The sequence below is a fragment of the Rhizobium sp. LjRoot98 genome, assembly GCF_964252935.1.
GTDB lineage: Bacteria > Pseudomonadota > Alphaproteobacteria > Rhizobiales > Rhizobiaceae > Pararhizobium.
Window position 1 is genome coordinate 1,405,523 of sequence record NZ_CAXUPW020000001.1, and the last position, 357,939, is coordinate 1,763,461.

Sequence of the window (357,939 nt, forward strand, 5' to 3'; positions counted from 1 at the left end):
TCGACCATATCGGCGGCGATCGTCTCATAGGTCGCACCGGACACGATGTTGGCGCCGGTCGACAGGCTCGCCTGTTTGACGCCCGGAATACGCAGCGGCAGATCGACGACGACAGGCAAATCCAGAAACGGCGTCGCGCCCTTTTCAAAACCCAGCGGCGAAGCATCCATGTCGCGATAGGCAACCGAGGTGGCCTGATAGACTTCCGCCTGTTCCAGCTGGGCTGAACCGGCCGAGCCGAGCGAGACGACGAGATCGGGCAGGCTGTCGCGGTGCGCCAGCTCGGCAAGCGTCCGTGTCAGCGCCACGGCGGCCTCGACCGGGCCGACGCCGGTCATCAGCGGCGAGATGCGCTCGCGCAGATGCACGCCATATTCGGCATCGACGGCCATGACATAGAGCAGCGTCTTGCCCGCCACATGCTTCAGTTCGAACGTCATCCTTCAATTCCCTCGCGTCCACGGATCACCATCATCGTGCCGGTCATCGATGCAATCAACTTGGCCGGGCCATCCTGTGAAATCGCATAGCCCCGGCCATCGGAAACGATGATCGTTGTACCGGGCTTGGTGACTTCGCCGCGAAACAGGAAGCGTTCGCCCCGGCCCGGCGACATCAAATTGACCTTGAACTCGATGGTGAGGATCGAGGCTTCGGGATCGATCACCGAATAGGCGGCATAGGTGCCGGCCGCATCGAGCGCCGCCGAAATGATGCCGGCATGCAGGAAACCATGCTGCTGCGTCAGCTTCTCGTCGAAGGGAAGCTCGATCTCGACGGACCCCTGTTCCACACGCGTCAACTCCGCCCCGATAGTCGCCATCGCGGCCTGCCGATCGAAACTCTTGCGGATGCGCTCGCGAAATTCCACCGTGTGCTCTCTTGCCCTAAGTTGTCCGTTGCGCAGACAGTCGCATGGCGGAAAAACCAGGACAAGCCTCAATTCATGAGGAAAATCGATGTGTTGAGCAGCGTGGCGAAGGCGACCCAGGCGAGATAGGGCGTAAACAGCAGCGCGGAGAGACCATCCTGTTTCCGACTCACCATGATGAAGCCGATGATCGAGATCAACAGCGCAATAATGACGATCAGGGCCATGGCAATCTCCTGAAACCCGAAGAACAGCGGCGACCAGGCAAAATTGAAAATCATCTGCGCCACCCAGAATCGCATGGCGGCGGTGCGACTATGATTGAGGAAGGTACGGGCGCCGACAAAGCCGATGATGACATAGAGGATCGACCAGACCGGCGCGAAAATCCAATTGGGCGGATTGAAGGACGGCTTGACCAGCGCCTGATACCATTCGCCGGGGATATTGTTGATCCCGATCAAAAGGCCGCAGCCGAGAACGAGGGCAATGAAGAGGATGTAGATCAAAGTACGGTTCATACCGCAGACATAGGGCATGCCGCGGCGAACGCCAGCCGGGATGGGGCTTTTAATTTGGCAACAGCGATCCCAATATCCTTTCATGGATGACGACACATCTATCGTGATCAGACCGGGTACAGGAGACGATCTGTTCATGATCGCCGGGGTGCTGGTCGATACATGGCGGTCGACCTTTCGCGGTTTGTTGGCGGACGACTTTCTCGACGGCATGTCCCGCGAGGAACAGGCCGTGCGCCATGCCCGCAGGATGGGCGCTCCCGGGGTCTACTATCTCGTGGCAGCCGATCCTTCCGCCGGTGAGATCGTCGGCTTCGTCAATTTCGGGCCAGGACGTGGCAAGGTTCCCGATGATATCCACGAGATTTATGCGCTGTATGTCCGGGCCGAGTATCAGGGTTCGGGGATCGGCACCGCGCTTGTGCGGGCGGCGGCACAGCATAGTGCCGGGCGATGCGCCAGATCGCTATTTGCCTGGGTCCTGGCCGGCAATCCCAACCGGCGGTTCTATGAAAAACTGGGCGCGAGCGCGGTGGAAATGGCGGGGATCGGGTTGGGCAACAGAACCTACGATCAGGTCGCCTATCTCTGGGAGGATATCACGCTTCTGTTGCAGCCGTGATCACCAACGCTCAGAGCTTGCCGATCCGGATGATATGCTGGTCCCAGGCGACCCGGCTTTTGGTTTCGCCGAACGATCCTGAATAGGACGATGCTACGAAGCCATGGGGTGACGCGGCAATGCCTGCCGCATCGGCCAGGCTTTCCTGGCCGATGACCCGGCCGGTCTTTGCCTCGACCGTCACCGCCGTTCCGCCCTTCGGCGAGGTCAGCCCCACCAGTCCGTCCCGCCGGTTGACCGCGATGGCGCCGACATAGTTGGCGAGCGCCAGCGTCGTTTCTTCCGGCAACTCCAGAAACCGGATGTCTTCGCCGCGCGCAAAGGAGCCGGCCAGCGGCGGCAGATCGTTGCGGGCACCTTCGTACTGGCAGGCAAACCAGACTTTTCCATCCGCGTCGATATCGACATGGCGGGTCGAGAGTTGACGCAGATTATCTGGCATCGCGTGGCGCTCGATCAGGGCGCCGGTGGCCGTGTCGATCAGCGCCAGCGACGGTTCCATATGATCGAGATTGAGCTTGGTACGACCGAAATCCGGATGGGTCTCGATACCGCCATTGGCAACCACGAGCATCCGGCCGTCCGCCGACAGGGTCATATCGTGCGGGCCGATGCCATAGGAGGGAAATTCGCCGATGCGGGCAAACCTGTTGGTGCCGTCATAGACCCCGATCATACCGCGATTGCCGGCGAAATCATTCTCCGTGGCATAGAGCAAACGCCCGTCCGCGGAAAAGCAGCCGTGACCATAAAAATGCCGGCCCTCGACGGAGGTGATGACGATCGGCTCGATGCCCGGCGCAAAGATCATCGCATAGGTGCCGGGGCGGCGGGCAAAGACAACGGCGCGGTTGGTCACCGGCGACCAGGTCATGCCATGCGCCCGGGCAGGCAGCGGTACCCGCTCAATGATCGCCCCCTCCTCCGTCAGCGTCGCAACGCCATAGGACCCGTCCGGCGCCATGAAAGCCGAGGCATAGACTGCATCGGCGCGTGACAGCGCGAAGGCGGCTTGCGGCGAAAGCGTTGCAGCCCAAGCGGCACCGGCCATTGTCAGGAACGTGCGGCGGTCCGTGAGGGTTTGGCGGGAGATGTTTCGGTATGTCATACAAACAAATCCAAATTGGCCGGTGCGCTTTTTTTAGCTTCCGTCATTCTTGCCCCCAGGCTTGACCCGAGGGGTGTCACAGGAATCCAGCCATGCGACGTCGGTCGCATGGAAGAGCCTCTTGCGGCGCAGAAGCCCCGCAACAGGATCCCCCGCCACAAGGGCGAGGATGACGGAGAACCTGGGAAATCGCCAGACACACCGGGTTTAATAACGCGATTAAAGCCAGCCTCGCCGCTTGAAATACAGGAACGGCACCACCGCCGACAGCACCATCGCGAACAGCGCCAGTGGATAACCGAACGAGAATTTCAGCTCCGGCATGGCATCGAAGTTCATCCCGTAGATCGACGCGACCAGCGTCGGCGGCAGGAAGACGACCGAGGCCACCGAGAAAATCTTGATGATCTGGTTCTGCTCCAGATTGATCAGGCCCAACGTCGCATCGAGCAGGAAGTTGATCTTGTTCGACAGGAACAGGGCGTGGTCACCGAGAGACGTGGCATCGCGCTGGATCAGCTTGATCCGCTGGCGGCTTTCCTTGATCGCCTTGCGCGTGCCGGTGCCATCCAGCGCCGTGTGATACGCGACGAGACGTCCGACACTGACGAGGCTTTCGCGGATGACGCTCAAGAAATCGCCCTTCTGGCCGATCTGCTCGATCAGCGACTGCAGGTCGCGGGTCTTCTTGGTGACGCTCGAATGGCTTTTGCGAAACACTTCCCGTGAAATGCCCTCGATCTCGTTGCCGATCCGCTCCAGCGCATCGGCCGTACGGTCGATCATCGCTTCCAGCAGCCCGAGCATCACCAGCTCTCCGCTTTCGCAGGAGGCGCCGTTCAGGCGCTGCATGCGGGCAGCGTAGAGGTGAAACGGCTTCGGATTGGCATGACGGACCGTGACCAGCGTCGCGCCTTTGAGGATGAATGTCACCGGCACCTTCACCGGGTTGTCGCCATCGAGTTCCGTCGCGGCCGTCATCGTCATGAATTCGGCGCCGTCCTCCTGATAGAGGCGGTCGGAAAGCTCGATCTCCTGCATTTCATCGCGCGTCGGGATTTCGATACCGAGATGCTGCTCGACGCTACGGGTTTCATCCTGCACGGGATTGAACAGGTCGAACCATACGATCGGCGTGGTTTCACCCAGTTCCGGGATGGCATCGATAGGGGCAAGGTGATTGTTCTGGCAGGAATAGATGCGCAGCATGTCGGGTTCCAATCTGGCAAGTCATCGACCGCCAGCGGGCATCCCTTGTGATCAGGGCCGGACGGTCGAAAAAATCGAAGCTCTACTTCGACTGTCGGGGTTCATGATCCGTTGATCCTTGTTTGGCCGTGCTCACAGGTGAACACGGCTGATCCATTGCGCCAATGTGCTTTTGTTGTCAACCGCTTGCCGGTTAGGGGAATGCAGTCTTTTTTGCTCAGTCGCCATCGGCAAAGGAGAAGCCCGAGCTGAGCCCGATCGCAGCGCCAAAATCGAGGTTCAACCGCTGCAGAACGTTGTTGGTGTTCTGCAGAATACGGTTCAGCCTGCCGCGCTGTTCGTCACTGGCAATCGCCTGCTCGACCGGCAGATCGATTTCGTCGAGGTCATCGACATTGGCCTGCAGCAGGTAATTGATCGCGCTGACCATGTCGCGGTTTCCGTCGGGCAGCAATGCATCCATGCCGGCCGTATTGAACAGGGCCTGCAGTGCCGAAAAATTCGCAGACAGTGCCGGCATGGTGTTACCGGACCGCCAGTAGATGGCCATTTTCGGATGGCCCTTGTCCGGTTCGCCCTTGACGATACCGGCATAGAAAGGCCGCAGACGCTGGTCTCTGATGCTTTCGACGCCATGGACGAGAATGCCCAGCAACTCGGTCGCCGCTTCCTTGCCATCACGATAGACCGGATTGTCCGGCCCCGGATTCTTCCAGGCGGACTGGATGCCATCCGGCTTTTCCCATTCGGCGTGTAGTTCACCAGCCACGGCTTTCAGGTTGTCGGCAATGGCAGCACCATAGCGGCAACGAAACTCGTTTTTCTCGGTTGGCAGAACTTCAGCCCCGGTACCGTAAAGCACATATTCCAGCGCTCCCAGCCCCTGCGCCGCAACGCTCTTGCCTTTCAGGCTCTCTGCGGCGGTAGCCGTTTCGTCATTGGTTGCCAGAATACGCTGAACCTGCTTCAGCCCAGTGCTCTTGCGATCCGGGAAGAACAGGAAGCGTTCGAACCGATTGCCCTCGATAACCGGCCCGACACGGACGATCTCGATTGTCGACCATTGCTGGACGACTTCGTCAAAACTCATCTGCACGTCGCCGAGCGTCTCATCGGACGGCTTTTCGCAGAGCGTATGGGCGGCCTCGGCCAGCGTTTCTGTACCCTCCAGCAGATCGCGGTAGCCAGGCCGGATGAAGTCGTCGACCGCCTTCTGCATGACACCCGGCACGGCATCCACGCGCAGCCCTGCGCGCGGCGCGGCCGCTTCCTCATCTTCTGCCATGGCGGACAGCGGCAGGAAGAAAAGGCTCAAACCGAGAAGCAGGATATGCCGGGGGCGCATCAGAGAGACTCCAGAAATGTGATCAGGGCTTGTCTATCGGCTTTTTCCAGCGCGGCAAACCGGTCGCGGGCTTTTGCCGCCTCGCCGCCATGCCAGAGGATGGCTTCCGTCAGGTTACGAGCGCGGCCGTCATGCAGGAAGAACGTATGGCCGCTGACTGTCTTGGTCAGGCCGATACCCCAGAGCGGCGGCGTGCGCCATTCGCTGCCGGACGCGACACCCACCGGCTGGCCGTCGGCCAGGCCTTCGCCCATGTCATGCAGCAGGAAATCGGAATAGGGCCAGATCAACTGGAACGCATGCGCCTTGTTGGCGGCATCGCGGCGGGTGACGAATTTCGGCACATGGCAGGAAGCGCAACCGGTGTCGTAAAACACCTTCTTGCCCGCCAGCGTCTCGGCAAAGCTCGCCTTTCGCCGTGCCGGAACGGCCAGGTTTTCCGAGTAGAATGTGATGAGGCCGAGAACGGGATCGGGCGCTTCCGTATCGCCAAGACGAGCCTGCACGCCATCCGCCATTGCCAGACATGCCGTCTGCGCTGGTGTGCAATCTCCGTGATTGCGCCGGGCATCCGGCGACGAGATGCCGATATCGCCAGCCAGCGCGTCGGCTGCCTGCTGACGCACCGTAGGGCTCTGCGCCTTCCAGCCGAAACGGCCGAGCGCCAGTTTGCCGGATTGCGGGTCGCGCACCACCGGCAGCTTGCCGCGGATCCCATCGCCATCCGCATCGTCCGGATCGGCATTGGCGATGATATCGGCGGGATGGATGGCCTCGATCAAACCGAGCCCCGACATCACCTGCGTGACACGCGGTGACAGCGTGGTCGTCGGATCGAGCGGCCCGTAACCGGGTTTGTCGATGGAATATTGCGGCTTGCGCAGGGAAACGATTTCCCCGCCCGCCAGCGTCACCGGCATTTCCGTATAGCTGATCCGCATATGGCCTTCTGCTGGCAGGCCGGGAACGGCGCTATCCTGCAATTGCTGGCCATAGACGGGATCGGGGAAATTCAGCACCTCATGCGCGGCGATCGCCGCCCGCTCGGCGTCGGTCTTTGGCGCACGGGCAAGGCGCAGGAACATCGATGTCGCATCATCCGAGCCCTCCGGCGGATGACCCCGGCCGTCTTTCAGATGACAGGTCTGGCAGGCGCGGGCATTGTAGAGCGGCCCCAGACCGTCCGATGCCTGCGTCGAGGAGGGCGAGGAGACCCAGAGCTTGCGGAAAAGCGCATTGCCGAGCTTGAAATTCTCTTCTTCGGCAAAAGTAATGTTGGCGGAGAATTGCGATAGAATGTCCTGGTTGACGGACGCGATCGATGTGCCTGCCCCGCCGGACATGGCTTCAAACTTTTCGGCCTTGGAAAAATCCGTGGCTGGGCGGGTGACGGCCTTAACCCGTGCCCGGTCCGCATCGGTCAGATCATCACGGGTGGACGGGAGCGGCAGCTGCTCCGCGCGGCCTTCCGTTTTGGCCTCGGGCTCCCCCGCCAGGATAGCGGCGCCAAAAACGGAAAAACCGCCCGCCGCTGTCAAAAACAGAACGGCAGACGGCACTATCAGGCGTCGGGCAGGCCAAGCACGCATTCAGAAAAAACCGGGCCGCTCGCGAGAAGCGGCGGCCCGCCTTTGCTTTCTCATTGGAAGACAGCGTTAGGATTATCCAGGCTGTCGGAACCTTCAAGCTCGATCGTACCAAGCTCCAGCGACGCAATGACGCGCTCGACCGTCTTTGCCTGCGCAACCAGGCCATCGATGGCAGCCTGAATGACGGCATTGCCCTCGGTGTTGCCTTCACCGATCATCTGGTCGTACTTTTCAACCGTCTCGCCGCGCTTGGCCATGGCCTGCATCGCGGTGATGGTGGCCGCCAGCTTTTCCTTCATTTCCTTGTCGAGCGCCGGATCCTTGGCGGCAACGAGTTCGGACAGTGACGGGCCGGTCACCTTGGTGCCATCGACCTTGGTATATTCGCCGGTATAGGCCGACTGGATACCGATCGCGTCATGAAGATGCGAGTTGTAGGTGTTATCGGAGAAGCAATCATGCTCTTCCTCCGGATCGTGCAGAAGCAGACCGAGCTTCATGCGTTCGCCGGCCAGTTCACCATAGGAGAGCGAGCCCATGCCGGTCAGGATAGCACCGAGGCCAGCCTTGGGATCGGCTTCGACATTCTTGGTGGCAGCGCCATCCGGCGTCCAGTTGGCGACCATCTCCTTCAGGTCCGACACGAGCAGATCGCTGGCGGCCTTCAGATAGGCGGCGCGGCGGTCGCAATTGCCGTTGGTGCAGGCCTTGGCGTCATAGTCGGTATACGGACGGTTGCCGGCGCCCGGGCCGGTGCCGTTCAGGTCCTGGCCCCAGAGCAGGAATTCGATAGCGTGGTAGCCAGTTGCCACGTTCGCCTCGATACCGCCGGCTTCCTGCAGCGTGCCTGCCAGGAATCCCGGGGTGATGTTCGTCGCGTCCACATCCTTGCCGTCGATCTTGATCGTCTTGTTGGCAATGACATTGGCAGTAAACAGCGAATTCTCGTCGCTTTCCGTGCCATAGCTCGGATCGACGTAGTCGATCAGGCCTTCGTCCAGCGGCCAGGCGTTGACCTTGCCTTCCCATTCGTCGACGATCGGGTTGCCGAAACGGTAGACTTCGGTTTCCTGATAAGGATTGCGCGCCTTAAGCCAGGCTTCGCGGGCGGCCTTCAGCGTCGCTTCGCTCGGTGTAGCGATCAGGGCATCGACGGCCTTGTCGAGCGCTTCAGCGGTCGAGAGTGCATCCGAGAATTTCGCGTGGGCGACATCGGCATAATGCTTGACGACGGCGGCTGCGTCGGTGGCAGCCTGCGCCGGTTGCAGCGCCAGCATCGACGTTGCGGTGGCAAGCGCCAGCGCGGCGCTGCGAAGGAATGATTTGGTCATGACCTCTCCTGGTATTGTCCGAATGAATTCGGCGTTCCCCACCGCCCGGCTCCGCCGGTCGCGCAAGCCGCGCGGCCCGATGGATGGACGTGGCTATTCAGCCCGGTTTTCATGGACCAAAATCAAACTTGTGTCAAAGTGTATAGTTTAGAATGTTTTCAATGTGGATGCGGCAGTAAAACCCGCCGCAAGACCTATTGTGACCCCGGCTAAAGCGTCTTCAGGGCGCTCAGCTTTTGCGGCCCATCAGGCAGAAGAAGAAGCCGTCGGTATCCGTCGATGCCGGCGTCAGCGTCACGGTCTTCATGTCCGCGGACCAGGGTTGCCGCTTGTCGGTGCCGAACAGATCGGCCCAGGCGTCGGCGGCCGACAGGATTTCAAACTCGGGATTGTCCTCGCAGAACGCGTAGACCTGCGCCTCGTTTTCCTCTGGCAGAACCGAACAGGTGACGTAGATCAGATGACCACCGGGGCGCACGAAGGATGAAGCACCGGCCAGCGCTTCCTGTTGCTGGCCCAGCCGCTCCTCAAGGTTCTTCTGCGTCAGCCGCCACTTTGTGTCCGGGCGGCGGCGCCAGGTTCCGGTGCCGGTGCAGGGTGCATCGACCAGCACACGATCGAACTTGCCGGTAAACGGCTTCAGCCCCTCCAGCCGGTCATGGACCTGCACATTGCGGGTGCCCGCGCGCTTCAGCCGCTCGATGATCGGGGCCAGGCGCTTGCGGTCCGTGTCATAAGCGTGGATCTGGCCCTTGTTGTGCATGGCTGCGGACATGGCCAGCGTCTTACCGCCGCCACCGGCGCAATAATCGAGAATCTGCTCGTTTTCCTTCGGCATGACAAGATCGGAAACGATCTGCGAGCCTTCGTCCTGGACCTCGAACCAGCCCTTTTCGAAGGAGATTTCGGCAGTCACGTTGGGAAGGCGCGAGGCGCCCTCGCCCGCTTTGACGCGAATGCCGTTGCGAGCAATCGCTGCCGGTTCGACGCCGCTGCGATCCAGTGCCTTCAAGACCTTGTCGCGGGTCGCCTTCAGCGTGTTGACGCGCAGGTCGAGCGCCGGACGGCCAGCCAGAGCCTGTGCCTCCTCCAGCCAGTCTTCATCGAAATTTTCTTCAAAGGACGGCTGCACCCATTCCGGGATATCGCCCTGAACATGCAGCGGCGCATCGTCGAGCGTGCGGCTGGCAAAGGCAGCAACCATTTCGGCGGTCAGGGGCTCGGGCGCAAACCTGTCGCCATCCAGTTCCGCGGCCAGTTGTTCGGGCGAAACGCCCCACTGGCGGAACATCACGGCATGGCCGAGCGCGGTCGCGCTGTCGCTGTCCATCAGATAGGCGTGGGAAAGTTTCATGCGCAGCGCGTCATAGACGATATTGCCGATCGCGGCGCGGTCGCCGGACCCGGCAAACCGATGGGCCAGCCCCCAATCCTTGAGGGCATCGGCCACGGGACGCTTGCGCGTTTCGATATCGGCAAGAACCTCAATGGCTCCGGCGAGCCTGCCACCCAGTCGCATCTTTCAAACTCCATTTTCCGCCGTGGTAGCGGTGATGGCCGTCAAGAGCAAGCCGGGAGGTGCTTGCGTGTGACGAATGCTGACCAGATGGGAGGCTATGGTCATTACCGGAAGGCGAAATCCTTGCCCGGATGACCCGTATCAAATCCATCCGGAACAATTCCCGGACAGGCGTGTTGTTCTGCCGTCAGCCGACGACGCGATAACAGATGCTGGCGGTGCCGGAGTTGATCATGCCGATATGGGAAGCGGCGGCCTTGGAGAGATCGAGCACACGGCCGCGAATGAAGGGGCCACGGTCATTGATGCGAACGACGACGGTCTTGCCATTGCGCTTGTTGGTGACGGCAACCTTGGTGCCGAACTTGAGATTGCGGTGCGCGGCGGTGAGGTAAGATGCATTCATCCGTTCGCCGGACGCGGTGCGCGACGTCAGGGCGTACCAGGATGCCCCACCGCAATTACCAGCCTTGGCCGGAGTAGCCTTTGCCTGACCAGGTGCAGCCTGGCTTGGTGTCACTGCAGTAAAAGTTGCCCCCAAGGCAAAAGCTGCAGCAAGAGCAGCAGACGTGATCTTCATCTTGATCAAACAGATGACCCCTTCGCTTGAAATTTAGTTAAGTCTTACGAAGGCTTGGGTTTTCAGGGGGAAAAATGGCGAAAACGTGCTTCAACCTTTAACGTTGCATTAGGAAATATTACCAATCTCCGAAAAATTAAAATTACGAAATTTTGAAATTCTGTCACAAAGCTGCAGAAGTGCTTTGGATTCAGGCGTTAGTCTGCCAAAGGCCGTTCACATCGGCGTGAACATCTATCGGTTCAAGAAAAAGGATTCAATTTTTTGAAATTTGCCAAATCCGGCTGATTTTGAAGCTAGAGAATCCAGTATTCCCGTTATAGGTGTACAAAAATGGCAGCACTACGGAGATATTCTTGTCATTTTCCTAGACCAAACGGTCATGGATACAACGATATTTGGCCACAATTTATCTGGTCTATCAGAGACAGATCATAGACTATCCGAACCGCCTTTTACTTGAAATATCAGCCGCGCCAGTGGCCGTTACTCCACAATTCCGCTAGCGAAATCCGATAGTCTGGGAAGCGGAAGACGAATCCGAGATCACGCAGCCGTGTATTGGAAACACGCTTGTTCTCTCCATAGAAAGACCGCGCCATTGGTGAAAGCTCGGCGGTTTCAAAGGGCATCTCCGGCGGCGGCTCAACGCCCATCAGGCGGGCGGCTTCGGCGACAATATCCTGCGGCGGCGCCGGCTCGTGATCCGTGACATTATAGATGCCGCCAATCGAACGGCCGGAGAGAAAGACGGCAGAGCCGGCAATATCCTCGACACGGATGCGGTTGAAGACCTGATTGGCCTTGATCAGGCGGCGCGCGGTTCCAGCGGCAAGATTGCAGAAAGCATTACGGCCGGGCCCATAGATACCGGAGAGCCGCAACACCGCGACGGGTATATTGGCGGCCTCACCGAAGGCCAGCCACGCCTGTTCAGCAGCAACCCGCTCGACGGACCGGGCGGAGACCGGTTCCAGCGATGCCTCCTCCGTCACCCATGCGCCGCCATGATCGCCATAGACGCCAACCGTCGAGAGGTAGCCAGCCCATTGCAAATTCGGCATCAAGCCGGCAAGCGGCGATGCGCCGGGACGCATCACCGGATCGCCGTCCCGGCCGGGCGCGATCGACTGGATGAGATGCGTCGTCTGCTTCATGGCAGCGGCAAGTTCGGGCGAGATCGTCACACCGTCATACACCAGTGCATCGAGGCCCAGATCACGCAGACCAGCGAGCTTGTCTTCAGAGCGCGTTGTCCCGGTCACTGATTGCGCCAGCGGCAAAAAAGCCTTGGCGATTGCCGATCCGGAAAAACCGGCGCCCAGAACCAGAACATGCATCAGTCAACTCCTGCCAGTTTCCATTCGGCGAGCACCTCGGAATCGGTCTCGTCCTGCCGTCTTGCCGCAAATTCGGAGAAATCACCAGCCGTCATCAAGCGCGACAAGGCCCAGATCGCCATCCCCCGCACGGCCGCCGACGGATCACCCGCCAGACCAAGACAGAGCTCGGCCAAGCCCGCCTCGCCGGAATTTCCAGCTGCAATCAGACAGTTGCGGACAAACCGGTCACGGCCGATACGCTTGACCGGTGAGCCGGAAAAGAACGTGCGAAAAGTGGGATCATCGAGCGTCAGCAGAAACGACAGCGGCGGCTCCTTCAGGTCCTCGCGCGCCTTCAGCTTCATCTGGGAGGCAGCGGCGGCAAACTTGTTCCACGGACAGGCCGACAGGCAATCGTCGCAGCCATAAATCCGGTTGCCGATCCTTGGGCGAATGGCGGGATCGATCGGGCCTTTATGCTCGATCGTCAGATAGGAAATGCAGCGGCGCGCATCGATCCGGTAGGGTGCCGGAAATGCATCCGTCGGGCAGGCATCGAGGCAAGCGCGGCAGGAACCGCAGTGATCCCGTTCCGGCGTATCAATCGAAAGGTCAGCGGTGGTGAACAGGCTGCCGAGAAACAGCCAGGAGCCGAACTCACGGCTGACGAGATTGGTATGCTTGCCCTGCCAGCCAAGGCCGGCCTGCTCAGCCAGAGGCTTCTCCATCACGGGGGCCGTATCGACGAAGACCTTGACGTCCTCGCCTGCCCGCGCAGCAAACCGGGTTGCCACTTCTTTCAGCTTGCCCTTGATCACATCATGGTAATCGCGATTGCGGGCATAAACGGAAATGGCGCCGCGTTCCGGCTTATCAAGGATGGAGCGCGGGTCTTCGTCCGGCCCGTAGTTCATGCCGAATAAGACGACGGAGCGCACGTCGCTCCAGAGCACGCGAGGATCGCCCCGGCGGTCGGCCGTGTCAGCCATCCAGTCCATCGTGCCGTGATAGCCTTCGGCGAGGAAATCGGCGAGACGTTCCGGCGCCTGCGGAATGGAAGCGGGCAGCGTCACCCGGCAGACATCGAAACCCTTGTCGCGGGCTTCGTCCTTCAGGAAGCTGGTCAGCGTCCGGCGCCGCTTGTCATGCTTCTCCTCCAGGAGCGCATTGCCGGGCACCGAACCGCTCCTTAAAAATCGAGATCGGCGTAATGGGAAACCGGCGTGACGCCACGCACACGCTCGGCCAGCAGCGGGCGGAACGACGGACGCGACTTCAGACGCTGATACCAATCCTTCACAGCCGGCGCTTCCGACCAGTCGATTTCACCGAGATAGTCCAGAACCGAAATGGCAGCCGCTGCAGCAAGATCGGCATAGGACAACCGGTCGCCGGCCAGATAGGTCCGCGAACCGGCAAGCCAGCCGAGATATTTCAGGTGCTGGCGGATATTCGAGCGCGATGTGCGCAGTATTTTCGAATCCGGGGCGCCGCCACCCTGATCGGGCGTCATCTGCAGCTTGAAGATACGCTCCCGCACCAGGGGCCGCGTCACGTCGGCTTCCATCTTCTGCAGGAACCATTCGACCAGACGGCGGATTTCCGCGCGCTGGAACGGGTCTTCCGCCAGAAGACGGCGATCGCGCTTCAGCACGCCATGGGTTTCGTCGACATATTCGGAAATCACCATCGCGCCACAGAGTGCCCGCATGCTGTCATCGACATAGACCGGCAAGGTGCCTGCTGGATTGAGCGTCAGGAAATCCCGCCGCTTTTCCCAAGGCTGCTCCTCCGCCAACTCCGTCTGATAGCCGTATTCCGACAGGATCAGACGGACGAACCGGGAGGATGTGGACATCGGGTGGTGATAAAGTGTCGGCATAAGCTATCGGATTTCGTCAGTTCGGTTGGGAGGGGGGTGGCTGTCTCGTGGCGGTTTCGTCTGGCCACGCTGCGTTAGAAAAAGCTATAGGAACTTGCTGCCGCAAACACAAGCGAATCAGCCAATGCCCTTCGTTGGCCCCAGAGCCTAACCTCCAATGCTTCAGGGAAGCTTAATTCATGGCCGATCAATCGATCATCAGTGCGCTTATCCTTGGCCTTATCGAAGGCCTGACCGAATTTATTCCGGTATCGTCCACCGCCCATGTCCTGCTCGCCGGGCATTTTCTTGGCTTCAAGTCCCCCGGCAATACCTTCGCCGTCCTCATCCAGCTCGGCGCGATCCTCGCCATCTTGCTGGTTTATTTCCAGCGCCTGCTGTCAATCGCGATGGCTCTGCCATCCAGCGCAAAGGCGCGGCGGTTTGTTCTCTCGGTCCTGCTCGCCTTCCTGCCGGCTGCCGTGATCGGCGCCATTGCGCATGACTTCATCAAGACCGTGCTGTTCGAAACGCCGATGCTGATCTGTGTCGTCCTGATCATCGGCGGCATCATTCTCTATGCAATCGATCGTATGCCGTTGAAGCCGATATACCGCGACGTCATGGATTATCCACCCTCGCTGGCCCTCAAAATCGGCCTGTTCCAGTGCCTGGCGATGATCCCCGGCACTTCGCGCTCCGGCGCTACGATTGCAGGCGCGCTTCTGATGGGAACCGACAAGCGTTCTGCCGCAGAGTTTTCGTTCTTCCTGGCGATGCCGACAATGCTCGGCGCCTTCACGCTTGATCTCTACAAAAACCGGGCCGCGCTCGACTTCAACGATGCAACGCTGATCGCCGTCGGCTTCATCGCCGCCTTCGTCTCCGCGCTGCTGGTGGTGCGCTCGCTTCTGAACTTCGTCTCCAGCCGCGGCTTCGCGCCATTTGCGATCTGGCGCATCCTCGTCGGAACGGCCGGCCTCATCGGCCTGTGGCTGTTCGGTTAAGCCCAATAAAAAACCGCATGCACCTCAATGAAGAGAGTACATGCGGCTCCTGGCCCCCGCCATAGTCTGTGCCGCCTTCGCGAGAAGGCGGAAACTCTTATTCTGCAGCAAGCGTGCCGATCGACGCCGTCGTGCAGGGATCGACGCCATAGGCCGGCGCGCAACCGCTGTGATTGCTGGCGACCGTCTTCGGCGCAGCGAAGGATCCAGCCAGGATAATAAGTGCCGCGCACGCAAAGAAAATCGCGATCGACTTGCCCATAAAAAATGTGCCTCTCAAGGTGATATGATGGAGCCGGTTGTTCCTTGTGTGAACGATGCGGCGCGGCTGCTGTGTATGTGCTGGAACTGTCGTTATCAATATCGATACATGTTGAATCGACGGTAAAGACCAATCGCTTTTTTAAGTGAGGCAGAACTGCAACGTTTTATTCTGTGACGGGCAAAAAGAAGCTGCCGGGGAGTACCGGCGGCTCAATCAAACTGTAGATTTCAAGCGGTATGCGGCGCGATCAGGCGGCGCTGCCGGACCGGGAATACTGGCCCTGCGGACGGTAGCGCACCACATAGGATGGCAGCACGGCCTCGACCGACGTCGGCGCGATGCCGAACGCCTGCAGCGTGCGCCCTTCGGCCTGCGCATTCGAGGACACGACATTGTCGCTCTTCAGCAGCGTGACCTGATCGACAGTGAGCGGCGGCGCGATGAACGGGACCATCGAGGCGACAGAGCCGATCAGGGAAGCGATGCCAAACGGGATCGGCAGCAGGGTGCGCTTGCGATCGATCGTCTTCATGAGGATTTCGAGACAGTTCTTGAAGGTCAGCACTTCCGGGCCGCCGATCTCGTAAATCCGGCCCTTGGCAACCTTGCCTTCGACAGACTTGGCGACCGCTTCGGCAACGTCGGTGACATAGACCGGCTGGAACGCGGTTTCGCCACCGCCGACGAGCGGCAGCACCGGCGAGAAGCGCGACATTTCGGCGAACTTGTTGAAGAAACCATCTTCCGGTCCGAAGACGATCGACGGCCGCAGGATGACGGCGTCTGGAACGGTCTCCAGGATCGCCTTTTCGGCACGGCCCTTGCTGCGGGCATAGAGCGATTCAGCGCTGGCATCGGCCCCGATGGCGGACACATGCGTCAGTGTCGCACCAGCACCCCGTGCGGCTTCCGCCACGGCGCGGGCACCAAAATCCTGGACCGAATCGAATGTGTTGCGTCCACTCTCGAACAGGATGCCGACGCAGTTGACGACATGATCGGAACCCTGAGCCGCCGCATCGACCGACTTGCGGTAGCGCAGGTTGGCCTGAACGAAGGAAATCTGCCCGACATTGCCCAAAGGCTGCAGGAAACCGGCGAGATCCGGGCGGCGAACGGCAACCCGAATGCGAAAGCCGCGCTTGGCCAGAGCCCGCACGACATGCCGGCCGACAAACCCGGAACCGCCGAAAACGGTGACGAGCGGCGGGAGATTGGACAAAGTCATGGCACAGGCACTCCTGATCTGCAGTATGGCGTATATGAGCTACATAGCCCAATCGTCGGGCGACGGGAAGGCTTATCGCAAAGGCTTTTCTGCCGCTTTACGCCGCAGTTGCTGCAGTGCATCAGATACCTTCGACGACCACCATTTCCGCATCGGCACATTGCTGGCGAATGCCGGCAGCGACCTGATATTCCGCAGAGTGATAACAGTCGACGGCAGCCTGCAGAGATGGGAATTCAATCACCACGTTGCGGCCGCGCACATCGCCCTCCAATCGCTGGAAAGCGCCACCGCGTGCCAGAAAATTGGCGCCGTACTTCTCAAACGCCGGCTTTGCCGCAGAAACATAATCCTTGTAACGCTCGGCATCGCGGACATCGACCCGCGCAATCCAGTAGCCCTTGGCCATGGCAATCTCCCTAAATTCGTTGCAAGCCAGAATTATCGTTTCGGCTTCTTCCGTCAAATCATTTGACCGGTCAAGATATGGAAACGTCTCAGAAAAATGCGACAGCTTCACAACCGGCGCTTGAGCCGCACAAATCACGGAAGACCGAGCATGTTTGCCTACAGAAGAATTGCAGCGCTGTCCGGCGGACTATTTGCATTGTTCCTGTATCCCGGGGCACCCCAGGCCAAGCCCACGCAATGCAGTGCCAGCGTCTATGCGGCGGTAAAGGCTCCAGCGGCAAAACAGGATGCAACTGTCGAACTGCGCTGCAATCTGACCCTGTCGCCCGGCGATATCATCACCAAACGCCTGATCTTCTCTGGCGCCAATGCGTCGGGGATGACGCTGGACTGCAAGGGCGCCACGCTTGACGGATCGCGCGGCTCGGTCAACTTCAGCCGGCCGAGCATTCTCATACGCTCCACCAAAGGCAAAAACGGTGACTGGAGCGCACCATCGGATGTCACCGTGCGCAACTGCGTGATCAAAGGGGCGCTTCGCCTTCAAGGTCTGGGCACCAACGGCCAGGCGAAAGCCGTCCAATCGTCATCTCTGACTGCCGGCCATACGGCCTTTGCGCAGGCATCGGCGCCGACGCGAATCTCGCTTTCCGCCCTGACATTCATCGCTGATACCAGGGTGCCTCTCTATATCGGGCCAGGCGTCACAAAGGTCCGTGTCGAAAATTCCACCTTTACGGGACAGAGCGATGGGCCGGCCCTCTATCTCGATGCGGAGTCGGCGGAAAACACGATCTCGGGCAATCGGTTTGCAGTAAACAGCCGGCGCGAGCAGCTTGCCATCGATGGGGCGGCGAGAAACATGATCCGTGGAAATGTCTTCGACAATCCGGTCAATGGTGGCATTTTTGTCTATCGCAACTGCGGCGAAGGCGGCACGATCCGCCATCAGAAACCACAGAACAACACGATTTCCGGCAACACCTTCAAATACCAGATGGCATTCATGGCGAAGCCCGCCGTCTGGCTGAACTCACGCAACGGCGCGCAACGCTATTGCTTCCGCGACCCCGCACATCCCTTCGGCAGCAGCATCAGCTCGCTGGACTTCGCGCAGTTCAACACCGTGACAGGCAACCGCCTGATCGGCGGCAGCACTTCCCTCATTCGCAATACCGACCCGAGCAACCGGGTCGAGGACAACGGCAATTGATCAGAGCACGCCGCTCATTTCACCGAGAATAGCGCGGGCCGCGGCCTGCGGATCGGCGGCCTTGACGATCGGGCGGGCGACGACGAGATGACTGGAACCGGCGCGCAACGCATCGGCCGGCGTCATCACGCGCTTCTGGTCGCCCTTGTCGCTGCCGGCCGGGCGGATGCCCGGGGTGACGATCGCCATCTGCGGGCCAACGACCTTGCGGACTGCGGCGGACTCTTCAGCCGAGCAAACGATGCCCCCCATGCCAGCGGCGCGGGCCTGTTCGGCACGCCGCAGCACCAGCGTATGCGGATCGTATTCATAACCGGCGTCGATGACGTCCTGCTCGTCCATCGATGTCAGCACGGTAACACCAAGCAGGCAGAGATCAGAGCCTTTTGCCGCTTCAACGGCCGCCCGCATTGCCTTCGGATAGGCGTGCAGCGTCAGCATCGACATGCCCATCTTGGCGATATTCTCGACGCCCTTGGCAACCGTGTTGTCGATATCGAGCAGCTTCATATCGAGGAAGATCTTCTTGCCATCGGCGGCCAGATCACGGGCGAACTCAAGACCACCGGCAAAGGCCAGCTGGTAGCCGATCTTGTAGAACAGCACGTCATCGCCAAGCGCTTTGACGATAGCTTCCGCCTCGCCGATGGTTGGGATATCAAGCCCGACGATCAGCCGGTCACGTGCGGTCACAGTCATTTTTGCCATCCTTGCCAATGCTCCATGGCGGTCCAGTCGCATGCAAGGGAGCGGTCTGCAAGGGAAAATGCGTAGAGGCAGCCGCCACCCGCCAGTTGATCATGACTGCGTGAAATGGGCAGCCCCGCCAGGTGACATTTCAGCAGCGTGCCGACACCACCATGCCCGACGAAGGCAATCGGCTTTGCCGGATCATGCCGGTCCAATACCGAAGTGACCGCCGTCACAATCCGTTTCTGGGCATCGGCCGCCCGCTCCCAACCATGGAAACTCTGTTCTGGATTGGCGAAGAACCAGTTGGCCGCCTTCTCGAATTCCTCGGGCACCAAAAAACCTGTGGCCGAGCGGTCGTTTTCGCCGGAATGTTCCAGGACCTCCACCTCGACGCCGCCCGAACGCGCGAGGATTGCGGCCGTTTCCAGCGCCTTGGTCTCGTCGCTGGAAAGGATGCGGGAAAGCTGGCTGACCCAACTCTGCTGCGCCGTCCTTTCGGCGCGTCCGGCGCCGATCTCGGACAGCCCCCAGCGGGGAACCGGCACATCCGGTTCAAGCCGGATTTGCGGATGGGTAATGTAAACGCCGAACATCGACCGTCCTCAATGCGTCTTGCGGTAAACCCACAGCTGTGCGGGCGGAATGTTGCGGACGACGAAATCATAATGGGAAATCTGGTAACGATCGGGCATCGCAACAACGGGCGACATCGGACCGTAGGAAATCTGGATGACCGGACGGCCAACGGGGATGCGCGACAGGAGATCATCGATCAGCGAGACCCGCATGTGCATCGGAAAGTTCAAAAGCGGTACGGCGGAAATGACGCTGTCGAATTGCTGGTCACGGCGTGGGCCAAGCGTCTTGTCGAGATCGAAGGCGTCTCCGTTGATGAAATCGACATCCGGATAGGTCTTGACTAGGTGCTGGTAGAAATCGGTGGAAAATTCGATCGACACCAGGTTTTCCGGCTGAACGCCCTTCTGCAGGATTGCCTTGGTGATGACGCCGGTGCCGGGGCCAAGCTCAAGAACGGGCAGGCCTGAATGCGGATTGACGACGCTCGCCATTCGCCGGGCAGTGATTCCGGATGTCGGCACGATCGAGCCGACAGCCTTCATATTGCTTCGCCAGCCCTTGAAGAAACGTATTTCCTCGTCGAATTTCTTGCCAAAACGCTCTTTCAGACGAAAATTCATGCGTATCTCCAGCAAAACTCGCCTGCTTCTCCAACCAGGCTTCATGCCTGCCGGCGCAAACGCAGCGTCTCCAACTCCGAAATGATTATGCGTTGCCACGAGCGACAAAAACAAGTCATTTCGCGTCATTAAATCAGTCTGCCAACAACCAGTTAATCCTGCTTTCGCCATCGGATAACTGCATACGAAAACGGCCGGATCAGGTCCGGCCGTTTTCCATCTCAAATTCCTGTCAGGCCTAAACCCGCATCGGCATCAGAACATAGAGAGCGTCATCGCCCGCCATGTCGCGCACCAGCGTCGGCGAGCCCGCATCAGCCAGCATGAAAACGGCATCGGTGCCGGAAAGCTGCGCGGTGATATCGAGCAGGTATTTGGCGTTGAAGCCGATTTCCAGCGGATCGCTGTCATAGCCGACAGGAAGTTCTTCCGTGGCGCTGCCCGAATCCGGGTTGTTGACCGTCAGCGTCAATTGTCCGTCCGACAGCGCCAGCTTGACGGCGCGGCCGCGCTCGGACGAAATCGTCGAGACGCGGTCGACAGCCTGGGCGAAGGACTGGCAATCGATCTTCAGTTCCTTGTCGTTATTGGCCGGGATGACGCGCTGGTAATCCGGGAACGTGCCGTCGATCAGCTTCGAGGTCATGATGATCGAACCGATGGTCAGGCGGATCTTCGCATCCGATACTTCGACGGTAACGACCACATCCGGGTTGTCGACCAGCTTCTGCAATTCGCTGACGGTCTTGCGCGGGATGATGATGCCCGGCATGCCTTCCGAACCCGACGGCGCTTCGAGGTCGGCGCGGGCAAGACGATGGCCGTCGGTGGCGACGGCGCGCAGCTTCAGCTGGCCCTTGCTCTCGATCGTGTGGATATAGATGCCGTTCAGGTAATAGCGGGTCTCTTCCGTCGAGATCGCAAACTGGGTGCGATCGATCAGCATCTTCAGGTCCGTCGCCTTGATGCGGAAGGTGTGGGTGAACGCGCCGGCGGTCAGATCCGGGAAATCGGACTGCGGCAGGCATTGCAGCGAGAATTTCGAGCGACCGGACTGGACGGTCATTGCCGTGCCTTCGGCATTGGTGGCGAGCGCCACTTCCGAACCATCCGGCAGCTTGCGAACGATATCGTAAAGCAGATGCGCCGGCACCGTCGTCGCGCCGGGCGTCTCAACCTGTGCCGGTGTCGCTTCGGTAATTTCGAGGTCGAGGTCGGTTGCCTTCATTTCGAGGCTGGCGCCGTCGGAGCGCAAAAGCACGTTCGAGAGGATCGGAATGGTATTGCGACGCTCGACCACACGGTGAACGTGGTTCAGCGACTTCAGGAGATTGGACCGCTCGAGAGTAATGCGCATGAGATGCTACCGCTTTCAACCATCGCCGGGCGGGCCGCGCCTCCCGGCTTGAACTTTTGAAGTGTCCCCTTTCGGACGGGGAAGATGTGGACGGGCAAAATGGCAGAAACAAGCCGTCAAAAGCAAGAGGTAACGGTGGTTGAGCCCCAGTAATGTTTGCATTGCCGCAAATCCGCGGCTCTTGCCGAAGTGCCGCCGCTCACCCATAAAGACCGGGCGCCGGATGAACGGCAGGCAAAGGCATGAGGGCATACCGTTTTGGAAAAGCAGGCATCGGGCGAAACGCAGACGAACGAGCGGCAGAAGGGCTACCGTCTGCACAATGTCGCGGTGCCCGCACGGCCGCTGGAACCGGCGCTCTACCTGGTCGCCACCCCAATCGGCAATCTCTCCGACATTACCCTGCGCGCGCTGGAAACACTGGCCGGGGCCGATGTGCTGGCCTGCGAGGACACCCGCGTCACCCGCGTGCTGCTCGACCGCTACGGCATCGTCAACCGGCCCTATGCCTATCACGAATACAATGCCAACGAGGTCGGTCCGAAGCTTCTGGCAGCGCTGGACGAGGGCAAGTCCGTCGCCCTTGTTTCTGACGCCGGAACGCCCTTGGTCTCGGATCCCGGCTACCGGCTCGGCCAGATCGCCATCGAGGCCGGGCACCGGGTGGTGCCCATCCCGGGGGCGTCTGCGCCTCTGGCAGCCCTAGTCGGGTCCGGGCTTCCCAATGACGCTTTCCTGTTTGCGGGCTTCCTGCCGTCAAAGGACAAGGCTCGCCGCGACCGGTTTGCCGAACTCGCCAACGTTCCCGCAACCCTGATGTTCTTTGAATCGCCGCACCGGATCGCAGCTGCCGTCGTCGCGGCCCATGATGTACTGGGGGGCGAACGGCGCGCTTCGGTCTGCCGCGAACTCACCAAGACCTTCGAGGAATTCCGCCGCGGCACGCTCGCCGAGCTCAAGGCATTTTATGATGAAGGCGGAACCGTCAAGGGCGAGATCGTGCTCGTCATCGGCCCGCCGGATGCACCGGCGGCACCGGAAGCCGATGACGTCGATGCTATCCTCAGAAAACTCGTCAAGGATATGTCGACCGGCAAGGCGGCAACGGAAGCTGCCAAGCAGACGGGCCTCAACCGCAAGGACCTCTATGATCGGCTCCTGGAGCTCAAAGACCGGGATGAAACCTGAGCGGCCGGATCAGAAGAGGAAAAAAGCGCTCCGGCGCGGGTCGCTGGCCGAGTATCGCGCCGCGCTTTACCTTCTCTTTAAAGGTTACCGCATCGTCGCCTTCCGCTACCGGACGAAACTCGGGGAAATCGACATTATTGCACGCAAGGGCAATCTGATCGCCTGCGTCGAGGTCAAGGCCCGCCGGTCGCTGGAAGATTCTGTGTTTGCCGTTTCCGGTCTTGCACAACGCCGCATCCGCGCTGCAAGCGACCTCTGGCTCGCGAGACAAAGGGATTCTGCGGCGCTTTCAATCCGCTATGACATCATCTCCGTCACACCGTGGCGCTGGCCGTTGCATCTTCCCGATGCTTTTTGAACAGCTGTGCACAGTTGTAATCGTTCCGACACAAAAGCGTTATGCGGACGTCATGAAAGGGCTTTAGCCGGTTCCTCACCCTAAACCTGGTGAAAGGAACGACAATGATCAGGAAATTCACGATGACCGGCCTCGCGCTGGTTTTCTCCGCCACCTCCTCGTTTGCCGCGACCAATATCAGCTGGTGGCACGGCATGGCCGGCCGCAATGGCGAAGTCATCAACGAGATCGCCACCAAGTTCAACGCATCGCAGACGGCTTGCGCGCTCACCCCGGTTTCCAAGGGCACCTATGAGGAAGCGCTGGCTTCCGGCATCGCCGCTTTCCGTTCGGGCGAACAGCCGAACATCCTGCAGGTCTTCGATGCTGGTGCAGCAACGATCATCAACGCCAAGGGCGCCGTTATCCCGGCTGAAGACCTGATCAACAACGCCGGCTACACGTTCGACCGCGAAGCCTTCATCGATGGCGTGCGCTACTTCTACGCCGATAGCGACGGCAAGTTCGTCGGCATGCCGTTCAACTCGTCGGCTCCGATCATGTACATCAACGACGAAGCCCTGAAGAAGGCCGGCGTCGAAGCCCCGAAGACCTGGGAAGAATTCGAAGCTGCCGCTCCCAAGCTCAAGGCAGCCGGTTTCATCCCGCTCGTCCAGTCGCAGCTGACCTGGCAGTTCACCGAGAACTTCTTCTCGCGCAACAACATCCAGTTCGCCACCAACAACAACGGTTACGACAGCGTCACCGACACGCAGCTGAAGGTCACCGACCCGAACCTCATCATGATGTTCGACAAGCTGAAGGCCTGGGCCGATGAAGGCTACTTCGCCTATTACGGCGCCGGCTGGAACGATAACCAGAAGATGTTCGAAGAAAACAAGGCCGCCCTCTGGATCGGTTCGTCGGGCTCGTTCGGCGGCCTGACCAAGACGGCCCAGATGCCTTTCTCGGCAACCTTCCTGCCGTACTGGGGTTCGATCAAGGGTGCAGGCACATCGTCCTTCATCGGCGGCGCAGCGCTGTTTGCAATGGCCGGCAAGCCGGAAGCCGAAAACAAGTGCGTTGCCGACTTCTTCCAGTTCCTGACCTCGCCGGAAATCCAGAAGTTCTACCATCAGGCAACCGGCTACGTCGCCATTACCAAGGCTGCCTACGAGCTGGCCAAGGCTGAAGGCTACTACAAGGAAAAGCCTGCTGCCGAAGTCGGCATCCAGCAGCTGATGCTGCCGGCTGGTGAATGGTCGAAGGGTTACCGCCTCGGCTTCTACCCGCAGATCCGCGAAATCATGGAACGCGAATACGGCCGCATCTTCGCTGGCGAAGTCTCCGTCAAGGACGCCTTCGATACGATCGAGAAGGAAGGCAACGAACTGCTCGCCCGTTTCGCAAAGACGGCTGGTTGATTTGGTTCCCTTCTCCCCGTCGGGGAGAAGGTGGCCGAAGGCCGGATGAGGGGGTGTTTCGGCGCGTTCAGAGTATGCCGCACCGCCCCCTCATCTCCTCGCTTCACTCGGCACTTCTCCCCGCTGGGGAGAAGAGGGAAGTCCCTCGCACGATCATTTTGAAAGCCCGTTCATGACGAACACGACCACCTCCCAGGCACTGTCCGGAACAATGGCAGCCCCCGGACCCGGCGGGTTTTGGCGCATCCTCGGCCTGAACAAATCCGCCAGCAAGCCGCCGGAAGAGACGGACGCAAAGCGCGTGCAGTTCAGCTCGCGGCTCCTGCCCTATCTGTTTCTGGCGCCGCAGATGGCGATCATCTTCATCTTCTTCTACTGGCCCTCGGTACAGGCAATCCAATCATCCTTCTATCTCGAGGACCCCTTCGGTTTCGGCTCGACCTTCGTCGGTACGGCCAACTATACCGACGTGTTGAAATCCGGCGAATATCTCGGCATCGCCCGTTTCACTGCCGTGTTCACAGCCCTCGTCACGTTCTTTTCGCTTTCGATCGGCCTGCTGCTCGCCGTCAAGGCTGACGGCGTCATCCGCGGCAATGCCACCTACAAGACGCTGCTGATCTGGGTCTATGCCATCGCCCCGCCTGTCGCCGGCCTGATGGGCATGATGATGTTCGACCAGCATATCGGCCCGCTGGTGAAGGTTGCCGCCTTCTTCGGCTGGGACATGAAGGTCGGGCTGAACTACAACGACACGGCCTTCGCGATGATCGTCGTCTCGGTGTGGAAACAGATTCCCTACAATTTCATCTTCTTCCTCTCCGGCCTGCAGGGCATTCCGGTCTCCGTGCGAGAGGCAGCACTGATGGATTGCCGTTCGGGCTTGCGCCGCTTCTGGACCGTCATCCTGCCGCTGCTCGCCCCGACCGCCTTCTTCCTGTTGATCATCAACACCACCTACGCGCTGTTCGACACGTTCGGCGTCATCGACGTGATGGTGAAGGACAAGGCCGCCAACAACCCGATCACGCTGGTCTACAAGGTCTACATGGATGGCTTCCGCGGCAACGATCTCGGCGGCTCCTCGGCCCAGTCGGTCATCCTGATGATCATCGTCTTCGTGCTCACCATCTTCCAGTTCCGCTTCATCGAGCGGCGCGTCCACTACAATTGAGCGGAGGCGAAACCATGCATCGCACCAAGCTTTTCGATCACGTCATCCTGATGATGGGCGTCTTCTTCATGGTCGGGCCATTGCTCGTCGCCCTGATGACCTCCAGCCACGAGGCCGCCGAGATCCACCGCAATGGGCTGAGCATCCTGCCCGGCGGCCATTTCGTCGAGACCTACACCAAGGTGCTGACCAAGGAGGGCGGCTTCACCGGCAAGATCACCGGCGTCCGGATGATGATGAACTCGCTGATCCTCGGCATCGGCTTTGCCGCGGGCAAGATCATTCTCTCGATGCTGGCGGCCTATGCTCTGGTCTATTTCCGCTTCCGCTTTGCCACCATCACCTTCTGGATGATCTTCACGACGCTGCTTCTGCCGCTCGAAGTGCGCATCCTGCCGTCCTACGAAGTGATGAACACGCTGAAGCTGACCAACACCTATACCGGCCTGATCGTGCCGCTGCTGGCGTCGGCCACCGGCACCTTCTATTTCCGCCAGTTCTTCAAATCGATCCCCGACGAACTCCTGGAAGCCGCCCGCATCGATGGCGCCGGACCGTTCAAGTTCTTCATCGACGTGATCGTGCCTTTGTCGAAGACGATGATCGCGGCGATCTTCATCATCATGTTCGTCTATGGCTGGAACCAGTATCTCTGGCCGACGCTGATGACCACCGACGAGAGCTTCTTCACGCTGGTGCGCGGCATCAAGCAGATCCTGCTCGTCTGGGTCGGCTCCAACATTCCCGATTACAACGAAGCCTTTGCGCTGGCGATCCTCGCCATGGTGCCACCTGTGATGATCGTGATGATCTTCCAGCGCTGGTTCATCAAAGGCCTCACCGAAAGCGACAAGTAAAGGAACACCACCATGGCAGCGATCAACATCACCAATGTTTCGAAGATCTACGCAGGCGGTGTCGAGGCGGTGAAATCCGTCTCGATCGACATCGCGGACGGCGAGTTCATCGTGCTGGTCGGCCCGTCCGGCTGCGGCAAGTCCACGCTGCTGCGCATGGTCGCGGGGCTCGAGGCGATCTCCAGGGGCACCGTCGAGATCGGCGACCGGGTGATCAATGACGTCGAACCGGCCGAACGCGATATCGCCATGGTGTTCCAGAACTATGCGCTCTATCCGCATATGACCGTCTACAACAACCTCGCCTATGGGCTGAAGAACCGCGGCACGCCGAAGGCCGAGATCGACGCACGCGTGGCCGAAGCCGCCCGCATGCTGGAGATCGAGCAGTATCTTACCCGCAAGCCACGGGCGCTTTCCGGCGGCCAGCGCCAGCGTGTCGCCATGGGCCGCGCCATCGTGCGCAAACCGGCTGCCTTCCTGTTCGATGAGCCCTTGTCCAACCTCGATGCCAAGCTGCGCGTTTCCATGCGTGGCGAGATCAAGCAGTTGCAGAAGCGCCTCGGCACCACTTCGCTCTACGTCACCCATGACCAGCTGGAAGCCATGACGCTGGCAGACCGCCTCGTCGTCCTCAACGGCGGCCAGATCGAGCAGATCGGCCGGCCGCTCGATGTCTATCACACGCCCGCCTCGACCTTCGTCGCCAGCTTCATCGGTTCTCCTGCGATGAACCTCCTGCGCGGCACCCGTGAGGGCACGCAGCTGCATTTTGGCAGCCAGGTGCTCGACCTAGGCCGCGCCCCGGCATTTCCCGGCCCGGTCACCGTCGGCATCCGCGCCGAAGACCTGCGGATCGCGTCAACCGGCGAACCGTCGCTGACGCTGAAGGTCGAATATATCGAGGAACTCGGCGCCCAGCGCCTCGTTCACGGCACCGTCGACGGCAAGAAGCTGACGGCCTCGCTGTCGCCCGAGATCGGGATCAGCGAAACCCTATCTCTCTCCATCGCCCCGGAACGCCTGCATTTCTTCGATGCCGACACCGGCAAGCGCCTGGCGCAACCGTTCGACGCTTCCGCCACCAAACGCGAAACCGCGCAGACGCTGGAGATGGCTGCCGGGTGAGCAGCGGCCACCTTATCTCCCGTCCAAAAATCGCTTGACGAACCCATAACTCTTTGGCTATTTATCCAAACCAATAGCCAGAGAGTTATGTATTTTCATGCCAGATCAAGCCACGCTTTTTAAAGCCCTTGCCGACCCGACGCGGCGCGCCATCTTCGAGGGCCTGTGCCGTGATGGCGACCAGACCGTTGCGGCACTGACGGCCCGGGCGGGCATTTCGCAGCCGGGCGTGTCGAAGCATCTGGCCATTCTCAAAGGGGCCGGACTGGTCAGCGACCGTCACGAAGGCCGCCAAACCCAATACAGCGCCCAACTTGGCGCCCTTGCGCCTTTGACCGAGTGGACGGACCAGATGACAGGCTTCTGGCAGGGCCGGTTCAACAAGCTCGAAGATTTGCTGAACAGGATGGATCAATGAGCGCTGCACCGGCTTCCACACGCACCATCATTGTCGAGCGGGAGATCGCCCATCCGCCGGAAAAGCTGTGGCGGGCGCTTACCCAGCCGCATCTGATCTCCGAATGGCTGATGAACAACGACTTCAGTCCTGCCGTCGGTCACCGGTTCAATCTTCGCGGCGAATGGGGTGGCGTTCTCGATTGCGAGGTGCTCGTCGTCGAGCCGCAAAAAACGCTGTCCTATACCTGGATTTTCAAGCACGACGATCCGGCCTTTGATCTCAACAGTGTCGTGACGTTTACGCTCACTCCCATCGCCGCAGGAACCCGCCTGCGCATGGAACAGTCGGGATTCCGGCCGGATCAGAAGCAGGCCTATGGCGGTGCCAAAGCAGGCTGGCGCACATTTCTCGCAAAGCTGGAACAGGTTGTCGCGCAGACGGCCTGAAGGTCTCCAACGGTTCTCATCACGGATAACGACGGGAGTTTTCAATGAATTCGAACATGTGGATTCGCCAGGCGCACCGATGGCTATCGATCCTGTTTACTCTCACCGTCATTGCCAATTTTGGGGCGATGGCGCTGGGTGAACCTCCGCCGTGGGTGGTTTACGCGCCGCTGCCGCCACTCTTCCTGCTGCTGTTCACCGGCCTTTACATGTTCGTCTTGCCCTATGCGGTAAGGTGGCGTGGGTCAAAGGCTTGAGCCGGACGCGCCGCTTGTTGTCCTTCCCCTGATGCAATCAATCGAGAGACGCCATGGCCCCTATGATGATCACGGACATTGAAGACTACTTCACAAAGGGATGCGGCCGCTGCGAGCGTTTTGCGGGACCGGACTGTTCCACCCGGCAATGGTCGCAGGGCCTGGACGATCTGCGCCGGATTTGCACCGACGCGGGGCTGGTCGAAATGGTTAAATGGGGCCACCCCTGTTACATGCACCAGGGACGCAACATCGTCATCTTCGGCGCCTTTCGCGGTGATTTCCGCCTGACCTTTTTCAACGCCGCACTGATGAAAGACCCTGAAGGCGTTCTCGAAAAGCAGGGCGCGAACACGCAACATGCCGACATGATCCGCTTCGTTGACAGCGCGGATGTCACACGGATGGAAGACGTTATCCGGTCCTACCTGACGGAGGCGATGGGATACGCCGAGGCCGGCATCAAGCCGCCAAGAGACACGAGCGAACTGGAGTTGCAGGATGAACTGGTTGATGCGCTGGATTCCGATCCCGAACTTGCAGAAGCCTTCTGGGGCCTGACGCCGGGGCGACAGAAAAGCTACGTCATCCATCTCAGCTCGACCAAAAACCCCGAAACGCGCATGGCGCGCATCGAAAAGTTCCGGTCGAAGATCATCGCCGGAAAAGGCGCCATGGAGCGGTAATCGCCGTTCCGGGCGAGGTCGGCCGGATCACCATCGGCTTCCACGCCAATGACCTGCGGATCGCGGCATCCGAAAACAAGCACGTTGAGAGGCTGGCAATGTAAGCGGGCAGGACCGTAATCGGCGCGAAGGAGAGCTGACCAATCAGACATTTGCCGCCGCCCTGTAAACCAAGTGCAGCGTGACGAGATCGTTTCAAAGCCTACGCGCTTCAAGCCGTCGCTTGTCGCGCTCGGCATGTTCCGAGCCCAGCTCTGTCAGACGGAACTGGCGTTTCTGAAATTCCCCTCGGATAAGGATGAAGCCTTGTTCTTCGGCTTCGCTTAAAGTCTTCAGGCTTGTGCCTTTGGGAGGAGACTGCCAATCAACGCCAACGGCGCTGTGCAGCAAAACCATTATCTTGATAATCTCGTTTCTCCATTGCCGTGCATACAGCCGAACACATAGCTTCGCACGTGCGCCACCGCAACGTCTGCGTCTAGCGGGAAGCTGCCGTAGCGTCTGGCCGGATATGCCCGGCACTCGCAGGCCTCCCCAATGCCACCTCTTCGAAGGCGGCCCCGAAGTCCAATCCATCGTCACCCGTTGACTTCGGCATTGTTCACCGCGATAGGGTCGAGCCAAGAATTCTGGCAAGCGCCAGCCAAACAACAGCAGGAGTACAATCATGAGCGAACTGACCGTAGCGGATGCAACAAACCGCATTTATGAATCGCTCCAGGCGGATAATGCCGATATCGACATGCATATCGCCAATCTCAAGGCGGCGCTGACGCGGGCAGGTTTGAAAGAAGCCGTCTTCGACCCGGCCAAGTTGGTGCAGAACAACCGTTCGGGCAGAAAACTGATGCAGGCCTATTTTCGCCAGCGCGGCGTGACGGTGACCTATTCGGCGTCGTGACGCCTTCCCATGACGTCAGCCCGATCGCAGCGGCCGGCTGACACCCTTGAAGTGGGGCGAACGTTCACCCTCACCACATATGGAACAAAAACCCAGTTCTCCGAGTTGTAAGCTATTCGATCACCGCCGCGAGATTGATCTGGAGGCCTTGGCGATGTCCGCGCTGGTCGAAACTTCAGGACTAAGCAAGATTCGAAACCAACGATAGGAGGAAGAAATGTCTTGTTATTCCACTATGGTCGTCGTCGCTGCATCATGCTTTGCGTTGGCCGGATGCCAAACGGCGAACATGAATTCCGCCGCTGGCCCGGCGTCACCCGGCTGCGTGGCTGGGACGGTTGGAGGGGCAGTTGTGGGCGGCGTGGCAGGGTCGGCGATCGGGTCCGGCACAGGCCAACTCTGGGCCGTTGGCGCCGGGGCGACATTGGGCGGTGCTGCCGGTTCTGCAATCGCTTGCGGCCGCTAATTGTTTACGACAAGGCAGGTGGCGAAAGATATGCGTCACTTGCCTGAAAAATAATCTGATTTGTTCATTTGCCGTCATGACCTTAAAGACCCTCGACGTGCAGAGCACGCCGGGGGCTTTTCTGCGCCAAATGGCAGGTCCATTTCCTCAAACAATGCCGCGTTCGCCTCAGAGCGTGTCGATCAGCCCACCGTCCACGCGCATGGAAGCCCCGGTCGTCGCGGATGCCAAGGGCGAGGCGAGATAGGTCACGAGATTGGCAACCTCTTCGACGCTGGTCGCGCGCTGAATGATCGAGCTGGCGCGATGCGTCTTGACGAAGTCCGCCGCAAGCTCCTCGATCGGCTTGCCGGTCTTTGCACGCTCTTCGGCAAGCATCGCCTCGACGCCTTCCGAGAGTGTTGGGCCTGGGAGGACCGAGTTCACGGTCACGCCAGTGCCCGCCATGCGCTTGGCCAACCCGCGGGCTACCGCGATATCTGCGGTCTTGCTCACGCCGTAATGGATCATTTCCACCGGAATATTGAAGCCGGATTCCGACGCGATGAAGATCACCCGGCCCCAGTCGCGGGTCTGCATGCCCGGAAGGTAGGCGCGCGACAGCCGGACGGCCGACATGACGTTGACCTGCCAATGGCGATCCCACACCGCGTCGCTCGCCTCGAAAAAGTCGAGCGGCTGAAAAATACCCGCGTTGTTGATGAGAATGTCCACATGAGGAACCTCTGCGACGAGCGCGTCACAGCCTTCAGCGGTTGCGACATCGGCTGCAAAGGCGGCGACTGTGCCCCTCGCCCCTTCGCCTCTCAAGCGTTCGGCGGCCTTGGCGGTCTTTTCGTCAGACCTTCCATTGATCACCACGTCCGCGCCTGCCCTCGCAAGCTGGCGGGCGATCGCGTAGCCGATGCCTTCGGTAGATCCAGTAATCAGAGCGGTCTTGCCTGCGAGGTCGATCTGCATCTGCTGCTCCTTGTGAGGTTGAGCCCACAAGGTATGAACTTGCGGCCGGTCCCGCAACAGCCCGCGCAGGCCTCGTTTGCGGCAAGAACGCTTGCCTACCAGACCGCTTGCGATTTGCAGACAGTTGCGATAGCGTTGCACCACTTGCAAATTACAAGCAGTCCGATCTGTGAACCCACTGTGAGAAGGGACAGGTCATGGGCAAACTTATTTTGGCAATGAACGTCTCCATCGATGGCTATGTCGATGATCTCGGCGGAAATTTGGTCATGGCCGCCCCAAGCCAAAAGCACTTCGATTACTGGATCGAGACGATCCGCAACCATGTCGGCGCTGTGTATGGCCGGCGGATGTACGAGGTCATGCGCTACTGGGACGATGATCATCCGGAATGGGATGCTTCGCTGCGCGAGTTCGCGGCAGTCTGGCGCAAAATGCCCAAATGGGTCGTTTCACGCACGCTTTCGGAGGCCGGCCCGAACGCCATGCTTATCTCCGGCGATATCGAAACGCAGGTTCGCGACATCGTGGCCCGCACGGACGGTACGCTCAGCGTTTCCGGCCCGGAACTGGCCGGGCTTATGACAAGGCTGGGCCTGATCGAGGAATATCACCTGCACGTGCGGCCGTTCGTGCTCGGCGGGGGCAAACCTTTTTTCCACGCGGCACGGCCTCCGCTGCATCTGGTGTCGAGCACATTGATCGATGATGATACGGTTCATCTGATCTATGTGCCGCGGGACTGAGCGGTAAGGCGAACCGGCGCGGACGTCTGCACATCGCGCACCACCGACGCCATCCGCCGCTCCCCCCAAAAAAATTCATCCCCGCAAATCCCCGCTCTCAAAACCCGTGCCATACTTCTTCCCGTCCCATCACGGATACACCGGTTTGCGTTGCCGGCGAGGTGGGGCCGGTGCCCGGACGGTTTGGCGAAACGCGCGCGAAATTCCCGGGGCTGCGTGAAAGGTGGTTCTCCTCCGGTTCGTGAAAATGAACCGGGCGTGCCGGGTGGTCACACCGTTCTTGGACGGTCCAGGGCCAGACCCCGCCGGATTGAAAGGCTTGGCGGATAAGCGGCCGGGCTGGGGCATTGGAGGCTTTCCTGTCAGAGAGGAAAGCGCAGAAGAACCTGAGAAGCGCGGCAAAAGACACTGAAACGGGGCACATCGCGTGTCACCTACTTCTACTTACCTGAGGCACCCGATGTGCCCCGGCCGATCCTGCCGACCCCAAAGCCGGCAGACATTGCAGATGCTTCAAGCCACGGGCGGAAAAGCCGCCGCGTGATCGGGAAGGCATGTCCAAATATGGCCCCCGGCAGAAATCTGTATGGTTCACCGGATACGATTTGATATAGACAAGCCTCATTCAATGACGCCCCCGATCAACAGGAAATGTCCCATGGCGAAAATCGTAAATGTCGCGGTCCAGATGGATCATGTCTCTGGCATCACTATCGCCGGTGACAGTACCTTTGCCATGAGCCTTGAGGCGCAGGCGCGCGGCTATAAGCTGTTCCATTACACACCGAACCAGCTGTCGCTGCGCGACGGCAAGGTGATCGCCACTGTTCAACCGATGAGCCTGCGCGACGTCAAGGGCGACCACTACACGCTGGGAGATGCCGAGCGCATAGACCTCTCCACCATGGACGTGGTGCTGCTTCGCCAGGATCCGCCCTTCGACATGGCCTATATCACCTCGACGCACCTGCTCGAGCGCGTCCATCCGAAGACGCTTGTGGTCAACGATCCGGCCTGGGTGCGCAACTCGCCGGAAAAAATCTTCGTCACCGAATTTCCCGACCTGATGCCGAAGACGCTGATCACCCGCGATCCCGCCGAGATTGCCAGTTTCCGCGCAGAGATGGGCGATATCATCCTGAAGCCGCTCTATGGCAATGGCGGCGCCGGCGTCTTCCATTCGACCCGCGATGACCGCAACATGTCGTCGCTCCTGGAAATGTTCGGACAAATGTTCCGCGAACCCTTCATCGCCCAGGAATACCTGCCGGCCGTGCGCAAGGGCGACAAGCGCATCCTGCTCGTCGATGGCGAGCCGGTCGGCGCGATCAACCGGGTGCCTGCCGAACACGATGCCCGCTCCAACATGCATGCGGGCGGCACGCCGATGCCGACGGACCTGACGGCGCGGGAAAAGGAAATCTGCGCCCGCATCGGACCGGCGCTGCGTGAACGCGGCTTCCTGCTCGTCGGCATCGATGTGATTGGTGACGTGATGACCGAGATCAATGTCACCTCTCCTACCGGTCTTCGCGAAGTGAAGAAATTCGGCGGCGCCGATATCGCCGCGCTGCTCTGGGACGCGATCGAGCGCAAGCGCGCCTGATGAATGATTGAGCGGCCGGGGCGGCTATCCGTCCCGGCGCCCGATTTCATCCCCCGGATGTTCACGGTTGTTCCGCTCCGTTCCTGAGGTACAACCGAGCCACAACCAGGCCGATTGGAACAGTCGAATCTGTTCGATAATTGTTCTTGTTTTATTCCGTTATTCGTGCAAGATTTCACACCACAACCGGAAAAGGTTGTGGTGGCGGGTTGCTGACCTGCCTCGCGGCAAGAGGGGCAATCATGGTCGCGCGTGTCAGTACGGTTGCATTTCAAGGCATAGAAGGCCTGCCTGTCGATGTTCAGGTGATGGTCGCGCCGGGCAAGGTCGGCATGCAGATCGTCGGCCTTCCCGATAAGGCGGTCGCCGAAAGCCGCGAGCGGGTGCAGGCAGCACTCCACGCCTCCGGCCTGTCGCTACCCGCCAAGAAGGTCACCGTCAATCTTGCGCCTGCTGATCTTCCCAAGGAAGGCTCGCATTTCGACCTGCCGATCGCGCTTGGCCTGATGGCGGCACTCGGCGCCATTCCCGGCGATGCGCTGGATGGATATGTGGTGATCGGCGAACTCAATCTCGATGGCACCATCGCCGCTGTCTCCGGAGCCCTGCCCGCCGCCATCGGCGCCAACGGCCTTGGCAAAGGCCTGATCTGCCCGTCCGACAGCGGCGCTGAGGCCGCCTGGGCGGGATCCGAGATCGACATTCTGGCGCCGCGCAGCCTGATTGCGCTCGCCAATCATTTCCGTGGCACGCAGGTGCTGTCGCGTCCCGAACCGGCCGTGCGTGCCAGCCCCGCCAACATGCCGGATCTCGCTGATATCAAGGGCCAGGAAAGCGCCAAGCGGGCGCTGGAAGTGGCAGCGGCCGGAAACCATAACCTCTTGATGGTCGGTCCGCCCGGTTCCGGCAAGTCGATGCTGGCCGCCCGCCTGCCCTCGATCCTGCCGCCTCTCTCACCGCCGGAACTGCTCGAAGTGTCGATGATCCACTCGATCGCCGGGCAACTGGCCGGCGGTAAGCTGTCGGACCGGCGCCCCTTCCGCACGCCACACCACTCCGCCACCATGGCGGCGATGATCGGCGGCGGCCTGCGCGCCAAGCCGGGCGAAGCGTCGCTGGCCCATAACGGCGTATTGTTTCTCGATGAATTTCCGGAATTCACGCCGCAGGTGCTCGATGCGCTGCGCCAGCCGCTCGAAACCGCCGAATGCATCATTGCCCGCGCCAATCACCGCGTCACCTATCCGGCCGCCATCCAGCTGGTTGCCGCGATGAACCCCTGCCGCTGCGGCATGGCGGGAGAGCCCGGCCATAGCTGCGCCCGTGGCCCGCGCTGCGTCTCCGATTATCAGGGCCGCATCTCAGGTCCGCTGATGGACCGGATCGATATCCGCATCGACGTCCCCTCGGTCACCGCCGCCGACCTGATCCGTCCGGCACCGGCCGAACCGAGCGCCGTCGTCGCCCGGCGGGTGGCGCGCGCCCGCGAAATCCAGATGGACCGCTTCATCGCACTTGGCATGCCGCACATCCTTTCCAATGCCCGCTGCTCAACAGCGATGATTGAAAAGATGACCGAGCCCGACGCTGGCGGACTGCAATTGCTGCGGGATGCGGCGGAGAAAATGAAGTTTTCGGCACGCGGTTATCACCGGGTGCTGAAGGTGGCCCGCACGCTTGCCGATCTCGATGAGAAGGCGACGGTCGGGCGCATTCATCTCGCCGAAGCGATTTCCTACCGGATCGCCGGCGAGCGGTTGACGGCAGCGGCGTAACATTTTCCCCGGCAACGCGAGGCAGGTTATCATCGCGAAGGAAGCGCCTCAGGAGGGTGCTGCCAGTTCTTTGAAAAGAGCATAGTGAAGACGGGGCTGTTCGGTCGCCCTCAGTGCTTTTCGGCAAGTTCCTTCGGCACCAGGAGCAACCGGGTCCCTGCGTGATCAATCGAAAAGGCAGCAAGCTGAGATACGGGATTGCGGTGGCGCCGCCAGATTGCGGCGCCACCGCGCATAAAATCCCTAACCGCCCAGACCTTCGAACAGCGCCGTCGACAGATAGCGCTCTGCAAAGGACGGGATGATCACGACGATGGTCTTGCCTTCGTTTTCCGGGCGCTGGCCGATCGTGATCGCCGCCTTCAGCGCGGCACCGGATGAAATACCCACCGGCACGCCTTCCAGGCGCGCCACGTGACGGGCGGTCTCGATGGCTTCCGGGCTCGAAACGGTGACGATCTCGTCATAGATTTTCGTGTCGAGGATGGCAGGCGCAAAACCGGCGCCGATACCCTGGATCTTGTGCGGACCGGGGGCGCCGCCGGAGAGAACCGGAGATTCGACGGGTTCAACGGCAATGACCTTGACCGACGGCTTCTTCGCCTTCAGCACCTGGCCAGCACCGGTGATCGTGCCTCCCGTGCCGATGCCGGACACGAGAATATCGACGCCACCATCGGTGTCGTTCCAGATTTCCTCGGCCGTCGTCTTGCGGTGGATTTCCGGGTTGGCTGGGTTTTCGAACTGCTGCGGAATGATCGCGTCCGGCAGCGTCGCGGCCAGTTCCTCGGCCTTGGCAATGGCGCCCTTCATACCCTTCGGGCCTTCCGTCAGCACCAGTTCCGCACCGAGCAGAGCCAGCATCTTGCGGCGCTCGATCGACATGGTCTCCGGCATGGTGAGGATGAGCTTGTAGCCCTTTGCAGCGGCAGCAAAGGCGAGCGCGATGCCGGTATTGCCGGAGGTCGGTTCGATCAGCGTCGTCTTGCCGGGGGTGATCTTGCCCTGCGCTTCCAGCGTTTCGATCATCGCGACGCCGATACGGTCCTTGACGGAGGCGATCGGATTGAAGAATTCGAGCTTGGCGAGAAGGTTGGCCTTGACGCCGTTTTCCTTGGCCAGCTTGTCGAGGCGAACGATCGGCGTATCGCCAATGGTCTCGGTGATCGAGGAATAGACGCGGCCGCGGCCGGGTTTGCGCTGTTCTGACATGGTGCTCTCCCTTTTCTCATCAGTTGGCGCAGAGAATAGGGGCAAAGCCTCCGGCATGCCAGAGTACGATTTTCCGCGGGCTTATTCCCGTTGGAAAAAACCGTTGCGTAACCGCCTGTTACGGAACGAATTTTTCAGGCGGCGCGCGTGGCGATATAGGCCGCGGTTGTGCCGATGATACCGGCGGCAATCCGGTTCAGCGATGTCAGGGCGCGGGGCTTTTTGAGGAGCAGCCGGGCACGCGAGGCCAGCAGGATGTATGGGATGACCACGGCCATCAAGACGGTGAAGGATGCACAGACAAGGATGACATATTCCTTGACGCCGATCACATGCAGGTCGATCAGGGTCGGCACCAGGGCGACATAGAAAAGCATCGTCTTCGGGTTGCCCAGCGTCACCAGCAAACCCGAGAGGAACGACAGGCCCATGCTGGCGCTCTTCTTTGCCTCGATCTCCTGCGGCAACAGCCCGGCAGTCCAGAGCTTGTAGGCGATGTACATCAGATAGAGCGCGCCTAAAACCTTGATCACCATGAAGGTCGTGGTGAATGTCTGCGCGACGAAAGCAAGCCCGAGGATAACGCCCGTCAGATAGACGATGTCACCAAGCGCCAGGCCCAGTCCCATGAAAAACGTCTCGCGGAAACCGGAGCCGAGTGCGCGGGCCACAAGCGCCGTCATGCCAGGTCCGGGGATCGCGGCGGCGATGAACAGCGCGGTGCAATAGGCAAAAAGCGTGGCAAGGCTCATCGTCAGGCTCCTGAAGGCAAGGCTGATGTCTAGCGGGTTTTCTCAAGGCTGGCAATTTGTACGCGATTGATCGAAAAGGAAGTTACCGCTAATGCAGTGGCGCAGCACATATCGAAACATCCGCCTTGCACATCCCGATGGGAAACACCGTTCATGCCTGAAACAGCAAGCCTTGCCGCCTTTGCCCTCGTCGCGCTCGGCATGGTGCTGACGCCTGGGCCGAATATGATCTACCTGATTTCCCGCTCACTCTGTCAGGGGCGGATGGCGGGATTGATCTCGCTCGGCGGTGTGGCGCTCGGGTTCCTCGTCTACATGCTGTCAGCTGCATTCGGCATCACTGCGCTGCTGTTTGCCGTGCCTTATGCTTATGACGTGCTGCGGATTGGTGGCGCGCTGTATCTTCTTTACCTTGCCTGGCAAGCGGTGCGTCCCGGCGGGCGATCGGCCTTCGAAGTCCGCAACCTGCCACAGGATACACCGCGGCGGCTGTTCCTGATGGGCTTTGCGACCAGCGTGCTCAATCCGAAGATCGCCGTACTCTATCTTTCATTGCTGCCACAGTTCATCGATCCGGCGCTGGGTCATGTTTTTCTGCAGTCGCTCACGTTCGGGACAATCCAGATCATCACCAGCCTATCCGTCAACGCGCTCATCGTTTTGACGGCCGGCTCCATCGCCACCTTCCTTGCGGGCCGTCCGGCCTGGCTTTCCATGCAACGCTGGCTGATGGGCGGCGTGCTTGGCGCGCTTGCCTTGCGGATGGCTATGGACAGCCGGCGCTGAGGCCGCTTCCTCTTCCATAACCAGACCAGAGAATACCATGACAACTGCACTCCTCATCATCGACGTCCAGAACGCCATCCTTGACGGCGAAGGCACGCCCGAGCGCCAGCCGGCCATCGATGCCGCCTTGACCGAAACCATCGGCCGTCTGCAATCGATCCAGGCCCGCGCCCGCGCCGCCCATATTCCGGTCATTCTCGTGCAATACGACGGCGGTCCCGGCGACCCGCTGGCGCGGTCGTCACATGGCTGGGGCTTGCGTCATGAGATTGCGCCGGTTTTGGGCGAAACGGTCATTCACAAGACGAGCTGCGACAGCTTTTTCCAGACCGGCCTCGAAGAAGAGCTTGGCAAACTGTCTGTCACCCATCTCGTCATCGGCGGCTGTCAGACGCAATTCTGCGTCGATACCACGGCGCGCCGGGCCGTCACGCTCGGCTACGATGTTACCCTTCTTTCAGACGGCCACACGACCGGCGATATGGGCGATCTGGCCTTTGCGCAGATCATTGCCCACCACAACCGCGTGCTCGGTGGCTTCAATGCCGGTGGTCACGCGATTGAATTGCGCCGGTCGGATGAAATCACCTTCTGATTATCATTCGAAGACCGGCCGCATAAAGCTGCGCTCATAGCTCAGGATGCAGCGGGTCTTTTCGGCAAGGGCAAAGGCGGCGAGGCATTCGGCATCCTTTGCCATCTTGCCGCGATACTCTTCATAGGCCGCAAGGCTGGGAAAACTGAAGAGGGCGAGCGCAATATTGTTCGCTCCTTCATGTGGCATGAAATAGCCGTGATGCGTGCCACCCAGCCGATTGACCAGCGGGATCCACAGCCTGGCATATTCCTCGAATTCGGCCAGCTTGTAAGGATCGATGGTGTAGCGCAGATAGCACGTGATCATTCCAGTCTCCATGTGTGATTTCGGGATGCGTGGTTTCAGTTTGCCTGATGCCGCACGGCTCGGGGCCATGTCCAGCCGAATGTCATGCCGGCAGCTGCAATCAGGATCGCCACCGAACCGAGCAGCTGCGCCGGTTGCAGCTGATGACCGAACGCGATGCGATCAACGGCCAGTGCGGCAACGGGATAGATAAACGAGAGCGCGCCGGTGAGATGCGTCGGCAGTTTCTGGATCGCGCCATAGAGCAGAACATACATCAGCCCGGTATGCACGGCGCCCATCGCCACCAGCAATCCCCACTGATAAGTCTCGCCCGGCAGCCCGGAGGAACCGGCGAACGGCGCCAGCATCAAAAGACCGGTTACCACCTGGATCAGCGCGATCAGATGCGGTGGCGTGCCCTTCAACCGTTTCGCCACCAAGGCTGCCAGAGTGTAAAAGAACGCGGCGGCCAGAGCCATGGCAATTCCGGTGAGATAATCGCCGCCGGTGAAGCCGCCGGATGGTTTTGCCTGCACGATCGCCGCCATGCCGGCAAAGGCGACGGCGAGCCAGCCGAGCTTGGTGACGGTGATCTTTTCCCGGAAAACCAGCCCGCCGATAGCCAAAAGCATGAACGGCTGGGTATTGTAGACCATGGTGGCGATGGAGATGGACGAGCGCGAATAGGCACCAAACAACAGCAGCCAGTTGACGACGATGGCGACGCCGCCCAAGACAGCGAGCCCGAACAGCCGCCATGTCAGGATACCGGCCCGGAAATGGCCGAGCGTCGCGCAGATCGCCAGAAGCGTCGGCGCCCCGAACAGGCAACGCCAGAACACGACATCAATCACAGGCTGGCCGGACATCAGCACGAACCAGCCGATCGTACCCGAAATCAGCATGGCCGCCGTCATTTCGAGACTGCCGGTCCTGATATCCTTTTCCATCACACCACTCCCTTGATCAAAGCAACAAATTATGATGTGGCGACGGCGGAATATATGGATATGTGAAGGCTATCTTGTAAAATAGCCTAATCATAAAAGGGAATTTATCGCTTTACCCTTACGGAGCTTTCTTATGCTTGACGATCTCGACCGGCGACTACTCGACATCCTGTCCGCTAATGCACGCATTTCCTTGAAGGACCTGGCGCAGGAGGCAGGGCTCTCCTCCCCCAGCTCCGCCGACCGGCTGCGCCGGCTGGAGGATCGCGGCGTCATCACCGGCTTCACCATATCGATCAACCCTGCAGCGCTTGGTTATGCGCTACAGGCGGTCGTGCGGGTTCGGCCCATGCCCGGCATGCTGCATATCGTCGAAAAGATGATCCAGGAGACGCCGGAATTCGTCGAATGCGACAAGGTGACGGGCGACGATTGCTTTATCGCCAAGCTCCTGGTGCGCGACATGGAACAACTGGATACGATCCTCGACAAGATCGCAGAGCGGTCCCAGACCAATACATCGATCGTCAAATCGTCGCCCGTTAAACGCCGGTTGCCGCCGCTCAATGGCGGAAGATAACCCTCAGAATTCCGCCATCGGAGACAGCATCACCGGCGCGGACAGGCGCTCCGCGCTATTGCCCCGAACCATCAGGCTGATATCGGACACAAACGGTTCAGCCGTTCCTTGCCAGCCCAGCTTGTCGGGCGAAAAGCAGACCTCGACACTATCGGGGTTTTGAGCGAGCGCTGAAAGAATGGCGGAGAGCGGGGGCATCGCTTTTCCGGCGGCATCGAGAAGATGAAAGGATGTACCTTCGGCCTTCCACGCGACAATAGCCTCATGCTCTTCCAGATAGCTGAGGCAGACATCGGTATCGAAGACGCTGTTGAGCAGAAACATTTCCACTTGAGCGGCAACGGCGAAGACAGATGAAACAGGCATTCTCTCGTGCAGCATCTGGCGGATCAGAGCAGCATCATCGGCGCTTTCGATCGAGAGGGCACGCGACCTGCCTGCAGATTTCGCTTCCGCAGGTGGCACGCCAATGAAGCGGTGCTGCGGCAGAACTTTGAAACCGTAGGGTTCATACATCGACGGCTTGTCCGTCAGGAGAAGACCAAGCTCGAAACCCTGCGCGTCGCACCAGCCGAATGCCCGATTCATCAGATCCCGGTAGAGCCCGCGGCCGCGCCATTGCGGCCGCACCGCGCCCGACTGGAAACCAGCGGCCTTCACCAGACGGCCATCGATCATCACCGGCATGGAAAAGGCGCTGAAATTGGCGACGCAAACACCGTTTTCATCGAAATAAGCGAAGGGCATGCTGGTTGGATCAGGCCCGCCAAAGCAATCCTGGATGCCGACATCGATGCCGAATGTATCCTCAAGCAGCGCCACCAGCCCGACCCAGGCTGCCGGGTCGGCAAAATAGTCCTGACGGAACGTCAACCCGGTGTTGAGTTCAGAAGCGGCCATCAAACGCCGGTGGAGCCGAAGCCGCCGGCGCCGCGTGCGGTTTCGCTGGCGCCGGACGTTTCGCGGACGGACACCTGCGTCACCGGCGCAATCACCATCTGGGCGATCCGCATGCCGCGCTCGATCAAGAAATCCTCGTCGCCGAGATTGATCAGCAAAACCTTCACTTCGCCACGATAATCGCTGTCGATCGTGCCGGGCGTGTTGAGGCAGGTGATGCCGTGCTTGAAAGCCAGACCGGAGCGCGGGCGGATTTGCGCTTCATAGCCTGCCGGGACTTCGAAGACGAAACCGGTCGGCACCAGCGCCCGCTTGCCCGGACCAAGGAACAACGGCCGGTCCGCCTCGACGGCGGCGCGAAGATCCATGCCGGCGGCGCCGGCGGTCTCGTATGCGGGAAGCTCGATGCCCTCGCCGTTTTGCAGGCGGACGAGGCTGAGAGTTGGGGCAGTCTGCGATGGATGGGTCATATCTCTCCTTAGCAATTCAGGCCGCGGCGCAGTCAATGCGAATTGCAAGTTATCCACGGCTCCGCTACATACGCGGCAATTCACAGGATTCACATCATGGCCGAAAGTATCGCCGAGGCGGTTTCCCGCCGTCGCACCTTTGCTATTATCGCACACCCGGATGCGGGTAAAACCACGCTGACTGAAAAACTGCTGCTGTTCGGTGGCGCCATTCAGCTTGCCGGTGAAGTCAAGGCGAAGAAGGACCGTATTCAGACGCGCTCCGACTGGATGAAGATCGAGCGCGAGCGCGGCATCTCCGTCGTCACCTCGGTGATGACCTTCGAATATCACGGCAATGTTTTCAACATTCTCGATACGCCCGGCCACGAAGACTTCGCCGACGATACCTATCGCACGCTGACGGCCGTGGACGCGGCGGTCATGGTCATCGATGCCGCCAAGGGTATCGAGCCGCGGACACTCAAACTGTTCGAAGTCTGCCGCATGCGCGACATCCCGATCATCACCTTCATCAACAAGATGGACCGTGAAAGCCGCGACCCGTTTGAAATTCTCGACGAGGTGGAAGAGAAACTGGCACTGGATTGCGCGCCGGTGACCTGGCCGATCGGCCGTTCGAAGACCTTCTGTGGCTCCTATCACCTGGCCGACAATACGGTGCGTGGCGCCGACACGCAGGAAATTCTGACGAAGGTCAACGGCCCGGAAATGGCGGCCCACCGGCTGCCGGAAAACGAGCGCGAGGCTTTCATCGACGAAACGTCCTTGGCTATCGAGGCCTGCAAGCCTTTCGACAGGAAGGCCTTCCTCGAAGGCCATCTGACCCCGGTCTTCTTCGGCTCGGCACTGCGGAACTTCGGTGTGCGCGACCTGATCAACGCGCTCGGCGACATTGCACCGCCGCCGCGCGACCAGGTGGCGGATATCCGCACCGTGCACGCGACCGACGAAAAAATGACGGCCTTCGTCTTCAAGATCCAGGCCAACATGGACCCGAACCACCGCGACCGCATTGCCTTTGCCCGCGTTTGCTCCGGCAAGCTGGAACGCGGCATGAAGGCGCGGCTGGCGCGCACCGGCAAGCAGCTGGGCCTGACGGCACCGCAATTCTTCTTCGCTTCGCAGCGGCAGCTGGCGGATACGGCCTATGCCGGCGACGTGGTCGGTATTCCCAACCACGGCACCCTCAGGATCGGCGACACGCTGACTGAAGGCGAACAGCTGGTCTTCCAGGGTGTTCCGAACTTTTCGCCGGAAATCCTGCGCCGCGTGCGGCTTGAGGATGCGATGAAGGCGAAGAAGCTGAAGGAAGCGCTGCAGCAGATGGCCGAAGAAGGCGTCGTGCAGCTGTTTTCGCCCGAAGACGGCTCACCCGCCATCGTCGGCGTCGTCGGCGCGCTGCAGCTCGACGTTCTGAAGGAACGGCTGCAATCGGAATACGGCCTGCCGGTTTCCTTTGACGTTGCCCGTTTCTCGGTCTGCCGCTGGATTTCCGCAGAACAGCCGGCGGAACTGGAAAAGTTCATCACCGCCCGGCGCGGCGATATCGCTCGCGATCTCGACGGCGATCCGGTGTTCCTGGCGCAGGATTCGTTCTCGCTGCGCTACGAGGCAGAACGTTACCCGGCTATCAAGATGATCGCCATCAAGGAATATCACGTCGCCAAGGCGGCGTGATCGGACCCTAATAAACGGGGTTTTCGGCTTGGTTCGTCTTCTCCCCAGCGGGGAGAAGGTGGCCCGCAGGGCCGGATGAGGGGGCGAAGCCATTAGCATTTGCCGAACCGCCCCCTCATCGCCTCGCTCCGCTCGGCACTTCTCCCCGCGGGGGGAGAAGAGGGAGATCGTGGCCGCTCCCGCAATCCATTCACTCTACCTGATCCGCACGCCTTGCCGTTCAAGCTCTTTCTGGGCGGCCAGCACATCTATCGCGTCAAGCGATCTTCCGGTTTTCACCGAAATCGCCGCAGCGACACCGGCACCCTGCCCCGCGACCGCGCAGCAGGCCATGTTGCGCGTCGCCGCATGGGCGATGCGGTCGCCGCCGATGGCGCGGCCAGCGACCAGGAGGTTTTCGACACCCTTCGGCAGCATCGACCGGTAGGGGACGTGCATGTAGCGCCCGGTCGTCGGCAGGATCAGGACGCCGTAGCCATCGATGAATTCCGGATAGATGCCGATCGTATCCTCGAAACGGCCTTCGTTGCGCACGTCGCTCTCGGTGATGTTGTAGACCGCATCGATCTTGCGGGTATCGCGAATGCCGATGCTCATGCCGAAATTGCGCAGGCGCGCACCCTCGCAGCCCGGCGTGTAGCGGCGCAAGGCGTCAATCGCCAGCATGGACTGGCGCCGCCCCTCGATCTCGAAACGGGTCATGCTGTCGGGGTCGGTGCCATCACAGCCGGCGAGATGGATGAGGTTCATATAGGTCAGTTCGCCCGTGTCATGCAGCGCGCCCCAGGTACCTGAAATCGTGTTCAGATGCGCCGGAATGATGCCGTCGCGGATTGCCTGGGCAAACGGCTTGCCAAGGAAGGGCGAGAACATCTGATCTTCCTTGCCCGATGTCTCGATCTGCCATTCGCCGGTCGACCAATCACCATAGGTCTGCGGATCGGAGCGGACACCGGCCATGAAGGCCTTTTTGTCGACACCGGCCAGATGAAACATCACCGACGCCGCCTGCATCTGCTCCACCGGCGTCTTGAACACTGGCGCTCCGGCGCGATGGGCGACATCGGCGTCACCGGTCGCATCGATCACGCGGGCGGCGAGAATGGCTTCGCGTCCGGCCTTGGATTCGACGACGATGCCCTTGATGACGTTGCCATCCATGACCGGAGCCACGAACTGACGGTGCAGCATGGCATAGATGCCGGCCTCTTCCACCAGCCTGTCGGCGACGAGCTTGAAGCCCTCCGAATCCAGCTCATAACTGAGCGACTGGCTCTCGGGAACGGCGGCGCCCATGGCCTTTGCCCGCTCCTCGAACTCCCAGCCGACACCGCCTGCCTCGACCGTTGCCTCGTGCCGGTACCATGCAAAGCCCTCGACACCAACGACCGTGATATTGCCGCCGAAGCAGCCGAACCGCTCGACCAAGGTGACGGACACACCGGCCCGCGCAGCAGCCAGCGCCGCCGCAAGGCCACCCGGACCCGAACCCACCACCAGCACATCGGTTTCGTGGATGACATCGATCTGGCGTGCCGGTTCGGTGATGGATTGGGTTTTCTGGGACATCGAGCGTTCCGGGTGACAAGAGAGGGGGTGGCCGGAGCTTAGCGGCCACTTTCCACCCTGTCGACGCTTGGAAGCGACCTGTTCGTGCGCATTCGCCTTCCGATCGACATGGGCTTCCGATCACTTTTCGCCAGTGGGCGGATTTCGCTGCTGGCCCCATGCTTTACCCATTGCTACTAATGATATCCATCACGGAAACACCCGGAGGAATGGCATGGACGAGACTGAAACAAGCAAGCCGGGCCGGTTCCGCAACATCTGTGTTTTCGGCGCCGGCGCCATCGGCGGCGCGCTGGCTGCCCGGCTTGCCTCCTCTCCCTTGCTTGAAGGCGCGACGATCACGGCCATCGCGCGCGGCGCTCATCTGCAGGCGATCCGGGATGATGGCCTGCACCTGCACGAACCTGGCAAGAGCGAGCCGCTGGTCGCGAAATTTGCCGCGACCGACACGGCCAGCGACCTTGGACCGCAGGATTTGGTGATCGTCACGCTCAAAGGGCATCAACTGACCTCGGCCAGCGAAGATATTGCCCGCTTGCTGAAACCCGATGGCCGCGTGGTGATGATCCAGAACGGCATTCCGTGGTGGTATTTCCACGGTGACAGGACGAGCGGCCTCGAAGGCCGGCAGGTGGAGTCGCTCGATCCGGGTGGTCTGGTCTGGCAACGGATCGGCCCGGAACGCGTCATCGGCGGCGTGATCTATCAGGGCGCACAGATGCTGGAGCCCGGCCATATCCGGCTGACCAGCGGCGGCCTGCTGCACCTCGGCGAGCCTTCAGGCACGATGTCGGCGGAACTGGCAGCAATCGCCGGTCTGCTGCAGGCCAGCGGCTGGACGATCAAGACGACGGACCGTATCCGCGACGAAATCTGGCTGAAATTTCTCGGCAACGCGGCGTTCAATCCGATCAGCGCGCTGACGAGGGGGCGTATCACGGAAATCATGGATGGTCCCGCCGTCGATCTGGTGAAGCAGGTCATGACGGAGGTGCATGCTGTGGCGGCACGGCTTGGCTGCCGGGTGAGCGAGACGGTGGAGGAGAAGATGGAGCATGGCCGTGGTCTCGGCAATGCCAAGACCTCGATGTTGCAGGATCTCGAGCAGGGGCGGCCGATGGAAATTACGCCGCTCACCCGCGCCATTACTCTCCTGGGACGTATGGCCGATGTGCCGACGCCGGCGAATGACATTCTGCTGTCACTGATTTCGCAACTCGATGAGTCCATTGCCAAGGCCCGCACGGCGGGGGGCTGAACCATGGCCGTTCTTCGCATCGTCGCCAATATCGAGGCAGCCGACCCGCAGGCCGGGCGTGCGTTTTATGGAGAACTGCTGGGCCTCGATCTCGTGATGGATCATGGCTGGATCACAACGTTTGCTTCCGCGAAGCAGGCCGCGGTGCAGGTTTCCATCGCAAGCCAGGGCGGCTCCGGTACGCCGGTGCCGCAGCTATCGATCGAGGTGGACGATGTTGATACCGTGTATTCCAAGGCCCAACAGCTGGGCCTGGAAATCGTTTATGACATCACCAACGAACCGTGGGGCGTGCGGCGCTTCTACGTCCGCGACCCCTTCGGCACGATCGTCAACATTCTCGCGCACGGAGACCGTTGACGATGGCTGATCAGCGGCGATCCGTCAGCGTCAGATCGCCGTTTTCATCGACCGAGACCTCGATGCCGATATAGCCCGGGATCGTCTGGTGCGCGGTTTCGAAAGGATGCGTGTGCGTGGCGGTAATCACCATGACATCGGAGCCGGCCGATTCACCGGCGATGACGCCAGCCGCCACATCTTCGAACACGAGGCAATCCTTGGCATCGAAACCAACGCGCTTGGCGCCGAGCAGGTAGCATTCCGGGCTTGGCTTGCCGCGCGACACATCCTCGGCAATGACGATGAACTTCGGCTCCGGCAGACCGGCGGCGGCGATGCGCACCTTGGCGAGTTCACGCGGCGACGAGGTAACGATTGCCCAGCGCTCCGGCGGCAGGCTTTTCAGAAACTCGATTGCGCCCGGCAAAGGCTTCACGCCCTCGATATCCTCGATCTCGCCCTGGCAGATGATGGCCGATTCTGCTTCCGGATCCACACCCGGCAGGCCGAGCTGGCGGATCGTATCGACGCCGCGCTTGCCGTGCATGGTCGGCAGGAAGGTCGCGACATCGAGGCCGTGGCTTTCAGCCCACTTTCCCCACACCCGTTCGGCAGCTTCGATGGAGCTTAGAAGCGTTCCATCCATGTCGAAGAGGAAGGCGGAGTATTTCTTGCCGAATACCGGCGAGGACGCTGAAGACACGAGGCAGGCTCCTTTGAATGTCTGGCGAGCCGCAACTCTTTGACCGTGCGGCGACCCCGTTCAAATAAAGGGATTTTCCCGTTAGATCAAACGGATATCGCCTCTGGAGCGTTTTCTTCATCAGCCTTACCGCGCCGACAGGGCCAGCTTCAACCCCATCAACCCGAAGGCGCCGGCAAAACCACGGCGCAGCCAGATGGTGACGTCTGGCCGGGAGATGACATAGCGTCGCGCTGCGGCGGCAAAGACACCGTAGAATACGAAGACGACGAAGGTCAGCACCATGAAAACGGTGGCGAGCCACAGCATGAACAGGGTGGGTGACGCGGTGCCATCCGGCACGAATTGCGGCAGGAAGGCCAGAAAGAACAGCGACAGTTTCGGATTGAGGCTGTTGAGCAGGATCGCCGTTCCGATGATCTTGCCGGGCCGGGTGGGCTGGGCTTCCTCCGTCACCTGCAGGCTGTCGGCATCGCGCAGCACGGTCCAGGCCATGTAGAGCAGATAGGCGGCACCGAGATATTTGATCACTTCAAACGCCAGGGCGCTGGTGTGCAGCAGGGCCGCCAGCCCGGCGATACTGGCAACGATATGCGGCAGGATGCCGAGCGTGCAGCCGAAGGCGGCGAGAATGCTGGCGCGCGCGCCGGAATTGAGCCCGGTTGCCAGCGTGTAGAGAACGCCCGTGCCGGGCAACAGGATGATGATAATGGATGTCAGCAGATATTCGAGGGTCACGGCAGGCTCCGTTCAAGGAAAGCCGAAGATAAGCGGATCGGCGGCCCTTCAGTCTTGAACGAAATTGCAGAACGTCAGCTATGCGCCAGCGCGTAGGCTCCCGGCGTGATGCCAAAGGCGCGGACGAAGGCCCGCGTCATATGGCTCTGATCCGCGAACCCGCCGGCAAAGGCGGCGTCGGCGAGCGGCGTGCCCCTGGCGATCATCCGCCGCACGGTTTTGATGCGGCACTGGACCAGATAGGCATGCGGCGTCATGCCGGTTGCCTGCGAGAAGGCGCGCACCACCTGAAAACGGCTAAGTCCGCTTGCGGCGGCAAGGTCGGCCAGCGTTGTGGCAGCCGTTGGATCGTCATCCAGCAAGGCCTTTGCCCGGCGGATGGACGGCGGCACGAAACGGGAGGCACGCTGGCGATCCATCAGCGATGCCACCAGCAGGAGAAGGCCCGTTTCCGGCGCCAGTGTTTCGCGGGCCTGCGTCATTGCCGTATAGACAGGCAGGAGGTGTTGGGCGGCATGATTGCCGTTTATCACCGGCTGTGTGAACTCAAATTCCTCTGGCCGGCCTTCGCCGATATCCAGGACGGCTTGGGCAATCAAGGCCGGATCAAAATAGAGCATCCGCCATGAACGCCCTTCCCCGCCAATCGGATGGCCGTCGTGCACTTCGCCGGGATTGACCGTGATCATATCCCCGGCGCCAGCCTCGACCGGGCCGCGGCCGCTGGCTGACTTCTGGGCGCCGTGGAGTATGACGCCGATGCCGTACTGGTCATGCGTATGGCGGCCGAAGCTGTGCGCCGTTTCGGCTTCAACGGCCTCGACACCTTCGATCGCACATTTCCGCATCCGGAATTGGCCAGGTTTCATCTCGTCGGTCCTCCGCGCCTAGCCGCGCTCCTGACCTGGTAGCGCATCGCGCTCGCCAAACCAGTTAATCGCCGAAGAACACCAGATCTGATGCCTTGGCGCAAGCGCGCGGCGCTGAGTGATATTGCCCCAGCGAACGCCGATCTCGTCAGCGTCCTCATCGGTTCCCGTCGTATAGACCGGCGAGCCGCAATTGCCACAGAACATCTGGAAACGCGTCCGGCCGTTGTCGCCGGTCTTTGTGTAGGTTTTCGGCTCACCCGCCGTAATGCGGAAATTACGCCGAGGCACCGAAACAGTGACCCGATAGGCCGACCCCGTGAGATGCTGGCAATCGGTACAATGGCAGATCCCAACCGCGCCGGGATCAATCTCCGCCTCGTAGCGGATCGCGCCGCAATGACAGTGTCCGTCGATATGCATCTCAGTTCCTCCCTGCTGAGGAAGGAAACTAGCGCATCAGGCGCCGGTTAACAGCCAGGCATGTTCCTTGGCATTGTTGAATTTCCAGATGCGCGACGGACCAGCCATGACGTTGAGGTAGTAGAGATCATAACCATGGATCGTGGCGCAGGGGTGGTAGCCCTTCGGCACCAGCGTGACATCGCCATTTTCGACCGCCATGGCTTCGTCCAGCGAACGGTCGTCCGTGTAGACGCGCTGGAACGCAAAGCCCTGCGGCGGGTTCAGCCGGTGGTAATAGGTTTCCTCCAGGAAGCTCTCGTCCGGCAGGTTATCCTGGTCGTGTTTGTGCGACGGATAGGAGGACGTATTGCCGTTCGGCGTGATCACCTCGACCACCAGCAGCGAATGGGCGGAATTGTCGTCTTCCGGCATGATGTTGGTGACATGGCGCGTGTTCGATCCCTTGCCGCGATGAAGCAGCGGGTGGGTGCCGGGAGGAATGAGCTTGGTCTTGAAATCACCGCCGCCCGGTGCGGAACAAACTGCAAGTTCGAGATCGGTGACGGCCTTCATCTGCCATGCCGAGCCGGGTGCAACGTAGAGCGCATGCGGCGCACCCTCAAAAGGGCTCATACGTTCGCCCACCACGCCGAAATCCTGGCCATCGACACTGGTCTCGCTCTTGCCGCTGATCCAGACGAGGCACGACTCGCGGTCACTGGCCGGTGCGCTGACCGTCTCGCCGGCCTTCACCCTGTGCACATCGAAGCCGACATAGGTCCAGCCTGCACTCTCCGGCGTCACATGGGTTACGCGGCCTTGATCGCCCTTGGGTTTTACGAGCAGGTTCGGCATGATGCTGTTCTCCTATTGCTTTCATCTGGCTTGGATCAACCCTCACCAATTTCGGCCAAGGGCTCATCCGGCCTTCGTATCCTCTCCCGCAACGGGAGAGGAGGGTTCGTTCCCGGCAAGCGGGCTGGTGGACTGCACACATCTGGCGAGGGGTTCAGCCCTTCCCAAGGAGTATTATCCCTTGGGGAAACCTTCGGTTTCCACCGTGTAGCCTGCAGCGGTCATGACGCGCATCAATTCGGCATAGCCAATCTCCGCCATCTTCTGCGGCGGCGACTTGCGCGGATCCTGCTCGGCCTCGACCACGAACCAGCCTTCATAGCCATAATCGGCGAAACGCTTGACGATAGCGCCGAAATCCAGTGAGCCGTCGCCCGGAACGGTAAAGGCGCCGAGAGCAACTGCATCGAGGAAGGATTGCTTGCTGCGGTCAAGACCGTCCACGACGGACTGACGGATATCCTTCACATGCACGTGGTTGATGCGGGCATGGTGGTTATCGATGGCGCGCAGCACGTCGCCACCGGCGAAAGCCAGATGGCCGGCGTCCAAGAGCAGTGGAATGCCTTCGCCCGAGTTTTTCATGAATGCGTCGAGTTCCGGCTCGGTTTCCACGACGGCGGCCATGTGGTGATGGTAGGACAGCGGCATGCCCTGATCGGCGCACCATTCGCCAAACTCAGTGACGCGGCGCGCATAGGCCTTCATCTCGTCATCGCCAAGGCGCGGCTTTGTGGCGAGCGGCTTTGAGCGATCGCCCTGGATCGAGCGGCCGACTTCGCCATAGACGATGCACGGCGCATTGACGGCCTTGAACAGCTCGATCATCGGCGCGATGCGATCCTTGTTGGCCGCGAGTTCTTCGTCGACCAGCGTGCCGGAGAACCAGCCGCCGCACAGGGTCACGTCAGCGGCGCGCAGGATCGGTAGCATGTCTTTCGGGTTGTTGGGAAAACGGCGGCCCTGCTCCATGCCGGTGAAGCCCGCACCGCGCGACTGGCGCAGGCATTCTTCGAGCGACACGTCGTCGCTGAGTTCAGGAAGGTCGTCATTCCACCAAGCGATGGGCGACATGCCGAGTTTGGCTTTCATGCAAATTCTCCTTGAGACGGCGTTCGGGAAGCCCATGGCGGGCTTCCCGAAATGATCTGGCAAATGTGTGAGGCTTAACCGATGCGCTGGGCGGCGAGCGCTTTTTCATACCCCTTGCGGGCCTCTTTGACCTTCGAGCGCTCGGATACTTCCGGCACCGCCACATCCCACCAGTGACCGCCCTCATCCGTGGTGATCAGCGGATCGGTATCGATGACGATGACGGTGGTGCGGTTCTCGCCGGCGGTTTCCTTCAGCGCGATTTCCAGCTCGCTGATCGAGGCGACCTTGCGGGTGAGCGCGCCCATGGCCGCCGCATGCCCCGCAAAATCGATCGCCGGCAGCGTCACGTGATGGGTGTCGCGCAGGAGGTTGTTGAAGTTGGCACCGCCGGTTGCCATCTGCAGCCGGTTGATGCAGCCATAACCGGCATTGTCGAGCAGCACGATGGTGATCTTGGCGCCGAGCATGATCGACGAGGCGATCTCGGCATTCAGCATCATGTAGCTGCCGTCGCCGACCATGACGATGACATCGCTGTCGGGCTTGGCAAGCTTGACGCCGAGACCACCGGCCACTTCGTAGCCCATGGTCGAGAAGCCGTATTCCATGTGGTAGCTGCCGGGCGCTTCCGCCTGCCAGAGCTTGTGCAGTTCGCCGGGCAGACCGCCGGCGGCGCAGACGAGCGTGGTGTTCTCCTTACGGGCACGTTGGACGGCACCGATGACCTGGGCATCGGATGGCAATGCTGCATTGGTCGTGGCGGTCGCCTTAACGGCGGCCTTCAGCCATTCGGCCTTGCCGTCCATCGCCTTTTTCGTCCAGCCGACATCGACCTTGTGCGAGCCAAGGCCGGCGCTGAGGGCATCGAGGCCGACGCGGGCGTCGGACACCAGCGGCAAGGCTTCATGCTTTGCAGCATCGAAGGCCTGCGTGTTGAGGCCGATGATCTTCAAGTTGTCGTTCTTGAACAGCGACCAGGAGCCGGTGGTAAAGTCCTGCAGACGCGAACCGACGGCGAGAACGACGTCCGCATCCTCGGCCATCTGGTTGGAAGCCGATGTGCCGGTGACGCCGACCGAACCCATGTTGAGCGGGTGGCTGTGCGGCAACGACGACTTTCCGGCCTGGGTTTCAACAACGGGAATGCCGTGTCTTTCAGCGAAGGCGGCAAGCGTCTTGCTGGCTTCGGAATAAAGCACGCCGCCACCGGAAATGATCACCGGCTTTTTGGCGGCCTTCAGCGCCGTAATCGCATGCGCCAGTTCGTCGGCATCCGGATGCAGGCGGCGGGTGGTCCAGACTTTTTCGTCGAAGAAGCTTTCCGGATAATCATAGGCTTCCGCCTGCACATCCTGGCACAGCGACAAGGTGACAGGTCCGCAATCGGCGGGATCGGTCAACACCTGCATGGCACGGCGCAGCGCCGGAATGATCTGTTCCGGCCTCGTGATGCGGTCGAAATAGCGTGAGACGGGGCGGAAGCAATCGTTGACGGTCATCGTACCATCGCCAAAATCCTCGATCTGCTGCAGGACCGGGTCGGGGCGGCGATTGGCAAAGACATCACCGGGCAGAAGCAGAACCGGCAGACGGTTTACATGTGCGAGTGCCGCCGATGTCACCATGTTGAGCGCACCGGGGCCAATCGAGGTGGTGCAGGCCATGAAGCGGCGGCGGAAGCTTGCCTTGGCAAACGCAATCGCGGCATTGGCCATGCCCTGCTCGTTCTGGGCGCGGTAGGTCGGCAGTGTATCCTTGATGCCATGCAGCGCCTCGCCGATCCCGGCGACGTTGCCATGACCAAAAATGGCAAAGACACCGCCGAAGATCGGCGTCTTCTCACCATCGATCACGGTCATCTGCTTGGTGAGAAACCGCGCGACGGCTTGCGCCATGGTCAGGCGAACGGTTTTCTGGCTCATCGTTTCCTCCTCGAACGAGGACATTGCCTCGCATTAAATCCTGTCTATGAGGAAAGTTTTACCCCCCTCTGTCCCTTTGGGACATCTCCCCCACGAGGGGGGAGATTATTCTTTTCCCTTAGTTCCGTAAGGGGCGGAAAGAGCCTGTGGCTAATCTCGCCCCTTGTGGGGGAGATGTCGGCATCGCCGACAGAGGGGGTGCAGCCGCATGCCGCACCAACCAGTCAAGCGGCCTTTGTTTCCGCCAAACCCAGCCAGAGATTGACCAGAGCCTCGAACCTGCCCGCCATGTCGGCGATTGCCTGTTCATCATCGATCTCGCCAGCCAGCCAAGCCTTGCTCGCCTCGGCGAAGATCGTCCGGCCGACAGCAAAGCCTTTGACTGTCTTTGACGTGCGAGCAGCGGCAAAGCCTTCCTTCAGCGCTTCATATGGGGCCTCCAGCCCAAGCAGGACAACACCCCGGCAGAGCGGATCGCGCTTTTCGATGACGGCATCGATCGCTGCCCAAGCGGCGCGGCTTGCCTGCGGTTCAAGCTTCCACCAATCCGGCTTCAGACCAGCATCGTAGAGCTCGCTCAGCGCCCGCGGGATCGTGCTGTCGTTGAGCGTGCCATGCTTGCCCGCGATGATCTCGATCAGGATTTCACGGCCGACCTTGCGGGCAGCCTCAAAGGCAGAGCGCAGCTTAGCGATCTGGGTGGCTTTCATCTCCGCCGGATCGTCCGGATGGAAGAAGCTCAGAACCTTGATGCAGTGGTCAACCGGCCAATCGATAAGCCGGCTACCGAGATCCTGGCTGAACTCAAACTGCAGCGGCCGCGAGCCCGGAAGTTCGATCGGCTTGCCGATCCAGAAGTTCTTGTTGACGGTATAGAGTGCGTCGCGGCCGTACTTGTCATCGATCAGCATGCCGAAGCCGGGTCGGCCATTGGCGATGCGCTCGGCAGCCTTGACGGCCAGAACCTTGAAGGCCGGAATACGGGCCAGAAGCCCGGCGTCGCCACCGGCCAGATCTTCCAGCTGACTGCGGTGATCGATGGCGAGCGCCATCAGCTGCGGGATTTCGCGGCGGCGGGTGGTTGCCCAGTGAACGTGGTTGATCGCCTCGTCCTTGCGCAGCGCCTTTTCCTTGCTGCCGTTTTCCAGGAAGAACTGCAGCTCGGTCCAGGTGGGGATTTCCGGTGCGCAGAGAAGGCGCGACACGGCAAACGCACCGCAGGCATTGGCCCAGGTCGCGGAGGTGGCATGCGGCTCGCCCTTCAGCCAACCACGCAGGAAGCCGGACATGAAAGCATCACCGGCACCGAGCACGTTATAAACTTCGATCGGGAAGCCCTTGCCGACGATACCGTCTTCGAGATTGTCCGAGATCGGGCCGTCATAGACGATGCAGCCCATCGGGCCGCGCTTCAGGACGATCGTCGCCCTGGAATTGGCGCGGATGGTCTTCAGCGCTGCCAGAAGGTCACTGTCGCCGGACGCGATCAGAACTTCTTCTTCGGTGCCGACGATCAGGTCGCAATCGGCCAATACGGTCTTCAGATGCGCGGAGACCTTTTCGGAGGCGATATAGCGATTATCGCCGGCGTCATGGCCAGCGAGGCCCCAGAGGTTGGGCCGGTAGTCGATATCGAAAACGACCTTTGCACCGCTTGCCTTGGCAATGCGGATCGCCTTACGCTGGGCGGCATCCGTGTGCGGCTTGGCAAAATGGGTGCCCGTGACGAGGATGGCGCGGGCGGAGCGGATGAAATCTTCGGAAACATCGTCCTCGCACAGCGCGCTGTCCGCGCAGTTGTCACGATAGAACAGCAGCGGGAAGGAATGTTCATTTTCGACAGCAAGGATAGCCAGCGCCGTCAACCGCTCGGGGTCAGTCACGATACCCTTGGTCTCGACGCCCTCGCGCTCCAGCTGCTCGCGGATGAAACGGCCCATCTGCTCCTTGCCGACGCGGGTCAAAAGCGCGGATTTCAAGCCAAGACGCGCTGTACCGACGGAGATATTGGTAGGGCAGCCGCCGACGGATTTGGCGAAGCTAGCGACGTCTTCAAGCCGTGTCCCGATCTGCTGGCCATAAAGATCAACCGAGGCACGGCCGATGGTGATAAGGTCGAGCGGCTTATCCGCCTGCGTAGCGTTGATCTGGCTCACTGCTTCCTCCCGGCGGGCGCTTGCGTCGCGCCGACATTTTTTTGGCTGGTGGGGTGTCGCCTTTATGAAACATAAATTCCGCCATTTAGTCAACGTGGAATTTTCATTCTATTAAATGATCTTCGCTGACCCGCCGCCGTTTTTCGGCAATCGCTACTGTCAAGGCCATGGCAAAAGCCATGCTGGCCGAAAGCGAACGAAACCCGGCATGATCAGCTTCGACGAGTTCGAACCAGACTTTCGAGGATTCTGCGAGGGGGGAGAATGCTGAATCGGTCAGGGACACGACCGGGACTTTGCGATTGGCAAGCAGCTTGGCCTGATTGACGCTTTCGGACGCATAGGGCGAAAAGCTGACGGCAAACGCTGCATCCTGCGGTCCTGCCATCGCCAGAATATCGTCATCGATCCCGGCTGCCGTGCCGACCATCTGATATTTGACCTTCAGCTTGCCGAAGGCATAGGCCATGTAACCGGAGATTGGATAGGAGCGCCGCTTGGCGACCAGATAGATCGTCTCGGCACCGGCCAGGATATTGACGGCACGCTCGAATGCCTCGGGCTCGACGGAGCTGGCGATATTGTCCAGCGAGCGATGGGCCGCAGCCACGAACCCGTTGAAGATCGAGCCGCTTTCCAGCTTGCTGTGGTCGTTGCCACTCAGCGCCTTCAAGCGTTCGTCATAGCCGGGCGTGCGCTCGCGCAAGCGTGCGCGAAAGATCTGCTGCAGGCTGGAGAAGCCTTCGAAACCGAAATGCTGGGCAAAGCGTACCAGTGTCGAAGGCTGAACATCGGCCGATGTGGCGATGCTGGCTGCCGTACCGAAGGCGATCTCATCGGGATTGTCGAGGGCATAAGCTGCAACCTGACGCAGGCGCTTCGGCAGTTGGGCCTTGCGCTCGAGGATGATGGTCTTGAGACTGTCGAAATCCTGCGGAATGGCAATGTTGTTTTCTGTTTCGGCCATAGATTCCGGTCTCTTCCTGCTTTGCGCTGTCGTCAGGACCTTATGCAAACTTTCCTCGCAAGAATAGAACATACATTCCAGATTTGTATTTTTCTTACTGTTTTCGCGCCGCCCATGGCCACCCAGCATGTTTCGCGGCGCTGGAATGGTTCCCGGCCAGCGTTCCCGAAGAAACAGCCGCAACGCCCAAAAATGGTAGATTGACCGGCAAGATGCGGAAACGAGCCTGTTCGTTAACGTATTTTTACCATGTTTGACCGGATGATCGCCAATCATCATGGTTAACGAACCATCAAGGCGGGCCATCCCCGCGATCCGGAGTATTCTGCATGTGCCGCTGGGCAGCCTATCGCGGAGAACCGCTCTATCTGGAAGAACTGGTGTCGTCGCCGGCCCACTCGCTCATCGAGCAATCCCATTGCGCCACCCGCGCCAAGACGGCGACCAATGGTGATGGCTTCGGCATTGCCTGGTACGGAGACCATCCGGAACCCGGACGTTATCGCGATATCCTGCCCGCCTGGTCGGATTGCAATCTGAAGAGCATTGCCCGGCAGATCCGCTCGCCGCTGTTTCTCGCCCATGTGCGGGCTGCGACCGGTGGCGGAACACGGCGCGACAATTGCCATCCCTTCGTGCATGGCCGCTGGTCCTTCATGCATAACGGCCAGATCGGCGACTTCGAAGCCCTGCGCCGGCCGATGGAAGCGATGCTCGACAATGATCTCTATACGGCCCGAACCGGCTCGACCGATAGCGAACTTTTATTCCTGCTGGCGCTGCAATTCGGCCTTGAGCAGGATCCGCTTGGTGCCATCGCCGAAACCTTGGCCTTCGTCGAACGCCTGGCCGGGCATCTGGAACGCAAGGTGCTGGTGCGCTTTACGGCGGCTCTTTCCGACGGCCACAATCTCTATGCCGTGCGTTATGCGTCCGACTGGAAAGCGCCGACGCTTTATGCGGCGCCGATGGGACCGAGCGGTGGCTATTGCCTCGTGTCCGAACCACTGAACGACGATGACAATGCCTGGGTAGAAATCCCCGATGGCACCGCCGTCATCGTCGGCGAAAATGGCGTCGATGTGCGCCTGTTCGGAACGGCAGGTGTCGCCTCGGATACGTCCCGGATAGAACGGATGGCGTCAGGAAAAGTATGAGGCAATCAATTTTCCGAGCCGTACGGCAACGGACTGCTTGTCCATCTCCGGCCAATCCTCATCGCCCGTCTTGCCGATCACCTTCACCGTGTTGCGGTCACCGCCCATGATGCCGGTATGGGGTGAAACGTCATTGGCTAGGATATAGTCCGCGCCCTTGCGTTCCAGCTTCGAGCGGCCATTCTCGGCGACATTCTGCGTCTCCGCAGCAAACCCGACCACCAGCTTAGGCCGCTTGGCGTGATGGCCGATGGTTTTCAGGATATCCGGATTTTCAGTCAGCAGCAGCGGTGGCGGCGCTTCGCCGGGCTGCTTCTTGATCTTGTTGCCGGAGGCGCTTGCCACCCGCCAGTCGGCGACGGCCGCGACCATCACCGCAATATCGGATGGCAATGCCTCTATCACCGCGTCGCGCATTTCTTCGGCCCGCTCGACATGGATGACCTTTACGCCCTTCGGATCCGGGATCGTCACTGGCCCCGAGACCAGCGTTACATCGGCACCGAGCCGGGCGAGTTCAGCCGCGATGGCATGGCCCTGCTTGCCGGACGAGCGATTGGCGATATAGCGCACCGGATCGATCGGTTCATGCGTCGGTCCGGATGTAACAATGGCTTTCTTACCAGCCAAGGGCTTCGGGCCTGTGTCCAGCAGCGCCTCGGCGGCAGCGGCAATTTCCAGCGGCTCGGCCATCCGGCCTTCGCCCTTTTCGCCGCTTTCCGCCATTTCGCCAGCGGCCGGGCCGATGAAGCGGATGCCATCGGCAACAAGCGTCGCGTGGTTGCGGCGGGTGGCGGCATGCGACCACATTTTCGGGTTCATCGCGGGGGCGACAAGCACCGGCTTGTCCGTCGCCAAAAGAATGGTCGAGGCGAGATCGTCAACCAGGCCGTTCGCCATCTTCGCCATCAGATCGGCTGTTGCAGGCGCGATGATGATCAGGTCGCAATCACGGGCCAGCCGGATATGGCCGACATCCTGCTCGTCCTCGCGGGAAAACAGCTCCGTGAACACCTTGTCTGCCGCCAGCGCACCGACGGCAAGCGGGGTCACGAAAGCCTGCGCTCCCGCCGTCATCACCGGACGAACGGACGCGCCGCGCTCCCGCAACCGACGGATCAGATCGAGGCTCTTATAGGCCGCGATACCGCCGGAAATGATGAGAAGAATACGTTTTCCCTGAAGCGTCATGACCAATTCCGATTTCGGCAGGCGGTTATGCCCAGCCTTTCCGGCTGGACCCTATCCGACCGCCCGTCGAGAGGCAATCAGATCACCGGTACCGGCATGGATCATCGGCTGTTGCTGCTCTTCAATAGTGCTGCAATCGTCGCAATAAGCGACGTACTGTCATACGGCTTGCGAACGACCGGCACCCACGAAAAATCGAGCGGGATCATCTCGCTGTTTCCATAACCCGTGGCAAACAGGAAAGGAATATGACGCTCCGCCAGTTCGCGGGCCACGGCAAGAGAAGTCCCCTCCCCCAGATTGACATCGAGAATCGCAACATCCGGCGTGTAATCCACCAGCCTGCTCAGTGCATCGGCAGCCGAAGAAGAGGTCATCACATCGAACACACCGTGATCGCCGAGCATGCCTTCGACGTCGAGTGCAATCAGCATCTGGTCCTCGACCAGCATGACCTTCAAATCTGCGGCCAGCGCCCCTTTCGCCGGTTCATTGTCAACGGCCTGACCCGCTGCTGTATAGGACGGCTGTTCAGCAAGCGAAATATGCTTTGCCGGGAGCAGGAAGCGGGCCACAACACCTTCACGTGCGTAGGTTACTTCACTGCGGCCATCGAGGTCGTAGGGCACGCTGCGATCGATCAGCGCCGAACCGAAACCGGTGCGAGAGGGCGGGGAGACGAGAGGACCGGCGGTTTCACGCCAGACGATATCGCAGTCGCCATGCAGCGTCAGGGACCAGGAGACATCCAGCCGGCCGCCAGGCCGCGACAAGGCACCATATTTGGCGGCATTGGTAGACAGTTCATGCAGAACAAGCGCCATCACCGAGAAAGCGCGGGAATTGAGCAAGACCGGTGGCCCGCCGACGGTGATCGATACGGCCGGCTGCCGGTAGGGCGTCAGTTCCGCGTTCAGAAGGTCCATCAGAGGCCCGCCGCCATCGCCGCGCACCACCTGATCGTGAGCGAAGGAGAGCGCCTGAATGCGGCCTTTCAGCGATGCAACGTAATCGCTCAGCGTCCGGCCTTCCTGTAGCGGCTGACCGACCAGCGACTTGATGAGGGCGAGAATGTTTTTCACCCGATGGTTCAGCTCTTCATTGAGCATGCGCTGGCGTACATCGGCGCGGCTGCGCTCTTCCGCCATCAGTTCGCTGTGCCGCAGTCCGATTTCGACCAGGGCGGCGCGTGTGACTTCGGCAATTTCCCGGTCAGCCTCCGTCCATGGCTGAGCCTGCCGATGAACCGTCTGCTTCCAGATGGCGAAACTCTGGCGCGGCGTCAGCCGGTCACCCAAAGGTCCAGTCGCATAGGTCTTTTCCGGATTGCCGGCCCAATTCAGGGTCTGAACCAGTTCCTTGCGGAAAAAGAACAGATAGTCTCGCTTTGTCTGCGCCAGAGGGATCGCAAGCACGCCAGCCGCCTGCGCACAAAAATCCTCCGCTTCCGGCATGCTCTGCGACAAGGCATGCGTCGCCCAGACGCGGCCTTCGGCGAGCGTGCCGACGTGGCGAGACAGTGCAGCAATGGCAGTCGCCGGAGGTGCCGAACCCTGTGAGTTCCAAGTATCGTTCATCCAGAGCCCGATCCCGTCACATGGCATCAACGTACTGAAATCCAGCAGGCTTTCCGTCAGCAACTGGCCGATATCGGCGTGATGAGAGGCCAGGCGCAGGAAACGATCGAGCGAGCCGCGGGCGCGCGTGGCGGCGGCAAGCCTGGATTTCTGCCTCAGAGAGGTCAGATGCAGTGAGAAAAATTCGCCGAACATTTCGGCCGCCACCCGTTCCGCCATCGACAGGATGCGCGGCTGGTAGTGATGGCAGGCGATCAACCCCCAAAGTGCGCCATCGACGATGATGGAAATCGACATGGAAGCCGCGACCCCCATGTTGCGCAGATATTCGCAGTGGATCGGCGACACACTGCGCAGATGCGCCAGCGACAGATCCAGCGCTTCGCCCGATGCATCGAAGACCGGCACAATCCCAACCCGTTCGCCGCTGGCATCACCGATGATGCGAATGGTGTTTTTCAGATAAAGGGTGCGGGCCTGCTGGGGAATATCGCTTGCCGGGAAGTACTGACCGAGAAAACTCTCCAGATCGCCACGCTTGGCTTCCGCCATAACCTTGCCCGATCCATCCTGCTCGAAGCGATAGATCATCACGCGATCATATTCCAGCATTCCACGGATCAGCCGGGCCGACTGGCGCACCAGGGTGTCGATGTCGGCAATGTCGCTGATACGGCCGATGAGGCCACGCGCCAGCTGCAAAGGTTGACCCGCCGAGGCCGATTCGAACTCGATGATGACGGTCGAGCGGAAAATGTGGATAGACACATCGAAGACGCCGCCCGGCACACTCATCCCGGGCAACAGCGCCGGACGCACGCCCTCGCCCAACGTTGCCAGAGCGTTGCGCAATGTGTGCGTCGCCTGGGCGCCGATCAGCGTTTCGAGTGGCAGGCCATTGATCTCTCCGGGAACGCCCAGCATGGCGCCGGCATTGCTGGAATGCCGGAGAATCGTTGCCGCACGCGCATCGCACGCGATCAGGCAACCATGCCGCTGAATGCTGCCGGGAGTATGGATCGGCTCACGATCGCAATTGGTCAGGTTGACCGGTTCAGCCACTTTGATGTCATGCGGGTTCATGGGGATGCCTGACGAAATGCCTGTTCGGCAGTCGCAAACGTTGCCCGCGAGGCATTGGCGACCTGCTCCATGTCGATTGCATCCGCATTTTCGAGCATAGCGAGAAAGGCGGGCCAGCGATCGCTGCGACGGGATTGGACGGCCAGATGCCGCGCGCCGAAATCTGCATCAAAACCAAGGCTCTGAGCACGCTTGTAAAGGACACGCGCGCCCAGTGCCGACCCTTCCAGCACGTAAAGCATGCCGAGAAGCGACTCGCGGCTCAACTCCATATCCGGAGCATTGACCGGTGGCTGAGGCGCCACATTCAGGTCTCTCAGATCCTCGGCAATCAAGCCCGAAAACATCTCAACATCCCAATTGTCACCGTGCCCCGGCCAGACTGCCGATGCTAGTTTATCCTCGACCGCCTCCCGGAAAGCCGAAATCCCCCGCAGGTAATGTCTGTAGGTATCGGGACTATCAAAGGAGCCGACCATATTGTCGAGAGAGGCATGGGCTTGCGACGTCGTTTCGCGCAATTGTGTTCGGCGGGACCGATCTGGCATTTATGTTTTCCGGATATGTAACAATGGAATGGATATAGCTATCGATAGCGCTCAAAACGCATGAATAGTCGAAAGGTTCCGGGGCGCCTGCAAATATCTTTCAAAGCCGCATCAGTGGCCGTGATGGGTGCATTGGGCGTGATCAGCGAGCACCTCGATCACCCGGCATTGATCGACACGGCCGTGGCCGCATCCCTCGACCATCATTTCCAGCTCAGCCTTCAGCGCCATCAGGCTGCGAATGCGTTGCTCGACTTCGATCAACCGGGCCTTGGCGATCGCATCAGCGGACGCGCAGGATTGCAGCGGATTATCCTGCAGACTGAGCAGCGCGCGGATCGCCTCCACTTCGAAACCCAGCTCACGAGCATGGCGGATGAAGGTCAGGCGATTGAGATCGGATTGTTCATAGGAGCGCTGATTTCCGTCGCTGCGGCTTGGCTCCCGCAACAGGCCAATGCCCTCGTAATAACGGATGGTGGGAACCTTGACGCCACTTTTTCGCGCAGCCTCGCCAATCGTGATCTTTTTCATGATTTTCCCTCTTGCACCTCTAGTCACTAGAGGATGTAGGAAAGATGCCAGAGTTTGACAAGAACGTTCACAGGAAGCGGACAATGGCAGAGGCAACACAGACACGATACCGGGTGGAGGGCATGGATTGCGCCTCCTGCGCGGCCAAGATCGACACCGCAGTCCGGCGCATGCCGGGCGTTTCGGATGTCTCGGTTTCGGTGACGGCAGGCACCATGACCGTGAAGCATGACGCGGTCAGCGACCTCACAGCCATTGCCAAGAAGGTCTCAGGTCTGGGCTACTCGGTCTCGCAGATCGCCGGCAAAACCACGCCGGTTGCCGAGGCAAAGCAAGCCTGCTGCGGCCACGATCATGGCGATCACAGCCATGCCGGTCACGATCATTCCAAGCATGGCGACCACGACGGCCATGATCATGCGGAACACGATCACAGCGGACACGACCATGCCAGCCATGCGGGGCACGACCATTCGAAGCCCGCAGCCAAGGACACGATGGAAGGCCTGCACGGGCATGACCATGGCCCGTCAACCGGCCCCTGGTGGGCCAGCAAGAAAGGCAAGCTGACGATCTTTTCAGGCGCCGCTTTGGTGAGCGCCTATGCTGTCGGCCATCTGGTGCCGTCGATCGCATCCTATGCTTTTATCGTTGCCATGCTGATCGGCCTCATCCCGATTGCCCGGCGCGCCATCATGGCCGCGATGGCCGGAACGCCATTTTCGATCGAAATGCTGATGACGATTGCGGCGATCGGTGCCGTCATCATCGATGCCGGCGAGGAGGCTGCAGCCGTGGTCTTCCTGTTCCTCGTCGGTGAGCTTCTCGAAGGCGTTGCCGCCGGGAAAGCGCGTCAAAGCATCCAGTCGCTGGCGGCATTGGTGCCGAAGGAGGCATTGCTCGAGGAAAACGGCCAGACACGGTCTGTTCCGGCCGAAAGCCTTGCCGTCGGCGCCACCATTCTGGTGCGCCCCGGCGACCGCATCTCTGCGGATGGTGTGATCCTGTCCGGCGAAAGCGCGATCGACGAGGCACCGGTGACTGGCGAAAGCACGCCGGTGCGCAAGGGCGTCGATGAAAAGGTGTTTGCCGGGACGATCAACGGCGATGCGGCATTGCGCGTTCGTGTCACGGCGACGGCTGCCGACAATACCATCGCCCGCGTCGTCAAGCTGGTCGAAGAGGCGCAGGAATCCAAGGCGCCGACTGAACGCTTCATCGACCGGTTCTCGCGTTACTACACGCCCGGTGTGGTGGTCGTTGCAGCGCTCGTTGCGGTCATCCCGCCGCTGTTCATGGGCGGCGCATGGGGTGAATGGGTCTACAAGGGTCTTGCCATCCTGCTGATCGGTTGCCCTTGCGCCCTGGTGATCTCGACGCCCGCCGCCATCGCCGCCTCGCTTTCCGCCGGTGCCCGCCGCGGCCTGCTGCTCAAGGGCGGCGCCGTGTTGGAGACCCTGGGGACGATCAATGCCGTGGCGCTGGACAAGACCGGCACGCTCACGGAAGGCAAACCGAAGGTCACGGACATCCTCGCCTTCGGCCATTCGGAACCGGACGTGCTGACCTTTGCCGCGGCTCTTGAGACCGGCTCCAGCCATCCTCTGGCCAAGGCAATCCTCGACCGGGCCGCGGCCGACAAGGTTGCCATTCCGGCGGTGTCCGATGCCAAGGCACTGGGCGGCAAGGGGGTGACGGCAACGGTCAACGGCAAGGCCGTCTTCCTCGGCTCGCCACAGGCAGCCGGCGACCGCATTGCGCTGTCGGCTGAGCAGACGGCACAGATCACTGCACTCAACGACGAGGGCAAGACCGTCTCGGTGCTGATCATCGGCGAGACGCTGGCCGGTGCGATCGCCATGCGCGACGAGCCACGCGCAGACGCCAAATCCGGGCTCAAGGCTCTGACGGATGCGGGCGTAAAAATCGTCATGCTAACCGGTGACAACAAGCGCACGGCCACCGCAATCGGCAAGCAGCTCGGCATCGAGGTGCGCGCTGAACTGATGCCGGAAGACAAGCAGCGGATCGTTGGCGAACTCAAGCAGCAGGGGTTTGTCGTCGCGAAGGTCGGGGACGGGATCAACGATGCACCGGCGCTGGCGGCGGCAGATATCGGCATCGCCATGGGCGGCGGCACCGACGTGGCGCTCGAAACCGCCGATGCCGCGGTGCTGCACGGCAGAGTCGGGGACGTTGCGCAGATGATCGACCTGTCGAAACGCACGATGGGCAATATCCGCCAGAACATCACCATTGCGCTTGGCCTGAAAGCCGTGTTCCTGGTGACCACCATCGCCGGTATTACCGGGCTCTGGCCGGCGATCCTGGCCGATACCGGCGCCACCGTGCTGGTGACAATCAACGCGCTCAGGCTGCTCGCGCCGGTACGCAGCGCTTGATAGTCAAAGACCGGCGGCAGCGATGCCGCCGGTTTCTCAATCCCGCTTCGAAACCATCTCCTTCAGCCGCTCGATATCACCAGACGCCAGCCCTTGAGGATCGGTGACAGCCACCCAGGCATCGATGTAGTGCTCCGGAGCATAGACATGCCCGTAGCCCATCGGCGATGTGGTCGCCATCGCCATATCGAGCGCCAGTTGCAGCATGGTGACGATCGGATACCAGGCAAGATAGGGCGAGACATCGGGGCCACGCGGCTGCTTCATCCAGTCCGGTTCCCGGTAGAAGGAATGCGGATCGAAGAAAGTCACCGGATCGCTCGCATATTGCAGATAGACGATCCGCATCGGCCCCCATTTGGCGCCCGGAATATCCAGCGCATTCTTCTGGGCCGTGAAGCGGATGACGGAACTGTCGCGGAAGCGTGGCAGCCAAGCCGGAGACCCCGGCTCGCGGCCTGCGGTCACCGATTTCCAGCCGGCGGTTTCGAAGGGTGGACCGCTCCACAGCGCGCCCTGAAAGGGATCGCCGATCACATCGAAGAGATCGGCCGAACGCTCGGAATTCATGGCACCGAGGCTGAGGCCATGCAGATAGAGTTTGGGTCGCTTGTCCTTCGGAAGTGTCGTCCAGTAGCCATAGACCGCCTTGAACAGCGCCTCGCCTGCCTCGGCGCCATAGCTTGGCTCGACCAGCAGTGACAGCCAGCTGGTCAGGTAGGAATATTGCAGAGCGACACTCGCCACATCGCCGCGCTGCAGATATTCGACCGTATCCATGGCTGCCGGATCGACCCAGCCGGTGCCGGTCGGCACGACGACGATCAGCGTCGCGCGCTCGAAGGCGCCGGTCCGCTTGAGCTCGGCAAGCGCCAGCGCCGCCCTTTCCTTGGCGGTTTTCGCTGCATTCAGGCCGACATAGACACGGATCGGCTCCAATGCCGGTTGGTGCAGGAAGGCGCTGATCTTATCAGCCGTCGGACCGGAGGCGACGAATTCGCGGCCACGAAAACCCAGATCATGCCACGGAACGAGCGACGCGGCACTGCCGGTTTTCAAGGGATTCGCTGGCGGCGCCAGATCACTGTCGATCAGGGCATCCAGTTCGCGAAACGAGGAGTCGGCAAGCCGCAAACCGGCTTTAAGCAGCAAGCCATCGGCGATCGACCAGAACAGGGCGGCGGCCAGAAGGATGCCGAACAGCCGGGCGATGGGCTTGGGGGTCACATGCTCGAACCTACGCGAGAGAAAGGCGAACGTCATCCGGAACAGGCGAGCGAGTGCAATCAGGACGATGAAAACGAAAAGGGCGATCAGCGCGAGTTTGACCGGTTCGGCAGTCTCCACTGGATCGAGCCCCATCAGGCTGCGCACGGAGTTTTGCCAGCGGGCAGCCTGCCAGAGAAATGCGATCGCTATTCCGGCGCACCCGGCAATTGCCAAAACCTTGGCAACACGATCGATCTTTGGCGGCAAGGCAGGAAGCTCCAGATAGAGCCAGAGCCAACGTCCAAACACGCCGAGGCCATATCCGGCCGCCAGCGAACAACCGGACAGCACGCCCTGCAGCACATACGGCCGAGGAATGAGGCTCGGCGTCAGCGACACCGCAAAGAAGAGGATGCCAATCAGCAAACCCGGTAGCGACAGTGATGCCCATACACGCAACAGATAGTTTTGCATCTCACCCCTCTGGCTGGATCAGCCGCAGTCAACGCGTGCGGGCTTATCCCTGCTGCATTTCCCGCCAGAAATCATAGATATCGGCCTCTCCCTCAGGCCGCACCGGAAGATAGGAAAACGTCATCTGCTGATCCGCAAACGGTTTGCGCAGATCGGCATAGAGCGGTGCCGAAGTCAGGCCGTAGGGTGCACCGTCTTCATTCGAATAGGCGTAGAAAATGTCGGTGATGCCGGCCAGCCGCATGGCGGCAAGGCACATCGGGCATGGATGGCCGCTGGCATAGACGGAAGCCCCCTTGAGAGTGGCCGAGCCGCGCTTCATGGCCGCCGCACGCACCGCCACCAGCTCGGCATGGGCCGTCGGATCGTGCGTTTCCATCACGCCGTTGACACCGGTCGCCAACACCTCTCCATCGAGGACCAGCACGGCACCAAACGGCCGTCCACCCTTGCGAACATTATCGCGGGCAAGCGCGATGGCCTGGGTCATGAAGCGATCTGCGTCCGGCATGGTTTCCTCCTTCAGCCTTTGCACCAATGGAAACGATCAGGCGCACGGCGTCAACCGCTGGCAGATGGAACGCTGATCAGGTGGAGGCCAGTGCTACGGCAGGCTGCAGGCGCGAGGCGTTGTAGGCCGGCAGGTAGCCGAAGATCAGCCCAGTGAGGAAGGCGCTGCCGAAGGCGAGAATGACCGGGCCGGGAGCGAAGCTGACGGCAATGCCGAAAGCCTGAGCCACAGCACCGATGCTCAGCCCCAACCCAACGCCAATCAGACCACCGAGCGCCGAAACCACCAGCGCTTCGACAATGAACTGGGTGAGGATGTCGCGGCCCCTCGCCCCCGTCGCCATGCGGATGCCGATTTCGCGGGTACGCTCTGTGACGGAGACCAGCATGATGTTCATGACGCCGATGCCGCCGACGAGCAGTGAGATGGCAGCGATGGAGCCGAGGAAAACCTTGAGAATGTTAGACGTTTCTGTGAACGTCTCGCGGATTGCGGCCATGTTGATGATCTGCGTGTCCTGGCGCTTGTGGCGTTCGTCCAGCAGCGCCTGGATCTGGTCCTGCGTGACATTGATGGCGCTGCCGTCCTTCACCTGCACGGTGATGGAGCGGACATTCCTTGCCCCGAACAGGCGCAGGTTGCCGGTCGATAGCGGCACCAGAACCGTATCGTCCTGGTCGTTGCCACCAGCACTGGCCCCCTTCTTCGACATCACGCCAATCACCTGGAAGGGGATGTTCTTGATGAGAATGTACTGCCCGATCGGATCGGCGCCATCGGGAAACAACGCATCGGCGACAGTCCGGCCCAACACCGCGACGGTGGCATAGGCGTCCATGTCCGTCTTTTCGAGGAATGCTCCATCCTCGACGGTCCAGGATTTGGCCTTTGGGAATTGCGGCACCGTGCCGTTGACCGTCGTCTGGGTATCGAGATTGCCGGCCCTGACCGTCAAGGTGCTCGACATTTCCGGCACCGCGAAGCTGATATTGGGCAGTTCCAGAATGGCATCGGCATCCGACGGGATCAGCGAGACGATGCTGCCCCCTTCCCCGCCACGGAAATTCGACATGTTGGGCCGCACGACCAGGAGATCAGACCCCATGGCGGCGATGCGGCTCAGAACCGAGTCCTGCGCGCCCGTGCCGATCGCCAGCATCGCGACAACGGAACTGACGCCGATGACGATACCCAGCAGAGTGAGGATGGTGCGAAACAGATTGGCCCTGAGCGCCCTAAACGACATGCGCACGGCTTCTGCCACATCAGTGACGATGGCGGCTTTTCCGGCCTTTCGGGCCGTAAGCTGTGGCTTGGCGCGACCGATGCGGCGGACATTGCCGGGAATACGGTCTGCGACGATCAGGCCGTCGCTGATCTCGATGACGCGATCGGCGGATTCGGCGAGTTCGGGCGCGTGCGTAATGATGATGACGGTGTGACCGTCCTCGTTCATCTGCCGCAGCGTCGCCATCACTTCCTTGCCACTCTGGCTGTCGAGCGCGCCAGTCGGCTCGTCTGCGAGAATGATCTGTCCGCCGTTCATCAGCGCACGGGCAATCGACACCCGCTGCTGCTGGCCGCCGGACAGCTGATTGGGCAGATGATCGAGCCGGTCTCCGAGACGCAGCGAACGTAGCAGCATGCTGGCCCGTTCCTCCCGCTCCCGCGACGGCATGCCGGCATAGATGGCGGGGATTTCGACATTTTCCTGCGCGGTTGCGGTCGGCACCAGATTATAGCTCTGGAAGACGAAACCGAACAGCTGGCGACGCCTCGCCGCCAGCTCGTCGGCGTTCAAATCCGAAACATCCTCGCCTTCGAGCAGATATTCGCCACCGGTCGGCGTATCGAGACAGCCGAGAATGTTCATCAGCGTCGACTTGCCCGAACCGGACGCGCCGACGATAGCGACGAATTCGCCCGGCTGGATATCGAGTGAGACGCCGCGCAGCACCTCGACGGCCACGTCGCCATTGACGAAGGTCTTGCGGATGTCCTTGAGCGAAATAAGCGGAGCCATCGGGTGTGCTCTTAGAACATTGGCGGCATGCCACGCCGCGAATTGCCACGGCCCGACGATGCAGACCTGTCACCGGAACCCGCGCCGACGACGATCATATCGCCTTCACCAAGGCCCTGCTTGATTTCAACGCGCACGCGATTGCGGATTCCGGTCTCCACCTTGCGGGTTTCATGGGCGCCGGAAGCCGTGACGACAGTGACTTCCCCGGACGTGCGGTCCTTGCCGAAATGGACGGCGGCGGCCGGTACAGTCAGCACATCCTTCGCCGATGACTCGACGAAAAAGACCTGTGCCGTCATGTTCATCATCAGCGTGCCATCCGGATTGGGCACGTCGAACAGGGCGTAATAGAGCACGACATTGTTTTCGGTGGCAGGCGTTGGCTTGATCTGGCGCAGAGTGCCCGGATAACGCTGGCCGGGCTGTCCAAGCAGGGTGAAATAGGCGTTCATCCCCACTTTGAGCTTGCCGACATCGGCTTCGGACACCTCAGCTTCGACCGTCATGGTCGAGAGATCACCAATGGTGACGATGGTCGGCGCGGTCTGGTTGGAATTGAGCGTCTGACCTTCCTTGGCCGACGTATTGATGATCGTTCCGGTCAAAGGCGCATAGATTTTGGTATAGCCCAGGCTGATGCGGGCATCCTTGAGCGTTGCCTGCTGCTTGCGGACCTGGGCTTTCAGCGCATCGACATTGGCCTCGGCTGTCGCCAGGGCCGCGACCGCCTCATCGAGCGCCGACTGGGCGGCGCTGTTGCCTGCAACGAGGGCGCGCTGGCGCGTCAGCGTGGCGCTGGCCAGCACCACCTGTGCCGATTTGTCGATCATCTGGGCCTCAAGATTGGCAAGCTCGGCCTCCGCAATCTCGATCTGCGTTTCGATGGAGGCGCTATCGATCTCGGCGATCAACTGGCCTTCCTTGACACTGTCGCCAATCTCGACCTTGAGGCTCTTCAGCTGACCGGAAACCTGGGCACCGACATCAACATCCTTGATGGGACTCAAGAGACCGGATGCGGTGACGCTGTTTTCGATATCGCCGCGCACAGGCACTTCGGTCACGACGGCGTCTGCCGCTTCCTGCTTGCCGTAGACCGACCAGCCATACCAGCCTGCAGCGCCGAGAAGGAGGACGGGAAGGACCAGCCAGCGTTTGCGTGTGCGCCGGCGCTTGCTGCGGGCCGGCATCGGCTGGGCAGCGGCGGCCTCCTGTTCTTCAAGCGCAGGGGCAATTTTCCGGGTGGCATCCGCCATTCACATCTCTTTCGAATTCAATCGGGCGTTGGGTCGTCACTTTTCGCGACTGCTAGATTGAAACTACGCCATAATGAAGTCCAACGACATGAAATCTCTGTAATCTTTCCCGTTTTTCGTTTCGCAATGTTTCCGCAGCACCGGCAGCGCGACGGAATTTTCGCACGAAAAACCGGCGGGGTGAACCGCCGGTTTTGTCAAAGACGATATATCTGCAGGACGGCCGGCTCAGTCGCAGACCCGGATGCGCTTGACGATCAGGTTGCCGTAATAATCGTACTTGCGGACCTTCTTGATCCAGCAATTGGGTTCATAATAGGTCTTCTTGTAGGAGTGGCGTCTCTGGGGCTGGCTGTAACCGTCACCATAATAACCATCATTGTAGCTGCCCCCATAGTAACCGCCCGCCTGCGATGGTGCCGCGAAGGACACGGCTGAGACCGTGGCAACGATGGAAGCGATGATCAGGTTACGCATGGTGGTCTTTCCTCCGGGCTGGATGAGCCAGCCTCATCCTTGAGAGAGACAATCCCACAATGAAAACAACGCGACAGTTCCCGATGGAACAGGGTTGGCGCGCCAATGGGTTAGCCCCCGCGCTCACGAACGCATAAACTTTGTAGAGCTGCAAATAGACCCTTGGCGGCGCTAGAAAAGCTTCCAGGCGATCGCAATGAGCGCGGCCGCAATCACCCAGAGCGCCACGCGGCCTGACCGGCTGTGGCGCGCCTCGGAACGACCGATGGCTTCGGCGGTCTCTGCGTCGAAACGCAGCCCGTTTTCGGCCATGGATGTCAGATCGCGCGAAAACTTTTCCGTCTTGGCGGCGATCTCAGGCGCTGCTTCGGCAAGGCGTAAAGCCGCGTGCAACCCCTCCTTGACGTCTCCTAGAATACGCTTGGGGCCGAGATTGTCGCGGATCCAGGCGCCGACCACCGGCTCGGACGCTTTCCACATATTGAAGCGCGGATTGAGCGTACGGGCGACACCCTCAACGACAACCATGGTCTTTTGCAGCATCACCAGCTCGGGCCGCGTCTCCATGTCGAACAGATGGGTGACTTCGAACAACAGTGTCAGCAGCTTGGCCATGGAAATGGTTTCGGCCGGCTGGCCGTGGATCGGCTCGCCGATAGCGCGGATCGCCTGCGCAAAACTGGCGACATCGTGGTGAGACGGCACGTAACCCGCCTCGAAATGCACGTCGGCGACGCGGCGGTAATCGCGAGTGATGAAGCCATAGAGAATTTCGGCGAGGAAGCGGCGCTCCTTCTTGCCGAGTCGGCCGACAATACCAAAATCGACAGCGACGATCATGCCCTGCGGATCGACGAACAGGTTGCCCTGGTGCATGTCGGCATGGAAGAAGCCATCGCGCAGCGTGTGGCGCAGGAAGGACTGGATCAGCGTATCGGCGAGCGCATCAAGATCGTGGCCGGCTTGGCGCAGCCCTTCGACATCAGACATCTTGGTGCCGTCGATCCACTCCATCGTCACGACGTCGCGGCCGGTGCGTTCCCAATCGACCTTCGGTACCCGGAAGCCCGGATCATCGGCGGCGTTTTCACCGAGTTCCGACAGAGCCGCTGCTTCAAGCCGCAAATCCATCTCGATCTTGGTGGTCTGCTCCAGCGTCTTCGTCACCTCGACTGGCCGCAGCCGGCGGGTATGCGGCAGGAAGCGCTCCTGCAGGCCGGCAACGAGAAACATCGCTTCTAGGTCATGGGCAAACCGTTGGCGCACGCCAGGGCGGATGACCTTGACCGCGACCTTCCGTTCGACGCCATCCTTCAGCACTGTGGCCGGATGAACCTGCGCAATCGAGGCGGCGGCGATCGGATCGCCAAATTGGGTATAGAGTTCGGCAACCGGGCGGCCGAGTGAGGCCTCAATGGCGGCACGCGCTTCCTCCACCGGAAACGTCGCCATGCGATCCTGCAGGAAGGACAGGTCTTCAGCAAATTCGGCACCGACGACATCAGGACGGGTGGCAAGGAACTGGCCGATCTTCACATAGGATGGACCAAGGCGTTCGATCGCCCGGGCCAGCCGGTCGCTGCGATCCTCCTGTCTGGCGCGACGCCGTGCGAAGAGGCCTGCGAAGGACTGTGCGGCCTTTGGCAAGGCCGGCATGTCTTCCGACGGAAGCGCCGACACGACGCCTTCGCGCACCAGAACCCAGCCGATCCGGACAAGGCGAAGATAAGCTCCAGGCGCGCTCATAACGGCTTGCCGCCGCGCCGGGGCAGCCCCTCAGAGCGCTTCACGAGAATGGATATCATGCGTCAGATCTTCCAGCCGGAATGCAGCGCGGCAATGCCGGCGGTGTAATTGGTGTAGGTGACACGCGAAAAGCCGGCCTTGGTGATCATGGCGGCGAAATCACTCTGGTTGGGAAACTTGCGGATCGATTCCACCAGATACTGATAGGGCTCGGCCTCGCCGGTGATCATCTGACCGAATTTCGGGATGGCGTTAAACGACCAGGCGTCATAGACCTTGTCGAGCAACGGCATTTCCACTTCGGAAAACTCCAGAACCAGCAGGCGGCCGCCACGCTTCAGGACACGGTGGGCTTCGGTCAGCGCCACATCGATGCGCGGCACGTTGCGGATGCCGAAGGCGATCGTATACGCGTCGAAGGAATTGGCTTCGAACGGCAGTTCCTCGGCATTGGCCTCGACGAAGGTGAGATTGGGCGACAGGCCCTTCTTTTCAGCACGTTCAGCACCAACGGCCAGCATCGAGCCATTGATATCGAGGACAGTCGCATGCGCCTTGCGGTCCGAGGCTTCCACGATCCGGAAGGCGATGTCGCCGGTGCCACCGGCAACGTCGAGAACCTTGTAATTTTCGGAGCGGCTGGGATTGAGCGAAGCGATCATCGCGTCCTTCCAGGCCCTGTGCAGGCCCATGGACATGACGTCGTTCATGATATCATAGCGCTTGGCAACCTTGTGGAAGACGTCGTTGACGAGCGCCTGTTTCTCGCCCTGGCCAACCTGGCGAAACCCGTAGGAGGTTTCCATGCCGCCATCGGCAGAGGTGCGCTCACCAGTCATCAAGGTTTACTCCATTCAATCGCTGTTGTGCCGACCATAGCGAATTCGCTTCATCCACGCTATCTCTGCGGCAGATTGCGGCCTGCGGCATTCGCGCCCGTGGAGCCTGCTATAGGATATGTGCGCTGCGAATGGAATTGCCAAATGATCCCGGTCTATTGGCAGATGATGAGGAAACGTGAATGCCGGAACTTCCCGAGGTGGAAACAGTCAGGCGGGGCCTGACGCCCGCAATGGAAGGTGCGCTTCTGGTCAGGGCCGAACTGCGCCGGCCGGATCTGCGCTTTCCTTTCCCTGCCGATTTTGCAACGCTCGTCTCAGGAAGGCGCATCCTGTCGCTCGGACGGCGGGCGAAATACCTTCTGATTGATCTTGAAGACGGCAACGTGATCATCGCCCATCTCGGCATGTCCGGCTCCTTCAGGGTGGAAGACGGTGCAGCGCCTGAGACACCCGGCGATTTCCATCATCCGCGCGGCAAAAGCGAAAAACACGATCATGTCGTATTTCATCTGGAAGGCACCAACGGCCCTGCCCGCGTCATCTATAACGACCCGCGCCGCTTCGGCTTCATGGACCTGGCCCGGCGCGACGTTTTAAGCAGCCACGCGTTCTTCCGCGAACTTGGCGAAGAGCCGACCGGCAACGTGCTCGATGCCGCCTATCTGGCCGCCCGCTTTGCCGGCAAGGCTCAGCCGCTGAAATCGGCGCTGCTCGACCAGAAGAACATTGCCGGCCTTGGCAATATCTACGTCTGCGAGGCCTTGTGGCGCTCGGGCCTATCACCGCTACGGGCCGCCGGCACGCTGGTGGACGCCAAGGGCAAGCCAAAGGCAACGCTTGTGTTGCTGACCGAGGCGATCCGGGCGGTCATTGCCGATGCCATTGCCGCTGGCGGGTCGTCACTGCGCGACCATATCCAGACGGATGGGACGCTCGGCTATTTCCAGCATTCGTTCTCGGTCTACGATCGCGAAGGCGCGCCTTGCCGGACGCCAGGATGCGGCGGGACGGTCGCGCGCGTCGTTCAGGCGGGACGGTCGACCTTCTATTGCCCGAAATGCCAGAAATAGTGCGGCTGGCGAAGGCCACGCCTCCGCGGCGTTTTCGAAAATATCGCGTTGACGGGAGGCCTGTTTAAGGCTATATGCCGCCCACAGTTTGGAAAGCCGCTCCAAGGTTTTCCGATATTGCTCCCTACTTGCTTGGACGACAGGTCGCAGTGACCCGGCACGGCGGTAGAGAGTTTTTGTCAGATTTCGAAGAGAGACACCAAATGGCCAATACAACTTCGGCGAAAAAAGCGACCCGCAAGATCGCCCGCCGCACGGAAGTCAACAAGTCCCGCCGTTCGCGCGTTCGCGGCTTCATCCGCAAGGTCGAAGAAGCCATCGCTTCCGGCGACCAGGTTCTCGCTCAGGCTGCCCTGAAGGCAGCCCAGCCGGAACTGATGCGCGCCGCCACCAAGGGCGTGCTGCATGCCAACACGGCATCGCGCAAAGTTTCGCGTCTTGCGAACCGCGTAAAGTCGCTTTCGGCTTAAGCCGGCTTATTAAAATATCGTCAATGCATTAGCCCGGTCCATGACCGGGCTTTTCAGATTCAAACTTCCGGCACACTGATGGTTAATCCTTGTGCAACTTATTATGTCACCGCAATGACAGAAATTTTTAAATAAAATCAGATGCTTGCGGGAGGACATTCAGACTCACCCGCCTCTCGCGGGGGCATCTCGGGGCTCTAAACGAGTCAAGAAATTTTTTATTTTTTTTGTTTTTCGCCAGCTAAGTTCCAGTCCGAAATTCAAAGCCCTTGATTCAAAAGCGATTCTCTTCCGCCGGGCTATCGTCCATGCAGGACACGCTATGAGAGTCAACGCCCGGTCCTTCCCAAGTGTTAAAAATCGCGATTGATCTTGTCACACGATCCTGCCTAAATGCCTCCACAGAAGGCGCAGGACATACCTGTGGACAAGATGAGAAGGCAGCCTTTCAACAGGCGGCGCAATTTCACTTAAGCCTTTTGTAACGGGGTGGTTCCACAACGTTCCATCAATCAGCATAGAGCGTTTTCAGCTGGGCATCTGCTTGCTCAGAACGACATTCTGCGACTTCCGGTTGCAGGCGGTTGAGAGTACCCGATACGCCGTACGATACGCATCGCAGCTTTTGCTGCGCGGTGAGGAGACGGCGGCCGATATGCGGATGAGGACGCATTATCAGCAAACTGGCCTGTCCTTCTTTTAACGAGGGTCGGGAAGGCTGGTCAGACATTGGCGGACCCGGAAAGGACACGAGGCCTGACCGGACGCTTGGAATACACTGTGCAAGCGGGACATCCGTTTGGTTCTGCCAAATGGATTTTGCACGAAACCGGACCACGAGAGGAGGATGAGGATTCCTCTCATGGTACGGGGAGCGTTTGAATTGGGCGGCATGCCTTTGAAAAAGGGCCGCACGAGACAGACATAAAGGCTGACGCCGGCAGCAATGGCGGCGTCGCGGAATGATATTGGAAGGCGGCAATATGCTTGGTAATTCGGTAACGGCGGCGATCGTATTTGAGAACGGGGAGAATTCACGCCAGATTTCGGTAAAACAATCCGACGGAACGACGGGGGAAAAGGGCGACATGATGCAGAGCGCACTTTTCGAACGGGTGAGTGCGCGTTTGAAGGCCCAGGTCGGCCCTGATGTTTTTGCCAGCTGGTTCGGCCGGTTGAAGTTGCAATCCGTTTCCAAGAGTGTCGTGCGGCTGTCCGTTCCAACGACCTTCCTGAAGTCCTGGATCAACAACCGTTATCTTGACCTGATCACCACCATTTTTCAGCAGGAAGACGCTGAAATCCTGAAGGTAGAGATCGTGGTGCGCAGCGCAACACGCAGCACCCGGCCCGGCCTCCACGAGGATGCCCCCCAGGCAAGCCAGAGCGATGCGGTAGCACCCGCCTCTTCGCGCCGTTCTGCACCGCAGACGCTCGGCCAGCATGCGGCCGCTACGGTCGGCAATCTGCAGAAGCCGCAGCCCGTCGCAGGTCCCCTGTTCGGCTCGCCGCTGGACTCACGCTACACATTCGAAAGCTTCGTCGAGGGTTCCTCGAACCGCGTCGCTCTTGCCGCCGCCAAGACGATCGCCGAAGCCGGCGCCGGTGCCGTGCGCTTCAACCCGCTGTTCATTCATTCGACGGTCGGCCTCGGCAAGACCCATCTTCTGCAGGCAATCGCCACCGCTGCGATCCAGAGCGCCCGCGCTCCGCGCGTCGTCTACTTGACAGCCGAATATTTCATGTGGCGTTTCGCAACAGCCATTCGCGACAATGATGCGCTGTCGCTCAAGGAAACCCTGCGCAACATCGATCTCCTGGTCATCGACGACATGCAGTTCCTGCAGGGCAAGTCGATCCAGCATGAATTCTGCCATCTTCTCAACATGCTGCTCGATAGCGCCAAGCAGGTCGTCGTTGCTGCCGACCGTGCGCCGTGGGAGCTGGAATCGCTCGATCCGCGCGTCCGCTCGCGCCTACAGGGCGGTGTTGCGATCGAGATGGAAGGCCCGGACTATGAGATGCGTCTCGAAATCCTCAAGCGCCGCCTCGAAGTCGCCCGCCTGGACGACCCGTCGCTCGACATTCCTGCCAATATTCTCGGCCATGTCGCCCGCAATATCACCGCCAGCGGCCGTGAACTGGAAGGCGCGTTCAACCAACTGCTCTTCCGGCTTTCTTTTGAGCCACATCTGTCGATCGAACGTGTCGATGAATTGCTCGGCCATCTCGTCAATGCCGGCGAGCCGCGCCGCGTGCGCATCGAGGACATCCAGCGCGTTGTTGCCAAGCACTACAACGTGTCGCGCCAGGAACTGGTGTCCAACCGCCGCACCCGCGTCATCGTCAAGCCGCGCCAGATCGCCATGTATCTGGCAAAGACGCTGACCCCCCGCTCCTTTCCGGAAATCGGCCGCCGTTTTGGCGGGCGCGATCACACCACGGTCTTGCATGCAGTCCGTAAGATCGAGGACCTGATCACCGGCGATACCAAGCTGTCGCATGAGATCGAGCTGTTGAAGCGGCTGATCAACGAATAGGACCGAGATCCTTCGGCTTTGTTGGAGGCATGCCCCTGTTCGCATGGACAGGGGCATGTTTTTTCAAGAGGACCGGCTATTTCTTCCCATTGGCGATCAGATGATACAGCGCCCGGATGGCTTGTGCCTCGCCACCCAGCGGCGAATGCGGACGCTCGGCCGGTGTCCAGCCGAAGATGTCGAAATGCGCCCAGCTCTTGGCATTGGTCACAAAGCGCTTGAGAAAAAGAGCCGCGGTAATCGAACCGGCCATACCACCCGATGGGGCGTTGGTAAGGTCGGCGATACGAGCCGAGATATCCTTCTCATAGCCCTTGTAGAGCGGCATGCGCCACATGGGATCATCAACCGTCAGACTCGATTCCGTCAGGTCGTGGGCCAGATCCTCGTCGTCGGTGTAGAACGGCGGCAGATCGGGACCAAGCGCGACGCGGGCAGCACCCGTCAGCGTCGCCATGTCGATCAGCAGGTCGGTGTCTTCTTCGTCTGCGTAGGCCAGCGCATCCGCAAGGATCAACCGGCCCTCTGCATCGGTGTTGTCGATCTGCACCGTCAGGCCCTTGCGGCTGCGGTAGATATCGCCCGGGCGGAACGCATTGGCGGAGATCGAATTCTCGACCACGGGCACAAGCACGCGCAGATCGACCTTCAGCTTGGCATCCATGATCATCAGGGCAAGGCCCATGACATTGGCAGCGCCGCCCATGTCCTTCTTCATCAAAAGCATGGAAGCCGCCGGCTTGATATCGAGACCGCCGGTATCGAAGCAAACGCCCTTGCCGACCAGCGTCACCTTGCGGTGACCTTTCTTACCCCAGCGCATTTCAAGCAGCCGCGGCGCCTCGGCGCTGGCGCGGCCAACCGTGTGGATCAGCGGAAAATTCTGCTTCAGCAGATCGTCGCCTGAAACGACGGAGACCTGGGCCTTGTAGGATTCTCCCAGCGCCCGGAACGCTTCTTCCAGCGCATTTGGCCCCATGTCGTTGGTCGGCATGTTGATCAGATCACGGGCAAGGAAGACGCCTGCGAGCTGCCGCTTGATATCGGCGGCATCGGCATCGGCCGGAATCATCAGGGTCGGTGCTTCCTTACTCGCAGCCTTGTACCGGTCGAAGCTGTACGAGCCTAAACCGTAGCCCAGCGCTAACCGGTTTGCCGTCAATGGCGCGGTCTCGATATGCCATTTTCCAGCCGGTAATGTCCGCGCCAGCTTACCGGTCAGAAACGGCGCTTCCGAAGGATTAGCGCCCAAGCCGAACAATGCACCCCCAAGATGGCCGTCTTCGGAAGGGATCAAGAGCACAGCGCCGGACTCTGCCTTGAAACCAGCCTTGCGGGCCCAGTCGAGCGCGATGGGATCGATGGCGCCGATATCGATATGGGCCGGTGTTACCGCGAAGATCGGCAGGGTTTTGCCGCCGCTGGTATTGAACGGCGACGGACGGTCGATGAATTGATAGGGGGCCATGGAAATCCTTCGGAAGAAGCGGTGCAGAATCACTCGATTAACGCTCTGTTAGGGTTAACAGATTATTGCTGGAGTGAAGATTGCGCCGATATGTTGGGTTTTTTGTCCGGTGCTTGAGAAAATGCTGAGGGGCATTGGCAATGAATTCACACGGACGGACGTCTTTTTCGAGCAGCCGCTTCCTGCGAGGAACTGCGATGGTGATCCTTTCCGTGACGCTGGCCAGTTGCGGCACACAGAAGAAGGAGCTGACGACAGGCTCCATCCCCTCCGCCAATTTCTCCAAACCTGTCCAGTCGATGAACGCCACCGAGCTTTCAGCGGCAGCCGAAAGCATCGGCAAGGCCTATGAGCGGAATCCCAAAGATCGCGCCGCCGGCCTGAACTATGCCAACATGCTGCGCATGACCGGCCGCAACGACCAGGCGCTGGCCGTAATGCAGCAAGTGGCGATCAACTTCCCCACCGACCGCGAGGTCCTTGCCGCCTATGGAAAGTCGCAGGCCGCCGCGGGTCAGCTTGAGCAGGCTCTGAACACGGTTACACGCGCCCAAACCCCCGACCGGCCGGATTGGAAGCTGAAATCAGCCGAAGGCGCGATCCTCGACCAGCTTGGCCGCGCCGGCGAAGCGCGCCAGCGTTACCGGGAGGCGCTCGACATTCAACCGAACGAGCCGACGGTTCTGTCCAATCTCGGCATGTCCTATCTGCTGAACAAGGATTTGAAGACCGCCGAGACCTATCTGAAGTCAGCCGTCAGCCAGCCCGGCGCAGACAGCAGCGTGCGCCAGAATCTGGCGCTCGCCATCGGTCTACAGGGACGCTTCCCAGAAGCCGAACAGATCGCCCGTCAGGAGCTTTCGCCGGACCAGGCCGAGGCCAATGTCAAATATCTGCGTTCGATCATGTCGCAGCAAAACGCCTGGCAGAAACTGGCCAAGGACGACAAGGGCACGAACTGAGCCCTTGCTGTTTTCGAGCAGCCCCCCGGGCGCGCCGTCATAAACAAGCAATAGAATATAGCCCTCAGGCGGCGATACGTTCCCCGCGCCGAAGGTTGATGGGCTGCGGGCCAGCCGCGCCCTCCGCTCCCATTCGACAGGACAGAGAACGGCCGCACGTAAAATGCGGATTGCGCACTTCCATCTTTTGCCGTGCTTTGATGCTTGCCAAAGAGCCGGATCAGAACTTGTCGGAAACCTGGATACCAGCAGGGCCGAGAATGACGGCGATCAGCACGGGCAGAAAGAACAGGATCATCGGCACGGTGAGTTTCGGCGGTAGGGCCGCAGCCTTCTTTTCCGCCTCGTTCATGCGCTGGTCACGGCTTTCCTGGGCAAGCACACGCAGGGCCTGGGCGATCGGAGTACCGTAACGGTCAGCCTGTATCAGGGCCTGCACGACTGATTTCACGTCGTCGATCCCTGTCCGGAGACCGAGATTTTCCAGCGCGACACGCCGTTCCGGCAAGAACGAAAGCTCCGCAGTGGTCAGGACCAGTTCTTCTGCCAAAGGCGCTGACTGGTCGGCAATTTCATCGGCCACGCGCCGCATGGCGAGTTCCAGCGAAACACCCGATTCCACACAAATCAACGTCAGGTCCAGCGCATTCGGCCATGCCCTGCGGATCGAGTGCTGGCGCTTGTTTACGGCATTGGAAATGAAGATGTTCGGCGCATAAAAACCGAGATACCCACTGCAGATGACTGCCAGAAGCCGAATGGTGAATGGCTTTTCGGCAAGGTAGCCCAAAAAGAAAATATAGAAGGCACCCACGGCAAGGAACAGGAAGGGAAGGCAAAAGCGAGCCACGAGAAACATGTTCAGCGCGTTCTGCGACCGGTATCCGGCCGACTTCAACCGATTGACCGTATTCTCATCGACAAGCGCCTTGCGCAGATTGAGCTTCTCGACGAGTTGGCGGACTGACGTGTTGTTCTGTGATCGCAGCAATGCCTTGCCGGCGCCAATCTCTGCATTCAAGCGCACGCGCTCTCGTGCCCGGATCGCATCCCGCTCGGTCGCGACAGACTTCATCCGCTTTTCCAGATTCCCTCGATCCAGAAATGGAACTGCGAGCGAATAGAACGTCGCCAGTACCGCCACCGCCACCAGGAAGGCGACAATAATGTTCGGATTTGTCAGGGTACTGATCATGTCCTCGCTCATGCCGGACCCTTTCCTAGATGTCGAAACTGATCATGTTGCGCATGACCCAGATGCCAATGGACATCCACACCCCTGAACAGGCCATGATGAGATGCCCGCGCGGATCCGTGAACAGAATCATCATGTAATCCGGTGATGTGAGGTAAACCAGCAGCATAACAATGAACGGCAGCGCTCCGATAATACAGGCCGAAGCCTTGGCTTCCATCGACAGTGCCTGAACCTTGGCCCTCATCTTCTTGCGTTCACGCAACACCTTCGAAAGATTGCCGAGCGCCTCGGAAAGATTGCCGCCGGCCTGTGCCTGAATGGCGATGACAATGGCGAAGAAATTGACCTCCGGCAGCGGAATGGTGTTGATCATCCGTGCACAGGCTTCCGGAACACTCAGGCCGACCTGTTGTGCCTCGATGATGCGCTTGAACTCGGTCTTGACCGGCTCCCTGCCATCGTTGGCGATCAGGCGGATGGCATCGTTCAACGGCAGGCCCGATTTGATCGAGCGGACCATGATGTCGAGGGCATTCGGAAACTCAGTCAGGAATGCCTTGGCGCGCCGCTTGACCATGAAATTGATAAACCAGCGAGGAAAACCGGCGCTTGCGACGAGAAAAATCCCGGTGATGACCAGCAGCTTCATCCCGGCAATCAGCGCCAGGAAACTGGCCATGACGCCAAAAACAACACTGGCGATGTAGAACTGCGAGATGGAGATCTTGAAGCCGGCCTGAATAAGCCTCACCTTCATGCTCGGCTTTGCCTTGGCCGATTTTTCCTGCTGCTTTTTCTCAAGGTCCTTCAGAGAATCCTGAACGGATTTCCGCCGTTTGGACATTTCATTCACGCGGTCGCGTGCGGCCTTGATCTGAACCCTGTCGGTTTCGGCGGATGTGACCTTGCGGACGCGGCTTTCGGCTTTCTTTTCAGTCTCTATGCGCGTGAACAGAATTCCATAGGCTAGTCCGGCCGTCGAAAGCGCGACGAGACCAACGATCGCCAGAATGGTGATGTCTATTCCGAACATGAAGACCCTCAGTCCTTTTCCATCGCGTCGAGCGTCGCGGCCAGCCGTTTGTCCTCGTTAAAATAGCGGGCTCTATCCCAAAAATGCGGGCGGCCAATCCCTGTCGACTTGTGCCGGCCAATGATCTTGCCATTGGCGTCTTCGCCTTCCAGTTCGTATCGCATCAGGTCCTGCGTGATGATCACGTCACCTTCCATGCCGATCACTTCGGTAATGTGGGTGATGCGGCGGGAGCCATCACGCAGACGTGTGGCCTGAATAATGACATCGATGGAGCCGGCGATGATTTCACGTACGGTCTTTGCCGGAAGCGTGAAGCCGCCCATGGCGATCATCGATTCCATACGGCTCAGGCATTCGCGCGGCGTGTTGGCGTGGATGGTACCCATCGATCCGTCGTGACCGGTATTCATCGCCTGCAACAGGTCGAAGACTTCCGGTCCGCGGACTTCGCCGACGATGATGCGTTCGGGCCGCATACGCAGGCAGTTCTTGATCAGATCGCGCATGGTGATCTCGCCCTCGCCTTCGATGTTCGGCGGGCGGGTTTCAAGACGAACCACGTGCGGCTGCTGCAGCTGCAGTTCGGCCGTATCCTCGCAGGTGATAACGCGTTCTTCGAGATCGATATACCCGGTCAGGCAATTCAGAAGCGTTGTCTTGCCGGAGCCGGTACCCCCGGAGATAACGATGTTGCAACGAACGCGGCCGATGATCTGGAGAAGAACGGCACCTTCCGGCGTGATGGCACCGAACTTGACCAACTGGTCGAGCTTCAGCTTGTCCTTCTTGAACTTGCGAATGGTGAGCGCCGTGCCGTCGATCGCAAGCGGCGGGGCGATGACGTTGACACGGGAACCGTCGGGCAAACGGGCATCGCAGATCGGCGAGGATTCATCGACGCGACGGCCAACCTGGGAGACGATACGCTGGCAGATCGACAAGAGCTGGGCATTATCGCGAAACCGCACCTCGGATTCGATCGTCTTGCCGTTCACTTCGATAAAGGTCTGGCCTGCGCCGTTGACCATGATATCGGCGATATCGTCGCGTGCCAGAAGCGGCTCCAGTGGACCGTAGCCGAGAACGTCATTGCAGATATCCTCAAGCAGTTCCTCCTGCTCTGAGATCGACATCGCGAAGTTCTTGATCGTGATGATATCGTTGACGATATCGCGAATTTCTTCACGTGCGCTCTCGTTGTCGAGCTTGGCGAGCTGCGAGAGGTCAATCGTATCGATCAGCGCCGAGAATACCTGGGACTTGGTATCGTAGTAATCCTCTGTGCGGGCGGCTTTCTTGCGGGCCGGCGGAGGAGCCGGCACCGCCCGACTGACAGGGATCGTTTCGCGAACGGGTTCGGCAAGCACCGGCGCGCTCGGACGCTCGGCAACCGCCACGGACGTGGCCGGTTGCATGGTGGAGCCTATGGATCCACCCTTTCCGAAGCCGTCGTTTCCTCGTTTACCAAACATGTGCTCAATCCGGTTTCCGTTTGACTGTCAGTTACTTGCGCCCAAGCATCCCGAGAACTTTGCCAAGGCCACCCTTCTTGGCTTTCTTGGCTGTTGCCCTACCCGTCAGGAGATGGGCAAGCTGCGAGAAGGTCTCGGCCGTCGGTGCTTTCTTGTCGATCTCGGCAATCATCCGGCCGCTATTGGCGGCATTACCAAACAGGACGACGTCGAACGGAATGATCGCAACCGGCTCGACTTCAAGGGAATCGCAGAAATCGTTCGGCGATATTTCGGGTCGCTTCGGCAGTCCGACCTGATTGAGCACCAGATGCGGCATCTTGTCGTTCGGCCGGATCTTCTTCAGCGAATCGAACAGGTTCTTGGCATTGCGCAGGTTGGCGAGATCAGGCACTGCGGTGATTACCACCTCGTCCGCCTCCGCCAGCACCGTGCGGGTCCAATCAGACCATTGATGCGGTACATCGAGCACGGAGACCGGAGCATTGCGCAACAGGATTTCCATCAACGGCTGGAAGGCCGTCGCGTCGAAATCATAGGGCCGATCAAGCATTGACGGCGCTGCAAGCAGCGATAGCCGCTCGGAGCATTTCGTCAAAAGCCGGTCGAGAAACATTTCGTCGAGCCGTTCCGGAGAAAAGACTGCTTCGGAGATACCTTGCGGCGGATCCTGATCGAAATTGATATTGGCGGTGCCGTACGGCAGGTCGAGATCGGCCAGAACCACCTCGGTGGAAAACAGGTTGGAGATACCCCAGGCGCAATTATGCGCCAGCGTCGAGGACCCCACGCCGCCCTTGGCGCCGATAAAGGCAATGCTGCGGCCCAACGGTTCGGCTTCCGGATCGACGAAGATTCCCGCGATGGCACCAAGCACGTCGGACATGACCACCGGTGAAACGATATATTCGGAGATGCCGTTGCGGATCAGGTCGCGGTAAAGCGGGATATCGTTGTAAAGGCCGATGATGATGACTTTGGTGCTGGGGTCGCAGACCGCGGCAAGCGGTGCCAGCTCCTGCATCAGCGAGCGCGGTTCGGCTGACGTTTCAATGATAATCAGGTTGGGTGTCGGTGTCGCGGAGAACATGTTGGCAGCAGCGGCGATCGAACCGCTGTTGACCCTGAAGGTGACCTTGCTCATCCGCCGGTCCTGGCCGCACCGTTCCATCATCCGCTGCAAAGCCTCGGTCTCGCAGAAAGCATGGACAGATATCCGCGGGAGCGGCCGCAGGTGATCGACATCACTCGGGCGAACGGCATCGGAAAAGCCATCCGGTTCACCCGAGGCTGTTTCAATCTTGTAGTCAATCGTGCTCATCGTTCTATCCCGTCAAACCGGCCGGACGCGTCAGTTGAAGTTGATCGTAGTGCCGCCATCGTCACCACTGTCGATGCCGCGATAGTCCTTGATCACCTGACCGCGCTGTACCGCATCGATCGGCGACATGGCGCGCGGACCGAGGAGATCCAGCGGATTGGAAATCTGTGCCGCGAGGTTAGCCTGGCTGGCGCAACCGAAGTTCTCGTAATTCTTGTTCTCGATCGTGTTGACGACCAGATCCTTCGGCCAGTTGCCACAGGGCGCGGTCTTTGCGGTAATCGCCGTATAGCTCAGCCGCACCGGTGCCGCATCGCCATAGGGCTCGGCCTGATAAGTGACCTCGACCAACCGGTTGGCAGGCACTCCAGCCCCGACCAGAGCGCCTCGGATATCCTTGCGCAGCGATGATGCAGCCTCGGCGTTTGCGGACCCACGCGGCACCAGGATCTGAACCGTGCCCGTAGAGGAATTGGTATAACTCTGCGCGAAGCCGCGGATGACGTCGCGTGCACCGGCTGTCAGGCGCCTGTCGCTGGACCCCACCGGCACATCGATTGCATGCTCGGCTTCGGCGATCACGATCGGGTGGCGTGTCCGGTAATCGTCAGGCAGGGCACCCGTGGACATGTTGTCACGGTTGGCGCAGCCGGCAAGGCTGGTTCCGGCAACCAGCAGGGCGCCAATGGTTATCAGGCGTGCGAGGCGGGCCGGGCGTGCAAAAATGTTTGGCCGCATGATCGTGTGCCTTTTCATATCGCGGTTCAGGATGATCTTCGTTGTCATGTCCGCTCCCACCTACTTGTAAATGAAGCCGACATTGCCGTGATACCGCCCGGTGGGGGCTGCCTGGCGGGTGCCGTAGATACGATTGACTTCGCCGAGAAACGCGCTCGACAGATCGTCGGTCGGATTGAAATTGTCATCCGGGCGCGACAGGTCGCCGCGCGCGACCGGTTGGACCAGATAAGGCGTCGCGATGATGACGAGTTCCGTTTCGTTGCGGACGAAATCCTTCGAGCGGAACAGCGTGCCGAAAATCGGAATCTTCGAAACGCCTGGCAGGCCCGACATCGCCTGACGAATATCGTCCTGGACAAGACCACCGATAACGATGGAGCCGCCGGAAGGAAGCTCGACGCTGGTGGATGCCTTGCGGCGGCGGATCGACATATAGGTCTGGCCGGGGACATTGACCGCGTTGCCGTTGACGACCGATCCCTCGAATGTCGGCTCCGAAACCTCGGTTGCAATTTCCAGACTGATGCGGCCCGGCCCCAGAACGACCGGCGTGAAATCCAGGCCAATGCCATACTCGACGGTTTCGACGGTTCGGCTAAGGGTACCCTCATCATCGATTTCCTGCTCGGACGGCAGACGATATTCGCCACCGACGGAGAAACTGGCCTTCTTGCCGGAAATCGCCGTGAGGCTTGGCTCTGCCAGCGTTCGCATTACGCCAGCCTGCTCCATCGCATTGAAATAACTGGTAAAGCCCATAGATCCGGAACCGATGGAACCGCTGATCTGCGAGGCGAAAGCGTTGACCGCGTTGCCGAGATTCGCCGGATTGCGGAAAGTGATGCCGTTGCCGCTGGTCGAACTCTTGATCGAGCCGCTAAAGCCAAGCTGCTTGAGCACCTGGCGGGAAACTTCCGCCACCGTAACCTTGAGCATCACCTGGTCTTCACCATCGATCCGGAGAAGATTGACGATCTGCGAAATCTGACGGCGCTCGGCAAAGATGTCGGCGTCGCCATTGTTGCCCTGTGCGGTGATATTGCGCGTCGTTGCCTCACCGCCTTTGATGAAGGCCTGCGCAAGCTCCTCGACGCGCGTGGAATCCAATGGCGTACGAACCGTGCCCGTCAGAACGATGTTGTCGGAGATGATTTCGACCTTGATGTCGGAATCCGGCAGGAAGCGGCGGAGGTTGGCTTCAAGGCCGGAAATATCACGCTCGACTTCCAGGTCGAGGCTGACAATTTCCTCGCCACCCGGACCGAATACGAAAATATTGGTCTGGCCGACCATCTTTCCGAACAGATAGATGCGGCGCGAGCTTCGTGTCACGGCATCCGCCAGCGCCGGATCGGCGACAAGGATGTCGTGCGCGTCGGTCGGCAGATCGACGACAACAGCCTTGTTCAGCCCCAGCTTGATGGTTTTCTTGACCCCTGGTCCACTATCGACGATGCGTACAAGCGACTGCGACGCTGCTTCCGCAACGAAGGTTCCAGCTGGCATGCCTGAAAAAGCAAGGCAAAAGGCCAACCCACCTGCGACAGAGCTCCGAAATTTGTTTCCGATCCGCTTCACGTTCCGCTCCCGCTCACACATCATTTCGCTTGAACCATGGATGAGCTGTCATCGCTCTTGACGATAGAGCCCGACTTGATGACCTGAATTGAGGGCCGTCCGTCACCGCTCAGCAGATAATCAGCCCCGATCGTATCCGGCTCCTGTGCATCGGCGACGCTGCGCAACACCAGCGACAGGCGTTCTGCCATCTGCTGGGCGACCGTCATGACCTTCGACTGATCCGGTGTCAGTTCCAGCGTCGCGGTCGTCCCGACGACTGACTTGGAGCCATCTTCCTTTTCCTCGACCTGCTGATCGATGGCGAGAACGCGGACGTTGCTGAGAACGGTTTCGGTTAGGAAATTGTCGTCATTCTTGCGCACCATGATGACGTCGACGCGGTCGTTCGGCAGAATGAACCCGCCGGCGCCGGTCGCTACGGTAATTTCGGTTGCAACAGCGCGCTTGCCGGCCGGCAGCAGCGACGACATGATCCGGCTCGACGAATCCGCGATCTTTTCCTGCCGCACCGGCTCACCGTTAAAAATCGGCAAGCGGACAACGACGCCCTGGAGATCAGTGACAGCGTTCGGACGAAGCTCTTCGGTGATCAGGCCTTCGACGACACCGTTTTTGGGCCAGGAAATCCAGCGCACGGCATCCGGATCGAGCCTCGATCCCACGGGCAGGCTCTTGCTGGCCACCAGAACGTTGACGGTCGGCTCGCGCTCGATCACCGGCGCGGCTCGGCTGACCACGGTCTTGCCGCTGGTCAGCTTGAGTGCCAGGAACCCGGCCAGTCCTGCCGATGCGACAGCCACTGCCAGAATAATAACGCGCACCGGTTTCATGATCTTTCCCTGCAGCCCGAGAATATGCCCGCCGCAGATTGATCAGGAATTGGTGTAATTATGGTTAACGGACCACTTACATTCGTGGTTAACAAATGGTTCGCCTCAAAAAGGCGCAAAAATCATTTCAGATGTACCGCGAAGCGGACACCACCGGTTCAGAATGAAACGAAGAGATTAATGCAACCGGGCAAGCGCGGCCATCATCAGCGGCGATGACGGATAGGCAAGGAAGCCCCCCAACCCGATGGCTATGCCATAGGGAATCTTCTTGGCTGTGAACAGCAAATGCGGAACCGGAAGCCCGGACGCCAGGATCGTATTTTCGCGGCCGCGCAACATCAGGATCAGGATTGTCAAAACACCGCCGAAGAACGACACATAAACGAGAAACTCAATCAGCGAAAAATTGAGGCCGAACCAGACAGCGCTTGCCGTCAAGAGCTTGGCATCGCCACCACCCATGGTGTTCATAGCAAACAGGGCGAAGCACACGGCGAAAACGATCAGGCCGGCTGCCAGATGCATGCCGATCACCGGCAGGCTAAGCCCCGCAAGAGGCGCGACAAGCACAAATGCACCCAACAGGATTGCCGGCACCCGGTTCGGGATCGTCATAGTCAGCAGATCGCAGATGGCTGCGATAGCCAGGCAAAGCGGCACGATTACAAAAATAATAGCCTGTGCCATCCCGCTCTCCAAATTGCTGATTTCAATCTACGCTACTGCACTTAAAAAAGTTGAAACAACGCTGCGAAAGAACATTCATGCAGCCGCAATAAAAAAGCCGCTTCCACCGGGAGCGGCTTTCTCAAAATCAAACTATTTAAAGCGTTACGACGGCTGATTGTTTTCCAGTGTGGTTTTCAAGCCTTCGAAGGTCGTGTTCAACTGCGAGCCAAGCGCCCCTGCGCCGGCGATCAGGGCAACAGAGATGAGGGCAGCGATCAGGCCGTATTCGATCGCGGTCGCGCCGGACTCATCCTTCATGAAACGTGCGAAAGTCTTGGTCATGGTATCTCTCCTACTTCACTTGTTTGTTCAGCACTTCCGCCAACTGTTTCCGTTGATCGGATGAGCAGAACCTACAGAGCGTGAATTTCAATTCGCTTAAAGAAAAGAGTTACCGTCGCGTTAACAGTTGACACCCGGTTTCATGGTGAAAAATCCAATAACCCAAAGTATAAAATGCCAGCTCTCTCCAGCTTCCCTCGTTGCTTGAGCATGATGTGCACTTTTGAGTGTCACCGACAACATCGATTTAACGCTTCATTCACCAAACCATAGGATGCTTGGGAAATCACATCGTCAGGAAAAAGCCATGAAATTGCAAAACACAGCCATCAGCGTGCGGTTGCTGACTGCGGCCCTCGCAATTCCGGCTTTTATCGGTTCATTTTTGGCGCCTCCGGCGACCGCAGCCGACGAGATGCTGAATGTCTTCATGAATCAGGCGCGTGTACTTAAGCTCGACCGGCCAGTCAGCAAGGTCATCATCGGCAATTCCGATGTCGCCGATGCCACTGTAGCGGATGCGAAAACCATCGTTCTGACAGGGCGCTCTTTCGGAACGACGAACCTTGTCATTCTCGATACGGATGGAAATGCGATCGTCGACGAGCGCATTCTGGTTTCAATCGACGAAGGCAATACGGTGCGTGTCTATCGCCAGACGGTCCGCTCGGTACTTTCCTGCACACCCAATTGCGAAGAGCACGCAACGCAAAAGACAACGGTTGCAAACTGAAGGCCAGTATCTGCAAGTGGCGCATACAACGATGAGCGCCAGGGGCAACGGCATGAACGCCGTAACCGGGGGTAAGATCTGGCCGCCAATCCTTATCATCCGGTAAGGGTTTCCATTCAAATTATTCTCACCATTGCATACGAAATATCAACAGTCGCTTCCTAATATGCCTCATCGTATGGCGCATTGCGGAATGGCGAAATGTTCAACAACCATGGTGAAGAGACTGCGGCTGGTCAGATTGACGGCTCTAGGCGCACCCGCGGCCCGCTGCGGCGTTTATTCAAAGATAAGTCCGGCACATCGGCGATTGAATTCGCCCTTCTCGCCTTGCCATTCATGATGGTCATCTTCGCCTCGCTTGAGACATTTACGGCGTTCACGGCCGAACAACTCCTCGCCAATGCGACCGAAAACATGGCCCGCAAGGTGCGAACCGGCCAGATTACCGCCACCAACACCACCAAAGAAGATTTCCGCAAAGCCTTCTGCGCCGAGATTTCGGTGATCATGACCTGCTCGGCGACCGAGGCTAAGACGCCGTCAAAACTGTTCATTGATGTGCGAAGCTTTGCGGATTTCTCCAAAATTCCGAACGCTCTCCCGCGAAAGAACGGCGATCTCGACACATCCGGCTTCCAGTTTACACCGGGTGGGCCGACGACAATCACTATCGTCCGTGCCTATTATCGCTGGGAAGTCATCACCGATCTCGTCCGCCCCTACATCACCAATTTACGCCCCGCCGGAACCAGTATGCCGAACGACTACCTGATGGTGGCAACATCGGCCTTCCGCACCGAAAGCTACTGAGGAGCAGGCCATGCGTTACCATAAGGCATTGTTCTGCTGGAAACTGGAGGCCTTCAGGGCGCTTTGGCGAGACCGGAAGGGAACCGGTGCAATCGAATTCGCGATCATCGCGCCGTTGTTGATCATGGCCTATATCGGTTGCTTCGAAATCTCGGTCGGCTTTAATGTCTCCCGGAAAGTGGCGCGCGCCTCAAGCACCGTGGCCGACGTGCTGACTCAAATGCCAAGCGTCGACAAAACCACTCTCGAGGGCATGAAAGCCGTCGCGAATAGCGTCATGTCTCCTTTTGGAATGGCCAATTACAAACTGAAAATGACTGGTATCAAGATGACCGGCCCCGGCGTCGGCAAAGTGGCCTGGTCTTATGATCAGGCGGGCACTGCCCCTTACAAGAAGGACTCTGTCGTCACCATGCCGAGCGATATCTCTGCCGTAGATACCTTTATCGTGCGATCGGAACTGGTCGTTCCACATGAGATCCTGCTCTTTGCACCGGGGCTCTCCGCAAGCGCGGTCAATAGCATCGATATTTCCAGCACCGCCTATTTCCGCCAGCGCGTCGGTGCCGAGATAACATGCGGCGATTGCCCGGTCTTCAAGTAAAAACACGCCGCTCCAATCTTAACCGAAATCCGCCAGCGATCTGGCCAATTGCAATATGTGCCGCGCCGGAGTATTTCTGCGCGGTTTCAGTCCCGCTGTGATCGCGTGGAATGAAACCATATATTTGTTCTGTCTCTCCGGCAGCATATTGGGTGGTTTATGGCGCGTGCCTTTCTGTTCGTACTAGATTCCTTCGGCATTGGCGGGGCGCCGGACGCGGTCGAATTTGGTGACGATGGCGCCGATACGCTCGGCCATATCGCCGAGTTCTGCGCGGCTGGCGCCGGTGACCGCGAGGGCCTGCGCGAAGGGCCACTGACGCTCCCCAACATGTCGGCGCTCGGCCTGCTGCATGCGGCAAAGCTCGCCAACAAACGCCTGCCTGCCGGCATGCCGTTGCCGGAGCGCGTGTTCGGACTTTACGGTGCTGCAAGCGAAGTCTCGCGCGGCAAGGATACGCCCTCCGGCCACTGGGAAATTGCCGGGACACCGGTGAGATTCGACTGGGGGTATTTCCCCGCCGAAGGTGACGCCTTCCCGGTCGAACTGGTCGAAGCGATCTGCCGCGAAGGCGGTGTCCCCAGTATTCTCGGCAATTGCCATGCCTCCGGCACCGACATCATCGAGCGATATGGCGAAGAGCATATGCGGACCGGCAAGCCGATCTGCTACACTTCGTCGGATTCCGTCTTCCAGATCGCCGCGCACGAACACTCCTTCGGCCTCGAACGGCTCCTGGAATTCTGCCAGGTCGTGCGCCGGCTGCTCGACGATTACAATATCGGCCGCGTCATAGCCCGGCCCTTCGTCGGCAGCACGCCAAAGGATTTCGTCCGCACCGGCAACCGCCGCGACTACTCCGTGCTGCCGCCCGAGCCGACCCTCCTCGATCGCCTGAAGGAAGCCGGGCGTACCGTGCACGCTGTCGGCAAGATCGCCGATATCTTCGCCCATCAGGGCATTGGCCGCACGATCAAGGCCAATGGCAATATGGAGCTGTTCGAGGCGACACTGAAAGCCATGGATGAAGCTGAGGACGGCGATCTGGTTTTCACCAATTTCGTCGATTTCGACATGCTCTACGGCCATCGCCGCGATGTGCCGGGTTATGCCGCCGCCCTTGAAGCCTTCGACCAGCGGCTGCCGGATCTGGACCGCAAGCTGAAACCCGGCGACATCGTCATCCTGACCGCCGACCATGGTTGTGATCCGACCTGGCGCGGCACCGATCATACGCGTGAACGCGTGCCGATCCTCGTCTTCGGCCCCGGCATCCGCACCCGCTCGATCGGCGTTCTGCCGAGCTTTGCCGGGATTGGAGAGACGATCGCCAAACATCTGGGCCTTGCCCCGGGTCTGCATGGGAGAAGTTTTCTGTGACCGCATATCTGAAGAAGGCCGAACTGCATTGCCATATCGAAGGCGCCGCGCAGCCGGCACTCGCTTTGATCATGGCGAAAAAATACAATGTCGACATCAGCGGCATCATCAAGGACGGGGCCTATGTCTGGGCCAATTTCAGCGAATTCCTGAAATGCTATGACGCCGTTGCCGAACTTTTCCGCACGGAAGAGGATTATGCGCTTCTGGCCGAGACCTATCTGACCGAGCTTGCACAGGCGGGCACGATCTACAGCGAGATCATCGTTTCGCCCGATCACGGCAACACGATCGGCATCGGCAGCGATGCCTATATCCGCGGGCTTGCCGCCGGTATTGCCGCAGCCAAGGAAAAGACAGGCATCGAAGGCCGGATGATCATCACCATCATCCGCCACATGGGGCCGGAGGCCGCCGAGCGGACAGCGCTCTATGCGGCCAAGCGCGAACATCCGCTAGTCACCGGCTTCAACCTCGCCGGCGACGAGCGCATGCACACGGTCGCCGATTTCTCTCGCGCCTTCGATATTGCCCGGGATTGCGGTCTCGGCCTGACCATTCATGCCGGCGAAATGGCGGGCGCCTTCAGCGTGCGCGATGCGCTCGATCATGTCCGCCCATCGCGCATCAGCCACGGCGTCCGCGCCATCGAGGATGCAGATTTGGTCAGGCGGATCGCAGACGAAGGCGTGGTGCTGGAGACCTGCCCGGGCTCCAACGTGTCGCTGCAGGTCTTCCCGGATTTTGCCGCGCATCCGTTGCGCGCACTTCATGAGGCCGGATGCCGGGTGACGCTCAACTCCGACGACCCGCCGTTTTTCCATACATCGCTGAAGCAGGAATACGAGATCGCCTCGCAGGTGATGAGCTTTAGCGACGAGCAGATCAATGGCATGACCCGCACGGCGATCGAGGCGGCTTTTGTCGATGAGCCGACACGCGCGCGTCTCCTGGCTTCTCTTTAAAGCCCCGCGCCGCTCTTTGGACCGCTCGGGCTGGGGATGACGCCGTAAAGCGCCGTTCTGGCCTTGCGGCGTCTCGCCTTTCCGTGAAAAAAGGATTTAAAATCCAGATCCCGCAGGAGGGCTTGGCCATGGACGGCGTTACAGTCATCAATCACCCGCTTGTGCAGCACAAGCTGACCATCATGCGCAAGAAGGAAACCTCGACAGCGGGGTTCCGCCGCTTGCTGCGCGAAATATCCACGTTGCTCTGCTACGAGGTTACCCGCGACCTCGAGCTGACGATGGAAACCATCGAAACGCCGATGCAGACCATCCAGGCGCCGGTTCTCGAAGGTAAGAAGCTGGTTTTTGCGTCCATCCTGCGCGCCGGAAACGGCCTGCTCGAAGGCATGCTGGAACTGGTCCCCTCCGCCCGCGTCTCGCATGTCGGCGTCTACCGCGATCATGAAACGCTGGAAGCGGTCGAATATTACTTCAAGGCGCCGGAAGCGATGTCCGAACGTCTGGTGATCGTCGTCGATCCGATGCTGGCGACAGGCAACTCGTCGATTGCAGCCATCGACAAGCTGAAGGAGCGCGGCGCGAAAAACCTGCGGTTCCTCTGCCTGCTGGCGGCCCCTGAAGGCATCAAGAATTTCCAGACCGCGCACCCGGATGTGCCGATCTTCACCGCGTCGATCGACAGCCACCTCAACGAGCAGGGCTATATCGTGCCGGGTCTCGGTGATGCCGGTGACCGGATGTACGGCACGAAGTAAGCCAAACGGCCGGTCTGACACAAACTCGGCAGACGGCAGGGCTGACCGGGCATTGCGGATTCCTTAACCAGATTCAAAACTCGACAGGCGGCCGCCGGAAAACCCGGCGGCTTTTTGCATCCTGTTAGCGAGCTTCGTGCTTAGCTGTGGAGAGGTTTCACTTACGGGGGTCGATCGATGCTGGTTCGTATGGCTGTCTTTGCAGGAGGCATCGCTGCCGCCGCCATGATAGTGCCGAACCTTGCCACGTCCTATCTCGATCGACCGCAAACCGGCACCGCCGTTAAACCGGCCCAGGTAAGCCCGGCGAAGTATGCCGGTGGCAAAGGTGTGATCCTGCAGCCGGGTCCCGGCGGGCATTTTTCAGGAACATTCACCATCAATGGCCGCAAGGCGGACGGACTGGTCGATACGGGCGCCAGCGTCGTTGCCATCAATGTATCGACGGCACGGAGGCTGGGCGTCTCCACAGCTTCATTGTCCTTTGACGCCAGGGTTAATACCGCCAATGGCATCGTCAAGGCTGCCGTCGTCATGCTGGATCGTGTCGAGATCGGCACGATTGCGGTCAAGGACGTCCAGGCGATGGTCCTGCCCGACAAATCGCTGTCAGGCATGCTGGTGGGCATGAGTTTTCTTACCAAGCTCTCGTCCTACAAGGTCGAGGACGGTGCGCTGCACCTTACCCGCTGATCTTGGAAACAATCACCGGCCGTTCCGGCAACGCGTCGCTGCCGATCCTGTAGATCTCCTGTAGCCGGGCACGCGCCTTCAATGCCTGATCTTCGCTGGCCGCATGAACAAAGGCGAAAGGTTCACGCTTCTCAACCCTTGTCCCAAGCGGTTTCAAGCCGCTGAAACCGACACGATGATCGACCGCCTCGTCCGGCCGTGTCCGGCCTCCCCCGAGTGCAATGACCTCCATCCCGACATCGCGGGCATTGCAGGATTGAAGATACCCCTCAATTGGCGCTTCGACGGGCAGAATGACCGGCGCTTTCACCAGGTAAGCATGCGGCCGGCCGATGAAATCAGCCGGACCGCCGAGCAAGTGAACCATTTGGCCAAACCGCTCCAGCGCTGCACCGGTGCCCAGCGCCTGGCGAGCAAGATCAGTGCCCTCTGCGGGACTGGCCGCGAAACCGGATGTCATCAGCATCTCCGCCGCGAAGGCCATCACCACCGCCTCAAGGCGGGTCCCGGCTTTTTCGCCGCGCAGGAAGGCGACGCAATTTTCGATTTCCACCGCGTTTCCAGCGGCATCGGCCAGGGGTTCGTTCATATCGGTGATCAGCGCCGTCGTCTTGACGCCAGCGCCATTGGCGACACCCACCAGCGAGCGGGCCAGCGTCTCCGCCTCCTCCTGCCCGACCATGAAGGCGCCATTGCCGATCTTGACGTCCAGCACCAGCGACTGCAGTCCCGCTGCCAGCTTCTTTGACAGTATGGAGGCGGTGATCAGCGGCACGGAATCAACCGTCGCCGTTACATCGCGGATGGCGTAGAGCCGCCGGTCGGCCGGTGCCAGATCGGCCGTCTGGCCGATGATGGCGCAACCGGCCTGCTGAACGGTCCGGCGGAAAAGTGCTTCCGAGGGCTTGATATCGTAGCCCGAAATCGATTCCAGCTTGTCGAGCGTGCCGCCGGTATGGCCAAGGCCGCGCCCGGAAATCATCGGCACGGCCAGTCCGCAGGCGGCGACGATCGGTGCCAGCATCAGCGATACGTTATCGCCAACACCACCTGTCGAGTGTTTGTCGGCAACCGGCCGGCCGATATCGACCCAGGACAGCACGTCGCCGCTGTCGCGCATGGCAAGGGTCAGCGCCACCGTTTCCTCAAGGTTCATGCCGGAGAACCAGGTGGCCATGGCAAAGGCCGCTACCTGTCCTTCGGAGATCGATCCGTTCGTGAGGCCACGGATAAAACCGGCGATATCGGCTTTGTCGAGCGTCTCGCCGTTCCGCTTTCGCCGTATGACCTCCTGCGGGATCATGATCAATAGGCCGTCGCGCCGGCCACCGGCTCGCGACCGTCCAGTACCGAGAGGATATCACCGAGCAGGCCGGAGGCACCGAAGCGGAACGTCGAGGGCATCGGCCAGTCCGGGCTGTGAATCGTCGCAGCAAGATTGAGGTAGAGGCGGGCATCGCCAACGGTGCGAACCCCACCGGCCGGCTTGAAGCCAACCTTGCGGCCGCTTTCGCGGATGCAGGTGAGCATGATATCCGCCGCCTCGAGCGTTGCGTTGACAGCAACCTTGCCGGTCGATGTCTTGATGAAATCAGCGCCCTCCTGGATGGCGATATGGGATGCGTTGCGGATCAGACCGCGATCCTTCAACTCGCCGGTTTCAAGGATAGTCTTGAGCACGACAGGCGCCGGGCAAGCTTTCCGCACGGCGGATATCATCGTGCGGACGGCCTGTTCGTCGCCCGCCATGAAGGCGCGGTAGGGGATGACCAGATCGATCTCGTCGGCGCCATCGGCAATCGCCTGCTGCGTTTCGGCGACAACGGTTTCGACAGGCAATTCACCCGAAGGGAAATTGACGACCGTTGCGATCTTAACAGCGCTGCTGGACCCAAGAATTTCTCGCGCCTGGGCAACAAAGCGCGGCCAGATGCAGATTGCTGCCGTATGTCCATGCGGCGTACGGGCAGAGGCGCAGAGCTTTTCAATCGCCTCGGGTGTGCAGTCGTCCGTCAGGTCGGTGAGATCCAACAGGGACAGCGCTAGTGCGGCTATCTGGCGATTGGAAGCTTCAAGCATCATGGTGTCCGTCCATTTCTAGATCGCGATCAATCGTGAGCGGAGCTGCGACCGGTCACGAATGGTTGTTCTATACGCTTGAGACGGCCGCGCAAACCCGTCTTGCGCGCCACTGCAACTGTGAAAGCCTGGTCAGGCTAAGCGGAGATCATTTCCGCAAGGATTGAAGCCAGCCGTTTGCCGCCGATGGGGGCCATGTCCTTGGTCTCGTGATGGCTGAGTTCGCCGCCCGTCATGCCCGCTCCGAAATTGGTGATAACCGAGGCGGCTGCAACCTTCAGACCGAAAAACCGGGCAAGAATGACTTCCGGTACGGTCGACATGCCGACGGCATCCGCACCAAGAATACGGGCCATGCGGATTTCGGCCGGCGTTTCGAAATTGGGGCCGGAAAACCACATATAAACCCCTGAGCCCAACGGAATATCCAGTTTGATCGCCGCAGCGCGCATGCGCTCGACAAGGCCCGGATCGTAAGCCGACGTGAGGCCGACGAAGCGATCATCGCTGTCGATACCAATCAGCGGGCTGGTGCCGGAGAAATTGATATGGTCGGTGATCTGCATCACCGAGCCCGGCGGCAAGTCTTCCCGCAGAGATCCGGCCGAATTGGTGAGGATCAACGTTTCGACGCCGAGCGCCTTCAATGTCTCGATCGGCGTGCGCATCGCATTGGCATCGCCACGCTCGTAGAAATGCACCCGGCCTGAGAGGACGATAACCGGAACGCCGCCGATCCTGCCAGCAACCAGCTCGCCGGCATGGCCCGATACGGCGCTGATCGGAAAGCCCGGTATATCGGCATAGGATATCCGCACGGGATCCGTGACCGCATCAACCAGCGATCCAAGGCCCGAGCCGAGCACGATGCCGTAGCGTGGCGACAGGCCGGCAAGCCTGGCCTTCAGCATATCTGCAGCGGCCGTCATCCAAAAACCTCGGTCTCGAAGGAGTGCGGCAGAAGATCCGACATCGACAAGGTCTTCTTCACACCCGTTTCATCGCAAAGGAAAATAAGGGTGCTGGCCCCGGAAAACTCCGCAAGCCGCTGGCGGCAGCCGCCGCAGGGGGGGCAAAGTGCCAGCTTCTCGGCGATGACAGCGACTTCGACGATCTTGCGCTGTCCGGCCATCACCATGTGGCTGATCGCAGTCGTCTCGGCGCACCAGCCCTCCGGAAAGGACAGGTTCTCGATATTGGCGCCGGTATAGATCCGGCCATCCTCGGCGCGGATGGCAGCGCCGACGGGGAACTTCGAATAGGGCGCATGGGCTTTTTCCATCGCCTCGCGGGCTGCCTCGAAAAGTTCGTTCTCCATGGTCAGCGCTCCTTCACATAGGGTACACCACCTGCCTTGGGCGGGATGGCCTTGCCGATGAAACCGGCAAGCAGGATGACCGTGAGGATATAGGGCAGCGCCTGCATCAATTGTACCGGTACCTGACCGATCAACGGCAGCGGATTTCCCTGCAGGCGAATCGACAGCGCATCGAGGAAACCGAACAGCAGGCAGGCAAGCATGATGTTGACCGGCCGCCACTTGGCAAAGATCAGCGCCGCAAGCGCGATATAGCCCTTGCCCGCCGTCATACCCTTGACGAAGCCCGCACTCATCGCCAGCGACAGATAGGCCCCTGCGAAGCCGCAGAGAATGCCGCAGCAGATGACGGCGCGGTAGCGCAGCCAGATCACGGAAATACCGGCAGTATCGACGGCACTCGGGTTTTCGCCGACGGCACGCAGGCGAAGGCCGAAGCGGGTGCGATAGAGCACCCACCAGCTGAACGGAACCAGGGCGAAGGCGACATAGGTCAGGATGAAATGGCCGGACAACAGTTCGGAATAGATCGGCCCAAGAAACGGCACGTCCCTGACCGCATCGGCAAACGGCAGTGTTATCGTCTGGAAGCGGGCATCGCCTGACAGTGCGGGTGTGCGGCCGCCCTGCCGGAACCAGGCTTCGCCGAGAATGACCGTGGACCCGGCAACGATGAAGTTGATGGCGACGCCGGAAACGATCTGGCTGCCGCGCTGGGTGATCGAGGCATACCCATGCACCAATGACAACAGGACAGAGATGAGGACGGCGGCCATCAGGCCCATCATCACATTGCCGGTGACCGCAGCAACCGCACCGGCGGCAAAAGCGGCACCGAGCATCTTGCCTTCAAGGCCGATGTCGAACACCCCTGCCCGCTCGGTGAACAAGCCGGCCAGCGCCGCAAAGATCAAGGGTACGGAAACACGGATGGTCGATTCAAGGATCGCGATGATCGTGTGGAAAAAATCCATGGCTCAGGCTCCCCTTGTCTGGGCTGCAACTGCGGAGCGGCGGCCGATACCGGCAAATGCTCGGCCGATGGCCGGGCGGAACATGTTTTCGAGCGCGCCGGCAAAGAGAATGACCAGGCCCTGGATGATGACGATCATGTCCCGCGAAATGGACGGCATTTCGAAGGCGATTTCGGCTCCGCCCTGATAAAGCATGCCGAACAGGACGGCTGCCGGAATGATCCCGGCCGGATGCGACCGGCCCATCAGCGCCACTGCGATGCCGACGAAGCCGGCGCCCTGCACGAAATCCAGCTGCATGCGATACTGCTCGCCCATGATCGGGTTCAGCGCCATCATACCGGCCAGACCACCCGAGATCATCATGACGATGACGGTGATGCGCGCCTCGCCAATGCCGGCATAGCGCGCCGCCGAGGGGCTATGGCCCATGGTGCGCATCTCGTAGCCGAGCTTGGTGCGCCAGATCAGCACCCAGACCCCGAACGCGGCCAGAAGCGCCAAAAGGAAGGAGACGTTGAACGGCGAATTGCCGAGATTGAGCCCGAAGATCGACATAAGCCAGTCCAGCTTCGGCAGCTGCCCGCCCGCCTCAAAAGTACGGGTCTGTGGCGCCATCTGGCCGAGAGGCTTCAGAACGCGGGTCAGCAGATAGACCATCAGGCTGGCGGCGATGAAATTGAACATGATGGTGGTAATAACCACGTGGCTGCCGCGCTTGGCCTGCAGCCAGCCGGGCAGGAAGGCCCACATGGCGCCAAAAGCGGCCGAACCGATGATCGCCAACGGAAAGACCACGAACCAGGGCATGGTCTTGTCGAGCCAGAGGCAGGCAAGCGCCACGCCGATGCCGCCGATATAGGCCTGGCCTTCACTGCCGATATTGAACAGCCCGGCATGGAAGGCGACTGCGACCGAGAGGCCGGTGAAGATGAAGGTCGTGGCATAATACAGCGTGAAGCCGATATATTCGCCGCGGCCGAAGGCGCCGTTGATCATATGGTAGGCGGCATTCAGCGGGTTTTCGCCGACCAGAAGCACGACGAGACCGGCCACCAGAAAGGCGACGACAAGGTTGATCAGCGGGATCAGGCCATATTCGGCCCAGGCCGGCAGTTTTGCGTATGGATTGCTCATTCGGCGGCCTCCTTGCGGCCTTCGACACCGGCCATCAACAGGCCGAGCTCCCCTTCGGTCGCATCCGGATCGCGCTCGCCAACCACACCGCCGGCGAACATGACGATGATACGGTCGGACAGGGCACGGATTTCATCGAGTTCGACAGAGACGAGCAAAACAGCCATGCCCTGGTCGCGCATCTCGATGATCCGCTTGTGGATGAATTCGATGGCGCCGACATCGACACCGCGTGTCGGCTGGCCGATGATCAGCACATCCGGGCCGCGCTCCATTTCGCGCGCCAGCACGATCTTCTGCTGGTTCCCGCCAGAAAAATTGGCGGTCTTCAGCCGTGGATTGGGCGGCCGGATGTCGTATTTCTTGATCTTCTCCTCAGCATCCGCCTGGATCGCCTTGGTGTTGAGAAACACCCCGTTCAGGAAGCGCTTTTCATGGTGATAGCCGAGAATGCCGTTTTCGGCCTCCTCGAACTTCAACACCAGCCCGACATGATGGCGATCTTCCGGAACATGGCCGAGGCCGCGGTCGCGCAGTTCGCGCGGGTCGACATGGCCGGTCACGTCGATCGGTTTGCCGTTCAGCAGCACCTTGCCGCTGACCGCCCTGCGGATGCCCGAGATTGCTTCCAGAAGTTCCGACTGGCCATTGCCGGCAACACCGGCAATGCCGACGATTTCACCGGCGCGCAAATTGAAGGAAACGTTGTCGACCATGGTGACGCCGCGACCGTCACGCACCGTCAGGTTTTCCACCGCGAGTTTCACCTCACCCGGATTGGCCGCGCCCTTTTCGACGCGAAGCAGCACGCGGCGGCCAACCATCAGTTCGGCCAGTTCCTCGACCGAGGTTTCCTTGGTCTTGCGCGTCGCCACCATCTCGCCGCGGCGCATGACGGAGACTTCGTCAGTGATCGCCATGATCTCGCGCAGCTTGTGGGTGATGAAGATGATCGTCTTGCCCTGGTCCTTCAGCTGGCCAAGGATGCGGAACAGATGGTCGGCTTCCGGCGGCGTCAAAACGCCCGTCGGCTCATCGAGAATGAGGATATCGGCCTTGCGATAGAGGGCCTTGAGGATTTCGACGCGCTGCTGCAGGCCGACCGGCAACTGCTCGATCAGCGCATCCGGATTGACCTCCAGCGCATATTCCTTTTCCAGCCGCTTCAGCTCGACGCGGGCCTTGGAAATACTGGTGTTGAGGATCTGGCTTTCTTCGGCGCCGAGCATGACATTCTCGAGCACGGTGAAATTTTCGACCAGCATGAAATGCTGGTGCACCATGCCGATACCGCTGGCAATCGCCGCGTTCGGATCCTTGATCGTCACGGTCTTGCCATCAATGATGATATCGCCCTTGTCGGCCTGGTAGAAGCCGTAAAGGATCGACATCAGCGTCGATTTACCGGCGCCGTTTTCACCGATAATGCCGTGAATGGTGCCCTTGCGGACGGTCAGGTTGATATTCTTGTTGGCATGGACAAGGCCGAAGCTCTTGTCGATACCACGCAACTCAATGGCAATATCGCTCATATTGACCCATGTTCCCCAAGTCGGCCCGGTTTCCTCCGCCTTGAGAGCGGTAGTCCGGGCATCGATTTTTTTACCAATTGGTATAAGTTTAGCATCGAATTCCCGACGCGTAAGTCAAAAAATCGAAAGCCCATCTACTCTTCCCAGTTCATTCGGGAGAGTCCAGCGCGATTTACGCACTTCCGGACGAAACGCAATATAGCCGGACCGCAGACTGTATCGATCATGTGGATATGATAGGGAATGCATCGAACACGAGGCTGCCTTAAGGAAAAACCATGAGCAACGACAGCGAACGTATCACCCGCCTTGAGGAGACGATCGCACACCAAGCGAAGACGATCGAAGAACTGTCCGATCAATTGACGCAGCAATGGACTGTGGTCGAGCAAATCCGGGCCAAACTCGACCGGCTGACCGAGCGCTTTCTCAGCCTTGAAGAGCAGAGCCTGGAAGCGCCGGCGAATACCCGGCCGCCGCATTACTGAGCCGGCTACTTACCTTCCTCATGACACGAAAAAGCCGCCAGCCCAAAGGACCGGCGGCTTCTTTCATTCAATCACACGAGATCAATAAGGGCAGGCTTCATCCGACATGTAGTCGTGAACCTGAACCGTGCCGGCAATGATATCAGCCTTGACCTTGTCGACCGCAGTCAGCATGTCCGGGGTGATCAACGCCTTGTTGTTGTCATCGAGCGCAAAGCCGACGCCATCTTCCTTGAGGCCGAGGTTCGACGTGCCGAACTCGAACTTGTCATCCTTGGCAGCCTTGAAGGCTTCATAGACGGCAACATCGACGCGCTTCAGCATCGAGGTCAGGACCTTGCCCGGCTGAAGGCCATTCTGGTTCGAATCGACGCCGATGCCGAGCTTGCCAGCATCTGCGGCCGCCTGCAGCACGCCAACGCCGGTACCGCCGGCAGCGTGATAGACAACATCAGAACCCTGATCCATCTGCGACTTGGCGATTTCGCCACCCTTGACCGGGTCGTTCCAGGCATCCGGCGTGGTGCCCGTATAGGCTTCGAGCACCTTGACATCAGCGCCGGTGGACTTGGCGCCACCGATGTAGCCGCAGGCGAACTTGTGGATCAACGGAACATCCATGCCGCCGACGAAGCTGACGGTCTTCGACTTGGAAGCGAGACCGGCGAGAACGCCGACGAGATACGAGCCTTCCTGCTCCTTGAAGACGATCGACTTGACGTTCGGCTTCTCAACGACGGTGTCGATGATGGCGAATTTGGTGTCCGGATATTCAGCCGACAGCTTTTCCAGCGGCGGCGCCCAGTTGAAGCCGACAACCACGATCGGGTTGTTGCCGTCGCCGGCGAAGCGGCGCAACGCCTGTTCGCGCTGGGCGTCGTTGCTGATTTCGAACTCGCGGTATTCAATGCCGGTTTCGGTCTTGAACTTTTCCGCGCCGTTGAAGGCTGCTTCGTTGAAGGATTTGTCGAACTTGCCGCCGAGATCGAAAATGAGCGCCGGCTTAACGTCGGCAGCAAGAGCCGTGGCCGACATCATCGAAAAGGCAAAGAGACCGAGGAGGGTTTTTTTCATTGTGCAGCCCTGTTGTTGCTATTGATCTTGTTGGGTCCTCCCGCAAGCTCCTCTTTCGGGAGCATGTCTGCGGAACCACCACTCCCTTTTTAGGGGATGTTTGGCTGGGGCGCATCCTTGCATGCCTCAAATCAAAATTCACCCGAAATTTTTCAATTGGTAAAAAAAGGTAAATGGCTCAAAAAACCGGCAAAATCATCAAATTGGCTGGTGGGCAATCTCCGTCCGTAGGCCGTCCACGCCTGCCGTAAACGAAAAAGCCGCGGCACCCAGGCGCCGCGACTTTCAATATTTTCTCTCTGGCCTGCGCTACCAGGACTTGCTGAGCTTCAGCGTCACTGTCCGCTGGTCGCCGTAGCCGCAGGTGAACAGGCCCTGGCAACCCTTGACGTATTCCTTGTCGAACAGGTTGGTGACGTTGAGGGCTGCACCCCAGCCGTTCTTTTCGTAGCGGATCGCAGCGTCCGCGACGACCGCGTCCGGAACCTTGGCGGTGTTTGCCATATCGGCGAAAGACTCGCCCTGATAGCGTAGGCCACCGCCGATGCTGACACCTTCCATCGCGCCATCGGTTACCAGATATTCGACCCAAAGAGCCGCCTGGTGTTCCGGGATCAGATACGGCCGGTTGCCGATCAGCGCCGGATTGAGATCTTCGGTGACCTCCAGATCGTTATAGGTATAGGAGCCGATCAGCCTCCAGTTCTGATTGAGATTGACCTTGCCTTCCAGTTCCAGACCGGTGGAGGTCACTTCGCCAAGCTGTTCCTGCAGGAAATCGGGACGGGTCAGCGCCACGTTCTTCTTGACGATATGATAGACGGAGGCCGTGAACAGGCCATCGATAAAGGTCGGCTCGTACTTGATGCCGCCTTCGATCTGGTGGCCATCTTCCGGCTCAAGCGCCCCGCCGGTGAATGCCGTTCCGACCAGAGGATTGAAGAAGGTAGCCGCCGAAACATACGGCGTCAGGCCGTTGTCGAACTCATAGGCAAGGCCGGCACGGCCGCTCACCGCGCTATCCGTGGTGCTGTAGGAACCTGTCGCAAGCCGGGAAGCATTGTCGATATCGACATAGTCGTAGCGGCCATTCAGCGTGACCAGCCAACCATCGCCAAACCGGATCTGATCCTGCGCATAGACGCCAGTCTGCTTCATCCGCGTGACACCGTCGAGATAGGTGAAGTACGCAGGCAGAGTGCCACCGTAGACCGGGTCGGTCGGGTCGAGGTCCGGGCCAGGAAATGCTGAAGCCTGGGTCTGGTCGATTTTGAAATTCTTGTAATCCAGGCCGAGTAGCAGCGAGTGATTGAGCGGTCCGGTCGAGAATTCCTTCTCAGCGCGGTTGTCAACACTGAAGCTATCGACTGACGTATCATGCTTGAAGCCAAGCCGGGCCAGATCATAGGTCGGGGTATAGGCGTAGGGATAGACCAGCTCCTCAGCCTTATCGAGATGGCTGTAGCGCAGGTTCTGCGAGACCTTCCATCCATTGTCGAACTCGTGGGAGAATTCGTAGCCGAACATCTGCTGGTCGTAACGGCCAAAATCGTGATCCGGCTCGCCGGTAAACAGGTCGCGGTCGATCTTGCCGAACGGCGCATTGGTCACCGTGCCCTCGTAGGGCAGAAAACCGTTGCCGACATGGGTCTGATCGAAGGCGGAGGCGATCGCATACACCGTCAGCGATGTCGCATCGTCCGGCGCATAGGTGATCTGCGGCATGATGAAGCCGCGCAAATCCTCGGAGAAATCCGAATAATTATCGCCACCAGCAATCTTGCCGGTAATGCGGTAAGTGATCGTTCCGTCGGCATTCACCTTGTCATTGGCATCGAAGCCGAAGAAGGCGTTGCCGAAATTGTTGATGCCGATCTCGGTGGAATAGGCAGGCTCCGCCTGCGGGCGCTTGCGCACGAGATCAACGATACCGCCGGGGTTCGAGCCGCCATAGAGAACGGAGGCCGGGCCTTTCAGGATCTCGACACGTTCCATCATGTAGGCATCCGTCTGGAAACCGCCGAAGCCGTAGGAATAGAGGTTCAGACCATCAAGAAAGACGCCGGTCTGGGTCGCATCGAAGCCGCGGATATAGAACCAGTCGGTGTCGGGGTCGCTGCCGAAGGGCTCGGTCGAAACGCCAGCGGTGTAGCGCAGCGCCTCGTCGATCTTGGTGACGACGCCGCGATCGTCCAGTTCCTTGCGTCCGATAATCGACACTGATTGCGGAATTTCCGAAACCGGCGTTGCGGTCTTCGATCCCGTACCCGTTGCCTTCGGCACGTAGCCATCAACGGGGCCGGTTGCCTCGCCCTCGCTGGGCTTGCCGCCCTTGCCGCCTTCAACGGTCAGTCGCTCCAACGCCGTGGCACTGCCCGTTGCCGCGTCCTGTGCATGTGCCGGCTGTACTCCGGTGATCGCCGCAACAGCCGCGCTCGCCATCAACACCCGATAGAGACCAGTCCCCTTGATCTGCATGAATTCGTCACCCCAGCTTGAAACCGGGCGTCTTCGCCCCCGTCGGCGGCACGTGATCCGGCATGTCCATGAATATAAGCGGAGTCTTTAGCTCAACTATGATGAGTTCGGATTGTCTCTGGCTGCGGTTCTTGAACGTTTCTGGTCCATATTCCGCATTATGCCCAGGCAAAGCGCAAATGCTCAAAACCGTTGGCTTTTTGCCCACATGGCGGGCGTCGCACCGACCGATTTGCGGAACACACGGGTAAAGTGCGCCTGATCGGCAAAGCCCGTTTCCGCAGCAACCCCGCTCATCGGCAATTCGCCTTTCAGCATCAACTGCTTGGCCCGCTCGATACGCGCCTTCATCTGCCATTGATACGGTGGCAGGCCGGTCGAAGCCTTGAAGGCATGGCTGAAATAGGACTGGGACAGGCCCGTGAGGGTTGCCAGTTCCTCCATCCGGATACCGCGCAGGCAATTTTCCTCGATATACTCGATGGAACGGCGCAACTGCCAGGATGCCAGTTCGCTGCGCTTGCGCGTTCGCACCGGGCCAAGCTTCATCACGTCGACGAACAGCGCAACGGACAGGCCATCGCCATAGAGATCGTGCAACGGTTGCGGGTTCGCGCATTCGGCAGCGATCAGCTCGGCCAGAACCAGGAAACGCGGTTCGGAAAACATCAAGCGCGGCGTATCCAGCTTGCGCGTATCGACGTCCTCCATCAGCCTGCGGCTGAGGACCTCCGCGTTAAAATGCAGATCGAGATGGCGGACGTAGTTCACATCGACCATCTCGGCCCACAACTCCATGCCGGCCGGAATATAGGAAATCATCTGCCGGCGGCTGTCTTCCGCGACAGCCTGATGCGCCTGACGCAGCCGGATATTACGCCGCCCGCCGCCCTTGGCATCAAGCACGATGAACAGCCGCGGATCATCTGCCACATAAAATCCGCCGGCGGCCGGCGCGCATTCGACGTCCCAGAGATCCGCAACAATACCGTTCCACTCGCGCCGGTTCAGGCCGCCAATGACGGAAAACCCGGAAATCCTGTTGTTCATGCGCGGTTGAAAGGTCATGAGGTCTCGGTAGAATCGGCTGTCGCTACAGGTCGGAGTAAAACCTACTTTTTATATTCAAGTTTTACTATTCGAAATCCAGCATCTTTGCAATTGCTGAAAAGCCCGCAACCCCATCGTTTGTCGGGCGTTGTGTCCTTTTCACCATGCCGGGCGGGGGATTAGAGGTGACAGACCGGCAGACGCACGCTCGGCGCGTAGAAAACAACGCTAGCGGAAAGAGAACTGACTTTTTTGCCGGTTCACACTCGGCTTTGCTTACTCAAGCCGAGAACCGGCCGGCAACGGACCGCCGCTTGTAGGCTATTACCCAAAGGATCAGCGCGATCAGCAGGAAGAAGGCAAAAGCCGGTTGCTGCAGAGACCAACGGATCAGCGGATCGAGAAACGCACCATTCGCATGCGGCCGCTCCAGGCTCTGCACCAGCGACTGCGTCGAGGACCCGCCTGCCGCAAGCGCCGCCGCCAATGGCGTCAACACCGGTTGCGATGCCGAGACCGACTGGATGGCATCGACAGATGCAACGAGAACCCCCATGACAAGCGCCAGAAAACTCGCAAACCGCAGCAAAAACCGCATTCCGCCTCCACTCTACCGCCGTATTGGCCGGGCTCAGCAAGCAATAAGCACAGGCTGGAGCAAGCGCAATCCCACCTTTTCGCAGGCGCGGATCGCAAGAAGTCAAAAAACTGTCAGAAATCAGTTGATCCCACCGAGTTCCTCGGTATATATCGCGCCGGTCCGCAGGTTTTCGCCCGCGGCTCACCCGGTTTGGCCCAGCCGAACGGGGTTCTCAGGAGAAAGCAAGCGCTTGTCTCTAATCCACCGGCCCCAACCGCCGGTGCGATTGACAAAACGGACAGGTGGCCGAGTGGTTGAAGGCGCACGCCTGGAAAGTGTGTATACGTGAGAGCGTATCGCGGGTTCGAATCCCGCTCTGTCCGCCATTCATCCCTTTGACGTGACGTGACGTGACGTGATCGCCACCAGATTGGACACTGACTGATCCATCGTGGGATAGTTTCTCCGTAATCTTATGCACAGCCGGCGTGCGAGCCGTTTACAGCCGCTCCTTGCCGGAGCGCCCTCGACTGCATCCCGGCCACTCGCTCAAATGATGTTCCAGTACCGCTATTTCGGAAACAGGAATGTCACCGCGAGCCGGACACCCAAGCCTTCCGGTCCATTTTCAGGAGCTTCCGCCCAGTAGCGAAGTCCAGCGGTGAAGCTGATTGGCTGCTTGTCGATGGTGACAAGCTTGGAGACGGTGAAATTTATCGGAACCGACCACTGTTCAGCCTTCCAGTCATACGTTGACTCCGTATTCAGGGCGAACGTCCAGGCGTCGGATGTCGTGTAGGAAAGGAAGGGCTGCAGGAAGGTGCTGCTGACATCGCTGCGATCACTGTTGCCCGCGAACGACCAGATGTGGTTGGCAAGGATGCCGTAAGTCCATGGCCCATCTTGCCTGAGCGCTACGATTGTCGGGCCGGCTCCCCATTTTTCGCCGCCAAGCAGATCGTCTGTCGCTGTCGGAATCAGGAACACGGGACCGGCCCCCCATATGATGCCGCTTTCGGCCGGTTTCGCGGGAGACAGAAAGAAGCTCTGGACGATGTCACCGAGGCCGAACTGGGTTCCCGAAGGCCCCGCGATGTCGTCCTGCCACGTCACCGGGAGGATGGTTCGGGATATGAGGTTCCAATCCTCGTTCAGTGAGATCGGTATGACGGGCTGGATGTTGAGCGTCGCCTTGTCGCCATCGAGCGGGCCATAACCATGATCATAGTTGAACTGGAATGGAACGCTGATGAGCGACGCAATCGGGTTGGAGAGTTTCTTGGCGAGGTCGGCTCCCGAATCCTGTGCCGTCGCCGGGGTGACAAACGGCGCCATGGCAGCCAGTGCGAGGAAAATCTTCAATGTCATTGGGAGACTCCTGGAAAGGCTACTCGACAGCGCTCTTGGCTTCAGTGGTGTGCTTGTCGCCCATGTGCGCATGTTCGGCCAGCATGTCGTAGGCGATGTAGTACTTGTAGATATTGCTGACATATTGAACGGTTTCCCGTCCAACGATGGCGGCGGCACCGTTTTCGACATTGCCGAACCAGCGGTTCGGATCGAGGCCCATCTCGGCTGCCTTGGCGCGGAATTTACGCAGGTTGCCCGGCCCGGCATTGTAGGCCGCAAACGCGAAGAGCAATTGTTCGCGCGGCGGCAGGGCTGGATCGGCGATATAGGTATCGATCAGGTGGCGAAGGTACTTGTTGCCGGCCTCGACGTTTCGGTCAGCGCTTGAAATATCCTTGATGCCGACCGCCTTGTCGGCGGCAGTCGTCGGGAGCAGTTGCATGATGCCGACAGCGCCACGCGGGCTGCGCCGCGACTGGTCCAGCTGCGATTCCTGATAGCCCTGGGCGATCACCATCAGATAGTCGAAGGAATATTCGCCGGCATGCTTGCGAAAGATATCGACGAGCTTGGTGAATTTCTCCATCTCCGCGGGCGAATAGGCACGGCGCACCATCTTGTCGCTCTTGTAAAAGCGGTTCTTCAGGATATTGCCGAAGGTGGTGCCGATCTTGTGATCGTTGGCGAAAGCATCGAGCTTGGCCTTCAGAAGCGGGCTATTCTTGCGGATCGCCCAGGCAATCTCGCCATCGGTATTGACGGCGATATCCGGATGCACGGTGAGATTGGGAAACACGTTCTTCCAGATCGTCGCCTTGTAGTCATCGACCACCGTCCAGGGCAGAAGTCCCGCGTCGACCATTTCGAGCAGGTCTTCGTCTTCCAGATTTTCGTCCATCGCAACCAGCGTGATTTCCGGCTTTCCCTCCGCCTTCCGCTTTTCATTGATCGCCGCCAGATGCTCGTAATAGCTGCTGGAAGGACGAAGGCGGATTTCCTTGCCGGCGAGATCATCCAGGCTTTTGACGCCCGTTGCGCCGGGACCTGTCACCAGAACCTCCGAAGCCTTGGCGTAAAGCGGTGCAGAGAAATCGACCTCCACCTGTCTTGCAGGCGTGATTGTCAGATTGGCCATGACGATATCGCCACGCCCCTCGTTCAAGGCGGTGATCAGCTCGTCGCGCGCTACCGGAACGAAGGCGACGCGCATCTTGTCGATCTCCTTCTTCGTCTTGGCGTTGAGGACCTTCTGGAACTCGGTGCCGAAATCGACCGCGGTGCCGTATTGAGCGCCCTTGTCGATGAAGTAGATGGTCTTGCTGAAAGGCACGATGATGCGCACCAGCCGACGCTTTTCCATCGCGTCGAAATCATCCGTGAATTTGCCCAGCAGCGAGGCGTGGTCCTGGCTCAAGGCAGGCCCGGAACCAAATACAATGCCGGCCGATCCGCACAGCACGAGAAACATCACGAGAAGCCGGTTTGCCATAAGGAGCGCCTCTTAAACGGCGGTCGCCGTCCGGGTTGAGTGTCTCGATTCGGATGCAACGCTACTGTACTTCAACTTCTTCACGCCAGGCAGCACCCAGAACGCGCCGAAAACGCTTTGGCTAGCCCATGATACCGGAAGGAGCCATTCTGAAAATGGAGCATTCCGATCCGGGTGTCGAGAGTGTCCAGCGATCAAAAATACCACTTAGAATTTTGTCATCTTCACTGGATCGACATCTTCCCGGCTTTCAGGTTTTCATCCCTACCCGGCAGTGAACGACACTATGGCTCGCAGCAAGTTCAGCTTTGCGCACGCACGCGCCTGCGCTACACCATGACGGCAATCGACAGTCTGCTTTCAACGCAAATTTCCAGTACGGCCTCGACGCCACCGCCAAGGAGAAATGAGCATGACTTATATCGCATCCCCCAAACGCCCGATTGGCCATCCGGAACGCGCGCTCGACTGTGAAGAAGCGCTGCAGGTGGCACTCGAACACTTGTCGAAAGAGGAAGCGCTGACGGAAGCGGATGTGGAGGCACAGCTGATCGAGGGCGGCCTGGCGGCAGGATGGGAAGAGGCCGAACTGAGGACCGCGATCACGGACCTGCGCCAGAATGCGGCACTGGGGTTACAGGGTCTATCCGGATAAGCGGTGGACTGCCGGGTCAAATTGGCCCGGCAACGCCGATGTCACCCGGCTGTGTCAAAAATACAATACGAACCTGTGTCATGGATCAGCTGGACCGCCCAAGTTGTCCTGTTCAGTCTTGACGGCGAGAGCCGACTGTGGACTGAGTTGAAGTCACAATTCCAGGCTGCCTTGTCAAATCTTGTGTTCTTGTCGGAAGCGTATCCATGACCTCTGTACTAATCGGCATGCCTGTTACGTCTTCATCCCGGGGTTTCCTCGGGCGCGTGACCATCACCCTGTCTCTGGTTGCAACGCTTACCGCCTGCGGTGGCCACGCTAAAGGCGTTATGCAGCCGCTCAATCTGGCTGCCGAGCCCAAGGGCAACGCTGTCGTGGATATGCTGGTGGCAACCAGCCGGCTTCCATCTGACGATCCGGCAACGCTATTTACCGGGGAACGCAGCCCGCACCCAACGATCACGGACGTTGCCGTTTCCATTCCATCCGACAAGGTTCGCGCCTCCGGAACAGTGCAATGGCCGAAGAAGCTACCGCCGAATCCGGAGACTGACTTTGCCGTCGTGCGCGTCAAGCCACTGGAAACTATTGAGGATGGACATGAATGGGTGCGCAAGCACTCCAACGGCGGCCATGCGATGGTCTTCATCCATGGCTTCAACAATACCTATGAGGATTCGGTCTTCCGTTTTGCTCAGATCGTCCATGATTCCGGCGCGAACGTGACGCCTGTCCTTTTCACATGGCCGTCCCGTGCCAAGGTGTTCGACTACAATTACGACAAGGAAAGCACAAACTACTCACGCACCTCGCTGGAAAACACGCTGAAGGCACTGGTCGCGGACAAAAACATCAAGGACATCACCATCCTTGCCCACTCGATGGGAACCTGGCTGGCGATGGAATCAATCCGCCAAATGGCGATCCGCGACGGTGGTCTTCCGAAGAAGATTGAAAACATCGTTCTCGCCTCTCCGGATATCGATGTCGACGTCTTCTCAAGGCAATGGACCGAGCTCGGCGCAAACAAACCCAATTTCACCATCTTCGTCTCGCAGGATGATCGGGCTCTGGCGCTGTCGCGCTATATTTCCGGCGATGTGCAGCGGCTCGGACAGATCAATCCGGCGGAAGAACCCTACAAGACCAAACTTGAAGAGGCCGGCATCACGGTGGTCGATCTGACGAAGGTGAAATCCACCGATCGCCTCAATCACGGGAAATTTGCCGAGAGTCCCGAGATCGTTCAGCTCATCGGCCAGCGGCTGGTGACCGGTCAGACCCTGACGGATTCCGATGTCGGCATTGGGGACGGCATCACGGCAATCGTAGCCGGTACGGTAAACACCGTGGGCAAGGTCGCCGCAACGACCGTTGCTACACCGGTCGATCTTATTTCCGGAAACCTGACGACACCTCCGAAGAAAAAGAAAAAGGCGGATGTCGGTGGGAATTTGCAGAGTGAAAAAGCTCCCTTGAACTAGGAACAGCGGCCCTCTCGGCCGGACATATTTGCACTCCTTCGCGAAACAGTTTGATGTCCGACTTCCGGAGCAAACTCTTTTTGGAACCATCCACCGCCGGGCATCGTTTTACTCCGACAAAGGAGAATGATCATGCCGACAACAATCCTCGTGCCAGAAGACGACGGCCCGCGCGGACCGCAATCCAGCCCCGGACTTCCTGATCGTTCCCAGGAGAAACCTGTAGCGCCGCCAGTGATCGATAAGGGCGACACGAAAAATCCCAACGACCCCGTGTTGAATCCCGCCCTTTTGCCGGCCGGCGACCCCGCTGGCATGGCGTGAGGACGCTTTGATGTCCACCGACGATAGCAACGTAACACCGGAGCAGAAGAAGCCCCGCGATGTTCACCGGCCGCCGGGCAAGCCTTCGCATGCCGACGAAAAATCAAAAGCGCCGCCGATGATCCAACCGGCGGGTAGCAAGGACGAAAGCGAAAGACCGGTAGTCAACCCGGTAACCGGTGGCGCGCTCTGAGCACAATTTCATCTAACCGTCAGCGAAAACGAGACACCGGCTGCCGATCGCGAGCCGGCTTTTATGCGCCTAAGGAATTCCCGGAACATGCCAGGTTTCCTCGGCAAAGCCGGTCACCGGCGCTGAAAACACCCGCTCAACGTTGCATCACCTCGACCGTATTCTCGACGAGGTGCACGCCGATTACGGACGCGGCCGCCTGCTCGATGCAGCCGACTTCGGCTGCACAGGACACGTAGCCACTGAGAATAACCGTGCGACCCACAGCCATTACAGACAGGCCCGACGTATCAATCAGCACCGAGTACTGAATATAGCGCATGACCTTGCTGGCCAGTTCGTCATCGGTAAGGTCCGAATGATCATCCTGGTGAATGTAGATCTGCTTGTGCATGGCAATTGTCCTTCCGGGGGGACAACGCGAGCTTTTCCCGAATGTTCCGCTTTTTGAAGAACTCTCGAAAGGGTCTTCAGGCGCCCGGCTGCACATGAATGAAGGCCTCGACGGCCGCAGCGATGAAGTCCTGACGGGCATAGTCCACCGGCTGCTCGCCGCGTAAAACATAGCGGCACGTCTGGACCGCCGCCTTATAGGCCGTACCGTCATGAACCGGCCACTTGTCGAGAAGGCATTGCGCTGCTTCGCGCGTGTTACGAATGACGCGGTAACGTCCTATCCCGTCGAGTTCGAGAATGACCGGGTCCTGCCACCATTTTTCAATCATCTGGCAACCTCCTTCTGCACTCTGGCACATGAGGCTTGCGTGAAGTATGCGCCTCATCCGATAGTTGCACCGTGCCGGGTTGCGACAGCCGGGTGAATGGGTCTATGGCGAACATTCACTTTGCCAAGAGGCTACGCCTGATGTCCGATGTCTTCCTGAATGTCGTGCCGATTTTCGTCCTGATCCTGCTCGGCTGGCTGATCGTCCGGATGAATTACCTGAAGGCATCCGTGGGAGACGCGCTCGGCGATTTCGTGTTCCGGGTCGCGGTGCCAGTTCTGTTGTTCCGCACCATTGCCGAAGCCGATTTCAAGGATGGCTCGCCTTGGCCGCTCTGGGTTGCTTACTTCTCCGGTGTCGCCGTGACATGGACGCTGGGGCATTTTGCAGCGACGCTGTTTTTCAAGAAGGATGCGCGCATTGGCGTGCTGGCCGGAGTTTCCTCCGCCTTTGCCAATACAGTTTTCATCGGCCTGCCGCTGGTCTCGCGCAGCGTCGGTGAGGAAGGAGTCGTCGCCTTGTCCATTCTGCTGTCGGTGCATCTGCCTGTCATGATGATCGCCGGAACGGTCCTGATGGAGCGAGCCGAACGCAAGACCAGCGGCAAGCCGGGGCAGAGCCCGCTCAAGCTCCTCAAAGGCATATTGCGTAATCTTGCGCGCAATCCCCTGGTCATCGGGCTGGCGCTTGGGGCGCTGTTTCACCTCACCGGCATGCCGCTCGACGGCCCGGTCAAGGTCGTTGTCGATCAATTGGCAGGCGTGGCCGCCCCGGCGGCTCTGATCTCGATCGGCATGGCGGTCGACAAATACGGCCTCGCCGGCAATACCGGCCTTGCCTCGGTCACCAGCACGCTGAAGCTGATCGTCCTGCCAGCAGCGGTCTACGGCGCCTGCCAGCTGCTCGGGCTCAACAGCAACTGGACGGCAGCACTGGTGCTGACCTCATCGGTACCCACCGGTGTCAATGCCTGGCTGATTGCCAATCATTTCAACGTCGGTCACGGCCTTGCATCATCGACGATCACCATCACCACCGCACTCGGCGTCATCTCTGTTTCTGCCTGGGCCTATATCCTGCTTTAGCGGCAGCGGCCCTACCGGGCCGAGAAACCTCTGACATGAAAAAGCCCGGCGCATCGGCCGGGCTTTGTTCAATCTACTGCTGCCCTGGACATGCCCTTATGGCGCAGGCGCGGTCTCGGTAGCAGGCTTCGTTGCCTCACCTTCAGTTGCCGGCTTTGCAGCTTCGGCTTCCGTTGCAGGCTTGGCGGCCTCGGCTTCGGCAGCCGGCTTTGCAGCTTCGCCTTCAGCGGCAGGCGCTGCTGCAGCGGTTGCGGACGGCAGCGCCACCGGCGTATCGGCATGCTCACGCAGCCAGGCAATCAGGTTGGCGCGCTCATCCGGCTTCTTGACGCCGGCAAAGCCCATCGCGGTGCCGGGAACGTGCTTCTTCGGCGCTTCGATGAAGAAGCTCAGGTGATCGTAGGTCCAGGTCTTGTTGGATTCGGCAAATGTCTTCATGCCCGCCGAATAGGCAAAGCCTTCATGCGAAGCGATCGGACGTTCGACAAGACCCCACAGGTTAGGACCAACCTTGTTGGCCCCTCCCTTATCTACGGTGTGACAGCTTGCGCATTTCTTGAAGACGGTCTCGCCGGCCGATGCATCGGCCGTTGCCAGCAGCGGCTTGATATCCACTTCGACCTCTGCCGTGGCGCCAGCGCCAGCTTCCGAACCGCCCTCTTCGGCGATGATGGCGAAACCTTCCTTCTCGGGAACTTCCGAATGGAAGATGCCTTCCGATGCAATCGACACGGACATCAAAACAAAGACCGTACCGAGCAAGGCACCCACGCCCATGTTTACATATGAGTTCATCCGCAAATGCTCCCCTTGCAACCGGCGCGAACAAAACGCCAGCCTCTCTTGAAATCGCGCGGAACCTATGTCTTTTGGCTTTGCGTTGCAACAGACATTATAAGCCCCGGTCTTGAGTCCTTTTGACACTTTTCCGGCACGTTTTGAAGGCCTAAGCATGAACAGCGACAATTTGGACAAAACCCTGATTCTGATCCCTGCGCGCATGGCCTCGACGCGGCTGCCGGGCAAGCCACTGGCCGACATCTGCGGCCTGCCGATGATCGTCCAGGTCGCCATGCGAGCGAAGGACGCGCAAGCCGGCCGGATCGTTGTCGCCGTCGATCATCAGGACGTGTTCGATGCTGTGACCGCTGCAGGTTTCGAGGCAGTCATGACCCGCATCGACCATCAGTCCGGCTCAGACCGCATCCACGAGGCGCTGTTGAAAAGCGACCCGGAGCGCAAGGCCGAGATCGTCATCAATGTGCAAGGCGATCTGCCGACCATCGAACCGGAAACCATTCGCGCTGCGCTCCGGCCGCTGGAAAACCCGGATGTCGATATCGCCACGCTGACTGTCGAGATCGAAGACGAGGACGAAAAGACCAATCCCAACGTCGTGAAGGTTGTCGGATCGCCGCTGTCGCAGACGCGGCTGAAGGCGCTCTATTTCACCCGCGCTACCGCGCCGCATGGCAACGGCCCGCTCTACCATCACATCGGTCTCTACGCCTACAGGCGTGTCGCGCTCGAAAAATTCGTCTCGCTGCCGCCTTCAACGCTGGAAAAGCGCGAATCGTTGGAGCAGTTGCGGGCGCTTGAGGCCGGCATGCGCATCGATGCAGAGATCGTCAAATCGATACCGCTTGGGGTCGACACCCCCGCCGACCTGGAAAAGGCCCGGCGTTTTCTTTCTGTCAAAGCCTGATTGGACATTGCGATGATCACCAAGACGAACAGGATTTCCTTTCAGGGCGACTACGGCGCCAATTCCGACATGGCCTGCCGCGACATGTTCCCGGACATGGAACCGTTGCCCTGCCAGACCTTCGAGGATGCTTTTCTGGCAGTCGAGAACGGTGAAGCCGACCTCGCGATGATCCCGATCGAGAACACGATCGCGGGCCGCGTCGCCGACATCCATCATCTCCTGCCCGAATCCCGGCTGCATATCATCGGCGAGTATTTCATGCCGATCCGCTTCCAGCTGATGGTGCTTCCGGGTGTCTCGCGCGACGAGATCCGCACCGTGCATAGCCATATCCATGCGCTTGGCCAGTGCCGCAAGATCGTGCGGGCCAATGGCTGGAAGCCGGTGGTCGCGGGCGATACCGCCGGCGCGGCCAAGCTTGTGTCCGAAATGGGCGACCGGTCGATGGCTGCGCTTGCCCCAAGGCTTGCCGCCGATCTCTACAAGCTGGACATTGTCGCCGAGAATGTCGAGGACACGGAAAACAACGTAACGCGCTTCGTGATCCTTTCGCGTGACCCGAAGCACATCAAGCGGCAGGCGGACAGCGAAGTTATCGTGACCACATTCGTCTTCAATGTCCGTAACATCCCGGCCGCTCTCTACAAGGCGCTCGGCGGCTTTGCCACCAACAGCATCAACATGACCAAGCTGGAAAGCTATCAGCTCGGCGGCAAATTCATTGCCACCCAGTTTTATGCCGATATCGAGGGGCATCCGGACGACGCGAATGTCCGCCAAGCGTTGGACGAGTTGCGGTATTTCTCCGAAAAGGTTCGGATACTGGGTTCCTATGCAGCCCATCCAATGCGCTTGGTTCTGTAAATACCCCCCGAGAATTAGCGGCTGGAAATGAAAGCGAAAACGTGATTGTTTTGTGGCGAACTTGTTCGTCGCATGGCGCGCTGTCTGATTCGAAGCCCGCCATGCCTTCCCGGTAACGACAGGCGCCCCAAGCAAAGGCGCGGCAAAGGTCGATAATGGCAATCAGAACTCTTCTTCTCTGCTCTTCCGCCGCTTTGATGATCTCCACCGGGGCGCAGGCCGCCGATGCCATCGTCGCCGCCGAACCAGAACCCATGGAATATGTTCGCGTTTGCGAGGCTTTCGGGAAAGGCTATTTCTATATTCCCGGAACCGAAACCTGCCTGAAGATCGGCGGCTACGTCCGCTTCGATTCCAACTATGGTGAAAGCCCCTATTCGGGCGAGAGCAACGGCTGGGATGCCTTCACCCGCGGCACGCTGACGTTTGATGCGAAGTCCGACACAGAATACGGAACTCTGGAAAGTTTCATCGAACTGCGCAGCGACGCAAACAACATCAACGATGTCGATACCTATCTCAATGCCGCGTTCATCCAGATTGCTGGCTTTCGTGCCGGCTACGGCGACTCGCGCTACGATATCTGGCTGAACTCCGCGGGCAATATCATCAACGACGATGTGATCGACTATACGGGCGACCGGACGAACCAGATCAGCTATGTCTATGGCGGCGATATCGGCTTTTCCGCCCTGATCGGCCTGGAAGAAGGGGCCGGCAGCTACGATACCGGCTTTGCTCCCGAACCCACGGGCTTGTATCACGGCCATGACTTTCCGCACATCATCGGCGGTCTGCGTTATTTCCAGAATGAAGGCACAGGCATCGCCTTCATCGGCGGTTACGATACCAACGCCGAGGCTTTCGGCGGCAAGATTCGCATCGATGTCGCTTTCAACGATGTGTTTTCCGCCTGGGTGATGGGCGGCTACCAGTCAGATTGGGACAATGACAAGGGTCCCGGCGGCACACGACGGCTGAATTATTACGGCCCGTGGCTCGGTGACTGGGCCGTATGGGGTGGCTTTGCTGCCAACTTGACGGACAAGGCTTCGCTGAACGTCCAGGGTGCCTACGAGGATGACGGTACATTCGCGGCCGCTCTGAACATCGATTACGCGGTTGTGGAGGGCCTGAAATTCCAGCCTGAAATCAACTACACCGAGTTCGACGGCGAGCGCGGCCATGGCAGCGCCATTGGCGGCACGATCCGTCTGCAACGCAACTTCTGATTCGAGTTATGAAATTGAGACCGCCGGCGTCCGCGATCAGCGGGCGCCGACTGCGTTTCAGCGCGGCCAGTCCAGCCAGTCGCGCATCAGCTGGTGAGCGATAGCGCCCTTCGGCGGCGGCCCCAACTCCCCTGCCGCCAGCGTCACGCCGGTATTGCGTGCCAGCATCGCGGCCGTTTCGTCGCGCGTGAACCAGCGGCAGTCTTCCAGTTCCTGATCATCGGCATGAATATCGCGGGATTTGGCCTCCGCATAACAACCGATCATCAGCGTATGCGGCATCGGCCAGGGCTGCGAGGCGTGATAGCGCACGCGGCCAACGCGAATGCCGGACTCCTCCAGCGTCTCGCGCCGGACAGCGTTTTCGATGGTCTCGCCCGGCTCGACGAAGCCCGCGAGACAGGAATACATGCCTTCGGGAAAATGCGGGCTGCGGCCCAGCAGGCAGAGGTCACGCTCCAGATCGATCGTCAGCATGATGACGACAGGATCGGTGCGCGGGAAGACCATGTGCTTGCAGGCGCTGCAGACGCGCCGGTAGCCACCGGCCTTGCCTTCCATCACCGAGCCGCATTTGCCACAAAAGCGATTGGTGGCGTTCCAGGTGAGCAGGCTTGAGGCCTGCGCAAACTGGCCAAGCAGCTCGTCCGTCAGCATCTGCTGGCGATAGAGTGTGCGGCCATCGGCGAGTTTGAAGGGTTCCGGCAGCGTCTCTTCGGTGAGGCTGATGGGAACCGCCAGACGCGGCTCACCGTTGGGCAGGAAACCGAGCAGGATGGCATCGTCGAGAACCGGTTCCAGACCGGCCAGTTCATAGGGGGCAAACAGCGGGTCGATGATTTTTTCGTCATGCTTGACGACCAGTTTGCCGCTGGAGAAAGCAAAGACATGAGCGCCGTCCTTGCGGAAAGCCACTTCGACGCAATCGTCGGGACGATGTTCCGATTGTCTGTCCAGGTGATTTTCGGAAAAGGCGACGAGCGTGCTCGGCTCGGGATGCGGGCTGTGCAGATCGAAGATCGATTTCGTCATGGTCAGAGATTTTCCACTATCCGTGCTGCGAATGCCTTGCGCGCCTCGCCGTCCCAGGGTTCAGCCGAACCAAAGCCCCAGACCGGCCCCGGCCAATTGGCATCACCCTCGTTGCGGGCAATGACATGAACATGAAGCTGACGGACGATATTGCCAAGAGCGCCGACATTGATCTTCGCTGCCCCTGTCGCTTTTTTCAATGCGGCTGCCACCATGTTGGTTTCGAAAGTCAGCATCGCCTGATCGAGCGGCGTCAGATCGAAGATTTCCGACACGCCATCACGCTGCGGAATGAGCACAAGCCACGGCCAGCGGCAGTCATTGTTGATCCGCAACTGGCAAAGGCCGAGCGTCGTGATCAGCAATCCATCGCGCTGAAGGCGTTCATCAATCTCGAAGGCAGGCAAGTGGGTCTCCCGGGAACAGTGATTTTTCTTTTGTTTCAACAACGATAGCAGTTTTTTGAAGGCGTGGCTTGCATTTGGTTTCGATATTGCCGATATGAGAACCGGGAGGTTGGTGGTGGACGAGCCACTCGCCAACCGGGTCAGGTCCGGAAGGAAGCAGCCCCAACGAGCCAGGCACGGGTCATCGTGCCAGCCTCCCACCCTTTTCTTTCTGTCCTTCCTGGACACGATTTGCAGCCAAGCGGCCCCGTCTTGGGGAAAAAAGGGCGATGAGCGAAGATAGTCTGATCCCGGCATCCGAAAAACCCGCCGCCTACCGCGTGCTTGCGCGCAAATACCGGCCCAAGGATTTCTCCGACCTGATGGTCGGCCAGGAACCGATGGTGCGCACGCTCACCAATGCGTTCGAGACAGGCCGGATCGCGCAGGCCTATATGCTGACCGGCGTTCGTGGGGTCGGCAAGACCACCACCGCCCGCATCCTTGCCCGTGCGCTGAACTACAAGACGCCCGAGATCGACAAGCCGACGATCGACCTGCGCATTCCCGGCGAGCACTGCCAGGCGATCATGGAAGGCCGCCATGTCGACGTGATCGAGATGGACGCCGCCTCGCATACCGGTATCGACGATATCCGCGAGATCATCGAGCAGGTGCGCTACCGTCCGGTTTCGGCACGCTACAAAGTCTATATCATCGACGAAGTGCACATGCTCTCGACCCAGGCCTTCAACGGCCTGTTGAAGACGCTCGAAGAGCCGCCGGAGCATGTGAAGTTCATCTTCGCCACCACCGAAATCCGAAAAGTTCCGATCACGGTCCTGTCGCGCTGCCAGCGCTTTGACCTGCGCCGCATCGGCGCGTCCGATCTCGTCGGCCTGTTCACCACCATTCTCGGCAAGGAAGGCATTTCGGCCGATCCGGATGCCATGGCGATGATTGCCCGCGCTGCCGAAGGCTCGGCGCGCGACGGCCTGTCGCTGCTCGACCAGGCCATCGCCCATGGTGGCGGCGTGGTCGAGGTCGAAGCCGTGCGCTCGATGCTCGGCCTTGCCGACCGCGCCCGCATCGTCGATCTCTTCCAGCACATCGTCAAAGGCGACGTGGCTGCCGCCCTCAATGAATTTGCCGGGCAATACGAGGCGGGCGCCAGCCCTTCCGTGGTGCTGACCGACCTCGCCGACTTCACCCATCTTGTCACCCGGCTGAAATATGTTCCCGATGCAGTCGACGATCAGTCGCTGAGCGAAATCGAGCGCACCCGGGGCGCGGAATTTTCGTCCGGCATCGCCGTGACCACGCTGTCGCGCATCTGGCAGATGCTGTTGAAGGGCATTCCGGAAACGGAAAGCTCGTCGCGCCCGGCCGGTGCCGCCGAGATGGTGCTGATCCGGCTTGCTCATGCCGCCCACCTTCCCTCCCCGGAAGATGCAGCCCGGCGTTTGCTCGAACTTTCCAGCGGCGATGCTCCGCGTCAGCCATCTGCCCCGAACGGCGGCAATGGCGGCGGCGCGCAGGCCTTTGGCGGAAACTCCATCCAGGCGCGTGGCAATGACATGCCGCCGGCGCAGCGGGCAACCGGCAATGGCGCAACCATGCTGCGCGCCGTGCCGGACGTCGCACCACCACAGGCCATGCCTGTCGGACAGATCGAGCAACGGCCCATCGAAGCGCCGGTTGCCAAAGCCGAACCCAAGGTCGCCCTGCGTTCGGTCAGTGACATCGCCGAACTCTGCGGCACAAACCGCGATATCAAGCTGAAAACGCTGGTGCGCGGTTTCGTGCGGCTGGTCAATCTGGAGCCCGGACGGCTGGAAATCAACCTGCCGGAAGACGCGCCGAAGACGCTGGTTGCCGAGCTGCAGAAGAAGCTTGAGGACTGGACCGGCATCCGCTGGATGGTCATCCTCAGCCGCGAGCCCGGCGAGCCGACTCTCCTTGAGGCCGAAACGCGAGCGCAGGAAAAGCGCGTCAGCGACGCACGCCAGGATCCGGACGTTGCCGCCATTCTCGCCAAATTCCCCGGCGCCAAGATCACCGACGTGCGGATCAAGGGACCGGAACCGGAAGAGGAAAACGAGCCGGTGGCCATGGCCGCTGCCGAATCCGCAGATGGCGACATCCTTCCCGGCGACGATATCGAGCACTAGTTTTAGATTTATCGAGACATTCAGAAGAGGACATGACGATGCGCGACATCATGGGCATGATGGGCAAGGTCAAGGAAATGCAGGCCAAGATGGAGAAGATGCAGGAAGAGATTTCTGCGCTTGAAGTCGATGGTTCTTCCGGCGGCGGTCTCGTCACCGTGCGCATGGACGGCAAGGGCAACCTCAAGGGCCTGAAGATCGACCCGTCGCTGTTCAAGGAAGACGATGTCGAAATCCTCGAAGACCTGATCGTTGCCGCTCACAAGGACGGCAAGGACAAGGCGGAAGCCATCACAGCCGAAAAGACCAAGGCGCTGACCGCCGGCCTGCCGATCCCGCCCGGCATGAAGCTGCCTTTCTAGGCGTTTAGCATCGCCTCATTCTTCAGGTAGAAAAGCCGCGCCGACGATGCGGATTTTGCGCGGCGGCGCGGGCACGAAGGTTGTTGTGCCACGAAGGCTGGTATCGCCGAGCAGCGCCACATCCATGACGGCATCTTCTGCCGATTGCGCCGCCTCGACGATCCCGGTGCCTGAAACAGCGGCGCCGGTAACCGGTGTCTTTGCCAGCACTGTCTTGTAGAACCGGTTCATGTCGCAGGTCTTGAGCGGCGATGCCGTCCGGTAGGCTCCGGCATGCGGCAGTTCGGCATACCGTGCACCCGTCGTTACCGAGATCATCTCATCGGTATTCCCAGCACTCGTTATCCTGTAAACATCCATCGCCGGATCATCGCAGATGAATTTGCACTGTGCCGCGATCGCCTCCATATCGCCGGCGGTGTTGTAACCGGAATTGGGTGTCGGAAAAGAATAGCCGTCCGAGAGCCGGACACATCGTGTTTCGATCTTGGCGCTGATCCTTGGCAGAGCGTAGCCTGCCATTACGCCACGGGCCGCAGCCGGAACCGGCCGACGAAGCGGAGCGCGCTCGGCGACGGCCTGCTTCGCGCAAACCTGCTGAGAAACGCCAGACAGAGCGGCCAGGCGGGCGCTCGTTTCCGCGATGCGGCCAGCAATCTCGCGGCAGGCAAAGGTTTTGCTGGCAGCACAGCTATATTTCACCTGGAACGCCCGGTTGGCCGCGATCTGCCGTTGCAGCCGCGAAAATTCGGGACCGCCCGAGGTTCTTGACGCGGAACACTGTCCGGCCTCTGCGCCGCTCACATCGGCCGCCAGCATCAGGAAGGCGGCCGCAACGATCGCGGTCGTTCGTCCCAAGCAATCTGCAGTTCCTGTGAACCCGCTCATGTGGAAAACCCTTGCCACGTTCCAGCCATAGACGCAGCTGTCCCGGCGCCCCTGTCATTGCCAAGTTCGCTGTGTTCTCGCTGTGTCTGTACAGGCATCGACCTCTCGCATCAGGAAAAATGCCCTGCGCGACAAGGGTTCTCATAGGTTGAGGCCGGGTTGAAAGGAAGCGGAACTTCAGCGAATGGTTAAGGTCGCAGGCAGTAGCACGAACGCGGCTCAACCGCTAATCATGGCTCTCAGCTTGTAATGGATCGGCGCCGCGATGTAGCGGGCGCGGTCTTCATCGGAGAGGTTCTTGCCGTATGTGTGCAGCAACTCCGGCATCAGCACCGGCATACCGGAATAGGCGTGATAGGTGACGGCGTCCCCTGCCTGAACGACGCCATCCTTGAGAACGCGGCAATAGAACCCTGGCCGTCCTGCCCTGGCAAAGCGCTTGGCAAAGCCGGGATCGTCCATGCGACCAGCCAATGTGGCGCAGGGGATGCGGGCTGACGTGACCTCAAGCTCGACCGTCTCGATGACAAACCGGTCGCCGACAGAAATCTTGCGGCTATCGGCACCGTCGATCACCAGATTTTCGCCGAAAATTCCCGGTTCCAGAGCGCGGCCAAGTTCCTTCGACCACCAGTCAAGATCGATGGAGCCCAGCGCATAGACGGCCTGATCGACGCCGCCATGGTGTTTGCGATTGCAGATCTTGTCGCCGATCAATCCCTCACGGTCGATCATGATGCCTGCCTCTACCGGATGCTTGAAGATGCCGGTCCGGTAGGATTTACCGGGCAGGATTTCGGCATTGCCGGTGCAGACGGCGACGATTTTCATGGGCGGCACTTTCTTTTCAGCGATTCCGTTCCCGGGAGATATGGAGTAGAACCGCCGCATGGCAAAGCGAGTCACCGGTCCCGAAATTGAAAAACTCATCCAGCTCCTGGCAAAGGTGCCCGGGCTCGGGCCGCGTTCGGCCCGGCGCGCCGCCCTTCATCTGGTCAAGAAGAAGGATCAGCTGTTGGGTCCCTTGGCCGACGCCATGGGCGAAGCCCACCGCAAGGTGCGCATCTGCTCGTGCTGCGGCAATGTCGACACGATCGATCCCTGCAGCGTCTGTTCCGACGACCGGCGCGACAATTCGGTCATCATCGTCGTCGAGGACGTCTCCGACCTCTGGGCGTTGGAGCGCGCCAGCGCGATGAACACGGCCTATCATGTGCTTGGCGGTACGCTGTCGCCGCTCGATGGCGTCGGGCCCGACGACCTGAACATCAAGGGTCTGGTCGAGCGGGTGAGCAAGGGCGGCGTGCGTGAACTGATCATCGCCGTCAACGCCACCGTCGAAGGCCAGACGACAGCCCACTACATTACCGACCAGCTCGACGGCCTCGGCGTCAAGATCACCCGGCTTGCCCACGGCGTGCCGGTGGGCGGCGAACTGGATTATCTGGATGAAGGCACGCTGACAGCGGCCTTGAGGGCGAGGACGGCGATTTGAGGACGCTTTTGAATGTGCCGAGCCCTACCCCTCTCTGTCACAGAGCCGGTCCTCGGGCTTGCCGCAGGCAAGACCCGGAGGTGACATCTCCCCCACAAGGGGGGAGATCATTCTTTTCCCTCGCATCCTCGGTGGTAAGGCGGGCAATAAGTCCGAGGCCAATCTCCCCCCTTGAGGGCGAGATGTCGGCGCCGACAGAGGGGGGTAAGGCGCAGCGAACACTGACGATGATAGTTGCGGCAATCCTCGCACTCTCCCCGATCCCCGTCCTCGCGGCCTCCAAAGCCGAAACCGAATCTCAATTCCGCCAATGGCTGCAGACCGATCTGTGGCCGCAGGCGCAGAAATCGGGCATCTCCGCCGCCGCCTTCAAGGCTGCCTTCACCGATGTGAAGCTCAACTGGGACCTGCCGGACCTTGTGCCTCCAGGCAGCAAGCCACCCGGCGAACAGAAGCAGAGCCAGGCGGAGTTCTCTTCGCCCGGTGCTTATTTTTCCGAACAGCGGCTACAGGGCCTGGCGGCGACCGGCCGCGCCCTTGCCAAGGAAAATGCTGCGACGCTCCGGCGGATCGAGAAGACCTATGGGATTCCAGGTCCGATCGTCGTTGCTATCTGGGGCCGCGAATCCGGCTTCGGCCGGGCGAAAATCCCGCATCCGATTATGGATGTGCTTGCCACTAAGGCCTTCATGTCGACCCGCGGCGATCTGTTCAAGCGCGAGCTGATCGCGGCGCTGCACATTCTCGACAGCGGCGACGTGAAGGAGGCCGACATGCGCGGCTCCTGGGCCGGCGCCATGGGCCAACCACAGTTCCTGCCGACCAGTTTCCTCAAATATGCCGTCGATTTCGATGGCGACGGCCGCCGTGACATCTGGAAATCGACGCCCGATACGCTGGCCTCGATCGCCAATTACCTGTCGAAAAAAGGCTGGCAGCGTGGCCGCGACTGGGGTTTCGAGGTCTATATTCCTGCGAACGTCACTTGCGCGCAGGAAGGCCCAGACCTGGCCAAGCCGATCTCGCAATGGGCATCCGATGGCATCGAACGCGCCTCCGGGAAGGCGTTTCCGGCCAGCGAAGCCAAGGCCGATGGCATGATGCTGGTCCCGGCCGGCCGCCATGGCCCGGAATTCATCGTCACGCCCAACTTCTACGTCATCAAGGAATACAACAACTCCGACCTCTATGCGCTGTTCATCGGCAACCTGGCCGACCGGATCGCCTCGGGTGGCGGCGCTTTCAGGCGTGAGTTCGGCGATGTCGGCAAGATGCTCCGCTCAGACGTCCTGAAGATGCAGAAATCGCTGGAAAAACAGGGCTATGATATAGGCAAGGCCGATGGTCTGGCCGGTTACAAGACCCGGCGCTCGATCGGCGCCTGGCAGGCAAAGAACGGCATCGAGCCGACATGTTTCCCGCAAAAAAGCCTGTTGGGAAAACTATAGCGGGCGAAACCGTGTTCAATTTCGTCCGGCATAATTGTCAGGCGGCGGAGAGGCTGGTTTCGAGCAGATTCAGGATCGCCGTCCAGCCCTGTTCGTGGCCTCGCCGCGCTTCCTCGGATTTGAATTTCACCTGTTTCAGGGTGATTTCCGTCGTGCCGGTATCGACTTCAGCGAGATCGATGGTGACGACGCTGTCGTCGAGCGAGTACGGCGACTCCCAGGTGAAGGCAAGGCGTGAGAACGGGTCTATCTCAAGATAGATTCCCGCATGTGGGATGTCTTTCTCGGCCGTCACCATGACGATCGAGAAACGGCCGCCCTTCACCGGATCGTTCGTGACTTTGGACTGCGCGGCTCCCCCCGAAGGCACCGCCATGAATTTTGCCAGCATCACCGGTGAAAGCCAGGCGTTGAACACTTTTTCGCGCGGTGCCGCGATTGTGCGGCTGACCGTCAGCTCAAGCTCCTTCATTGTCTTCATCCTTTGAAACGAGTAGGTTTTCGAGCGCCGTCAGGCGCAATTCCCAGATGGACTTCAATTGCGCGAACCAGTTTTCTGTCAGCTTCAGCGGATCGAGTTCGGCTGCGATGAAATGCTCGCGGCCCAAGGTCCGGCGGGTGACAAGTCCGGCCTCCTCCAGCACCTTGATGTGTTTGGAGACGGAATTCAGCGACATGTCGAAATGGGCGGCGAGCGCCGTCACTCTCAATGCACCTTCCTGAACAAGCAGCGTCAGGATGCGTCGCCGGGTCGTATCGCCGGCGGCCTTGAGAACCCGTGACAGATCATCTTCGTCCATTCATTCACCCTAACAGTTGAATATACAAAACAAGGGCTATAGTCAACCATACGGGTGAATATTATCAGCTTTCCCGGTTTTTGGACCTGATGGAGCAAGTGAAGAAAGGCCGGTATGCGGGTTGCAAACCGGCCTTTCGAGCAATAACGGACACTGCAGAGCGCTCAGTGCATGTCCATCTGCTGCTTGTAGCGCTCATATTCGTAAGGAAGAATCGTCTGGCGCTCGATCATTCTGTGCACGCGGGGGGCGGTATCACCGCGATGCAGGGCGAGCAGGCGGTCGCCAATCTCAGCATCCGCCTGTGTCCGGCGCTGGTTGTGGCGGACATATTCCACCCAGGTCGGTACGTGATAGGTTTCGGTCCATGTGGTCGGGTTTTCCAGATCCCGCATCAATCCCCATTGGCCGGCGCCGTCGCGGATGCGGATACGCCGGCGCTCGGCCATGGCGGTGAGGAATTCCGGCACGTCGCCGTCGGCGATCTCGTAATCGATCATCACCACGATTGGGCCGCTGCGCGGCTTGAGGTCGAGCTTCAAAAGCGGCTCGGAAAACCGGTTGAGAGGATCGAGATTGAGCGACTGGAACTCCGGCAGCGGCAGGCGCAGCCCGATGGCAGCGCCGACGATCATCAGACAGGCCGAGACGATCAAGGCATTTGCCGGGCCGTGGCTTTCGGCCAGTTGCCCCCACATCCAGCTGCCTGAAGCGATGCCGCCGAAGGTGGTGGTCTGGTAGAGCGACAGCGCGCGGCCAACCACCCAGCGCGGCGTCGAGAGCTGCACGGTGGTATTGAACAGCGACAGCGCCAGTACCCAGCCGGCGCCCGACAGAAGAAGCGCAAGGCTGGTGAGCCAGCCATAGGGGCTGAGCGCCGTCACCACGCTGCTGACGGCAAAACCGGCAAAGGCGATGCGCACGATCCATTCGCTCGACAGGTGCTCCCGCAGCCGGGCGCTGAGCAGAGCCCCGCCGATGGCGCCAAGGCCGAAGGCACCCAGCATGATGCCGTAGGTCAACGGTCCGCCGGCGACCAGATCGCGGGCAACCAGCGGCAGAAGAGCGAGAATGGCGCTGGCGGACAGACCGAAGACGAAACCACGCACCAGCACCTTGCCGATATTCGGCGACATGGCGACGTAACGCAGACCGGCGGAGATCGCCCGGCCCATCGATTCGCGCGGCAGCGCCGACAGCGTTTCTTCGCGGCGCCAGCGCAACAGTGCGTAGATGATGGCAAAATAGCTGAGCGTATTGGCAGCAAAAGCCGCGGCGGCCCCGGCTGCCGCGACGATCACGCCGCCGATCGCCGGGCCGACCGAGCGGGTGATGTTGAACCCCATGCTGTTCAGCGCGACCGCAGCCGGCAGTACGTCGCGCGGCACCATATCGCCGACCGAAGCCTGCCAGGAAGGGTTGTTGAGCGCCGTGCCGCAGCCGATCAGGAAAGTGAATAACAGCAGCAGCCAGGGCGTAATAATGCCAAAATAGGCACAGAGCGTCAGAAGTGCCGAGATGCAGAGCATGAAACACTGGCCAACCAGCATGATGCGGCGCCGATCGAAATTATCGGCAAGCGCGCCGGAAATCAGCGAAAACAGCATGATGGGCAGCGAGGTCGAGGCCTGCACCAGCGCCACCATGTTCACGGAATCCGTAATCGAGGTCATCATCCAGGCGGCGCCGACGGCCTGGATCAGTCCGCCAAAATTGGAGGCAAGACTTGCCACCCAGATAACCCGGAACGTATCGTGCTTGAACGGCGCCAATGGCGATAGTCTGTGCGGCAACGCGCTTTCCCACCCTAGTCTGTGATTTGAATCGTCTTTGTGACGCCCAATCTAAGCCAGATGACAGGCCGGGCAAGTAAAAGCGCTGCCATCGGCAGGATTTCACCACTTCACGGTCTGAATCCGCGTTTTGCAGGCCTGACAGCGGGATACCTTGCATTTGCCGACAATCGAGCGTATATGACCCTCAAATTCTTGATCGGTTGATGAAGAGTGGGCCCGTCAGGACCCGCTCTTTTTTATTACCGATGTTTTGGGAGAGCATCGTTTGTCCGATACGACAACGGCAGAAAACACACAGGAACCACGCCTGGTCACCGAGACCGGGATCGATCGGCGCATCGCCGACATCGTCGAGCCCGTGCTCATTCCGATGGGCTATCAACTGGTGCGCGTGCGCCTGTCCTCGCAGAATGGCGCAACGCTGCAGATCATGGCCGAGCGGCTTGACGGCACTATGACCGTGGACGATTGCGAAGCGATCTCGACGGCGATCTCGCCGGTTCTGGACGTGGAAGATCCGGTCGATCGGGAGTATCATTTAGAAGTATCGTCGCCGGGAATCGACCGGCCGATGGTGCGCAAGTCCGATTTCACTCGCTGGTCCGGCCACCTGATCAAGTTCGAAACGTCGGTCCTGGTTGACAGCCGCAAGCGTTTCCGCGGTAAAATCGTGTCGGCCGACGACGAAAGTTTTACGATCGAGCGCGATCAACCGGCCCCCGGCGAAGAGCCGCGCGTGGTCATTCCCTTCACGGCGCTGGCCGAAGGCAGGCTGATCCTCACGGATGACCTGATCCGCGATGCGCTGACAGCAGACAAGAAGGCAAAGGCAGCCCAGGCTGCCAACGAAAACTTCGAAGACGAAGATTCGCCGATCAATTGAGTTCATGGGCGTGGGACGCTTCCAAGTGAGGCCCCGGCAATCAGACGGAGACTTTAATATGGCAGTGAGTGCTAACAGGCTCGAACTTCTGCAGATCGCGGATGCCGTCGCGCGCGAAAAAGTGATCGACCGCGAAATCGTTCTGGCCGCCATGGCCGACGCGATCCAGAAGGCCGCCCGCTCGCGCTACGGTTCGGAGAGCAACATCCGCGCCGACATCAATTCCAAGACCGGCGAAATCCGGCTTCAGCGCCTGCTCGAAGTCGTCGAACACGCCGAAGACTACTCGACCCAGATTCCGCTGGAACTGGCCCGCGACCGCAATCCGGACGCCATTCTCGGCGACTTCATCGCCGACCCGCTGCCGCCGATGGATTTCGGCCGTATCGCCGCCCAATCGGCCAAGCAGGTCATCGTCCAGAAGGTGCGTGAAGCCGAGCGGGACCGCCAGTTCGACGAATTCAAGGATCGCATCGGCGAAATCGTCAACGGCACGGTCAAGCGCGTCGAATATGGCAATGTCATTGTCGATCTCGGCCGTGGTGAAGGCATCATCCGCCGCGACGAAATGATCCCGCGCGAAAACATGCGCTACGGCGACCGCGTCCGCTCGTATGTCTACGACGTGCGCCGCGAACAGCGCGGCCCGCAAATTTTCCTGTCGCGTACCCATCCGCAGTTCATGGTGAAGCTGTTCACCATGGAAGTTCCGGAAATCTACGACGGCATCATCCAGATCCGTTCGGTTGCCCGTGACCCGGGTTCGCGCGCCAAGATCGCCGTCATCTCGAACGACTCGTCGATCGATCCGGTCGGTGCCTGCGTCGGTATGCGCGGTTCGCGCGTTCAGGCCGTTGTCGGCGAATTGCAGGGCGAAAAGATCGATATCATTCCGTGGTCCCAGGATCCGGCATCGTTCATCGTCAACGCGCTGCAGCCGGCTGAAGTCTCCAAGGTCGTTCTCGATGAGGATGCAGAGCGCATCGAAGTCGTGGTTCCGGATGAACAGCTCTCGCTGGCCATCGGCCGCCGCGGCCAGAACGTCCGCCTCGCATCGCAGCTGACCGGCTGGGATATCGACATCATGACGGAAGCCGAAGAATCGGAACGCCGCCAGAAGGAATTCAACGAACGCACCGCGCTGTTCATGGAAGCCCTCGACGTCGACGAGATGGTTGGCCAGGTTCTGGCTTCGGAAGGCTTTGCCGCCGTCGAAGAGCTTGCCTATGTCGAACTCGACGAAATTGCCTCGATCGAAGGCTTCGACGAGGACACAGCCAACGAACTGCAGACCCGCGCCCGCGAATATCTCGAGCGCCTGGAAGCCGAAATGGATGCCAAGCGCGTCGCCCTCGGCGTTTCCGACGACCTGCGCTCGATCAACGGCATGACCGGCCAGATGCTGGTTGCGCTGGGTGAAGACGGCATCAAGACTATGGAAGACTTTGCAGGCTGCGCCGCTGACGATCTCGTCGGCTGGTCGGAACGCAAGGACGGCGAGACGAAGAAGTTTGAAGGCCTGTTCTCCAAGCTCGAAATCTCCCGCATCGATGCCGAACGCATGGTCCTGCAGGCGCGTCTTGCCGCCGGCTGGATCACCGAAGAAGACCTGGCACGCGAAGAAGAAGCGCTCGAAGTCGTGGAAGGCGCGGAACAGGACGCCTGAAGGCGTTCTGACCGTGAATCAAGCTGATGCTGCTTGAAGATCGCCATGTTGATTGAAGACAAGGACCCTGCCGGGGACATCGATGGTGAAGCAGTGAATGGCCGCATGTGCATCGTGACACGGCAGAGCGGAACACCGGAAACGCTGATCCGCTTTGTTGCCGGGCCTGATGGCCGGGTGGTGCCGGATTTGAAGAAGCAGCTGCCGGGTCGCGGCTGCTGGGTAACGGCGGAGCGGGCGGTGCTGGAAAAGGCAATCGCCAGGAAGCTGTTTGCCCGCGGGCTCAAGAAGGCGGATGTGACCGCCGGACCGGAGCTTGCCGATGAGGTGGACCGGCTGCTGTCGATGCAGCTTGGCGGCATGATGAACCTGGCGCGCAAGGCGGCACAGTTCATCACCGGCGCCTCGAAGGTCGAGCAAGCCGTGCGTGGACTGGCGGCGCTCGCCACATTCCATGCGGTGGATGCCGCAGCCGATGGGGTGCGAAAGATAGACCAGGCGCGCAAAGCGATGAGCTTTGTCGTCGATGATGGACAGGAAATACCCTCCTTTCGCTTCTTTACCGAGGCTGAAATGGAAGGGCTTTTAGGCCAGAATGCTTTTATCCATGCCGCAGCGCTTGCAGGGCAGGCGGGTGAGGGTGTAGTGAAGCGCGCAAACATGCTCGAACGATATCGGGGAACCGTCCCTGCTCGAGCCGTTGGCGCCGAATCTGGCTTGCCGACACAATGACGGGGGTCACCGGCGAAGGCCGGCACAACCGCGATTGCAAAACAGAAATTGAACGGCGGGGTCTGGTGATACGCATCCGGCCCTGATCTTAGGAACGGAACGGAATGACCGACAACAACGACGACAAGACATTCGGCGGAGCCAAGAAGACGCTTACCCTGAAGCCTTCCGGGGTGAGTCAGGGAACTGTTCGCCAGGACATGGGTCGCGGCCGCACGAAGGCTGTCGTGGTCGAAACGCGCAAGCGGCGGCCTATGCGGCCGGAAGACGAGAAGCCGGTCGTTCCGATCGCAACACCTGCTGCCCCTGTGGCACGCGTGGTCGAACCGCAGCGCCCGGCATCTGTGCCGCAGCAGCAACAGCCTGCGCGCCCGGCCCAGCCACAGCAGCAGCCGCGTCAGCAGGACAATCGCCAGGATAACAGCAACCGTCCGCGGGTCGGTGTAGTTCTCAACCAGCTTTCTGCTGGTGAGATCGACGCCCGCCGCCGTGCGCTGGCCGAAGCCCAGATCCGCGATGCCGAAGACGCCAAGCGCCGCGCTGCCGAAGAGGCACGCCGTGCCGCTGAAGAAGCCGAGCGTCTGAAGGCCGAACAGGCTGAAGCAGCCCGTCTCGCCGCCGAAGAGGCAGCCCGAACCCCTGCAGAACGCGAAGCCGAAAAGGCCGCAGCTGAAGCGGCAAAGGCCGCCGAAGTGGAAGCCGCCGCCGTTGCTGCGCGCAAGGCGGAAGATCAGGCCCGCGCCCAGGCAACAAAGCCTGCAACTACAACAACAGCAGCCACCCCGGCCGCTGGTGCCCGCCGCAAGACGGAAGGCGAGGATGACGAAGCTCGTCCGAACCGTGGCGCCACCACACCGGTGCGCGGCAAGGTCGTCCGTCCGGAGCCTGCCAAAGCTCCTGCCCGTCCGAAGACGGAAGAAGAACGCCGCAAGGGCAAACTGACACTGACTGCCGCTCTCGATGACGACGGCAATCCGCGCGGCCGCTCGATGGCTGCGACGCGCCGCCGGCAGGAAAAGTTCCGCCGCAGCCAGATGCAGGAAACCCGCGAAAAGGTCATGCGCGAGGTTATCCTGCCGGAAACCATCACCATTCAGGAACTGTCGCAGCGTATGGCTGAACGGGCCGTCGACGTGATCAAGTACCTGATGAAGGAAGGCCAGATGATGAAGCCGGGCGACGTCATCGACGCCGACCTTGCAGAACTCATCGCCGGCGAATTTGGCCATACTGTCAAGCGCGTTTCGGAATCCGACGTCGAAGAAGGCCTGTTCAGCGCCAAGGACGATGGCGATATGCAGCCGCGCCCGCCGATCGTGACCATCATGGGTCACGTCGACCACGGCAAGACCTCGCTGCTCGATGCCATCCGCAAGACCCATGTCGTATCGGGCGAAGCCGGTGGCATCACCCAGCATATCGGCGCCTATCAGGTCGAGCAGAACGGCAACAAGATCACCTTCATCGACACCCCCGGCCACGCCGCCTTTACCGCGATGCGTGCCCGTGGCGCCCAGGCGACCGACATCGCGATCCTCGTGGTGGCGGCCGACGACAGCGTGATGCCGCAGACGATCGAATCCATCAGCCACGCAAAGGCTGCCGGCGTTCCGATCATCGTGGCGATCAACAAGGTCGACAAGCACGAAGCCGATCCGCAGAAGGTGCGCAACCAGCTGCTGCAGCACGAAGTGTTCGTGGAAACCATGGGCGGCGAAGTGCTCGACGTCGAAGTCTCGGCCAAGACCGGCCTCGGCATCGATAAGCTGCTCGAAGCCATCCTGCTGCAGGCCGAAATCCTCGACCTGCGCGCCGATGCAGACCGCACGGCAGAAGGTACCGTCGTTGAAGCCCAGCTCGATCGCGGCCGTGGTGCAGTTGCCACCGTTCTCGTTCAGAAGGGTACCTTGAAGCCTGGCCAGATTATCGTTGCCGGCGATCAGTGGGGCCGTGTGCGCGCGCTGGTCAACGACAAGGGCGAACACGTCAAGGAGGCGCCTCCGTCGATGCCGGTCGAGATCCTCGGTCTTTCCGGTACGCCGCTGGCGGGTGACAAGTTCGCTGTCGTTGAGAACGAAAGCCGTGCTCGCGAAATCTCCGAATATCGCCAGCGCCTGACCCGCGACAAGGCCGTTGCCCGCGCAACCGGTCAGCGCGGCTCGCTCGAGCAGATGATGATGACGCTGCAGAATACCGGCCTCAAGGAATTCCCGCTGGTCATCAAGGGCGACGTGCAGGGCTCGATCGAAGCCATTGCCGGCGCACTCGACAAGCTGGGAACCGACGAGGTTCGTGCCCGCATCGTGCATTCGGGTGCCGGTGGTATCACCGAATCCGACATCTCGCTGGCGGAAGCATCGAACGCGGCCATCATCGGCTTCAACGTTCGTGCCAACGCCCAGGCCCGCACGGCCGCAGAACGCGCCGGTATCGAGATCCGCTACTACAACATCATCTACGATCTGGTGGATGACGTGAAGGCAGCGATGTCGGGCCTGCTGTCGCCAGAACGCCGCGAAACCTTCCTCGGCAATGCCGAAATCCTGGAAGTGTTCAACATCACCAAGACCGGCAAGGTCGCGGGTTGCCGGGTCATCGAAGGCAAGGTCGAACGCGGTGCAGGTGTGCGTCTGGTTCGCGACAACGTCGTTATCCACGAAGGCAAGCTCAAGACCCTCAAGCGCTTCAAGGACGAAGTTTCCGAAGTGCCGATGGGCCAGGAATGCGGTATGGCCTTCGAGAACTACGAAGATATCCGCGCCGGAGACACGATCGAGTGCTTCCGCGTCGAGCATATTACCCGCACGCTGTAAGCGCTTCCGGGTTAAACATATCGTTTCAAAATGGCGGCTTCGGCCGCCATTTTTCTGTCTGGCTTGCCGCCAATCAGAAGAATTCAGGCAAAAAAGCGCCACGAATGTTTCCACCCGCGGCGCGCCAATCGTTCAAGTCTTAGATCTGCTTACCGATCTTCGCATCAACCGACTGGGTGTTGGAACCACGGATTGCGAAGAAGAAGAAAATCGCGGCCCAGAGGATGGATTTCTCGGCGCCACCCAGGCCCTCAGCCTTCACGACGCCGTGGAAATATACGGTCACCAGCAGCACAATCATCGCGGCAAAGGATGCCGGGCGGGTGAAAAGCCCAATCGCGATCAGGATGCCACCGAAAAATTCCGTCGCGGCCAGCAGCGGTGACCAGAAGACGCCGGGGTAGAAGCCCAGGCTTTCGACCATGCCGACGGCACCCATTGGATTGATGATCTTGCCATAGCCGTGGGTGACGAGCAGAACGCCGGCAACCACGCGCAGCAATGTTTCGGCCGTCGTATCGAGCGGCAGATAGAACCGCTGCAGGGCGGGCAGCATGGCTGGCGGCCGGGTCGATGTAAGGTCAGTCATGTTGGCTCCTCTTGATTTTTGCAACGCCGCATTCTGTTGCCGCGAAAATTGCACCAATCAAGGGAGGCTCCCGCCAAAACATGATAAATTTAGTTAACAATGTTGTGAGGCATTCTTGATCACGTGCTGTTGCGGCCTCCTCCGCCGATGGATAACGTCCGCCAGCCTGATATCGCTACGGAAACCGCCATGACAGAAAAGCCACGTATCGCCATTCTCTACTGCACCCAGTGCAACTGGCTGCTGCGTGCTGCCTGGATGGCGCAGGAGCTGCTCTCCACCTTTGGTGACAGCCTGGGCGAAGTCGCCCTCATTCCCGGCACCGGCGGCAATTTTGAAATCCATGTCGGCGAGACGCTGATCTGGGAACGCAAGCGCGACGGCGGCTTTCCGGGGCCGAAGGAATTGAAGCAGCGCGTTCGCGACGTGATCGAACCAGGACGCGATCTCGGCCACACCGACCGGACCTGACACCTTGACCGCAAGTCTGCTTTTCGGCGTTTTCAGCGCCGCCTTTCTCTCCGCCACGTTGTTGGTCGGCGTCTCCGAAGCCGCATTGATCCTTGCCGCCCGGCAACCGGATGCGCAGATCATCGCTCTCTTTCTGGCCGCGACGGCGGGTAATGTGCTGGGCGCGGTTGTCAATTTCGTTCTCGGCCGCTTTCTGCTGCGTTTCGAGCATCGCCGCTGGTTTCCGGTCAGCCCGCTCAACCGGAAGCGGGCAGAGGCGCTGTTTGGCCGTTATGGCCGGCCTATCCTGCTATTCTCGTGGCTGCCCGTGGTCGGCGACCCGCTGACGCTGGTGGCGGGGCTTCTGCGTACCCCTTTCCCTGTCTTCATTGTCTATGTGACGATTGGCAAGGCGGCGCGCTATGCGGTGTTGTTATGGGCGTGGGACACGTTGACCACCTGACCGCCGCTCAAGTCAAAAGCGAAGAATGTTCCGCCGCGTTGTCCAACATGCGCCGTTTAGAAAGATTAGTCCTTCTGCAGACGCCGCTATGAGAAAGCATCCGCTCAGCACTTAGCCAAGAACGAAATTTCGAAATCCCGCTATCTGGTTCCGCATTTCACCGGAAGGGGTTTACTTGGTCGGTACTCCTGCTTCACATAACGGCCAGTATTTTTGTTTATTGGTGCTTTCGTGGCCATCCGGCTGCAAATTTGATGTCATTCGGCGTCCCAGCTGTTCAAGTGGCAGGATGCTCCCTTATTTCCTTTGATCACTCATGTGATTACTAAATCCTGGCAACGAAGCGGAGAATGGATTGAGTTTGAAATTCGGCACCAGCGGCCTGCGCGGCCTATCCATCGACCTCAACGGCCCTCCCGCCGCCCTCTACGCGACCGCGTTTGCCCGCTATCTCCTCTCGTCCGGCCAAGCGAAAATCGGCGATCCGATCCTGCTGGGCCGGGATTTTCGCGCCTCCAGCCCGGAAATTTCAGCGATCTGCGCTGGCGCATTGACCCGCTGCGGGTTGACCGTTCTCGATTGCGGGACCGTACCGACGCCGGCTCTCGCCCTTTATGGATTGGAGAGCGGTGCAGCAGCATTGATGATCACCGGCTCGCATATCCCCGCCGACCGCAACGGCATCAAGTTCTACCGCCCGGACGGGGAAATCTCCAAGATCGACGAGGACGCAATCGGCGCGGAAGCAGCAGCGCTCATGGCCCGCTCGGTCCCGATCGATGCGACGCCCGGCCCGGCCGCCGACCATGCCCGGCAGGCCGAGGCACTTTTCCTGGCCCGCAACGCCGCAGTCCTTCCCGCAGGCGCTCTGACCGGCCTGAAAGTCGGCGTGTATCAGCACAGCACCGTGGCACGCGACCTGTTCGTCGAGGTTCTGAGGGATTACGGCGCCGATGTCGTTGCACTTGGCCGCTCCGCCGATTTCATTCCAGTCGATACCGAAGCCGTTTCGCCCGCAACCATCGACTTGCTCAAGACATGGGCGGCCGAGCATCAACTCGACGCGATCGTCTCGGCCGATGGCGACGGCGACCGCCCGCTTGTCAGCGATGAAACCGGCCTACCGTTGCGCGGTGATCTTTTGGGCCTGATCGCAGCACAATTTACTGGCGCGACTGTTGCCGTGACGCCTGTCACCTCCAATTCGGGCCTTGAGGGCCAGCCAGGCCTCTCCATCCTGCGCACGCGCGTCGGTTCGCCATTTGTCATCGAGGGCATGCTGGAGGCGGTCCGCAACGGGAAAACCGGCGTCGTCGGCTTCGAGGCCAATGGCGGCACCCTGACCGCCACGGATTTCACCCTCAACGGCACCAAGCTTAGAGCCTTGCCAACGCGCGACAGCTTCCTGCCGGCGCTTGCCGTGCTTTCACTTGCCGCACGCAGCCAGCAGCCTCTCTCATCGCTTGCAGCAGGCTTTGCCCTGCGGGTGGCGCTGAGCGACCGGATCGAAAATTTTCCATTGGAGACGAGTGCTGCGCTGATGAGCCATCTCCGCTCAGGCCCGGACAATCTGGCAAGTTTTCTCGCCCCCATCGGAAAGCCGGAAACGCTCAGCGACGTCGACGGGTTGCGCGTGACACTGACCGATCGCAGCGTCGTTCACTTCCGCCCCTCGGGAAATGCACCGGAAATGCGCTGCTATGCGGAGGCGGAAACAGCCGATCAGGCAAAGCAGGTCCTCGAACAGGGGCTCGCTTGCATTCGCGCCTTTGGCGAGCGGCAGCCGGCAGCGTGATTGCAGCAAAGCTCGGCGAAATTGTTTGGGGAAAAATCATTCCCCTTCAACGGTTTGCTCAACTTTCCTACTCATTTTCAATGAAAAACTCAAAAACCCTGTTGACACAAAAGCGCGAGCCCCGTACACCCCCGCTCGTCGCCCAGATGGCGGAATTGGTAGACGCGCCAGCTTCAGGTGCTGGTACTCGAAAGGGTGTGGAGGTTCGAGTCCTCTTCTGGGCACCAATTTCATATTCGCAACTGCCCAGGCAGTTTCGAAGATCAAAAAAAGCCCGGTTCGCCGGGCTTTTTTTATATCTGAAATCGGACATTACCGGGAAGTTCCAAGCAACCTATCAGCCTTTGCGCGTCAGCATGACGTGGCGCGGGATTGTGCCGAACTGGCGGCGGAATGCGGTGGAAAAATTGGAAGCGGCCGAATAGCCGGCAATGGCACTTGCCTCCTGTACTGTCACTTCGCCGCCGTTCAAGGCCGCAAAAGCCCGCTCCAGCCGAAGCGTGCGGAGATATTCGAAGACGCTCTGGTTTTCAGAAATCCGAAACAGCCGCTGCAGGCCGCTGGCGCTGACACCGGCCGCGCGGGCGATCATTCCGACATTCAGTGGAGCGTCCCAGTGCACTGCGATGTAATCCTTGGCCCGATCCAGGCAGACCGCATCCTGGCGCGTGAGCAGCGCACCTCCCGGCGCACGCCGGCCGGCATGGAGCACCGCCGCCATGGTTTCGGCAACAAGCTCCACAGCGCGGCTTTCAAGGTAGAGATCGCGCATCGCCGGCAGGAGCGGCAATGGCGCAAATATCTGCCGGACGAGTTCAATCATCCGCGGTGTCAGCGTCCAGCGATGCTCGGCCAGATGCTCACGCATCAACCGTTCACCGCCCTTGGTGTCCGCGATCTCCTCCATGGCATCAAGATGCAGCCATTCCGGCGTTGCAGAAACGACGACATGCCGCAAATGCTGGCGCCCATGGGAGGCCCGCTTGAAGCTCTCCGGGTTGGCATTCATGATCGCGACGCCGCTTGCCACCCCCTTCTGCGCCTGAAACGTAAAATGCCTGTCGCCAATGGCAAGGTCGACATTGCCGTCGAGAAAGAAGATGCAGGACAACTCTTCGCCAAGCCGTGATGTCGCGGTGAAGGGCCGTTCCTCGATCGCATCGCTGACATGCAGCACCAACCCGCGGCGAAGTTCCCGATGCAGGAACTCGCCCTCCATCAACGTATCGTCGGGCGAGAGCTGGTCATCCGGGCTCTCCAGCACAACGCCGTCCTGACGCAGGAAATCGCGCACGCGCAACCGCTTGCCCGTACTGCGCAGTTCATAGCCAGCTTCCATGTCCGGTTGGATCGTGGAGGAGGTCATCGCCAACCCTTCGAAACGCATCATGCTCCCGGTTTGCACCGGGAATCTTACCAGCCGCCTTGCGCCCGTCGCCACGATGAAAACTTTGGCTACGAACAAAGATATCTGCGCGTTGCGCAAAGGTCTCTTCGTTGCCGATCATGGGACAAGTGCCCTAAAGCAATATCTTAACTTGATTTACTTGGTCAAGTTTACCAGAGATGCGAATGTGTGGGGACAAAGACATGAGCGGCGGCCAGAAAGCGGAATTTACCGTGGAATACCAGATGGGGCGGTTCAATCGAACCATCAGGCTCAACCGGAAGGACATTCTGCTGGCCTCGACGATAGCATTCGGCCTTACCATCCCTTGCCCCCATGCGTTCGCCCAGGAATCCGGCTCTGCCACGCCGCTCGAAAAGATCACGGTCGACCCGGGCAAGGACAATCCGAAAGGACCAGACCAGGGCATTGTCGCCAAGCGAACCTTGAGCGGCTCCAAGACCGACACGCCGCTTCTCGAAACACCGCAAGCCATCAGCGTCGTCACGCGCGACCAGATGGATGCACAGGGCGTCAATACCGTGGCGGAGGCCTTGCGTTACACGCCGGGCGTCTTATCGGATCCGAACGGCTATGACATTCGCTATGACTGGCTCTACATCCGCGGTTTCAACACCTATGGCACGGTATGGCTCGACGGACTGGTCCTGCCCGGTGATCCCAGCAACTATGCGACGCCCAGCATCAACCCTTATGCGCTGGAACGCATCGACGTGATCAAAGGACCGGCATCGGTACTTTATGGCCGCTCGATCCCCGGCGGCCTCGTCAACGAAGTCAGCAAGCGGCCACACACCGAAAGCCGCAACGAACTCGGTATCGAGACCTCCTCCCATGGCGGTATCCAGGGCACGTTCGACTTCACCGGCCCGGTCAGCGAGGGTAGCGACTGGTCCTACCGGCTGACCGGCCTTGGCAAAAACATGGGCACGCAGATTGACCGGGAGCGGGAACGCCAGTTGATGCTGGCGCCGAGCCTGACCTGGGCACCGACCGACCAGACGGAACTGACGCTTCATGGCTATTACCAGAAGGATCGGCCGAAGGATTTCAACCCTCGCTTTTATCCGGCCATCGGTACCCTGATCGAAAACCCGTTGGGGCAAATCCCGCTCGACCTGTTTCTCGGAGATCCCGATGCCAGCGTCTTCGAGCGCGATTTCTACACGCTGGGCTATGAATTCTCCCACGAGTTCAACGAGACCTGGACCGTGCGCCAGAACCTGCGTTACGGCCGCTCCAGCCAGAACATGTTCCTGGTGCTCGTCAATCCAGCCTTCGCCTATCAGCCCGACGGCCATACGCTGAACCGTGCCTCGGCCATTTCCGACGACTGGGTTTCGAGCTTCAACGTCGATACCCAGCTTGAAGCCCGCTTCGATACCGGCGCCTTCGATCACACCGCGCTCTTCGGGATCGACTATCTGAGAGCCGATTCCTCGACGACGTTCGGCAATGGGTTTGCTGGCGTGCCGCCGCTCGACTATCTCGACCCGGTTTATGGCGCCGGCTCCATCCCTAAACCCGCAATCCAGCGCTCGGGGCTTCAGGAACAGCGCCAGATCGGTTTCTATCTCCAAGATCAAATCCGCTATGACAACTGGATCGGCACCTTCGGCCTGCGCTACGATCTTTCCGACATCGATACGCAAAACCGGATGCTGGCCGGATCGCCGGCCGTCTCCAATGATGATCGTGAATTGACCTGGCGTGCGGGCCTCACCTATCTGTTCGACAGCGGCATCGCCCCGTATGTCAGCTACTCCACCACCTTCCTGCCTGCGCTTGGCTCCAGCCAGGCAGGTACGCCGTTCGAGGCGCAGAAGGCCGAGCAGTACGAAATCGGCGTGAAATACGAGCCGCCCGGCGGCAATGGCATGATCACCGCTTCGCTGTTCGATCTCACCCTGGAAAACGGCCTGACGCCGGATCCCACCAGCACCCTCTACAACGTCCAAACCGGAAAGCAGCGTGTTCGCGGCCTTGAGCTTGAAGCCAAATACGAGGTGACGCCTGAACTCGACTTGCTCGCGGCCTACGCCTATTCTCACTCCGAGGTGCTCGAAAGCACGAGCGCCATCGCCAAGGGCCGCGAGATGTTGCGCCTGCCGGAGCATCAGGCCAGCGCCTGGGTAAACTATCGCCCTTCCGTTATCGAAGGCCTATCGCTCAGCGCTGGCGTGCGCATGACATCCTCCTACCAGACCGACGCCAAATATCTCGAAGAACTGCGCATTCCTGGCCGGGCGCTTGTCGATATCGGGGCCCAGTATGATTTCGGCGCCATGGATACGGCATTTTCGGGAACAACGCTTCGCGTCAACGTGAGCAACCTTTTCGACAAGGAATATGTTTCCCATTGCCTCAACATTACCGGCGGAAGCTGCAACTACGGCGCAGGCCGGGCGGTCACCGCGAGCCTGAAATACGTATGGTAATCGTGCAATCATCGTCAGCCGCGAAAAGGGCTGCCAATTGGTTGGCGGCCCTCTCCCTGCTTGCCGCGTGTGGCCTCGTCTCGCTCCTCCTTGCAGCGCCTGCCCATGCCGAAATCCGGTTCACGGATGCGGCCGGACGGGAAGTACGCCTTGCCAAACCGGCTGAGCGCATCGCCACCAATGAGAGCTTGCTCATCCTGTCGCTCGCCTTGATCGAGCCCGACCCGATTTCCCGGTTGGCCGGCTGGGCGGCACCGCAGCGGATCGATCGAGGTTTCTACAACGACCTGAGGCAGCGATTTCCGGCGATCGACGGCATTCCCGTGGCCGGCGGAGTGGTGGCGTCGAAGACGTCGCCGGAAGCGATCCTTGCCGTCAGGCCGGATGTCTATCTCGTTTCCATCTGGGACAATGGCTGGATGGATATCGCCGCAACGCTAGAATCCGCCGGTGTGCCCGTCGTCTTTCTCGATGGACCGCACAACAACGGCAGTGGACCGGCCGACACGGCCATCTTTTCGCTCGAGCTTCTCGGCAAGGTCATTGGCCGTGAAGTCGAGGCTAGAAACTTCGGCGAGTTCCTCCGGCCGCACTATCAGCGCATCACCGATCGTACCAAGGGGGTTGCCCGCAAGTCGGTTCTTGTCGATGCCCATGCCGGGGCCATCTGTTGCTCGACGCCTGGGCGCGAAAACCGGATGACGGACTATCTACGGCTGGCCGGTGGCGAAAGCATTGCCGCCGATATGCCCGGCTATGATGGAAAACTCAGCGCCGAGTTCGTGCTGGAGAGGGACCCGGACATCTATATCGCCACCGGCGGCCCGCATCTTGCCGCTCAAGGAGGCCTCGTGCTCGGCGGTGACGTCAGTGCCGAGGCGGCAGCCCAATCCTTCACCCGTGTCATCTCCAACGACGTGCGCACCCACTTCACGGCGGTACGTGAGGGCCGGGCTCATGCCGCGTCTCATCAGCTTTCGATTTCCGTTCTCAATATTCTGGTCTTCCAATGCTACGCGAAATGGATTCATCCGGACCTCTTCGAAGATATCGCCCCTTCTGAAACCCTCGCCGAGATCAACAGGCGCTTTTTGAGCGTACCGCTCAACGGCACCTTCTGGCTCGACTTCGACGCTTCGCGGTTGCCGCAATAAAAGGACAATTTAATGGACGGCAAAATCTACACGGCGCAGGCAGTCATCGACCTCGTCGATCCGCAGACAGTGATCCAAGAACTGTGCAAGCACATGCGCGAACACAATGCCGAAATCAGCGAGGAATCCGGCGATGTCTTACTGCGTCTTTCCGGCTGCAGTGCCCGCTTCTCGGCCGATGGCGCAATGACGCGCATCAACATCGAAGCGCCGGACTTCGAGCACCTCTATTTCGCGCGCATGACTGTTGCTTCCCACATTCTCGAATTCGCAGGGGAGACCGTCCCAGAAATCTGTTGGAATGGCGATCATGGCGATGCCGAGCGGCCGCCGAATTTTCAGACCCTGACGGTTACCGATACCCGGGACGTGACACCGCATATGCGCCGCATAACTTTCCGCTGCGAAAACGCGGCACGCTTTGCCAACCTCGACGCGCTGCACCTGAACCTGCTGATCCAGCAGCCCGGCCTTGCCGAACCGCAATGGCCCTTTGTCGGGGCAAGTGGCCTCATCGAATGGGAGCGGCCGGACCTGAAACCGTCCATGCGAAAATACACCGTGCGCTCGATAGACCTTGCGACCAGCCAACTCGATATCGACTTCGTGCTGCACGCCGATGCCGGACCGGGATCGAGCTTTGCCGAGGCCGTCACCATCGGGATGGAAGTCGGCGTACTCGGTCCTGGCGGTGGCGGGCTTATGGATGCAGATTGGTATTTGTTTGCGGGCGACGAGACCGCCATTCCAGCCATTGCCCGCATGCTGGAAAACCTGCCCGCCGATTCATCCGGCGCCGCCTATCTTGAAGTTTCGGATGCCGCCGAAATCCAGAACCTGCAGACGCCTGTTGCCATCGGCATTCACTGGCTGATCCGCAACGCAGAAAAGCCCGGCAGCCTCCTTGTCGAAGCCCTCCGGCAAACGCACCGCCCCCAGGGCGACGAAAGCATATATCTTTGGGCCGCCTGCGAATTTTCAGCCTTCAAAACCATCCGGCAACTCGCGCGCCAGGACTGGAAACTGAAAAACGACCAACATCTCGTCGTCGCCTATTGGCGGGAAGGCACAAAATCTTAAAAGATGATTTATTTTATCATATTTTCCTTGCCAATAACTTGACAATTATAATCATCTTAAATAGCCGAGGTATCGTAGGTATATTCAACTGTTGGGGGCAATGAATGACGATCAATATTTCCGTCACGGACGTCAACAAGGACGGCACCGGCGTCAACGTACTCGCTTATCTCGCAAAATTTGATAGCAGCTTCTCGCCGGCCGGCCGGGGCTCGTTCAGTGGATCCAGCGGCCTGTCGGGCAAGCAATATGCAGCACTCGATGCAAAGGGCACCGGCGTGGTCTTTGATGCCGGTAAAACCGACTGGGCCTATGACATGGCGACCCATCAGGTTGGTGGCTCGCTGGATGGGTTGCGCTTCGGCACCTCGACCAAGCTCGACACGGGAAAGCAGGTCTTCACCCAGTCCACCGACCTGAAGATTTCCGGTCTTAGCCTGGAAACGAGTGCGGATGCCAATGCTCTGCGCTCCAGCCTGACGTCCTCCGATACCAAGGGCCTGTTGGCCCTGCTCAAGAAGGACAGCATCTCATTCTCCGGCAGCACCGGTAACGACGTGTTCAAAGGCTTCGGCAAGGGCGACACTCTGAGTGGCGGCAAAGGCAACGACACGCTGTATGGCGAAGGCGGCAACGACACGATCAAGGGCGACGCTGGCAACGACATACTTAACGGTGGCGCCGGCAATGACATTCTGACTGGCGGCAGCGGCAACGACAGGCTGACCGGCGGAACAGGCAATGATACCCTGGCGGGCGGCGCCGGCAAGGATACCTTTATCTTCAAGGCTGGTTCGGGCAAGGACACCATCTACGATTTCCAGGCTGGCAAAAGCACGGCAGGTGACGTCTTGAGCCTGGACAAGAGCGTCCTGGCATCGTTCACCGCCGTCAAGGCAGCGGCAGTCGACACGGCCGATGGCGTTCTGATCAAATTCGGTACGGGCTCGATCCTCCTGGAAGGAGTCGACAAGGCAGACCTTCACGCCAATGACTTTTTCTTCGTCTGATTGATCACCGGACCTTGATTCGATCGGCCTGAAACCTGAGCATTCGTTCACGGTTTCAGGCCGATTTTTTTGTCCGGCCGCGATACCTGAAGGCTGGCTGGCGTTTTGCGAAAAGCCATGAGAGGCACGGGTTCCCCTGCACCCAAATACAAAATTTCGCTGAGGCGGCCTCAATATGAGGAGCCCTATTGAAATCGCATTTTCCAAATCCTATCTGGGCAGCATGTCCGGTCCGTTAAGAAATCGGGACCGCGTTCTCTCGAGCGATTGGCGAGCCAATCCAGCGGGTGCAGTTGTAGTCAAGATGAAGCCTCTGGCGGTAAACCGCTGGAGAGTTTTACTATGCGTGCACTAACCATCTGGTTTTTTCAAAAGCCTGCATTAGTATGTGCTCCCATGATGGACACGCGCTTCTCTTCGGCTCTGCAAATCATTATTACAGTTGCCGTCAACGAAAGAAATAATATCCGCTCAACGAGCGATACGCTGGCAGCGAAGCTCGATGCCAAGCCCAGTCTCGTGCGCAAGCTGGCCGCACCGTTGATGCAGAAGAATATTCTTGTGTCGTCTGAAGGATATCAGGGAGGTTACCGGCTTGGCCGGTCCGCCAGCGCGATTTATCTGAGTGAAATCTATCTTGCAGTCACGCCAGACAAGAAAATATGGGGTACGCGTGAGGATATTCCAGCCGAATGCTTTGTCTCAAGCAATATGAACGAATGGTCGGCAAAGCTGAGCAAGAAAGCCGAGCAGGCCCTGCTGGGTCTTCTTGAGGAAAAATCTGTGGAGGATGCCATCTCGGAACTGGCGACCATCGATGGCGGCAAGTGTCCAGTCGGAAGGGCGATCGCGCCCTGAGGCAGAATCACATGCGGCCGTGCGGGACGGCCGGAGGGAACCGGACCGTCCCCGTCACTGATCGGAGGTCAGTCAAATCCGTGACGAACCGGTGGCTAGCCGCGCCTTCACGCGACCAGCCGGATCTTGAAGCGTAACTTAGAAGTCGCGCTGCAGACGCACGAAGCCGAACACTTCGTCATCGCCATCGTCTTCGTCGTGGTACTGGAGGCTCACCTTGGTCTTCAGGCCGTCGGTGATCTTGTAGTCGACGGTCACGCCGCCGGTCCAGGCATCACCACCACCGAAGTCGTTGCCGTTCAGGTCGATGTTGCTGAAGTACTGAACACCAGGCGTGATCGAGAACTTTTCGTTGACCTTCAGTTCGTACTGAGCGCCAACAGTCCATTCGGACTCTTCGTAGTAGTAGTTGGCGCCGGTAGCATACGCACCGTAGATGCCGAGCTGGCCTGGGCCGAGATCAGCATAGATGATCGCGCGGATAGCACCTTCTTCGCTATCGGTGTCATAACCGCCAAGCAGGTAGGCGGTGACAACGCCAACCGTACCGGAAACCTGGCCGGTGATACCGACATTGTTCGGACGCGCGGTGTCTTCCAGCTCTTCCACAGCGATACCGGCCTTGAAGGCGTCGGTTTCGTACTGGTAGCGGATGGCGTTGTGACGGGTTTCGTTGCTGGCGATCAGGTCGGTTTCGCCGCTCAAGTCGTCATCCCACCAGCTGTACTGCATACCAACGCGCAGGCCGGCGATTTCGATGTAACCCTGGTCGAGGAAGGTATTGTTGTTCGAAGAACCGGAAGAGTTGCGAGCGTTTGTACGAAGCGCAACGAGGCTGGACAGCGTGCCGAATTCGGTGTCGTTCTTTGCTTCGAACTCAAGCTGTGCGCGCGTAAAGGTATTCCAGTCAGACGAACCGGACTGATCACGGCCGAAGTCGGTCTGGAAGCGGATATAACCGCCGATCTTCAGGCAGGTTTCCGTTCCCGGAATGTAGAAGTAGCCGGTGCCGAACGCGTCGCAGACGCGGACGTATTCCGCCGGCTCAGGTTCAGCAGCAACGATAGCGTCGGCTGCAAATGCACCGTTTGCTGTGGTCAACGCCGCAGCAGAGGCAAAAAGAATAGCCTTCATAGTCATTTCGGATCCAATCAAGTTTCGATCGGGCACAGGCTTTCGTGGCTGAAAAATCAGCGTCCCCCACCCCAAATATCGATTCAAGCCCCAATGGCAGCGGCCGAAACCGCACGCCGAGATTACATAGGCCAAGAACTGTAACAATAAAAATTACAGTCATATTCTCGTCACATTGATGGTTGGGATTTTGAGTGTTGCCGAAACGCAACGCCCTGATGCACAGGATCGTGAGTACCCTCACTACCTTAGATGCACGCACGACCACTCCACAAACCCTGGTGGGTGTGACCGGTAACATTTAGAGCTTTCAGGTAGTGACCATTCGGCGAAACCGCAAGTAGGACGCCCTGACGTTTTCGTGAAGGCCGTCAAAACACCGCAATGCGCACGAATCTTGCGGGCCAACGGAGTGGCACGCAGCATTATGATACTGCAGGCTCAACACCGTCCCATAAGGCCGCCTCAGAACGAATCACTTCGCCATTTCCATTCGAGGCCCCCGGCTCCAACGAATCGCGCTTGACACAGATACGGTGCCCGTATTTTAATCTTGCCAACGGATTAAGCACTTCCTTGACATGACCTCATGGTCGACGGGCAGTTTGGCCCCACGATGCTCCCATCACAGATGGGTTCTGCGTCGTGGGGTTTTTGGTTTTTGGCGGATCAATGAACAACGCGGTAAAAATAGGCATCCTTTATTCCACGACCGGCCCCTATGCCGAGATCGGACGCGACGCACGTGACGGTGCCGACTTTGCCATCGAAGAGGTCCGCGCGCTCCATGGCAACGCCATCAAGCCGGTTGTCATCGATCCCCATGCCGATATCACCGCTTACCTCGAAGGTGCGCGCGCAATGCTGCGCGATCACGGTTGCCGCCACATCATCGGAACCATCACCTCGCTCGCCCGCAAGGAGGTCATTCCTCTTGTCGAAAAACATGACGGTCTGCTCTGGTACATGTGCCCTTACGAGGGCTTCGAAGCCAATGACAATGTCATCTATACCGGCGGCTGTCCCAACCAGCACCTCTTGCCGCTGTTCGATTACCTGATCCCGCGCTTCGGCCGCCGTCCCTATCTCGTTGGCGCCAATTACGTCTGGGGCTGGGAAATGAACCGGCTGGCCCGCGAGCTGATCGAGGATGCTGGCGGCGAGGTGCTTGGCGAACGGTACCTGCCGCTGGAGGAGACTGCCGTCGAGCGCATCGTGCTGGATATCGAGCAGCGCCGGCCAAGCTTCATCCTGAATAATTTCATCGGACCGTCGAGCTACGCCTTTCTCGCCGCCATCCGCGCGCTTGGCGCCCGCAACCCGGCCTTCCTCCCGGAAAATTGCCCGGTCGTCAGCTGTGACCTGCAGGAAAGCGAAATTCCCCATATCGGTCTCGGTGTTGCCACCGGCCAGCTTTGCGCGGCCGCCTATTTCGATACGGTCGCAACGCCTGAAAATGCCGGCTTCAAGGCCCAGGTGGCAGCCAAACTTGGCAGCCAGCGGCGTATTTCGAGCGTTTTCGCCAGCGCCTATGCCTCAGTCAAGCTTTGCGCAGAGGCGATCCTTGCTGCCGGCACGGATGACCCAACCGCCGTCGCACGTCAATTGTCGGCCGCACCTCTGCCAACCGTTCTCGGGCCGATCCTGATCAATCCCGATACCCGTCATGCGGCACTGCCCTTCCATCTCGGCCGGATCAATGATGAAGGCGGCTTCGATATCATCGCCTCACAGCCGGCCATCGCCGCTGATCCTTATCTGACGAACCGCCGCAGCCGGATGCCGTCGCCTTTGAGGATCGTGTCATGAGGGAAACACCGAATTTCACCGGCTGGCGTGCCACCATCCTGCACCGGGAAGACAACACGACCGAACGGCTGACACGCCAACTGAAGCTCATCGGCTTTCAGGTGACGGTCCAGTGGCAGCCACTCGACGCCACCGACCTGCCGGATGTCGTGCTTGTCGATGCCGACCAGGGCTGGGACGGCCTGTTGCCGTGGAACGGCGGCAGTGCACCCTGCCCGTTGGTGGCACTGCTCGGCTCGGAAGCACCCGGCCGCATCGCCTGGGCGATGGAGCAGGGTGTCGGTGCCATCATTGCAAAACCACTGGCTTCCTCCGCCGTCTACCCTGCCCTGGTCATGGCACTCGGCATTCACCGCGAGCGCAAGGCGGTCATCGACAGGATGAACCATCTGGAAGAGCGCGTCCGTCTGCGGCCGCTGGTTCATGCCGCCGTCGAGCGCATCATTGCGGTGCGCAAGGTCAATGAGGAGCTCGCCTATACCATCCTGCGCAATTGCGCGATGCAGCGGCGGATGCCGATGGAGCAGGTTGCGGCCTCCATCCTCGGTGGCGCCGAGCCCCTGCCGGAGGCCGGTTGATGCGCATTCTGAAAAGCATGATCCGCCAGCCGTCAGCGCTGTTCGGCCTGGCCGTCGTTGCCCTCGTCGTCTTCATGGCGGTCGCAGCGCCGCTGATTGCGCCTTACAATCCCGATGAGCAGATGTTTGACGGCCTGACGCTGGAAGGCGCTCCGCTGCCGCCCAGCGCCCAGTTCCTGCTCGGCACCGACACGCTCGGCCGTGACCTGTTCTCACGCCTTCTTTATGGTGCCCGCACATCGCTGATCATCGGCCTCGTTGCCAACGGAATCGCGGTTGCGATAGGCCTCCTGATCGGCATCCTCTCCGGTTACATGCGCGGCCTTTTTGGCAATGCGCTGATGCGCTTCACCGATCTGATGATGGCGTTCCCGGCGCTGCTTCTGGCGATCGTGCTTGCAGCCCTTCTGCGCCCCAGCCTCTGGATCGTCGCCATGGTGATCGCACTGGTCAACTGGGTGCAGGTGGCGCGCATCGTCTATACCGAAACCCGCGGCCTGGTGGAGCGTGACTTCATCCTGGCAGAGCGCTCGCTCGGCGCTGGTCATGCCCGCATCCTGTTTCATCATATCCTGCCGCATCTGATGCCGACGGCAATCGTCTGGGGCACGCTCGGCATCGCCACGACCGTGCTTCTCGAAGCGACGCTCTCCTTCCTTGGCATCGGCGTGCAGCCGCCCACGCCCTCCTGGGGCAATATCATCTTCGAAAGCCAGAGCTATTTCCAGGCCGCCCCCTGGCTGGTGTTCATTCCCGGCGCCGTCATCCTGTTGACTGCACTGTCCTTCAACCTGGTGGGCGATGCGCTGCGCGATATCCTCGACCCCACCCAGCGCGGGAGGGGCTGAGATGATTTTCCTGATCCTGCGACGGCTCGTCCAGACGGCACTGATCCTGTTCGGTGTCGCGGCCATCACCTTCCTGCTGCTCTACGCCCTGCCTGCCGATCCTGCCCGGATGATCGCCGGCCGCAGTGCCACGGCGCAGACGGTTGCCAACATCCGCCACGAACTCGGCCTCGATCAGCCGTTGCTTGCGCAATTCTGGAATTATCTGGTGGCCCTCACCGAGGGCAATCTCGGGCGTTCCTATGCACAGAAGACCGATGTCGGCGCGCTGATCGCGGCCCGGCTTCCGGCCACCCTGATCCTGATGGCGGCGGGTATCTTCGTCGAAGTTGCGCTTGGGCTCATTCTCGGCGTGATCGCTGCGGTCCGCCGCGGCGGCCCGGTCGATCGGCTGGTGATGATGGCCTCCTTCGTCGGCGTGTCGGCACCGCAATTCGTCGCCGCCCTTCTGCTTCTCTATGTCTTTGCGGTCACGCTCGCCTGGTTCCCGATGAGCGGCTTCGGCACGTTTGCCCATGTCGTGTTGCCCGCCACCACGCTCGGCATTCTCGGCGCCGGCTGGTACGCCCGCATGGTGCGCTCGGCCATGATCGACGTGCTTAATCAGGATTACGTTCGCACCGCCCGCGCCAAGGGGCTGTCGTCCGTCCGGATCGTCTTTCGCCATGCGCTGCCCAATGCGCTTCTCCCTGTGATCGCGATGATCGGCATCGATATCGGCCAGTTCATGAGCGGCGTGGTCGTGGTCGAGGCCGTCTACGGCTGGCCGGGCATCGGCCAGCTCGCCTGGCAGGCGATCCAGCAGGTCGATATCCCGATCATCATGGGCGTGACGCTGGTTTCGGCGCTTGCCATCGTCATCGGCAATCTCGTCGCCGACCTGATCGCGCCACTCATCGATCCGCGCATTCGTGCGCGCTAACCATCAGCAACCAAAAAGGGGAACTCAAAAATGTTCAAACGCTGGCTTAGACACTCGACAATCGCAATGGCGCTTGCCTTCACGCCGCTGCCTGCCTTCGCGCAGGATGCCATCAAGCAGGGTGGCGATGTCGTCATCACCTACAAGGACGATATCGCCACGCTCGATCCGGCCGTCGGTTATGACTGGGTCAACTGGTCGATGATCAAGAGCCTCTATTCGCGCCTGATGGATTATACGCCCGGCACGCCGGACCTGATCCCGTCGCTCGCCGAGAGCTTTACCGTTTCGCCCGACGGGCTCACCTATACATTCAAGCTGCGCAAGGGCGTGAAATTCACCAACGGCCGCGAACTGGTGGCCTCCGACGTCAAATATTCGATCGAGCGTGCGATCGATCCGAAGACGCAAGGCCCCGGCGCCGGCTTCTTCGGCGCCATCAAGGGCTTTGATGCCGTGAGCGGCGGCACGTCGGCGACGCTCGAAGGGATCGCAACGCCGGATGATTCGACCGTGATCTTCACGCTGTCGCGCCCGGATGCCACCTTCCTGCATGTTCTCGCCATCAACTTCGCCTCCGTCGTGCCGAAGGAAGCCGTCGAAGCAGCAGCTGGCGATTTCGGCAAGAAGCCGGTCGGTTCGGGCACCTTCGTCTTGAAGGAATGGACCGTCGGCCAACGCCTCGTGTTCGAGCGCAACCCGGATTATTTCGTGAAAGACATGCCACATATCGACAAGTTCACCGTCGAAGTCGGCCAGGAGCCGCTGGTCGCACTTCTGCGCCTGCAGAAGGGTGAGGTCGATATCGCCGGCGACGGCGTTCCGCCAGCCAAGTTCCTCGAAATCAAGAACTCGCCGGAAGGTGCCGAGACCATCGTCGATGGTGCGCAGCTGCACACCGGCTATATCACGCTGAACACCAAGGTGGCGCCGTTCGACAATGTGAAGGTCCGCCAGGCCCTGAACATGGCCATCAACAAGGAGCGCATCACCCGCATCCTCAACGGCCGCGCCACCGCCGCCAACCAGCCGCTGCCGCCGCTGATGCCGGGTTATGACAAGACCTTCACCGGCTATGCCTTCGACGTCGAGAAGGCCAAGGCGCTGCTTGCCGAGGCTGGCTTCCCGGATGGTTTTGAGACCGTGCTCTACTCGACCAACACCGATCCGCAGCCGCGCATCGCCCAGGCAATCCAGCAGGACCTCGCCGCTATCGGCGTCAAGGCCGAGGTTCGCGCCCTGGCGCAGGCCAACGTGATCGCCGCTGGCGGCACCGAGGGCGAAGCACCGATGATCTGGTCGGGCGGCATGGCCTGGATCGCCGACTTCCCGGATCCGTCCAACTTCTACGGCCCGATTCTCGGTTGCTCCGGCGCGGTTCAGGGCGGCTGGAACTGGTCCTGGTATTGCAACAAGGATCTCGATGCCCGCGCGATTGCCGCCGATTCGATGTCGGACCCGGCCAAGGCCGCCGAGCGTCAGGCCGAATGGGGCAAGATCTTCACCGATATCATGGCGGATGCGCCGTGGGTCCCAGTCACCAACGAACGCCGCGTCGTCGCCAAGTCGCCCCGCATGGGCGGTGACGGCGACATCTATGTCGACCCGACCCGCGTCATCAACTACGACGCGATCTTCGTGAAGGACGAGTAAGACAGCGATTACGGCTCCGGTGAATTGCCCGGAGCCGTAATCGTCAGGGGCGCACAAGGATGCAGCCTCTTCTCCCCAACGGGGAGAAGTGCCGAGCGAAGGCGAGGCGATGAGGGGGCGGCGCGGCACATCACGAGTGCTTGGCCCCCTCATCCGGCCCTTTGGGCCACCTTCTCCCCAATGGGCAGAAGAGGGAGCGCGCCGCTCCTGCCAGCCAAGAATAACGATATGCGAGCACGTCAGTGATCCGATGGGCCGCGCTTCTAAGGGAGAACAACCAATGTGCGTCGCCTGCACCCATACCATTCACCGCGCCCAGCACAATTTCGGCTGGAACAAGGATTTCAAGCCGGCTGTCGTCGCCAAGCCGGGTGAGACCATCCATTTTGAATGCCTGGATTCCTCCGGCGGCCAGCTGGGTGCCGGATCGACGCTCGAAACCCTGGCGGCGCTCGATTTCAACAAGATCAACCCTGTCACCGGCCCGGTCTATGTCGAAGGCGCCAAGCCCGGCGATGCGCTCAAGGTAACGATCCGCCGCTTCATTCCGTCCGGTGTCGGCTGGACCGCCAATATTCCGGGCTTCGGCCTGCTCGCGGACCAGTTCAAGGAGCCGGCCCTGCATATGTGGTCCTACGATCCGCACAGCATGGCGCCCTCGCTTTACGGCCCCGGTGGCAAGGTGCCGCTGAAGCCCTTTGCCGGAACGATCGGCGTCGCCCCGGCCGAGCCCGGCCTTCATTCCGTCGTGCCGCCGCGCCGCGTCGGCGGCAATCTCGATATCCGCGACCTGACCTCGGGCGTGACGCTCTATCTGCCGGTCGAAGTCGACGGCGCGCTGTTTTCGATCGGTGATACCCACGCCGCCCAGGGCGACGGCGAAGTCTGCGGCACCGCCATCGAAAGCCAGATGGAGGTCGAGGCGACGATCGAGCTGGTCAAGGATGCACGCCTGCAAAGCCCGCGCTTCACCACCACCGAGCCGGTCACCCGCCATCTCGATGGCATGGGCTATGAGGTTACCACCGGCATCGGCCCGGACCTGATGACCGGCGCCCGCGAAGCGCTGATGCGGATGATCGACCTGCTCGGTTCCGAGCATGGCATGAATCCCGTCGATGCCTATATGCTCTGCTCGGTCTGCGGTGATCTCCGGATCAGCGAAATCGTCGATATGCCGAACTGGGTCGTCTCCTTCTATTTCCCGAGGATCGTGTTCGCGTGACATCTGCTGCCCCCGTTTCCCCATCCGTCCTCACCATCGACAAGCTCTGCGTCGATGCCCGCACGCCGGAAGGCCGCAGGCGGGTTCTCGATGATGTCAGTTTCGATCTGAAGCTTGGGGAAACGCTCTGCATCGCCGGCGAAAGCGGTTCTGGCAAATCGGTGACGTCGCTGGCCATCATGGGGCTTCTTCCCAAGGCATCGTTGCAGATCGCCTCCGGCAGCATCGCGCTTCAAGGCCGGGAGCTGTCGCGCCTGTCCAACAGCGCTATGCGCAGCGTCCGCGGCGGCGATGTCGCCATGGTGTTTCAGGAGCCGATGACCTCGCTCAATCCGGTGATGACGATCGGGGCACAATTGACCGAGGCCATTCGCGAACATCAGGGAGCGGAAGGCGGCAGCGCCGATGCGGTGGCGCTGCGCATGCTCGATGCTGTCCACATGACCGATCCGGCTAGGCGGTTGAAGCAATATCCGCACGAACTATCAGGCGGCATGCGCCAGCGGGTGATGATCGCCATGGCGCTCTCCTGCCGTCCAAAGGTGCTGATCGCGGATGAGCCGACGACGGCACTCGACGTGACGGTCCAGGCGCAAATCCTCAAGCTGATGGATGAGCTGAAGCGCGAATTCGGTGCCTCGATCATTCTCATCACCCACGACATGGGCGTCGTCGCCCAGATGGCCGACCGCGTCGTCATCATGCAGCAAGGCCGGATCATCGAACAGGGTGGCGCGTTGCCGATCTTCAATGCACCAACGCAGCCCTACACCCGCGACCTGCTTGCCGCCGTCCCCCGGCTCGGCGCCCATGCCGGCACAGACGGGCCGCCGCGTATCAGTCCGGCAGCGGCGGCAACGCCTGCGCTGGATCGCACGCCGGTGCTCACCGTGCGCGGGCTGGGCGTGACCTATGGCAAGTCGACCGGCTGGCTTTCAGGCAAGAAGCCGGCCGCATCCGCCGTCAGCGCGGTCTCCTTCGATATCCTGCCCGGCCAGACGCTCGGCCTCGTCGGCGAAAGCGGCTCGGGAAAATCCACCACCGGCAAGGCGGTGCTCGGCCTGATCCCGTTTACCGGTGATGTCGTCATCGACGGCCAGAATATCGGCGACCTCAGCCAGCGCCAGATGCGGCCGGTGCGGCGCAGCGCCCAGATGATCTTTCAGGATCCCTATGCCTCGCTTGATCCACGCATGGCGGTTGGCGCCGCAATTGCCGAACCGCTGATCATCCATGGACTTGCCAACAAGGGCGAACGCGACGACCGCGTCGCCGAGCTTTTACGCCGGGTCGGCCTGCAGCCGGATGCCGCCAGCCGTTATCCGCATGAGTTCTCCGGCGGCCAGCGCCAGCGCATCTGCATCGCCCGAGCGCTGACGCTCGGCCCGAAACTCATCGTCGCCGACGAGAGCGTCGCCGCCCTCGACGTTTCCGTGCGTGCCCGCGTGCTCGACCTGATGCTGGAACTGCAGGAAACGATGGGGCTTGCCTATCTCCTGATCTCGCACGACATGGCGGTGATCGAGCGCATGTCGCACAATGTCGCGGTCATGCGCGCAGGCCGCATCGTCGAAATGGGATCGCGCCGGTCGGTGTTCGAAAACCCGGCTGACGCCTATACCCGCGCGCTCATGGCTGCCGTGCCGATTCCCGATCCGGCATTGCGGCAGGTCGCGTGACGGACTGTCAATGATTATTCTGTAGCCGGGTAATGAATTCGCGTTACTGCGAAATGACGGCAAGCGAGTCGCGTTCGATCAGGTTGCAATCCATCTTGGTCAGCGGATAGCTGTCCTTGCCTGATGTCCGGCGCTTGCCAAGCTCGGAGATCGCCCAGGCGCCCATCGCCCGGTGCGGCAGGATCAGAGTGGAGAGCTGCGGCCGCAGATGGCGGCAGAGTTCGTCATCATCGTAGCCGATGACGGAAACATCCTGCGGGATCCTGAGGCCTGCGTCCCGCAGCGCATTGTAGCAGCCGGATGCCATCTTGTCGTTCTGGCAGAAGAAGGCGGTCGGCCGGTCTTTTAGCGCGAGAAACCGCTGCGTCGCCTCGAAACCCGAGGTCGGCGACCAGTTGCCCTCGCCGACCAGATCCGCATCATAGGCGATACCGGCCTTGGCCAGCGCTTTCCTGTAGCCCTTCAGCCGGTCTTGCGCCGCTTGCATGAACGGTTCCCCGACAATGGTGGCAATGCGGCGATGGCCGAGCCGGATCAGCGTCTCGGTCGCAGCAAAGCCACCGGCTGCTTCATCAGGAATAACGCTGGGGAAACGGCTTTCCGGCGCGTAGCAATTCAAAAGCACGACAGGGATTTGAAGGTTCTCGAGAAAAGAAGGCGGCGCCACCTGCCGGGTAAAGATCGTCATGTAGATCAGCCCTTCGATGCCACTGCGCAGCATCGCCTCCACTGCCTTTTCCTCGCGCTCCGGATTGCCCATCGTCTGGGCCACGAGAATGGTCGCCCCCTCGTCCCAGCAGGCCTGCCGCGCGCCTTCGATCGCATTGACCGATTCCGGCGTCGTCGCCAGCTGATCGCAGAGGAACCCGATGGTGCCACTCCCCAGATTGCCCAGCACCGGCCGATGGATCAGCGACGATGCGCCATAGCCCAGCGTCCGGGCCGCCTCGATGACCTTGCCGCGTGTCTCCGCCGAGATCGTCACGCCGGTCGCATTGTTGAGAACGAACGACACCGTCGCCTGCGAGCATCCCGCCAGCCGTGCAACATCGGTCATCGTCACGCGGCGCGGCGGCTTCTCATGTTTGGTTTTCTTCAAGACTGCATTCCCCGGCTGTGAGGGAAACCTATCTTATTTATTCTCATAAGCATATTGACTAATAATTATTAGTTACATTAGGCTTGAGCATCGGAGGAGAACGATCATGAACGCACCGGCACGATTTGACCTGCAGGACAATCTCAACGCCCTCAAGGAGGACGGCATCACCGGATTGAAGGGCGCCTTTACGCCTGAATGGGCCGATGCGATGCGCAACGACATGATGAGCGCATTCTGGTCGGCCATTCAGCGGCCCGGCGGCGCAGTCGGCCGCGGTCCGCGGCGCTGGTACGTGGAAATTCATCCGCAGGACTTTGGCGGTTTCGTCGATCTGATCATGCATCCCTGGGTCATCGCCATGTGCGAGGCAGCGCTCGGTCCGGACTACCAGATCGTCGAGATCGGGCTGGACGTGCCGTTCGAAGGCGCAAAATACCAGCCATGGCACCGCGACTTTCCCTCGCCGGAAGAGACCTATGTGGACCGCCGCATTACCTCGCTCGCCTTCAACCTGACCGGGGTGGATGTCACGCCCGACATGGGGCCGTTCGAGGTAGCGCCCGGCACGCAGTATGACGACGGCCGCGGCTGGAAGCACGAGATGTTTCCCGACAAGGCGCTCTGGGGCCGCTTTCAGGACCGCGCCACCCGCAAGTTCCCGCAGCGCGGCGACATTTCCTGCCGCTCGGCCCTGACGGTTCACCGCGGCACCGAACACCTGTCGCCGATTGCCCGGCCGGTCATGGTGCTTGGGGTCGATGCACCCGGTGCCGGTCATGCCGAACTGCACGACATGATGGTGACGCAGGATTATTTCGATGCACTGCCGGAAAAGGCAAAAAAGCACCTCGTCTGCCGCGTCGTCGACGAACTGGTGCCGATCAGCCAGAAGCATGACATCGAAGGCCTGGTAATGGGTGCCGATCCCGCCTGACGCAGACCTTCAGCGCACCCCGCCTCCGGCTCGTCCTTTTGGCCAAGCAAGCCCCGCCTGCACGATCGGAGATTTCCTTCGATCGTGTTTCCGGCTAAGCAGGAGACGAGCAAGACGGGAGGAAGCATGCGCACTATCATCGAAAGCGTGGAAGCGCGCCGCGCCGAGGCGCGTCTTGGCGGCGGACAGAAGCGCATCGATGCCCAGCATGCCAAGGGCAAGCTGACGGCGCGCGAGCGCATCGAAGTGCTGCTCGACGAGGGCTCGTTTGAAGAATACGACATGTATGTCACCCACCGCGCCGTCGATTTCGGCATGGCCGAGCAGAAGGTGGCGGGCGATGGCGTCGTCACCGGCTGGGGCACGATCAACGGCCGCCAAACTTACGTCTTTTCCCAGGATTTCACCGTGCTTGGCGGCTCGTTGTCCGAGACCCACGCCCAGAAGATTTGCAAGATCATGGACATGGCGGTGCGCAACGGCGCGCCGGTCATCGGCCTCAACGATTCCGGCGGCGCCCGCATCCAGGAAGGCGTCGCCTCGCTTGCCGGTTATGCCGAAGTGTTCCGCCGCAATGCCGAAGCGTCCGGCGTCATCCCGCAGATTTCCGTCATCATGGGTCCCTGCGCCGGTGGTGCCGTCTATTCGCCGGCCATGACCGACTTCATCTTCATGGTGCGCGACTCATCCTACATGTTCGTCACCGGCCGGGATGTGGTGAAAACCGTCACCAACGAGATCGTCACCGCTGAAGAACTTGGTGGCGCCGGCACCCACACGAAGAAATCCTCGGTCGCCGATGCGGCCTATGAAAACGATATCGAAACACTGGAACAGGTCCGGCTGCTGTTTGATTTCCTGCCGCTGAACAACCGCGAAAAGCCGCCGGTCCGCCCCTTCCATGACGATCCAGCCCGCCTCGAAAACCGGCTGGACACGCTGATCCCCGACAGTTCGGCCAAACCCTACGACATGAAGGAGCTCATTCATGCGATCGCCGATGAAGGCGATTTCTTCGAGCTGCAGGAGGCCTTTGCCAGGAACATCATCACCGGCTTCATCCGGCTGGAAGGTGAGAGCGTCGGCGTCGTCGCCAACCAGCCGATGGTGCTGGCCGGCTGCCTGGATATCGACAGTTCCCGCAAGGCAGCCCGTTTCGTCCGCTTCTGCGATGCCTTCTCGATCCCGATCCTGACGCTGGTCGACGTTCCCGGCTTCCTGCCCGGCGTGGCGCAGGAATATGGCGGCGTCATCAAGCATGGCGCCAAGCTTCTGTTCGCCTACAGCCAGGCAACCGTGCCGATGGTGACCTTGATCACGCGAAAAGCCTATGGCGGCGCCTATGACGTGATGGCATCGAAACATATCGGCGCCGACATCAACTATGCCTGGCCGACCGCCGAAATCGCCGTGATGGGCGCAAAAGGGGCCACTGAAATCCTCTACCGCTCCGAGCTTGGCGACGCCGACAAGATCGCCGCCCGGACGAAGGAATACGAGGAACGCTTCGCCAACCCCTTCGTCGCCGCCGAACGCGGCTTCATCGACGAGGTCATCATGCCCCACTCGTCGCGCCGCCGCATCGCAAGGGCGTTTGCTTCACTCAGGGGCAAACGCAAAGAGCAGCTGTGGCGCAAGCACGATACGATCCCGTTGTGAGAAACTAATTATGGCAATTTTCCTTCGAGATCCTCAAGTTGCTGGCGCCACCAGTAAGTGGCCTCTCTGGTCAATTGAATGCCGTCAGCATCTAGTCGTTCGAAATAAAGCCCCTCTTCGTCTAGCGATACGCCGAACTCGAAGGTTTTGAGTATACTGTTCCGCTCAAGCTCAATGAACTCCCAAAATATCCAGTTGTCACGGCGATTGTCCTTCCACCCATTCCATTTTCGGAGAACTTCCTCGTGATGCCTTTGCGAGACTTTCGCGTCCACTTTATCCAGCACATGACCAACAATTCGAAGACAGGAAACTAAATACACCCAATGCATTCGCCATTCCGGATACTCATCGCCAATGTCTGAATTTTGAAGTGTGAAGTTCATGCTGATGCATTCAGAGAACGGCTCCCAAGCTCGTAGAGTACGCTTCTGACAGGCTTTGACGAACAGGTCGCTTTGAGCAGGAATGTATGTGCTTCTCATGCTTTCTCCGGCATGGGTTACAAAACCCAGAGTTTAAAGGCAATAACTGCGTGCAATACTGGATTTACGAAAATTACCCTAAAAAATACGCATGCCTACACGAATACCGATGCGGCATGTGCAACAGTGGAGCCGGGCTCAATGGAAGTAACGCCCCTGAGAATGGTCATTGGCATGGCCCCTATTCCGATAGATCCGCAGCTGCGACCATCGCAAAAGCCATACCAATGATAGCCTATCGCGAATGCAAATTATGCGCCCCTTGAACTCGGAGGAATCATAGTGCGCTCGCACTTCTCACGTGTTTGAAGTGCTCTTCTCTCCGCACATGCCGCTCACTTACTAAGGACCACGCCCATGACCGAAAAATCCCCCGCCAACAATCTTCCAGCAGGCTACGAAGTCCCGAAAGTCTGGACCTGGGACAAGGCCAATGGCGGCGCGTTTGCCAGCATCAACCGGCCGATCGCCGGGCCGACGCATGACAAGGTGCTGCCGGTCGGAAAACATCCGCTGCAGCTCTATTCGCTCGGCACGCCGAATGGCGTCAAGGTGACGATCATGCTCGAGGAACTGCTGGCGGCAGGGCACAAGGGTGCGGAATATGATGCCTGGCTGATCAAGATCGGCGATGGCGACCAGTTCGGTTCTGGCTTCGTCGGCGTCAATCCGAATTCGAAGATCCCGGCATTGATGGACCATGCGCCAAAGGACGGCGGCGCTCCGGTGCGCACCTTCGAATCCGCCTCGATCATGGTTTATCTCGCCGAAAAATTCGGCGCATTCCTGCCCACTGATCTGCGCACCCGCACCGAGACATTCAACTGGCTGTTCTGGCAGATGGGCTCCGCCCCGTTCCTCGGTGGCGGTTTTGGCCATTTCTATGCCTATGCGCCGATGCACATCCAGTATGCGATCGATCGCTATGCCATGGAGGTGAAGCGCCAGCTCGACGTGCTCGACCGGCATCTGGCCGACAACCAATTCATGGCAGGCTCCGAGTACACGATTGCCGACATGGCCATCTGGCCGTGGTACGGTAATCTGGCACTCGGCCAGGCCTATGGCGATGCCGGCACCTTCCTCGATGTGCAGAGCTACAAGAACGTCCAGCGCTGGACGGCCGAAATTGCGGCCCGCCCGGCGGTCAAGCGCGGCCGCATGGTCAACCGCACGAGCGGCGATCCATCCGAACAATTGCATGAACGCCACGATGCCTCCGACTTCGATACGAAGACGCAGGACAAGATTGTAAAGGCGTAAGGAGAGACTAGCATGGCTAAACGGCCCGAGATGACAAAACACAGGGGCTTTCCCTCCGGCATGCCGGGCCATGGTCATCACTTCACCATCCGGCGGGCAAACGAGAAGGGGGTAACTCCGCTCAAGGCGCTGCAGCGCCTCGCTCGCCCCAATTCGATCGAGCAGAAGGTCGATGCCGCCTTCCTGCACGCGCTCTGGCACCATTTTGGCACCGAACCGTTCGAGCGCGGCAATCTGGACGCCGGACGGTTGAACCTCTTGTTCGGCCGCGAAGTGGTTCCCGCCGAAGACCCGTTCGACGCGGCGTCCTACGAAGCCTTGTTACGGATCGACGAGCGTGTCGGCCGCAAGAATTTCCCGGAAGCTTTCGAAGACGTGTTCGAGGTATGATGCAATGGCCAAGACCCCTGAAATGCCCAAGCATCGCGGCTTTCCAGCCGGAATGCTCGGCACCCAGTGGCAGTTCACCCTGCGCCGGGCGAATTCCAAGGTTACGCCCCTGAGCGCCTGGCCGCGGCACCGGACCATGGATCAGACGGTTGGACTTGCCGATATCGAATTCGTCCAAGCCCTCTTTCAATATTTCGGCACGGCGCCGTTCCAGCGTGGCAATCTCGATGGCGAACGGCTGTGCCGCCTGTTCGGCAGGGAATTGCTGCCGGCGGAACGCGGTTTTGACCCGGCCTCGTATGAGGCACTGCTGAAGTTGAACGTGCCTCTCGCCCGCAAGAATTTCCCGCAGGCTTTCGAGGAAGAAAAAAAGGATGCGGGCGCGGCGCGCGTCAACGGGAAATCGCGAGGCGATTAGCGTCAGAAAGCCGTTGAAGGTGGGGCCGCGGGATAAAGAAACGGCTGATGCGGCCGCAACGCTCGAAGAGTTGATGTTTTTATGGCGCGCTGTTCTCGACCTCTTGGAAGAGAGGTTGTGAAATGTGGGGCAACACCTACCCCCAATAAGTCATCGCTGAAAAATTCTGCTTTCGATTTCAAGGAAATGACGCATTCTGTCTTCGTGCTCAGCTGATTCGCCTCATGTGCCTGCGTCCAGGCCGAATTGAGAGCCGAACGACAACGCTAAATGATTTAGCCGGGGGGCAGGCGCAATGCAGAAGCGCGACGACGTCGAAAACTGGGCAGTTTACAGGGCACAACAAATTCTGATGCGCGAGGGCATGGACCTCGCCCTCTCGGCACGCGATTTCGATAGCGGCACGGTGAGGGCCAAAGGCAAGCTGCTTGCCATGGCGATCGCCGCCTCTCTGGTGGAAGCGTCCGCCGCCCGGGCGGATTGAGCCCAACACGCAACCCTTCGGAAACCATATTATTACCCGGCTTCACTGCGGGGTTTCCACCCCCTAAATCTGGGAATTGTCAGCGCCCGCGCCGGCTCTAGACTGTTGCTTCAAACTAGGTGTGTTTCGAGCGATGGGGGTGAAGCGATGTCGTTTCTGTCGGACATGGCCTTGAATCAAACTGATATCGAAGTGGTCTGCGGCGCGCTGGAAGAATGGTGCGAGGAGACCCACACGGTGCTCGACAGCGACAATGGCCGCGATGCTGCCACGGTGATGCTTGGCCTCTACAAGACCGGTCATGAAACCAAGGGGTCGATCCTCGAAGCGATGCGCCGGGTCAACGGCGCGTAACGCCGGGCGACTTGCCGGCTGCAATCACCACGTTCAGTTGACGCTGACGGGCTTGGAGCGCATGCGCGAGACCGTCTCGCGCTCCGCCCGCTTGCAGCGCATCGGCGGCAGGTTGCGATCCATCAGGTCCATGTCCTCCAGCACCATGTCGCCCATCTTCTTGAAGGCGCTGTCGAGCGCGCCTGCCCGGTGGGCGGAGCGCAGGAAGCCTTTGAGGCTGCGGACGGGATGGTCAAGCGGCAAAGGCTCGTCGGGATAGACATCGCTCGCCGCCACGATATGGCCGCTTGCAACCGCCGCCATCAGCGCGTCGAAGTCGACAACATTGGCGCGGCTCAGCAGGATGAAGGCAGCACCCGGCCGCATGCTCGCAAAAGCCTTAGCGCCGAGGAAATGCTGGTTCTCGCTGGTGACCGCCGCAACGACGAAAATGAAATCGCTCTTTGTCAGCACATCCTCAAGGCTCGACGGCATGACGCCGTTGTCGATGAGGATCGAGGCGGGCATCCAGGGATCGTAGACGCGGGTATTGGTGCGGAACCCGGAGAGCACGCGGTTCAACGCCTTGCCAAGATCGCCGAAGCCGATAATGCCGACATCGGCGCCAGACAAGAGCCGCGCCTTTGCATTGCCTTCGCCACCCCAGAGTTCACGGCCTTCGCGGAAATCCACGTCGGCATCGACAATGCCGCGGGCAATATTCAGCGCCATGGCAAGCCCCATCTCGGCGACCGGCTCGGCAAACACCTGCCCCGTCGTCACCACATGGATGCCGCGGGCAAACAGCAGCTCATAGGGCATGTTGTTGATCAGGTTGCTCTCGACATTGAGAATGCAACGAAGATTTGGCATGCGCTCCAGCGTTTCGGCGCTGAGCGGCGGCTGACCGATAATATAGCGGGCTTCGCCGAGAACATCGTCACCCAGTCCGGCGATATCTTCGGGATCAGCTTCGATGATGCGGTACTTGGCTTTCAGCTGCTCCAGCGCTGCAGGCGTAAAGATCAGATCAAGCGTGCGCGGTTCCGGCGCGCAGATGGCCAGGGGCCGTTGCGTTTCAGGCATGATAGCATCTCCCTCGCCAGGCATGGGAAAGGCCCGGCATTCCTCTTGGCCGAAGTTGTATTGATCAACGGTCAATTTGCAAGGCGGCTGGACAGGAGGCCTGCCTAATAATCAAGGCCGCGCAGCTGGCGTTCGATCGAGCGGGGCGTGCCGGGAGACTGGAACACCGGACCGTCGCCCTGGCGGCAATTGTTGACGGTCCTGTAGCGTGGCGCGAAAGTGGGGTAGCCATCGCGCTTGATGACGGTCTGCTCACAGTAGATCCGCTTGGCATCGAAAGCCTCCTCCGGCGTCTTCACACCGGGCAGATCGGTATAGACCTGAGCAAGCTGCACCGGCGCTGTGGACAGTGGCGCAGCGATAGCCGGGATGCCGGACAGAAGCAGCGAGGCGGAGAGAAAAACAGTCTGCAGGGTCAACATCACCATTCCAACCGATGCCCGATGAGCGCCATAGGTCTCCTGCGGGCGTGAGGAGACGGTATCGTTTCCAGAGAAGTTACGCTATAGCCAACGACCTGAACCAAAGTGCTGCACCTTGTCCGGCTGATGTGGGGTTTTCCATGGCAAATACAATACGGCTTCACGAAGGCGACATTTCAGTTGAAGACGCCGCCCGCTACAAGGGCGCGATCGCCATCGATACAGAAACGCTCGGCCTCATCCCGCGTCGCGACCGGCTCTGCGTCGTGCAGCTTTCGCCTGGCGACGGTTCCGCCGACGTCATCCGGATCGCCAAGGGCCAGACGCAGGCACCGAATCTTGTGGCCATGCTGGAAGACCCGTCCCGCCAGAAGATCTTCCACTTCGGCCGCTTCGATATCGCCGTGTTGTTCCATACGTTCGGCGTCACCACGACGCCGGTGTTCTGCACCAAGATCGCCTCGCGGCTGACCCGGACCTACACCGACCGGCACGGCCTGAAGGACAATCTGAAGGAACTGCTTGAGGTTGACATTTCCAAGCAGCAGCAGTCGTCCGACTGGGCCGCCGAAAAACTTTCGCAGGCACAGCTGGAATATGCCGCATCCGACGTGCTGCATCTGCATGCCCTGCGCGACAAGCTGACGGCACGCCTGATCCGCGATGGCCGCGCCGAACATGCAGACGCCTGCTTCGCCTTCCTGCCGACACGCTCCAAGCTCGATTTGATGGGCTGGGAGGAAACCGACATTTTCGCGCACAGCTGATCCTGCTATCCGGCAGCCTCAACCCACGACCGCAGCCGCGTGGGGCGTCCCGGCGCCGGCGTCGAAGGTTGACACCATCCTAATATAACGACCACGAAAATAGGTTAATCAGACATTAATGGTTGCCGGTTACTGTTCAACGATATCCCACGTTGCAGACCGCGCGGAGCAGCCATGATTACGCCTCTTCAATCCAGTGCCGGAACAGTTAGCACCACTTTGATGCAGTCGATGATCGACCAGGCGGAAGAGAGGCGCGTCGAGGACGAAAAGAAGGCGCGCAAGGAAACCAAAGAGGACGATATCCTCAAGGCGCGCATTTCGGCGAGCAAGAGCCATGCGGCGCTCAACGACAAGGTCAACGCCCATTTCTTCGGCGCCTTGAAGAGCGACGACAATCCGATGGCGGAATTGATTTCGCGCTTTCTCAACGTCTTGGGTGTGAGCCGGGACGAAGGCGAAACCGACACGGATTTCGGTACACGCGTTGGCGATACGCTGGCGCTGGTTTCGATGATCGGCAAAAGAGAAGCGAACGGAGGTATTCCCGGTCAACCGCGCGAGGTCACGCTGGCCCGGTTTCGGGTCTCGGTCGATGATATCGATGCCGTGCTGAACGGCACCGCAGAACAGCCGACCGAAATGACGAAGATGGCGGCCCGCTTCGTGACCCGCTATGGGCTCACGCAAAACGAGGGCGAAGACGACAAGGCCTACAGCAAGCGCATCGGCGAGGCGATGGCCGACGTGCGCAAGCCGATGCCAGCCAGCATCGAGGAACTCGAAAAGAAGACAGGTCTTCGGGATCTGGGCTTGACCGCCGCTCAGATGGTGGAAGCCATCAAGAACCCTCACGGGACTCAGGCGAAAGCCATCCAGGAAATTCTGGACGATACCGCACGCACCGACGGCACGTCGACCGAGGATACGCAGGTCGCGATCCAACGGTTGGAAGATATAGCCGATCCGAAATCCATCGAAGAACTGAAGCTGGAACGGACCCACCAGCCGGACCCGACCCGGGTCGAGAACGCCGAAACGCGCAAGGAGCGCGAAGAGGATATTCGCAAACTGGAAGCAGGTGAGAAGCTCGAGGACGTCCAGGATGTTCAGGACACGATCGAAAAGGTCAATGACGCCGTTCTCAATGCCCCCGGCTCAACCGGTGCGCCGACCGGAGAAGGCCAGCCTGCTGCAGAGGCTGTCACAGCGGGCGATCTGCTTTTGACTTTGGCAGCGGGCGCCGAAATCGCGCAGATAGAAGAACAGGCGGAAACCACTGCAGCCAGCAACAGCACGGCTGGGCGGATCGATACAATCGATACGGAAGCGGGAACGACGGACACGTCCGAGGAAGCCAAGGAAGAGGCTGACGCGGCCGTTCTGCTCGCCCGGGCCGGTCCCGGAGACGCAGCAGCACCGGTCGGAGAGGATGCGGAAGCGAACGGCATTCTACCCGTCAGCCTGGACGAAAACGGGATTTATGAAATCCTCAAGCGCCAGGCCGAAGGGGCGAAGGCCGCCTGATTACGGCTTGCGTCTGACAATACCGAGGCGCGCCATCACTTCCTTCGGGATGCCATATCGCTGAACGGCATCGCGGTTTGAGCGCAGGCCACAGATTTCGCGCTGGATGAAGAACGCCCAGACGACATCGGCGGCATCGTTCAGCAACTGTTCCCGCTGCTCCGGCGCCGTTTGAGGATCGCTGAGTACGCTCAAGGCGGCGATCGCCTTTTCCACTTTCAACCCATGCCGGCCGAGCGCATCGGCCCGCTCCGACATCAGCTCGTATTCGAGCAGATTGAGGCCGGTATCCTTGCTGAAGGATGGCGACAGGGATTGCGGCGGACGAACCGTCATCGTCAGGACTCCACAGGTAGACCTAACCCAAGATGGAGCGCCGCTGGCTACCAGGCAATGGGTTATTTTGCCCGGGCGCGTATCTCGTCAAAACTCCAGTCGCGGAGCAGGTCGCCATTTTTCCAGACTGTCTCCAGATGATTGCGGCGATCCCTGAGCTCGTCGAGACGCGCTGCTTCGAGGCCGCCAGGGCCGCTGACGACCGCCTGACGGCCCGCCTTCGACGCCTTGACGTTCATGGTCGCAGGCCGTTTGAAGACATCGTGCCATTTGCCGGCTTCATCCAGCCGGGCATTGGTTTTCATCGCGAAAGAATAGGTGTCGCGATTGACCTTCTGCAACAGGCTGCCGCCCATGCCGAAGGCGATGTTTTCCGCAGAGAACCCGAATGCCTCCAGACGGCCCAGAATCTGGTTGATGTCGGCATTGGATATGCCGTCGCCCTGGATGACCCGGACGCATTTTTCAAGCACCTTGTAGCCCTTGCCGTTCAACACTGAGCCGAAATGATAGTCGAGCTGCTTGATCACATGCACCGGCGTCTCTATCGGGTCGCCGCTGTCGGGACGGATGACCACTGTGCCGCCGCTGGCCCTGACCTTTTCGCGCAATTGCTCGCCCCAGATTTCCGAGACGGCGTAGTTGATGTCGTAACTGTCGGACACGACAGCGAACATGCCGCGACCGGCAAAGCGGTCGATCATGTTGGAATAGGCTTCCGTTTCCCGCTCGACACCCCAGGCGGTCATCGTCGAATGTTCGGAAGCGGGGATCGAGAACCCGGCCATTTCGGCGCCATAGTACCGCCGGGCATAGAGCACGCCGGCCACCGTGTCCGTGCCCATGAAATTGACGAGATGCGCCGCGCCGCCGATACCGGCCTGTTCCTGCGCGCCAACCCCGCGCGCTCCAAAATCGTGCAGCCGGAAAGGCAGGACGGCGTCGGGGTCGTCGCAGGTTTTCTCCAGGATTGGCCGGATGATCTGCCTGATCTTGCGGGCATTGCTGGCGACCGACGATGGATACCAGACGGCACGCAAAAGCGCGGTCTCGATGTAGGACGTCAGCCAGAAGCTGTCGGGATCGGTATTGACCACCTGCACCATCGGCACACCACGGCGCAGCAGAGTACCTTCGGGCAACGCCTGGATCTCAAGCGGCAGATAGCCGCCGAAATGATCGACGATGCGCATCCAGCCGGCGCGATGGAACGGCAGGCCGTGAGCGAGGACGATCGCTTCGGCCTCATCGACATCGGCGCGTGTAACCGGCTTGCCGAGATACTCTTTAAGGAACATCTGCAGCCCGAAGAACAGCACATCGGCCTGTTCGGGATTGCCGCGGGTTTCAATATACGCGGAAATGCCGCTGGTGCCGGGCGGGTATTGCAGGAAATGGCTGAATTTGTAGCTATCGGTGTTGAGGATCAGGTTGGTCAGGTTCATCGCATTCCCCCCGAAAGCAATTCCATACGCGCAGCATAACCGGCGGCGGTAGCACGAGATGTACGCGAGCGGGGAAAGGGCGGCAAGAGCAAAGCAGGCGCCTGCCATCTCGGGGTAGCCGCTCTCGGTATGGTTAATATTCTGTCAATCATTCCGCGCTAATATGGAGCCATACAATGCTCGGCCAACTTGGTTCCGCAGCAGCCGCCGCAGTCTGGTCTGGCCGTGAATGAGCCGTCGGGCATGCGCATGAAGCGCCATCATCCCCCTGACGTATGCCTTACGGCATCCGACGCTTTCGTTGGCATGCCGAACAGATTTGGCCTCAACCCGAACGTGACGGAGATTGCGATGCTGATGCCCCTTCTCTCGGTCAAGACACCCGGCGCAGCAGCACAGGCGGCTGTCGCCATCGAAACGGTCGCGCCGCGAGAGCGGGCGCTACCGGTCGCGATGCCTGGCCGGATTTCGGGACATCAGTCGGAAGCGGTTTTGAAAATTCTGGAGACGCTGAACCGGCATCTGCTGGGAAGCGAGCCTCTGCCAAAGGACGCGCTGATCCGTTTGCTCGACACATTGTCGAAAATCCTGAAATTTCCGCCGCTGCCGCAGGAAACGCTTCGCGATTTCAGCAAGCGGCTAGCCGTCTTTATCGAAACGCTGCCACCGGCGGCGCGGGCGGCCCTTGAAAAGCAACTAGGCCAGCGCAATCTAGCGATCGTCATCAAGATGCTCGCCGAGGTGTTGAAGATGCCCTCGATTATCGAGATGCCGCGCTTGCTGGACAGACCCTTCCTGCCGCCCACCGCACCGCGCGCTGGCGGCACACAGCCGGACGGCAAGCCGACGCAAAATACCGCCATACAGCAGGGACAGACGACAGCTCCGGCCCGTCAGGCATCCGTGCCCAATCCGCAGACGATCGTCGCCGGCCCGGCAATCATTGCCGACCCCGGGCTGTTGCAGGCCGCCTTGAAAAAGGCCTTTGGCGGTGACGATACCACCCCAGCCATCATTGCCTTCGAAGAAAGCATCGATGCGGACACGGCGGCGGCGGCACCGCGTGCTGAGCAATCTGCAAAGGCCCAGACGGCGCGCGACGCCGCCCCCACCGGCGGGCAGCCGCAACACACCAGCAAGGCGAATTCGGAGACGATCCCGCTCCTGCGCGCCGCTGCTGCCTTTCTCGCCGCCGATCCGGAGGCCCTGTCTCTGGTCGCCACGATCGCATCCGGCATGGATGACCAGCTGAAAGCAGAGCTGGTGAAAGAACTGGAACTCGAGCTCTCCGGGCCGCAGGAAACATCCAAGCATAAGGAAGCATCGACCGGCTCTGACAGGCCTGAAGCCCATGGCGATGATTACCGCACGTCGGACGCTGAGCCAGACATTCCGGCCAATGCGGCGACGTCAACCGCCAAAATGACCGTTGCACGCAATCCCGACGAGGTCGATGGCTTCACGGATCACGATCTTGGCGAGTGGGAATTGGAGATCGAGGCGCAGGATCAATCCCTCACCGGCGCCGATGACATCCCCTCGCCTTCGGCCGAGATGGAGATAGACCGCCCGGAAAAGAGCCTTGCGCAGGCGCTGAAAGCGCTGGTCGAGGCCAGCCTGCCGTTGCCCGGTGCCGAGACATCCGACCCACTGTTTGCAACGCTTGCAGGCGACACGGCTGACATCAGCGCCGAAATCCTGTTTGCGCAGCTGGAAGCCTCCGAGAGTGCAGAAATGCTGCCGGACGCATCGTTGCTCACCGGCGATATCGGCGATCCGAGGGAGCTGGCCGGGCTTGAACCCGATACCTGGAACCCGATGCTGGATGGACCGGAGGAAAAGGCGGCGAGCCGCCAGATGCTGCCGCATTCGGCGACGGCGGAAGAGAATGCGCGTGAAGCCCTGACGCCGCGACTGCCCGACGCGGGCGTTATCCGCGATGCAATCCCCTTCGCGATGATCCCTTATCTGCCGGCAAAGACACAGGAGTTACGGACTCTCGAAGCGGAAGACGAAGAAAAACCATCCTTTACCGGCGAAGAGGATCAAGACCAGCAGGGCGAAGACGGCGACAAGCCGGAGAGCGAAGGCGAAGATACGGCTCCTGTGCAGCAGGCTGATCTGGACGAACGCGAGAGCGACGCCGCCTATGATCTCTACCGCCGTATGGGCGGCTACGGATGAAGCCATCCGGCACGGAAAGCAGGACATGAAAAAGCCCGCGGAAATCGCTTTCCGCGGGCTTCTCTATTCAGACTGCTAAGGCTTATTCGCCCGAGCGGTTCTTCAGGGCTGCGCCCAGGATGTCGCCGAGCGAAGCGCCCGAGTCGGACGAACCGAACTGTGCGACGGCTTCCTTCTCTTCAGCGATTTCCAGAGCCTTGATCGACAGCATGACCTTGCGGTCCTTCTTGGAGAAGTTGGTGACGCGAGCGTCGACAACCTGACCAACGGAGAAACGCTCCGGACGCTGTTCGTCGCGGTCACGCGACAGATCGGCACGGCGGATGAACGAGGTGAGGTCTTCGTGGTTGACAAGCTTCACTTCGATGCCACCGTCGTTGACGGCCAGAACTTCGCACGAAACAACGGCGTTCTTGCGCAGGTCGCCGGAAGCAGCAGCGTCGCCGACTGCGTCCTTGCCGAGCTGCTTGATGCCGAGCGAGATGCGTTCCTTTTCGACGTCCACATCAAGAACGACGGCCTTGACCATGTCGCCCTTGTTGTATTCCTCGATGACCTGCTCGCCCGGACGGTTCCAGTCGAGATCCGACAGGTGCACCATGCCGTCGACGTCGCCGTCGAGACCGATGAACAGGCCGAATTCGGTCTTGTTCTTGACTTCGCCTTCAACTTCCGTGCCAGCCGGATGGCTGTGCGCGAATGCCTGCCACGGGTTCTCGAGCGTCTGCTTGAGGCCGAGCGAGATGCGGCGCTTGGTCGGATCGACTTCGAGAACGACAACGTCGACTTCCTGCGTCGTGGACAGGATCTTGCCGGGATGTACGTTCTTCTTGGTCCAGGACATTTCGGAGATGTGGATCAGGCCTTCGATGCCGGGCTCCAGCTCTACGAATGCACCGTAGTCGGTGATGTTGGTGACGGTACCGGAGATCTTCTTGCCAACCGGGTACTTGGCACCGATGCCATCCCAAGGATCCGACTCGAGCTGCTTCATGCCGAGCGAGATGCGGTGGGTTTCCTGGTTGATGCGGATGATCTGAACCTTGACCTGCTGGCCGATGTTCAGGATTTCCGAAGGATGGTTGACGCGGCGCCATGCCATGTCTGTGACGTGCAGCAGGCCGTCGATGCCGCCGAGGTCAACGAACGCACCGTAATCGGTGATGTTCTTGACGACGCCGTCAACAACCTGGCCTTCTTCGAGGTTCTGGACGATTTCCGAACGCTGTTCAGCGCGCGACTCTTCGAGAACCGTACGGCGCGAAACAACGATGTTGCCACGGCGCTTGTCCATCTTGAGGATTTCGAAGGGCTGCGGGTTGTGCATCAGCGGGGTAACGTCGCGGATCGGACGGATGTCGACCTGGCTGCGCGGAAGGAAGGCAACGGCACCATCCAGATCGACGGTGAAACCACCCTTGACCTGGTTGAAGATGACGCCTTCGACGCGTTCGCCGGCTTCGAACTTGACTTCGAGGCGGACCCAGCTCTCTTCGCGGCGAGCCTTTTCGCGCGACAGAACAGCTTCGCCCATCGCATTTTCGATGCGCTCGACGTACACTTCGACTTCATCGCCGACCTTCAGCGTGCCGTCCTTGGCCTTCGCGCCGAATTCCTTCAGAGCGATGCGGCCTTCGACCTTGAGGCCGACGTCAACGATTGCGACGTCCTTCTCGATAGCCGTTACAATACCCTTGGTGACGTAGCCTTCGGCAAGATCCTGCGTAGCAAAGGATTCCTGCAGCAACGCAGCAAAATCGTCGCGGGTGGGGTTAGCTTGAGACATGAATACTCCTGATGTGCCTTCATGGGGCACAGGCGCCGGGGGTTAGCGTTGACAAGTCCAAAAACCATCCGCTCCAATCATGAAGGAGCAAATCCGGCGCGGGGATGGTGGTTCGGACGATTACTTCAATGCGGCGTCGACAAACGTCTTCGCCGTTAAGAATGCGGCCTCTATACTCATTTCAGAGGTATCTAGCAAGTGCGCATCGGCAGCCGGGCGCAGCGGGCTGTCGGCCCGCCCCATGTCGCGCTCGTCACGCTTGACGATGTCAGCCAGAATCTCCAGAAAATCGGCCGGAATGCCGTTGCCGACGATCTCGTCGAACCGGCGCCGGGCGCGCACTTCGGCCGAGGCCGTGACATAGAGTTTCACCGGAGCATCCGGGCAGACGACGGTGCCGATATCGCGGCCATCGAGAACCGTACCGGGCATACGCTCCGAAAAAGCACGCTGCGTCTCGACAAGCGCCTGGCGCACCAACGGCATGACGGCGATCTTGGAGGCGGCCTCGCCGATCGAGTGGGCAGACAGGACATTGCGGTCGAGCCCGGCAAGTTCGACGTCGCGGGCCATCTGCTCGGCAACCCTCTCGTCGTCCAAGGGTAGTCCGGCATCCAGCAGCGCCTTGGCGGTGGCACGGTAGGTCAGCCCGGTATCGAGATGATGGAAACCGTACTCCTCGGCGATGCGGCGGGACAATGTTCCCTTGCCCGCTGCCGCAGGTCCGTCGATGGCGATGATGAAAGTCATTGTTCTACCTGAAAATGGATATGATCGTCGTGGCGAGCCGCCCGGCAACCCTGGAATCTCACAGTATCGTTCTCGACGGCAAGCGTTTTTGCGAGATGCGGCTCAATGAATATCTTCTCGACGCCCTGTTTTCGCCCCTCAGACGATAACCATCGAACTGCTGTTGCCGTTCGCGCTTCATACAGAGACCAATCGACAAAAAGAGGCTGAAGAAACTGCAAATCCCAGCGGAAGGTCAAAAGATCATTGCGGCCGGCACAGGGTAGAGGTGCGTTGCCATCCGGTTGTTCAAAAGCGAAATAGCCGATCGGCGAACGCGTCTGCCCGTTCAACACTTCGCCGGCTTCCCCCCGGTAATAGAAGGCGACATCCAGCTTTCGCCCATCGCTATGTGAGAGATGCGGGAGAAGGGGGAATCCATTGATGAAGGGAAAGTTCGCATCCAGCGCCAGCGTCACGGTACCTGGAAATTCCGAAGCCATATGCTGAGCCAGAGCCTCCGCCGCCTGCTGCATACCGGCACTCACATAGTTCCGGTTGAGAACACAGTACAAAGGCGATTGGAGCTGAAGTGGCGCGGCATCGCTGAAACACGGCAGCGCAACCCGCCCGAACGCCGGTGCCACGGCATGTGCAGCAACCGTTGCCAAAACATAGAGAAATAGGAAAACAATCGCTTTGAGCAGGCGGCCGCTGATTTGCAGAACGCGGGACGCCGCAATCGAGGCCAGAAAAACTACCCCGCCAATCTGGGTCAGAAGCGTCAGGACGACAAAGATAAAAACGCTACAAATCAATGCCATTATAACTTCACTATCCGGTTTCACCGCCGCTTCTCGCCCAAAAACCAGTTGGTCCGCTCGTTTCAGCCGCTGTGACGTCACAGCCAATCTCCACATCGGAGAAAAGTCTGACACTGCGCAGAGCGCGTTATCCGCGACTTTGCGCGCTGCGTAACAGCAAGTTGCAGAATGGTCATCCTCTCTTCCAAAGAAAAGCGCAGCGGACGCCTGAACAAGTTAATCTTTGACAGATGAAGCCAAGACGACTATGGGGACCGGCTAATTCATTTCACCTTCAACGCCGGTATACCGGCAGATGCCGGTAATTCCGGCCATTCAAGAGGCTTTGACCGTGGCAAAAGCGGAACTTGGAACCAAACGCGTCGATCCGGAAACGGGCCGTAAATTCTACGACCTGAACAAGGATCCGATCGTTTCTCCCTATACCGGAAAATCCTACCCGCTCTCCTTCTTCGAGGAAACATCCGTTGCCAAGGTAATGGAAAAGGCGGCCGAAGAAGACGAGGTTCAGGAAGTCGATACCGAGAACCCAGAAGTCGAACTGGTCTCGCTCGAGGATGCCGACAGCGAAGCAGCCGGCGGCGACGACCTTCCGGATCTGGGCGATGACGACGTCGAAATCGAAGGCGATGACGACGATACGTTCCTCGAAGCCGACGAAGACGACGAGGACGGCCTGTCCGACCTGATCGGCGTATCGGACGACGACGACGAGGTCTAATTTCAAGACCTGATTAACCGGATATCTCAGACTCTCGGCGACGGGAGTTTGAGACGGCCGGCGTTAGACTGAATAACGAATAATGAGCGAAGCGCCTTTGCGCTCCTCCTTCGGGCATCATCAGCCCCATCGCTTATAGGCCGATACCGTCTCCCCAACGGCAAAGCGGATACTCCCCCTTCTGACCTGAAATACAAAGCATCCTTGACGCGGTTCCGCCGTATCAAGAGCGGGCGGCATGTCGCCACATGGCAAGTGCGGGACTAATATCCCATCATTTTTTACAGCACAGGCGCAATCCGGGCGACCTCCGGTTGGCCGGTTACAACGGCTGCCTCCCCCTCAAGCATCACCCCACCCGCAGCGCTGCGCAATGACCGCGTCCGGCACGAAACACCGGCCGGTTGAGCGGCAAATATCGCATCGCACGCGATCATCAACCGCTTGTTAGGACTTTGTTGACCATAATTCATGCCGGAGGCGGCGTTGAGCGCGGCCATTCCGAAGTGTTTGAGTAGTCAACTTCAGGCGAGGTTTGTTGTGTCAGCGTATGTACGGGACAAGAGTTCAGTCGGATATGTCATCAATCAGGCTGTAGCGCTGGTCTCCGGCATCGTAAACCATGCCACGCGGCTGGCCATGACGGCGCTCTTTACGCTGGCCGCCATCCTCGGATCCGCAGTCACTGCGATGGCGGAGGATCGGGCGCTAAAACTGTATTTCACCCACACGGGCGAAAAAGCCACGATCACCTACAAGCGCAGCGGACGGTTTGATCCGAAGGGAATGGACAAGATCAACCGGTTCCTGCGGGATTGGCGGCGCAACGAACCCGCCCGTATGGATCCCCGTCTGCTTGATCTGGTATGGGAGGTTTACGATCGCAGCGGCGCAAGCGGCTATATCCACATCGTCTCGGCCTATCGATCCCCGGCAACCAATAGCATGCTGCGGTCCCGCTCGCGCAGCACAGGCGTCGCCAAGAACAGCCAGCATACGCTCGGCAAGGCCATGGATTTCTTCATTCCCGGCGTCAAGCTTTCGACAGTGCGCGCTCTGGCGATGCAGATGCAGGTCGGCGGCGTTGGCTATTACCCTACCTCGGGATCTCCGTTCGTCCACCTCGACGTCGGCAATGTCCGTGCCTGGCCGCGCATGTCCCGCAAGGAGCTGGCACGGATATTCCCGACCGGGCGCACGATGCACCTCGCAGCCGATGGCAGTTCACTGCCTGGCTACACGCAAGCGGTGGCGGACTACAAAAAGCGCGTCAGCTCCACCTCGATCAAGATCGCCAGCACGGCGCGGCAGGACAAGAACGCCAAATCACCTGCGGAAGCGTCGCGTACGGATGGCGAACAGCGTGGCCTGCTGACAGCACTCCAGTCTTCCCCGCGAAGCAAGGCCCTCGACGCCCTTGCCATGCAAACAGCTCCCGGCGGCAACGCTGAAAAACAACCGTTCACCGATCTCTCCTCCTATGCCGTTCCCATCCCGTCGATACGGCCAGCCGTTCTGACCGTGAGCGCTCCGTCGCCGGATACCATCGAGACAGCTTCGATCGGGCCGATCTCCGCACTTCCAGCGATTGAAACACCCATAACATTGCACGGCTCTGGCGGATTTGAACCACTCGCGACCGCGCACGCGACCTTGAAGGCACGGATGGAGATCATCGGGTCCCTGCCAATGACAGGATCCTGGAAACGGGGTGGAGACTTCGCAGCGATCTCCGGCAAGTCGCTGATAACATGGGCGCTGCATTCGCCCGGCGACGTTATCGGCATGAGAGCCCCACGCGTTTCAAGGCAAACGCTACAGGTGACAGCCGGTGAAATCATCCCGCCCACCGAAGCAAGAGCCTTCAACACCGACCGCTTTGGGAGCGCACCCGAAGGTTGATCGTCCTTGCGCTTCAAGACCAGGCGCAAGGTGCGGCGCATGTCCCTCAGCAGGGATACGTCCCCCCGGGAACATCAGGACAATTCTGAGCAACCTTTTATGCGATAGAGATTGCGGCCTGGCGGCTCGCTGAAAGCCTGCCTCTAAACCTCACAAAATTCAAACAATTGGCATCCGCACCGGGTTTTCAACGACGTGCGGACGTTGGGCTCCCCGCTCACACAATAAAAACGTCGCCCTTTGTCTTTTTCGGCTTGCCATCTGCAAAAAGCAGAAGTAATAAGCCGCCACCGCCGAGCGAAACCGCTTCGGACGGTTCCCGGAAACCGGCTTCGCCGGACCCGTTATGGGGCTATAGCTCAGCTGGGAGAGCGCTTGCATGGCATGCAAGAGGTCAGCGGTTCGATCCCGCTTAGCTCCACCAAATTCTTCCTCGTACATTATTGAGTATGCCAAACCTGTTTGGCTTGAACTCATGCGCCGTGTCCGCCATCTCCCCTCGCCTCATCTTTCCCATTGACTGAACGCCGCTCCCGCGCTCCAACCGTTTCCACATCACAGTGGTAGCAGGAGCACATCATGGACCTCGGCATCAACAGCAAGCGGGCACTCGTTCTCGGCGGCAGCAAGGGGCTGGGGCGCGGGATTGCCGAGGCGCTGGCCGCTGAGGGAGCCATTGTCGCTTTAACAGGCCGCGACCTGGCGAAGGCGCAACAGAGTGCAGCGCAGATCGGTGATTCGGTCCGCGGGCTTGCGCTTGATCTGGCCAACCCTGATGCCATCGATCCGTTTCTCGACCGGCTCGTGGCCGATTTTGGAAAAATCGATATCCTGGTGCTCAACGGTGGCGGGCCGCCGCCAGGCTTGGCGGCCGAGATCGATCCGGCGTTCTGGCGCGCCCAGTTCGACACGATGGTTCTGGCCGGTATGCGCATCACCAACCGCTTGCTGCCCTCCATGCGGCAAAACGGCTGGGGGCGGATCATGGCCGTGGCTTCCACCAGCATCCGCGAGCCGATCCCGGGCCTGACCGCCTCCAATGCGCTGCGCAGCGCCGTTGCCGGCTGGCTGAAGACGCTGGCGGGGGAAGTGGCGGCTGAGGGCGTTACCGTCAACATGCTTCTGCCCGGACGGCTGGCGACGGACCGGACGCTGAGCTTCGACCGGATCGATGCGGAAAGCGAAGGATTAAGCATCGAGACCGTGGCCGCCCGCAGCCAGTCGGATATTCCGATCGGCCGCTACGGTACTCCGGCCGAGTTCGGAGCGGCGGCGGCTTTTCTCGCCAGCCAGCAGGCAGGCTACATCACCGGTGTGGCGCTGCCGATTGACGGCGGCCTTAGCCGGGCGATGATATAGCCCCTTGCGCGCGCCGCCGGCGGATGGCGGCGCGGCCAGAGGCAAAACATATAGCTAATTGCCTGGCTCGTCATCGAACCACGCATTGCTGAAGGTCAGATTGGCCACAGAAACGACCCGGCCTTTGTCATCGCGCACGACGACGGATACCGCGCCATTAGACTGCTCGCCAATCTCCTCCTGAACGACATCCAGCAGAATGCGGGTAACTTCTCGTGTCACGCTGGCGCGCGTTGAAAGTTCCAGCCCGTCTTTGTCGCGGGTTACGCCGTCACCATTGTGCAGATCGAAAAAGTAACGGCTCATTATCGTCGCATCCCCTTGAACGATCAGGAATTCGCCGGAATGAAAATAGTTCCTGAAATCAACAGGATTCGTCGTTCATGTGTCAATGTTAAATGAGCCCCGGCCGTTTGTGGGATAGGTGGAGAGCCCATCCCTCACACGGCATGCCGCAAATTGATTGAATCCCTGCTTCTCAACCTTCAAAGCCATGATGTGGTGTCGCCGCACGAGGTGACATTGCTCAGGAACCTGATCTGGCGTGACCGGCGCTTCAAGGTCGATGAGGAAATCGTGGTCGAGGGATCGCGGCCGGGCTATAGCACGCTTTTGATCGACGGCTTTGCAGCGCGCTACAAGTTCCTGGCCGATGGCACGCGCCAGATCACCGCTTTGCACATTGCCGGCGATTTCGTCGATCTACACGCGTTTCTTCTGAAGACCATGGACCATGGCATCGTCGCCATGTCGCAATGCCACGTGGCCTTCGTCGAACATGGCGACCTCAAGGCCATCACTGAATCTCAACCGCATCTGAGCCGCCTCTTGTGGCTGGACACGCTGGTGGATGGCGCCATTCATCGCGAATGGATCGTGGCGATGGGGCGGCGGTCCAAAAAGGCGCATCTTGCCCACCTGGTCTGCGAGCTGTTCATGCGGCTACAGGTGGTTGGGCGGACCACAGGCTACAGCTTCCATTTTCCGCTGACTCAGGTGGAACTTGCCGATGTGCTTGGCATCTCGCTGGTTCACCTCAACAAGACCCTGCAGATCCTGCGCAAGTCCGAGCTTCTGACCTGGATCGGCCAGATGATCACCATTCTCGACTGGACGCGCCTGCAGGAACTGGCGCAGTTCGACCCGACCTATCTCAGCCAGACCGTTGAACCGCGTTAGCGAATTTATACCGTGATCAGCGATGCGCCGCCCAGGGCACGAACCAGCGTTCCAGCAGGCGCGCCAGAATCTCGAACAGAAACGCGATCGCGGCAATGACGATGATGCCGGCAATCACGATGTCGGTGACGAGGAACTGCGCGGCCGACTGGATCATGAAGCCGAGGCCGCGGCTTGCGGCCACCAGCTCGGCTGCCACCAACGTCGACCAGCCGGCACCGAGGGCGATGCGGGTGCCGGTCAGGATCGACGGGATGGCGCTGGGCAGAATGACCTGCGCGAGGATCTGTAGACGAGTCGCGCCGAACGACCTGGCGGCGTTGATGAAATCGGCCGGTGCGGATTTGACCCCGGCGGCCGTCGACAGGATGATCGGCGGCAGCATGGCAAGCGCGATGACAGTGATCTTCGATGCCTCGCCGATGCCGATCCAGATGATGATCAATGGCAGATAGGCCAGGGGCGGCAGCGGCCGCAGGAATTCGACGATGGGATCGAGAATGCTCTTGCCGATACGGCTGGTGCCGATGGCAAGACCGGCGGGAATGCCGATGACGAGTGCGGCGGCAAGGGCTGCGAAAATACGCAGCAGGCTGGCAAGCGTGTGCTGCGCTAGCGTCGAATCGACGAAGCCGTTGACCGCGACGGAATAGATCGCCTTCAAAACGATCAGAGGCGATGGCAAAAAGAGCGGTGACACCAGGCCATAGGCCGAGGCAAGGCTCCAGGCAGCGATGATGACGGCGATGGTTGCCAGCGAGAGCGGCAAGGTTCCGGGGCTGCGTTTTGGCCTTTGCGCTTCGGTCACGGCAGGCGCAGCCGGGGCGACGGGCGCAATGGTGCCGATATTGATGGTCATGCCGCTTCCTCCTCGCTATCCGCATGGATGAGCCCGGTCAGGCCATCGTGAAGACGGCGGTATTCCGGTGATATCTTGATATCCTGCAGCGATTTTCCGTTGAGCAACTGCTTGCCGAAGCTTGCCGGGATATCGGCGATAATACGGCCGGGATTGGGCGCCAGCACAACGACGCGGGTGGCAAGCAGCATGGCTTCCTCGATACTGTGGGTGATCAAAAGCGCCCCGGTCTTGCTCTCCGACCAGACCTTGAGCAGGAATTGCTGCAGGCGGGTGCGGGTCAGCGCATCGAGCGCGCCGAGCGGCTCGTCGAGCAGCAGGAAACGCGGCTCGGACGCCAACGCTCGGGCGATGCCGACGCGCTGGCGCATGCCGCCCGACAATTCCCAGATGTTCTTTGTTCCCGCACTCTCCAGACCGACCTTTGCCAGCAACTCGTCGGCCCGGAACCGCCGCTCCCCTTTGGCGACGCCGCGCAGCTTGAGCGGAAAGGCAACATTGTCACGGGCATTCAGCCAGGGATAGAGCGCATCGTCCTGGAAGACGACAGCACGATCTACAGCAGGACCGGTAATGTCGGCGCCATCCACCGAAACCCGGCCGGATGTGGGCTTGAGAAACCCTGCCGCAAGATTGAGCAGGCTGGTCTTGCCGGAACCGGAGCGGCCGATGACCGCGATGAATTCGTCCGACGCCAGATGCAGCGTCACGCTATCGAGCACGAGCCGCGTCTGGCCACTGGTGCGATCGGCCGGAAAAGCGAGGGAAACAGATTGCAGCGACAGGACGCTCATGATCACACCGATGGTTTGCGGTGCTGGAACCCCTGTTGGATTCCAGCACCTGTTTCTTAAAGACCGGCCTTGGCGGCGTCGACGACCCAGCGTGACGAAACGTAGGGCGCGTAGTCGGGGAGGACTGCGGGGATCTTTCCCTGCTCCAGCAGGAAGGCCGAGGTTTCCGCGACGGCCTTAACCGTACCGCCGCCCAGCAGATCGGCACCGGCCTGCTCTTCGAGCGTCGGGAAATGATAACCCTTCAGGAGAGCCGGAACTTCCTCGACCTTGGCGCCAGTCAGCTTGGCGATCTTTGCGGCTTCCGGCGATGCTGCGTTCCAGCTGTCCGGATTGGCACGGTAGGATTCGTATGCCTTGCCGGTCACCTGAACGAAGCCGGTGACGATTTCCGGATGCTCTTCGGCGAATTTCTTGCTGACGATCCAAGCATCGAATGTCGGGCCGCCCCATGAAGCGACATCCGCTGAGGTGGCCAACACGCTGCCGGTTTTCTTCAGTTCGGACAGGACAGGATCCCAGACATAAGCGCCGTCGATATCGCCGCGTTCCCAGGCGGCGGCGATTTCCGGCGGCCGCAGGTTGAGGATTTCGACCGACTTCGGATCGACCTTCCAGTGCTTCAGCGCGGTCAGCAGGCTGTAATGGGCGGTGGAGACGAAGGGCGTCGCGATCTTCTTGCCGGCAAGCCCTTCAGGCTTGTCGATGCCCTTGACGGCCAGCGCCTCCGCTTCCGAGATCAGGCCGACAACGAAGATCGTCTCGATCGGGATTTCGCGGCTGGCGGCGGCCGCCAGCGGCGAGGAGCCGACATAACCGATATCAAGCGAGCCGGAAGCGATGGCGGCAATGACATCGGCACCGCCATCGAATTTCTGCCAGTTGATCTTGGCGCCGGTCACCTTTTCATAGGTACCATCGGCCTGCGGTACGCGCGACGGCTCGACGATCGGCTGGTAGCCGATATTGACGTTGACGTCGGCGGCGTAGGAAAAATTGCTCTGCGTCATGAAAGCGAGAACGGCCAAGCTGGCAGTTCCCAAAAGGCGGCGTCGATTGATTGTCATGTCCCTCTCCCGGCAATGGTTCAATGGCATTCCGCGCCGAAGGCTCCGGTGGAATGAGGTTTAATCATTGTAAAATTCATAGAATTTATAGAGATAAAAAATTCCCGGATTTGCGGTACTTTCGTAATGCGAATCTAAAATAGCGGACGACCTAGGTGTTTTCGCCGGAATGGCGCGAAGCCGTGAAAAGCGCTATCGAGAGGCAGGGGACGGCAACATGAAGACAATGCAGATTTACGCCTTCGACATGAACTGTGCCGGACACATCAATCATGGCCTGTGGACCCATCCGCGCGACCAGTCGATGCGCTACACCGATCTCGACTATTGGACGGACCTGGCGATCACTGCCGAGCGCGGCAAGCTCGATGGGCTGTTCCTGGCGGATATTGTCGGGGTCTATGACGTCTACAAGGGTAGCCCTGCCCCGGTCATCGAGACCGGCGCGCAAATTCCGGTCAACGATCCGCTCATCCCGATTTCCGCGATGGCGCATGTCACCAAACATCTGGGTTTCGGCGTCACTGTCAATACGACGTACGAGCCGCCTTTTCTGCTGGCGCGGCGCATGTCGACGCTGGACCACCTGACCAAGGGCCGGATCGGCTGGAACATCGTCACCGGCTACCTCGACAGCGCCGCCCGCGCCATGGGCATGCAGCGTCAGCCGGAGCATGATGCCCGCTACGATGCGGCGGAAGAGTATCTCGAAATCCTCTATAAGCTCTGGGAAGGCAGCTGGGACGACGACGCGGTGCTGCGCGACAAGACGGGCCAGGTGTTTGCCGATCCCTCCAAGGTGCGGGCGGTCAGCCATGAAGGTAGCTACCACAGGATGGAGGGTATCCATCTCAGCGAGCCCTCGCCGCAACGCACGCCATTGCTGTTTCAGGCCGGCGCCTCGGCGCGAGGCCAGGATTTTGCCGGCAAACATGCGGAATGCGTCTTCATTGCCAGCGCCACCCCGCAGGCTGCCAGGCCGATCGTCGAAGGCTTGCGCCGGAAAGCCGAAGAATTCGGCCGGGGCCGTGATGCCCTGCGCATCCTCAATCTGTTGACCGTCGTTGTCGGGCGGACGGAAAAGGAAGCGCAGGAGAAGCTGGAAGACTATCGCCACTATTCCAGCGTCGAGGCCTCGCTGGCGCATTATTCCAGCTCCATCGGTATTGATCTCTCAAAATACGGGCTGGACGAACCCATCGAACAATTGACCACCAACGCCAACCAGTCGGCGCTCGCCGCCATTACCAAACAGGCGGCAAAACCGGTGACAGTCCGGCAGATCACCGGACAGATGGTGCTGGGCAGCCGGATGAAGCCGGTTGTCGGTTCACCGGAGCAGATTGCCGATCATTTACAGATGTGGATCGAGGAAGCCGGCATCGACGGCTTCAACCTTGCCCGAACCGTAGCGCCGGAAAGCCTTGCGGATTTCGTCGATCTGGTCGTGCCGGTGCTGCAGGAGCGGGGCCTGTTCAAGGCGGATTATGCTGAGGGACCACTGCGGCAGAAAGTCTTCGGCGGCGAAAACGGGAGGTTGACCGCCTCCCATCCCGCCGCCGCTTTCAGACACAACAGAACTTAGCCGGCTATTTGTGATCGAGTCTGGCGACAAGGCGGTCGCCGAGCCACTGGATGCCGCAGACGAGAACGATCAGAACGATCACCACGGCGATCATCACCGTCGTCTCGAAACGCTGGTAGCCATAGCGGATGGCAAGGTCGCCGAGACCACCAGCCCCGATAGCCCCGGCCATCGCGGAAGCGCCAACCAGTGTGACCAGCGTGACGGTGAAGCCCGCCACGATGCCCGGCATGGCTTCCGGCACCAGCACCTCGCGAATGATCGTCCAGCGATTGCCGCCCATGGCGCGCACCGCATCAATCAGGCCGCGATCGACCTCCCGCAATGACACCTCGGCGATGCGCGCATAATAGGGGGTCGCGGCAATCGCCAGCGGCACGATCGCCGCCCAGGTGCCGAGCGCCGTTCCGACGATCAGGCGCGTCACCGGGATCAGCGCAACGAGCAGGATGATGAAGGGAACCGAACGGAAGCCGTTGACGATGGCACCGAGCACGCTGTTCAGCCATGGATTTTCGGCAATGCCACCACGGGCGGTGGCGACGAGCGCCAGCCCCAGCGGCAGGCCGGCAACCAGCGAGATGATGCCGGAGGCACCGGTCATCAGGATGGTTTCCCAGAGCGAACGGACAAGCAGTTCAAGCATGATTGGCGTCATAACCAAGCACCTCCACCCGCGCACCGCGGGCTTTTAGAAATGTCTGTACCTTTTCCGGCAGCGAAGTGTCGCGCGCGGGAACGGCAATGAAGAAGCGGGCCACCGGCTGGTCCTGGATATGATCGATCCCGCCATGCACGAGCCGGAACGACTGCGGCAGCGCTTGCGACAGATCGGCAAACAACGCTCCCTGCGCGGCGGGACCTGCCATGTCGATGCTGAGAATCTGTTCGGCTCCGGCGACTTGTGACAGACGCGCGGCAATGTGTTCCGGCAGCTGCGGGCGGATGCCGCTCAGCAGGCGCTGGGTGATCGGCGCCTGCGGATCGGCAAACACCGACCAGACCTGACCTTCCTCGACGATGCGGCCAGCATCGATGACAGCGACGCGATCAGCGACGCTACGCACCACTTCCATCTCGTGGGTGATGAGCAGGATGGTCAGGCCGAGCTTCTGATTGATGTCCTTCAGCAGCGCCAGGATCGAACGGGTCGTTTCAGGATCAAGTGCCGAAGTGGCTTCGTCGGACAAGAGCAATGCCGGACGGGCGGCGAGAGCACGGGCAATGCCGACACGCTGCTTCTGACCGCCAGACAGGGACGACGGATAGGCCTTGGCCTTGTCGGACAGCCCGACGAGGTCAAGCAGTTCGGCGGCGCGCTTCAGACGCTCGGTTTTGCCGAGGCCTTCGATCTTCAATGGTAGCGCGACGTTTTCCTCGACGGTCTTTGCTGACAGGAGATTGAAGTGCTGGAAAATCATGCCGATGCGGCGGCGCAGCGGCTGCAGGTCCTTTTCGGTAAGGCCGGTGATATTGCGGCCTTCGATATGGATTTCGCCGCTGTCGGCCTGTTCCAACCCGTTCAGGCAGCGGATCAGCGTCGATTTGCCGGCACCACTGCGGCCGATAATGCCGAGGATTTCGCCCTTGCGCACCGTTAGCGAAACGCCGTCCAATGCCGGCGTCGCACCGAAGCGCCGCTTGACGTCCGTCAGCCGGACGACCTCTTCGGCCTGCGGCATCGCCACGCTTGCAGGCGCGGAAACAACAGAATTCATGCCTTGTCCTTTGTTCGGTTTTCGGGCGTCTCTATAACGCCCAAGGCGGCCCTGGCAAACAAATGCCAGAGCCGCCCGGTTTTTGAGTACACTCGATTGAGCGCCGGTATCGATCAATAGGCGCTGACGCCCGTGCCCTTGTAGACCTTGTCAAACTCGGCCTTGACGGCGTCGTTCTGATAGGACGAGACCAGCGTCTTCACCCAGGCTTCGTTCTCTGTGCCAGCCTTGACGGCAATGAAGTTGCGGTAAGGATTGTCGTTGACCGGTTCCTGGGCGATGCGGTCTTCCGCAGACAGGCCACTCTTCAGCGCCCAGTCGGTGTTGACGACAGCCGCATCGAGATCTTCAATCGCACGGCCGACAACGCCCGCATCCAGTTCCTTGATTTCAACCTTCTTCGGATTTTCAACGATATCGGCGATCGTCGCCAGAATGCCGGTGCCATCCTTCAGCTTGATGATGCCTTCGTTCTGCAGCACGCGTAGCGCACGGCCTTCGTTCGACGGATCGTTCGGAACGCCAATCACGGCGCCTTCCGGCAGTTCGGCAACGGTCTTGAACTTCTTGGTGTAGAGACCGATCGGCCAGACGGCGGTAAAACCGGCATTGACGATGTGATAGCCGTGCTGCTGGATCTGGTTGTCGAGGTAAGGCTGATGCTGGAAGGCGTTGGCGTCGACTTCACCGCGCTCAAGCGCTTCGTTCGGCTGGGTATAATCGTTGAACACGACGGTTTCGATCGTCAGGCCCTTCTTGGCGGCTTCGGTGGTGACAACGCGCCAGACGTCTTCGTCCTCGCCGCTGATGATACCGACCTTGATCGACTTGTCTTCAGCAAAGCTTGCGGACGGCGTAGCAAAGCCAGCGATTGCAGCGGCGGAAACGGCAAGTGCGGCCAGGGCCGCACGGCGCGAAAGGGTGTTGAAAAGAGTCTTTTTGGTCATTGTCTGTCCCGTCCTGTCAAATGAGGCGACCGCCCCGGTGTGAAACGGTTATCGCAAAATCGGCGGCGGCCAGCCAAGCAAGATTGCCTCTTATCCGGTGACAGCCGGGAAAACTCTTGCGGATGTCGCGCCATTTGCGGACACAAATTTCCATAAAATCCGTAGACTACTTAATCCAGCAGGTTTTATGGGCGGCAGAAGCCAAAATTGCTTCCAACACAGGAAAAATTGCATATCAAATGGGCCAGATGTGTTTTTAGGAGAGAAAAGTGGCGGAATTGACGACAAAAACGAGGCCGACAGGCGCAACCGCTGTTCTCGCCCGGCACGGGTTCCCACAGGTGACATCCGCGACCGGCGGCGAAATCCAGATCGTCACCGGTCCGTCGCAGCCCGGCTTCAACCCGATCGACCTTTTGTATGCATCGCTCTCCGCCTGCCTGACGATGAGCGCCCGGATCGCTGCAAGCCAGATGGGCCTACTCGACCGGCTGACCGAAATCCGCGCCGACGTCAGCGGCGAGAAGGCGACCGAGGGCCTGTCGCGTGTTGCGAAATTCAATGTGGTTCTGACGATTGAGGGGGATATTCACGATGAAGCACGGCATGCGATCGCGCAGGCCGCTGAAGAGGAAATCTGCACGGTCAGCAATACGCTTCGTGGCGGCTCGGAGTTTTCAATGACCGTTCGCGGCTGAAGAGCTGTGGGCCCAATCGTGATCTGCCTCATGCGGCGCGCGATCTGGTCGAACCGGAATTGAATGCGCACGGCGGCATCATGGCGCGTCAGCCGCACGGAAAGCGGAGCGGACGGTGAAATCTCCAGAGATCGGGGCGAGATAGGCATGACCGCTATCGCGGTGGAAGCCGTAGAAAGTTTCCTGCCGGAAATCGGTTTCCGCGTCCGTTTTCAGAGACAGCCTGGCGGCATCCCCTTGCCAGACAGCGAGCTCGTTGTGCCAGCGAAATGCCCCGGCCATGCTGCTTTCCTTGTCGCCAGTTGCTCTTGTCATGGCGGCAATCTAGCCATCGGGGATGGGCTGGCAAGGTGGGCTATGCGCTGGCACTTCACATCCGGCATTGGCAAGGCGCATCTGTTTGACTAAGGATGCCGCTATGGGTGCATCCTGGCTGTTGACCGATGCCGCCTGCGCTATGAGACATTCTGGGAGTGTGCCATGAAAATCACGATGATCGGTGCCGGTTATGTCGGACTTGTCTCCGGCGTTTGTTTTGCTGATTTCGGCCATGACGTTATCTGTATCGATAAGGACGCGCGCAAGATCGAAGCGCTGCTGGCCGGACGCATCCCGATTTTCGAACCCGGCCTCGAGCAGCTGGTCGCCGACAATGTCAAGGATGGGCGCCTGAGCTTTACGACCGATCTTGCCACCAGCGTGTCCGAAAGCGACGTGATCTTCATCGCTGTCGGAACACCGTCACGCCGCGGCGATGGCCATGCCGACCTGTCCTATGTCTATGACGCCGCCCGCGAGATTGCTGCGCATGTGACCGGCTTTACCGTCATCGTCACCAAGTCGACCGTGCCGGTCGGCACCGGCGACGAGGTCGAGCGGATCATGCGCGAGACCAATCCGGATGCCGATATCGCCGTGGTCTCCAACCCGGAATTCCTGCGCGAAGGTGCCGCCATCGATGACTTCAAGCGGCCCGATCGTATCGTCATCGGGCTGAACGACGAACGCGCCCGCAGCGTGATGACCGAAGTCTACCGGCCACTCTATCTCAACCAGTCGCCGCTGCTCTTCACCACGCGCCGCACCTCCGAACTGATCAAATATGCCGGCAATGCTTTCCTTGCCATGAAGATCACCTTCATCAACGAGATGGCGGACCTGTGCGAAAAGGTCGGCGCCAACGTGCAGGAAGTCGCGCGCGGCATCGGTCTCGATGGCCGTATCGGCGGCAAATTCCTGCATGCCGGTCCGGGCTATGGCGGCTCCTGCTTCCCGAAGGACACACTGGCGCTGGTCAAGACCGCCCAGGATCATGACAGCCCGGTCCGCCTGATCGAGACCGTTGTCTCTGTCAACGACAACCGCAAGCGCGCCATGGGCCGCAAGGTGATCGCGGCTGCCGGCGGCGACGTGCGCGGCAAGAAGGTCGCTGTGCTCGGCCTCACTTTCAAGCCGAATACCGACGACATGCGCGACAGCCCGGCCATTGCGGTCATCCAGGCACTCACCGATGCCGGCGCCATCGTGACCGGTTATGATCCCGAGGGTATGGAAAACGCCAGGAAGGTGATCGACGGCATTGCCTATGCCGATAACCCCTATGAGGCAGCGGAGGGCGCGGACGCGCTGGTGATCGTCACCGAATGGAACGAGTTCCGGGCACTTAATCTCGCCCGCCTGAAGACCTTGATGAACACCGCGCTGCTCGTCGATCTCAGAAACATCTATCAGTCCGGCGAAGTGACGAAACACGGCTTCATTTATACCAGCATCGGCCGGCCGCAATAGGGCCACCACGGGCCTGCGACGATACAAGACAAGCAAGGAGCCGGTATGCGCTATCTGATCACGGGAACGGCAGGGTTCATCGGGTTTCACCTGGCCAAGCGGCTGCTGGACGACGGTCACTTCGTTACCGGCTTCGACGGAATGACGCCCTATTATGACGTCCGCCTCAAGGAACGGCGCCATGCGATCCTCGCCCGGTCGAACGGCTTCCGGCCCGTGATCGGCATGCTTGAGGACAAGGCGGCGCTGGATCAGGCGGCCGAGATCGGGGAACCCGACGTCATCGTCCATCTCGCTGCGCAGGCCGGCGTGCGCTACAGTCTTGAAAACCCCAAGGCCTATGTCGATTCCAACCTGATCGGCTCCTGGAACATGCTGGAATTGGCCAAGGCCGTGCAGCCCAAGCATCTGTTGCTCGCCTCCACTTCCTCGATCTACGGCTCCAACGAGAAGATCCCGTTTGCGGAAACCGACCGGGCCGACGAACCGATGACGCTCTACGCCGCCACCAAGAAGTCCGGCGAGTTGATGGCTCACAGCTATGCCCATCTCTACAAGGTGCCAACGACCGCTTTCCGCTTCTTCACGGTTTACGGCCCCTGGGGCCGCCCGGATATGGCACTGTTCAAGTTCGTCGATAGCATCCTCAACGGCCGGCCGATCGAGATTTATGGCGAAGGCCGGATGAGCCGCGACTTCACCTATATCGACGATCTCGTCGAAGGCATCGTCCGGCTGATGGGCGTTGTTCCGTCAGAGGAGAACCGCGTCGAAGAAATCGACACCCTGTCGCGCCACGCACCCTTCCGGGTCGTCAATGTCGGCGGCGGGCAACCGGTCGAGCTGATGCGGTTCGTCGAGACGGTTGAAGCCGCCGTCGGCCGCCCGGCCATCCGCTCGATGCTGCCGATGCAGCAGGGCGATGTTCCCCGAACCTTTGCAGCGCCTGATCTTCTCAACAGCCTTACCGGGTTTACACCCTCCATTTCGGTGGAAGAGGGCGTTCGCCGCTTCGTCGAATGGTATCGCGCCGAGATGGCGGCAGCAGGAACGGTTGATGATCCGCGGCATCCGTAATTTCCTGCGCGGTGGCGCTCATGCGCCATCGCCGAAACAAAGAAGGAAGCTCCTTTTCGACCAGGCTCCGGACCATATCTATGCGGTCGGCGACGTGCACGGATACGATGACACTCTGGGCAGACTGGAAGACTTGATCGTTGCGGACAGCCGCAAGCGCGATGGCATCAAATGGCTGGTCATGCTCGGTGACTACGTCGATCGCGGACCAAAATCATCCACCGTGCTCACCCGGCTGACGACCCGGCCGCTCGTGGGCATCCGCCGCATCTGCCTTGCCGGCAATCACGAGGCGGTCATGCTCGATTTTCTCGGCAATCCCTCTCCAGATCACCACTGGCTGCGATTGGGCGGCCTGGAAACGCTGTATTCCTACGGGTTGAACAGGCTTCCAGCCGACCGCGAGGAGAGAAAAAAACTGCTGCGGTCTCTCATTCCCGTCCAGCATGTCGCCTTCCTCGAATCCCTCCCCTCGATGTTGCAGGTCCCAGGCTACTGCTTTGTCCATGCAGGTCTGAAAACGGGTGTCGCACCCGCCGACCAGAAAGACGCAGACCTCCTGTGGCTGCGCCCGCTGGCCTTGACGGACGATGCCCCGGCCGAAGGCTTCGTCACCGTTCACGGCCACACGCCGGTGGCGGGGGTCGAGATTGACACAGGGCGTATCAATGTCGATACCGGCATCTACATGAGCGGCATTCTCTCGGCCGTTCGCCTTTCGCGCAACGAGCCACCGGACATCATCCAGAGCCGGTAAACACGCTCACCGCGGAAAACACATCAGAGCAATCCACGCGCTGCCAGATTGCGCATCAGGGCGGAAGGCCCGAACGTCCAGGGCGGGCATTCGGTCGAGAGCCGCACCGTATTGGTCAGCGATCCCAGTTCGGCATTCGAGATCGTGACGACATCGCCGATCTTGTGAGTAAACCCTTGGCCAGGCGCATCGCGGTCCTCGACCGGCGCAAACAACGTGCCCATGAACAGCATGAAGCCATCGGGATACTGATGATGACGGCCGATGGTCTGGGAAACCAGGTCGAGCGGATCGCGGCTGATTTCCCGCATCGTACTTGCGCCCTTGAGGACGAACCCGTCGGGGCCGCTGATGGTCAGCGACAGGTCCGCCCGGCGGACATCGTCGATCGTATAGGTGTCGTCGAACAGACGGATGAACGGGCCGATGGCGGACGAGGCATTGTTGTCCTTGGCCTTGCCAAGCAGCAGGGCGGAACGGCCCTCGACATCGCGCAGGTTGACGTCGTTGCCGAGCGTCGCCCCCTTGACCCGTCCCTGACTATCGACGGCCAGCACGATTTCCGGCTCGGGATTGTTCCACTTGGAGATCGGGTGCAGCCCGACCGACGCCCCCCAGCCGACCGAGGCCAGGACCTGCGCCTTGGAAAAAACCTCTGCATCCGGTCCGATACCGACTTCCAGATATTGCGACCAGACGCCGACCTCGATCAACGCCGCTTTCACCTTCGCCGCCTCCGGCGATCCCGCTTTCAGGTCGCGCAAGCTATCGCCGATAATGGCGGTGACGCGCTGACGCATGGTTTCGGCCAAAGCCGGATTTCCCGCAGCTTTTTCCTCAATGACACGCTCGATCATCGACCGGGCAAAGGTGACACCACAGGCCTTGACCGCCTGCAGATCGCACGGAGCAAGCAGATGGATGGCCGAGAGATCGCCGGCGGCTTCCACCGAGGCGGTCATGATGGCTTCGAGGGTGGACAGGCGCTCACCCTGACAGCCCGAGATGAACCCGACGGGATCGTCCAGTTCCAGAAGGTCGCGCATCGTCGGCACGTCTTTCGACGTTATGTCGATGAGATCGCCACCGCGCAGGACCACCAGCGCCGGACCCGCAACATCCGGCCGCCAGACGCGCCCGACGAACGTTCCCGTTCCAAACACTTCGTTGACCGATGTCATGCCGCCCCTCCCGAACAAAACTCACGGCCGCAAGATACAAGCCGTTGGATCATGGGCAAGGGATGAAATGGAAAAACGGCTCTGCTTGCGGGAAAGGAATGCCCCGAAATCTTTGCGAAGCGCCCAAAGAGTGTTCACCGCGACGGGGGATCGTTCCATCTAATTTTACTGATTTACTGATAGCACCTGTGTCATCGAATAAGTGTGTCGAACCAACCGTTAGACGGATGGGCACCAGCAGAGGGACAAGGGGCATGAGCTTTACGGAAACGACAAAGACGTCGTGGTTTTCACGGCTGAAAAGCGGCCTTGCCGGGCTGTTGATCGGCCCTATCCTCGTCATCGGGATGATCTGGCTTCTGTCCTGGAACGAAGGCCGCTCGGTCCAGACCTATCGTGCGCTGGTGGAAGGTGCCGGTATCGTCGCTTCTGTCGAGAACGGCACCGTGGATCCGGCCAATGAAGGCAAGCTCGTGCATGTTTCCGGCCCCGTAAAACCGGACGGCACGCCCGAGGATCCGATGCTGGGCGTCTCGGCAGAGGGGGCTGCCGGCCTCAACCGCCAGGTAGAGATGTATCAGTGGATCGAAGACAGCAAGAGCGAGACCCAAAAGACGCTCGGCGGTGGCGAAGAGACCGTCACCACCTACAGCTACAAGAAGGAATGGCGCCCGCGCCCGGTCGATTCGTCCGATTTCAAACAGAGCGACCAGCACCAGAACCCTGACATGCCGATCGAGGGGGACCGGTTCACCGTGGCGACCGCAACGCTCGGCGCCTTCACGGTCGATGGCAAGGCGGTCGCCAATCTCGGGACAGAGACGCCGGTCAAGTTATCTCCCGGTGTCATCGCGCAGGTCACGGCAGCGCTCGGTTCCGACAAGCCGGTCAATGCCAATGGCACCACCCTCTACGTTTCGCAGAACCGCCAGAACCCGGCCATCGGCGACCTGCGCATCAGCTTCAGCCGCGAGGACATCGCTGAAGCCAGCTTCGTCGGCGCCCAGACGGGGACGAATCTCACCGGCTACAAGGCCTCCAATGGCCGCGAACTGTTTCTGAGTGCTGCCGGAAAGGTCGATGCGCCGCAGATGTTCGACGCCGCCCAGAGCGAGAACACGCTGATCACCTGGCTCATTCGCGGCGGTGGAATGCTCGGCATGTTCATCGGTTTTGCCATGATGCTGTCAATTCTCGGTATCATTGCCGACGTCATTCCGTTCGTCGGGTCGATCGTCGGCTTCGGCACCTCGGTGATCGCTATTATCCTGACGCTGATCCTCGGGCCTCTGGTCATCGCCATCGCCTGGATTGCCTACCGGCCGGTGCTGGCCATTGCCATCATCGCCGGCGGCATCCTGCTTGCCGCCGGACTGATCTATCTGAAGCGCAACAAGACGGCGGCCGTGCAGGCGCCAATAACGCTCGGCCGGGCCTGAAAGCCCGGACCGTCTTCAACCCGAAAGGCCCGTGGCAAATGAACCGTCACGGGCCTCTTAACTCTCCAAATTGACTCCATTGGCCAATACCGCCCGGGCTGCTAGGTTCGCCCTCCCCGCCCCCATGCCCCAGGAAGAGACGGTAGCAGGCCCCATGTTTCTCGCATCAAAACTGTTCTGGCTGCTTGCGCAGCCGCTGTCGCTGGTCTTCATTCTCCTGGTCCTGGGTTTCCTCCTCGCTGCCGTTGGCCGGCGGTGGCTCTGCCGGTTCCTGTCTGGACTTGCGGTGACCTTGCTTTTCCTCACCCTGTTCACCAGCACCGGCGCCGTCATGCTGCAGGTTCTGGAAAACCGCATCCCAAGGCCCGCAAGCCTGCCGGACAATCTTTCCTGCATCATCATCCTCGGCGGCGCCTTCGAAAACGAAGTGATTGCCAAGCGGGGCGGCATCGAGCTCAACCAGGCAGCCGACCGGTTCGTCGAAGGATTGAAACTGGCTCAGGCCCATCCGGCGGCACGTATTCTCGTTTCGGGTGGCGACGGCTCGTTCAGCGGCCAATATGATGGTGACGCGCAGACATCCGAAACCTTCTTCTCGACCTTCGGCATCGCGCCGGAACGCCTGATCCGCGAAGACCAGTCGCGCACCACCTTCGAGAATGCGGCCAATACGAAGCAATTGCTGGAAGCGAATGGATTGTCGAACTGCGCCCTGATCACGTCCGCCTTCCATATGCCGCGGTCCGTTGGTTTGTTCCGCAAACTCGGCATCGACGTAACACCGTGGCCGGTGGACTATCGAACCAGCGGCGAACTGACCCTCGGCTTTGATTTCAGCCAACCTTCCTTGAACGCGCAGCTAACGACAACGGCGATGCGTGAATGGACTGGCCTGCTCGCCTACTTCATCAGTAGCCGCACGCACGTCCTCTTTCCGCAGTAATCAGCGATACCTGCTTTGAGGCCTGCCGTTGACGTGACCGTCTCGTTGTGGTCCTTCTCGAATGTCTGGCGGGCCTGATTTCTGGTGGAGGAAAAATGCCGATCCTGGAAATTCTCGACTATGCCGGCGTGGCGGTTTTCGCGGCGACCGGCGCCTTGGCCGCTTCGCGCAAGCAGCTGGATGTTATTGGCTATATCTTTCTCGCCTCGGTTACCGGCATCGGCGGCGGCACGTTGCGCGATGTCATCCTTGGCGCGACACCGGTCTTCTGGATCACCAATCCGATCTACCTGCTCGTCTGTGGCTGCATGGGTCTTCTGGTGTTCTTCTCGGCGCATATGATGGAATCCCGCTACAGGTTCCTCGTCTGGCTGGATGCCATCGGGCTTGCGGCCTACAGTGTCATGGGGGCTGCCAAGGGGCTGGCGGCGACTGGGTCCCCCCTCGTTGCGCTTGTCACCGGCATGCTGACGGCGACATTCGGCGGCATCCTGCGCGATCTTCTTGCTGGCGAGCCCTCCGTCCTGCTGCGTCCGGAAATCTATGTGACGGCGGCACTGACGGGAGCGGGCGTGTTCACAGCCGCGACGTGGCTTGGTGGATCCGTGCTGGTCGCATCGAGCCTCGGCGTCGCGACCGCCTTTGCGGTGCGCGGCGGCGCGCTGAAATATGGCTGGACGCTGCCGACCGGAGATCCCCGGCCGGGCCGTCATCCCGACGACGTGATGTAATCCGCCGTCGGCGACGTGATGTAGGAAAAGTGTTTAGCCGCGCTTGCGGCGCAGGCGGATCACCACGTCGACATGGGCAATTTCCATGCCTTCGGGCGGCTCCGGCAGGTTGCCGATCGAAATATTGTTCACCGGAATGTCGAGCACCTCGTTATGGCCCTCGACGAAGAAGTGGTGATGATCGGACACGTTGGTATCGAAATAGGTCTTGGCACTTTCCACGGCCAGAACACGGATCATGCCGGCTTCGGTGAACTGGTGCAGCGTGTTGTAGACTGTCGCCAACGACACCGGAACACCAGCGGTCACCGCTTCTTCGTGCAATTCCTCGACCGTCAGATGGCGGTCACCCTTGGCAAAGATCAGGTCGGCAAGCGCCATGCGCTGGCGCGTCGGCCTGAGGCCGGAGCGGCGCAGGCGTTCTTCCGAACAGATCTCGATGGCAGTCGTCATACGGACGGATCCAGATTTCCAAGCTATTGCAGAACACACTTCCAGAGCCGATATAACTTTTGCCGAGAATGCTTTCAATAGTGAGCAAGCACCCTCAAGGCATCAAGATGGTAAAAACCGCCTGATTCTTGGGGCAAAAGGCAATTATCTCTGGCTGTTGCAGCAGCCATCATGTATGCGACGGCGGAAATAGGCCTTGTGCTTGGCCAGACAGGAATACGCGAAACGACGCGCTTTGGTCATGCCAGAGCTTCAATTCGCACCCATCTTGCTCTAAACCAAGTCAACCAAAAACGGATCTAGCGGGGAAACCACAGTTCATGACGACCAGACAATCCAGCTTCAATTATGAAGAGATCCTGAAATGCGGTCGCGGCGAACTGTTTGGCCCGGGCAATGCCCAGCTGCCCCTGCCTCCGATGCTGATGGTTCACCGCATCACCGACATCTCCGAAACCGGCGGCGCCTTCGACAAGGGTTATATCCGGGCCGAATATGACGTGCGTCCAGATGACTGGTATTTCCCCTGCCATTTCCAGGGCAATCCGATCATGCCGGGTTGCCTTGGCCTTGATGGTATGTGGCAGCTGACCGGCTTCTTCCTCGGCTGGCTCGGCGAGCCCGGCCGCGGCATGGCGCTGTCCACCGGCGAAGTGAAGTTCAAGGGCATGATCCGCCCGGACACAAAGCTTCTCGAGTACGGCATCGACTTCAAGCGCGTCATGCGTGGCCGCCTGGTGCTCGGCACAGCCGACGGCTGGCTGAAGGCCGATGGTGAAACCATCTATCAGGCAACTGACCTGCGCGTCGGTCTGTCGAAAGAAAAAGCTGCCTGAACCGCGGTATAGCCGCACTCAGCTAGATTAAAGAAGAGGTCATCCACATGAGACGGGTTGTTGTTACGGGGCTGGGCATTGTTTCCTCGATCGGAAACGATGCGCAGGAAGTCACCACGTCGCTGCGTGAAGCAAAATCCGGCATTTCGTTTTCGAACGATTTTGCCGAACACGGCTTCAAGTGCCAGGTCTGGGGTGCACCCAATCTCGACACGACCGAGCTTGTCGATCGCCGCGCCGCCCGTTTCCTGTCGCAGGGCGGCACGTGGAACCATGTTGCGATGAAGCAGGCGATCGCCGACAGCGGTCTTGAAGACAAGGATGTCGGCGGCAACGAGCGCACCGGCATCATCATGGGCTCGGGCGGTCCGTCCACCCGCACGCTGATCGAGGCTGCTGAAATCACGCTGAAGAACAATTCGCCCAAGCGCATCGGCCCGTTTGCCGTGCCGAAGGCAATGTCCTCGACAGCATCGGCGACACTTGCCACCTGGTTCAAAATCCACGGCGTCAACTATTCGATCTCGTCGGCGTGCTCGACCTCGGCGCACTGCATCGGCAACGCCATGGAAATGATCCAGTGGGGCAAGCAGGACGTGATGTTCGCCGGCGGTCACGAAGACCTCGACTGGACCATGTCGAACCTGTTCGACGCCATGGGTGCCATGTCCTCCAAGTACAACGACACGCCGTCGACCGCATCGCGCGCCTACGACGTTTCGCGTGACGGCTTCGTCATCGCCGGTGGCGCAGGCGTTCTGGTTCTGGAAGAACTGGAACATGCCAAGGCGCGCGGCGCCAAGATTTACGCCGAAATCACCGGCTACGGCGCGACGTCCGACGGCTACGACATGGTCGCCCCGTCAGGCGAAGGTGCCATCCGCTGCATGCGCCAGGCGTTGGCAACGGTGAAAGGCGAAGTCGACTACATCAACACGCATGGCACTTCGACACCGGTTGGCGATTCGAAAGAAATCGGCGCCATCCGCGAAGTGTTCGGCAACAAGATCCCGCATATCCAGTCGACAAAGTCGCTGACCGGCCACTCGCTCGGCGCCGCCGGCGTGCAGGAATCGATCTACGGCCTTCTCATGATGCAGGCTGGCTTCATTGGCGAAAGCGCCCATATCACCGAACTCGACCCGGAATTCGACGGCGTGCCGATCGTGCGCAAGCGCATCGACAATGCCAAGATCGACACCGTCTTGTCGAACTCCTTCGGCTTCGGCGGCACCAATGCCACGCTCGTCTTCCAGCGCCACAACGGATAAGTCGATGACCGGTATCATGAACGGAAAGCGCGGCCTCATCATGGGGGTCGCCAACAGCCACTCCATCGCATGGGGCATCGCACAGAAGCTGGCCGGTCAAGGTGCTGAACTAGCCTTCACCTACCAGGGCGAAGCGCTCGGCAAGCGCGTAAAGCCGCTCGCCGCCGAACTTAACTCCGACTTCGTCATCCCCTGCGATGTCGAGGACATCGCTTCAGTCGATGCGACCATCGATGCGATCAAGGAAAAGTGGGGCAAGCTCGATTTCGTCGTTCACGCCATCGGCTTTTCCGACAAGAGCGAACTGAAGGGCCTTTACGCCGATACGTCGCGTGACAATTTCAGCCGTACCATGGTCATCTCGTGCTTCTCCTTCACGGAAATCGCCAAGCGCGCCGCAGACTTGATGAACGACGGCGGCTCGATGCTGACGCTGACCTATGGCGGCTCCACCCGCATCATGCCGAACTACAACGTCATGGGCGTCGCGAAAGCCGCCCTGGAAGCGTCCGTGCGCTATCTTGCCGGCGACTACGGCCCACGCGGCATTCGCGTCAACGCCATCTCCGCCGGCCCGATCCGCACGCTCGCCGGCGCCGGTATTTCGGATGCCCGCGCCATGCTCTCCTGGCAACAGAAGAACGCGCCGCTCCGCCGCACCGTCACCATCGAGGATGTCGGCAACTCGGCGCTCTACCTTCTTTCTGACCTTTCGAGCGGCGTTACCGGCGAAATCCACTATGTGGACTCCGGCTACAACATCACATCGATGCCAGCACTCGATACGTTGGCAAAGGCGGACGCGGAGTAACATCCGGGCCGCCGTCCCTTTCCGTGCCTCTTGAATTTTGCACCTGCACTTGCCAGTTCAGAGCGCGCAAACCATCCAGATACACGTTGAGGACAGACACGCATGAGCAATGCCGCTGAAAAACCCGTCGAAAATCACGTTTTCGAAGCCGATGTCGCGCGCCTGCTGCACCTCATGGTGCACTCGGTCTATTCCGACAAGGACGTATTCCTCCGCGAGCTGATTTCCAATGCGGCCGACGCCTGCGAGAAGCTGCGCTACGAGGCCATCAGCGCGCCTGAGCTGCTCTCCGATGATCCCACACCGCGCATCACCCTGACGCTCGACGCCGATGGCAACACGCTCATCGTCGAGGACAACGGCATCGGCATGAGCCGTGACGACATGGTCGAGGCGCTCGGTACCATCGCCCGCTCCGGCACCCGCGCCTTCATGGAGCGCGTCGAGGCGGCAAAGGCGGGCGAAGGCGCCCAGCTGATCGGTCAGTTCGGCGTCGGTTTCTATTCCGCCTTCATGGTCGCCGGCAAGGTCGATGTCGTCTCCCGTCATGCCGGTAGCGCCCACGCCTGGCTCTGGTCGTCCGACGGCCAGGGCAGCTATACCGTCTCCGAAGCCGAACTGTCCGAGGCTCCGGCACGCGGCACCCGCATCACGCTGCATCTTCTGGACGATGCCAAGAGCTATACGTCCAAATGGAGCGTCGAGAAGATAGTCAAGGACCAGTCCGGCCACGTTCCCGTCCCGATCGACCTGATCGAGAAGCCCGGCGCGGACGCCGAGCGCATCGGCGACGGCACGGCGCTCTGGACGAAATCACGCAGCGAGATCACCAAGGAAGAATACGCCGATTTCTATCGTGGCGTTTCAGGCCAGTATGACGAACCGGCTTTGACGGTGCATTTCAGGGCTGAAGGCCGGCATGAATATACCGGTCTTGCCTTCGTGCCGGAATCCAAGCCGATGGACATGTTCGATCCTTCGGCCAAGGGCCGCATGAAGCTTTACGTCAAGCGCGTCTTCATCACCGACGATGCCGAGCTTCTGCCGCGGTACCTGCGCTTCGTGCGCGGCCTTGTCGATACGTCCGACCTGCCGCTCAATGTGTCGCGCGAGATGATCCAGGAAAGCCCGATCCTTGCCGCCATCCGCAAGGGCCTGACCAACCGCGTGCTGACCGCCATCGAAAAGCTGGCCGACAGCGACGCTGACGCCTTTGCCAAGCTCTGGGATGCCTTTGGTGCAGTCCTCAAGGAAGGCATCTACGACGATTTCGAGCGCCGGGCGCAGCTCATTGCGCTGTCGCGCTTCCGCACCACGGCGTCGGACGAGGCGACGCGGTCGCTGGCCGATTATGTCAAGGACATGAAGGACGCGCAGGCGGCGATCTACTACCTGACGGGCGACAATCTGGACCGGCTGAAAGCCTCGCCGCAGCTCGAAGGTTTTCGCGCCCGCGGGATCGAGGTTTTGTTGCTGACCGATTCGGTCGACAGCTTCTGGGTGACGGCTGCGCCGGATTTCGAAGGCAAGCCGCTCAAGTCGATCACGCAAGGGGCGGCCGATCTCACACAGGTTCCGACAACCGATGGCGAAACACCGGCCGCACCGGAAACCTCCGAAGCTGTCACCGGTTTCATCGCCTTTGCCAAGACGGCTCTCGGCGATGCCGTATCGGACGTTCGGGCTTCCGACCGCCTGACCGAAAGCGCCGTCTGCCTGGTGGCACCGGAACAGGGTTACGACCGTCAGCTGGAAAAGCTACTGCAGGGTTCCGGTCGGCTCGACATGATCGCCAAGCCCATCCTCGAAATCAATCCGGGCCACGGCCTGATCTCGGCACTGGCCGCCAGTGGTAGCAATGAATTCCGCACCGATGCCGTCCAGCTGCTGCTCGACCAGGCCCGCGTCCTCGACGGCGACAAGCCGCAAGACCCGCGCGCCTTTGCCGAGCGGATGTCACGGCTGTTTGAGCGGGCTTTGAAGGGCTAATTCGTCAGATTGGGTGGGCCGTCACGCGGCCCACCAGACCACGAGCAGAACGGCCAGAACCGCAACGGCAAAAACACCGAACAGCATCATCTGCTTGCGGGTGTTGCCGAGAACCGTGGGATCAACGGGCGCGCGGCTGGTCTGGAAGGCCAGAGGCACCTCCGAAGCACCGCTTTTGCCTTCTCCGCTCTTGATATCCTTGACGATGACTTCTGCAACGCCCTCACTGACGGGCGGGCGGTGTCCATAGTTAGAAACCATTGGCACACTCCATCGATGCCTGCGCGATATCACGCAGGCGCGGGAGTCAAAGGTGTACCTGTTTCGTCAAGAAAGCAATTGCAAAAGCAGGCGCTGATCAGCGCTTGCCCCAAAGCACCTTGAAGCGCGCGTTGCGGCAGGTTTCGCCCCATTCCTTGAAGGTCTCGGTCATGACCGTTTCATAAGGCAGGCCGCGATTGGCAACCAGCATCAGCCGCCCGCCGATCTTCAGCGCCTTGGCAGCCGCCTTGATCATTGCAGCGCCCAGCGCCGGGTCAGCTGCCTGTGTCTCATGGAAGGGCGGGTTCATGACGATCAGGTCGTATTTGTCGCGGGTTTCTTCAGACGTCAGGTCCTGCCAGAAAAAGCGGGTCGGCACGTTCGGGCAATTGGCCTTCAGGTTTGCGCGCGCGGCTTCCAGCGAATGATAATCGGCCTCGAACAGGTCGATGCCCTTCAGGTTCGGCGCCTTCTCGGCCAGCATCACCGACAGATAACCCCAGCCAGCACCGAAATCGGCGGCATGGCCCTTGAAATCGTCAGGCAGGCGCGAGGCCAGAAGCTCGGAGCCAGCATCGATGCGCTCGTGCGAGAACATGCCCGGTGCCGCGTCAAAACGGCCTTCGACACGAACCGGCTTCTTGGAAAACTTGGCGATGACGTCGCTTGCGTCTTCCGGACGGCCAAACCAGAAGGCGATGCCATGATACTTCGGCAGGCTGTCGCCACCCCAGCCGAGCTGGTTGACGCGCTTGCGCAGGGATTGGATGCCATCATCCTTGCCACCGGCGACAACGATCAGGCCGCCGACCTTGACGCGCTTCAGCGCCTCGGCGATCCGGTCTTCGTTCTCACCCTTGTGCTTGCCGCACAGGATGAGAGCCGCATCATAGTCCTCGCCCTCGATGACCGGCGTCACGGATGCCCTGACGGCCTCCAGAGCCTTGTACAGCGGCTTTGACGCCTGTACGGCGGCAATCGAGCCTGCGAACTCCGCCGGCAACCGGTAGCCTGCCTCGGCTCCCAGGAACAGCACACGCTCGCCTTCGCCGGGTGCGGGAACAACACCGGTCTCGAAAGGATGGAAAAGGGTCTTCAGCGTGTCGCGGCTCATGGTCGAGATCCTTGGGCTTGTCGGGAAAAATTGGAAAGCGGCTTCCAAAAGGGACAAACGGTAACAAAGGGAATGAGGGGTGCCCGGTTCGAGCCACTCTCACACAAAATAAGAAAAGGCGCGGAACGATCCGCTCCGCGCCCGTAGTCTGTCAAACGGCCGAGCGCTTATTCAGCAGCTTCGCCTTCGCCCTTGGCAACTTCCTTGCCGGTTGCCTGGTCGACAACCTTCATGGAGAGGCGAACCTTGCCGCGCTCATCGAAGCCCATCAGCTTGACCCAAACCTTGTCGCCTTCCTTGACGACGTCGGAGGTCTTGGCAACACGGTCGGAAGCGAGCTGCGAGATGTGCACGAGGCCATCACGCGGGCCGAAGAAGTTGACAAAAGCGCCGAAGTCGGCAGTCTTGACGACAGTGCCTTCGTAGATCTGGCCAACTTCCGGCTCTGCAACGATCGAGTGGATCCACTTGCGGGCCGCTTCGATTTCCTTGCCGGAGGACGAAGCGATCTTGATCGTGCCATCGTCTTCGATGTTGATCTTGGCGCCGGTCTTTTCGACGATTTCGCGGATGACCTTGCCGCCCGAACCGATGACTTCACGGATCTTGTCGACCGGGATGTTCATGACTTCGATGCGCGGTGCGAATTCGCCGAGCTGGCTGCGGCCTTCGGTGATGGCGTTGGCCATTTCGCCGAGGATGTGCTTGCGGCCGCCCTGTGCCTGCTCAAGCGCGACCTTCATGATCTCTTCGGTGATACCGGCGATCTTGATGTCCATCTGCAGCGAGGTGATGCCGTCGGCAGTGCCGGCAACCTTGAAGTCCATGTCGCCGAGGTGATCTTCGTCGCCGAGAATGTCGGAGAGAACGGCGAAACGTTCACCTTCGAGGATCAGGCCCATGGCGATACCGGCAACCGGCTTGGCCAAGGGAACGCCGGCATCCATCAGTGCGAGCGAGGTGCCGCAGACGGTTGCCATCGAGGACGAGCCGTTCGACTCGGTGATTTCGGAGACGACGCGCAGCGTGTAGGGGAACTGCTCGGCAGCCGGCAGCATCGGGCGGATAGCGCGCCAGGCGAGCTTGCCGTGACCGATTTCGCGGCGGCCCGGGGAACCCATGCGGCCTGTTTCACCGACCGAGTAGGGCGGGAAGTTGTAATGCAGCAGGAAGCGTTCCTTGTACATGCCGGTGAGCGAGTCGACATACTGTTCGTCTTCGCCGGTACCGAGCGTGGCAACAACGATCGCCTGTGTCTCACCGCGGGTAAACAGCGCCGAACCGTGCGTGCGCGGCAGGATGCCGACTTCCGAAACGATAGCGCGAACGGTCGACAGATCACGGCCGTCGATGCGGCTCTTGGTGTCGAGGATGTTCCAGCGAACGATCTTGGCCTGCAGGTGCTTGAAGACGGCGCCGATGACTTCGGCAGTGTACTTCGGCTCAACGCCTTCCGGGAAGAAGTGAGCCTTGACCTTTGCCTTGACGGCATCAACCGCAGCGTAACGATCAGCCTTCTGGGTGATCTTGTAGGCAGCGCGCAGTTCGGTTTCGGCGATCGAAAGCATTTCGGCTTCGAGTTCCGAATGATCTTCCGGGGTGAAGTCGCGCGGTTCCTTGGCAGCCACTTCAGCGAGCTTGATGATCGCATCGATGACCGGCTGGAAGCCCTTGTGGCCGAACATGACGGCGCCGAGCATGACTTCTTCGTTGAGTTCCTTGGCTTCCGATTCAACCATCAGGACGGCGTCCTGGGTACCGGCAACGACGAGGTCGAGAACCGACTCGTCCATCTCGTCGAGATGCGGGTTCAAGACGTACTGGCCATTGATGTAGCCGACGCGTGCGCCACCGACCGGGCCCATGAAAGGAACGCCGGAGATCGTCAGCGCTGCCGAAGCGGCAACCATCGACAGGATGTCCGGATCATTTTCCAGATCGTGCTGGACGACGGTGACAACGACCTGCGTGTCGTTCTTGTAGCCTTCCGGGAACAGCGGGCGGATCGGGCGGTCGATCAGGCGGGAAACCAGTGTTTCCTTTTCAGACGGACGGCCTTCGCGCTTGAAATAGCCACCGGGGATCTTGCCGGCGGCATAGGTCTTTTCCTGGTAGTTGACGGTCAGCGGGAAGAAATCCTGGCCCGGCTTCGGAGCCTTGGCCGAAACGACGGTCGCGAGAACGATGGTCTCGCCGTAGGTTGCAAGAACGGCGCCGTCAGCCTGACGGGCGATCTTGCCGGTTTCGAGCTTGAGCGGGCGGCCTGCCCATTCAATTTCGACTGTGTGGGTATCGAACATGTTTTGTCCTTCGTGTGCGCCAATGCCGCGCCGCAGCCAGTGTGGCGCGGGCGGCAGTGTTTTCGCTGATATGACACATCACGGGCAAGACAACGGGAGGCTTCCAAAATCGGCTGGCGCTCGTTCCGTTCCCTCAAAGCCGGACGCTTCGGGTGCGTGGAAAACGCGCAAGCGCCGAAGCATCCTGCAATCCTGCCCCATGACAGGTCATCGGTTGTTTCCGCAGAGCCGGCCCATCCGGTCTGCTGGGGTGTCTGCTTCCAACAGCGCCCTTTCGGCTTTGGCTGGAAGCGCAAACGCGGGGTGTATGCCCCGCAAAAAACAAACCGGCGGGCCCCTGTTGAAGGGTCCCGCCGGTGTAAGGCTTAGCGGCGAATGCCGAGAGCAGTGATCAGCTTGGTGTACCGTGCCTCTTCCTTGCCCTTGACATAGTCAAGAAGCGAACGGCGGGTGGAAACCATTGCCAGAAGGCCACGACGCGAGTGGTTGTCCTTCTTGTGACCCTTGAAGTGTTCGGTCAGGTTGTTGATCCGCTCGGTGAGGATCGCAACCTGGACTTCCGGGGAACCGGTGTCGCCTTCGACGATTGCGTATTCCTTGATAAGCGCAGCCTTGCGCTCTGCAGTGATCGACATCGTGTCATCCTTTCAATGTTTAGGATTTCGGGTCGCCAGCAGCCGGGATGCCGTCTAGCTGCGGCCATGAAGGCAAAAGTCCGCAAAGGGCGGGGTCTGATGCTGGCGCTGCCTATAAACCATCCGGCATTAAAAAGAAAGAGGGCGGATAAAGACGCCGCAGCGGCTCAACTCACCGTCATTGCGGCGGGGTTCGCGGCTTCATCGGCGCGGATTTCCGGGCGTCATCGATAGCGGCACAATCGAGATAGGCGGCGAAGACCCAGCCAAGAACCGCGCCATTTGCGGCGACCTTTGCCCATCGTTTGCCGCCAAGGGTGCGCTCGTCGAGGGTCTCGACGGCCATACCATTGCCGAGAGCCGACAGAACGCGGCCTTCAGGCTTGACGCGAACGTTGAGCGGCGTTCCGGTGGGGTCTGCCACCACACAATCCGCACCAATCACTGTGTCTGCGGTACCGGCGAAAGTGGCTGCGACGAGAAAGGCGGCCACCCCACGGCGTCTTCGCGACATCGATATTCCCTCCAAACAGAATAAACCGCAATAAGCAGGCAACGCCTAAGCTTGACCCGAGAGATTGGCACTCAGCTTTTCATCCGGAATCTTGACGCGCCATTCGATCCCGTCATCGTGCATGATCCGCTCCAGCTTGGCGTCCAGCGCCATGCCGAGCATGCGCTCCAGAACCATGGTTCCAAAGCCCTTGCGCACGGCCCCATCCTCGGCCGGGGTGATGTCGGCGCCCTTTTCTCTCCAGACAAACAGGAACGTGCCCCCGGAGACCGACCATTGCAGGTCGATCACACCGCTCGCATTGGCAAGCGCTCCATACTTCGTCGCATTGGTGGCCAGTTCGTGCAACGCCATGCCGAGCGTCTGCGACACTTGGGCATCCAGCCGCACCGGCGGCCCCGACAGATGAACCCTGTCCGGATCGTCGGGCGTGAACGGCTGCAGCTGGTTCTGCACCAGCTCGCGGAAATCGACGCCCTGCGCCGCATTGGCAATCATCAGATCGGTCGAGCGGGCTAAGCCGGCGATGCGCTTGCGGAAAGTTTCGGCGAAATCCACCCGGCTTTCGGCGGCATTGAGCGACTGGTTGAGCATCGACTGGATCACCGTGAGCTGGTTTTTCGAGCGGTGCGCCACCTCGCGCATCAGGAAACGGATCTCGTTTTCCGCCTTCCGGCGTGCCTGCGCCGCCTCGGCCAAAGCCGACGATACGGTTTCGATTTCGGCGATCATATGCTTGCGTGCCGCAATCGGCCGGCCAGCCCCCAAGAGATGCGCGTCACGGGCCAGGACCTTGACGCCCTGTGTCAGGAGACCCGCGATGGTGGCCGATCCGGCTACGGCTATTCCGGCAAAGAGAAGCCCGCCCAGCGACAACCAGAGATAGGACCAAAGCGCCGGAGCATCGACATCCGCACTCTTTGCCCAGGCGACGATCTTCCAGCCGGTCAGCACCGAAAACTCGGTGACTGTCCGGTACTCCACGCCATCGTGAACCGCCTCCCCGACACCAACACGCAATGCCGGAACGATTTCCATGAAGAACGGCTTGCCGACGGCAAGCCCCGGATCCGACGAGGCAATCACGTTGCCTGCAGCATCCAGCAAGGCCGCGTTCCAGCCGGGCGACACCACATCCCGATTGACCGCCTTCGACATGCTTTCGGCATTGCGCGTCAGGGTCAGGAGGTAGTCGCTGTTGCCGAGCGGCGTGGTTATGGGGAGATAAACATTGAACACCCATCGCTGTGCCGTCTTGCCGAAGAAGACATTCGAGATGTAAGGCCCGCCAACGCGGAACGCCTCATCGACCGAGACCGGATCGGATGCTTTGCCGAGCGGGCTGCCATAAGGCACCCGCGTATTAAAAAGCTGATTGTGACCGCGATCGATCACCAACAGATTGGAGTCCGTGTCCGCCAGCGACGAGCGCGCGCGATCATAAAATTCAGCAAGATTGCTGCCGTCGTTTGGACCAGCTGCGGCAAGCACCTTGAGGGTGGCCAACATGCTGTCGACCTCGCGCTCGACCAGGCGCGTCACCGACCCTGTCGATGCCTTCAGCAACGCCGTCACGACGCGCTCTTGCTCGTCGGTGCTGCGTTTCAAAATAATCATCGAAAACAGGAAGGATGGAATAATGGCGACGAGCAGCAGCACCGTCAGATAAAATGATAACGGGCGTCTCAATCGCGAACGCAGAATGACCCTGAAGGGAGCATGCTGCGCACGTGTTCTATCCAGTCCGTCGCTCAACCGTTCATCACCCAAAGTCCCATAGCCGAAGATCGGCAGTGGCCCGATTTCGGGCCGCGATACCGGCGGGCTAACCCGCAAGTCCGCGCGAATCCCAAACACAGACCGGAACATGCGCCAGCGATGTTAGGAACGCAACCGATGCCATGCGGCGAAATTTGGGAAGCGATCCGGGTTTCAGGCTGTCACGAAGACGCGCTTCGGGCGGAATTCGCCTTCGCCGATCTCGCCAATGGCAACCAGCTTGCCGCGCGAGGTCGCATAGGCTTCCGGCTCTGCGGTCGGGGCATCACGGCCGCGCAGGATGATCGGATTGCCCATTTTCAGGCGGTGGGCCTGATCTTCGGTAATGGCGATATGCGGCAGGTTGGACAGGGCTTCGCCGGTATCGATCAGGAAGGCGTCGAGCGCTTCCAGCCGTTCCTCGTCGCTTTCGATCTTCTCCAGCGCCACCAGTTCAGCCAGCGTCACCATGGCTTCTTCCGCAAACGGCGCCACGAAGCTGCGGCGCAGCGAGGCGATATGGCCGAAGCAACCGAGGTCACGGCCGAAATCGCGCGCCAGCGAGCGCACATAGGTGCCCTTGCCGCATTCGATCTCGAAATGCGCCAGATTCGGTGTGCAGCCGAGCAGCGACAGGCGGAACACTTCGACTTCGCGAGCGGGAATATCGACGGTCTCGCCTTCACGGGCCAGATCGTAGGCACGGTTGCCATCGATCTTGATCGCCGAGAACTGCGGCGGCACCTGGCTGATGACGCCGGTATATTTCGGCAGAAGGGCGCGGATATCTTCTTCCGACGGACGCGTGCTGGACGACTGCGTCACCTCACCTTCGAGATCGTCGGTCGAGCGTTCGTCACCCCAGGCGACCGCGAATTCATAGATCTTGCGGCCGTCCATGACGTAGGGAACGGTTTTCGTCGCATCACCAAGCGCGATCGGCAACATGCCCGATGCCAAAGGATCGAGTGTGCCGGCATGTCCGGCTTTCTGCGCCTTGAACAGCCACTTGATCTTCGACACGGCCTCGGTCGAGCCGAAATCCAGCGGCTTGTCGAGGATCAGCCAGCCGGAAATCGGGCGGCCCTTGGGCTTGCGGGGTTTTGACATGGTTCAGGCTCTTTTTTTGCGGAACGTCGCTGCAGTCTTGGCAACGCTGCCATCCGGCATTTTCTGGCTGTTGCCCTTCTCAAATCCCAAAGCGTAAAGCCGCTTGGCGATCAGGTATCCGGCAGCAATGGTGGCACCGTTGTCGATGCGGTAATCTTCGCCGAGACCTTCGACCAGCAAGGGCTCGATGGCGCCGAGCGGTGGCTGTCCGGATGCGGCGGCTTCAAGCAACAGCTTCTCATTATAGGGCGAACCGACAATGGCTTCGAGCGCCTTCATCTCGCGGTCGCCATGGGCGATGTCCTTGCCGTGACGAAACGGCAGGCCGGAGGCGGCTATCATTTCGACGAGACGGACGGAATCGGCATTATCGAACCGCGCAAGACCGTTGCGATAGAATGTCCGGCGCTGGTCGAACGTCCAGGCGTTGAGTTCGTCCAGTGTGATATGCTTGGCCATCACTGCTCGCCGTCTTCATCCTTCAGGTCGCGCAGGACTTCGGGAGACCGGAGAAGCTCATCGATCTTCTTGTAGTTGTCGAAGCTGGTATCGTCCTTGAAGCGCACTTCCGGCATGTATTTCAGCTGACGGATATGCGGGGTCAGGCGGCCGCGGATATATTTGGCATGGCGGTTCAGCGCTTCGATGACATTGGAATGATCGGCAACGCCGAGCGGTGTCACGAAGGCCGTGGCAACGCGCAGGTCCGTCGACATGCGAACTTCGGAGATCGAGATCACCGTCGTTTCAAGCAGGGGGTCGCGCACTTCTCCGCGCTGCAAGACCTGTGTCAGGCCTGCACGTACCTGTTCGCCGACCCTCAGCATGCGCTGCGAGGGGGCAGAGGATGTCACTTTACTCATGGCTTTTCCGCTGTCTGGCGTTTCAAGGAACGCGACCAAGGCGGTCCAATGCTACTTTCAGGCCCAAAGGTCAAGGCTTTCCGGTGATTCGGTCCTTAGGAAAGACTGCCAAATCGGTTCGAAGCCCCCTTGAAAGCGCCGCCTCCGCGTGATCAACCTGACCGGAAAGAAGAAGCAGACGGAGAGATGATGCGGGTTCTGGCAGTGGAAAACATGAACCATTCCAGCCTGGGGCAAGTTGGGGCGGCGCTGCAGGAAGCAGGGATTGAGATCGACTTGCGACGGCCGTTTACTGGCGAGGCGCTCCCCGGCGATAGTCGCGAACATGACGCAATGGTGGTCTTCGGCGGCGAGCAGAGTGCGGTCGATGATCACATTCACCCCTACCTGTCCGGCCTTGCCCGGCTGATGAAAACCTTCACCAATGACGGCAAGTCCGTACTCGGTATCTGCCTCGGCAGCCAGCTGCTCGCCCGCGCCCATGGCGGCGACAACCTTCTCGGCAAGACCAGAGAGTTCGGCTGGCATGGCGTCGAGTTGACCAGCGACGGCAAACAGGACCCGGTGCTCAGCGCAGCCGGGGACGCCTTTACCAGTTTCGAATGGCACTCCGACAGTTTTACCCTGCCGCAAGGCGCCGTGCATCTGGCCACCAACCCGGCTGTTGCCAATCAGGCCTTCCGCATCGGCCGCGCCGCCTATGGCATGCAGTTTCATTTCGAGGCGGGAACGCCCGTCGTCGAAGGCTGGAACCGGACGTTTGAGACGGTGATCAACGGGATCGATCCGGATTGGTTGCGCCGCTATCCGGAGCATGCCGCCAGACACGCGCAACAAGCCGATGCCGCCGGATTGGCACTGGCCCGCGCCTGGGTGGCGACGATACAGCCTGCAGCGGCCGGCGGCGATCGCACACGGGAAATGGCAAGCGTGGGTGCCTGATACATAAACGTGTTCCACCGTTTGCCGCGAGGACCTGCGGTTCCTATCTACAACATGGAACACACTGTTATAAGCGCAAGAAGTTTGCCCGGCTGAGGCAGACGGAGGAGCGAGAAGCGCATGACGATATTTTCCACCAGGCACATCCCGGCGTTCGCCGCCGCCCTGCTTCCGGCTATCGGGCTGGCAACGTTTCTTGCCGCCCCTTCACCGGCAACCGCCGCCTATTGCAGCAGCACGCCGGAACCCGGGCTCGACTGGAGCGAATGCACCAAGAAGAACCTGATGCTGCCCTCCAGTGAACTCGAAGGCGCCAATCTCTCCGGTACCGATTTTTCGCTAACCGATCTCAGTGGCTCCAACCTGGCATCGGCCAATTTTGAGAAAGCCAATCTGGTGCGTGCGTGGCTGGCCGGCGCCAGGGCTGAAAAGGCCAATTTCTCCCGCGTCGAGGCCTATCGCTCGAGCTTTGCCAATATTGCCGCCAACGGCGCGTCATTTGCCGGCGCCGAACTGCAGCGCGCCGATTTCAGCGGCGCCGACCTGACCGGAGCCAATTTTGAAAAGGCGGAGGCCGGCCGGGTGATGTTCAAGGGTGCGGTGCTCACGGGTGCACGCTTTGCGCTGGCCAACCTGTCGCGCGCCAATCTCAGTGGTGCGACCTTCGAAGGTCCGCTGGATTTCGATCAGGCCTTCATGTTCCTCACCCATATCGAGGGGCTTGATCTCTCTGCCGCCAAGGGGCTTGAGCAGGCTCAGGTCGATCTGACCTGCGGCGACAAGGAAACGAAGCTGCCGGCGGGACTGACCACGCCCACCGGTTGGCCTTGCGCATCAGACTAAGCCGGCTAACGAACTACACATCCCGTTCTCTGGCCGGCGTCTCTTCGACCATCGGCCGCACTGGACAAGAAAGGCTTCTCCGCTAGATTACTGCCTGAATGCGGAGGAGTGAAACATGAGCAGATTGACGATCCCCCAGGAAGGCGGCTGCCGTTGCGGCCAGGTGCGGCTGAAGATCAGTGCGCCCCCGATCCTGACCATGGCCTGCCACTGCACCGGCTGCCAGAAAATGTCCTCGAGCGCCTATTCGCTCAGCGCCGCCATTCCGGCCGAGGGTTTTGAAGTCATCGCCGGTGAGCCGGTGATTGGCGGCCTGCACGGCGCGTCCCGCCATTATTTCTGCCCGCACTGCATGACCTGGATGTTCACCCGCCCGGAAGGCATGGACTGGTTCGTCAACCTGCGCCCGACCATGCTGGACGATACAAGCGGCCTTGCGCCCTTCATCGAGACCTTCACCGGCGAAAAACTGCCCTTCGCAGCCACTGGGGCTGTGCATTCCTACGAGACCTTCCCCCCAATGGAAGCCTATGAGGGGCTTGTGCAGGAGTTTGCTGAGCGATCAGCTGTCTAAAATCCCTGGAACAGAAAATCCGTGGCGGCGGTAATGGCGCCCGCGTGACTGGTAAGGTCGGCCACGGTCTCTCCGATTTCGCCGACGGCAACGACACCCATGAACTGGGTTGCCATCACGTAAGGGCGGCCGCCAATTTCAAATTTTGGATTGAGCCGCGCGATCAGGCGAGAAATCTCTCCCGGGAGAAGCAGCGGCGCCACGTTTCGTGTTTGAAGATCGGACAAAATATCGGCTTGGAGATCGAGTACCAGCGCGCCACCCTGTCTGAGGCGATAGGCATGAAATCTCGCCATCAGAATTGGCGGTATTTTGCCAATGGCAGGCCATGTTCCTCGACATATTTATTGGACGCTGCGATCGCCTCGGCGTTTTCCAACCGCCAGAGACGTTCCTGCTCGGCCTTGACCGCACGCCCGATGCCGTCTTCAGCTGCCCGCGAGAGATTGATCTTGAGATCACGCGCCTGCGAAACGAGGTCGCTATCGAGGGACAGGTTTGCAGATTTGCGGGACGGTTGAGACATGATCTTCTCCATCGGGTATGCGCCTAACGTATGCGCATACCCGATGGAAGAAAAGTCTTACTCGTCGCCCATCTTCAGCGCTGCAATGAACGCTTCCTGCGGGATTTCGACCTTACCGAACTGGCGCATGCGCTTCTTGCCGGCCTTCTGCTTGTCGAGCAGCTTGCGTTTACGAGAAGCGTCGCCGCCGTAGCACTTGGCGGTCACGTCCTTGCGCAATGCAGAGATGGTTTCGCGGGCGATCACGTTGCCGCCGATGGCAGCCTGGATCGGGATCTTGAACATGTGCTTGGGGATCAGCTCCTTGAGCTTCTCGCACATGTCGCGGCCGCGCTTTTCCGCCGCCATGCGGTGGACCATCATCGAAAGCGCATCGACCGGCTCGCCATTGACGAGGATTGACATCTTCACCAGATGGCCTTCCTGATGGCTGGTGATGGCATAGTCGAAAGAGGCATAACCCTTGGAAATCGACTTCAGCCGGTCATAGAAATCGAACACGACTTCGTTGAGCGGCAGATCATAGGTCAACATCGCGCGGGTGCCGACATAGGTCAATTCCACCTGGATGCCACGCCGGTCCTGGCAAAGCTTCAGGATGCCGCCGAGATAATCGTCCGGCGTCAGGATGGTGGCGCGAATCCATGGCTCATGGATTTCAGCGATCTTGACGACATCGGGCATATCAGCCGGATTGTGCAGTTCGCGTTCGGTGCCATCGGTCATGAACAGTTTGTAGACGACGGACGGGGCGGTCGCGATCAGGTCGAGATCGAACTCGCGCTCGAGGCGCTCCTGGACGATTTCAAGATGCAAGAGGCCGAGGAAACCGCAGCGGAAACCGAAACCGAGAGCGGCGGACGATTCCATTTCGAACGAGAACGACGCATCGTTGAGGCGCAGCTTGCCCATGGCAGCGCGCAGATCCTCGAAATCGGCGGCATCGACCGGGAACAGGCCGCAGAACACCACCGGCTGCGCCGGCTTGAAGCCCGGCAGCATGTTGGCAGTCGGGCGCTTGTCCTCGGTGATGGTATCGCCGACGCGGGTATCGGCCACTTCCTTGATCGAGGCGGTGATGAAACCGATTTCACCCGGGCCGAGCGCATCGACATTGACCATCTTCGGGGTGATGACGCCGACGCGTTCCACCTGATACTTGGCATCGGTGCCCATCATGCGGATGGTTTGGCCCTTTTTCAGGACGCCATCGAGAATGCGGACGAGAACGATGACGCCGAGATAGGTGTCATACCAGCTGTCGACCAGCAGCGCCTTCAGCGGCGCGGTCTCACCGCCTTCGCTCTTCGGCGCTGGCAGCTGATGCACGATCGCTTCGAGCACATCCGGAATACCGAGGCCGGTCTTGGCCGAGATCAGCACGGCCTGCGAGGCGTCAATGCCGATGACTTCCTCGATCTGCGCGCGGATCCGGTCAGGTTCTGCCGCCGGCAGGTCGATCTTGTTGAGAACAGTGACAAGTTCGTGGTTGTTGTCGATCGCCTGGTAGACGTTGGCGAGCGTCTGGGCTTCGACGCCCTGCGACGCGTCCACAACCAGCAGCGAGCCTTCGCAGGCCGACAGCGAGCGCGAGACTTCGTAGGCGAAGTCGACGTGGCCGGGGGTGTCGATCAGATTGAGGACATAGGTCTCGCCGTTATTGGCGACGTAATGCAAACGCACGGTCTGCGCCTTGATGGTGATGCCGCGTTCCTTCTCGATATCCATGTTATCGAGAACCTGTTCCGACATTTCGCGTGCGGCCAGGCCGCCGGTCGACTGGATCAACCGGTCGGCCAGCGTCGACTTGCCGTGGTCGATGTGGGCCACGATCGAGAAATTGCGGATATGTGACAGGGGCGTCTTTGAAGGTGTTGTGCTCATGGGCCGCATATAGCAGCGGTATCAACCGCCGCAAAGCGGGAAATGCAGGCTTTGTTCACTATAATTGCCGGATATCGCCTGCAGCCGCATCGCCCTCGACCATCGCGCCCGCATTCGGCATCTGTGCGCTCTTCATCTCGAAATTCTCCCGCAGATGCGGCGGTACCGTTTCGCGGAATTTCAGCCGCACGGCGACGAAGGCAGCGTAGGCGAGTGCGGTGCCCAAGGCAGCATAGATGAAGGTCTTCGGCCCAAAGACCGGGGTCAGCAGCGTGATCGACAAGGGAATGATCGTGGCGGCGATCGACCAGCACATCAAAAGCGTCGAGGCGAGCGGCACGAAGTCGGCGGGCGCGGTGCGATCGTTGGCATGGGCATTGGCGATCGAATAGACGGTTTCGACCGCTCCCGCGAAAACGGCAAAGACCAGCATCAAGAGAATGAGGTTGGCGAACGAAACGGCGAGCGAGACGACGGCGGCAACCGAGATCAGCGCGCAGACCAGAATCATGACGATACGCCGATCGATCCGGTCCGACAGCACGCCCATCGGATACTGGATGAAGATCAGGCCGAACTGCATGACCAGCATCAACAGCGCGACGTCGCCCTGACTGACCGAATTGGCGGCGGCATAGATCGGCGTAAAGCCCTGTACCGCCATCGAAAGGCCGCCGGAGGCAAGCACCCCGACGAAGGCAACCGGTGAATTGCGCCAGACCATCGGCACATCGACGCTGACCTTGGCCGGCGGCGGCGGATTGGGCAGGCGCGTCAGGCCGATCGGCAGGATCGCCATGGTGGTGAAGAAGATCGTCAGCAGCGGCGCCAGATTGCCATCCGCCGGGATCTGGCCGAACAGCCAGGCACCGAGACCGATGGCGATGACATAGACCATGTAGAACACCGACATCGCCTTGCCGCGCCAGCTGTTAGCGCTGGCATGATTGAGCCAGCTCAGCGAGATGATGAAATTGATATTGCCCGCCGCGCCATAAACGCCGCGCGCAAACACCCAGAGCAGCGGGTGAAAGCCAAGCGCGATCAGGAAGGCAGACAGCAGCACCAGCGCCATCGAGCAGGAAAACGCCCGCGCATGGCCGACCCTGCGGATCATCGGGCCTGCGACGACGCAACCGGCAAGACCGCCAAAGGCAAGCGCCGTCACCGCCGCACCGGCAACCCAGGGCGGACTATCGCCACGCGCCAACAGGAACGGCACATAGGCAAACATCATGCCGTTGCCGATACCGACGCAGGCCATGGAGGCAACGATGCTGGCAATCGAGAGCACGGATGCCCGTGACTGCTCCGGCCGGATTTCTTCTATCGCCGCCATTCACCCTCTCAAGCTTCACTGCAGCCAGCCCCCTCGCCGCCTGCTCAAGCATTCCCTAAGATATTGATCGCAAGACGCTTTCCTCAACGGGCCTGCACGATATCACTCTATCCGGTCGCGCCCTCCTTGCCTGTCGCTAAAACGGCATCGCCCGACTTTATTTCGAGGCAACAACATTTTCCGTTGACTCCATTATAAGAACGAATAATTCTCCTATAATGGAAAATTCAACAGGTTTTGAAACGGATATCGCCGAACGGATGAAGGCATTGCGGCTGGCCCAGTCGCTGACGCTGGATGATCTCGCCAGCCGCGCCGGCGTCAGCCGGGCAATGATCTCGCGGATCGAGCGCGGTGAGGCAAGCCCCACGGCGCAGCTTCTTGCCCGGCTATGCAGCGCATTGGGGACGACATTGTCACGGTTTTTCGCCGACAGCGAAACCGCCAGCGATCCACTCTCGCGCCGGAACGACCAGCGCGTCTGGCGCGATCCCGAGACCGGTTATCTGCGCCGTTCCGTATCACCGGATGGCACCGGCTCGCCGGTCGATATCGTCGAGGTCGAGTTCCCGCCGGGGGCGCGTGTCGTTTTCGAACGGCAGCAGTTCGATGCCGGACTGACCCAGCATCTCTGGCTGTTCGAAGGCAGGCTGACCATGTCCGCCGGTGGCCAGACGCACGTGCTGGAGGCAGGCGACTGCCTGTTCATGCAGCTTGCCGAGGCCCACATCTTTCACAATCCGCATGGCACGCCTGCCCGCTACGCCATCATTCTCAACCGCAGCAAAGTCTGATCCCGATGTCCAAGGTCACCGTCCGCACGCTTACTCCTTCCGAAACCGCTGCTGCCCTGCCGGCACTTGCCGAAATCCTGTCCGACTGCGTCGAAGGCGGCGCTTCTGTCGGGTTCATGTCGCCCTATACGCCGCAGGAGGCAATTCCCTATTGGGAAGGGGTGGCCAGGGCGGTCGCTGAGGGCAGTACAGTGCTGATCGTGGCGGAGACGGATGGGGAAATCCTCGGCACGGTTCAGCTTGGCGTCGGCATGATGCCGAACCAGCCGCATCGCGCCGATCTGAAGAAACTGCTCGTCCACCGCAAGGCCCGTGGTCTGGGGCTTTCACGCCTGTTGATGGACGCCGCAGAAGAGGAGGCCCGCAAGTATGGGCGGCATGTTCTGGTACTCGACACAGCAACCGGAAGCCCGGCGGAAAGCATCTACGAGAAATTCGGCTGGCAGCGCGTCGGCGTCATTCCGCAATATGCTCTGATGCCGGACGGCAGCTATTGCGGTTCGACATTCTTCTACAAATCGCTGGCCGCAGATTGACGTGCGCCGCACTGGCGAACGCCACCTATCCTTGTCACCAAAAATGGCTATACCACGCCGGAAAAACCCGCTTTTTCCGGCCAATGGCCCCATTCCTCGCCCCCTGTCTTCGTGCTAGCTGACTTTCAGCCGCAAGGCCATAATTCTTAAGGGGAACCCATGAAAACCATTCTTCAGCGGGCGGCCATCGCCGCGCTTTCCATCGCCATGCTTGCAGGCGGCATCTCCGTTGCTTCGGCAGCCGATGTCACCTTCGAAATGAAAAACAGCCATCCGAATGCCGTTGAGGTCGAGCTCTACAGCCAGGACCGCGATCATGTCTGGCCGGGCAACAATCAGGTTTACCTGCTGGACGACGGCGAGACCAAGCAGATCCCGCTGTCCTGCGACCAGGGCGAAAAGATCTGCTACGGCGCCTGGATTTCCGGCGACAAATCGACCTATTGGGGCACAGGCCCGGATAATGCCGAGACCTGCTCGGATTGCTGCTACACCTGCACGGGCGGCAGCACGGAAGAAATCGACCTCACCGAATAGCCGGACCGACCGGGAGAGCCAGGCGTCCGCGCACGCGCCGCCCTGGCCCTTCCAACACAGCGCGAGACCGATGGACGCGCATGGAAACAGAAAGTTCATTAACCAAAAGGCCCGCTCTTCATCTTCCTGCCGCAATCGGTAGTATGAAGCAGAGTAGATCTATTGGGGACCTGTGATTCCATGATGAAGAAAATCGCCGTATTGGCCATCGCCGCAGTTTATCTTTCCGGCTGCACCACGACCGACCCCTATACGGGCGAACAGAAGATGTCGAACACCGCCGGTGGCGCGCTGATCGGCGCGGGCCTCGGTGCCGCAACCGGCCTTCTGGTCGGTGGCAGCTCTGCCGGACGGCGCGATGCCGCGCTTGTCGGCGCGGGCATCGGCGCGCTCGGTGGTGGCCTGATCGGCAACTACATGGACAGCCAGGAATCCGAACTGCGCGCACAGCTGCAGAACACCGGCGTTTCGGTCACTCGCGTCGGCGACCGTATCGTTCTCAACATGCCTGAGAACATCACCTTCGCCACCGACCAGGACCAGATGAGTCCACGGGCCTATCCGACGCTGAACTCGGTCGCGATCGTACTGCGCAAGTTCAACAAGACGCTTGTCGATGTCGATGGCCATACGGATTCGACCGGCAGCGCCAGCTACAACCAGGGCCTCTCGGAGCGCCGCGCCATCTCGGTGGCCAACTATCTCGGTTCGCAGGGCGTCGATCAGCGCCGCATGTCGGCCGTCGGCTACGGCCCGGACCGGCCGATCGCATCGAACGGCAGCCCAGCCGGACGCGCGCAGAACCGCCGCGTCGAAATTTCGATCGCGCCGATCAAACAGGGCTAATCCGCCTCAAAGCTTCAAAAGCCGGCCGCTTTTTCTGCAGCGGCCGGCTTTTTTGTGCCTGGAATCCCGTCCGGGTTTGGCATAGGGCCGAAATTGGACCAATGAACAGAATCATCCCGGCCTGGACACCATTGACGCGAGGTGCCCCGAAAACCTAAAATCCTCGCTCGCGAATGTGAGAATATTCGAATGCGTGTCAACGCAGAACGCCTCTCTGAAGCCCTGGATCAGGTCCAGGCTGCGGTTTTTGAACCCTCGCTGTGGCTGCCGACAATGGAAGCGGTCAGCCGGGCGAGCGGTGCTTTGGGCATCAATATAATGGAGCCGTCCGGCCGCGGTACTTTCGGCGCGGTGCTCAGCACAGAAAATCTTGAAACGCTTCTGGACGGCTATATGCGTGACGACTGGGGATCGCGGGATTTTCGCGCGAACTTGCTACAGCCACTCCACCGTGCTGGCGTCGTGCTTGAAGCCGAAATTATCTCAAAAGAGCAGTTCGACCACCACGAATACTATCAATTCATGAAAAAGCACGGCGTTGGCGATTGTGTGCTGATGGACATCTCCTCAGGCAAGGATGCGCTGTATTTCGTCCTGCAGAGTAGCTTGACCGACGATTCCCCGCGGGCAACGGACTTACCGCATTTTCATACCATCCGGACACGGCTGCTGACCGCCGTGCACCTCGCCCAGCATGTCGACGCCAGCAGGGTCATGGGCATGGCAGCGGCCTTCCAGACCTCGAATATTGGCTGCATCTTCTTTGACCGGAAAGGCCTCGTCACACTGACGAACCTCAAGGCCGAAACGCTGTTTTCGGACGATTTGCGCATTTCCAGAGGCGAAGTGCGCGCCGGCTCCGCACATGAGACGGCGCGCTTTCACCGGGAACTCAAGATCGCGTTGCAGGCTGCCGGCCCCGGCGCCGAGCCATTGTCCGCCGTTCGCCTGTCACGCACGGGCAAACGGCCGCTCATCGTCCGGTTCGAACGGTTTGGTCCGCAGCTTGCCGATTTATTCTCGCATTCCTGCGCCTTGGCCCTGATCGAGGATCCGGACGACGAGATGCGGCAGAACCCGGAAACACTGATGGCGCTATTCGACCTGACCCCGGCAGAAACCCGGATATCGATGCTTGTCGCCAGCGGCATGAGCGCCGTTGACATCGCCAGCCAGCACGGCATCAGCTATGAAACGGTCAGAAGCCATATTCGCTCGATATTCCAGAAAACCGGCACCGGCCGGCAATCGGAACTCAGCGCCCTGTTCGGTAAAATCCGGCTTTAAAGAGGCTGCTTGCCGGCCGATCCCGGCGAATAGGCGTGTTGCCCGCCATTGAAATCAGACACCGTGTAGCAGCCATCGCCGTTATCCTCGATGGTCGATGCGCTGATCACCGTTTTGCCGTGACCGCCGGGGATGTCGAGGATGTAGGCGGGCTGGCAGAGGCCGGAGACACGGCCGCGCAACGAGGCGACCAGCGCCTGCCCCTCCTCGATCGTCAGGCGGAAATGGCTGGTGCCTGGCGCAAGATCGGGGTGATGCAGGTAATAGGGCTTGATTCGGTTTTCGACGAAGGCGCGCATAAGCGCCGCCAGCGTGTCGGGATCGTCGTTGACGCCCTTGAGCAGCACCGACTGGCTGATCATGACGATGCCGCTATCGACCAGCCGGGCACAGGCGGCGCGCGCGTCTGCCGTCAGTTCGCGCGGATGGTTGGCATGCAGCGCCAGATAGGTGGTCTTGCCGCTGGCCTTGAGCGCTGCAATCAATGCTTCGTCGACACGTTCAGGTTCGACAACCGGCACGCGGGTGTGAAACCGGACGATCTTCACGTGTTCGATACCGGCCAGCCGCTCCATGATCGACGCCAGCCGGCGCGGCGACAGAACCAGCGGATCGCCGCCGGTGAGGATCACTTCCCAGATTTCCGGATGATCGGCAATATAGGCGAAGGCATTATCCATCGCCTGCGATGCAAGCGTCCCAAGCCCCTGCGGCCCGACCATCTCGCGGCGGAAGCAGAACCGGCAATAGACCGGGCAGACATGCACGGCCTTCAGCAGCACGCGATCGGGATAGCGATGGACGATGCCTTCGACCGGACTATGGGCGCCGTCACCGATCGGGTCTTCGCGCTCTTCCGGCAGACGAACGAGTTCCGCCATATCAGGAATGAACTGCCGGGCGATCGGATCGTTGGGATCATTCGGGTCGATCAGGGCTGAGACAGCCGGCGTGACGGCCACCGCATAACGCGCGGCAACCTCCTCCAGCCCGGCGCGCCGGCCGGCAGGAACAAGGCCGGCGTCCTGCAGATCACCGATCGACTTGAGGGAGCGAAGCACTGTCACCGGCGGTCCTCACTCAGCGGCTCGGTCTGCGCCACCGGCGCCCAGATCACCTGGTCGATCCGCGATGCACCGGTTGCCAGCATCACCAGCCGGTCGAAGCCAAGCGCGCTGCCGCTCGCCTGTGGCATGATTTCAAGCGCCTTCAGGAAATCTTCGTCCAGCGGGTACGTTTCGCCGTAAACGCGCTGTTTTTCGGCCATTTCCATGCCAAAGCGGCGGCGCTGTTCGGCGGCATCCGTCAGTTCGCCGAAGGCATTGGCGAGTTCCACACCACAGGCATAAAGCTCAAACCGCTCGGCGACGCGCGGATCATGCGGCGTGGGCCGCGCCAGCGCGGCCTCGGCGACGGGATATTCATAGAGGATCGTCGCCCGGCCGAAGCCAAGATTGGGCTCTACCTTCTCGACGATGACCCGGCTGAACATATCCGCCCAGGTATCATCGTCCGCAACTCTGAGGCCGGCGACCCGAAGGGTTCCGGCAAGGCGTTCGCGGTCGGTTTCGCCGCTCCGGCCGATGGAGGAAAGAAGATCGACGCCGGCGAACCGCGCAAAGGCTTCGGCAACGGTGATGCGCTCAGGCTCGGCAAACGGATCGGCCTGCGCGCCGCGATAGCTCAGCTGCTTTGCCCCCAACGTTTCCGCCGCAAGCCCGAGTATCCCAGCACAGTCGCGCATCAGCGCATCGTAGGTTTCTCCGGCGCGGTACCATTCCAGCATGGTGAATTCTGGATGGTGCAACGGCCCGCGTTCGCGGTTACGATAGACATGGGCGAAGCAGGCGATGCGCGGTTCCCCGGCAGACAGCAGTTTCTTGCAGGCAAATTCCGGGGACGTGTGGAGATAGAGCGGGGCAGTGCTACCATCGTGATGGATAGCCTGCGTTGCGAAGGCATGCAGATGTGCCTCGTTGCCCGGTGACACCTGCAGTGTCGCGGTATCGATCTCGACAAAATCGCGATCGGCGAAGAAACCACGCAACGCCGCCTGAATCCGGTTGCGGCCGATCAGGAAACCACGGCGGTCGGCATGGACATCAGGAGTCCACCAGGGAGAGGCAGCAGGCATGAACGTGTGGTTCCGTTTCTCGGGCAGTCTATATTTCGCGGCAGTTGTACGGGTTTCTTCGAGCCTGATCCGCCGTCACACTGGCAATTTGCCCAAATATAGGATAGGTGCGGCCCGAAAACGCATTCTGGCGTCTGTGACGCGCATATTTCGTGCGCTCCTCTACGACGCATCAAGCTCAGTTACAAGGAAGACTTATGGTCAAGGTAATCGCCTCCTCGGTCCGCAAGGGCAACGTTCTCGAAGTCGACGGCAAGCTTTACGCCGTTCTCACCGCGCAGAACTTTCACCCTGGCAAGGGTACGCCCGTCACGCAGGTGGATATGCGCCGCATTTCCGACGGCGTGAAGGTCTCCGAGCGCTGGCGCACCACCGAGCAGGTCGAGCGCGCCTTCGTTGAAGATAGCGACCACACCTTCCTGTATGAAGATGGCGAAGGCTTCCACTTCATGAACCCCCAGACCTACGATCAGGTTGCCGTTTCGCCCGACGTTATCGGCGACGACAAGGCTTATCTCCAGGAAGGTATGGCTGTTCAGCTGAAGATGTACGAAGGCCAGGCGCTGGCCATAGAACTTCCCACCCGCATGACGCTCGAGATTGCCGAGACGGAACCGGTCGTCAAGGGCCAGACGGCATCGTCCTCCTACAAGCCGGCGATCCTGTCGAATGGCGTGCGCACCATGGTGCCGCCGCATATCGGCGTTGGCACCCGCGTCGTCATCCTGACCGAAGACGCATCCTACGTGGAACGCGCCAAGGATTGATCCTTGATATCTGGATTGTGAAAACGGGCGCGGCTTCAAACCCCGCCCGTTTTCGTTTCTGCGGCAGAGTTGCCGCTAATGCTTCAATTCCGGATAGGCGTCCGACACCTCATCAACGCCTCTCAGCGTGCCGTCATACCCCTCAAGCGTGACACAAACGCTGGAATGAACATCCAGCACACCGTCGCGCCGTACCGCCATGCGTGATCCATTACTGCGTACCAGAACCGCATCACCCTTGAAGCCCTGCTTCAACAACCAATCGCGCGAAGCATTCAGGCGAATGCGCACTTGGCTGGCATCATCTTGCTCGCGCGCCACGATAAGCTCATAGGAAACCGGCTCGGAATGACCGTTGATTTCCAGCTTGCCCTGGCTACTGCCTTCGGCTGCGAATGTTAGCATTGTCGTTCTCCTTTGAACCCGGCCACTATCGTCGAACGGCGCGGCCGACCGCAATCAACAGGCAAGCACCGACGAAGCCGATGACCAGATAGGCAAGCCATCCGGTGAAGCCCATGCCGGCAAAAGCGAGGATGGCATTCAGCACGACGGCACCGACGATGCCGAGAATGATGTTCATGAAGACGCCCATGTCGGATTTCATGAACTGTTCAGCCAGCCAGCCGGCAAAGCCGCCGATGATGATTGCCGCAATCCAGCCTACGCCATTGACGTCCATGTGTTTGCCCTCGCTTGAAACAGGTTTCTGCTGCAACCGATAACGGTCGAGCGGGTCATATGTTCCGCCCTGCTCAATAAGCAGTATCAAAGTGCCTTATATTAACCCCCACAAATATGAATTTGCCGGCAGGGTCCGCATTCGCTAGAGCCGTACTGGGCGTGATCGGCACGGCCTGCGGGAGAATGACATCTTGGATCAGCGCACAGCAGCATCAGCCGATGGCAACGAAGGCCTCATTCCACCCGCAGCAACATTGCCTGACACCGGCACCGCAGCTGCGCTCACCGGCGGACTGATGTGCCTTCTGTCAATGTCGAGCGTCCAGTTCGGCTCGGCGCTGTCGGCACCGTCAATCGCTGCCTATGGCCCATTCGGCACCACCTGGCTGCGCCTGGCCTGGGCCGCTATGCTGCTGGCCATCGTCGTGCGTCCACCGATCCTTCGCTATTCGCGGGCGCAGTGGCAGACGGCCGGTCTGCTCGGCGCCTGCATGGCGGGCATGACGCTGTGTTTCTTCGCGGCCATCGAGCGCATCCCGCTCGGTCTCGCCGTCGCCATCGATTTTCTCGGGCCGCTCGCGGTTGCCACTTTCGCTTTCGGCCTCGGCTGGCGGCTGGTCTGGCCGTTGATCGCTGGTGCCGGCGTGCTTTTGCTCGCCCATGACGGCAACGGCTGGATCGGCGATTCCACCGGCATTCTCTTCGCCTTCGGGGCCGCCACAGGCTGGGGGCTTTACATTATCCTGATGAAGAAGGCCGGAAACGCCTTCGAAGGCCTGCAGGGTCTCTCCATGTCGCTGATCGTGGCAGCAATCGTCGCCACGCCTTTCGGGCTTCTCGACCTGCCGCGCATAACGATGGAAGGCGTGGTGACGATCGCGGGTCTAGCGCTGCTTGTACCGCTCATCCCTTACGCGCTGGAAATGATCGCGCTGCGCCGCATGAGCACATCCTCCTTCGGCATCCTGATGAGCCTGGAGCCGGCGCTTGGGGCACTTGCGGGTTTTCTGGTCCTCAGCCAGCCGATGACTGCCCTGCAGATCATGGGGACTGTTCTGGTCGTCGCAGCCAGTGCCGGAGCCACCGCCACAGGCCGTTGAAACGCCCGAGAATTATTGCCGCGCTTTTTGCAAACCCGGTGATAGAGTGCTGCTTCGCAAGCGTCGCTTTTTCCATCGAGGTGTGCATGTTTCCACTATCGCATATGATGAAAGCTTTCATTCGCAAGGGTCAGCTGACCGTCATCGACGCCGATGGCAAACCACATGTTTTCAAGGGTGAGCCCGGTCCGGAAGTGACCATGCGGCTGACCGACCGCAAGCTCTACCGCACCCTCGTCTTCAATTCCGAACTGGCCGCCGGCGAAGCCTATATGGACGGCACGCTGCGCTTCGAAGACGGTTCGAACTTACGTGATTTCCTGACGCTGTTTTCCATCAACCGGCTGTCGCTCGGCTCCTATCCGATCCAGAAGGCGCTGCGCGCCATCAAGATGCGCTTCCGCAAGCGCCAGCAGTCCAACGTCAAGGGCGAGGCCCAGCGCAACGTCGCCCATCATTACGACCTCGGCAACGACTTTTACAAACTCTTCCTCGACGAGCACATGCTCTATTCCTGCGCCTATTTCCGCGAACCGGACGAGACGCTGGAACAGGCGCAACGCAACAAGTTGAGACTGCTTGCTTCCAAGCTTTGCCTCCGGCCCGGCATGAAAGTGCTCGACATCGGTTGTGGCTGGGGAGATCTGGCGCTCTATCTTGCCCAGCTTGAGGATGTCGAAGTGCTGGGGGTGACGCTGTCCAAGGAACAGCAGGCACTGGCGACACAGCGCGCCAAGGATGCCGGACTGGAAGGCCGCGTGCGCTTCGAACTGCGCGATTACCGCGAGGTCAACGAGACCTTCGATCGCATCGTCTCGGTCGGCATGTTCGAGCATGTCGGCGTCAGCCACTATGATGAGTTCTTCAAGAAGGTGAACACTCTGATGCCCGACGACGGCATTGCGGTGCTTCATTCGATCGGCCATATGAGCCCGCCCGGCATGGCCAGCGCCTGGCTGCGCAAATACATTTTCCCCGGCGCCTATTCACCCGCCCTTTCCGAGGTTTTCGAGGTGGTGGAGCGCAACAGCCTGTGGGTCAGCGATCTCGAATTTCTGCGCGTCCACTATGCGACGACGCTCAAGCATTGGGTCGAGCGCTTCGATAAGAACCGCGACAAGGTCGTCGAGATGTATGACGAACGCTTTGCCCGCATGTGGGAATTCTATCTGGTCAGCTGCGAGATGATGTTCCGCACCGGCAGCCAGCTGGTGTTCCACATGCAGCTGTCGCGCTCGCGCGATGCCGCACCGATCGTGCGCGACTACATCACCGACCGGCAGAAGGCCTACATCATCCGCGAACAGACGCTCAATATCACCCTATGAGCGCCTGATCGCTGTCACCCTGCCATTGCAGCCGCTTGTAATCGAAGCCGTATTCGAGCGTCGGCTTGACGATGGCAAAATAGGGCGAAAGATCGAAATCGCGCGGCGTGTAAAGCGAATGATGGCGAATATGCAGGATTTCGGCGCGTGAATAGGTCGAAGTCGCCGACGCCCTGCCCGGCGCCCGGGTAATCTCCGGCAGGATCGGATAGCGGATCTGCTCAAAGGCCTGGGCGATCAGCGTCGAGCAGATTGCCCGTGTCGGGTCGCCGGACCCGAAAGCCAGCATGCGGCGGCGAAACCGCACCGGCACCGGCGGTGTCGGCATGAAGTAGCGTAGCATATCGAGGATGTTCTTCATGTCGTATTTCAGGCCGAGCCGCGAAATCATGAAGGACAGAACGGCGTTGCGATCGTCCGGCGTCAGCCCGACAGGCCGGCAGATGCGGGTGTTGTAAGTGCAGTATTTTCTGAGCGGCACCGCAACGCAGCCTTCGCCGAGATTGACCTCGATCAGCTGCGGACGGTCGATCACCGGCAGCGTTGCCTGATCGAGCGTCAGCGGGATTTCGTCACCGGCAAAGAACGCGGCATGCGACCAGGTCGATTGAGTGAGATACTTGATCGTGTTCGAAACCTTGTGATTGCCCTCGATCAGCAGGATATCACCCGGCCGCAGCGTTCGCGCCAGCGTTTCGGGGTCGGACGGCGTATAGGGTTCGTATCCCGATGTCCGTGCCGTCAGCCTTCCTGCCATCGCCATGCCGATGCGATCGAGAAGCGTATCCTTGCTGGTCAGAAGCGGGTTCATGCGCAAGCAGCCTTCGTTCGGCGTTCATCCTCCTGTTTATGTAGGAATTTATCCTGCCGCCTGTCGAGTCACACGACCGGTTCGGGGGTTGACCTTCGCGTGATGCGGTCTTAATTTAGAATTATTCTAAACTAGGTTGATCGCATCATGTTTTCCCGTCTGTTTTCGCGCCCCAAGCGTTCGCTCTCCTCGCTGTCCGAACAGGAAGTCCTGGCACTTGCCATCTCATCCGAGGAAGACGACAGCCGCATCTATTTTGCCTATGCCGACGCGCTGAAGGACAAGTATCCGGACTCTGCGAAAGTCTTCGAGGACATGGGAGAGGTGGAAAACACCCACAAGACCATGCTGATCGACATGCACCGCCGCCGGTTCGGCGAACGTATTCCCCTGATCCGCCGCGAACATGTCAGCGGATTCCCTGCCCGCAAGCCTGACTGGCTGCGCCACAACCAGTCGCTCGACGCCATGCGGCGCGAGGCGGAAGAGATGGAAACGCAGGCCTACAATTTCTATGTCGAGGCGGGCAAAAACACATCCGACGCAGCAACCCGGCAATTGCTTGGCGATCTGGCATTGGCCGAGCAGGGTCATGAGGACATTGCCCGCATGCTGACGGACAAGCACGTGCCGGAAAGCGCGCGCAAAAAGGAAGATGAGGCGGCACACCGCCAGTTCCTGCTGACATACGTGCAGCCGGGCCTTGCCGGACTGATGGATGGCTCGGTCTCGACCCTGGCCCCGATTTTCGCCGCCGCCTTTGCCACCCAGGACACATGGCAGACCTTTCTCGTCGGCCTGTCGGCGTCGGTCGGTGCCGGCATATCCATGGGCTTCACCGAAGCCGCCCATGACGACGGCAAGCTCTCCGGCCGTGGCTCGCCGCTGAAGCGTGGTCTTGCCTGCGGCATCATGACGACGCTCGGCGGCCTTGGCCACGCCCTGCCCTATCTCATCCCGCATTTTTGGACGGCCACGATCATCGCCGCCGTCATCGTCTTCTTCGAACTCTGGATCATCGCTTTTATCCAGAACAAGTATATGGAAACGCCATTTTTGCGCGCGGCCTTCCAGGTGGTGCTGGGCGGCGGACTGGTGCTGGCGGCGGGCGTGTTGATCGGTAACGCATGATTAAAACGTTTTGCCGCCCGGGGTTTTCCCTGTTACAGACACGGGGGCGTGAGCACTGTCTCATCGATTGAAAAAAGGAGTACGGGTTTCACGCGGCACCGCCCGTCTGGCGCCCCGAATTCTCCCAAATCTGAGGTGAAGCGATGGATGACATCGCCGATCACGGTATTCGCTTCGGGCGAATTGCCGCCATGCTCCCGGTCAAGGATATGGGCAAGGCCCACGACTTCTACGTCAATGTCCTCGGCTTCCGCAAAACCTTCGAAAACGGCAATCCGGTCGGCTTCATGATCCTCAAGCAGGATCAGGCCGAACTGCATCTGACCCTGCAACCCGGCCACAAGGCCGCTGCCTTCAATGTGGCGCATATGATGGTGGCGGATGTCGATGCCTTGCATGCGATTTGCCAGAGCCACGGACTGCGCATCATCAAGGGCCTGCAGGACAAGGACTATGGCCTGCGCGCCTTCGTCTTTGAAGATCCAGATGGCAACCGGATCGATGTCGGTCAGGTTCTTCCCGCAAAGCCCCGCTGATCAGAAACAGGAAGGGCGCGACCTACGCAGGTCGCGCCCTTTTTCAAAACCTTGAACTGGCGGCAATCAGTTCCCGACCGAACCCACCAGCACTTCCGCGCCGTTCTCGATCGTGACCCAGCGGCCGGTGTTGAACGATGCCTGGCGCTTGAGGAAGCGATAGGGTGTCTTGCTCCAGAGCTTCACGTCATTTTCGAGATTGTCGAGGATGAAGTCACCCTGTGCCGTGCGCACGGTCAGGACTGCATGGCCTTCGCCATCCGGCTTGCGAACAACGGTGATCAGCAGGTCAGACGGAGAGAACCCTTTTTCCATCAGGCGCTTGCGCTTCAGAAGAACGAAATCCTCACAATCGCCCGCACCTTCGGGATAGGCCCAGACCTCGTCCTTGCCGAACAGGTCCATGTCGGTCATCGGGGTAATCTCGCTGTTGACGGCGAGATTGACCTGGCGGATCACCGACCAGCCGAAATCGGTGACGCGCGGCGCTACCGTCGATTTGGTCTTGATTTCGCATTCCGGACGATGGGTCTGGCAGAATTCGTAGTGGCCGATCGGCTGCGAGGTGATGGCGCCCGTCTGCATCGACAGCGCGCTTGCCGATGGCGCCGGAATAGCAACGCCTGCCGAAGCGAAAACAGCCGCAAGTACCACGACCACTTTCCTGATGCCCATCAACTGCGCCATGCGTGTCCCCTGTGGCGCGGTTTCTTCTGAAACCTCAGAAAGAACCCCCGCGAAAGCCTGAAATCCGTGGTCAGCTTTCGCGGTGAAACCCCGCCGCGCGCCGCTCTAATCATTAACAAAGAGTTAACAGCGCGGCCGAAACGAAGTCAATCACATGAATCGGGGATCGCCGGATATGGTTAAAATGCCCGGCAACGCCTTTGGTCGTAGGGGTTTACGGCTTTCAGCCAGCCAGCATCGCATCCACGGCAACCAGAATCCGCTCGATATCCTCCGGCCGCGACAGGCGGTGATCGCCATCGCGGATCAGCGTCATCACCACATCGTCCGAGGGCAGATGCTCCATCAGCTTCAGGGCATGGCTATAAGGAACATCGGGATCCTGCATGCCCTGCAGGATATGCACCGGGCAGCCGGTCTCGATAATGCCGGTCAATACGCGGTTCTGCCGCCCGTCCTCGATCAGCCGGGCGGTAAAAATATTCGGATCCGGCCCGTACGGAGTCGGCTCTTCGAAATAGCCACGTTCGGCCAGCGAAGCGCGTTCCGCATCCGAAAGATTCGGCTCAATCAGCTCGCTGGTGAAATCCGGCGCAGGGGCGATCAGCACGAGGCCGGCAATCCTTGTTCCTTCGCCGCGAGCGCGCAGTTCGGCAACCAGCCTGAGCGCCACCCAGCAGCCCATCGATGAGCCGACGAGAACCATGCGCTCCGGGTTCAGATGATCGATGACCGCGAGGCTCTCCTCCAGCCATCTTGAAATCGTCCCGTCGGTAAAGGCACCACCGGAGGCGCCATGGCCGGAATAGTCGAAGCGGATGCAGGCAGCACCGGAAGCGGCCGCGTGCCGCTCCAGCTCGACGGCTTTTGTGCCGGTCATGTCCGACCGGTAGCCACCCAGCCAGACCAGGGCGGGCAGGCGATTGCCGCTCTTTGCCTTCAGGACGCGCATGGCGATGAGCCGCGATTCGCTGCCGGTACCGACTTCAAGAGTGTCCGGTGCGGTGTTCGAAACTGGCAATGACATGCTATTTTCCTTATTTTAAAGCGCTTACCGCTGATTTTCTTTCTAAAACAGATTCTTCGAATGCCTGACAGGTGGTGATTTTCGTGAAGAGCTGTGTTATTGACTTTTCCGCAGCAATTTACACATGAAGACCAAGCGGCAGTGGAACGGCATTTTAGCCGGGACAAAGCGCTATCATCCGAACATTGCATTCGTAACAGCTCGAGGAGAGTACGACCATTCGCAGACCGTTCAAAACGGACGCCCCAGTCAAAGACGGGCCCCGCTCTAACAAGGAAATCCGGTCCCCCCGGGTGCAGCTCATCGACGCCGAAGGTGTAAACCACGGCAGCGTTCCCACCGATCAGGCGCTCCGCATGGCGGAAGAACTGGGTCTTGACCTCGTCGAGATCTCGCCGAACGCGGAACCGCCGGTGTGCAAGATCCTTGATCTGGGCAAGCTGAAATACGCGACGCAGAAGAAGGCCGCCGAGGCGCGCAAGAAGCAGAAGATCATCGAGATCAAGGAGATCAAGATGCGTCCGAACATCGACACGCACGACTATGACGTCAAGATGCGCGCGATGAACCGCTTCTTCGAAGAAGGTGACAAGGTCAAGGTGACCCTGAAGTTCCGCGGCCGCGAAATGGCCCACCAGGAACTGGGCATGAAGCTGCTCCTCCAGGTGAAGGAAGACACTACGGCAATCGCCAAGGTGGAAGCCGAGCCGAAGCTGGAAGGCCGCCAGATGATGATGGTTCTGGCTCCGCGGTAATCCCCGCCCAGAACCACCGCTGATGAAGCCGCCGGATTGGCGGCTTTTTCATTGCAATGACTGGCAATCGGGAAATGTCGGGCTGTTTCCGGAATCCCATTGCACTTTTCGGGCGCTTCGGTTACAAGCCCCCGTCCGAACGGTCCGGCAGGGCATGCCGTGGCCGTTCTTTACGCTGGAGACGACCTCGTCAGTCGATCTCAAAACCAAGAAGAATGGAGTAGCAAAATGCCCAAGATGAAGACGAAATCCTCGGCCAAGAAGCGGTTCAAGATCACCGCGACCGGCAAGGTAATGGCAGCTGCCGCAGGCAAGCGCCATGGCATGATCAAGCGGTCCAACAAGTTCATTCGCGATGCACGTGGCACCATGGTGCTGGCAGAGCCAGATGGCAAGAAGGTCATCAAGAACTACCTGCCCAACGGTCTCTAAGACGTCTGGCACTTTTGGATTTATAAGGAGATCATAACATGGCACGTGTAAAACGCGGCGTAGCAGCTCACGCCAAGCACAAGAAGACACTCAAGGCAGCCAAGGGCTTCTACGGCCGCCGCAAGAACACCATCCGCGCAGCCAAGGCTGCTGTGGATCGCTCGAAGGCATTTGCCTATCGCGACCGCAAGGTCAACAAGCGCAACTTCCGCGCCCTCTGGATCCAGCGCATCAACGCTGCCGTTCGCGAACATGGCCTGACGTATGGCCGTTTCATCGACGGTCTGGCGAAGGCTGGCATCGAAGTCGACCGCAAGGTTCTCTCCGACATGGCTATCCATGAGCCGGCAGCATTCGGCGCGCTTGTCGCTGCCGCCAAGAAGGCGCTTGAATACCTCAAGGACGCAGGCACCACCAACGAGTTTGAAAGCGCGGTTCGTTAAGACCAGCGCTTCCCAAGCCTTTTGGAATACGAATTGGGAAACCCGCGCTGGCACGGCTGGCGCGGGTTTTTCTTTGACCGATCACGGCAATGAACCGGGAAATGAACGATGTCCGATCTGGAAACCCTGAAAGACAATCTGCTGGCCGAAGTAACCGCTGCCGGTGACGAAGCCGCGATCGAAGCCGTGCGCGTCAACGCACTCGGCAAGAAAGGCTCGATCTCCGAGCTTTTGAAGACGCTCGGCACGATGACGCCGGAAGAGCGCCAGACCCGCGGCGCCGCCATCAACGCGCTGAAGACCGACGTCTTCGAAGCGATCGCCACCCGCAAATCGGCCCTCAAGGACGCAGCGATCGCCGAACGGCTGGCGCGCGAAACCGTCGATATCTCGCTGCCGGTCCGCTCCTCGCCCGCCGAGCGCGGCCGCATCCATCCGATCAGCCAGATCATCGACGAGATCACCGCGATCTTCGCCGATATGGGTTTCTCGATTGCCGAAGGTCCGGACATCGAGACCGACTATTACAATTTCACCGCGCTGAACTTCCCCGAAGGCCATCCGGCCCGCGAAATGCACGATACGTTCTTCTTCAATCCGGACGAGAAGGGCGAGCGCAAGGTTCTGCGCACGCATACCTCGCCGGTGCAGATCCGCACGATGGAAGCGCAGAAGCCGCCAATCCGCATCATCATTCCGGGCAAGACCTACCGGCAGGATTCGGACGCCACCCATTCGCCGATGTTCCATCAGGTCGAAGGCCTTGTGGTCGATACCAAGTCGAACGTCGCCAACATGCGCTGGATTCTCGAAGAGTTCTGCAAGACCTTCTTCGAGGTCGATGACGTGACGATGCGCTTCCGCCCGTCGTTCTTCCCGTTCACGGAACCGTCCTTCGAGGTCGATATTCAGTGCGACCGTTCCTCCGGTCCGATCGTCAAGTTCGGCGAGGGCACCGACTGGATGGAAATCCTCGGTTGCGGCATGGTGCATCCGAACGTCCTGCGCGCCGGCGGGCTTGATCCCGACGTCTACCAGGGCTTTGCCTGGGGCATGGGCCTCGACCGCATCGCCATGCTGAAATACGGCATGCCGGACCTCAGAAACTTCTTCGATGCCGACGTTCGCTGGATGAGCCATTACGGCTTCCGCCCGCTCGACATGCCGACCTTGTTTGGCGGTTTGAGCGCTTAAGATCGTCGATTGAACAATTTCCGCCAGCACTTCCGAAACGAGGAAGCACCGGCAAGACATTAGGACACGAGTGAAATCATGAAATTCACACTCTCCTGGCTGAAAGACCATCTGGAAACGGATGCCACCCTTGAACAGATTTGCGAGCGCCTGACCTCGATCGGGCTCGAGGTCGAGGAGGTCGATGACAAGGCCGCGTTCAAGCCCTTCGTCATCGCCAAGGTCGTCTCGGCCGAAAAGCATCCGCAGGCCGACAAGCTGCGCGTCCTGATGGTCGATACCGGCACCGGTGCCCCGGTCCAGGTCGTCTGCGGCGCGCCGAATGCGCGCGCGGGCCTTATTGGCGCTTTCGCCGCCCCCGGCGTTTACGTCCCCGGCATCGATGTCACACTCGCCGTCGGCACCATCCGCGGCGTCGAAAGCCATGGCATGATGTGCTCGGAAAAAGAGCTGCAGATGTCGGACAGCCATGACGGCATCATCGACCTGCCGGAAGATGCGCCGGTCGGCACCAGCTTTGCCGCCTATGCCGGGCTCGACGATCCGATCATCGAAATCAACCTGACGCCGAACCGTCCCGACTGCACGTCGATCTACGGCATTGCCCGCGATCTCGCGGCCTCCGGCCTCGGCACGCTGAAGGCAGCGCCGCAGCCGGCCTTCAAGACCGAAGGTGAGACCACCACCAAGGTCAAGCTCGATCTTGGCACAGACAGCCATCTCTGCCCAGGCTTTGCGCTTCGTCTCGTGCGTGGCGTCAAGAACGGCCCGAGCCCGAAATGGATGCAGCAGCGCCTGCTCGCCATCGGCCTTCGCCCAATCAATGCGCTGGTCGACGTCACCAATTACATGACCTTCGACCAGGGCCGCCCGCTGCACGTCTTTGACGCCGCCAAGGTCAAGGGCAACCTCACCGTCCGGCGCGCCACTGAGGGCGAAAAGGTTCTGGCGCTCGATACGCGCGAATACACTCTTTCGCCGGCTAACGTTGTCATCGCCGATGACAAGGGCATCGAGTCGATCGGCGGCATCATGGGCGGCGAGCATTCCGGCTGCGATGAAAACACCGTCGACGTGCTGATCGAATCCGCACTTTGGGACCCGATGAACATCGCCAAGAGCGGCCGTTCGCTCGGGATCATCACCGATGCGCGCTACCGCTTCGAGCGCGGCGTGGACCCGGAATACATGGTTCCAGGTCTTGAGCGCGCCACCCAGCTGGTTCTCGACATCTGCGGCGGCACGGCCGCCAAGACCGATGTCGTCGGTTATGCCGGCTACACGGCGAAGATCGTCGATTTCCCGGTGTCCGAGGTAAAGCGCCTGACCGGTCTTGAGGTCAGCGCGCAAGAGAGTATCTCGATCCTCACGGGCCTCGGCTTCGGCGTTGAAGGCTCTGGCGAGCGCGTTTCGGTTTCCGTCCCCTCCTGGCGTCCGGATGTCGATGGCAAGGCCGATCTCGTGGAAGAGGTCATGCGCATCCATGGCGTCGACAATATCAAGCCGCAGCCGATCGAAAGCATCGGCGCCGTCAACGGCAAGATCCTGACGACCCTGCAGATCCGCACCCGGCTTGCCAAGCGGGCGCTGGCATCCCGCGGCATGCTGGAAGCCGTCACCTGGTCCTTCATCTCGAAGGCACAGGCCACCCTGTTCGGCGGCGGCGCGGAAAGCCTGTCGCTCGCAAACCCGATCGCTGCCGATATGTCCGACATGCGGCCGTCGCTGCTCCCCGGCCTGTTGACCGCGGCCCAGCGCAATGCCGACAAGGGCTTTGGCGACGTGGCGATCTTCGAAGTCTCCGGCACCTATGAAAACGATACCCCGGCCGGGCAGCGCCGTGTTGCCGGCGGTATCCGCCGCGGCACCGCATCGCTTGCCGGTGCCGGCCGTTCCTGGTCGAATGCCGCCAAGGGCGGCGGCAAGCCGGTTGATGTCTTCGACGCCAAGGCCGATGCCATTGCTGTCCTCGAAGCCTGCGGCGTGCCGATGGGCAATGTCCAGTTCGAAGCAGGCGGCCCGTCCTGGTATCACCCCGGCCGTTCCGGCACGATCAAGCTCGGCCCGAAGATCGTTCTCGGCCATTTCGGCGAGTTCCATCCGAAGGTTCTCGAAGCGCTCGACGTTTCCGGCGCGCTTGCCGGTTTCGAAGTCTATGTCGATGCCATGCCCGAGCCGAAGAAGAAGGCCACCCGCACCAAGGCCGCACTGGAGCTTTCCCCCTTCCAGGCCGTCAAGCGCGACTTCGCCTTCGTCGTCGACAAATCCGTCGAAGCCGGTGCGATCCTCAAGGCCGCATCGAGCGCCGACCGCAAGCTGGTCACCGGCGTCAACGTCTTCGACATCTTTGAAGGCGCATCGGTTGGCGAAGGCAAGAAGTCCGTCGCCATCGAAGTCGTCATCCAGCCGGCTGAGCGCACGCTGACCGACGAAGATTTCGAAGTTTTGACGGGGAAGATCATCGCCAATGTGACGAAGAACACCGGTGGGGTTTTGCGGGCGTAAAAAGCGTGAGCACCGGGAGGGGCGATTTGCCTCTTTCGGTGGTTCAACGCAGGCTGACGCGGTGTTTGGGCGATGGACGCCGCGACTGGACCGCTTTGCGCCATTTGCAGACATCAGATAATGGCTGTCGTGATGAACGAATTTCGCAATATTTTTAGAGGACCACAGTTTTGAACGATGTTTCCCTGCCGGTGCAAAAACAGCTTGAGGCTTATAATGCACGTGACATTGATGCGTTCATGCCTTGGTGGGCGGACGATTGCCAGTATTATTCTTTCCCAAACACTCTGCTGGCGGGAAGTGCTGCGGAAATCAAGGCGCGCCACGTCGAGCGGTTCAAAGAGCCTGATTTGTACGGCAATTTGCTCACACGCATCGTTGTCGGAAACGTAGTTATTGATCACGAAACTGTCACGCGAACCTTTTCTCAAGGAAAGGGAGAGATCGACGTCGTCTGCATCTATGAAATTGAAGACAGCAAGATCGCGAAAGCGTGGTTCAAGACGAGCGAGCCCCGAATGTATCTTCCTATCGCCTGAGTTCTGCAGGCAATAGGGGGCCGCTGGGCCAGAAGGCGACAATCCGGCATTTCACGGCCTGCCCGCATTCTGTATTTTTCGGTCGCTGTTTCTATGGTGGCTGACTTGGTCAGCTGAGAGGACTTGCCCCTTCGCACCCGCCGATGTAAATAACATCCGTCGCGAAAAGCGGCCGCTTCCCTTGATCCGCTCGGTAGCGGAGTAAACAGGTGGACGAATTGTCGTCCAGGTGGTCAAGCACACGCCATCCCTGCGCATTTTTGGCATGGATCGGCCAGCGTTTCCCTTAAACCACACGCCTGATCTCCGTCAGGCCCTATCGCACGCATCGGCGCGGATCGCGTCCGCATGCCTGCGTCGATCGGATTGCGCCATGAACAGGCCTCTGCTTGTCATTTTTACCGCCATTGTCCTCGATGCCATCGGCATCGGTCTCATCTTTCCCATTCTGCCCTCCCTGCTGCAGGAGGTGACCCACACCCAGAACGTCGCGCCTTACATCGGTACGATGACCGCTCTTTATGCGGTGATGCAGTTTATCTTTGCCCCGGTGCTCGGCGCTCTCAGCGATCGTATCGGCCGCCGGCCCGTGCTGTTGATTTCGCTTGGCGGTGCGGCCATCAACTATCTCTTCCTGGCTTTCGCATCCAATCTCTGGATGCTCTTCATCGGCCGCGCCATCGCCGGCCTCACCAGCGCCAATATTGCCGTCGCAATGGCCTATATCACCGACATCTCTGCCGAGGACAAACGCGCCAAGCGCTTTGGCCTGTTCAATGCCATGTTCGGCATCGGCTTCATCATCGGCCCCGTCCTCGGCGGCGTCCTTGGCGATCATTGGCTGCGGCTGCCGTTCATCGCGGCGGCGCTGCTCAACGGCTGCAATCTGCTTCTGGCCTACTTCATCCTGCCGGAGTCCCGCACACCGACACGCGAGGCACTGGATCTCGGCGCACTCAATCCGCTGCGCCCCTTGCGATGGGTGTTTTCGCTGAAAAGCGTTTTGCCGCTGGTCTTCATCTTCTTCATCTTCAGCGCCACCGGCGAAGCCTATGGCACCTGCTGGGCGCTGTGGGGTAACGATGCCTTTCATTGGAACGGTCTGTGGATCGGTCTTTCGCTCGGTGCTTTCGGCATCTGCCAGACGCTTGCCCAGGCATTCCTTCCCGGCCCGGCCGTGAAGCTTCTCGGTGAGCGGACGGCTATTCTGGCCGGGGTCACCGGCACCTGCATTGCCCTCGTCGTCATGGCGTTCGCCACGCAAAGCTGGATGATCTTCGCGATCATGCCGGTCTTTGCGCTGGGTGGCATTGGCGTTCCGGCACTGCAATCTCTTGCCACCCGGCAGGTTGACGAGCGCAGCCAGGGCCAGTTCCAGGGTGTGCTGGCGTCCGTTGTCAGCCTCGCCACGATCATCGCACCGTTGGCCTTCTCAAGTGTCTACTTCGCCTTCCGCCAACACTGGCCCGGCGCGATCTGGCTATCGGTCGTTGCCGTCTACGCGATCGGCATGCTTTTGGTGCTTGGCCTGCGATTGAAGCCGCCGGTGGCAAGTGCGCCGTAAGGCCAGCGCCCTCCGCAACAGGTTGGAAGCAGATCCTGACGGGGATATGCGGCAGCCCATCAAGACGGACTGCGCACTGGAAAACGGGTATGGTGGACGTTCATATTGCTGAAATACTTCATGTTTCCAGCTCGACAGCATCTGCGGCCGAAGTCACGCCACCGAACCGCGCGCATTTTTCATTCCCGTAAATCCCCGCGATCAAAACCTGTGCCATCATCATTGCGTCCTGTCATCGGCGAGACCGCTAGGCGTAGCGGTGAGACAGGGCCGGTGCCGGGTGAAGGACAGACGTAAGCCTTTGTCCGGTGGATGGTCAGAAAGTGGTTTCCCTCCCGTCTGCAAAATGGCGGGGCGTGCCTGTGAGGCACACATGAGGACCGGCGAGCGGTATTGCGACAGCAGTATCTTTCCTGGCGCGGCGGCAACGTCAGCGTCAGCCCGTATCAAAAGGGCGCCGCCACCCCCGCAGAGAAACCGGAGTTGCCCATCGTCGAACACTGAACGGGGCGCTGGAAGGCGTCATATACTTACTTTGTCCCGGCACTTTCCAGCGCCCCGGCCAAGTAAACAACAGAGAAAACCACGGCGGATTTTCCGGGCGTGGTTATAGACCGTTGAGGAAGGCGACGATCTCCCTCTTCTCCCCATCGGGGAGAAGGTGGCCCGCAGGGCCGGATGAGGGGGGCGAAGCCACCCTTGAAGAAGAGAGCTTGAGCAAACGGAATCTGGAGCCCACTGCAATGAAAGACTCGCACATTCATGCCGGACCGCCCCCTCATCCGCCCTTCGGGCACCTTCTCCCCGCTGGGGAGAAGAGAAAGCGCCGCCGCCCTCTCAGCGGGAGAGCTAAACAGCAGTCCCTTGGCCAAGTCCTACCGGTGCAGATGAAACAGCTTGTTGACGATCACCCAGCGGCCATCGATCTTCAGGAGCGACAGGTAATCGCTGAACCGCATGCCGGCGAATTCATCGGCAACTTTGACGAAGGCGGCTTCGCCCTCGATGTCGGTGATCTCGATATCCATCAGCGGCTGCGTTCCGGGAGGGGCCGGCGGTTCGGCGAGGGTGGCAGCAATGAAATCGTCGCGGGACATCCATTCGACGGCACCCTGATAATGGCCGATGATCTTGGCATCCGGATGGAAAGCCTTGCGCAGCGCCGCTTCGTTGCAGAACGCCATACCATCGACATAGAGGTGAACGACCGCGCCTATTGCCTGCTCGTCGGACATGCTTCTCTCCCTAGCTGACCGCCGATCTTAACACGATGACGCGGTCGAATGAAGGCGAGAGGGTGGATTGCTCCGGTCTCGGCGCACGGAAAACGGGTGGCACGCCAGCTGTCTGCGGCATAGTCTTCATCAAAACCGGGGAGCATCCGATGAAAAAGCCAGGATCGATGAAAGCGCTGGAAGATATGGGCCGGGCGCGGCTGTCGGAGAGTTTTTTCCTGCGCGACTTCCTGCATTCGGAGATCGCCGATTTCTATGGCATGCCGAACATTCCCGACGATCCGGACCTGACGATCGCGGCGGGCACAAAACTCTGCGAAGAGCTTCTGGAGCCGCTGCAGCGGACCTTCGGGCGGCTGCATATCCGCTCGGGCTACCGGTCACGTTCCGTCAACGAGTTCGGCAACCGCAACAAGCTCAATTGCTCGACCAATGCAGCAACGGCCGCCGATCATATCTGGGACATGCGCGACGCCGACGGCTGCATGGGCGCAACCGCCTGCATCGTCATCCCCTGGGTCTGGGACCGCCGCGCCACCCTTGGCGGCTGGCAATCGCTCGCCTGGTGGATCCATGATCACCTGCCCTATGCGTCGCTCTGCTTCTTCCCAAAACTCTGGGCCGTCAACATCCAGTGGCACGAGCGCCCCGTCCGGCGCATCCGCAGTTATGTCGCGCCCGCAGGTCTGCTGACAAAAGCGGGCATGGCCAATCATTCCGGCAGCCATGCAGACGCCTACGTTGGATTTCCCGAACTGGTGAACGTGCCGAACGTGATCTTGTAGCGCACATGGTCGTCAGTGCCGGAATAGCGATCGTAAAGCCGCCTTGCCGGTGCGTTACCGGCTTCGGTGTACCAGTAGAGCCGGTCCCAATTGTTTGCCTCGCACAGCGCGATCAGATCGTCGATCATCGCCTTGGCAACGCCGCTCCCCCGTGCTGCCGGATCGACGAACAGATCTTCCAGGTAGCAGACCGGTTCGCGAAAGAAGGTGGCGAACTGCTTCTGGCAGATGGCAAAACCCACGACGGCGTTGTCCAGTATCGCCAGCCGCGCAAACAACGGCGTGGCGTCATCCATCAGCCGCGCCCAGGTCCGGTCGATGATGTCGGCCGCCAGCGTGGTGCCGGAAAAGGCGGCATAGCCGGCCCAAAGTCTGCGCCAGTCGTGCTCATCTTGCGGCCCCGCCGCGCGTATTTCGATCGCCATGTCGGTCCCTCCCGCAATCTCCGGCTTCGTGTAGCAGCCGAAGCGCCTTTTGGGAAAGACGATGCACAGTCCGCCGCCAATATCTTGCCGGGTTGCAGACAGGACACCGGGGCGCTGAACCTGCGCTTACTGGCTTGCCTCGTTGAGCAGCCGGCAGGCGTCATCCGAAAGCGTGATCGAAGCCGATTTCGTCAGGCTTTCCAGTTGCTTCAGATTGGTGGCGCTGGCGATCGGGGCGGTCACGCCCTTGCGCGCCATGATCCAGGCAAGCGCAATTTCCGCCTGCGTATTGCCGGTATCGGCCGCCACTTCGTCAAGCGCGCCGAGAATGCGCATGCCGCGCCCATCGAGATATTTGCCGACACCGCTGCCGCGCGCCGAGCCTTCGAGATCCTTGTGCGAGCGGTACTTGCCCGACAGGAAGCCGCGCGCCAGGCCGAAATAACTGATCACGCCGATATTCTCGGCGATGCAGAGATTGCGCAGCGGCCCGTCGAACGAGGGCCGGTCGTAAAGATTATATTCCGGCTGCAGCACATCGTAGCGCGGCAGGCTTTTTGCCGCGGAAACATCGAGGGCTGCCCGCAGCTGCTCCGCATTCAGATTGGAGGCGCCCGCATGGCGAATCTTGCCCTGCTGCAGAAGCTTGTCATAGGCACCAAGCGTTTCCTCATACGGCGTTTCCTCATCCGGCCAATGGGAGAGATAGACATCGATATGATCAGTCTGAAGCCGGCGAAGCGAATCCTCCACCGCCTGCACGATCCAGCTGGCCGACAGGCCCTTTTTGCCCGGCCCCATCTCGGAGCCGACCTTGGTGATGATCACGGCTTCGTCGCGGGCGCGACCCTTCAGCCATTTACCGATGATCGTCTCGGACTCGCCGCCCGCGTTGCCCGGAACCCAGGAGGAATAGACATCGGCGGTATCGATGGCATTGAAGCCGGCGTCGAAAAAAGCATCGAGCAACTGGAAGGAGGTCTTTTCGTCGGCGGTCCAGCCGAAGACATTGCCGCCGAAAACCAGCGGCGCGATAGGCAGGCCCGTGCGGCCAAGGGTTCGCTTTTGCATGAGGTCGCTCCAGATTGTTTGGGATCATCGCTTGGGAGGCGTGAAGTCTGCACCAAGGACATAGCCCGGGTACAGCGCTTTTACAGGACGGACGGCAATTTTATTCCGGCCGGGGCAGCTTGATAGGCACGTACCTCGGGGATACTGTGCCGCCAAACGGAGAGGACAAAATCATGTTGCGTTTCGGGATTCTATCGACGGCCAAGATCGGCCGTGAACTCGTTGTTCCAGCCATTCAGGACGCTGAAAACTGCGTCGTGACGGCGATCGCCAGCCGCGACCTTTCCAAGGCGCGTGAGATGGCAGACCGCTTTTCGGTGCCGCATGCCTTCGGTTCCTACGAGGACATGCTTGCCTCCGATCTGATCGACGCCGTCTACATTCCGCTGCCGACCTCGCAGCATGTCGAATGGACGATCAAGGCTGCCAATGCCGGAAAGCATGTGCTGTGCGAAAAGCCGATCGCCCTGAAAGCCTCTGAGATCGATGCCCTGATCGAGGCGCGCGACCGCAACAAGGTGCTGGTCTCGGAAGCCTATATGGTCACCTACAGCCCGGTTTGGCGCAAGGTTCGCTCGCTGCTTTCCGAAGGCGCTATCGGCAAGCTGCGGCATGTCCAGGGTGCCTTCACCTACTACAACCGTGATGCCGGCAACATGCGCAACAAGCCGGAACTGGGCGGCGGCGGACTGCCGGATATCGGCGTCTACCCGACGATCTCGACCCGCTTCGTCACGGGCAAGGAGCCGCTTCGTGTCCAGGCGAACACCGACCGCGATCCGGAGTTCGGCACCGACATCTATTCGAGCGTGCGCGCCGATTTCGGCGATTTCGAACTGAGCTTCTACATCTCCACCCAGCTCGCCGCCCGCCAGATCATGGTCTTCCACGGCGACAAGGGGTTCATCGAGGTCAAGTCACCGTTCAACGCCGACCGTTACGGCGCTGAGGAACTGGAACTGACCAACCAGAACCATTCACAGTCGCAGCTTTTCCGCTTCCAGGATGCGCGTCAGTACAAGCTGGAGGCCGAGGCCTTTTCGCGTGCGGCAAAGGGGGAGAAGGAAGAGGTGGTGACGCTGGAAAGCTCGGTCAACAACCAGAAGCTCATCGACGCCATCTACCGCGCCAGTGAGAAGGATGGCTGGGAGCCTGTCTGAGCCACTTCCCGACAAGCGTAAACCCGCCGGTGGCAACGCGGCGGGTTTTCATCCGCCGTGTCCTGACCGCGCGGTCTATGCCTCGGTGCGAAGTTCCACAACCAGCGCCATCAGCAACGTCGCCACGACACCTGCATTGTACGACAGGATCGCCAGAACCAGTGCGAGCAGCGACACGTTCCCCAACGAACAGACCGCCGCCAGAGCAAAGGCTGCGATGATCAGCCAGGGTGTCATCACATAACAGATCAGCGAGCGCGTGGCCGCTGCCAACAATCCGATTGCAAATGCGGTCAAGATGATCATCCGACCCTCCGCCTATAACTCAATGCGGCGACACTGGGGCGGAGGCGCTAAAATTGCCTTAAAATTCAACGTTCCGGTGCCGATGAGGCCAGCCTGGAACCTGAGAAAAGACAGGTATGGTGAAAGCTTTGTTGAGATCGGTGTCAGAGACTGGCCATCCGCTGCCCGGCGCGGCAAAATAGAACAATGAGCTCCTTCTTCGAATCCGATTCGCCCTCCAATCTCGCCGAGTATTCGGTCTCCGAACTATCCGGATCGATCAAGCGCACGGTCGAGCAGGCTTTCGACCAAGTGCGGGTACGTGGCGAAATTTCCGGTTATCGCGGACCGCATTCCTCCGGCCATGCCTATTTCGCCTTGAAGGACGACAAGGCGCGGATCGATGCCGTCATCTGGAAGGGCACGATGAGCCGGCTGAAGTTCCGGCCGGAAGAGGGCATGGAAGTGATTGCCACCGGCAAGGTGACAACGTTCCCCGGCTCGTCGAAATACCAGATCGTCATCGAAACGCTGGAGCCCGCAGGCGCCGGTGCGCTGATGGCGCTGATCGAGGAGCGCAAGCGCAAACTCGGCGCCGAGGGATTGTTCGATCCGGCGCGCAAGCGGCCGCTGCCCTACATGCCGAAAGTCATCGGCGTCATCACCTCGCCCACCGGCGCTGTCATCCGCGATATCCTTCACCGCATCTCCGACCGGTTTCATGTGCATGTCATCGTCTGGCCGGTGCGGGTGCAGGGCGAAGGCTCCGGCAATGAGGTGGCTGCGGCGATCGAAGGCTTCAATGCCTTTACGCCGGGTGGGCCGATCGCCCGGCCCGATCTGCTCATCGTTGCGCGTGGCGGCGGCAGCCTCGAGGATCTCTGGAGTTTTAACGACGAGGCCGTGGTGCGGGCGGCGGCAAATTCGCAGATCCCGTTAATCTCCGCCGTCGGCCACGAGACCGACTGGACCTTGATCGACTATGCCAGCGACCAGCGGGCGCCGACACCGACCGGGGCGGCGGAAATGGCCGTACCGGTGAAGGCCGATCTGGAAGCTGCTGTTTCGGCACTGTCTGCCCGCCTCAAATCTGCTGTCGGGCGGCAGATGGACAATCGCCGCCAGAGCGTGCGGGCGCTCACCCGTGCGCTGCCCTCGCTCGATCAATTGCTGGCTCTGCCGCGCCGCCGGTTCGATGAAGCCTCGGCGGGACTCGGCCGCGGCTTGCAGATGAACACCGCCAACAAGCGGCGGAGTTTCGAGCGCATTGCCGCGCATCTGCGGCCCGACGTTCTTTCAACCCGGATCAATGAACGGCGGCAGAAGCTCACTGAGCGGATGATCCGCGCCGAACGGATCGTCGAGCGTTTGCTACAGAGATCCGCCTCGCGGGTCTCTTCCGCCGATGCGGCCCTGCGCACCCTGCCCGCCCGTTTGTTGGGCCAGATTCACCGCTCGCAGGATCGCCTCACAAGCCTTTCCGGCAGAGCCGACAGCGCGCTTCTGGCCGACCTGCGGCGTCGCCGCAGTATCCTATTGGCACATGGCCGCATGTTGCAATCAATGTCGTACGGAAGTGTTTTGAAGCGCGGCTATGCGCTTATCCGCGACGAAACTGGGGCACTTATCGGAGCCGCCTCTGCGCTCTCTTTGAACCAAGCTATTAAAATTCAATTCGCAGACGACACTATCAATGCATTGACGACCGAAGGGAGCGCTACGCCGCCGCCTCAGCCGGCAAAGAAACGCGCCGAAAAGCCGGTGGCTGCGGCACCGCCGAAACAGGGTAGCCTGTTCTAGCATGCGCATTCTCCTCGTTCTCGCCCATCCGCTGATCGACAGTTTTGCCGCAAGCGTTGCTACAACGGCGAAAGCTGCACTGGAGAAGTCCGGCCACAGTGTCGATCTGCTCGATCTTTACCGGGAGGGTTTCGATCCACGGCTGACAGAACAGGAACGGCGCGGTTACTTCGACATGCCCTATGACACCTCTGCCGTCGATGCCATCGTTGCGCGGCTGAGGGCGGCCGACGGGCTGATCCTCGTCTTTCCGCAATGGTGGTTCAATTTTCCGGCCATTCTCAAGGGCTTCTTCGACCGGGTCTTTGCGCCCGGTGTCGCCTTCGATCACGATCAGGCTGGCGGACGGATCATACCGCGCCTCACCAATATCAAGCAGTTCTGGGCGTTGACGACGACCGGTTCGCCCTGGTGGGTGGTCAAGCTCTATATGGGCAACCCGGTGCGCCGCCTGCTGAAGCGCGGCATTGCCGCCTTCTGCGCGAAGGATGTCCAGTTCCGGATGCTCTCTCTGCACGACATGGACCGGGTAACACCGGCGCAACGCGCGGCGCATCTGGCAAGGATCGAAAAGGCGCTCACGCGGATTTGAGTGCCACGAAAAGAAACGGTTCCGTAACGGTCTGGGGCTAAAATTCTCGCCGATTGAACCGAGGGCGTCCGATGCCGGTGGAATTATCAGCCTCGCAGGCGTTGAACCTCTGGCACAGCGTCTCGCTGGAACAGGTGCGGATCGACAATCGCGACCTGACGCTCCGGCAGATTTCCATTCTCCTGCACATCTATCTCGTTCCGCCGCCGCACACGGTGCGCGGCCTTGCCGGAATTCTGGGTGTGACCAAGCCGGTCATCACCCGGGCGCTCGACACGATGGGCGATCTCGGGCTCGTGACCCGGAGCCGCGACGAGCGCGACAAACGCAATGTGATCATCAAGCGCACGGTCGAAGGTGCGCTTTATCTTGAAAAACTTGGCGATCTGATCATTGATCAGGGACGCAAACTGTCTATCTGAGAACCCATGCTTGATCTTCCAGACCGCCGCCTGAACGCCTACCGTACCGACCTTGCCGAGGAAGGCCTGCGTGGCACCGTCGAAGCCGCCAGCTATGTCAGCGGCTCTCCGGGGCTGATTTGTGTGCCCGTTGTGCAGATGCGGGCAAGGCCGGAGCTCGAATGCGGCACCGATACCGAACTGCTGCTGGGCGAGACCGTGCGGGTGCTCGACACGGATGCGGGCTGGGCCTGGGTGAAGGCGGATTTCGACGGTTATGTCGGCTACATCCCGGACTATGCGGTCTCGCCGGTGGTACGCAGCCTGACACATATTATCACCGCCCCGCGCACCTTCATCTATTCCGGGCCGGACCTGAAATTCCCGACCGTGCAGGCCTTGTCGATGGGCAACCGGATCGCCGTCATCGATGAGCGCGAAACCCGCGGCACGCGCTATTTCCTGCTCGAAGGCGGACAGGCGGTGATTGCCAACCATTGCGCCGAAGTGGGCCAGCCGCTGTCGGGCGATTACGTCGCCATTGCCGAACGGTTTCTTGAAACTCCCTATCTCTGGGGCGGCCGCTCCGGCTTCGGCATCGATTGCTCGGGCCTGGTGCAGCTATCAATGATGATGGCGGGCAAGACCGCGCCGCGCGACACCGACATGCAGGCCAAGGGCCTTGGCACCGAAATCGACCGTAGCGAGCTTACCCGCGGCGACCTGGTGTTCTGGAAAGGCCACGTGGCGATCATGGAGGACGACAAGACGCTGCTGCATGCCAACGGCCATACGATGACCGTTTCGCATGAGGGTCTTGAAGAATCGATCCAGCGGATCGGCTGGCTCTACAACAAGCCGACGGGTTTCCGCCGGCCCTGATCGATAGAGATCAATAGCCGGCTTTGCGATCGACCAGATGCTCCAGCGGCAGGCCGCTTTCAAAGCGGTCCATCTGCTGCTCGGCATGGACAAACAGCGCCTTCACATCCGAGGATGCCGCCACGTGCGGCGTGACATAGACGTTTTCCATCTCCCAGAACGGGCTGTCGCGATCCAACGGCTCCTGCTCGAACACATCGAGCGAGGCGCCGCCCAATACGCCGGATTGCAGGGCAGCGATGATGTCGGTACCGACCTGGCTGCCGCCACGGCCGCCGTTGATCACGACCGGTGCGCCCAAAGGCCCCTTGCGGCTGAGCTTGGCAAACAGCGATGCATTCAGGATGCCCCTGGTCTCGGCCGTCAGCGGTAACAGGCTGACGAGGAAATCGGTTCTGGCCAGGAAGGCATCCAGCGCGTAGCCATCAAAGGTTTCAACGCCATCGATCGTCTTCTTCGAGCGTGACCAGCCGATCGTCCTGAAGCCCATGACACCGAGTTTGCGGATGGCATCTTGCCCCAAAACACCAAGACCCATGACACCGACGGTCACATCAGCGGCTTCCGGCTGGCTGAGATCCTCCCAGACATGCGCCTTGGCACGCGCCTCGTAGGCCCGGTGCTGGCGCAGATGCATCAGGCAGTTCATCACGACCCATTCGCTCATCCGCGTCGTCAGGCTGCGGTCAACGAAGCGGACGAGTGGCACATCGGGCAGGCCCGGCAGTGTCAGCACGTGATCGACGCCGGCACCGCCCGAGAACACCACCTTGAGATCCGGTGCGCGGGAAAACAGATCCGGATCGGATTTCCAGACGACCGCGTAATCGATGCCGGAGAGATCGCGGCCCTTATGCTGGGGATCGGCGAGGTTCAGAACCTCGCGTCCCGGGAACGCACCCTTCAGGCCGTCCTCGACTTCACGCGGAATGAACTTCAGATCGACGATGACGGGGCTTTTTGCGGACATGACAACGGTCTCTATTGGCGGACGGCGGGCACATCGACCGCCTCCATGTTGAAGGCGGCAGCCATCAGCGCTTTGGTGTAATCTTCCTGCGGCGCGGTGAAGATACGCTCGGAAGGGCCCTGCTCGACCACTTTGCCAAGCCGCATGACGATCATGTCATTGGCAAGGGCGCGGACGACTTTGAGGTCATGGCTGATGAAGAGATAAGCGAGCGAATGCTTGGCCTGCAGATCGCGCAAGAGATCAACCACCTGCGCCTGCACGCTCATGTCCAGAGCGGAGGTCGGCTCATCGAGCATGACGAATTGCGGTTTCAGCACCATGGCGCGGGCAATGGCGATGCGCTGGCGCTGGCCGCCGGAGAACTCATGCGGATAACGCCAGCGGGTTGCCGCGTCGAGACCCACCTCTTCGAGCGACGCAGCCACGCGCGCATCGCGTTCTTTTTCGGAAAGCGACGGCTCATGCACCTTCAGACCCTCGGCGATGATATCGCTGACGGCCATGCGGGGGCTGAGCGAACCGAAGGGATCCTGGAAAACGATCTGCATCCGATTGCGCAACGGGCGCATCTGCTTGAACGAATAGCCGGCGATGTCATTGCCGATAAAGCTCACACGGCCCTTGGACGAGATCAGGCGTGTCAATGCGAGACCGAGCGTCGTTTTGCCCGAACCGGATTCGCCGACGACGCCAAGGGTCTGGCCGGCGCGCAGCGTCAGGTCGATACCATCGACGGCCTTGACATGATCGACGACCTTGCGCAGGAAGCCGGCCTTGATCGGGAACCAAACCTTCATATCCTCAGCCTGCATCACCACCGGCTTCGACGTATCGGAGACCGGCGGCACGCCCTTCGGCTCGGAGGCGAGCAGATGGCGGGTATAGGCATGCTGCGGATTGGCGAAAATCTCCGCCGTCGGGCCGGTTTCGACGATCTTGCCCTTGGTCATGACGCAGACACGGTCGGCGATCTTGCGGACGATGCCAAGATCATGGGTGATGAACAGCATCGACATGCCGTGCTCATCCTTGAGCGTCTTCAACAGCGCCAGGATCTGCGCCTGCACCGTCACGTCGAGCGCGGTGGTCGGCTCGTCGGCGATCAAAAGCTCCGGACGGTTGGCGAGCGCCATGGCGATCATCACACGCTGGCGCTGGCCGCCCGACAGCTCATGCGGATAGGCGGCAAGGCGCTTTTCCGGCTCGCGAATGCCGACCTGATTGAGCAATTCCAACACCCGGGCGCGTGCTGCCGCTCCCGTGATGCCCTGGTGCAAATCAAGAATTTCGGCGATCTGCCGCTCGATCGAATGCAACGGATTGAGCGACGTCATCGGCTCCTGAAAGATCATCGTGATGTCGTTGCCGCGCACCTGGCGCAGGTCCGCATCGGACGCCGTCATCAGGTCCTTGCCATTAAACAGGATTTCACCGCTCGGATGGCTGGCCGACGGATAAGGCAGAAGCTTGAGGATGGAATTGGCCGAGACCGATTTTCCCGAGCCGGATTCGCCGACCAGCGCGACCACTTCGCCACGCTTGATGTCGAAGGAAACGCCATCAACGGCCGTCGTCGTCTTGCCGCCCTGATGGAAGGCGACAGAGAGGTTGCGCACGGAAAGGAGTGTGTCTGTCATCGTCGCGCTCACCGGAAAGTCTTCCTTGGATCGAAGGCATCGCGGGCGGCTTCGCCGATGAAGATCAGCAGCGACAGCATCACCGACATCACCACGAAGGCGGTCAACCCGAGCCACGGCGCCTGCAGATTGGACTTGCCCTGGCTGATCAACTCGCCCAACGAGGCAGAACCCGGCGGCATGCCAAAGCCGAGGAAATCCAGCGACGTCAGCGTCGTGATCGAGCCGGAGAGAATGAACGGCAAGAAAGTCAGTGTTGCCACCATGGCATTGGGCAGAAGATGACGGAACATGATCGTCCGGTTGTTGACGCCGAGCGCGCGGGCGGCGCGCACATATTCGAAGTTTCGCGCCCGCAGAAACTCGGCCCGGACAATACCGACAAAGCCAACCCACGAGAACAGGAGCATGATCCCGAGCAGGATGAAGAAGCCCGGCGGCAGGATCGCGGCGATAATCAAGAGGATGTAGAGCACTGGCATAGACGACCAAATTTCGATGAAGCGCTGCAAGAGAAGATCCGTCCAGCCGCCGAAATACCCCTGCACGGCGCCAGCAGTAACGCCGACGATGGCGGACGCGATCGTGAGGCACAGGCCGAAGAGCACGGAGATGCGGAAGCCGTAGATCATCCGCGCTGCCACGTCGCGCGCCTGATCGTCGGTGCCCAGCCAATTGAGATTGCCGAGCGTGCAGCCGGGATCGTTTTCGCCTTGTGGATAGCCGGAGCAGCGCTCGGCCTTGTCCATCAGCCAGAACGGCTTGGTAGGCGCCGAGTGAGGAATGTTGGAATTGGCCGTCTGGTAGGAATAGCGGATCGGTGGCCAAATCATCCAGCCGTTGGCCTTGATCTCATCTGAGATTTCCGCCGAGCCGTAATCGGTGATCGCCAGGAACCCCATGTCGCCGAGGAATTTCTCTTCCGGATATTGCACCAGCGCCGGGACCAGCAGTTCGCCCTTGTAGGACACCAGGATGGGCTTGTCGTTGGCGATGAACTCGGCGCACAGGCTGAGGCCGAACAAAACAAGGAAGATCCAGAACGACCAGAAGCCGCGACGGTTGGCCTTGAAATTATCCCAGCGGCGGCGGTTGACCGGCGACAGACGGCCGGTGCGGCCGGTCGCAAGAATTGGATCGGTGGAGACGATGTCAGCAGCCATCAGACGTCCCTCCTATCGAAATCGATGCGAGGATCGACCCAGGTATAGACGAGGTCAGACAGCAGGCTGACGAACAGGCCCATCAGCGAGAAGATGTAGAGCGTTGCAAAGACGATTGGATAATCGCGCTTGACGACGGCGTCATAGCCGAGGCGGCCGAGGCCATCGAGCGAGAAGATATATTCCGTCAAAAGCGAGCCGGTGAAGAAGGCGGTGATGAACGCTCCGGGGAAACCGGCGATGATGATCAGCATGGCATTGCGGAAGACGTGACCGTAGAGAACCTGGCGCTCATTAAGCCCCTTCGCCCGCGCAGTCGTGACATACTGCTTCTTGATCTCATCAATGAAGGAATTCTTGGTGAGCAACGTCGTCGTCGCGAATGCCGACATCAACAGCGTGATCAGCGGCAGGGTCATGTGCCAGAAATAGTCGAGAATCTTCTGCCACCAGTTCAACTGGGCGAAATTATCCGAGACGATGCCGCGCAAGGGGAACCAGTCAAGGAACGAACCGCCGGCAAACAGCACGATCAGCAGGATACCGAACAGGAAGCCGGGCACCGCATAGCCGACGATGATGATGCCTGACGTCCAGACATCGAAGGTCGAACCATCGGAAATGGCCTTCTTGATCCCCAGCGGAATGGAAATCGCGTAGGAAAACAACAGGATCCACAGGCCGAGCGAGATCGAGACAGGCATCTTGTCGAGGATCAGATCGACCACAGACGTGTTGCGGAAGAAGCTTTCGCCGAAATCGAAGCGGATATAATTCCACATCATCTCGCCGAAGCGCTCGAGCGGTGGCTTGTCGAAGCCGAACTGCTTTTCCAGCTTCTTGATGAATTCCGGGTCAAGGCCCTGCGCGCCGCGATACCGACCCGAGGAATCATCGGAGAACGACTGCCCGAAATCACCACTGCTCCCGGACAACCGGTCGCCGCCCTGCTGGCCCGTCAGATCGGAAATCACCTGCTCGACGGGCCCGCCAGGCGCGAACTGGATGACGGCGAAGGAAATGGCCATGATGCCGACGATCGTCGGGATCATCAGGAGAAGGCGTCGCAGGATATAGGCACCCATCAGCGGCTACCCGCCAGGATTTGCTGCCGGTCTTTTTGTGCCGGTGCAATCGCGAACGCAAAACCGTTGCGCCCTTTTGCTGGAAGTGCTTTCGCACGCCGCGTGGATTTCAAGTCGGTCAAGCCCAACCCTTCCCGTTTTGCCGCCGCGCATAGCTTGCGGACCGGCAGGCCCCGCCGGCAAGCGGCGGGGGTGATTCGTCATCGCTATATGGAACCCAGCCAGCCTTCCGGCGCAACCCCCAGCTTATTTTGCGGCATTTTTCGACCACCAGACATCCGGGAATCCCATGCTGTAGTAGGGTAAATCCGGCAGATGAGTCAGGTGGTTCCAATAGGCGACCTGCACCGATTTGGAATAAAACATCGGTACCAGATAATGATGGGCGAGCAGCACACGGTCGAGTGCGTGGGTGGTTGCCACCAGCTCTTCCCGGTTTGGCGCGAAGATGATCCTGCGGATGAGTTCGTCAATTGCCGGATCGGCGATGCCCGCATAGTTTCTTGAGCCCTGCTGATCGACAGAGGCGGAGCCCCAGTAGTCGCTCTGCTCGTTGCCCGGCACCAGCGTCTGCGCCCAGATGCCGTAGATCATGTCATAGTCGAAGCTTCTGACGCGATTGGTATATTGTGAGGCGTCGACCGTGCGGATACGGGCATCGATGCCGATATCATTCAAGCTCTTGATGTAGGGCAGGACGGTGCGCTCCTGGGACGCATTGGACAGGAGGATCTCGATACCGAAAGGTTCCCCGGTCTTTGTGTTCACCAGCTTCCTGTTCTTCAGCTCGTAGCCCGCCTCCTTGAAGAGCATCATGGCCTTGCGCAGGTTCTCGCGCGCCTTCTGCGGATCGCCGGCCACCGGATTCGTATAGGGCGTGGTGAAAACAGCGGCAGGAACCTTGTCCTTCAACTCCTCCAGGATTTCCTTCTCGCGGCCCTCCGGCAAGCCTGAGGAGGCAAGCTCGGTGCCCCAGAAATAGCTGTCGATGCGATTGAGCCTGTTATAGGCGAGAGTGCGGTTGAGACCCTCAAAATCATAGGCGTAGTTCAACGCCTCGCGCACCCGCTGATCCTTGAATTTTTCGCGGCGCATGTTCGGTACGAAGGCCTGCATGATGCCGGTGGCGCGCAGGGGATTTGCGATTTCCTCGCGAATGATGCGGCCATCCTTCACGGCGGGAAAATCATAGGCCGTCATCCAGTGGCTGGAGCTGTTGTCCCGGTAGAAATCGACATTGCCGGCGCGGACAGCTTCGAACTCGATGGTCCTGTCGCCGAAGAAGGTGTAGGTGATCGCGGCAAAATTGTTCTGGCCAACGTTCACGTTCAGGTTCTTGCCCCAATAGTCGTCACGCAATTCGAAGCGGATCGAATTGCCCGCGTCGAACGACGCGATCTTGTAAGGTCCGGAGCCCATGACCGGTTCCAGCGTCGTACGGCTGATATCGCGCTTGTTGCCCTTCGCGTCCTCGCCCTCCCACCAATGTTTCGGCACGATCGAAAACTGGCCGAGAATGTTTGGCAGTTCGCGATTGTTCTTCTCGTCGAAGCGGAAGGTAACGTCGCGCTCGCCGGTCTTTTCAGCCGAGATCACATGACGGTAATAGTTGGAAAGAAGGGGGTTATGTTCCTTCGACATCTCGAAGGAGAAAATGACGTCTTCCGGCGTCACCGGCTTGCCGTCCGCCCATTTGGCTTCAGCACGCAACCGGAACGTGGCGGAGGAAAAGTCGTCCGGATACGCGACGCCCTCGGCGAGCAGTCCGTAGGAAGCGGTGATCTCGTCCTCAGCGGATTTTAAAAGCGTGTCGAAGACCAGCGACGCGACACCGGACGCCGCCTCGCCCTTGGACAGGATCGGGTTGAACGTGTCGTAAGTCCCGGTTTCGGAAAGTTTCAGCTCGCCCCCCTTGGGCGCATCTGGATTGACATAATCGAAGCGGGCAAAACCGTCCTTGTGCTTCAGCTCACCGATCGTGGAAATGCCGCCATGCCAGACTGGCTCTTGAGCCACCACCGGTCCCGTTGCCAGAAGGATGGTTGCTGCCAAAGCCAATGCGCGTCTGAGAATCATGCCAATTCGCCTCTTCCGTTTTTCATTTTTTCGCTGCTTGAACGACAGAATAGGCAAAATGCAGGCAATTGACAGAAGCTGCCTCAAATCGGACCGTTTTTTTGGGTCACGGTTGCGTGTCCCGCAAGGCTGACACAAAGACAGTGTGTCAGGGTTGGCACGCAAATCGCAGCTGGCGCCGCTTCTGCGCGGACGGCCACGCGCTATCAGGAAACGGACGGCATATGACATCGACAAAGGCAGGTTTTCTTCGGCATCTCGGATCGGCGGCGCTGGCAGGGATGATCGGGCTGAGCCTTGTTGCAGGCGATACAGCGGCGGCTGACGATACGCCGGCCAAGCAGATTTTCGGCAAGGTTCAGCTCCCAAGCGAAGCAGCGCCAAACCCGATCGGATTTTACGCCAAGGGCTGCATGGCCGGGGCCGTGGCGATCCCGACCGATGGGCCGACCTGGCAGGCGATGCGCCTGTCGCGAAACCGCCGCTGGGGCAATCCGGCAATGATCCAGCTCTTGGAGAAATTTTCGCAAGACGCCGTCCAGCTCGGCTGGGGCTCCGGTATCCTGATCGGCGACATTTCGCAGCCGCGCGGTGGGCCGATGATTACCGGACACGCCTCGCACCAGATCGGGCTCGACGCGGATATCTGGTTTCAGCCCAAGCCCTCACAGCCGCTTTCCGCGCAGACACGCGAGGACATGCCGTTCATCTCGATGCTCGACAAGAAGAAATTCTTGACCGTCAATCCCGACCGCTGGACGCCGACCCATGCCAGACTGGTGATGCAGGCGGCAAGCTATCCGCAGGTGGAGCGCGTGTTCGTCAACCCGGCGATCAAGAAGAAGCTCTGTGATACATGGACCGGCGATCGCGACCTGCTCGGCAAAGTGCGCCCCGTTTATGGCCATGACGAGCATTTCCATATTCGTATGTTCTGCCCGCCGGGCACGCCGAGCTGCAAAGCGCAGGCGCCTGTTGCAAGCGGTGACGGATGCGACAAATCACTTGCCTGGTGGTTTACCAAGGAGCCGTGGGCAGCACCTAAAAAAGACCCGAATGCAAAGCCGGTGAAGCCGCGCTTCACAACCCTGTCGGACCTGCCGAAAGCCTGCACGGCCCTGCTCGCAGCGCCCGCGGCCTCGGAACAGGCGGCCACCTTCGGCTCGGCCTATGTGGCACCGCAGCCAACGGCCGGCGACGCGGCGATCCAGCAGGCCATTCATGCTGCCAACAACGACCTGCCGGACAACGACATTCCAGTTCCCATGGCCCGTCCTGCCCTGCAATAGGCTTAGGGCACTGTACAGTTCGGTGCTTTTCAACTGCCGAGCAGTGCTATAGAGAAAATCAAATCGATTTAATTCGAGACTTTTCTTGATCTGGATGACGCCGGGAGTTCTGTGATGACCAGCCAGAAATGCGTGGCGCTGATTGCGCACGATCAGAAGAAAGACGACATGGCCGCGTTTGCGCAGGCCAATGAAGCCGTCTTTGCCGGCTGGAGAATCGTTGCTACCGGCACGACCGGCGGCCGGGTACAGGAGGCCTGTCCAAGCCTTGACGTGACTCGGCTGAAAAGCGGCCCGCTCGGCGGCGACCAGCAGATCGGGGCGATGATCGCCACCGGCGACGTGCAGATGCTGATCTTCTTCACCGATCCCCTGACCGCGATGCCGCATGATGTCGACGTCAAGGCGCTGATGCGGCTTGCCACCGTCTACGACATCCCGATGGCGCTGAACCGGGCGACGGCAGAACGGTTGATCGACTTCAACCAACCCTGATACAGCTCTTTTCCAGCCTTCAGTCCGCACGATCATAACGGAACCTTCCATGTCCACGCTCCCAGATACCGACAGCGGCCTCACCTTTCCGATCCTGATCGGCGACATTGGTGGCACCAATGCCCGTTTCGCGCTGTTGATCGACGCCTTTGCCGAACCGAAGCTGTTTCCGATCATTCCAACGACCAGCTACGCCAGCATCGAGGAAGCGCTGCAGACCAGCATTCTGGACAAGACCTCCGTCCAGCCGCGCTCGGCGATCATCGCGGTGGCAGGCCCGGTCAAAGGCGACGAGATCCCGCTTACCAATGCCGGATGGGTGATCAAGCCGAAGGACATGCTGACGGCGCTATCATTGGAAGACGTGATCATCATCAACGATTTCGAGGCGCAGGCGCTTGCCATCGCTTCGATCGGCGACGAGGGCCGGGAACAGATCGGCCCCGGCTCTATTCTCGAATCCGCCTCCTGCGCCGTGCTTGGGCCAGGGACCGGTCTTGGCGTCGCAGGCCTTGTCCACGCCCAGCACACTTGGTTTCCGGTTCCCGGCGAAGGCGGCCACGTGGATGTCGGCCCGCGTACGGAACGCGACTACCAGATCTGGCCTTTCCTCGAGCCGATCGAGGGACGCATTTCCGCCGAACAACTGCTCTGCGGCCGTGGCATCATGAACATTTACCGCGCCGTCTGCGAATCAAAGGCGTGGGATCCAAAACTTGCCGATCCGGCCGCTGTGACCACCAATGCACTGGCCGGCACCGATGCGGCAGCGGAAGAGACCATCTCGCTGTTTTCGACCTATCTCGGCCGCGTCGCCGGTGACATGGCGATGATTTTCATGGCGCGCGGCGGCGTCTTCCTTGCCGGCGGCATTTCGCAAAAGATCCTGCCGGCATTGAAGAAACCGGAGTTCCGCCAGGCCTTCGAAGACAAGGCACCCCATTCGGCGTTGCTCAAGACCATCCCAACCTTCGTGGTCACCCATCCGACCGCAGCCCTTTCCGGTCTTGCCGCCTATTCGCGCACGCCGTCACGCTTCGGTGTGGCAACGGAGGGACGGCGCTGGAGAACTTGATGCCGCCACAGCGGCCCAGACTCGCCAAACGGGGATCAAGGTACTATAGAGCCCGGTGAAATAAGGCGCCTCAGAGGCGCGCCGGGTTTTAAGGAAACCAGCTTGAAGCAAGCCAAGACAAAGCTCCCAGCAGTCGATCGTGAGACCATTACCAGCGTCCTCAAGCGCGTGATCGCTGAAAACGGGCGCGCTCATCTGCGTGGCTATATCTTCGCCATCATCTGCCTCGCCGTCGTCGCCGGCACGACCGCCTTTACCGCCTGGATCATGGAATCGGTCGTCAACGAAGCCTTCGCCAACAAGCGCGCAGACATCGTCGTTTATATTTGCGGTGCGATCTTTCTTGCCTTCGTGCTGCGCGGCTTTGCCACATACGGTCAGGCCGTTGCGCTATCGAAGATCGGCAACAATATCGTCGCCAGCTACCAGCGGCGGCTTTACTCGCACCTGATGGCACTGAGTGTCGGTTACTTCAGCGATACGCGCTCGGCCCGCATCTCCGCCCAGATCAGCCAGAACGTTTCCGGCATTCGCGACGTGCTCAACATGACGGTCACGTCGCTCGCACGCGACTTTCTGACATTGGTGGCCCTGATCGGCGTGATGATCAGCAAGGACTGGCTGCTGACGCTGATCGTTTTCGTCGTGGCGCCGCCTTTGCTGATCGGTCTTCGCTACATTTCGCGCCGGCTGCGGCAGGCGACCCGCGAATCGGTCGAGATCAATAGCCACGTGCTCGGCGCCATGCAGGAAACCATTCAGGGCATCACCATCGTCAAGGCGTTTACGATGGAAGATCAACTGAGAACCAAGGTCGAGACGATCATCGACCGGGCCGAAAACCGGGCCAACCGCATTGCCCGCCTCAGCGAACGCACCGCGCCGATGACCGAGACCTTTGCCGGCTTTGCGATTGCCAGCGTGCTGGCCTACGCCGCCTTCCGGTCGATCTATGACGACGTGCAGCCCGGAGCATTCTTCTCCTTCGTGACGGCGCTGCTGATGGCCTATGACCCGGCCCGGCGCCTGGCACGGCTACAGGTTTCGCTGGAGCGCGCCGTTGTCAATGCGCGGATGATCTACGAAATCCTCGATATGGTCCCGCATCAGCGAGACCTTCCGGATGCTCGCCCTCTGCAGCTCGCAGCGGCGGCTATCGAATTCAAGAACGTCCGCTTCTCCTACAACAACGGTGACGAAATCCTCAAGGGTGTCAGCTTCGTCGCAGAAGGCGGCAAGACGACAGCGCTTGTCGGGCCATCCGGCGCCGGCAAATCGACCGTCATCAGTCTCATTCCACGTTTCTACGATCCTTCCGGCGGCGAGATCCTGATCGACGGGCAGGACATCGCCCATGTCACCAAGCAATCGCTGCGCAACGGGCTCGCCTATGTTTCGCAGCAGCCTTACCTGTTTGAAGGCTCGATCCGCGACAACATCCGCTATGGCCGCCCCACAGCCACGGATGCGGAAGTCGAGGAAGCCGCGAAACTGGCCTATGCGCATGACTTCATCCGCATGCAGCCGCAGGGGTACGACACCGCAGTCGGTGAAAACGGGGTGACTCTCTCCGGCGGCCAGCGGCAGCGGCTTTCGATCGCCCGCGCATTGGTGCGAAACGCCCCTATCCTGCTTCTTGATGAAGCAACTTCCGCGCTCGATACCGAATCGGAAGCAGCGGTGCAGAAGGCGCTCGATCACGCCATGAGCGGCCGTACCGTCGTGGTCATCGCCCACCGCCTGTCGACCGTCGTCAATGCCGACAAGATCATCGTCATGAAGGACGGGATCGTCGCCGAGGAAGGCACGCATGAGGCGCTTGCGCGGCGCAGTGACGGCCTCTACGCTCGCCTGCATAATCTGCAAGGCAGCGCAGGGCCACAACCGGTTGCGGACGCCGAAACACTGATTTGAGGAAATGAGACTGGCATGAGCGGGACAGACATGAAACTTGTTGTGGTTGGAGCCGCCGGCCGGATGGGCCAGACGCTGATCCGCACCATCAATGCCATGCCGGGCGCGGCCGTTTTTGCCGCCGTCGAGCGACCGGGCTCGCCTTTCATTGGCCGTGACGCCGGCGAGATTGCCGGGCTTGGACCAACCGGCGTCGTGATTACCGACAAGCCGCTCGAAGCCTTTGTCGAAGCGGAAGGCGTACTCGACTTCACCGCGCCTGCGTCCTCCGTGGATTTTGCCGGTCTCGCAGCCCAGGCCCGCATCGTTCATGTCATCGGCACCACCGGCTGCTCGGTGGAGGATGAAGAAAAGTTCAAGGCTGCCGCCCGCCATGCCCGCATCGTCAAATCCGGCAATATGAGCCTCGGGGTCAACCTTCTCGGCGTGCTGACGCAACAGGCCGCCCGCGCGCTCGGGCCGGAAAGCTGGGATATCGAAATCCTTGAGATGCACCACAGGCACAAGGTGGACGCGCCCTCTGGGACGGCGCTGCTGCTTGGTGAAGCGGCCGCCAGGGGCCGCGAGATCGGCCTCGCAGACCATTCGGTCAGGGTGCGCGACGGCCATACCGGCGCCCGCGTCGCCGGGACCATCGGCTTTGCCACGCTACGCGGCGGTTCCGTCATCGGCGAACATTCCGTCATCCTTGCCGGCGAAGGCGAGCAGGTGACGCTGTCCCATTCTGCGACCGACCGGGCGATCTTTGCCCGTGGCGCCATTACAGCCGCGCTCTGGGCACGCAGCCAGAAACCCGGCTTCTATTCCATGCTCGACGTGCTCGGGCTGTCCTGATCCCTTAAAACTCCCCGGAGGAATTTCTATGAGCGGCACCCTCGTCCTTGTGCGTCACGGCCAGAGCGACTGGAACCTGAAGAACCTGTTTACCGGCTGGAAGGATCCTGACCTGACGCCGCTTGGCATCGAAGAAGCCAATGCCGGTGGCAAGGCGCTCGCCGATTATGGCATCAAGTTTGACGTCGCCTTCACATCGGTGCTCACCCGCGCCCAACACACGCTGAAACTCATCCTCGACAATCTCGGCCAGCCCGATCTGGAAACCATCAAGAACCAGGCGCTCAACGAGCGCGACTATGGCGATCTCTCCGGCCTCAACAAGGACGATGCCCGCGCCAAGTGGGGCGAAGAGCAGGTGCATATCTGGCGCCGTTCCTATGACGTCCCGCCGCCAGGCGGCGAAAGCCTGAAGGATACCGGCGCCCGCGTCTGGCCCTATTACATGACCGACATCCTGCCGCGCGTGCTGGCCGGCGAGAAGGTGCTGGTTGCCGCACACGGCAACTCGCTGCGCTCGCTGCTGATGGTTCTCGACCGGCTGGACCGCGAACAGATCCTCTCGGTCAATCTCGCGACCGGCGTGCCGATGGTCTACAAGCTGAAGGCGGATTCCACTGTCGCTTCCAAGGAAGTGCTCGGCGACATGTCCGGCGCCCATTGAGCGTTGCGATTGGATGAATTCACTGAAAAGGGCCGCTCGAAAGGCTGGCCCTTAACTTGAATGTGAACGTCACTTCGTCGCAAAAACCGGGTTTTGGCGCCTGACTTTTTGCGACGGAAATGCGCTGACTTGGTATCGTTCGCGTTCCGCCGCGGGTTCCGCAATTTTACGGACGCGAATGACACGCTCCTGTTTGTCCTTAAGTCAGTCAGTCTCAGGAAAATGCTGATAGTGCGCGCCGGTAATGCCGGCTGCATCAAAGGCTGCTTTCAGTGCCTCGCTGATTCCCGGGTTCGGCATAACGATGAACTTATCAATCCAGACATGGTGGCCGCCAATCTGCGACCGGTTGAAGACCAGTTCTTTCTTGCTGCCGTCCAGGAACCAGAGATTGCGAAACTCGAATGTCGTCTTGGCGCGATCAACCGTATCCAGGCGGTTGCAGGGAACAAACCAGAAGCGGTGCGCCGCATGACTGCCATCCTCCCATACAAACTCGATGGGAAAGAACTGATGGACGTTTGGTTCAAAGTTCTCGATGACGTCCTTGATCTTCACACTCACGGCCAATCCAAAGGCATCGTAGATATCCAGAATCGGCCGCTTCGGCCCTGAGAGTTCGATCTTCGTTGGAACATGTGCCACCTCGATCGGCCGGCCGTAATACGAGTAGTTGGGCCGAATGCGAACGCCAACATCCCGCGTGACATCGATGGGCCGAATCTTGTCAACATCACCATCCAGGGCTCGGTAAATGTAACTGTAAACCTCTTCGCTCTTGTGGCTGAGAAAATAGACCATGCCGCTCCTGCTCTACCTGGCGCAAAACTGGAGTGTTTTGACTAGGTTTCTTGCTCGATAGTTGCACCATCAGCACCGAACGATTTACAACCATCAGGAGAATGCCTCATGGATTATGTCCAATAAGTTAACGCACCGGCAACGCCCCTGCCTCCGGCGGATCGCGCTTGATGCGTTTATGTTCTCCTGATTTGGCTGAAGGCCGCGCAAGCGGCCCTTTTCATGTCAGACCTTGCCGGCCTCCCAGCCGAGCATCGCCCGCTTGCGGGTAAGACCCCAGTGATAGCCGGTCAAGGCGCCGCTTTTGCCGAGCGCCCGGTGGCAAGGAACGACGAACGAGATCGGGTTGCGGCCGACGGCAGCACCGACAGCGCGCGAGGCGGTGGGCTGGCCGATATCGCAGGCGATGTCGGAATAGGTGACGGCCTTGCCCATCGGGATCTTCAACAGCGATTCCCAGACGCGGATCTGGAAGTCGGAGCCGATCAACACGACACGCAGCGGTTCCTCAGCACTCCATTCCCTGGCATCGAAAATCCGGGCCGCGTAACCCGCGGTCGCCGCACTGTCTTCTATGAACTGCGCATTCGGCCAGCGGCTGGCCATGTCCTCGAAGCTGGCCTTCTCATCGCCGGCATCGTTGAAGGCCAGACCGGCCAAGCCGCGATCGGTGACCATCACCAGCGCCACGCCGAACGGGCACGGATGGAACCCGTAACGGATGGTTAGACCGCCGCCGCGTAGTTTCCACTCGCCGGGCGACATCGCCTCATGCGTGACGAACAGGTCATGCAGGCGTGACGGGCCTGACAGGCCGAGTTCGAAACTGGTTTCCAGAAGCGGCAGTTCCTCCTGACGCAACAGGCGCTTGGCGTGATCGAGCGTCACAGCCTGAAGGAAGGCCTTGGGCGACAAGCCCGCCCAACGCGTAAAGGTTTTCTGCAGCTGCGTCGGCGACTGGCCGAGATCACTGGCAATGGCATCGAGGGATGGTTGATCGCGGTAATTTTCGGTCAGCAACTCGACCACACGGCTGACCGTCTCGTAATCGCTGCCGTGCGGCGTGATATCGGTAGGCTTCGATGTCTTGATGTCCATGGTCGTATCTCCTTGATGCCAGAGATAATCATTCCAACCAGGGTATCGCCACCCGATTCTTGATCTACCGGCGTTTCACCGTCGCCAGCGCACCGGAAAAGGCCGTGGCAAATGTCTCGCGATCGTCGCGGTTGAGGAAGGAGCCGATATCGGTGGTTCGCTGCCGGTCGCTGAGCTGCATCGAGACGATGCCGATCTCCTGATGGCGCGAAATGTTAAACCGCGTCCAGAAGGGATTGAACCGATGCTCGGTCATCCGGCCTGCCGGGTTGAACTTGCGTACGCAGACATCGGTGCGGGACACGCGGATTTCCTCGCGGGCGCAGGCGGAGCGGTAGTTCAGCCAGAAGGCGCCGAACAGAAGCAGGAAATCCAGCCCGAAGAAAAAGACGATCGGCCAGGCGCCGATGACGACGAAAACGAAGATATGGACGAGACACATCAGGGCGGCGATGAACAGGAAGACCTTGAAGCCCCTGATCCCGAGCGAGCGGTATGGCGTCAGCTCGGCTGCGAAAACCGGCTGTTCTTCCCTGACACTCTCGGCGTTGCCATCGTTCATGACGAATGACTATAGATGCAGGATGAAAAACGTGAAGCCAAAATCAGCAATCAAGCCGGCGAAAGCAAAATCTGCGACAACCGGCCGCTCCAGAACGAAGCCGAAAACGATATACAGCAAGGCGGAAATCGAGGAGATCTTCCGGCGTTTCTCGATCCAGCGGCCCGAGCCGAAGGGTGAACTAGAGCACGTCAATCCGTTTACGCTGGTCGTTGCGGTGGCGCTATCGGCGCAGGCGACCGACGCAGGGGTCAACAAGGCGACGCGGGCGCTTTTTGCCATCGCCGACACACCGCAAAAGATGGTTGATCTGGGAGAGGAGCGCGTTCGCGACTACATCAAGACCATCGGGCTTTATCGCAACAAGGCCAAGAACGTCATTGCGCTCAGTGAAAAACTGATCGCGGATTTTGGCGGCGAAGTGCCGCGCACCCGCGAGGAACTGATCACGTTACCTGGGGTTGGCCGCAAGACTGCCAATGTGGTTCTCTCCATGGCCTTCGGGCAGGCGACCATGGCTGTCGATACCCATATTTTCCGCATCGCCAACCGGCTCTGTCTAGCGCCGGGGAAAACCCCGGACGAGATTGAGCACCAGTTGATGCAGATCATCCCCGATCACTATCTCTACCATGCGCATCATTGGCTGATCCTGCATGGGCGCTATTGCTGCAAGGCGCGCAAGCCGGAATGCCAGCGTTGCGTGATTGCCGATATCTGCAAGGCGGCGGAGAAGACCAGCGAGATGCCCGCACCGCTGGTCGAGCTGCCAGCTCAGATCATCTGATGGAAATGCCGTCAATCAGGGCGGCGATCGCCGCCTCATAGTGGTCGCGCCTGCCGCCTGCTTCGATGGCCAGCGCCGCCCGGTCGAAGGATGCGGACAATAGCTGGGCGAAGGCGTCAAGCAGTGCGACGTCCTTGCCGTTGGCCGAAAACAGATCTGCCAGGCCAGCCTTCAGGCTTGCCTCGACATGCTCCGCATCGATAACCTGCAGGTTGGGCAGGCCGAGAATGGCAGGCCCATCGAGCAGGAGAAGCCGTGTGCGGCCAGGCACGGCCATTGCATCGAAATAACCGCGTGCACCCGTGAGGAGAGCGTCCCGCGCATTGCTCAAGCCAGCGGCCGAGGCCTCGATCTCTGCCCCCACCTGACGCGCCTCGTCTGCGACGATGGCTGCAAACAGCGCCTTCTTGTCCTCGAAATGATGATAGAGCGCGCCGCGTGTGACACCGGCTGCGCTGGCGATGTCAGGCGTCGCCGTCTCGGCATAGCCTTTCTCGACAAAAAGCTGCCGCGCTGCCGCCATCAGGGCAAGACGCATGCTTTCGGTTCGTTCCTTGTTGGTCCGTCGCATTTCCCACCTTTACATACAATCTGAATGTATGTTATTTGCATAAACATACAGACTGTATGATAATTTCACACGGAGGAAAAGAGATGAAAATCACCAGCTACTATCCTGTCATCATGACCCGCGACGTTCTGGGCACCACCAAGTTCTACGTCCGGCATTTCGGCTTCACAGCGCAGTTTACGACCGACTGGTATGTTCACCTGCAATCCACAGAGAACGAGCATGTGACACTCGCCATTCTTGACGGCAGCCACCAGACGATCCCTGAAAAATCACGCGGCACCGCTGCCGGGCTTCTCCTCAATTTCGAAGTCGAGAATCCGGATGCGCTCTATATGGAGTTTCAGGCGGCGGGGCTGCCAATCCTCCTCACACTGCGCAATGAGGATTTCGGCCAGCGGCATTTCATCACTGCTGATCCGAACGGCGTGCTGATCGATGTGATCAAGCCGATCCCGCCAACCGCGGAATTTGCGGTACACTATGAAACATCCATTCTACCAGCTTGATCCGGATCAAGCCGTCTTGCGCTCGCTTAGCGAATAAGCGAGCGCCGAGACCGGCAGTGCAAGTCCAAGCATCGAGGTGGCCCACCAACCTCCCTGTGCATAAAGCCAACCACCAAGCGCCGAACCGGCGGCGCCACCGGCAAAGAACGCGGCCATATAGAGCCCGTTCAGACGGCTGCGATATTCGGCGCCCAGCACGAAAATGGCGCGTTGGCCAAGAACCAGATTGGTAACGACGCCAAAATCAAGCAGGATGGCGGCGAAGGTGAGAAGGCCGAGCGCCCACACCGACCCCACCGGAGCGACATGCGTGACCAGGAAGGCGGCCGCGACGGAGACCATCGACAAGCGCGTTGCCGCATAGCTCCAGCCCTTGTCGGCGAGGCGGCCGCTGATCGGAGCGGCGATGGCGCCGGCGGCGCCTGCCAGCGCGAACAGCGCGATCTGCCCTTGCGACAGGCCAAACTCCGGCCCCGACAGCAAAAGCGGCGTTGTCGTCCAGAACAGGCTGAAGGCCGCGAACATGAAAGCGTGATAAAGTGAGCGGCGGCGCAGGATCGGCGTGTTGGCGACCAGCCGGCCCATCGAGGCGAGCAGGGCGCCATAGCTCAAACCCGCCTCCGGAATGCGCGGCGGCAGGGCGCGGGCGAGAACAAGGGCGAGCACCACCAGCGCCGCTGCCGAAATGAAGAAAACCATATGCCAGGGCAGGAATTCAGCAATGAAGCTCGAGGCTGGCCGTGCCAGCATGATGCCGACCATCAGGCCGCTCATGACATTGCCGACAGCCTGGCCGCGATGCGCCTCCGGCGCCATATGCGCCGCATAGGGCACGATGATCTGGATGGCGACCGAGCCTAACCCGATGAAGAACGCCGAGGCGAGAAACGGCAGCGGCGTCGAGGCGAGGCCCGCCCCGACCACGGCGAGCGTTCCAAGCGCCATGACCGTCAGGATCAGCTTGCGATTTTCAAAGAGATCACCCAACGGCACGATCAACAGGAGACCGAGACCATAACCGATCTGCGTCAGTGTGACGATCAGCCCTGCCGCACCTGGAGACAGGCCCAGCGAGGCGCTGATCGGGCCGATCAGCGGCTGTGCATAATAGAGATTGGCGGCAATCAGGCCGCAGGCGGCGGCCAGAAGGAACATCATTCCCGATGACATCGCCTGCGGTTCCACGGCCTTGAATTCAGAGGGCCTCAATTTAAGGGCTTGGGGTTCTGGGGTCTTGGCAGCAAAATCTGCCGGTCTTGCGATACAGGTCATGATCGTCTCAATTCCATGTCTTAAACTGGTTAGCTGAGCAGTTTCATCGCCACATCGGCGACAGCCATCATTTCTGCGCGGCTGCGGCCGGTTTTCCCGACAATACGCGCGCCCTGCACCAGGCAAAGCAGCGCACGTGCGGTATCGGCGGCATCAATGCCTGCGGGCACCGATCCATCCGCCTGGCCATGCAGAATGCAATCCTTCATCACCGCTTCATTGGCCGCGTGTGCGACATCGACGCGCTCTGCGGCAACCGGATCGGATGCGGCCAGTTCTGCTGCCGTTGCGATAACGAGACAGCCGCGCTGGCCGAGCTCGCCGCAGGCGGCCGCGGCGTAAAATTGCAGCGCTGCCCTGATCTTGTCGCTGCCAAGCGCATGCGGCGCGATCGCCGCCTTCAGCTTCGTGCTGCGCAGGACCCGGTACCGGTCGAACGCCGCAAGCAGGATGCCACGCTTGTCCTTGAAGGCCTTGTAGAGGCTGCCAGGGGTCAATTGCATCGCATCGGCAAGATCGTTGATGGACGTTCCGTGATAGCCGCGCATCGAGAAAATATCGATGGCCCGCTCAAGCGCGCTATCGGCATCAAACTCGCGGGGACGGCCCCGCTGGCGTTGGTCGTGCTGAGTTCTAGCTCTTGTTTCCATGCAGGCTATATAGGAAACGATCATTTCCTATATCAAGTAAAATTTGCGTGTGGCGGCTGTTTTTCGCTTTCCACTTCCAAACTGCCGGAAATCCGCTATTACCGGACACCGACTGACACAAACAATCCAGGCGGTTTCCGGATGACAAAATTCGACGTGCTCACGATCGGCAATGCGATTGTGGATATCATTGCGCGCTGCGACGACGCATTCCTTGTCCACAACGGCATTATCAAAAGCGCGATGAACCTGATCGACGCCGATCGGGCCGAGCTGCTCTACTCGCGCATGGGACCGGCACTCGAAGCCTCCGGCGGCAGCGCCGGCAATACGGCGGCGGGCATTGCCAACCTGGGCGGCCGGGCCGCTTATTTCGGCAAGGTCGCCAACGACCAGCTGGGCGAAATCTTCACCCATGACATTCGCGCCCAGGGCGTGCATTTTGAGACGAAGCCGCTCGATGATCTTCCGCCGACAGCCCGTTCGATGATCTTCGTCACCGAGGACGGCGAGCGTTCGATGAACACCTATCTTGGCGCCTGCGTCGAACTCGGCCCCAAGGATGTCGAGCCGTCCGTGGTTGCGGAAGCGGCCGTCACGTATTTCGAGGGTTATCTGTGGGATCCGCCGCTCGCCAAGGACGCCATCCGCGAATGCGCCCGCATCGCTCATGAGAACGGCCGCGAAGTGGCGATGACGCTGTCCGACAGTTTCTGTGTCCATCGTTACCGGGCGGAATTCCTCGAGTTGATGCGCTCCGGCACCGTCGATATCGTCTTTGCCAACCGGGCTGAAGCACTGGCACTCTACGAGACGGAAGACTTCGAGCACGCTCTGTCGATGATCTCAAAGGATTGCAAGCTGGCTGCTGTCACGTTGAGCGAAGAAGGTTCGATCGTCGTCAAGGGCGACGAGCGCGTCAAGGTCGAGGCGACGACGGTTAGCCGCGTTGTCGATACGACAGGTGCAGGCGACCTCTATGCGGCCGGCTTCCTGCACGGCTACACGACGGGACGGACATTGGCCGATTGCGGCAAGCTCGGCAGCCTGGCGGCGGGTATCGTCATCGAGCAGGTCGGTCCGCGCCCGATGATCTCGCTGTCCGCCGCAGTAAAGGAAGCCGGTCTGCTCTGACCGGCTTGCCGGAGCAAAAATCCTACTTGAAAGCTTCGCCCGGATAAGCGCCCCAGATTTCACCCTGTGAAATCCAGCCTTCCGCGCCTTGCGCCTCGGCGCGGCACCATTCGCCGTTGCACTCGCCGACATGAACGACAACGCCCGGCTCGATGCGGGCGACGATGGCGCCGCCTGCCTGCGGATCGCGCCGCATGTTGACAAAAACGCCCTCGCCCTTGCCGCGCATCCAAGGGGCTGCAACCGCCGTCCGGTCACCCGAAAGCAGCGCCTGATTGACCCAGCCTTCCGTGCCGTCGGCATCGCGGATTTTGCGCCAGTTGTCATATTCCTGTGTCACTTCAACCGGCACGCCAGACTTGAGATAGCGCCAGGCAACCGCATAATCGACACTCGGTCCTACGCGCAGGTTGACGCTCTTGGATTTCAGGCTGACGAAGCGCGGCAATGGCAGGCCGCTGGCCCCCTTGGCTGCCTGGGCAAAGGCCGGTGCCGCCTCGATTGCAACGAGGGACAGGGTGACTGCGGCGACGAAAGCGAGCCTGGAAAGGAACTGACGCATGACAAAATCCATTTTCCAAAAAGATTCAGAAGCTTGCAGTTAAATCTCTGACCGGCCCAATCGAAGACAAGCAAATCGTCCGGGAACATCTCGAGTTTTGTTTGTCTTCCCCACCGGGTCTGGTAGAAAATGGAACTGCAGGGAGAACGATCACTCATCTTGGTTAAAAACCCGTCAACAAGGCGAAGCAGGCAGCAATGACCGCGAAGAAAAAACCGAAGGTCTACATCACCCGCAAACTGCCGGATGTCGTCGAGACGCGCATGCGCGAACTGTTTGACGCAGAACTGAACATTGATGACACACCACGCACGCAGCCTGAACTCGTAGCTGCGGTGAAGCGGGCCGACGTGCTGGTTCCGACCCTCACGGACCGGATCGATGCAGCGCTGATCGAGCAGGCCGGGCCGCAATTGAAACTGATCGCCAGCTTTTCCAACGGCGTCGACCATATCGATGTCGATGCAGCCGCCCGCCGCGGTATCACCGTGACAAACACGCCGAACGTCCTGACCGAAGATACGGCCGACATGACGCTGGCGCTCATTCTTGCCGTGCCGCGCCGCCTGGCCGAAGGTTCGCGGATCCTCACCGACAAGAAAGAGGAATGGGCCGGATGGTCGCCGACCTGGATGCTCGGGCGCCGCATTTCCGGCAAACGCATCGGCATTGTCGGCATGGGCCGGATCGGCACCGCCGTTGCCCGCCGCGCCAAGGCCTTCGGACTGTCGATCCACTATCACAACCGTCATCGCGTCAGCACCGAGACCGAGGAAAAGCTGGAGGCGACCTATTGGGACAGCCTCGACCAGATGCTTGCCCGCGTCGATATCGTCTCGGTCAATTGTCCGTCGACACCCGCAACCTACCACCTGCTTTCGGCACGGCGGCTGGCGCTGATGCAGCCGACTAGCTACATCGTCAACACGGCGCGCGGCGGCATCATCGATGAGACGGCGCTGATCAAATCGCTGCGGGAAGGCAAGATCGCCGGCGCCGGGCTCGACGTGTTCGAGAACGAACCGGCCGTCAACCCGAAGCTCGTCAAGCTGGCCAGCGAAGGCAAGGTCGTGCTGTTGCCGCATATGAGTTCGGCGACGCTCGAGGGACGTGTCGACATGGGCGACAAGGTGGTGATCAACATCCGCACGTTCTTCGACGGGCACCGCCCGCCAGACCGCGTCCTGCCCGGCCGGGATTGATCCCTCAGAGCGTCTTGCGCATCTCGACAAAGGTTGGACGGGCAAAGCCGGGATGGCAGCCTTCCAAGGTTTGGACGAAGCCCCATTTTCCAAAGGCACGGTGGTTTTCCGTCAGCTCGATCCGCGTTTCCAGGCGGAGACACGAAAGGCCGCATTCGGCGGCATAGGTTTCGGCAGCCTGGAGTAACAAGCGGCCGACGCCCCTGCCCTGTGCATCCGGAATGACGGCTAGTTTGCCAATATACAGACAATCCGGCGGCTCCGGCTTGCAGAAGATACAGCCGAGCAAACGGCCATTTTCGATCGCAACGTAGCCCTTCTCACGCTGCACCTTTTCCTGCAACGACGGAAGCGTCAGCAACAGGGCAGACGACGGCGGATCGATGCGGGGCTGCATATAGGCGAAGGAAGCAAGGATAAGCTCCAGTAGCCCGTGCCAATCACCGAACGTTTCATCGATCGGCTGAAGGTTCATCGCGTTTTCCGGCTGTACTTGATGGTCTCAAAGCGCGCCGCCAGCCCGTCATACATCAGCAAGCGGCCGATCAACGGCTCACCGGCGCCTGTAATGATCTTGATGACTTCCATAGCCTGCAATGTACCGAGGACACCGGTCAGTGCGCCAACGATGCCTGCTTCTGCGCAGGAAGGCACCACGCCCGGCGGTGGCGGTTCTGGAAAGAGATCGCGATAGCCCGGGTTCCGCCGGCCATCGGCTGATGTTTTCCAAGGCTGGAGAACCGTGAGGGAACCATCGAAGCGGCCGACGGCGGCGGTTACCAACGTGACCTCCATGCGCTCGGCCGTATCGGCGGCGAGATAACGCGTGGCAAAATTATCGGAACCATCCACCACGATATCATAGGCGGAAAACAGGGCTCCCGCATTCGCCTCCTCAAGGCGTTCCACATGCTGGATCACATCCACATGTGGATTGATCCTTTGCAGCGCATCCTTGGCGCTATCGGCCTTCACGCGGCCAATATCCGGCGTTCCATGGATCACCTGACGCTGGAGGTTGGACAGCGACACCGTATCGTCATCGACAATACCCAGCGTGCCGATACCGGCGGCGGCGAGATATTGCAGCACCGGCGCACCAAGGCCGCCGGCGCCGATAATCAGCACACGCGCCGTCTTCAGCGCCTGCTGCCCCGCCCCGCCGATTTCCGGCAGGATGATATGGCGGGCGTAACGCTGGATTTCTTCAGAGTTCAAAGGCTGTTTGCTCATGATATCGAACTCTCACCCGGAAACGGTGCCGTTGGCAACGTTGAGATAACGCGCGCGTTCGCCAAGAGCTGAAAACATCGACTGGTCGGTGCCGGTCATGAAGGCCTGACCGCCGAGATCGTCGACCAGATCGAACAGCGCTGCCCGCCTGCCCTCGTCGAGATGGGCAGCGATTTCATCGAGCAGCAGGACCGGCGCGTGGCCGGTCATATTGCCGACCAGACGGGCATGCGCAAGGATCAGGCCGACGAGAAGCGCTTTCTGTTCGCCGGTGGAGCAACGCGCGGCCTCCATGTTCTTGGCACGATGGCGGATCAACAGATCACTGCGGTGCGGGCCATCGAGTGTGCGGCCAGCGGCAGCGTCGCGGTATCGGCCAACCCGCATCATCTCCAGATATTGTTCTTCCAGATCGAAAGCCGGGCGATGCCATTCGCGATCGAAGAAGCCGGAGAGCGCCAGATCGGCGGCCGGGAACACGCCACCTTCATGGTTCTTGTCGACCAGTCCGGCCAGAAGCCCGAGCATTTCCTGCCGCGCCAGGGCCATCGAGATACCAAGTTCGGCCATCTGCCGTTCAAGGCCTGTCAACCAGACCGGGTCGGGACGCCCCTCGGACAAAAGCTTGTTGCGGCTGCGCATGGCCCGCTCATAATCGGTGGCGCGGCGGCCATGCTCCGGATCGAGCGACAGGACGAGCCGGTCGAGAAAGCGGCGGCGATCGCCCGAGCCGCCCGTGAACAGGCCGTCCATCGACGGCGTCAACCAGAGCACGCGCAGATGATCGAGCAATTCATCCACCGTCTTTGCCGGTGTGCCGTTCAGGCGCAGACGGCGTGCCTGGCCTTCCTCGGCGCCTGCCGTTCCCGTACCGATCTCGACCGGGCCATCCATGCCTTCCAGTTCTGCAAACACTGAAAATCCGGTGTCGGCACCGACCCGCGCCACATCCGCATAGGCGGCACGGCGCAGCCCGCGCCCGGGAGACAGGAAAGAGACGGCTTCCATCAGGTTGGTTTTGCCCGCCCCGTTCTCGCCGGTCAGCACCACATGACGGGTGTCGAGGTCGAGCGACAGTCCCGCATAATTGCGGAAATCGCTGAGCTTCAGACGGGAAAGAGAAACCTTATGCGGCATGGGGAATCCGGTTGCGTGTTCCGGTGAGAGCTAAGCCGAGAGGAGACCGATGGCAAGGCGGAACATCGTAGCGCGCCAAACAGAAGGCGATGGGGGCGCGCATCACCGAACTGTGACAGAAAAATTGCCGCATCGCACACATGCCTAATTGCGCAGGTGCGAATACTCAAATAAGATTGCTTATCTTATGCATGCTAACAATATGGCGCACAGCCCATGAACCTCACCCCTACCCTGGGTTTTCTGCTTCACGATGTCGCCCGGCTATTACGCAAGCGGTTCGAGCAACGCGCGAAACATATGGGTCTGACGCGCTCGCAATGGCAGACGATCGCCTATCTGGCGCGCAACGAAGGCATCCACCAGAGCGGCCTTGCCGAACTTCTGGAAGTGGAACCGATTACTTTGATGCGGGTGCTCGACAAGCTTGTCGATCGCGGCTTCGTTGAGCGTCGGCGGCATGAGACAGACCGCCGTATCGCGCTTCTCTACACCACCGAACCCGCCCGCGGCCTGTTGGCCGACATGCGCGCCATTGGCGACGCGACGCGGTCCGAAGCCTTGCAAGACATACCCGACGAGGATCGTGAAAAACTCGTCGCCATTCTCGACCTGATGAAATCCAACCTCCTGCAGGCCTGCCGCGCGCCGGCCGATAAAGAAACTCACCATGGCTGACTCCCTCCGCGTACCCGCCAATGCCAATGTCACTGCGCTTGAAACATCCGAAGGCGTGACGGCCGAAGCAAAGATCAACACCGCGCCTCCGGCATCGGCCGACCCCGCGCCCGCCGCCGGCATCGTTCGCCGCCGCCGCAGCCTGAAACGCCCGATCCTGTTTGCACTGCTGCCAGTCGCGCTCGTTGCCGGCGGCTATTTTTATGTGACCGGCGGCCAGATCATGGAAACCGACAACGCCTACCTGCAGGCAGACATGGTCGGCGTTTCCACAGACGTCGCCGGTACGGTTGCCTCCGTCAATGTGCACGAGAACGAAGAGGTCAAGGCCGGGCAGGTGCTGTTCCAGCTCAAGGCGGATTCGTTCCGCATTGCGCTGGAAGGCGCCGAGGCCAAGCTTGCCGCTTCCCGCAACGAACTTTTGAACCTCAAGGCCAGCTACGCCCAGACACTGGCGCAGATTGCCCAGGTCGAGGCCGATGTTCCCTATTACCTGACCGCCTTCGACCGGCAGCAGACGCTGATGTCCAACTCCGCCGCATCGCACGCGACCTATGACCAGGCCAAGCATGATCTGGACGCCGCCAAGCAGAAGGTGACTGTCGCCAAGGCCCAGGCCGAAACGACGCTGGCGCAGCTGGGTGGCGATGCCAACCAGCCGATCGAACAGAACCCGCTCTATCTGGAAGCCAAATCAGCCGTGGATGATGCGCAGCGCCAGCTGGACGACACGACGGTGCGCGCACCGTTTGACGGTGTGGTGACCAATGTCAACGCTCTGCAGCCCGGCAGCTATCTGGAGGCCGCGCAACAGGCCTTCTCGCTGGTCTCCACCAAGAACATGTGGATCGCGGCCAATCCGAAGGAAACCGAGCTTACCTATGTCAAACCCGGCCAGCCAGTGACGATTACGGTCGATACCTATCCGGGTGTCGAGTGGAAGGGCAAGGTCGCCAGCGTCAGCCCGGCTTCCGGCGCGAGCTTTGCTCTGCTGCCGGCGCAGAACACGTCTGGCAACTGGGTGAAGGTCGTGCAGCGCATTCCGATGCGTGTTACCATCGATGACACCGCCGGCAAACCGCCGCTGCGCGTCGGCATGAGCACGCTCGTCGCCGTCGATACCGGCCGTGCCCGTGGCCTGCCGGACATGATCCAGAAACTTCTCGGCCTTTCGACCGCCCACGCGCAAGAGTAACTGCCATGAGCAGCATCGCTTCTGCGGCAACGGCGCCTGTCGCCAATCGCGGCGCCATCACGGCCTGCATCATCCTTGCGGTGATCATGCAGGCATTGGATACGACCATTGCCAATGTGGCGCTGCCCTATATCCAGGGCAGCGTGGCGGCAAGCGCCGACCAGATCAACTGGGTGCTGACCTCCTACATCGTCGCGGCCGCGATCATGACGCCACCATCCGGGTTTCTGGCCGCAAAATTCGGCCGCAAGCGCGTGCTGCTGGTGGCGATCGTCGGCTTCGTCGTCGCTTCCGTGCTTTGCGGCCTCGCGCAATCGCTGCCGCAGATCGTCGGTTTCCGGTTGCTGCAGGGCCTGTTCGGCGCAGCGCTCGTTCCCCTGTCGCAAGGCATCCTGCTCGACATCTATTCGACCGAAGAGCGTGGCTCGGCGATGGCGCTGTTCGGTGTCTCGGTCATGGTCGGGCCGGTGCTCGGGCCGGTGATCGGCGGTTGGCTGACGGAAAACATCAGCTGGCGCTGGGTGTTCTACATCAACGTGCCGATCGGCGCGCTGGCCTTTGCCGGTATCAGCATTTTCGTCAAGGAAACCAAGCTGGATACGCAGGCGAAGCTCGACTGGTTCGGCTTCGGCATGCTCAGTCTTGCCATCGCCTCGCTGCAGCTTTTCCTCGATCGTGGCGGCCAGCTCGACTGGTTTTCCTCCGGCGAAATCCTGATCGAGGCCATCGTTTGCGCCAGCGCTTTCTATCTGCTGATCATTCACACGCTGACCACGGAAAAATCCTTCATCAACCCACGCCTGTTTCTCGATCAGAACTTTGCCGTCAGCATGCTGTTCATCTTCGTCGTCGGCGTTACCTATCTGGCCTCGCTGGCGCTGATGACGCCCTATCTGCAGTCGCTGATGGGGTATCCGGTCGTCACCGCCGGTATCGTCATGGGGCCGCGCGGACTGGGCACCATGGTCTGCATGTTCGTCGTTGGCCGCCTGATCGGCAAGGTCGATACCCGTATCCTGCTGTTCACCGGCCTCGCGATCACCGCCTGGGCGATGTATGACATGATCGGCTGGACACCCAATGTCTCGCAATGGACGATCATTTCCGTGGGCTTCGTGCAGGGCGCTGGTCTCGGCTTTCTGTTTGTGCCGTTGACCACGATCGCCTTTGCGACGCTGCCCGCCGAGATGCGCGGCGATGGCACCGGGCTCTACAATCTCTCCCGCAATATCGGTTCCAGCGTCGGTATCGCCGTCGTCTCGGCCTTGCTGATCGAGAATACCCAGATCAACCACGCATCGATTGCAGCCTATGTGACGCCGTTCAACCATGCCTTCCAGGCCCCGGCGGCTGCAGGGCTCGATCCGATGACCGCCGTCGGGCGCGCTTCACTCGACAGTATCGTCACACTACAGGCGACAATCATCGCCTATATGGACGACTTCAAGCTCTTGATGATCATGTCGCTGGCGGTGATGCCATTGGTCTTCCTGTTGCGCAAACCGAAGGCGCCACCGGCGATCGACCATAGCGCGGTCATGGAGTGACCGGTCCTATTGCCGGTCAAGCTCCGGATAATAGCGGAAGATACCTCGCTCGTTGAAGGCAAGCCGACGTTCTGAAGCCAGATAGGCCTTGATCCGCGGTAGTTCGCGGACTTGCGCGTTGAGTGCCACGAGAAGCGGGTAATCCGGTTCCACCGCCTCCATCTCGGCTGGGAAAGCGTAGCGCAGGCCTTCGATGAGGTGGAACAGCGACAGGTCGAGATAGGTGAGTGTGCCGCCGAGGGCATGGACCTCACCTTGCCTGTTCTTCGCGAGCTGCCTTTCGAAATAGCCAAGAAATTTCGGAAGGCGCTCTTCACGAAAGTTCTCGGAACGCCGCAACGCTTCGTCCTTCTGGTCCTCGTAGTAGAGCGACACGCCGATCGGATGGTGGGTGTCGTGGATTTCAGCGACAAAATCGGTGATGCCGAGCTGCAGGCCATGCGCCGTTATCCGCCCGGCTTCGTCCTCGGGTCCGAGATCGAGCCGGTTTCCGAGATAGAGCAGGATATTGGCGGCATGGGAGATGACAAGATCTCCATCCTTCAGGAAGGGCGGAGCAAGCGGCGTGACACCCGCCGTCTTGGTCTTCATCATCGCCATCATCCGGGCCATGCCGCCATCGTTGCGGGCGACGTCGATATAATCAGCACCGGCCTGTTCCAGCGCCAGGCGGACGAACTCGCCCCGGCCGGGGATGCCATCCCAATAATAGAGCTCATAGGTCATGATGCACCTTTCGCGTTGGGATATGTCGCGCCTGCGCCGCAGGCCACATACGAAAAAGCCGGAGGCATGACTGCCCCCGGCTAACATATATGGCCGATTATCCGTTCGGCCAGTCGCCGAGCGCGGTGCTTACTCGATGTCGAAGAAATCCTTCATGCGGGAGAAGAAGCCCGCTGATTCCGGATTGTTTTCCTTGGAAGACAGTTCCTCGAATTCGCGCAGCAGTTCGCGCTGACGCTTGGTCAGCTTCTGCGGCGTTTCGATCTGGATCTGGATATAGAGATCGCCGACCTGGCTGGAGCGCAGCACCGGCATGCCCTTGCCCTTGAGGCGGAACTGCTTGCCGGCCTGGGTGCCTTCCGGCACAGAGACGCGCGACTTGGTATTGTCGAGCGTCGCCACGTCGAACTTGCCGCCAAGGGCTGCTGTCGTCATCGAAATCGGCACGCTGCAATAGAGATCGGCGCCATCGCGCTGGTAGAACTCATGCGGCTTGACCGAGAGGAAGATATAGAGATCGCCTGAAGGCCCGCCGCGAAGACCGGCTTCACCTTCACCAGAGAGACGGATACGGGTGCCGTCTTCGATGCCGGCCGGGATATTGACCGAGAGCGAACGTTCTTCGGTGATCCGGCCCTGGCCATGGCACTTGCCACACGGATCAGCGATCGTCTGACCGCGGCCCTGACAGGTCGGGCAGGTGCGCTCGATCGAGAAGAAGCCCTGAGCGGCACGCACGCGGCCGGAGCCCTGGCAGGTGGCGCAGGTTGTCGGCTTGGTGCCGGGCTTGGCGCCCGAGCCGGTGCAGACATCGCAGGTAATCGAGGTTGGAACCCGAATCTGCGCCGTCTTGCCGGCATAGGCCTCTTCCAGCGAGATTTCCATATTGTAGCGAAGATCGGCACCGCGCTCGCGGCCGCCGGACGAACGCCGCTGGCGGCCGCCGCCCATCATCTCGCCAAAGATGTCTTCGAAGATATCGGAGAAACCGCCGGCGCCACCGCCCATGCCGCCACCGCCACCCATGCCGCCCTGTTCGAACGCCGCATGGCCATAACGGTCATAGGCTGCCCGCTTCTGCGGGTCCTTGAGCATCTCATAGGCGAGGCTGATCTCCTTGAACGTCTTTTCAGCTTCCGCATCGCCAGGGTTCTTGTCCGGATGATACTTCATTGCGAGTTTGCGGAAAGCGCTCTTGAGCTCTTTCTCGTCTGCTGTTTTCGCAACGCCGAGCGTTTCGTAAAGATCACGTTTCATACTTGCAGATTGTCCTGTTGAATAGGCGCGTCAAAACCGGCTGCCCGGCGGTCGCCAAATTTCCTTGCAACAGGATTTAGTAAACCTTCAAGCGCGATACCATAGGCAATACACGATCCCGGCCGCTTTTTGTCGGAAAAGCACAGAATCAGGCGGCTTTATCTTTGGCTTTTGCCTTGCCGCAAGGTTGGGCCCGGCTCCCCTCGCGACTTTAACGCCTAATCATGCCGATCGCTGGTCCCGTTGTGGCACGATAGATGCCGAAAACAGAAAAGCCCGGAGCTTGCGGCTCCGGGCTTTCGAGAGGTATTCGAAGAAGAATTAGGCGGACTTCTTGCGGTCGTCCTCGTCCTTGACTTCTTCATAGTCGGCATCGACGATATCGCCGTCGCGGGCCGCATCAGCCTGTGCATCAGCATTGGCCGCTTCGGTCTGCTGCGATTCGTACATTGCCTGACCCAGCTTCATCGAGGCTTCGAGGAGCGTCTGCGTCTTCGCCTTGATGTCTTCAGCGTCCGGCTCGGAGGCTTCGACGGCCGTCTTCAGCGAAGCGATCGCATCGGAGATCGCAGTGCGCTCGGCTTCCGTGACCTTGTCGCCAAATTCCTTCAGCGACTTTTCCGACGAATGGATCAGGCTTTCAGCCTGGTTCTTCGCTTCTACACCTTCACGGCGCTTCTTGTCGTTCTCGGCATTGGCCTCGGCGTCCTTGACCATCTTCTCGATATCCGCGTCGGACAGACCGCCCGATGCCTGGATCCGGATCTGATGTTCCTTGCCGGTACCCTTGTCCTTGGCCGAAACCTGCACGATACCGTTGGCGTCGATATCGAAGGTGACTTCGATCTGCGGAACGCCACGCGGTGCCGGCGGAATGCCAACCAGGTCGAACTGGCCAAGCAGCTTGTTGTCGGCAGCCATTTCGCGCTCGCCCTGTGAAACGCGGATGGTGACGGCATTCTGGCTGTCTTCGGCCGTCGAGAAGGTTTGGCTCTTCTTCGTCGGGATCGTCGTATTGCGTTCGATCAGGCGGGTGAACACGCCACCGAGCGTTTCGATGCCGAGCGACAGCGGGGTCACGTCGAGCAGCAGAACGTCCTTGACGTCGCCCTGCAGAACGCCGGCCTGGATGGCGGCGCCCATGGCGACGACTTCATCCGGGTTGACGCCCTTGTGCGGCTCCTTGCCGAACAGCTGCTTGACGACTTCCTGTACCTTCGGCATGCGGCTCATGCCGCCGACCAGAACGACTTCGTCGATCTCGGCTGCCGTCACGCCGGCATCCTTGAGGGCTGCCTTGCATGGTGCAACGGTGCGCTGAACCAGCTCGTCGACCAGGCTTTCGAACTTGGCGCGCGACAGCTTCATGGTCAGGTGCTTGGGACCGGTCGCATCAGCCGTGATGAACGGCAGGTTGATTTCGGTCTGCTGCGACGAGGACAGTTCGATCTTGGCCTTTTCGGCAGCTTCCTTGAGGCGCTGCAGAGCAAGCTTGTCATTCTTCAGGTCGATGCCCTGGTCCTTCTTGAACTCAGCTGCGAGGTATTCGACCAGACGCATGTCGAAGTCTTCACCGCCGAGGAAGGTGTCGCCGTTGGTGGACTTCACTTCGAAGACGCCGTCGCCGATTTCCAGAACCGAGATATCGAACGTACCACCACCCAAGTCATAAACGGCGATGGTCTTGCCGTCCTTCTTGTCGAGGCCGTAAGCCAGAGCTGCTGCAGTCGGCTCGTTGATGATACGCAACACTTCAAGACCGGCGATACGGCCGGCATCCTTGGTTGCCTGGCGCTGCGCGTCGTTGAAGTAGGCCGGAACGGTGATGACGGCCTGCGTGACCTTTTCACCGAGATAGGATTCTGCGGTTTCCTTCATCTTCTGAAGGATCATGGCGGAGATCTGTGAGGGGGAATAACCCTTGCCCTGCGCTTCAACCCATGCGTCGCCATTATCGCCCTTGACGATCTTGTAAGGCACAAGGGCCTTGTCCTTTTCAACGAGCTTGTCGTCGTAACGGCGGCCAATCAGGCGCTTGACGGCAAACAGCGTATTTTCAGGATTGGTGACGGCCTGGCGCTTGGCCGGCTGGCCTGCCAGACGCTCGCCATCGTCGTTGAACGCGATGATCGACGGCGTGGTGCGCGCACCTTCTGCATTCTCAATGACCTTCGCGTCCTTGCCGTCCATGACGGAGACGCAGGAGTTGGTCGTTCCCAAGTCAATACCGATTACTTTAGCCATGTCGTTCTCTCCTTGCAGCGGACTGTCAGAACCCGGTCAGGCATTCATGCGACAGCCCCTAACGGGATGGTCTGTGGAATATTCGCAGCGAAAACTGCGGTGATGGGGCGTATATAAGGACCAGTGTTTCGGACTGCAAGGCATGAGAACGCCACGAAGCCGAGGAAATCAACGTCTATTATGACGAAGCATCGCGCGCCATTACCGAAATCAGCAATCCTTTCTACAAGGCGATTGCGGTTCCCGCTCCAGAACAGCGGGGACGTCCAGCAGACATGGCGGTATCGACGTGATCGTCTGCTGCGGAAAAATCATCGCAGGTTCATTGGGTTGACCGGAAGATAGGCGTTTCACCGCCTTTTTTCCAGCCTGAATTTATCCCCGCCGTCTCTGCACCACGCACAATTGTCCGACTGAATTGAAAGCGGATGGCGTGGCCAATGATTTCGATAGAACCGGCAGATCTGAGCCTGCGACAACTGAGCTACCGGCAGGCGGCGATGGCCGTCGAATTTCGAGCGCTGGCTTAATGCCTAGAATGGAAGGCCGGTTTTCGCCCCGAGCAGCCGCGGGTGCCGGCCGGCAATCCCGACGGCGGGCAATGGGTCGGAGACGGCTCCGAAAGCCGCCCGATCCGCGTCAGCCGCCGCGGGCCTCGTGGCGCGGGACAAGTCCGTATTCTCGACAGATGGCATCCCGTCACGCCCGGGCAGGAAGCGCGGCTGGCGGTCAGTATCGGCCGGATGCAGGAAGCGTTACGCGCCGTTCAAAGACGTGAGCCAAACTGGCGGCCGCCCCCGCAAGCCTACGAAACGGTCGAGGGGCTGATACGAGCCAATGAATCCGTAGCACAGGAGGCGATGCTCCGTGCACTCCAGTTGAGGCTGCCGCGGATCGGCATCGGACCCTTTGCAAGGGAGTGGATTGTGGCGCCAGCAACCAACAGGCGGCTGACCAGGAGTGAACAGGCGGAAATCGACCGCATCGGCCGTACCTACGGATGCCACTGGTGTGGTATAAGGACAACGGGAACCAAGCGCGGTCATTTTATTGGCGACCATCAGATCCCAAAAACAGTAGGCAGACCGAGTCGAATTTACCCACATTACTGGTCGTGCAGTCAATCACAAGGTGGACTTTTATCGAAAAGGAGATTTTGACACCATGACCGTGCAACACCTGTCGATCGCTCCGGAATATGTGAGCTTTTACGTTGCAGGCCGTCGAAATGTCGATATTCCGACGCACATGGATAGGCGAGGTGTCCTTTCGTCAAAAGACTGCATTCTCATTCCCGCGCTCTATTGGAACGACGGGGACACGGACGTTACGTTCGGACCAATCTCCGAGATCACGGAGGCAAGAAATCCGGATTTCGACGGCATTCTGAACACCCCCAACAACGAGATCATTTTATTTGATGCAAATAACCCTCAATTCGCTGCTTCACGCGTACCGTCCGCGAAAACTCGGATTCGTGTCTGGATCGATCACCCCAGCGAGCCGGAAAACGTTATCATCGCCTGGGGATAGCGACTGTTCAAATTGCCTCGGTCATACATAGTCCCCATCGTCATGAGCACCAAACGGCGGTTGCGGCTCAACCGCCGGTCAGGATGTCGAACAGCGTCGTGCGTCGGGTCGCACCAGTGGTCTCGCCGACATCGGCCGGTGGCGTAAGCCCGGAATTTGCCGCCTGCGCCGGCTGATCGAAATCCTGCGTGCCAGCCGTCTGTCCGTTGGCAACGGGTGCCTGCGGAAATTCATCCGCCGCTCCATTGCCGAACGTTCCGGAGATAACATCGCCAACGCTTTCGGGCGCGGCCTGATTGTCGTCGAATGTCGGCTGGATCCCGGTCGTACCAAAGACCGGTGAAGGCGACAGGCCCTCGTGGGCCGCCGTCATGAAATCATGCCAGGCCTTGGCCGGAAGGCCGCCGCCAGTGACCTTCTTCATCGACTTGCCGTCATCATTGCCGAACCAGACGCCGGTGGTCAGGTTGCTGGTGAAGCCGACGAACAGAGCGTCGCGGAAAGACTGGGTGGTGCCTGATTTGCCGGCTGCCTGCCAGCCCTTCAGCCGGGCGGCCTTGCCGGTGCCATGGTCGATCACGCCGACCATCATCTGGTTCATTTCGCTGACAACGGCCGGATCCAGGACCCTTGGCGGATTGTCATAGGTATTTTCATAGAGCACGGTGCCGTCGGCGGTCGAAATCCGACGGATCACATGCGGCGTCGCTTTGAAACCGCCATTCATGAACGGGGCATAAGCCGACGTCAATTCGACAAGGCTGACCTCCGACGTTCCGAGCGCGATCGACGCATTGGACTGCATTTCGGATTCGATGCCGAGCCGGCGCGCCAGCTTGATGACATTCTGCGGCCCCACTTCCATCACCAGCTGGGCAGCGATGGTGTTGAGCGAATTGGCTAGAGCATTGGCGAGCGAAACCTCGCCGCGATATTTCTGATCGTAATTCTCCGGCGTCCAGTTGCCTATCCGGACCGGCGCATCGTTGCGGATCGACATCGGCGTGCGGCCGATTTCCATCGCGGCAGCATAGACGAAGGGCTTGAAGGCCGAACCCGGCTGGCGCCTCGCCTTGACCGCGCGGTCAAACTGGCTTTCGGCATAATCACGGCCACCAACGAGGGCGCGGATGGCACCGGTGCCATCGATCGAGACCAGCGCTGCCTGCGAGACATCCAGCTTCTGCCCCGATGCATCGAGGCTTTCAGCCAGCGTTTCCTCGGCCTTCTTTTCCAGATTGAGATCGAGCGTGGTATCGACGATCAGATCCTGGCTGATTTCGCCGACCATGCCCGGCAGCTGGTCCATGACCATGTCGGCAACATAATATTGCGCACCGGACCAGAAGCTCTTCGCCTTGGTCGGCGTCTGCGACATCGCAGTCTTGATCTCGCTATCGGTAATGAAGCCTTCCTCGCGCATGGCGCCGAGGACGACCTGAGCCCGCTCTTCCGCAGCTTTTGGATCACGCGCCGGCGACAGGCGCGAAGGCGCTTTCAGCAACCCGGCAAGCAGTGCGGCCTCGCCCAGGTTCACATCACGTGCGGACTTGTTGAAATAACGCCGCGAGGCTGCTTCGACGCCATAGGCGTTCGACCCGAAGAACACACGGTTGAGATACATCGCAAGGATCTGGTCCTTGGTGTATTTCTGTTCCAGCCAGACCGAGAGCAGCACTTCCTGTACCTTGCGCTCCAGCGTGCGCTCCGGCGACAGGAACAGGTTCTTGGCCAGCTGCTGAGTGATTGTCGAGCCGCCCTGCACCATGCGTCCGGTGGTGACATTGGTCAGCATTGCGCGCGCCAGACCGAGCGGATCGACACCGAAATGCGAGTAGAAACGCCGGTCCTCGATGGCAATGACCGCCTGCGGAATATACGGCGACATGTTTTCGAGCGACAGCGCCTCGCCACCGGTAGCACCGCGATTGGCAATGATATCGCCGTTGACGGCGAGGATCTTGACGTTCGGCGGCCGGTCCGGAATGGCCCAGGTGGTGGCGCTCGGCATGCGCGATCCGTAATAGAGCACCAGCCCGCCGACGCCGATGGCGCCCCAGATACCGATAACGACACACCAGTAAACCAGCGACCGGATCAGGCCCGTCAAACCGCCGCCGCCACGCGACCCGCCACGCCCGCGATCCTTCCGTGCCTTGGCCTTCCTGGCCGCAGGCTTTGACCCAGTGGATTTTTTGCCGCCGCCACTGACACGCTCACCAGCAGTCATGCGCAGTTCGCCGTCATCACGACCGCGTCCACCCTCGAAGGAAGGTTCTATCCTCTGCTCTGAAGTCCGGTTTCCTGCCATGTCGGGGTGGGTCTGCTCCAGCTTGTCTTGGGGAGCGCAGACAGCATACAAGCCGCAACGCACGATTTCGCCCCGTGCGATGAAGTGTAAATGCGGCGATTTAAGGGGGCGTTAACTGCACGCTATCACGCACCGCCACATCCTGGAAGCGCAGGTGCACTTGCGGAATGCGGCAGCAATCGCCATGTAATGATCCAGCACCGACTGCGGTGCCTGAAGCAATTCCATCGCTTCAGCGCGGCCAACTCAAAACCGCGCACCGGATTTGGGACATGCGGCAAGCGTGTCCTCAATTCCCCGACCCAGCCTATTGCCCTGCAGTTAAACCGTCTCCCGACGGAAAGGTCGCGTTTGTGACGTGAAGCGGGCCTAAAACAACGATCCAAGGAGACCATCAATGTCGACTTCATCAGACAAGCCATACGAACCGATCTCTTTCGCAAAGAAGCACCGGATATCGGTGGAGGATGCCCGAGATATCCTTGACCAGGCAGCTGGCGACAAAAAGACCGCCGACAAACATGCAAGGCGCGTGAGCCTTTAACCGCGACACCCTGTGGGCGGCGCGCCGGAATTGATGCGCCGCCCAAGAGGCTTTCCGTTCTTGGGAACCATTCCGTCTGCCAATTCGTTTGGCAGGTGGCAACAGGAGAACCGATGATGGCCGAACCAACCAATAGTGACCTTGAATCATTGCGCGCCGAAGTGGCCCGCCTTTCCAAAATCGTCAGCGCTCAGAGCGCGCAGGCCTATAGTGACGTTCGCGAACGTGCGTCCGGCGTCGTGGAGGCCGCAACACCTATCGCGAAAAAGGCGGCACACGTGGCGCGCGCGGAAGGCAGCGCCATTGCGCAGACAGCACGTGAACATCCGGCCGCCGCGGGTAGCGCGCTGACTGTCGCGTTGCTGGTTGGCGGAGCGATTGGCTTTCTGCTGGGTGCCGCCTCGCGGCAAGAGCCCGAGCCGGTGCGTCGCCGATATTGGTAATGATCGAACCGGCGAATGCGCCGACCTGACTGAAAGGCCTCTTCATTGAGGCCTTTTTCATATGGCGTCATGGAACTTTCCTGTCCGAAAGCTGTTTTGCGTCAAACGACAAGGGGAGTTCCGTGGGTCAAATCTATCATCTCAGTTCAGAAAATGACGAACTTCTGTCGGAAGCCGAAAAAGCGTTTGATCTGTCTGCGCGCCGGCGATCTATGTTGAAAAATATACGGGAATTGCCGGAAACGCCGCGACGGCCGCAGGCGTTGAAGAGGCTTGCCGGTCTTTTTGTTCCCACGTTCCGCCATCAACCGAGCTGAACCCCTTTTGCAACGCACCGGAGGCAGTCATGGACATCGACAGAGAAAGCAGAATCCGGCAGCGAGCCTATCAACTATGGCTCGATGAAGGTTCTCCGGAAGGAAAACAGGACGATCACTGGGCGCAGGCCGAGCGCGAAATCGATGACCTCGATACCAGCAACAGAACTGGTGATCCTGCAAGCCCCGGCGTCATGCGCGAAGCAGCCCGTGAACACGCCGACACATTTATCGTGAAATCCGATCTTGAGGATGCGGATCAACGCGAAAGTACGCCGGGTACGCGCGAACAGCCATAGCCGGACAGAACGAGCTTTTCCGGGGTTGAATAGCAGAAGAGAGCGCGTGCGAAACATCAGTTGGTGTTGGCGCGCGCGATCCGGTGTGTTGCGTCATCCAAGGCATTGCTTGTCTGTACACCATCCTGCTTCATGCCCCGCACTGTATTGCCGCATCCGGACAGGGCAAGCAGGGACGCGCACACTGCGGCAATCACCAATTTCGGCATCGTCAGTCCTCCATCAAGGAGCGATGGGATGAGCTCCTCCGATGAACATGATGCGGGACAAGGAAAAATCAATTCTCCAGACCTGCAAAAACATCGTCACCCTTTTCGCATCCGGACAAATGCAACCTCAACCGGTGTCTTCATGTAAAAATAAACCCAATGAAATCTCGACTCTGCGCCGTATAAAACTGAATGAAATCAATGGCCGATGCAAAACAGGAATAATAAAACTTGACTATCTGACCCCGGCAACCTATCTGAGCTTTGGTCGATATTTGTTAGATGACTTTGGTTTTTGCGACTTTGCGCGCAATCGGACGAACTTTCCTTCAGATTCGAACAAAAGCTTTTCCGTAACGTTTACGGGATGGTTCAACATAATTTGCTAGAGAAAGGGATCGTTATGGCCACTGGCACAGTAAAATGGTTTAACTCCACAAAGGGCTTCGGCTTCATTCAGCCGGACGACGGCAGCCAGGACGTTTTCGTCCACATCTCTGCTGTCGAGCGCGCTGGCATGCGTGGCCTCAATGACGGCCAGAAGATCAGCTTCGAGCTCGTCAAGGACCGCAAGTCCGGCAAGATGTCTGCAGACAACCTGCAGGCTGCTTAATACCAAATCTGGCGCGATAATCCGCGCCGGAGAAATGCGCTTCCGCGGTTGACCACGGATGTACTGGCAGAGTGTCGAAGCGCGTTGTGAAAGGTCGGGTTTTCCCGGCCTTTTTGTTTTTCTGGGCCGTGCTTTTCCAGCGCCCGCTTTCAGGCTCCGCGGTTTTGTTTGGCTGAAACCGTCCTGCACCTTCAAATCGCCTTATCCCCGTTGAAACTCACTGTGAACAACAGGAGGCGTGTGCATGAAAGCCATTCTCATTTCTCTTTCGACGGTAGCGGTTCTGGCGAGCTCCGCCGTGTATGCCAGCGCTCAGGATCAGGTAGCTTATGTCGATGATCGCTCGGATGGCCCTGCTCTCGTGCGCTCGCTCTACAATGCCATCAACCGCCACGAATATGCCCGCGCCTACAGCTATTTCAGCGAACCAGCCGATAGCTACGAGTCGTTCGTACAAGGCTATGCCAAGACTGTGGACGTTCAAGTGCTGACCGGTTCCGTGACGCAGGAAGGGGCTGCCGGCAGCATCTATGCGCCAGTGCCGGTTGCGATCAAATCGACGGAGAAAGGCGGCAAGGAAAAGATCTTCGCCGGCTGCTACATTACCCGCATCGCAAATGCCGCCATTCAGGAACCGCCATTCTCGCCGCTGCTTATCGAAAGCGCCGAGCTTGAAAAAGTCGCTGGCCCCTTGGAAAACGCGCTGCCGAAAATCTGCCACCCGCCGTCATAGGACAAGGGCCGGCTCAGCCGCCGTTCTTTTCACTCACCTCGGCCTTGCGCCCCGCGAGGAACTGGCCCCGCTCGAAAATGACCACGACGGCGAGTGCGATCAGGAACGGTACGATCAGATAGAACAGGCGGAAGATGGCAAGCCCGGCAAGCACACCAGCCGGATCCATTTCAGGCAGGGCTGCGATAAACACCAGCTCCAGAACGCCAAGGCCACCCGGCGCATGCGACAGAAGCGCTGCCGAGAACGAGGCGAGAAACACCCCGAGGATCACCATGTAGCCGGGATTTCCGGCCTCCGGCAGGGCGAAATAGATGATCGCGGCAGCGGCGATCAATTCGACGGGGGCGATTACCAGCTGACGCAGCGCCAATGATGGTTTCGGATATTCCAGCCGGAACCAGCGGGTATGCAGCGGCCGGAACCCGACAAGACTACCGACGACATAAAGCGCGATCAGTGCAAGAATGATCAATCCAGTTGAAATGGATGCGCCGATCGGCAGGAACGCGGCGAAACGGGTGGTGATTTCGGGCTCGACCAAAAGCACGATGGCGGCCAACATCAGCGTGCCGAGCGCGAATGTGAAAGAGCAGAACGCGACGAGAATGCCGGTCTCCCCGGCGGTGAGCCCCTTCGATCCATAGGCGCGATACCGCACGACGGCGCCGGAAAAGACCGACGCCCCCACCGTATGCGACAGCGCATAGGCGGTGAAAGAGCAGATGGTGATGAACCAGAGCGAAATCCTGTGGCCGAGATGCTCAAGCGCCAGATGATCGTAGGCTGCCAGCGCCGCATAGGCGGCAAGCGTTGCGGCGGCGGCCAATAGCCAGCTCTTCAGCGATACGGCCTTCAGGCTATCCATGAAATCGGCGGCCGAAAGGCCATGGAGCTCGTGATAGAGGCCATAAAGCGAAAACACGATCGCGGCGAGCCCAATTACCGGCCAGGCAAGTTTGCGTACCGTTTTCATGAGGCAAGTATTCTTGAAATCTGTAGCTGGCAAAATGTCATCTGGACGAAAAGACCACCCCCGACCGGCCCGGTCAAGGGTGCTAACCGTTAACAGACGTCATGCTCAAGCGGCAAGCGCGTCGAGAATCCGGATCCAGGAGCGGATGCCCTTGTGGAAGGACTGCAGCTCATACTTCTCGTTTGGCGAATGAATCCGGTCATCCGACAGGCCAAAGCCCACCAGAAGCGATTCCATGCCGAGCATCTTCTGGAAATCGCCGACAATCGGGATCGATCCACCCATGCCGATCAGAACAGCCGGCTTCGGCCATTCGTCGGAAAGCGCCGTTTTTGCGGTGTTCAGCAGGGCGGAATCATAAGGCAGCTGGATTGCCGGCGAGCCGCCATGCTTGTGAAATTCGACCGAGCAATCGGCTGGAATTTTCGACGTGACATAAGCGCGAAACGCCGCACGGATCTTGTCGGGGTTCTGGGCGCCGACAAGGCGGAAGGAGACTTTGGCGGACGCCTGCGCCGCAATCACGGTCTTGAAGCCTTCGCCGGTATAGCCGCCCCAGATGCCGTTGACTTCTGCCGTCGGCCTTGCCCAGGTCAGCTCCATGACCGAACGGCCCTTTTCGCCGGATGGAATCGACAGGCCGATCTCGCCGAGGAATTTTTCCGTCGTCATGCCCAACGTGTCCCAGGCGGCCTTGATCTGTGTCGGGGTTTCCTCGACACCTTCGTAGAAACCGTCCAGCGTGACGCGGCCAGTCTCGTCGTGCAGACCGGCGAGGATCTGCGACAGGATATGGATGGGGTTGGCAGCGGCACCACCGAAATAGCCGGAATGCAGATCGCGGTCAGCGGCGGTGATCACGATTTCCTCGCCGACGAGGCCGCGCAGACCAGCCGAAATGGCCGGAGTGTCCCGATCCCACATATTGGTATCGCAGACCAGCGCGTAATCTGCCTTCAGCTCGGCGGCGTTGGCTTCCAGGAATGGCTTCAGCGACGGCGAACCGGATTCTTCCTCGCCCTCGAACAGGATCGTGACTTCGCAAGGGAGAGAGCCGTTGACCTCCTTGAAGGCGCGGCAGGCCTCGACGAAGGTGAGGAGCTGGCCCTTGTCGTCAGCCGTTCCACGGCCCGTAATGACCTTGCGGCCACCGTCCAATTCCTTGATCGACGGTTCGAACGGAGCCGTGTCCCACAGATTGAGCGGGTCGACCGGCTGGACATCGTAGTGGCCATAGAACAGCACGTGCGGCGCACCGGCCTTGCCGGCCGCGTGATGGGCAACCACCATCGGATGACCGGGCGTGTCGCGCACCGAAGCGTCGAAACCCAGGGACGTCAACTCGGCGACCAGCCACTCCGCCGCCTTGCGGCACTCCGCCTTGTAAGCCGGATCGGTCGAGATCGACTGGATACGAACCAGATCGAAAAGCCGTTCAAGGCTCTTGGGGAGATTATCGTCCGCGCGGGTGAGAATGCTGGCCGTGGCTGTCATGATCGAATCCTTGTTATCGCGGCGGAACCTAGACAAAGTTGGCGACGGATTTAAGCAAAATATTTTGATCGATGGATCATAGCCGTACTGGAACAGCAAACAGCATCAGCTCTGGGCGCCATTGGCGATCGCCATGCGCATGTATTCGAGCATGAGTTCCCGTTCGAAATGGCGAAAACCGGACAACAACGATTGATCGGCGGCGAGTGCTGCCTCTTTCGCCTCCCGCTCCATCTCCCTTGCCTTGGCTGTCAGGAAAATCTGCTGCGCGCGCTTGTCGGTCGGGTGCTTTTTCCGCAACACCAAACCGTCCCGCTCCATCCGGGCCAGAGTGTTGGCCATCGTTGCCTGCTCGATGTCGAGGCGGTCGAGCAATTGCTTCTGGGTCAGCCCCTCCTCGCTCCACAGCTCCAGAAGAACCGGAAACTGGCCGGGGGCAAAGCCGAGTTTCTGGCCTCTCTCCTGCAGGGCGCGGGAGAAACTTTTCGCCAGAAGGCTGGACAGGTATGTTGCTGAATCCATACGGTCGAAGGCCATGTCTATGGGTACCTCTCCCCAAGCTGGAACACAAGTTACATTGCGGGCGATGGACCGGCAGACAATAGGATTTCACACGGATGTGATGCTTGCCGGGAGCGCAAACAAAAACCGCCATGGCGGAGGCGGGGCCACGGCGGTTTTTGTTATAAATTGGACAAAGGCCCGGAGAGGGGGGATAGGCCTTTGTCCTTACATCTGGCTTCGGCGGGGGACAGGCCTTTAACCAGATGACGGCGCGTTCAGGTGCCGTTGGTTATCATTTGTGGTTCCAAATGTGGCTTTTCAAGGGAGCAAGCACCGGCCGCTGCATTACAAATTCGTAACATTGTCGTGAGGGGCCTCAGTATCGAGAATAGCGATATTCATGCCCGAAAAAGCGGGTCGTTCCGGGAGAGAAAGCCACCTTGCCGCGCGGCCCGTTCTCCCGCCCTGGGACCTTGTATCGCAGCCAACCGCGACAGATAATCCGTCAGACGCCAACTAACCTGTCAGCGCCATGACCAACCCAACCACGACCGGCCCCATCAGCGGCAGCAGAACGTTGGAGATCGCATATGTGACCGTATAGCCGATCACGGGCGTAGAGTTTCCGGCCTGCGAAACGAGGGCGCTGATGGTTGGGGTGCTGCAATGCTGCCCGGCGATTATGCCGAGAAGAATCGGTGCTTCGATCTTCATCAGCTTGGTTCCAACAAACAGCGAAACGAGGGCCGGCAGGAACGAAACAAGGACTCCGAGCACCGGCAGGATCAGGCCGTATTCCATAATCAGATCGATGGCATCAGGGCCGGCACTGAGGCCTATCGCTGCTATGAATGTGGCGAGGCCAAACTCCTTGGCGAACTCGGCCGCGGCCGGTGGCAGACCACCCCGCATCGGGTTGCGCATATTCAGCCAACCGAAGACAAGCCCGGAAATCAAGGCGCCGCCGCCCGCACCGAGCCCCAGTTCAAGGGCGCCAATCTTAAAATGGAAATGCCCGATAACGAGCCCGATTGCGAGCCCAAGGCCGAGAAATATGAAATCGGTACGCTCGCCCGGAGGCACGGGTTTTCCGAGTTCGTGCGCAGCGCGTTCGATGGCAAGTTCCGGGCCGTAAAGAGTGACGATATCCCCGTGTTGCAAAATTGTGCCGGAAAGTGCCGGGATGTTTTGCCCCATGCGCCGAACATGGGATATGAAGATGCCGCGCTGCAATTCAGCCGAGGCCATTTGCCTCAATTGCCGAATCTGACGGCCGAAAACTTCCTTTCGCACCAAAACCACATCGCGGGTTGCAAGCGTAAAGTTTGTGCCTTGCGGAACGGGTACTTCGTCACCGAGCCTGTCCCGCACGGCAATTACCGCGTTGCGGCGCCCCCGGACGAACACGATATCGTCAGGCTCCAGCAGAAAGTCCGGGGTGGTTTCAAGAATATCGCTGCCGCGCTGCAGACGCTCGATGGCAATTGCCCATCCCCGGCTTTTTTCAAAATTTCCGACTGTCTGACCGGCCGCACCGCCAACGCGATAGGCGCGGCCAACAAAGGCCGGGAGGCCTTCTGCCTGCTCCTCATCATCGTCGGTCGATCCCAGTTTGCGCGCGAGTTCCTGCGCTTCTTTCCGCAGATCGATCTTCAACAGCAACGGGGCAATCTGCGTCGTGAAAACCACGATCGCGATGAGACCGAAGAGATAGGTGAGGCTGTAGGCCGTTGCGATATTGGCCTGCAGCTGTTCGATCTCTGGCGTAGAAATCGCAAGACGGGCAATCGCTTCCGATGCTGTGCCAACAACAGCGGATTCTGTCGCGGCTCCTGCAAAAAGCCCTGATGCGGTACCGACGTCGAAATGGAAGAGAAGTACCGCGATGGCCAGCAGCACGAGGACACAGATAACCTCGATGAACGAAAAAATACCGTAGCGCCATCCGCCGCGGATATTGGTGAAAAACTGGGGGCCGGCCGAGAAGCCAAGCGCATAGATGAAAAGGGCGAATGCCGCGTTCTTCAGATCAGGATCAACCCGCACCCCGAATTGGCCGATTGCCAAGGCGACAAACAGTGTTCCGCAGGTCCCACCAAGCTGGATCGGGCCAACGCGTAGTTTGCCAATCAGAAAACCAAGTGCAAGCGACAGGAACAGGGCGATGATGGGATCGGTGAGGAACGACATGAACAGATCCAGTGCCTATGAGCGGGATTGGATGGGGGACATGCAGTAAAAGTAGAAGTTGAAAAGCCAAGCTATTAAAAATTGACCGGCGCCGCCACGGTTTCAACTCTTGCGCAGAGATGCCCGCCGCTTACACCCTGAAGCCTCCGGTTAAGGTGAGCCACCTTTTTCCATGAAGACAAGGGATAGCGCGGGCCGTGGTGGCCGTCCATATCTCATTCCACAGTGGTGAGGAATTTTACGCGATTGCTTAAAAAACCGCCCTCAGGTTGCCGAGGCCAACTTTTCGATGATGGGCAGCCGCCATCATTCATTGTCGACGGAAAGCAGCTGTTCGTTGGGACCCTCCGATCGATCAACACTGGAATATTCCTCCGCAAGGAAATCCAGAAGCGTCCGCACGGAAGGCAGCAGCCCTCGTCTCGATGGAAAGGCGGCGTGGATGATGCCCGACCTTGGAGCCCAATCGGGAAGGATATCCACCAGCCTTCCGGCCTGCACGTCGTCCCTGATCATGAATGTCGGGAACTGACAGACGCCAACGCCGCGAAGCGCCGCAAAACGCAGGGCCATCATATCCTCCGTGACAAGACGGGGATTATGCCGAACGACGGCTGAGGCACCGTTTGGACCATCAAGACACCAATCGTGCTCGGATCTTGCCGGTTCCCAGGCGAGGCTCGGCAACACGGCAAGATCGGCTGGAACGGGAGACCGGGATAAACCTTGCAAAAGAACCGGGCTGGCAACCAGACGCTGGGTGCTGTCGGCCAATTTGCGGATCACCAGATCGCTGTCATCCAGCGGTGGAAAACGCACACGGACAGCGAGATCGAAACCTTCACGGATAACGTCGACACGCCGGTTGGTGCTTTCCAGCAGGACTTCCACTTTGGGATATTTGGCCATAAAACGGGCAATCATCTCGCCGAGCTGAAAATAGATCACCGACGAAGGACAACTGATGCGCACAATACCCTGAGGCCCCGAGCGCGTGCGGTCGATAACCTCTTGCGCCGCGTCAGCCTCCACCGTCATGGCGAGACAATGGCGGTAGTATTCGCGGCCAATCTCGGTCACCGCAAATTGTCGCGTGGAACGTTGAATCAGACGAACGCCGAGACGCTCTTCCAACTGGATTATGCGCCGGCTGAGTTTCGATCTTGGCACGCCGAGCTTTCGAGCGGCTGCAGCAAAGCCGCCCTGCTCGATCACATCGACAAAAAACCGGAGGTCATTGAGGTCTTGCATGACTTTGATTGTCCTATTTTCAGGACAGAGTAACCCGATTTGCCAGTCTACTGCTATCACCGCCACGGCAGTATTTTCTCCTTACACACAGCCTCAATGGCAAAGCGAAAAGGAGAAGCACATGAGAAAGGTTCTCGGAGTTTACAGCAACCCCACGCCGCACTGGGTCGGAGACGGGTTTCCGGTACGCTCGCTGTTTTCACATGCCACGCACGGCGACCATGTCAGCCCCTTCCTGCTGCTGGATTATGCCGGTCCGGCGGAATTCGCGCCGACGAACACGCCGCGTGGCGTCGGTATCCATCCTCACCGCGGATTTGAGACCGTGACCATCGTCTATCGCGGTGAAGTCGAACACCGGGATTCGACCGGCAGCGGTGGCATCATCGGACCAGGCGACGTCCAGTGGATGACGGCCGCCGCCGGTATCCTGCACGAAGAGTTTCATTCGGAGGCCTTTACCCGTAAGGGCGGGAAATTGGAGATGGTTCAGCTCTGGGTAAACCTGCCGGCCAAGGACAAGAATGCCACGCCTGGATATCAGAGCCTGCTCGACCGCGACATTCCCTCCGTGGAACTGCCTGACGGCGCCGGCTCTCTCCGGGTGATCGCCGGCGCCTATGATGGCCACCGCGGACCGGCACAAACCTTCACCCCGATCGATCTCTGGGATGTGCGGCTGCACGAGGGTCGAAGCGTTTCGGTGTCCATGCCAGAGGGATATACTGCCGCAGTGGTCGTCCTGAAGGGCACGGTCGCCATCAACGGCGCTACAGCCGGGGAAGCTCAGTTCGCGCTCCTCGACAGATCGGGCGGCGACATCACGCTGGAGGCTTCAAGCGATGCATCCGTCCTGATCCTGGGCGGCACGCCGATCGACGAGCCGGTCGTGATGCAAGGGCCATTCGTCATGAACACTAACGACGAAATCAGGCAGGCAATGGCCGATTTCCGAAGCGGTCGCTTCGGCGCGATCAGTGCAGCCTAACGCCGATCTCCAGAACCAGGACAGGGTTTCTTTTTCCGCCTTGGGGGAACTGCCCCCGGGCGGCGAAGGCAAAGCCCAGCGCAATTGGAAACGCTCGGCCACCGTACCCGCCTTCACGACCCTGCTCATCAAAACCGGCGTAACCGCCAGCATGCAGTTTTCCTAAAAGCCGACCGAACATGGGGCCTGAAACCGCCCCACATCCCTGAAAGGACATTTCAATGACAACGCAAAATACCGCCGCAAACTTCAACGGCCAGAAACCAGTCATCGATGCCGACGACGCAGTAATGCTGTTGATCGACCACCAGAGCGGCCTTTTCCAGACCATCGGCGACATGCCGATGCCGGTCCTGCGCAACCACGCTGCCGCACTCGCCAAGATGGCCACGCTGAGCAAAATGCCGGTGATCACCACCGCCTCCGTGCCGCAGGGTCCGAACGGTCCGCTGATCCCCGAAATCCATGCAAACGCCCCGCACGCCACCTATATCGCCCGCAAAGGCGAGATCAACGCCTGGGACAATGCCGATTTCGTCGCGGCGGTGAAGGCAACTGGCCGCAAGACGCTGATCATCGCAGGCACCATTACCAGCGTCTGCATGGCCTTCCCGGCGATCGCGGCCGTTCATGACGGCTACAAGGTCTTTGCAGTCATCGATGCCTCCGGCACCTATTCGAAGATGGCCGAGGAAATCACGCTTGCACGTGTCGTCCAGGCCGGTGTCGTTCCGATGGACATGGCTGCGGTCGCGTCCGAGCTGCAGAAGACCTGGCACCGCGCTGATGCGCAGGATTGGGCGGAAATCTACACCAAGATCTTCCCGGCCTATCAGCTTCTGATCGAGAGCTACGCCCGCGCCCAGCAGGTCGTGACCAATCAGGAGCAGCTGGACTCGCAGCGCACCTAACGAAAAATGCGCGGCAGGGCGTAAAACCCTGCCGCGCATTTTAAACTGCAATACCCGACGATAGCCGGCAGGCGCTTCAAGGTGCCCCGGCAATCGCGTAAAATTCCGCGCCGCTCCGGAATGATATGGACGGCCATCGCGGCCCGCGCTATCCCTTGTCGCCATGAAAAAAGGTGATCATCTCTTCCTCGTCGACGGCTCCGGGTTCATTTTCCGGGCGTTCCACGCCATCCCGCCGCTCAACCGCAAATCGGATGGCCTGCCGGTCAATGCCGTCTCTGGTTTCTGCAACATGCTGTGGAAGCTTTTGACCGACGCGCGCGACACGTCCGTCGGTGTGACGCCGACCCATTTCGCCGTTATCTTCGACTATTCCTCGAAGACCTTCCGCAACGAACTCTACGACCAGTACAAGGCAAACCGCACCGCACCGCCGGAAGACCTGATCCCGCAATTCGGGCTGATCCGCCATGCGACACGCGCCTTCAACCTGCCCTGCATCGAAAAGGAAGGGTATGAGGCCGACGACCTGATCGCCACCTATGCGCGGATGGCGGAGGCGGAAGGCGCCGATGTGACGATCATCTCCTCCGACAAAGACCTGATGCAGCTCATCACCGCCAATGTGTCGATGTACGACAGCATGAAGGACAAACAGATCTCGATCCCGGAAGTGATCGAGAAATGGGGCGTGCCGCCGGAAAAGATGATCGACCTGCAGGCGATGACCGGCGACAGCACCGATAACGTGCCCGGCATTCCCGGTATCGGTCCGAAGACAGCGGCCCAGCTTCTGGAAGAGTTCGGCGATCTCGACACGCTGCTTGCCCGCGCCGGTGAGATCAAGCAGCAGAAACGCCGCGAAAACATCATCGCCAATACCGAACTGGCCAAGCTTTCGCGCCAGCTTGTCATGCTGAAGACCGATACGCCGATCGACGTACCGCTGGATGATTTCGAGCTGCATGCGCAGGATGGGCCAAAGCTCGTTGCCTTCCTGAAGACGATGGAATTCACCACGCTCACCCGCCGCGTCGCCGCTGCGACCGAGACGGATGCCGATGCCGTCGAGCCAGCGTCCGTTCCGGTCGAATGGGGCGCACAGGCGCGTGGGCCCGATCTCGACAAGGGCGAAGCGGCCTCCCCATCAGCGCTTTCTTCTGCGAAATCAGCATCCCTTGGAAGCGCAGCGCAAGCGGCAACCTCTCTGGCCGCTACTCCCGATGGAGGCCCGGCAGATGCGACACCGCAAAACCTGGCACAGGGGCGGGCCGAACTCTTTGCAACGGCAAAGATCGACCGCAGCGCCTATGTGACGATCCGCGATATCGCAACGCTCGATGCCTGGATTGCTGCGGCGCGTGAAACCGGCCTCGTTGCCTTCGACACGGAAACCACCTCGCTCGACGCGATGCAGGCTGAACTCGTCGGCTTTTCGCTGGCCATTGCCGATAACAGCAAGGACCCGTCCGGCACCGATATTCGCGCTGCTTATGTGCCGCTCCTCCACAAGACCGGCGGCAACGATCTTTTCAGTGACGGCGTGAAGCTCGCAGAGGGCCAGATTCCGGCCGCAGCCGCGCTCGAGCGATTGAAGGACCTGTTGGAGGACCCATCAGTTCTGAAGATCGCGCAGAACCTCAAATACGATTATCTGGTGATGAAACGCCACGGCATCAGCATTGTCAGCTTCGACGATACGATGCTGATGTCCTACGTTGTCGACGCCGGCGCCGGTACGCACGGCATGGATTCACTGTCGGAAAAATGGCTCGGCCATCAACCTATTCCCTACAAGGATGTTGCCGGCACAGGCAAATCCTCCGTCAGCTTCGATTATGTCGATATCGACAAGGCAACCGCCTATGCGGCCGAAGATGCCGATGTCACACTCAGGCTCTGGCAGGTGCTGAAGCCCCGTCTGGCCGCCAAGAACCTCAACACGGTCTATGAGCGTCTGGAGCGACCGCTGGTGCCGGTGCTGGCTCGCATGGAAGAGCGCGGCATCACCATCGACCGGCAGATCCTGTCGCGGCTGTCGGGTGAATTGGCACAGGGTGCGGCTGGCCTCGAACACGAAATCTACGGGCTTGTCGGCGAAAGCTTCAATATCGGCTCGCCCAAACAGCTTGGCGATATCCTGTTTGGCCGGCTTGGCCTGCCGGGCGGCGCCAAGACCAAGACTGGGCAATGGTCGACCTCGGCCTCGGTGCTTGAAGACCTCGCCGCCGACGGCCATGAGCTCCCGCGCAAGATTGTCGACTGGCGGCAGCTGACCAAGCTGAAATCCACGTACACCGACGCACTTCCTGGTTTCGTGCATCCGGAGACGAAGCGCGTCCACACGTCCTATGCGCTGGCCGCAACGACCACAGGTCGCCTTTCGTCCTCCGACCCGAACCTGCAGAACATTCCGGTGCGCACCGCCGAAGGCCGCAAGATTCGCACGGCCTTTATCTCGACGCCGGGCCACAAGCTGGTTTCGGCTGACTATAGCCAGATCGAACTGCGCGTTCTTGCCCATGTCGCCGAGATTCCACAGCTGAAACAGGCCTTTTCCGATGGTATCGATATCCACGCGATGACGGCCTCGGAAATGTTTGGCGTGCCGGTCGAAGGCATGCCGAGCGAAATCCGCCGCCGTGCCAAGGCAATCAATTTCGGCATCATCTATGGCATCTCCGCCTTCGGCCTTGCCAACCAGCTGTCGATCGAGCGCTCGGAAGCGGGCGACTACATCAAGAAGTACTTCGAACGCTTCCCCGGTATCCGCGACTATATGGAAAGCACCAAGGCGTTTGCGCGGGAAAATGGTTATGTCGAAACCATCTTCGGCCGCCGGGCGCACTATCCGGACATTCGTTCGTCCAACCCCTCGCACCGCGCCTTCAACGAACGCGCCGCGATCAATGCGCCAATCCAGGGCTCGGCCGCCGACATCATCCGTCGCGCGATGGTGAAGATGGAGCCTGCACTCGAACAGGCAGGACTTTCGGCCCGCGCGCGCATGCTTCTGCAGGTGCATGACGAATTGATCTTCGAGGTCGAAGATGCCGATGTCGAACGTTCGATCCCGCTGATCGTCTCGGTCATGGAGAATGCGGCAATGCCGGCGCTCGACATGAAGGTGCCGCTCAAGGTCGATGCGCGGGCTGCGCATAATTGGGATGAAGCGCACTAAATGTTGGGAAGCCGCGGCTTGCATCGCGGCGCTCCACCTGCATGATGGGGTCTATATCCTCATAACGCATTGGAGTCGTTGATATGCCCCTGTCACAATTTCCCGTCTTCGATCTCGGTGCCTTTGAAAAAGCGGATGCCGAGAGGAAGCGGGAATTGGGCAAACAGGTCGATGCCATTTGCCGGACGACCGGATTTCTGGCGATCCGCAATCATGGTGTACCGCAGGCCATCATCGATGCCGTCTGGGGCAAGGCGCACGCCTTTTTCGACCTGCCGCCGGAAGAAAAGCAAAATGCCCGGGCGCCTTACAAGGGCTATCCCTATGGCTATCTCGGCCCCGAGCTGGAGGCTTTGGCAAAATCCCGCGACATCGACAGCCCGCCGGACCTGAAGGAAAGCTTCAACGGCGGACCTTTGACACAGCCGGTATCCATGACCGATCCGGAAGCGCTGGCCTTTTGTTATGCGGCGACGATCTGGCCGGAAAAGCCTGATGGCTTCGTCGAAGCCTGGAAAGCCTATTATGCCTCGCTCGAGGACCTGGCCGCCCGTGTCATGCGCCTCTTTGCCGTAGCGCTTGATCTGCCAGAAAACTACTTCGAGCGTTTCATCGATACGCCGATCAGTGCTTTGCGCGCGCTGAATTATCCGGAGCAACACGTGCCGCCGAAACCCGGCCAGCTGCGCGCCGGTGCGCATACGGATTATGGCAGCCTGACGATCCTCCTTCCGCAGGCGGGATCGAAGGGACTGGAACTGATGACGCCGGACGGCCAGTGGAAGCCTGTACCGCCGGTTCCCGGTGCCTTCGTCATCAATATCGGCGACCTGATGGCGCGCTGGACCAATGACCGCTGGGTTTCGACGCTGCACCGCGTCGTCAATCCATCACCGGAGGATGGCGGCATGGCGCGGCGGCAATCGCTCGCCTTTTTCCATCAGCCCAACTGGGACGCTGAGATTGCCGTGCTGGACGCCTGCCTGAACGAGGGCGAGACAGCAAAACATGCACCGGTTCTGTCGGGGCCTTATCTGATGAGCAAGTTCAAATCGACATCAGCCTGACGCCGCCTGCAAACCGGCTGCGAAACAGGATAGATCAGGAAGCGGCCAGCGCTTCCGCAGTTGCTGGTGTCTGGCGAAAGCTGTCGAACAGACGTTTCAGCCCGTCCTTGCCTTCCGACGCCAGATCAAAGCGGCGGCCAAACAGCAACCACTCGCTGCAAAGGCCTTCCATCATCCAGCGCAGCGCTTTGGTGGCAGACTGAGGCGTCCAGTTTCCATTGAGAAAGCCCTCGCTCCGGGCCGTATCAAAAGCGCTATCGAGCATTACGGTGTGCCGGTCATCGACCTCTTGCTGCTTTTCCAGAACCGGCAGCAGATCCTCGCCGTAAGGGCAGCGCAGAAGAATGGTGAAGATGCGCTGGCGATGTTCGTCGCCGGCCAGTTGGTCGAGCCAGTCTCCGGCTGACTTCTCGATATAGCACAGCACATCAGCACCCGGCTGCACGACATTGCGGGCGATCATGTCTTCCAGCGGCAAGTTTACGGTATTGTAGAGCTCGAGAAACAGATCGGTCTTGTTGGAAAAATGCCAATAGATGGCGCCGCGCGTTACGCCGGCCGCCTTGGCGACATCATCGAGTGATGCAGTGGAAACGCCTTTCTCGAAGAAAACCCGTTCCGCAGCATTCAGAATGCTGTTGCGGGTCTCTTCCGCCTCGGCTTTTGTTCTACGCATGACGCCTCCTCAACCGGAAAAGGCCCGCCTTCCGGCGGGCCGTCTCCATTATTCTGCCGGTGTAGAGGCCGTTTCCGCATCCGCACCGATCGGCTTCAACGTCGTTCTGCGGAACAGCTTCATGATGAACACGAAGAAGACCGGCACGAAGAAGATCGCCAACACCGTCGCCGAGATCATGCCCCCCATGACGCCGGTACCGATGGCGCGCTGGCTGCCGGAGCTTGCGCCGGTGGCAATCGCCAGCGGCAGAACACCGAGGGTAAAGGCCAGCGAGGTCATCAGGATCGGACGGAAGCGCAGGTGCGCCGCCTCGATGGTGGCATCCAGCAACGGTTTTCCGGCCTCCATCTGCTCCTTGGCGAACTCGATGATCAGGATCGCGTTCTTCGCCGATAGTCCGATGATCGCGATCAGGCCGACCTTGAAGTAAACGTCGTTCGGCATGTCCCGCAGGATCACGGCCAAAACCGCACCGATGACGCCAAGCGGCACCACCATCATCACCGCAACGGGGATGCTCCAGCTTTCATAGAGCGCTGCAAGGCACAGGAAGATCAAGAGGCAGGACAGCGCCACCAGAAGCGGTGCCTGAGTGCCCGAGGCGATTTCTTCCCGCGACTGCCCCGTCCACTCATAGCCGAAGCCGGGAGGAAGCTGACTGAACAGACGTTCCATTTCGGCGATCGCTTCACCGGAGGAATAGCCTGCATTGGCCTGGCCGCTGATCGGCACTGACGGGTAGCCGTTATAGCCGACGGTCTGTGTCGGGCCGCTCGTCCACTCGATGCTGGCGAAAGCAGACAGAGGCACCATGCCGTCATTGCTGTTACGCACGTTGAGCTTCAGAAGGTCGGCCGTCTGCATGCGCCGGTTCTCGTCAGCCTGCACCGTCACACGCTGCAGACGTCCCGCATTCGGGAAGTCGTTGACATAGGACGAACCGAGATTGGTCGAGATCGTCGAGTTGATCTCCGCAAAGGTCACACCGAACGTGTTGGCCTTTTCACGGTCGATCAACAGATTGACCTGTGCCGCATCCGGCAGGCCATCGACGCGAACACCAGAGATGACCGGGCTTTGCGCGGCAAGGCCGAGAAGCTGGTCACGCGCTGCGGCGAGTGCCGCGGCCCCTTGACCACCACGATCCTGCAGGCGGAACTCGAAGCCATTGGAGGTGCCGAGACCCTGGATCGGCGGCGGCGAGAGCGCAAAGCTGATCGCATCCTTGATCTGGGACATGGCGCCCGATGCCCGGCCGGCGATGACCGAGGCAACATCGTTGGGTCCACGCTCCGACCAGTCCTTCAGCGTCACGAAGGCGAGGCCGGCATTCTGACCGGTACCGGAGAACGAGAAGCCGCTGATGGCGATGATCCGTTCGACAGCCGGTTCCTGGCTGAAGATGGCTTCCGTCTGCTCGATAACCTCGGTCGTGCGGTTTCCGGTTGCTTCCGACGGCAGCTGCATCGAGACGATGACGAAGCCCTGGTCTTCATCCGGAAGGAACGACGACGGCAGCTGCATGAACAGATACGCCAAACCGCCGAGCAGCACGACATAGATCAGCATGAAGCGCCATGTGCGCGTGACCATGCCGGCGACCCAGCCGCTATAGCCATGCGACGCCTTGTCGAAGCCGCGGTTGAACAGCCCGAAGAAACCGCGCTTGGCGTGATGATGGCCCTTCGGAACCTGCTTGAGGAAGCTGGCGCACAATGCTGGCGTCAGCGTCAAGGCGAGCAGAGCCGAGAACAGGATGGAAACCACCATGGTCAGCGAGAACTGCTGGTAGATGACGCCAACGGCGCCGGGGAAGAAGGCCATCGGAATGAACACGGCCGACAGAACCAGCGTGATGCCGATGACGGCACCGGTGATCTGCTTCATCGCCTTGCGTGTTGCTTCCTTCGGTGTCAGCCCTTCTTCGGACATGATGCGTTCGACGTTTTCGACGACGATGATCGCATCGTCGACGAGAATGCCGATGGCAAGCACCATGCCGAACATCGTCAGAACGTTGATCGAGAAGCCCATGGCGAGCATGGCGGCACACGTGCCGAGCAATGCTACGGGAACGACGAGTGTCGGAATGATGGTGTAGCGGATGTTCTGCAGGAACAGGAACATCACGAGGAACACCAGGGCCACCGCTTCAAGCAGCGTGTGCAGAACCTTTTCGATCGAGATCGCGACGAAGGGCGACGTGTCGTAGGGGACGGAGTATTCGACGCCCGCCGGGAAAAACGTTGCCAGTTCGTCCATACGCGCCTTGATGGCCGTGGACGTGGCCAGCGCGTTGCCGGTTGGGGTCAACTGCACGCCGATAGCCGCGGACGGCTTGCCGTTCAGGCGGGTGGAGAAGCTATAGTCCTGACCGCCGATCTCGATGCGGGCAACATCGCGCAGACGAACCGTGGCACCGTTGAGATTGGCACGCAGGATGATCGCCCCAAACTCTTCAGCCGAGGTGAGCTGGCCCTTGATCAGAACAGGCGCGCTGATCTGCTGTGTGATCGGGTTCGGCTGGGCGCCGATGCTGCCAGACGCGACCTGGGCGTTCTGTGCGGTGATTGCGGCGTTGATGTCGCTGGCCGTCAGATTGAGGCCACGCATCTTGTCCGGATCGAGCCAGATACGCATGGCGCGCTCGGTGGCAAACATCTGCGCACGGCCGACGCCTTCGACGCGCTGGATTTCGTTGAGCACGTTGCGGCTGAGATAGTCGCCGAGCGAAACCGCATCCATGGAACCGTCGGTGGATGTGAGTGCGAGGATCATCAGGAAGCCGGAACCGGCTTCCTCAACCTCGATGCCCTGCTGACGCACGGCATCGGGCAAACGCGCCTCGACGCGGCGAACACGGTTCTGCACGTCGATCGAGGCGTCACCGGAATCAGTGCCCGGAGCAAAGGTCACGTTGATCGACACGCTGCCTGCAGCGCTGGACGTCGACGAGAAATACTGCATTCCCTCGATGCCGTTCAGCTCATTTTCGATGAGCCGCGTCACACTCTGGTAGGTCTCTTCCGACGATGCGCCGGGATAGCTGGTGTTGATGGAAATCTGCGGTGGTGCGACGTTCGGATACTGCGAAATCGGCAGCAGCGGCAGCGCGATGATACCGGAGATCATGATGAAAAGCGCGACGACCCACGCAAAGATCGGCCGGTCGATAAAGAAACTAGGCATCGATCAGATCCTCACTTCGCCTGTTCGGCAGGCTTTGCCTCTTCCGCCGGCTTGGCAGCAGCACCGTCCGTGCCGGCCTGCTCAGCAGCGGGTTTCGCGTCCGCTGGCTTTGCACCGGCAGGCTGGGCATCAGCGACCTTCCAGTCCGCCGGCTCGACGGGCGCGCCAGGGCGAACCTTCTGGAAGCCTTCGACGATCACCTTCTCGCCGGCCTTCAAGCCATTGCGGATGATCCATTGATCACCCAGAACATGGCCGGCAGAGACGGTGCGCAGTTCGGCCGTCTTGTCATCCTTGACGACATAGACCTGTGCATTGCCCGATGTATCGCGCTGCACGGCCTGAGTTGGCACAGCGATGGCATCCTTCTCGACGCCCTGCTGGATGATTACGCGCACATACATGCCGGGCAGCAGGTCGCCGTCCGGATTGGGGAATTCACCACGCAACGTAACCTGGCCGGTTGTCTCATCGACAGCTGCTTCCGAAAACAAAAGCTTACCGGCATGCGGATAGGCACTGCCGTCATCCATCACCAGATTGACCTTGGCTTCGTTGCCCCCACCGGCCAAAGCACCGTCCTGCAGCGCCTTGCGCAGGCGGATGAGATCCATCGCAGACTGGGTAAAGTCGGCATAGACAGGATCGAGCTGCTGGATCGTGGCCAGGTTTTCGGAGCCATTGGCGCTGACCAGCGCACCCTCGGTGATCAGCGCACGGCCGATACGGCCGCTGATCGGCGCTGTGACATTGGTATATTGCAGATTGAGCTGGGCGGTTGCGAGACCTGCCTCAGCGATGGCCACGTCGGCATCGGCCTGTGCGAGCTGCGCGATCGCGTCATCATAGTTCTGACCGGTGGCGACGCCGGATTTCTTTAACTGCTCCTGGCGATCAGCCGCCTGCTTGGCCTGAAGCTGAACCGCCTTTGCGCGGCGCAACGTGCCTTCGGCACTCTCGACCAGAACCCTGAAAGGCGCCGGATCAATCCGGTACAGCACGTCGCCGGCGTTCACATGCGAGCCCTGCTCGAACACGCGTTCGATGACGATGCCGGTGGCGCGCGGACGCACTTCCGAAATGCGGGTTGCTGCGATGCGGCCCGGCAGGTCGTTGGTGATCGGCAGCGATTCGGTCTTCGTTGTAATCACCGAGACCTGCGGCGGCGGATAGGACGGGGCCGCCTGCTTCTCGCTGTCGTCCTTCTGGCAGCCTGAAATAATCACCAGGGCAGCCACTGTTGCAGCCAATATTGGTCGGTTCATCCGCATCTCTGGTTCCATACGCAAAGTCCAGCCACACAGCCGATCATCTTTTTTCAAAGAGATCAGCTGCTGCTGGAAGTTCATGAAAATCAATATGATACGAAGAAATTCCGGGACAGAACGACCAACGCATCAATTATACAAACAGATACGTATGTTAAAACCGGAAGCAGCGCAAGCCGATGATGCAACGCACAATAAAACGTTACCGAACGATAATTTTCATCAACATTCGGATACAATCACGTTTCGAAATCAGCGCAGAACCCGGTCGTCGGCACCGAAACGGTGCATCGAAGCCTTGTCCGGCGTCGCGTAGACGACGTCGTCGACATCGTATTTGTGCTCACCGAAGAGGCGAACCGTCAGCAGGCCGGTGACCTCGGTTTCCAGATACAGGATCGTATCGGCACCAAGATGCTCGACATGAATGACCTTGCCCTTCCAGTCACCGCTCTCACGCGACAGGGTAATATGTTCCGGCCGGATACCGACAGTCTTTGCCTCTTTGTCGCCGAGCCTGCCGGCTTCAATGAAATTCATCTGCGGCGAACCGATGAAGCCGCCGACGAACATGTTAGCCGGCCTGTTATAAAGCTCCATCGGCGAGCCGATCTGCTCGATCTGGCCGGCATTGAGAACGACGATCTTGTCGGCCAGCGTCATCGCCTCGACCTGATCGTGCGTCACATAGATCATCGTTGCCTTGAGGCTGCGGTGCAGCCGGGCGATCTCCAGACGCGTATTGACGCGCAGCGCAGCATCGAGGTTGGAGAGAGGCTCATCAAACAGGAACAGCTTTGGCTCCCGCACGATGGCGCGGCCGATGGCGACGCGCTGGCGCTGGCCGCCGGACAGTTCCGCAGGACGGCGGGCAAGATATGACTCAAGCGACAGCATGCTGGATGCCTTGGCGACCTTGGCGTCGACCTCCGCCTTCGGCGCGCCCATCTGCTTCAGGCCGAGGCCCATATTGTCCTTGACCGTCAGATGCGGGTAGAGCGCATAGGACTGGAACACCATGGCGATGCCGCGCTTGGCCGGCGGCGTGGTGACCACTTCCTGGCCATCGATCTGGACGCTGCCGGAGGTCGCATCCTCAAGACCGGCGATGACACGCAGAAGAGTCGACTTGCCGCAGCCGGACGGGCCAACGAAGATGACGAACTCGCCATCCTTCACGTCGAGGTCGATGCCCTTCAGAACTTCGTGATTGCCGAAGGCCTTGCGGATGGATTTCAGTTGAAGTGATCCCACGTGAGGCCCCTTTTAAAGTTTGACCGGCTGGCCGGTGCGCACGCTCTCATCGGCCGCAAGGCAGATGCGCAGCGACTGGACCGCATCGTCCATATGGCGTTCGAGATCGATATTTTCGGTGATGGCTTTCAACACATAGGCCTGCTCGAGGTCGCAGAGCTCCTGATGTCCAGGCTCGCCGTCCATCTTCAGGTCCTCGTCCTTGTGAACGAACTTGCCGTCCGCGCCGGTTTCGGCCTTGTGAACGCGAATGACCGCGGTCTTGGTGTGCGTGTCGATATCGTCGGATTTGGCATTCGGATCCATGACGATGGAAACCGATCCGTTCGGCGACATCACGTCCTTCACGAAGAAGGCGGTCTCCGAGATCATCGGCCCCCACGCGGCTTCGTACCAACCGAGGGAACCATCCTCGTACAACACCTGCAGATGGCCGTAATTGTACATCGACGGGGCGATTTCATTGGACAGGCGCAGGCCCATGCCGCGGACTTCGACGGCCTTGGCATCGGTGATCTGGCACATGACATCGACATAGTGCACGCCGCAATCGACGATCGGCGGGGTGGTCTCCATCAGCGACTTGTGCGTCATCCAGGTTGGGCCGCTGGATTGCTGATTGAGGTTCATGCGGAACACATAAGGGCCGCCGAGCTTGCGGGCTTCGGAAATCAACCGGATCCAGGACGGATGGTGGCGTAAGATATACCCGACCACCAGCTTCTTGCCCGCCTTCCTCGCCGCTGCCACGACGCGTTCAGCATCGGCCACCGTCGTTGCCAGCGGCTTTTCGATGAAGACATCGCAGCCTGCCTCGAAGGCCATGACGGCATAGTCGGCATGGCTGTCGGAGTAGGTGCAGATCGAGCAGAGATCAGGTTTTAACTCTTTGAGGGCCGTGGCAAAATCCGGATGGATCGTATAGCCGCCAAGCTCCGGCGCCAGCACCGGCTTGGAGCGATTGACGAGGCCGACGATCTCGAAGCCGGGATTGTTGTGATAGGCCAGCGCATGACTGCGGCCCATATTGCCGAGACCGGCGACGAGGACACGGACGGGTTTGCTCATTACTTGACTGCTCCTGCGGTAATGCCGCGGATCAGCTGCCGCGAGAAGATAACGTAGAGAATAAGGACAGGGAAGATCGCCAGTGACAGGGCCGCAAGAACCGCGTTCCAATTGGTAACGAACTGGCCGATGAAGACCTGTGAGCCGAGTGTGACGGTCTTGGTGGCTTCGCCGGGCGCGAGGATCAGCGGAAACCAGAGATCGTTCCAGATCGGGATCATCGTGAAGACCGCGACGGTTGCCATGGCCGGGCGGACCAGCGGCAGGACGAGCCGGAAGAAGATCGCATATTCCGACAGGCCATCGATGCGGCCGGCATTCTTCAGGTCATCCGAGACGGTGCGCATGAATTCCGACAGGATGAAGATGGCAAGCGGCAGGCCTTGGGCGGTGTAGACGAGGATCAGTGCCGTCAGTGTGTTCACCAGACCGGCGGCGACCATGCCCTGCAGGATGGCCACAGTGCCAAGCCGGATCGGGATCATGATGCCGATGGCGAGATAGAGCCCCAGCAGCGTATTGCCCCGGAACCGGTATTCCGACAGCGCGAACGCCGCCATGGCGCCGAACAGCAGCGCAAAGAAGATCGAGACGACCGTGACGATCAGGCTGTTCTGGAAATAACCGATGAAATCGCCCTGTTTCAGCACTGTGGTATAACCGATCAGGCTGAACGTCTCCGCTGTCGGCAGAGCCAACGGTGTGCGGAAAATGGCGTTCTTGTCTTTCAGCGAATTGACGATCGTCAGAACGACCGGAAACAGCGCGACCACTGTATAGGCTGCGAGGGCCAGGTGAACGAAACCCGAGCGCAGCGGCGAGATGCGTGCTTTTGACATGGGCCCATTCCCCTTAGAACTGGTAGCGGCGAACGCGCCGCTGGATGCCGAAGAGATATAGCGAGACGCCGGCCAGGATGATCAGGAACATCACGGTGGCGATGGTGGCGCCCATCGAGCGGTCACCAAGCTGCAGTTGGAAGCCGAAGAAGGTCCGGTAAAGCAGCGTTCCGAGAATGTCGGTCGCCCCGTCCGGCCCGGCAAGTGCGCCTTGCACGGTGTAGATCAGGTCGAACGCATTGAAATTGCCGACGAAGGTCAGGATCGAGACCATGCCGATGGCGGGCAGGATCAGCGGCAGCTTGATCTTCCAGAACTGGCTCCAACCGGTGATACCGTCACATTCGGCAGCCTCGATAACTTCGTCCGGGATGTTCAGAAGGGCGGCATAGATCAACATCATCGGAATGCCGACATTCTGCCAGACGGAGATCAGCGAGACTGTAATCAGCGCCGAGCCGGGCTTGCCGAGCCACGGCCCGAAGAAGGCCTTCAGGCCGACGAGATCCATGAAGAACGGCGTAATACCCCAGATCGGCGAGAGGATCAGCTTCCAGATGAAGCCGACGATAACGAAGGACAGGACCGTCGGCATGAAGATTGCTGTCCGATAGAAGGCCGCAAGCCTGAGCTTGGGGATCGACAGCATGGCGGCAAGTGCAATGCCGAGCGGATTCTGCACCAGCATGTGGATTGTAAAGAAGATGAAGTTGTTCTTCAGCGCCCGCCAGAAATCGGCGGCCCAGCGCTCATCCCCGAACAGGACCTGGAAATTGGCGAGACCGACGAACGTGGATTGCCCGTCGACCGTATTGAACAGCGACAGACGCAGCGTTTCGATCAGCGGCAGGATCATCACGGCGGAATAGACGATGAAAGCCGGCAACAGGAAAACAAGGATATGCCAACGTCTCGGCCGCGCCGAGATTTGCATGCTGTCCTCAGACGATATGGCGCTGCTCATGGCTTCTGCCGCTCCGACCCGTTTTTCGTCGATCGCCGCGATGTGCGGCAAGGCCTGCGCTGCCGGTCCCCGCGGCGCGTGCCATCACCAGCAAGCCCGAAGGCGCTGGCAGGATGTGATTTCAGGTTACATGTTTTTGGCTGGACGCTTTGCTTTTTGCAAGGACATCCCGCGTCAAGTGCAGCCCCTCATCCGCCTTCTCGGGCACCTTCTGCCGGTAACGCGCAGAAGGGACAAGCTGCAAACTTCGGAAGTCCCCTCCCCCCTGTGAGGGGGAGGGTTAGGGTTTGGGCTATACGCCCACGCCCGATTTACTTGGCAGGCTTGTACCAGCTGTCGAGGCCCTTCTGCAGCTTTTCGCCAGCAACTTCCGGCGTATCGGTGCCGTTGATGACGTTGGCCGATTCAACCCAGGTCTCGTTTTCGAGGTTCGGGGTGCCACGCGACAGGATCTGGTAGGTCGAGCGGATGGTCGGCTTGCACTTTTCGCGCCAGGAAACGAATTCCTGTGCGAGTGGGTCGGCCATCTTTACCGGTGTCGAGTTCAGGCTGAAGAAGCCCGGCAGCGAGTTGGCATAGATGTCGGCGAATTCCGGCGAAGCGATCCAGGTGAGAAGCTTCTTGGCTTCTTCCGGATGCGCGCTCTTGGCGTTCAGGCCAACGCCGATGTCGTTGTGGTCGGAGATGTAGCAAGCATCGCCTGCGGCCTTAACCGGCGGCGGGAAAGCCCCCATCTTGAACTGGGCCTGCGTGTTGAACAGGCCGATTTCCCACGAGCCGGCCGGGTAGATGGCAGCGCGGCCGAGCGTGAAGAGGTTCTGGCTGTCCGGATAGGTCTGGGCTTCGAAGCCGTCGCCGAGGTAATCCTTCCACTTGGCAAGAACCTTGTAGGGTTCGACCCAACCGGCGTCCGTCAGCTTCTGCTCGCCCTTGATCAGGGCAGCGCGGCCTTCTTCACCCTTCCAGTAGGTCGGGCCGATGTTCTGGTAGCCCATGGTCGCGGCTTCCCAAAGATCCTTCGTGCCCATGGCGAGCGGAATGTAGGTGCCGTCAGCCTTGATCTTGTCGAGCGCTGCGAAGAAGTCGGCTTCCGTCGCCGGGATGGCGATGCCGAGCTTGTCGAAGGCATCCTTATTGTAGATGAAGCCATGAATAACCGATGCCATCGGTACGCAGAAAGCAACCGAACCATCGTCTGTCGTCCAGGCGGACTTGGCGACCGGCGAGAAATTCTCCATGCCGGCAAGACCGGTCAGGTCAGCCAGGTGCTTCTTGTTGTAAAGCTCAAGCGAAGCATCGAACGGGCGGCATGTGACGAGGTCACCGGCCGAACCGGCATCGAGCTTGGCGTTCAGCGCAGCGTTATACTCGGTCGGGGCAGTCGGCGCGAAGACGACCTTGATGCCCGGATGCTTGGCCTCGAAAGCCGGAATGAGCTTTTCCTGCCAGATGGCCAGGTCATCGTTGCGCCAGCTTTCGATCGTCAGCGTGACGTCCTCGGCATGCGCCAGCCCGGCGGAACCGAGGATGCTGGATGCAAGCAGCAGGCCTTTCAAGGTAGTGCGGGTCATTACGTTCTCCCTCATTGTGCGCCATTTTTGGCGCGGTTTTAAAACCCTTGGACTCAATGTGCCGCGACAGCAGACAATGCGCGGCGCAAGTTTTGACCGGCCTCAGCAAGCGCTGCTTCCGCAGCGACCACATCCTTTGCCCCAGCGGCAAGAAGAATGGCGATCTTTACCGAGCCAGAAGATGTCGTCAGATAATGGCCGGCTTCCGTGGCGCCGATCCCGGCAATATCGGAAACGATGCGGATGGCACGGCCACGCAGTTTTGCATTGTCAGCCTTCAGATTGACCATATGTCCATCGTAGACATGACCGAGCTGAATACCGACAAGCGTCGAAAACATGTTGAAGGCGATCTTCTGCGCGGTGGCTGCGCCCATGCGGGTCGATCCGGAGATAACCTCGGGCGGCGTCTGCAGCAGAATAGAGACTTCGGCATTCTGGAAGAGCAGGGCTCCGGGATTGTTGGCCATGGCAATGACGCGTGCGCCCCGCTCGCGGGCCTCGTCGGCTGCCGCAAGCGCATAAGGCGTCGAGCCGCTGGCCGACACCGAAATCAGACAATCTCCCGCGCCAATACCGGCATCGCGCACATCCTTGCGGGCCAGCTCCATATCGTCTTCATATCCACCGGCGAGATCGGTAAGGCTCGCGGCACCGCCAGCAAGAAGCACCACGACCTTGTCGAGCGCAATTCCATAGGTACCGGGCAATTCCAGCGCATCGGTCATAGCCATAAGGCCTGAACTGCCGGCACCGGCATAGGCCAAACGCCCGCCATTGGCGAGCGCGGCGGCAGCGATCTGCGCGGCAGCGGCGATGGACTCGATAGCAGAATCAACAACTTTGGCCGCTGCCTGCTGGCCGGACGCAAGCACACGCAGAGCAAGCGCCGGATGCATTACATCCAGCCCCATCGCCTTGTCGTGACGCTCCTCGGTTTTCACTGATGGCATGCGCTTATCTCCCTCTTCGCAAATTAATGCCAAAAAAATACCAATTGTCTAGGAAAAATTCGATTTTAGCTGAATAAAATTTCCATTTTCTAAAATAATTTATATATTTCAGTTTGTTAATCGATAAATCCAATTAAAGACCAAAATCCTCTTGGTAAATGGTATTTTTTTGGTATCCTTTTTCCCGGAGGTATCCATGCCACATTACATTCTGGGAATCGACGGCGGGGGCACGAGTTGCCGCGCGGCTGTAGCGGGCGCCGATGGGCGTATCCTCGGGCGCGGCAAAAGCGGCGCTGCCAACATCCTGACCGATCCCGATAACGCCCTGATCCATATCGTCAGCGCAGCCACTGCAGCATTCGAGGAAGCAGGCATTGCTCCTTCGGAAATCGGTTCAGCCTGTGCGCTGGTCGGGGTTGCCGGCAGCAATGTCGGCGATGCCGTGCATTATGTGAAGGAACGCTTGCCGTTCGCGAAGGCCGACATCGAATCCGATGGGCTGATCGCGCTGCAGGGCGCACTCGGCGATAGTGACGGCGCGGTGGCCATTCTTGGCACCGGTTCCATCTATATCTCCCGCCAGGGAGATGAGGTCCGCTATATCGGCGGATGGGGGTTCCAGATCGGCGACCTTGGCAGCGGCGCCCGGCTTGGCCACGCGCTTCTGCAGGAAAGCGTTCTTGCCTTCGACCGGATTCATCCATCGTCGCCGCTGACGGATGCCGTGATGGCGGAATTCAACAATGATCCGCGCGAGGCTGTGGAGTTTGCCCGCGCTGCGGTACCCGGCGAATTCGGCCGGTTCGCACCGAAGATATTCGACTATGCGGCCCGCAACGATCCGGTGGCGATCGCCTTACTCAAGGGCTGCGCGCAAACCGTCGATGAGGCTCTGGATGCCCTGGTGGCCCAGGGTAGCCGCAAGCTCTGCCTGCTGGGCGGCCTGGCACCGATCTATCGGCCGTGGCTTGCCGAACGGCATCAGCCTTTGTTCATCGAACCCGAGGCAGACGCCCTGACCGGCTCGGTGGCGCTGGCTGCCAAGCGGTTTGTGACGGGATCTGCCACATGACCCAGCATCTCGAAGCCATATTGCCATTGGACGGCCTGCAGGCCGGGGGCTCCGGCCCCCTTTATCTCAAGCTGCGGCAATCGCTGGAAGAAGCCATTTTGTCGGGAAAGCTCAATCATGGCGACGCCCTGCCGCCAGAGCGGGATCTCGCCGACTATGCCAGCATCAGCCGCGTGACGGTGCGCAAGGCAGTCGACGATCTGGTCAAGGACGGTTTGCTGGTGCGCCGCCACGGATCCGGAACCTTTGTCGTCAAGCCGGTTCACCGCGTCCAGCAATCGTTGTCGCGCTTGACATCGTTTACCGAGGATATGTCACGCCGGGGGCTGGTGACGACGGCGCAATGGATCGAGCGCGGACTGTACCATCCCTCGCCGGATGAAATGATGGCGCTTGGCCTGCCCGCCGATGCGCTGGTGGCGCGGCTTGGCCGACTACGTATCGCCGATGATATGCCGCTTGCGATCGAGCGGGCCAGTGTTTCCGCAGAGTTCCTGCCGGATCCCGTCCGGGTCGGCACATCGCTCTATGCCGAACTCGACAAGACCAAATCGCGGCCTGTGCGCGCCGTGCAGCGCATTTCCGCCTGCAGCCTGAAGGATCCGGATGCGGCGATGCTGGGCGTGCCGGCCGGTTCCGCCAGCCTGTCCATCGAACGCATTTCCTACCTCGCCTCCGGCCGCGTGGTAGAATTCACCCGCTCGCTCTATCGGGGCGACGCCTATGATTTCGTCGCCGAACTGACTTTGTCGGATTCCTGAGAGCGGCCCAGATAAGAAAGACATGACCATGCAAACCAACATGCGGCGCGAAATCAACGAAATCCCCGAAGCGGCAGCGCGTCTTCTTGAACAGTCCAAGGCAGCGGTCAAGGAAACCGGCGCAGCTCTGCGTGCGAAAGACCCGGCGTTTTTCGTAACGATTGCCCGTGGTTCGTCCGACCATGCCGCACTGTTCCTGAAATACGCGATCGAGCTTTCGACCGGACGGCCCGTCGCCTCGCTCGGCCCATCGCTTGCTTCAATTTACGGCGCCAAGATGCAGCTTCAGGGCGCAGCATCGATCGCCATCTCGCAATCGGGCAAGAGCCCGGACATCGTCGCAATGGCCGAGGCGGCAACCAAGGCCGGCGCCGTGACGATCGCACTGACCAACACCCTGCCCTCACCGATCTCGGAAGCCAGCACCCATCCGCTCGATATTCTCGCCGGGCCGGAAATCGCTGTTGCTGCAACCAAGTCCTATGTCAATTCGATCGTTGCCGGCCTTGCCATCCTTGGTGAATGGACGGGAGACACCGCCCTCCAGCGTGCCGTCGCCGATCTGCCTGCCCAGTTTGCCAAGGCGGTGAAGCTCGACTGGCAATCGCTGGCCGATGAACTTGGTGACGCGGAATCACTGTTCGTGCTCGGCCGCGGTCCGGCGCTCGCCATCGCCAGCGAGGCCGCGCTGAAATTCAAGGAGACGTCCGGCATGCACGCCGAAGCCTATTCGGCGGCGGAAGTGCTGCATGGGCCGGTGGCGCTGGTCGAAAAACGTTTTCCGGTGATCGGCCTTGCTGCGCGTGATGCTGCGGAAGGGTCGGTTACCGGCATTCTTGACGGCCTGGCTGCCAAGGGTGCGCTCGCCTTTGCGACCTCGTCGGAAGCGAAGGCGGCAAAGGCTCTGCCGTTCGTGGCAACCGGTCATCCGATTACCGATGCGCTGGCCCTGATCATTCCGTTCTACGGCTTCGTTGAATCCTGGTCGCGTTCACGCGGCCTCAATCCTGACGCGCCGGTCGCTCTCAAGAAGGTTACGGAAACGCGATGACCGCACAAAAAGCTATCACCGGAGCCCGGATTTTCGACGGCCTGTTCTGGCATGATGGCCAGTCACTGCTGCTGGATGGTGGAACGATCACCGGTATCCTGCCGCAGAGCGACCTGCCTGCCGGGACAGAAATTGTCCCGGCCGATAGCCAGTTGCTTGTACCCGGCTTTATCGATCTGCAGGTGAATGGCGGTGGTGGCGTGATGCTGAACGACCGGCAGGACGTCGATGCCATCCGGACGATCTGCGCTGCTCACGCGAAGTTCGGCACGACCGCTCTGCTTCCGACGCTGATCACCGACACATTCGAGATTCGCGCCCGCACCATTGCGGGCGGCAGGCAGGCCAAGGCGGAGAATGTACCCGGATTCCTGGGTTTGCATCTGGAAGGGCCGCACCTTTCCGTTGCCCGCAAGGGCGCTCATGACCCGGCCCTGATCCGTCCGATGGATCAGGCCGATCTCGACGCGTTGCTCGAATGCGCCGGGGATTTTGATGCCATCATGGTAACGGTGGCACCCGAAAACACGACCGCATCGCAGGTTTCAGCGATGGCCGAGGCCGCTATCATCGTCAGCCTTGGCCACACGGATTCTGGCTACAAGACCGTCGTTGAGTATGCCAAGGCTGGCGCGCGTACAGTGACGCATCTGTTCAACGCGATGAGCCCGCTCGGCCATCGCGAACCGGGTGTTGTTGGTGCAGCTCTCGATATTGGCAGCCTGCATGCCGGCATCATTGCCGATGGCTTTCATGCCGATCCGGTATCGATGGGCATTGCATTACGCGCCAAGAATGGCCCCGGCCGCATCTTCATCGTCACCGATGCGATGTCGACGATCGGCTCCGAGCAGACAAGTTTCCTCCTGAACGGCCGCGAGATCTTCCGCAAGGGCGGGCGCCTGACATTGGCCGACGGCACGCTGGCAGGCGCCGATATCGACATGCTCGCTTCTGTGCGTTTTGCCCATGAAAAGCTGGATCTGCCGCTCGACGAGGCGCTACGGATGGCATCGGCCTATCCCGCCGACGCTGCAGGTGTAGCCGCCCGGAAAGGCAGATTGTTGCCCGGTCTCGACGCGGACTTCGTGCTTTTGACCGAGAGCCTGGACATGGCCTCGACGTGGATTGGCGGGACGCGCGTTTTCCAAGCCTAAGCTTCGAGATATCGAGATATCAGGGCGCGGCGGACAGCCGCGCCTTCAGCGTCCGCACGGCCTGTTCATCCGTCTGCTTTGCGCTGCGCGCAACAAAGCCAAGCGATACCAGACGGGCATCCGAAGCCGGCTTTTCCACCGAACAGGACGAGTGAACCTCTGTTACCGGAAGACGGGACAGGAGGCCGCCGACCGTCTCCAGCGTCACCCCCGAACCGGGCATGATCGAGATGCGGCCCTTTGCGGCCGCAACAATTCCGGCCAGTGCATCAGCACCGTCAGAGGCTCGTTTCGCACCACCGGAAGTCAGGATACGCTCGAAACCGAGGTCCACCGCGATCTCGACGGCCTCGGAAAAATCCGGCACCAGATCGAAGGCGCGATGCAGGGTCAGGCCCAATCCATGCGCGTGATCCACCAGCGTCCTGAGCGCTTCTTTATCGAGGCTTCCATCGGGGCGGCTGGCGCCGAGAACGACCCCTGCGAGACCTGCTGACCGGGCCGCTTCGATTTCGACGCGCATCACATCCATGTCACCGGCATCGAAAACAAAATCGCCCGGCCTTGGCCGGATCATCGCGTAAACGGGAATATCAACTTTGCCCGCCAGGGCCATCAGGCCCAACGAAGGCGTAAGCCCGCCGACGGACAGAGCCGAGCACAATTCGATGCGATCAGCGCCGCCATCGACAGCAGCCCGCAGGCCGGCCGCATCGTCGACGCAGACTTCCAGAAGAATATTTGTCATGATGCTTCTCCTGCGAGACCAAGAACGGCGGCGCCGATCAGTCCCGGTTCGATCCGGCATTCGCCCGGCACCACCAGTGAGCGGTCGAACTTGCGCAGGATTCGGCCCCGAACAGACTTGTCGATTTCGGCGATCAGTGGTGTCACGTTGGACAGGCCGCCGCCGACGGGGACGATCGTCGCCCCGGTGATATTGACCGTCAGCGCCAGGGGCGAACTGATGAGGTCAACGAGCACATCGATGGTACGAGCGGCTTCCACATCGCCGTTCTGCCAAAGCGCGGTGATCTCATGGCTTTCCAGGGTCTTGCCGTGCAAGGTCAGGTGCAAACGTTCCATGCCACGGGCGCCGCCGATCGTATCGACGCAGCCACGCTGGCCGCAGCCGCACTCGAAAATGGGAATCGCAACCGGTGGCGTACCAGCCATGGAGGCGACCGCCGGGCCATGGCCCCATTCGCCGGCGAACCCGCCTTCCGCATTGATAAGCCGGCCGTCCACCACCAGGCCGCCGCCGACGCCAGTACCGAGAATCGCTCCAAGCACGATGCGGTAACCGCGCCCGGCACCGGCCCCCGCCTCCGCCAGTGCGAAACAATCCGCGTCATTGGCGATCAACACAGGCAGTCCAAGCAAAACGGAAAGTTCCGCACCAAGCTCGCGCCCGTCGATGCAGGGAATATTGGCGCATTTGATCGCCTGCGTTTCGGGATCAACGACACCGGTGATCGATATGGCGATGCGGTCAGGCGCTTCGCCCGCTTCCGCAATGACATCGCGAAGCGTACCGACAAAGGCGTTGAAATCATCGAGCGGCGTGATGCGGCGTTCCAGCGGTTCGATCCGGTCGGCCGCATGGGCAACGGCGCCCTTGATGGCAGAGCCGCCAATATCGAAGCAGACGATCATGCGTCGCCCCGGATGATGGCTTCGGCCGAAAGTGCCACGGAAAGCAGATTGTCATCGGCGTTGCGAAGGCCGGAGAGAAGAAAGCCGACCGGCATGCCGGCATCGCCCGTGCCGCAGGGGATAGAGACGCCACAGCCGTCAAGGAAATTGCCGATGGATGTGTTGCGCAATGTCCGGCCATTGATCTTGAAAAACAGATCATCATCGGCAAGCAGCGGCGCGATCGGCGGCGCCACATGCGGCAGGGTCGGATGGATGACGAGTTCTCCGGAATCCAGACTTTCGGTGAAAGCTGCGATCAACCGCTGGCGGGCGTCAGCGATGGCAATGTAATCTGCCGTCGTGGTCTTTTCGCCCAGCCGTGTGCGGGCGACGACCCGATGATCCATGCGGGCAGCCTCCGGGCCTTCCAGCCGCGCCTTGTGGAGCGCGAACGCTTCAGCCGTGACCAGTGCACCATGGCGCGCCGTAATCTCGAAAATCTCGGCAAAAATCGGGAAGGCCCGCCGCTTGACCCGGGCACCGGCCTGCTCCAGCCGCAAAACCGCAGCCTCGAATGCGGCCACGACACCCGGTTCGGCATCATCGAAGACGACTGTCTCAGGAATGACAAGCTTCAAGCCGCTTAAATCCGTCCGGCGGATATCCGGCGCGGTGCGCCCGCGCATGGCTGCATCGATCCAGACGGCGTCCTGCACGGTGCGGCAGAGCGGGCCGAGTGAATCGAGGCTCTTTGCCAGCGGGAAGACACTTTGCATGGAATAGCGTCCACGCGTCGCCTTGTAGCCGACAATGCCATTGAACGCGGCGGGAATGCGGATCGAGCCGCCGGTATCCGTACCGATCGCCACCGGTACCAGACCGGCTGCCACGGCCACGCCGGACCCGGCCGACGAGCCACCGGGGATGCGCGGCACATCGCGCGATGCCGGGTTATGGGCCGTTCCATAGTGCGGGTTGATGCCGAGGCCGGAAAAGGCGAATTCGCTGAGATTGGTGCGGCCGATACTGACCATTCCGGCACCAGCAAGCGCCGTAACGACAGCAGCATCGGCGGATGCGGGCGCGGCATCGGCCAGCACAGCGGATCCCGCGGTCGTTACCGATCCCTTCGTGTCGAACAGATCTTTCCAGGCGACCGGAATGCCATCAAGCAAACCGAGAGACCGCCCCGAACGAAGGCGTTGCGAGGACAATCTGGCTTCCGAGAGCGCCTGTTCATCCAGCAATTCCGTGAAAATCGATTGATCCTTGTAGCCAGCTATCTTTTCCAGGGAAGCCTTTGCCAGGTCGACCGGATCGAGCGCGCCGGATTGCAGCAGCACCGACAGGCCCGCTACCGACATATTTATGTTCACTCCATCCATCGTCTCAACACTCCACAACTGCTTGTGCTGGCATCATAACGGTGCAGCACCGGTTTTGGCAGCAAAAACAGCGTCCTTCGCACATGATTTTCGCGGACTTTTCAAAGCCGCAGGCCTCGCGGTCTTGCCCGCAAGCCATGCCCCGCCTACATGCGCAGACAGCGGCACGAACGCCCTCAAAGGAGATACCGGATGATACTCGACGCGGCGCGGCTTTCCTTTGCCAATCTTTTCGCGCCCGAAACGCGCTCGGTCTTCTGGAAGGTGTTGGGGCTGACGCTGCTGGCGCTGATTGGCCTGTGGCTCGCCTTGCGCGAACTGTTCATCTACCTTGCCTTGCCGTGGCTTGACGCGTTGTTGCCCGGAACACCCGGCTGGGCGGGATGGCTGACATTCGTTGTCGGTATTTTTGCAAGTCTCGGTCTTGCCTTGGGGCTAGCGTTGCTTCTTGCGCCGGTAACGGCGCTGATTGCCGGCTTCTTCCTTGATGACGTCGCGGAAGTTGTCGAAAAACGCGATTACCCGAACGAACCGGCGGGCCGTGCTTTGCCGCTGGGAGAGGCGATTGCCGGCACGCTGAAATTTCTCGGCGTCATCATCGCCGGCAACATCGTTGCTCTCTTTCTGTTGCTGATCCCCGGCATCAACTTGATCGCCTTCTTTCTCGTCAACGGCTACCTGCTCGGCCGGGAATTCTTCGAGTTTGCGGCGATGCGTTATCGCTCCCCGGCGGAAGCCCGGCTTTTCCGCGCCAAACATGCCGGCACAGTCTTCCTCAGCGGCCTCGTGCTTGCTGCATTTCTGGCCGTGCCGCTTCTCAATCTGCTGACCCCGCTCTTTGCCGCCGGCATGATGGTTCATCTGCACAAGAAACTGTCGCAGCGCGACCCGGAGTTTCAACGGCAGATCAACTCCGGCAAATCGTCGTTTGGCCGATAGTTGTCCAATTTGTCTATATTGACAAATTGTCAATATAGACAAATTGTCAATATAGACGGATAAGGCCTTATGTCTCATCCGCTCACTCCTTTCATCCCAGTCTGCGACGCCGTCGCCACGCTGTTTTCCCCGCATGTGGAAGCGGTCCTGCATGACCTTGAGACGGGATTGATCTTCCATATCGCCAACGCCTTTTCCAGGCGCCGACCGGGGGACAGTTCGCTCAACGAGGCCGGACTGGTTTCGACCCTGGATGCGGATGTGATCGGCCCCTACGGCAAGTCCAATTGGGATGGCCGCAGGCTGAAGGCGATCACTTCCGTACTGCGTGATGCTGTGGGCAAGCCGATCGGCCTTCTTTGCATCAATCACGATATCGAGGCCTTTGCCGGAATCTTCGACCAGTTGAAATCGATGATGAATGTTGCAGCGCCAATGCAAAAGGCATCGGCACTGATGGCGGATGACTGGCGCGAAGCGGTGAATTCCGTGATCGGCGAATTTCTTGCGACGCACAAGACCAGTCTCGCGGGCCTGACCAATTCCGACACGGACAGCCTTCTTGCGCTACTCGACGCCCGCGGCGTCTTTGCCATCCGCAAAGCTGTTCCCTATGTTGCCGAAATCCTGAAACTGTCGAGAGCGACGATCTACAACCGCCTTGGCGCAATCCGCCAGAAACAGGACGCTGCCGTTCAAGGAGAACCGCGATGACCAAGCCTATGCGCGATTTTGTGCTCGAAACGTTCATGTCGAAATGGGAGTTCACCGCCAAATATAACATGACGGCCTCGGATGCTGAGAGCATGCGCCTGCCGGAGCTTCTGGCAATGGCCAGTGACGAAGACCGCACCGATTTCGAAAATCTCAGCCTTGGCTACACCGAAACCTTTGGCGCACCGGTGCTGCGCCAGGAAATCGCGCGGACCTACGACACGGTTCAACCGGAAAACCTGATCTGCTTTGCCGGCGCCGAGGAAGCGATCTATGTCGCGATGAAGGTGCTCTTGACGCCGGATGATCATGCCATCGTCATTACGCCCAACTATCAGGCCGCCGAAACCTTGCCGCTGAGCATCTGCGCGGTGACGGGCGTGGCCTTGGATATCAACAATGACTGGAACCTCGACCTCGGCAAGATTGAGGCCGCGATCCAGCCGAACACCAAGCTGATCTCGATCAATTTTCCCAACAACCCGACCGGCAAGATCCTGCCGCATACGACATTTCATGCTCTCATCGAAATCTGCCGCAAGCATGGTATCTGGCTGTTCAGTGACGAGGTCTACCGGCTGATCGAGAAGGACGAGGCACTGCGCCTACCGCAGGCTGTCGATGCCTATGAGCGAGGAATCTCGCTGAATGTCATGTCGAAGGCTTATGGGCTTCCGGGCCTTCGGATCGGCTGGCTGGCCTGCAAGGACGCGGAATTCCTGACACGTTGCGAACGTTACAAGCACTTCCTGTCGATCTGCAATTCCGCTCCTTCGGAAGTTCTGGCCCGTATCGCGCTGAAGAACCGCGACAGGATCTTGGCCCGGACACGTGCTATCGTTCGCGCCAACATCACCGAGTGGAACACGTTTTTCGCCGATTTTCCGCATCTGTTCGACTGGCGCGAGCCGGACGGCGGTTGCGTTGCGTTCATCCGCTACAAGGGGCCGGAAGGTGTCGAGGAGTTTGCCCGGCGCGCGGTCGAGGAGGCCGGCGTGTTCTTCCTGCCCTCCAGCGTCTATCACTCGGAACTCACGCCCGTGCCGCCAAACTGCCTGCGCGTCGGTTTCGGCCGCCTGCATGTGCCGGAGGGCATCACCGTTCTGCGCAACTGGCTGAACCGCAACAGCCTGTAGACCGATCCGGCTAGAGGTCGGCCTCGCGCAGGCGGTAGCCGACGCCGGTTTCGGTGGTGATATATTGCGGCTGGTCCGGCGTTGCCTCGATCTTCTGGCGAAGCTGGCGCACATAGACGCGCAGATACTGCACGTCATCGGCATTGCCCCAGACCTCCTTCAGCAGGAATTTGTGGGTCAGCACCTTGCCGGCATGCTGCACCAGCATGCGCAGGATATCATATTCCTTCGGCGAGAGTTTCACCTCGCGGCCATCGACCTTGACGATACGCTTGACCAGATCGACCGACAGGCCGCCGGTCTGGAACAACGGCTTTTCACCCTGCTGCTGCAACCGATGGCGCAGCGCCACGCGGATGCGCGCCACCAGTTCGTTCATGCCGAAGGGTTTGGTCACGTAATCGTCGGCACCGAGTTCCAGTGCCTTGACGATCCCGGCCTCATCGGTACGGCTTGACAGGATGACGATCGGCAGCGTCAGCCCTTCCTCGCGCCAGCCCTGCAACAGATCGTGGCCAGCCGCATCCGGCAGGCCGAGATCGAGCAGGATGAGATCGGGCAGCTCCGCCTTGACACTGTCCCGCGCCGCCTTGCCGTTTCCGGCCTCGATGACATCGTAGTCCTGCGTGGCCAGCCCCACCCGCAACAGCCGGCGGATAGGCGGCTCGTCGTCGACGACCAGGATCTTGACTGCGGAAAGTGTCATTTCATGTCCTTGAGATTGGGCGCATCCGGCAACAGTGGCAGGCTGACCGTAAAGATCGCGCCGGAGCGGTCAGTACGGTTTTCGGCGGCGATGGTGCCGCCCATCGCCTCGACGAACCCCCGGCAAATGGACAGGCCAAGCCCGGTCCCGGCCCGCACGTGATCGCCCTTGCGCACCCTGTAAAACGTATCGAAGACCCGTTCCAGATCTCCTTGCGGAATGCCCGACCCTTCATCTGAAATCCGGATAAGGACCTGCTCGCCATTGCTTTCCGCCCGGACGCTCACCCTTGATCCTTCGGGCGCATATTTGGCGGCGTTGTCGAGCAAGTTGAACAGAACCTGCTCGAACAGCACCGGATCGACCCTGATCATCGGCAGGTTGGCGGGAACGTCAACATCGACGCTGTGACCAGCCAGAATCTTCTTCGCCCGGCGCAGGGCGCTCCCGACAATATCACCGGTATAATGAAACGCGGAATTCGGCTGCATGGCACCGGATTCGATCCGGGTCATGTCGAGCAGATTGGCGATGAACCGGTTCAGCCGTTCGGATTCGTCGGTCACGGTGGTCAGAAGTTCGACACGGTCTTCCTCCGGAAGCGCAGACTGATAGTCACGCAATGTTCCGGCAGCCCCCATGATGGCGGCGAGCGGCGTCTTCAGGTCGTGCGAAATCGAGGTCAGCAATGCCGAACGCAGGCGCCCGGCTTCTTCGACCAGCCGCGCATTATCGACATCGGCGACAAGCTGCACGCGCTCGATGGCAAGCGCTGCCTGATCGGCGAGCGCATCCAGCAGCCGCTGCTGTTCGGGGCTCAAGAGTGGCCCCTGACGGTCATTGTCGAGGCCGATGACACCGACGGCGGTGCGGCCGGTGCGCAACGGCACATAAAGGCGTTTTGCGCCCGGCAGCGTATCGGCGCCGCGTCCAGCGGCGCGATTGTGCTCCCAGGCCCAGCGCGCTGCAGCAATATCGGCGTCGTCAAGCGTATCATCCGGCGGATAGCCGGCTTTGACCGCGATCGTTCCCTCTTCCGGCAGGAGCAGCACCACCCGCAGCTTCAGCATCGAGGCAAGCTGGAACGCCGTCGCCCACAACACGTCGTCCAGGGTACCGGTCCCTGCCAGCTTCTTGCTGAAGAGATAGAGGTCTTCGGTGGTGCGTGCGCGCAGGCGAGCGGCGGCGGCCTGCCGCTGGACGCTGGCCGTCAGGTTGCTGGCGATGATCGCCACGATGAAGAAAAGAATGAACGCGACAACGCTGTCGGGATCGCTGATATCCAGCGTATAAAGCGGCTGCAGGAAGAAGAAATTCAACGAGACCGCACTGACGACGCTGGCATAGAGAGCCGGCCGCAAACCTTCGGTCACCGCCGTAGTCAAAACCGCCATCAGGAAGACGAGTGCAATGTTGCGCACATCAAGGGACTGGTCGAGCAGAAAACCCACGGCCAGGGCACAACCGACATAGAGCGTCGCCAGTGCATAGGGCCTGATCTTGAACTGGACGGGTGCCGGGGCAGTCTTGACGCCCGTTCCAATGGGTTCGCCTTCCCGATCGTCACCAGCGATGACATGAACGCTGATATTGCCGGCGCGCCGGATCAATCGGCTGGTCACCGAACCATGCAGCCATTCCCGCCATCCCGATGTTTTCGGCGTTCCGGCGATGATATGGGTGACATTGCTGGATGTGGCGACACGGACGATTTCCTCCGCTTCGTCGGAGCCCGGCCTTGTCAGCGCTTCGGCCCCCAGCCGCTCAGCCAGCCTTAACGTCGCGGCGATACGGTCGCGCGCGGCCTCAGATAAGTGAACCGATCGCGCCGTTTCCACATGTAGCGCCACCAGCGGCGCGCGCAGACGGTCGGCCAGCCGGGCGGCGTAGCGCACCAGGGATGCGCTGCGGGCCTGGTCATCGACACAGACCAGCACCCGGTCACCGGCCGCCCAAGGGCCGGAAATCGCATGCGCCTGCATATGCGTCAGCAGCTGGTCATCAACCCGCTGCGCGGTCTGGCGCAGTGCAAGTTCGCGCAGTGCCGTCAGGTTTCCGGGCGAAAAGTAATTTTCGAGGGCTCGTTGCGCCGTCTTCGGGATATAGACCTTGCCGTCATGCAGACGCTTGATCAGGTCTTCCGGCGTCAGATCGATGATCTCGATATCGTCGGCCCGGTCGATGATCGAATCCGGCACGGTTTCGCGCACACGAATGCGGGTAATCTGGGCAACGACATCGTTGAGGCTTTCGACATGCTGGATATTCAGAGTCGAGTAAACGTCGATGCCGCGCGACAGCAGCTCCTGCACATCCATGTAGCGTTTTGGATGCCGGCTACCGGGTGCGTTGGTATGCGCCAGTTCATCGACCAGAACGAGACCTGGACGGCGGGCAAGAATGGCATCGATATCCATTTCTTCAAGATGGCGGCCCTTGTAGTCGATCGGCATGCGCGCGATGACTTCGAAACCGTCAGCCAGCGCCTGGGTCTCCTTGCGGCCATGCGTTTCGACCACGCCGATCACGACATCGACGCCATCGGCTTGCTTGGCATGGCCGGAGGTCAGCATTTCGTAGGTCTTGCCGACGCCGGGCGCCGCCCCCAGAAAGATCTTCAGACGGCCGCGTGTTTCCTGCTCCGCCCGCTGCAACAGGGCGTCGGGAGATGGTCTTCCATCCATGTCACGGACATCGTCCCGCATGCGCGCTCGTCTTTCCTCATCAATGCCGAAAAGCGGCAGGATGCCGCTTTTGACTATTCCGGACATGGTCCAAAATCCCGCAGAATTTGGGACCGGTTCCGTCAATCAAATTGCCGCCGGTATCGCGCCTCGTCGTCGAAGCGCGATACCGTGACCAAACAAGGCTAGACAGCTTTATCAAGCGCCATGTTCAGCGCCAAGACGTTGACCGCCGGCTCACCGAGAATACCGAGTTCGCGCGCCTCGACGGCCTGATCGACCAGTGCGCGAACCTTGCTTTCATCCATGCCCCGCGCCTTGGCGACGCGCGGAACCTGGAAATAGGCGGCTTCCGGCGAAATGTGCGGATCAAGGCCGCTGCCCGAAGCGGTCACCAGATCCATCGGCACGGCAGCGCCGGGATTGGCAGCCTTGAGTGCTTCGGCATCTGCCTTGATCCGATCAAGCAGCTTCGGGTTGGTCGGCCCGAGGTTTGAGCCGCTGGACGAAGCCGCATTGTAGCCATCGCCTGCAGCCGACGGACGGCCATGGAAATAGATATCGCCGGTAAAGACCTGACCGATCAAGGAGGAGCCGACAACGGTGCCGTCCTTTTCGACCAGGCTGCCATTGGCCTGATGCGGGAACAGGGCCTGGGTAATGCCGGTCATGCCGAGCGGATAGGCAAGGCCGGTGATAATGGTGATGGCAACGATCATGACCAGCGCGGGCCGCAATTGTTTCAACATTTGAATGTTCCTTTAAACGAGACCAAGGGCGGTGATGGCCAAGTCGATGGCCTTGATGCCGATGAACGGGACAATGATGCCGCCAAGGCCATAGATGAGCAGGTTGCGCGACAGGAGCGCACCGGCACCAACGGCACGGTAGGCGACACCCCTCAGCGACAGCGGGATCAGCGCGACGATAACCAGCGCGTTGAAGATGATCGCCGACAGGATTGCGCTTTGCGGCGAGGCAAGGCCCATGATGTTCAGCGCCGAAAGCTGCGGATAGAAGGCCAGGAACATCGCCGGGATGATGGCGAAATACTTGGCGATATCGTTGGCGATCGAAAACGTCGTCAGCGCACCGCGGGTCATCAGCAGTTGCTTGCCGATCTCGACGATCTCGATCAGCTTGGTCGGGTCCGAATCCAGGTCGACCATGTTGCCGGCTTCGCGGGCGGCGACCGTACCGGTGTTCATCGCCACGCCGACATCGGCCTGCGCCAGCGCCGGAGCATCGTTGGTACCGTCGCCGCACATGGCGACAAGTTTGCCCTTGGCCTGTTCCTCGCGGATCAGCGACAGTTTGTTTTCCGGCGTTGCCTGGGCAAGGAAATCATCGACACCGGCTTCGGCAGCGATGGCAGCGGCTGTCATCGGGTTGTCGCCGGTGATCATCACCGTGCGGATACCCATGCGGCGCAGTTCGGCGAACCGCTCGCGGATGCCGCCCTTGACGATATCTTTCAGGTGCACCACGCCCATCAGGCGGCCATCGCGCACGACGGCCAGCGGCGTACCACCCGACTTGGCGATCTCGTCGGCAATCGACTGGATTTCGCGGACGGTATCCGGACGCGCCGCCGTATTCTGGCTGGCGACGTAGCTCAGGACCGCATCGACAGCGCCCTTGCGGATCGACGAGCCTTCGATGTCGACGCCACTCATGCGGCTCTGTGCGGTAAACGGCACGAAGGTCGCATGCAGTTGTGCCATGTCACGGGCGCGGATGCCGTATTTCTCCTTGGCCAGCACGACGATGGAACGGCCTTCCGGCGTTTCATCGGCAAGCGAGGCCAGCTGGGCTGCGTCGGCGAGGTCCTGCTGCGACACGCCGGACACCGGGTGAAGCTCGGTTGCCTGGCGGTTGCCGAGCGTGATCGTGCCGGTCTTGTCGAGCAGCAGCGTATCGATATCGCCGGCAGCCTCGACGGCGCGGCCGGACATGGCGAGCACGTTGAAGCGGACCAGACGGTCCATGCCGGCAATGCCGATGGCCGAGAGAAGCGCGCCGATCGTCGTCGGGATCAGCGTTACAAACAGGGCGACCAGGATGATGACCGGGATGGAGCCGCCGGCATAGGTGGCGAAGCTCGGGATGGTCACAACGGCCAGAACGAAAATCAAGGTCATGCCGGCGAGAAGAATGTTGAGGGCGATCTCGTTCGGTGTCTTCTGACGTTCGGCACCTTCGACCAGCGAAATCATCCGGTCGATGAAGGTCGAGCCCGCTGCGGCGCTGATACGCACCCGGATCCAGTCCGACAGCACCTGCGTGCCGCCGGTGACGGCCGAGCGGTCGCCGCCGGATTCACGGATAACGGGGGCAGATTCGCCGGTGATCGCCGCCTCGTTGACGGAGGCGACCCCTTCGATGACCTCGCCATCGGAGGGGATGATCTCGCCAGCTTCGACAAGCACGATGTCACCGACCTTGAGGCTGGTGCCGGAGACGATCTTGAAGCTCTTCAGATCCGCCCCGGTCAAAAGCTTGGCCTGGGTTTCGGTCCGGGTCTTGCGCAGCGATTCCGCCTGCGCCTTGCCCCGGCCTTCGGCAACGGCCTCGGCGAAATTGGCAAACAGCACCGTGAACCACAGCCAGATATTGAGCTGCAGCGAAAAACCGAGATTGCTGCTGCCGGTTATGAGATCGCGCAGGAACAGGACGGTCGTCAATGTCGAGACGACGGCGACGACGAACATCACCGGATTCTTGGCGAGGGTGCGCGGATTGAGCTTGGTAAACGCCGAGCCGATCGCGGGAATAAGGATGCGAGAGTCCATCAGGCTCGCAGATTTGGACTGGCTCATAAGAGAACTCCAGTTTCTTTTGTGTGTGACATCACGGTGACCGCGTCAGCCGTGGAACAATTCGGTAAAAGCGTGAGCAAGACCGCCGATCACCAGCAGGACCAGCATGAAAGCGATGATGATGCTGGTCGCCTGCGGGGGTGCCGCTCGCGGCGGATCACCGTCGCGAGGTTTGAGGAGCCTTTTGAACTTCTGCTGGAACAAGCGGTTCATGACGGCACCTAGAAGGTTTGACCCGATATCATCGCCAGGTGCTCGACGATCGGCCCGAGCGCCAGCGCCGGGAAGAAGGTGAGACCGCCGACGATCAGGATGACGCCGCAAAGCAGTCCGACGAAGAGCGGGCCATGGGTGGGGAACGTCCCTGCCGAAGCCGGCACCGTCTTCTTCATCACCAAAGAACCGGCAATGGCGAGCGCCGGAATGATCACCAGGAAGCGGCCCATCAGCATCGCGATGCCAAGCGTGATATTGTACCAGGGCGTGTTGCCGGTCAGACCGCCGAAAGCCGAGCCATTGTTGGCGGCAGCCGAGGTATAGGCATAGAGGACTTCCGAGAAACCGTGCGGTCCCGGATTTCCGATCGAGGCCACGCCTGTCGGCAGGAGGACGGCGACGGCGGTGAAGCCGAGCATGGTTGCCGGCAGGATGAGGATGGCGAGAACAGCCATCTTGACCTCCTTGGCCTCTATCTTCTTGCCGAGATATTCCGGTGTGCGGCCAACCATCAGTCCGGCGACGAAGACCGTCAGGATGACGAACATCAGGATGCCGTACAAACCCGCGCCAACGCCGCCGATAATCACTTCGCCCAGTTCCATATTGAGCAGCGGGATCAGGCCGCCCAATGCGGTGAATGAGCCGTGCATGGCATTGACGGCACCACAGGAGGCGGCCGTCGTGACGACCGCGAACAGCGAAGAAAGGACGATGCCGAACCGAACTTCCTTGCCTTCCATATTGCCACCTTCAAGGCCCATGGCATGGACCAGCGGATTGCCGGCTGCTTCAGCCCAATAGGTCACCGCGACACCGGCGAGGAAGAGCACGCCCATCGTGGCAAAGATTGCCCAACCCTGGCGCTGGTTTCCGACCATGCGGCCGAAAACATTGGTGAAGGCCGCGCCGATCGCGAAGATCGACACCATCTGGATGAGGTTGGAAATTGCGTCGGGATTCTCAAAAGGATGCGCGGAGTTCGCATTGAAGAAGCCGCCGCCATTGGTGCCGAGCATCTTGATTGCCAATTGCGAGGCGACCGGGCCGAGCGCGATGGTCTGCTGCGCACCTTCGATCGTCGTTGCCGTTAAGTAGGCGCCGAGCGTCTGCGGTACGCCGAGATAGACATAGGCAATCGTCAGTAGGATGCAGATCGGCAGAAGGATGTAGAGCGTGGCACGGGTCATATCGACCCAGAAATTGCCGATCGACTTACCGGAAGCGCGCGCAAAACCGCGGATGAGCGCAACGGCGATGGCCATGCCGGTGGCGGCAGAGGCAAAATTCTGCACCGTCAGACCAGCCATCTGCACCAGGTAGGACATCGTGCTTTCGCCACCATAGTTCTGCCAGTTGGTATTGGCGACGAAACTGGAGGCGGTGTTGAACGAAAGCTCAGGCCCAACAGCGGTCATGCCCGCAGGGTTGAACGGCAGGAAGCCCTGGAACCGCTGCAGCGCATAGAGAATGGCAAAACCGGCAAGATTGAACAGGAGCAGGGAGAACACGTAGCTCGTCCAGTGCTGCTCTTCCTTCTCGCTGGTGCCGGACAGCCGGTAGAGACCGCGTTCGACCGGAGAAAAAAGGGGCGACAGCAAGGTGCGCTCACCACCGAAGACGCGCGTCATATAGGCGCCAAGCGGCTTGATGAGCAAAATGACGATCCCGCAGAAGATGAGGATCTGGATCCATCCGTTGAGTGTCATGGCAATAACTTTCCGAACCTGGCGTTGTTAGAAGCGCTCAGGGCGAATGAGGGCGTAGGTCAGATAGGCAAGCAGAAACACGGACACGCCGGCTCCGAGCACATAATCGACAAGCATTTCTCTGAATCCTTCGAACTAGAGACGGTCGCAGGCCCGGGCATAGGCAAACGACAGCGCGAAAAACAAAACGCCGATCCCGATCAAGACAATATCCATCATCGATCCAGGCTCCTTTTGTTGAATTTCATCTTTCCCTCCTCTTCAAAGAAGGGCGGCGACGCGAAAGAGGCCCCGTTTGATCATGCTCAACGCAAGATCCGGGGCCTGAATTCCACGCTGACTATCGCCCCGAACCACATTAGTGTTCGAGACGGGGCGTCCGGGAGAGATATAAAAATCTCATAGGATTTTGCGGAAACGCACCAGCGGCAGCGCCATCGTGATGGTCATTGCCTGTTCAATACAGGGTCAGGTCGAATAACTCGCATCCGCAGAACGTTCCTGGGAGAGCCGCAACTGATACTTCCCATGTATCGTCAGGAACAACCAACAGTTCTGCATTGTGTTTCCTTATTTCGACACTTGCCACGCAAAGCAGAATCAGGACCGCCGCCCCACTTGACTTTTGGGTTACTCAAACTCAGTGATTATCCGTGCATTCTTGGGGAAACTGCATGAAATATACGCCGGTTGGTGCTGCCTTGGGAGTGCTCTGTCTCGCCATGCCGGCGCAGGCTGACCCTTTGCCGCGCCCATCCCCGGCTGCCGGGTCGGTCATTGCCCGCAAATCCGGCGAGGAAGTGCGCTTTGTCGATATTTCCGGCTGGCGTTATGTCGATCTGCAGCAGGCCCTTTTGAGCGGCGACGTGCTGCGCACCAACGCAACCGGCCAGCTTGCCGTTCTCTTCTCAGACCGCACCCAGGTGCGGCTTGGCCGCAACACCTCGCTGCTGGTCAAGCGGATGGGCGGCACCGGCGATACAGGGCTGGAGCTGCAATCCGGCACCATCTGGGCTCGCGCCGAACGCGGCGGCCAGGGCGTGGTGATCGACACGCCGGCAGCGGCGGCCGCCATCCGCGGCACGGACTGGACGATGACAGTCGGCGCCGACGGCAAAACGTCGCTGATCGTGCTGGACGGTGTGGTCGAGCTCAGTAATGCGCAGGGCAGCGTCACGGTCTCACAGGGCGAAGGCGCCGTTGCGGCAATCGGGCAAAAGCCGTCAAAGATCGTCATCGCCAAGCCGAAAGACAGGGAACAGATGCTGTTCAATCTGTCGCTGAGGAGCGCATTCCAGTGGATGCCGGCAACGCCATTGATCGTGCCGCAGATGCGCAAGGAACGCGACCGCCTCGAAGCGGAAGAAGCTGGCGCGCGTTCGGCGGAAGATTGGTTGAGCCTGTCGGAAATCTATCTTTCGCTGGAGGGAAAAGAAAAGGCGAAGGCTGCCCTCAATCAGGCGCGCGCTCAAGGTTTGCGCGGCTCTCAGATCGCACGCGCCAACTTGATCGACGCTTTGATCGCCGGCTCGGAAAACCGCTACCGGGACGCCGCGGCGTTGTTTGAAAAAGCAAGACCGGGGCTTGACGCCAAGCGCAGTGCAATTGCGGCCTATGGCGGTTATTTTGCTCGCTCACTTGCGGACCCCAATCATGTCGAGCAGCCTCCCCGGCTCACCAACAGCGGCTATGCCGGCATGGCGAAGGCCTGGACTGCCGGTTTCCGCGAAGATATTCCGGCAGCCCTGGAAGTCATCAAGGAAAGCGAGCGCAATACGCCCGGCGACCCGACTTTACCCGGCGCCCGTGCCCAACTCGGCATCATGCTGGCTGACGAAAAAGAGGTTGTCGATGGGTTTGAGCGCGCGCTCGCAATCGATCCGGATGATCCGACCGGCCTCGAAGCCCGAGCGAACTACAAGCTTTTTATCCGAAGCGACCGGCAAGGCGCGCTCGACGATCTGAATCGCGCCCTTAGAACCGCACCTGGCTCCAGCTCTATCTGGAACACGATCGGCCTTGCCCAAAGCGACAGAGACGCCAACCGGGAGGCTGAAGCCGCCTACAAAAAGGCAATCGAGCTCGATCCGCTGGACCCGGTCAGTCACGCCAATCTCGCACTTTTGTATCTCACGGAAGGGCGCATGGCCGAGGCCAAACATGAGATCGACGAGGCCTTGCGGGTCGATCCATCCTTTGACATCGGGCTGATTGCGCGCGGCCGGTACTATTTACAGCGCGGCGAAATGGACAAAGCGGTGCAGGATCTGCTCGCCGGCTCGACCGCAAATCCCGGCTACTCGCAAGGACAGCTGATGCTGGCCGCCGCCCTTTATGAGAAAGGCGATCGGATCCCCGCCGCCCAGGCGCTAGACAATGCCGGGCGGCTTGATCCCCACGATCCGGTCATTGCTTCCGTCCGGACGTCAATGGCCATTCATGAATACGACTCCGACAACGCGATACGCTATGCGCAGGAGTTCTTGAGATTGGGCCGTGCCCGCGGCGGTGATTTCATTTCGTTCAGCGCCAACCAGAGCGCCGGTTCAGTTCTCAACGACGCATTCCGTCTCCAAGGGCTAGACGCCTGGGGGCAGTATTACGGCGATGCGGTGTTTGATCCTTTCACCGGTACGTCCTATCTGGACCAATCCGTGCACGGCAGCGTCAACCCATTCGCCAACACCTACGCCTATGGCGGGAACGCGACGGACTACGTTCAGAATGGCTCCAGCTATTCCTCCTTCATCCAGGCTTTGATGCTCGATCCGCATATGCTCGCCAGCAGTGAGCGTACATTAATGCTGGTCAACTCGCCATTTATCGAGACGTCCCTCGGAGGTGGATTCAACACGAGCGGCAGCGACACTGACTGGCTTGCGGAAGGACAGGTACAGGGTTACGCCAACGCGGTATTTCCAGTCAGTTTCAATATCAACGCACGATGGGAAACGACGCCATTTTCCGGGCGCTTCCCCGGCGATCTCGGATATTATGACGGCAGCACCGAAGTCAAAACGGCGAATGGATATCTTACGGCGTCACCCACGCCAGATGATCGCATCGTTTTCTACGCCAACTATTTGACAGACAATTTTCTACAGAACACCAGCCTGTTCAGCTCCACACCGGCACCAATAACCTACCTTATCGACCGCGACGATGAATCAAGAACGACAGGAGCCGGTATCGGCTGGAGTCACACAATCGAGCATCGTAACATCGTCAATTTGGCTTTGTTCTATGGCGACGAACGCGCAGATATCGGGACCACCCTGGGAACTGACCTCGGCAGCCTATCCTCAATCGACACAAGCAAACAGAGAACCTATATTGCCGCAATCAATCACACCCTCGGCTATGATGACCTGACCTGGCGCTACGGCCTCGAAGGCGGCTGGGCCGACACGTATTTCCGCCAAGAGATTAATGGCATTCCACTCTATGAGCCGCTTGAGGGGCGTTATGATATTGGAAAAGCCTATGTCGACGTCTTGCATGATATCAGCAGTAGCCTGAGGGCGGAGTATGCCCTTTTCGGCACCTATATCAGCGGCGAAAATGTCGAAGTTAGCCGATTGGAGCCTCGCGCGGGATTGGCCTGGACACCGATAGAGGGACATTGGCTTCGCGCCGCCTATATGCGTGAGAGCTACGACTTCAGTGCACCGACATTGTCGCCGATTGGCGTTGTTGGAATTCAGCCTAATGCCTATGGAATAGGACTTGATGGCCGCGCCGATACGATTGCCTTGCGTTGGGACGCGGAATGGTCTGATCGATTTTTCACCGCAGTCGATTTTCAGCACCAGGATCTGCATAAGGTATCGATTGCCTTCCCGCAAACATCGCCACTTCCTTATATTCCGGGTTCAGCGTTGGGAACGGCCTTCCAAACAGACGAAGGCCGGATCGACAGAGCGAGCCTGACTGCGAACTTGGCCGTGGGCCATGGTTTTGGGCTATCGGGAACGATTGCCCGGACCAGTTCCGAGGATCAGGATCCAGCAAGCTTGACGTTCGGCGACTCCTTACCCTTCATACCCGAAACATCCGGGCAGGCGGCAATCACCTGGGTTAATCAGGCGAATATCAAGGTGATGCTTGCCGCGAACTACGTGGGGAAACGCGATACCGGGTTGAAAACAAAACTGGATGGCTATTGGACAATTGATGGCAACCTGACATGGGAGCCATTCGACAAACGGTTCGTCCTTGAGTTGGCCGCCTACAATCTGCTCGACGAAGAATTTGACGTGGCTCCACTGACACCGGGCTGGGGACGTTCGTTCAGAGGCTCGCTCAAAGTGCGCTTTTGATGACAAAAATGGCGAAAGAGCCCATAGCCGAGAACCGCTTCAACATCGGCACAGCAGCCCGCCGCAGCGGGCGCCGCCGCGCTGGCCTTGCCATACTTGCCGCTCTTGTCACAGTAATTCTCTCCCTCGCTTCGCTCACGTCTCCCTTCTCGCTCATCGAACTGCGCAGCTTCGACTATCTATCCACGCTTGCCCCGCCGCCCCTTCCCGAAGACGGCCCCGTCATCGTTGCCATCGACGAGCCCTCAATGACCGAGATCGGCAGCCAGTGGCCGTGGCCGCGTGCCTTGCATGCACGGTTGATCGAGGCACTGCGCGCCGCCGGTGCGAAGGCCATCGGCATCGACGTGATCTTTGCCGAGCCTTCGGCCACGCCGGAAAATGACGCGGCTCTTGCTGAGACGCTCGGTCCCGATGTCGTTCTGGCCGGTGATGAAACGCTGATCGAGACGCCCCATGCCGACCAATTCGTGCGGACGGAGCCGTTGGCAGAGTTTGTTGCCCGCGGCGCTAAAACGGGCATCGCCTCGGTTCATCTGAGCGGTGACGGAACATTGCGGCAGGTGCCGGGCTATGCCGACGGTTTTGCCGCACAATTGGCCGAGGTTGCCGGCCGGCCAAAACAGCCAGTATCCGGAACCGCCCTTCTCCAGACATTCGGCCCGGCACGAACCTATCCGACGGTGTCGTATTACCAGGCGCTCGATCCCGGCCAATTCCTGCCGGACGGTCTCTTGCGCGATCGCGTCGTCATTGTCGGCCTCAGTCTGCAGAATGCACCGACCCTCAAGGATGGCGGTGCCGACGCTCTTGCCACGCCATTCACCGTCCACACCGGCCATCTGGTCTCGGGCGCCGAAATACAGGCGACGATCTTCGACAATATGACGCATAGCCTGTTCATCACCAAACCGGGACAAGGAGCGGTCATTGCAGCGATTGCGCTTGGAGCATTGCTGGCCTCGGGCGTGGTTTACCGGGCAACCGGATGGCAAACCATGGTGGTGAGCATGGCCGTGCTGATCCTGCTGATCGCCGCGAGCTACGCGCTGTTGCGGCTTGGCCATATCTTCGTCTCGCCGGTCGGCCCGGCACTGGCATACCTGTCCGTTGCCGTCAGCCAGACGGCGCTCGACTACGCAGCCGAGCGGCGCAGCCGCCGCGATATCACCCGGGCCTTCTCGCGCTATCTGTCCCCAGCGCTGGTCGAGCGCCTTGCCGATGACCCGTCGCAATTGAAACTGGGCGGCGAACGCCGGACGCTGACCATCCTCTTTTGCGACGTGCGTGGCTTCACCACCATTTCCGAGGCGCTGAAGGACGACCCCGAACAGTTGACGACGCTGATCAACCGGCTGCTGACACCGTTGTCCGACATTGTGCTCGAAAACGGCGGCACCATCGACAAGTATATCGGCGACTGCCTGATGGCCTTCTGGAACGCGCCGCTCGACGATCCCCACCATGCCAGCCATGCGGCTGGCGCGGCGCTGAAGATGCTCGGAGCGATCGAGCGCCTGAATGAAGACTTGCGGCGGGAGGCTGCGGACGCTGGTATCGAGGCACGGGTGCTGAAGATCGGTATCGGCATCAACACCGGTGACTGTGTCGTCGGCAATATGGGGTCGGCGCGCCGTTTCGACTATTCCGTGCTCGGGGATGCCGTCAATCTCGCCTCCCGTCTCGAAGGCGAATCGAAGAATTACGGCGTGCCGCTTTTGCTCGGCGAACTTACGGCATCGCTCTGCGCCGCGGATTTCACCATCGCCGAACTCGACAGCATCACCGTCAAGGGCCGCACCACGCTATCGCCGATCTTCACCATACTTCCAGCGCTCAAGGCCGGGCCGCTTGAAACGCACCGGCAGTTGATCGCCGCCAAATATGCCGGCAGCTTGACCAGCAACGATCCGGCCTTCCCCGAACTCGAACATACGATCCCCCACCTTGCCGGCTATTACCGCCTGCTCCGGTCAAGACTGACTTGAAGGTCAGGCGAGATTTCTGCTCTTCCTGGATCGGAAGCCAGTTCCGCCCAAAAATGGAAGTTCGTATCGACAGCCGCGCTCCGGTTTGAGGGTGCCCGTCCCTGCATCAAGTCACGCTTCCCCCTCCCGCAATTGATCGAAATTGTGGCAGGCACGGGAATCAGAATATTACTTTAATTTAACATGATCTTACTGAGATAGAGCAGTATATTCCAGATCGAAGCTATGTATTGCCGGCGGCCATCGCACCGCGACGCGACACTATAGGATAGCTTCCTATCGAGAGACGTTTCAGCAACGTCGTTATATCAGAGGTAACGCAAATGTTCTCTTTTGCAAAAACCGCAGCAATCTCCGCGATTTTCATCACGACCTCCATGGGGGTCGCTTTCGCCGGCACCCACGGCGAACCCGGCCGCGACCATGATCACCATAACGGGTTCCACGACCGCTCGATGCTGGGCGACAACGACATCACGACCGACGTCACCCCGAGCCCAACCTATATTGTTCCGGCCTATGCGCCTGCTTATGTCCACCAGTCGCGGCTCAATACGATCCTTGCCGAACTCCGGGCCGACAACCGCACCATGAACGCAGACAGATCACGCGGCCTTCTGACAAGCGCTGAATATCAGCGCCTGAGAGCCGACGATGCGTGGATACGCCACGAAGCCATGACCGTGGCTGATCATCACAACGGTGCGATACCGGCAGCTCGCTACGCTGCCCTGCAAAATCAGGCCGAGCAGCTTCACGCCAACATTCACCGAATGGCATGAAGGCCTGCCAGCCCCGAGCATACAGCATCGCCTGCATGTTCGGGGCTGGCATGTATCCGGCATCGCAAACCGGACGATCTCCGTGGTCCGTTCAAATGGGGAAGTTCAAACCTTAGCCCATTTCGCAAATCTGCCCAGCAACATGGATCACTCCCACTAAAGCCGCGATGAAGAACTGCCCGAAGCGCCGTTGCGGCGCAAAGCCTGATGCAAGGCAACCTGTGATATTGATCCTATCTCGAAAGCGGAGGAGAGCCGGTCCGTCATGCGCAAGGGAGACTGGATTGCGGGTCTGTCGGTCGCGGGATTGATGCTGCCCGAAGCTGTCGCCTATGCCGGGATAGCCGGTCTGCCGCCGCAGCGGGCGATCTGTGCGGCGATTGCCGGCTGTCTTGCCTATGGACTTATTGGACGAAGCCGGTTTGCGATCGTCAGTCCCACCTCCTCCTCCGCCGCCATCCTGGCGGCAACGCTGCTGACGATGCCGGGCTCCGCCGACGACAAAACGGTGCTTGCAACGATCCTGGTCGCTCTTGTCGGCATTCTCTTCCTGATCGCTTCGATTGTCCGGCTTGGAAATCTGGCAGGATTCATATCACGGCCCGTGCTGCGCGGTTTCGCGTTCGGGCTGGCGATCACGATTATCCTGCGTCAGATACCGGTTCTGACCGGTGTACAGGTTAATACCTCAAATCTGCTGTATCTGGTCACCGGCCTGATTTCGTCGGTGCCGCAATGGCATATGCCAAGCGTTCTTGTCGGCGTGACCGCGCTTGCTGCGCTGATCGGGCTTCGCCGCGTTCCCATTCTACCCGGGGCGTTTCTGGTTCTCTGCGCTGGCATCGCCACTTCGGCCCTCTTCGATCTTTCCCGTCACGGCGTTGCCCTTGTCGGGACTATCCCGCTTCTGCCGGCTTGGCCCGATTTCTCATCTCATCAATGGACGGAAGTCATAGCACTTCTGCCCTTCGTCTTGCCGTTGGTACTCATCCTGTTTGCCGAATCCTGGGGCACTATCCGTTCGTTTTCGCTGCGCCACAATGAGACCGTCGAAGCAAACCGGGAGCTTGGCGCGCTTGGTCTCTCAAACCTCGCCAGTGCCATCGTCCAGGGCATGCCGGTCGGAGCCGGGTTCTCGGCCGGAGCGGCAAGCGAGGCTGCCGGCGCGCAAACCGGGGCGACCGCGGTCGTCGCGGCGCTCGGGCTGACGCTGCTGATTGCCTTTGCCGCCGCACCTGTCGCACTCCTGCCCCAGCCGGTCTTGGCAGCGGTGGTCATCGCTGCATTGACCCATGCACTCGATCCCATGCCGTTGTTGCGCCTGTGGCGGCTAAAACGCGACGGCTATATCGCACTGGGTGCTGCTCTCGGCGTGCTGGTGTTTGGTGTCCTCGACGGCATGCTGGTGGCAATCGCATTGTCGCTGGTAGCGCTGCTCAAGCGCCTTGCATCGCCCTATGTGGCACGTCTTGGACGGCTCGCCGGAGGCCACGACTTTGTCGATATCGCCCGCCATTCCGACGCATTCCCGGTTTCCGGGGTCACCGTCTGGCGGCCGGCGCAACCTTTGTTTTTCGCCAATGCGGATGCCATTTTGAACACGATCGTCAGCCGCGTTCGAGCGGACGGCCGCAGCAAGTGCGTTGTCGTCAGCCTCGAGGAAAGTTTTGATCTGGACAGCACCGCACTCGATGCGCTGCTGGAATTCGACACCGCATTGAGAGCCGCCAGCAAGCGGGTGCAATATGCCCGCGTGCATGACCAGGCCCGCGATCTGATCATGGCGGCAGCACCTGAGCTTGCAAGCCGCTGCAGCGTCAGCGTCGATGATGCTGTTTCAGCCGTTCTGACCCAAGCATCCAGCACCCGAGGTGCCCCATGACACAAACCTACGAACCCCACCTTCAACCCGTGGCGATAGCAAGCCTGCGGCCAACGCAAATGACGGTCGGCTTTCGCGAAGTCGCCGAAAAACGGCTGGAATGGCGCGAGATTGCCGGGCATGACGGCGCCGATTTTCTCGGCCGCCATATGGTTCCCGTCGTCATTGGCTGGAAGAAGCGTAGCTATCTGATCGATCATCATCATCTCGTCAGGGCATTGCAGGAAGAAGGCGTAGCGCATGTCCTGACCAGCGTCGTTGCCGATCTCAGCGATCTCGCGAAACCGGAATTCTGGTCGGTGATGGATCACTATCGCTGGAGTTACCCCTTCGACGCGGCAGGCGAGCGGCAACCGCATAACAGCCTGCCCAAATCAATCGGCGGGCTGACCGACGATCCCTACCGGTCGCTGGCTGGCGCAGTTCGCCGCGCCGGCGGTTATGCCAAGGACAATACGCCGTTCAGCGAGTTCATGTGGGCGGATTTCCTCAGAAGCCGCATCGATGTGAAACTGCTGCACCGGGATTTCAAAGACGCCGAAATTGCGGCTCTCAGGCTCGCGCGGACCAAGTCCGCAAAGCATCTGCCCGGTTGGTGCGGCCCAAGCGACTGATCTGCCGACCGCAAACCGATAGCGGCCAGTCTCCGAGCGATTACTCCGCGGCAACAATGGCGCCCTTGCGTGACCAGAGCGACCGGACGACGGCGGACACCCGTTCGATCTCGGCGAAGATGACCGGCGTGATGAACAGCGTCAGTACCTGACTGACCAGCAACCCGCCGACAACCGCCACCCCGAGAGGTTGGCGCAGCTCCGAGCTGGCGCCGGTTCCGACGGCGATCGGCAGTGCGCCGAGAAGGGCGCAAAACGTCGTCATCATGATCGGCCGGAAACGCCGGACGGCCGCCAGATGAATGGCCTCGTGCGGTTCATGATGCTGGTCGCGCTGCAATGTCAGCGCCACATCGATCATCATGATGGCGTTCTTCTTGACGATACCGATCAGCATCAGCAGGCCGACTAGCGCAATGATCGACAGATCGAATCCGAAAATCCTCAATGTCAGCAGCGCCCCGAATGCTGCCGACGGCAGGCCGGAGAGAATGGTCAGCGGGTGCAGGAAGCTCTCGTAAAAGACGCCGAGCACCACGTAGATGATCAGCACCGCTGCGCCAATCAACAGCCCGGTATTGCCGCTTGCCTGCTCGAAAATCTGGGCGGCACCGGCATAGTTTGTCGTGACCGTTGCAGGAAGTTTGATCTGCTGCTTGAGCGCATCGACGCGCGCGGTCGCAGTCCCGAGCGATACGCCCTTCGGCAGATTGAAAGACAGGGTGACGGCCGTCAGCTGTCCCGTCTGATTGACGGTGACCGGCCCTGCTTCTCGCGTTACCCGCGCGAAGCTCGACAGCGGCACCAGCGTTCCCGACGAAGATGCAATCCGGATTGCCGATAGCGACTGCTCGTTCCAGTCCAGCGACTGATCATATTCGATAATCACGTCATAGCTGTTGCCGGTGGTCTGGATCTGCGTGACGACGTAACTGCCGAAGGCTGCCTCCAGCGTCGTGCGCAACGCCTGCGAGGAGATTCCGAGACTGTTTGCCCGATCGTTATCGACGGTGACATGCGCCTGAAGCGCGTTGTTCTGCAGATCGGTGGCAACATCGACAAAATGGGCAGGGTCTGCCCGCATCGCATCGCCCAGCGTCTGCGACCATTGCCGTGCCGCGGCAGCATCAATCGATTGCAGAACGACCTGGTAGAGGCTCTGGGTGCTGCGCCCGCCAAAGCGCAGGCTCTGCTGGGGCGTGATGAAGGTTTTCAATCCGGCAATCTCTGACAGCGAATGCCGCAGGGCCTGCAGGGTCGTATCAAGCGGCGGACGCGTATCGCGCGGTTTCAGCTGAACGAGAAGAGAACCGGCATTGAGTGCCGATCCACCTGGCCCGGAACCAAGGGTCGAGGTCACGTGTGCGACGGACGGGTCGCTGGAGACAATGGCGGCCGCACGGGCCTGCAACACGCTCATCGCCTGATAGGATATGTCCTGCCGCGCCTGAGTCGAGATTGTCAGGATGCCAATATCCTCTGAGGGGAAGAAGCTTCGCGGCAGGCTGGCGAACATCCATCCGGACGCGACAAACGTGGCAGCGAAGACCAGCATGACGATTGCTCGATGGTTCAGGCACCAGCCGACGGCCCGGCCGTAGGCGGCGGTCACTCTGTCGAACAGACCCTGACGCTTCGGCTCCTGCATATCCCGGTGCGGCAACCGGGCCGCAAGCATCGGGGTGACGGTCAGCGATACGGTGGCCGAGGACAGGATCGCCAATGTGACGACGACCCCGAACTCGTTGAGCACGCGCCCGACGATGCCGCCCATCAACAGGATGGGCAGGAAGACGGCGACCAGCGAAATCGACATCGAAATGATGGTGCCGGTGACTTCGCGGCTGCCCTCGATGGCCGCCTCAAGCGGCGCCATGCCCTCCTCCACCTTGCGAACGATATTTTCCAGCATGACGATGGCATCATCGACCACAAGACCGACCGAGAGGGTCAGGCCGAGAAGCGAAATATTGTCGATGGAAAAACCGAGCGCATACATCGCGGCCAGTGTCGCCACCAGCGACAAAGGCACGGCGAGCGCCGGGATAAGTGTTGCCGAAACGCGCCTGAGGAACAGGTAAATGACCAGAACCACGAGCCCAATGGTGATCATCAGCGTCGTCTCGACATCGGCCACCGCCGCACGGATCGAGACTGAGGCGTCGTTGACGATGTTGATGTGCATGTTGGCAGGAAGGTTGGCCTGCAGGTTCGGCACCTTGGCCAGAATGGAATCGACCACTACCACGGTGTTGGCACCGGGCTGGCGCTGCACGGCAAGCGCGATGGCCGGCTTGCCGTCAAGCCAGCTACCCTGATTGACGATCTGTACGCTGTCGACGACATCCGCGACATCATCCAGCCGGACGATGCGGCCGCCGGGCTGGGCGATGATCAGTGTTTTGAACGCCTCGGCATCGCTGCGCTGGGTCGCGACATCCACCGTCAGTGCCTGCGATTTGTTTTGCAAGGTGCCGACAGGGGATTGATCGTTGGCGACAGCAACCGTCGCCGCCAGCCCATCCAGCGAAAGGCCGCGGCTTTCCAGCTTGTTCGGATCGACCTCGATCCGTACCGCATAGGCCTTCGCGCCAAACACCTGCGCCTGCGCCACGCCGGAAATGGTCGAGAGCGCCGGGGAAATGATGTTTTCTGCGACGTCGTCCATTTTCGTCAGCGAGGCACCATCTCCGGTCAAGGCCAGGATCAAAACCGGCGCATCGGCAGGATTGGCCTTGCGATAGCTGGGCGGCGCCGTGAGGTTGTCCGGCAATTGCCGTTGGGCTCTGGCAATCGCTGCCTGCACATCGGCCGCAGCGGCATCGATATCGCGAGAGAGATTGAACTGGATGGTGATCTGACTGTTGCCGAGCGACGAACTGGCACTGATCGTATCGATCCCGGCGATGGTCTCGAACTGCTTGATCAGCGGCGTAGCGACGGAACTGGCCATCGTATCCGGGGAAGCGCCGGCGAGCTGTGCCGTGACATTGATGGTCGGGAAATCAGCCTGTGGCAGGGCGGCGACAGGCAGGTTGGTGTAGGCGGAAGCCCCTGCGAGCAGAACACCAACGATCAGGAGGATGGTCGCGACGGGACGCCGGATGAAGATTTCGGAGATCTTCATTCGATCGCTCCGCCTTCAGCCATCGTTTCAGGTGCTACCACCGGCGCCGATACGATTTCGACTGGTGTTCCCTCTACCAGGCCCGCCTGTCCTTCGGTGACGACGATCTCGCCCGCCTTCAGGCCAGTGGCGATGCCGGTCGTATCCCCAACGCTGAAAGCGACCTTCACCTTGCGCACCTCAACGGTCTTGTCCTTTCTGACGACGTAGCAGACGGCACCGTCGCTCTGCGGCTGCACCGAGACTGTGGGCACCAGGACCAGGTCCTTCTGCTCACCGGCAGTGACCGTGACACGCAGCGACTGTCCCGGCCAGAATGTCCCGTTGGCATTATCAAGACGCGCCCGCATCTTGAACGTGCCGGAGGGTGCATCGACCGCATTGTCGATGAACACAATCGGTCCAGTCTCTCCTGCCGTTTTATCCTGCGACAGGGTGGGGGAAATGCTGACATTCAGTTGCCCGTCTGCAAGCGCCTGACGGGCGAGAGCCAGATCCGTTTCGGGTAGCGTGAACTCCGCATAGACCGGCTTCATCTGCGTCAGCGTGACGATATCCTCACCCGGCGCGACATAGGCCCCGGGCGACAACAGGATCACCCCGAGCTTACCGTCGAAGGGTGCGCGCACTTGTGTTTGCGTCAGCGCCACCTTGTCGGCAGCCAGCGTGGCACTATCGACGCCGATTGCCGCTTCCGCCTGTTTGGCGGCCGCGATTGCATCATCATATTGCTGGCGGGTCTCTGCGCCGTCATTGCTCAACGCCTCTACCCGCTTGAGGTTTGTATTGGCTTCGTCGAGTGCTGCCTGATCCTTGGCAAGCAGGGCGGTGTCCCGCGCTATGTTCGCATTGATCGTGCGATCGTCGAGTTGCACCAGCAAGGTGCCCGCGGTGACTTCGGCACCGTCCTTGACCAGGATCTGCGCGACGGTGCCCGATGCCGGGCTCGAAAGAGCGGTGGACGCGAAGGGGACAATGGTTCCGAGCGAACTGCGCGTCACCGGCAGCGCGCCGGCTTTTGCGGCCGTCGTAGTGACGGTCACGGCGTTGCGCACATGTCCGGTGGCTGCCGTCGCTTTATCTGCTTCGCTGTTCGGCTTGCTTTCGGCGGAATCGATCGAAAGAAGGCGTGCGATCGGGTCTGGCAAATAGCGGCCGAGTTCTGCGCGGCCAAGAAAGACACCAGCAGCAACAACAATCACAACAAGAAGTGAATTCCGGTACCGCATGTTGTTTTCCTTCGATGGCAACAACGCTTTTGCCGAATACTCGGATTATCCGAATACTAACGGTTATCAATGACCTCGAACCGGGCAACACGGTGTCAGGAATGACCAGGCCAGAATTAAATTCTGTTTAGAATTCCAATGATGATCTTGTCAGAACTGCCTGATCCCGGGGCCGGTTGATTGGCATATCCGCCGGACGATCGGCGCCGCACGGGCGACCCGCGACGAAAGGTCCGCGATGCCAGCCAACTTCGCAGCGGCAAAGGCCGGTGGAATCTGCTAATACGTGTTCCAGTTGCAAATTTGACCAAGCATTGGGGAACCAAACTGTCTGAAACGGCCCGGATCGATATCCACAACTCCGAGACGCCCATTCTCTGTCGAAGCTGCGAAGTGCGTCACAAGGGATTGTGCGGCGCGCTTGATGCCGGGCAGTTGCTTGCCATGGCAAAGCACACCCGCATGACCCGCCACGAGGCCGGCAAACTGCTGGCCGGCGAGGAAACGCCGATCCAGTCCTATGCCAACGTCATGCGCGGCGTCGTCAAGCTGACAAAGGTGCTTGAGAACGGCCGCCAGCAGGTCGTCGGCCTGCAGTTCGCGCCGGATTTCCTGGGCAGACTGTTTGGTCGGGAGAATGCAGTGACGGCAGAGGCTGCGTCCGATGTCGAGCTCTGCGAAGTTCCCCGCGCCGCCTTCGAGCGGCTGGTGGCCGAATATCCGCAGATGGAACACCGGCTTTTCGCTCAGGTTTTGCGCGAGCTCGATGAAGCCCGGGACTGGATGGTCACGCTTGGACAGAAGACCGCGGCCGAAAAGGTCGCCAGCCTATTGTATCTGATCGCTGGCCATATCAACCCATCAACCGGCACCGAAACACGCGACACCGCCGAGTTTGATCTGCCTTTATCGCGCATGGACATTGCTGAATTTCTCGGTCTGACGATTGAGACAGTTTCGCGCCAGATCACCAAGCTGCGGACCGAAGGGGTGATTGCCGTAGTCGCCAACCGCGAGATCACAGTCCCGAGCCTCAGCCGCCTCAAGGCTCGCTGCGGTTAACCGGCAACGCCGGGGCTGCGCAAAGCATTGGGAGCAAAACGGTGCAATCAAACCGGATGCGCCGCCTGGCGCAATCGAAATAGGCCCGCAGCATGTAACCGAGCGTTTCCGGTGACGGTTTGACCAGCCCTGTACCAAACGCGCGCAGAGCATCGCAGAGCTCTTCGGCATAGCATTCCTCCTCGATCTGCTCGTAGTGGATCTGGTCGAGGATTTCCGGCAGACCAAGCGGCATTCGCCCGCATTTCGCAATGAATGGAAGGATGATTTCCTCTTCCAGGCGATGTACGGCCGTCAGGATCGGCGGGATCGCCCGGCGAAGATGCAGGCATTCACCGTGCGCGACATTGTCCGGCAGCCGGTCTGCAAGACTTTCCAGGGCATCGCACAGGACCATCTGGTCCTTGAGTGCATGTTCCAGCCGATCAAGCGCCGGATGAATTCCTGTTATAACCTTTTCCCATCCCGGCAGCTTCGCGTCCATCGATGGCCCTCCCCGGTTCGGCATTTGCCCGTGTCGCAGCGAACATGCCGCCGTTTCCTCTGCCTGATGAAACATCCACGCGCCTCCTGCCACCTTGACCTCGATCAAGTAGCCCCGTTGTCTTTCGGCTGTGTGCGCTCGTCATCAAGCAGTATCCGCTGTGCCGCGCCGTCCATGTCCTCGTACTGACCGCTCCTCAGCGACCAGATGAAAGCGCCGAGCCCGGCCAATCCGAGCGAGATGGCAACTGGCATGAGATAGATCAGCGATTTCATCGCAACTGGCCCTCCGGGTTGGCAGCTGGCGATAATGACGGCGCGTCGAAATGGCCCGCCCCGGCATTGAGACGCAGGGCGTTGCCGATCACCAGCAGCGAGGATGCAGACATGGCGATGGCGGCAACGAGCGGCGTCACGTAGCCAAAAACCGCGATAGGGATGGCAAAAGCGTTGTAGCCGATTGCCAGCGCCAGATTCTGCCGGATCAACCGGCCAGCCCCGCGCGACACATCCAGCGCCACGGTAACGGCGCTCAGCGAATCGCGCAGGAAAACGAAATCGGCGGCATTGCGGCCAACGTCCGCAGCCGTCGCCGGTGCCATGGAAACATGCGCTGCGGCAAGCGCCGGGGCGTCGTTGAGCCCGTCCCCGACCATCAGCGGTCGCCGGCCCTCCCGCGCCAGTGTCTGCAGGCGTTCGAGTTTGCCGGCGGGTAAAAGCCCGGCGCCATAGCGTTGGATCTTCAAGGTTTTCGCAACAGACTGCACCGCCGCCTGTGTGTCCCCCGAAAGAAGTTCGACAGCCATGCCGCTCTGATGCAGATGCTCGATGGTCGAAGCCGCATCCGGGCGAAGCTTGTCGCGGAAGGTGAAGCGGGCAATGACGATCCCGTCTTCCGAAAGCGCCGTCGTCGTGCCCGGCGCGCCCGGTTCGATCGTTCCCGCCCAGGGGCTGCGCCCAAGGCGATAGGTCTTGTCGGCTATCGCCGCCTCGATCCCGAGCCCCGGATGTTCGGTGACCCGGTCAGCCCGGACATCCGGATAATGAAGGCCGGGATGCGCTTTCCAGATGGCGCGTGAGGCGGGATGGCTTGAATATCCCGCCAGGGAGACAGCGACGGCAAGAGCTGTTTCGTCCCGCGCGTCGCTGCTGGCAAGACTCAACTGGCCCAACGTCAGGGTTCCCGTCTTGTCGAATACGGCAGTATCCGCCTCGGCAAGCCGTTCCATGGCCGACCCGTCCTTGACCATGATGCCGCGTTCGAACAACCGGCGCGCGGCAACGACCTGGACGATCGGAACAGCCAGTCCCAAGGCGCATGGGCAGGTGATGATCAGAACCGCAATCGCGATGGTGATGGCCTTGTGCCAATCACCCGAGACCAGCAGCCAGCCGATCCCTGTGAGAAATGCGGTCAGATGAACCGCCGGTGCATAATAGGTCGCGGCCCGGTCGGCGATGCGCCGGTAGAGCCCACGGCCAGCTTCGGCCGCTTCCATCAGCCGGATGACTTCGGCGAGAAACGATGCTTCAGCAGCGGCGGTGACTTCGATCGTCAGCGGGCCTGTCAGGTTGAGCGTACCGGCGCTGATGGTATCGCCGGCCTTTACCGGACGCGGGTCGCTTTCGCCCGTCACCAGCGAGCAATCGAGCTCGGAGAGACCCTGCCGGACGATGGCATCGACTGGAATGCGATCACCGGCGGCAATGAACACCTTCATTCCGGGCTCTATCCGCGCGAGCGGCATATATTCACGGCTACCATCCGGTCCAAGAACCACCGCGCCCGCAGGGGTCATCCGCACGAGACTGCTGACGGCCGAGCGGGCCTTCTCACGCATGACGTGATCAAGCACGCGACCGATCAAAAGGAAAAACAGAAGCGAGGCGACGGCATCGAAATAGGCATGCTGGCCGTGGTTGATCGTCTCGTAAAGGCTCATACCAAAGGCAAGCGAGATGCCGACCGCGATGGGCACGTCCATGTTGGTGCGGCCATGCCGGAGCGCCGATACCGCCGAGCGAAAGAAGATGCCGCCGCCGAACAGGAGCGCCGGCAGCGCAATCAGCGCCGAAATCCAGTGGAACAAATCGCGCGTTGCACCTTCGGCCCCCGACCAGACAGAGACGGACAAGAGCATGATGTTCGCCGTGGCAAAACCGCAGACAGCGACCGCCCGGATCAGCTCGGACCGGGTGCGATCACCTTCACCGTCCTGCTCGGAAAACAGATGTGCGGGATAACCGAGCCGGTACAACACCCCACAGAAATCCGGAACAGCTCCATCGCGCCAGCGGATCGAAACTCGCCGGGTGGAGAGGTTGACGCGGGCATGCTCGACGCCCTCGAGCTTGCTCAGCGCCCGCTCGATCTTGCCGATGCAGGCAGCGCAATGCACATCCGGCACGGACAGATTGGTCTGCCTCAAACCGTCGCCGAGCACGTGGCTGAGCAGGCGGATTTCATCCGCCGGCGGAATCGCCTGGCGCTCCGCCTCCAGCTCGAGCATCGATGCATTGCCGACGGCACAGCAGCTCATTGGCGTTTTCCATCCTTGATCAGAACACGTTCGCTATGGCGGTAGGGCACGGCCAGGCCGCCTTCGACCTCGACATTGACCACCCAGATGCCGGGAGATACCGCTGAGGAGGCGCTGAGCTGGCCATCTCCCGACGGAACCAGTACCGCCGACCAGTCCGCCGCCTCAAAGCTCGGATGCTGGAAGGTCGCTTTGCCACCGGTCATTTTCACCGGATTGCCAATACGGTCGGCCAGCGTGAAGGTGATCTTTCCAGCGGCGATGTCGAGCTTCGGCACCCAGCCGAGATCGTTCTGGGCTCGTACCGCGATCATCTTTTCGTTGAACTGCTGGCTGGCGACATAGGAATTCTCGACCACCAGTCCGGTCCAGCTGGTCACGGCAAACCGCGCCATGACAAAGTTGACGGCGATAATGACCCCGAAGAAGGCAAGCATGATCAGCAGCATATGCCGGCCGGTAAATTCACGGGATTGAAGTTTCATTTCGAGCCTCCCGGTGCCTGGAATGTTGCCGTGTAGGTTTTTGTCTCGGGGCCTTCTGTATCCTCGATGACGAACCGGAAGGTCTGCACCTGCTTGTCAGCAACGTGGCGCGGCTGGGTGACAAAAACCTTCAGGCTGCGCAGACGGTCCGGCTCGACCGGTACAAGGAATGTTCCGTCACCCTGAGCCTCGTTACCGGCGATCGCGACGGAGCTTTGCGGCAAGCCCTCGATCCGCACGGCCATCACACGCGGCTTGGCGATCATGTTGAGGATTTTCAGTGTGTAACCATTGCGCACCGATCCATCCGACAACATGACGAATTGCGGATTACGATCATGCAGGACGTTGACGTCGAGCCGGTCGCGGGTGACCAGCGCATAAACGAGGCCGATGCCGACCAGCGACCAGAGTGCGGCGTAGAGCAACGTTCTTGGCCGCAGGAACGAGGCGAGACTGATATGGCGCAGCGTCGCCGCGAGCTTGCCGTCAGGTGTGCGGACGCGCGCCGGGTCGATCGGCTGGGTGCCTCCGGCCGTCGCCAGCGCCATGTTGGCATTGTAGTCGTTGAGTGTCGTATAGGAGATCAACCCGCGCTCCCGGCCGAGCTTGTCCATCACGCCGTCACAGGCGTCGATGCACAGCGCGCAGGTGATGCACTCCAGCTGCTGGCCGTCGCGGATATCGATCCCCATCGGACAGACGGCGACACAGGCGTTGCAATCGACGCAATCGCCGACCACCGCACCCTGCGCTGCCGATTTCTTGGCGTGGCGCGAACGCGGCTCGCCGCGCCAGTCGTTGTAGGTCACCGTCAGCGACGCCTCGTCGAGCATCGCCGCCTGGATGCGCGGCCACGGGCACATATAGGTGCAGACCTGCTCGCGCATCAGCCCACCGAAGATGTAGGTCGTTGCCGTCAGGCACGCGATGGTGCTGTAGGCGACGATTTCAGCCTGGCCGGTGAAGACATCGACAAGCAGTGTCGGTGCATCGGCAAAATAGAAGATCCAGGCCCCGCCGGTGGCCACCGCGATCAGCAGCCAGATGACGTGTTTGGTGGTCCGCAACACCAGCTTGCGCGGCGAATAGGATTCCTTGTCGAGCTTGATGCGCGCATTGCGATCACCCTCGATCGCCCGCTCGACGACCAGAAAGAGGTCAACCCAGACTGTCTGCGGGCACGTATAGCCGCACCAGGCGCGCCCGACCGTCGAGGTCAAAAGGAACAGGCCGAGACCGGCCATGACCAGCAGACCGGCAACGTAGAAAAACTCCTGCGGCCAGATTTCGATGAAGAAGAAATAGAAACGCCGGTTGGCGATATCGATCAGCACGGCCTGATCCGGTGCATAACCGCCACGGTCCCAGCGCAGCCAGGGCACCAGATAGTAGATGCCGAGCGTGATCGCCATAATGAGCCATTTGAAACGGCGAAATCCTCCCGAGGCGCGCTTCGGGAAGATCTTTTTACGCGGCGCATAAAGCACCTGCCGCTGCTTCTGCGAATTGACCGCCTCGGCGTCCAGTCTTTCGATGTCCATTTTTTCCAGCATTCCAGCCCTCAAGGGCATGACGCCGGCAAGGCCGGCCACTCGTCTTTGAACCGGAGAGTGGCACGTGATGGCGCCAATCTCCTTGATCGAGGTCAAGCGACCGTAACGCGAGAAATCTATTTGCCGCCGCCGAGCGAATAGACATATGCCGCAAGTTCCTTGACCGTGACATCACCAAGGCGTCCGCCCCAGGCCGGCATGACGCCGTGTTTCGGCGCACGGATTTGCGCGGCGATCGCCTCCTCACCATCCACCAGCAACGACAGGCTGTCGGCAAGATTGGGCGCGCCCATCTCCTGATTACCCTCGCCACGGTCGCCGTGGCAGCTCGCGCAGTTCTGGGCGAATATCTGCGCGCCGGGCGCCGTTTCCTCCGGAAAGCCGGTGCCGTTCGACAGATCGGCAACGAACGTGGCGACGGACGCGATCTCCTCGGGTTTCAGAATGTCGCCGAAGGCGGGCATTTCGCTGACATGCGTGTCGGCGTCTTCCGGCGCACGAACACCATGGGCGATCGTCGTCAGAATCTGCTCCGGCGTTCCACCCCAGAGCCAATCATCATCATTGAGGTTCGGGAACCCTTTCGAACCCTGCGCGCCCGATCCATGGCACTGGATGCAGTTGACTTTGAAGGCGGCGCTGCCGGCGGCCGTTGCAACCGTTCGCAGCGTCTCGTCGGCAAGAATCTGTTGCATATCGGCGGCCTTAATGGCCGCGACATAGCCTGAGCGAGCCGCTTCGGCAGCGGCCAGTTCGGAGCGTACATCGGCACGGCTCGAATAGCCAAGCACGCCAGTGGTGGCGGACGTCAGCAACGGCCAGGCAGGATAGAAGACCGTGTAGACCAGGGCCCAGACGATACAGGCATAGAAGGACACGACCCACCAACGCGGCAGCGGATTGTTGAGCTCCTTGATGCCATCCCATTCGTGCCCGGTCGTCGATACGCCCGACAACTCGTCCAGATGAGGATCTTTATGAGGATCGTGCATGTCAGTCATCCTTGAGCGGGATTTGTGCGGCTTCATCGGCAGATTTCCGGCTACCGGGGCGGAACGCGAAGATCAGCGTGCCGACGAAGAACAGCGTCATCGCCAGAAGGCCCCAGCTGTCGGCGAAGGTCCGTAGTTGTTGGTATTCCATCTGGTTTTCCTCCTCAGCGGTCACTGCCTGCTTCGTCGTAGCTCTTGAAGTCCACCAACGTGCCGAGCATCTGCAGGTAGGCGACGAGCGCATCCATTTCCGTGATCGCCTGCGGATTGCCGTCGAAATCGCCGATGCGGGCTTTCGGATAACGGCTCTCGATGCCTGATGTATCGACCGTCGGGTCGGCCTGGGCGCGCAGATCGGCATCAGCATTGTCGATCATGTCCTGACTGTAGGGCACGCCGACAGCGGCATTGGCCTTCAGATGCGTGGCGAAGTCCTTGACCGGCAGCGGCTTGCTTTTCAGGAAGGCGTAGCTCGGCATCATCGATTCCGGCACGACGTCGCGCGGCTCCGTCAGATGTTGAACATGCCATTCATTCGAGTAGCGGTTGCCGACGCGGGCAAGGTCCGGCCCGGTGCGCTTGGACCCCCACTGGAACGGATGGTCGTACATCGATTCCGCGGCCAGGCTGTAATGGCCATAACGCTCGACTTCGTCGCGGAAGGGCCGGATCATCTGGCTATGGCAGGCGTAACAACCCTCGCGGATGTAGATATTGCGGCCGGCAAGCTCCAGCGGCGAGTATGGCCGCATGCCCTCTACCTTCTCGATGGTATTTTCGAGATAGAACAGTGGTGCGATCTCGACGATGCCACCGACGGTGACGACCAGAAACGAACCGATGAGCAGAAGCGTCGCATTGCGCTCGAGGATCGCGTGTTTGTCCAGGATACCCATGGTCTTCTTTCCTTATTCGGCCGCTTGGGGCGCTGGCACGGCGCCGCCGATTTCCTGTTCGTCGCGCTGGTACCCGAGGATGGTCATCGTGACGTTCCACGCCATGATCAGCCCGCCGATGAGATAAAGAGCTCCGCCCAGCGCACGCACGACGTAGTAGAGGTGCATCGCCTCGACGGTTTCGGCGAAGGAGTAGACCAGGAAACCCTGCTGGTCGTATTCGCGCCACATCAGACCCTGCTGGATGCCCGAGACCCACATGACCGCGGCGTAGACGACGAGGCCGAGCGTGGCGAACCAGAAGTGCCAGGTGACCATGCGCACCGAATAAAGCCGCTCGCGGTTCCACAGTTTTGGCACGAGGAAGTAGACCGCGCCGAAAGTGATCATGCCGACCCAGCCAAGCGCTCCGGAATGGACGTGACCGATGGTCCAGTCGGTATAGTGGCTGAGCGAATTGACCGCCTTGATCGACATCATCGGGCCTTCGAAGGTCGACATGCCGTAGAAGGCGATGGCCGCAACCATCATCCGGATGATCGGATCGGTACGGATCTTGTCCCAGGCGCCCGAGAGCGTCATCAGGCCGTTGATCATGCCACCCCACGAAGGCATCCACAGCATGATGGAAAAGACCATGCCGAGCGTCTGCGCCCAATCCGGCAGAGCGGTGTAATGCAGGTGGTGCGGACCGGCCCAGATGTAGAGGAAGATCAGCGCCCAGAAATGGATGATCGACAGGCGGTAGGAGTAGACCGGCCGGTTGGCCTGCTTCGGCACGAAATAATACATCATCCCAAGGAAGCCTGCGGTCAGGAAGAAGCCGACGGCGTTGTGGCCATACCACCACTGGGTCAGCGCGTCCTGAACACCGGCAAAAGCCGAATAGCTCTTCGAGCCGGTGATCGAGACCGGAACCGCCAGGTTGTTGACGATGTGCAGCATCGCCACCGTGACGATGAACGACAGGTAGAACCAGTTGGCGACGTAGATATGCGGTTCCTTGCGGCGCAGGATCGTGCCGAGGAAGACGATGAGGTAACAGACCCAGACGATCGTCAGCCAGAGATCGACATACCATTCCGGCTCCGCATATTCGCGGCCCTGAGTGATGCCGAGAAGATAGCCCGTCGCCGCCATGACGATGAACAACTGATAGCCCCAGAAGACGAACCAGGCGAGATCACCACCGAACAGCCGGGCGCGGCTGGTGCGCTGGACGACATAGAACGACGTTGCGATCAGCGCGTTGCCCCCAAAGGCAAAGACCACGGCCGATGTGTGCAACGGCCGGACCCGCCCGAAGGACAGGAACGGCTCGACGTTGAGATCGGGATAGGCGAGCTGCAATGCGATGACGACGCCGACCAGAAGGCCGACGACGCACCAGAATACGGTCGCGATGACGCCGTAGCGGATCGGGCCGTCCATATAGGCTGACATGTCCACCGCCGGCTGTCGCACAAACGATGTCTGGCGCATCAGCATGACAACCGCGCCGATCAGCACGATCACCAGAATTCCCATGTGGCTTGCGAACAGCTCGTCCTTGGCAAGGCCGGCAGCAAGCAGCGCGAAAAACGCCGCTATGCCGGTGCCGATGATCGCCGATCCGTATTTCATCTCGTCGTCCCCGCATCAATCAGATGTCGAACCGCGCGCAGCGGTCCCCTGCCCCCTTCTCGGGGCAAGCGAAGAGACGCGCCTTGATCCAGATCAAAGCGACGAGCGGAGAATATGGACAGGTTGCCCGCGAAGGCCGGTCCTTTTGGGTCTTGGCCGCTGAATGATGCTCAGATCGGAGCCACCAATGTTGCCAGCAGCAGCAATGCTCGACGCCAAGGTACCCCGCTACACCAGCTACCCAACCGCGCCGAATTTTCATTCCGGTCTCGGGGCTGAGACTGCAAGACAATGGTTATCCACGTTGCCCGCGGAAAAGCCCGTGTCGCTCTACCTGCATATCCCGTTCTGCGACCGGCTGTGCTGGTTCTGCGCCTGCCATACCAAGCAGACGCTGCGCTATGAGCCGGTGAGCGCTTATCTGCAGGTTTTGCACGCGGAAATCGATACCGTTAGCCGGCTTCTCGACGGACGTGCTCCGGCCGGCGCTATCCATCTGGGCGGCGGTTCGCCGACGATGCTGCGCCCAGACGATCTGATCACGCTCGGCAAGCGTCTCCGCAGCTCTTTTCACGTCCTGCCGGATGCGGAAATCAGTATCGAGATTGATCCGAACGACATGAATGAGGAAAGGCTGGACGCACTCGCGGAATTCGGCATGACCCGGGCGAGCCTCGGCATCCAGGATTTCGATCCGCGCGTCCAAAAAGCCATCAACCGGCTGCAGAGCCTCGAGCAGACGGCCTATGTCGTTGATGGCGTTCGGGCCCGCGGGATCAATTCCGTCAACCTCGACCTGCTCTATGGCCTGCCCCACCAGACCGTCGAAAGCGCTGCGTCGACACTGCACCAGGCACTGCAACTGGCACCTGACCGCATGGCGCTGTTCGGGTATGCCCATGTGCCGTGGATGAAGAAACACCAGACCCAGATCAAGGATGAATGGCTACCGGACGGGCAGGCACGTTACGCGCAGTCAGAAGCCGTGCGGAGGCTGGCGCTTGACGCCGGGTACCAGGAAATCGGCATCGATCACTTCGCCCTCCCAGGCGACGCCCTGACGCAAGCCTCTCAACAGGGCCGGCTCCGGCGCAATTTCCAAGGCTATTCCGCTGACCAATGCAGCACCATCATCGGGCTCGGCCCATCGGCTATCAGCCAGTTCGAGCAAGGCTATTTGCAGAACTCGCCAGCGACCGGCGACTACACCCGCCGCATTGAAGACGAGGGGATCGCCACGATGCGCGGCGTTGCTTTATCGGACGACGATCGCGTCCGCCGGTGGGTAATCGAAAAACTGATGTGCGATTTCCGCTTTTCGAGCCACGAAGCCCTGCGCCGTTTCGGCACTTCCGCCGGCGCAGTCGTGATGCAGGCGAAACGCCTGGCGGCAATGGAAAGCGATGGTCTGTGCGAATGGCGCAATGACGGGTTTGAGGTCACAGCCAAAGGCCGCCCGTTCGTCCGTCTCATCGCCGCTCGTTTCGATACTTATTTTACGGCGGCCACAACAAAACACTCAGCAGCCATCTGAAACGGGCAACGAGACCATAGAGGATCGAACCCCGGTGTGTGGCTGAGCCGTCTTGGTGCGCTCAACCGCACATCACTCTGATTTCACGGACACAGGCCTGTTCTCCAAAACACGTGCAGCCCAAAACTGCCTGACGCCTTTCATGTTCAATGGCCCGCGGGGCGGCCTGTAATGCAATGGCTACCGCATTTCTGGAATTCCCTCTCTCAGAGCGACCGCGTAAATATTGCATTTCTAATGAAAATTGGCATGCTGAGAACTGCCACCGCATATCGGAATCGTGGCAATTACGGGAGTAATGGACGTGTCAAAGAGCGAACCTCATCAAATTGATATTCATGTCGGCAATCGTCTGAGGTCGCGACGGCTGGTTTTAGGATTAAGCCAGGAGAAACTGGGCGAGCGCCTGGGCATCACCTTCCAGCAAATTCAAAAATATGAAAAGGGCACCAACCGCGTCAGTGCGAGCAAACTGCAAGCTGCGGCGTTGGTGCTCAACGTTCCCATTGGCTACTTCTTCGAGGACCATGAACCCGTGGTCCCGGATGGATTGGCAAGGGAAGTCGACGAGATCGGCACATTCCTGCTCTCGAGGGATGGCGTGATGCTCAACCGAGCCTTCACCTCCATCAAGAACAAGCAGGTTCGCCTGTCCATCATCACTTTGACGAAGGCGCTCGCAAACGCTGATGACACCGTTACGCAGGCGGCGGACACAGAACGCGTTGCTTCTCCTGATCCACGGTGAAACCCATGTTCCTGCAGACATTCGGTAGGTTGTGCCTGCTTGATGCCGCGGGACAGGAGTGCCGGTATCCTCGCAAGGGTTTGTTCCTTGTCGCGTATCTTGCCACCGGCGCCAGCGCTGAAATCGGCCGAGACGAAGCGGCTGACCTCCTGTGGGGCAACGAGGATCGCGCGCTTGCATTTACAAACCTGAGAAAGCTGATTTCGCGTCTGCGGGCAGCACACGGGCCGGTCCTGACCATATCGCCCACACATCTTCGCCTCGACCGCCAGCAACTCAGCTGCGACGCGGATGCGACAAAGACAGCAAAGACGCCCTTGTCCTCTCTTGTCGAACTGATGAGCCGGACGTTTCTTGCCGAATTCGACGATACCGACGGCCTGGCCGGCCGATGGCTGAAATCGCAGCGCCGCACCTATTTGGAATTGATGCGCGAACGGTTGCTGAAGAAATCGTCGGAGCTTTCTCCGGTTGCGGAATCTTCAGCGGCCAGACAGGCGGCATTCCTGATTCTGGAGCATTGGCCGGACGATCAGGCGGTGCGCAGAACGCTCTCGGCCGAACCGCAGCTGCAACCGGTGGAGCGCACGGCCGAGCCCAGAGGGGTTTTCGCGACAGTCGAGCACGGCCACCCTTCGGATAGTGAATGGACATTCGGCGTATCGAAATTGCCGCGCGTGGCACTTCTCCCGCCGATAGGAGTATCTTCTGCAGCCCTTGATCTTTCACGAGCGAGTGCCTTGATCGACGACGTCGCGATCGGGCTGTGTTCGCTGCGCAGTCTTTCGATCATCGCGCCTTACACAGCCGAACGTATTCGTGCCAGCGAAGACAAGGTTCTCCTGCTCAACAAGCACGACATCTCCTATGTGGTCGATACAAAGCTGACCGATGACGGGCTCTTCGTTCAAATCATTTTCGTTCCATCGGACCACGTGATCTATGCCGAACGTTTTGAGATAACCGGCGGGCTTTTGTCTTCACATCGGAAGGTGTTGGCAGGCGTTGTGAAAGACCGCATCCTTGTCGAGTTGAAGCGCAACGAGAATGCGCTCAGCGACTACGCGTTTCATCCGGATGCCTACCAGCGGTATCTTCTTGGCGTTCAACAGATGAGCCGGCTGACATTGCCCTCGGTTCGAAGCGCCAGGAAGACATTCAGGGAAGCGCTCAATCACAATGGTGATTTCTCCCACGCCTTCAGCGGCCTTGCCAAGACATACTCCATCGAATGGGTTTTGACGGCCAGGGGCGATCCCGAACTGCTCCGCAAGGCGGAGGCGAACGCGCGATCGGCAATCGAAAGCAATCCGGATATTGCCTACGGGTACAAAGAACTTGGCATGGCAAAACTCTATCTCGGCGCCCTTGACGAGAGCCTCGACGCGCTGGCCCGCGCAGAGGAACTGAGCCCTCATTACGCCGACGCGATCTATAGCTTCGCCGACGCGCTCATCCATGCCTCCCGCCCCATGGAAGGGCTCGCAAAAATCGAGCGTGCCATCTCGCTCAATCCGCTGGGACCGGACGAATATTTCTGGTGTGCTGCGGGCGCAAGCTACTTCGTCGGCGCCTTCGACAAAGCCGTTTCCCGAATACACAGCATGTCCAACCAGGCCTCGGCACACAGACTGCTGGCGGCAAGCTGGGCTATGCTTGGCGACACCAAGCGCGCGCATCACTACCGCCGGAAAGATCGCGAGGCCAACCCGCAATTTGATCTGCAAAAATGGCTCGCTATCGTCCCGATCAGGGAGACCTGGCAGAAAGACATGTATCGCGAGGGCCTAACGAAAGCCGGCTACTGAAACGTCAACAGAGAGGGAGAATGAAATGTCCAAAGTCGTGGTGATCGGGTTTCCCGGTGATAAAAAACTCTACCTGGCCGACATTGACGCAGGAACAGTCACCGAGCTTACCAAAGCCTCGGGATCACTTGCCTCGGCAAGCCAATTGCGCGCTTCAGGCGGCACTGTGATAAAAGACGTCGACTTCGCGGTTGCTGTTTCTTCTGCTGCATCCGTATCAGCAGGGCTTTTCGACGCTTGATGTTCGATGAAACGGGATGGAGCGACAGGGCGTTTAGCCCGGCCGAGACATACGCACGCGTGTCCTCCCTCCTTCCCGGTTTCGGCATAACCCGTGTTGCCCGCCATACCGGCCTCGATCGCATCGGCGTTCCGGTCTGGTGTGCCTATACGCCCAACGCAAAATCCATCGTCGTCGCGCAGGGAAAGGGCCTGACGGACGAAGAGGCGAGGACGTCAGCTGTCATGGAAGCCCTCGAACGATGCGTGGCGGCAAGTCCACACGCCGATATCGTTCACACCACGGCACGTGTACTCAGGCGTGCCGGGAAACGGTTCGACATGCTGCCCTGCCTGATAGCAGCAGGCCGGTCACCGCCACGGGATGACGAACCGATCTCCTTTGTTGTCGGGACTGACCTGGTTTCCGGGGACGACATCCATGTACCGCTCGATGCCGTCACCCTTGACCGCACGCTGATCGATTGCAGATATTGGCAATCGTCCGACGGGCTGGCGTCGGGGAACACCCTGAATGAGGCTGTTTTTCACGGATTGAACGAACGTATAGAGCGGGATGCCTACGTTCTGTGGCAAGTGTCGAGTGCCGGTGCGCGCCAATCGTCCTGCGTTGATCCGGGATCCATTGAGCGTCCGGAGCTTTCATCGCTGGTTGCCAGCATCGAAGCGGCCGGCTGTGTGCTGCGGTTATTCGATATGACCAGCGATATCGGCGTTCCTTCTTTTAACGCCCTGATCGCGCCGATTGACGTTCTTTCCGCCCGCAACCCACGTTTTGTCACGGTGAACTACGGGGCAGGAACTCATCCCTCAGCGGCCAGAGCCATGATCCGCGCGGTCACGGAAGCGGTGCAGTCGCGCATGACATTCATCAGCGGCAGCCGGGACGATATCTATCCACCGGTCTACAACAGGCCGCTCCCGGGAGAAACCCAAACCCTGTTGAAGGTGAATTCAGCGGTTCCCCTCAAACCCTACCGGCGCAACGACGGATGGCCGTCAGCCGCCAATAGCGGCACAATCCTTGACACTCTGAAACAAATGGAACTTGGGCCGGTCATTGCTGTGCCGCTCAGCGAACCGGCGTTGCCGTTTGCGGTGGCAAAGGTCCTCGCCCCAAAACTGGAAAATCCCGAAGGCCGCCGCGCCCAAAGGTTTGGCCAGCGCGCCCTCGCAAAAGGGTCCTTCGGATGAAACTTCTCTATGTTGGCCCGACATTGCCGGACGCCAGGGATTATACCACCGATATCATTGTCCGGGGACCAGCAGTGCAGGGTGACCTCTTTCGCGCGGTCGAAGAGGGAGCAGCCGTGATCGGCATTGTTGACGGCGGTTTCGAATATACCGCACCGATCTGGCACAAGGAAATACTCTATGCTCTCAGGTCCGGAACACAGGTGCTCGGAGCAGCGAGCATGGGTGCGCTGCGCGCCGCGGAATGCCATCCATTTGGAATGATCGGTGTCGGCACTATTTTCAGGGAATACCTTGATGGCACCCGTATCGATGATGCGGACGTGGCGCAAATTCATGGACCTGCGGAGCTTGGCTGGCTACCGCTCAGCGAACCATTGGTCAATGTCACCGCCACGCTCGAGGTCCTGCTTGAAAGGCGGTCCATCTCTCCAACGGAAGCCACTCATCTGGACGCTGTTGCCCGCGCTATTTTTTTCAAGGACCGGACATGGCGATCAATTCTTGATCGGGCCGCGGCCCTTGAGGATCAGAGAAAGACGTCCATCGCGATGGCTTTGCAAGCGTGTAAAGTCAATCGAAAGCGCGCGGATGCCATCGAACTTCTCGCCGTGATGTCACAGTTGGACGGGGGACGATCAGCAGCCAAACCGGACTGGGAGTTCCAGCGCACAACCCTTTGGAACGAAATGCGGAACCATCATTCCGTGGCGTAAAATCCCGGCCATCCATCTTTGAGTGTGTCACGCCCGTGTCACGCGAAACTTGTCCCGGTTGCGATTAGTATGCCCGCGAATCATTGCGGAGCCGATTATGCCAGCAGCATACGCCACCATTGCTTTGAACACTCTCGACGCAGACAGCGAGATCGAAGAGTTTCACGCCTTGACCCGCCTGATCGTCTTCGCGAAAGAAAATGCCGCTCAGCTTGACGCGCATCAGACGGTTTATTGCCTGGATTTGGCGCTTGAGCAGATTGCGACGGAACTGCGTCATCGTGCGGACAGTTCGGCGGACATTGTCTTCTATCTCAAGGACGGAATTAGCCGACAATAGAATTTCGTGTCTCATGGCCGCCGCTTGCTGCGCGTTGGCTTGTGGCGTTATCATTGCAGCCACGCGGGTCTGTGCATTTTGCCTATGAACGGCA

The 357,939-nt window shown here is 60.1% G+C and carries 348 protein-coding genes, 3 tRNA genes and 1 other RNA gene (1 of these 352 running past the window's edge); 167 read left to right on the top strand and 185 right to left on the bottom strand.

The window, feature by feature from the left end:
• The 3 genes from ACSQ3J_RS06945 to ACSQ3J_RS06955 all read right to left on the bottom strand — a co-directional run.
• Positions 1 to 440 carry the 5' portion of a 5'-methylthioadenosine/S-adenosylhomocysteine nucleosidase gene (locus ACSQ3J_RS06945; protein WP_060500894.1) on the bottom strand. Its footprint begins 199 nt before the window's first position, so 440 of the gene's 639 nt are visible here — the first part of the coding sequence; its start codon is at positions 438 to 440; its stop codon lies off the left edge, out of view.
• The gene (locus ACSQ3J_RS06950; RefSeq protein ID WP_200954882.1) at positions 437 to 823 is read right to left on the bottom strand and encodes a PaaI family thioesterase; all 387 of its coding nucleotides are present in this window, start codon (positions 821 to 823) and stop codon (positions 437 to 439) included. The genes ACSQ3J_RS06945 and ACSQ3J_RS06950 overlap by 4 nt, the downstream gene beginning before the upstream one ends.
• A gap of 116 nt (positions 824 to 939) precedes the next feature.
• On the bottom strand, positions 940 to 1,392 hold the full coding sequence (locus ACSQ3J_RS06955; protein ID WP_060501411.1) for a TspO/MBR family protein: 453 nt from the start codon (positions 1,390 to 1,392) through the stop codon (positions 940 to 942).
• A gap of 136 nt (positions 1,393 to 1,528) precedes the next feature.
• Between ACSQ3J_RS06955 and ACSQ3J_RS06960 the strand changes: the two genes are divergently transcribed.
• Complete coding sequence (locus ACSQ3J_RS06960) at positions 1,529 to 2,014, top strand: GNAT family N-acetyltransferase (RefSeq protein WP_244489758.1); 486 nt, start codon at positions 1,529 to 1,531, stop codon at positions 2,012 to 2,014.
• A 10-nt stretch (positions 2,015 to 2,024) separates the two neighbouring features.
• Here the strand turns inward: ACSQ3J_RS06960 and ACSQ3J_RS06965 are convergent, their stop codons facing one another.
• From ACSQ3J_RS06965 to ACSQ3J_RS07010, 10 genes are all read right to left on the bottom strand, one after another.
• Complete coding sequence (locus ACSQ3J_RS06965) at positions 2,025 to 3,122, bottom strand: DUF1513 domain-containing protein (RefSeq protein WP_060500898.1); 1,098 nt, start codon at positions 3,120 to 3,122, stop codon at positions 2,025 to 2,027.
• A 219-nt stretch (positions 3,123 to 3,341) separates the two neighbouring features.
• A complete protein-coding gene (locus ACSQ3J_RS06970) occupies positions 3,342 to 4,331 on the bottom strand; it encodes a magnesium transporter CorA family protein (protein ID WP_060500900.1) in 990 nt (329 codons plus the stop codon).
• Between the two features lie 217 nt (positions 4,332 to 4,548).
• Positions 4,549 to 5,676: an imelysin family protein gene (locus tag ACSQ3J_RS06975; protein ID WP_436038908.1), complete on the bottom strand. Its 1,128-nt coding sequence runs from the start codon at positions 5,674 to 5,676 to the stop codon at positions 4,549 to 4,551.
• Positions 5,676 to 7,265 carry a di-heme oxidoreductase family protein gene (locus ACSQ3J_RS06980; RefSeq protein ID WP_082511900.1) on the bottom strand — a complete coding sequence of 530 codons (1,590 nt, stop codon included), beginning with the start codon at positions 7,263 to 7,265 and terminating at the stop codon, positions 5,676 to 5,678. Before ACSQ3J_RS06980 ends, ACSQ3J_RS06975 begins: the two co-directional genes overlap by 1 nt.
• Positions 7,266 to 7,315: 50 nt before the next feature.
• Positions 7,316 to 8,596, bottom strand: a complete 1,281-nt coding sequence (locus tag ACSQ3J_RS06985) for an imelysin family protein (protein ID WP_060500904.1) — start codon at positions 8,594 to 8,596, stop codon at positions 7,316 to 7,318.
• A gap of 229 nt (positions 8,597 to 8,825) precedes the next feature.
• Positions 8,826 to 10,115, bottom strand: coding sequence for an RsmB/NOP family class I SAM-dependent RNA methyltransferase (locus tag ACSQ3J_RS06990; RefSeq protein WP_060500906.1), 1,290 nt, complete (start codon positions 10,113 to 10,115; stop codon positions 8,826 to 8,828).
• Positions 10,116 to 10,302: 187 nt separating this feature from the next.
• Entirely contained in the window at positions 10,303 to 10,704 is a 402-nt protein-coding gene (locus ACSQ3J_RS06995; protein ID WP_112834647.1) for a septal ring lytic transglycosylase RlpA family protein, read from the bottom strand.
• Between the two features lie 458 nt (positions 10,705 to 11,162).
• On the bottom strand, positions 11,163 to 12,035 hold the full coding sequence (locus ACSQ3J_RS07000) for an SDR family oxidoreductase (protein WP_060500908.1): 873 nt from the start codon (positions 12,033 to 12,035) through the stop codon (positions 11,163 to 11,165).
• On the bottom strand, positions 12,035 to 13,195 hold the full coding sequence (queG, locus tag ACSQ3J_RS07005; protein WP_060500910.1) for a tRNA epoxyqueuosine(34) reductase QueG: 1,161 nt from the start codon (positions 13,193 to 13,195) through the stop codon (positions 12,035 to 12,037). Before queG ends, ACSQ3J_RS07000 begins: the two co-directional genes overlap by 1 nt.
• A gap of 11 nt (positions 13,196 to 13,206) precedes the next feature.
• Positions 13,207 to 13,899: a glutathione S-transferase family protein gene (locus ACSQ3J_RS07010; protein ID WP_060500912.1), complete on the bottom strand. Its 693-nt coding sequence runs from the start codon at positions 13,897 to 13,899 to the stop codon at positions 13,207 to 13,209.
• A gap of 179 nt (positions 13,900 to 14,078) precedes the next feature.
• Between ACSQ3J_RS07010 and ACSQ3J_RS07015 the strand changes: the two genes are divergently transcribed.
• Entirely contained in the window at positions 14,079 to 14,885 is an 807-nt protein-coding gene (locus ACSQ3J_RS07015) for an undecaprenyl-diphosphate phosphatase (protein WP_060500915.1), read from the top strand.
• Between the two features lie 97 nt (positions 14,886 to 14,982).
• Here the strand turns inward: ACSQ3J_RS07015 and ACSQ3J_RS07020 are convergent, their stop codons facing one another.
• From ACSQ3J_RS07020 to ACSQ3J_RS07030, 3 genes are all read right to left on the bottom strand, one after another.
• A complete protein-coding gene (locus tag ACSQ3J_RS07020) occupies positions 14,983 to 15,147 on the bottom strand; it encodes a hypothetical protein (protein WP_112834648.1) in 165 nt (54 codons plus the stop codon).
• A gap of 250 nt (positions 15,148 to 15,397) precedes the next feature.
• Positions 15,398 to 16,378, bottom strand: coding sequence for a complex I NDUFA9 subunit family protein (locus tag ACSQ3J_RS07025; RefSeq protein ID WP_060500917.1), 981 nt, complete (start codon positions 16,376 to 16,378; stop codon positions 15,398 to 15,400).
• Positions 16,379 to 16,499: 121 nt separating this feature from the next.
• Positions 16,500 to 16,787, bottom strand: a complete 288-nt coding sequence (locus ACSQ3J_RS07030; RefSeq protein WP_060501418.1) for a DUF1330 domain-containing protein — start codon at positions 16,785 to 16,787, stop codon at positions 16,500 to 16,502.
• A 150-nt stretch (positions 16,788 to 16,937) separates the two neighbouring features.
• Between ACSQ3J_RS07030 and ACSQ3J_RS07035 the strand changes: the two genes are divergently transcribed.
• A complete protein-coding gene (locus ACSQ3J_RS07035) occupies positions 16,938 to 18,002 on the top strand; it encodes a right-handed parallel beta-helix repeat-containing protein (RefSeq protein ID WP_060500919.1) in 1,065 nt (354 codons plus the stop codon).
• Here the strand turns inward: ACSQ3J_RS07035 and pyrF are convergent, their stop codons facing one another.
• The 4 genes from pyrF to dnaN form a co-directional block, all read right to left on the bottom strand.
• The gene (gene pyrF, locus ACSQ3J_RS07040; protein WP_060501419.1) at positions 18,003 to 18,695 is read right to left on the bottom strand and encodes an orotidine-5'-phosphate decarboxylase; all 693 of its coding nucleotides are present in this window, start codon (positions 18,693 to 18,695) and stop codon (positions 18,003 to 18,005) included.
• A 2-nt stretch (positions 18,696 to 18,697) separates the two neighbouring features.
• On the bottom strand, positions 18,698 to 19,288 hold the full coding sequence (locus ACSQ3J_RS07045; protein WP_060500920.1) for a histidine phosphatase family protein: 591 nt from the start codon (positions 19,286 to 19,288) through the stop codon (positions 18,698 to 18,700).
• A gap of 9 nt (positions 19,289 to 19,297) precedes the next feature.
• Positions 19,298 to 19,894 carry a phospholipid N-methyltransferase PmtA gene (pmtA, locus tag ACSQ3J_RS07050; RefSeq protein WP_436038909.1) on the bottom strand — a complete coding sequence of 199 codons (597 nt, stop codon included), beginning with the start codon at positions 19,892 to 19,894 and terminating at the stop codon, positions 19,298 to 19,300.
• A gap of 238 nt (positions 19,895 to 20,132) precedes the next feature.
• The gene (gene dnaN / locus ACSQ3J_RS07055; RefSeq protein WP_060500924.1) at positions 20,133 to 21,251 is read right to left on the bottom strand and encodes a DNA polymerase III subunit beta; all 1,119 of its coding nucleotides are present in this window, start codon (positions 21,249 to 21,251) and stop codon (positions 20,133 to 20,135) included.
• 258 nt (positions 21,252 to 21,509) lie between these two features.
• Here dnaN and rsmI point away from each other — a divergent pair, with 258 nt between their 5' ends.
• From rsmI to ACSQ3J_RS07105, 10 genes are all read left to right on the top strand, one after another.
• A complete protein-coding gene (gene rsmI, locus ACSQ3J_RS07060) occupies positions 21,510 to 22,439 on the top strand; it encodes a 16S rRNA (cytidine(1402)-2'-O)-methyltransferase (RefSeq protein ID WP_060500926.1) in 930 nt (309 codons plus the stop codon).
• On the top strand, positions 22,429 to 22,797 hold the full coding sequence (locus tag ACSQ3J_RS07065; RefSeq protein WP_060500928.1) for a YraN family protein: 369 nt from the start codon (positions 22,429 to 22,431) through the stop codon (positions 22,795 to 22,797). The genes rsmI and ACSQ3J_RS07065 overlap by 11 nt, the downstream gene beginning before the upstream one ends.
• A 104-nt stretch (positions 22,798 to 22,901) precedes the next feature.
• Positions 22,902 to 24,200, top strand: coding sequence for an extracellular solute-binding protein (locus tag ACSQ3J_RS07070; protein ID WP_060500930.1), 1,299 nt, complete (start codon positions 22,902 to 22,904; stop codon positions 24,198 to 24,200).
• Between the two features lie 349 nt (positions 24,201 to 24,549).
• Positions 24,550 to 25,374, top strand: coding sequence for an ABC transporter permease subunit (locus ACSQ3J_RS07075; RefSeq protein ID WP_060501421.1), 825 nt, complete (start codon positions 24,550 to 24,552; stop codon positions 25,372 to 25,374).
• 14 nt (positions 25,375 to 25,388) lie between these two features.
• Positions 25,389 to 26,231: a sn-glycerol-3-phosphate ABC transporter permease UgpE gene (gene ugpE, locus ACSQ3J_RS07080; protein ID WP_060500931.1), complete on the top strand. Its 843-nt coding sequence runs from the start codon at positions 25,389 to 25,391 to the stop codon at positions 26,229 to 26,231.
• A 12-nt stretch (positions 26,232 to 26,243) separates the two neighbouring features.
• Positions 26,244 to 27,359 (top strand): sn-glycerol-3-phosphate import ATP-binding protein UgpC, encoded by a 1,116-nt coding sequence (locus ACSQ3J_RS07085; protein ID WP_060500933.1) that lies wholly within the window; start codon positions 26,244 to 26,246, stop codon positions 27,357 to 27,359.
• A gap of 97 nt (positions 27,360 to 27,456) precedes the next feature.
• Positions 27,457 to 27,777 carry an ArsR/SmtB family transcription factor gene (locus ACSQ3J_RS07090; RefSeq protein ID WP_060500935.1) on the top strand — a complete coding sequence of 107 codons (321 nt, stop codon included), beginning with the start codon at positions 27,457 to 27,459 and terminating at the stop codon, positions 27,775 to 27,777.
• Positions 27,774 to 28,205, top strand: coding sequence for an SRPBCC family protein (locus tag ACSQ3J_RS07095; RefSeq protein WP_060500937.1), 432 nt, complete (start codon positions 27,774 to 27,776; stop codon positions 28,203 to 28,205). Before ACSQ3J_RS07090 ends, ACSQ3J_RS07095 begins: the two co-directional genes overlap by 4 nt.
• Before the next feature lie 44 nt (positions 28,206 to 28,249).
• Positions 28,250 to 28,462, top strand: coding sequence for a hypothetical protein (locus ACSQ3J_RS07100; RefSeq protein WP_060500939.1), 213 nt, complete (start codon positions 28,250 to 28,252; stop codon positions 28,460 to 28,462).
• Between the two features lie 65 nt (positions 28,463 to 28,527).
• A complete protein-coding gene (locus ACSQ3J_RS07105; protein ID WP_060501423.1) occupies positions 28,528 to 29,148 on the top strand; it encodes a YdeI/OmpD-associated family protein in 621 nt (206 codons plus the stop codon).
• 195 nt (positions 29,149 to 29,343) lie between these two features.
• Here the strand turns inward: ACSQ3J_RS07105 and ACSQ3J_RS07110 are convergent, their stop codons facing one another.
• Positions 29,344 to 29,544 (bottom strand): hypothetical protein, encoded by a 201-nt coding sequence (locus ACSQ3J_RS07110; RefSeq protein ID WP_060511960.1) that lies wholly within the window; start codon positions 29,542 to 29,544, stop codon positions 29,344 to 29,346.
• Positions 29,545 to 29,815: 271 nt separating this feature from the next.
• On the opposite strand from ACSQ3J_RS07110, the gene ACSQ3J_RS07115 reads away from it, so the two are divergent.
• Positions 29,816 to 30,049 (top strand): hypothetical protein, encoded by a 234-nt coding sequence (locus tag ACSQ3J_RS07115; protein WP_060500941.1) that lies wholly within the window; start codon positions 29,816 to 29,818, stop codon positions 30,047 to 30,049.
• A gap of 217 nt (positions 30,050 to 30,266) precedes the next feature.
• On the top strand, positions 30,267 to 30,515 hold the full coding sequence (locus ACSQ3J_RS07120; protein ID WP_060500944.1) for a glycine zipper 2TM domain-containing protein: 249 nt from the start codon (positions 30,267 to 30,269) through the stop codon (positions 30,513 to 30,515).
• 168 nt (positions 30,516 to 30,683) lie between these two features.
• On the opposite strand, the gene ACSQ3J_RS07125 is transcribed toward ACSQ3J_RS07120, so the two are convergent.
• The gene (locus tag ACSQ3J_RS07125) at positions 30,684 to 31,475 is read right to left on the bottom strand and encodes an SDR family NAD(P)-dependent oxidoreductase (protein WP_060500947.1); all 792 of its coding nucleotides are present in this window, start codon (positions 31,473 to 31,475) and stop codon (positions 30,684 to 30,686) included.
• A 197-nt stretch (positions 31,476 to 31,672) separates the two neighbouring features.
• Between ACSQ3J_RS07125 and ACSQ3J_RS07130 the strand changes: the two genes are divergently transcribed.
• The 3 genes from ACSQ3J_RS07130 to ACSQ3J_RS07140 all read left to right on the top strand — a co-directional run bounded on the left by ACSQ3J_RS07130 (position 31,673) and on the right by ACSQ3J_RS07140 (position 35,602).
• On the top strand, positions 31,673 to 32,221 hold the full coding sequence (locus ACSQ3J_RS07130; RefSeq protein ID WP_060500949.1) for a dihydrofolate reductase family protein: 549 nt from the start codon (positions 31,673 to 31,675) through the stop codon (positions 32,219 to 32,221).
• Between the two features lie 658 nt (positions 32,222 to 32,879).
• Positions 32,880 to 33,827 (top strand): glutathione synthase, encoded by a 948-nt coding sequence (gshB, locus tag ACSQ3J_RS07135; RefSeq protein WP_060500951.1) that lies wholly within the window; start codon positions 32,880 to 32,882, stop codon positions 33,825 to 33,827.
• A gap of 242 nt (positions 33,828 to 34,069) precedes the next feature.
• Complete coding sequence (locus ACSQ3J_RS07140; protein WP_060500953.1) at positions 34,070 to 35,602, top strand: YifB family Mg chelatase-like AAA ATPase; 1,533 nt, start codon at positions 34,070 to 34,072, stop codon at positions 35,600 to 35,602.
• Between the two features lie 243 nt (positions 35,603 to 35,845).
• On the opposite strand, the gene cysK is transcribed toward ACSQ3J_RS07140, so the two are convergent.
• The gene (cysK, locus tag ACSQ3J_RS07145; protein WP_060500954.1) at positions 35,846 to 36,814 is read right to left on the bottom strand and encodes a cysteine synthase A; all 969 of its coding nucleotides are present in this window, start codon (positions 36,812 to 36,814) and stop codon (positions 35,846 to 35,848) included.
• 134 nt (positions 36,815 to 36,948) lie between these two features.
• On the bottom strand, positions 36,949 to 37,566 hold the full coding sequence (locus ACSQ3J_RS07150) for a LysE family translocator (RefSeq protein WP_060500956.1): 618 nt from the start codon (positions 37,564 to 37,566) through the stop codon (positions 36,949 to 36,951).
• Positions 37,567 to 37,719: 153 nt separating this feature from the next.
• Between ACSQ3J_RS07150 and ACSQ3J_RS07155 the strand changes: the two genes are divergently transcribed.
• Both ACSQ3J_RS07155 and ACSQ3J_RS07160 read left to right on the top strand, forming a co-directional pair.
• Positions 37,720 to 38,352: a LysE family translocator gene (locus ACSQ3J_RS07155; protein WP_060500958.1), complete on the top strand. Its 633-nt coding sequence runs from the start codon at positions 37,720 to 37,722 to the stop codon at positions 38,350 to 38,352.
• Positions 38,353 to 38,389: 37 nt separating this feature from the next.
• Entirely contained in the window at positions 38,390 to 38,947 is a 558-nt protein-coding gene (locus ACSQ3J_RS07160) for a cysteine hydrolase family protein (RefSeq protein WP_060500960.1), read from the top strand.
• Between the two features lie 3 nt (positions 38,948 to 38,950).
• Here ACSQ3J_RS07160 and ACSQ3J_RS07165 read toward each other — a convergent pair whose 3' ends face one another.
• Entirely contained in the window at positions 38,951 to 39,256 is a 306-nt protein-coding gene (locus tag ACSQ3J_RS07165; RefSeq protein ID WP_060500963.1) for an NIPSNAP family protein, read from the bottom strand.
• 35 nt (positions 39,257 to 39,291) lie between these two features.
• Positions 39,292 to 40,188, bottom strand: coding sequence for a DMT family transporter (locus ACSQ3J_RS07170; protein WP_060500965.1), 897 nt, complete (start codon positions 40,186 to 40,188; stop codon positions 39,292 to 39,294).
• Positions 40,189 to 40,321: 133 nt separating this feature from the next.
• Here ACSQ3J_RS07170 and ACSQ3J_RS07175 point away from each other — a divergent pair, with 133 nt between their 5' ends.
• Entirely contained in the window at positions 40,322 to 40,768 is a 447-nt protein-coding gene (locus ACSQ3J_RS07175) for an Lrp/AsnC family transcriptional regulator (protein ID WP_060500966.1), read from the top strand.
• Positions 40,769 to 40,771: 3 nt separating this feature from the next.
• Here ACSQ3J_RS07175 and ACSQ3J_RS07180 read toward each other — a convergent pair whose 3' ends face one another.
• Together ACSQ3J_RS07180 and dut are read right to left on the bottom strand one after the other, a co-directional pair.
• Positions 40,772 to 41,668: a GNAT family N-acetyltransferase gene (locus ACSQ3J_RS07180; RefSeq protein WP_060500967.1), complete on the bottom strand. Its 897-nt coding sequence runs from the start codon at positions 41,666 to 41,668 to the stop codon at positions 40,772 to 40,774.
• Positions 41,668 to 42,138, bottom strand: a complete 471-nt coding sequence (gene dut, locus ACSQ3J_RS07185; protein ID WP_060500970.1) for a dUTP diphosphatase — start codon at positions 42,136 to 42,138, stop codon at positions 41,668 to 41,670. The genes ACSQ3J_RS07180 and dut overlap by 1 nt, the downstream gene beginning before the upstream one ends.
• A gap of 96 nt (positions 42,139 to 42,234) precedes the next feature.
• On the opposite strand from dut, the gene ACSQ3J_RS07190 reads away from it, so the two are divergent.
• Complete coding sequence (locus ACSQ3J_RS07190; RefSeq protein ID WP_060500972.1) at positions 42,235 to 43,818, top strand: peptide chain release factor 3; 1,584 nt, start codon at positions 42,235 to 42,237, stop codon at positions 43,816 to 43,818.
• A 195-nt stretch (positions 43,819 to 44,013) separates the two neighbouring features.
• Here the strand turns inward: ACSQ3J_RS07190 and ACSQ3J_RS07195 are convergent, their stop codons facing one another.
• Positions 44,014 to 45,387 (bottom strand): FAD-dependent oxidoreductase, encoded by a 1,374-nt coding sequence (locus tag ACSQ3J_RS07195; protein WP_060500973.1) that lies wholly within the window; start codon positions 45,385 to 45,387, stop codon positions 44,014 to 44,016.
• 214 nt (positions 45,388 to 45,601) lie between these two features.
• Here ACSQ3J_RS07195 and ACSQ3J_RS07200 point away from each other — a divergent pair, with 214 nt between their 5' ends.
• Together ACSQ3J_RS07200 and ACSQ3J_RS07205 are read left to right on the top strand one after the other, a co-directional pair.
• Positions 45,602 to 46,645: a ketopantoate reductase family protein gene (locus ACSQ3J_RS07200; protein WP_060500975.1), complete on the top strand. Its 1,044-nt coding sequence runs from the start codon at positions 45,602 to 45,604 to the stop codon at positions 46,643 to 46,645.
• A gap of 3 nt (positions 46,646 to 46,648) precedes the next feature.
• Positions 46,649 to 47,005, top strand: a complete 357-nt coding sequence (locus tag ACSQ3J_RS07205) for a VOC family protein (RefSeq protein WP_060500978.1) — start codon at positions 46,649 to 46,651, stop codon at positions 47,003 to 47,005.
• 10 nt (positions 47,006 to 47,015) lie between these two features.
• Here ACSQ3J_RS07205 and ACSQ3J_RS07210 read toward each other — a convergent pair whose 3' ends face one another.
• The 9 genes from ACSQ3J_RS07210 to ACSQ3J_RS07250 all read right to left on the bottom strand — a co-directional run bounded on the left by ACSQ3J_RS07210 (position 47,016) and on the right by ACSQ3J_RS07250 (position 56,697).
• Positions 47,016 to 47,690, bottom strand: coding sequence for an HAD family hydrolase (locus ACSQ3J_RS07210; RefSeq protein WP_060500980.1), 675 nt, complete (start codon positions 47,688 to 47,690; stop codon positions 47,016 to 47,018).
• Positions 47,691 to 47,816: 126 nt separating this feature from the next.
• Positions 47,817 to 48,428, bottom strand: coding sequence for a LysE family translocator (locus ACSQ3J_RS07215; RefSeq protein ID WP_060500982.1), 612 nt, complete (start codon positions 48,426 to 48,428; stop codon positions 47,817 to 47,819).
• Positions 48,429 to 48,502: 74 nt separating this feature from the next.
• Positions 48,503 to 49,297: an AraC family transcriptional regulator gene (locus ACSQ3J_RS07220; protein ID WP_060500984.1), complete on the bottom strand. Its 795-nt coding sequence runs from the start codon at positions 49,295 to 49,297 to the stop codon at positions 48,503 to 48,505.
• An 18-nt stretch (positions 49,298 to 49,315) separates the two neighbouring features.
• Entirely contained in the window at positions 49,316 to 49,720 is a 405-nt protein-coding gene (locus ACSQ3J_RS07225; RefSeq protein WP_060500986.1) for a GFA family protein, read from the bottom strand.
• Between the two features lie 36 nt (positions 49,721 to 49,756).
• Complete coding sequence (gene iolB, locus ACSQ3J_RS07230) at positions 49,757 to 50,557, bottom strand: 5-deoxy-glucuronate isomerase (RefSeq protein WP_060500988.1); 801 nt, start codon at positions 50,555 to 50,557, stop codon at positions 49,757 to 49,759.
• A gap of 174 nt (positions 50,558 to 50,731) precedes the next feature.
• Positions 50,732 to 51,649: a myo-inosose-2 dehydratase gene (gene iolE, locus ACSQ3J_RS07235; protein WP_436038911.1), complete on the bottom strand. Its 918-nt coding sequence runs from the start codon at positions 51,647 to 51,649 to the stop codon at positions 50,732 to 50,734.
• Between the two features lie 74 nt (positions 51,650 to 51,723).
• On the bottom strand, positions 51,724 to 53,574 hold the full coding sequence (iolD, locus tag ACSQ3J_RS07240; protein ID WP_436038912.1) for a 3D-(3,5/4)-trihydroxycyclohexane-1,2-dione acylhydrolase (decyclizing): 1,851 nt from the start codon (positions 53,572 to 53,574) through the stop codon (positions 51,724 to 51,726).
• A gap of 224 nt (positions 53,575 to 53,798) precedes the next feature.
• A complete protein-coding gene (locus tag ACSQ3J_RS07245) occupies positions 53,799 to 55,730 on the bottom strand; it encodes a bifunctional 5-dehydro-2-deoxygluconokinase/5-dehydro-2-deoxyphosphogluconate aldolase (protein ID WP_436038913.1) in 1,932 nt (643 codons plus the stop codon).
• A gap of 103 nt (positions 55,731 to 55,833) precedes the next feature.
• Complete coding sequence (locus tag ACSQ3J_RS07250) at positions 55,834 to 56,697, bottom strand: MurR/RpiR family transcriptional regulator (RefSeq protein WP_060500993.1); 864 nt, start codon at positions 56,695 to 56,697, stop codon at positions 55,834 to 55,836.
• Positions 56,698 to 57,026: 329 nt separating this feature from the next.
• Between ACSQ3J_RS07250 and ACSQ3J_RS07255 the strand changes: the two genes are divergently transcribed.
• Positions 57,027 to 57,854 carry a class II glutamine amidotransferase gene (locus tag ACSQ3J_RS07255; protein ID WP_436038914.1) on the top strand — a complete coding sequence of 276 codons (828 nt, stop codon included), beginning with the start codon at positions 57,027 to 57,029 and terminating at the stop codon, positions 57,852 to 57,854.
• On the opposite strand, the gene coaBC is transcribed toward ACSQ3J_RS07255, so the two are convergent.
• The 4 genes from coaBC to ACSQ3J_RS07275 all read right to left on the bottom strand — a co-directional run bounded on the left by coaBC (position 57,840) and on the right by ACSQ3J_RS07275 (position 62,787).
• Complete coding sequence (gene coaBC / locus ACSQ3J_RS07260) at positions 57,840 to 59,045, bottom strand: bifunctional phosphopantothenoylcysteine decarboxylase/phosphopantothenate--cysteine ligase CoaBC (RefSeq protein WP_436038915.1); 1,206 nt, start codon at positions 59,043 to 59,045, stop codon at positions 57,840 to 57,842. The genes ACSQ3J_RS07255 and coaBC overlap by 15 nt on opposite strands.
• Positions 59,046 to 59,146: 101 nt before the next feature.
• Positions 59,147 to 61,705 (bottom strand): HWE histidine kinase domain-containing protein, encoded by a 2,559-nt coding sequence (locus ACSQ3J_RS07265; RefSeq protein WP_436038916.1) that lies wholly within the window; start codon positions 61,703 to 61,705, stop codon positions 59,147 to 59,149.
• Positions 61,702 to 62,253 (bottom strand): biliverdin-producing heme oxygenase, encoded by a 552-nt coding sequence (locus ACSQ3J_RS07270; RefSeq protein ID WP_436038917.1) that lies wholly within the window; start codon positions 62,251 to 62,253, stop codon positions 61,702 to 61,704. The genes ACSQ3J_RS07265 and ACSQ3J_RS07270 overlap by 4 nt, the downstream gene beginning before the upstream one ends.
• Positions 62,254 to 62,364: 111 nt before the next feature.
• Positions 62,365 to 62,787, bottom strand: a complete 423-nt coding sequence (locus ACSQ3J_RS07275; protein WP_060501001.1) for a MerR family transcriptional regulator — start codon at positions 62,785 to 62,787, stop codon at positions 62,365 to 62,367.
• An 83-nt stretch (positions 62,788 to 62,870) separates the two neighbouring features.
• On the opposite strand from ACSQ3J_RS07275, the gene ACSQ3J_RS07280 reads away from it, so the two are divergent.
• Entirely contained in the window at positions 62,871 to 65,189 is a 2,319-nt protein-coding gene (locus ACSQ3J_RS07280) for a heavy metal translocating P-type ATPase (protein ID WP_060501002.1), read from the top strand.
• A gap of 36 nt (positions 65,190 to 65,225) precedes the next feature.
• On the opposite strand, the gene ACSQ3J_RS07285 is transcribed toward ACSQ3J_RS07280, so the two are convergent.
• The 7 genes from ACSQ3J_RS07285 to ubiE form a co-directional block, all read right to left on the bottom strand.
• On the bottom strand, positions 65,226 to 66,872 hold the full coding sequence (locus tag ACSQ3J_RS07285; protein WP_060501004.1) for an alpha/beta hydrolase: 1,647 nt from the start codon (positions 66,870 to 66,872) through the stop codon (positions 65,226 to 65,228).
• 43 nt (positions 66,873 to 66,915) lie between these two features.
• On the bottom strand, positions 66,916 to 67,383 hold the full coding sequence (locus ACSQ3J_RS07290; RefSeq protein WP_060501007.1) for a nucleoside deaminase: 468 nt from the start codon (positions 67,381 to 67,383) through the stop codon (positions 66,916 to 66,918).
• A 76-nt stretch (positions 67,384 to 67,459) separates the two neighbouring features.
• Positions 67,460 to 69,406, bottom strand: a complete 1,947-nt coding sequence (locus ACSQ3J_RS07295) for a MacB family efflux pump subunit (RefSeq protein WP_060501009.1) — start codon at positions 69,404 to 69,406, stop codon at positions 67,460 to 67,462.
• Positions 69,407 to 69,417: 11 nt separating this feature from the next.
• Positions 69,418 to 70,599 (bottom strand): efflux RND transporter periplasmic adaptor subunit, encoded by a 1,182-nt coding sequence (locus ACSQ3J_RS07300; RefSeq protein ID WP_244481816.1) that lies wholly within the window; start codon positions 70,597 to 70,599, stop codon positions 69,418 to 69,420.
• Positions 70,600 to 70,893: 294 nt separating this feature from the next.
• Positions 70,894 to 71,142, bottom strand: coding sequence for a hypothetical protein (locus ACSQ3J_RS07305; RefSeq protein WP_436038918.1), 249 nt, complete (start codon positions 71,140 to 71,142; stop codon positions 70,894 to 70,896).
• A gap of 171 nt (positions 71,143 to 71,313) precedes the next feature.
• Positions 71,314 to 72,888, bottom strand: coding sequence for a 2-polyprenylphenol 6-hydroxylase (gene ubiB / locus ACSQ3J_RS07310; protein ID WP_060501015.1), 1,575 nt, complete (start codon positions 72,886 to 72,888; stop codon positions 71,314 to 71,316).
• Between the two features lie 62 nt (positions 72,889 to 72,950).
• Positions 72,951 to 73,727, bottom strand: coding sequence for a bifunctional demethylmenaquinone methyltransferase/2-methoxy-6-polyprenyl-1,4-benzoquinol methylase UbiE (gene ubiE, locus ACSQ3J_RS07315; protein ID WP_060501017.1), 777 nt, complete (start codon positions 73,725 to 73,727; stop codon positions 72,951 to 72,953).
• Between the two features lie 182 nt (positions 73,728 to 73,909).
• Between ubiE and mutM the strand changes: the two genes are divergently transcribed.
• The 3 genes from mutM (at position 73,910) to dnaA (ending at position 77,810) form a co-directional block, all read left to right on the top strand.
• A complete protein-coding gene (gene mutM, locus ACSQ3J_RS07320) occupies positions 73,910 to 74,800 on the top strand; it encodes a bifunctional DNA-formamidopyrimidine glycosylase/DNA-(apurinic or apyrimidinic site) lyase (RefSeq protein WP_060501019.1) in 891 nt (296 codons plus the stop codon).
• Positions 74,801 to 75,003: 203 nt separating this feature from the next.
• Entirely contained in the window at positions 75,004 to 75,270 is a 267-nt protein-coding gene (rpsT, locus tag ACSQ3J_RS07325) for a 30S ribosomal protein S20 (protein ID WP_037104210.1), read from the top strand.
• Positions 75,271 to 76,358: 1,088 nt separating this feature from the next.
• Positions 76,359 to 77,810, top strand: coding sequence for a chromosomal replication initiator protein DnaA (gene dnaA / locus ACSQ3J_RS07330; RefSeq protein ID WP_060501429.1), 1,452 nt, complete (start codon positions 76,359 to 76,361; stop codon positions 77,808 to 77,810).
• A 76-nt stretch (positions 77,811 to 77,886) separates the two neighbouring features.
• Here dnaA and ACSQ3J_RS07335 read toward each other — a convergent pair whose 3' ends face one another.
• Complete coding sequence (locus ACSQ3J_RS07335; protein ID WP_060501021.1) at positions 77,887 to 79,278, bottom strand: leucyl aminopeptidase family protein; 1,392 nt, start codon at positions 79,276 to 79,278, stop codon at positions 77,887 to 77,889.
• A gap of 140 nt (positions 79,279 to 79,418) precedes the next feature.
• Between ACSQ3J_RS07335 and ACSQ3J_RS07340 the strand changes: the two genes are divergently transcribed.
• On the top strand, positions 79,419 to 80,240 hold the full coding sequence (locus tag ACSQ3J_RS07340; RefSeq protein ID WP_060501023.1) for a tetratricopeptide repeat protein: 822 nt from the start codon (positions 79,419 to 79,421) through the stop codon (positions 80,238 to 80,240).
• Between the two features lie 220 nt (positions 80,241 to 80,460).
• Here ACSQ3J_RS07340 and ACSQ3J_RS07345 read toward each other — a convergent pair whose 3' ends face one another.
• The 9 genes from ACSQ3J_RS07345 to ACSQ3J_RS07385 all read right to left on the bottom strand — a co-directional run bounded on the left by ACSQ3J_RS07345 (position 80,461) and on the right by ACSQ3J_RS07385 (position 89,433).
• Complete coding sequence (locus tag ACSQ3J_RS07345; RefSeq protein ID WP_060501025.1) at positions 80,461 to 81,447, bottom strand: type II secretion system F family protein; 987 nt, start codon at positions 81,445 to 81,447, stop codon at positions 80,461 to 80,463.
• A gap of 13 nt (positions 81,448 to 81,460) precedes the next feature.
• The gene (locus ACSQ3J_RS07350) at positions 81,461 to 82,471 is read right to left on the bottom strand and encodes a type II secretion system F family protein (RefSeq protein ID WP_060501027.1); all 1,011 of its coding nucleotides are present in this window, start codon (positions 82,469 to 82,471) and stop codon (positions 81,461 to 81,463) included.
• Between the two features lie 8 nt (positions 82,472 to 82,479).
• Positions 82,480 to 83,946, bottom strand: a complete 1,467-nt coding sequence (locus ACSQ3J_RS07355) for a CpaF family protein (protein WP_060501029.1) — start codon at positions 83,944 to 83,946, stop codon at positions 82,480 to 82,482.
• 31 nt (positions 83,947 to 83,977) lie between these two features.
• Positions 83,978 to 85,267, bottom strand: a complete 1,290-nt coding sequence (locus ACSQ3J_RS07360) for an AAA family ATPase (RefSeq protein WP_060501031.1) — start codon at positions 85,265 to 85,267, stop codon at positions 83,978 to 83,980.
• Positions 85,268 to 85,297: 30 nt separating this feature from the next.
• Entirely contained in the window at positions 85,298 to 86,005 is a 708-nt protein-coding gene (locus tag ACSQ3J_RS07365) for a CpaD family pilus assembly protein (protein WP_060501431.1), read from the bottom strand.
• A 60-nt stretch (positions 86,006 to 86,065) separates the two neighbouring features.
• Entirely contained in the window at positions 86,066 to 87,586 is a 1,521-nt protein-coding gene (locus tag ACSQ3J_RS07370) for a type II and III secretion system protein family protein (RefSeq protein ID WP_436038919.1), read from the bottom strand.
• Positions 87,587 to 87,606: 20 nt separating this feature from the next.
• Entirely contained in the window at positions 87,607 to 88,419 is an 813-nt protein-coding gene (gene cpaB / locus ACSQ3J_RS07375) for a Flp pilus assembly protein CpaB (protein ID WP_060501035.1), read from the bottom strand.
• Between the two features lie 177 nt (positions 88,420 to 88,596).
• On the bottom strand, positions 88,597 to 89,109 hold the full coding sequence (locus ACSQ3J_RS07380) for an A24 family peptidase (protein WP_082511903.1): 513 nt from the start codon (positions 89,107 to 89,109) through the stop codon (positions 88,597 to 88,599).
• A 144-nt stretch (positions 89,110 to 89,253) separates the two neighbouring features.
• Positions 89,254 to 89,433 (bottom strand): Flp family type IVb pilin, encoded by a 180-nt coding sequence (locus ACSQ3J_RS07385; protein ID WP_060501039.1) that lies wholly within the window; start codon positions 89,431 to 89,433, stop codon positions 89,254 to 89,256.
• Positions 89,434 to 89,740: 307 nt separating this feature from the next.
• Between ACSQ3J_RS07385 and ACSQ3J_RS07390 the strand changes: the two genes are divergently transcribed.
• The 7 genes from ACSQ3J_RS07390 (at position 89,741) to ACSQ3J_RS07420 (ending at position 95,379) form a co-directional block, all read left to right on the top strand.
• Positions 89,741 to 90,166, top strand: coding sequence for a pilus assembly protein N-terminal domain-containing protein (locus ACSQ3J_RS07390; RefSeq protein WP_082511904.1), 426 nt, complete (start codon positions 89,741 to 89,743; stop codon positions 90,164 to 90,166).
• Positions 90,167 to 90,367: 201 nt separating this feature from the next.
• The gene (locus tag ACSQ3J_RS07395; RefSeq protein ID WP_060501041.1) at positions 90,368 to 90,979 is read left to right on the top strand and encodes a TadE/TadG family type IV pilus assembly protein; all 612 of its coding nucleotides are present in this window, start codon (positions 90,368 to 90,370) and stop codon (positions 90,977 to 90,979) included.
• Positions 90,980 to 90,989: 10 nt separating this feature from the next.
• Entirely contained in the window at positions 90,990 to 91,583 is a 594-nt protein-coding gene (locus tag ACSQ3J_RS07400) for a TadE/TadG family type IV pilus assembly protein (protein ID WP_060501043.1), read from the top strand.
• Between the two features lie 159 nt (positions 91,584 to 91,742).
• Positions 91,743 to 92,963: a phosphopentomutase gene (locus ACSQ3J_RS07405; RefSeq protein WP_060501045.1), complete on the top strand. Its 1,221-nt coding sequence runs from the start codon at positions 91,743 to 91,745 to the stop codon at positions 92,961 to 92,963.
• Complete coding sequence (locus ACSQ3J_RS07410) at positions 92,960 to 93,928, top strand: adenosine deaminase (RefSeq protein WP_060501048.1); 969 nt, start codon at positions 92,960 to 92,962, stop codon at positions 93,926 to 93,928. Before ACSQ3J_RS07405 ends, ACSQ3J_RS07410 begins: the two co-directional genes overlap by 4 nt.
• A gap of 128 nt (positions 93,929 to 94,056) precedes the next feature.
• Positions 94,057 to 94,686: a uracil phosphoribosyltransferase gene (gene upp / locus ACSQ3J_RS07415; RefSeq protein WP_060501050.1), complete on the top strand. Its 630-nt coding sequence runs from the start codon at positions 94,057 to 94,059 to the stop codon at positions 94,684 to 94,686.
• A 177-nt stretch (positions 94,687 to 94,863) separates the two neighbouring features.
• On the top strand, positions 94,864 to 95,379 hold the full coding sequence (locus ACSQ3J_RS07420) for a TIGR02281 family clan AA aspartic protease (protein WP_060501052.1): 516 nt from the start codon (positions 94,864 to 94,866) through the stop codon (positions 95,377 to 95,379).
• On the opposite strand, the gene deoA is transcribed toward ACSQ3J_RS07420, so the two are convergent.
• The 7 genes from deoA to ACSQ3J_RS07455 form a co-directional block, all read right to left on the bottom strand.
• Positions 95,369 to 96,688, bottom strand: a complete 1,320-nt coding sequence (gene deoA, locus ACSQ3J_RS07425) for a thymidine phosphorylase (protein WP_060501054.1) — start codon at positions 96,686 to 96,688, stop codon at positions 95,369 to 95,371. The two genes, ACSQ3J_RS07420 and deoA, sit on opposite strands and share 11 nt — an antisense overlap.
• Positions 96,685 to 97,458, bottom strand: coding sequence for a deoxyribose-phosphate aldolase (gene deoC / locus ACSQ3J_RS07430; protein ID WP_060501434.1), 774 nt, complete (start codon positions 97,456 to 97,458; stop codon positions 96,685 to 96,687). Before deoC ends, deoA begins: the two co-directional genes overlap by 4 nt.
• 137 nt (positions 97,459 to 97,595) lie before the next feature.
• Positions 97,596 to 98,387, bottom strand: a complete 792-nt coding sequence (locus ACSQ3J_RS07435) for a purine-nucleoside phosphorylase (protein ID WP_060501056.1) — start codon at positions 98,385 to 98,387, stop codon at positions 97,596 to 97,598.
• Entirely contained in the window at positions 98,384 to 98,776 is a 393-nt protein-coding gene (locus tag ACSQ3J_RS07440; protein WP_060501058.1) for a cytidine deaminase, read from the bottom strand. Before ACSQ3J_RS07440 ends, ACSQ3J_RS07435 begins: the two co-directional genes overlap by 4 nt.
• A 2-nt stretch (positions 98,777 to 98,778) precedes the next feature.
• Entirely contained in the window at positions 98,779 to 99,750 is a 972-nt protein-coding gene (locus ACSQ3J_RS07445) for an ABC transporter permease (protein WP_060501060.1), read from the bottom strand.
• A gap of 3 nt (positions 99,751 to 99,753) precedes the next feature.
• Positions 99,754 to 100,887 carry an ABC transporter permease gene (locus ACSQ3J_RS07450; protein WP_060501062.1) on the bottom strand — a complete coding sequence of 378 codons (1,134 nt, stop codon included), beginning with the start codon at positions 100,885 to 100,887 and terminating at the stop codon, positions 99,754 to 99,756.
• Positions 100,884 to 102,419 (bottom strand): ABC transporter ATP-binding protein, encoded by a 1,536-nt coding sequence (locus ACSQ3J_RS07455; RefSeq protein ID WP_060501063.1) that lies wholly within the window; start codon positions 102,417 to 102,419, stop codon positions 100,884 to 100,886. Before ACSQ3J_RS07455 ends, ACSQ3J_RS07450 begins: the two co-directional genes overlap by 4 nt.
• A gap of 278 nt (positions 102,420 to 102,697) precedes the next feature.
• Between ACSQ3J_RS07455 and ACSQ3J_RS07460 the strand changes: the two genes are divergently transcribed.
• Entirely contained in the window at positions 102,698 to 102,907 is a 210-nt protein-coding gene (locus ACSQ3J_RS07460; protein ID WP_060501066.1) for a SlyX family protein, read from the top strand.
• An 81-nt stretch (positions 102,908 to 102,988) separates the two neighbouring features.
• Here ACSQ3J_RS07460 and ACSQ3J_RS07465 read toward each other — a convergent pair whose 3' ends face one another.
• From ACSQ3J_RS07465 to ACSQ3J_RS07480, 4 genes are all read right to left on the bottom strand, one after another.
• Positions 102,989 to 103,981, bottom strand: a complete 993-nt coding sequence (locus ACSQ3J_RS07465) for a BMP family lipoprotein (protein ID WP_060501069.1) — start codon at positions 103,979 to 103,981, stop codon at positions 102,989 to 102,991.
• Between the two features lie 309 nt (positions 103,982 to 104,290).
• Complete coding sequence (locus tag ACSQ3J_RS07470; protein ID WP_436038920.1) at positions 104,291 to 106,459, bottom strand: TonB-dependent siderophore receptor; 2,169 nt, start codon at positions 106,457 to 106,459, stop codon at positions 104,291 to 104,293.
• Positions 106,460 to 106,642: 183 nt separating this feature from the next.
• A complete protein-coding gene (locus ACSQ3J_RS07475; RefSeq protein ID WP_060501075.1) occupies positions 106,643 to 107,527 on the bottom strand; it encodes a helix-turn-helix domain-containing protein in 885 nt (294 codons plus the stop codon).
• 262 nt (positions 107,528 to 107,789) lie between these two features.
• Entirely contained in the window at positions 107,790 to 108,107 is a 318-nt protein-coding gene (locus ACSQ3J_RS07480; RefSeq protein ID WP_060501077.1) for a hypothetical protein, read from the bottom strand.
• Positions 108,108 to 108,385: 278 nt separating this feature from the next.
• Here ACSQ3J_RS07480 and ACSQ3J_RS07485 point away from each other — a divergent pair.
• Positions 108,386 to 108,475 (top strand) — tRNA-Ser (locus ACSQ3J_RS07485).
• A gap of 184 nt (positions 108,476 to 108,659) precedes the next feature.
• Here the strand turns inward: ACSQ3J_RS07485 and ACSQ3J_RS07490 are convergent.
• Positions 108,660 to 109,457 carry a hypothetical protein gene (locus ACSQ3J_RS07490; protein ID WP_060501079.1) on the bottom strand — a complete coding sequence of 266 codons (798 nt, stop codon included), beginning with the start codon at positions 109,455 to 109,457 and terminating at the stop codon, positions 108,660 to 108,662.
• A 19-nt stretch (positions 109,458 to 109,476) separates the two neighbouring features.
• Positions 109,477 to 110,928, bottom strand: a complete 1,452-nt coding sequence (locus ACSQ3J_RS07495; RefSeq protein ID WP_060501081.1) for a transglycosylase SLT domain-containing protein — start codon at positions 110,926 to 110,928, stop codon at positions 109,477 to 109,479.
• A 412-nt stretch (positions 110,929 to 111,340) separates the two neighbouring features.
• Between ACSQ3J_RS07495 and ACSQ3J_RS07500 the strand changes: the two genes are divergently transcribed.
• The 4 genes from ACSQ3J_RS07500 to ACSQ3J_RS07515 all read left to right on the top strand — a co-directional run bounded on the left by ACSQ3J_RS07500 (position 111,341) and on the right by ACSQ3J_RS07515 (position 113,584).
• Entirely contained in the window at positions 111,341 to 111,583 is a 243-nt protein-coding gene (locus ACSQ3J_RS07500; protein WP_060501083.1) for a hypothetical protein, read from the top strand.
• A 206-nt stretch (positions 111,584 to 111,789) separates the two neighbouring features.
• Entirely contained in the window at positions 111,790 to 113,067 is a 1,278-nt protein-coding gene (locus ACSQ3J_RS07505; protein ID WP_112834705.1) for an alpha/beta hydrolase, read from the top strand.
• 132 nt (positions 113,068 to 113,199) lie between these two features.
• Entirely contained in the window at positions 113,200 to 113,391 is a 192-nt protein-coding gene (locus ACSQ3J_RS07510; RefSeq protein ID WP_060501087.1) for a hypothetical protein, read from the top strand.
• Between the two features lie 10 nt (positions 113,392 to 113,401).
• Entirely contained in the window at positions 113,402 to 113,584 is a 183-nt protein-coding gene (locus tag ACSQ3J_RS07515; RefSeq protein ID WP_060501089.1) for a hypothetical protein, read from the top strand.
• Between the two features lie 136 nt (positions 113,585 to 113,720).
• Here the strand turns inward: ACSQ3J_RS07515 and ACSQ3J_RS07520 are convergent, their stop codons facing one another.
• The gene (locus ACSQ3J_RS07520) at positions 113,721 to 113,978 is read right to left on the bottom strand and encodes a BON domain-containing protein (RefSeq protein WP_060501091.1); all 258 of its coding nucleotides are present in this window, start codon (positions 113,976 to 113,978) and stop codon (positions 113,721 to 113,723) included.
• 76 nt (positions 113,979 to 114,054) lie between these two features.
• Positions 114,055 to 114,309, bottom strand: a complete 255-nt coding sequence (locus ACSQ3J_RS07525) for a DUF982 domain-containing protein (protein ID WP_060501093.1) — start codon at positions 114,307 to 114,309, stop codon at positions 114,055 to 114,057.
• Between the two features lie 140 nt (positions 114,310 to 114,449).
• Between ACSQ3J_RS07525 and ACSQ3J_RS07530 the strand changes: the two genes are divergently transcribed.
• The gene (locus ACSQ3J_RS07530; RefSeq protein WP_060501436.1) at positions 114,450 to 115,394 is read left to right on the top strand and encodes an AEC family transporter; all 945 of its coding nucleotides are present in this window, start codon (positions 114,450 to 114,452) and stop codon (positions 115,392 to 115,394) included.
• A 96-nt stretch (positions 115,395 to 115,490) separates the two neighbouring features.
• Here the strand turns inward: ACSQ3J_RS07530 and ACSQ3J_RS07535 are convergent, their stop codons facing one another.
• Positions 115,491 to 116,189 carry a c-type cytochrome gene (locus ACSQ3J_RS07535; protein WP_060501095.1) on the bottom strand — a complete coding sequence of 233 codons (699 nt, stop codon included), beginning with the start codon at positions 116,187 to 116,189 and terminating at the stop codon, positions 115,491 to 115,493.
• A 157-nt stretch (positions 116,190 to 116,346) separates the two neighbouring features.
• On the opposite strand from ACSQ3J_RS07535, the gene ACSQ3J_RS07540 reads away from it, so the two are divergent.
• The 3 genes from ACSQ3J_RS07540 to ACSQ3J_RS07550 all read left to right on the top strand — a co-directional run bounded on the left by ACSQ3J_RS07540 (position 116,347) and on the right by ACSQ3J_RS07550 (position 119,198).
• Positions 116,347 to 117,099: a 3-deoxy-manno-octulosonate cytidylyltransferase gene (locus ACSQ3J_RS07540; RefSeq protein WP_060501096.1), complete on the top strand. Its 753-nt coding sequence runs from the start codon at positions 116,347 to 116,349 to the stop codon at positions 117,097 to 117,099.
• Between the two features lie 12 nt (positions 117,100 to 117,111).
• Entirely contained in the window at positions 117,112 to 117,966 is an 855-nt protein-coding gene (locus ACSQ3J_RS07545; RefSeq protein WP_060501438.1) for a prephenate dehydratase, read from the top strand.
• A gap of 155 nt (positions 117,967 to 118,121) precedes the next feature.
• Complete coding sequence (locus ACSQ3J_RS07550; protein ID WP_060501098.1) at positions 118,122 to 119,198, top strand: porin; 1,077 nt, start codon at positions 118,122 to 118,124, stop codon at positions 119,196 to 119,198.
• A 57-nt stretch (positions 119,199 to 119,255) separates the two neighbouring features.
• Here ACSQ3J_RS07550 and nudC read toward each other — a convergent pair whose 3' ends face one another.
• Together nudC and ACSQ3J_RS07560 are read right to left on the bottom strand one after the other, a co-directional pair.
• The gene (gene nudC / locus ACSQ3J_RS07555; RefSeq protein WP_060501100.1) at positions 119,256 to 120,230 is read right to left on the bottom strand and encodes an NAD(+) diphosphatase; all 975 of its coding nucleotides are present in this window, start codon (positions 120,228 to 120,230) and stop codon (positions 119,256 to 119,258) included.
• A gap of 2 nt (positions 120,231 to 120,232) precedes the next feature.
• Positions 120,233 to 120,637: an HIT family protein gene (locus tag ACSQ3J_RS07560; RefSeq protein WP_112834706.1), complete on the bottom strand. Its 405-nt coding sequence runs from the start codon at positions 120,635 to 120,637 to the stop codon at positions 120,233 to 120,235.
• Positions 120,638 to 120,741: 104 nt separating this feature from the next.
• On the opposite strand from ACSQ3J_RS07560, the gene ffs reads away from it, so the two are divergent.
• The 3 genes from ffs (at position 120,742) to ACSQ3J_RS07575 (ending at position 123,149) form a co-directional block, all read left to right on the top strand.
• Positions 120,742 to 120,838: signal recognition particle sRNA small type (ffs, locus tag ACSQ3J_RS07565), an RNA gene on the top strand.
• Between the two features lie 68 nt (positions 120,839 to 120,906).
• Positions 120,907 to 122,787 carry a DNA polymerase III subunit gamma/tau gene (locus ACSQ3J_RS07570; RefSeq protein ID WP_060501102.1) on the top strand — a complete coding sequence of 627 codons (1,881 nt, stop codon included), beginning with the start codon at positions 120,907 to 120,909 and terminating at the stop codon, positions 122,785 to 122,787.
• A 38-nt stretch (positions 122,788 to 122,825) separates the two neighbouring features.
• Entirely contained in the window at positions 122,826 to 123,149 is a 324-nt protein-coding gene (locus ACSQ3J_RS07575; RefSeq protein WP_060501442.1) for a YbaB/EbfC family nucleoid-associated protein, read from the top strand.
• A gap of 15 nt (positions 123,150 to 123,164) precedes the next feature.
• On the opposite strand, the gene ACSQ3J_RS07580 is transcribed toward ACSQ3J_RS07575, so the two are convergent.
• Together ACSQ3J_RS07580 and ACSQ3J_RS07585 are read right to left on the bottom strand one after the other, a co-directional pair.
• Positions 123,165 to 124,007 (bottom strand): DUF2865 domain-containing protein, encoded by an 843-nt coding sequence (locus ACSQ3J_RS07580; RefSeq protein WP_060501104.1) that lies wholly within the window; start codon positions 124,005 to 124,007, stop codon positions 123,165 to 123,167.
• Positions 124,008 to 124,256: 249 nt separating this feature from the next.
• On the bottom strand, positions 124,257 to 124,868 hold the full coding sequence (locus ACSQ3J_RS07585) for an MOSC domain-containing protein (RefSeq protein WP_060501106.1): 612 nt from the start codon (positions 124,866 to 124,868) through the stop codon (positions 124,257 to 124,259).
• 58 nt (positions 124,869 to 124,926) lie between these two features.
• On the opposite strand from ACSQ3J_RS07585, the gene recR reads away from it, so the two are divergent.
• Positions 124,927 to 125,532: a recombination mediator RecR gene (gene recR / locus ACSQ3J_RS07590; RefSeq protein ID WP_060501108.1), complete on the top strand. Its 606-nt coding sequence runs from the start codon at positions 124,927 to 124,929 to the stop codon at positions 125,530 to 125,532.
• A gap of 182 nt (positions 125,533 to 125,714) precedes the next feature.
• Positions 125,715 to 126,980, top strand: coding sequence for a lytic murein transglycosylase (locus ACSQ3J_RS07595; RefSeq protein ID WP_200954872.1), 1,266 nt, complete (start codon positions 125,715 to 125,717; stop codon positions 126,978 to 126,980).
• A gap of 37 nt (positions 126,981 to 127,017) precedes the next feature.
• Here the strand turns inward: ACSQ3J_RS07595 and ACSQ3J_RS07600 are convergent, their stop codons facing one another.
• The 3 genes from ACSQ3J_RS07600 to ACSQ3J_RS07610 all read right to left on the bottom strand — a co-directional run bounded on the left by ACSQ3J_RS07600 (position 127,018) and on the right by ACSQ3J_RS07610 (position 129,573).
• Positions 127,018 to 127,452, bottom strand: coding sequence for an SRPBCC family protein (locus ACSQ3J_RS07600; protein WP_060501110.1), 435 nt, complete (start codon positions 127,450 to 127,452; stop codon positions 127,018 to 127,020).
• Positions 127,439 to 127,780 (bottom strand): ArsR/SmtB family transcription factor, encoded by a 342-nt coding sequence (locus tag ACSQ3J_RS07605; RefSeq protein WP_060501112.1) that lies wholly within the window; start codon positions 127,778 to 127,780, stop codon positions 127,439 to 127,441. Before ACSQ3J_RS07605 ends, ACSQ3J_RS07600 begins: the two co-directional genes overlap by 14 nt.
• Before the next feature lie 164 nt (positions 127,781 to 127,944).
• Complete coding sequence (locus ACSQ3J_RS07610) at positions 127,945 to 129,573, bottom strand: MFS transporter (protein ID WP_060501114.1); 1,629 nt, start codon at positions 129,571 to 129,573, stop codon at positions 127,945 to 127,947.
• Positions 129,574 to 129,841: 268 nt separating this feature from the next.
• Between ACSQ3J_RS07610 and rimP the strand changes: the two genes are divergently transcribed.
• From rimP to infB, 4 genes are all read left to right on the top strand, one after another.
• Positions 129,842 to 130,459: a ribosome maturation factor RimP gene (gene rimP, locus ACSQ3J_RS07615; RefSeq protein ID WP_060501116.1), complete on the top strand. Its 618-nt coding sequence runs from the start codon at positions 129,842 to 129,844 to the stop codon at positions 130,457 to 130,459.
• A gap of 58 nt (positions 130,460 to 130,517) precedes the next feature.
• Complete coding sequence (gene nusA, locus ACSQ3J_RS07620; protein ID WP_060501118.1) at positions 130,518 to 132,125, top strand: transcription termination factor NusA; 1,608 nt, start codon at positions 130,518 to 130,520, stop codon at positions 132,123 to 132,125.
• Between the two features lie 45 nt (positions 132,126 to 132,170).
• On the top strand, positions 132,171 to 132,857 hold the full coding sequence (locus tag ACSQ3J_RS07625) for an RNA-binding protein (RefSeq protein ID WP_060501119.1): 687 nt from the start codon (positions 132,171 to 132,173) through the stop codon (positions 132,855 to 132,857).
• A gap of 104 nt (positions 132,858 to 132,961) precedes the next feature.
• On the top strand, positions 132,962 to 135,670 hold the full coding sequence (gene infB, locus ACSQ3J_RS07630; RefSeq protein WP_436038922.1) for a translation initiation factor IF-2: 2,709 nt from the start codon (positions 132,962 to 132,964) through the stop codon (positions 135,668 to 135,670).
• 139 nt (positions 135,671 to 135,809) lie between these two features.
• On the opposite strand, the gene ACSQ3J_RS07635 is transcribed toward infB, so the two are convergent.
• Positions 135,810 to 136,226 carry a DoxX family protein gene (locus tag ACSQ3J_RS07635; protein ID WP_060501446.1) on the bottom strand — a complete coding sequence of 139 codons (417 nt, stop codon included), beginning with the start codon at positions 136,224 to 136,226 and terminating at the stop codon, positions 135,810 to 135,812.
• 222 nt (positions 136,227 to 136,448) lie between these two features.
• Here ACSQ3J_RS07635 and ACSQ3J_RS07640 point away from each other — a divergent pair, with 222 nt between their 5' ends.
• The 4 genes from ACSQ3J_RS07640 (at position 136,449) to ACSQ3J_RS07655 (ending at position 139,194) form a co-directional block, all read left to right on the top strand.
• Positions 136,449 to 136,730 carry a SelT/SelW/SelH family protein gene (locus ACSQ3J_RS07640; RefSeq protein ID WP_060501123.1) on the top strand — a complete coding sequence of 94 codons (282 nt, stop codon included), beginning with the start codon at positions 136,449 to 136,451 and terminating at the stop codon, positions 136,728 to 136,730.
• A 61-nt stretch (positions 136,731 to 136,791) separates the two neighbouring features.
• A complete protein-coding gene (locus ACSQ3J_RS07645; RefSeq protein WP_436038971.1) occupies positions 136,792 to 137,172 on the top strand; it encodes a YqaA family protein in 381 nt (126 codons plus the stop codon).
• Between the two features lie 355 nt (positions 137,173 to 137,527).
• Positions 137,528 to 138,967, top strand: coding sequence for a phosphomannomutase (locus tag ACSQ3J_RS07650; protein ID WP_060501124.1), 1,440 nt, complete (start codon positions 137,528 to 137,530; stop codon positions 138,965 to 138,967).
• 140 nt (positions 138,968 to 139,107) lie between these two features.
• A tRNA-Leu gene (locus ACSQ3J_RS07655) sits at positions 139,108 to 139,194 on the top strand.
• Positions 139,195 to 139,304: 110 nt separating this feature from the next.
• Here the strand turns inward: ACSQ3J_RS07655 and ACSQ3J_RS07660 are convergent.
• On the bottom strand, positions 139,305 to 140,357 hold the full coding sequence (locus ACSQ3J_RS07660) for a helix-turn-helix transcriptional regulator (RefSeq protein ID WP_060501126.1): 1,053 nt from the start codon (positions 140,355 to 140,357) through the stop codon (positions 139,305 to 139,307).
• 200 nt (positions 140,358 to 140,557) lie between these two features.
• On the opposite strand from ACSQ3J_RS07660, the gene ACSQ3J_RS07665 reads away from it, so the two are divergent.
• The 5 genes from ACSQ3J_RS07665 (at position 140,558) to ACSQ3J_RS07685 (ending at position 146,915) form a co-directional block, all read left to right on the top strand.
• On the top strand, positions 140,558 to 142,813 hold the full coding sequence (locus tag ACSQ3J_RS07665) for a TonB-dependent siderophore receptor (protein WP_244489759.1): 2,256 nt from the start codon (positions 140,558 to 140,560) through the stop codon (positions 142,811 to 142,813).
• Between the two features lie 41 nt (positions 142,814 to 142,854).
• Entirely contained in the window at positions 142,855 to 143,967 is a 1,113-nt protein-coding gene (locus ACSQ3J_RS07670; protein WP_244481800.1) for an ABC transporter substrate-binding protein, read from the top strand.
• Between the two features lie 12 nt (positions 143,968 to 143,979).
• Complete coding sequence (locus ACSQ3J_RS07675) at positions 143,980 to 145,047, top strand: siderophore-interacting protein (protein ID WP_060501135.1); 1,068 nt, start codon at positions 143,980 to 143,982, stop codon at positions 145,045 to 145,047.
• 104 nt (positions 145,048 to 145,151) lie between these two features.
• Positions 145,152 to 146,057: a calcium-binding protein gene (locus ACSQ3J_RS07680; protein WP_060501137.1), complete on the top strand. Its 906-nt coding sequence runs from the start codon at positions 145,152 to 145,154 to the stop codon at positions 146,055 to 146,057.
• 342 nt (positions 146,058 to 146,399) lie between these two features.
• Complete coding sequence (locus tag ACSQ3J_RS07685; protein WP_082511908.1) at positions 146,400 to 146,915, top strand: RrF2 family transcriptional regulator; 516 nt, start codon at positions 146,400 to 146,402, stop codon at positions 146,913 to 146,915.
• Positions 146,916 to 147,053: 138 nt separating this feature from the next.
• Here ACSQ3J_RS07685 and ACSQ3J_RS07690 read toward each other — a convergent pair whose 3' ends face one another.
• A complete protein-coding gene (locus ACSQ3J_RS07690) occupies positions 147,054 to 148,055 on the bottom strand; it encodes a porin (protein ID WP_060501140.1) in 1,002 nt (333 codons plus the stop codon).
• Positions 148,056 to 148,721: 666 nt separating this feature from the next.
• Here ACSQ3J_RS07690 and ACSQ3J_RS07695 point away from each other — a divergent pair.
• The 7 genes from ACSQ3J_RS07695 to ACSQ3J_RS07725 all read left to right on the top strand — a co-directional run bounded on the left by ACSQ3J_RS07695 (position 148,722) and on the right by ACSQ3J_RS07725 (position 156,763).
• A complete protein-coding gene (locus ACSQ3J_RS07695) occupies positions 148,722 to 149,858 on the top strand; it encodes a transporter substrate-binding protein (RefSeq protein ID WP_060501142.1) in 1,137 nt (378 codons plus the stop codon).
• Entirely contained in the window at positions 149,855 to 150,436 is a 582-nt protein-coding gene (locus ACSQ3J_RS07700; RefSeq protein ID WP_060501144.1) for an ANTAR domain-containing response regulator, read from the top strand. The genes ACSQ3J_RS07695 and ACSQ3J_RS07700 overlap by 4 nt, the downstream gene beginning before the upstream one ends.
• A complete protein-coding gene (locus tag ACSQ3J_RS07705; protein ID WP_060511997.1) occupies positions 150,436 to 151,284 on the top strand; it encodes an ABC transporter permease in 849 nt (282 codons plus the stop codon). The genes ACSQ3J_RS07700 and ACSQ3J_RS07705 overlap by 1 nt, the downstream gene beginning before the upstream one ends.
• Position 151,285: 1 nt before the next feature.
• Complete coding sequence (locus ACSQ3J_RS07710; protein ID WP_060501148.1) at positions 151,286 to 152,206, top strand: ABC transporter permease; 921 nt, start codon at positions 151,286 to 151,288, stop codon at positions 152,204 to 152,206.
• 30 nt (positions 152,207 to 152,236) lie between these two features.
• Positions 152,237 to 153,859, top strand: coding sequence for an ABC transporter substrate-binding protein (locus tag ACSQ3J_RS07715; protein ID WP_436038923.1), 1,623 nt, complete (start codon positions 152,237 to 152,239; stop codon positions 153,857 to 153,859).
• Between the two features lie 280 nt (positions 153,860 to 154,139).
• On the top strand, positions 154,140 to 155,084 hold the full coding sequence (locus ACSQ3J_RS07720) for an acetamidase/formamidase family protein (RefSeq protein ID WP_436038924.1): 945 nt from the start codon (positions 154,140 to 154,142) through the stop codon (positions 155,082 to 155,084).
• Positions 155,081 to 156,763: an ABC transporter ATP-binding protein gene (locus ACSQ3J_RS07725; protein WP_436038925.1), complete on the top strand. Its 1,683-nt coding sequence runs from the start codon at positions 155,081 to 155,083 to the stop codon at positions 156,761 to 156,763. Before ACSQ3J_RS07720 ends, ACSQ3J_RS07725 begins: the two co-directional genes overlap by 4 nt.
• Positions 156,764 to 156,806: 43 nt before the next feature.
• Here ACSQ3J_RS07725 and ACSQ3J_RS07730 read toward each other — a convergent pair whose 3' ends face one another.
• Complete coding sequence (locus tag ACSQ3J_RS07730; RefSeq protein ID WP_436038926.1) at positions 156,807 to 157,862, bottom strand: LacI family DNA-binding transcriptional regulator; 1,056 nt, start codon at positions 157,860 to 157,862, stop codon at positions 156,807 to 156,809.
• Positions 157,863 to 157,968: 106 nt separating this feature from the next.
• Here ACSQ3J_RS07730 and ACSQ3J_RS07735 point away from each other — a divergent pair, with 106 nt between their 5' ends.
• Positions 157,969 to 158,799, top strand: coding sequence for a phytanoyl-CoA dioxygenase family protein (locus tag ACSQ3J_RS07735; RefSeq protein ID WP_436038927.1), 831 nt, complete (start codon positions 157,969 to 157,971; stop codon positions 158,797 to 158,799).
• A gap of 126 nt (positions 158,800 to 158,925) precedes the next feature.
• Positions 158,926 to 160,458, top strand: coding sequence for an acyl-CoA carboxylase subunit beta (locus ACSQ3J_RS07740; protein WP_436038928.1), 1,533 nt, complete (start codon positions 158,926 to 158,928; stop codon positions 160,456 to 160,458).
• A gap of 8 nt (positions 160,459 to 160,466) precedes the next feature.
• On the opposite strand, the gene ACSQ3J_RS07745 is transcribed toward ACSQ3J_RS07740, so the two are convergent.
• On the bottom strand, positions 160,467 to 160,943 hold the full coding sequence (locus ACSQ3J_RS07745; protein WP_436038929.1) for a hypothetical protein: 477 nt from the start codon (positions 160,941 to 160,943) through the stop codon (positions 160,467 to 160,469).
• A gap of 357 nt (positions 160,944 to 161,300) precedes the next feature.
• On the opposite strand from ACSQ3J_RS07745, the gene yghU reads away from it, so the two are divergent.
• From yghU to ACSQ3J_RS07770, 5 genes are all read left to right on the top strand, one after another.
• Positions 161,301 to 162,206 (top strand): glutathione-dependent disulfide-bond oxidoreductase, encoded by a 906-nt coding sequence (yghU, locus tag ACSQ3J_RS07750; protein WP_060512000.1) that lies wholly within the window; start codon positions 161,301 to 161,303, stop codon positions 162,204 to 162,206.
• A gap of 12 nt (positions 162,207 to 162,218) precedes the next feature.
• The gene (locus ACSQ3J_RS07755) at positions 162,219 to 162,596 is read left to right on the top strand and encodes a hypothetical protein (protein ID WP_060501164.1); all 378 of its coding nucleotides are present in this window, start codon (positions 162,219 to 162,221) and stop codon (positions 162,594 to 162,596) included.
• 4 nt (positions 162,597 to 162,600) lie between these two features.
• Complete coding sequence (locus ACSQ3J_RS07760) at positions 162,601 to 163,014, top strand: hypothetical protein (protein ID WP_060501166.1); 414 nt, start codon at positions 162,601 to 162,603, stop codon at positions 163,012 to 163,014.
• A 295-nt stretch (positions 163,015 to 163,309) separates the two neighbouring features.
• Entirely contained in the window at positions 163,310 to 163,498 is a 189-nt protein-coding gene (locus ACSQ3J_RS07765; protein ID WP_060501168.1) for a hypothetical protein, read from the top strand.
• Between the two features lie 171 nt (positions 163,499 to 163,669).
• A complete protein-coding gene (locus tag ACSQ3J_RS07770) occupies positions 163,670 to 163,852 on the top strand; it encodes a hypothetical protein (RefSeq protein WP_156393809.1) in 183 nt (60 codons plus the stop codon).
• A 33-nt stretch (positions 163,853 to 163,885) separates the two neighbouring features.
• Here the strand turns inward: ACSQ3J_RS07770 and ACSQ3J_RS07775 are convergent, their stop codons facing one another.
• Complete coding sequence (locus ACSQ3J_RS07775; protein WP_060501172.1) at positions 163,886 to 164,917, bottom strand: hydroxyacid dehydrogenase; 1,032 nt, start codon at positions 164,915 to 164,917, stop codon at positions 163,886 to 163,888.
• Positions 164,918 to 165,021: 104 nt separating this feature from the next.
• On the bottom strand, positions 165,022 to 165,339 hold the full coding sequence (locus ACSQ3J_RS07780; RefSeq protein WP_156393810.1) for a hypothetical protein: 318 nt from the start codon (positions 165,337 to 165,339) through the stop codon (positions 165,022 to 165,024).
• A gap of 140 nt (positions 165,340 to 165,479) precedes the next feature.
• Here ACSQ3J_RS07780 and ACSQ3J_RS07785 point away from each other — a divergent pair, with 140 nt between their 5' ends.
• Together ACSQ3J_RS07785 and ACSQ3J_RS07790 are read left to right on the top strand one after the other, a co-directional pair.
• On the top strand, positions 165,480 to 166,106 hold the full coding sequence (locus ACSQ3J_RS07785; protein ID WP_060501176.1) for a ribonuclease D: 627 nt from the start codon (positions 165,480 to 165,482) through the stop codon (positions 166,104 to 166,106).
• Positions 166,107 to 166,280: 174 nt separating this feature from the next.
• Complete coding sequence (locus tag ACSQ3J_RS07790; protein WP_156393811.1) at positions 166,281 to 167,633, top strand: hypothetical protein; 1,353 nt, start codon at positions 166,281 to 166,283, stop codon at positions 167,631 to 167,633.
• Here the strand turns inward: ACSQ3J_RS07790 and ACSQ3J_RS07795 are convergent, their stop codons facing one another.
• Positions 167,634 to 167,969, bottom strand: coding sequence for a DUF6665 family protein (locus tag ACSQ3J_RS07795; protein WP_060501179.1), 336 nt, complete (start codon positions 167,967 to 167,969; stop codon positions 167,634 to 167,636).
• Positions 167,970 to 168,031: 62 nt separating this feature from the next.
• Positions 168,032 to 169,414: a nicotinate phosphoribosyltransferase gene (locus ACSQ3J_RS07800; RefSeq protein WP_060501181.1), complete on the bottom strand. Its 1,383-nt coding sequence runs from the start codon at positions 169,412 to 169,414 to the stop codon at positions 168,032 to 168,034.
• 351 nt (positions 169,415 to 169,765) lie between these two features.
• Here ACSQ3J_RS07800 and ACSQ3J_RS07805 point away from each other — a divergent pair, with 351 nt between their 5' ends.
• Entirely contained in the window at positions 169,766 to 171,598 is a 1,833-nt protein-coding gene (locus tag ACSQ3J_RS07805; protein WP_156393812.1) for a hypothetical protein, read from the top strand.
• Positions 171,599 to 171,680: 82 nt separating this feature from the next.
• Here ACSQ3J_RS07805 and rpsA read toward each other — a convergent pair whose 3' ends face one another.
• The 3 genes from rpsA to ACSQ3J_RS07820 all read right to left on the bottom strand — a co-directional run bounded on the left by rpsA (position 171,681) and on the right by ACSQ3J_RS07820 (position 174,940).
• Entirely contained in the window at positions 171,681 to 173,384 is a 1,704-nt protein-coding gene (gene rpsA / locus ACSQ3J_RS07810; protein WP_037104019.1) for a 30S ribosomal protein S1, read from the bottom strand.
• Positions 173,385 to 173,504: 120 nt separating this feature from the next.
• Complete coding sequence (gene cmk / locus ACSQ3J_RS07815; protein ID WP_060501185.1) at positions 173,505 to 174,134, bottom strand: (d)CMP kinase; 630 nt, start codon at positions 174,132 to 174,134, stop codon at positions 173,505 to 173,507.
• On the bottom strand, positions 174,131 to 174,940 hold the full coding sequence (locus tag ACSQ3J_RS07820; protein ID WP_436038972.1) for a hypothetical protein: 810 nt from the start codon (positions 174,938 to 174,940) through the stop codon (positions 174,131 to 174,133). The genes cmk and ACSQ3J_RS07820 overlap by 4 nt, the downstream gene beginning before the upstream one ends.
• Before the next feature lie 328 nt (positions 174,941 to 175,268).
• Here ACSQ3J_RS07820 and ACSQ3J_RS07825 point away from each other — a divergent pair, with 328 nt between their 5' ends.
• The 4 genes from ACSQ3J_RS07825 to ACSQ3J_RS07840 all read left to right on the top strand — a co-directional run bounded on the left by ACSQ3J_RS07825 (position 175,269) and on the right by ACSQ3J_RS07840 (position 178,919).
• Positions 175,269 to 175,658 (top strand): TIGR02300 family protein, encoded by a 390-nt coding sequence (locus ACSQ3J_RS07825; RefSeq protein ID WP_060501451.1) that lies wholly within the window; start codon positions 175,269 to 175,271, stop codon positions 175,656 to 175,658.
• Positions 175,659 to 176,198: 540 nt separating this feature from the next.
• Positions 176,199 to 177,560: a DUF882 domain-containing protein gene (locus ACSQ3J_RS07830; protein WP_060501191.1), complete on the top strand. Its 1,362-nt coding sequence runs from the start codon at positions 176,199 to 176,201 to the stop codon at positions 177,558 to 177,560.
• 348 nt (positions 177,561 to 177,908) lie between these two features.
• A tRNA-Ala gene (locus ACSQ3J_RS07835) sits at positions 177,909 to 177,984 on the top strand.
• Between the two features lie 155 nt (positions 177,985 to 178,139).
• On the top strand, positions 178,140 to 178,919 hold the full coding sequence (locus ACSQ3J_RS07840) for an SDR family oxidoreductase (protein ID WP_436038930.1): 780 nt from the start codon (positions 178,140 to 178,142) through the stop codon (positions 178,917 to 178,919).
• Positions 178,920 to 178,973: 54 nt separating this feature from the next.
• On the opposite strand, the gene ACSQ3J_RS07845 is transcribed toward ACSQ3J_RS07840, so the two are convergent.
• Positions 178,974 to 179,225, bottom strand: a complete 252-nt coding sequence (locus tag ACSQ3J_RS07845) for a DUF6894 family protein (protein ID WP_060501195.1) — start codon at positions 179,223 to 179,225, stop codon at positions 178,974 to 178,976.
• Positions 179,226 to 179,378: 153 nt separating this feature from the next.
• Between ACSQ3J_RS07845 and ACSQ3J_RS07850 the strand changes: the two genes are divergently transcribed.
• Positions 179,379 to 180,098 carry a Crp/Fnr family transcriptional regulator gene (locus tag ACSQ3J_RS07850; protein WP_060501197.1) on the top strand — a complete coding sequence of 240 codons (720 nt, stop codon included), beginning with the start codon at positions 179,379 to 179,381 and terminating at the stop codon, positions 180,096 to 180,098.
• A gap of 16 nt (positions 180,099 to 180,114) precedes the next feature.
• Here the strand turns inward: ACSQ3J_RS07850 and ACSQ3J_RS07855 are convergent, their stop codons facing one another.
• From ACSQ3J_RS07855 to tauA, 3 genes are read right to left on the bottom strand one after another with little or no spacing between them, the layout of a single operon-like run.
• Positions 180,115 to 180,957, bottom strand: coding sequence for an ABC transporter permease subunit (locus ACSQ3J_RS07855; RefSeq protein WP_060501199.1), 843 nt, complete (start codon positions 180,955 to 180,957; stop codon positions 180,115 to 180,117).
• A complete protein-coding gene (locus ACSQ3J_RS07860; protein WP_060501201.1) occupies positions 180,954 to 181,751 on the bottom strand; it encodes a taurine ABC transporter ATP-binding protein in 798 nt (265 codons plus the stop codon). The genes ACSQ3J_RS07855 and ACSQ3J_RS07860 overlap by 4 nt, the downstream gene beginning before the upstream one ends.
• A 56-nt stretch (positions 181,752 to 181,807) precedes the next feature.
• Complete coding sequence (gene tauA / locus ACSQ3J_RS07865; RefSeq protein WP_060501202.1) at positions 181,808 to 182,818, bottom strand: taurine ABC transporter substrate-binding protein; 1,011 nt, start codon at positions 182,816 to 182,818, stop codon at positions 181,808 to 181,810.
• 217 nt (positions 182,819 to 183,035) lie between these two features.
• Here tauA and ACSQ3J_RS07870 point away from each other — a divergent pair, with 217 nt between their 5' ends.
• A complete protein-coding gene (locus ACSQ3J_RS07870) occupies positions 183,036 to 184,403 on the top strand; it encodes an LLM class flavin-dependent oxidoreductase (RefSeq protein ID WP_060501204.1) in 1,368 nt (455 codons plus the stop codon).
• Positions 184,404 to 184,407: 4 nt separating this feature from the next.
• On the opposite strand, the gene ACSQ3J_RS07875 is transcribed toward ACSQ3J_RS07870, so the two are convergent.
• The 3 genes from ACSQ3J_RS07875 to ACSQ3J_RS07885 all read right to left on the bottom strand — a co-directional run bounded on the left by ACSQ3J_RS07875 (position 184,408) and on the right by ACSQ3J_RS07885 (position 187,068).
• Positions 184,408 to 185,061, bottom strand: a complete 654-nt coding sequence (locus tag ACSQ3J_RS07875) for a methionine ABC transporter permease (protein ID WP_037104003.1) — start codon at positions 185,059 to 185,061, stop codon at positions 184,408 to 184,410.
• Positions 185,042 to 186,121: a methionine ABC transporter ATP-binding protein gene (locus ACSQ3J_RS07880; protein WP_436038931.1), complete on the bottom strand. Its 1,080-nt coding sequence runs from the start codon at positions 186,119 to 186,121 to the stop codon at positions 185,042 to 185,044. Before ACSQ3J_RS07880 ends, ACSQ3J_RS07875 begins: the two co-directional genes overlap by 20 nt.
• Positions 186,122 to 186,234: 113 nt before the next feature.
• Entirely contained in the window at positions 186,235 to 187,068 is an 834-nt protein-coding gene (locus ACSQ3J_RS07885) for a MetQ/NlpA family lipoprotein (RefSeq protein ID WP_436038932.1), read from the bottom strand.
• A 269-nt stretch (positions 187,069 to 187,337) separates the two neighbouring features.
• On the opposite strand from ACSQ3J_RS07885, the gene ACSQ3J_RS07890 reads away from it, so the two are divergent.
• The gene (locus ACSQ3J_RS07890; RefSeq protein WP_060501209.1) at positions 187,338 to 187,766 is read left to right on the top strand and encodes an OsmC family protein; all 429 of its coding nucleotides are present in this window, start codon (positions 187,338 to 187,340) and stop codon (positions 187,764 to 187,766) included.
• 78 nt (positions 187,767 to 187,844) lie between these two features.
• Here the strand turns inward: ACSQ3J_RS07890 and ACSQ3J_RS07895 are convergent, their stop codons facing one another.
• Positions 187,845 to 188,048, bottom strand: coding sequence for a DUF1349 domain-containing protein (locus tag ACSQ3J_RS07895; protein ID WP_436038973.1), 204 nt, complete (start codon positions 188,046 to 188,048; stop codon positions 187,845 to 187,847).
• A 198-nt stretch (positions 188,049 to 188,246) separates the two neighbouring features.
• On the opposite strand from ACSQ3J_RS07895, the gene ACSQ3J_RS07900 reads away from it, so the two are divergent.
• From ACSQ3J_RS07900 to ACSQ3J_RS07910, 3 genes are read left to right on the top strand one after another with little or no spacing between them, the layout of a single operon-like run.
• Positions 188,247 to 189,554 (top strand): UDP-glucose dehydrogenase family protein, encoded by a 1,308-nt coding sequence (locus ACSQ3J_RS07900; RefSeq protein WP_060501212.1) that lies wholly within the window; start codon positions 188,247 to 188,249, stop codon positions 189,552 to 189,554.
• 45 nt (positions 189,555 to 189,599) lie between these two features.
• Entirely contained in the window at positions 189,600 to 190,631 is a 1,032-nt protein-coding gene (locus tag ACSQ3J_RS07905) for an NAD-dependent epimerase (protein ID WP_436038933.1), read from the top strand.
• A complete protein-coding gene (locus ACSQ3J_RS07910) occupies positions 190,612 to 191,388 on the top strand; it encodes a metallophosphoesterase (RefSeq protein WP_436038934.1) in 777 nt (258 codons plus the stop codon). The genes ACSQ3J_RS07905 and ACSQ3J_RS07910 overlap by 20 nt, the downstream gene beginning before the upstream one ends.
• A gap of 23 nt (positions 191,389 to 191,411) precedes the next feature.
• On the opposite strand, the gene ACSQ3J_RS07915 is transcribed toward ACSQ3J_RS07910, so the two are convergent.
• Positions 191,412 to 192,569, bottom strand: coding sequence for a fumarylacetoacetate hydrolase family protein (locus ACSQ3J_RS07915; protein ID WP_436038935.1), 1,158 nt, complete (start codon positions 192,567 to 192,569; stop codon positions 191,412 to 191,414).
• A gap of 254 nt (positions 192,570 to 192,823) precedes the next feature.
• Between ACSQ3J_RS07915 and ACSQ3J_RS07920 the strand changes: the two genes are divergently transcribed.
• The 3 genes from ACSQ3J_RS07920 to ACSQ3J_RS07930 all read left to right on the top strand — a co-directional run bounded on the left by ACSQ3J_RS07920 (position 192,824) and on the right by ACSQ3J_RS07930 (position 195,682).
• Positions 192,824 to 194,008 carry a TMEM43 family protein gene (locus ACSQ3J_RS07920; protein WP_060501220.1) on the top strand — a complete coding sequence of 395 codons (1,185 nt, stop codon included), beginning with the start codon at positions 192,824 to 192,826 and terminating at the stop codon, positions 194,006 to 194,008.
• A gap of 154 nt (positions 194,009 to 194,162) precedes the next feature.
• On the top strand, positions 194,163 to 194,951 hold the full coding sequence (locus ACSQ3J_RS07925; RefSeq protein ID WP_436038936.1) for a YdcF family protein: 789 nt from the start codon (positions 194,163 to 194,165) through the stop codon (positions 194,949 to 194,951).
• 95 nt (positions 194,952 to 195,046) lie between these two features.
• Complete coding sequence (locus ACSQ3J_RS07930; protein WP_060501224.1) at positions 195,047 to 195,682, top strand: trimeric intracellular cation channel family protein; 636 nt, start codon at positions 195,047 to 195,049, stop codon at positions 195,680 to 195,682.
• A gap of 33 nt (positions 195,683 to 195,715) precedes the next feature.
• Here the strand turns inward: ACSQ3J_RS07930 and irrA are convergent, their stop codons facing one another.
• Positions 195,716 to 196,135 (bottom strand): iron response transcriptional regulator IrrA, encoded by a 420-nt coding sequence (gene irrA / locus ACSQ3J_RS07935; protein ID WP_060501226.1) that lies wholly within the window; start codon positions 196,133 to 196,135, stop codon positions 195,716 to 195,718.
• 320 nt (positions 196,136 to 196,455) lie between these two features.
• On the opposite strand from irrA, the gene fabA reads away from it, so the two are divergent.
• From fabA to htpG, 4 genes are all read left to right on the top strand, one after another.
• Positions 196,456 to 196,971: a 3-hydroxyacyl-[acyl-carrier-protein] dehydratase FabA gene (fabA, locus tag ACSQ3J_RS07940; RefSeq protein WP_060501228.1), complete on the top strand. Its 516-nt coding sequence runs from the start codon at positions 196,456 to 196,458 to the stop codon at positions 196,969 to 196,971.
• Positions 196,972 to 197,018: 47 nt separating this feature from the next.
• Positions 197,019 to 198,242 carry a beta-ketoacyl-ACP synthase I gene (gene fabB, locus ACSQ3J_RS07945; RefSeq protein WP_436038937.1) on the top strand — a complete coding sequence of 408 codons (1,224 nt, stop codon included), beginning with the start codon at positions 197,019 to 197,021 and terminating at the stop codon, positions 198,240 to 198,242.
• Positions 198,243 to 198,246: 4 nt separating this feature from the next.
• Positions 198,247 to 199,053 (top strand): enoyl-ACP reductase FabI, encoded by an 807-nt coding sequence (fabI, locus tag ACSQ3J_RS07950; RefSeq protein WP_060501233.1) that lies wholly within the window; start codon positions 198,247 to 198,249, stop codon positions 199,051 to 199,053.
• Positions 199,054 to 199,155: 102 nt separating this feature from the next.
• Positions 199,156 to 201,042: a molecular chaperone HtpG gene (gene htpG / locus ACSQ3J_RS07955; protein ID WP_436038938.1), complete on the top strand. Its 1,887-nt coding sequence runs from the start codon at positions 199,156 to 199,158 to the stop codon at positions 201,040 to 201,042.
• Positions 201,043 to 201,063: 21 nt separating this feature from the next.
• On the opposite strand, the gene ACSQ3J_RS07960 is transcribed toward htpG, so the two are convergent.
• The 9 genes from ACSQ3J_RS07960 to rbfA all read right to left on the bottom strand — a co-directional run bounded on the left by ACSQ3J_RS07960 (position 201,064) and on the right by rbfA (position 209,597).
• A complete protein-coding gene (locus ACSQ3J_RS07960) occupies positions 201,064 to 201,303 on the bottom strand; it encodes a hypothetical protein (RefSeq protein ID WP_060501238.1) in 240 nt (79 codons plus the stop codon).
• Between the two features lie 97 nt (positions 201,304 to 201,400).
• Positions 201,401 to 202,417 carry a class I SAM-dependent methyltransferase gene (locus tag ACSQ3J_RS07965; protein WP_060501239.1) on the bottom strand — a complete coding sequence of 339 codons (1,017 nt, stop codon included), beginning with the start codon at positions 202,415 to 202,417 and terminating at the stop codon, positions 201,401 to 201,403.
• Positions 202,418 to 202,584: 167 nt separating this feature from the next.
• On the bottom strand, positions 202,585 to 204,717 hold the full coding sequence (pnp, locus tag ACSQ3J_RS07970) for a polyribonucleotide nucleotidyltransferase (RefSeq protein ID WP_060501241.1): 2,133 nt from the start codon (positions 204,715 to 204,717) through the stop codon (positions 202,585 to 202,587).
• Positions 204,718 to 205,082: 365 nt separating this feature from the next.
• Positions 205,083 to 205,352, bottom strand: coding sequence for a 30S ribosomal protein S15 (rpsO, locus tag ACSQ3J_RS07975; RefSeq protein ID WP_037103961.1), 270 nt, complete (start codon positions 205,350 to 205,352; stop codon positions 205,083 to 205,085).
• 178 nt (positions 205,353 to 205,530) lie between these two features.
• Positions 205,531 to 205,866, bottom strand: coding sequence for an SH3 domain-containing protein (locus ACSQ3J_RS07980; protein WP_082511911.1), 336 nt, complete (start codon positions 205,864 to 205,866; stop codon positions 205,531 to 205,533).
• Between the two features lie 45 nt (positions 205,867 to 205,911).
• Positions 205,912 to 207,621: a sensor histidine kinase gene (locus ACSQ3J_RS07985; protein WP_436038974.1), complete on the bottom strand. Its 1,710-nt coding sequence runs from the start codon at positions 207,619 to 207,621 to the stop codon at positions 205,912 to 205,914.
• A 177-nt stretch (positions 207,622 to 207,798) separates the two neighbouring features.
• Positions 207,799 to 208,734 (bottom strand): tRNA pseudouridine(55) synthase TruB, encoded by a 936-nt coding sequence (truB, locus tag ACSQ3J_RS07990; RefSeq protein WP_436038939.1) that lies wholly within the window; start codon positions 208,732 to 208,734, stop codon positions 207,799 to 207,801.
• 3 nt (positions 208,735 to 208,737) lie between these two features.
• Complete coding sequence (locus tag ACSQ3J_RS07995; protein ID WP_436038941.1) at positions 208,738 to 209,193, bottom strand: hypothetical protein; 456 nt, start codon at positions 209,191 to 209,193, stop codon at positions 208,738 to 208,740.
• Positions 209,193 to 209,597, bottom strand: a complete 405-nt coding sequence (rbfA, locus tag ACSQ3J_RS08000) for a 30S ribosome-binding factor RbfA (protein ID WP_060501252.1) — start codon at positions 209,595 to 209,597, stop codon at positions 209,193 to 209,195. The genes ACSQ3J_RS07995 and rbfA overlap by 1 nt, the downstream gene beginning before the upstream one ends.
• Before the next feature lie 189 nt (positions 209,598 to 209,786).
• Between rbfA and ACSQ3J_RS08005 the strand changes: the two genes are divergently transcribed.
• The 3 genes from ACSQ3J_RS08005 (at position 209,787) to ACSQ3J_RS08015 (ending at position 211,956) form a co-directional block, all read left to right on the top strand.
• Positions 209,787 to 210,539: a type 1 glutamine amidotransferase gene (locus tag ACSQ3J_RS08005; protein ID WP_436038943.1), complete on the top strand. Its 753-nt coding sequence runs from the start codon at positions 209,787 to 209,789 to the stop codon at positions 210,537 to 210,539.
• A 120-nt stretch (positions 210,540 to 210,659) separates the two neighbouring features.
• Complete coding sequence (locus tag ACSQ3J_RS08010; RefSeq protein WP_436038944.1) at positions 210,660 to 211,382, top strand: pentapeptide repeat-containing protein; 723 nt, start codon at positions 210,660 to 210,662, stop codon at positions 211,380 to 211,382.
• A gap of 115 nt (positions 211,383 to 211,497) precedes the next feature.
• Positions 211,498 to 211,956 (top strand): GFA family protein, encoded by a 459-nt coding sequence (locus tag ACSQ3J_RS08015; protein ID WP_436038945.1) that lies wholly within the window; start codon positions 211,498 to 211,500, stop codon positions 211,954 to 211,956.
• Here the strand turns inward: ACSQ3J_RS08015 and ACSQ3J_RS08020 are convergent.
• Genes ACSQ3J_RS08020 through ACSQ3J_RS08035 form a run of 4 tightly spaced genes read right to left on the bottom strand, consistent with a single transcriptional unit; the run spans position 211,953 to position 215,705 of the window.
• Positions 211,953 to 212,252: a CcdB family protein gene (locus tag ACSQ3J_RS08020; RefSeq protein ID WP_436038946.1), complete on the bottom strand. Its 300-nt coding sequence runs from the start codon at positions 212,250 to 212,252 to the stop codon at positions 211,953 to 211,955. The genes ACSQ3J_RS08015 and ACSQ3J_RS08020 overlap by 4 nt on opposite strands.
• On the bottom strand, positions 212,252 to 212,482 hold the full coding sequence (locus ACSQ3J_RS08025; protein ID WP_060501260.1) for a type II toxin-antitoxin system CcdA family antitoxin: 231 nt from the start codon (positions 212,480 to 212,482) through the stop codon (positions 212,252 to 212,254). Before ACSQ3J_RS08025 ends, ACSQ3J_RS08020 begins: the two co-directional genes overlap by 1 nt.
• 57 nt (positions 212,483 to 212,539) lie before the next feature.
• Entirely contained in the window at positions 212,540 to 214,366 is a 1,827-nt protein-coding gene (lepA, locus tag ACSQ3J_RS08030) for a translation elongation factor 4 (RefSeq protein WP_436038947.1), read from the bottom strand.
• Positions 214,367 to 214,424: 58 nt separating this feature from the next.
• A complete protein-coding gene (locus ACSQ3J_RS08035) occupies positions 214,425 to 215,705 on the bottom strand; it encodes an MFS transporter (protein WP_436038948.1) in 1,281 nt (426 codons plus the stop codon).
• Between the two features lie 218 nt (positions 215,706 to 215,923).
• Between ACSQ3J_RS08035 and ACSQ3J_RS08040 the strand changes: the two genes are divergently transcribed.
• The 5 genes from ACSQ3J_RS08040 (at position 215,924) to ACSQ3J_RS08060 (ending at position 219,705) form a co-directional block, all read left to right on the top strand.
• Entirely contained in the window at positions 215,924 to 216,499 is a 576-nt protein-coding gene (locus ACSQ3J_RS08040) for a helix-turn-helix domain-containing protein (protein WP_060501266.1), read from the top strand.
• A 5-nt stretch (positions 216,500 to 216,504) separates the two neighbouring features.
• The gene (locus ACSQ3J_RS08045; protein ID WP_060501268.1) at positions 216,505 to 217,035 is read left to right on the top strand and encodes a GNAT family N-acetyltransferase; all 531 of its coding nucleotides are present in this window, start codon (positions 216,505 to 216,507) and stop codon (positions 217,033 to 217,035) included.
• Between the two features lie 159 nt (positions 217,036 to 217,194).
• Positions 217,195 to 217,572, top strand: a complete 378-nt coding sequence (locus tag ACSQ3J_RS08050) for a hypothetical protein (protein WP_060501270.1) — start codon at positions 217,195 to 217,197, stop codon at positions 217,570 to 217,572.
• A gap of 180 nt (positions 217,573 to 217,752) precedes the next feature.
• Entirely contained in the window at positions 217,753 to 218,418 is a 666-nt protein-coding gene (locus tag ACSQ3J_RS08055) for an OmpA family protein (protein ID WP_060501272.1), read from the top strand.
• A 189-nt stretch (positions 218,419 to 218,607) separates the two neighbouring features.
• The gene (locus ACSQ3J_RS08060; RefSeq protein WP_060501274.1) at positions 218,608 to 219,705 is read left to right on the top strand and encodes a helix-turn-helix transcriptional regulator; all 1,098 of its coding nucleotides are present in this window, start codon (positions 218,608 to 218,610) and stop codon (positions 219,703 to 219,705) included.
• Here ACSQ3J_RS08060 and ACSQ3J_RS08065 read toward each other — a convergent pair.
• Positions 219,702 to 220,772, bottom strand: a complete 1,071-nt coding sequence (locus ACSQ3J_RS08065; RefSeq protein ID WP_060501276.1) for a lysine-2,3-aminomutase-like protein — start codon at positions 220,770 to 220,772, stop codon at positions 219,702 to 219,704. The genes ACSQ3J_RS08060 and ACSQ3J_RS08065 overlap by 4 nt on opposite strands.
• Positions 220,769 to 221,839 (bottom strand): EF-P lysine aminoacylase EpmA, encoded by a 1,071-nt coding sequence (gene epmA, locus ACSQ3J_RS08070; RefSeq protein WP_060501277.1) that lies wholly within the window; start codon positions 221,837 to 221,839, stop codon positions 220,769 to 220,771. Before epmA ends, ACSQ3J_RS08065 begins: the two co-directional genes overlap by 4 nt.
• A 197-nt stretch (positions 221,840 to 222,036) precedes the next feature.
• Between epmA and efp the strand changes: the two genes are divergently transcribed.
• Positions 222,037 to 222,606: an elongation factor P gene (gene efp, locus ACSQ3J_RS08075; RefSeq protein ID WP_060501279.1), complete on the top strand. Its 570-nt coding sequence runs from the start codon at positions 222,037 to 222,039 to the stop codon at positions 222,604 to 222,606.
• A 75-nt stretch (positions 222,607 to 222,681) separates the two neighbouring features.
• On the opposite strand, the gene ACSQ3J_RS08080 is transcribed toward efp, so the two are convergent.
• Positions 222,682 to 223,011 (bottom strand): hypothetical protein, encoded by a 330-nt coding sequence (locus ACSQ3J_RS08080; RefSeq protein WP_060501281.1) that lies wholly within the window; start codon positions 223,009 to 223,011, stop codon positions 222,682 to 222,684.
• Between the two features lie 25 nt (positions 223,012 to 223,036).
• Positions 223,037 to 223,288, bottom strand: coding sequence for a GlsB/YeaQ/YmgE family stress response membrane protein (locus ACSQ3J_RS08085; protein WP_060501283.1), 252 nt, complete (start codon positions 223,286 to 223,288; stop codon positions 223,037 to 223,039).
• Between the two features lie 238 nt (positions 223,289 to 223,526).
• Between ACSQ3J_RS08085 and ACSQ3J_RS08090 the strand changes: the two genes are divergently transcribed.
• Entirely contained in the window at positions 223,527 to 224,390 is an 864-nt protein-coding gene (locus ACSQ3J_RS08090) for an EamA family transporter (RefSeq protein ID WP_244481822.1), read from the top strand.
• Between the two features lie 86 nt (positions 224,391 to 224,476).
• On the top strand, positions 224,477 to 225,718 hold the full coding sequence (locus ACSQ3J_RS08095; RefSeq protein WP_060501287.1) for an SAM-dependent methyltransferase: 1,242 nt from the start codon (positions 224,477 to 224,479) through the stop codon (positions 225,716 to 225,718).
• Here ACSQ3J_RS08095 and ACSQ3J_RS08100 read toward each other — a convergent pair.
• Entirely contained in the window at positions 225,708 to 226,529 is an 822-nt protein-coding gene (locus ACSQ3J_RS08100; protein WP_060501289.1) for a lipo-like protein, read from the bottom strand. The two genes, ACSQ3J_RS08095 and ACSQ3J_RS08100, sit on opposite strands and share 11 nt — an antisense overlap.
• A 147-nt stretch (positions 226,530 to 226,676) precedes the next feature.
• Here ACSQ3J_RS08100 and mbfA point away from each other — a divergent pair, with 147 nt between their 5' ends.
• Together mbfA and ACSQ3J_RS08110 are read left to right on the top strand one after the other, a co-directional pair.
• Positions 226,677 to 227,660, top strand: coding sequence for an iron exporter MbfA (mbfA, locus tag ACSQ3J_RS08105; protein ID WP_060501291.1), 984 nt, complete (start codon positions 226,677 to 226,679; stop codon positions 227,658 to 227,660).
• 143 nt (positions 227,661 to 227,803) lie between these two features.
• On the top strand, positions 227,804 to 228,196 hold the full coding sequence (locus ACSQ3J_RS08110; RefSeq protein ID WP_060501293.1) for a glyoxalase superfamily protein: 393 nt from the start codon (positions 227,804 to 227,806) through the stop codon (positions 228,194 to 228,196).
• A gap of 66 nt (positions 228,197 to 228,262) precedes the next feature.
• Here the strand turns inward: ACSQ3J_RS08110 and ACSQ3J_RS08115 are convergent, their stop codons facing one another.
• Complete coding sequence (locus ACSQ3J_RS08115) at positions 228,263 to 228,883, bottom strand: transglutaminase-like cysteine peptidase (protein WP_060501295.1); 621 nt, start codon at positions 228,881 to 228,883, stop codon at positions 228,263 to 228,265.
• 223 nt (positions 228,884 to 229,106) lie between these two features.
• Positions 229,107 to 229,910, bottom strand: coding sequence for an alpha/beta hydrolase (locus tag ACSQ3J_RS08120; RefSeq protein ID WP_060501297.1), 804 nt, complete (start codon positions 229,908 to 229,910; stop codon positions 229,107 to 229,109).
• A gap of 218 nt (positions 229,911 to 230,128) precedes the next feature.
• Here ACSQ3J_RS08120 and infC point away from each other — a divergent pair, with 218 nt between their 5' ends.
• From infC to ACSQ3J_RS08155, 7 genes are all read left to right on the top strand, one after another.
• The gene (infC, locus tag ACSQ3J_RS08125; protein WP_060501299.1) at positions 230,129 to 230,665 is read left to right on the top strand and encodes a translation initiation factor IF-3; all 537 of its coding nucleotides are present in this window, start codon (positions 230,129 to 230,131) and stop codon (positions 230,663 to 230,665) included.
• 228 nt (positions 230,666 to 230,893) lie between these two features.
• Positions 230,894 to 231,097, top strand: a complete 204-nt coding sequence (gene rpmI / locus ACSQ3J_RS08130; protein WP_018323613.1) for a 50S ribosomal protein L35 — start codon at positions 230,894 to 230,896, stop codon at positions 231,095 to 231,097.
• 38 nt (positions 231,098 to 231,135) lie between these two features.
• The gene (gene rplT / locus ACSQ3J_RS08135) at positions 231,136 to 231,540 is read left to right on the top strand and encodes a 50S ribosomal protein L20 (RefSeq protein ID WP_037103878.1); all 405 of its coding nucleotides are present in this window, start codon (positions 231,136 to 231,138) and stop codon (positions 231,538 to 231,540) included.
• Positions 231,541 to 231,648: 108 nt separating this feature from the next.
• Complete coding sequence (pheS, locus tag ACSQ3J_RS08140) at positions 231,649 to 232,734, top strand: phenylalanine--tRNA ligase subunit alpha (protein WP_060501301.1); 1,086 nt, start codon at positions 231,649 to 231,651, stop codon at positions 232,732 to 232,734.
• A 78-nt stretch (positions 232,735 to 232,812) separates the two neighbouring features.
• Entirely contained in the window at positions 232,813 to 235,239 is a 2,427-nt protein-coding gene (gene pheT, locus ACSQ3J_RS08145; protein WP_436038949.1) for a phenylalanine--tRNA ligase subunit beta, read from the top strand.
• Positions 235,240 to 235,409: 170 nt separating this feature from the next.
• Positions 235,410 to 235,778, top strand: a complete 369-nt coding sequence (locus ACSQ3J_RS08150; protein ID WP_060501305.1) for a nuclear transport factor 2 family protein — start codon at positions 235,410 to 235,412, stop codon at positions 235,776 to 235,778.
• A 373-nt stretch (positions 235,779 to 236,151) separates the two neighbouring features.
• Complete coding sequence (locus ACSQ3J_RS08155; protein WP_060501306.1) at positions 236,152 to 237,342, top strand: TCR/Tet family MFS transporter; 1,191 nt, start codon at positions 236,152 to 236,154, stop codon at positions 237,340 to 237,342.
• Between the two features lie 875 nt (positions 237,343 to 238,217).
• On the opposite strand, the gene ACSQ3J_RS08160 is transcribed toward ACSQ3J_RS08155, so the two are convergent.
• On the bottom strand, positions 238,218 to 238,577 hold the full coding sequence (locus ACSQ3J_RS08160) for a nuclear transport factor 2 family protein (RefSeq protein ID WP_037103863.1): 360 nt from the start codon (positions 238,575 to 238,577) through the stop codon (positions 238,218 to 238,220).
• A 149-nt stretch (positions 238,578 to 238,726) separates the two neighbouring features.
• On the opposite strand from ACSQ3J_RS08160, the gene ACSQ3J_RS08165 reads away from it, so the two are divergent.
• Positions 238,727 to 239,362, top strand: a complete 636-nt coding sequence (locus tag ACSQ3J_RS08165; protein ID WP_060502887.1) for a hypothetical protein — start codon at positions 238,727 to 238,729, stop codon at positions 239,360 to 239,362.
• On the opposite strand, the gene ACSQ3J_RS08170 is transcribed toward ACSQ3J_RS08165, so the two are convergent.
• Both ACSQ3J_RS08170 and ACSQ3J_RS08175 read right to left on the bottom strand, forming a co-directional pair.
• Positions 239,314 to 239,787, bottom strand: coding sequence for a GNAT family N-acetyltransferase (locus ACSQ3J_RS08170; RefSeq protein WP_060502888.1), 474 nt, complete (start codon positions 239,785 to 239,787; stop codon positions 239,314 to 239,316). The genes ACSQ3J_RS08165 and ACSQ3J_RS08170 overlap by 49 nt on opposite strands.
• Positions 239,788 to 239,913: 126 nt before the next feature.
• Positions 239,914 to 240,858, bottom strand: coding sequence for an aldo/keto reductase (locus tag ACSQ3J_RS08175; RefSeq protein ID WP_060502889.1), 945 nt, complete (start codon positions 240,856 to 240,858; stop codon positions 239,914 to 239,916).
• 173 nt (positions 240,859 to 241,031) lie between these two features.
• Between ACSQ3J_RS08175 and ACSQ3J_RS08180 the strand changes: the two genes are divergently transcribed.
• Positions 241,032 to 242,018, top strand: a complete 987-nt coding sequence (locus tag ACSQ3J_RS08180; RefSeq protein ID WP_060502890.1) for a Gfo/Idh/MocA family protein — start codon at positions 241,032 to 241,034, stop codon at positions 242,016 to 242,018.
• 75 nt (positions 242,019 to 242,093) lie between these two features.
• Here the strand turns inward: ACSQ3J_RS08180 and ACSQ3J_RS08185 are convergent, their stop codons facing one another.
• Positions 242,094 to 242,324, bottom strand: coding sequence for a hypothetical protein (locus ACSQ3J_RS08185; protein ID WP_060502891.1), 231 nt, complete (start codon positions 242,322 to 242,324; stop codon positions 242,094 to 242,096).
• Positions 242,325 to 242,510: 186 nt separating this feature from the next.
• Between ACSQ3J_RS08185 and xseA the strand changes: the two genes are divergently transcribed.
• The 4 genes from xseA (at position 242,511) to ACSQ3J_RS08205 (ending at position 245,978) form a co-directional block, all read left to right on the top strand.
• Entirely contained in the window at positions 242,511 to 244,103 is a 1,593-nt protein-coding gene (gene xseA / locus ACSQ3J_RS08190) for an exodeoxyribonuclease VII large subunit (protein WP_436038950.1), read from the top strand.
• 1 nt (position 244,104) lies between these two features.
• Positions 244,105 to 244,695, top strand: coding sequence for an NAD(P)H-dependent oxidoreductase (locus tag ACSQ3J_RS08195; protein ID WP_060502893.1), 591 nt, complete (start codon positions 244,105 to 244,107; stop codon positions 244,693 to 244,695).
• Between the two features lie 71 nt (positions 244,696 to 244,766).
• Positions 244,767 to 245,117 (top strand): MarR family winged helix-turn-helix transcriptional regulator, encoded by a 351-nt coding sequence (locus ACSQ3J_RS08200; protein ID WP_060502894.1) that lies wholly within the window; start codon positions 244,767 to 244,769, stop codon positions 245,115 to 245,117.
• Between the two features lie 6 nt (positions 245,118 to 245,123).
• The gene (locus ACSQ3J_RS08205) at positions 245,124 to 245,978 is read left to right on the top strand and encodes a C40 family peptidase (RefSeq protein ID WP_060502895.1); all 855 of its coding nucleotides are present in this window, start codon (positions 245,124 to 245,126) and stop codon (positions 245,976 to 245,978) included.
• Between the two features lie 10 nt (positions 245,979 to 245,988).
• Here the strand turns inward: ACSQ3J_RS08205 and ACSQ3J_RS08210 are convergent, their stop codons facing one another.
• The 6 genes from ACSQ3J_RS08210 to ACSQ3J_RS08235 all read right to left on the bottom strand — a co-directional run bounded on the left by ACSQ3J_RS08210 (position 245,989) and on the right by ACSQ3J_RS08235 (position 252,912).
• The gene (locus ACSQ3J_RS08210) at positions 245,989 to 246,948 is read right to left on the bottom strand and encodes a 2-hydroxyacid dehydrogenase (RefSeq protein WP_060502896.1); all 960 of its coding nucleotides are present in this window, start codon (positions 246,946 to 246,948) and stop codon (positions 245,989 to 245,991) included.
• A gap of 11 nt (positions 246,949 to 246,959) precedes the next feature.
• Positions 246,960 to 248,588: an ABC transporter ATP-binding protein gene (locus ACSQ3J_RS08215; protein ID WP_060502980.1), complete on the bottom strand. Its 1,629-nt coding sequence runs from the start codon at positions 248,586 to 248,588 to the stop codon at positions 246,960 to 246,962.
• 8 nt (positions 248,589 to 248,596) lie between these two features.
• Positions 248,597 to 249,751 (bottom strand): ABC transporter permease, encoded by a 1,155-nt coding sequence (locus tag ACSQ3J_RS08220; RefSeq protein ID WP_060502897.1) that lies wholly within the window; start codon positions 249,749 to 249,751, stop codon positions 248,597 to 248,599.
• Entirely contained in the window at positions 249,751 to 250,836 is a 1,086-nt protein-coding gene (locus ACSQ3J_RS08225) for a microcin C ABC transporter permease YejB (RefSeq protein WP_060502898.1), read from the bottom strand. The genes ACSQ3J_RS08220 and ACSQ3J_RS08225 overlap by 1 nt, the downstream gene beginning before the upstream one ends.
• Entirely contained in the window at positions 250,836 to 250,958 is a 123-nt protein-coding gene (locus ACSQ3J_RS08230; protein WP_277995987.1) for a hypothetical protein, read from the bottom strand. Before ACSQ3J_RS08230 ends, ACSQ3J_RS08225 begins: the two co-directional genes overlap by 1 nt.
• 124 nt (positions 250,959 to 251,082) lie before the next feature.
• A complete protein-coding gene (locus ACSQ3J_RS08235; RefSeq protein ID WP_060502899.1) occupies positions 251,083 to 252,912 on the bottom strand; it encodes an extracellular solute-binding protein in 1,830 nt (609 codons plus the stop codon).
• Positions 252,913 to 253,136: 224 nt separating this feature from the next.
• Between ACSQ3J_RS08235 and mepA the strand changes: the two genes are divergently transcribed.
• The 6 genes from mepA (at position 253,137) to ACSQ3J_RS08265 (ending at position 259,183) form a co-directional block, all read left to right on the top strand.
• Positions 253,137 to 254,201, top strand: a complete 1,065-nt coding sequence (gene mepA, locus ACSQ3J_RS08240) for a penicillin-insensitive murein endopeptidase (protein ID WP_060502900.1) — start codon at positions 253,137 to 253,139, stop codon at positions 254,199 to 254,201.
• A gap of 114 nt (positions 254,202 to 254,315) precedes the next feature.
• Complete coding sequence (locus ACSQ3J_RS08245) at positions 254,316 to 254,696, top strand: methylglyoxal synthase (RefSeq protein WP_060502901.1); 381 nt, start codon at positions 254,316 to 254,318, stop codon at positions 254,694 to 254,696.
• A 49-nt stretch (positions 254,697 to 254,745) separates the two neighbouring features.
• Positions 254,746 to 255,771 (top strand): glucokinase, encoded by a 1,026-nt coding sequence (locus tag ACSQ3J_RS08250; protein WP_060502902.1) that lies wholly within the window; start codon positions 254,746 to 254,748, stop codon positions 255,769 to 255,771.
• 102 nt (positions 255,772 to 255,873) lie between these two features.
• On the top strand, positions 255,874 to 257,685 hold the full coding sequence (locus ACSQ3J_RS08255; RefSeq protein ID WP_060502903.1) for an ABC transporter ATP-binding protein: 1,812 nt from the start codon (positions 255,874 to 255,876) through the stop codon (positions 257,683 to 257,685).
• A gap of 15 nt (positions 257,686 to 257,700) precedes the next feature.
• A complete protein-coding gene (dapB, locus tag ACSQ3J_RS08260) occupies positions 257,701 to 258,519 on the top strand; it encodes a 4-hydroxy-tetrahydrodipicolinate reductase (RefSeq protein ID WP_060502904.1) in 819 nt (272 codons plus the stop codon).
• 28 nt (positions 258,520 to 258,547) lie between these two features.
• On the top strand, positions 258,548 to 259,183 hold the full coding sequence (locus ACSQ3J_RS08265; RefSeq protein WP_037103805.1) for a 2,3-bisphosphoglycerate-dependent phosphoglycerate mutase: 636 nt from the start codon (positions 258,548 to 258,550) through the stop codon (positions 259,181 to 259,183).
• 204 nt (positions 259,184 to 259,387) lie between these two features.
• Here the strand turns inward: ACSQ3J_RS08265 and ACSQ3J_RS08270 are convergent, their stop codons facing one another.
• From ACSQ3J_RS08270 to ACSQ3J_RS08280, 3 genes are all read right to left on the bottom strand, one after another.
• Positions 259,388 to 259,984: an imm11 family protein gene (locus tag ACSQ3J_RS08270; protein WP_060502905.1), complete on the bottom strand. Its 597-nt coding sequence runs from the start codon at positions 259,982 to 259,984 to the stop codon at positions 259,388 to 259,390.
• 225 nt (positions 259,985 to 260,209) lie between these two features.
• On the bottom strand, positions 260,210 to 261,082 hold the full coding sequence (locus ACSQ3J_RS08275; protein ID WP_060502906.1) for a methylated-DNA--[protein]-cysteine S-methyltransferase: 873 nt from the start codon (positions 261,080 to 261,082) through the stop codon (positions 260,210 to 260,212).
• 64 nt (positions 261,083 to 261,146) lie between these two features.
• Positions 261,147 to 261,644, bottom strand: coding sequence for a DUF2244 domain-containing protein (locus ACSQ3J_RS08280; RefSeq protein WP_060502907.1), 498 nt, complete (start codon positions 261,642 to 261,644; stop codon positions 261,147 to 261,149).
• Positions 261,645 to 261,666: 22 nt separating this feature from the next.
• On the opposite strand from ACSQ3J_RS08280, the gene nth reads away from it, so the two are divergent.
• Positions 261,667 to 262,431 (top strand): endonuclease III, encoded by a 765-nt coding sequence (nth, locus tag ACSQ3J_RS08285; RefSeq protein WP_060502908.1) that lies wholly within the window; start codon positions 261,667 to 261,669, stop codon positions 262,429 to 262,431.
• Here nth and ACSQ3J_RS08290 read toward each other — a convergent pair.
• The gene (locus ACSQ3J_RS08290; protein ID WP_060502909.1) at positions 262,424 to 263,002 is read right to left on the bottom strand and encodes a TetR/AcrR family transcriptional regulator; all 579 of its coding nucleotides are present in this window, start codon (positions 263,000 to 263,002) and stop codon (positions 262,424 to 262,426) included. The two genes, nth and ACSQ3J_RS08290, sit on opposite strands and share 8 nt — an antisense overlap.
• Before the next feature lie 83 nt (positions 263,003 to 263,085).
• Here ACSQ3J_RS08290 and ACSQ3J_RS08295 point away from each other — a divergent pair, with 83 nt between their 5' ends.
• Positions 263,086 to 263,511 (top strand): VOC family protein, encoded by a 426-nt coding sequence (locus ACSQ3J_RS08295; RefSeq protein ID WP_060502910.1) that lies wholly within the window; start codon positions 263,086 to 263,088, stop codon positions 263,509 to 263,511.
• 6 nt (positions 263,512 to 263,517) lie between these two features.
• On the opposite strand, the gene ACSQ3J_RS08300 is transcribed toward ACSQ3J_RS08295, so the two are convergent.
• Both ACSQ3J_RS08300 and ACSQ3J_RS08305 read right to left on the bottom strand, forming a co-directional pair.
• A complete protein-coding gene (locus tag ACSQ3J_RS08300) occupies positions 263,518 to 264,681 on the bottom strand; it encodes an MFS transporter (protein ID WP_060502981.1) in 1,164 nt (387 codons plus the stop codon).
• A gap of 131 nt (positions 264,682 to 264,812) precedes the next feature.
• On the bottom strand, positions 264,813 to 265,457 hold the full coding sequence (locus ACSQ3J_RS08305; RefSeq protein ID WP_060502911.1) for a TetR/AcrR family transcriptional regulator: 645 nt from the start codon (positions 265,455 to 265,457) through the stop codon (positions 264,813 to 264,815).
• 117 nt (positions 265,458 to 265,574) lie between these two features.
• On the opposite strand from ACSQ3J_RS08305, the gene ACSQ3J_RS08310 reads away from it, so the two are divergent.
• A complete protein-coding gene (locus ACSQ3J_RS08310; RefSeq protein WP_060502912.1) occupies positions 265,575 to 266,567 on the top strand; it encodes an adenosine kinase in 993 nt (330 codons plus the stop codon).
• A gap of 22 nt (positions 266,568 to 266,589) precedes the next feature.
• Here ACSQ3J_RS08310 and ACSQ3J_RS08315 read toward each other — a convergent pair whose 3' ends face one another.
• Complete coding sequence (locus ACSQ3J_RS08315) at positions 266,590 to 267,129, bottom strand: SH3 domain-containing protein (RefSeq protein WP_244481973.1); 540 nt, start codon at positions 267,127 to 267,129, stop codon at positions 266,590 to 266,592.
• Between the two features lie 197 nt (positions 267,130 to 267,326).
• On the opposite strand from ACSQ3J_RS08315, the gene ACSQ3J_RS08320 reads away from it, so the two are divergent.
• Positions 267,327 to 268,331, top strand: a complete 1,005-nt coding sequence (locus ACSQ3J_RS08320) for a 2-hydroxyacid dehydrogenase (RefSeq protein ID WP_060502914.1) — start codon at positions 267,327 to 267,329, stop codon at positions 268,329 to 268,331.
• 4 nt (positions 268,332 to 268,335) lie between these two features.
• Here ACSQ3J_RS08320 and ACSQ3J_RS08325 read toward each other — a convergent pair whose 3' ends face one another.
• Genes ACSQ3J_RS08325 through recF form a run of 3 tightly spaced genes read right to left on the bottom strand, consistent with a single transcriptional unit; the run spans position 268,336 to position 270,701 of the window.
• A complete protein-coding gene (locus ACSQ3J_RS08325; protein ID WP_060502915.1) occupies positions 268,336 to 268,806 on the bottom strand; it encodes a GNAT family N-acetyltransferase in 471 nt (156 codons plus the stop codon).
• Positions 268,803 to 269,564, bottom strand: coding sequence for a molybdopterin-synthase adenylyltransferase MoeB (moeB, locus tag ACSQ3J_RS08330; protein ID WP_060502916.1), 762 nt, complete (start codon positions 269,562 to 269,564; stop codon positions 268,803 to 268,805). Before moeB ends, ACSQ3J_RS08325 begins: the two co-directional genes overlap by 4 nt.
• A 12-nt stretch (positions 269,565 to 269,576) precedes the next feature.
• On the bottom strand, positions 269,577 to 270,701 hold the full coding sequence (recF, locus tag ACSQ3J_RS08335) for a DNA replication/repair protein RecF (protein WP_060502917.1): 1,125 nt from the start codon (positions 270,699 to 270,701) through the stop codon (positions 269,577 to 269,579).
• 216 nt (positions 270,702 to 270,917) lie between these two features.
• Here recF and ACSQ3J_RS08340 point away from each other — a divergent pair, with 216 nt between their 5' ends.
• The 3 genes from ACSQ3J_RS08340 to ACSQ3J_RS08350 are packed head-to-tail and all read left to right on the top strand — an operon-like array spanning position 270,918 to position 274,121.
• Positions 270,918 to 271,379 (top strand): MarR family winged helix-turn-helix transcriptional regulator, encoded by a 462-nt coding sequence (locus ACSQ3J_RS08340; RefSeq protein ID WP_060502918.1) that lies wholly within the window; start codon positions 270,918 to 270,920, stop codon positions 271,377 to 271,379.
• Complete coding sequence (locus ACSQ3J_RS08345) at positions 271,372 to 272,574, top strand: HlyD family secretion protein (RefSeq protein WP_436038951.1); 1,203 nt, start codon at positions 271,372 to 271,374, stop codon at positions 272,572 to 272,574. The genes ACSQ3J_RS08340 and ACSQ3J_RS08345 overlap by 8 nt, the downstream gene beginning before the upstream one ends.
• Before the next feature lie 5 nt (positions 272,575 to 272,579).
• Positions 272,580 to 274,121: a DHA2 family efflux MFS transporter permease subunit gene (locus ACSQ3J_RS08350; RefSeq protein WP_060502920.1), complete on the top strand. Its 1,542-nt coding sequence runs from the start codon at positions 272,580 to 272,582 to the stop codon at positions 274,119 to 274,121.
• 6 nt (positions 274,122 to 274,127) lie between these two features.
• Here the strand turns inward: ACSQ3J_RS08350 and ACSQ3J_RS08355 are convergent, their stop codons facing one another.
• The 3 genes from ACSQ3J_RS08355 to dnaK all read right to left on the bottom strand — a co-directional run bounded on the left by ACSQ3J_RS08355 (position 274,128) and on the right by dnaK (position 278,348).
• Complete coding sequence (locus ACSQ3J_RS08355; RefSeq protein ID WP_060502921.1) at positions 274,128 to 274,847, bottom strand: glutathione S-transferase; 720 nt, start codon at positions 274,845 to 274,847, stop codon at positions 274,128 to 274,130.
• Between the two features lie 129 nt (positions 274,848 to 274,976).
• On the bottom strand, positions 274,977 to 276,104 hold the full coding sequence (gene dnaJ / locus ACSQ3J_RS08360) for a molecular chaperone DnaJ (RefSeq protein WP_060502922.1): 1,128 nt from the start codon (positions 276,102 to 276,104) through the stop codon (positions 274,977 to 274,979).
• Positions 276,105 to 276,425: 321 nt separating this feature from the next.
• Complete coding sequence (dnaK, locus tag ACSQ3J_RS08365) at positions 276,426 to 278,348, bottom strand: molecular chaperone DnaK (RefSeq protein WP_060502923.1); 1,923 nt, start codon at positions 278,346 to 278,348, stop codon at positions 276,426 to 276,428.
• A 1,164-nt stretch (positions 278,349 to 279,512) separates the two neighbouring features.
• Between dnaK and ACSQ3J_RS08370 the strand changes: the two genes are divergently transcribed.
• On the top strand, positions 279,513 to 279,881 hold the full coding sequence (locus ACSQ3J_RS08370) for a hypothetical protein (protein WP_060502924.1): 369 nt from the start codon (positions 279,513 to 279,515) through the stop codon (positions 279,879 to 279,881).
• Positions 279,882 to 279,948: 67 nt separating this feature from the next.
• Here ACSQ3J_RS08370 and ACSQ3J_RS08375 read toward each other — a convergent pair whose 3' ends face one another.
• Positions 279,949 to 282,192 (bottom strand): transglycosylase domain-containing protein, encoded by a 2,244-nt coding sequence (locus ACSQ3J_RS08375; RefSeq protein ID WP_060502925.1) that lies wholly within the window; start codon positions 282,190 to 282,192, stop codon positions 279,949 to 279,951.
• Positions 282,193 to 282,849: 657 nt separating this feature from the next.
• Between ACSQ3J_RS08375 and ACSQ3J_RS08380 the strand changes: the two genes are divergently transcribed.
• Complete coding sequence (locus ACSQ3J_RS08380; protein ID WP_060502926.1) at positions 282,850 to 283,179, top strand: hypothetical protein; 330 nt, start codon at positions 282,850 to 282,852, stop codon at positions 283,177 to 283,179.
• A gap of 346 nt (positions 283,180 to 283,525) precedes the next feature.
• Positions 283,526 to 283,795 (top strand): DUF2934 domain-containing protein, encoded by a 270-nt coding sequence (locus tag ACSQ3J_RS08385; protein ID WP_082512006.1) that lies wholly within the window; start codon positions 283,526 to 283,528, stop codon positions 283,793 to 283,795.
• Positions 283,796 to 283,851: 56 nt separating this feature from the next.
• On the opposite strand, the gene ACSQ3J_RS08390 is transcribed toward ACSQ3J_RS08385, so the two are convergent.
• A complete protein-coding gene (locus ACSQ3J_RS08390) occupies positions 283,852 to 284,004 on the bottom strand; it encodes a hypothetical protein (RefSeq protein ID WP_060502928.1) in 153 nt (50 codons plus the stop codon).
• Positions 284,005 to 284,045: 41 nt separating this feature from the next.
• Between ACSQ3J_RS08390 and ACSQ3J_RS08395 the strand changes: the two genes are divergently transcribed.
• The 3 genes from ACSQ3J_RS08395 to ACSQ3J_RS08405 all read left to right on the top strand — a co-directional run bounded on the left by ACSQ3J_RS08395 (position 284,046) and on the right by ACSQ3J_RS08405 (position 285,350).
• The gene (locus ACSQ3J_RS08395) at positions 284,046 to 284,393 is read left to right on the top strand and encodes a hypothetical protein (protein WP_156393814.1); all 348 of its coding nucleotides are present in this window, start codon (positions 284,046 to 284,048) and stop codon (positions 284,391 to 284,393) included.
• A gap of 14 nt (positions 284,394 to 284,407) precedes the next feature.
• The gene (locus ACSQ3J_RS08400) at positions 284,408 to 284,617 is read left to right on the top strand and encodes a cold-shock protein (RefSeq protein ID WP_037103743.1); all 210 of its coding nucleotides are present in this window, start codon (positions 284,408 to 284,410) and stop codon (positions 284,615 to 284,617) included.
• A 244-nt stretch (positions 284,618 to 284,861) separates the two neighbouring features.
• The gene (locus tag ACSQ3J_RS08405) at positions 284,862 to 285,350 is read left to right on the top strand and encodes a hypothetical protein (RefSeq protein WP_060502929.1); all 489 of its coding nucleotides are present in this window, start codon (positions 284,862 to 284,864) and stop codon (positions 285,348 to 285,350) included.
• A gap of 13 nt (positions 285,351 to 285,363) precedes the next feature.
• Here ACSQ3J_RS08405 and ACSQ3J_RS08410 read toward each other — a convergent pair whose 3' ends face one another.
• The 5 genes from ACSQ3J_RS08410 to ACSQ3J_RS08430 form a co-directional block, all read right to left on the bottom strand.
• Complete coding sequence (locus tag ACSQ3J_RS08410; RefSeq protein WP_060502930.1) at positions 285,364 to 286,326, bottom strand: lysylphosphatidylglycerol synthase domain-containing protein; 963 nt, start codon at positions 286,324 to 286,326, stop codon at positions 285,364 to 285,366.
• A gap of 105 nt (positions 286,327 to 286,431) precedes the next feature.
• Positions 286,432 to 287,820, bottom strand: coding sequence for a dipeptidase (locus tag ACSQ3J_RS08415; protein ID WP_060502982.1), 1,389 nt, complete (start codon positions 287,818 to 287,820; stop codon positions 286,432 to 286,434).
• A 105-nt stretch (positions 287,821 to 287,925) separates the two neighbouring features.
• Positions 287,926 to 288,357: a MarR family winged helix-turn-helix transcriptional regulator gene (locus ACSQ3J_RS08420; protein WP_060502931.1), complete on the bottom strand. Its 432-nt coding sequence runs from the start codon at positions 288,355 to 288,357 to the stop codon at positions 287,926 to 287,928.
• 483 nt (positions 288,358 to 288,840) lie between these two features.
• A complete protein-coding gene (gene aspT / locus ACSQ3J_RS08425) occupies positions 288,841 to 290,514 on the bottom strand; it encodes an aspartate-alanine antiporter (protein WP_060512003.1) in 1,674 nt (557 codons plus the stop codon).
• A 306-nt stretch (positions 290,515 to 290,820) separates the two neighbouring features.
• On the bottom strand, positions 290,821 to 291,765 hold the full coding sequence (locus tag ACSQ3J_RS08430) for a LysR family transcriptional regulator (RefSeq protein WP_060502933.1): 945 nt from the start codon (positions 291,763 to 291,765) through the stop codon (positions 290,821 to 290,823).
• 121 nt (positions 291,766 to 291,886) lie between these two features.
• Here ACSQ3J_RS08430 and ACSQ3J_RS08435 point away from each other — a divergent pair, with 121 nt between their 5' ends.
• The 4 genes from ACSQ3J_RS08435 (at position 291,887) to ACSQ3J_RS08450 (ending at position 297,912) form a co-directional block, all read left to right on the top strand.
• Positions 291,887 to 292,753 (top strand): pirin family protein, encoded by an 867-nt coding sequence (locus ACSQ3J_RS08435; RefSeq protein ID WP_060502934.1) that lies wholly within the window; start codon positions 291,887 to 291,889, stop codon positions 292,751 to 292,753.
• A gap of 221 nt (positions 292,754 to 292,974) precedes the next feature.
• Complete coding sequence (locus ACSQ3J_RS08440) at positions 292,975 to 293,664, top strand: isochorismatase family protein (RefSeq protein ID WP_060502936.1); 690 nt, start codon at positions 292,975 to 292,977, stop codon at positions 293,662 to 293,664.
• 163 nt (positions 293,665 to 293,827) lie between these two features.
• Entirely contained in the window at positions 293,828 to 296,845 is a 3,018-nt protein-coding gene (polA, locus tag ACSQ3J_RS08445) for a DNA polymerase I (RefSeq protein ID WP_060502937.1), read from the top strand.
• An 83-nt stretch (positions 296,846 to 296,928) separates the two neighbouring features.
• Complete coding sequence (locus ACSQ3J_RS08450; protein ID WP_060502938.1) at positions 296,929 to 297,912, top strand: isopenicillin N synthase family dioxygenase; 984 nt, start codon at positions 296,929 to 296,931, stop codon at positions 297,910 to 297,912.
• 34 nt (positions 297,913 to 297,946) lie between these two features.
• Here ACSQ3J_RS08450 and ACSQ3J_RS08455 read toward each other — a convergent pair whose 3' ends face one another.
• From ACSQ3J_RS08455 to ACSQ3J_RS08495, 9 genes are all read right to left on the bottom strand, one after another.
• Positions 297,947 to 298,588 (bottom strand): TetR family transcriptional regulator, encoded by a 642-nt coding sequence (locus ACSQ3J_RS08455; protein ID WP_060502939.1) that lies wholly within the window; start codon positions 298,586 to 298,588, stop codon positions 297,947 to 297,949.
• Positions 298,589 to 298,636: 48 nt separating this feature from the next.
• Positions 298,637 to 301,780, bottom strand: a complete 3,144-nt coding sequence (locus ACSQ3J_RS08460) for an efflux RND transporter permease subunit (RefSeq protein WP_060502940.1) — start codon at positions 301,778 to 301,780, stop codon at positions 298,637 to 298,639.
• Between the two features lie 11 nt (positions 301,781 to 301,791).
• Positions 301,792 to 303,063 carry an efflux RND transporter periplasmic adaptor subunit gene (locus tag ACSQ3J_RS08465; RefSeq protein ID WP_060502941.1) on the bottom strand — a complete coding sequence of 424 codons (1,272 nt, stop codon included), beginning with the start codon at positions 303,061 to 303,063 and terminating at the stop codon, positions 301,792 to 301,794.
• A gap of 237 nt (positions 303,064 to 303,300) precedes the next feature.
• Positions 303,301 to 304,302: an ABC transporter ATP-binding protein gene (locus ACSQ3J_RS08470; RefSeq protein WP_060502942.1), complete on the bottom strand. Its 1,002-nt coding sequence runs from the start codon at positions 304,300 to 304,302 to the stop codon at positions 303,301 to 303,303.
• A 12-nt stretch (positions 304,303 to 304,314) separates the two neighbouring features.
• Complete coding sequence (locus ACSQ3J_RS08475) at positions 304,315 to 305,370, bottom strand: Gfo/Idh/MocA family protein (RefSeq protein ID WP_060502943.1); 1,056 nt, start codon at positions 305,368 to 305,370, stop codon at positions 304,315 to 304,317.
• Positions 305,370 to 306,209, bottom strand: coding sequence for a carbohydrate ABC transporter permease (locus ACSQ3J_RS08480; RefSeq protein WP_060502944.1), 840 nt, complete (start codon positions 306,207 to 306,209; stop codon positions 305,370 to 305,372). The genes ACSQ3J_RS08475 and ACSQ3J_RS08480 overlap by 1 nt, the downstream gene beginning before the upstream one ends.
• A gap of 13 nt (positions 306,210 to 306,222) precedes the next feature.
• Complete coding sequence (locus ACSQ3J_RS08485) at positions 306,223 to 307,173, bottom strand: carbohydrate ABC transporter permease (RefSeq protein WP_060502983.1); 951 nt, start codon at positions 307,171 to 307,173, stop codon at positions 306,223 to 306,225.
• Positions 307,174 to 307,484: 311 nt separating this feature from the next.
• The gene (locus ACSQ3J_RS08490; protein ID WP_060502945.1) at positions 307,485 to 308,744 is read right to left on the bottom strand and encodes an ABC transporter substrate-binding protein; all 1,260 of its coding nucleotides are present in this window, start codon (positions 308,742 to 308,744) and stop codon (positions 307,485 to 307,487) included.
• 53 nt (positions 308,745 to 308,797) lie between these two features.
• On the bottom strand, positions 308,798 to 309,697 hold the full coding sequence (locus tag ACSQ3J_RS08495) for an N-acetylmuramic acid 6-phosphate etherase (RefSeq protein ID WP_060502946.1): 900 nt from the start codon (positions 309,695 to 309,697) through the stop codon (positions 308,798 to 308,800).
• Positions 309,698 to 309,893: 196 nt separating this feature from the next.
• On the opposite strand from ACSQ3J_RS08495, the gene ACSQ3J_RS08500 reads away from it, so the two are divergent.
• Genes ACSQ3J_RS08500 through nagA form a run of 4 tightly spaced genes read left to right on the top strand, consistent with a single transcriptional unit; the run spans position 309,894 to position 313,741 of the window.
• On the top strand, positions 309,894 to 310,772 hold the full coding sequence (locus tag ACSQ3J_RS08500) for an N-acetylglucosamine kinase (RefSeq protein ID WP_060502947.1): 879 nt from the start codon (positions 309,894 to 309,896) through the stop codon (positions 310,770 to 310,772).
• Positions 310,769 to 311,533: a GntR family transcriptional regulator gene (locus tag ACSQ3J_RS08505; protein ID WP_060502948.1), complete on the top strand. Its 765-nt coding sequence runs from the start codon at positions 310,769 to 310,771 to the stop codon at positions 311,531 to 311,533. Before ACSQ3J_RS08500 ends, ACSQ3J_RS08505 begins: the two co-directional genes overlap by 4 nt.
• Before the next feature lie 28 nt (positions 311,534 to 311,561).
• Positions 311,562 to 312,584 carry an SIS domain-containing protein gene (locus tag ACSQ3J_RS08510; RefSeq protein WP_060502984.1) on the top strand — a complete coding sequence of 341 codons (1,023 nt, stop codon included), beginning with the start codon at positions 311,562 to 311,564 and terminating at the stop codon, positions 312,582 to 312,584.
• The gene (gene nagA / locus ACSQ3J_RS08515; protein ID WP_060502949.1) at positions 312,581 to 313,741 is read left to right on the top strand and encodes an N-acetylglucosamine-6-phosphate deacetylase; all 1,161 of its coding nucleotides are present in this window, start codon (positions 312,581 to 312,583) and stop codon (positions 313,739 to 313,741) included. Before ACSQ3J_RS08510 ends, nagA begins: the two co-directional genes overlap by 4 nt.
• Before the next feature lie 19 nt (positions 313,742 to 313,760).
• Here the strand turns inward: nagA and ACSQ3J_RS08520 are convergent, their stop codons facing one another.
• From ACSQ3J_RS08520 to ACSQ3J_RS08530, 3 genes are read right to left on the bottom strand one after another with little or no spacing between them, the layout of a single operon-like run.
• Positions 313,761 to 314,489 carry a copper homeostasis protein CutC gene (locus ACSQ3J_RS08520; RefSeq protein ID WP_060502950.1) on the bottom strand — a complete coding sequence of 243 codons (729 nt, stop codon included), beginning with the start codon at positions 314,487 to 314,489 and terminating at the stop codon, positions 313,761 to 313,763.
• Positions 314,486 to 315,397 (bottom strand): ROK family protein, encoded by a 912-nt coding sequence (locus ACSQ3J_RS08525; RefSeq protein WP_060502951.1) that lies wholly within the window; start codon positions 315,395 to 315,397, stop codon positions 314,486 to 314,488. The genes ACSQ3J_RS08520 and ACSQ3J_RS08525 overlap by 4 nt, the downstream gene beginning before the upstream one ends.
• Positions 315,394 to 316,743 carry an amidase gene (locus ACSQ3J_RS08530; RefSeq protein WP_436038953.1) on the bottom strand — a complete coding sequence of 450 codons (1,350 nt, stop codon included), beginning with the start codon at positions 316,741 to 316,743 and terminating at the stop codon, positions 315,394 to 315,396. The genes ACSQ3J_RS08525 and ACSQ3J_RS08530 overlap by 4 nt, the downstream gene beginning before the upstream one ends.
• 213 nt (positions 316,744 to 316,956) lie before the next feature.
• Between ACSQ3J_RS08530 and ACSQ3J_RS08535 the strand changes: the two genes are divergently transcribed.
• The 3 genes from ACSQ3J_RS08535 (at position 316,957) to ACSQ3J_RS08545 (ending at position 319,553) form a co-directional block, all read left to right on the top strand.
• Entirely contained in the window at positions 316,957 to 317,703 is a 747-nt protein-coding gene (locus ACSQ3J_RS08535; protein ID WP_060502953.1) for a sulfate transporter family protein, read from the top strand.
• Between the two features lie 69 nt (positions 317,704 to 317,772).
• Positions 317,773 to 318,417, top strand: a complete 645-nt coding sequence (locus tag ACSQ3J_RS08540) for a helix-turn-helix transcriptional regulator (protein WP_060502954.1) — start codon at positions 317,773 to 317,775, stop codon at positions 318,415 to 318,417.
• Positions 318,414 to 319,553: an aminotransferase class I/II-fold pyridoxal phosphate-dependent enzyme gene (locus tag ACSQ3J_RS08545; RefSeq protein WP_060502955.1), complete on the top strand. Its 1,140-nt coding sequence runs from the start codon at positions 318,414 to 318,416 to the stop codon at positions 319,551 to 319,553. Before ACSQ3J_RS08540 ends, ACSQ3J_RS08545 begins: the two co-directional genes overlap by 4 nt.
• 10 nt (positions 319,554 to 319,563) lie before the next feature.
• Here ACSQ3J_RS08545 and ACSQ3J_RS08550 read toward each other — a convergent pair whose 3' ends face one another.
• The 7 genes from ACSQ3J_RS08550 to kdpF all read right to left on the bottom strand — a co-directional run bounded on the left by ACSQ3J_RS08550 (position 319,564) and on the right by kdpF (position 327,804).
• Positions 319,564 to 320,259 carry a response regulator transcription factor gene (locus ACSQ3J_RS08550; protein ID WP_060502956.1) on the bottom strand — a complete coding sequence of 232 codons (696 nt, stop codon included), beginning with the start codon at positions 320,257 to 320,259 and terminating at the stop codon, positions 319,564 to 319,566.
• Positions 320,256 to 322,964: a sensor histidine kinase gene (locus tag ACSQ3J_RS08555; RefSeq protein ID WP_060502985.1), complete on the bottom strand. Its 2,709-nt coding sequence runs from the start codon at positions 322,962 to 322,964 to the stop codon at positions 320,256 to 320,258. Before ACSQ3J_RS08555 ends, ACSQ3J_RS08550 begins: the two co-directional genes overlap by 4 nt.
• 164 nt (positions 322,965 to 323,128) lie before the next feature.
• Positions 323,129 to 323,692 carry a potassium-transporting ATPase subunit KdpC gene (gene kdpC, locus ACSQ3J_RS08560; protein WP_060502957.1) on the bottom strand — a complete coding sequence of 188 codons (564 nt, stop codon included), beginning with the start codon at positions 323,690 to 323,692 and terminating at the stop codon, positions 323,129 to 323,131.
• A 12-nt stretch (positions 323,693 to 323,704) separates the two neighbouring features.
• Complete coding sequence (gene kdpB / locus ACSQ3J_RS08565; RefSeq protein ID WP_060502958.1) at positions 323,705 to 325,762, bottom strand: potassium-transporting ATPase subunit KdpB; 2,058 nt, start codon at positions 325,760 to 325,762, stop codon at positions 323,705 to 323,707.
• Positions 325,763 to 325,807: 45 nt separating this feature from the next.
• Entirely contained in the window at positions 325,808 to 325,975 is a 168-nt protein-coding gene (locus ACSQ3J_RS08570; RefSeq protein ID WP_156393815.1) for a hypothetical protein, read from the bottom strand.
• 8 nt (positions 325,976 to 325,983) lie between these two features.
• Complete coding sequence (gene kdpA / locus ACSQ3J_RS08575) at positions 325,984 to 327,687, bottom strand: potassium-transporting ATPase subunit KdpA (RefSeq protein ID WP_060502959.1); 1,704 nt, start codon at positions 327,685 to 327,687, stop codon at positions 325,984 to 325,986.
• A gap of 27 nt (positions 327,688 to 327,714) precedes the next feature.
• Entirely contained in the window at positions 327,715 to 327,804 is a 90-nt protein-coding gene (gene kdpF / locus ACSQ3J_RS08580) for a K(+)-transporting ATPase subunit F (RefSeq protein WP_060502960.1), read from the bottom strand.
• Between the two features lie 557 nt (positions 327,805 to 328,361).
• On the opposite strand from kdpF, the gene ACSQ3J_RS08585 reads away from it, so the two are divergent.
• The 5 genes from ACSQ3J_RS08585 (at position 328,362) to ACSQ3J_RS08605 (ending at position 337,272) form a co-directional block, all read left to right on the top strand.
• Positions 328,362 to 332,006: a FecR domain-containing protein gene (locus ACSQ3J_RS08585; protein WP_060502961.1), complete on the top strand. Its 3,645-nt coding sequence runs from the start codon at positions 328,362 to 328,364 to the stop codon at positions 332,004 to 332,006.
• An 8-nt stretch (positions 332,007 to 332,014) separates the two neighbouring features.
• Positions 332,015 to 333,994, top strand: coding sequence for a CHASE2 domain-containing protein (locus ACSQ3J_RS08590; RefSeq protein ID WP_060502986.1), 1,980 nt, complete (start codon positions 332,015 to 332,017; stop codon positions 333,992 to 333,994).
• A gap of 323 nt (positions 333,995 to 334,317) precedes the next feature.
• On the top strand, positions 334,318 to 334,776 hold the full coding sequence (locus tag ACSQ3J_RS08595; protein ID WP_060502962.1) for a hypothetical protein: 459 nt from the start codon (positions 334,318 to 334,320) through the stop codon (positions 334,774 to 334,776).
• Between the two features lie 265 nt (positions 334,777 to 335,041).
• A complete protein-coding gene (locus tag ACSQ3J_RS08600; RefSeq protein ID WP_082512007.1) occupies positions 335,042 to 336,658 on the top strand; it encodes a SulP family inorganic anion transporter in 1,617 nt (538 codons plus the stop codon).
• Positions 336,655 to 337,272 (top strand): ParB-like protein, encoded by a 618-nt coding sequence (locus ACSQ3J_RS08605; protein ID WP_060502963.1) that lies wholly within the window; start codon positions 336,655 to 336,657, stop codon positions 337,270 to 337,272. The genes ACSQ3J_RS08600 and ACSQ3J_RS08605 overlap by 4 nt, the downstream gene beginning before the upstream one ends.
• Positions 337,273 to 337,312: 40 nt before the next feature.
• Here the strand turns inward: ACSQ3J_RS08605 and ACSQ3J_RS08610 are convergent, their stop codons facing one another.
• A complete protein-coding gene (locus ACSQ3J_RS08610; protein WP_060502964.1) occupies positions 337,313 to 340,399 on the bottom strand; it encodes an efflux RND transporter permease subunit in 3,087 nt (1,028 codons plus the stop codon).
• Positions 340,396 to 341,628 (bottom strand): efflux RND transporter periplasmic adaptor subunit, encoded by a 1,233-nt coding sequence (locus ACSQ3J_RS08615; protein ID WP_082512008.1) that lies wholly within the window; start codon positions 341,626 to 341,628, stop codon positions 340,396 to 340,398. The genes ACSQ3J_RS08610 and ACSQ3J_RS08615 overlap by 4 nt, the downstream gene beginning before the upstream one ends.
• Before the next feature lie 303 nt (positions 341,629 to 341,931).
• On the opposite strand from ACSQ3J_RS08615, the gene ACSQ3J_RS08620 reads away from it, so the two are divergent.
• Positions 341,932 to 342,690, top strand: coding sequence for a Crp/Fnr family transcriptional regulator (locus ACSQ3J_RS08620; RefSeq protein ID WP_060502989.1), 759 nt, complete (start codon positions 341,932 to 341,934; stop codon positions 342,688 to 342,690).
• Here ACSQ3J_RS08620 and ACSQ3J_RS08625 read toward each other — a convergent pair.
• The 9 genes from ACSQ3J_RS08625 to ccoN all read right to left on the bottom strand — a co-directional run bounded on the left by ACSQ3J_RS08625 (position 342,671) and on the right by ccoN (position 351,265).
• Entirely contained in the window at positions 342,671 to 343,174 is a 504-nt protein-coding gene (locus ACSQ3J_RS08625; protein WP_060502965.1) for a hypothetical protein, read from the bottom strand. The two genes, ACSQ3J_RS08620 and ACSQ3J_RS08625, sit on opposite strands and share 20 nt — an antisense overlap.
• A gap of 104 nt (positions 343,175 to 343,278) precedes the next feature.
• Positions 343,279 to 343,449 (bottom strand): cbb3-type cytochrome oxidase assembly protein CcoS, encoded by a 171-nt coding sequence (gene ccoS / locus ACSQ3J_RS08630; RefSeq protein ID WP_060502966.1) that lies wholly within the window; start codon positions 343,447 to 343,449, stop codon positions 343,279 to 343,281.
• Positions 343,446 to 345,713 carry a cation-translocating P-type ATPase gene (locus ACSQ3J_RS08635; RefSeq protein ID WP_060502967.1) on the bottom strand — a complete coding sequence of 756 codons (2,268 nt, stop codon included), beginning with the start codon at positions 345,711 to 345,713 and terminating at the stop codon, positions 343,446 to 343,448. Before ACSQ3J_RS08635 ends, ccoS begins: the two co-directional genes overlap by 4 nt.
• Positions 345,710 to 346,198, bottom strand: coding sequence for a FixH family protein (locus tag ACSQ3J_RS08640; protein WP_060502968.1), 489 nt, complete (start codon positions 346,196 to 346,198; stop codon positions 345,710 to 345,712). The genes ACSQ3J_RS08635 and ACSQ3J_RS08640 overlap by 4 nt, the downstream gene beginning before the upstream one ends.
• Positions 346,195 to 347,754, bottom strand: coding sequence for a cytochrome c oxidase accessory protein CcoG (ccoG, locus tag ACSQ3J_RS08645; RefSeq protein ID WP_060502969.1), 1,560 nt, complete (start codon positions 347,752 to 347,754; stop codon positions 346,195 to 346,197). The genes ACSQ3J_RS08640 and ccoG overlap by 4 nt, the downstream gene beginning before the upstream one ends.
• A gap of 116 nt (positions 347,755 to 347,870) precedes the next feature.
• Positions 347,871 to 348,746, bottom strand: a complete 876-nt coding sequence (ccoP, locus tag ACSQ3J_RS08650) for a cytochrome-c oxidase, cbb3-type subunit III (protein WP_060502970.1) — start codon at positions 348,744 to 348,746, stop codon at positions 347,871 to 347,873.
• Position 348,747: 1 nt separating this feature from the next.
• A complete protein-coding gene (locus ACSQ3J_RS08655) occupies positions 348,748 to 348,897 on the bottom strand; it encodes a CcoQ/FixQ family Cbb3-type cytochrome c oxidase assembly chaperone (protein ID WP_037103611.1) in 150 nt (49 codons plus the stop codon).
• Between the two features lie 13 nt (positions 348,898 to 348,910).
• Entirely contained in the window at positions 348,911 to 349,642 is a 732-nt protein-coding gene (gene ccoO, locus ACSQ3J_RS08660) for a cytochrome-c oxidase, cbb3-type subunit II (protein WP_060502971.1), read from the bottom strand.
• Positions 349,643 to 349,654: 12 nt separating this feature from the next.
• The gene (gene ccoN, locus ACSQ3J_RS08665) at positions 349,655 to 351,265 is read right to left on the bottom strand and encodes a cytochrome-c oxidase, cbb3-type subunit I (RefSeq protein WP_060502972.1); all 1,611 of its coding nucleotides are present in this window, start codon (positions 351,263 to 351,265) and stop codon (positions 349,655 to 349,657) included.
• Positions 351,266 to 351,452: 187 nt separating this feature from the next.
• On the opposite strand from ccoN, the gene hemN reads away from it, so the two are divergent.
• The 6 genes from hemN (at position 351,453) to ACSQ3J_RS08695 (ending at position 357,505) form a co-directional block, all read left to right on the top strand.
• On the top strand, positions 351,453 to 352,799 hold the full coding sequence (gene hemN, locus ACSQ3J_RS08670; protein WP_060502973.1) for an oxygen-independent coproporphyrinogen III oxidase: 1,347 nt from the start codon (positions 351,453 to 351,455) through the stop codon (positions 352,797 to 352,799).
• A 298-nt stretch (positions 352,800 to 353,097) separates the two neighbouring features.
• Positions 353,098 to 353,547, top strand: a complete 450-nt coding sequence (locus ACSQ3J_RS08675; protein WP_060502974.1) for a helix-turn-helix domain-containing protein — start codon at positions 353,098 to 353,100, stop codon at positions 353,545 to 353,547.
• Positions 353,548 to 353,552: 5 nt separating this feature from the next.
• On the top strand, positions 353,553 to 355,355 hold the full coding sequence (locus tag ACSQ3J_RS08680) for a hypothetical protein (RefSeq protein ID WP_060502975.1): 1,803 nt from the start codon (positions 353,553 to 353,555) through the stop codon (positions 355,353 to 355,355).
• Positions 355,356 to 355,380: 25 nt separating this feature from the next.
• Positions 355,381 to 355,596, top strand: coding sequence for a hypothetical protein (locus ACSQ3J_RS08685; protein ID WP_060512010.1), 216 nt, complete (start codon positions 355,381 to 355,383; stop codon positions 355,594 to 355,596).
• On the top strand, positions 355,596 to 356,789 hold the full coding sequence (locus ACSQ3J_RS08690; RefSeq protein WP_060502977.1) for a YcaO-like family protein: 1,194 nt from the start codon (positions 355,596 to 355,598) through the stop codon (positions 356,787 to 356,789). Before ACSQ3J_RS08685 ends, ACSQ3J_RS08690 begins: the two co-directional genes overlap by 1 nt.
• Positions 356,786 to 357,505, top strand: coding sequence for a TfuA-like protein (locus ACSQ3J_RS08695; protein ID WP_060502978.1), 720 nt, complete (start codon positions 356,786 to 356,788; stop codon positions 357,503 to 357,505). The genes ACSQ3J_RS08690 and ACSQ3J_RS08695 overlap by 4 nt, the downstream gene beginning before the upstream one ends.
• Before the next feature lie 64 nt (positions 357,506 to 357,569).
• On the opposite strand, the gene ACSQ3J_RS08700 is transcribed toward ACSQ3J_RS08695, so the two are convergent.
• A partial coding sequence (locus ACSQ3J_RS08700; protein WP_436038956.1) for a hypothetical protein occupies positions 357,570 to 357,939 on the bottom strand: 370 nt, incomplete at its 5' end.

What these genes read in the sequence shown, in the direction of transcription:
- ACSQ3J_RS06950 (WP_200954882.1), bottom strand. Translation starts at nt 823, where the DNA reads ATGGCGACTATCGGGGCGGAGTTGACGCGTGTGGAACAGGGGTCCGTC.
- ACSQ3J_RS06955 (WP_060501411.1), bottom strand. Translation starts at nt 1,392, where the DNA reads ATGAACCGTACTTTGATCTACATCCTCTTCATTGCCCTCGTTCTCGGC.
- ACSQ3J_RS06960 (WP_244489758.1), top strand. Translation starts at nt 1,529, where the DNA reads ATGATCGCCGGGGTGCTGGTCGATACATGGCGGTCGACCTTTCGCGGT.
- ACSQ3J_RS06965 (WP_060500898.1), bottom strand. Translation starts at nt 3,122, where the DNA reads ATGACATACCGAAACATCTCCCGCCAAACCCTCACGGACCGCCGCACG.
- ACSQ3J_RS06970 (WP_060500900.1), bottom strand. Translation starts at nt 4,331, where the DNA reads ATGCTGCGCATCTATTCCTGCCAGAACAATCACCTTGCCCCTATCGAT.
- ACSQ3J_RS06975 (WP_436038908.1), bottom strand. Translation starts at nt 5,676, where the DNA reads ATGCGCCCCCGGCATATCCTGCTTCTCGGTTTGAGCCTTTTCTTCCTG.
- ACSQ3J_RS06980 (WP_082511900.1), bottom strand. Translation starts at nt 7,265, where the DNA reads ATGCGTGCTTGGCCTGCCCGACGCCTGATAGTGCCGTCTGCCGTTCTG.
- ACSQ3J_RS06985 (WP_060500904.1), bottom strand. Translation starts at nt 8,596, where the DNA reads ATGACCAAATCATTCCTTCGCAGCGCCGCGCTGGCGCTTGCCACCGCA.
- ACSQ3J_RS06990 (WP_060500906.1), bottom strand. Translation starts at nt 10,115, where the DNA reads ATGCGACTGGGTGGCAGGCTCGCCGGAGCCATTGAGGTTCTTGCCGAT.
- ACSQ3J_RS07000 (WP_060500908.1), bottom strand. Translation starts at nt 12,035, where the DNA reads ATGCATGTTCTGGTTCTGGGCGCCGGTTTTTCCGGATCGGCAATCGCC.
- ACSQ3J_RS07010 (WP_060500912.1), bottom strand. Translation starts at nt 13,899, where the DNA reads ATGCCGACACTTTATCACCACCCGATGTCCACATCCTCCCGGTTCGTC.
- ACSQ3J_RS07015 (WP_060500915.1), top strand. Translation starts at nt 14,079, where the DNA reads ATGGCCGATCAATCGATCATCAGTGCGCTTATCCTTGGCCTTATCGAA.
- ACSQ3J_RS07020 (WP_112834648.1), bottom strand. Translation starts at nt 15,147, where the DNA reads ATGGGCAAGTCGATCGCGATTTTCTTTGCGTGCGCGGCACTTATTATC.
- ACSQ3J_RS07025 (WP_060500917.1), bottom strand. Translation starts at nt 16,378, where the DNA reads ATGACTTTGTCCAATCTCCCGCCGCTCGTCACCGTTTTCGGCGGTTCC.
- ACSQ3J_RS07030 (WP_060501418.1), bottom strand. Translation starts at nt 16,787, where the DNA reads ATGGCCAAGGGCTACTGGATTGCGCGGGTCGATGTCCGCGATGCCGAG.
- ACSQ3J_RS07035 (WP_060500919.1), top strand. Translation starts at nt 16,938, where the DNA reads ATGTTTGCCTACAGAAGAATTGCAGCGCTGTCCGGCGGACTATTTGCA.
- ACSQ3J_RS07045 (WP_060500920.1), bottom strand. Translation starts at nt 19,288, where the DNA reads ATGTTCGGCGTTTACATTACCCATCCGCAAATCCGGCTTGAACCGGAT.
- pmtA (WP_436038909.1), bottom strand. Translation starts at nt 19,894, where the DNA reads ATGAATTTTCGTCTGAAAGAGCGTTTTGGCAAGAAATTCGACGAGGAA.
- dnaN (WP_060500924.1), bottom strand. Translation starts at nt 21,251, where the DNA reads ATGCGCATTACTCTCGAGCGGTCCAATCTCCTGAAGTCGCTGAACCAC.
- ACSQ3J_RS07065 (WP_060500928.1), top strand. Translation starts at nt 22,429, where the DNA reads ATGAAACCTGAGCGGCCGGATCAGAAGAGGAAAAAAGCGCTCCGGCGC.
- ACSQ3J_RS07070 (WP_060500930.1), top strand. Translation starts at nt 22,902, where the DNA reads ATGATCAGGAAATTCACGATGACCGGCCTCGCGCTGGTTTTCTCCGCC.
- ACSQ3J_RS07075 (WP_060501421.1), top strand. Translation starts at nt 24,550, where the DNA reads ATGGCGATCATCTTCATCTTCTTCTACTGGCCCTCGGTACAGGCAATC.
- ugpE (WP_060500931.1), top strand. Translation starts at nt 25,389, where the DNA reads ATGCATCGCACCAAGCTTTTCGATCACGTCATCCTGATGATGGGCGTC.
- ACSQ3J_RS07085 (WP_060500933.1), top strand. Translation starts at nt 26,244, where the DNA reads ATGGCAGCGATCAACATCACCAATGTTTCGAAGATCTACGCAGGCGGT.
- ACSQ3J_RS07090 (WP_060500935.1), top strand. Translation starts at nt 27,457, where the DNA reads ATGCCAGATCAAGCCACGCTTTTTAAAGCCCTTGCCGACCCGACGCGG.
- ACSQ3J_RS07095 (WP_060500937.1), top strand. Translation starts at nt 27,774, where the DNA reads ATGAGCGCTGCACCGGCTTCCACACGCACCATCATTGTCGAGCGGGAG.
- ACSQ3J_RS07100 (WP_060500939.1), top strand. Translation starts at nt 28,250, where the DNA reads ATGAATTCGAACATGTGGATTCGCCAGGCGCACCGATGGCTATCGATC.
- ACSQ3J_RS07105 (WP_060501423.1), top strand. Translation starts at nt 28,528, where the DNA reads ATGATCACGGACATTGAAGACTACTTCACAAAGGGATGCGGCCGCTGC.
- ACSQ3J_RS07110 (WP_060511960.1), bottom strand. Translation starts at nt 29,544, where the DNA reads ATGGTTTTGCTGCACAGCGCCGTTGGCGTTGATTGGCAGTCTCCTCCC.
- ACSQ3J_RS07115 (WP_060500941.1), top strand. Translation starts at nt 29,816, where the DNA reads ATGAGCGAACTGACCGTAGCGGATGCAACAAACCGCATTTATGAATCG.
- ACSQ3J_RS07120 (WP_060500944.1), top strand. Translation starts at nt 30,267, where the DNA reads ATGTCTTGTTATTCCACTATGGTCGTCGTCGCTGCATCATGCTTTGCG.
- ACSQ3J_RS07125 (WP_060500947.1), bottom strand. Translation starts at nt 31,475, where the DNA reads ATGCAGATCGACCTCGCAGGCAAGACCGCTCTGATTACTGGATCTACC.
- ACSQ3J_RS07130 (WP_060500949.1), top strand. Translation starts at nt 31,673, where the DNA reads ATGGGCAAACTTATTTTGGCAATGAACGTCTCCATCGATGGCTATGTC.
- gshB (WP_060500951.1), top strand. Translation starts at nt 32,880, where the DNA reads ATGGCGAAAATCGTAAATGTCGCGGTCCAGATGGATCATGTCTCTGGC.
- ACSQ3J_RS07140 (WP_060500953.1), top strand. Translation starts at nt 34,070, where the DNA reads ATGGTCGCGCGTGTCAGTACGGTTGCATTTCAAGGCATAGAAGGCCTG.
- cysK (WP_060500954.1), bottom strand. Translation starts at nt 36,814, where the DNA reads ATGTCAGAACAGCGCAAACCCGGCCGCGGCCGCGTCTATTCCTCGATC.
- ACSQ3J_RS07150 (WP_060500956.1), bottom strand. Translation starts at nt 37,566, where the DNA reads ATGAGCCTTGCCACGCTTTTTGCCTATTGCACCGCGCTGTTCATCGCC.
- ACSQ3J_RS07155 (WP_060500958.1), top strand. Translation starts at nt 37,720, where the DNA reads ATGCCTGAAACAGCAAGCCTTGCCGCCTTTGCCCTCGTCGCGCTCGGC.
- ACSQ3J_RS07160 (WP_060500960.1), top strand. Translation starts at nt 38,390, where the DNA reads ATGACAACTGCACTCCTCATCATCGACGTCCAGAACGCCATCCTTGAC.
- ACSQ3J_RS07165 (WP_060500963.1), bottom strand. Translation starts at nt 39,256, where the DNA reads ATGATCACGTGCTATCTGCGCTACACCATCGATCCTTACAAGCTGGCC.
- ACSQ3J_RS07170 (WP_060500965.1), bottom strand. Translation starts at nt 40,188, where the DNA reads ATGGAAAAGGATATCAGGACCGGCAGTCTCGAAATGACGGCGGCCATG.
- ACSQ3J_RS07175 (WP_060500966.1), top strand. Translation starts at nt 40,322, where the DNA reads ATGCTTGACGATCTCGACCGGCGACTACTCGACATCCTGTCCGCTAAT.
- ACSQ3J_RS07180 (WP_060500967.1), bottom strand. Translation starts at nt 41,668, where the DNA reads ATGGCCGCTTCTGAACTCAACACCGGGTTGACGTTCCGTCAGGACTAT.
- dut (WP_060500970.1), bottom strand. Translation starts at nt 42,138, where the DNA reads ATGACCCATCCATCGCAGACTGCCCCAACTCTCAGCCTCGTCCGCCTG.
- ACSQ3J_RS07190 (WP_060500972.1), top strand. Translation starts at nt 42,235, where the DNA reads ATGGCCGAAAGTATCGCCGAGGCGGTTTCCCGCCGTCGCACCTTTGCT.
- ACSQ3J_RS07195 (WP_060500973.1), bottom strand. Translation starts at nt 45,387, where the DNA reads ATGTCCCAGAAAACCCAATCCATCACCGAACCGGCACGCCAGATCGAT.
- ACSQ3J_RS07200 (WP_060500975.1), top strand. Translation starts at nt 45,602, where the DNA reads ATGGACGAGACTGAAACAAGCAAGCCGGGCCGGTTCCGCAACATCTGT.
- ACSQ3J_RS07205 (WP_060500978.1), top strand. Translation starts at nt 46,649, where the DNA reads ATGGCCGTTCTTCGCATCGTCGCCAATATCGAGGCAGCCGACCCGCAG.
- ACSQ3J_RS07220 (WP_060500984.1), bottom strand. Translation starts at nt 49,297, where the DNA reads ATGAAACCTGGCCAATTCCGGATGCGGAAATGTGCGATCGAAGGTGTC.
- ACSQ3J_RS07225 (WP_060500986.1), bottom strand. Translation starts at nt 49,720, where the DNA reads ATGCATATCGACGGACACTGTCATTGCGGCGCGATCCGCTACGAGGCG.
- iolB (WP_060500988.1), bottom strand. Translation starts at nt 50,557, where the DNA reads ATGCCGAACCTGCTCGTAAAACCCAAGGGCGATCAAGGCCGCGTAACC.
- iolE (WP_436038911.1), bottom strand. Translation starts at nt 51,649, where the DNA reads ATGAAAGCCAAACTCGGCATGTCGCCCATCGCTTGGTGGAATGACGAC.
- iolD (WP_436038912.1), bottom strand. Translation starts at nt 53,574, where the DNA reads ATGAGCCAGAAAACCGTTCGCCTGACCATGGCGCAAGCCGTCGCGCGG.
- ACSQ3J_RS07250 (WP_060500993.1), bottom strand. Translation starts at nt 56,697, where the DNA reads ATGGCCGAAACAGAAAACAACATTGCCATTCCGCAGGATTTCGACAGT.
- ACSQ3J_RS07255 (WP_436038914.1), top strand. Translation starts at nt 57,027, where the DNA reads ATGTGCCGCTGGGCAGCCTATCGCGGAGAACCGCTCTATCTGGAAGAA.
- coaBC (WP_436038915.1), bottom strand. Translation starts at nt 59,045, where the DNA reads ATGACGCTTCAGGGAAAACGTATTCTTCTCATCATTTCCGGCGGTATC.
- ACSQ3J_RS07265 (WP_436038916.1), bottom strand. Translation starts at nt 61,705, where the DNA reads ATGAACCCGCATGACATCAAAGTGGCTGAACCGGTCAACCTGACCAAT.
- ACSQ3J_RS07270 (WP_436038917.1), bottom strand. Translation starts at nt 62,253, where the DNA reads ATGCCAGATCGGTCCCGCCGAACACAATTGCGCGAAACGACGTCGCAA.
- ACSQ3J_RS07275 (WP_060501001.1), bottom strand. Translation starts at nt 62,787, where the DNA reads ATGAAAAAGATCACGATTGGCGAGGCTGCGCGAAAAAGTGGCGTCAAG.
- ACSQ3J_RS07280 (WP_060501002.1), top strand. Translation starts at nt 62,871, where the DNA reads ATGGCAGAGGCAACACAGACACGATACCGGGTGGAGGGCATGGATTGC.
- ACSQ3J_RS07285 (WP_060501004.1), bottom strand. Translation starts at nt 66,872, where the DNA reads ATGCAAAACTATCTGTTGCGTGTATGGGCATCACTGTCGCTACCGGGT.
- ACSQ3J_RS07290 (WP_060501007.1), bottom strand. Translation starts at nt 67,383, where the DNA reads ATGCCGGACGCAGATCGCTTCATGACCCAGGCCATCGCGCTTGCCCGC.
- ACSQ3J_RS07295 (WP_060501009.1), bottom strand. Translation starts at nt 69,406, where the DNA reads ATGGCTCCGCTTATTTCGCTCAAGGACATCCGCAAGACCTTCGTCAAT.
- ACSQ3J_RS07300 (WP_244481816.1), bottom strand. Translation starts at nt 70,599, where the DNA reads ATGCCGGCCCGCAGCAAGCGCCGGCGCACACGCAAACGCTGGCTGGTC.
- ACSQ3J_RS07305 (WP_436038918.1), bottom strand. Translation starts at nt 71,142, where the DNA reads ATGCGTAACCTGATCATCGCTTCCATCGTTGCCACGGTCTCAGCCGTG.
- ubiB (WP_060501015.1), bottom strand. Translation starts at nt 72,888, where the DNA reads ATGAGCGCGCCTGGAGCTTATCTTCGCCTTGTCCGGATCGGCTGGGTT.
- ubiE (WP_060501017.1), bottom strand. Translation starts at nt 73,727, where the DNA reads ATGACTGGTGAGCGCACCTCTGCCGATGGCGGCATGGAAACCTCCTAC.
- mutM (WP_060501019.1), top strand. Translation starts at nt 73,910, where the DNA reads ATGCCGGAACTTCCCGAGGTGGAAACAGTCAGGCGGGGCCTGACGCCC.
- rpsT (WP_037104210.1), top strand. Translation starts at nt 75,004, where the DNA reads ATGGCCAATACAACTTCGGCGAAAAAAGCGACCCGCAAGATCGCCCGC.
- dnaA (WP_060501429.1), top strand. Translation starts at nt 76,359, where the DNA reads ATGATGCAGAGCGCACTTTTCGAACGGGTGAGTGCGCGTTTGAAGGCC.
- ACSQ3J_RS07335 (WP_060501021.1), bottom strand. Translation starts at nt 79,278, where the DNA reads ATGGCCCCCTATCAATTCATCGACCGTCCGTCGCCGTTCAATACCAGC.
- ACSQ3J_RS07340 (WP_060501023.1), top strand. Translation starts at nt 79,419, where the DNA reads ATGAATTCACACGGACGGACGTCTTTTTCGAGCAGCCGCTTCCTGCGA.
- ACSQ3J_RS07345 (WP_060501025.1), bottom strand. Translation starts at nt 81,447, where the DNA reads ATGAGCGAGGACATGATCAGTACCCTGACAAATCCGAACATTATTGTC.
- ACSQ3J_RS07350 (WP_060501027.1), bottom strand. Translation starts at nt 82,471, where the DNA reads ATGTTCGGAATAGACATCACCATTCTGGCGATCGTTGGTCTCGTCGCG.
- ACSQ3J_RS07355 (WP_060501029.1), bottom strand. Translation starts at nt 83,946, where the DNA reads ATGTTTGGTAAACGAGGAAACGACGGCTTCGGAAAGGGTGGATCCATA.
- ACSQ3J_RS07360 (WP_060501031.1), bottom strand. Translation starts at nt 85,267, where the DNA reads ATGAGCACGATTGACTACAAGATTGAAACAGCCTCGGGTGAACCGGAT.
- ACSQ3J_RS07365 (WP_060501431.1), bottom strand. Translation starts at nt 86,005, where the DNA reads ATGCGGCCAAACATTTTTGCACGCCCGGCCCGCCTCGCACGCCTGATA.
- cpaB (WP_060501035.1), bottom strand. Translation starts at nt 88,419, where the DNA reads ATGAAACCGGTGCGCGTTATTATTCTGGCAGTGGCTGTCGCATCGGCA.
- ACSQ3J_RS07380 (WP_082511903.1), bottom strand. Translation starts at nt 89,109, where the DNA reads ATGGCACAGGCTATTATTTTTGTAATCGTGCCGCTTTGCCTGGCTATC.
- ACSQ3J_RS07385 (WP_060501039.1), bottom strand. Translation starts at nt 89,433, where the DNA reads ATGACCAAGACTTTCGCACGTTTCATGAAGGATGAGTCCGGCGCGACC.
- ACSQ3J_RS07390 (WP_082511904.1), top strand. Translation starts at nt 89,741, where the DNA reads ATGAAATTGCAAAACACAGCCATCAGCGTGCGGTTGCTGACTGCGGCC.
- ACSQ3J_RS07395 (WP_060501041.1), top strand. Translation starts at nt 90,368, where the DNA reads ATGTTCAACAACCATGGTGAAGAGACTGCGGCTGGTCAGATTGACGGC.
- ACSQ3J_RS07400 (WP_060501043.1), top strand. Translation starts at nt 90,990, where the DNA reads ATGCGTTACCATAAGGCATTGTTCTGCTGGAAACTGGAGGCCTTCAGG.
- ACSQ3J_RS07405 (WP_060501045.1), top strand. Translation starts at nt 91,743, where the DNA reads ATGGCGCGTGCCTTTCTGTTCGTACTAGATTCCTTCGGCATTGGCGGG.
- upp (WP_060501050.1), top strand. Translation starts at nt 94,057, where the DNA reads ATGGACGGCGTTACAGTCATCAATCACCCGCTTGTGCAGCACAAGCTG.
- ACSQ3J_RS07420 (WP_060501052.1), top strand. Translation starts at nt 94,864, where the DNA reads ATGCTGGTTCGTATGGCTGTCTTTGCAGGAGGCATCGCTGCCGCCGCC.
- deoC (WP_060501434.1), bottom strand. Translation starts at nt 97,458, where the DNA reads ATGCTTGAAGCTTCCAATCGCCAGATAGCCGCACTAGCGCTGTCCCTG.
- ACSQ3J_RS07435 (WP_060501056.1), bottom strand. Translation starts at nt 98,387, where the DNA reads ATGACGGCCGCTGCAGATATGCTGAAGGCCAGGCTTGCCGGCCTGTCG.
- ACSQ3J_RS07440 (WP_060501058.1), bottom strand. Translation starts at nt 98,776, where the DNA reads ATGGAGAACGAACTTTTCGAGGCAGCCCGCGAGGCGATGGAAAAAGCC.
- ACSQ3J_RS07445 (WP_060501060.1), bottom strand. Translation starts at nt 99,750, where the DNA reads ATGGATTTTTTCCACACGATCATCGCGATCCTTGAATCGACCATCCGT.
- ACSQ3J_RS07450 (WP_060501062.1), bottom strand. Translation starts at nt 100,887, where the DNA reads ATGAGCAATCCATACGCAAAACTGCCGGCCTGGGCCGAATATGGCCTG.
- ACSQ3J_RS07455 (WP_060501063.1), bottom strand. Translation starts at nt 102,419, where the DNA reads ATGAGCGATATTGCCATTGAGTTGCGTGGTATCGACAAGAGCTTCGGC.
- ACSQ3J_RS07460 (WP_060501066.1), top strand. Translation starts at nt 102,698, where the DNA reads ATGAGCAACGACAGCGAACGTATCACCCGCCTTGAGGAGACGATCGCA.
- ACSQ3J_RS07465 (WP_060501069.1), bottom strand. Translation starts at nt 103,981, where the DNA reads ATGAAAAAAACCCTCCTCGGTCTCTTTGCCTTTTCGATGATGTCGGCC.
- ACSQ3J_RS07470 (WP_436038920.1), bottom strand. Translation starts at nt 106,459, where the DNA reads ATGCAGATCAAGGGGACTGGTCTCTATCGGGTGTTGATGGCGAGCGCG.
- ACSQ3J_RS07475 (WP_060501075.1), bottom strand. Translation starts at nt 107,527, where the DNA reads ATGACCTTTCAACCGCGCATGAACAACAGGATTTCCGGGTTTTCCGTC.
- ACSQ3J_RS07480 (WP_060501077.1), bottom strand. Translation starts at nt 108,107, where the DNA reads ATGCGGTTTTTGCTGCGGTTTGCGAGTTTTCTGGCGCTTGTCATGGGG.
- ACSQ3J_RS07490 (WP_060501079.1), bottom strand. Translation starts at nt 109,457, where the DNA reads ATGACATTGAAGATTTTCCTCGCACTGGCTGCCATGGCGCCGTTTGTC.
- ACSQ3J_RS07495 (WP_060501081.1), bottom strand. Translation starts at nt 110,928, where the DNA reads ATGGCAAACCGGCTTCTCGTGATGTTTCTCGTGCTGTGCGGATCGGCC.
- ACSQ3J_RS07500 (WP_060501083.1), top strand. Translation starts at nt 111,341, where the DNA reads ATGACTTATATCGCATCCCCCAAACGCCCGATTGGCCATCCGGAACGC.
- ACSQ3J_RS07505 (WP_112834705.1), top strand. Translation starts at nt 111,790, where the DNA reads ATGACCTCTGTACTAATCGGCATGCCTGTTACGTCTTCATCCCGGGGT.
- ACSQ3J_RS07510 (WP_060501087.1), top strand. Translation starts at nt 113,200, where the DNA reads ATGCCGACAACAATCCTCGTGCCAGAAGACGACGGCCCGCGCGGACCG.
- ACSQ3J_RS07515 (WP_060501089.1), top strand. Translation starts at nt 113,402, where the DNA reads ATGTCCACCGACGATAGCAACGTAACACCGGAGCAGAAGAAGCCCCGC.
- ACSQ3J_RS07520 (WP_060501091.1), bottom strand. Translation starts at nt 113,978, where the DNA reads ATGCACAAGCAGATCTACATTCACCAGGATGATCATTCGGACCTTACC.
- ACSQ3J_RS07525 (WP_060501093.1), bottom strand. Translation starts at nt 114,309, where the DNA reads ATGATTGAAAAATGGTGGCAGGACCCGGTCATTCTCGAACTCGACGGG.
- ACSQ3J_RS07530 (WP_060501436.1), top strand. Translation starts at nt 114,450, where the DNA reads ATGTCCGATGTCTTCCTGAATGTCGTGCCGATTTTCGTCCTGATCCTG.
- ACSQ3J_RS07535 (WP_060501095.1), bottom strand. Translation starts at nt 116,189, where the DNA reads ATGAACTCATATGTAAACATGGGCGTGGGTGCCTTGCTCGGTACGGTC.
- ACSQ3J_RS07540 (WP_060501096.1), top strand. Translation starts at nt 116,347, where the DNA reads ATGAACAGCGACAATTTGGACAAAACCCTGATTCTGATCCCTGCGCGC.
- ACSQ3J_RS07545 (WP_060501438.1), top strand. Translation starts at nt 117,112, where the DNA reads ATGATCACCAAGACGAACAGGATTTCCTTTCAGGGCGACTACGGCGCC.
- ACSQ3J_RS07550 (WP_060501098.1), top strand. Translation starts at nt 118,122, where the DNA reads ATGGCAATCAGAACTCTTCTTCTCTGCTCTTCCGCCGCTTTGATGATC.
- nudC (WP_060501100.1), bottom strand. Translation starts at nt 120,230, where the DNA reads ATGACGAAATCGATCTTCGATCTGCACAGCCCGCATCCCGAGCCGAGC.
- ACSQ3J_RS07570 (WP_060501102.1), top strand. Translation starts at nt 120,907, where the DNA reads ATGAGCGAAGATAGTCTGATCCCGGCATCCGAAAAACCCGCCGCCTAC.
- ACSQ3J_RS07575 (WP_060501442.1), top strand. Translation starts at nt 122,826, where the DNA reads ATGCGCGACATCATGGGCATGATGGGCAAGGTCAAGGAAATGCAGGCC.
- ACSQ3J_RS07585 (WP_060501106.1), bottom strand. Translation starts at nt 124,868, where the DNA reads ATGAAAATCGTCGCCGTCTGCACCGGCAATGCCGAAATCCTGCCCGGT.
- recR (WP_060501108.1), top strand. Translation starts at nt 124,927, where the DNA reads ATGGCAAAGCGAGTCACCGGTCCCGAAATTGAAAAACTCATCCAGCTC.
- ACSQ3J_RS07595 (WP_200954872.1), top strand. Translation starts at nt 125,715, where the DNA reads ATGTCGGCGCCGACAGAGGGGGGTAAGGCGCAGCGAACACTGACGATG.
- ACSQ3J_RS07600 (WP_060501110.1), bottom strand. Translation starts at nt 127,452, where the DNA reads ATGAAGGAGCTTGAGCTGACGGTCAGCCGCACAATCGCGGCACCGCGC.
- ACSQ3J_RS07605 (WP_060501112.1), bottom strand. Translation starts at nt 127,780, where the DNA reads ATGGACGAAGATGATCTGTCACGGGTTCTCAAGGCCGCCGGCGATACG.
- nusA (WP_060501118.1), top strand. Translation starts at nt 130,518, where the DNA reads ATGGCAGTGAGTGCTAACAGGCTCGAACTTCTGCAGATCGCGGATGCC.
- ACSQ3J_RS07625 (WP_060501119.1), top strand. Translation starts at nt 132,171, where the DNA reads ATGTTGATTGAAGACAAGGACCCTGCCGGGGACATCGATGGTGAAGCA.
- infB (WP_436038922.1), top strand. Translation starts at nt 132,962, where the DNA reads ATGACCGACAACAACGACGACAAGACATTCGGCGGAGCCAAGAAGACG.
- ACSQ3J_RS07635 (WP_060501446.1), bottom strand. Translation starts at nt 136,226, where the DNA reads ATGCTGCCCGCCCTGCAGCGGTTCTATCTGCCGCTCGATACGACGGCC.
- ACSQ3J_RS07640 (WP_060501123.1), top strand. Translation starts at nt 136,449, where the DNA reads ATGACAGAAAAGCCACGTATCGCCATTCTCTACTGCACCCAGTGCAAC.
- ACSQ3J_RS07660 (WP_060501126.1), bottom strand. Translation starts at nt 140,357, where the DNA reads ATGATGCGTTTCGAAGGGTTGGCGATGACCTCCTCCACGATCCAACCG.
- ACSQ3J_RS07665 (WP_244489759.1), top strand. Translation starts at nt 140,558, where the DNA reads ATGAGCGGCGGCCAGAAAGCGGAATTTACCGTGGAATACCAGATGGGG.
- ACSQ3J_RS07675 (WP_060501135.1), top strand. Translation starts at nt 143,980, where the DNA reads ATGGACGGCAAAATCTACACGGCGCAGGCAGTCATCGACCTCGTCGAT.
- ACSQ3J_RS07680 (WP_060501137.1), top strand. Translation starts at nt 145,152, where the DNA reads ATGACGATCAATATTTCCGTCACGGACGTCAACAAGGACGGCACCGGC.
- ACSQ3J_RS07685 (WP_082511908.1), top strand. Translation starts at nt 146,400, where the DNA reads ATGCGTGCACTAACCATCTGGTTTTTTCAAAAGCCTGCATTAGTATGT.
- ACSQ3J_RS07690 (WP_060501140.1), bottom strand. Translation starts at nt 148,055, where the DNA reads ATGACTATGAAGGCTATTCTTTTTGCCTCTGCTGCGGCGTTGACCACA.
- ACSQ3J_RS07695 (WP_060501142.1), top strand. Translation starts at nt 148,722, where the DNA reads ATGAACAACGCGGTAAAAATAGGCATCCTTTATTCCACGACCGGCCCC.
- ACSQ3J_RS07700 (WP_060501144.1), top strand. Translation starts at nt 149,855, where the DNA reads ATGAGGGAAACACCGAATTTCACCGGCTGGCGTGCCACCATCCTGCAC.
- ACSQ3J_RS07705 (WP_060511997.1), top strand. Translation starts at nt 150,436, where the DNA reads ATGCGCATTCTGAAAAGCATGATCCGCCAGCCGTCAGCGCTGTTCGGC.
- ACSQ3J_RS07710 (WP_060501148.1), top strand. Translation starts at nt 151,286, where the DNA reads ATGATTTTCCTGATCCTGCGACGGCTCGTCCAGACGGCACTGATCCTG.
- ACSQ3J_RS07715 (WP_436038923.1), top strand. Translation starts at nt 152,237, where the DNA reads ATGTTCAAACGCTGGCTTAGACACTCGACAATCGCAATGGCGCTTGCC.
- ACSQ3J_RS07720 (WP_436038924.1), top strand. Translation starts at nt 154,140, where the DNA reads ATGTGCGTCGCCTGCACCCATACCATTCACCGCGCCCAGCACAATTTC.
- ACSQ3J_RS07735 (WP_436038927.1), top strand. Translation starts at nt 157,969, where the DNA reads ATGAACGCACCGGCACGATTTGACCTGCAGGACAATCTCAACGCCCTC.
- ACSQ3J_RS07740 (WP_436038928.1), top strand. Translation starts at nt 158,926, where the DNA reads ATGCGCACTATCATCGAAAGCGTGGAAGCGCGCCGCGCCGAGGCGCGT.
- ACSQ3J_RS07745 (WP_436038929.1), bottom strand. Translation starts at nt 160,943, where the DNA reads ATGAGAAGCACATACATTCCTGCTCAAAGCGACCTGTTCGTCAAAGCC.
- yghU (WP_060512000.1), top strand. Translation starts at nt 161,301, where the DNA reads ATGACCGAAAAATCCCCCGCCAACAATCTTCCAGCAGGCTACGAAGTC.
- ACSQ3J_RS07755 (WP_060501164.1), top strand. Translation starts at nt 162,219, where the DNA reads ATGGCTAAACGGCCCGAGATGACAAAACACAGGGGCTTTCCCTCCGGC.
- ACSQ3J_RS07760 (WP_060501166.1), top strand. Translation starts at nt 162,601, where the DNA reads ATGGCCAAGACCCCTGAAATGCCCAAGCATCGCGGCTTTCCAGCCGGA.
- ACSQ3J_RS07765 (WP_060501168.1), top strand. Translation starts at nt 163,310, where the DNA reads ATGCAGAAGCGCGACGACGTCGAAAACTGGGCAGTTTACAGGGCACAA.
- ACSQ3J_RS07775 (WP_060501172.1), bottom strand. Translation starts at nt 164,917, where the DNA reads ATGCCTGAAACGCAACGGCCCCTGGCCATCTGCGCGCCGGAACCGCGC.
- ACSQ3J_RS07780 (WP_156393810.1), bottom strand. Translation starts at nt 165,339, where the DNA reads ATGTTGACCCTGCAGACTGTTTTTCTCTCCGCCTCGCTGCTTCTGTCC.
- ACSQ3J_RS07785 (WP_060501176.1), top strand. Translation starts at nt 165,480, where the DNA reads ATGGCAAATACAATACGGCTTCACGAAGGCGACATTTCAGTTGAAGAC.
- ACSQ3J_RS07790 (WP_156393811.1), top strand. Translation starts at nt 166,281, where the DNA reads ATGATTACGCCTCTTCAATCCAGTGCCGGAACAGTTAGCACCACTTTG.
- ACSQ3J_RS07795 (WP_060501179.1), bottom strand. Translation starts at nt 167,969, where the DNA reads ATGACGGTTCGTCCGCCGCAATCCCTGTCGCCATCCTTCAGCAAGGAT.
- ACSQ3J_RS07800 (WP_060501181.1), bottom strand. Translation starts at nt 169,414, where the DNA reads ATGAACCTGACCAACCTGATCCTCAACACCGATAGCTACAAATTCAGC.
- ACSQ3J_RS07805 (WP_156393812.1), top strand. Translation starts at nt 169,766, where the DNA reads ATGCTGATGCCCCTTCTCTCGGTCAAGACACCCGGCGCAGCAGCACAG.
- rpsA (WP_037104019.1), bottom strand. Translation starts at nt 173,384, where the DNA reads ATGTCTCAAGCTAACCCCACCCGCGACGATTTTGCTGCGTTGCTGCAG.
- cmk (WP_060501185.1), bottom strand. Translation starts at nt 174,134, where the DNA reads ATGACTTTCATCATCGCCATCGACGGACCTGCGGCAGCGGGCAAGGGA.
- ACSQ3J_RS07840 (WP_436038930.1), top strand. Translation starts at nt 178,140, where the DNA reads ATGGACCTCGGCATCAACAGCAAGCGGGCACTCGTTCTCGGCGGCAGC.
- ACSQ3J_RS07845 (WP_060501195.1), bottom strand. Translation starts at nt 179,225, where the DNA reads ATGAGCCGTTACTTTTTCGATCTGCACAATGGTGACGGCGTAACCCGC.
- ACSQ3J_RS07855 (WP_060501199.1), bottom strand. Translation starts at nt 180,957, where the DNA reads ATGACCATCAATATCGGCACCATTGCGCCCGTCGCCCCGGCTGCGCCT.
- ACSQ3J_RS07860 (WP_060501201.1), bottom strand. Translation starts at nt 181,751, where the DNA reads ATGAGCGTCCTGTCGCTGCAATCTGTTTCCCTCGCTTTTCCGGCCGAT.
- tauA (WP_060501202.1), bottom strand. Translation starts at nt 182,818, where the DNA reads ATGACAATCAATCGACGCCGCCTTTTGGGAACTGCCAGCTTGGCCGTT.
- ACSQ3J_RS07870 (WP_060501204.1), top strand. Translation starts at nt 183,036, where the DNA reads ATGAAGACAATGCAGATTTACGCCTTCGACATGAACTGTGCCGGACAC.
- ACSQ3J_RS07875 (WP_037104003.1), bottom strand. Translation starts at nt 185,061, where the DNA reads ATGACGCCAATCATGCTTGAACTGCTTGTCCGTTCGCTCTGGGAAACC.
- ACSQ3J_RS07880 (WP_436038931.1), bottom strand. Translation starts at nt 186,121, where the DNA reads ATGAATTCTGTTGTTTCCGCGCCTGCAAGCGTGGCGATGCCGCAGGCC.
- ACSQ3J_RS07885 (WP_436038932.1), bottom strand. Translation starts at nt 187,068, where the DNA reads ATGACCAAAAAGACTCTTTTCAACACCCTTTCGCGCCGTGCGGCCCTG.
- ACSQ3J_RS07895 (WP_436038973.1), bottom strand. Translation starts at nt 188,048, where the DNA reads ATGGCCGGGGCATTTCGCTGGCACAACGAGCTCGCTGTCTGGCAAGGG.
- ACSQ3J_RS07900 (WP_060501212.1), top strand. Translation starts at nt 188,247, where the DNA reads ATGAAAATCACGATGATCGGTGCCGGTTATGTCGGACTTGTCTCCGGC.
- ACSQ3J_RS07905 (WP_436038933.1), top strand. Translation starts at nt 189,600, where the DNA reads ATGCGCTATCTGATCACGGGAACGGCAGGGTTCATCGGGTTTCACCTG.
- ACSQ3J_RS07910 (WP_436038934.1), top strand. Translation starts at nt 190,612, where the DNA reads ATGATCCGCGGCATCCGTAATTTCCTGCGCGGTGGCGCTCATGCGCCA.
- ACSQ3J_RS07915 (WP_436038935.1), bottom strand. Translation starts at nt 192,569, where the DNA reads ATGACATCGGTCAACGAAGTGTTTGGAACGGGAACGTTCGTCGGGCGC.
- ACSQ3J_RS07920 (WP_060501220.1), top strand. Translation starts at nt 192,824, where the DNA reads ATGAGCTTTACGGAAACGACAAAGACGTCGTGGTTTTCACGGCTGAAA.
- ACSQ3J_RS07925 (WP_436038936.1), top strand. Translation starts at nt 194,163, where the DNA reads ATGTTTCTCGCATCAAAACTGTTCTGGCTGCTTGCGCAGCCGCTGTCG.
- ACSQ3J_RS07930 (WP_060501224.1), top strand. Translation starts at nt 195,047, where the DNA reads ATGCCGATCCTGGAAATTCTCGACTATGCCGGCGTGGCGGTTTTCGCG.
- irrA (WP_060501226.1), bottom strand. Translation starts at nt 196,135, where the DNA reads ATGACGACTGCCATCGAGATCTGTTCGGAAGAACGCCTGCGCCGCTCC.
- fabA (WP_060501228.1), top strand. Translation starts at nt 196,456, where the DNA reads ATGACGACCAGACAATCCAGCTTCAATTATGAAGAGATCCTGAAATGC.
- fabB (WP_436038937.1), top strand. Translation starts at nt 197,019, where the DNA reads ATGAGACGGGTTGTTGTTACGGGGCTGGGCATTGTTTCCTCGATCGGA.
- fabI (WP_060501233.1), top strand. Translation starts at nt 198,247, where the DNA reads ATGACCGGTATCATGAACGGAAAGCGCGGCCTCATCATGGGGGTCGCC.
- htpG (WP_436038938.1), top strand. Translation starts at nt 199,156, where the DNA reads ATGAGCAATGCCGCTGAAAAACCCGTCGAAAATCACGTTTTCGAAGCC.
- ACSQ3J_RS07960 (WP_060501238.1), bottom strand. Translation starts at nt 201,303, where the DNA reads ATGGTTTCTAACTATGGACACCGCCCGCCCGTCAGTGAGGGCGTTGCA.
- ACSQ3J_RS07965 (WP_060501239.1), bottom strand. Translation starts at nt 202,417, where the DNA reads ATGAGCCGCGACACGCTGAAGACCCTTTTCCATCCTTTCGAGACCGGT.
- pnp (WP_060501241.1), bottom strand. Translation starts at nt 204,717, where the DNA reads ATGTTCGATACCCACACAGTCGAAATTGAATGGGCAGGCCGCCCGCTC.
- rpsO (WP_037103961.1), bottom strand. Translation starts at nt 205,352, where the DNA reads ATGTCGATCACTGCAGAGCGCAAGGCTGCGCTTATCAAGGAATACGCA.
- ACSQ3J_RS07980 (WP_082511911.1), bottom strand. Translation starts at nt 205,866, where the DNA reads ATGTCGCGAAGACGCCGTGGGGTGGCCGCCTTTCTCGTCGCAGCCACT.
- truB (WP_436038939.1), bottom strand. Translation starts at nt 208,734, where the DNA reads ATGTCAAAACCCCGCAAGCCCAAGGGCCGCCCGATTTCCGGCTGGCTG.
- ACSQ3J_RS07995 (WP_436038941.1), bottom strand. Translation starts at nt 209,193, where the DNA reads ATGGCCAAGCATATCACACTGGACGAACTCAACGCCTGGACGTTCGAC.
- rbfA (WP_060501252.1), bottom strand. Translation starts at nt 209,597, where the DNA reads ATGAGTAAAGTGACATCCTCTGCCCCCTCGCAGCGCATGCTGAGGGTC.
- ACSQ3J_RS08005 (WP_436038943.1), top strand. Translation starts at nt 209,787, where the DNA reads ATGCGGGTTCTGGCAGTGGAAAACATGAACCATTCCAGCCTGGGGCAA.
- ACSQ3J_RS08010 (WP_436038944.1), top strand. Translation starts at nt 210,660, where the DNA reads ATGACGATATTTTCCACCAGGCACATCCCGGCGTTCGCCGCCGCCCTG.
- ACSQ3J_RS08015 (WP_436038945.1), top strand. Translation starts at nt 211,498, where the DNA reads ATGAGCAGATTGACGATCCCCCAGGAAGGCGGCTGCCGTTGCGGCCAG.
- ACSQ3J_RS08020 (WP_436038946.1), bottom strand. Translation starts at nt 212,252, where the DNA reads ATGGCGAGATTTCATGCCTATCGCCTCAGACAGGGTGGCGCGCTGGTA.
- ACSQ3J_RS08025 (WP_060501260.1), bottom strand. Translation starts at nt 212,482, where the DNA reads ATGTCTCAACCGTCCCGCAAATCTGCAAACCTGTCCCTCGATAGCGAC.
- lepA (WP_436038947.1), bottom strand. Translation starts at nt 214,366, where the DNA reads ATGAGCACAACACCTTCAAAGACGCCCCTGTCACATATCCGCAATTTC.
- ACSQ3J_RS08035 (WP_436038948.1), bottom strand. Translation starts at nt 215,705, where the DNA reads ATGGCGGCGATAGAAGAAATCCGGCCGGAGCAGTCACGGGCATCCGTG.
- ACSQ3J_RS08040 (WP_060501266.1), top strand. Translation starts at nt 215,924, where the DNA reads ATGGAAAATTCAACAGGTTTTGAAACGGATATCGCCGAACGGATGAAG.
- ACSQ3J_RS08045 (WP_060501268.1), top strand. Translation starts at nt 216,505, where the DNA reads ATGTCCAAGGTCACCGTCCGCACGCTTACTCCTTCCGAAACCGCTGCT.
- ACSQ3J_RS08050 (WP_060501270.1), top strand. Translation starts at nt 217,195, where the DNA reads ATGAAAACCATTCTTCAGCGGGCGGCCATCGCCGCGCTTTCCATCGCC.
- ACSQ3J_RS08055 (WP_060501272.1), top strand. Translation starts at nt 217,753, where the DNA reads ATGATGAAGAAAATCGCCGTATTGGCCATCGCCGCAGTTTATCTTTCC.
- ACSQ3J_RS08060 (WP_060501274.1), top strand. Translation starts at nt 218,608, where the DNA reads ATGCGTGTCAACGCAGAACGCCTCTCTGAAGCCCTGGATCAGGTCCAG.
- epmA (WP_060501277.1), bottom strand. Translation starts at nt 221,839, where the DNA reads ATGCCTGCTGCCTCTCCCTGGTGGACTCCTGATGTCCATGCCGACCGC.
- efp (WP_060501279.1), top strand. Translation starts at nt 222,037, where the DNA reads ATGGTCAAGGTAATCGCCTCCTCGGTCCGCAAGGGCAACGTTCTCGAA.
- ACSQ3J_RS08080 (WP_060501281.1), bottom strand. Translation starts at nt 223,011, where the DNA reads ATGCTAACATTCGCAGCCGAAGGCAGTAGCCAGGGCAAGCTGGAAATC.
- ACSQ3J_RS08085 (WP_060501283.1), bottom strand. Translation starts at nt 223,288, where the DNA reads ATGGACGTCAATGGCGTAGGCTGGATTGCGGCAATCATCATCGGCGGC.
- ACSQ3J_RS08095 (WP_060501287.1), top strand. Translation starts at nt 224,477, where the DNA reads ATGTTTCCACTATCGCATATGATGAAAGCTTTCATTCGCAAGGGTCAG.
- ACSQ3J_RS08100 (WP_060501289.1), bottom strand. Translation starts at nt 226,529, where the DNA reads ATGAACCCGCTTCTGACCAGCAAGGATACGCTTCTCGATCGCATCGGC.
- mbfA (WP_060501291.1), top strand. Translation starts at nt 226,677, where the DNA reads ATGTTTTCCCGTCTGTTTTCGCGCCCCAAGCGTTCGCTCTCCTCGCTG.
- ACSQ3J_RS08110 (WP_060501293.1), top strand. Translation starts at nt 227,804, where the DNA reads ATGGATGACATCGCCGATCACGGTATTCGCTTCGGGCGAATTGCCGCC.
- ACSQ3J_RS08115 (WP_060501295.1), bottom strand. Translation starts at nt 228,883, where the DNA reads ATGGCGCAGTTGATGGGCATCAGGAAAGTGGTCGTGGTACTTGCGGCT.
- ACSQ3J_RS08120 (WP_060501297.1), bottom strand. Translation starts at nt 229,910, where the DNA reads ATGTCATTGCCAGTTTCGAACACCGCACCGGACACTCTTGAAGTCGGT.
- rpmI (WP_018323613.1), top strand. Translation starts at nt 230,894, where the DNA reads ATGCCCAAGATGAAGACGAAATCCTCGGCCAAGAAGCGGTTCAAGATC.
- rplT (WP_037103878.1), top strand. Translation starts at nt 231,136, where the DNA reads ATGGCACGTGTAAAACGCGGCGTAGCAGCTCACGCCAAGCACAAGAAG.
- pheS (WP_060501301.1), top strand. Translation starts at nt 231,649, where the DNA reads ATGTCCGATCTGGAAACCCTGAAAGACAATCTGCTGGCCGAAGTAACC.
- pheT (WP_436038949.1), top strand. Translation starts at nt 232,813, where the DNA reads ATGAAATTCACACTCTCCTGGCTGAAAGACCATCTGGAAACGGATGCC.
- ACSQ3J_RS08155 (WP_060501306.1), top strand. Translation starts at nt 236,152, where the DNA reads ATGAACAGGCCTCTGCTTGTCATTTTTACCGCCATTGTCCTCGATGCC.
- ACSQ3J_RS08160 (WP_037103863.1), bottom strand. Translation starts at nt 238,577, where the DNA reads ATGTCCGACGAGCAGGCAATAGGCGCGGTCGTTCACCTCTATGTCGAT.
- ACSQ3J_RS08165 (WP_060502887.1), top strand. Translation starts at nt 238,727, where the DNA reads ATGAAAAAGCCAGGATCGATGAAAGCGCTGGAAGATATGGGCCGGGCG.
- ACSQ3J_RS08170 (WP_060502888.1), bottom strand. Translation starts at nt 239,787, where the DNA reads ATGGCGATCGAAATACGCGCGGCGGGGCCGCAAGATGAGCACGACTGG.
- ACSQ3J_RS08175 (WP_060502889.1), bottom strand. Translation starts at nt 240,858, where the DNA reads ATGCAAAAGCGAACCCTTGGCCGCACGGGCCTGCCTATCGCGCCGCTG.
- ACSQ3J_RS08180 (WP_060502890.1), top strand. Translation starts at nt 241,032, where the DNA reads ATGTTGCGTTTCGGGATTCTATCGACGGCCAAGATCGGCCGTGAACTC.
- ACSQ3J_RS08185 (WP_060502891.1), bottom strand. Translation starts at nt 242,324, where the DNA reads ATGATCATCTTGACCGCATTTGCAATCGGATTGTTGGCAGCGGCCACG.
- xseA (WP_436038950.1), top strand. Translation starts at nt 242,511, where the DNA reads ATGAGCTCCTTCTTCGAATCCGATTCGCCCTCCAATCTCGCCGAGTAT.
- ACSQ3J_RS08195 (WP_060502893.1), top strand. Translation starts at nt 244,105, where the DNA reads ATGCGCATTCTCCTCGTTCTCGCCCATCCGCTGATCGACAGTTTTGCC.
- ACSQ3J_RS08200 (WP_060502894.1), top strand. Translation starts at nt 244,767, where the DNA reads ATGCCGGTGGAATTATCAGCCTCGCAGGCGTTGAACCTCTGGCACAGC.
- ACSQ3J_RS08205 (WP_060502895.1), top strand. Translation starts at nt 245,124, where the DNA reads ATGCTTGATCTTCCAGACCGCCGCCTGAACGCCTACCGTACCGACCTT.
- ACSQ3J_RS08210 (WP_060502896.1), bottom strand. Translation starts at nt 246,948, where the DNA reads ATGTCCGCAAAAAGCCCCGTCATCGTCGATCTGAAGTTCATTCCGCGT.
- ACSQ3J_RS08215 (WP_060502980.1), bottom strand. Translation starts at nt 248,588, where the DNA reads ATGACAGACACACTCCTTTCCGTGCGCAACCTCTCTGTCGCCTTCCAT.
- ACSQ3J_RS08220 (WP_060502897.1), bottom strand. Translation starts at nt 249,751, where the DNA reads ATGGCTGCTGACATCGTCTCCACCGATCCAATTCTTGCGACCGGCCGC.
- ACSQ3J_RS08225 (WP_060502898.1), bottom strand. Translation starts at nt 250,836, where the DNA reads ATGGGTGCCTATATCCTGCGACGCCTTCTCCTGATGATCCCGACGATC.
- ACSQ3J_RS08235 (WP_060502899.1), bottom strand. Translation starts at nt 252,912, where the DNA reads ATGATTCTCAGACGCGCATTGGCTTTGGCAGCAACCATCCTTCTGGCA.
- mepA (WP_060502900.1), top strand. Translation starts at nt 253,137, where the DNA reads ATGACATCGACAAAGGCAGGTTTTCTTCGGCATCTCGGATCGGCGGCG.
- ACSQ3J_RS08245 (WP_060502901.1), top strand. Translation starts at nt 254,316, where the DNA reads ATGACCAGCCAGAAATGCGTGGCGCTGATTGCGCACGATCAGAAGAAA.
- ACSQ3J_RS08250 (WP_060502902.1), top strand. Translation starts at nt 254,746, where the DNA reads ATGTCCACGCTCCCAGATACCGACAGCGGCCTCACCTTTCCGATCCTG.
- dapB (WP_060502904.1), top strand. Translation starts at nt 257,701, where the DNA reads ATGAGCGGGACAGACATGAAACTTGTTGTGGTTGGAGCCGCCGGCCGG.
- ACSQ3J_RS08265 (WP_037103805.1), top strand. Translation starts at nt 258,548, where the DNA reads ATGAGCGGCACCCTCGTCCTTGTGCGTCACGGCCAGAGCGACTGGAAC.
- ACSQ3J_RS08270 (WP_060502905.1), bottom strand. Translation starts at nt 259,984, where the DNA reads ATGGTCTATTTTCTCAGCCACAAGAGCGAAGAGGTTTACAGTTACATT.
- ACSQ3J_RS08275 (WP_060502906.1), bottom strand. Translation starts at nt 261,082, where the DNA reads ATGGACATCAAGACATCGAAGCCTACCGATATCACGCCGCACGGCAGC.
- ACSQ3J_RS08280 (WP_060502907.1), bottom strand. Translation starts at nt 261,644, where the DNA reads ATGAACGATGGCAACGCCGAGAGTGTCAGGGAAGAACAGCCGGTTTTC.
- nth (WP_060502908.1), top strand. Translation starts at nt 261,667, where the DNA reads ATGAAAAACGTGAAGCCAAAATCAGCAATCAAGCCGGCGAAAGCAAAA.
- ACSQ3J_RS08290 (WP_060502909.1), bottom strand. Translation starts at nt 263,002, where the DNA reads ATGCGACGGACCAACAAGGAACGAACCGAAAGCATGCGTCTTGCCCTG.
- ACSQ3J_RS08295 (WP_060502910.1), top strand. Translation starts at nt 263,086, where the DNA reads ATGAAAATCACCAGCTACTATCCTGTCATCATGACCCGCGACGTTCTG.
- ACSQ3J_RS08300 (WP_060502981.1), bottom strand. Translation starts at nt 264,681, where the DNA reads ATGTCATCGGGAATGATGTTCCTTCTGGCCGCCGCCTGCGGCCTGATT.
- ACSQ3J_RS08305 (WP_060502911.1), bottom strand. Translation starts at nt 265,457, where the DNA reads ATGATCGTTTCCTATATAGCCTGCATGGAAACAAGAGCTAGAACTCAG.
- ACSQ3J_RS08310 (WP_060502912.1), top strand. Translation starts at nt 265,575, where the DNA reads ATGACAAAATTCGACGTGCTCACGATCGGCAATGCGATTGTGGATATC.
- ACSQ3J_RS08315 (WP_244481973.1), bottom strand. Translation starts at nt 267,129, where the DNA reads ATGCGTCAGTTCCTTTCCAGGCTCGCTTTCGTCGCCGCAGTCACCCTG.
- ACSQ3J_RS08320 (WP_060502914.1), top strand. Translation starts at nt 267,327, where the DNA reads ATGACCGCGAAGAAAAAACCGAAGGTCTACATCACCCGCAAACTGCCG.
- ACSQ3J_RS08325 (WP_060502915.1), bottom strand. Translation starts at nt 268,806, where the DNA reads ATGAACCTTCAGCCGATCGATGAAACGTTCGGTGATTGGCACGGGCTA.
- moeB (WP_060502916.1), bottom strand. Translation starts at nt 269,564, where the DNA reads ATGAGCAAACAGCCTTTGAACTCTGAAGAAATCCAGCGTTACGCCCGC.
- recF (WP_060502917.1), bottom strand. Translation starts at nt 270,701, where the DNA reads ATGCCGCATAAGGTTTCTCTTTCCCGTCTGAAGCTCAGCGATTTCCGC.
- ACSQ3J_RS08340 (WP_060502918.1), top strand. Translation starts at nt 270,918, where the DNA reads ATGAACCTCACCCCTACCCTGGGTTTTCTGCTTCACGATGTCGCCCGG.
- ACSQ3J_RS08345 (WP_436038951.1), top strand. Translation starts at nt 271,372, where the DNA reads ATGGCTGACTCCCTCCGCGTACCCGCCAATGCCAATGTCACTGCGCTT.
- ACSQ3J_RS08350 (WP_060502920.1), top strand. Translation starts at nt 272,580, where the DNA reads ATGAGCAGCATCGCTTCTGCGGCAACGGCGCCTGTCGCCAATCGCGGC.
- ACSQ3J_RS08355 (WP_060502921.1), bottom strand. Translation starts at nt 274,847, where the DNA reads ATGACCTATGAGCTCTATTATTGGGATGGCATCCCCGGCCGGGGCGAG.
- dnaJ (WP_060502922.1), bottom strand. Translation starts at nt 276,104, where the DNA reads ATGAAACGTGATCTTTACGAAACGCTCGGCGTTGCGAAAACAGCAGAC.
- dnaK (WP_060502923.1), bottom strand. Translation starts at nt 278,348, where the DNA reads ATGGCTAAAGTAATCGGTATTGACTTGGGAACGACCAACTCCTGCGTC.
- ACSQ3J_RS08370 (WP_060502924.1), top strand. Translation starts at nt 279,513, where the DNA reads ATGACCGTGCAACACCTGTCGATCGCTCCGGAATATGTGAGCTTTTAC.
- ACSQ3J_RS08375 (WP_060502925.1), bottom strand. Translation starts at nt 282,192, where the DNA reads ATGGCAGGAAACCGGACTTCAGAGCAGAGGATAGAACCTTCCTTCGAG.
- ACSQ3J_RS08380 (WP_060502926.1), top strand. Translation starts at nt 282,850, where the DNA reads ATGATGGCCGAACCAACCAATAGTGACCTTGAATCATTGCGCGCCGAA.
- ACSQ3J_RS08385 (WP_082512006.1), top strand. Translation starts at nt 283,526, where the DNA reads ATGGACATCGACAGAGAAAGCAGAATCCGGCAGCGAGCCTATCAACTA.
- ACSQ3J_RS08390 (WP_060502928.1), bottom strand. Translation starts at nt 284,004, where the DNA reads ATGCCGAAATTGGTGATTGCCGCAGTGTGCGCGTCCCTGCTTGCCCTG.
- ACSQ3J_RS08395 (WP_156393814.1), top strand. Translation starts at nt 284,046, where the DNA reads ATGAACATGATGCGGGACAAGGAAAAATCAATTCTCCAGACCTGCAAA.
- ACSQ3J_RS08400 (WP_037103743.1), top strand. Translation starts at nt 284,408, where the DNA reads ATGGCCACTGGCACAGTAAAATGGTTTAACTCCACAAAGGGCTTCGGC.
- ACSQ3J_RS08405 (WP_060502929.1), top strand. Translation starts at nt 284,862, where the DNA reads ATGAAAGCCATTCTCATTTCTCTTTCGACGGTAGCGGTTCTGGCGAGC.
- ACSQ3J_RS08410 (WP_060502930.1), bottom strand. Translation starts at nt 286,326, where the DNA reads ATGAAAACGGTACGCAAACTTGCCTGGCCGGTAATTGGGCTCGCCGCG.
- ACSQ3J_RS08415 (WP_060502982.1), bottom strand. Translation starts at nt 287,820, where the DNA reads ATGACAGCCACGGCCAGCATTCTCACCCGCGCGGACGATAATCTCCCC.
- ACSQ3J_RS08420 (WP_060502931.1), bottom strand. Translation starts at nt 288,357, where the DNA reads ATGGCCTTCGACCGTATGGATTCAGCAACATACCTGTCCAGCCTTCTG.
- aspT (WP_060512003.1), bottom strand. Translation starts at nt 290,514, where the DNA reads ATGTCGTTCCTCACCGATCCCATCATCGCCCTGTTCCTGTCGCTTGCA.
- ACSQ3J_RS08430 (WP_060502933.1), bottom strand. Translation starts at nt 291,765, where the DNA reads ATGCAAGACCTCAATGACCTCCGGTTTTTTGTCGATGTGATCGAGCAG.
- ACSQ3J_RS08435 (WP_060502934.1), top strand. Translation starts at nt 291,887, where the DNA reads ATGAGAAAGGTTCTCGGAGTTTACAGCAACCCCACGCCGCACTGGGTC.
- ACSQ3J_RS08440 (WP_060502936.1), top strand. Translation starts at nt 292,975, where the DNA reads ATGACAACGCAAAATACCGCCGCAAACTTCAACGGCCAGAAACCAGTC.
- polA (WP_060502937.1), top strand. Translation starts at nt 293,828, where the DNA reads ATGAAAAAAGGTGATCATCTCTTCCTCGTCGACGGCTCCGGGTTCATT.
- ACSQ3J_RS08450 (WP_060502938.1), top strand. Translation starts at nt 296,929, where the DNA reads ATGCCCCTGTCACAATTTCCCGTCTTCGATCTCGGTGCCTTTGAAAAA.
- ACSQ3J_RS08455 (WP_060502939.1), bottom strand. Translation starts at nt 298,588, where the DNA reads ATGCGTAGAACAAAAGCCGAGGCGGAAGAGACCCGCAACAGCATTCTG.
- ACSQ3J_RS08460 (WP_060502940.1), bottom strand. Translation starts at nt 301,780, where the DNA reads ATGCCTAGTTTCTTTATCGACCGGCCGATCTTTGCGTGGGTCGTCGCG.
- ACSQ3J_RS08465 (WP_060502941.1), bottom strand. Translation starts at nt 303,063, where the DNA reads ATGGAACCAGAGATGCGGATGAACCGACCAATATTGGCTGCAACAGTG.
- ACSQ3J_RS08475 (WP_060502943.1), bottom strand. Translation starts at nt 305,370, where the DNA reads ATGAGCAAACCCGTCCGTGTCCTCGTCGCCGGTCTCGGCAATATGGGC.
- ACSQ3J_RS08480 (WP_060502944.1), bottom strand. Translation starts at nt 306,209, where the DNA reads ATGTCAAAAGCACGCATCTCGCCGCTGCGCTCGGGTTTCGTTCACCTG.
- ACSQ3J_RS08485 (WP_060502983.1), bottom strand. Translation starts at nt 307,173, where the DNA reads ATGAGCAGCGCCATATCGTCTGAGGACAGCATGCAAATCTCGGCGCGG.
- ACSQ3J_RS08490 (WP_060502945.1), bottom strand. Translation starts at nt 308,744, where the DNA reads ATGACCCGCACTACCTTGAAAGGCCTGCTGCTTGCATCCAGCATCCTC.
- ACSQ3J_RS08495 (WP_060502946.1), bottom strand. Translation starts at nt 309,697, where the DNA reads ATGCCATCAGTGAAAACCGAGGAGCGTCACGACAAGGCGATGGGGCTG.
- ACSQ3J_RS08500 (WP_060502947.1), top strand. Translation starts at nt 309,894, where the DNA reads ATGCCACATTACATTCTGGGAATCGACGGCGGGGGCACGAGTTGCCGC.
- ACSQ3J_RS08505 (WP_060502948.1), top strand. Translation starts at nt 310,769, where the DNA reads ATGACCCAGCATCTCGAAGCCATATTGCCATTGGACGGCCTGCAGGCC.
- ACSQ3J_RS08510 (WP_060502984.1), top strand. Translation starts at nt 311,562, where the DNA reads ATGCAAACCAACATGCGGCGCGAAATCAACGAAATCCCCGAAGCGGCA.
- nagA (WP_060502949.1), top strand. Translation starts at nt 312,581, where the DNA reads ATGACCGCACAAAAAGCTATCACCGGAGCCCGGATTTTCGACGGCCTG.
- ACSQ3J_RS08520 (WP_060502950.1), bottom strand. Translation starts at nt 314,489, where the DNA reads ATGACAAATATTCTTCTGGAAGTCTGCGTCGACGATGCGGCCGGCCTG.
- ACSQ3J_RS08525 (WP_060502951.1), bottom strand. Translation starts at nt 315,397, where the DNA reads ATGATCGTCTGCTTCGATATTGGCGGCTCTGCCATCAAGGGCGCCGTT.
- ACSQ3J_RS08530 (WP_436038953.1), bottom strand. Translation starts at nt 316,743, where the DNA reads ATGTCGGTAGCGGGCCTGTCGGTGCTGCTGCAATCCGGCGCGCTCGAT.
- ACSQ3J_RS08535 (WP_060502953.1), top strand. Translation starts at nt 316,957, where the DNA reads ATGATACTCGACGCGGCGCGGCTTTCCTTTGCCAATCTTTTCGCGCCC.
- ACSQ3J_RS08540 (WP_060502954.1), top strand. Translation starts at nt 317,773, where the DNA reads ATGTCTCATCCGCTCACTCCTTTCATCCCAGTCTGCGACGCCGTCGCC.
- ACSQ3J_RS08545 (WP_060502955.1), top strand. Translation starts at nt 318,414, where the DNA reads ATGACCAAGCCTATGCGCGATTTTGTGCTCGAAACGTTCATGTCGAAA.
- ACSQ3J_RS08550 (WP_060502956.1), bottom strand. Translation starts at nt 320,259, where the DNA reads ATGACACTTTCCGCAGTCAAGATCCTGGTCGTCGACGACGAGCCGCCT.
- ACSQ3J_RS08555 (WP_060502985.1), bottom strand. Translation starts at nt 322,964, where the DNA reads ATGCGGGACGATGTCCGTGACATGGATGGAAGACCATCTCCCGACGCC.
- kdpC (WP_060502957.1), bottom strand. Translation starts at nt 323,692, where the DNA reads ATGTTGAAACAATTGCGGCCCGCGCTGGTCATGATCGTTGCCATCACC.
- kdpB (WP_060502958.1), bottom strand. Translation starts at nt 325,762, where the DNA reads ATGAGCCAGTCCAAATCTGCGAGCCTGATGGACTCTCGCATCCTTATT.
- ACSQ3J_RS08570 (WP_156393815.1), bottom strand. Translation starts at nt 325,975, where the DNA reads ATGAACCGCTTGTTCCAGCAGAAGTTCAAAAGGCTCCTCAAACCTCGC.
- kdpA (WP_060502959.1), bottom strand. Translation starts at nt 327,687, where the DNA reads ATGACACTCAACGGATGGATCCAGATCCTCATCTTCTGCGGGATCGTC.
- kdpF (WP_060502960.1), bottom strand. Translation starts at nt 327,804, where the DNA reads ATGCTTGTCGATTATGTGCTCGGAGCCGGCGTGTCCGTGTTTCTGCTT.
- ACSQ3J_RS08585 (WP_060502961.1), top strand. Translation starts at nt 328,362, where the DNA reads ATGAAATATACGCCGGTTGGTGCTGCCTTGGGAGTGCTCTGTCTCGCC.
- ACSQ3J_RS08590 (WP_060502986.1), top strand. Translation starts at nt 332,015, where the DNA reads ATGGCGAAAGAGCCCATAGCCGAGAACCGCTTCAACATCGGCACAGCA.
- ACSQ3J_RS08595 (WP_060502962.1), top strand. Translation starts at nt 334,318, where the DNA reads ATGTTCTCTTTTGCAAAAACCGCAGCAATCTCCGCGATTTTCATCACG.
- ACSQ3J_RS08600 (WP_082512007.1), top strand. Translation starts at nt 335,042, where the DNA reads ATGCGCAAGGGAGACTGGATTGCGGGTCTGTCGGTCGCGGGATTGATG.
- ACSQ3J_RS08605 (WP_060502963.1), top strand. Translation starts at nt 336,655, where the DNA reads ATGACACAAACCTACGAACCCCACCTTCAACCCGTGGCGATAGCAAGC.
- ACSQ3J_RS08610 (WP_060502964.1), bottom strand. Translation starts at nt 340,399, where the DNA reads ATGAAGATCTCCGAAATCTTCATCCGGCGTCCCGTCGCGACCATCCTC.
- ACSQ3J_RS08615 (WP_082512008.1), bottom strand. Translation starts at nt 341,628, where the DNA reads ATGCGGTACCGGAATTCACTTCTTGTTGTGATTGTTGTTGCTGCTGGT.
- ACSQ3J_RS08625 (WP_060502965.1), bottom strand. Translation starts at nt 343,174, where the DNA reads ATGGACGCGAAGCTGCCGGGATGGGAAAAGGTTATAACAGGAATTCAT.
- ccoS (WP_060502966.1), bottom strand. Translation starts at nt 343,449, where the DNA reads ATGAAATCGCTGATCTATCTCATGCCAGTTGCCATCTCGCTCGGATTG.
- ACSQ3J_RS08635 (WP_060502967.1), bottom strand. Translation starts at nt 345,713, where the DNA reads ATGAGCTGCTGTGCCGTCGGCAATGCATCGATGCTCGAGCTGGAGGCG.
- ACSQ3J_RS08640 (WP_060502968.1), bottom strand. Translation starts at nt 346,198, where the DNA reads ATGAAACTTCAATCCCGTGAATTTACCGGCCGGCATATGCTGCTGATC.
- ccoG (WP_060502969.1), bottom strand. Translation starts at nt 347,754, where the DNA reads ATGCTGGAAAAAATGGACATCGAAAGACTGGACGCCGAGGCGGTCAAT.
- ccoP (WP_060502970.1), bottom strand. Translation starts at nt 348,746, where the DNA reads ATGCACGATCCTCATAAAGATCCTCATCTGGACGAGTTGTCGGGCGTA.
- ACSQ3J_RS08655 (WP_037103611.1), bottom strand. Translation starts at nt 348,897, where the DNA reads ATGGAATACCAACAACTACGGACCTTCGCCGACAGCTGGGGCCTTCTG.
- ccoO (WP_060502971.1), bottom strand. Translation starts at nt 349,642, where the DNA reads ATGGGTATCCTGGACAAACACGCGATCCTCGAGCGCAATGCGACGCTT.
- ccoN (WP_060502972.1), bottom strand. Translation starts at nt 351,265, where the DNA reads ATGAAATACGGATCGGCGATCATCGGCACCGGCATAGCGGCGTTTTTC.
- hemN (WP_060502973.1), top strand. Translation starts at nt 351,453, where the DNA reads ATGTTGCCAGCAGCAGCAATGCTCGACGCCAAGGTACCCCGCTACACC.
- ACSQ3J_RS08675 (WP_060502974.1), top strand. Translation starts at nt 353,098, where the DNA reads ATGGACGTGTCAAAGAGCGAACCTCATCAAATTGATATTCATGTCGGC.
- ACSQ3J_RS08680 (WP_060502975.1), top strand. Translation starts at nt 353,553, where the DNA reads ATGTTCCTGCAGACATTCGGTAGGTTGTGCCTGCTTGATGCCGCGGGA.
- ACSQ3J_RS08685 (WP_060512010.1), top strand. Translation starts at nt 355,381, where the DNA reads ATGTCCAAAGTCGTGGTGATCGGGTTTCCCGGTGATAAAAAACTCTAC.
- ACSQ3J_RS08690 (WP_060502977.1), top strand. Translation starts at nt 355,596, where the DNA reads ATGTTCGATGAAACGGGATGGAGCGACAGGGCGTTTAGCCCGGCCGAG.
- ACSQ3J_RS08695 (WP_060502978.1), top strand. Translation starts at nt 356,786, where the DNA reads ATGAAACTTCTCTATGTTGGCCCGACATTGCCGGACGCCAGGGATTAT.